We start from the raw sequence: 461,373 nt of genomic DNA on the forward strand, positions 1-461,373 counted from the left end.
GGTGGCGGAGGCGGACGGGAATCGAACCCGCCAGACCGAGATGCTCGGTCTCATCGGTTTTGAAGACCGTGGGGGCCACCAGGCACCCTGACGCCTCCGCGCCAGACTCTACCGGTCGACCGCACGGTCGGCGCAGCCCGGCGCCGGTGCGTCCTTCTCATCGATCCCTCAGGTTGACCTCCCGTCACCTACGATCAGACGGTGACCGCCCCCGAGACGAACAAGGTGACCCTGAGATGAGTGGTGGCCTCGCTGCCCTGCTGGACGACATCGCCGCGATGGCCAAGCTGGCCGCTGCGTCGGTCGACGACGTCGGCGCCGCGGCCGGCCGCGCCAGCGCCAAGGCGGCCGGTGTGGTCGTCGACGACACCGCCGTGACCCCGCGCTACGTCACCGGCTTCACGCCCGACCGGGAGCTCCCGCTGATCAAGAAGATCACCATCGGCTCGCTGCGCAACAAGCTCCTGTTCATCCTCCCGGCGGCCCTGCTGCTCAGCCAGTTCGCGCCGTGGGCGCTGACGCCGCTGCTGATGCTCGGCGGCACCTACCTGTCCTTCGAGGGCGCCGAGAAGCTCTACGAGAAGTTCTCGGGGCACGAGAGCGGCCACGAGGAGCCGGCGGCGGTGCAGGGTGCGGACCAGGAGGCGGCGATGGCGTCGGGTGCGATCCGCACCGACTTTATCCTGTCGGCCGAGATCATGGTCATCGCGCTCAACGAGGTCGCGTCCGAGCCGTTCTGGACCCGCACCATCACGCTCATCATCGTCGCGATCGTCATCACCATCGGCGTCTACGGCGTCGTGGGCCTCATCGTCAAGATGGACGACATCGGGCTGCACCTCGCCAAGCAGGACTCCAGCTTCTCGCAGCGGGTCGGCAACGGCCTGGTCAAGGCGATGCCCGGCCTGCTGAGCGGCCTCGCGATCGTCGGCACCATCGCCATGCTGTGGGTCGGTGGCCACATCCTGCTCGTGGGCGCCGACACCCTCGGCTGGCACACCCCCTACTCGTGGGTGCACCACGCCGAGGAGGCCGTCGCCCACGCCACCGGACCGCTCGGCGGCGTGCTCGGATGGTTCACCAACACCCTCGGCTCAGCCGTGGTCGGCACCATCGTCGGCGCGATCGTGATGGGGGTCATGCACCTCATCCCGCGCCGCAGCAAGGCGAGCACCGAGGAGCACTCGAGCACCAACGAGCACTGACGCGCCCGCCGTCCCCCGGCTCAGACGCTGGGGGACGGCCGGTCGTCGAGCGCCGACGGCTTCTGCGGCGCCTTGGTGATGAACGGCACGACGGCGCCGACCAGGGCGATGATCCCGACGACCGTGAACGCCATCGTGTAGTTCTTGCTCGACCCGATCAGCGCGGACGCGATGAGCGGTCCGGCGACGCCACCGATGGACCAGCCGATGAGCATCAGGCCGTAGATCCCTCCGGCGTTGCTCACGCCGAAGAACTTGCCCGCGGTCGACGGCATGGTGCCGAAGCCACCGCCGTAGCAGGTGTAGATCACGGCGCTGAGGATCGCGAACACCGCGACCGACGACGCGTGCGGCAGGGCGATCAGGCACAGCCCCTGGATGGCGAGGATGGCGACGAACGCCAGCATCTTGCCGATGCGGTCGGACACCCAGCCCCACAGGATGCGGCCACCGCCGTTGAACAGGCCCATCAGACCGACCAGCGAGGCGGCCGCCGCGGCGCTGTAGCCGGCGACGTCGGACGCGGCGCTGGCGGCGACCGAGATCAGCGAGATGCCGGCGGTCACCGACAGGGTGAGGATGGCGGTGAGCAGGTACCACTGCGGGGTGCGCAGCGCCTCGGCCTGGCTGAAGTCACGCTGCAGCGCCACCGTGCCGACGGGCTCGGTCGCACCACCGCGAGCGGGGGTCGCCGCGGCGGCCGGGGTCGTGCCCGGGGCCTTCTCGGTGGCGAGCGCCGGGTCGGGCGCGCCGGGCGGGCGGTAGCCCTTGGGCGGGTTCGCGAAGGTCATCGCGCCGATGACGCCGGCCACCAGGTAGGCGATGCCGAGCGGCAGGAACGGCGCCGCCGGGTGCACCTTGTCGTTGCCGATCAGCGACTGGGCGACCGGGCTGGTCAGCACCGCGCCGAAGCCGAAGCCACCGACCGCGAGACCGGTGATGAGGCCGGCCTTGTCGGGAAACCACTTCTGCAGCATGGCGATCGGCACGATGTAGGCGAGGCCGAGACCGAAGCCGGAGATCAGGCCGTAACCGAGGATGAGCAGCCACAGCTGCCCGGCGTCGCGGGCGAAGGACGACAGCAGGATGCCGATCGCGTAGATCACCACACCGGTGAGCGCGACCACGCGCGGCCCGCGGCGGTCCTGGATGCGACCGCCGAGGAACGCCCCGACGAAGATCATGCCGATGCACAGCTCGAACGGGATGGCCGCCTCGACCTTGGACAGGCGCAGGGCCGAGTCGGGGCTCTGGAACGCCTTGGCGAAGGTGCTCCACGCGTAGACACCGCCGATGGCCAGCTGCACCAGGATGCCGCCGGCGAGGATGATCCAGCGGTTGGGGGTGCGCTCGGTGGCGCGGCCGGTCGTGTCGGCGGTGCCGGTGCGACCGCTGGTGGGGGTGCTGCTCATGAAGCCTCCTGTCGTTGCTGCTCGCGCCGGGCGGCGAGGCGGGCCTTCTGCGGCTCCACGGTGTAGCGAGGATCCTTGGCCGAGGCGATGCCCGCCTCGAAGATGCCGAAGCGCGTGCAGGCCGACCCGGCGAGCAGCGCGGCCCCGGCCAGTGCAGCGACCGGACGTCGCCGACCGCCGATCAGGGTGAGCGCCGCGCCCGCCACCGTGAGCACCTTCGCGGCCCGCAGGTAGGCGCCGGCGCGCCCCTCGTGCATCGGCTCGGCCAGCATGCCGAGGTGCCGCTCCATGATGGCGTCGGCGACCAGGTCGACGACTGCTCCCCCGACCGCGACGTTGCGGGCCGGGCCGCACTCGTCGACGGACGTGGTGATCATGGCGGCCCCGCCGGAGGCGGCGAGCGCCGACCCGACGAACACGAAGGGCAGCTGGCGGTAGGCCTCGTGCCAGGTCGGGGTCGCCGTGTCGGACAGCAGCACCGCGGTGTATGCAGCGAGCGGGGCGGCGAACGCCCCCGCGCCCCAGGACGACACGCGGGTGGCTGCCGGCAGGATGAAGGCGAGCTCGGCCTTGGCGGGCCTCGGGAGCACCATCTTGGCCACCTCGGTCGCCGCGGCGATGCCGGTGAAGCCGCCGAACCCGGTGAGGATCCAGGTGCCGATCGACATCGGGCTGGTGAGCTTGACGGTGCGCATCATGTTGAGGAAGCGGCTGGGCTTGCCGAGGTCCTTGACGAGCACGGCCGTCGAGCCGGAGAGCGCCGCGAGGGACACCAGCCGGGCGTTGCGCTGCAGCTCAGCGCGACCGGTCATCTCGCCACCGGAGGCGAGCAGCCCGGTGCCGGCGGCCAGGCCGCCGAGGAAGAGGTAGGCCGGGATCTCGGCCTTCCACGGCGCCGGCTTGACGATGTTGCGGCCGTAGTAGGACTCGAACTCCATCGTCGGGACCATCACGTCGTCGCGCTGGCGGCGACGCTTGCGCCGACCCTCTCGGCGGGGGGTGGGCGCGGGCTCGGTCGCGGGAGGTTCGTAGGGGACGGTCATGACCTGGCTCCGAGGAAGGCGATGGCGGCTCCCACCAGCATGCTCCCGGCGGCGAAACCCGCCTTGCGGAAGATGTCGGGGAGGTCGGCGGTGGTGACGCGCGGGTCCGGCGGCAGGCCGTAGACCTCGGGCTCGTCGAGCAGCAGGAACACCGAGCCGGTGCCCCCGACGCCGTCGAGCTCGTCGCCGCCGTAGACGCGGGCCTCGGTGAACCCCTTGGTGTGCAAGGCCTCGACCCGCTCCTCGGCGCGCTGGCGCATCTCGGAGAGGTCGCCGAACTGGATGGAGGTCGTCGGACACGCCTGCGCGCAGGCGGGCTTGGCACCGATCTCGAGCCGGTCGTAGCACAGGGTGCACTTCTGCGCGACGCCCTCGTTCTTGACGGCCGTCTTGAGCCGCTCACCGTTGGCGTCGGTCGGGCGGTCGCGCCGCTCGATCACCCCGAACGGGCAGGCCGGCACGCAGTAGCCGCAGCCGTTGCACACGTCGGCCTGGACGACGACGGTGCCGAACTCGGTGCGGAAGAGGGCGCCGGTCGGGCAGACGTCGAGACAGCCCGCGTGGGTGCAGTGCTTGCACACGTCGGAGGCGATCAGCCAGCGGAAGTCGGGCAGCGTGCCGTCGACCGCCGCCTGCCGCGCGGCCATCTCGGCGGCCTCGAGGTCGGTGGCCTCGGGACCGATGTCGACGTGCGTCCCGGGACCGGTCAGCGGCAATCCGGTGGCCGGGGCGCGGGACACGTCCTGCTCGGTGATCCGGTGCAGCCCGGGCCGCAGGCTCGGCAGGCCGAGGGCCACCGGCGTCCGCGGACCGGTGGCGGGACCACCGGCCGGCCCCTCCTCGGCGAGGAGCCGCCCGGACTCGCGGGCCTGCTCTACGCGCTCGGCGTCCTGCTCGACGAAGGCCACGTGCCGCCAGGTGCTCGCACCGAGCGCACTGGTGTTGTCGTAGCTGTCGCCGGTCATCCCGAGATGGTCCATCGGGAGCTGGTTCCACTCCTTGCAGGCCACCTCGCACGCCTTGCAGCCGATGCAGATGGAGGTGTCGGTGAAGAACCCCTTGCGCGGGGGCGGGTCCTCCCAGCCGGCGTCCTTCGCTGGATCGGTCGGCCCGTGAAGCTGGTTGCGCCACAAGCTCATCGGTCGGCCTCGTCTCCACCGGTCAGGAGGGTGTTGCCCGTCTCGACGGTCAACCCCGCTCGCGACTGGTACTCGTTGATCAGGCGCAGCAACGCCTCGCCGGTCGGCCGTCGGCCCGCACGGATGTCGCACGAGGAGGCCTTGGACTCCTGGATGGCGACGTTGGGGTCGAGGGTCACGCCGAGCAGGTCGTTGGCCGAGTCACCGGACACGACGGCGTCGGAGCCGCCGACGCCCCAGTGGTAGGGCAGGCCGATCTGGTGCAGCTGACGGCCCGAGATGGTCATCGGGGTCATCCGCTCGGTCACCAGCACGCGTGCCTCGACCGCGGCGCGCGGCGAGATGATCGTCGCCCACCCGCCGTTCTCGAGGCCACGCTCGGCCGCGAGCTCCGGCGACACCTCGCAGAAGAAGGCCGGCTGGAGCTCGGCGAGGTAGGGCAGCCACCGACTCATGCCGCCGGCCGTGTGGTGCTCGGTGAGCCGGTAGGTCGTCGCGACATAGGGGTAGACATCGGCGCCGGGCCGGGTGCCCGACGGCGCCGACAGGTTGTCCTTGCGCTTGTAGACCATGCGGGCCGGGTTGGCCTGCTGACCGTAGAGCGGGTTGACGACCGGCGACTCCTGCGGCTCGTAGTGGGTCGGCAGCGGACCGTCCACCATGCCCTTGGGGGCGAACAGCCAGCCCTTGCCGTCGGCCTGCATGATGAACGGGTCGTCCCCGGCGAGACCTGCGACCCCGCCGGTGCCGGGCTCGGGCCGGTAGGCCGGGTCCTTGGTGACCGGGAAGTCCGGCACGTCGTGCCCCACCCACGACGCCTTGTCGGCGTCCCACCACACGTAGGCCTTGCGCTCGCTCCACGGGCGGCCCTCGGGGTCGGCCGAGGCGCGGTTGTAGAGGATGCGACGGTTGGCCGGCCAGGCCCAGCCCCACTCGGGCGAGACCCACGACTGCTCGGCGTCCGGCTTGCGGCTGGCCGCGCGGTTGACCCCACCGGCGTAGACGCCGGTGTAGATCCAGCAGCCGCCGCTGGTCGAGCCGTCGGCCTTCATCTCGACGAACGCGGGCAGCAGCTCGCCTGCCTTGTCGCCGGTGAGGTAGCGGCCGTTGATCTCCTGGAGCACCGCGTGGGCGTCCGGGTCGCCGTGCTCGTCCTCGGGGTAGTCCCAGGTGAGGTCGAGCAGCGGCCGGTCGCGCGGGTCGGTCGAGTCGGCGAGTCGCGCCCGGATCTTCTTGCCGAGCTCGTGGAAGAAGTGCAGCTCGGAGCGAGACTGGCCCGGCGGGGCTACGGCCTTGTGACGCCACTGCAGCAGCCGCTGGGTCTGGGTGAAGGTGCCTTCCTTCTCGGCGTAGGACGCGGCGGGGAGGAAGAAGACCTCGGTGCCGATGTCCTCGGTGCGCAGCTCGCCGGTGGCGATCTCGGGGCCGTCCTTCCAGAAGGTCGCCGACTCGATCAGCTGCAGGTCACGCACGACCAGCCACTTCAGGTGCGCCATGCCCATCCGCTGCATCCGGCCGTTGCTCGAGCCGACCGCGGGGTTCTGGCCGAGCAGGAAGTAGCCCTCGACGGTGTCCTCCAGCATCCCCATCACCGTGGCGTAGGTGTTGTGGCTGCCGTTGATGCGGGGCAGGTAGTCGAACGCCCAGCTGTTGTCGGCCGTGGCCGCGTCACCCCACCACGCCTTGAGCAGGTTGATCGCGTAGGCGTCGGCATTGACCCAGAAGCCCTTCTGCTGCTTGCTGGCGATGGAGGTGAGGTAGTGCTCGAAGGTGTCGTGCCGCCCGGCGTAGGGCATCGGCAGGTAGCCCGGGAGCAGGTTGAACAGGGTCGGGATGTCGGTCGACCCCTGGATGCTGGCGTGGCCGCGCAGCGCCATGATGCCACCACCCGGGCGGCCGATGTTGCCCATCAGCAGCTGCAGGATCGACGCGGTGCGGATGAACTGCGCCCCCAGCGTGTGCTGGGTCCAGCCCACCGCGTAGGCGAAGCACGTGGTGCGATCGCGACCGCTGTTGGTGACCAACGAGTCGACGACGTAGGCGAAGTCCTCGGCGCTGACGCCGCAGGCCTGCTCGACCATCTCCGGGGTGTAGCGCGAGTAGTGCCGCCGCAGGATCTGCAGCACGCAGCGCGGGTCGGTCATGGTGTCGTCGCGCAGCACGCGGGCGTGCTCGAGCGCCGGACCACCGCTGCCGTGCTGGTCACCGGCGGCCGCTTCGCGCTTCTCGACGCCGTGCTCCTCGGCGCCCGCCTCGCCGACCTTGCCGTCGGTGTCCCCGTCGCCGTCGCCGTCGTCCGCGGTGGCGTAGGCCCAGGACTTCAGGTCGTAGGCGCCGCGCTCGGGGTCATAGCCGGAGAAGAGCCCGTCGAGGTCCTCGGTGTCGGCGTAGTCCTCGTTGATCAGCGTCGGGCCGTTGGTGAACGCCCGCACGTACTCCGCGAAGTACAGCTCGTGCGTGAGCACGTAGTTGATGATCGCGCCGAGGAAGATGACGTCGCTGCCGACCCGGAGCGGGACGTGCCGGTCCGCCGTCGCCGACGTGCGGGTGAAGCGCGGGTCGATGTGGAGCACCCGCGCACCGCGCAGCTTGGCCTCGGTCACCCACTGATAGGCCACCGGGTGGCACTCGGCCATGTTGGAGCCCTGGATGATGATGCAGTCGGCGTTGGCCATGTCCTGCACGAACTGCGTCGCACCACCGCGACCGAACGAGGCGCCCAGACCGGGCACCGTGGCGGAGTGTCAAATACGCGCCTGGTTCTCGATCTGGATCGCGCCGGCCGCCGTGAACAACTTCTTGATGAGGTAGTTCTCCTCGTTGTCCAGCGTGGCGCCGCCGAGCGAGGCGATGCCCATGGTGCGCGCGAGCAGCCGCCCGTCCTCGTCGGTGTCCTGCCAGGTGCGACGGCGGGTCTCGAGGAAGCGGTCCGCGATCATGTCGGTCGCCTGGTCGAGGTCGAGGGTGGTCCACTCGGTGGCGTGCGGCGCTCGGTAGAGGACCTGCGTCTGGCGCACCGGGCTGTTGACCAGCTGCTCGCTGGCGGAGCCCTTGGGGCACAGCCGGCCTCGACTGATCGGGCTGTCGGGGTCACCCTCGATCTGGACGATCTTCTCGTCCTTGACGAAGATCTTCTGCCCGCAGCCGACGGCGCAGTAGGGACAGATCGACTGGACCACGCGGTCGGCCGTCTTGGTGCGGGCCGTCTGGGACCGGGTCGTGGGGCTGGTGACCGCGCGCCCGCGGCCCAGGAAGTCCCCGTCGCGCACCTGTCGCACCACGGGCCAGTCGAGCAACGTCGGGAGCGCGCGTCGCGCCTTGTGACTGCCGTCCACCGGTGCCTCCTCGCAGGAATCTCCAGCGCCGAAGGGGTGCCTGAGCAGGCCACCCGATCGAGCCGGTCGAGCCCTCGGCGGCCCGACTCGCACACCCTAACCTCCACCACTGACATAGGGCGACCACCCTGCACTCGGTCGTGGCGCGTTCCCTCGACTCATGTGTGGGACTCAGGGCGAGGGGCCGGCCCGTCCGCGTACTAGGGTCGACAGCAGAGCAACCGATGAACCGCGAGAGGAGCACGTCATGAGCACCCCCGTCCTGAGCACGACATCCCCGCGGATGACCCAGCTCGCGTCCGGCGGAGGCTGCGCGTGCAAGATCCCGCCCGGCGAGCTCGAGGCGATCGTCGCCGGGCTGGTGCCCACGGGTGCGCCGGACCCCGATCTGCTGGTCGGTCTGGACGACGGCGACGACGCCGCCGTGGTCCGCATCTCCCCCACCCAGGCGCTGGTCTCCACGACCGACTTCTTCACCCCGGTCGTCGACTCGGCCTACGACTGGGGACGGATCGCTGCCGCGAACGCCCTCTCCGATGTCTACGCGATGGGCGGGACGCCGGTGTGCGCGATCAACCTCGTCGGCTGGCCCCGCGCCACCGTGTCGACGGACCTGCTGCGCGAGACCCTGCGCGGCGGCGCCGATGTCGCGCGCGCGGCCGGCTGCGCGCTGGGAGGCGGGCACAGCATCGACGCCCCGGAGCCGCTCTACGGGCTCGCGGTCACCGGTCTCGTAGACCCCTCGCGGATCCTGCGCAACGACGCCGCCCGCGCGGGCCTGCCGCTCACCCTCACCAAACCGCTCGGGGTCGGGGTGCTGAACAACCGGCACAAGGCGACCGGTGAGGTCTTCGCCGAGGCCGTGGCGTCGATGGTGACGCTGAACGCCGACGCGTCACGCGCTGCGCTCGCCGCCGGCGTCGAGGCTGCGACGGACGTGACGGGCTTCGGGCTGCTCGGCCACCTGCACAAGATGATGCGCGCCTCCGGCGTGTCCGCCGTCGTCGATGCCGCCGCCGTCCCCTATCTCCCGGGCGCGCGCGAGGCGTTGGCGGCGGGCTACGTGTCGGGCGGCACGCGGCGCAACCTCGACTGGGTGCGCCCGCACCTGCAGGTCGACGACGGGGTCGACGAGGACGAGCTGTTGCTGCTCGCGGACGCCCAGACCAGCGGTGGGCTGCTGGTCGTCGGCGAGGTCCCGGGCTACCCGGTCATCGGGGAGACGGTCGCGCGGACCGGTGACACCACCGTGCGCGTCCGCGCATGAGGCGCAGCGCGGCGGAGCTCGGCGCGGCTGAGTTCGGCGCGGAGGCGCTTGGCGCGGAGGTGCTTGGCGCGGAGCCTGGAGGGCGGGCGCTCGGCGTGAGCCGGATGCTCGACGCCGCTCGCGCCCGCCTGTCTCGACTGACCCCGCTGGAGGCGTGGGACGCCGTCCGGTCCGGCGACGGCGTGCTGATCGACGTCCGCACCGAGGCCCACCGGCGGGCGCAGGGCGAGCTGCCGGGCGCGATCGTCATCGACCTGACCGTGCTGGAGTGGCGGCTCGACCCGGCGTTCGCGTGGCGCATCCCCGAGGCCACGTCCTACGACACCCGGTGGATCGTCACGTGCCGACAGGGCTACAGCTCCAGCCTCGCGGCGATGCGTCTGCAGCAGCTCGGTCTGCACCGGGCGACCGACCTGGTCGACGGCGTCCAGGGCTGGCTCGCCGCGGGGCTGCCGCTGCACGACGGGGTCGCTGACGTCCGGCCGTGAGGCGTGAGGGGTGTCGGAACAGCGTGACGTGACAGGCTGGGACGCATGAGCGCACGCCTGTTCGTGGCCATCACTCCGCCGCAGGAGGTAGTGGCCCACCTGGACACCTTCCTCGAGCCCCGCCGCGACGCCGCGCCCGACGTGCGGTGGAGCCGCCCCGACCAGTGGCACCTGACCCTGGCGTTCCTGCCGTCCGTCAACGACAGGGCCTACGAGCGGCTGGACGAGCGACTCGACGAGATCGCCTCGCAGACAGAGCAATTCGACCTGACGCTGCGCGGGGGCGGAGCCTTCCCGGACGTCACCGAAGCGCGGGTGCTGTGGATCGACGTCGACGACGTGCTCGAGGACCTGCCTCCCCTGGCCAAGCGCGTGCGCGGCGCCGCGAACGCGAGCGGCACTGCGGTGCAAGGAGGTTCGTTCAACCCCCACCTGACGGTAGCCCGCCTCGCTCCCCCGCACGACGCCATCCGCTGGGTGCGGGTGCTGGACACCTACGCCGGCCCGACCTGGACGGTCGACGAGCTGCACCTGGTCGAGTCCCACCTCGGCCAGGGTCCCGGTGGCCGCGCCCGGCACGTCGTGCGCGAGACCTACCCCGTCGCCGCGTAGACCTCGACGCGCCAGTCATGCTCGCTGTCCAACGTCACCGACAGGGGCCCCGAGGCGGGGGCCGGCAGCGCGTCGAACCTCAGCACGTCACCGGTCGGGACGCAGGTGGACCTCGCGTCGAGCTGGTCCGGCAGCCGCAGGTGGACCCGCCCGGCGGTGCACCACAGGTGCACCTCCAGCGCCGGCCTGCCGGGGACTGGTCCCACGACGCCGCCGCGCCCATGGCCCGCCAGCGACGCGATCAGCGGGAGCGGAGGCGCCGACGGTGACAGCGGTTGCGCAGTGACGCCGTCGGCGGAGGTGGTGGCGTCGTTGCTCGGCGGCGGACTCGCGGTCTGAGGCGCTTCCCCGGAAGCCCCCGTACTGCAGCCGGCGAGGCCCACCATCATCACCACTGCCGCCGCACTGGACCTGCGCCCGATCAGCCACCCCACACGTGCCTCCTCGCAGTCTGAGCGTCCTCGTCTGAGCGTCCTCGCGAGAAACCATAGAGCGCAGTGGTGCGCTGCTGCGATCATGGAGGCATGACGGTCATGCACGCAATCACCTCGTTCGCCGTCGTGGCCGGGCTGATGACCATCACCCCGGGCCTCGACACGACCCTGGTGCTGCGCACTGCTGCGCGGCACTCGCGTCGCGCGGCCTTCGCCACGGCGCTGGGGATCAACGCCGGGGTGCTCGCGTGGGCGGTCGCCGCCGCCGTCGGTGTCTCAGCCCTACTGAACGCGTCACAGCTCGCCTTCACCGTGGTGAAAGTCGCCGGGGCGGTCTACATGCTCAAGCTCGGGATCACGATGATCCACCACGCCATCCGCCCCCCGCACGGTGACGTGGCGACGGCCGACTCACTGGCCGGTGTCACCGTGCCACCGAGCGCCACGAGCTGCTTCCGGCAGGGCTTCCTCACGAACCTGATGAACCCCAAGATCGGCGCGTTCTACGTCGCGCTGCTGCCGCAGTTCCTGCCGCCCGAGCACTCCGCGGCCGTGATGGGTGCGGTGCTCGCGCTGGTGCACAACGTCGAGGGGCTGTTGTGGTTCTCGCTCATCATCCTCGCGGTCGACCGGATGCGAGACCTGTTGCAGCGCCCGCGAGTTCAGCGATCCGTGGACGCCGTGGCCGGCAGCGCCGTCGTCGGCTTCGGACTTCGTCTCGGCCTTAGTCGCTCTTGAGCTCCCCTGTCCCCCAACGCATTCCCGTAGACCGGCACAGGTGCCACCAGCTGGTGGCAGGTAAATCGTTGGCATCGCTCGGTGCTCGCGCCCTACCCTGATGCGGCGCGAGGGAGCAGCGAGCTGATGCTCTGCACCAGGTCGTCCTGCGCGTTCGAACTCGCACGTCGCTGCTGTGGACAGCATCTCTGGCAAGGACGTCTCGGCGTCCGGGGTTCGAGTCCCCACCTGGCGACGTCATCGGGGAGCCACGAGCCCCACGCTCTGCGCCCCGTCCGGTCGGCACGACGGACGACGGCCCGCCGCGGTCTCGTCCCGATGACGTCGTCGTCCGCCGGCACCGACCCATCGCCCGCCCACAGGCGCGACACCACCACGCTGAGACCACACCGACTGCCTGAAGGAGGTCGCCCCATGTCCCTGTTCACCATCACCGTGCCCGCGAGCACCTGCGTGGTCCGCTACCACCAGGGCGCGCTCGTCGGCGTCCTCCCCGCCGGCCGGCATCGTCGTCGGTGGGGTGCGTCGGACGTGCCGGTCGACCTGCGGCGCAGCTGGATCCGGGTCGCACCGCAGGAGATCCCGTCCTCCGACGGCATCCACGTGAAGGTGTCCGCGGCGGTCCTGCACAGCGTCGGCGACCCGGTCGCCTACCTGGAGCTGACCGACGACCCCCGCGCCACGGTCTACCTCGCGGCGCAGGTCGCCCTGAGGGAGGCGCTGGCTGGGCTCACCGCCGACGAGCTGGTCCAGCGCCAGAGCGTGCTGCCGGTCCGGGCGATGGTCGAGGCGGTGCGCTCCGTCGCGGCGACGGTCGGTGTCGAGGTGCACGAGATCGTGGTCAAGGACGTCGTCCTGCCGCCCGAGATCCGCTCTGCCGCACTGGATCTCGCCACCGCGCAGAAGCGGGCGCAGGTCCAGCTCGAGGCGGCTCGGGCCGAGACCGCGGCGCTGCGGGCCCAGGCCAACGCGGCCAAGCTGCTCGACGACCACCCGGCCCTCGCGCAGCTGCGGCTGATCCAGTCCGCGCCCTGCGGCACGAAGCTGGTCATCCAGGTCGGCGACACCGCCTCGCTCACCGAGGCTGCGTCGACCGACTGACCGACTGACCGACTGACCGGCTGACCCGCAGAGGTCGGGTCTCGGATCGACGCAGCCAGTCGGGACGGCGGTTCGTCACCCACACCGCTCCGACACGGCAGGTCGTGACCGAGGTGGCTGGTGAACCAGCCCCCTCGGTCACCAGCCGCCACCTCGGTGACCAGCCACCATCTCGACGGGCCCCGGATCGTCGGGCGTCGGTGTCGGCGTCGGTGTCGTCGTCGGGCACCGGTGCTGTCGTCGCCTCGGGCGGGGTTCGGGGGGCGGCGTATTCACACCTGGTAGATCGCCTGCCTGCTGCTTGCGTGGGTAGGCAGGGTGTGCGCTTCGGACTGATTCACGGCTCTACAGAGCAGTTTTGATCGTTCAGACGCGCGTGAGTCCGTCCGAAGCGCACACTCGGGCTGGGCTCGGCACCCCAGCTGACGCGCTTCGGGTGTCGTGGGCGGCCGAGACGCGGCGCGTGGTCGCCGAGACGGCGGTTCGTCACCCGCCCCTCGCTCGGGGTCGTCCGTCACGGCGTCGCCGCCGTGGCCCCGCCGGCTCGGCCCGGCCGGCCGGCCGGCCGCAAAGATGGTGGCAACCTGCTGGTCAGATCTGACGAGCAGACCGCCACTGTCCCCGAGCCCCGAGAGGCCACCCTCGCGCTCACCACCACACCCCCGTCGGCCCCCAAGATGGTGGCAACTTGGTAGTCAGATGTGACGTGCAGGCCACCACTATCCCCGTCGAGACGGCTGCGACTCGTGGACCAGGTCGTGGTGCTCGACCGTCCGCTCGGCACACGTGTGGTGACGCATGCCGGTTGCGCCAGCGAGGCGCCACGCCAGTGCCAGACGGTGCTGACCTGACCGGCCCTGACCGGCCGCGACCAGACCGCCCCAGAGCAGACCAAACCCGTTCGAGCACAACAGAAGTGGGCGTGCACACCCACCAGGTGCGCACGCCCACTTCGAGCAGCCCCGGGTCAGCGGGCGGCGGAACCCTCGACGTAGTCGGAGGTGCCCTTGTCGTCCTTGATCCAGCTCATCAGGGAGCGCAGCTTGCGGCCGGTCTCCTCGATGGGGTGGCTGGCGCCCTTCTCACGCAGACGCTTGAACTCCGGTGCGCCGGCGTCCTGGTCGTCGATGAAGCGCTTGGCGAAGGTGCCGTCCTGGATGTCCTTGAGGACGGCCTGCATGTTCTCCTTGACGCGCGGGTCGATGACGCGCGGGCCGGAGACGTAGTCGCCGAACTCCGCGGTGTCAGAGATCGACCAGCGCTGCTTGGCGATGCCGCCCTCGATCATCAGGTCGACGATGAGCTTGAGCTCGTGCAGGCACTCGAAGTAGGCGACCTCGGGCTGGTAGCCCGCCTCGGTCAGCACCTCGAAGCCGTACATCACCAGCTGCGACGCGCCACCGCAGAGGACGGCCTGCTCACCGAACAGGTCGGTCTCGGTCTCCTCGGTGAAGGTCGTCTTGATGCCGCCGGCACGCAGGCCACCGATGGCCTTGGCGTAGGCCTTGGCGACGTCCCAGGCGTGGCCCGACGCGTCCTGCTCGACGGCGACGATCACGGGCACGCCACGGCCGTCGCTGAACTCGCGGCGCACGAGGTGGCCGGGGCCCTTGGGGGCGACCATGATGACGTCGGCGTCAGCCTCGGGCTTGATGTAGCCGAACCGGATGTTGAAGCCGTGGCCGAAGACCAGCGTGGCGCCGGGCTTGAGGTTGGGCTTGATGTCGTCGGTGTAGACGTGACGCTGCACCTGGTCCGGCGTGAGGATGACGACGACGTCGGCCTCCTTGACCGCGTCGGCGACCGAGCGGACGGTGAGGCCCTCGGCCTCGGCCTTCTCCTTGGAGCGCGAACCCTCGGCGAGGCCGATGCGGACGTCGACACCGGAGTCACGCAGGTTGAGGGCGTGCGCGTGTCCCTGGCTGCCGTAGCCGATGACGGCCACCTTCTTGCCCTGGAGCACCGACAGGTCGGCGTCGTCGTCGTAGAACATCTCGGCCATCAGGCCTTCTCCTTCATGGTTGTGGTTCTGTGCAGTTTCGGTCGTCGATCCGCAGGACGCTTCGATGGACAAGCCGGCGAGCGCTTCGAGGAACGACGTTGCAGAGCAGTCGAGCTCGAGCCTAGACGAGGGTCAGGCGCGCGAGGAGCGGTCGGTGATGGAGCGAGACCCGCGGCCGATGGCGACCAGGCCGGACTGGACCAGCTCCTTGACGCCGAACGGCTCGAGCAGGCGCAGCAGCGCCTCCAGCTTGAGGACGTTGCCGGTGGCCTCGATGACCAGGGTGTCTGGGCCCACGTCGACGATCTTGGCGCGGAACATCTCGACCACCTCCATCACCTGCCCGCGGTGCGCGGTGTCCGCCCGCACCTTGACCAGGATGATGTGCCGCTGCACCGAGGACTCCGGCGCCAGCTCGACGACCTTGAGGACCTCGACGAGCTTGTTGAGCTGCTTGGTGACCTGCTCGAGCGGCAGCTGGTCGACGTCGACGCGGATCGTCATGCGCGAGACCTCGGGGTGTTCGGTCTCACCGACGGCCAGCGCCTCGATGTTGTAGCCGCGCCGGGAGAACAGGCCGGCGATGCGCGCGAGCACGCCGGGCTTGTTCTCCACCAGCACCGACAGGGTGTGCTTGGACATCAGTGTTCACCGTTCCTCGTTGCTTCGGTGGACCGAGGTGTCGGCCCGTGCTTCGCTGCGGACACGTCCTAGTCCTCGCGGTCCCACTCGGGCGACAGGCCCTTGGCGATCTTGATCTCGTCGTTGCTGACGCCGGCGGCCACCATCGGCCACACCATCGCGTCGCGGCTCACGACGAAGTCGATCAGGACCGGGCGGTCGTTGATCTCCATCGCCTGCCGGATCGCGCCCTCGACCTCGGCCGGGTCGGTCACCCGGATCCCCACGCAGCCGTAGGCCTCGGCGAGCTTGACGAAGTCCGGGATGAAGACGTTGTCGTGGGAGGTGTTGAGGTCGGTGTTGGAGTAGCGCTCGTCGTAGAAGAGCGTCTGCCACTGCCGCACCATGCCGAGCGAGCTGTTGTTGATGATGGCGACCTTGATCGGGATCTGGTTGATCACGCAGGTCGCGAGCTCCTGGTTGGTCATCTGGAAGCAACCGTCGCCGTCGATCGCCCAGACCACGCGGTCCGGCTCGCCGGTCTTGGCGCCCATCGCCGCCGGGATGCAGTAGCCCATGGTGCCGAGCCCGCCGGAGTTCAGCCACGCGTTGGGCCGCTGGTAGGCGATGAACTGCGACGCCCACATCTGGTGCTGGCCCACGCCCGACACGTAGATCGCCTCGGGCCCGGCGATCTCGCCGAGCGCACTGATGACGGCCTGCGGCGCGATCGTCGTCTCGTCGCCGTGGACGTAGCCGACCGGGTAGGTCCGCTTCCAGCCCTGGGTCTGGTCGACCCAGGCGCTGTAGTCCGGCACGTGACCAGCCGCGCGGTCGGCGGCGATCGTGTCGATGAGGTCGTTGATGACCTCCTTGACGTCGCCGACGATCGGCACGTCGACCTTGCGGTTCTTGCCGATCTCGGCAGGGTCGACATCGGCGTGGATCACCTTGGCGCCGGGGGCGAACGAGTCGAGCTTGCCCGTGACGCGGTCGTCGAAGCGGGCGCCGAGCGTGATCAGCAGGTCAGCCTTCTGCAGCGCGGTCACCGCGGCCACCGAGCCGTGCATGCCCGGCATGCCAAGGTGCAGCTCGTGGTCGTCCGGCACGGCGCCGCGCGCCATCAAGGTGGTGACGAGCGGGATGCCGGTGAGCTCGACGAGACGCTGCAGCTCCTGGCTCGCCTCGGCGCGGATCACGCCACCGCCCACGTAGAACACGGGGCGCCGGGCCTCCTCCATCAGCCGCGCGGCCTCGCGGATCTGCTTGCCGTGCGGCTTGAGCACCGGGCGGTAGCCCGCGAGCTCGTGCTTGGGCGGCCAGGAGAAGGTGGTCTGGGCCTGCAGCGCGTCCTTGGTGATGTCCACGAGCACCGGACCGGGACGACCGGTGGCGGCCACGTGGAACGCCTCGGAGATGGCCCGCGGGATCTCCGCCGCGTCGGTGATGAGGTAGTTGTGCTTGGTGATCGGCATCGTGATGCCGCGGATGTCGGCTTCCTGGAAGGCGTCCGTCCCGATCGCCCGCGAGCCGACCTGACCGGTGATCGCCACGATCGGCACCGAGTCCATGTAGGCGTCGGCGAGCGGCGTCACGAGGTTCGTTGCGCCGGGGCCGGAGGTCGCCATGCAGACCCCGACCCGCCCGGTCGCCGACGCGTAGCCCTCGGCCGCGTGGCCGGCGCCCTGCTCGTGGCGCACCAGGATGTGCCGCACGGTCGGCGAGTCCATCAGCGGGTCGTAGGCCGGCAGGATCGCGCCGCCCGGGATGCCGAAGACCGTGTCTACGCCCATGGCCTCGAGCGAGTGGACGAGGCTCTGGGCTCCCGTGCACTCGACGGGGGCGCGCAGCCGCGAGGGGGCGGCCACGTCAGCAGGGGTAGGGGCGCTCTGGGCGCCGCGTTGGTCGATCACTGGTCCTTCACCACTTTCGGTGGGGCGGTCGGGTGGTACGTCGCCTGGTCGAGTTCCGACTCTAGTCATGAAAAAACCCCAGTCCCGATCGGGGACGTGGGGTTGCGCGCTCCGCGAGGTGTGCGGTGCGCGCTAGGGAAGTACGAGAATGTTCGCCACGGCAACACCCTGCCTTGCGGGCCCGGCCGCGTCAATCGGTGGTCAGGGCGGTCTCAGCATCCGGGCACACCCGGTAGTGGTAGTCGTGGTGCCGGGCGAACCCCAGGGATCCGTAGAGCGCGAGCGCCGGTGCGTTGTCCGCCAGCACCTGCAGGTAGACCCATCGCGCACCGTCCGCGGCCGCGCGGTCCAGCGCCGCCCGGCTGAGCAGCCGCCCGAGCTCACGACCCCGCCACCGAGGCGCGACCTCCAGCGTGGACAGGCCCGCCCAGTCGTCGGTGCGGACCAGGCGGGCGACGCCGACCGGCTCGACCGCTCCCCCGGCGTGGGTCCAGCGGGCGGTGAGGTAGTCGGCGGGCACCGTCTCGGCCTCGACGATGCGGGGGTGGTCCGCCGCCCGACCGAGCAGCGCCAGGTGGTCGGCGTCCGGTCGCGGCGGCCAGGTGAGGGTCAGCTCGGGCGGTGTGCCGACGGGGGTCGGCGCGGGTGGGAGGGGAAGCGCCGCGGTCATCAGGCAGGTCGGGGTGCGCAGCTCCCACCCGCGCTCCTCCAGCAGGGCGTCGAGCGCCGGGTCGGCACGCCCCGGCACGACCTGGACCACCGGCACGAGGCCGGCCTCGCGACAGATCCTGGCAGCACGGTCTACGGCATCGGGGAGGGGGACGCCCGGGTCGCCCAGGGCCAGGACGGAGTTCGCCCGGCTGGAGCCACCGTGCGAGAGGCGCGCGACCCAGCCGCCGATGCGAACGTTGCGGACGCCCGGCCAGCCACGCAGGGCCAGCCGCTCGAGGTCGTCGGGCGACGACCGGGCCACGACCCTGCGCGGAGGCACGACGCGGACGGCGACGAGGTCTACCCGCTCGAGGGTGATCGGCGGTCCGTCGTCCGGCGCCACGACCAGCGGGTCGGGCGGGGTGCCGCCGGCGAGGAGCCGGCCGATGACGTCGGTGGCGCTACCGTCCGGCAACCGGCGGCGCACCGCGACCCGGCTGCCCTCGGGGTAGCGGCGTTCGCGCACGGCGAGGTCGGTGCTCACGCCGGCACGGACACCTGCGAGAGCACCTCGGGCCAGTGCTGGTCGAGACGGCGACCGCCCGCGCGGATGCCGAGGACCAGCACCGCGACGCCCTCGGCGACGGCGACGAGGAGCGCGACCCAGGCGAGCCACGACGCCTCGATGACCAGAGCGGTGATGACCAGGGCGAGGACGGGGACGACCGCGACGAACACGCCGAGGGACGACAGGGCGAACGACACGAGCCCCTGGATCCCACCGACGTTGTTGCCGCTGAACGCGCTGGCCCCCGGCGGGGGTGCGGTGCCCTGGAAGATCGAGCCGACCCACGAGCTCACGCCGAAGCCGGCGAGGTAGGTGATGACGACGACCGCAAGCACGTGCGGCAGGTAGCTCCACAGGCCCGAGTAGACGAAGGCGGCGACCAGCGCGACCGTGATCACCGGCGCCGTGAAGGTCATGATCGCGAGCACCCGGCCCCACCGGTCGTCCACGCCCCGGATCCCGCTGCTGACGTGTGTCCACAGCGCAGAGCCGTCGTAGGACAGGTCCGCCCCGACGCCCTGCGCGCACATCCACGCCATGAGCACCGGCCCGAAGACCGCCAGCCCGCGGCTCTCGGGGTCGCCGGCCACGCTCGGCAGGACCATCAGCGCCGGCATCAGGAAGAGGATCACGGCGGTGCCGGCGTAGCGCGGGTCGCGCCGCCAGTAGCGCAGGCAGCGGGCGGCGATGGCACCGCGCGGCGAGGTGCCCAAGAGCCGCTCGACCCAGGTGGACGAGTGCACCGACTCGGACGACCCACCGCTGGTGATGGGTGAGCAGAGGGCACGGTCCAGCAGGCGCACCCACGCGAGGCAGACCCCGCCGACGAGCGCCGCGGCGAGCACGAGGTGCACGACCGCCTGCCACCAGCGCCCGGCCGCGACCTCGGCGGGCACGGCCCAGGCCCAGCCGAACGGCGTCCACGCCGCGATGGTGGCGCCCCGGGCGAGGGCGGCGTTGACGGCGTCGAGGTCACCGTTGCCGATCCGCCCGAACAGCTGTCCGACGAAGGAGAAGCTGATGGCGATCGCGGCGACCAGCACGGCGGCGAGGTCGCGGAACCGGCGGCTCGCGAGCATCGACCCGAGCCCCGTCGTGACGACCCGCGCGAGCAGGAAGCAGGTCACCAGCCCGAGGGGTGTGGCGACGATCGCGGCCACCAGGGCCGGGATCGACCGGGACCAGGTGACCCACGAGAAGAGCACGACGATCGCTGTGGCCAGGCCGCCGGTCGACACGAGCATCGAGGCGAGCAGCCCGGGCACCAGCTGTCGGGCCCGCACCGGCAGCAGGGCGAACCGGGAGGCGTCGAGGGTGGGGTCTACGCCGAAGACGAGGATCGACAGGACCATCCAGGCCGCGGTCACGAACGAGAAGGCCAGCACGAGCAGGTGGCTCGTGAGGTCCAGCGGCGCGCCGCGCAGCGCCACCAGTCCGACGCAGACGACCCCGACGACGGTCACCGCGTAGAGCGCGAGGAGGACGAAGCCGACGACCTTCCACGCGCTCTGCCGAAAGGCGTTGCGCAGCAGGGTCAGTCTCAGTCGGACCAGGAGCGCAACCACGCGAGGTCCTCCGATCCGCTCACGGGGCCTCCCACGAGGTCGAGGAAGCGCTGCTGCAGGGACTCGCCGGCGCGCACGTCCTCCACGCGCCCCTCGGCGAGCACCCGGCCCTGGGCGATGACGGCCAGCCGGTCGCAGAGGGACTCGACGAGCTCCATCACGTGCGAGGAGAGGATGACGGTGCCGCCGCCCTGGACGTAGCCGCGCAGGATCGACCGGATGCCCTCGCCGGAGACCGGGTCCACCGCCTCGAACGGCTCGTCGAGCACGAGCAGGCGCGGGCCGTGGATGAGGGCGCAGGCGAGCCCGATCTTCTTCGTCATGCCGGCGGAGTAGTCGACGACCAGCTTGTCGGCGTCGAGGCCGAGCACGCCGAGCAGGTCGGCGGAACGCTGCGCGACCACGTCGGCGGGCAGGCGGCGCAGCAACCCGACGTAGCGCAGCAGCTCGGCACCGGACAGCCGGTCGAACAGTCGCATGCCGTCCGGCAGCACACCCATGAGCGCCTTGGCGCCGGCCGGGTCGGCCCACACGTCGTGGCCGAGGACCGTCGCGGTGCCCTGGTCGGGGCGCAGCAGCCCGGTGGCCATGGACAAGGTGGTCGTCTTGCCGGCGCCGTTGGGTCCGACGAGCCCGAACAGGCTCCCGGACGGGACCGTGAGCGACAACGAGTCCACAGCTCGCGAGCCGTCGAAGTCCTTGATCAACCCCTGCAAGACCAGCGCGTCGGTGGTCATGGACCCATCCAAGCACGTCCCTCAGCGCAGGAACTCCGAGACCGGCCGGAGCCGGGTGCGCAGCAGTGCCTGGGTGCGCTCGGTGTCGAGCACGACCTCGGCAGGCCCCGGCGCGGCTCCTCGGGGTCCGCCCGGGATGGTGAGCGGGTCCAGCCCGTCGCGCGCCGCGACCAGCTCGCCGATGCGGTAGCGGGTCACGGCCTCCGAGCCGGCGACGTGGAGGACCCCGACGTGCTCGTGGGCCTCCCCCACCGCGACCTCCACCAGCGCCGCGGCCAGGTCGTCGACGTGCACCGGGTAGCGCACCTCGTCCGTGTAGAGCGCCCCGCGCGCCTGGGCGTGCGCGAGCCGGTGCACGAATTGCTCGGGGGCAGAGTCGCCTTCGCCGAGCACGAGCGAGCTGCGCACGACCGCGTAGGACGGGCACACCTGCGCGACGACCGTCTCCGCCGCCGCCTTGGCCGCGCCGTAGGCGCAGATCGGGTCGGGCGGGTCGCTCTCGAGGTAGCGATCCTTGGTCCCGGAGAACACCAGGTCGGTCGAGACGAGGACCAGGCGGGCGCCCGACGTCGCAGCGCCGCCGGCGACGTGCGCCGCACCGGTCGCTGTGGTGGCCCAGTCCCCCTGGCGGTAGGCGCAGTGCACGATCGCGTCCGGTCGCACACGGTCTACGAGATCCTCGGTGGCGGCCCGGTCGGTGACGTCCAGGGGCATCCCTGCGGACCTGCTCGCACCGACCACCTCGTGACCGAGGTCGGCCGCCAGCGCCGCGACCCGGGAGCCGACGTAGCCGGCCGCGCCCGTGACGAGCAGCCGCACCGGTCAGGCCCGGGGTGTGACCACGGTGACCAGGTCGGCCTGCCCGGCGTCGAGGTCGATCCAGGACCGGTCGACGGCGAGCCGGACGATGGTCGACGTCGGGAAGCCGTGCCCGAACGCTCGCCGGGTGTCGTCCGAGCCGCTGCCGTCCGCGGCGAGCCGGTGTGCCAGCGTGGGGATCCCGGGCGAGTGCCCGAGGACCAGCGCGGTGCGCACGCTGTCCGGGATGCCGTGGACCAGGTCGAGCAGGTCGTCCGCCCCACCGTCGTAGATCTCCTCCAGCTCGGACACCTCGGTGCCGGAGGCGCCACCCGCCGTCATGCCGCGCCAGGTCTGCCGGGTGCGGGCGCTCGACGAGCACAGGACCAGGTCGACCGGACCGACCTCGTCGGCGAGCCAGGTGCCGGCGGCGCGGCTGTCGGCCATGCCGGCGTGGGTGAGGGAGCGGTCGATGTCCGACCCGGTGATGCCGAACCCGGCCTCCGAGTGGCGCATGAGCAGCAAGGTCCGTTCCATGCGCCCAGCATGCCATTGCCGTCCCCGCCCAGCAGGCCGGGGACGGCTGGGGCTACAGGCTGAGGTCCGGCTTGACCCGAGCCGGCGTCCAGATGCGGGCGCGGTGCGCCGACAGCCCGGAGACCACCAGGGCGGCCGCTAGGAAGAGGGCCAGCACCCCGATGTCCAGGGCCAGCAAAGACATTCGCCCGTTATACATCAGGTGGCGCAAACCGTCGATGGCGTAGGACATGGGCAGCACGCGGTGCAGCGCCTGCAGCGGTGCGGGCAGCGTCTGCCAGGGGAACGTGCCGCCGCCGCTGACCAGCTGGACCACCATGAGGACCAGGCCGAGGAACTTGCCCACGGCGCCGAAGCGACTGACCAGGGCGTGCAGGATCGCGACGTACGTCATGGACACGAACGCCATGAAGGCGATCATCGCCACCGGGTGCTGCACGCCGAACCCCTGGGCCTTGATGGCCAGCAGGAAGACCAGCACGCTCTGCCCCACGGCCAGCAGCGCCGGCGTCATCCAGCCGCTGAGCGCCACCCGCCAGGCCGGCTGCTGGGCGGCCAGCGCGCGGTTGGAGAGCGGCCGGACCAGCAGGAAGAGGACGTATGCCCCGATCCACAGCGACAGCGCCCCGAAGAACGGCGCCATGCCCGCGCCGTAGTTGCTCGCCGCAGCCTGGTTGTCGTTAGTCACGGCGACCGGGTTGCCGATCATCTGGGCGGCTGCCTCACGCGCCTGCTGGCTCGGGTTCGGGATCTGCGACAGCCCCTTGCGTAGACCGTCCCGCAGCTGGGTGGCCCCCGAGAGTGCCTGCCCCGCGCCGTCGCCCAGCGTCTTCGCCCCTGCGGCCAGCTTGTCCGCGCCGGTGACGGCGCTCCGCTCGCCGTCGACGAGCTGGTGGGCACCGGTGGACAACCGACCCAGGCCGTTCTCGAGGGTGGTCGCTCCCCCGGCCAGCCGCGCGGATCCGGCGTGTGCCGCGGCGATGCCGCTGTGCAGCTGGGCGGAACCGGTGGCGAGCTTCGACGCACCGGCCGACACCGCGTCGGCACCGGCAGCGGCCTTGGTGGCGCCGCTCGCGAGCTTGGCTGTGCCGGTGGAGAGCTTGCCGAGCTCGCTGGTCAAGGTTTGGGAGCCGCTCACCAGCTTGTCCGCCCCCGTGGCGACCTGCTCCGAGCCCGAGGCGAGCTGATCGAGCGATCCTGCGGCCTGGGTGATCTTGCCGTCTGCCGTGTTGAGCCGGTCGTCCAGGCCCTGGGCCGCGGTGATCACGGTCTCGAGCTGCTGACGCTGGTCGGCGGTGAGCGCCTGGTCGCCGGCGAGCGCCTGCAGCTGGGCGATCACCCTGTCCCGGTTGGCGTTTCGCACGTAGGCCAGCTGCTGGGCGGCCTCGTTGGCGAGGTCGCCCGCCTTCGCCACCTTGGCGTTGCCGTCGGCGACCTTGTGCGCGCCGGCGGCCACCTGAGTGGCTCCGTCGTGCAGTCGTGCGGCGCCGGCCTGCAGCTGCGCCGCACCCGAGCTGGCGCTGGTCGCACCCGTCGCGAGCTGGCGGTTGCCGGCAGCGACCTGCGCCGCGCCGTCGGCCAGCTGTCGCGTCTGGGCGGGCAGCGCGGCCGTCTTGGAGTCGAGCGTCGCCAACCCGTCGTTGAGCTGACGCGCACCCGAGCCGAGCTGTGCCGCACCGCTGCTCGCCGAGTCGATGCCGTCCGACAGCTGCGTCGCGCCGGTGAGCAGCTTGCGCTGCCCGGTCGCGAGAGCGGTGGCGCCGTTGCTCAGGTCACCGGCACCGGTCTGCAGCCGGTCGAGCCCGGTGACGAGCTGGGCGGAGCCGTCGGCAGCCTTGGCGATGTTGGTGTGGATCTCGGTGAAGCCCAGCAGCATCTGGCTGGCGGCCGTCGAGCTGACCTTGGTGGCAACGGCTTTCGTGACCTGGGCGACCACGTTGTTCGAGATGGTGCGAGCGATGTAGCCGTTGGTGTCGTTGTTGAGCAGCTCCAGCGTGGCCTGCTGAGGGTGGTCCGACGTGGCGCTGGCCAGCTTGGTGGAGAAGTCCTTCGGCACGATGATCGCGAAGTCGTAGTCCTCGTTCTCCACCCCGCTGACCGCCTGGGCGCGCGAGACCTCGTGCCAGTCAAAGGTCTTGGAGTCGACCAGCTGCTTGGCGACCTCGTCGCCGGCCTGCAGCTTCTCGCCGTTGGCCAGCGTCGTCGGGGTGTCCTCGACGACGATCGCGGCCGGGATCTCGGCCAGCTTGGCGTAGGGGTCCTTGTTGGCATACAGGTACAGCCCTGCGTAGAGCGTGGGGATGAGCAGCATGGCGGCGAGCGCCAGCCGCAGCAGCTTGCCGGAGGTCAGCCGAGTGAGCTCGGCCAGGGCCAGGCGACGGGCCTTCATCGGACGGCTCTCCTACCTCGTAGTAGTCAGCGCTGCCGAGCAGCCGGACGCTGTTGCTGGTGCAGACCACAACGACGATAAGCCCGGTCGCTGCCAGGTCCTCGGCGACGCGCAGCCAGTCGTGCGGGTCGCCGCCCCAGCGGTCAGGACTCGCAAGGACCACCGCCTCGACCCCGGGACGCTGGGACGCGATCTCGGCGAGCCAGCGCACGTGCTGGGCGGGCGCGAGGGTGTCCCAGCGGTCCTTGAGGCGGTCGCCCGCACCGCGAGCGTCGAGGAAGGCCTCGATGTCCGGGGCGCGGGACGGGAGCCCGGCCAGGGCCAGCTCCTCCCCCAGGACCACCTTGATCGGCAGCCCCGGGTCGGGCTCGCTGATGTCGGGGACGTCCACGATGGCCACCGAGCGGCGCAGGTCGGCGGGGGTGCCGGCACCACGCCAACGCACGTGACCCTGGCTGAGCGGCAGCCGGCCGCCGAGCACCAGAGCCAGCGCTTTGCTGGCGGGACCGGGGTCACCGATGACGAGTGTCACCGTGCCGTCGGGCGCGGTGAGCGACGTCGGCAGGAGCAGCGGACCGTGCTCGCCGTTCACTGCCGCGCGAGTCGCGGAGAGGGTCATGAGGGGGGCCTTTCGGAGGCGGGACCAGAGGATCAGGATGGGCGGATCTGTGACGATTCGCTGTTTCGATACGACTCTGTATTCGATACACCACTGTATGCTTGTCCCATGACGATGGCAACCGAGCAGACCGAGCGTCCCGGGCGTCCGGTGAGCAAGCGCCGGGAGGCCACCCGCGAGCGGCTACGGGCGGCCGCGATCGAGGCCTTCGCCGAGCGGGGTTTTCACGGCACGAGCGTCGAGGACCTCTGCGAGCGTGCAGGATTCACGCGGGGGGCGTTCTACAGCAACTATGCGAGCCGCGAGGAGCTGGTGCTGGATCTCTACGAGCGACAGGGGGCCGCGATCAACGCACGGCTGGCCGAGATCGGCGCGACCGCCGACCTCGAGCCACGCGAGCTGCTGCGTCAGGTCATGGCTGTCTGGGGCGAGGAGGAGGCGGGGGCCGAGCGGCGCCGAGCCTTCAACCTGCTGCTCGGGGAGTTCACCCTGCATGCGATCCGCGACCCCGAGGCGGGCGCTGCCTGGCACGCGGTGCAGGGTCGGCTCCGCGCCGACACCGCACGGCTGCTGCAGGACTACCTGCGGGTCCGGGGGCTCACCGTGCCGGTGTCGAGCGACGATCTGGCGCGCCTGCTGCACGTCGTGGTGCAGGGCTCCACGACCCAGCACCTGCTGGACCCACAGGCCGGGTCGGCCGAGAGCCTCGCCGAAAGCTTCGTCGCGCTGCTGCTGCAGGCGGCGCGGCCGACCTCAGCCGTCGGCGCGTAGGTCGCCGAACTCGTCGGCGTGCCGCTCGAGGTAGGCCGTGACGAACGAGCAGTGCGACACGATTCGGTCACCGCGCTCGCGCACCGCCTCGAGCATCCCGCCCACCAGCGCCGTGCCGATCCCCTGACCCGCGAAGTGCGGCTCGGTCTCGGTGTGCAGCGCCACGGTCACGCCGTCGCGCTCGTCGACGTCCACGAACCCGGCGCGCTCGTCGCCCACCCAGGCCTCGTAGCGCTGCTCGGAGTCGTTCTTGACCACCCGCACGTCGTCGCTCATCCACCCATTGAACGCGCTCCCGGGCGCTCCCGCCAGGGGACGCGCGGCGGGTCTGCTCCGCGGGGGCCTATCGCGCGTAGTGAAGTCCAGCAGAGTGGTGTACGACGGACCCGAGTGAGCGCGTGCCTCCGACGTAGGCGCGGCCACCGGGTGGATCCTTCGAGTGATCTGCGAAAACCGACTCGAAGAAGGAACCACAACGATGACCGCTGTACCCAGTATCGACCCTGCCCGCTTCCTCGACGAGCAGCTGTCCCAGGCGAGCCCTGATCTGATGCGGGAGCTGCTCACCACGTTCGTCAACGCACTGCTCTCCGCCCAGGCCGACGCGGTGTGCGGCGCCGGCTACAACGAGCGGAGCCCGGAGCGGGTCAACTCCCGCAACGGCTACCGCCACCGCGACCTCGACACCCGGGTCGGGACTCTCGACGTCGCAGTGCCCAAGCTCCGCCAGTCAAGCCTGTATCCGGAGTGGCTGCTCGAACGCAGGAAGCGTGCCGAACGAGCACTGACCAGTGTGGTGGCGACCTGCTACCTGCTCGGGGTCTCGACCCGGCGGATGGACAAGCTGGTGGCGACCCTCGGCATCACCGGGTTGTCGAAGTCCCAGGTCTCGGTGATGGCCAAGGAGCTCGACGAGCAGGTCGAGCAGTTCCGTACCCGTCGGCTCGAAGAGGCCGGGCCGTTCACGTTCGTCGCCGCCGACGCGCTCGTGCTCAAGGTCCGCGAAGGTCGGCGGGTGGTGCCGGTGCACGTGCTGGTAGCCACCGGCGTGAACGCTGGTGGGCACCGCGAGATCCTTGGCGTGCAGGTCACCACCAGCGAGGACGGCGCCGGCTGGCTCGCGTTCTTCCGCGACCTCACAGCCCGCGGCCTGGCCGGCGTCAAGCTCGTCACGTCCGACGCGCACGCCGGGCTCGTGAGCGCGATCGCCGCGACCATCCCGGGCGCTGCCTGGCAGCGCTGCCGCACCCACTACGCAGCGAACCTGATGTCCGCGACCCCAAAGTCGTCCTGGCCATGGGTCAAGGCGTTGCTGCACTCGATCTACGACCAGCCCGACGCCGACGCCGTCCACGCCCAGTTCGACCGTGTCGTCGACGCCCTGGCCGAGAAGCTTCCCGACGTCGCCGAACATCTCGAGGACGCTCGTGCCGACATCCTCGCGTTCACGCCGTTCCCAAAGGAGGTCTGGCGTCAGATCTGGTCGAACAACCCCAACGAACGGCTCAACCGCGAGATCCGCCGACGCACCGACGTGGTCGGGATCTTCCCCGACCGCGCATCCATCATCCGGCTCGTCGGCGCCGTCCTGGCCGAGCAGCACGACGAGTGGGCCGAAGGCCGCCGCTACCTCGGGCTCGACGTCCTCGCCCGCGCCCAAGCCATCGACACCGATCACGCCGAGGAGGTGAGCACCGACCTCGAACTTCAGGCCCTCACGGACTGACCGACACGCCCAACCGAGGGATCAACCTCGTACACCACCCCAGCGGACTTGACCTCGCGCGTGTGCCCGACCGCCCAGCCTCGCCCCGATCTACTGGGTTACTTGTTCGTAGCTGGCCGAGTTGTTCTGCACTGGCCATCTACACCCATCGCAGAACAGCTCGGCCATCGCAGAACAGTTGGCCCAGTGGGACGGCGACCCAGGGGTCGGAACGCGGTCTACTCCCGTGCCGCAGGCCCACAGACGCGCACAAACCCGTGACGCGCCGCCGAAACCGTAAGACGCGCAGGTCCCGGACCCCGGTATGTCACGGCTTCATGCGCACCCCACGAGTTCCTGCGCAACGTCACACCCAAGACGCCACCCCGTAGACCCCTCCAGCACCACCAGCCCCACCCACCACACCGTCCACTCGGCCACCACGCCGACGCCGGCACCCACCCCCGCCGCCCACCCCGTTGCCGTGCTCGACACGGCGCTTAGCTACCGAGACGGCAGCTGGCCACGCCAGACGCGTCGACACGGCAGTTGGCCACCGAGACGGCTGGTGCAGCAGCCGTCTCGGTGGCCAACCACCATCTCGACGGCTCTGCGGTAACTAACCACCATCTCGGCGGCCCCGCGGTGGCCAACCACCATCTCGGCGCGGGGCTCGCGCGAGGCGCGCGAGGCGCGCGAGGCGTGCCGGGCGAGCCCGCGGGGTGCGAGTGGGCGCCGCTAGCTGGTCGTGCCGGTCGCGACGACGTGCTCGAGCGACTCACCGCGGGCGAGGCGCTCCAGCTGCGAGCGGATCAGCCGGGCGGCCCGGGGGGCGAAGGCGTCGGTGAGGCCACCGAGGTGCGGGACCTCGAGGACGCCGTCGAGGGCGAGCAGCGGGTGGCCGTCGGGCAGCGGCTCGGGGTCGGTGACGTCCAGGGCGGCGCGCACGTGGCCCGAGGCGACGGCGTCGACCAGCGCATCGGTGTCGACGACCCGGCCGCGGGCGACGTTGACCAGCAGCGCGCCCTTCTTCATCCGGGCGAGGAAGTCGGCGTCGACCAGCCGCTCGGTGGCGTCGGTGAGCGGCACGATCAGCACGACGACGTCCTGCTCGGGCAGCAGCGTGTCGACGTCGTCGAGCGCGTGGATGTGGTCGACGAGCTCGTCGCCGTCGCGGTCGCGCGAGGCCACCGCCGTGAGCGTGGTCTCGAACGGCAGCAGACGGCGCGCGATGGCCTGCCCGATCTCGCCGTAGCCGATGATCATGACCTTCTTGTCCGCGAGGCCCGGCTCGAATCGGCGGTCGTCCCACCGGCGCTCGCCCTCGGACTCGAGGTAGTCCGGCAGCCGGCGCTGCGCCGCGAGGATCAGCGTGGCGGCCAGCTCGGCGGTCGCGGAGTCGTGGACGCCGCGCGCGTTGGCGAGCTCCATGCCCGGCTGCAGGAACGGCAGCGCATGCTCGTAGCCCGCGCTGAGCAGCTGGAACGCGGTCGCGTCGGTCGCGCTCGCGAGGTTGTCGTAGCCCGCGCTGGTCACCTGGTAGGGGCTCACCACGAAGGTCACCCCCACGGGGTCGGCCAGCGGCCCGGACATGTCCCACACCTGCAGGTCCACGCCGTCGACCGGTCCGACCAGGTCGATCCAGCGCTGCTCGGGGACGGTGACCTTCAGCACGATGAGCTCCTTGCGGTGGGTGGGTGATGGCTGTTGCGAAACAGGATGGAGGAGAACGGGATTCGAGACGAGCGGCCCGGGGACGGGCTATGCGGTGACGGCCGCGAGCTGACCGCAGGCGCCGTCGATGTCCTGACCGCGGGTGTCGCGGACGGTCGTCGGGATGCCGTGCGCGCGCAACCGCTCGACGAACTGCTGCTCGACGCCCTTGCGGCTGGCGGTCCACTTGCTGCCCGGGGTGGGGTTGAGCGGGATGGGGTTGACGTGCACCCAGCCCTTGCCGCGCGCGGCCAGCTGCTCGCCGAGCAGGTCGGCCCGCCAGGCCTGGTCGTTGATGTCACGGATCAGGGCGTACTCGATGGACACGCGGCGACCGGTGGTGTCGAAGTAGCGGCGGGCGGCGTCGAGAGCCTCTCCCACCTTCCAGCGGGTGTTGATCGGCACCAGCTCGTCGCGCAGCTCGTCGTCGGGCGCGTGCAACGACAGGGCCAGCGTGACGGGGATGCCCTCGCCGGCGAGCTTGTCGATGGCCGGGACCAGACCGACCGTCGACATGGTGATGCCGCGGGCGCTCATGCCGAGCCCGTCGGGCGCCGGGTCGGTGAGCCGACGGATGGCGCCGATCGCGGCCCTGTAGTTGGCCAGCGCCTCGCCCATGCCCATGAACACGACGTTGGACACGCGCAGCGGGCCGGCGTCGCCCTCGGGCATCGGCCCGAGCTCGCCCGCCTTGAGGCTGCGGGCCGCGCTCACAACCTGCTCGACGATCTCGGCGGTGCTCATGTTGCGCTGCAGGCCGCCCTGCCCGGTGGCGCAGAACGGGCAGTTCATGCCGCAGCCGGCCTGGCTGGAGATGCAGATGGTGGCGCGGCCCGGGTAGCGCATGACCACCGACTCGACCAGCGCGCCGTCGAACAGGCGCCAGACCTTCTTGTGGGTGAGGCCGTCGTCGGCCACCCGGGTCGCGACCGGCGTCAGCAGCTGCGGTAGAGCCGCCGCGACCAGATCGGCGCGCTGGGCCTTCGGCAGGTCGGGCATCTGGTCCGGGTCGACGACCAGGCGCTCGAAGTAGTGCGTCGACAGCTGCTTGGCGCGAAAGCCCTGGTGGCCGAGCCCGGTCAGGAAGTCCTTGCGCTCACCTGGGGCCAGGTCGGCCAGGTGCACCGGCGGCTTGCCCCGGCGCGGCGCCGCGAAGGTCAGCTGGCCCGGGCGTGGACGGGTTGGTGTGCCCAGCTCGACGGCGCGCTGGGCACCGGCGTGGTGCTGGGAGCGGAGGGCTGGTCTACGGTCATCAGCTCCATTGTCGCAGGCTCGCGCAGGGTCAGCCCGGCGCGGACCCCGGGAGCAGGTAGGACAGGACCACCCAGGCCATCGGGGCGACCATCAGCAGCGAGTCGAGCCGGTCCATGATGCCGCCGTGACCGGGCAGCACGTGGCCCATGTCCTTGATGCCGATGTCACGCTTGATGACCGACTCGCAGAAGTCGCCGACCGTGGCCGTCGCCGCCGACGCGACGCCGAGCAGCGCCCCGATCCACCAGTCGGCGTGCAGGATGAAGTGCACGGACAGCGAGCCCGCGACCATGCAGGTCAGGGCCGAACCGGCGAATCCCTCCCAGGACTTCTTCGGGCTGACGGAGGGGGCCATCGGGTGCTTGCCGAAGAGCACGCCGGCGACGTAGCCGCCGATGTCGGAGCAGACCGTCACGAGGATGAAGATGAAGACCCGCCAGTGCCCGTCGGGCGGCGCCAGCATCATCATGCAGAACGCCGCGAGCAACGGCACGTAGGCGACGGTGAGGACCCCGCCCGAGACGTCCCGCAGCGCGTGGACCCCGCCGTCGAGGGCGCGCCACACGATGATCGCGAGGCACACCAGGGCGAAGGCGAGGGTGAGCGAGCGGGGGCCGCCGACGAAGGCGATCGGCAGCAGCGCGAGGCCGCCGGCGAGCGTCGGCACGAGCGGCACCCGGACGTGCTGGTGGCGCACTGCCGAGGCGATCTCCCACATGCCGATCGCGACGGCGACCATGACGACCGGCAGGAAGGTCTCGCGGCGGGTGAACAGGGACACGACGATGAGCAGGCCGAGGCCGACACCGACGCTGATCGCCGCACCCAGGTTGCGCCCGGCGCGGTTGTTGACCCGGGCCCGACGCGCCTCGCGGACCGCGTCGGCCGAGCGAGCCTCCACCGCGCTGCCGGCGGGGGCGCTCGGCATCTCCGGCTGAGGATCGCTGTCGGGTGTGCTGCTCATGAGGGGCCGGGAGCCTCGGGGTCAGACCTCGAGGAGCTCGGACTCCTTGGCCTTGAGCAGGGTGTCGACGCTGTCGACGTACTTCTTGGTGAGCTGGTCCAGCTCCTTCTCGCCGCGGGTGCCGTCGTCCTCGCCGACCTCGCCGTCCTTGACCAGCTTGTCGATCGCGGTCTTGGCGTGGCGGCGGATGTTGCGGATGGACACCTTGGCGTCCTCACCCTTGGTGCTCGCCAGCTTGATGTACTCCTTGCGCCGCTCCTGGGTCAGCTCGGGGAGGACGATGCGCAGCACGCCGCTGTCGTTGTTGGGGTTGACGCCGAGGCTGGACGCGCGCAGCGCCTTCTCGATCTCGTGCGTCGCGCTCTTGTCGAAGGGCGTGATGAGGATCATCCGCGGCTCCGGCACCTGGAAGGACGCCAGCTGCTGCAGCGGGGTCGGCGCGCCGTAGTAGTCCACCAGCACCTTGTAGACCAGGGCGGGGTTCGCGCGGCCGGTGCGGATCGCGGCGAAGTCCTCCTTGGCCACCTCGACAGCCTTCTCCATCTTCTCTTCGGCCTCGAACAGCGTGTCGTCGATCATGATTGGTCCTTCGCGTGTCATCTCTACCGGCTGCGCGGGTGGTCGTGGCCGATCTTCTCACCTTTTGTGTCCGGTAGCCCTACCCACCGCACTCGCGTGCGTGCCACTCTCGTGGTGAGAGTCAGATCTTACGAGGGGGCCATCATGTCGACGCTTCCGACGACGGGGGGTGGGCCGCCAGGTGCGCGCGGGGATCCGCCCTGCCTAGGCCGAGTCCGCGAGCTCGCCGTCCTGCTCACTGCGGTGGATGCCGGCGGGACGGGCCTCGCGGTCGTTCGCGGACCCTGCGGGATCGGCAAGACCCGCGTCCTGCGGGAGGTGCATGCCCGAGCGGCGGCCGCCGGCCGGTCGTGCGTCGCGGTGTCCGCCACGCACGCGCTGCGACCCGTGCCGTTCGGTGCGCTGCTCCTCGCCTTTCCCGACCTCGGCAGCGGAGACCTCTTCTCGATCCTGCGCGATGCCGCCGCCCTGGTGGATCGACTCAGCCTGCACCAGCCGCTGCTGTTCCTCGTCGACGACGTCGACGAGCTCGACGACTGCACCGTCGCCCTGGTGCGCCACGTCGCGCAGACCGGGCGTGCGCTCGCGATCGCCACGGTCCGGGAGGCGGACAGCCCCACCGCGACCCTGCTGGTCAAGGACTTCCCGCACACCGAGGTGGTGCTCGGGCCGCTCGCCCGCAGCGCGGCCGACACCCTGGCCACCCTCCTGCACGGCGCCTCGCTCCCCCGCCCCCAGCTCGACCGCCTGTGGCGGCTGTGCGAGGGCCACCCGCTCTACCTCAGCGAGGCGGTGCGGCACGCGCTGACGTCCGGGCTCGAGGAGCAGTCGCCGCCGGGCACCACGGACGAGGCGTTGCGGCTCCTCGCCCAGGCGCGGTTGCGCGCCGTGCCCCCTGAGCTCGCCCTGCTGCTCGACGTCCTGGCCTATCTGGGCCGCTCCCGGCTGCGTCGGCTCGCCCGCCTGGGGATCGGACCCGCGACGGTCGAGCGGGCGGAGGATGCGGGCCTGGTGCGCACGGAGCGCACGACCTGCGGTCTGGTCGTGTCCTGGCCACACCCCTACATCGGGGAGCTGAGACGCTCGCTGCTGACGCCGGTGCGTCGGCTGCAGGTCGCCCGGCGCCTCTGGGAGAGCAAGGACGCCAGCGACGACGTCGTGTCCCTCGCCCTGTGGCACCGCGACGGAGAGATCGCCCCACCACCGGGGCTGTACCTTCGCGCCGCATCCCGCGCGATGCACAACCTCGACCTTCCCCTCGCCCTGGGGCTGGCCACCGACGCCGTCGCCGCCGGGGACGGCGCCGAGGCCAGCGCGCTCCTCGCCCTGCTGCTCGTGCTGTGTGGTCGTGCCGGGGAGGCCGACGCCCACCTCGCGTCGATCGTCTGGAGCGCCCCGGGCGACGGTGGCCCTGACACCGTGGACCCGCACGCGCTCGCCCGCCTGGTCGCCCTCCGGTCGTGGTGCCTGAACTTCGCGCTGAAGCGTCCTCGTGCGGCGACCGACGTGCTGGACCGGGCGACAGCGGCCCTCGCCGACGGCCCCGGTGTCGTGCCGGTGCTGGCCGTCCAACGAGCACAGCAGGCGTCCTTCCGCGGGGACCCCCGAGAGACCCTCGCGTGGACGGCCATGGTGATCGAGGACGACGAGGCACCCATCGACGTCGTCGGGGCAGCCCTGCAGCTGCGTTGCGCAGCCCAGACCCTGGGGGGTCAGCTCGCCGGTGCCGTCGAGAGCGGGCGGGCGGCGCTCGCCCAGCACCGAGCCAGCAGCGGCGACCACTGGACCCATGCGCGGGAGGAGGCCCTCGCGTCCCTCGCGACGGCCCTCACCTTCGAGGGTGACCTGCCCGGTGCGGGTGCCATCATCACCGAGCGCCTCGAGGCCTGCCGGGCGGCCGCCTGGCCGGCCGGCGAGGTGGTCTGGTCCCTGCAGGCGGCGCAGCTGGCGCTCTTCAGCGGGCGGTTGACCGAGGCGCAACAGCTGATGGAGACGGCCGACCTGGCGCTCCCCCACGACTTCCCCTACACGGACTGGCTGACGCTGTGCCGTCATCAGCTGGCGGCCCTCGTCGCCGCTGCGTCCGGTCGGCCGGCGGCGGCCCGAGCCGAGCTCACCGCGCTCGGCGACGGGCCCGACGCCCGGCTGGGCGCGGTGCGATGGTGGGCAGGGTCGGCGCGGGTGCACACCCTCATGGCCGAGGGCCACCGCGCCGAGGCACTGGTCACCGCCCGCCGCGAGGTCGCCGAGGCGCACCGGGCAGGCCAGCACGGCTGGGAGGTCATCATCGTCCAGGCGCTCGCCGACCTGGGCGCCGTGGACGAGGCGGCCGCGCTGGGGTTCGGCCTGGAGGCGCTGCTCACCGGACGGTGGCCGCGGCTGCGTCTGTGCCAGATCCAGGCACTCGGTGAGCGCGACGGACGCACCCTGCTGGAGGTCGCCGACGGCTACCAGGAGCTCGGTCTGTCCGGACCGGCCCTGGGCGCGGCGCGGCAAGCCGCGCGGCTGCTCGCCCACGGCGCCGCCCACGACGTGCGCGCTGCGCGTCGCCGACTCGAGGCCTTCCGCGCCTGCTGCACCGGTCCGGAGGAGGAGGACACCCGCCCCGGTGGGGGGCTGACCGCCCGTGAGCAGGAGATCGCCGAGCTCGCCGCCGACGGGCTCACCAGCGCAGCCATCGCGGCCCGGTTGGTCCTCTCGACCCGCACGATCGACAACACCCTGGGGCGGGTCTACACGAAGCTCGGGGTGGCCGGTCGCCAGGACCTCAACCGAGTAGTGCGCGCCCCGAGCCTGCCCAAATAGAGTAGTCACTACTCACGCTCTGCGATTCATCTCACTCCTAGTGTGTGGAAATCACTCGTCCACACGCACCGAAGGAGTGGAGATGACCTCCATCGCCGAGTTCCAGCGCACGCTCATCGATGACGCCGCCGAGCGCGCCAAGTTCGCCGCCGACCCGCGCACCTACCTTGCCGATCACGGCATCGAGGTGCCCGCCTCCGTCGACCTTCCGACCTCCATCGACCAGGCCGTCGTCGACCGGCAGGTCGCGAAGGTCCGCACCGCGCTCGAGGAGGACGGCACCTCGGTGGCGGATCTCGACCGCTCCGACCCCCAGGCCGTGACGGACTTCGTGGCCGAGACCATCGCCATCCGCAACAAGGACCTGAGCCGCGTCCGGGCCGGCGTCGACGCGCTCGGACCCCAAGGAGACAACGCCACCGTCGCCGTCGTCGCGGCCGTCGTCGCCGCCGTGGTCGCGGTGCCCGTCGCGGTGGCGGGGGCCGTCAGGGAGATCGACGAGCGCGTCCTGCCCGCGAGCGGGATCGAGCGGGTGAGCCGGGGTGTCGGTGGCAGCCTGACCGTGCACACCGCGGAGGGCCTGCGCGTCAGCGGACTGAACGTGCAGGAGGTCGCCCGCCTCATCCAGATCTCGCGGCAGCGCTGAGCGGCTGGTGCCGTCATGACCTGGACCCCCGCCCAGCACGAGGAGCTCGTGCACGCGCCGCCCCAGGCCGACGGCGTGCGACCGGCGCGAGAGTTCGCCCTCATGCTCTCGCGCCGGTGCAACCTCACCTGCCGGCACTGCGGCATCGAGTCCTCACCGCGGGTGCGGGACCGGATGGCGCTCGAGGACGCCGAGCGGTTCATCGTCGAGGCGGCCGCGCTGCCCGACTTCGGCAAGGTGACCTTCACCGGTGGCGAGCCGACCCTCATACGTCGGGACCTGCTGGTCCTGCTCGACCTCACCCGGAGACTGGGCCTGCAGTCGCGGATCGTCACGAACGGCGGCTGGGCCCGGACCAGGGACAAGGGGCTGTCCTTCCTCGGCGCGCTCAAGGCCGCCGGCCTGGGCGAGGTGAACTTCAGCGCCGACCGCTTCCACCTGGAGTTCGCCCCCGCTCAGACGCTGCGCAACGCGCTGGACTGCGCCGCCGAGCTCGGCTACCCGCGGATCGTGTCGTTCGTCTCCAACGGGGACCAGGACCCGCTCGCGGAGTTCGCTCAGCTCTACGGCGTAGAGCGTGACCGGCTCCTGGACCTGCGCGAGGTGACTCGCCAACGGCTGCCGCTGCACCACCTGCAGGACGACTACATCTTCGTGTACTACGGAGCGCTCATCGGCCTCGGTCGGGCGGCGACCCACCCGGAGGACCTGCGGTGGTATCCCGCCGACTTCTTCCCGCCGGGGAAGGTGTGCGGCGAGGTCGTGAACAAGCCGGTGCTGTATCCCGACGGATCGTTCCAGGCGTGCTGCTGTGCCGGGGGCAAGATCAGTGCCTTCACGGTGGGCAACGCCTTCGACACGAGCGTCGCCGAGCTCTACGACGCCATGGCCGCGCGGTCGCACTTCCGGTTCATCACGACCCACGGTCCGCGCAAGCTCTACGACATCATGCGCGCGGCGACACCCGAGCGCGCTCTGCCGCAGGACTACACCTCGATCTGCGAGATGTGCGTCCGCGCCACCGATGGCGTCGCCGCCGAGGTCGTAGACCGGGTGGTCGACAGCTACTTGGTCGAGGAGATGCTCGGCACGCTCCTCGGCGACCAGCCCGTCGACGCGTGACCCGAAGCCTGACCTGAGTGCCTACCAGAAGCCTGACCCGAGGCCCGACCCGAGGAGGAGCGGATGCGCCTTGCTCTCGTCTCCATGCCCTTCATGCCGGTGACCACGCCGGCCCTCGGACCCAGCCTCCTGTCGAGCATCGTGAGGGCGGCCGGTCACTCCTGCGAGGTGATCTACGGCTCGCTCGAGTTCCTGTCGTGGACGGCGTCGCTCGCCGACTCGATGGCCGACGCCTTTCTCGACTACAGCGTCCTCGCCAGCACGGACGACCTCGGTGACGTGTTCTTCGCGGACCAGCTGTGGCCGTCGACGGCCGGCGCGGTGGACGAGGTCCTGGCGAGGCTGGCGACGACCGAGGGGCTCCCGCTGACGATCGACGAACGGGTGCTGGCGACGGCCCGGATCCTGCAGTGCCATGATCGGCTCGACGAGTTCATGACGATCATGACGGAGCTGCGGACGTGGGCCGACTACGACGTCATCGGCTTCTCGTCGATGTTCGCGCAGAATGCCGCCTCGCTCGCACTGGCCCGCTCCATCAAGCAACGTGCTCCGCAGAGCACCATCGTCTTCGGCGGCGCGAACGCCCAGGGCGAGATGGGCGTCGAGCTGATCGAGAGCTTCCCGTGGATCGATCACGTCCTCGCCGGGGAGGCCGACGACGCCCTGGTGACGTATCTCGATCTGCTGGCCCAGGGCCGCTCGCCCGACACCGTTCCAGGAATCACCCTGCGACACCCCTCAGGGGTGACAAAGACCGTTGCGCCACAACAGGTTCACCACCTGGACGAGCAACCAGACCCTGACTTCGCCGACTACTTCGCTCAGCGGCCACCCGCGATGGACTCGGTCGCCCCGCGCACCCTGGTCATCGAGCTCGCGCGCGGGTGCTGGTGGGGCGCGATCCGGCACTGCATCTTCTGCGGCCTCAACCCGAGCGGCCTGAACTTCCGCAGCCGGTCGCCGGAGTCCGCTATCGGCCTGATCCATCGGCTCGCGAAGCGATGGGACTGCACGACCTTCATGGTGGTGGACAACATCCTCGACCTGGCCTACTTCGACACCCTGCTGCCGGCGCTCTCCGGGGCCGGCCTCACCTTCTTCTGCGAGGTGAAGTCCAACCTGCGGGAGGACCAGGTCGCACGGCTGGCCTGCGCCGGTGCCTCGACGGTCCAACCGGGGATCGAGAGCCTCAGCTCCCCCGCCCTGGCGCTGATGCGCAAGGGCGCCCGCGCACTCACCCAGGTCGAGCTCCTCAAGCACTGCCGCAACCACGACGTCGAGCCGCTGTGGTTCCACCTCTACGACGTGCCCGGCGAGAGAGCCGAGTGGTACGCCGACTCGATCGAGCTGATGGCGCGCATCCCCCACCTGTCCCCGCCCCGATCGGCCAACCCGCTGGTCGTCGACCGGTTCAGCCCCATGTTCGACCGGCCGGACGAGTTCGGGCTCGGGGAGCTCGTCCCCGCGTGGCACGCCGACCTGGTCTACGCCGGCGTGGCCCCCGAGTCACGCAGCCGGCTGGCGTATCACTTCTTCGCTCGGGTCGGCCACGACGTGACCGCCGACTACGAGCCTGCGCTTCGTGCCGCCGTGGGCCGCTGGCACGAGCGGCACGACGGAGGCGCCCGGCTCACCCAGCAGATCGGCGAGTGCTCGACCCTCGTGGTGGACGAGCGCAGCGCGGACCGGGCGGCGGCCGGGGCGTCGGCGTACCTCCTTCGCAGCTGGCAGCACCTGGCCTATCGGGCGATGCGCCGAGGCCAGCGCCCCGATGCCCTGGCCCACCTGGTCGACGGCTGCCCGCAGGACGACGCGACCCTGTCGGACCCGGACCTGGCGGTGTCGCTGCGAGCCGCTGCGCTCGGCGCCCAGACCTTCGACGTGGAGCCGGTAGACCTCGCGGGGCTCCTCACCTGGCTCGACGACGCCTCGCTCGTGGTCCGGCTCGACGGCAAGTGGCTGGCCCTGGCCACGGACGCGCGGTGAGTCATGGGCACCGGAGCGCAGCTGCGGGTGGAGCTGGTCTATCCCCCCTTCGGACCCGCCGGTCTGCCGAGCCTCGGCCTGGGTCTGCTCACCACGCTCGTCCGCGGTGCCGGACACACCTGCCGCACGCACTACTGGAACCTCGAGATCACGACGGTGCTCCAGGGCGACTCACCGTCGGAGCGGCTGACCGCGTATCGCCGACTGAGCCAGCGAAACTGGTTCCCCCTCAACGAGTGGGTGTTCGCCGAGGCTCTCTTCGGCCACCGGCCGGCCGACGACACGGAGGTCGACGTCCTGAACATGCTGTCGACGGTGGATCCGGGTGGCTCTCTGGAGCGGGGGCTGCTCGACCTGCTGGAGCTGCGACGGCGAGCCGACGAGCTCGTGGAGCGGCAGGCGGATCGGCTGATCGGTGCCGACGTCGTCGGGATCGGGACGACCTTCTACCAGAACATGGCCGCCCTGGCCCTCGCCAAGACGGTGAAGGCACGCAGCCCCGGCACCACGGTGATCCTCGGAGGCGCGAACTGTGACGGCGAGATGGGCCCAGCACTGTTCGACGAGTTCCCTTTCCTGGACGCGGTTTTCGTAGGCGAGGCGGACGACACCATTGTGCCGTTCCTGGACTCGGTCCTCGTCGGTCGGCCACGACCACTCCCCGGCGTCCGGCAACGCGGCCTACCTCGTGACCAGGTGACCAGCCACGCGGTCGCGGACCTTGACACCGTGCCCTCGCCCGACTTCAGCGACTGGTTCGACGAGCAGGAGCGCTACGGGGTCCGGGCCGCCGCAACCTCGGTCATCGCGCTCGAGGCCTCTCGTGGCTGTTGGTGGGGTGCCGTGCACCACTGCACGTTCTGCGGGCTCAACGCTCTTGGCATCGCGCACCGCAGCAAGTCGATCGACCGAGTCGTCGCCGAGGTGCGCGACGTCGTCGCGGCGAGCGGCGCGCGGTTCGTCTTCATGACCGACAACATCCTGCCCATGAGCCTGCTGAGCGGCGTGCGTGATCGGTTGGGCGGCCCTGACACCGAGATCTTCTTCGAGGTCAAGGCCAACCTTCGGGCGGACCAGGTGCAACGACTCGTGCACCTCGGTGTCACGGCCGCGCAACCGGGCATCGAGAGCTTCAGCAGCCCGGTGCTTCACCACATGAACAAGGGGGTGAGCGCAGCGACCAATGTCGAGTTCCTGCGCAACGCGGCCGAGGCGGGACTGCGACCCGCCTACAACATCCTCTACGGCTTCCCGAACGAGGACCCGGCCTGGTACGCACCCATGATCGATCAGGTCCCCCGCCTCACCCACCTCGTGCCACCCTCGGGGCTGGCTCAGGTGGAGTACCACCGGTTCAGCCCCTATCACAGCGCGGCGGACCGCTACGGCCTGGACCTGGTGCCCGCACCGGAGTACTCGCGGCTGTATCCGTGGGATCAGCAACGGATCTCGCGGGTCGCCTACCTCTTCGTCCCGCGCCGGCCCGCGGCTCGGCCGGCGTATGCCACCACCCTCACCGAGGCTGTAGACCGGTGGCGCACGGACCATGCGCACGCCTCGTTGAGCTGGCGCCGGGTGGGCGCCGACATCGTCGTGGACGACCGGCGCGCGACCCGTCGCGTCCTGCGACTCACCGGCTTCCTGACCACGCTGCACGACGCGCTGGCGCGACCTCGCTCGCCCAGCGCGCTGGCCGACCTGGCCCGCGCCGAGGCCTGCGCCGAGACCCGCGTCGAGGCCTGCGTCGCAGAGATGGACGAGGGCCCGGCCACCGTGCCGGACGGACCACCTCTCACCGGCCGACCCGGCGAGCAGACCTTGTCCTGCACGGCCGCTCAGTTCATGGCGGACCCGGGCGCCTGGCTGGGGGCGCTCGACGCTGCTGGGTTGGTCTTCCGCGACGACGACGGCGAGCGCACTCGCTACGTGCGGATCGCCGTCGCTGCAGGCAGCCCGCCTGCCACCGACCACTGGGAGAGCACGGGTGTGTGACGGTGTCTGACCACCTCGACGGCGACGCGGCCCATCTGCTCCTGCGCACCGAGGCCGAGGTCCGTAGCCGCGCCTCGGCTGCTGGAGTCGACCCCGCACCGGCGCTGGCCTGGCGACGGCGCCTGTGCGGCGGCGCCGGCTCGGACGCCTGGACGCAGTACGACATCGATCTGCGTGACGACGGCGCGGTGCAGACCTGGTTCGACTCAGACCTCGCCGTGACGCTGCGGCGCATCCTGGCCGAGGCGGACGCGAGCGAGGCGATCTATGTCCGCAAGCGTCCGGCGATCCGGCTCCGGCTGGAGCACCTGTCCGACCCCGGACGCCGCGAGGTGGAGCGGTCCTTGGCGTCCCTGGCGATCCGGGACGACGGGATCACTTGGCGTGCGGGCAGCTATGCGCCCGAGCTCGCCCTGCACGGCGGCGCACACGCCCTGACGCTCAGCCACAGCTTCTCGACCGCGGACACGCTGGCGACCCTCGACTTCCTGCGATCCGGGGCGTCCGGCGCGCCGGAGCACTCCGTCGGACAGCTGATGCGCGTGTTCTCGTTGTTCGTGGAGGACCGCTGGGAGCTGTGGGACGTGTGGACGAGGCTGGCCGTCCTGCGGGACGTGCCCAGTGCACCGGACCGTTGGTCCTCGTGCGCCTCCGCCCCCGCCGCACTGGCGTGGGTGGTCGCCGACGTGGATCAGGTGCTGGCCGGCTCGGCCACCCGCGACGACCACCTCTCCGAGGTCGTCGAGGCCCTCCGACCCGCCGCGGGTGACGTGGCTTCCGGGTGCTACGGCTTGGAGGTGCCGATCCGAGAGGTGCTCCCTCTCTGGGCCGTGTTCCACTGGAACAGAATGGGTTTCGATCTCGCCATGCAACGGGCACTGATCGCCCTCGTCGTCACAGCCCTCACCCCGCTCCCGTCTCGTGCACCGACGAAGCCAGGGGCATCGTCGTGACCGGGTCCGTCGTCGTGACGGCGGACGGCACCGCCCGCGAGACGGTCGGCTGGAGCGCCGCTCACCAGGTCATCGCTCGAGTGCCGCTGCTGCCCGTGTGCTCTGCGGAGTCGCCCTATGCCGACTTCCTCGCCGCCTGTCGCGACCAGGACGAGCTGGAGCATCGGTTGCTGCGCGTCGGGCGGCTGCTCGCGGCAGCGATCACACCCCTGGTGCCGCAGGCCCCCACCCCCACGGCTCGGCGAGCCTTGCTCCGGTGCCGGCGAGCGCTCTACAACGGACGGGCTGTCCGGGCCGACGAGCTGACCGAGCTGCCTCTCAGGGAGGCCGCGATCCTGCTGAAGTATCGGCGGCTCCAGGAGGCGGCCACCGACGCCGAGCAGCAGGCGCTGAGCCGCTGGCGGACGGCCCGACGACGCAGCCTCGGTGAGCTTGTGGCCCGTATGCAGCTGCTGGACGAGCGAGACGGCGTCCCAGACCTGCCGGCGTCCCTCACGACCGCGTGGCAGGGTGTCAAGGAACGCGTCGAGGCGACCGGCCTGCCGCACGAGATGGCCTCCAAGCCCTCGCGACTCGAGGTGTCGGGATGGTCGGTGCTGTGGCGCGCCGAGCTGAAGACCGTGCCGCTCGGGGCGCTGTGCTCGGTCGCTCCGGTGAGGTGGACGCGGACCTTCGGGGAGCACCGCACCGGCCGTGCGGGCACCCTCTCGAGGCCGAACGAGCGGGTGTCGGTCGCCAACGACCGCCTGCCGCTGGAGGGCCGCGACAGCCGCTGCGGCGCCGCCCGGCTCGATCCGCACACCGTGTGCCCGTCGCTCGTGGACCTGCACTGGTTCGGCGCCCAGGTGTGCGAGTCTGCCCCGGCGCCGGACGGTGCAGCTCTCGCCGACCTCATGCACCGGGCCGGTCTGGTGCGGATGTCCTTGTCCGAGGCGGCCGCGCTGGTCGACTCCGTCGGTGGGCTGACGGCAGCCCGGCTCCTCACCCGGGACCGAGGTGGCAGCCTGGCCTCGGACCGGACCTGGGCTGCGACGGTCGCGGACGCGGTGACGTCGGGGCGGCCGATCCTGTCGGCTCATCAGGTGCCGCCGGGTCATCAACGCCGCGCGTCAGGCGTCCGGGCCACCGCGCGGCTGCATCCTGCGACGACGCGCTCGGGTGATCCTGCCCTGCGGCTGTCGTTCTGGGGGGCGGCCCGGATGTCGTTCGTGGCGCGCTATGCCCGCGCGCTGCACGGTGACGGGACGGACCGGCTCGCCTGGCTGGACACCTGGCCGGGCCTCACCGACCTCGATCCGGGCACCGGGCTGGCGGTCGATCCCCACCCTGGTCGGTGCCGCACGCTGGGATGGCGAGCAGCGAGCGCGCAGACAGCCGACCTCGGTCGGATCGTGGTGGTGCCGGACCCGGGCGGAGTCCACCTCGTCGACCCGTCCACCGGACACCGCATCGACCCGGTCTACCTCGGCATGCTGGCTGTCGGGCGCCTCCCGTCAGCCATGGGCCTGGCGCTCGCGGTCGCGGACCGCCACCGCAGCACGATCGACGCCGTGCTGGCTGCCGTCAACGCGCACCTGGGCCGCCGGATCGCCGACAGCGTCCGGTGCGGTGCGGCCACGGCGATCCCGCCGGTGTGGCTCACCGACCATCTCCAGCTGAGCCCACCGACCTGGGTGATCCCCCTGGCCTCGGTCCCCGAGCCTGCTCGCCGCCCCGGCCCCGCCGGCTTCCGGGCCTTCCACCGTTGGGCGCAAGGCCAGTCGCTGCCGTCCGGGCCGGTCGCGGTGCGGCCCGTCGAGAGCCAGGACGAGCGATGCCTGCGTCTCGACCACCCGGAGGGGGTCATGGCGCTGCTGCGCATGCTCGGCGCGCCCGCCGGAGCCGTCCTGGTCGAGGATCTCTCCTCGCTGTGGACGTCCCCGCACGAGACGCTGTCAGCCGGGGAGGACCGCTATCGCTACGAGCTGGCGGTGCAGCTCGATGGCCGCGCTGCGGTCAGGCGGTGACCAGCGTCCCGATCTTCTCACCTCGCACGGCGCGTGCCACATTTCCCTCACCCTCCATGCCGAACACGATCATGGGGAGCTTGTTCTCGCTGCACAGGCTGAACGCGGCCGCGTCGATGACCTTGAGGTTCTTGGCCAGCGCCTCGGCGTAGGTGAGGTGCTCGTAGCGTCGGGCGTCGGGGTTGGTGCGCGGGTCGGAGTCGTAGACCCCGTCGACGCCGCTCTTGCTCATCAGGACCGCCTGGCAGCCGGTCTCGAGGGCGCGCTGGGCGGACACCGTGTCGGTCGAGAAGTAGGGCATGCCGGCGCCGGCGCCGAAGATCACGACCCGCCCCTTCTCCATGTGCCGCATCGCGCGACGCGGGATGTAGGGCTCGGCCACCTGGCCCATCGTGATCGCGGTCTGGACGCGGGTGTCGATGCCTTCCTTCTCGAGGAAGTCCTGCAGCGCCAGACAGTTCATCACCGTGCCGAGCATGCCGATGTAGTCGGCGCGGGCGCGGTCCATGCCCTGCTCCTGCAGCTGGGCGCCGCGGAAGAAGTTGCCGCCACCGATGACGACGCTGACCTGCACGCCGGAGCGCACGGCCTCGGCGATCTGCTTGGCGATGCCCTTGATGACGGCCGGGTCCAGGCCGACCTTGCCGCCACCGAACACCTCGCCGGACAGCTTGAGCAGCACCCGCTTGTAGGGGCGCAGGTCTTCGGCGTCGCTGCGGTGGGCCGCCTGGTCGGTCCGCTCGATCTGCTCGGTCTGCTCGGTCTGCATCGTCAAGGGGAGCCTCCTGGAGCGGGGGGAAGTCGGTCGTGGGTAGTTTTCCACATCGTGCGGACGTCAGGGACCAAGGGGCCCAGCCCTTGCCGTGCCCTGGCACAGGCCTCGCCCAGCCCGCACCAGCCGCGCCTGCCCGCGTCGGCGGTCGCGCTACCGCTCCTGCAGTCGCCGGCCGTCGCGGAAGAGGAGGGGACGGGCGAGGTCTACGTAGACCTCCTGGCCGACGGGCAGGCTCTGGCCCACCGCAAGGCTGTGCAGGGTGCGGTCCTCGACCTCGACGACGAGCTCGTGGAAGGCACCCCGCGGGACGACGCGCACCACCCTGCCCCGCAGCCGGTCCTGCGGCGCGTGGCCGGCGGCCGAGGCACCCGGCTCGTCCACCGGGATCAGCCGGACGTCCTCGGGGCGAACGCCGGTGAGCAGGCCCTCCTCGGGGACCAGACGACCGCCGACGAGCCGGCCCGGCAGGGAGTTGAGCTGACCGACGAAACCCGCGACGAACTCGGTGCGCGGGTCGGTGTAGAGCTCGTCGGGCGCGCTGACCTGCTCGATCCGCCCGCCGTTCATGACGGCGATCCGGTCCGACATCGACAGCGCCTCGTCCTGGTCGTGGGTGACGAGGACCGTGGTGATGCCGAGCCGCTGCTGCAGCTCGCGGATGTCCTCGCGGACCTTGACCCGCAGCTTGGCGTCGAGGTTGCTGAGCGGCTCGTCGAGCAGCAGCAGCTGGGGCTCCTGGACCAGGGCCCGGGCGAGAGCGGCGCGCTGCTGCTCACCGCCGGAGATGGTGGCCGGGCGGCTGTCGCGGTGGTGCAGCAGGTTGACCAGGCCGAGGACGTGCTCGACCCGATCGGTCACCTCGTGCTTGGGCAGCCGGCGCAGGCGCAGTGGGTAGGCGACGTTCTTGAAGACGGTCATGTGCGGCCAGAGCGCGTAGTTCTGGAACACCATCGCGCTCGGGCGGCGCTCGGGTGGCAGACCGACGACGTCCTTGCCCTCGATCTCGATGCTTCCGCCGTCGGCCGCGAGGAAGCCGGCCACCATGCGCAGGGTCGTGGTCTTGCCGCAGCCGGAGGGGCCGAGCAGCGAGACCAGCTCGCCGGGGTGCACGGTCAGGTCGAGGTCGTCGACGACGGTGCGGTCGCCGAATCGCTTGACCAGCCCGGTGATTCGTAGCCCGTCGGTGGCGCGGGCGGCCTGCGTCGTCATCGGATCTGGAAGCCTTCGGCGAGGTGGCCGCCCATGACGTGCTTGCGCACGAGCAGGAGCAGCAGGACGGACGGGACGGACAGCATGATGGAGAAGACGGCGGCCACCTGGGGCGGGTAGTTGAGGATCAGGGAGTACATCTGGGTGGGCATCGTCATGTAGTCGGGCGCGCCCACGAGGTAGGTGCCCTGCGCCTCGTCGAAGCTGGCGAGGAAGCTCATGATGGCGGCCACCGCGATGCCGGGCAGGGCCAGCGGGAGGGTCACGGTGAAGAAGACCCGCAGCGGCTTGGCGCCGGCGTCGCGGGCCGCCTCCTCGAGGCTGCGCGGCACCGACGCGAACGCCGCGGCCGGGATCCAGGTCATGAAGACCACGGTGCCGATGACGTGCACGATGAGGATGCCGAGGACCGTCTGCATGAGGTTGAGCGCGTAGAACAGGGAGGCCATCGTGGCGAACAACCCCATCTTGGGGAAGGCGTTCGTGGCGAACAGACCGATGAGCATCGCTCTACGGCCTGGGAACTCGCGCCGCGCGAAGGCGTAGGCCGCGGGCAGGCACACCAGCGCCGAGATCAGCACCGTGAGCGGCGCGAAGGTCAGCGAGTTCTGCACCGCGGCGCCGAGGGCGGGGTCGTCGAGGACCACCTTCCACCACCGCGTGGTCAGGCCGTCGGGCAGCAGGTTGGGGTAGGTCCAGCTGGTCGCGAACGCCTGCGACGCCAGCCACAGCAGCGGACCGAAGACGAACAGGCACAAGGTGATCACCGCGACCGCGAGCAGCCCGCGCAGCGCCACGCGCCCCATCACCGGACCGCCTTGGCCGCGGTGCGGAAGTTGGCCCACACGTAGGCCGCGCCGATGACCGACGCGAGCGCGAACACGACGAACGCCATGACCACCGACTGCTGGGGCTGGTTGAACGACGAGAAGTAGTTGTTGATGTCGACGCCGAGCATGGTGGGGGCGTTCGGGCCGGTGAAGTAGGGGACGGTGAACGAGCCGAGGACACCGATGGCGGTGAACGTCGCCGCGATGATCACCGGCACCGTCGCCATCGGCAGGATCACCGACCACACGGTGCGCGCCAGCGACGCCCCCGCGTCACGGGACGCCTCGATCACGGCGTCCGGCACCGCCTGCACGCCCGAGCTGATCATCAGCACCGCGAACGGCAGCGAGGTCCACACCGAGCCGATGATGATCGCCGTCTGGGTGTAGGCCCACACCGGGCCCTCGACGCCGATCTGGGCCAGCGCGGTGCGCACGAAGCCGGTGCCGGAGTAGAACAGCAGGATCGCCCACGAGCCGATGACCACGGGGATGAACATCGGCACGATGGCCAGCACCGCCAGCGCCTTGGCGAGCCTGCTGTCCGAAAGTCGTTGGTAGAGAGCGATGCCGAACGCCACCAGCATCACCGCCACGGTAGACACCACGGTCACCGTCACGGTCAGCGCCAGGTCGCGCTGGAGGCGGGCGTTGGTGAGCACCTCGCGGTAGGCGTCCAGCGTGCCCCACCAGGAGGTGGCGACGTGCTGGTGCTGCGCGATCGTCGCGGTGACCGAGTTGAGCCCGCCCGTGTGACCGAGGCTGTAGAGCAGCGCGGTCACGATGGGCAGGCCGACGAAGACCAGGATCAGGACGATCGGCGGCAGGGCCATGAGCAGGCCGCCGGACCGTCCTGGGTGGGTCCGGCGAGGTCGTGCCTCGTGCTGCGCGGGTGAACCCGCCGTCACTGGCCGGGGACCTTCTGGTCCCACTGGTTGTTGAGGTCGTTGGAGACCTCGGAGACGTAGGTCGGACGCATCGTCTCGGGCGCGGTCTGCTCGAACTTCTTCTGGACGTCCGCGGGCAGCGAGGCGAGCGGCAGCACCGGCGTGCCGGCGATCTGGGTCGCGATGGCGGCCTGGGCGTCGGGCGTGAGGACGTACTCGAGGAGCTTCTGCGCGGCGTCCTTGTGCGTCGTCGTGGCCGGGACGCCGAGGTAGGACGCGCCGCCGGTGAAGCTCGGGTTGCTGATCTGGGCCGAGCTGACGCTCGCGGGGATCTGGCCGTTGGTCTTGGCGGTCACGAACATGTCGGACCAGACGGGGGCCATGTCGATCTGCCCGGACGACAGCAGCTGCAGGACCTGGGAGTTGCCGTTGGGGTAGACGCCCTTGCCGTAGACGTAGGGGTTGAGGCCCTTGAGCACCGCGAAGCCCTTGTCCCAGCCGGCCATCGCGGCCTTGTCGTAGGTCGTGCGGAGCTTGTCGCTGGCCGCCTGGTCCATGTTGGCGTCGAGCACCGTCGTGACGAACGACTGGCCGGAGCCGCCGGACTTCGGCGAGTTGTAGGCGAACCGGCCCGGGTTGGCCTTGATCCAGGCCAGCAGCTCGTCGAGCGTCTTCGGCGGGGTCTTGACCTTGGTGGTGTTGTAGGCGAGCAGCACCGAGCTCGCGCGGTAGGGGACGCCGTAGCCCTTGCCGGCCTCGACCAGGGTCTTGTTGACCTGGGCGAGCGCGGGCAGCGTCGTGGCGTCCTCCTTGAGCAGCAGGTTGGCGCCCGCGGCCTGGGTGACGAAGCCCGCGTCGATGACGTCGAAGCCGACGTCCTTGCCGCCCTTGACGGCCGCCGCGAGCTTGGCGGCGTTCTGCGCGTCGTGCTCACCGTGCAGGTCGAAGTTGATGTTGACCTTGATGCCGGGGTTGGCCTTGGTGAAGCCCGGGACCAGCTGCTTGGTCCACAGGTCCTGGATGTTGGTGTCCGCGCTCACGAGGACCGTGACGGACTGGCCGGACTGGCCGCCCGCGCCACCGGCGGTGCCGGTCGACTGGGCGTTCTGGACGTCCGAGGTGGACTTGGCGCAGGCGCTCAGCCCGACAGCGAGCAGTGCGGTGAGACCGAGAACGAGCGGGCGGCGAGTAGCCATGACGGATTCCCCTTCGTGGGCCGGTCTACGACGACCGGGATGACGGCGAGCACCACCCTAGTCCGATCCGGCCCCTGCGACCCGTTGGCAACGCGCACGGCCGGCCGCCTCCGACGAGGCGACCGGCCGTGTTCACCGCGTGGTCAGCGGCGCGTTGCTCAGGTGTTGCTGGGGTGCTTCAGGAAGGCTCAGGAGCCGACCTTGAAGCGGGCGAACCCGGTCGCGGTGGCGCCGGCCTCGTCCAGGACCTTCTTGACGGTCTTCTTGGCCTCCTTGGCGAACGGCTGCTCGAGCAGGACGTTCTCCTTGAAGTAGCCGTTGACGCGACCCTCGACGATCTTCGGCAGGGCGGCCTCGGGCTTGCCCTCCTCCTTCGCGGTGGCCTCGGCGATGCGACGCTCGTTCTCGACGACCTCGGGGTCGATCTCGTCGCGCGAGAGCACCGACGGGGCGAACGCGGCGATGTGCATCGCGACGTCGCGGGCGATCTGCTCGTCCCCACCGGTGGTGGCAACGAGGACACCGATCTGCGCGGGCAGGTCGGGGCTGGTCTTGTGCAGGTAGGACGTGACGTGCTCGCCCTCGAGGCGGGCCACGCGACGGACCTCGATCTTCTCGCCGATCGAGGCGTTGGCCTCGTCGAGCAGATCCTTGACCGTCTTGTCGCCGTCCTGGACCGCGAGCAGCGCGTCGGCGTCGGCGACCTGGTGGGCGACCGCGAGGTCGAGCACCTGGTCGGCCAGCGCGCCGAACTTCTCGCCCTTGGCGACGAAGTCGGTCTCGCAGTTGACCTCGACGAGCGTGCCCACACCGTCCTGGACGCGGGCGGCGACCAGGCCGTTGGAGGCCGAGCGGCCCTCGCGCTTGGTGACGCCCTTGAGGCCCTTGACGCGCAGGATCTCGGTGGCCTTGGCGCGGTCGCCGTCAGCCTCGTCGAGCGCCTTCTTGACGTCCATCATCCCGGCGCCGGTGGCCTCACGCAGCGCCTTGATGTCGGCAGCAGTGAAGTTAGCCATGTGTTGTCGCTACTTTCTCTCTGAGCGGTGGGGGTGGTCGAAGCGAGCCAGGCTCAGGCCTGGGGGGCCTCGGCCGACTCGGCAGCGCCCTCGGCGACCGGAGCGACCTCGACGGTCTCGGTCGCCTCGGCGACCGGGACGGCCTGACCCTCGGCGGCACCGGCAGCCTCGGCGGCGTCGGTGGCCTCGGCCTCGGCGTAGAGCTCGCGCTCCCACTCGGCCAGCGGCTCGGCCTCGGTCTCGCCACCCTCGGCGGACCGGCCCGAGGAGCGCTGCACCAGGCCCTCGGCGACGGCGTCGGCGATCACGCGGGTCAGCAGGGTGACCGAACGGATGGCGTCGTCGTTGCCCGGGATCTTGTAGTCGACCTCGTCGGGGTCGCAGTTGGTGTCGAGGATCGCGATGACCGGCAGACCCAGCTTGCGCGCCTCGTCGACCGCGAGGTGCTCCTTCTTGGTGTCGACGATCCACACGGCCGAGGGGACCTTGGCCATGTTGCGGATGCCGCCGAGGGTCTTCTCGAGCTTGTCCTTCTCCCGCTTGAGGATGAGGAGCTCCTTCTTGGTGTAGCCGGACCCGGCCACCGTGTCGAAGTCGATCTCCTCGAGCTCCTTGAGGCGCGTGAGGCGCTTGGAGATCGTGTTGAAGTTGGTGAGCATGCCACCGAGCCAGCGGTGGTTGACGTAGGGCATCCCGACGCGGGTCGCCTGCTCGGCCACCGGCTCCTGGGCCTGCTTCTTGGTGCCGACAAACAGCACGGTGCCGCCGTGGGCGACAGTCGCCTTGACGAACTCGAACGCGTCGTTGATGTAGGTCAGCGACTGCTGCAGGTCGATGATGTAGATGCCGTTGCGCTCGGTCAGGATGAAGCGCTTCATCTTCGGGTTCCACCGACGGGTCTGGTGCCCGAAGTGGACGCCGCTCTCCAGGAGCTGGCGCATGGTGACGACGGCCATGCCGTGTCCCTCGATTCTTGGGTTGTGGTCAGTTACGTCGGTGACCACGGGTGCGGTCACCTGCCTGGCACTCGCGACGCACCCCGCCGAGCGAGCTCGGACTGCCGTGGTGCGCCCCGGACGAGGTCCGGTCTGGCAAGCGCGCGAAATCGGGTCGTGCGCACGTGGCACACGTCCCGTGGGGCCAGTCTACGGGACGGGCCGCAGGGGGTCCTAATCTCCGGCGCCGCCCTCCGCCGGGCTGATCCGGGCTGATCCGGGCTGATCCGGGCTGCTCCGGGCTGATGGCGGGGCGGAACTGGCGCTAGCGTCGAGCCATGAGCTCCCCCGCCGCACGGCCCCCCGCACCGCTCGCCTCACCGCTCCCCTCACCGCCCCGACCTGCGGGTCACCCCGCCATGGCGGCCTTCGGCACGACGATCTTCGCGCAGATGTCGGCACTGGCGACGACGACCGGGGCGATCAACCTCGGGCAGGGCTTCCCCGACACCGACGGGCCGCGCGAGGTGCTCGACGCAGCCGTCGAGGCGCTCCGGTCCGGGCGCAACCAGTACCCGCCCGGGCGCGGGGTGCCTGAGCTGCTGAGCGCGATCGCCACCCACCAGCGGCGGTTCTACGACATCGAGCTCGACCCCGCGAGCGACATCCTCGTGACCGTCGGCGCGACCGAGGCCATCGCGGCCAGCGTGCTCGCGCTCTGCGGCCCGGGCGACGAGGTCGTGCTGTTCGAGCCCTACTACGACAGCTATGCGGCGACGGTAGCCCTCGCCGGCGCCACCCTGCGCACGGTCCCGTTGCGCTTCCCCGACTTCGCCATCGACGAGGCGGAGCTCCGGGCGGCGTTCTCCGAACGCACCCGCATGGTGCTCGTCAACACGCCGCACAACCCCACGGGCAAGGTCTTCACCGCGGCCGAGCTGGCGCTGATCGGGCAGCTCGCCGCGGAGCACGGGGCCTGGGTGGTGACGGACGAGGTCTACGAACATCTGGTGCTGGACGGGCCGCCGCACGTGCCGATGGCGACGCTGCCGGGCATGGCCGAGCGCACGCTCACCATCTCGTCGGGCGGCAAGACCTTCTCGACCACCGGGTGGAAGGTCGGCTGGGTCACCGGGCCTGCCGAGGCCATCTCGGCCGTGCTGGCGGTCAAGCAATTCCTCACGTTCGTCGGGTCGAGCACCTACCAGCCCGCGATCGCCGTCGGGCTGGGGCTGCCCGACACGTTCTACACGGGGCTGCGGGAGCGGATGACCGAGCAGCGGGACCTGCTCTGCGCGGGGCTGGAGGCGGCCGGTCTGCCGATCGCGCGACCTGCGGCGGGCTACTTCGTGATCGCCGACGCCTCACCGCTCGGTGCCGACGCGGCGGAGCTCTGCCGCACGGTGCTGCCGCACGACTACGGCGTCGTGGGCGTACCCGTCTCGGTCTTCCACGACGACCCGACGCTGGCGCCGAGCCTGGTGCGGTTCGCCTTCTGCAAGCGGCCCGAGGTGCTCGAGGAGGCTGCTCGACGACTGGCTGGTGGGGGTGGGCCGGGTCAGGGCCTCGAGGGTCAGGGCAACGATCGTCAGGGCACCGTCGGGTAGGGGTTGGCGGTGCAGCCGAGCAGGTACTTGGTCTGCTGCAGCATGATCGGCGCCGGCGTCCCCGGCGCCGGGCAGCCCTGGTGCCCGTGCCCGAGGCCGTGACCGACCTCGTGGTTGATCTGGTAGACCCGGTAGGTCGTCACGTCGGTGCCGAAGGTCGTCGCCCCGCCCACGTAGCGAGCGGCGTTGAGGACGGCCCGGCCGCCGTTGAAGCAGGACACCGTGCCGCGCGTCTCGAGCGGCGCGCACAGCCGGTCCACCGTCGCGGGCGTGGCCAGCAGGATGCGCAGGTCGACCTTCGCGCCGCCCGCGGCCTGGTCCGGGGAGACGTTGATGAAGCGCAGCGAGTCCTGGCTCCGCCACCCGCGCGGGTCCTGCAGCGTCTGCTGGACGGTCCGGGCGTAGTCGGCGGGGCGCTCCGAGAGGCCGCCCTCGATCTCGACCGTGTAGCGCACCATCCGCCCGCCTGCGCCGGCGGTGTCCGGGCCTGGCACGGGCAGGACCGTGAACTGGCCGTTCCCCTGGCGGGGCACCGACGCCGGGGTCGGACCGATGCCGTCACCCTCCGCCACGTCGTCACCCGAGCCGGTGGGCGTGGAACGGGCTGCCGGGTCGGTCTGGGCTGTGCCGGTCTGGGCTGCGCCGGGCGCTGCCGGGGCGACTGCCGCGGTCCGGTTGGCCGACACGGCCTGGGAGTCCTGACTGGTCAGCTGCCCGACTCCGTAGCTGCCGCCGGCGACCAGCAGTCCGCCCACGACGACCGTGCGCAGCAGCCGCAGTCGCCTTCGCGTGCTCCAGCGGGCGCGGGCCGGGCGGGGTGCGTCGGTGTGGTGGGGCGGGTTGGCGTGGGGCGGGTCGGCGTCGGTGCTGGGCGCGTGGCTGCGGGGGTGGCTGGCCGCCGAGGCCCGTCCGTGCGTGGGGGCCACCACGTGCTCGGGCCAGGGGTCCTCGTCGGCCTCCGGACGCCCCACGCCGGAGGGACGGATGTGCTCATCCAGGCGAGACATGTCCCTCCTCGATCGTGACTGGCGATGGCGCCCGTGGGTCTGGGTGCTGCTCCGCGGGTGCGCCCAAGCACCCGCTGCTCAACCGTGCCACGGTGTACGCCCCAGACGCCGGAGGCGACACCGGCGGCGGGTCCGCCACTTCGTAGCGTGCCTTCCCGTCACCGTTTGTGACCTGCGCCGCACGCATCCAGCCGGGGGGCTGGGGACTTGGCCGGACCAATCCCCTCCCGCGTCCACAGCCGCGAATCCGTGCTGGACCACGCCCTCGCGCCCCCGCCACGGTGGGGCATGCCCATCCACATCGCGCTGCTGTCCCCCATCGCCCCGGTGCTGGTCGCCGGTGCGGTCGCACTGAGTGCTCTTGGCGGTCCGACGGTGCCAGGTCCGAGCGCGCCTGGCCCGGTTGCGTCCGGCCCACCCGGGTCGGCGGGCGTCGCGCCGGCGACGCCCTGGCGGTGGCCGGTGGCCGCACCGGTGCTGGTGCGCCGGTTCGAAGCACCCCCGGGTCCCTACGCGGCGGGCCATCGAGGAGTCGACGTCGCCGCGCCGGTGGGCACCCCCGTCCTCGCCCCGGCACCCGGGGTCGTCTCGGTGGCCACCATGGTCGCCGGGCGTCCGGTGCTGACGATCGACCACGGGGGCGGCTGGCGAAGCAGTCTGGAGCCGGTCTCGGCTACGGTGCCGGTGGGCACGGCCGTCACGGCGGGCCAGCAGGTGGGCGTGCTCACCGCCCACCCAGGCCACTGCGCGCCGGTCAGCTGTGTGCACTGGGGTGTGCGCGAGGGCGACGCCTATCGCGACCCGCTGGCGCTGCTCGGTCTCCTGCACGTGCGCCTCTACCCGCCGCCGTAGGTCGGGCGGGTGTGCGAGCCCCCAGACCTGCTAGGCGCGAGGGTGTGCCTGCTCGTAGGACCTGCGCAGCCGGTCTACGGACACGTGCGTGTAGATCTGGGTGGTCGACAACGACGAGTGACCGAGGAGCTCTTGAACCACCCGCAGGTCGGCGCCGCCGTCGAGCAGGTGGGTCGCCGCGCTGTGCCGCAGCCCGTGCGGGCCGAGGTCCGGCGCGTTCGGGATGTGGGCGAGCAGGCTGTGCACCGCGGACCGCACCTGGCGCGGGTCCACCCGGCGGCCGCGCCTGCCGAGGAAGAGGGCTGGCCCACTCCCCGGCTGCACGACCTGCGGTCGGCCGCGAGCCAGCCACGCGTCGATGGCGCGCTGGGCTGGGACGCCGTAGGGCACCGTGCGTTCCTTCGCGCCCTTGCCGAGCACCCGGACGGTGCGCGACCCGTCGTCCAGGTCGTCGATGTCGATGCCGGCAAGCTCGCTGACGCGGATGCCGGTGGCGTAGAGCAGCTCGAGCATCGCCCGGTCGCGCAGGTGCACCGCGTCGTCGTCGTCCGCCGCCACGGCCGCCACGTCGAGCAGCGCGCCGGCCTGACCCTGGTCGAGGACCCCCGGGAGCGACCGCTGCCGCTTGGGTGCGGCCAACCGCAGCGCCGGGTCGCGCTCGATGAGCCCCAGCCGCGTCGCCCACGCGTAGAACGTGCGCACCGCTGCAGACCGCCGCGAGATGGTAGACCGGGCGGCGCCCGCACTCGACTGCTCGGCCAGGAAGGACCTCAGGTCCGCCAGTGTCACGGCGCCCAGGTCGTCGATCCCCCGCCGTTCGGCGAACGCCTCGAGCAGGCGCAGGTCCCCGGCGTAGGCGCGCACCGTGTGCGCCGATCGCCCCCGCTCGCGCTCCAGGTGCAGCACGAACTGAGCGACCAGGTCACCCTCCGCAGGGCGACCGCCGCTCGCCGTGGTGGACCGCGCGCCGTCGGGCATCGCCCCCACCGTCGCAAAGCGCCGCCCGGGGAGCAAGCACCGAGCCCTCCGGCGCGCCCACGCCACCTGCCCAGCCTGCCCAGCCCGCCGACTCTGCCGAGATGGCCTGTAGTCACCGAGACGGCGCGTATGCACCGAAACGGCTGGTACACCAGCCATCTCGGTCGCCAACCACCATCTCGGTGCCTAAGCGCCATGTCGGTCGACAACCGCCATCTCAGTGGCGGAGCGCCATGTCGGTCGCCAACCACCATCTCGGGAAGCACGCGGCGCTCAGGAGGCACTCTCGTGCGACGCGGGGCCCGGGGCCTGGCTGGACGTAGAATCCTGGTGGGACGCAGGGTCGGGTCGGGGCGTAGGGCTTTGGCGGGGCGAGGGATCCCGGCGGGGCGAAGGTGCAGCCAGATCGAGGCGCTCCTGGGCGGGTCGGTCCAGGCCGGGGCGCAGCAGGCCGTCGCGGGCGCCGCGCTCGACCCGCCAGCCGTCGCCGTTGCGCTCGGCCAGGCCGAGCGTCTCGAGGCGGCTGAGCGCCACCGAGGTCGTCCGCCAGTCCAGGCCGGCGCGCACGCAGACGTCGGTGGTGGAGATCCAGCGCGAGCGCGGCAGCGCCGAGAGGACCTGGTGCTGCTCGTCATCCAGCAGGTCGCGGGGATCGGTCGGGCCTTGTGGACGGGTGGCGGCATCCAGCCCCATCCGGCCGACCAGCTCGGCCACCTCCTCGGCGTTGGTGACCAGCACCGCGATCCCGTCGCGCACCGCCTGGTGGGTGCCCGAGCTGGCCGCCGACGTCACCGGACCGGGGACGGCAGCCACCGGCCGGGCGTACTCGGCGGCCGTGCGGGCGGTGTTCAGCGACCCCGACCTGGACCCCGCCTCGACGACCAGGGTGCCCTGGGTCATCGTGGCGATCATCCGGTTGCGCAGCAGGAACCGACTGCGCGTCGGCACCGCCCCCGGCGGCAGCTCACTCATCACCGCACCCCGGCGGGCGATCTCGGCCAGCAGGGTGTCGTGCGCGAGCGGGTAGGCGCGCTCGACGCCACAGGCCAGCACGGCGATGGTGCTCCCCGCCGCCGCGAGTGCACCCCGGTGGGCGGCCGCGTCGATCCCGAAGGCGGCGCCCGAGACGATCGCGAAGCCGCGCTCGACCAGCTCGTAGGCGATGTCGGCCGACACGCGTTTGCCGTAGTCCGTGGAGTCGCGGGCGCCCACCACCGCCACGCTGCGCGCGCACGCCACGGCGATGTCGAGCGGGCCACGCACCCACAGGCAGAAGGGTGGGTTCACCAGGTCGTCGAGGCCGGGCGGCCACTCGTCGTCCCCGCTGACGATCACGCGCGCACCGAGGCGAGCCGCGGCGCGCAGGTCGGCGGTCACGTCCAGGTGCGGCAGTCGTGGCTGGAACTTCTCGTCCCGGTGGTCCGTGGAGCCGCGCACCGCCGCGAGCGCCTCGCGAGCGCCGAGCTCGGCGACCAGCTGGGTGGCTCGCTTGTCGCCCGGCTCGGCCAGTCGGCTCCAGGCCGCCAGCGCGGTGCGCTCGTCACGCATCGCCGCCGCCCAGGCCGCCACCGGGTCCAGGGCGTCGCCGGCGGTCATGCCGCCAGCCCCGTGCGCAGCGACAGCGCCAGGGCGACGTCGTCCTGGTCCGGTCGGTCGTGGCCGCTGAGATCGGCCACCGTCCACGCGAGGCGAAGCGCCCTCAGATAGCCGCGCACCGAGAGCGGGTCGCGCTCCATCAACCGGTCGAGGTCGGCGGTGGCGGCGGGCTCGGGGCGCAGCGGGCCGAGGAGCTCCTTGCTGCCCACCTCGGCGTTGCGGTCCTTGCCGAACTCTGCGAGACGCACGCGCTGCCGCTCGCGGGCCGCCCGGACGCGGGCGGCCACCAGAGCCGATGGCTCCCCCGGTGGTCCGCCCAGCTCGGCCTTGGTCACGGCGGGGACGGACACCTGGATGTCGATCCGGTCGAGCACCGGACCCGAGACCCGCGACAGGTAGCCCCGCCGAGCGGTCACGCTGCAGGTGCAGTCCAGCCCCTTGCCGGTGTTCTTGCCGCAGGGGCACGGGTTGGCGGCCGCGACGAGCTGGAACCGGGCGGGGAACACCGCGGAGCCCTGGGCGCGGTCAACGCGAATCGTGCCGCCCTCCATGGGTTCTCGTAGAGCGTTCAGCACCGAGGGCGCGAACTCCGGGGTCTCGTCGAGGAACAGGACGCCGCGGTGGGCGGCCGTGATCGCGCCCGGCTGCGGGAAGGACCGGCCGCCGCCGACCATGGCCGCCATCGACGCACCGTGGTGGACGGGTATGAACGGCGGCCGGGTGACCAGGGCATGGTCCTGGTCGAGTCGACCGAGCACCGACGCGATCGCCGTCACCTCCAGGGCGTCCCGCTCGGGCAGCACCGGGAGGATGCCGGGGAGGCGCTCGGCGAGCATGGTCTTGCCGGCTCCCGGTGGACCGACGAGGAACAGGTGGTGCCCACCGGCGGCGGCGACCTCGATCGCGAACCGCGCGCCGTGCTGGCCGACGATCTCGCTCAGATCCCCCACCGCCGCCCCTGCTGCGCCGGTCGGGAGACCGCCGGCCTGGCCCTGCTCCGCCGCCTCCTCGGTGTCGTCCGGCTCCTCGACGCTCTCGCCGCGGTAGTGCGCGACGAGTCCGCGCAGGCTGCGGACCCCGATCACCTCGATGCCCGGGACCAGCCGTGCCTCGGCCACGTTGACCTCGGGGACGAAGACCCGACGAACCCCGGCGTCCGCGGCGGCACGCACGCACGGCAGCACACCCTTGACGGCGATGATGCGACCGGTCAGGGACAGCTCGCCGAGGTGCACCACGTCGACCACCGGCACCGGGATCTGACCGCTCGCACGGAGCAGCGCCACGGTCATGGCCAGGTCGAAGCCGGGACCCCGCTTGGGGACCCAGGCCGGGGACAGGTTGACGGTCAGCCGGCGGCGCGGGATCGGGCAGTCGGAGTTGGCGGCCGCGGCGCGCAGCCGCTCCTTCGCCTCGCCGACGCTCGAGTCGGGCATGCCGGTGATGGTGAAGCTGGGCAGCCCGTCGGCGATGTCGGCCTCGACGTCGACGACGACCGGGTCCAGCCCGAGCAGGGCAACCGCTCGGGTGGTCGCGACACCCATCTAGAGCACCGCCTTCAGGTGCTCGACCTCGGGGGCCCCACGCGGGGGCACGTAGACCCCCACGACGTCCACCCGCACGCCCTGGACCCACAGGCTCGGGTGCTCCTGCAGCCACCGGGCCGCGAGTCGGCGCAGCCGCACCAGCTTGGCGTGGGTGATCTGCTCGACGGGCGTGCCGAAGCCGGTGCTGCGCCGCGTCTTCACCTCGGCGACGACCAGGGTGCCACCGTCGAGGGCGACGATGTCGATCTCACCGAGGGGGCAGCGCCAGTTGCGCTCCACGATGGACAGGCCCGCCTCGAGGAATCGCGCGCACGCGAGGTCCTCGCCGAACCTGCCCACGGCCCTGGTGGCCGCGGAGGTGGGGCGCGCGGCCTGCGTCGATGAGCTCGAGGTCGACGAGCTCGGTGTCGATGCCGTGTGTGGAGCTGGGGCTGGAGGCGGAGGTGAGGAGGCGGGGGCAGGAGAGGTCGACGAGGCCACGAGAAGTCCTTTCGCTCGGGTCGTCCCGGTGGGACGTTCGAGGGAAAGGCTGTCGGGCAACAGGCTCGGCGCCCAGGGCGAGGAGGTCGCTGTGGACGAGCGAGGGGTCTACGAGGTCCGGAACCCCCGGCTCAGCCCGGGAAGCCGGTCTCCTTGCTCAGGTCGAGGTCGGACTTCGCGAGCTCTTCGACGTTGACGTCCTTGAAGGTGACCACCCGGACGTTCTTGACGAACCGCGCGGGACGGTAGACGTCCCACACCCAGGCGTCGGACATCTGCACGTCGAAGTAGACGTCACCACCCTCGCCGCGCACCCGCACGTCGACGGAGTTGCACAGGTAGAACCGGCGCTCTGTCTCGACGACGTGAGAGAACAACCCGACCACGTCGCGGTACTCGCGATAGAGCTGCAGCTCCATGTCGGTCTCGTACTTCTCGAGGTCTTCGGCGCTCATGACCCGCCCATCCCTTCGTCGTGGCGCAGCTCGTGTCCTGCGGGCGATTCTCCCACGCGCTCCACGAGCACCTCGCCCACGCCGGGCAGGCACCAAGAGCGACGATGGTGCTGGCAGGGGCCGTGCGCCGCGAGCGCAGCGATGTGCGCGGGCGCGGAGTAGCCCTTGTTGATCTCCCACCCATAGTGCGCGTAGACCCCACCGTCGGACGCCGCGAGCTCGGCCATCATGGTGTCGCGCTCGACCTTGGCGAGGACGCTGGCAGCGGCCACCGAGGCGCACCGCTGGTCGGCCTTGATCAGCGTCTGGACGGGCGGGTGCACGGGCCCATCCCCGGCGAACGCCAGCAGACCGACCTGGTCGGCCTCGGTGAACCAGTCGTGGTTGCCGTCGAGGATGATCACCTCGGGGCGCACGCCACCGGCGACGACCTGGTCGAGGGCGCGCCGGCCCGCGAGGCGCAGCGCCGCGAGGATGCCGATCGCGTCGATCTCGTCCGCCCCGGCGTGCCCCACGCCGTAGGCGACCGCCCACCGCCGCAGCCGCGGGACGAGCGCGTGCCGCACCGCGGGGGCGAGCAGCTTGGAGTCCTTGACGCCCTGCGGAGCGGTGCCCGTGCTGGCGTCGATGACGCACATCCCGACCGACACCGGACCGGCGAGCGCGCCGCGGCCCACCTCGTCCATGCCGGCGACGAGCCGCGGCCCCTCGGGCAGGCCACGCTGGATCTCCCGCTCGAGGCGCAGGGTCGGGGTGGTCGACCAGGTGGGTCGACGACGGGTGCTGGTGCGCGTGCTCACGACGACGGTTCGGGCACCTTGGCGAACGTGGTGTCGGCCTGCTGCCCGAGCCAGGCCAGATCCGTGAACGGCCAGACGACCGCGACCGCCCGTCCGACGACGCGGTCGATCGCGACCGAGCCGTCGGCGCCGCCGCTGTTGTCGTCGTGATAGCGCGAGTCTCCGGAGTTGCTGCGGTGATCGCCCATGACCCACACCTTGCCAGCCGGCACGGTGATGTCGAAGGGGTCGTTGCTCGGCGCGTCCCCGCTCTTGAGGTAGGGCTCGGTGACCGCGACGCCGTTGACGGTGAGCTTGCCGTCCTTCGTGCAGCACACGACGTGGTCGCCGGGCAGCCCGATGACCCGCTTGATCAGGTGGTTGTCGGCGTCGCTCGGCAGCAGACCGACGAAGACCAACCCGTCGTGGAGGTTCTTGCGCACGCCCGTGAGCGGCTCCGCGGTGCTGGCCGGCAGCCACTGGCCCGGGTCCTCGAAGACCACGATGTCGCCGCGCTCGAGCGCGAACGGGGTCGGCGTCAGCTTGGACACGACGACCCGGTCACCTTGGACCAGAGTGTCCTCCATCGACCCCGAGGGGATGTAGAACGCCTGCATCAGCCACGTCTTGACGACGAGCGAGAGCACCAGGGCCAGCACCACCACGATGACGAACTCGCGCAGCACGTGCGCGAAGTGGCTCCGCGGCGCCTCCCCGCGCTGGTGCGAAGCGCCGGGCAGCTGCTCGGCGGGCTCCGCGACGGGCTTGGGGTCGCTCATCCAGTAGATCCCTCTCTCGGCTGGGCCTCACGCTCAGCGTTCTGCTTCAGGACGGGTCGGTGCGGATCGGTCAGCTCGGTGCGGGTCGGGGTCGACGTGCTGGTCGAGGTGCGGACCGGCACCACGTCGAACCCTAAGCCGCCACCCTGTCCGAATGCTGCAGACCGGCCGAGACGCGAGCGACCCCGCCGGGGGTTCCGACGGGGTCGCTCGCGAAAGCCGGGTTCAGCGCGCGACGGGGGTCTCGCGCTTCTCCTTGATCTTGGCGGCCTTGCCGCGCAGGTTGCGCAGGTAGTAGAGCTTGGCGCGACGCACGTCACCGCGCGTGACGACCTCGATCTTGTCGATGATCGGGGTGTGCAGCGGGAAGGTGCGCTCGACGCCGACGCCGAAGGAGATCTTGCGGACCGTGAAGGTCTCGCCGATGCCGCCACCGTGGCGGCGGATCACGACGCCCTGGAAGACCTGGATGCGGGAGCGGGTGCCCTCGATGACCTTGACGTGCACCTTGACGGTGTCGCCGGCGCGGAAGTCGGGCTGGTCGCTGCGCAGGTTGGCGGCGTCGAACTCGGTGAGCTTGTTCATGCTCGGATCGCTTTCTCGTGGTCGCCACAGGTCGCCACGTCCTCGGTGGGCTCGCGCGAGAGCGCGGTCCACGCTGGTCTGATGGGTGTGGTGCGCGAAGCCGCGTCGCCCGAGGACGACTCCCCCTGTGGCAGGGGCGTGCGCACACGCACCGCACCATTGTGCCAGAGCCGTCTGGGCCGGCCTAATCTGCGGCGTCCCCAGGTCTGGACGCGCTCTACTCGTCGGTGGGGCGACCGCGACGGGTGCGGGTGCCCCGCGGCGCTGCGGCCCGGACGTGCTCGAGCAGCCGGCGGTCCAGCCCCCGGTCGGCGAGGTCCGGGACCACCATGAGCCGCGCCAGCCGCCACTCGTCGTCCACCCGGCGCGCGCACACGGAGCCGACGAGGCGGCCGTCGAGACGCAGCACCCAGGTCTGCCACTCGGCCAGCGAGTCGGCGAGCCCCGCGAGCGTCTCGTGGTCCTGCGGACGCACGGCGTGGGTGAGGGTGAGCAGCTCACCGAGGTCAGCGGGGGTGGCTACCTGCAGGGTGCCGGACGCGGGGTCGGCGGCCGCGCTCGGGGCCAGCAGGTCGGGCCGGCGCTCGGCGGTGCGGTCGAGCCGCTCCTGGTGGCGCCAGGCGGCGATGGCGCCGTGGTTGCCCGAGAGCAGCACCGGCGGGACGTCGCGCCCGCGCCACGACGCCGGCTTCGTGTAGACCGGGTACTCCAGCAGGCCGTCCTCGTGCGACTCCTCGACGAGCGACTCGGCGTTGCCGACCACCCCGGGCAGCAACCGGGCGATCGCCTCGACCATCGCGAGGACGGCCACCTCTCCCCCGTTGAGCACGTAGTCGCCGAGCGACACCACCCGCACCCGCCCGTCGAGGGCCTCGCGTGCATGGTCGTAGACCCGTTCGTCGATCCCCTCGTAGCGCCCACACGCGAACACCAGCCAGGGCTCGGCGGCCAGCTCGTGGGCGAGGGCCTGGGTGAACGGCTCACCGCCCGGCCCCGGCACGAGGAGCAGCGGCAGCGCCGGGCCAGGGTGGGCGGACGAGCCGGCGTCGAGGTCTTGGCCCTGGTCTGGCACGGGGTCCTGGTCGAGGGCTTGGTCTGGATCCTGGTTGCCGCCGGAGGCCACCACGGCATCGAGAGCAGCAGCCCACGGCTCCGGCTTCATCACCATGCCGGCGCCCCCGCCGTAGGGGGTGTCGTCGACGGTGCGGTGCCGGTCGGTGGTGAACTCGCGCAGGTCGTGGACGTGCAGGTCCAGCAGCCCCTGGACGCGGGCCTTGCCGATCAGCGACAGGTCGAGCGGGGTCAGGTAGTCGGGGAAGATCGTGACGACGTCGACGCGCACGCTCAGTCCTCGAGGTCGAACAGGCCGGCAGGCGCGTCGACGACGACCCGTCCGCCGTCGACGTCCACGACGGGCACCAGGGCCTCGACGAACGGCACCAGCGCGGTGCGCCCGTCCGCGCGGCGGACCTCGAGCAGGTCCTGGGCGGGCCGGGTGTGCAGGGCGATCACCTCGCCGACCGCTGCCCCGGCCGGGTCCTCGACAGCCAACCCGACGAGCTCGTGCTCGTAGAAGCCGTCGTCGTCCGCGTCGTGCTCGGGCTCCTGCTCGACCTCGACCTGCAGGCGGGTGCCGCGCAGCGACCCGGCGCCGGTGCGGTCGGGGATCTCCTCGAACGCCACCAGCCAGATGCCCTGGTGCACGCGGGTGGAACGGATCGTCAGGCGTCGCGGCACACCGGAGCCCGGCGCCGAGAGGGTCTGCAGCACGGCGCCGTCGGCGAGCCGCGTCTGCGGGTCGTCGGTGTGCAGCTGCACGGTCACCTCACCGCGCAGGCCGTGCGGCTTCCCGATGCGCGCCACGGTGCGCAGCTCGTCCTCGGATCGGCTCACGGTCGGCTCCTCGCTCGTGCGGAGTGTGGGTTCTTCGGCAGGGACGCCGCAGGGGCGCGCCCGGTGATGGACGCGCCCCTGCGGCGGAGTGCTCTACGGCCTCGACGCTCGAGGTCCGGGGACGGTCTCAGCGCACCCGGTCGGTGTCGACGATGTCGACCCGCACCGGCTTGCCACCCGCGAGCGCACCCATGACGGTGCGCAACGCGCTGGCCGTGCGACCGGACCGGCCGATGACCCGGCCGAGGTCGTCGGGGTGGACGCGGACCTCCAGGACCTCGCCGCGGCGGAGCTCCTTGCGGCGCACCACCACGTCGTCATCGTGGTCGACGATGCCCTTGACCAGGTGCTCGAGGGCCTCCTCGAGCACGATCAGGCCTCGGCCTTCTCGTCGGTGGCCTCAGCGGCCGGAGCCTCGGTGGACTCGGCGGGCGCAGCAGCCTCGGTGGACTCGGTGGACTCGGCGGCCGGAGCCTCGGTAGGCTCCGCAGCCGGCTCGGCCTTCTTCTCGGCCTTCTTGCGCGGGGTCTCCTTGGGCTCGAGCTCGGCCTTCTTGACGGCCTCCTCGTAGAGCGCGCGCTTGTCGGGGCGGGGAGCGGCGACCTCGAGGGTGCCCTCGGCGCCCGGCAGGCCCTTGTGCTTCTGCCAGTCACCGGTGACCTTCAGCAGAGCGAGGACCTGCTCGGTCGGCTGGGCGCCGACACCGAGCCAGTACTGCACGCGCTCGCTGTCGATCTCGATGCGCGACGGCTGCTGGGTCGGGTGGTAGATGCCGATCTCCTCGATCGCCCGGCCGTCCCGCTTGGTGCGGGAGTCCATGACGACGACGCGGTAGAACGGTGCACGGATCTTGCCCATGCGCTTCAGGCGGATCTTGACGGCCACGTAGGTGGTCTCCTGTTTCTTCGTTGTGAGTCGCGGCCAGACCGGGTGGGGAACACGCGGGGTGCCGTGGCTCGGGGGTAGGCGTGCAGGCAGCAAGAGGGACCGCGCGCACGGGTACAAGGATCTATTCTGCCAGATCGTCGGGGGGGCCCGAGACCGCGTCGATGTCGTAGACCTCGGGGATGTCCGACACGCGCTGGTACTCCCCGAACAGGTGGCCCTGGGCGTAGTCGCAGCCCAGCTCGCGCATGACCTGGTAGAGCTCGACGGACTCGACGCCCTCGGCGACGACGTTGAGCCCCAGGGTCTGCGCCATGGTGATGACGGCCGACACCAGGGTGCGATCGGCCCCGCTGTAGGCCGCGCGGACCACGAGCGACCGGTCGATCTTGAGCAGCGTGAGCGGCATCCACGACAGGTGCACCATCGAGCTGTGCCCGGTGCTGAAGTCGTCGATGGCGAGGCCGGCGCCGGCGCGGGCGATCTCGAACAGGCAGCTGGCCTCGGTGGAGGCGGCGTGCACGAACGACCGCTCGGTCACCTCGACGACGACCCGGTCCATGGTCAGGCCCGCCGCGCCCACCCAGCCGGACAGCTCGGCGGCCAGGTCCTCCCGCCGCAGCTCGCGGGCACTCAGGTTGACGGCGACGAACCACGGCTGGTGGGCGGCGGCCAGGTCGGCGAACGCCTGCTGGGTCACCAAGGCGCCCAGCTGGTCGACCAGACCGGACTCCTCGGCGATGTCGATGAACTCGGCGGCGGGCACCACCCGGTCGCCGTCGAGCAGCCGCGACAGGCACTCGACGCCGACGACGGCACCATCCGCGAGCGAGACGATGGGGTCGTAGGCCGCGCGGACGCGACCCTCGGCGATCGCGCGACGCAGCTCCAGCTCTACCTCGAAGCGGCGCAGCGCGGCCCGTCGGTCGCTCTCGCCGAACACCCAGACCTGGCCACCGCCCTCGGCCTTGGCGCGATGCAGCGCGGACTCGGCGTCGCGCAGCAGGTCGTGCTCCTCGACGAGCTCGGCGCGCGGACCGGCCGGCCCGACCTGGACGACACCCACGCTGGCGTCGGGGCGCACCGGTCCGAGCCCCGGCACGTCGACCGGCTGGCAGATCTGCCCCTGCACGTCCCGAGCCAGCTCGATGGGGTTGATCTCGTCGGCGCTGTCGACGATCACCACGAACTCGTCGCCGCCGAGCCGCGCCACGGTGGTGCGTCCCGGCAGCCGCAGCGCCCCGGTCTCGAGCCGCCGCCCCACGGCCGTGAGGAGCACGTCACCGGCGCGGTGACCGTGCGCGTCGTTGACCACCCGGAACCGGTCCAGGTCGACGAAGGCGACCGTCCGCCACCCGCCGGGCAGCAGCGGCATCGCGAGGCGCTCGACGACGGCCTCGCGGGAGAACAAGCCGGTCAGCTCGTCGTGCGCGGTCCGCCAGGTGAGCTCGGCGGTGCGCTGGCGCACCAGGGTCCGGAGCTGCTCCTCGCGGACGATGGCCTTCTGCAGGTCGCTCTCGAGCAGGCCGTGGCGCAGGCTCGTCACCAGCTCGGCGACGCGGGTCGCGGTGACGTGCCGGTCCTCGAGGCGATCGGCGCGCTTCTGCTCCTGCAGCACCTTCAGGGCCCCGAGCAGGTCCCCTGAGTCGGTGAGCGCCTGCGCGAGCAGGTCGTAGACATCGTTGCGGATCCGTCGGGGCAGGCCGCTCACGGCGTGGTGGTCGGCCAGCGCCGCGAGCGACCCCTCAGGGTCGCCCAGTCGCTGGCGGGCGCGGGCCAGCGCGAGCGACGTCTCGACCGGCACGAGCCCGTCGGCAGCCTGCTCGGCCTCGGCGAGGGCTTCGAGATCCGTTGCGGCGTAACGGTCTGCGAAGTGACTCTTGACGTCGGCGACCAGCAGCCGGAACGGCACCGGGGACAGGTCGGTGAGCTCGACGAGCTCCGCAGCCCGCTCGGCCGCCGCGAGGGCCAGGTCGAGCCGGCCGTTGTCCACGAGCAGCCGAGCCTGCTCGGCGTAGATCGGGGCCTGGACACCGGGCGGCGTGGAGGGCCCGACCCGGTCGAGGGCGCGCTCGAGATAGGGCAGCCCCAGACCGGGCTCCCCCACGGTCCGCATCAGCGCGGCCAGCAGGATCTCGACCTCGCCCTGGAGCGGGTGAGCGGCCTCGGCATCCTGCTCGGCGGCGTCGCTGAGCCGGCGGGCGGCCCGGTCGAACTCCTCGCGCGCCATGGCGACCGCACCGCTTCGAGCGGCGACCGTAGCCCGCACGGCACCGGTCAGCTCGTGCTCGGGCAGCCGCTCGGCGACCGCGTCCTGGGCGCGCTCGGCCGCGACCTCGGCCTCGTCGATCTGGCTGGCCGCGAGCAGCGCCCAGGTCCGCACGGCCTCGCACTGCGCGACGAAGAGATGGCGCCAGGCGGGGTCGGCGACGGCGTCGGCCAGGGTCAGCCCGCGGGTGGCGAGGCGCAGCCCCTGCTCGGCGGTGCCCTCGCGCGCCGCGAGCAGGTCGGTGACGATGCCGACGACCGGCTCGAGCCACGGCGCCCGCTCGCCGGTGGTGCGGGCGGTCGTCGAGGCCGGCGTCCGCGTGGTGCCGCGGGTGTCGGCAGCACGGGTGTCGGTAGGTCGGGTGTCGGTAGCACGAGTGCCTGCGGCGCGGGCCCGGTCGACGACGGACGGCAGCGGCGTGGGACCCCCGTCGCCCTGCTCCCCGGCGGCAAGCGTGGCCGCGACGCTCAGGGCGTCGAGCTGGCGCTGCACCCGCCGCACTCGCATCTGCACCTCGGTGGCCACCTGAGCCGTGGCCACACCCTGAGCCAGACTGCCCGGGGTCTTCGAGGCGCCCCGCGCCCGGGCGCGCGCACCAGGTAGCTCCGTGGGTCGAGGGCTCACGGCGCCAGTCTCGCACCGTTGACAACCGTCTGTGCTCGTTTGACGCCTGTTCGTCAAGACAAATCGTCCGAACAGGGGAGAGCCTTCCGCACGCCGGCGCTCCCCCGTCCAGCCGGAACTGCCCCCGGCTCCGCCTGTGAGTCGCGGAATTAGATGGCGCGGCTTCGGCGGTGATAGCCGTCGCGCGGCGACAAGACACCCCGCGACGGCACAAGCGATCGGTTCGCATTTCGTGGCATGCCTCGGTTCGCATTTCGTGGCATGCCTCAGTTCGCATTTCGTGGCATGCCTCAGTGGGAGTCTGCCACCTGATCGAGGAGCCCGCGGTATGAGTCGATGACGCAGTCAGCCAAGAGAAGGCGCGGCCAGAACACCCCCGTGACCACGCCGATGAACTCGGAATCGTCGACGATGGGGCGCGCCATAGAGTGCACCGCGTCAACCCATGTGACCTTGACGTCTCCGCCGAAGATTTCAAGGTAAACCTCGGCAGTTTCGTGGACGTCGACGTTTCGGTCATGCTCGCCGGCCAGCAGTAGCCAGGGTATGTGACGTGTGGCCGCTCGGGCGAGATCGTTTGTGGCATCGGCGCGGAAGTTGCGTTGGGCGAATCCCCACCGCTCGCGGGTCATGGGGTTGGTCTCGGTGGTCTCACCGAGATATTCTTCGTAGCTTGCCCCGCGCTCTAGGAGCGCATGCGTGTTGGTGCTTGCGGCTTGTGCGCGGGCGCGCTGTTTGGCATCTGCGCCCGCGTGGTCGAGTTCCGCTTGAAGGTTGAATTGCCCCTGCCTCAGCCAGTTGATGGCGGTGCCGACTGCTACAACGCCGTCAATGTCGTTGCGGTCGGCGACCACCGCGGGGAGTACCCAGCCTGCTTGGCTTGCACCCCACAGGACGATCGTCGACGTCGGAACGTCCGGCTGCGCCTTGGCCCAGTCGATCGCAGCGCTTACCTCCGCGGCGCGGTCGGGAAGACTCTGCGTGAGCCAGTCGCCATCCGACCTGCCGACGCCGGGTTTGCTCCATGAGAGCGTCGCGTACCCGCTGGCGGCCGCGCCCTCGAAGAACGGGTCGTAGAGTCCGTTCTGCGTTGCATCGACGGGACCGTCCCCATGCACCATCACAACGACTCCGTGAGCCTCGCCGCTCGTGGGCGTCGTCAAGACGCCCGACAAGCTGCCAGCGGCCACCGGGATCTCAACCTGACGCTCATCGAACGCAAAGGAGTTGCCGACTAGGGCGACCCCAACAGCACCCACAGTAACGACCAGCCCGGTCACGGCCACGATGGTTACCCACCGGATAAGTATCTTCATGTGCACGATCGTACATGATTCGATATTATCGATGGATGGAGATTACTATCGGGCGCGGCTTCTCCGCGACGGAGCGGGGTCGAGTCGCCGCTCTCTACTGGGCGGCCTTCAGTCGCAAACTTGGCCCCGCCTTCGCCTCAGTAGAACGCGGTCTGAGCGTCGTGACGGCGTCGCTCCGGTCGGACCGAACCCTCATTGCCCGGTCTGGCAACAATCTCGTAGGAATGTGCGGCTTCCACCGCGACGGCGCAGGCGCCGTACCTGTGACCTGGCGCTCTCTGCGGGCCAGCCTGCCCTGGCTCGCCGCGGTACGGGCCACGCTCGTACTCAGCCCCTTATCCCGTGGAGACATGGATGACACGTTGGTGCTCGATGGGATCTGTGTGGACGGCGCGAGCCGGGGCCGGGGGACAGGTACCGCCCTCCTGGAGGCTGCCGTCGAGCTCGCCCGCAGTGAAGGCCTGCGCTCTGTTCGCCTGTCGGTCGTGGACACGAACCCTCGTGCCGAAGCGTTGTATCGACGCCGTGGGTTCGAGCAGGTCGCGACGGGGTCGATGGGCCCACTGTCCAGCGTGTACGGTTTTGATCGCTACACGACCATGGAGCGGAGAGTCAACGCGTGAGCAGTCGGATCGCAGGACGCACCATCGTCGAGGCGTTCCTCCCGATGAGCGGGAAGGCGCCTCTTGCGCCCGTATACGACACGGCGCACCTTCTTGGCACCGGCGATCAGCCCGTCCGTCTCGCGATCCGTCGAATGCAGGCAGCCGGCGAGCTGACACAAAGCGGACGCGGACGCTCAGGCACGCTTCAACTCACCGATACCGGACGTGGGCGCATAGACCGAGATCGATCCGCACTCGCCCTAGCCTTCACACAAGATGCCGGGCGCCTGCAGTGGGATAGCTCGTGGAGTCTCTACACGGTCGGTGCACCAGAGCGCGAACGCGCTGCCCGTGACTCACTACGCCGAACCCTCCTCGCCTCCGGCGCCGCCGCGCTTGCCACCGGCACCTTTCTGAGTCCACACGATCTCCGGCCACTCTTGGACCCGGCTATGGGGCGGTACGTGATCTCAGCAACCGCGAGGGATCTCAACATTCGAGGCGTCACAGATCCGCTGGCGATCGCGGAAGAGCTCTGGCCCGCCGGACCCATCGACGCCGCATACGACGTCATGGACGCAGCCATCAAACAAGACGACCCCACCGCCCATTCTGACGTCCGACGTATCCTCCTCGCCGACGCCCTCGAAGCCGCGCTCCGCAATGACCCCCTCATCCCCCTCGACCTGCGCCACTCTCCCTGGCGACCCACCACGCTCCGCCGAAAATGGCTCGCACTATGGAACGACATCGCGCCATCAGCTGCATACTCGTCATGGGGCACCACCGTGACCGTGCCTGCAGTTTGAGCCAACTGCGGTCGTGGACCTGTCCGTAATCGACCGTTCATGAGTCAGCCGGCAGCCTCGTCGATTAGGTCGGCGAGTCGTGTCTCACGACCTGTGGCTTTCGCCGTTATATGGCGGGGTTCTGTCGACGCTCTGTGGCGGCATCGGGGCCTGACCCCGGTTCTTGGACACGCTGAATCCAGCACGTGGTGCTGGGGAAGCGAGATGATCCGAGAATCATGGCTAGGAAGAACTATTCCGAGGAGTTCCGTCGTCAGGCCGTCGACTTGTACGAGTCCACCCCGGGTGCCACGGTCCGCGGCATCGCCGAGGACCTCGGCATCGTGCGTGGCACGCTGCGGGGTTGGCTCGAGGTCTACGGGACCGGCAAGAAGACCGCTGCTGACGGGACGTTGACCTCCAGCCCACTGCAGTCCAGGCCGTCGAGGAAGAACTCCTCGGCGCCCGAAGGTGAGACGCCGGAGCAGAAGATCGACCGACTGGAGGCCGAGAACGCGGCGCTGCGGGCCGAGACCACCAAGCTCACCACCGAGCGGGAGATCCTGCAGCGGGCGGCCAAGTATTTCGCCGGGGAGACGCGCTGGTGAGTCGCTTCCAGTTCGTCGCCGACAACTCCGCCACCTTCGAGGTGAAGCGACTGTGCGAGCTCGTCGAGATCGAGCGCTCCTCCTACTACGCCTGGCTCAAGGCAGCCCCGGCACGCGAAGAGCGAGCTCGGGCCGATGCCGAGCTCGCGGAGCGGATCAGGGCCGTCCACGCCGAGGACAACACTTGCGGTGCGCCGCGGGTCACCGCCGAGCTCAACGACAACACCCCTGCCGGTGAGCGGGTCAACCACAAGCGCGTCGCGCGGGTGATGCGGGCCGAGGGCATCCGTGGCTATGTGAAGAGGCGGCGGGTGCGGACCACGATCCCCGAGCCGTCGGGGCAGAAGTACCCCGACCTGCTCCAGCGCGACTTCACCGCCGAGCGCCCCAACCGGCGCTACGTCGGCGACATCACCTACCTCCCGCTCGCGGACGGGACGAATCTGTACCTGGCGACCGTGATCGACTGCTACTCCCGACGGCTCGCCGGCTGGGCGATCGCCGACCACATGCGCACCGAACTCGTCGAGGAAGCGTTGAACGTCGCGGCCGCGACCCGAGACAGCCTCAAGGGCGCGATCTTCCACAGCGACCACGGGTCGGTCTACTGCTCCAAGGCCTACGCCCAGCTCTGCAAGAAGTTCGGCGTCACCCAGTCGATGGGCGCCGTCGGCTCGTCGGCCGACAACGCACTCGCGGAGTCGTTCAACGCCACGATGAAGCGCGAGGTCCTCCAAGACACCGCCTGCTGGCCCGACGAGCTGACCTGCCGCCGGCAGGTCTTCAGATGGCTCGTCCGCTACAACACCCGCCGCCGTCACAGCTGGTGCGGCTACCTCTCCCCGTCCACCTACGAGGCCCGCCGGGCCGCTACGCTGCCAACCGCCGCGTAATCACACCCCGTGTCCAAGATCCGGGGGTAAGGCCCTTCCCCTTACGGGCATGCGATCTGGGCTGACGCCTGTGACCGAGTGTTCAGTGCGCGCTGTATAGTTCAGTCCATGCTGACTATTGCTTCGCGTCTCGACGTGATGAACCGCCTGGGTCGTGCACTGGCCGACCCCACTCGATCCCGGATCATCTTGACCCTGCTCGACCATCCCGCTTACCCGGCGGAACTGGCCCGAGATCTGGACCTGACACGCCCGAACGTGTCCAACCACCTGGCATGCCTGCGCGATTGCGGGATCGTCGTCTCCGAGCCCGAGGGTCGTCGGACACGATATGAGATCGCCGATTCGCACCTGGCGCAGGCGCTGACGGCACTGGTCGATGCCACCCTGGCAGTGGACGAAGACGCCCCGTGCATCGATCCCGCCTGCTCGCTTCCCGGATGCGACGCAGCTGGGGAGGGCGCATGATCCTCACCTCGGTCTTGCAGGCGATGGGCCTGTTCGCAGCGACCAACATCGACGACATCATCGTGCTCTCCCTCTTCTTCGCGCGAGGGGCAGGCCAGCGCGGCACTACCGCCCGCATTCTGGCCGGCCAGTACCTCGGATTCGCCGGCATCCTCGGTGCCGCGGTCCTGGTGACTATCGGTGCCGGAGCATTCCTGCCCTCGGCAGCCATCCCGTACTTCGGTCTCATCCCTCTGGGCCTCGGCCTCTGGGCCGCATGGCAGGCCTGGCGCGGAGACGATGACGACGATGACGACGAGGTCAAGGTTGCCGGCAAGAAGGTCGGCGTGTGGACAGTCGCAGGCGTCACCCTTGCCAACGGCGGCGACAACATCGGCGTCTACGCCCCTGTCTTCCTCAGCGTGGAACCTCTCGCAGTAGTCGCCTACTGCATCATCTTCCTCGCGCTCGTCGCGGTCCTGGTGGCCCTGGCAAAGTTCGTCGCCACCCGCCCCCCGATCGCCGAAGTGCTCGAACGCTGGGAGCACATCCTCTTCCCCATCGTTCTCATCGGCCTCGGCATCGTGATCCTCGTCAGCGGCGGAGCCTTCGGACTCTGACGTAGCGGCAGCGATCCAAACGGCCCCGACCGGGCGCACCCCTCTCGGTTCAGACCGCGACACCTACCTGCAGCCAGTCCTGCGTGATCGCGGCAACAAGACCGCCACGGAGCGCTGCAAAAACCCCGCCACCAAGCGAACGAAGCCACACTCGACGACTACTCGCGAGCGATCGCAGGCTACGCGGTCAGCGTCCCAGCACCCACAGCCGAGCATTCCGCGCTGGCGTTCCACCAGGCCATTGCTCGGAAACGAAACCCGAAGTGGGTGGTGTCAGGTCTCCCGGACATCCTCTACAGCGATCACGGGTCCGACTTCACCTCGACCAGGATCGAGCACGTGTGCCTCGACGTGCACGTCCGCTTGATTCACTCACGGATCGGCGTCCCGCAGGGGCGCGGCAAGATCGAACGGTTCTACCGAACGATCACGACCGAGCTGCTGCCGCACCTGCCCGGCTTCATCCCGCACGGCACCGGTGGATCGCCCATCACCGAACCCGCGTTGACCTTGCACCAGCTCGATGACGTTCTCGAGCGATTCATCGTCGACGAATACAACGAACGCATTCACTCGTCGACGGGTGCTGCCCCGCACGAGCGATGGCGCAGCGACAGTTTCATCCCTCGAACACCCGCCCGCCTTGAAGACATCGATCTGCTTCTACTCACCGCAGCGACGACCCGTCGTGTGCAACGCGATGGGATCCGGTTCGCATCGACCCGATACATCTCCCCAGTCCTCGCCGCGTACGTCGGGGAAGACGTCACGGTGCGGTACGACCCCCGCGATCTCGGGGAGATACGAATCTTCCACGACAACATATTCCTCTGCCGCGCAATCGCCCCCGAACGCTCCTCCGAGACTGTCTCCTTCGCGGACCTACAAGCCGCGAGGAACACGCGACGTCGCGCTCTGAAACAGCAACTCCGGGAGCTCACGACTCACGCAGGCTCCCTTCCCGAAGACACTCGCCACCAACCTGAGATTGCAACGGCCTTCGACAACCCACCTGACCAGGCCGCGATACCTCCCGCACGACACGGATTGAGGACCTACGCCAGTGACTGACCCAGACAGCAAACCCCAGTCTCTTCTCTTCACGCCCGACGATGATGGACGTCGATTCCTCAACGGCCATTTCGACGAATTCACCGATGCGCCTCCGCCCCACGCGGACACCTTGCCCGCATTCGTGACCACACGTGAGCACCGACGATTCACCGAGTTCGCAGATACCGTCCGATCCCACCGCTACATCGGCCTCTGCTACGGACCACCCGGCGTCGGCAAGACACGCTCCGCACGCAACTACGCCGGCACCGACGAATGGGAACAGTGGTACCCGCTCTCCCGCGGCAAGGGCCCACTGCCGCCCGTGCCCGAAGCGGTCCAACGAAGCCGCACGGCATTCTTCACACCCACCGTCGCCGCAACCGTCAAACAGATCGATCAAGGCCTGCCCCGTGCGTGCCAGCAAATCTCCTGGGCCATCGACTACGCGCAGCACGGGCACGTCGATCCTTTCGTTCACGCCGAGTCCCAACACAGCGGGAACACCGAACTGCTCATCATCGACGAAGCCGATCGACTCAAAACCGCCGGCCTCGAACAAGTCCGCGACTTCTACGACCGCCACCGGATGGGCGTCATCCTCATCGGCATGCCCGGCATCGAAAAACGCCTCGCCCGCTACCCCCAGCTCTACAGCCGCATCGGCTTCGCCCACGAGTACCGGGCGCTACGCAACGACGAACTCACCGCCGTCGTCGCGCAGCGCCTCCCGGACCCTGACCCAGACGACTCCGAACTCGCACACACCGCAGCTCTCGCCGCAATCGTCCGCGCCACCAACGGGAACTTCCGTCTCGCCGATAGACTCGTCACCCAGATCAACCGCATACTCGACATCAACAAGCAGACGCGCCTCATCCCAGAGGCCGTCGACGCCGCCCAAGAAGCACTCCTCATCGGACGATAAGCGGCGCGGGAAACACGACATTCATCGCCGCGATTCACAGCTCCGCCGTCAGCCGACCCGGCGACCGCGCAGGACGATGTGGGCCGGCGTGACGACGACGGTGTGGTCCTCGCGGGGGTCCCCGTCGAGGACCACGAGGTCGGCGGGGGCGCCCTCCTCGAGGCCGGGCCGACCGAGCCAGCGGCGGGCGTCCCAGGTGGCCGCTCCGACCGCCTCGGTCGCGCTCAGCCCGGCCGCGACGAGCTCAGCGATCTCGGTGGCGACCAGACCGTGCGGCAGCGAGCCGCCCCCGTCGGTGCCGACGTAGATCGGCACCCCGGCGTCGTGCGCGTCCGCGACGGTGTCGTGCCGGCGTCGGTGCAGGGCGTACATGTGCGCGTGATAGCGCGGGAACTTCTCGCGAGCGGGCTCGGCGATCTGCGGGAAGGTCGCGATGTTGACCAGCGTCGGGACGATGGCGATGCCCTGCCGGGCGAACTGGTCCACCGTCTCGGCCTCCAGCCCGGTCGCGTGCTCGACGCAGTCGATCCCGGCGCGGGCGAGCTGCGGCAGCACCTCCTCGCCGAAGCAGTGTGCGGTGACCCGCGCGCCCTCCTCGTGGGCGGCCGCGATGGCGGCGGTCACGACGTCCTCGGGCCAGCACGGGGCCAGGTCGCCGGTGTCGCGGTCGATCCAGTCGCCCACGAGCTTGACCCAGCCGTCGCCGGCGCGGGCCTCGACCCGGACCTGCTCGACGAGCTGGTCCGGTTCGATCTCCCAGGCGTAGTTGCGGATGTAGCGCCGGGTCCGGGCGATGTGCCGACCGGCCCGGATGATGCGGGGCAGGTCGTCGCGGTCGTCGATCCAGCGGGTGTCGGCGGGCGAGCCGGCGTCGCGGATCAGCAGCGTGCCGGCGCCGCGGTCGGCGCGGGCTTGGCGCTCGCTCGTCTCGTCGTCCACCGCGCCGTGGGCGTCCAGTCCGATGTGGCAGTGCGCGTCGACGAAACCGGGCACGACGTGGCCGCGGACGGTCTCGACGTCACCCGCTGCCCCCGGTCGCACAAAGGTGATCTGCCCACCCACCACCCAGGCCTCGGGGCGGACGTCGTCCGGGCCGACGATGATCGGCCCGGTCAGGTGGAGCACCTCGCTCATCGGGCCGGGACCTCGCGGAACGACCCGGCGAAGGAGACCAGGCTCGGCAGCAGCGGCGTCAGGGTCGCCTGGTAGGCGTGGTAGACGTCCGGCTTGCCCCACCAGATCGAGTCCGAGGGGCCGTTGGCCGGGGACACCTCGTGGATCCAGCCGCCGTGCTCGTCGTCCAGCAGGTAGGTCGTGGCGTAGCCCCAGGCGCGGTCGTACCACTCGCGATAGAACGCCATGCCGGTCGCCTCGTAGAGCGCCCACGCCGCCGCGATCGCCTCGGCGCAGACCCAGTGCAGCCGCTCGGCGACGATCGGCTCGTCGGAGAAGTCGGTGGTGTAGACGAAGCCGTCGGCGCCGTCGCGGTGCCAGCCTCGGTCGGTGGCGGCCGCGAACAGGGACCGGGCGTCCTCGACCATCCAGTCGGGGGCCTGCTCCCCCGCGGCCAGCAGCCCGCTGCGCACGTTGAGCGCGAGGCGCGACCACTCGAGCAGGTGACCGATGGTGACCCCGAACGGGCGGAACTGGTCGGCCGGGTTGTCCCGGTTGTAGTCGAGCTCGGGCTGCCAGTCGGCGTCGAAGTGCTCGGGCAGCCGCCAGTCGTTGTCCTTGGCGAAGCGGTGCACCACCCGCTCCAGGATCCGCGCCGCGCGATGCAGGTAGAGCGGGTCGCCGAGCACGTCGGCGGCGGCGAGGTAGGCCTCGACGGTGTGCATGTTGGCGTTGACGCCCCGGTAGTCCTCGCAGCGGGTCCACGCCCGGTCGTACTGCTCGCGGGCCATCCCGGCCTCGTCGTCCCAGAAGTAGGCCTCGAAGACGTCGAGCGCCTCGCGCAGCAGGGCCGGACCGCCGGGGTGGCCGGCGCGAGCGAGGCTGGCGGCCGCGAGGATGACGAAGGCGTGCGCGTAGGCGACCTTGTCGGTGGGCTGGTCCTCGGTGCCGCCGACGGCGGGCAGCCAGCCCCGGTGCTCGGCGTCGCGCAGCCGACCGGTGAGCCCGTCGTGGCCCACGTCGAGCAGCTCGCGCCAGGGGGCGAGGGCCAGCTCGTCGGCGGCGGCCTCGGCGAGGCGCATCAGCTCCAGCGCCGCGGTGTGGGTCATCCGGCAGGTGATCCAGGTCTCGACGGGACGCTCGACGACCACCTCGTTGGCGGGGTCCAGCCACCCGAAGCCACCCTCGGGATGCACCGCGTGCGACACCAGCCCGGCGAGGGAGGACGCGTGGTCCTCGAGGCGGGTGCGTTCCACCTGGTCCACGGACACCGTTGTCATGAAAGGAAACCTAGCGAGAATGACCGGTGGCGGCCACCGCGGGGCCGGTCAGCGACCGAGGAACTTCTCGAAGCCCTTCGGCAGCGCGTTCGGGTCCAGGCCGGCCAGTGGGTCGGCGCCGCCCTGACCCGCGGCGCCTCCGGCACCCGCACCGAACGCGGAGCCGCTGAGCGCCTTGCCGCGGTTCTCCTCGGCCTTGGCGACCGCTGCCCGCTCCTGCTCCGCGCGCTTGGCGGGGTTGCCGCTCTTGGCCTTCTTGCGCTGCGGCTGGGCCTTGCCGCGCTTGCCGCCACCGGGCGCACCCGGCATGCCGCCGCCGCGACGCATCTGGCGCATCATCTTCTGCGCCTCGGTGAACCGCTCGAGCAGCTGGTTGACCTCCGAGACCGAGACGCCGGAGCCGCGCGCGATGCGCTGGCGGCGCGAGCCGTTGATGACCTTGGGGTGGGTGCGCTCGAACGGCGTCATGGACCGCACCATCGCCTCGACCCGGTCGAACTCGCGCTCGTCCAGGGCGTCGAGGGCGTCCCGCATCTGGTTCATGCCCGGCATCATCTTCAGCATCGACTTGATGTTGCCCATCTTCTTGATGGCCGCCATCTGCTGCAGGAAGTCGTCGAAGGTGAAGTCCTCGTCGGCCATGAACTTGCGGGCCATCTCGTCGGCCTCGCGCTTGTCGAACGCGCGCTCGGCCTGCTCGATCAGGGTGAGGACGTCACCCATGTCGAGGATCCGGCTCGCCATGCGATCCGGGTGGAAGACCTCGAACTCCTTGACCTGCTCACCGGTCGAGGCGAACATGATCGGCTTCCCGGTGGTCTCGGCCACCGACAGGGCGGCGCCACCACGGGCGTCACCGTCGAGCTTGGAGAGCACGACACCGGTGAAGTCCAGCCCGCGCTGGAAGGCCTCGGCCGTCTCTACGGCAGCCTGACCGATCATCGCGTCGATGACGAAGAGGATCTCGTCGGGGCGGATGGCGTCCTTGATGTCGGCCGCCTGCTGCATCAGCTCCGCGTCGATCGCGAGGCGACCGGCGGTGTCGACGATGACGACGTCGCGCTGCTGGCGTCGGGCCTCCTCGACACCCTGGCGGGCCACCGAGATCGGGTCGCCGTAGCCGCGGGTGCCCGAGGCGTACTCGACCGCGGCGTCGTAGCCCTCGACGTTGCCTCGCTCGGGGGCGTAGACCGGAACGCCGGCCCGCTGACCGACGACCTCGAGCTGGGTGACGGCGTTGGGGCGCTGCAGGTCGGCCGCGACCAGCATGGGCGTGTGCCCCTGGTCCTTGAGCCAGTAGGCGAGCTTGCCGGCGAGGGTCGTCTTGCCCGAGCCCTGCAGGCCGGCGAGCATGATGACGGTCGGCGGCTGCTTGGCGAAGGTGATCCGGCGGGTCTCGCCACCGAGGATCGCGACGAGCTCCTCGTTGACGATCTTGACGATCTGCTGGGCCGGGTTGAGCGCCTCGTGGACCTCCGCCCCGAGCGCCCGCTCGCGGACCTGGGACGTGAAGTGGCGCACCACCGGCAGGGCCACGTCGGCGTCGAGCAGGGCGATCCGGATCTCCTTGATCGTCATGTTGACGTCGGAGTCGGTGATGCGTCCCTTGCCGCGCAGGTTGCGGAAGGTCCCGGTCAGGCGGTCGCTCAGGCTGTTGAACACGGGTCCAGGTTACCGGCTCCGTTCAGCGGCCTGCACCGTCGCTCGCCCCGCCGCCCCCACCTCGGCTCACCCCTCGCCCACCCCGTCGCAGGCGTCGATCAGGGTCGCGACGGCCTGCGCGACGGCGCCCGGGGTCAGCGGCCGGCCCCCCGCGTCGGTGAGGTAGAACGTGTCGAGCGTCTGGCCGGCGTAGGTCGCCACGTGCGCGGAGCGGACCGACAGACCCGCGCGGCTGAGCGCGCGGCCGAGGTCGTGCAGGAGCCCGAGCCGGTCGCCCGCGCGGACCTCCAGGACGGTCGCGTCGGTGCCCGCCTGGGCCAGGACCAGCACCCGACTCTGGCCGGGCGCGCCGGACGACGCGCGGGAGGAGGCGGTCGGCCCGGCGCGGCGACGGCCACGAGCGAGGGCTGCCAGCGGCGCGGTGTCTCCCCCGGCCAGCCGATCGAGCGCGCGAGCGAGCGCCTCGACGTCGACCCCGTCGCCCGACGGGCTGGAGACGATCCAGTCGTCGACGGCCACGCCGTCGGTGGTGCGGACCGAGGCGGTGCGGACCTCGAGACCGGCGAGGGCGAGCACGCCCGCCGTGTCGGCGAACAGGCCCACGCGGTCGGGGCTCACCACCGTGACCGTCCAGGCGGTCCCGGACCGGGTCGCGCCGACCCACGGCTGACCGGCGGCGAGCGCGGCACCGGCCGCCTCCGGCACCGCGGCCGGCTGTCGGCTGGGCTCCTCGGCACGGGCGTGGGCCCCGGCACCGGCGCCCGCGCTGCCGGCGCCGGTCAGCCGGTCGGCGTGCATCGCCGCCTCGGTCGCCTGGAACAGCTCGGTGGCGAGCGACGCCCGCCACGGGGTCCACGCCTTCTCCCCGGCGGCACGGGCGTCGGCCTCGGTGAGCCAGCGCAGCATGGTGAGCACGTCCAACCGGTCGCCGACGGCGGCCCGCACGGCCGCCACCGTGGCGGGGTCGGTCGGGTCGCGCCGGGTGGCGAGCTCGATCAGGGTGAGGTGCTCGCGCACGAGCAGGGCGATGGTGTCGACGTCGTCGCTGTCGAAGCCGAGCCGGGTCGCGAGCGCCCGACCCACCGGCTCGCCCTCGAGCGAGTGGTCGCGCGCACCGGCGACCTTGCCGATGTCGTGCAGGAGCGCGGCGACCGACAGCAGGTCGGGACGCTCCACCTCACGCACCATGGAGCTGACGTTGACGACCGTCTCGATGCTGTGCCGGTCGACCGTGAAGCGGTGGATCCCGTTGCGCTGTGGGCGACTTCGCACGGCGTCCCACGCCGGGAGCCAGCTGCTGACGAGGCCGGCCTGGTCGAGCGCCTCCCACACCTCGATCAGGCCGGGACCGGAGGCGAGCAGGTCGCAGAACAGGTCGCGCGCCTCGGCGGGCCACGGCTGCGGCAGCGCCGGCGCGTGCTCCACGAGGTTGGCGAGGGTCGTCGGGGCGATCGGCAGCCCGGCGCGTGCTGCGACGATGCCGGCTCGCAGGACGAGCAGCGGGTCGCTCCCGTGCACCGCTCGTCCGCCGAGGACGACCTCGCCGTCGTGGGCGTGCAGGCCGTACCCCAACGGGCTGAGCACCGGTCTACGGGGGCCGACGCGCAGCGTGCGCGCCCGCTGGGACTGCCCCGCGCGGCGCATCGTGCTCTCCAGGGCGTAGCCGATGACCCGGGCGCCCCCGCACACGCGGGTGAGCAGGTCGTCGCTGTCCTGGTCGCCGAAGAGAGCGGCGACGGCGTCCTGGTCCTCGACGTTGAGCCGCGAGCGGCCGCGGCCGGTGACGAGCTGGAGCCCGTCGCGCACGTCCAGCAGGGTGGCGTGCGCCTCGTCGACCGCGCCCCGGGGTCGGTCGGTCAGCCACGCGCTGGTCAGCGCCCGCAGCACCGTCATGTCCCGTAGACCACCCGCACCCTCCTTGAGGTCCGGTGCCAGGGTCTGGGTCACGTCGCCGAACCGCTCGTGCCGGACCTGGACCGACTCGACCAGCTCGGGGAGCCGCTTGCGTGCGTTGGCGCGCCAGTCGTGGCTGAGCGCGGCACGCACGCCGAGCACGACCTCCGAGTCGCCGCACAGGTGCTCGAGGTCCAGCAGACCGACCGCGGCCGTCAGGTCGGCGGTGGCGGCCTTGCGGCACTCGCCGAGGGAGCGGACGGCGTGGTCGAGGCCGAGCCCGCTGTCCCAGAGCGGATACCAGAGGCGGTCGGCGAGCGCGGTCAGCTCACCGGCGCGCTGCCGGCCGTCGTGCAGCAGGACCAGGTCGAGGTCGGAGAGCGGCCCGCTGTCGCCCCGGGCGAGGCTGCCGGTCGCGGCGAGGGCCACCCCGACCAGCGACCGCCCCCCCGTCGCCTGCAGCCACAGCTCGGAGAGGGCGGCGCGCGTGGCCGCCGTCGTCGCCTGGCGCCGGGCAGCCCCGGCGCCAGGCCTGGCGAACTCACGCGTGCCGGCGAGCCGCAACCGGTCGGCGCGCAGCGTGGGCTTGGAGGTGGGCGTGGAGGTGGTGGTCACTGGTCCTGCCGTTTCTCGCGCGTGGTGTTCGCAGAGTTCTTCCCAGAGTGGTCCGTCGTGCCTCAGATGGCGTCGGCGCCCTTCTCGCCGGTGCGGACCCGGATGACCTCGTCGACCGGGATCGACCAGACCTTGCCGTCGCCGATCTTGCCGGTGTTGGCCTGCTGGGCGATCAGGTCCATGACGCTCTTGACGTCCGTGTCGTCGACGAGCACCTCGAGGCGCACCTTCGGCACGAAGTCGACCTGATACTCCGCGCCGCGGTAGACCTCGCTGTGCCCCCGCTGCCGGCCGTAGCCGCTGGCCTCGCTCACCGTCATGCCGGTGATGCCGAAGGCCTCGAGGGCCTCCTTCACCGGGTCGAGCATGTGCGGCTTGATGATGGCGGTGACGAGCTTCATGCGTGCGCTCCCTCGGACGTGGAGGTGGTGGGGACGTGGCTGGCGTGCAGCCCGGCGAGGCTACCGGTGGTGCGACGGCCACCGGCGACCGGGCTGATGTCGTAGCCCGTCTCGGCGTGCTCGGACTGGTCGACGCCGACGAGCTCCTCGTCGCGGGCGACCCGGAAGCCCATGGTCTTGTCGAGCGCGAGCCCGATGAGGGCGGTGACGACGAACGAGAAGATCATGACGGCGAAGGAGCCGATGGCCTGGCGGCCGAGCTGGCCCAGCCCGCCGCCGTAGAACAGCCCGTTGACGGTGTTGTTGACGGCTGCGTCGGAGGCGAACAGGCCGATGGCCAGGGTGCCCCAGAGGCCGCCGACGAGGTGGACGCCGACGACGTCGAGCGAGTCGTCGAAGCCGAGCCGGTACTTCAGCCCCACGGCGTAGGCGCACAGCGCTCCCGCGATCAGGCCGATGATGATCGCGCCGATCGGCGTGACGGTGGAGCAGGCGGGGGTGATGGCGACCAGGCCGGCGACGACGCCCGACGCGGCACCGAGCGAGGTGGCGTGACCGTCGCGCAGGCGCTCGGTGAGCAGCCAGCCGATCATGGCGGCGGCGGTGGCCGCGAGGGTGTTGACCCAGGCCAGGGCGGCGAGCGCGTTGGCGCCGAGGGCCGAGCCGGCGTTGAAGCCGAACCAGCCGAACCACAGCAGACCGGCGCCGAGCATCACCAGGGTGAGGTTGTGCGGACGCATCGGCTCCTTGCCGAAGCCGTGCCGGTGGCCGAGGACCAGGGCGAGCGCGAGGCCCGCGGCACCGGCGTTGATGTGGATCGCGGTGCCGCCGGCGAAGTCGATCGCCTTGACGGTGTTGGCGATCCAGCCACCGTGCTCGGCGGCGACGCCGTCGAAGGCGAACACCCAGTGGGCGGCCGGGAAGTAGACGAGGGTCGCCCACAGCAGCGAGAACACGCACCAGGCGGAGAACTTGGCGCGGTCGGCGATCGCACCGGAGACGAGGGCCACCGCGATGATCGCGAAGGCGGACTGAAAGGCGACGAAGGCCAGGGCCGGGACGGTCCCGACCACGACGCTCGGGTCGAGCAGGCCGCCCAGGCCGAAGAACTGGGTCGGGTTGCCGATGAGGCCGCCGAAGGAGTCACCGAACGCGACGCTGTAGCCGAAGACGACCCAGGCCACGCCGACGATGCCCATCGAGGCGAAGCTCATCATGATCATGTTGAGCACGCTCTTCGAGCGCACCATGCCACCGTAGAAGAAGGCGAGTCCGGGGGTCATCAGCAGCACCAGGGCGGCGCTGACGAGCACCCACGCGGTGTCGCCCGTGTTGATTTCCATGACTCCAGGCTGTCGGGCGCGTGTTTCCGATCGTGCCACCTGGTGTTACAGCCGTGTTAGCGCGGACCCCGGATGAGTTAAGAGTCGGTGTCGACGAGACCGGTGGAGCCCGGCACCAGGCTGCGCCCGGCACCATACTGGGGGGCATGGGGATCAACGAGGAGGTGGCCCGCCGCACCGCGGGCGTCATGCGCAGCATCCGTCGGCGAGGGGCGCTCGCGGTCCGTGACCGGGTGGCCGGCGAGGACGCCGCCACGCGCGCCGGAGAGATCTGGGGCAGCCCCGGCGAGCGTTGGTTCAGCTCTGCCGACCCGATCTGCCGCGTCCACGGCGACGCCTCGATGTACGCCGGAGGGTTGCGGGCGCTGCTCCTGCAGGCGCTGCACCCGCTCGCGATGGCCGGCGTCGCGTCGCACTCGGGCTACCAGGACGACCCGTGGGGGCGGCTGCAGCGCACCGGGGGCTACATCGCGACGACCACGTTCGGGACGATCGCGGACGCCGAGGCGACCATCGCCCAGGTGCGCGAGATCCACCAGCGGATCGTCGGCGTCGCACCGGACGGACGGCGCTACTCCGCCTCCGACCCGACGCTGCTGCGCTGGGTGCACCTCGCCGAGATCGAGAGCTTCCTCATGGCCTACCAGGCGTTCGGGGCGGGCCGGCTCACCCCGGCCGAGGCCGACACCTACGTCGCGCAGAGCGGGGTCTCCGCCCAGCTCCTCGGGGTGCCGGACCCGCCGACGAGTGTGGCCGAGATGCACGAGCAGCTCGCGTCCTACCGGCCGTTGCTGCAGGACACGGAGGGCTCGCGCGAGGTCGCCCGCTTCCTGCTGCGCCGGCCCCCGGTCTCCGGTCTGGCCCGGCTGGGCTACCAGGGGCTCGCCACCGGCGGCGTCTGGCTGCTCGAGCCGTGGGCCCGCACGATGCTGCACCTGGACGACCCCGGCGAGCTGGGTCGGCGGATCGGGCTGGGGAGCAGCCGCCTGGTCCGCTGGCTGATGGCCGACGACTCCGTGCAGCACCCGGCGCTCGGCTCCGCGGCCTAGACTCCGCTAGACCTCGAGCGCGCGGCGGGCGAGCGCCAGGCGCTCGGGGACGAGGGTGAACCACGCCCACGCCCCACGGCGCTCACGCGTGAGCAGACCCGCCTCGACGAGGACCTTGAGGTGGTGGCTCACCGTGGGCTGGGCCAGACCCAACGGCTCCGGTAGATCGCACGCGCACACCTGCTGTCCCGGTGAGCAACGCACGATGGCGAGGATCTGCAGGCGCACGGGGTCAGCCACCGCCTTGAGCAACCGGGCCACGAGCTCGGCGTCCGCGCGAGTCATGGGGGCACTGCCCGCGGTGGCGCAGCACCGCTCGACGGCCTGCGCCAACGGCGCGCGGCCGTCTGGGGTGATCGCGATCGTCATCACGCCATATTGACATGCATCGATATCGGGTGTCACGGTTGCCACATCGATCTCCGTCGATGTCCAGCCCGACCCGACCCAAACCCGACCCAAACCCGATCCATACCCGGTGGAAAGGCCCCCGCGTGACGACCACCCAGGACGTGCCGGCGCACGTCACCAGCCGGCTGTCCACGCTCGATCGCTACCTGCCCGTGTGGATCGGCGCAGCCATGGCCCTCGGTCTCGCGCTGGGTCGCGGGGTGCCGGGGCTCGGGTCCGCGCTGGACGCCGTGCAGCTGCACGGCATCTCGCTGCCGATCGCCATCGGCCTGCTCGTCATGATGTACCCGCCGCTGGCGAAGGTGCGCTACGACCGGCTCGGCACCGTGACCTCCGACCGCCGCCTCATGGGCCTCTCCCTGGTCCTCAACTGGGTCGTCGGTCCCGCCCTGATGTTCGCGCTCGCGTGGATCTTCCTGCCCGACCTCCCCGAGTACCGCACCGGGCTGATCATCGTCGGGCTGGCCCGTTGCATCGCCATGGTCATCATCTGGAACGACCTGGCGTGCGGCGACCGCGAGGCCGCCGCCGTGCTCGTGGCCCTCAACTCCCTCTTCCAGGTCGTCTGCTTCGCCGGGCTCGGCTGGTTCTACCTCACTGTGGTGCCCGGCTGGCTCGGCCTTGAGCAGAGCACCCTGCAGGTCTCGTTCGCCCAGATCGCCGTCTCGGTCCTGATCTTCCTCGGGGTCCCTCTGCTTGCCGGCTACCTCTCCCGCACGGCAGGCGAGCGGATCAAGGGACGCACCTGGTACGAAAGCACCTTCCTCGCGCGCATCTCCCCCTTGGCGCTGCTCGGCCTGCTCTTCACCATCGTCCTGCTCTTCGCGCTGCAGGGCGACCAGATCACCAGCCGGCCCCTCGACGTCGTCCGGATCGCCGTGCCACTGCTCGTGTACTTCGCCGCCATGTGGGGCGGCGGCTACCTCCTCGGCAGTGCTCTTGGCCTGAGCTACGAGCGCACCACCACGCTCGCGTTCACGGCCGCGGGCAACAACTTCGAGCTCGCCATTGCGGTCGCGATCGCGACCTTCGGCGTCACCTCGGGCCAGGCTCTCGCCGGGGTGGTCGGCCCCCTGATCGAGGTCCCCGTGCTCGTGGGCCTGGTCTACGTGTCGCTCGCCCTGCGTCGCCGCGCCCCAGCCACGAGCCAGTAGACCCCCTCAAGTCCCCCGAAGGAGCACCCCATGAGCACCAGCCGCCCTTCTGTCCTCTTCGTCTGCGTTCACAATGCTGGACGCTCCCAGATGGCCCAGGCGTGGCTGGCCCAGCTGGCCGGCGACGCCGTGGAGGTGCGCTCGGCCGGATCCGCGCCCGGCGACGCGGTCAACCCCGCCGCAGTCGAGGCCATGCGCGAGGTGGGCATCGACATCAGTGACGCGCACCCCAAGGTGCTGACCACCGAGACCGTCCTGAGCTCCGATGTCGTCATCACCATGGGCTGTGGCGACACCTGCCCGGTCTTCCCCGGCAAGCGTTACGAGGACTGGCCGCTTGACGACCCGGCCGGTCAGGGGGTCGAGGCCGTGCGCCCGATCCGTGACGCCATCCACCAGCGGGTAATCGATCTGCTGAGGTCCCTCGACGTGCCCGTGGTGACCGACCGCGCCCCTAGGACGACAGCGCCGCCTAGCGCACCATCCGGGTGATCGCCACGCCGAGCAGGCACAGCGCCCCGCCGATCAGCATGGCCAGGGTCGGCGTCTCCCCCAGCAGCAGCCAGGAGAGCACGATGGCGACGGCCGGCACGACGTACGTCGTCGCCGAGGTGCGCCCGGCCGACGAGCGCTTGAGGACGTAGGCCCAGGTCGTGAACGCGAACGCCGTCGGCAGCACCCCGAGGTAGACCAGGCTGAGGGTCGCGCCCTGCGGCGCGGTCCCGAGGTCGCGCGCCAGCTCCCCCGCCCAGGGCAGCAGCGCCACGGCTCCGGCCGTCGCGCCGAGCCAGGTCAAGGTCGCCGAGTCGACCGTGCGCAGCAGGCGCTTCTGCAGCAAGGTGGCACCGGCGTAGAGCACCGCGGCCGCGAGCGCCAGCAGCAGGCCGGTGATCGCGACGCCACCCGTCGAACCCACCGAGTCCGTCGAACCCACCGCGCCCGAGCCCGACCCGGGCCGACCGTGCGAGTGCGACGACAACCCGATCAGGACGACGCCGAGGAAGGACACCGGGGCCCCGATGACCAGCCCGCGCGGGAAGCCTTCGCCGAGGAACAGCCCCGCGAACACCACCACCATCAGCGGTGCCAGGTTGACCACCATGGCCGCGGTGCCGGCGTCGATGGTCTGCTCCGCGACGTTGAGCGCGAGGATGTAGAGGCAGAACCACGCCACGCCCCACACGATGACCAGGGGCACGGATCTCCTTGGGGGCCAACGGATCCCGGAGCGCAACGCGATCAGTCCGAGCACCGCGCTGCCGACGAGCATGCGCAGCAGGGCCATCGACCCGGCGCCGTACGCCGGGCCGGCATAGCGGATGACGATGAACGACGACGCCCACAGGACGACGGTCGCGGCCGCGGCGAGCAGCACGCGCGGCTCGTTGGTGGCCGACTCGGTGGTGGTCGACTCGGTGCTCGGGGTCGGCACGGGCTAGCTCACGGCCGCGAAGGCCTGCGCCAGCAGCTCCTCGTCCGGAGCCTCCAGCCGCCCCGGCTCCCCCACGGCGTCGAGCACGACGAAGCGCAGCGAGGACCCTCGGGACTTCTTGTCGCGCGACATCGCGGTGCGCAGCGCGGGCCACGAACCACCCGGGTAGCGCGTGGGCAGCCGCAGCGCCTCCAGCACGTCGCGGTGCCGCTGCACGTCGCTCGCGGACAGCCGGCCCGCCGCGTGCGACAGCTCGGCGGCGAAGACCAGACCGACCGCGACCGCGTCACCATGCCGCCAGGTGTAGTGCTCGACCTGCTCGATCGCGTGCGCGAACGTGTGCCCGTAGTTGAGGATCTCGCGCAGCGAGGACTCCAAGAGGTCGGCCGCGACGACCCGCGCCTTGACGGCGATCTTGCGCTCGACCAGCTCGCGCAGCACCGGACCGTCGACGTCGAGGGCGGCGGCCGGGTCGGTCTCCACGAGCTCGAGGATGCGCGGGTCGGCGATGAAGCCGCCCTTGACGACCTCGGCCATCCCGGCACGCAGGTCGGCCTCGGGCAGGGTGCGCAAGGTGGCGAGGTCGCACACCACGCCGACGGGCGGGTAGAACGCCCCGACCAGGTTCTTGCCCTCGGCGGTGTTGATGCCGGTCTTGCCACCGACGGCGGCGTCGACCATGGCGAGCAGGGTCGTCGGCACCTGCACGACCGGCACACCGCGCAGCCAGGTGGCGGCCGCGAACCCGCCGAGGTCGGTCACCGTGCCACCGCCCACGCACACGATGGCGTCGGTGCGGGTGAAGGCGGCCCGACCGAGCTGGCCCCACAGGTCGGCGAGCACCTCGACGGACTTGGCCGACTCGGCGTCCGGCACCGTCGCGCGGTGCACCTCGAGTCCGTCGCGCGCGGCGAGCGCGTCGCTGAGCTGGTCCGAGATGTGTTGCACCGCAGGGCTGCACACGACGAGCACCCGAGCCGCGGAGGTCGGCACCAGGTCGGCGGCCGCGTCGAGGATGTCGTGCCCGACCAGCACGTCGTAGTCGGACCCCACCGCGATGGTGGTCGTCATGCGGACTCTCCGTCCACGAGGGCGACCACCTGGTCCGCGACGTCGGCGGCGGACCGGGCCGAGGTGTCGACGACCCAGGTGGCGACCTCGGTGTAGATCGGCCGGCGCTGCTGCATGTGCCGGATCCACGACCGCCGTGGCACGAGGACGACCATCGCCGGGTTGGCGTCGAAGCCGATCCGCTTGGCGGCGTCGGCGATGCCCACGTCGAGGAACACGACCCGCTCGTGCGCGAGCGCCGCCCGTACCTGCGGGTCGAGCACCGCTCCCCCGCCGAGCTCGACGATGCCGTCGCACTCGCGCAGCGCCGCCAGCGACGCCGTACGCTCCAGCTCGCGGAAGCGAGCCTCGCCGGACTCGATGAACACGTCGGACACGCTCGCGCCGGCGAGCGCCTCGATGTCGCGGTCGACCTCGCGGACCGCGAGGCCGAGGCGCTCGGCGACCAGCTGGGCTACCGTCGTCTTGCCCGAGCCGGCGGGCCCGACGAGCACGAGCCGTGGCCCGGAGCCGGCCCGCTGCGCCCCCCTCCCCGGCCCCGGAGCGATCGAGCGAGCCGAGCGCGGCGAGGACCTCCTCGGTGACCTGACCGGGGTCGCGGCCGCCCGTCTGCGCAGTGATCGACGCCAGCGACTCGTAGACCTCGAGCCTCCCGTCGTAGAGCCCCTGCAGGTCGGGGCGGTGCAGCATCGGGCGGTAGACGTCGCCGCCGACCCGGGTGAGCACCTCCGCCAGCGGCGCGTGGAGATAGACGACCTCGTGGTCGGCCAGCCGATCGCGCACCGCGGTGCTGCCGATCGCGCCGCCGCCGAGAGCGAGGATGCACGGTGGCCCGTCGAGCAGCTCGACGATGGTCTGCTCCTCGAGGGCACGGAAGGCCGGCTCGCCCTCGCGGGCGAAGAAGGTCTGCACGGTGCAGCCGATGCGCTCCTCGATGACGTGGTCGCTGTCGACGAACTCCGCGCCGAGGTGGGCGGCGAGACGACGGCCGATCGTGGTCTTGCCCGCCCCCATGAAACCGATGAGGACGATCACGGGGCGCCCTCGAACGAGCGCATCGCCTCGGGGATGGCCGCGAGGTAGCCCTCCAGGTTGCGCCGGGTCTCGGCGACCGAGTCGCCGCCGAACTTCTCCAGCGCCGCCTCGGCGAGCACGAGGGCGACCATCGCCTCGGCGACGACGCCGGCCGCGGGGACGGCGCACACGTCGGAGCGCTGGTGGATCGCCTTGGCGGGGCCGCCGGCGCCGGACACGTCGACGGTGTCGAGGGCGCGGGGGACGGTCGAGATGGGCTTCATCGCCGCGCGCACGCGCAGCACCTCGCCGGTGGACATGCCGCCCTCGGTGCCGCCCGCGCGACCGGTGCGGCGCACGATGCGGCCCTGGTCGTCGCGCTCGAGCTCGTCGTGGGCGGCGCTGCCACGGCGGCGCGCGGTGCGGAAGCCGTCACCGACCTCGACGCCCTTGATGGCCTGGATGCCCATGAGCGCGCCGGCGAGGCGCGAGTCCAACCGCCGGTCCCAGTGCACGTGCGAGCCGAGGCCCGGCGGCACGTCGTAGGCGACGACCTCGACGACGCCGCCGAGGGTGTCGCCGTCCTTGTGCGCCGCGTCGATCTCGGCGGTCATCGCCTCGGTCGCCGCGGCGGAGTGGCAGCGCACCGGGTTGGCGTCCAGCGTCGCTACGTCGTCCGGGGTCGGCAGCGGCTCGTCCTCGCCGACCTCGGCGGTGCCGATGGCGACGGTGTGCGCCACCAGCCGGATGCCGTAGGCCTGCTCGAGGAACGCGGCGGCGACGGCGCCGAGCGCGACCCGGGCCGCGGTCTCGCGGGCGGACGCGCGCTCGAGGACCGGGCGGGCGTCGTCGAAGGCGTACTTCTGCATGCCGACGAGGTCCGCGTGGCCGGGGCGCGGGCGGGTGAGGGGCTTGTTGCGCGCGATCTCCTTCTCGGCGTTCACGTCGCTGCTCGCCGCGTAGTCGGCCTCGCTCACCGGGTCCGCGCTCATCACGGTCTGCCACTTGGGCCACTCGGAGTTGGCGATGCGGATGGCGATCGGGCTGCCGAGGGTGACCCCGTGCCGGACCCCGCCCATGATCTCGACGACGTCCTGCTCGAACTTCATCCGCGCGCCGCGCCCATAACCGAGACGGCGTCGGGCGAGGGCGTCGGAGATGTCGGCACTCGTCACGTCGATCCCGGAGGGGAGCCCCTCGATCGTGGCCGCCAGAGCGGGGCCGTGGGACTCACCAGCAGTCAACCAACGCAGCATGCCGGTCAGTCTCCCACGTCCGGGCCGCAGGCCCGGAGCACGTCTCAGCCGCTCCGTCCGGCGCCGTCAGACGAGCGTCGGACGCCCGCCGACGGCTGCCCAGGCCGCGTCGAGCATGACCTCGGCCGGTGCCTCGTGCCCGGTCATCAGGCGCACCTGCTCGGCGGCCTGGTGGGCCAGCATCTCCAACCCGGAGACCACCACGGCGCCACCGGCGGCGAAGGTGCGCGCGAGCGGCGTCGGCCAGTTCTCGTAGATCACCTCGAGCAGCGGCACGTCGTTGCCGGCGACGACTCGGTCGAGCCGGGCCGCGACCGCGTCCGCGGCCGACCCGGGCAAGGTGTTGACCACGAGGTCGTGGTCGCCCACCTCGGCCGGGACTGCGGCCAGCGACACGACCCGCACGTCGAGCTGGAGCGCGGAGGTGTAGGCCAGGGTGTCGGGGCGCGCCTGGTCGCGCACCGCGAAGGTGACCTCGTGACAGCCGAGGCTGGTGAGCGCGTGCAACGCCGACCGACCGGTCGCACCCGAGCCGAGCACGAGGGCGCGCCGGCAGCTCACGATCCCCTGGGCCGCGAGCGCGGCGCGCACGCCGTGCACGTCGGTGTTGTGGCCCGACCAGCCGCCGTCGGCGAGCCGCACCAGGGTGTTGATCGCCCCGACCGTCTGCGCCACCTCCTCGACGGGGGCGGCGACCTCGAACGCCGCCTCCTTGAGGGGCATGGTCAGCGACAGCCCGCGCCACTGCTCGTCGAGGCCGGCGACGAAGTCGACCAGCTCGCTCTCCCCCACGTCGTAGCGCCCGTAGTCCCAGGCCTGGCCCAGCCCGAGGGCGGCGTAGGCGGCCTCGTGCATCACCGGGGACAGCGAGTGCGCGATGGGTCGTCCGAGCACGGCTGCGTGAAGCATGCGGGACATTCTACGAGTGGCAGACACCCTTGTGGTCCGAGCACCACTGCTGGTACTGCTTCACGGCCTTGAGGTGGTCGGCGTAGCTGGTGGAGAACACCGTCTGGCCGGTGTTGGGGTTGACGGTGACCCAGTAGAGCCAGGTGCCCTGCGCCGGCTGGATGGTCGCCTTGATCGACGCGGCACCGGGGTTGTCGATCGGTCCGGGCGGCAGGCCGGGGTGCGCGTAGGTGTTGTAGGGGTTGTCCTTGTTGGCGATGTCGGCCTCGCTCACGTCGAGCGTGCGCTTGCCGAGGCCGTAGGAGATCGTCGAGTTCAGCTGCAGCGGCATGCCCTGCTCGAGCCGGTTCATCAGGGCGCGCGCCATCTTGGCCTTGTCGGCGTCGAGCTTGCCCTCGGACTCCACGATGCTCGCGATGATCATCGTGCGCTCCATGTCGGCGTCGGCGACGCCGAGGCTGCGCAGCTGCGAGGTCGTCTGGGAGACCATCGTCTTGAGCTGGTCGGCTGCCGAGTTCTTGGCGGAGAACTCGTACGTCGACGGGAACAGGTAGCCCTCGACGTTGCCCTTCGCGCTCGCCGGCAGCCCCAGCGCGGCGGCGTTCTTGGCGGCCGTCGTGTAGTCCGCCATGGGGTGCCCGGTCGCCTTCGACAAGGTCGCGTAGATCTCGCTGGCGCGCAGGCCCTCGCGGATCGTCACGCCGCTCACGATGCGGTGCGCCGGGTCGGCCAGCCAGACGAGCGCGGTGGCCGCCGGCTGGTGCTGGGCGAGCGAGTAGTTGCCCGGCTGGATCGAGGCGGCCTTGGCGTTGTCGCGGGCCGCGGCGGTGAACGCGGCGGCCTCCTTGATCACCCCGGCCTCGGCGAGGACCTCAGCGATCTTCGCGCCGGTCGCGCCCTCGGGGATCGTCACCGTGACCTTCTTGGTGCTGACGTCCGAGGCGGTGTAGTCGGCCGGTCCGCCGAGCAGGTCGGAGACCATCGGGCGCAGCACCGTGAGCGCGAGGGCCGCACAGCCGGCGAGCGCGAGCACCGTGACGAGCAGCGCCGCGAGCGCCCGCGACTTGCCGTAGCGCTTGCGTCGGGGCGGCACCGAGGACCCGCCGGTGGCACCGGTGCTGGCCGGCGCCCCGCCGAAGATGTCCTCGGACAGTTGCTGCTCGCTCACGCTGACCTTCCTGCCGATCGGGGCAGCGCCGACCGCTGGTCGCCGCGCTGCTCTGGCTTCCGAGACTACCCACGCGGATGCCTCGAACGGGTCAACGATGACGTGGTTTGCGCGGTTTCTTGACCGGCTTCTCGACCGGCGTCGGTGCGACGGCCGCTCCCTGCGTCGCGGTGCCGCCCACGGCCAACCCGGCCCGCTCGCCGCGACCGCGCTCGACGTCGAGGGCCGACTGCAAGATGATGACGGCCGCCTGCCGGTCGATCGCCCCACGCTGCCGGCGGGCCGACCGCCCGCTCGCGCGCAGCTGGGCGCTCGCCGTGACGGTGCTCAGCCGCTCGTCGACGAGGCGCACCTCGACGGGTCCCTCGTCGTCGCCCAGCGCCTGCTGCAGCGCGGCGGCGTAGCGGCGGGCCGCGGCCGTGGACGCGGTCTCGGCGCCGGACAGCGCCTGCGGGAGCCCCACGTAGACCACCCGCGCACCGAGGGCGCGCACGTGCTCCACCAGCGCGCAGACGGCCGGCTGGTCACCCGGGCCGGCCGGGTCCCACCCGGCGAGGGTGTCGAGCGGGGTGGCGAGCAGCCCGTCGGGGTCGCTGGAGGCGACCCCGACCCGCACGCTGCCGACGTCGACGCCGAGCCGAGTCCCGCGAGGCAGCACTACCGCTGGGTCGCCTTGGCGCCGACGCGCCACTCGACCTGGGTGAGTGCCTCACCGAGCTTGGCCGGGTCCTGGCCACCGCCCTGGGCGAGGTCGTCCTTGCCGCCGCCGCCACCGCCGAGGGTCTGGGCCGCGACGCGGACCAGCTCGCCGGCCTTGATGCCCCACTCGCGCGCCGCCGGGTTGGTGGCGACGATGACGACCGGGCGACCCTTGGCCACGGTGCCCGCCGCGACCACGGCGGGCCGGTCGGTGCCGAGGCGCTGGCGCAGATCGAGCACGAGCGCGCGCAGGTCGTCGCCGGTGGTGCCCTCCGAGGCCTCGTGGCCGAGGTAGGTCACGCCGTAGACGTCCTTGGCCTGCGCGGTGAGCTCGGCCGCGGCGGCGAGGGCGCGCTGCTGGCGCAGCGTGGTGATCTCGCGCTCGGCGTCCTTGAGCTTGGTGAGGATCGAGGAGATCCGCTCGGGCAGCTCCTCGGGGCGGGCCTTGATCTGCTCGGTCAGCTGACCGACGATCGCGGACTCGCGGGCGAGGAAGTCGTAGGCGTCGGAGCCGACGAGCGCCTCGATCCGGCGCACGCCCGAGCCGATCGACGCCTCGCCGAGCAGCTTGACCACGCCGAGCTGGCCGGAGCGCTGCGCGTGGGTGCCGCCGCAGAGCTCGCGGGCCCAGTCGCCGACGGAGATGACCCGCACCTCGTTGCCGTACTTCTCGCCGAACAGCGCCATCGCGCCGGACGAGACGGCGTCGGCCTGGGTCATCACGTCGGCGCGCACCTCGAGGTCCTCGAGGAGCCTGGCGTTGACCTCGGACTCGACGTCGCGCATGACCGACAGCGGCACCGAGCCGCTCGCGTTGAAGTCGAACCGGAACCGGCCGGGCGCGTTCTCGGAGCCCGCCTGGGTCGCGGTGTCACCGAGCGCGTCACGAATCGCCTTGTGCACCATGTGAGTTGCCGTGTGCGCGCGGCTGATCGCACGCCGGCGCTCCAGGTCGACGAGCGCGTGCGCCGCCAGCCCGGGCGTCACCTCGCCGAACAGCACGGTGGCCTTGTGCACGATCAGGCCGTTGATCGGCTTCTGCACGTCGCGGACCTGCACCAGCGCGCCGTTGGCGAGCTCGATCGTGCCGCCGTCCGCGAGCTGACCGCCGCCCTCGGCGTAGAACGGGGTCCGGTCGAGCACCAGCTCGACGTCCGTGCCGGAGCCGGCCAGGGGGGCTACCTCGCCGTCGACGAGCAGCCCCGCGACCTGCGCCTCGGACACGACCTCGTCGTAGCCGGTGAACTGCACCGCCCGACCGAGCGTGTCCGCGATCTCGCGGTAGGCGTGGGTGTCGCCGTGGCCCTGCTTCTTGGCCTTCGCGTCGGCCTTCGCCCGCGCCCGCTGCTCGCCCATGAGGCGGCGGAAGCCCTCCTCGTCGACCGACAGACCCTGCTCGGCGGCCATCTCGAGGGTGAGGTCGATCGGGAAGCCGTAGGTGTCGTGCAGCGCGAACGCCGCGTCACCGCCGAGCGAGCCCGCTCCGGACGCCTTCGCGCTGGTCACGGCGTTGTCGAGGATCGTGGTGCCCGCCGCGAGGGTGCGCCGGAACGCCTGCTCCTCGGCGTAGGCGATGGTCGAGATGCGGCCGAAGTCGCGCTCGAGCTCGGGGTAGGACGCCTTCATCCGGTCCTTCGAGACCGGCAGCAGCACCGGCAGCACCGGCTCCTCGACACCGAGCAGGCGCATCGACCGCACGGCGCGTCGCAGCAGCCGGCGCAGCACGTAGCCGCGGCCCTCGTTGCCGGGCGTCACGCCGTCGCCGATGAGCATCAGCGAGGACCGGACGTGGTCGGCCACCACGCGGAAGCGGACGTCGTCGGCCTCGTTGTGGCCGTAGCGGCGTCCGCTCAGCTGCTCGGCCGCCTCGATGACCGGGTAGACCTCGTCGATCTCGTAGAGGTTGTCGACGCCCTGCAGCAGCAGCGCGACCCGCTCGAGGCCCATGCCGGTGTCGATGTTCTGGCTGGGCAGCGGGCCGACGACCCGGAAGTCGTCCTTGGCCTTGACGTCGGTGATGATCTCGGTGTCGAAGACGAGGTTCCAGATCTCGAGGTAGCGGTCCTCGTCGACCTCCGGCCCACCCTCGCGGCCGTAGTCGGGACCACGGTCGATGTAGATCTCGGAACACGGCCCGCCGGGGCCGTCGACCCCCATGTGCCAGTAGTTGTCCTTCAGGCTGCGGCCCTGGATGCGCTCGGCCGGCACGCCCATCGCGCGCCACAGGTCGTAGGCCTCCCGGTCGCCCTCGGGGTAGTCCGGGTGGTGGCCGGGGCCGAGCACCGTCACCCACACCGAGTCGGGGTCGAACCCGAGCCCGCCCTCGGCCTCCGAGCCGGTGACCAGCTCCCAGGCGAAGCGGATGGCGCCTTCCTTGAAGTAGTCGCCGAACGCGAAGTTGCCGTTCATCTGGAAGAACGTGCCGTGCCGGGTGGTCTTGCCGACCTCCTCGATGTCGCCGGTCCGCACGCACTTCTGCACGCTGGTGGCGCGTCGGAAGGGCGGCGTCTCCTGGCCGAGGAAGTACGGCTTGAAGGGGACCATGCCGGCGTTGACGAACAGCAGGTTGGGGTCGTCGTAGAGCAGCGGCGACGACGGGACGACGGTGTGGCCGTTGCGCTCGAAGAAGTCGAGCCAGCGGCGGCGGATCTCAGCGGTTTCCATGGCGGAGCAGTCCTTTGACGGCGAGAGCGGAAGGGTCGGGTCTGCGCAGGGCGCAGCGGAGCGGGGGCGGTCGCCCCTAGCTAGCTCGTGCCGCCGTGCCGGCGGTCGGCGTGACCCACATGCTCCGTCACCCTCCTTCGCGCTCAACCCTACCGGAGGCCGCAGCCCGCTCTCCGCCGTTGTCCGGCGCCTGCTCCTAGGCTGCAGGTATGCACGCCTCGCTGATCCTCGCCCAGGACCCCGCCGCCGACGCGGTGCTCTCGAGCGACGCGTTCGGGCTGCTCGTCGGGATGCTGCTGGACCAGCAGTTCCCGTGGAGCACGCCTTCCGCGGGCCGTGGAAGATCTCGGAGCGGTTCGGCACGCTGGACCCGGCGACCATCGCGGCCGCCGATCCGGAAGCCTTCGAGGAGCTGTGCGCCACGCCCCCGGCCATCCACCGCTACGGCCGCTCGATGGCCCGCCGGGTGCAGGCGCTCGCCGCCCACGTCGTCGAGCACTACGGCGGCGACGCCGAGACGCTGTGGACCACCGCACCCGACACCCGCGAGCTGCTGCGCCGCCTCAAGGAGCTGCCCGGCTTCGGCGACCAGAAGGCCCGGATCTTCGCCGCGCTGCTCGGCAAGCAGCTAGGCGTGCGGCCCGACGGCTGGCGCGAGGCCATCGGCCCCTACGCCGAGGAGGGGTCCACCCGCTCGGTCGCCGACGTCGTCGACCAGGACTCGCTCGAGGCCGTCCGCGCGTTCAAGAAGCAGGCCAAGGCCGCCGCCAAGGCGAAGGCAGCAGCCGAGCCCGCCGAGTAGCCACCGTCTCGACAGGTCCGGTCAGAGTCACGGCGCGGCCAGGGTCAGGGTCAGCGAAACACCTGGTCCAGCGAGGGGATCCGGGCGCGGTAGCCCGTGAGCAGGGCCTCGGCGGTGGTGACCGAGTCGACGAGCGGGTGCAGCGCGAAGGCCTCGAGCGCGATGGTGGGCGACCCGGTGATCGCGGCCTCGATGGCGAGCTCCTCGACGGCCTTGACCTGCTGGACCAGGCCGAGCGGGTGACCGGTGAGCTGCGTCGGCACGAGGGGCACCGGGCCGCTGGCGTCGACGGTGCACGGGACCTCGACGACCGCGTCGTCGGGCAGGCCGACGAGCCCACCGCGGTTGCGGACGTTGAGGATCATCGAGGCCCGCTCGCCCCGGGCGATGGCACCCATGATCGCGAGCGCCACCCCCTCGTAGCCGCCCTCGCCCATGTCGGTCTCGTCGCGCGCCTCGCCCTCCGAGCGGGCCTCGGCCATGTAGGTCTCGTCCCGGTTGCGCCGCGCCGCCGTCCACAGCGCGAGCGCGGAGTCCGGTGCGGCACAGACCTTCTCGTAGAACGCGGTCTGCGAGTCGAGCAGGAACTCACCGCGCGTCTCGGCGCTGCCGCGGATCGCGGCCACCGCGTCGCGGGTGAAGTAGTAGTAGTAGAGGTACTCGTTGGGGATGGCCCCGATGGTGGCCAGCCAGTCCGGGCCGAAGAGCCGCCCCTCCTCGATGCCGAGCAGCCGCTCGGGCGACTCCAGCAGCGTGGGCAGCACGTCCCGGCCGTCGACGACGAGGGTCTGCAGCCAGCCCAGGTGGTTGAGCCCGGCGTAGCCGAACCGGGTCTGCTCCGGCGCATAGCCGAGAGCGCGAGCTGCCCTGCGCCCCAACCCGATCGGCGAGTCGCAGATGCCGACGACCCGGTCGCGCAGGACCCCTTGCATGGCCTGGGTGATCATGCCGGCCGGGTTGGTGAAGTTGATGACCCAGGCGTCCGGCGCGAGCCGCCGCACCCGCTCGGCGACGTCCAGCGCGACCGGGATGGTGCGCAGGCCGTAGGCGAGCCCGCCCGGACCGGTCGTCTCCTGGCCCAGCATACCGAGGTCGAGGGCTACCCGCTCGTCGGCGGTGCGGCCGTCCAGACCGCCCACGCGGATCGCCGAGAAGACGAAGTCGGCGCCCTCCAGCGCCTCGTCCAGCGACGTGGTCGCCGTGACGGTCGGCGCCTCGGGTCGACCCTCGCCGAGCTGAGCGAGGATGTGGGCCACCGCGTCCAGCCGCGCGGCGTCGACGTCGTGCAGCGCCACCTCGTCCACGCGCACGTCGTGGGTGTCGCGCAGCAGCGCGCCGTAGACGAGGGGGACGCGGAAACCGCCGCCGCCCAGGATCGTCAGCTTCATCCGATCAGCACCTCCACCGGGTGTTCAGCGAGTCCTTCCCCGAGCCCCGCCAGGGCGGCGGGGTCGGTCTGGTCGTCGGTGACGACCGTGTCGACGAGGGCGAGCGAGCCGACGACGATCGTCCCGTGACCGGGCACCTTCGTGTGGTCCGCGAGCAGCACCGTGCGGTCGGCCGCCCGCATCATCGCCCGCTTGACCGGCACCTCGACGACGGTGGTGTCGAGGAACTCCCCCGCCGCGTTGATGCCGCTCGCGCCGAGGAACGCGATCGACGCGCGCACCTGCCGCAGCGCGTCCTCGGTCAGCACGCCGACGAGCGAGTGGTAGGAGCGGCGGACCACCCCGCCGAGCAGGATCACCTCGACGTGGTCGTCGTGGCGCAGCTCGTCGAGGACCGCGAGGCTCGAGGTCACCACCGTGATCTCGCGGCCGCGCAGCGCCCGGGCCAGCAGCATGGTCGTGGTCCCGATGTCGAGCAGGACGACGTCGCCGTCGGCCACGAGCGCTGCGGCCCGGCGGGCAATCGCCTCCTTCTGCCGCTTGGCGTTGAGCACGACCCGCGCGAACGGCACCGGCTCCTCGGGCCGGTGCATGGGGTCTACGGCTGTCGCGCCGCCGTGGACCCGCTGCAGCCGGCCCTGCTGCTCCAGCTCCGCGAGGTCGCGGCGCACCGTCGCCTCGCTCACGGCGAGCGTCGCCGCGAGGCCCGGCACGCTGCACATGCCCTGCGTGCGCAGGGCCACCAGCACGGCCTCGTGCCGCTCGACCTTCACCCTCCGACAGTAGCAAGCAACACCGCGCACGACTGCGTAGAACTGATCGCTGGTTGCGCGACAATGCTTGCCGTGGCGCCCGAACGGGGACATGATGACCTCACAGCCGACCCCGAGGACTCCCAAGGACCCCCACCCGTGCCACCCGTGCAGACGTCGAAGTTCGACCCCCTGGCCGATCGCCGCGCCCCTGACGATCCGCCGTTCGACGTGCTGCTGCAGGGGACGGTCTTCCTCGACATCATCTTCACCGGCCTGCCCCGGATGCCCGCGGGCGGCGAGGAGGTCTGGGCCGAGGGGATGGGGTCGTGTCCCGGTGGGATCGCCAACCTCGCGGTGGCAGCCGGCCGGCTCGGCCTGCGCACCTCGCTCGCGGCCGCGTTCGGCGACGACGACTACGGCGACTTCTGCTGGAAGACGCTGCTGGACCAGGAGGGTGTCGATCTCGGCCCGTCCAAGCGGTTCGAGGGCTGGCACACCCCGGTCACGGTGTCCGTGTCCTATGACGACGACCGCCGGATGATCACCCACGGCCACGACGCGCCGCAGGGCCCGACCGAGATGATCGGCACGCCGCCGCGCTCGCGCGCCGTGCTGCTCGACCTCGTGCCCCCGCACGAGAACGAGCGGCAGGGCCCGACCTGGGTGGACCTGGCGCACGAGCAGGGTGCACTGCTGTTCGCCGACGTCGGCTTCGACGCCACCGGCGCCTGGTCGAGCGAGGTCCTGGACCAGCTCGACCGCTGCCACGCGTTCATGCCGAACGCCGTCGAGGCGATGGCCTACACCCGCACCCGGTCCGCGCACGAGGCGCTCTACGCGCTCGCCGACCGGGTGCCGCTCGCGATCGTCACCAACGGCGGTGACGGCGCCCTCGCCATCGACTCCACGACCGGCGAGGAGGCCTCGGTGCCGGCGCTGCGCGTGCCGTCGATCGACGCGACCGGCGCGGGCGACGTCTTCGGGGCCGCCGTGACCCTCGGGACGCTCGCCGGGTGGGCCCTCGCCGACCGGCTCGCCTTCGGCGCCCTGTGCTCGGCGCTCGCGGTGCAGCAGTTCGGCGGCTCGCTCGCGGCCCCCGGCTGGGGTGACATCGCCGACTGGTGGCACGCGCTGCAGGCCTCGCGCGACGACACCGCCTACCACCGTGCCCTGCTGCGCCGCTACGCCTTCCTCGAGGCTGTGGTGCCGCAGGTCCCGAGCAGCGCGACCCGCCGCGCCGCCGCCACCATCGCCCGCTGGTCCGACGCCTAGGAGCCACCATGAATCGCACCGCCCTCCCCACCTCGCTGGTCGTCCTCGCCCTGGGTCTCGCGGCGTGCGCCCCCGGCTCGTCGACGTCCGAGCCGTCGGCGTCGGCCCGGCCCGCGTCGGACGTCAAGACCGACGCGGCCTCGCTCGGCCAGGTCACCCTGACCTTGTGGGACCAGGAGGTGCGCGGCGGTGGCAACGCCCAGCTGACCAAGCTGATCGCGCAGTTCCAGGCGAAGTACCCCAACATCAAGATCAACCGGGTGTCCCGCTCGTTCGACGACCTCAACAAGACGCTGCGCCTCGCCCTGTCCGGCAACGACGCGCCAGATCTGGTGCAGGCCAACAACACTCGCTCGCAGATGGGTGAGTTCGTCAAGGCCAAGCAGATCATCCCGCTCGACCCGTGGATGAAGGCCTACGGCTGGGACAAGCGCTACAGCCAGGCGCTGCGCTCGGTGGTGTCCTACTCCCCCGACGCCAAGACGTTCGGCTCCGGCAACCTCTACGGTCTGCCGCAGGTCGGCGAGGTGGTCGGGCTCTACGTCGACACCAAGAAGCTCAAGGCGCTCGGCCTGGAGATGCCCAAGGACTGGGCCGCGTTCGAGTCCTCGCTCGCCACCGCCAAGGCCAAGGGCGAGGTGCCGCTCATGCTCGGCAACCTCGACAAGTGGCCCGCCATCCACGTGTTCGGCGTCGTCCAGGGCCAGGACGTCAAGCCCGACGTGATCCGCACCCTCGGCTACGGCAACAAGGGCGCCAGCTGGAAGACCCCGGAGAACCAGAAGGCGATGCAGACCCTGGTCGACTGGGTCGACAAGGGCTACTTCAACAACGGCTTCAACGGCCAGGGCTACGACCCGGCCTGGCAGGCGTTCACCAAGGGCCAGGGGCTCTACCTGATCGGTGGCACCTGGCTGCAGGCGGACATCTCCAAGGCGATGGGCAACGACGTCACGTTCGTCGTGCCGCCGCCCGCGCAGGCCGGCGGCACGAGCTACACGACTGGCGCCTCGGGACAGCCGTTCTCGATCACCAGCAAGGCCAAGAACCCTGACGCCGCAGCGGCTTTCATCAATTTCATCACGACTCCCGAGGCCATGAAGGTCATCGCCGAGACCGAGAACCTCCCCGTCGTCGACACCAAGGAGCAGAAGGCGCCGAACGCCCTCGGCCAGGCCGTCTTCACCGCGTTCGACACCACGACGACGAGCAACGGGCTGCTGCCCTACCTCGACTGGGCGACGCCGACGATGAGCGACACGATCGGCGCCGCGCTGCAGGACCTGCTCGCCAAGAAGGCCACCCCCGACCAGACGCTCGACACGCTGGAGAAGGACTACTCGGCCTTCACCGCCAAGGGCTGAGCCGACGTGTCGCGCGACAGCGCACCCCGGGTGCGCCAGACCGGGCCGCCCGGTGAGCCGCGGGCGGTCGCCTGGCTCTACCTGCTGCCCGGCTTCGTGGTCTACGCCGCGTTCCTGCTCTACCCGTTCGGGCGGGCCATCCAGATCTCGCTCTACGACTGGGACGGGCTGACCCTCGGCACCTGGGTGGGGCTCGGCAACTACGCCCAGGTCGTGCAGGACGTGGGGCTGCGCGAGGCGTTCGGTCACGCGCTCGTGCTGATGTTCTTCTTCGGTGTGCTCCCGCTCGTCATCGGGCTCGCGCTGGCGGCGATCCTCAACCGGGCACGGGTGCGCGGGCTGTCCTTCTTCCGCACCGTCATCTTCCTGCCGCAGGTGGTCGCGATGGTCGTGGTCGCCGTGGCGTGGCGGCGGATCTACGCCCCCGACGGGTCGCTGAACGCGCTGCTCGACGCGATCGGGCTGGGCAGCCTGGGCCGCGCCTGGCTCGGGGACTACACGTTCGCGCTGCCCGCGGTCGGGCTCATCGGCACCTGGTTCGAGATCGGTCTGGTCACCGTGCTGCTGCTCGCCGGCATGGGTCGGATCTCCGGCGAGCTCTACGAGGCGGCCCGGCTCGACGGCGCCGGTCCGCTGCGCGAGTTCTTCTCGGTCACCCACCCCGCCGTCCGCGGCGAGATCTCGGTAGCCCTCACGCTCACCGTCATCGCCGCGCTCAAGACCTTCGACCTGGTCTACGTCACGACCAAGGGCGGGCCCGGCAACCAGACCTCGGTCCCGAGCTACGAGGTCTACCACCGCGCCTTCGAGCTCGGTCAGGTCGGCCTCGCGGCCGCCATCGGCGTCACGCTCACGGTCCTCATCTTCGCCATCACCTATGGCATCACCCGCATCGGCGACAGGGGGTAGACCGTGCGCATCTCTCGCGGTGAGCAGCTCGCCAACTACGTCATCCTGATCGCCTTCGCGCTGGTCGCGCTCTACCCCCTGCTCACGATCTTCGTGTCCGCGCTCGGCACCGACGCGGGTGCACCGGGCGGCCTCGCGAACTTCGCCCAGGCCTGGGACGTCGGGCACTTCGCGACCTACATGCGCACCAGCCTGCTGGTGTCCAGCCTCGTCGTCGTGGTGGCCACCGTGCTGTCGATCATGACCGGATATGCGTTGGGCACCATGCGTTTTCGCGGGTCTTCCATCGTGTTCTACCTGTTCCTTCTCGGCATCATGATGCCCGCCGAGGCGATCGTCGTGCCGCTCTACTACGACCTGCGCGCCATCGGTCTCACCGACACCATCTGGGCCATCGCGCTGCCGCAGATCGCCCAGTCCGTCGCCTTCGGCACCTTCTGGCTGCGCACCTACTTCCGCACCTCCAGCCGCTCGGTCGTCGAGGCCGCGCGACTCGACGGCGCGTCCAGCTGGCAGATCCTCTGGCGCGTGCTGGTGCCCCTCGCACGCCCGGCGATCACCACGCTCGTCGTCCTCGTCTTCATGTGGACGTGGAACGAGTTCCTGATCCCCCTGGTCATGGTCACCTCCGAGGGTCTGCGCACCGCACCCCTCGGCCTGGCCTTCTTCCAGGGTCAGTACACCCAGGGCTTCACGCTCCTCGCCGCCGGCGCCTTCCTCGTCGCGCTGCCCGTCGTGATCGCCTATCTGTTCCTGCAACGGCACTTCATCGCCGGGATGCTCGAGGGCGCCGTCCGCGAGTAGCCCACCTCCCCCCGCCACCAAGGAGTGACAATGTCGTACACCGCTGGTGCCCCCCGCCGGACCTCTCGCCCGACGCTTCGTCCGACCGCCCGAGCCCTGTGCCTGGCCTCCACCCTCGCCCTGCTGCCCTGGGCCGGCGTCGCTGCCGCCCACGCCGACTCCGCTCCCGGGGCACCCGGTGGCGCTGCGGCTGCTGGGGCTGTTGGGGTCGCTGGGGCCGCTGGGGCCGCGGTCGACCACCGTGGACCCGGGCGGGCGCAGACCTCGCTCGGGACCCCCGTAGACCTCGGCGTGCTGTTCGTCGGCGCGCACCCCGACGACGAGGCCGGCACCTTGTCGACGCTCGGCGAGTGGAAGCAGCGTTACGGCGTGCGCACCGGCGTGATCACGGTGACCCGCGGCGAGGGCGGTGGCAACGCGGCCGGACCGCAGGAAGGCCCGGCGCTCGGGCTGCTGCGCGAGGCCGAGGAGCGCAGGGCCGTCGGCATGGCCGGCATCACCGACGTCTTCAACCTCGACAAGGTCGACTTCTACTACACGGTCTCCGAACCGCTCACCGCCCAGGTCTGGGACCACGAGGACACCCTCGCCCGCACGGTCCGGATCATCCGCCAGACCCGGCCCGAGGTCATCATGACGATGAACCCCGCGCCCTCCCCCGGCCAGCACGGCAACCACCAGGAGGCGGCACGGCTCGCGATCGAGGCCTATGCCGCGGCCGGGGACCCGACGCGCTTCCCCGAGCAGATCACCCGCGAGGGGCTCAAGGCGTTCAGCCCGTCGCGCCTGCTGCTGCGCACCTTCGCCGGGACGACGGCGCTGGGCCCGACCTGCGCCAAGGACGCCGTGCCTGCCGACCCCAGCCAGGATATCTACGGGGTCTACGGCGGCACGACCGCACCCGACGGACGCACCTGGGCGGCCGTGGAGCGCGCCGCCCAGCGTCAGTACGTCAGCCAGGGCTGGGGCGGCTTCCCGGACGTGCCCGCCGACCCGGCCCAGCTGGGCTGCGACTACCTCACGCAGGTCGACTCCCGCGTGCCCTACCCCGCACCGGGGACGGATGCGGCGACCGCGTCCGACGGCGCCCTCGCCGGGGCGCTCACCCGGCCCGCCGGCACCGTGCCGCTCGGCACCGGCCTGCGCGTGAGCAGCCCCACCGGCACCGTCCTACCCGGTGCCGCCTCGACCGTCTCGGTCGCGGTCACCGGACCCGCGCGCGGCGGGCTCTCCGACGTGCGGGTGGCCCTCACCGCGCCCGCCGGCTGGACCGTCAGCGCACCGCAGCGGGTGCACGGAGTCGGCTCCGGTCAGACCCGGACCCTCACCTTCACCGTCACGGCGCCCGCGTCCGCCGCCGGCGGCAGCCACGTGCGGGTGTCGGCGGACCTCACCAGCCGGCAGGGTCGGGGTTACGCGGCGCGCACGCTCACGGTCACCAGGCCGGTGTCCGCCCAGCAGCAGCTGCTGCCCCAGGTGGCGCAGTTCGAGAGCTGGACCAAGGCGCAGAACCTGCCGCAGCTGAGCGGCATCGTCGCCCCGGTGCTCACCATGGCCAGCGGCGGCACCCGCACCATCCCTGTCACCGTCACCAACGCCACCGACGCCCCGCAGTCGGGCACCGTGACGATCAAGCCGCCGGCCGGCTTCACCGCGAAGGCGACCGGCGTGAGCTACGGGCCGATCCCGGCGCACGGCACCGGGACGGTGATGTTCACCGTGACCAACACCGACACCTCGCTCAAGACGGGAGCCCCGGGCGGCGACTACGCCTACACGCTCACCACGACGAGCGCGGCCGGCTCGAGCACCACCAACCAGGCGCTCGAGCTGGTGCCGAGCACCACGATCCCGAAGGCCACCACCGCGCCCAAGGTCGACGGCGTCGTGTCTCCGGGTGAGTACACCGGCGCTGCGATGGACCTCTCCCGGGTGTGGGAGGGCGCCGCCTGCACGTCCGCGGCCGACTGCTCCGGGACCGCCTGGGCCACCTGGTCCGGCGACACGCTCTACATCCCGGCGAAGGTGGTCGACGACACCCTGGGCACCAGGCTCGCGACCAACGACTGCAAGCGGCACTGGCGCACCGACTCCCTCGAGATCGCCATCGACCCGCGCGGGACCTCGGAGAACACCTCGACGACGTTCAAGGCGGCCATCATCCCGGTCACCGCCGAGGGTCCGGCGTGCGCGCTGCGCGACGCCGACAACCACCAGGGTCCGGCCGCCGAGACCGCACCCGGCATGAAGTTCGCGGTCACGACGGCGACGCCCTACGCCGGCTACACCGCCGAGGTAGCCATCCCGATGTCCGAGCTCCCCTCGGCCATCGACCCCGCCAGGATGGGGCTGAACATCCTGCCCTACGACTCCGACACCCAGGACAAGACCGGGCAGACCCGCATCGGCTGGTCGGTCTGGGGCGGCGTGCAGGGTGACCCCTACCGCTGGGGCCAGGCGATGCTCGAGGGCTACCAGCCGCCCGCCGGTCGCTCCACCACGCCGACCGCGCCGATCATGCCGCTGACGGCGCTTTCCTCGCTGGACTCGCCGCAGTCGCTCGCGCAGGCGGTCGACAACAAGGTCACGCTCGCCGGCGGTCCGTCCTCGACCCGTCGTGACGGTGCCTGGGTCGAGCGGGTCGACGTCCGCGACGCCACGGCCACGGTGTGGGTGCGCGCCGCCGCCGGTGGCACGGCGCACGTGTTCGTCCAGGACGACACGGGCGTCGCCGGCTCCGGCACGGTCGCCCTCCCGCGCTCCGGCAAGCGTGCCATCGCCATCCCGCTCACCCGTGCGCTCACCGGCCGCGCCACCGCGCTGGTCGGCTGGGACGGTCGCGGCGGCACGACCATGGCGTCCCTCGCCACCACCCGCAGGTAGACCCCCTGGTCGGCATGCCTGTCAGTGCCCCGACCGCCGGGGCACTGTCCGCCGGCGCCGCGGCTACGAGCCGGACGCGGCGCCGGTGCCGGTGCCGGTGGCGCAGCGAGCGGCGACCAGGTCGGCGATGAGCGGCAGGTCGAGGCTGACGTCGTGGGTGGTGCGCAGGCCGAGGCGGTCGACCTCGACGCGCACCGGCAGGGTCCGCCCCTCGGCGTCGGCGACCATGCCGACACCGCCGACACCGCCCGTGCGCTGGCGCACCGAGGCGGGGACGGCCGAGCAGTCGATCGGGTAGTTGAGGGTCACGCTGCCGTGACCGAACGCACCGATCGGCGCGCTCGACACCACCGTCCCCCGACCGACGCCCGCCATCGGCGACGAGGCACCCACGACCCGGATCGGGAAGACGCCGCGGTTGTCCAGCTGAGCGTCCAGCCGCACGACGTCCCGCTCGGCGCGGACGATGTCGTCACCGCCCCCTCCGGAGGTCCACACCCGCGGCGCGAAGACACCCAGCAGAGAGGCTGCGACCAGGGCCGCGACGGTGGCGGTCACCGTCACGAGAAACGTTCGCGCACGGCGGCGCTCGTGCTGATCGACCTCGGTCACCACGGCCTCGGCCTGGGTCCACTGCTGCTCGTCGATGAGGTAGCTCATGACAGCAATATATCATTGCACTGACACATTGACACAAGAGGTCGAGAGGGTCCATCCTGACGACATGTTCGGTGCAGTCATCCTCATCGCCATCGCCGCTCTGGTCGTCGGGAGCGCCCTGCTCGTCACCCTCGCCGGCGCCGGCCAGCTCCGGCACCCACAGCTGGAGCGCTTCGCCCGCCGTCAGCACTGGATCCCCACCACCAACGGGATCCCACTCGTCGCCGCCAGCCTCGCCGTCGTCCGTCGGTGGCGCCGTGCGGGGCTCGCCGCGGGGGTGATCGCGGGGATCGGCTACGGGCTGAGCCAAGGGGCTCTGACGCTCAGCATCACGGCGATGTTCCTCGGTTGGTTCGCCGGGGCCTTGGTCGCGGAGTGGCGCATCGCCGATGCCGTGAGATCGGTTCTCCCACAACAAGCCCGGCGTAGCTCGACCCTCACCTCGCGGGGACTCGGCACCTACGTCGGTCTGCTGGCTCGAGCCCTGGCGGTCGGCGTACTCGTCGCCGTCGTCGTCGCGGCCGTCTGGTCCCTCGCTGCCGCGCTGCGCCAGGACGCTATGGTCCGGTGGACCTCGTGGACCGTCGTCACCGCCCTCGGCCTGGCCGTGCTGGGCGCCACCATCCGCAAGGTCGTAGACCGTCCGGCCGGCTACGCGGACCGCGACCTGCGCGACGCGGACGACGCCGTGCGCTGCCAGTCGCTGACCGTGATCGCCGGTTGCGCCGTGGCTGCCGCGGCCTACCCGCTGACCGCCTACCTCGACATCGCCGAGCTGATCTCTCCCACAACGGATCTCGTGATCACGGTGGTCGCCATGGTGGTGGGCTGGTGGATCGCGACGTTCTCCCCGTCGACGCGCGAGCCCGGCCGGCAGGGCGACCCCCTTGCCGACTCCCGTCTCGACACGACGACGGCCGACGCCAAATGCCAGGACGCGCGCCCCGAGGGCACCCACGGGAGCCGGTCGTGATCCTCGACGTCGACGAGGCGTCACCCGTCCCCGTCTTCGAGCAGCTGCGCGGTCAGCTCGCCGAGATGATCGAGGCCGGCACCCTCCCGGCCGGGCACCGGCTGCCACCGATCCGCCAGCTCGCCGCTGACCTGGGGCTCGCCCCGGGGACGGTCGGGCGGGTCTACAAGGAGCTGGAGCAGTCGGGGCTGGTGCGCAGCCGGGTCCGCACCGGGACCGTGGTGGAGGAGCGAGCTGCGTTGCGTCCCAGCGAGACTCGGGCTGAGGCGTCCGCCGCGGCACGGTCCTACGCGACCGCGATGATGCGCCTCGGCCTCACCCAGGACGACGCCGTGCACGCCGTGCGCACCGCGTGGACGGCCGTCGAGCCGCGCTGAGGCGGAGCCTGTCGAGCCGCGCTGAGACGAGGCCCTCGCTCACCCGCAACGGCACCGTGCGGCACTACCGCGGATCGGCGCGCAGCCGGTCGCGCAGCCACGCCCAGCGCGACGCCAGCCGCTCCTCGAAGCCCCGCCCGGTCGGGCGGTAGTAGTCAGCCTTGCCGTGCAGGTCGTCGGGGAGGTACTGCTGCGCCACCACACCGTCGGGACCGTCGTGGGCGTAGCGGTATCCCTTGCCGTGGCCGAGCCGCTCGGCCCCGGCATAGCTCGAGCCGCGCAGGTGGGCCGGCACGGCTCCGCCGCGACCGGAGCGCACGTCGGCGATCGCCTCGTTGATGCCGACGTAGGCGGCGTTGGACTTCGGGGCGAGCGAGTTGTGAACCACCGCCTGGGCCAAGATGATTCGCGCCTCGGGCATGCCGATCTGAGCCACCGCGTGCATGGCCGCGACGGCCGTCTGCAGCGCGGTGGGGTCGCCCATCCCCACGTCCTCGGACGCCGCGATGACGATGCGACGGGCGATGAAGCGCGGGTCCTCCCCCGCCTCCAGCATCCGGGCGAGGTAGTGCAGCGCCGCGTTGACGTCCGACCCGCGCATCGACTTGATGAGCGCGCTCGCCACGTCGTAGTGCTGGTCCCCCGCCCGGTCGTAGCGCACCGCCGCGTGCTCCATCGCCTGCTCGGTGTGCGCGAGAGTGACGACCAGCGGCTCCTCGGCCGTCGCGGTGACACCACCGGGAGCCGCCGAGAGGGCTACTCCGGCAGCGCCTTCCAGCGCCGTGAGGGCCCGGCGCGCGTCGCCTCCCGAGAGCCGCACGAGGTGCTCGCGGGCCTCGGGCTCGAGGGTGAACGTGCCGCCGAGACCGCGCTCGGCGACCAGTGCCTCGTCGAGCACCTCACCGATCTCGTCGTCGCCCAGCGACTCGAGGGTGACCAGGACCGAGCGCGAGAGCAGCGGCGCGATGACGGAGAACGACGGGTTCTCGGTCGTGGCCGCGACCAGGACGACGACGCGGTTCTCGACCGCGGGCAGCAGCGCGTCCTGTTGGGCCTTGGTGAAGCGGTGGATCTCGTCGAGGAAGAGCACCGTCGTGCGGCCGTAGAGGTCCCGCTCTCGCGTCGCGGACTCGATCACCGCCCGCACGTCCTTCACGCCCGCCGTGATCGCCGACAGCTCGACGAATCGTCGACCCGCCGCCGTCGCGACCAGGTGCGCGAGGGTGGTCTTGCCCGTGCCCGGCGGACCCCAGAGGATCGCCGAGAGCGGGCCGACCGCGCCGCCGTGACCCTCGATCAACCGGCGCAGCGGTGACCCGGGCCGCAGCGCCGCCCGCTGCCCGCGCACCTCCTCCAGCGCGCGGGGGCGCATGCGCACCGCCAGCGGCGCCGCAGCGCCCCCAGCCGCGGCGCTCCCAGCCCCGGCGGCTGCCCCGCGAGCACCGCCGCCGGCCCCATTGAACAGGTCTGGCTCATCCACCCGACCAGTCTGGCAGACGCCTCTGACAGCGTATTTGGCTAGTTACTCACCGTGGCCACCGCCCGAGTGGCAGGCTGGGAGTCGTGGGGCGAGCGACCGGGATGGAGCGACTGGGCGGCGTCGTCGCGCGCCACGCCCGCGCGACCCTCGCCGGCTGGGTCGTGCTGGTCGTCCTCTGCTTCGGCGCGGCGCTCGGACTGCTCGGGAACGACTCGTTGTTCAGCAGACTCACCACCGGTGAGGCCTATGTCTACGGGGAGTCGCACACGGGCTCAGAGCTGCTCGCCGACGCTCCCGGAGCCGGCGAGAGCGCCGTCGTTCGCGTCGACCACGTGCCCGTCACCGACCCGGCCGTCCAGACGACAGCAGCCACCGTGCGCAACCGCCTGACCGCGAGCCCCGGCGTCGCCGGCGTCATCGCACTCACCGCGCCGCCCGACTCGCTCGCCTACGTGGTGCGCGTGACGGGTGACCTCAGCGGCGCACGCCGGCTCGCCGTCGTGGACGCTGCCGCCGCCACCGTGCGCACCGGGTTCGCGCCGATCACGGGAGCCAGCGTCCACGAGGGCGGTCAGATCCCGCTCACCCACGCCGTCACCCACCAGGTCGAGTCCGACCTGCGCCGCGGCGAGGGCATCGCCCTGCCGCTCAGTCTCGCGGTGATGGTGGTCATCTTTGGTGGCTTCATCGCTGCGGGCATCCCCATCGTCGGGGCGATCGCCGCGATCGGCGGCGGGCTCGCGGCCCTGCTCGGTTTCGCCGGCGTCATGGATCTCGAGGCCGCGGTCGTCAACATCGTCACCCTGCTCGGTCTGGGACTGTGCATCGACTACGGGCTGCTCATGGTGAGCCGGTTCCGCGAGGAGGTCGGTGGCCTCGCGCCGACGGCCGCGCGCCACGAGCTGACCCGCGAGCAGATCCGACGCGCCACGGTCACCACCGTGGCCACCGCCGGCCGCACCATCGTCTTCAGCGCGCTCACCGTCGCCATCTCGATCGCGGGGATGGTCCTCTTCCCGTCCCCGACGATCCGCGCGGTGGGCGTCGCGGGCCTCTCCGTCGTCCTGGTAGCCCTCCTGGTCGCCATCACGCTCGTCCCCGCCCTGTGCGCCGTGGCCGGTCGGCGGATCGTGCGGCGCGCGGTGCACGACTCGACCGACGAGGGCTTCTTCGCCCGGCTGGCTCGCTTCGTCCAGCGGCACCACCGCCTGGTGGTCGTCGGTGTCATCGCCGGCCTGCTCGCCCTCGCTGCTCCTCTGCTCGGCATGCGTCAGGTCTCCTCGGCCGAGGCGCTGCTGCCGGCCGGCACGGAGCAGCGGGTCGTCTACGAGCAGATCCAGCGCGACTTCCCCGCGCTGCGCGAGCCGGCCGTCACCGTCGTCGCGCGCGCCACCCCGCAGCAGGCCACGGTGTGGATCGATCGGATCCGTCCGACGCTCCCGGCCGTGACCTCGGTAGACCCTGCGCGAGACATCGGGAGCGGTTACGTCGCGGTCGGGATCCGCGCCGACACCGCGACACCGACCAACGACGTCGGCGCCGACCTGGTCACGGCGGTGCGCGCGCACCGGCCCAGCTTCGACACGTGGGTGACCGGGTCCGCGGCCAAGGTCCTCGACTACGACGCCGGGATCCGCGAGCGAGCGCCCCTCGTGATCGGAGTCGTCGCGCTGGCCACCATCGTGCTGCTGTTCCTGATGACCGGCTCGCTGGCGCTGCCCTTGAAGGCGCTGGTCTTCAACGCCCTCTCGCTCGCCGCGAGCCTCGGCGCGCTCACCCTCATCTTCGAGGGCACCGCCCTCGAAGGGCCGCTGGCGTTCACCTCGACCGGCGGGGTCGAGACGCTCGTGCCAGTGATCATGCTGGCCTTCGGCTTCGGGCTCGCCATGGACTACGAGGTGTTCCTGCTGTCGCGGATCGTCGAGCTGCACGAGCACGGCGCGAGCGACGCGGAGGCCGTCGTCAAGGGAGTCCAGCGCTCCGGCAAGATCATCACCTCGGCCGCCCTGCTCATCCTCATCGTGCTCGCCGGTTTCGCCGCCGCCGAGGTGATGATCATCAAGCAGGTCGGCACCGGGCTGGCCATCTCGATCCTGCTGGACGCCACCATCGTGCGCATGCTCCTCGTCCCCGCCACCATGACGCTGCTCGGCGGGTGGAACTGGTGGGCGCCCGGCTGGATGCGGCGCCTGCACACGCGCTACGGCATCCACGACGCCTGACCGGTTCGCGGCCGGCTGGCTACGGCAGCGGCGGGAGCACCCCGAGGTCGCGCATCTCGGCGCGCAGCGTCCGCGCACCCGAGGTCGGGTCGTGGTGGATGCTGCGGATGCCGAGCGCCCGCGCCGTCTCGACGTTGGGGGCGTTGTCGTCGACGAACGCCACCTGGTCAGGGGTAAGGCCGAGCCGGTCCAGGATCAGCTCGAAGTAGGCCGGGTCCGGCTTGGCCTCGCCCAGCTCGCAGGAGAAGTAGAGCTCGTCGAACAGCTCGTCGTAGCCGAGGCCCCGCATCACGTCGCGCCGGTGGTTCATCTGGTTGGTCGCGAGGTGGCAGGCGACGCCGTTGGCGCGGACCGCAGCGACGACCTCGAGCGCGGCAGGGTCTACGTCGATGCGTTCCCAGGCGAGCAGCGCCCGCGGCACGTCCGACGCCGGTCGGCCGCGATCCGCGAGCACCTGCGCGAGGACCTCGCGGAAGTCTCCGTCCCCGCGCAGCGTCGGCCGCTCGGCGGCGATGATCGCCTCGAGGAAGCCGCTGCGGCCGATCCCGCGCAGGTGCGCGGCCCAGTCGCCGTGCGGTCGCTGCAGCACCCCGTCGGCGTCCCAGAGGACGGCGACGGGGCGCTCGGGCTGCCCGTCGGACGTGCGGTCGGCCGGGGCAGCGCCCGTCGTCACAGCGTCGGCATCGCGCCGGGCACCGACGCAGGCGTGCGCGACGGCGGCTGCGCACCGCCCTTGGTGCCGGTGAACTCGGCGTCCGCGGAGTCCGCGCCGAGCGTCTCGACCTCGCCGTCGGCCTCTGCCTGCGACGCGACGTTTCCCGTAGACCCCTCGCCGCCCTGGCCGTCGGTCTTCGCCTTCGCCTCTTCCTCCGCCTCGGGCTTGACCGCCTTGGCCTCGGGGCTCGCCGCTGCCGTCGCGGGCTTGGCGTCGACCCCGGCCTCCTTGCGCTGCTCGGGGGTGATCGGCGCGGGCGCCTCGGTGAGCGGGTCGTAGCCCCCACCGGACTTGGGGAAGGCGATGACGTCGCGGATGGAGTCGTAGCCGCCGAGCAGCATGACGATCCGGTCCCACCCGAAGGCGATGCCGCCGTGCGGCGGAGCGCCGAAGGCGAAGGCGTCCAGCAGGAAGCCGAACTTCTCCTGCGCCTCCTCCTCGCCGAGGCCCATGACCTTGAAGACCCGCTCCTGCACGTCGCGACGGTGGATACGGATGGACCCGCCGCCGATCTCGTTGCCGTTGCAGACCATGTCGTAGGCGTAGGCGAGGGCCGCTCCGGGGTCGGTGTCGAAGGTGTCGAGGAACTCGGCCTTCGGCGAGGTGAACGCGTGGTGCACGGCCGTCCAGGCGCCGGCGCCCACGGCGACGTCACCGGCAGCCACGGCCTCGCTGGTCGGCTCGAACAGCGGCGCGTCGACGACCCAGAGGAAGGACCAGGCCGACTCGTCGATCAGACCGCAGCGGCGGCCGATCTCGAGCCGGGCCGCGCCGAGCAGCTGACGGGTCGACTTGGCCGCGCCGGCACCGAAGAAGATGCAGTCGCCCGGCTTGGCACCCACGTGCTCGGCGAGGCCGGCCCGCTCGGTGTCGGTGAGGTTCTTGGCGACCGGACCGCCGAGGGTGCCGTCGTCACCGACGAGCACGTAGGCGAGGCCCTTGGCGCCGCGCTGCTTGGCCCACTCCTGCCAGGCGTCGAGCTGCTTGCGCGGCTGGGACGCGCCACCGGGCATGACGACGGCACCGACGTACTCCTGCTGGAAGACGCGGAACGTGGTGTCCGAGAAGAACTCCGTGCAGTCGACGAGCTCCTGGCCGAAGCGCAGGTCGGGCTTGTCGGAACCGTAGCGCGCCATCGCCTCGGTGTAGGTCATCCGCAGGAACGGGGTGGTCAGCTCGACCCCGATGAGCCGCCAGATCTCACTGACGAGCGCCTCACCGAGCTCCAGGATGTCGTCCTCCTCGACGAAGGACATCTCGATGTCGAGCTGGGTGAACTCCGGCTGCCGGTCGGCGCGGAAGTCCTCGTCGCGGTAGCAACGGGCGATCTGGTAGTAGCGCTCCATGCCCGAGACCATCAACAGCTGCTTGAACAGCTGCGGGCTCTGCGGCAGGGCGTACCAGCTGCCGGGGGCCAGACGCGCGGGCACGAGGAAGTCGCGCGCGCCCTCCGGCGTGGACCGAGTGAGGGTGGGCGTCTCGATCTCCACGAAGTCGCGGTCGCCGAGGACGCGGCGCGCGGCCTGGTTGACCTTGGAGCGCAGCCGGATCGCCTGACCGGCCGAGTGACCGGGACGGCGCAGGTCGAGGTAGCGGTACTTCAGGCGCGCCTCCTCGCCGACCGTGACGCGCTCGTCGATCTGGAACGGCAGCGGCGCGCTGGGGTTGAGCACCTCGATGGTGGAGGCGACGACCTCGATCTCGCCGGTGGGCAGGTCGGGGTTGGCGTTGCCCTCCGGGCGCTCGCGCACCTCGCCGACGACCTTGACCACGAACTCGTTGCGCAGGTCGTGCGCCCCGCCCTCGTCGAGCACCTCGTCGCGGACGACGACCTGGGCGACGCCACTCGCGTCCCGCAGGTCCAAGAAGGCCACCCCACCGTGATCGCGGCGCCGGGCCACCCAGCCCGTGAGGGTGACGGTCTGACCGGTGTGGGCGGCACGCAGCGTGCCTGCTTCGTGGGTACGGAGCACAAGGATTCCTTTGTTCTGGCGAACCCGAGACGGGGGCTGCCGTGGTCATGGTCTGGCTGGAGGCCGGACGGAGTCGTCCGACCCGTCCTAGGGCAGTCTACGGAACGTGCGCCACCGCATTCCTCGGCGTTCCTCTGCCCTGGCGTCCTCGCCGAGCTCGGTTCTCCTGTCAGGCCGGGTCCGGGGCTGGGTCAGGCGGGTCGCGGCGGGGTCGGCGGGGGCGGGTCGGGGCCAGGGTCGGGGCCAGGGTCAGGCGGCTGTCGCCGTCGTGGTGGTGGGGGGTGTGGTGGGTTGCCAGCCGGTCAGGGTGCGGGTGGTGTGCCAGGTGACGTGGTCGGGGGTGATGGTGGCGGTGATGCCGCGTTGGTGGACCAGGCGGTGGTGGTGGTCGCAGAGCAGGGCGAGGTTGTCCAGGCTGGTGGGGCCGCCGTTGGCCCAGTGGGTGACGTGGTGGGCCCGCGTCCAGCCCGGTGGGGCGGTGCACCGTGGGAAGGAGCAGCCTTTGTCGCGCATGGCCAGCGCGGCGCGTTGAACGGCGGTGGCGAGGCGTTTGCGGCCGACGTCCAGGGGCACGGACTGCCCGCCGAGGACGGTGGGGAGCAGCTCGGCGTCGCAGGCCATCCGGCGGGCTTGTCCGGGGGTGAGGATGGTGCCGTCGTGGGCTTGGCCGTGGCCACCGAGGGCGGTCTTGAGGGTGTCCCAGTCGATGGTGACCACGACCCGGCAGCTGGCGCCCATCGGGCCGCGGGTGTCGGCGTCGGCGGCGAGGCGGGCCAGCGTGACCAGGGTGACCAGGGCGTCGGCGCGGCGTTGGGCGGGGGTGCGCTCGTCACGCTGGCCACTGTCCCCGGGTGCGGGTGCGGGGGCGGACAGGGCGTCGATGGCGGCTTCGAGGGTGGCGTGGCTCTCGGGGTCGAGCAGCAGGGTGGACTCCCACATGCCGTCGGCGCGCTGGTGGGCCTTGGTCAAGGCGCGGCGGGTGGTGTGCTGGCGGTCTTCCAGGTCGGGTCCGGGGCTGCCGGCGCGTAGCAGCATGGCTTGCTCGAACGCTTTGAGCACGGGTTTGGACAGTCTGCCGCGGGCCAGGTGCCGCAGCCCGGTCACGACAGCGTCGTGCTCGTGCACGGGTAGGGCGCCGTCGACGCGGTAGAACACGTCCCGGCAGGTCAGGGCGTCCTTGACGGTGATCGCCCCGACGATCGCGTCGTGCACCAACGGTTTCAGCGGGATGGCGGGGCAGCGCAGCACCAGTTTGGCTACCGCGGCCGCGTCCGGGATCGTCAACCCCACCGGCCGGTCACCGAGCCGCCCCCACCACGCATCCGGACCCTCCGGACCCTCAGACCCGCCGCTGCCGTCGCCCGGGCTGCCGTCGGTGCCACCGTTGCCATCGGCGTCACCGTCGTCCCCGGTGCCGGTCCTGGTGTTGCGGTGGCCGGCCTCGGGGTTGTTCGTGTCGGCGGCGTTCGGGTCGGGGTGGTTGGTGTCGGGGAGGGCGGGCCAGGCGCCCCAGTCGCGGTCGCCGACGCAGGCCGCGCCGGTGCGCGCACCCGTGGTGGAGTCGACGTGGTCGACCTGCGGGGTGGGGTCGGGGTTCGTGGTCTCGACCAGCCAGCTGGTCAACCCACCGGACCCGGACGCTGCGGGCAGTCCCCGGGTCACCGCCTGCTGGGCACACGCGATCAGCGCACCACCCGCGGTGGTGGCAGCGACGGCGAGGTCACAGGTCAGCGCGGCGAGCTCGTCGTCGCCGAGGAAGTCCAGCCCCTCACGCAGCACGCAGACGGCTTCGATGACGGCCGCGACCGTGGTCGCTGCGTCGGTCACCTCGAGTCGTCCCATGTCCAGATCCTACCGTTTCGGGCGCTATCGCGGCTATCGATCATTTGGGTGAATCACATTCCCTTGCAAAGGGATTCGAACACTAATCGAACATCTTTTCGGCGCTTCCGCAGCATGCCTGGGAGGGCAAGTCATCAGCCCTGTCCGCCGGTGGTGATCGCTACCGGCGAACGGATCGGTTTGTGCCACAGCGCATCTGCAGCATCGCGTCTCTACCGGGCCACCTCTGTGGCAGCACGTCGGTGCAGCACATCAGCGCAGTGGCTGAGCGAGGGGGTCAACCCGGCGCGTGGCTCACGGCCTGCACACCAGCAGCGGACGCGGCCACGAGCTCCGTGACCTCCTCCCACAGCCGACCGTGGCCCGGCATGACCGCCGTGGTGAATCCTCGACGACGGCTCGAATGATGTTGCCAGACAGTCATTTCAGTGACCTCCGAGCTCTGCGGCGGCGTCGTTGCCACCTTCTGAGCTGCAGTGTGCCAGGAGGGTCTGACCCACCCCCCTGCCCGCGAGGAGGCTGCCCATGGCGAGCCCCAAGGAAGCCGCCACTCCCCGAGCTACTCGTGACGCTCGAGCAGGCCGGTCCCGACGATGTGGCGATAGACCGGTGGCCGCTCGGGACGCGCACGACATCGAAGCGCCGACTGCGCCGACTGCGCCGACCGCGCCGATCGCGCAGTCCCCGCGGCTGCGTGGTGTCGCGCCCACCGCCTCTGCGCAGGCCCTCGCGCACGAGCAAGCAGACGCACAGGCACGAAGCGAGACCGGGCCAGCCGACCCGCGTGAGCCGGAAGCCGACCGCTGGACCGTAGCCGCCCGTCACGACCGCCCATCAGGACCGCGCCTCAAGACCGCCCGCGGGTTGAACGTTCATGCAGACGGGGGAATCTTGCGCCGCTACCTTCCCCGCCGACCTATTACTACTTACCGTGAACAGACATTACGTTCTGTAGCCATCGGAGCCCCCGTCCGCTGGTCGCCCCCCCCACAGACAGGACGCTGCTCCATGCTCTCCAGCCTGTTCTCCCCCATGCTCTCGCGCCGCGTGCTGCTCGGCCTCCCCGGTGTAGACCCCACACCGGCCCCCGCGGCGTCGACCGGTGCCGCGGCCGCACCGGCCGCCACGCCGACCGCTGCACCCGCCACCTCGGCGGTCACGTCACCCGCCACCCCGGCGGCCACGTCGACACCCACACCGGCCACCACCCCACCAGCCACGACCACCCCAGCACCGACGCCCACGGCGCGACGGGCGACGCCCACGCCGAGCCCGAGCACCAGCGCGCACGAGGCACCGACCATCCCGACCCGGCTCACCGCCGGGCAGGTGCTCGCCGCACGGTGCCCCACGGCCCCGGGCCTCGCGCCGACGACGTCGGCCGAGTGGCACGTCGCACGCCGCCTCGCCCAGATGCCCAACACCGCCCTGGTCGCGGAGATCAAGGCGATGGGGATCGGGCCGTGGTTCGAGGCCCAGCTGCTACCGGAGACCGTCCCGGACCCCGTCTGGGCCGCGATCGAGGCCAAGTCCTTCCCCTGGATGTCGATGACCGTCTCGCAGCAGGTCGCGGCCACCGGGCAGGAGCCGTGGCGCTGCTCACCGGTCCTCGCGCAGATGCTCGCCGTGCGGCCGCTCTACACCAAGCGCGTGCTGCAGGAGTCGATGGTCGAGCTCTGGAGCGACCAGATCTACGTCGCTCGTGGTGGCGACCTCGAGATGTGGGTCGCCGACTTCAACCACCGGGTGCTGCGCAAGCACGCGCTCGGCCGGTTCACCGACCTGCTGCACGCCGCGCTGACCAACCCGGCGCTGCTGATGTATCTGAACAACGACCTCAACCGGAAGTCCGGCCCCAACGAGAACCTCGGCCGCGAGCTGCTCGAGCTCTACACCGTGGGCGTCGGCAACTACACCGAGACCGACGTCGTCAACAGCTCGATCATCCTGACCGGGCACAGCATCGACTGGACCACCTACGACTACTCGAACGCGTGGTGGTCCCACAAGACCGGCCCGGTCAGGGTGATGGAGTTCAGCCACCCCAACCCGCCCTCGAAGTACGACAGCCAGACGTCGACCGCAGAGACGAACGCCGCTCTGCTCAAAGCCTATTCGGACTACCTGGCGCGTCACCGCAAGACGGCCGAGCGGATCGCCAGGCGGATCGCGGTGCGCTTCGTCAGCGACACGCCGTCGGCCGCGCTGGTGACGCACCTCGCCGACGTCTACCAGCAGAACGACACCGCGATCGTGCCGGTGCTGCGAGCGCTGTTCAACCACGCCGAGTTCGCGGCCTCTGCAGGTCTGAAGTGGAAGCGGCCGCTGGAGCACCAGGGCATGCTCGTCGCGGCGACCCGCCCCAAGACCTTCCACCCGCCCTACGACTTCCGGGTCAACCCGTGGTGGCCCGGCCAGCTGCACGACATGATCGCCAACGCGGGTCAGCCGTTGCGAATGTGGCCGGCGGTCAACGGATTCCCGGACGTGGCGGCGGCGTGGCTCTCGACCGCCTCACTGCTCAACGGGCTCAACGGCACCGAGTCAGAGATGGAGTTCTGGGACGAGTCGTTCGACAAGGTCGTGTGGGCCGACGCCCTCGGTGTGAAGGCCGGGATGAACGTCTGGGCCGCGGCCGATCTGATCGCGACCACGCTGACCGGATTCACCTGGCCGCGAACGCATCTCGCGCACATCGCGTCCTACCTCGCGGCCCACGGAGACCGCCCCGCCACCGACACCGACGTCGTCTCGGCCGACGCGCGCCGCTGGTACGTCCCCCACGTGGTCCGGCTCGTGGCCATGTCCCCCTACGCCTGGATGCGGTGATCCCGATGACCCTACCCCGCCCCACCCTTCGCGACCACGACGCGCTCCTGCACGAGGACCTCGTCACGCCCATGCACACCCACCGGGACGCCGACAGCCGGCTGCGCGTCGAGACGCCCGACGGTCCCCGCTACGTCCACGCCCATGAGGTAGACCGGCTGGTCGCCCCCCAGCGCCCGCGCACCGAGGTGCCGGACTGCGAGCACGTCGATGGCGGACCACGCCGACTGTCTCGTCGCCACGTGATCCAAGGCGCCTCAGCCGGATTCGGCGCACTGCTCGCGGCGGGGGCCCAGCCGCGCTACGCATTCGCCGCACCGCAACCGGCCGGCTCCCCCGCCGCCACGGCGACCCAGCGCGACCTGCTCGTCGTGGTCTTCCTGCGCGGAGGCATGGACGGCATCTCGGCGGTCGCACCGATCAACGACCCGGCCTACCAGGCGGCACGCGGCAAGACCGCGGTGACCGCCGAGACCTCGATCCCGCTCGACGACACGTTCGCCCTCAACAAGAACCTGGCCGCCTTCCAACCCCTCTGGGACGCAAAGCAGCTCGCGATCGTGCACGGCGCCGGGAGCACCACGCTGAAGCGGTCGCACTTCGAGGACATGAACACGGTGGAGCAGGCCGCCCCGGCAGCGATGCGCTCCGGCTGGCTCGGTCGACACCTGCAGTCCAGCGCGTCGACGCAGGGCACCTTCCGCGCCATCACGATCGGCAACCGCGCCGTACTCTCGCTCAGCACAACAGCTTTCGAGACGCTGGCGACCTCGACGCTCGACACCTTCAAGGTCAACGGCTGGAACGGCGACAAGTCGACGGACATCATGGTGTCGATGGTCGAGAAGATGTTCGCCGACGCCGGGGGCCGGGCGGCCGCGCAGTGCCGCCAGACGATGCAGGCCGTCGCGGGCCTCGCGGACGTGCGGGCCGTCCCCGGTGACAAGTACGTCCCGGCCAACGGGGCGGTCTACCCGGACACGACTTTCGGCTACGGCCTGCGTGACGTCGCGAGGCTGGCAAAGGCCGGCAAGGGCCTGGAGGTCGCCTGCGTGGACCTCGGTGACTGGGACATGCACAAGGGCCTCGGCTCGCCGGCCGTCACCACGGACTGGTTCTCCCGCAAGAGCATCGACCTGTCGACGTCCATCGCGGCCTTCGCCCAGGACCTCGGGCCGATGTGGGCCCGCACGACCGTCGTGACGATGAGCGAGTTCGGGCGGCGCGTGCAGACCAACGCCGACCTCGGCGTCGATCACGGCCACGGCAACGTCATGTTCGTCGCCGGCGGCGGCATCAACGGTGGCCAGGTCTACGGGTCGGTTCCGAGCCTCACCCCCGGCAACCTCGTCCTCGGTGACGTGCCCGTCACCACGGACTACCGTCAGGTGCTCGCGGAGATCCTCACCAGGCGGCTGCTCAACGCCGACCTGGCCACCGTGCTGCCCGGCTTCACCCCGGGTCCCGCGCTCGGCATCGCCTAGCACGGCGGTCGCGGGACGCCCGAGCCAGTCGAGCAGCGGCCGGCTCAGTCCGGGAAGTCGCCGTCGACGTAGACCCACCGGCCATGGTGGCGCCGGAAGCGCGCGATCTCGTGCAGTCGGTGGCGTCGACCAGCGACCACCGAGTCCGCTTGGTACTCAACGACACCCGTGTCGTCATCACGACCAGCGGACCCGCCGGCACCAGCAAGACCTGCAGCACCACCAGCAGACCGCAGCACCCGCAGACCGACCCACTCGCGCTCGTGATCGAGACGCAGGTCGCCGGGCGCGGCGAGCGGGTCCCACGACCGCAGCAGGTAGTCCGCGTCGCCCAGGGCGAACGCGGTGTAGCGCGAGCGCATCAGCTCCTCGGGCGTGGCGGCCTCGCGCTGGCCCAGGTGGATCGGCCGGCAGCAGACCGACAGCGGGCGCCCCGAGCCGCACGGGCACTCACCCGAGCGCGCGGCCGGCGCCAGCCCGAACGCCGCTCCCCCACTCATCAGCTGCTCACCACCGGGTCACCGCCGCCGAGGGTGCTCGGGCCACGGCGCGTCGGCCGGACGCAGGGTCGCCCAGCCACGGTCGCGCGCAGCGCAGGCCGCGAGGACGCCGATGCAGGTGGAGGGGTTGTGCAGCCGCCCGCTGAGCACCGCCTCCTGGACGTTGTCGAGGGTCGCCCACACGGTCGGCATGCCGAGCTCCTCGTCCTCGCGCTCGTGCCGCTCGGCCTCGGGCACCGGGCTGAGCCCGCGGGCCAGGAACACACGGATCGCCTCGTCGTTGCCACCGGGGGTGGTCCAGTAGTCGACGAGCACGTCCCACTGCTCGGCGCGCAGGTCGGCCTCCTCGCCCAGCTCGCGGGCGGCCGCCAGCTGCGGCGGCTCGCCGGCGACGTCCAGCAGACCGGCCGGGATCTCCCAGTCGAACGCCCCGACGGGGTGGCGGTATTGCTGGACCACCACGAGCCGCTCCTCGTCGTCGAGCGCGAGGATCGCGACGGCGCCCGGGTGCCGCAGGAACTCGCGGCGCACCGTTCCTGCCTCGCCGAGGTCGGCGGTCTCCGACACCAGGTCGAACACGTAGCCCTCGTGGATCGTGCGCGACTCGAGCACGGGTCGGGGGTCGATCCGGTCCACGAGCTCGTCGACGCCGACGACCGGCGCACCGAGGAAGCCCATGGCTCAGGCCGTCTCGACGGGCTCGGCAGCGCCGTCACGAGCAGCCACACCAGCACCAGCACCATCACCAGCCCCATCGCCAGCACGACGCTCCAGCGCCGCCCCCACGAGCCCGGAGAACAGCGGGTGCGCCCGGTGCGGGCGGGACGTGAACTCGGGGTGGGCCTGGGTGGAGACGTAGTAGGGGTGCACGTCCTTCGGCAGCTCGACGAACTCGACGAGCGTGCCGTCGGGCGAGGTGCCGGAGAAGACCAGGCCGGCAGCCTCGAGCTGGTCGCGGTAGCCGTTGTTGACCTCGTAGCGGTGCCGGTGGCGCTCGCTCGCCTTGGTCGAGCCGTAGGCCTGCGCGACGACCGATCCCTTGGTCAGCCGGGCGGGGTAGGCCCCGAGTCGCATCGTGCCGCCGAGGTTGCCGGCGCCCTCGACGAACGCCTTCTGCTCGGCCATCGTCGCGATGACCGGGGCGGGCGTCTCGGGGTCGAACTCGCTGGACGACGCGCCCTCGATGCCCGCGACGTCGCGCGCGAACTCGATCACCATGCACTGCAGGCCGAGGCAGATGCCGAGGGTGGGCACGAGGTTCTCACGGGCCCAGCGCAGCGCGCCGAGCTTGCCCTCGATGCCGCGCACGCCGAAACCACCCGGGACGAGCACGGCGTCGACGCCGGCGAGCGCCGCCTCCGCCCCCTCGGGCGTCTCGCAGCCGTCGGACGCGACCCAGCGGATCGTCACCCGCGCGTCCTGGGCGAAGCCACCGGCGCGCAGCGCCTCGGTGACCGACAGGTAGGCGTCGGGCAGGTCGATGTACTTGCCGACCAGCGCGATCTCTACCTCGTGCTTGGGCTGGTGCACGCGGCGCAGCAGCCGGTCCCAGTCGGCCCAGTTGACATCGCGGAACTTCAGCCCGAGGCGACGGATGACGAACGCATCCAGCTGCTCGCCGTGCACGACCTTCGGGATGTCATAGATGCTCGGCGCGTCCACGCACGCGCACACGCCCTCGCGGTCCACGTCGCACATCAGCGAGATCTTGCCCTTGATGCTCTCGGGGATCTCGCGGTCGGCGCGCAGCACCAGCCCGTCGGGCTGGATGCCGACCTGGCGCAGCGCGGCGACCGAGTGCTGGGTGGGCTTGGTCTTCAGCTCACCGCTCGGTGCGAGGTAGGGCACCAGCGAGACGTGCAGGAAGAAGCTGTTGTCGCGCCCGATCTCGTGCCGCACCTGACGCGCGGCCTCGAGGAACGGCAGCGACTCGATGTCGCCGACGGTGCCGCCGATCTCGGTGATGATGACGTCCGGCGCGTCCTTGCCGAGGGTGGCCGGCTCACGCATCCGGTCCTTGATCTCGTTGGTGATGTGCGGGATCACCTGGACCGTGTCACCGAGGTACTCGCCGCGCCGCTCCCGCGCCAGCACGTTGCTGTAGACCTGGCCGGTCGTCACGTTGGCCCGCCCGACGAGGTTCACGTCGAGGAAGCGCTCGTAGTGGCCGATGTCGAGGTCCGTCTCGGCCCCGTCCTCGGTCACGAAGACCTCACCATGCTGGAACGGGTTCATCGTGCCGGGGTCGACGTTGATGTAGGGGTCGAGCTTCTGCATCGTGACGCGCAGCCCCCGCGCGCGCAGCAGATGTCCGAGGGAAGAGGCCGTGAGCCCCTTGCCGAGCGACGAGGCAACGCCTCCGGTCACGAAGATGTGTTTCGTAGCCACCACGGGCTTCAAGTCTACGTGACAACCGGCGGGCCGGGGACCAGACGCGCGGACCCGACCCGCCGCAGCCCTACGCCCTACGCCTTGAAGGCGATGGCGTTCTCGTACTGCTGGAGGGCGGCGTCGACGGCGGTCTCGATCGTCGGCAGCGCGTCGGCGCGCGCCTTGGCGCGCCGGCTCAGGTCGGCCCGCTCCTCGGGGTCGGAGAGGACCCGGTCGACGGCCGCGGCGAGCGCCTGGACGTCGCCGACGGGCACGAGCACACCGGCGGAGCCGACGACGGCGGCGGTGCCCCCGGCGTCGGTCGTGACGATCGGGCACCCGGCCGCGAGCGCCTCCTGCAGCGCGAGCGGCTGGCCCTCCCAGTTGGCCGAGCTCACGACCACGTCTGCGGCCTGGAGCAGGTCCGGGACGTCGCGGCGGTCGCCGAGCAGGCGCACCGGCAGCGAGCGGTTGTCGATGTCGTCCTGGAGCTCGTCGCGCAGCGGCCCGTCACCGGCGATGACGAATTGGATCCCCTTGTCGCGCAGCAGGTTTGCGGCGTTCAGCAGGACCGGCAGCCCCTTCTGGGTGGACAGCCGGGCGATGACGACGGCGAGCTTGGTGTCGTCGTCGATGCCGAGCTCGGCGCGCACCTCCGAGCGGTCGCGGGCCGACACCTCGAACGGCGGGGCGGGGATCACGGCGGAGGCGACGTGCTTGGCACCGAGCTCGCGCTGACGGTTCTCGAGGTCGCTCGAGACGCACAGCACCATGTCGGCCTTGCTCGCGACGAGCCGGTCCAGCGCGTTGTAGACCCCGGCGAGCCACGAGCCGTCGGGCGTCGCGTTGTGCAGGGTCACGACGAGGGGGTTGGACAGGCCGGTGCGCGCGAGCGCGCAGACGGCACCGGCGCGCAGACCATGGGCGTGCACGACGTCCGAGCCCTCGATGAGGCCGCGCAGGGTGGCGTGGTTGCGCATGTCGACCGCCGGGTTGGGTCGGTCGGAGATCGGGACGTGGACGACCCGGGCGCCGGTGTCGGCGTAGCCGAACAGGTCGTCGGCCTCCTTGGGGCAGGCGACCATCGCGTCGTGGCCCCGGGCCACCAGCCCCTTCACCAGACCCTGGACGTGGCGGCCCATGCCGCCAGAGCTCGTGCCCATCACCAACAGGATTCGCATGACGTCTCTAACTTCGCTTCCTTCGAGCTGCACGTGCACCGCACGTGCGCGTGGACCGGGGGCGCTCGGTGGAGCGCGTGCCCTTCGTGCCCTTTGTCACACCTACGTTATCCCGTGCGCCGCCCTCGTCCGAGCCGAGCGAGTCCGGCCACCCGCGCGAGGAGCGCGCCGATGCCCGCTCGGTCGGTCACGGTCAGCAGCGCCACCGCGACGACGGCGGCGACGACCGCGCAGGTCACGCCCACCACAAGCGCAGCACCCACGCCCGACGGAGCCAGCCAGGAACCGAGCTGGTGGCCGAGGACGCCGGCCACCACCAGGGCGCAGACCCCGGCGAGCAGGCTGCGGCCCACACCGCTCACGGCCGCCGGCCCCCAGCCGGAGCGCACCGAGACCAGCAGCCCGAGGCCGAGGACGGTCATGCCGACGCTCGCACCGATGCCGAGGGCGACGATGGCGCTGGTCGCGTCCCCGGACGGCAGCGCGAACGGCAGGGCGGCGGCGATCCCCCAGCCGGCGAGCGCCCAGCGCGCGGCCGCCGACGGCCGCCCCCGCACGTAGAGCGCCCGGCTGAGCAGGGCGGCCAGCCCGAAGGCGAGCAGCCCGGGAGCGAACGTCACCAGCCCGGCGCTCACTGCGTCACGGACTCCCTGACCGCCGATGCCGCCGCTGCGCCCGGCGTCGATCGCAGCGAAGAAGGCACCGACGGCGGGCGCGACGGCCACGAGCGTCGCCGCCCCCACCGCACCGGCTGCGACGATCGACCGCGCCGCCGTCGCCAGCCGCGCGTCCACCGCCTCGGCCGCCATCGAGGGGAACACCGCGGTGGCGATCGGCACGACGAGCACGGCGTAGGGCAGCAGGTAGACCGCCTGGACGTACTGATAGATGTTGACGGTCCCCGTCGTGCCGCGGTTGTTGGCGAACCAGATGATCGCGATCGCGGCGGCCTGCTGAGCGAGCAGGCCGAGCACCCCCGCGACGGCGAGCCCCCGGGCGGTGCGCGCCACCCCGGGCGGGAAGCGCACGGTGGGACGCAACCGAGCCCCGGTGCGACGCAGCGGGACGAGCAGCGGCAGCGAGAGGGCTACGACACCCAAGGTGGTGCCACCCGCGAGCGCGGCGACCGCGGCGTCGCTCAACCCGCCGGGCGAGCCGTCGCCCTTCAGCGCGGCGTAGGCGAGGTAGGCGATGATCACGACGACGCTCGAGAGCAGCGGCGCCGTCGCCGCCATGGCGAAGCGACCGCGCGCCTGCAGCGCACCGACGGCGACCACGGAGATCCCGTAGAGCGGGAGCTGGGGTGCGAACCAGCGCAACAGCTCGGCGGTGAGCTCCCTTGTCGCCATGGACTGCTCGGCGACGAAGGGCGCCGTGATCGGCCCGGCGAGGACGGCGAGCAGCACGGCGAGCGGCACGAGCACGAGCATCGCCCAGGTGAGGAGCGCCGAGGTGACCTGGTCCGCCTGCGCGTCCTCGTCGCGCGCGAGGTGGCGCGAGATCAGCGGCACCGCGACCGCCGCGAGCGCCCCGCCGGCGGCCACCTCGTAGAGCACGTTGGGGAGCATGTTGGCCGAGTTGTAGGCCGTGCCGACCTCGGTCGCGCCGACCGTGGACGAGAAGACGAGCGTGCGACCGAAGCCGAACAGCCGGGAGGCGAGGGTGAGCACCGCGATGAGGCCGGTCGCGGCGACGAGCGACCCGCGCGCCCGAGGGGTCACGACCGCCCGAGCCGGTCGAGCTCGCGCAGGACCGGCGTCGCCTCGATGACGCGGGTGAAGCTCACCCGCTCCGAGGCCAGCACCAGGGCGCTCACGACCGCGAGCGCACCGAGCCGGCCGCGGGGGCCGAGTCGGGTCAGCAGGGCCGTGCCGAGCAGGGCGCCGGCCGCGTTGGCGCCGGTGTCGCCGAGCATCGCGCGGCCGGCGAGGTCCTCGGGCAGCAGCGCGACGGCGGGTCCCGCGGCCGCGAGGGCGAGCGCGCGGGTGGCCTCGGGCTGGACCGGCCCGGCGTCCCCACCGGCGGCGAGCAGTCCCGCGGCACCGAGGGTGACCTTGAGCGCACGGCCCGGACGCAGGTCGAAGAGGTTGACCAGGTTGGCGCTCCCGGCGACCAGCGCGGTGCCGACCAGCGTGCCGAGCAGCCGAGCACCCGCACGGTCGACGAGCAGGGTCGTGACCAGGCCGGTGAGCCCGAGCACCGCGATCTTGGTGCTGCCCGTCGTGACGCGTCCCTCGCGCAGCGCGCCGAGGTGGCCGCGCAGGCCCTTCACGTCGGTGGCGCCGGCGAGGTCGTCCAGTGCGCCGACCACTGCTGCGCCCGTGACCGCCGCCGCGCCCGCTACGACAGTCCCGGCGCCGACGCTGCCGGATCCACGGGGTCTACCGGATGTCGTTGCGGCCCAAGCCAACCCACCGAGCGCGCCGAGCGCGTAGGCCGGACCTTCGAGCAGGGTGACCGACCGTCCGGCGTGACTGGTGCGGGTCCACCGCTCGACGCCTCCGGGCGGCCAGCGGGTCAGCAGCGCGTAGACAGCCACGGCACCGGTGCCACCCGCGGCACCGACCGACCAGGTCATGGCGTGAGCGCCGGGATCGGCCCCTGGGCGTCCTTGGTCAACCCGTAGCGACCCACCTTGCCGACCAGCTGCTGCTGCAGCGCGATGATCGTGGCGGCCTGCCCCATCGGGAGCTCGAGGTCGTCGACGGTCGACACGGCGGCGTTGGTGGAGCCGTCGGCGCGCATGGCGGCGATGACGCCGCCGGCGACCCCGGTGTCGGTGGTGGCCGCGGCCGGCGTGGACGCGGCGGCGGCGACGGCCCCCCGACCGACCCGGTCCAGTGCACCCACGATGCGTAGGTAGGACTTCTGCTCCGCCGTCGTCTGCTCGGCACTGTCCGAGGAGACGGGGCCGGCTACGAGGATCGAGCTGGTCGCCGGCCCCGGTGCGCCCTCGGAGTACTGCAGCAGGCCGGCCGACTTCAGCTTCGGCAGGACGGTCGGCCCGAACGTCTCGTCGTAGACCGGGGCGGACGCGCCGCCGGACACGACCGAGCGGGCGAGGAGCACAGCGGGCAGGTCGGCGGCGTCACCTGCGGTGACCTTCGCCGCCGCGGCGATGCTGGCGACCTGCTCGGAGCGGGCCTGAGCGCCAGACGTCGAGATCATGTCCTTGGTGAGGCGCACGCGCGGTCCGACCTGACCACCGGCGGCGACCACGGCGTCGGCGACGTCGTCCACGAGGTCGGTGGGGCTGTCCGGACCAGCCACGAGGGCTACGGTCTGGCCCTTGAGCCGCCCGTTGACGACCAGGGGCAGCGTCGCCGCGCCGTACGTCATGGCCGCCTGCTGGTCGGACTTCGCGTCCGACAGCTGGGTGTTGAGGTCGGCCTTCTCGGCGCGCAGCTTGGTGACCTCGCTGCTGAGCGTGGTGCCGATGTCCTCCTTCAGCGGGCCGGCGCCGAGCACGATGCCGATGGCGAGCGCGAGGAAGATCGCGATGATCGACACGAGGTGGTAGCGGAAGTCGATCACGACGAGACTCCTGCGATCGGGGACGAGATGACGGCGCTCACGTGACCAGCCCGACGATCCACGAGACCAGGTCGTCCCAGCGCGCACCGATCAGCTGGAGCAGGGCCTGGCCGCCCGGGGTCGCCGCGAGCGCGGCCCACAGCGCGAGCAGGCCGACGAGCGCGAGCAGCAGCATGGAAAAGCTGGAGATCCGGGAGCGGTAGAGCCGTGACACGCCCTTGGCGTCGACGAGCTTGCCGCCGACCCGCAGCCGGGTGAGGAAGGTGCTGGCCATGCCGGCGCGACCCTTGTCGAGGAACTCGACCAAGGTGGCGTGCGTGCCGACGGCGACGATCAGCTCGGCGCCCGCGTCGTCGGCGATCAGCATGGCGATGTCCTCGCTGGTGCCGGTGGCGGGGAACACGATGGCGTCGATGCCGAGATCGGTGACCCGCTGCAGCCCGGGGGCCCGACCGTCGCGGTAGGCGTGGACGATGATCTCAGCGCCGCAGGCCAGCGCGGCGTCGCTCACCGAGTCCATGTCGCCGACGATGAGGTCCGGCTTGCGGCCCACCTCCAGCAGGGCGTCCGCTCCCCCGTCGACGCCGATGAGAACGGGCTTGTACTCACGCATGTAGTGCTGCAGGGCGCGCAGGTCTTCCTTGTAGTGGTAGCCGCGCACCACGACGAGCACGTGCCGGCCGCGCATCTCGGTCTTGAGCGGTGGCAGCCCGACGCCGTCGAGCAGCAGGCCGCGTTCCTTGGCGATGTACTCGAGGGTGTTCGCGGCGAACGCCTCGATCTGCTCAGCGAGCCCGTCGCGGGCCCGCTCCATGTCGGCCTCGATGGCCTCCCGGGTCGAGAGCTGACCGGAGGCGACCACCCGGTCGTCCACCAGCAGGTCGGCGCACTCCAGCTTGCCGAGCTGGCCCTCCTCGACCTGCTCGAGCACGGCTGCGCCGACCTGGTCCACGAGCGGGATGCCCGCGTCGAGGATGATCTGCGGGCCGATATTGGGGTAGCGGCCGGTTGTGGAGCGGCGCGCGTTGACGATCGCGGAGGGGCTGCAGGCGACCAGCGCCTCGGCGGAGACCCGGTCGATGTCGGCGTGATCGATGACCGCGATGTCCCCGGGGCGCAGCCGCTTGGTCAGGTCCTTGGTGCGCCGGTCCACCTTGATCGGGTGCAGGCCGTCGACCGAGTCCTCCCCGCGAGGGTGCCGGAGTCTGCCGAGGGTCGTCATCGTCACCATCGTGCCATGAAAGCCTTTGAATCCGGTGAGCGGCGGCCCGGTCGGGTCGACCGGGCCGCCGCTCTGGGTCAGCCGATGTATCAGCCGATGTGTCAGCCGATGTCGTGCAGGGCTGGGATGTAGCCGTAGCCGAGCAGACCGTTGGTGCCGACGGAGCGGTCGACGGAGGTGGTGGTGGCGCCGATCCGCAGCTTGACGGTCGGGGCCAGCGTGCCGCCACGACGCCCCTCGACGTTGTCGATGAACGACTCCACCAGGCCGCCAGGCATCACGTAGTGGGAGTACGCCTGGAACTGCCGCCCGTTCTGCAGCGGGTCGGTCGAGGTCAGGTTGAGGTCCGTGGGGTTGCCGAGCACCAGCCCGCCGCCGTTCAACGGCTGGAAGTCGCTGCGGATCCCGTTGCCGACGAACCCGTAGACACCGTCCGGTCCGCGCAGGCCGGCGGCATAGGTGAAGGCGTGGCTGATCGTGAACAGGTAGTACTTGTAGATGTTGCCGACCTTCTTGATCACGAACTGCGGGCGCTCGGTCTGGTCGTTGACGCAGTTGGCCGAGAGGATCGGGGGCAGGAACTTCCACTTGGTGAGGTTGGCGTTGGTCGCGACCGCGAGACCGATGTTGGCCATCTGATAGTTGGCGCCCGCGCTGGTCACCTGGGCGGGGTTCTCACCCGACCGACCGAGGTCGCTGCGCTGGCACTGGTAGTCCCCGCGCTTGCCGGCCGTGTTGCCCTCGAAGACCATGAACGTCTTCCCGGGGTGAGCCGGGTCCTCGAAGGTGTAGGGGTCGCGGAAGCTGAAGTACGGGTTCTGGTCGTTGGTCTGGTAGTACGTGCCGTCCGGCTTGAGCAGCGGGGTGGTCTTGGTGAAGCCGGTGAGCCACACGCCGTTCGCGTTCGCCCGTAGGGCACCGGTGGACAGGGCGATCGTCGCGTCCGGCTTCGCGCGGTCGGCGAAGTCCAGGTGCGTGTAGAACAGCTTGACCTGTCCGTTGTTGAACACACGGGCCGACCCCGACCACTCCGCCTGCGTCTTCGGGGTGCGATCGCCGAAGACGTGGCCGCCGTAGATCCACGGCTTGTTGGGCTCGGACGCCTTGCGGAACCAGTAGCTGATCCGCGCGTTCACGTGCCGGTCGTCGAAGGTGTAGCCCGCGTAGGGGTCGGCCGTCAGGGAGAAGATGACGTTCCAGCCCTTGAAGCTGTAGGTGTTCCCGTGCGCGTCGGTGAGCGGCCAGGTGTCCCACACCCACACCTGCTTGCCGGCCTTGTCCTTCATCACCGGGAAATCGACCGGGATCTCGGGCATCGTCAGCCGCGTGGGCAACGAGTTGGTGCCCGGGGCCACGTTGGGGTCCGAGGACGCCTTGATCTTCTGCGCGTCGGCCCGGGTCCAGCGCATCGTGAAGTTCGACCAGGGCGAGAAGTCGTCCTGGGTGTGCGTGGTGGCCGGTGTCGCCGCAGGCCGCTGGCTTCCCGGGGGAGCCGACGTGCCGGCGAAGGCAGCAGGGGCGGCGAGGAAGCCGGTGGACGCGACCACGCCCACGGTGACGATGGTGCGGATTCTCTTCATGGTCATGCCTTTCCAAAGGATCAACAGTGAACCTACGGGGCAAGCGGTGCGCACGAGCGCACGTTGCGTGACTGCCATGCGCCAGATCAGCGTACGTCGCGGCGGCCGCCTGCGAGCGGGCTGAGCAACTTGCGCAACATTTGCGCAAAGGGCGACGCTCGGTGCCGACCCGCGCGAGTCAGCCGATCGGGGTGATCTCGGTGATGCGAACGTTGCGCAGCTCACCCCCTCCCCCGACGCCGTAGAACGCCAGCCCGTCGTCCCCGGGCTCGGCGAAGGCGAGGTTGGAGTGCACCGAGCGGCCGTCGTCGAAGAAGACCTCGATGGTGCTGCGGTCGACCAGCACGGTCACGTGCACGGAACCACGCGACAGGTCGAACGGGCTCTTGGTCTCGGCGAACCGGCCGGGGTTGCCGGCATGCGCGCGGTTGACATAGGCGTAGTCGCCGTAGACGCCGATGTCGCCGTGCCGAGAGCCGTCCGCGCTGCGCCGGACCTGGATGCCCACGTTGGTCTCGGGCGTGTGCTGGCTCCAGGTCAGATCGGCATCCAGCACGTATGACTCACCGTGATAGGGCATCACTCGGGTGCCGTCGACCGGCACGGTCCCGAGATCGATCGTCCGGCTGGCTCGTTGTCGCAAGGTCGACACCGGTGCGGAGCGCAGGGACATCCGGCCGCCCTCGTCGACGAGCCTCAGCTCCCGCACGATCGAGTCGGTCCCGGTGAACCCGTCGCTCGTCCAGGTAGGAGCGGGCTGGTTGGCGTAGGCCCAGTTGTTCATCCAGCCGATGGCGAAGCGGCGCTGGTCGCTCGTCGGATCGGCATAGGTCACCGCGCCGTACCAGTCGTTGCCGTGGTCGAGCCACTGGACGGTCGGGTCGTCGGGAGTGAAGGCTCGTCCGTCGAACGAGCCGACCCAGTAGGCATAGGTGTTGGGCCCGCCCGAGGGCGTCTGGTTGCCCGAGACGCCGAGCACCCACTTCGTCTGGCCGCTCGCCGTGCGGATGGTGAACAGGTCGGGGCACTCGAGCGTGCCGAGGTCATCGCGGACGTAGCCGGACACGTACGTCCACGACTTCAGGTCCGGCGAGGTGTAGAACCCGACCTTGTTGCCCTCGGCGAGCACGGTCACCCACTGCTGGCGCGCCTCGTCACGGATCACCTTGGGGTCGCGGAAGTCTCGGACACCCGGCTTGGGCATGACCGGCCGCTCGCCGTACGGCTTGAACGTCTTGCCCCGGTCGACGGAGTACCACAGGAACTGCGCCTGGGGCCCTGAGGCGTCGACGATCTGCTGCGGGGTCGGGTGGTCCATCTGGGTCACCAGCGCGACGATGGCGCCCTTGCCGAATCCCGCACTGCCCGTAGTGTCCTCGACGACCGAGCCGGACCACACGTCGAAGTTGGCGTTGGTCTTCTTCGGGATGGCCACGCCCTGGTCGGTGAAGGTGACGTTGTCCTTCGTGGTCGCGTGGCGCCAGGCGGTGCCGACCTCGCGCGGGTAGTCCGCGTTGTAGAGGTAGTAGTAGTGGAACGCGCCGTCGAACCAGATCGGCCGCTGCGGGTCGTTCTTCCAGTGGTCCGGCACGGTGAAGTGGTACGTGTCGCGGCGGCTGGTGGGGTTGATCGCGGGCACGGAGCTGGCCGCGCCCGCCGTCGAGCCCGCGGTCCTCGAGGCGTCCGCGGACGAGCCATGACCGGGCGTCGCGTTCGTGCACCCCATGGCCGTCAGCATGAGGCTCAGTCCCATGCCTGCGCCCGCCAAGCGGGTCGAGCGCCGCATCAGGACGCCTCCCCCGGCCAGGCCAGGAGCCGGCCGGTCGCCGCGCCGAGGCGCACGCCCGGGTCGAGCGCCAACGCGGTGAGCTGTCGCTCCGTGCTCACCTCCACCAAGCCTTGGTCGATCACCACGTCGACCTGGTCGACCGGCACGTCGAGCACGACGGAGATCTTACCGGCGGTCACCTCGACACCGCGCCAGGTGCGCTGCAGCGACGCCGGGCGCCCGCCTCCGACCAGCTCCAGCCGGTCGCCGACGCGAGCGTCCCAGGTCCAGCCGGCGAGGTCCGCACCGTCGCGCGGTTGCGTGTGGGCCACGGCAGGGTGCGGGGTCAGGCGGACCGACCCGTCGACGACCCGGATGTGGTAGGGGATGCTCAGCGCCCCCATCCAGCCGTCCAGGGCACTGCCCACCCCCCGGATCCAGAACATGATCGTGGGGTGGCCCTCACGGTCGGTGAAGACCGTCGGCGCGTAGTGTCCTTCGCCCTTGGTCAGCTCCGACCACCGGACGTCACGCAGCTCGTGCCCGTCCAGGGTGCCGACCGCGGCGCAGATCTCGTAGGTCTGCTCGTCGGCCCAGGTGCCGACCAGCAGGACGTCCGCCCCGTCGACCCGCAGGACCTGCGGACACTCCCAGGCCGCCCCGAGCCACGGCTGGTCCGGTGAGCCGTCGGGTGCCCCCATGAGCAGAGGCCCCTCGTAGTGCCACGAGCGGCGGTCGGTCGAGCCGAAGCTCAACACCGCAGGTCGCCCGTCGCGGTAGCCGGCGCCCACGATCATCCGCCAGCCGTCGGGGGTGCGCCGCACCGCGGGGTCGCGGAAGACGCGCAGGTCCTCGTGCACCGGCGCGGCGACGACCCGCTCACCCGCGGCCCAGGTCGACCAGCTCGCGTCCAGGGGCCGGGCCTCCCGGATGGCGCCGAGGTTGAGGTCGGGGTCGGTGACGGAGGTGTAGTAGATGACCGGGTCGCCGTCGTCCACCAGGCACCCCGTCCAGCACCCGACCTCGTCGGTCGCGGGAGCGAGCGCGACGCCCTCGTCGTGCCAGGTCTGCAGGTCGGTGCTGGTGGCGTGCCCCCAGTGGATCGCCCGGTCCCAGGTCGTCCCCAGCGGGTTCGCCTGGTAGAACGCGTGGTAGCGCCCGTCGTGGAAGGTGATGCCATGCGGGTCGTTGAGCCAGCCGCGACTGGCGGTCAGGTGCCGACGGGGACGGCCGCTCATCCCTTGACCCCCGTCGAGGCGATGCTGCCGATGAACGCTCGCTGGAAGGCGAGGAACAGGGCCAGCACGGGGAGGGTGATCAGGGAGGCGTACGCCATCATGGGACCCCACTCGACGTTGAGCTGGAAGAAGTAGGAGACGCCGACCATGACCGGCCGCAGCTCCTCGGACTGCACGACCATCAACGGCCACAGGTACTGGTTCCACGCGGGGAGGAACGTGAGGATCGCCACGGTGGCTGTCGCCGGCCCGGACAGCGGCATCACGACCTGCCGGTAGATCCGCCACCAGCTGGCGCCGTCCACCCGCGCCGCCTCGTCGAGCTCCTTCGGGATCGACTGGAACGCCGAGTAGTAGAGGTAGATCGAGAACGCGTTGGCGATGAACGGGATGATCTGCACGCGGTAGGTGTCGAGCCAGCCGAAGGTCCACACGGGGACTCCGTCCTGCAGGACCAGCCAGGGCAGCTTGTTGACCCACCAGAGCAACGGCAGCGCGAAGGTCTCGAAGGGCACCGCGAGCGTGGCGATCACCGCAGACAGCACCAGGCCCGACTCCCGCCAGCGCAGGCGCGACAGCGCGAACGCGGCCAACGAGTTGACCACCACGCCGAGGACGACGGTGAGGAAGGACAAGACGATCGAGTTGAGCAGGAAGCGCCCTGCCGGCACCGTCTCGAAGACGCTGCGGTAGTTGTCCAGCGAGATGCTGCCCGTGGGCAGGAACGCCGCGACGGACGACAGGTCCGCGAAGATCTGGTCGTCGGGCTTCAGCGAGGAGACGAGCATGAAGACGATCGGGAAGGCGAAGAAGCAGGCGAGCAGCACACGCACTGCCCACAGCACGGGGCCGCTCCACTGCGAGCCGCCGGGGCGTGAACTCATCATCAGTCCTTGTCTCGGGTGAGGAAGCGCTGCACCAGCGAGATGGTGAGCACGAGCGCGAAGAAGACCAGGGAGATCGCTGACGCGTAGCCGGTCTCCTGCTGCTGGAAGCCCACGCGCACCGCCTGGTACACCACGGTCGACGTGGACCCGAGCGGGCCACCGCTCGTCATGACGTTGATCTGGGCGAAGAGCGACAGCGCGGCGATCGTGATGGTCACGAGGATGAAGGTGCGCGTGTTGCGCAGCCCCGGCCAGGTCACGTGCCAGAACCGCTGCCAGGGGGTCGTCCCGTCCAGCTCGGCAGCCTCGTAGAGCTCACCGGGGATGGTCTGCAGCCCGGAGAGCCAGATGACCATGTGGAAGCCGACGGCCTGCCACACCGACATGGCGATGATGGCCGGCATCGCGGTCGAGGGGTTCGCGAGCCAGTCCGCGCCCTGGATCGTGTTGAAGCTGACTGCCTGCAGCAGGTGGTTCACCAACCCGTTCTGCTGGTACATGAACTTCCACAGGATCGACACGACGACGATCGAGGTGACGACGGGGATGAAGTACAGCGTGCGAAACACGTTGGTGCCCCGGGACGAGCCGTTGACGAGCAGCGCCAGCACGAGCGCGAGGGCGGACTGCACCGGCACCACGACCACCGCGAAGTAGAACGTGTTGCGCAGCGACTGCCAGAACAGCGGGTCGTGGAGCAGCCGCTCGAAGTTGGCCAGCCCGATCAGCGTCGACGGCTCCGGCGAGACCAGCCGGGCATTGGTGAAGGCCAGCACGAAGCACAGGACCACGGGCACGAGGAAGAAGACGACGAGCAGCAGGACGGCGGGGGCCGCCATGACTCGACCGGCCCAGCCCTCCGTGCTCCGACCGCTCCGGCCGCTCCGACCGATCCGGCCGCTTCTGCCTCGCCTGCCCTGACCCGTGGCCCCCTGGACGACAGGGACGTTCATGAACACTCCTCGGTGAGGGTGCCCGGGCAGCACTGCCCGGGCACCCGGGGTTCGATCAGAACCCGTAGTAGTTGTTCGACGAGAGGTTGCTGTCGATGTCGGCGGCAGCCTGGTCCAGGATGGCCTTGACGTCGCCGCCCGCGACGATGTCCTGCGTCGCCTTCGCGAAGGTCGAGGTCAGGTAGGGGTAGCCCGGGGTCGCCGGACGCATGGTCGCGAACTTCTTGGACTCCTCGAGGAAGAAGCGCTTGGCACCGCCCGGGGCCCAGTCCGGGAGCGCCGCGGCGGCCTCCTCGGTGGCGGGGATGACGTTCTGCTTCTGCGCCATGGCGACGAGGTACTTCTTGTCGAGCGAGAACTTCAGGTAGTCCAGGGCGGCCTCCGGCTTGTCGCAGGTGGCGCTGATGGCCCACTGCCAGGAGCCACCACCGATCTTGGGACCCTTGCCGAGGTCCGGCGGGGGCAGCATGACCCCGTCGGCGCCCAGCTTGGACAGGTTGCCCGAGTTCCAGATGCCCGACCAGACCATCGCCGACTTCCCGTTGACGAAGTCCGCGAACGCGTCCGGGCCGGACTTCGCCGGCGAGTAGCCGCCCTTGACCAGGCCCTGGAGCCACTGACCCCACGCGATCGCCTCGGGGCCGTTGAGGGCGCCCTTCGCGGTCTTGAACGTCTCCCGGTTGATCATGTCGCCGCCGAAGCTCTGCAGGAACGGCGAGTAGCCGTAGCTCCACCACTCGGTGCCGGAGTCACCGGTGCCGAGGTCGAAGGCGATCGGGTACTTGCCCGCGGCCTTGAGCTTGGTCAGGGTCGTCTTGAACTCTTCGGCCGTCCAAGGCTTCTCGATCGTCGGCACGCGACCGCCGACCGAGGTGATGGCGGACTTGCGGGCAAAGATCGCCAGCGCTGCGTCGTAGTAGCCGATCGCGTAGAGCTTGTTCTTGTAGGTGCCGAGCGTGCTCTTGAGCTGCTTGTCCGTGAGCGAGGCGGGCAGGTCGAGCGGGCGCAGGTAGTTGGCGAACGCCCAGTTCGGCACGTTGGGGGCGTCGGTGTCGAGCAGGCACGGCAGCTTCTTGGACGTGGCGGCCGCGACCACGGAGCTGTTGTAGGACTCCTGGGGGAAGGCTTGAACCTTGACCTGGTACTTCTGCTGGCTGGCGTTGTAGTCCTTGACGATCTGCTGGACGACGGCGAGCTCTTCGGGGTTGCCGGCGTTGTGGGTCCACAGCGTGAGCTCGTTGCCCGAGGACCCACCGCCGCTCTCCTTGGCCGTGCCGCAACCCGCGGCAGTGATCGCGATCGCGACCCCGGCCGTGGCTGCCGCCACCCGCTTCATCGTTGAACGTGAGGTGACACTCATCTCCATGGCTCCTGTGGCGTGGGACGTAGCGGTGAACGTTGAAGTAACGTTACTTCACCTAAGCGGAATCGTTTCTTCGTGTCAAGAGGGCCGCTACTATCCGGATATGAGCCGCACCGACGCCCCCCGATCGCCCCGGCGCGGGCGGGCCACCTCCACCCAGGCCACGCTGCGCGACGTCGCGGATGCGGCGGGGGTCTCCGTCACCACCGCCTCGGTGGCGCTCAACGATGTGCGCGCCGGCGTGCGCGTGAGCGAGCCCACCCGCCGGCGGGTGCGCGAGGTGGCCAAGCGCCTCGAGTACCGACCCAACAGCGTGGCCCGCAGCCTGCGGACCCAGAGCACCCAGACCATCGGCTTCATCTCCGACGAGGTCACCACCACTCCGTTCGCCGTCTCGATGCTGGCCGCCGCCCAGGCCGAGGCGGCGCGCCACGACCAGCTGCTCTTCGTGCTCAACGTGGGCGTCGACGCGACCCCCGCGATGCAGCGCCGAGCGGTGGACGCCCTGGTGGAGCATCGGGTCTCGGGCATCATCTACGCGTGCATGCACCACCGGGAGATCGACGCCCCGGACTTCCTGCCGCAACGCACGGTCTTTCTGAACGCCCGCGACGTGACGGGCCGGCACCGCTCGATCGTGCCCGACGACGAGCAAGGGGGCAGGCTGGCCGCCACCGCCTTGGTCGAGGCCGGTCACGAGCGCATCGGCTACCTGGACGACAGCGCGGGCAACGTGGCAGCCCCGTTGCGACGCAAGGGATTCCAAGACGTCTTGCGAGAGTCAGGGCTGGGCCGCTCCGCCTCGTGGGAGCGGTCCGCGACGCCCGACGTCTCCGGCGGTCGAGACACCGAGCTGTTCTTCGACCTGCCGATCGACCAGCGCCCCACCGGGCTGTTCTGCTTCAACGACCGGATGGCGATGGGCGCCTACCAGCGCCTGCGGCGACTGGGCCTGCACGTGCCGGACGATCTGTCGATCGTGGGCTTCGACGACCAGGAGTTCATCGCCGCCGAGCTGGACCCGCCGTTGACCACCGTGCGCCTCCCGCTCGCCGAGATGGGCGCCCGGGCCGTGCAGCAGGTCCTCGACGCCGACCCGGCGACACCTGACGAGCAGACCGTCCGGGTGCCGTGCACGCTCGTGCGCCGCGCATCGGTCGGCGCCCCACCCGCAGTGCTCGAACAGGGCTAAGCCGGGCCGGAGGCGTGCTCCGGCAGGGGGCGGGACGAGCCCAACAGCTCGCGGGCGTGCTCGACGGCGGTCGCGGAGGTGTCGCCGGCCATCAGCCGGGCCAGCTCGTGCAGTCGCTGGTCGCCCTCCACGACGTGCACCCCGCTCGCGGCGATGGTGCCGTCGTCGGACTTCTCCACGACGAGGTGACGGTCGGCGAAGGCCGCCACCTGCGCGAGGTGGGTCACGACCACGACCTGTGCGGTGCGAGCCAGCTCGGCCAGCCGGCGACCGACCTCGGTCGCGGCCTTGCCGCCCACGCCCGCGTCGACCTCGTCGAAGACGAACGTGGGGACGGCCGTCACGCCGTCGGCGTCCATGCGGGTCGCCACCTCGAGCGCGAGCATCACGCGCGACAGCTCACCGCCCGAGGCCGCCTTGACCACGCTGCGCGCCGGAGCGCCCGGGTTGGCGGCGAGCTCGATGGCGACCTCGTCGCCGCCATGCCGGGCCAGCTGACCGGTCGGCGTGATGCGGGCGCTGATCGTGGCCTTGGGCATGGCCAGACGCCTGACCTCGGCGGTCGCCCGCCGGCCCAGTCGCTGTGCCGCCGAGACCCGGGCGGTGTGCAGCCGCTCCCCCGCTGCCTCCAGGTCCGCCCGCGCCTGTTCGACCTCGGCGTCCAGGGCAGGGAGCCGCTCGTCCGCGTCGCGCAGCGTCGACACGGTGGCCGCGGCCTCGCGCGACCAGGCTATGACGTCGGCGACCGACCCACCGTCGGCGTAGCGTCGAGACAGCCGGCCCAGCTCGGCGCGACGCAGCTGGACCTGCTCGAGACGAGCGGGGTCGACCTCGACACCGGCGAGGTAGGAAGCCACATCGGCTCCGAGATCCGTTGCCAGATAACCGAGCTCGCTCGCCCGCTTGGCCAACGTCTCCATCTCGGGGTCCAGGTCGGCGCCCTCGCGCAGGGCGTCGCCGGCGCTCGCCAGGCCCGCCGTGACACTGGCCCACGCGGACTCCCCCGCGTCCCAGTCCGAGTCGCCGCCGACCAGCAGCGCGTGCGCCCGGGCGGCGCTGTCGCGCAGGGCGTCGGCGTGACTGAGCCGGGCGTCCTCGGCCTTGAGCTCGTCGTCCTCACCGGGGTGGGGGTCTACGGCCTCGATGTCGGTGAGCCCCGCCGACAGCAGCTCCAGCTCGCGGGCCCGCTCGGTGGCCTCGGCCTGGAGCCGGTCGCGCTCGGCCACCAGCGACCGCACCCGCTCGTAGCACGGCTCGTAGGCCGCCAGCGCCGCCAGCACCGCGGCATCGGAGGAGTCGAGCAGCGCACGGTGCTGCTCGGGCGAGCGCAGCCGCAGCTGGTCGGCCTGTCCGTGGACGGCGACGAGCTCCTGCCCGACCTCGGCGAGCACCCCGATCGGCACGGTGCGGCCGCCGAGGTGGGCGCGTGAGCGGCCCTCCGCGGAGACCGAGCGCGCCACGATCAGCTCGCCGTCCTCGGTCTCGGCGCCCGCCTCGTCGGCCCGCTCCAGCACGGGGTGGCCGAGCGGCAGCAGCGCCACCCCCTCGACGAGGGTGCGGCGCGCACCGGAGCGCACCCGCGCGGCGTCGGCCCGCTCGCCGAGCAGCAGCCCGAGCCCGGTGAGCACCATCGTCTTGCCGGCGCCCGTCTCACCGGTGATGACGTTGAGACCCGGCGACAGGTCGAGGACGGCGTCGTCGATGACCCCGAGCCCCGTGATCCGGATCTGTTGCAGCATGCCAGAACCCTAACGCCCCCTACCGACAGGGGGTCCGATCCTGCGCGCCGGCAGACCTGGCGCACGGCCTGGCTAGGTGGGGAGCTCCCCCTCGCCGGGCGTCACCCGCAGCTCTCTCTCGTCGATGGCCACGTCGTTGATCGAGGCCTCGCGCCGCCGCATGTAGCCCAGCTCGTCGAACTCCCACAGCTCGTTGCCATAGGAGCGCCACCACTGACCGCTCGCGTCGTGCCACTCGTACTGGAAGCGCACCGCGATCCGGTCGTCGGTGAACGCCCAGAGGTTCTTGCGCAGCCGATAGTCGAGCTCGCGCTCCCACTTGCGGGCGAGGAACGCGACGACCTCCTCGCGGCCGCGCAGCTGTTCGTCGCGGTTCCGCCAGACGGTGTCGACGGTGTAGGCGCCGGCGACCCGCTGGGGGTCGCGGGTGTTCCAGGCGTCCTCGGCCGCCTGCACCTTGCGCAGGGCGGTCTCGCGCGTGAACGGCGGCACGGGCCGGCGGGCTTCGGTCATCTGCTCACCCTGCCACGATCCGCGCGTCCGAGACAGGGCCGAGGGGGCTACCGGGGTCTGTGGCACGGACACCCGTGACACAGTGGAGCGATGGACGACCTCTCTCGCTTCGTCGAGGCCCAGGACGCGCACGGCACCTACGACCAGGCGCTCGCCGAGCTGCGGCGCGGCCGCAAGACCAGCCACTGGATGTGGTTCGTGCTGCCGCAGGTGCGCGGGCTCGGGCACAGCGGCATGGCGGTCCGCTACGGCGTCGTAGACCTCGCCGAGGCTCGCGCGTACCTCGCGGACCCGGTCCTCGGGCCGCGGCTGCACGAGTGCTGCGCGGCACTGCTCGCCCTGCCGACGACCGCGACGGCCGAGTCGGTCATGGGCGGCATCGACGCGGTGAAGCTGCGGTCGTCGATGACGCTGTTCCACCGCGCCGACCCGCAGGACCCGGCCTTCACCGACGTGCTCGACCGCTACCTCGACGGCGCGACGGACGACGCCACAGACGCCCTGCTCCGCTGACCTGTGCAGGCGAGCTCCGGACCGTCACCGTGGCTCGGGCGACGGGCGCGGCCCGCGGACCACGGTCTTGCCTGTGGCGTGACCCGTCTCGACGGCGGCGACGGCGTCCGCGGCCTCGTCGAAGCCGTAGGTCGCGGCGATGATCGGAGCCAGCACGCCGTCGGCGACCAGTGCCGCGACCTCGGCGTAGACCGCGCTGCTGCGTCGTCGAGTGACCCCAGCCCCGCCCAGCTCGGCGGCGAGGGCCGGCGCGGCCGCGCTGCGGATGGCCCCGGGGACGCGCAGCAGCGTGGCCGCGTCGGCCAGGACCGAGCCGCCGACGGCGTCGATGATGGCGTCGACCCCGTCAGGGGCGGCGGCGCGCACCCGGTCGACGAAGCCGTCGCCGCTGCGCACGTGGACGGCGCCCATCCCCTCGACGAGCTGCTGCTTGGCCGGACCCGCGACGCCGACGACCCGCAGGCCGAGGTGCCGCCCGAGCTGGGTCGCGCTGGTGCCGACACCGCCACCAGCGCCGAGGACGAGCAGGGTCGACCCGGGTCGCAGCGCGAGCTCGTGCAGCGCGTCCCACGCCGTGCCCGACGCGACCGGGAGGCACGCGGCCTGCTCGACGGAAACGCCGTCCGGGACGGGTGCGGTCTGGGCGGTGTCCAGGACGACGAGCTCGCTGAGCGCGCCGAACCCGGCTGCGGTCGAGCCGAAGACGAGCTCACCCTCGACCAGCTCGGTTGCCGACCCGGCGGACTCGACGACGCCGGCGGCCTCACGGCCCATCGCCATCGGGAGCTGGACGGGCACCGTGCCCTGGCGCGCACCGTCGCGCACCTTGATGTCGGCGGGGTTGATGCCGGCTGCGGCGAGACGCACCACGACCTGGCCAGGACCAGGGGTCGGGTCCGGCACGTCGAAGAACCGCTGCACCTGCGCGCCGCCGTAGCGGTCGAAGCCGTAGAGCCGCATGGTCGTCCTCCTAGCAGTCCGCACGGGTGCCGGGACGGCTACCCGCGCAGCCGATCCCGGGCCGCGCCGCGCCAGCCCACGATCGACAGGTCGAACTTCGCGACGAGCCGGCTGGTGAAGGGGGCGGACGTGAGCCGGGCGAGGCGCACCGGCTGGTCGGCCCGCCGGGCCTCGACCCGCGCGCCGCGCGGCAGCTCGACCATGCGTCGCCCGTCGCACCAGAGCACGCCGGTGCCCTGGTTGGCCTCCAGCAGCTCGACGGCCGCGGTCGAGTCAGGGCTGAGGACCATAGGGCGGGCGAAGAGGGCGTGCGCCGACAGCGGCACGACGAGGATCGCCTCGACCGTCGGCCAGACCACCGGGCCCCCGGCCGAGAAGGCGTAGGCGGTGGAGCCGGTCGGCGTCGCGAGGATGACGCCGTCGCACCCCCAGGTGGACAGCGGCCGGTCGTCGATCTCGAGGGTGAGCTCGATCATCCGCTCGCGGGAGGCCTTCTCGATCGTCGCCTCGTTGAGCGCCCAGGTGCTGGCCACCTGCTCGCCGTCGACGAAGACGTCGACCTGCAGCGCCAGCCGCTCCTCGACGGTGTAGTCGCGAGCGACGATCCGCTCGACCACGTGCTCCAGGTGGTCGCGCTCGGCCTCCGCGAGGAAGCCGACGTGCCCCAGGTTGACCCCGAGCACGGGGACGTCGCTGGCGCGCGCGAGCTCGGTGCCGCGCAGGATCGTGCCGTCACCCCCGAGCACGCACACCAGCTCGCAGCCCTGCGCCGCGCACTCCTCGGCGACCTCGACGGCGCCGCGCAGCCGGCTGTCGTCGATGTGGTCGACGTCGTCGCGGACCATCGCGACCTCCAGGCCGGCCCCGGTCAGCCGGTCGATCACCGCGGCGGCGATCTGGACGGCATCGGCCCGGCGCGGGTGCACGACGAGCAGGATGCGGCGGCTCACGAGAGGGTCTCCTTCGACGGGCGGGGCGGACCGCCTGCGCGGTCGACGACCAGGGGTTCCACCCTAGCGGCATCCACCGACAGCCCAGGCCGCGGTGGCGGGTCGGCCGACGGGTGACGGCACCACAGCAGCACCTCGACGTTGCCGTCGCCGCCCGCGATGGGGCTACGAGCCAGGCCGTGGACCGTCAGGCCCATCCGCTCGGCCTCCGCCGCGACCCGCACGACCGCCTCGACCCGCTGCTCAGTGCTGCGCACCACACCGGTGCGCCCGAGCCGGTCGCGCCCCACCTCGAACTGCGGCTTCACCAGCAGCACCAGGTCGGCGCCCGGCAGAGTGAGCGCGCGCAGCCGGTCGAGCACGAGGGTCAACGAGATGAAGGAGAGGTCGCTCACGAGCAGCTGGAACGGCCCACCGAGCTCGTCCGGCTCGACGTAGCGCACGTTGACCCCGCTGCGCTCGTCCACCCGTGGGTCGTCCGCGACCTCGGCCACGAGCTGGCCGTGGCCGACGTCGAGCGCGCAGACGGACGCGGCCCCCCGGGTGAGCAGGACCTGGGTGAACCCGCCCGTGGACGCGCCCACGTCGAGGGCCCGGCGGCCGGCCACGACGATCTCCGGGAACGCCTCGAGAGCCGCGAGGAGCTTGTGCGCCGCGCGGCCGACCCACGGGTCGACCTCGCCGACCAGCTCGAGGGAGGCGTCGTCGGTCACCGCGTGCGCGGCCTTGCTGACGACCGCACCGTCCACGAGGACACGCCCCTGGTCGAGCAGCGCCTTGGCCTGGGCGCGCGAGCGCACCAGCCCGGCGCGCACGAGGGCGGCGTCGAGCCTGGTCACGAAGGCGTGGGACCGCTCACGCCCGACAGCTGGCGCTGCAGCAGGTCGTGCACCCGCTGCGCCGCCTCGATCTGGGCGTCCAGCGGCTGCTCGGCCGCGGCCTCCAGGTCGGTGAGGGCGGCGTCGATGCGGTCCTGCTCGGACTGCGGCGGACCGGGGACGCCCATGGGCTCGCTCATGCTGCCTCCTGCTGGTCGAGCTGTGCCTCGAGGTCGGTGAGGGTCGCGCGGATGGGCTCGGTCAGCTCGCGCGGGGCGCGGCCGTCGTCGATGGCCGTCCAGCAGCAGGCGAGGGCCGCGCGCGCCTGCTCGATGGGGCTACCGCCGTCGAGCCGGAGCGCGAGCTGGTCGCCCTCGCCGGTGAGCTCGGCGCGAGCCTCGCCGCAGGTCCACGCGTCGCCGTCGGCAGTCGGCGCGACGTAGTCCTCGTCGAGCGCCCGCAGGTCGCGCGCCACGAACGTCGGGCGGTGCTCCGCCGGACCCGCCGCGGCGTCCACCAGGCGGTTGATCCCGGTGAGGACGAGCAGCGACGGCATCCCGGCCGCGTGCGCCCCCTCGATGTCGGTGTCGAGCCGGTCCCCGACGGCGAGGATCCGGTCCACGGACTCCCCCAGGCGCTGCGCGCACAGCTCGTAGAGCGGGGGGTACGGCTTCCCGGCCACCAACGGGTCCACGTCCACGGCGTTGCGCACCGCGGCGACGGCCGAGCCGTTGCCCGGCGAGATGCCGCGGCCGGTGGGGATGGTGAGGTCGGTGTTGGTGGCCTGCCAGAGGGCGCCCGCGCGCACGGCGTAGGCCGCCTCCTGCAGGTCCGACCAGGTCAGCTCCTTGCCGTAGCCCTGCAGCACCCCCACGATCCGGTCCGCCACCGCGTCGTCGTCGATCCGGTCCTGCGGGGCCACCGGCTCGAGGTTGACCTCACGCAGCGCCAGCGCGACCCCGGGGCCGCCGACCGCGAGGACCGTGGCCCCTTCGTCGAGCCGCTCGGCGATCATCGCGGCGCCCGCCTGGGCGCTCGTCACGACCTGCTCGGGTCGGGTCGGGATGCCGAGCCGGGTCAGGTGCTCGGCCACCTCGGCCGCCGGGCGCGCCGCGTTGTTGGTGGCGTACATGACGCCCACGCCGCTGCCCGGCCGCCCGGCCAGGGCGTCCACCGCGTGCTCCACGGCACCGTCACCGCGGTAGACCACCCCGTCCAGGTCGACCACCAGTCCGGTGAAGCTGTCGATCAGCGCCATCTCAGCGGTCCTCGCCGTGGCCGTCGTCGGCACGCTCGTCCGCGTCGTCGTGCTCGCCGTCGTCGTCGAGCTCGTCGCGGTCGTGGTCGTCGAGCTCGTCGTCCTCGTCCTCGAGCAGGTCGGTCAGCTCGTAGCCCTGCAGCTCGGCGATCCGCTCGTCGGCGTCGGTCTCGCCCTCGTGGTCGGCGGAGGCGGCGGTGACGAACCACTCGTGCGCGCCCTGCTCGTCGCCCAGCTCGAGCAGCACGTCGGCGTAGGCATAGGCGAGCCGGGCGTACCACGGCTTGTTCTGCCCGGTGCGCAGCGCCGGGGTCTCGAGGACCAGCTTGGCTGCGTCCAGCTGGCCGAGGTCGCGCCGGATGCCGGAGATGACGATGAGCAGCTCGACCCGGTCGGCAGCCGGCAGCGCACCGGCCTCGGGGCTGGTCGCCAGCTCCAGCGCCTTCTCGGGGCGGCCGAGACCACGCTCGCAGTCGACCATGTGCGCCAGCAGGTGGTTGGACCCGGACATGCGACGGGCCGTGCGGAACTCCGCCAGCGCGCGCGACCAGTCACCCTCGCGGTAGTAGACCAGGCCGAGCGCCTCGCGGGCCGCGGCCACCCGGCCGGCACGACGCACCGCCGTCTCGGCGTGCGCCTTGGCCCGATCCAGGTCGATGTCCATCATCCGCGCAGTCATCACCAGGTGCTGCCCGACACCCTCGGCGTTCTCCTTGCTCAGGGTGCGCAGCTGGGTCTTCACGGGCCGGTCCAGCTCGAAGCCGGTCACGTCCTCGTCGATGGGCGGCTCGACCTTGCGGCCCTCACCGGCCACCCGACGCGGTCCGATCGGCCGGCTGTCCCGGCCGACGCCACCTCGCTGGGCGGAGTGGGTCAGCCCGCCACCGGGGCGGCCACCATCACGGTCGTAGCCCCCACGGCCAGAGCGCTCCCCACGATCGGGTCGGAACCCGCCGCGGTCAGACTGCTCCCCCCGGTCCGGACGGAACCCGCCGCGATCAGACCGCTGCCCACCGCCGTAGCCACCCCGGTCAGAGCGCTCCCCACGATCGGGACGGAACCCACCCCGGTCAGACCGCTCGCCACCGCGGTATCCCCCACGGTCAGAGCGCTCACCCCGGTCCGAACGGAACCCACCACGATCGGAGCGCTGTCCACCGCCGTAGCCACCACGGTCGGAACGCTCGCCACCGCGGTATCCCCCACGGTCGGAGCGCTCGCTCCGCTCGGACGCACCGCCGCGCGAGTCGCCGAGGCGCTCCGCGCGACGAGGTCCGCCGGCACCGCGAGAGAAGCCCCCTCGTCCGCCGCGCGACTCCTCGCGCCCGCTCGAACGCTCGTCCTCTGGCTTGGCCACTGTCGTCTCCTTCGTCATGGGCAGCGCACTGCTCCTCGATCTTACGCGGACATGCGGAAAGGGCCCCTCAGGGCGATCGACCGACTTTCGTCGGGATCAGCTCCCAAGGGACCCTCTCCAGCAAAGATGTCCGGCGGCGTCCTACTCTCCCACACCGTCACCAGTGCAGTACCATCGGCGCTGTCAGGCTTAGCTTCCGGGTTCGGAATGGAACCGGGCGTTTCCCTGACGCTATGACCGCCGTAACCCTCTCACCCACACCCCCACACAGTCAGCCACCCATGAAGGGCGCTTCCCGAGCGTTCGGGCCTGGGAAATCCAGTCACAACCAAACAACACAACCTCACCCGCCAAGCGGGTGGGGGTTGTGCTCAGTGAACAACACAGTGGACGCGAGTCATCATCATGGTCAAGTCATCGGCTTATTAGTACCGGTCAGCTCCACACATTACTGTGCTTCCACATCCGGCCTATCAACCCAGTAGTCTAGCTGGGAGCCTCTCACCCACAAGGGGCACGGAAACCTCATCTTGAAGCATGCTTCCCGCTTAGATGCTTTCAGCGGTTATCACTCCCGAACGTAGCTAATCAGCGGTGCTCTTGGCAGAACAACTGACACACCAGAGGTTCGTCCATCCCGGTCCTCTCGTACTAGGGACAGCCCTTCTCAAGTTTCCAACGCGCACAGCGGATAGGGACCGAACTGTCTCACGACGTTCTAAACCCAGCTCGCGTACCGCTTTAATGGGCGAACAGCCCAACCCTTGGGACCTACTCCAGCCCCAGGATGCGACGAGCCGACATCGAGGTGCCAAACCATGCCGTCGATATGAACTCTTGGGCAAGATCAGCCTGTTATCCCCGGGGTACCTTTTATCCGTTGAGCGACCGCGATTCCACAATCCACGGCCGGGTCACTAGTCCCGACTTTCGTCCCTGCTCGACCTGTCAGTCTCACAGTCAAGCTCCCTTGTGCACTTACACTCAAAACCTGATTGCCAACCAGGCTGAGGGAACCTTTGGGCGCCTCCGTTACCCTTTAGGAGGCAACCGCCCCAGTTAAACTACCCACCAGGCACTGTCCCTGATCCGGATCACGGACCGAGGTTCAGGCATCCAGCACGACCAGAGTGGTATTTCAACGATGACTCCACCATCACTGGCGTGACAGCTTCACAGTCTCCCACCTATCCTACACAAGCCGTGCCGAACACCAATACCAAGCTATAGTAAAGGTCCCGGGGTCTTTCCGTCCTGCTGCGCGTAACGAGCATCTTTACTCGTAGTGCAATTTCGCCGAGTTCGCGGTTGAGACAGTAGGGAAGTCGTTACGCCATTCGTGCAGGTCGGAACTTACCCGACAAGGAATTTCGCTACCTTAGGATGGTTATAGTTACCACCGCCGTTTACTGGCGCTTAAGTTCTCAGCTTCGCCCCGAAGAGCTAACCGGTCCCCTTAACGTTCCAGCACCGGGCAGGCGTCAGTCCGTATACATCGAATTACTTCTTCGCACGGACCTGTGTTTTTAGTAAACAGTCGCTTCCCCCTGGTCTCTGCGGCCAATCACGCTCAGACAGCGTGTGTCATCACGATCATGGCCCCCCTTCTCCCGAAGTTACGGGGGCATTTTGCCGAATTCCTTAACCACGATTCACTCGATCGCCTTGGTATTCTCTACCTAACCACCTGAGTCGGTTTGGGGTACGGGCGGCTCAGTCCCTCGCTAGAAGCTTTTCTAGGCAGCATAGGATCACCCTCTTCCCGCATACGCGGTCACTATCAGATCTCACCCTACATGTGCCACGGATTTACCTATGACACGGGCTACGTCCTTGGACGTGGACAACCATCGCCACGCGGAGGTTACCTTCCTGCGTCACTCCATCGCTTGCCTACTACCAGATCAGGCCGCTCCATCCACCACGCACCCTCCCCGAAGGGAGGTTACGCGCAGCTTCACCGAGCTTAGTATCACTGGCCTCGACAGGGGCGGTACTGCGCCGGTTCCGGAATATCAACCGGATGTCCATCGACTACGCCTGTCGGCCTCGCCTTAGGTCCCGACTTACCCAGGGCAGATTAGCTTGACCCTGGAACCCTTGGTTATTCGGCGGACGGGTTTCTCACCCGTCATTCGCTACTCATGCCTGCATTCTCACTCGTGTAGCGTCCACGACTGGATCACTCCGCCGCTTCACTCGCCACACGACGCTCCCCTACCCATCAACACGCCTGAACCACAAACGGCTTAGCAATGTGTCAATGCCACAGCTTCGGCGGTGTGCTTGAGCCCCGCTACATTGTCGGCGCAGAATCACTTGACCAGTGAGCTATTACGCACTCTTTAAAGGGTGGCTGCTTCTAAGCCAACCTCCTGGTTGTCATCGCAACTCCACATCCTTTTCCACTTAGCACACGCTTAGGGGCCTTAGCTGGTGATCTGGGCTGTTTCCCTCTCGACTACGGAGCTTATCCCCCGCAGTCTCACTGCCACGCTCTCACTTACCGGCATTCGGAGTTTGGTTGACGTCAGTAACCCGGTGGGGCCCATCAGCCATCCAGTAGCTCTACCTCCGGCAAGAAACACGTGACGCTGCACCTAAATGCATTTCGGGGAGAACCAGCTATCACGAAGTTTGATTGGCCTTTCACCCCTACCCACAGCTCATCCCCCCAGTTTTCAACCTAGGTGGGTTCGGTCCTCCACACGGTCTTACCCGCGCTTCAACCTGGCCATGGGTAGATCACTTCGCTTCGGGTCTAGACCCCGCGACTACACGCCCTGTTCGGACTCGCTTTCGCTACGGCTTCCCCACACGGGTTAACCTCGCCACGGAGCACTAACTCGCAGGCTCATTCTTCAAAAGGCACGCCGTCACCCCACAAGGAGGCTCCGACGGATTGTAAGCGCACGGTTTCAGGATCTATTTCACTCCCCTCCCGGGGTACTTTTCACCTTTCCCTCACGGTACTAGTCCGCTATCGGTCACCAGGGAATATTTAGGCTTAGCGGGTGGTCCCGCCAGATTCACACGGGATTTCTCGGGCCCCGTGCTACTTGGGATACGACCCAGAAGTCCACACCATTTCGCCTACGGGGGTCACACCCTCTGTGCCCGGCCATTCAAGACCGTTCGGCTATGACGCAGATTTTTCACTCCTCACCAGCTTGTCAGCACTGGAACGGATCGTCCCACAACCCCGGCCATGCAACCCCTGACAGGTATCACACACAACCGGTTTAGCCTCTTCCGCTTTCGCTCGCCACTACTCACGGAATCACTGTTGTTTTCTCTTCCTGTGGGTACTGAGATGTTTCACTTCCCCACGTTCCCTCCACACACCCTATATATTCAGGTGCAGGTGACAAGACACTCATCTTGCCGGGTTTCCCCATTCGGACACCCTCGGATCACAGCCTGGTTATCGGCTCCCCGAGGCTTATCGCAGATTCCCACGTCCTTCTTCGGTTCCTGGTGCCAAGGCATCCACCGTGCGCCCTTAAAAACTTGGCCACAAAGATGCTCGCGTCCACTGTGTAGTTCACAAAACACAACCCCGACCAACCCCGAGCACCCACCAACAGGCAGGACACGAGACCAGTGAGGACCAACCACCACACCCCCCACAAACGGGGGGCGCCCGATGATCGAGAACCCAACAACGCGCCGACAGCAACCACACCCCCACATCTGCGGTCCTTCCACACCCCACACCCCCCACAGGGGACGCGTGGGGTCGTACTCGACCAACAGACGCGACGAACGCAGCCACCAACAACTCTTGACGTTCCACCCATGAGCACCGTCCAGACACACTCGGCCTGGCACGGGCCACCACCAACCACACCCACCACAGTGGACGCAGCCGGCCAGTGAGCTCCTTAGAAAGGAGGTGATCCAGCCGCACCTTCCGGTACGGCTACCTTGTTACGACTTAGTCCCAATCGCCAGTCCCACCTTCGACAGCTCCCTCCCACAAGGGGTTAGGCCACCGGCTTCGGGTGTTACCGACTTTCGTGACTTGACGGGCGGTGTGTACAAGGCCCGGGAACGTATTCACCGCAGCATTGCTGATCTGCGATTACTAGCGACTCCGACTTCATGGGGTCGAGTTGCAGACCCCAATCCGAACTGAGACCGGTTTTTTGGGATTCGCTCCACCTCACAGTATCGCAACCCTTTGTACCGGCCATTGTAGCATGCGTGAAGCCCAAGACATAAGGGGCATGATGATTTGACGTCATCCCCACCTTCCTCCGAGTTGACCCCGGCAGTCTCCTATGAGTCCCCACCATCACGTGCTGGCAACATAGAACGAGGGTTGCGCTCGTTGCGGGACTTAACCCAACATCTCACGACACGAGCTGACGACAACCATGCACCACCTGTACACCAGCCTTGCGGGGCACACATCTCTGCATGTTTCCGGTGTATGTCAAGCCTTGGTAAGGTTCTTCGCGTTGCATCGAATTAATCCGCATGCTCCGCCGCTTGTGCGGGCCCCCGTCAATTCCTTTGAGTTTTAGCCTTGCGGCCGTACTCCCCAGGCGGGGCGCTTAATGCGTTAGCTGCGGCACGGAACTCGTGGAATGAGCCCCACACCTAGCGCCCAACGTTTACGGCATGGACTACCAGGGTATCTAATCCTGTTCGCTCCCCATGCTTTCGCTTCTCAGTGTCAGTTATGGCCCAGAGACCTGCCTTCGCCATCGGTGTTCCTCCTGATATCTGCGCATTTCACCGCTACACCAGGAATTCCAGTCTCCCCTACCACACTCTAGCCAGCCCGTACCCACGGCAAGCCCAAGGTTAAGCCTTGGGTTTTCACCGCAGACGCGACAAGCCACCTACAAGCTCTTTACGCCCAATAATTCCGGACAACGCTCGCACCCTACGTATTACCGCGGCTGCTGGCACGTAGTTAGCCGGTGCTTCTTCTGCAGGTACCGTCACTTTCGCTTCTTCCCTGCTGAAAGAGGTTTACAACCCGAAGGCCGTCATCCCTCACGCGGCGTCGCTGCATCAGGCTTTCGCCCATTGTGCAATATTCCCCACTGCTGCCTCCCGTAGGAGTCTGGGCCGTGTCTCAGTCCCAGTGTGGCCGGTCGCCCTCTCAGGCCGGCTACCCGTCGTCGCCTTGGTGAGCCACTACCTCACCAACAAGCTGATAGGCCGCGAGTCCATCCTCCACCACAAAAGCTTTCCACCCACACCCATGCAGGCGCAGGTCATATCCAGTATTAGCCCCGGTTTCCCGGAGTTATCCCGAAGTGAAGGGCAGGTTACTCACGTGTTACTCACCCGTTCGCCACTAATCCACCCAGCAAGCTGGGCATCATCGTTCGACTTGCATGTGTTAAGCACGCCGCCAGCGTTCGTCCTGAGCCAGGATCAAACTCTCCATAAAAAACTTGATCACAAGCAAAAAGAACAAACACCAGCAAGATCCATCAAGATCAAGCAGATGTCCATCCAACTCAAAAAAACAACAAATCAGCCTCGACCAGTAACCCAGCCAGCCCACACAACGCAGACCAACCAGACCACCAACCAAGACCAGATAGGCATCAAGAATCTCGGCACGCTGTTGAGTTCACAAACATCGGACGCGCATCCAAGGGACAACACCGCTGGACGGTGCTGGACCTAGATGGCCTCTATGGCTTGCACACACTTGGGCTTCTCAGACCAGGTCCGAAGACCTGCGGAGCGCACTTGGTTGTGCTGTTTCTCTACCGTAACAGACCCTTGGGCCTGTCTGCCAAATCCGCTCTTGCGAGCGGCGGCGACCACCTTGCGGTGATCCGGTGGAGTGTCTCCCGCGGGACCGGCCTACTTCGCTGCGACGCTCTCGCGTCTCGCAGTGGTGTCCGTTCCTCCCTGTCCGGGTGACAAGAAGAACATTACGTGACGGTTCGGGGTCCGTGCAAATCGGCGATGCCTCCTAGGCCCGCATGCTCAGGCGCAGCGGCCCCCTGGTGTGCTCGGGAGGTCCCCTGACCTGCGACGACGCCCCAGCGACCGAGGAAGCAGCGGAGGGGGCGGCGGAGTCGACCGCCGCCTCCTCCGCCGGGCTACCCGGCGACGCGTCGACCGGCAGCCAGGGCCTTGCGTCCCCGCTTGAGCAGCACCACCTGGCCGTGGAGGAAGTCCTCGGGGGTGAGGACCTGCTCCAGGTCGCGTGTCTTGACGTTGTTGACCGAGGCGCCGCCGTCGCCGATGGCACGCCGGGCCTCGTTGCGCGAGGTGACCAGCCCGGTGGCGACCAGGGCGTCGACGAGGGTGTCCCCCGGCTCTACCGCTCCCCCGGGCAACGCCGCGGTCGCGTCGAGCAGCGTGCGCTCGTCCAGCGCGTGCACGTCGCCCTTGCCGAACAGCGCCTCGGACGCCGCCTGCACCGCCGCTGTCGCCTGCGCCCCATGGACCAGGGTGGTGACCTCGGCAGCGAGCGTCTTCTGCGCGGTGCGGCGGAACGGCTCGTCCCTGACCTGCTGCTCCAGCTCGGCGATCTGGTCGGGCCCGAGGTCGGTGAAGACCTTGAGCAGCTTGACGACCGAGGCGTCCTCGACGTTGATCCAGTACTGGTAGAACGCGTACGGGCTGGTCAGCTCCGGGCTCAGCCAGACCGCGTTGCCCTCGGACTTGCCGAACTTGTTGCCGGCCTCATCGGTGATCAGCGGAGTGGTGAGCACGTGGACGGAGGCGCCCTCGCTGCGGCCGATGAGGTCTACCCCAGCGGTGAGGTTGCCCCACTGGTCCTGGCCACCGGTCTGCAGGGTGCAGCCGTGCTCGCGGAACAGGTGCAGGTAGTCCAGCGCCTGCAGCAGCTGGTAGCTGAACTCGGTGTAGGAGATGCCCTGCTCGCTGGCCAGGCGTGCGGCCACGGCATCCTTCTTGATCATCTGGTTGACCCGGAAGTGCTTGCCGACGTCCCGCAGGAAGTCCAGCGCGCTCATCGGCCCGGTCCAGTCCAGGTTGTTGACCATGACCGCCGGGTTGTCCCCGTCGAAGGCGAGGAAGGGCTCGATCTGGCGCCGGATCCCGTCGACCCAGGACGCCGTCTGCTCCTTGGTCTTGAGGACCCGCTCGGACGTGGGCCGGGGGTCCCCGATCAACCCGGTCGAGCCGCCGACCAGCGCGATCACCCGGTGGCCGGCGCGCTGGAGGTGGCGCAGCACGATGAGCTGGACCAGGTTGCCGAAGTGCAGGGACGGGGCCGTGGGGTCGAAGCCGCAATACACCGTGATCGGTCCGTCGTCGAGGCTCCGGCGCAGCTCGGCCTCGTCGGTGGTCTGCGCCACCAGGCCTCGCCACTGCAGCTCGTCGAGGATGCTCGTCACGGTGATGTCTCCTTGGATCGTGCGTCTTGGTTCGTGCGTCGGTGCCGGTGGGGCCGGCTAGGGCCAAGCCTGCCCTATCGTGCGCGGTCGCCGCGCCCGCGTTCCGCGGCCGCACTAGCGTGGGGCCATGCTGACGGACTTCCTCGACGTCGTGGCGGCCCACCCCGAGGTCGAGCTGCACTCCCTGCTGCTGCTGCAGGACGGGCAGGTGCTCGCCGAGGGGTACGCCGACCCCTACCTGCCGACCGACCGGGCCCTGGTCTACTCGGTCAGCAAGACGTTCACGGCGACTGCGGTGGGGCTGGCGGTGCACGAGGGTCGCTTCGCGCTCGAGGACCGGGTGGTGGACCTGCTGCCCGCCGACGTGCCGGAGCCGCTGGACGACCGGATCGCCGAGGTCACCGTCCACCACCTGCTGTCGATGTCGACGGGGCGGGACGTCGACACCTTCGCCGAGATGGTGCGGCGACCGGCGCCGCAGTGGGCCCGCACCTGGCTCTCCATGCGGCCGGCCGGGCCGGTCGGCTCGCGGCACGTCTACGACAACGGCTGCTCCTGGCTGCTCGGCGAGATCGTCCGTCGGTCCACGGGTGAGAGCCTGGTCGACTACCTCCGCCCGCGGCTGCTCGAGCCGCTGGGCATCGAGATCGGTTGGGAGACAGATGATCTCGGTAGAGAGTTGGGCCTGACTGGGGTCCACGTCACCACCGCGCACCTCTCGCGTCTTGGGGAGCTCTACCGTTGCGACGGGGTGCACGAGGGCGTGCGCCTGCTGCCCGAGGGGTGGGTCGATCGGCTCTCCACCGCCCACATCCCCACCACGGACGACAAGGCGGACTGGACCCGGGGCTACGGCTACCAGGTGTGGCAGAGCCGGCACGGCTACCGGCTGGACGGGGCGTACGGGCAGTTCGTCCTGGTGCTGCCCGAGCAGCGCGCGGTGCTCACGCTGACCTCGCAGCAGGAGAACAGCCAGGTCCTGCTCGACGCGGTCTGGGAGCACGTGCTCCCGGCGCTCGTGCCGGGGGTCCAGGACGACCCCGCGGAGCTCGCCGCCCGCCTCGAGGCGCTGGTCGTGCCCGGGCCGGGGCGACCGGTGGCGGCCGACCAGTTCGCCGCCCCGCCGGTCACCGCGGTCGCGGTGCGCCCGCGCGACGGTGCGGCTGACGGCTCGGCCGGCACGGGGTGGACGCTGACGCTGAGCAGCGATGGTCGGGACGTCGAGATCGACGCGGACCCGACCGGGTGGACGCGCACCGAGCTCACGGTCGACGGCCGCGTCGTGCCGGTCGCGGCCGTGGTGTCCGGCGGGGTCGAGACCGGCCGCCTCGAGGTGGCGCTCGCCTTCCCGACCACCCCGCACGTCGCCGAGCTCAGCCTCGAGCTCGACGCCGACGGGCGCGGCTCCACCGACCGGTGCGCGTGGCGGACCGCGCCGCTCGAGCGCAGCCGGTTGGTCGACCTGCACATGTGGTGACGCCGCCGGTGCGGGCAGCTCAGGGCCTGCCGGCACGGGGCGTCAGGCGTCCTCGGGACGCTGCGCGAGGACGGTGAGGCGGTCGGCGTCGGGCTCGACCCCGGGGACCGGGCCACGGACGTAGCGCTCGCGCACCTGCAGGCCGGCGGCCTCGACGGCGGCGAGGACCTGGGCCGGGTCGTGCTCGACGAGCAGCACCTCGACCCCCTCGTGCCCCCAGCGACCACCGACGGTGCGCACCCGGCGGCCCACCGGCACGGTCAGTGCGAGCCAGCCACCGGGGCGCAGCACGCCACCGAGCGCGCCTATGGCCGGTGCCAGCTCGGAGGCCGCGAGGTGGATCAGGCTGTGCCAGGCCACGATCGCACCCCACGCGGGGGCGGTGGGCGGTCGCATGAGCCGGGTGAGGTCGCCGACGGTGAACGTCAGGTCGGGGTAGGTGCGCTGCGCGTGCTCGACCATGCCGGGCGCGAGGTCGAGGCCGGTCACGTCCGCACCCGCGGCGGCGAGGTAGGCCGTGAGGTGGCCGTCGCCGCAACCCACCTCGACGACCGGGTCGTCCCCCGCGAGCCGGGCGACCCGACCGAGGACCCACGCGTCGAAGGGCAGCCGCCCCAGCTCGTCCGCGTTGGCCTCGGCGTAGGCCTGCGCCACCACGGAGTAGCCCTGTCGCACCCGCTCGTCGCGCGCCGCCGCCCCCTCGGCGAGCGGGCGCTCGCGGTCGTCGACGTCAGCGGCCTCCGGCGAGTCGGGCTGCTCCACCGGCGCCGCCCCCAGGAGGTGGACGTAGCGCGGGTCCCGCTCACCCGGTCTACGCGCGAGCTCACGCACCAGCGGCGGGTCGGCTGCGGCGAGCTCGCCGAGCACCTGTTCGACCGCCTGCCGGTCGCCGAATTCGTGCAGTCGCTCGGTCCGGGTGCGCAGCTCGCCCGCCGACTGCGGGCCGCGCAGCAGCAGCACCGTGAGCAGCGCGCTCTCGGCGTCGCCGAGGTCGAGGGACTCCGTCAGCAGCTGGTGGTACTTCAGCGTCCGCGAGCCCTTGCCGGCCCACACGACGCGCACCAGACCGCGGTGCTTGAGGTCCTGCAGCCGCTCCTCCAGCATCGTCTCGTCGTAGTCCACGACGGGGCTACGACTGGACTTCTGGTTGCAGGCGCTGCGAACGGCGTTGAGCGACAACGGATACGACTCCGGTACGGTCCGCTGCTTCTCCATCAAGGACCCGAGCACGCGCTGGTCGACGTCGTCGAGCTGGAGGGAGTGCATGGGCCCAGCCTACGAGCGGCGGCGCCGCACGGCCGGGCGGTAGGCCGAGACGGTGGGCTCCCCGTCGAGCCAGAACCTCCAGGGGTAGACCGTGCCGTCACCCCCGGGTCCGCTCACCCCCACGCGCGGGCCGGTGCGCACGAGCGCCGGGTCGATCGGCACCTCCGGTGCCGTGAGGTAGATCTCGGCGTCGGCCGCGGAGCCGTCGTGGCCGTCGTGACTGGCCCGGTCGAGGTCGAGGGCAGCGGCCAGTCGACCAGGGCCGCGCGCCCAGTCGCGGGGCGCGATGCCGGCCCGGCGCTCGGCCACGAGGTCCTGCCCGGCCACGACCTCGCCGGCGCGCAGCAGCACCCCGGCAGCGGTGCCCTCCGGCTGGCAGACGGCGTTGATGGCGTGGTGCATGCCGTAGGTGAAGTAGACGTAGAAGTGCCCTGGCGGGCCGAACATCGAGGCGTTGCGGGCGGTCCGCCCGCGGAACGAGTGCGCGCCCGGGTCCTGCGCCCCCTCGTAGGCCTCGACCTCGGTAAGCCGGATCGCCACGGGACCCCGGTGCAGGACGCACCCGAGCAGCTCGGGAGCGACCTGCACCGCCGGGCGCCGAAGAACGACCGGGGCAGCCGCTCGCCGCTGGTCGGGCGCGCCATGGCGTGGGGCCGGCCCGTCAGTCGCGCACGACGGGGCGCACGTCGGCCCAGCCGCGCAGCTCGGCAGCGCGCTCGGCGCAGCGCTCGAGCTGCTCGGCCACCCGCACCGGCGCGGTGCCGCCCTTGGCGTCACGCGACGCGAGGGAGCCCTCGACCGACAAGACGGTGCGCACCTCGGGCGTGAGGTGCTCCGAGATGTCCGCCAGGTCGTCGTCGCTGAGGTCCCACAGCTCGATGTCGCGCCGCTCGCACTCGCGCACGCAGGCGCCGGCTACCTCGTGGGCGATCCGGAAGGGCACGCCCTGGCGGACGAGCCACTCGGCAATGTCGGTCGCTAGCGAGAACCCTTGCGGTGCAAGGGACTCCAGGCGGTCGCCGTGGAACCGCAGGGTCGCCACCATGCCGCTGAACGCGGGCAGCAGGACCTCGAGCGTGTCGATCGCGTCGAAGACCGGCTCCTTGTCCTCCTGCAGGTCGCGGTTGTAGGCGAGGGGCAGCGCCTTGAGGGTGGTGAGCAGGCCCGCGAGGTCACCGACGAGTCGACCGGCCTTGCCGCGGGCGAGCTCGGCGACGTCGGGGTTCTTCTTCTGCGGCATGATGCTCGACCCGGTCGAGTAGGCGTCGTCGAGGGTGACGAACGAGAACTCCTTGGTCGCCCACAGGACAACCTCCTCGGCGAGCCGCGAGATGTCTACCGCGGACATGGCGGTGACGAAGGCGAGCTCGGCGACGAAGTCCCGCGACGCGGTGCCGTCGATGGAGTTCTCGACGGAGGAGTCGAAGCCGAGGTCCGCGGCGACCGCCTCGGGGTCGAGACCGAGCGAGGAGCCCGCGAGCGCGCCTGAGCCGTAAGGGGATACAGCGGCGCGGCGGTCCCAGTCGACCAGCCGGTCGACGTCGCGCAGCAGCGCCCACGCGTGCGCGAGCAGGTGGTGCGCGAGCAGGACGGGCTGCGCGTGCTGCAGGTGGGTGCGGCCCGGCATCGAGACCGTGGCGTTGGCCCGGGCCTGGGCGACCAGCGCGTCGACGACGTCCAGCAGCAGGGCGGCGACGGTGCGGGCGTGGTCGCGCAGATACATCCGGAAGAGCGTGGCCACTTGGTCGTTGCGCGAGCGACCGGCACGCAGCCGCCCGCCCACGTCGGCGCCGGCCCGCTCGATCAGCCCACGCTCGAGCGCGGTGTGCACGTCCTCGTCGCCCGGCTCGGGCGTGAACGCCCCCGACTCGACGTCGGCCCCGAGGCGACGCAGACCGTCCAGCATGGCGGCGAGCGTGGCGTCGTCGAGCAGCCCCGCGGCGTGCAGGACGCGCGCGTGGGCACGGCTGCCGGCGAGGTCGTAGGGCGCGAGCCGCCAGTCGAAGTGGGTGGACCGGGACAGCTCGGCCAGGGCGTCGGCCGGGCCGCCGGCGAAGCGACCGCCCCAGAGGCTGGTGCGCTCGGTGCTCATCGGGTTCCTCTCGGGTGTGCTGCGCGTCTGGCGTGCTGAGGGTCTGGTCTGCTGCGCGGGCTGCAGCGGTGGTTCAGGTCTAGGCCTGGTCGTCCACGACCCCGGCCAACGACAGTAGCCGAGTCGCGACGTCCGCCCCGCCCGCCGGGTCCGTCGTGATCACCATGATGGTGTCGTCGCCGGCGATGGTGCCGAGGATGTCGGGCTCGCGGGCCTGGTCGATCGCGCTGGCCAGGAAGTTGGCCGCCCCGGGCGGCGTGCGCACGACGACCAGGTTCGCGGACGACCGGGCGGACACCAGCAGCTCCTCGCAGACCCGACGCAGCCGCGCGTTGACCTCGTCCGCGTGCGGCGCCGTCCGCGGCGTGTGGTCGCCGCCGAGCCCCGGCAGCGCGTAGACCAGTGTGCGGCCCTGGCGCACCTTGACGGCTCCCAGCTCGACCAGGTCGCGCGAAAGCGTCGCCTGGGTGACCTCGACCCCCTCGGCGGCGAGCAGCTCAAGCAGCTCGCCCTGGGAGCGGATCGACGTCCGGGACAGGACGTCCGCGATCAGCTGGTGCCGGGCGGCGCGCGTCTGGGCGATCATGATCGCTCCTCGGCCGGCTGCTCCTGCACCGGCTGCGTCGACGGCTGCGGCGTGTCGGCCAGCACCCGTCCGAGCGCCGCGACGAAGTCGTCGACCTGCTCGGTGGTGAGGATCAGCGGGGGCGCCAGCCGCAGCGCGTCGGGGCGAACCGGGTTGACGATGAACCCATCTCGCTCGAGCGCCGCCGAGAGCGCCGGGGCGATCTCGTCGGTGAGCTGGATCGCCACCAGCAGCCCCTCGCCCCGGGTCTCGACGATGCGCGGATCACCGAGCGCCGCCACGGCACCCTGCAGGTGCTCGCCGACCTTCTCGGCGTTGACCAGCAGCCCGTCCGTCTCGATGGTGCGCAGCACCGCGAGCGCGGCGGCACAGGCGAGCGCGTTGCCGCCGAACGTCGTGCCGTGCTGACCTGGGGCGAGCAGCCCGCTCGGCCCAGGACCGAAGGTCACCACCGCGCCGATCGGCACGCCGCCCGCAAGACCCTTGGCCAGCGTCATCACGTCGGGCTGCACGCCGTGCCGCTGGTGGGCAAACCACTGACCGGTGCGGCCCACCCCGGTCTGGATCTCGTCGAGGACGAGCAGCGCCCCGTGCTCACGGGTCACGTCCCTGGCCGCCTGCAGGAACGCGGTGCCGGCCAGGACCACCCCGGCCTCGCCCTGGATGGGCTCGATGAACACGGCGGCCACGTTGTCGTCCACCGCTGCGCGGAGCGCGTCGACGTCGTTGAACGGCACCCACACCACCTCGGGCACCAGCGGCTCGAACGGCTCGCGGTAGGCCGCCTTGTGCGTCAGCGAGAGCGCACCGAGCGTGCGTCCGTGAAAAGCGTTCTCCATGGCCACGATCCGCGTGCGGCCGGTGCGCCGGGACAGCTTGACCGCGGCCTCGATGGCTTCGGTGCCGGAGTTGGTGAAGAAGACCTTCGACCCCGCCGGGGCGTGCGCCAGTGCGAGCAGCCGGTCCGCGAGCTCTACCTGGGCCGGGGTGACGAAGAAGTTCGACGTGTGGATCAGCCGCCCGGCCGCCTCGGTGACCGCCTCGACCAGCGCAGGGTGCGCGTGTCCGAGGGCGTTGACCGCGATGCCGCCGAGCAAGTCGAGATAGGCGTTGCCGTCCGTGTCGTAGACCGTGCAGCCCTCGCCGCGCTCCAGCATCGTGCGCGGCCGCCCGAACACCCCGAGCAGCACCTGCTCGCTGTGGTCGACGTCCTGGGTGGTCGTCATGACTGGTCACCTTCCTCGTCGTCCGGGACGATCATCGTGCCGACGCCCTCGCTCGTGAACACCTCGAGCAGCAGGGAGTGCGGCACGCGGCCGTCGATCATGTGCGCCTGCGGGACGCCGCCACGCACCGCCTCGACGCAGGCCTCGAGCTTGGGGATCATGCCGGCGTCGACCTTCTGGGCCAGCTCGGCGGCCTCGGACACCGTCATCTGCGACAGCAGCGACTCCGGGTCCGGGAAGTCGAGGTAGACCCCTTCGACGTCGGTGAGGACGATCAGCTTGGTGGCGCCGAGGGCTACGGCGATCGCAGCGGCTGCGGTGTCGGCGTTGATGTTGAGCACCTGCCCGTCGCCGTCCAGGTCGGGGGCAATGGTCGAGACGACGGGGATCCGCCCGGCGTCCAGGATGTCTTGCAGCGCAGCCGGATTGACCTGTTCGACCTCGCCGACGAGGCCGAGGTCGACCTCCTCGCCGCCCACCTGCACGGTGCGCTTGCGGGCACCGAGCAGCTGGGCGTCCTCCCCGAGAGGCCCACGGCGACCGGGCCGTGCTGGTTGAGCAGGCCGACCAGCTCGCGGCCGACCTGACCGGTCAGCACCATCCGCACGACGTCCATCACCTCGGGCGTCGTGACCCGCAGCCCGCCCTTGAACTCGCTGTGCAGGTCCAGGCGCGAGAGCATCGCCGCGATCTGCGGGCCGCCGCCGTGCACGACGACCGGACGCAGCCCGGCGTAGCGCAGGAAAACGATGTCCTGGGCGAACGCCGCCTTGAGCGCATCGTCGGTCATGGCTTTGCCGCCGTACTTGACGACCACGAGGGCGCCGCGGAACTGCTCGAGCCAGGGCAGCGCCTCGACCAGGACCGAGGCCTTCGCCAGCGTCTTGGGGTGCGACTCCAACAGGCGGGGCCGGGTCGTGGGCTTGGCCGGCTTGACCGACTGAGGCTGGGTGGGCTGGACCGGCTGGGGCTGGGGATCGCTCATGTGCTGTAGGCCGAGTTCTCGTGGACGTAGTCGTGGGTCAGGTCGTTGGTCCAGATGGTGGCGTGCTCGTCGCCGGCGTGCAGGTCGACGAGGACGTGCACCTCGCGCGGGGTGAGGTCGACGAGCGAGCGGTCCTCGCCCACGCCCATCGCCCGGCACACCTGGACGCCGTTGATGGACACGTCGAGCTGGAGCGGGTCGAAGGCCGCGTCGGTGGTGCCGACCGCAGCCAGCACGCGCCCCCAGTTGGGGTCGTTGCCGAAGACGGCGCACTTGAAGAGGTTGTTGCGGGCGATGCTGCGGGCCACCTCGAGTGCGTCGGACTCGGTTGCGGCAGAGACGATCTCGATGCGGATGTCGTGGTGGGCACCCTCCGCGTCGGCGATGAGCTGACGCGCCAGGTCCTGGCAGACCGCCGTGACCGTGGCGGTCAGCGCCTCCACGCCGGGCTCGACCTCGCTGGCGCCGGAGGCGAGCAGCACCACCGTGTCGTTGGTGGACTGGCAGCCGTCGGAGTCGATCCGGTCGAAGCTCAGCCGGGTCGCCTCGCGCAGCGCGGCGTCGAGCGTCGCGGCGTCGGCGACCGCGTCGGTCGTCAGCACGACCAGCATCGTGGCGAGCGCCGGCGCCAGCATGCCCGCGCCCTTGGCCATCCCCCCGACGACGTACCCCTCCCCCGTCGCCACGGCGAGCTTGGGCACGGTGTCGGTCGTCATGATGGCGCCCGCGGCGGCCTCCCCACCGTCGGTGCCGAGCGCGGCGGCCGCCGCGTCGGTGCCGGGCAGGAGCAGGTCCATCGGCAGCCGCTCGCCGATCAGGCCGGTGGAGCAGACGACCACGTCGCCGGCGCTGATCCCGAGGACGTCGGCCACGTGCTCGGCCGTGCGGTGGGTGTCGAGGAAGCCCTCGGAGCCGGTGCAGGCGTTGGCCCCGCCGGAGTTGAGCACCACGGCGTCGACCCGCCCGTCCGAGCGGACCACCTGACGGCTCCAGGTGACCGGCGCCGCCTCGACCCGGTTGCTGGTGAAGACCGCCGCCGCGTCGTGGCGAGGCCCGTCGTTGACGACCAGGGCGACGTCCGGCTTGCCGCTGGCCTTGAGGCCGGCGGTCACGCCGCTGGCCCGAAAGCCTTGTGCTGCAGTGACACTCATGGGGCTACTCCGACGACGGGGAGACCGGTGGTCTCCGGGAGACCGAGCGCCAGGTTCGCGCTCTGGACGGCGGCACCGGCGGTGCCCTTGCAGAGGTTGTCGATGGCCGCCATGGCCACGACCCGGCCCACGCGGCGGTCGACGACGACCTGCACGTGGATGCTGTTGGAGCCGATCACGTCGGCCGTGCGCGGCAGCCGCCCCGCCGGCAGCAGGTGCACGAACGGCTCGTCCCGGTAGACCTCGTCCCAGGCCGCGCGGACCTGCTCGTCGGTGGTGTCCGGCGAGGCGAGCCGCGCGGTGCAGGTCGCGAGGATCCCTCGGGCCATGGGTGCGAGCGTGGGCGTGAAGGACAGCGTCGTCGGAGCCCCCGCGAGGGCGGCGAGGTTCTGCTCGATCTCGGGGGTGTGCCGGTGACTGCCGCCGACGCCGTAGGGCGTCATCGAGCCCATCACCTCGGCACCGAGCAGGTGCGGCTTGAGCGACTTGCCGGCGCCGGACGTGCCGGACGCCGCCACCACCACGACGTCCTGCGGGTCCAGCAGGCCGGCCGCGAAGCCCGGGGCGAGAGCGATCGAGGCCGCCGTCGGGTAGCACCCGGGCACCGCCACGCGACGCGAGCCCTCCAGCGCCGCACGGGACTTCACCACCTCGCCGTCGACGACGGTGGGCAGCTCCGGCAGGCCGTAGGGCCAGGTGCCGGCGTGCGGCGAGCCGTAGAACTCCTCCCACGCGGCGCCGTCGCGCAACCGGAAGTCCGCACCGCAGTCGACCACCACGACCTCGTCGGGCAGCTCGGCGGCGAGCGCCGCGGAGGCCCCGTGCGGCAGCGCGAGGAAGACCACGTCGTGGCGCGCCAGCAGCTCGGGTGTGGCAGGCTCGAGGCGGCGGTCGGCGAGGGGGACGAGGTGCGGGTGGTGCTCCCCCAGGGTCGTGCCCGCGTTGGACGCCGCGCAGAGTGCGCCGATCTCGAGGTCGGGGTGGGCGAGGAGCAGCCGGAGGATCTCGCCTCCGGCGTACCCGCTCGCTCCCGCCACTGCTGCCGTGAACATTGCATGAGAATACAACGGATCGCGTAGTCATGCATTGTGCCGACGCCCAGCCGTGGTTGCGACCATGGTCACGTGCTGCTCTCCCGCCGCCAAGCGCTGACCCTCGGGGCCGCCGTGGCCGGGGGTGGGCTGTCGGCGATGCTCGGGGGCTGCTCCGGCGGTCTCGACCTGCCGGGCGGGATCGACGTCCCCGGCGGCCCTCGGCCACGCTCCACGCCGGTTCCGGCGAGCTCCTTGCCACAGCGAGCGACCGTCGCCGGTGCGCGACTGGTCTACGAACCCACGAGGCGTGCGGCGCCGCTGCGGATCGAGCCGGGCTTCGCCGGCCGGCTGGACGCCTGGCTCACCGACCTGCAAGCACGGCTCGGTGCCAACCCGGTGGCGACCCTCTGGGGCTACGGGGCGTGGACCCCGGACGACGGAGACCCGTCGTGGCACCACGCCGGCCGGGCGCTCGACATCTCGTCCCTGCGCGACGGCGCGGGGGCGGTGATCGTGAGCGCGCGCCACGACCTGTGGCGGGCCGAGAGCGCGGCCTCGGTAGCGCGTCGCGAGCGGGCCTACTGGCGTCTCGCCGCCAGCCTGCACAAGCACTTCGACCACGTGCTGACCTACCTCTACGACCAGGCGCACCGGAACCACCTGCACGTCGACGACGGCCGGTCGGGCGCGGACCAGAGCGACTTCTGGCGCGGGTCGCGGGTGCAGGTCCAGGCGGTGCAGGCGATGCTCACACACGTGTGGGGGCGACGCACCCCGACCACCGGCGACTTCGACGGTGCGACGGCCGACGCCTGTCGCGAGGTGCTCGACGGGCTCGGCGTCGGCGGGTCGCTCACCGACGGCCGCCGGCAGTGGCAGGCGTTCCTGGACGCCACGACGGCGCGGGCCTGACCGGAGCGCCGGCCTGACCGGAGCGCCGGCCTGACCGGGCCCGGGCCTCAACCCAGCGGGTCGTCCGGGCCGTAGGGCAGCAGACCGATGGTGCGCTCGTGCTCGCCGAGGCCCTCGGCCGCGCGGGCCTGCAGCGACGCGACGGTGTCGACGCCGGCACGGACCAGCCGACCGGACCAGGCGTCCAGCTCGCCCGATGCGAGGGCGAGCGCCAGCGTCGTCACGTCGGCCGGGTCGGTCCACTCGGTGCGGCCCTCGTCCTGGGGCATGGCCGTGGTCATGTCCGTGACGACGACGCCGGGCGCGAGGTCGAAGGCGCGCAGCCCGTGCTCGCGGCCGGCGAGGTGCAGCCCGCCGGTGATCCGCGCGAGGGCGGTCTTGCCGGCGTGGTAGGCGCTCTGGTCGGGCGCGGAGCGGGTGCCCGCGCCCGAGTTGAGGTTGATGACGCGTCCGCCACCGGCGGCCAGCAGGTGCGGCGCGACGGCCCGCGAGACGAGGAAGGGCCCCAGCACGTTGACCCGGAGCACGCGCTCCCAGGTCTCGACGTCGGCGTCCCAGAGGGTGCTCGGCGGCTCGATCAGCCCGGCGTTGTTGACCAGCACGTCGATCCGACCGCGCCGCTCGACGACGTCGCGCACGTAGGCGTCGACCGCCGCCGCGTTGGTGACGTCCAGGGTCGCGCCGACCACGTCGTGGCCCGCCGCAACCAGCTCCGCGGCCAGGGACCGGGCGCGGTCCCCGTCCCGGGCGCAGAGCTCTACGGCATGGCCGGCGTCCGCGAAGGCGCGCACGAGGTGGGCCCCGATCCCGCGGGACCCACCCGTGACGACGACCACCTGGCGGTCCGAGCTCTCGGGCGTGCGCTGCGAAAGCTGCTGCGGCTCAGGCATGCTCAGGCTCCGCGCTGCACCGCACCGGTGGCGGACGCGGCCGCGGCGATGGCCCGGTCGCGCAGGGCCGAGACCTCGGCGGTCTTGAGGGTGCGCTCGACCGGGCGGAAGGTGAGGCGGTAGGCGAGGGACTTCTTGGCGACCCAGCCGTCGCCCAGCTGCTCGCCGCGGTAGATGTCGAACAGCTCGAGCCCCTCCAGCTGGTCCCCCGCGCCTGCGCGCAGGCTGCGCGCGACGTCGGCGGCCGGCACGGACGCGTCGACGACCAGGGCGACGTCGGTGTGGGCGACCGGGAGGGTGGAGAGCTTCGTCGCCTGCACGACGGTCGAGTCGCCGACCGCGCTCAGGACGTCGAGGTCGAGCTCGGCGCCCACGACCCGGGCCGGCAGCTCGAGCGCCTTGAGGACTCGCGGGTGCAGCTCACCGGCGTGCCCGACCAGCCGCCCGTCGGTCGTCTCGAGCCGCACGCACCGACCGGGGTGGAACGGCGCGTGCTCGTCCTGCACGACGTCGAGCTCGACCCCGAGGGCGGCCGCGACGGCGAGCGCCAGCGCGACGGCGTCGCCCGCGTCGACCGGCCGGGCCGCAGCCCAGGGACCGCGTGCCTCGGCGTCACCGCTGCGCAGGAACGCCACGCGGTGCGGCTGGTCCGGCACGGCCGCGTCGATCTCGGCGAGCGTCTCGGCCGAGGGGCGCTGCCCGAGCGGCGGGACGGGAGCGCGCAGGCCCTCGCCCCGTGGCCGGAAGACCACGCCCAGCTCGTAGACCCCGACGTCCTTCGCGCCGCGAGAGACGTTGAGCCGCAACGCGTTTGCGAGCGTCGACAGCAGGCTCGTGCGCAGCAGCGGCTCCTGGTCGTTGATCGGGTTGGCGAGCCGCACGTGGCGGCGCCGCGCGTCCTCGGCCGGGAGACCGAGCGCGTCGTCGGAGCCCTCGCCGACGAACGGGTAGGTCAGCACCTCGACCAGACCCTGCTGGGCGAGCGTGTCGGCCACGCGGCGGCGGTCGCGCTGCGCCGCCGTCAGTCCGCGCCCACCGGGGGCCTGGGGCAGCACGGAGGGGATCTGGTCGTAGCCGCGCAGCCGCGCGACCTCCTCGGCGACGTCCGGCCCGTTGGTGAGGTCGGGCCGCCACGAGGGCGGGGTGACCGTCCAGGTGTGCGGCTGGTCGGTCACCGTCTCGTCCGGGTCCGACCCGGCCGCGTCGGTCCCGGCGCTCACCGGCTCGGTGTGCGGGTCCTGGTCGACCTGCGCGCCGATCAGGAGCAGCGCGTCGTGCACCTCCTGCTCCCCGAGGTCGATGCCGACCAGGCGGGCCGGCAGCTGCGGGTCCAGCGTGAACGGCGCCGGCAGCACCGGCTCCCCCACGTCGGTGACCGCCGGGTCGGCGACCCCGCCGCCGTAGGTGACCAGGAGGTCTACGGCGAGCTGCATGGCGGCCGGGGCGAGCAGCGGGTCCACGCCGCGCTCGAAGCGCTTGGACGCCTCGGTCGCGAGCTTGTGCCGACGGGCCGAGCGCGCGATCGACACGGGGTCGAAGTGCGCCGCCTCGAGCAGCACGTCGGTGGTGGTCTCGTCGACCTCGCAGTCCGCGCCGCCGAAGACCCCGGCGATGACGAGCGGGCGCTCGCCGTCGGTGATGAGCAGGTCCTCGGGGTCCAGCGTGCGGGTGACGTCGTCGAGGGTGGTGAGCCGCTCGCCGGCGCGGGCGCGGCGGACCACGATCTCGTCGCCGAGCTTCGCGAGGTCGAAGGCGTGCATCGGCTGCCCGAGCAGCAGCATGACGTAGTTGGTGACGTCGACCGCGAGCGAGATCGGGCGCATGCCCAGCTGGGTCAGCCGGGTCTGCATCCACGACGGCGAGCTCGCCGACACGTCGACTCCGCGCACGATCCGCGCGACGTAGCGGTCGCAGCCGGCCACGTCGTGGATCGGCGCGTCGTCCTCGAGCCGGACCGGGTAGCCCCCGTGGCTCAGGACCGGGGCCGCGTCGCGCAGCGCGTCGACCGGGTCGACGAAGTCGACGCCGGTGGCGTGGGAGTACTCGCGGGCGATGCCGCGCATCGAGAAGCAGTACCCCCGGTCGGGCGTGACGTTGACCTCGACGACCTCGTCACCGAGGCCGAGCAGCTCGATGGCGTCGGCGCCCGGGACGGCGCGGGCGAGCAGCTCGGGCTGGTCGGCGAGGTAGTCGGTCAGCACGATGATGCCCGAGTGGTCCTCGCCGAGGCCGAGCTCGTCCTCGGCGCAGATCATGCCGTTGGACACGTGCCCGTAGGTCTTGCGTGCGCTGATCTGGAAGCCGCCCGGGAGGGTCGCACCCGGCAGCACCACCACGACGAGGTCACCGACCGCGAAGTTGCTTGCGCCACAGACGATCTCCTGCGGCTTGCCCTCGGTCAGGCGCTGGCCGTTGTCACCCACGTCGACGGTGCACCAGCGGATGACCTTGCCGTTCTTCTGCGGCTCGTCGACGAAGTCGAGGACGCGGCCGACGACGAGCGGCCCGGTGATGTCACCCCCGTGCAGGCCTTCCTCCTCGAGACCGACCCGCACGAGGGCCGCGGCGATCTGCTCGCCCCGGGCCGCAGGGTCTACGTCGACGAGCTCTCGCAGCCATGAAACCGGCGCGCGCATCAGACCTCCATCCCGAACTGCTTGCTGAAGCGGACGTCACCCTCGACGATGTCGAACATGTCGGTGACCCCGTGGCGCAGCATCACCGCGCGCTCGATGCCCATGCCGAAGGCGAAACCGGTGTAGACCTCAGGGTCGATCCCGGCCGCCCGCAGGACGTTCTGGTTGACCATGCCGCAGCCGCCCCACTCGATCCAGCCGGTGCCGCCGCAGACGCGGCAGGCCGGGTCGGAGCCCTTGCAGACCCAGCACTGCACGTCCATCTCGGCGCTGGGCTCGGTGAACGGGAAGAACGCCGGGCGCAGCCGGGTGACCAGGTCGGCGCCGAACAGCTCCTGGGCGAAGCGGTCCAGCGTGCCCTTGAGGTGCGCCATGGTGAGCCCACGGTCTACGGCGAGGCCCTCGACCTGGGCGAAGACCGGGGTGTGCGTCGCGTCCAGGTCGTCGGTGCGGAAGGTGCGTCCCGGCGCCGCGACGTAGACCGGGAGGTCGCGCTCCAGCAGCGAGCGCATCTGCACCGGAGAGGTGTGCGTGCGCAGCACGAGCCCCGCGTCGGCCGGCTCGACGAAGAAGGTGTCCTGCATGGCGCGGGCCGGGTGGTCCGGACCGAAGTTGAGGGCGTCGAAGTTGAACCACTCGCTCTCGACCTCGGGGCCCTCGGCGATCTCCCAGCCGAGCCCCACGAAGATGTCGCTCACCCGGTCGACCATGGCCGACACGGGGTGGCGTGCACCGAGGGTGTGCCGGGGCGGGACGACGGTGAGGTCCTGCTGCTCCTCGGCGAGCATCGCCTCCTCGGCGGCGGCCGCCAGCTCGGCCTCGCGCGCCGTGAAGGCCTGCGCGACCTGCCCGCGGGCCTGACCGACCCGCTTGCCGGCCTCGGCCTTCGCCGACGGGGGCAGGGCGCCGATCTCGCGGTTCGCGAGCGCCAGCGGGCTCTTGTCGCCCGCGTGCGCGAGGCGCGCGGCCTTGAGCTCGTCCAGGGTGCCGGCGGCGGCTGCTGCGGCGAGGGCGTCGCGGACGTTGCCGGCGACGGCCTCGGGGTCGAGGGCACTGACCTCGACCGGGTCGTACTGCGTGTTGGGTCCAGACATCGCTTTCACCTTGTGGTCGGTGGCCACCCGCGACGGGGCGGACCGGGCGCACGCGCGAGGGGCGCGTCGCCGCCCGTGATTCTAGTGGGAGTCGTGCAGGGGGTGCGGAGGCGGTCCGGGGACCGCGAGCCCGTCAGGCGGCGTAGTCGGGAGCGCCTGCGGGCAACGTAAATCGGAACTCCGCACCGCCCGCCGGCCCGCGACCGACCGTGATCGTCCCGCCGTGCGCCTCGACCAGGCCCCGCACGACGTAGAGCCCGAGCCCGGTGCCGCTGCGGGTCGAGCCGTGCCAGAACCGGGTGAACACCATGGGGTAGTTCTCCTCGGGGATGCCGTCGCCCTCGTCGGACACGGTCATCACCACCTCGCCCGCGGTGCCGTGGTCGGGCCGGCCGTCGACGGCGACGGTGACCGTGCCGGCGCCGTGCCGCACGGCGTTCTCGAGGAGGTTGGCGACCACCTGGTCGATCCGGTCGGGGTCGGCCCACAGCGGGCAGCTCGGCCGCGCTCGGGGCGCCGCTCAGGACGAAGCGCGCCCGGTCGATGCCGGTGGCACCGAGCCGCTCGACGTGCGCGGCCACGATGGCCGGCAGGTCGATGGGCTGGCGGCGGATCTCGAGGCGCCCGGAGTCGATCCGCGACACGTCGAGCAGCTCGGCGATCAGCCGGGTCACCCGGTCGGTGTCGGCCTCGATGGTCTGCAGCATCAGCCGCTTCTGGTCGTCGGTGAAGCGGTCCCACCGGCGCAGCAGGGTGGAGGTGAAGCCCTTGACCGCGGTCAGCGGCGAGCGCAGCTCGTGGGCGACCGTCGAGATGAGGGCGGAGTTCTTCAGCTCCGCGCGGCGGCGGGTCTCGGCGTCGCGCAGGGTGACCACGACCTGGCGCACCGGGCCGGCCCGACCGTCGCGGATGTAGCGGCCGGTGACGAACAGCTCGCGATCACCCGGCAGCACGAGCAAGGTCTCGGGGTGGCCGGTGCGGGTGGGCAGGCCGTCCCAGGCGTCGATGCAGGTCCACCAGCGGCGACCCTCGAGGTCCTGCAGCGGGAGTACCTGCTCGACCGGCTGCCCGAGCAGCTCACCTGGCTGCGCGCCGACGAGGCTGCAGGCGCGGGCGTTGACGGCGTGGACCCGGTGCTGGTCGTCGACCACGATCACGCCGTCGGGGAGCCACTCGAGGTCGATCGTCGGGCGGTTGGCTGCGGGGCGCTCTGCTGCTGCGGGACCTACGGCAGTGTCTACGGCAGGATCTGCAGCACGGTCTACGGGAGGGTCTGTGGCGGGGCGGGCCGGGCGGCCTGGCCGGGCTGGGGGCATCGCGGATCCACGCGCCGTCCCAAGCTCCATGTCCTTCACCATACCCATGATCATCGAGCAGGTGCCCCTCTGGGACTAGTCATCCCCTAGATCGTTCCTGTCGGGGGACACCGACTACCCAGGGTGCTGGGCCCGTGCCGAGGAGTAGAGACAGATCGTCGCCGCCATCGCGAGGTTCAGCGACTCGGCGTGACCGTGGATCGGGACGCGGACCACCTCGTCGCAGCGGTCCCGGGTCGGCGCCGCCATCCCCCAGGCCTCGTTGCCGAAGACCCAGGCGTGCGGCTCGCGCAGCTCGGCCTCGACGCCGGGGTCGGTGAGCAGCCGGGTGCCGTGGCCGTCAGCGGCCAGCAGCCGGATGCCTGCGTCGCCGACCCGGGTCAGGATCTCGTCCACGCCGAGGTCGGTGACCACGGGCAGGTGGAAGAGCGACCCCACGGTCGAGCGCACGACCTTCGGGTTGAGCACGTCGACGCTGCCCTCGGAGACGAGCACGGCGTCGGCACCGACCGCGTCCGCGGTGCGCAGGACGGTGCCGGCGTTGCCGGGGTCGCGCACGTGGGTGAGCACGCACAGCAGCTGCGGTCGGCCGGCGAGGACGGCGTCCAGGTCGGCGCGCGGGGTGCGCACCACGGCGAGCAGGCCCTGCGGGGTCTGCGCGTCCGCCATCGCGGCCAGCACCGCGTCGTCGACCGCGATCACCGGGATCCGGGCGTCGTCGGCGTCGTCGAGCACGTCGCGGTAGCGCTCGGCCGCCGCATCCGTGACGTAGACCTCCCGCACCAGGTCCGGGCGGTGGCGCACCGCCTCCCGCACGCCCTGCGGGCCCTCGACGAGGAAGGCACCCTCACGCGAACGTGCCACGCGCCGGGTCAACGCGTGAACGGCTCGCACCCGATCGGACTTCGGGCTGGTGAGCCGGTCTCGCGAGGACCCGGCGCGTGGCACGACGGAGCTGCTGACGCGACGAGGGTCGATCAGGCGGCGTCGCCGGTGGCGGCGGCCACCGGGACGTTGGCCTTCGACAGCTCGACGAGCGCGGTGAACGCGGCGGCGTCGTTGACGGCCAGCTCGGCGAGCATGCGACGGTCGACCTCGACACCCGCGGCCTTGAGGCCCTGGATGAAGCGGTTGTAGGTCATGCCGTTGGCGCGGGCGCCGGCGTTGATGCGCTGGATCCACAGGCGACGGAAGTCACCCTTGCGGGCGCGACGGTCGCGGTAGGCGTAGCCAAGCGAGTGCTGGACCTGCTCCTTGGCCTTGCGGTAGAGCCGGGACCGCTGACCGCGGTAACCGCTGGCGCGCTCGAGGACGACCCGGCGCTTCTTCTGGGCGTTGACTGCCCGCTTCACGCGTGCCACGTGAGTACTCCTTCAGATGGGGCTGGAAAGACTGGGAACGGGCTCACTTGCCCAGGAGGCGCTTGATCTTCTTCTCGTCGGCCTTGGCGATCACGACGTCCGGGACCAGGCGGCGGGACTGGCGCTTGGCGCGCTCCTCGAACTTGTGCACGTGGTGAGCGCGCTCGCGCATGACCTTGCCGCTGCCGGTGAGGCGGAAGCGCTTCTTCGCACCGCTGTGCGTCTTGTTCTTCGGCATGGGAGCCGATCTCCTTCGCTCGTGCTGGCGTGCTGATGGGTGGTGCTGAAGGACCTGCTGGAGGACCTTCGTCAGGCGTGCGGCCGGCCCTGCTGGGCGACCGCGGACGGTCTACTGCTCTGCGGGGACCTCGGCGGCCTGGTCGACCGCGGACTGCTCGTCCGCGGGCTGCTCGTCGTGCCCCTCGGTGGCCCGGCCGTCCTGGTCCTCGCCGGGACGAGCCTCGCGGCGACGCCGCTGATCGGCCTTGGCCTCGGCCTTCTTCTTGGTCGGTCCGAGGACCATGACCATGTTGCGGCCGTCCTGCTTCGGGGCGCTCTCGACGAACCCGAGCTCAGAGATGTCCTCGGCGAGGCGCTGCAGCAGTCGGAAGCCCAGCTCGGGTCGCGACTGCTCGCGACCACGGAACATGATCGTCACCTTGACCTTGTCGCCACCCTTGAGGAACCGCTCGACGTGGCCCTTCTTGGTGCCGTAGTCGTGCGGGTCGATCTTCGGGCGGAGCTTGATCTCCTTGATGACCGTGTTGACCTGGTTCTTGCGGGCCTCACGGGCCTTCTGCGCGGCTTCGTACTTGAACTTGCCGAAGTCCATGAGCTTGGCGACCGGCGGCTTTGCCATCGGCGCGACCTCGACCAGGTCGAGGTCGGCCTCGGCGGCCAGTCGGAGGGCATCCTCGACGCGGACGATGCCGACCTGCTCACCATTGGGTCCAACCAGTCGCACCTCGGGGACCCGGATGCGCTCGTTGATACGAGGATCGCTGATGTGGTGCTCCTTCGATCGATTCTGGGGTGACCGGGTCTGGCCAGGCCCCTCATGGGAAAAGGCCCTTCGCGACACATGCGCGAAAGGCCTTGGATCTCCCAGGGTGCACCGCAGCCCGGACGCCGACCACAGGAGGTGGACCAACGCCGTGCACGGTGACCGTGACCCGGCTGTCTGTGCGATCCTGCGAGGGTCGCGGCGACGGCTGCGGGTGGAAGCGGGGCTTCTCTTGCATGTCGTGTCTGCTGGCACCTCACGCGCGGACGTGCTGCGCGCGAGCTGTCGGCGGACACCACCGGTCAGCGCTCTACTTTACCAGGCACCCGCAGGCCGCCCTAATCGATCGCTCGACAGCCCTCTCGTTAGGCTGTAACCTTCATTTGATCAGATGAAGGATAGAGGCTTCATGATGACCGATGAGCGTGCACGCCTGTTCGTCGTGCTGGCCGACCAGATCGGCAGCCGGCGCGGAGCCGATCGGGTCCCGCAGGCGCTCGACCTGCTGACCGAGGCCGTCGGCGAGCGGATGCTGCTGGGTTTCGAGCGCACGGCCGGCGACGAGGTCCAGGGCCTGACCGCTGACCCGGGGTCCGTCGTGGACTGCGTCGTAGCCCTCACCCGCCTCGGGCGGTGGCGTCTCGGCATCGGGGTGGGCACCGTCGACCACCCCCTCCCTGCGTCGACCCGGGCCGCTCGGGGCGAGGCCTACCTGGCGGCCCGCTCCGCCATCGAGGCGGCCCGCACCTCCCCCACCGCCCTGGCGCTGGTGGCCGGGGGGTCTGTCGGTGGTGCGCCCTACCCTGACGACATGGTGAGGGAACGGGTGGACGTCAGCGGTCGGACGGACGTCCGGGCGCGGATCGGTGTGGACGACGCGGAGGCTGCGCTGTGGCTGCTGCGCTCGGTGCTGTCCCGGCGCACCGACCAGGGTTGGGAGGTCAGCGACCTGCTGGACCAGGGCCTCGCCAACAAGCAGGTGGCCGCCCAGCTGGGGATCTCGCCCTCCGCGGTGAGCCAGCGCAGCATCCGTGCGGCGCACGAGGAGGCTCGGCGCGGCCGGGTCCTCTGCACCCACCTGCTCGGTCGACTCGTCCAGCCTGAGGAGGCGTGATGACCCTGCTCCTGCAGATCGTCGTGGTGGCCGTGCTCGGGGCCGCAGCCATGGGGCTCGGCAGCCCGCTCGTCTCCTTCGTCTTCCGGCGCATCGACCGCCGGGAGCGGGCCGAGGGCGTGGACCGGCCGAGCATCCTCGCCGCCGGCGTGATGCTGCGCGGTGGCACCTGGATCGGGGTGCTCGAGCGGCTCGCCATCTACGCCGGCATCCTCGCCGGCTTCGGCGAGGTCATCGCGGTCACGCTCGCCGTGAAGGCGCTGGCCCGCTATCCCGAGCTGCGGGCCACCAGCTCGGCCACCGCGGAGCGCTTCATCATCGGCACCTTCGTCAGCGTACTCTTCGCCGCCGGCTGCGCAGGCCTGGCCCTGTGGCTGCTCAGCCTCGTGGCCGGTGCCACCTGACGCTGCGATCGGCGACTCACGCGCCGGTGCGACCGTCGACGCCCTCGCGCAGCAGGTCCACGTGCCCGCAGTGCTGGGCATACTCGGTGATGATCCGCAGGACCAGCCAGCGCAGGTCGACGTCCTCGGACCAGTCCAGCGGTCGGGCGATGTCGTCCAGGTCGTGCGCCGCGACGATCTCACGAGACACCGCGCACTCGGTCCGCCAGGTCTGCAGGTCGACGGCGTAGTCCGCGTCGTCGGGCAGCTCGAAGTCGTCGGCTCCGAACAGCAGCGGCACGTCGCGGCGCTCGAAGTTCTGCTGGAACCACCACCGCTCGACCCCGGCCAGGTGGCGGACGACTCCGTGCAGGGACATGGTCGACGGCGCCATCGGCTGCGACCGCAGCTGCGCGGCGCCCAGACCTCGGCACTTCAGCTCGACGGTCGACCGGTAGTACTCGAGATACGCCTCGAGCGCCGCCCGCTCCCCCGCGACGCGCGGGATGCGCGGCCGGTCGTCGCCGTCCCACACCGGCGAGAAGTCGTCCTCGCCTAGCCCGGACTCGTCTCGGGCCGTCGGCTCAGCGGGCTCGTCCATGAGGTCAGTCTTGCGCACCCGAGAACCCGTGCCTCCGACAATCCGCGCGACCGCTGACCCGCGTTGCAGATAACCCGTGGACGGGACAGCTCACGCACGGCAGGGTCTACGCCATGACGAGCAGCGAGATGTGGACGCGTGAGGCTGCGCAGGGCTACGACGAGAGCGACGGCATCGAGTTCCAGCCCGAGGTGATCACGCAGACCGTCGACCTCCTGCACGGCCTTGCGGACGGGGGTCGGGCTCTCGAGCTGGCCATCGGCACCGGCCGGATAGCCATCCCGCTGCTCGAGCGGGGCACCCCGGTCGAGGGGATCGACTACTCCCCCGCCATGCTGGAGCGGCTGCGCGAGAAGGTGTCGGTCGAGCGCCTGCCCGCCGTGGAGGGGGACATGGCCACCATGCGGGTCGACGGCGAGTTCGCCCTGGTCTACCTCGTGTTCAACTCGATCTCGAACCTGCTCACCCAGGACGAGCAGGTCGAGTGCTTCCGCAACGCCGCTCGTCACCTGCAGCCCATGGGCCGCTTCGTCGTCGAGCTCTGGGTGCCCCCACTGCGGCGGATGGCCCCCGGCCCGAACGCCGTGGTGACGAGCGTGAGCGAGCACTCGATCGGCTTCGACACCTACGACCTGGCCACCCAGGCCTGCACCTCGCAGGGATACCGCCCGGGGCCGGACGGCTCGGTCCGACACGGGCTGGGTCACTTCCGGTACGCGTGGCCGGCCGAGCTCGACCTGATGGCCCGGCTCGCTGGTCTCGAGCTCGAGCTGCGCTACGCCGACTGGGATGCGAGGCCGTTCGACGGCGACAGCCCGAAGCACCCGTCCGTGTGGCGCAAGCCGGCTGCGTGACCCCGGGGTCGGCGCGGTCTACCGGCTGGTGACGGTGGCGGCCTCGGGCCGGACATCGCGCTGACGGCGACGCAGCCCGACCGCGAGGGTGCCGACCACGGCCACGAGCAGGCCGACGCTGCCGACCGCGGCGAAACCCCAGTGGGCGCCGGCGTGGTCCATCACGAAGCCGGCGAACGGCGCACCGATCGCGGCCCCCACGGTCATGGCCGACCCGTGCCACCCCATCGCCTCGCCCATCGCCGAGGGCGAGACCGACTCCGCGACCGCCGTCGACGCGCTGGTGATGCACGGGGCGCACAGGAGGCCGGCGACGGTGACGAGGATCGCGAGGGACAGCGGCCCGACGGCGAACGAGGCGGGGATGGTGACGATGGACAGCAGGGCGAGGAGGGTGAGCAGCCGCCAGCCCCGGGCCAGCCCGCCGTAGACCAGCCCACCGAGCAGCGACCCGAAGCCCCACACCGCCATGACCCAGCCGGCGTCAGCGGTGCGGCCCCAGTCGCGCAGCGTCGCGACGATGCCGACGTCGGTGCCGGTGAGCACCATCGACGCAGCGGCCGACGCGGCGAGGATCACGGCGAAGCCTGGCGTGAACCACTGCCGCCGCGACACGGACTCGGTGGCTTCGTGGTCGGCGGCGACGAGGGGCACGTTGGCCACGATGAAGCCGACACCGGCGACGACGCCGAGCAGGCCGAGGATGGTGAGCGACCAGCGCGGCGGCCACGAGGTCGCGGCCCAGATGCCGAGCAGCGGGCCGCCCATGAAGGCCACCTCCGCGAGCGCGGAGTCCAGGCTGAGCGCGGCCTGGCGCTCCTGCGGTGCCGTGATGGCGAGGATGGCCTGACGGATGATCGACCAGATCGGCATGGTGAACAGGCCGGCGACGGTGCAGGCGACCAGCAGCCCGACATAGGGCAGGAACGGGCCCACGCACCAACAGATCCCGGTGACCAGCAGGCACGGAGCGACCGTGCGGCGCAGCCCGATCCGGTCCAGCAGCCGGCCGCGCAGCGGCGAGGTGATCGCCCCGGTCACCGTGGTGGCCGTGGTGAGCAGACCGGCCTGCGCCCAGCTCGCGCCGAGCACGTTGACCGCGTGCAGCGCGAGCGCGACCCCGACGGCGAACAGCGGCAGGCGCACGAGCAGGGCCAACCCGCTGATGAGTGGGTAGCCGGGCAGGCGCAGGACGTCGCGGTAGGAGCGGAGGGCGGTCTGGAGCACCGAGCGAGTCTGGCAGGTCCGGCTGGATCCGTTCAACGCAGTTGTCGATCGGCTCGATCTCGCGCCAGCCAGGCATCTGTCAGTGCCGGGGTATAGCGTCAGACATGAACCTCGCGCGAGACGCTGCAGTCCCGACCTGGGGACTGGATGCCTCGCCGGATCAAGGACGAAGGAGCGAGACTGCCATGATCGAATCGACCGGATCCACTCGCGCCAACGGCGCACCCAACGAGAGCGACCGCAACTCCCTGAGCGTCGGCCCCGACGGCCCGCTGCTGCTGCATGACGTGCACCTCGTCGACACCTTGGCGCACTTCAACCGCGAGAACATCCCGGAGCGCAAGCCGCACGCCAAGGGCTCGGGCGCGTTCGGCGAGTTCGAGGTGACCAACGACGTCAGCGCCTACACGAAGGCCGCGGTGTTCGCGCCGGGCACGACGACCGAGATGCTGGCCCGGTTCTCCACGGTGGCCGGTGAGCTCGGCTCCCCCGACACCTGGCGCGACGTGCGTGGCTTCTCGCTCCGGTTCTACACGACCGAGGGCAACTTCGACCTCGTCGGCAACAACACGCCGGTCTTCTTCGTCCGCGACCCGATGAAGTTCCCGCACTTCATCCGCAGCCAGAAGCGGCTGCCGGACTCGGGGCTGCGCGACAACAACATGCAGTGGGACTTCTGGAGCCTCAACCCCGAGTCGGCGCACCAGGTCACTTATCTGATGGGCGACCGTGGTCTGCCCCGCAGCTGGCGCTTCATGAACGGCTACGGCTCGCACACCTACCTGTGGGTCAACGCCGAGGGCAAGAAGCACTGGGTGAAGTACCACTTCCACACCCAGCAGGGCGTCCAGGGGATCTCCGGCGCCGATGCCGAGAAGGTGGCCGGGCAGGACGCCGACTTCCACCGTCGTGACCTGTTCGACGCCATCGAGCGCGGCGAGCACCCGAAGTGGACGCTCTACGTGCAGCTGATGCCCTACGAGGACGCCAAGACCTACCACCTGAACCCGTTCGACCTCACCAAGGTGTGGCCGCACTCGGACTACCCGCTGCACGAGGTCGGGGTGATGACGCTCAACCGCAACCCGGAGAACTTCTTCGCCCAGATCGACCAGGCCGGGTTCGCCCCGTCCAACACGGTCCCGGGAATCGGCTTCTCCCCCGACAAGATGCTGCTGGCGCGCGTCTTCGCCTACGCCGACGCGCACCGCGCCCGGCTCGGCACGAACTTCCACCAGCTGCCGGTCAACCAGCCGAAGGTCAAGCGCAACGTCTACACGTTCGACGGGGCGATGGAGTACGAGCACAGCGGCAACCAGGCCACCTACGCCGCCAACTCGATGGGGCGCCCGTTCAGCGACCAGACCGGTCCGGCCGAGGACGGCTGGGAGGCCGACGGCGCGCTGGTCCGCAGCGCCTACACGCTGCGCCAGGACGACGACGACTTCTCCCAGCCCGGCGCGCTCGTCCGGGACGTGTGGGACGACGCGGCGCGGGCCCGCTTCGTCGACACGGTCGCGGGCCACCTGCTCGGCGGCGTGAAGGGCGAGGTCCTCGAGCGGGCCATCGCCTACTGGAAGAACGTCGACGCCGACTGCGGCGCGAAGATCGAGGAGAAGGTCCGCGCCGGTCAAGGTGGCGAGAACCCCGGCGGCGACCCGCAGGACGCCAAGGACGAGGTCACCCCGATCGTGGAGCCGCCGAGCCAGGCGTCGCAGTAGTCAGCTCAGGAGAGGAGCGCTGCAGCCAGAAGGGCGTTGTCAGCCCACGACGAAGGCGGCGCCCCCGGTCCAGGACCGGGGGCGCCGCCTTCGTCGTGCGTGGGGTCAGCGGACGTAGCCGCTCATGTCGTTGAGCACCCGCGGCTTCGGCGGGATGACCAGGGCACCAGCGGGCACGTCGCGCAGGATCGCCACCGTCGGGCCGATGGCGGCGCCGTCGCCGACGGTGATGTCGCCGACGAGGACGGAGTTGATGCCGACCGAGACCCGACGACCGAGCTTCGGCGCGTCGGTCTCGAAACTGCTCGGGTCGCCGTCGGAGGCGCCGAGCACCACGCCCTGACGCAGGACGCACTCGTCGCCGACGACGGCGTGGTCGTGGACGCGCACGCTCTGGCCGGCGATGTGCACGCGGCGACCGATCTTCGCGGTGCGCGGCAGCTCGATGTTGTAGTGCCGGGCGATGTAGCCCGACGCGGCGCCGTAGGCGAGGTTGCCGGGCCGCTTCATCCAGGCGGCCGGCTCGTCGGAGTCCAGCCACACGCCGAGGCGGTGGACGGCGAGGGCCCGGAAGCCGACCTGGCCGTAGCCGTAGTTGGCGTCGCGGTCCTCGCGCACCAGGTCGAGGAAGCTCAACCGGGAGGTCAGAGCACGGACCAGGCGACGCTTGGCCGGCTGCTGGTCGGTCGGGTCGGTGGCTGCCTGGGCTGCCTGGGCTGCCTCGTTAGAGGCCGCCTGGTTCGAGTCGGAGTTCACCGTGGACGCTACTTTCATCATGGTCATGTCGCAGAGCCCTCCCTGACCCCAGTTCACCTGCACCTCGACCGGACTCCCCCCGGCGGCCGAAGCGGGACTACCGTAACGCGGGCGTTCTGGTGCCCTGGTAGCAACGCCATGCTATCCCCCGAACACCGCTCAACACTCACGAAACGTTGCGAATGCACACCTCGCGTAGCGGCTATCGGCGCGCTCGGGTGACAGGTGCCGACGACGCCGACCGCGCTGCGTCGCCGGCTCGTGGCTGGGGGTGTGCTAGCGCAGACCTGGTTCGGCCGGGGTCCCTGGGCCTTCCGGCAGCACCTGCAGGCGCACCTCGTCCAGACGCACCCGCACCTGCGGGTCGGCGAGCGCGTCGGCCACGCGTCCGGCGATGTCTTGCACCCCGCGAGCGTCGAGACCGGCCACGAGGCGCAGTCGCACGACCAGGGTGCCGTCCTCGTCGACCGGCTCGAGGCCCAGCAGCTGCGGGATCTCGCCGACCGTCTCCTCGAGGGCCGCGAGCACCAGCGGGTCGTGGGCGGCTGGCTGCCAGCTCCGCTCGTGGGCGAGCGCGTGGACCATCGAGGTCGGGACGGTGCGCTGCGGACCGGCCAGGTCGAGGACGAGCACGTCGCAGGACTCCTCCAGCGCCGAGCGGGCCGCCGTCGACGCCGGCACCGGCACCGGCCGGGCAGTGGGGTTCCAGGCGGCCAGCGCTGCCACGCTGGTGAAGACCGGCAGCGCCCGTAGCCCGTCCGGCGCCGTGAGCACGATCGTCGCCATGTCGGAGTGGGTGTCGTCGCCCGGCGCCGACCCCTCGGCGGTTGCGGCGACGACGGGCACGAGCAGGCGGGCGTGCGCCAGTGCCTCCGCGAGCGCTCGCCTACCGGTGGGGTCGGCGGTGGCGTTGGTGGGTGTGGCGTTGGTGGGTGTGGGGGTAGTGCCGAGCACCGCGGCGAGGCGTGGGTCGGCCGACCCGTCGTCGTCGGTGAAGGCTCCGGCCGTGACGTCGCGGCCCGCCCAGGGCAGCCCTGCCGTGTCGTGGCCGCTGCTCGGGTCGTGCCCGGCCAGGCGGCGGCCCACGCGCTCGCGCTGGGCGGCGTCTCCGGACTGGTCCGGCGGGTTCTGCGGGTTCGGCGGGTTCGGCGGGTTCTGCGGGTTCGACGCGTCGGGTCGGCGACGCCGACCGAAGATCATGGCCGCCCGGCGACGTCGAGGGCCTCGGTCACGGTGAACGCCCCCTTGTAGAGCGCCGACCCGACGATCGCGCCCTCGACCCCGACCGGGACCAGCGTGCGCAGCGCCTCCAGGTCGGCCAGGGTGGACACGCCACCGGACGCGACGACGGGTCGGTCGGTGGCCTCGCACACGGACCGGAGCAGCTCCAGGTTGGGCCCCTGGAGCATGCCGTCCTTGTTGACGTCGGTGACGACGTAACGCGCGCATCCCTCGGCGTCGAGCCGAGCCAGGGTCTCCCAGAGGTCCCCGCCCTCCTTGGTCCAGCCCCGTGCGGCGAGGGTGGCGCCGCGGACGTCGAGGCCGATCGCGACCCGGTCGCCGTGCTCGGCGATGGCGCGGCGGGTCCACTCCGGGTCCTCCAGCGCAGCCGTGCCGATGTTGACCCGGCGGCAGCCGGTGGCCAGGGCGGCCTCGAGGGAGTCCTGGTCGCGGATGCCGCCGGACATCTCTACCTGCATGTCGACCGCGCCGACGATGCGGGCGAGGAGGTCGCGGTTGGAGCCTCGGCCGAAGGCGGCGTCCAGGTCGACCAGGTGCAGCCACTCGGCGCCCTGCTCCTGCCAGGCCAGCGCCGCCTCGACCGGGTCGCCGAAGTCCCACCCGGATCCGGCGACCCCTTGCTGCAGCTGGACGGCTCGCCCCTCGACGACGTCGACGGCGGGCAGGAGCTCGAGGCGGGGTGCGTCAGTCACGGGTTCGAACCTAGCGCGCCTGGGGCGCGTCGAGCGACCGCGTCTCGGCTGCACGGTCTGGTGCGCGGCCAGCTGCACGGTCTACCGGGGTGTCGTCTGGCCGGCCGGTGCGCTCCTGGCGGACTCCCTGCGCGCTGCCGCGTGCGCTTCGGACTGATCCACGCCCCTTTCGAGGCCTTTCGAACGTTCAAGTCCCCATGAATCCGTCCGAAGCGCACACCCAGCCGCGTCACGGGCTGCCGATCTGAGGGTGAGCCGAGCGACGGGCAGCCGGGTGGGCTACCGGGTCAGGGTGCGGACCCAGTTCTCGAGCAGGTGGAGGCCGGCGTCGCCGGACTTCTCGGGGTGGAACTGGGTTGCGCTGAGCGGGCCGTTCTCGACGGCGGCGACGAAGGGGCCGCCGTGGTCGGCCCAGGTGACCTTCGGGGCGACGGCGGCGAAGGAGCCCTCCGGCTCGAGGGTCCACTCGCGCACGCCGTAGCTATGCACGAAGTAGAAGCGCTCGTCCTCCACGCCGGCGAACAAGGTCGTGCCGGGCGGGGCCTGCACCGTCGACCAGCCCATGTGCGGGACGACGTCGGCGGGGAGGTGCTCGACCGTGCCGGGCCATTGGTCGAGGCCAGGCACCCGGGCGCCCGCGGTGGGCTCAGCGGAGCCCTCGAACATCGCCTGCATGCCGACGCAGATGCCGAGGACGGGCCGCGAGCCGGCGAGGCGCACGTCGATGATGCGGGGCCCGTCGACCGCGCGCAGGCCGCGCAGGCAGGCGTGGAAGTTGCCGACGCCGGGCACGAACAGGCCGTCGGCAGCGAGCGCCTGCCGCTCACCCGCCGTGAGGACCACGTCGGCGCCGACGCGCTCCAGGGCCCGGACGGCCGATCGGACGTTGCCGCTGCCGTAGTCGAGGACGACGACGGTCGGGGTGGTGCTCACTGGCTTCGGCCTTCCTGGGTGAGGTCGAGGGTCGTGCGGTCGAGGGTCGTGCGGTCGAGGGTCGTGCGGTCGAGGGTCGTGCGGTCGGGCAGCGCACCGGTCACAGCCCCTCCTCCAGCTCGGCCCTGAGCTGTCGGTCCTCGCCGACGACGCGGTTGAACCGTGCGACGGCCGAGGCCGAGGGCTGCACCAGCCGGGCGCCCTCGAACGAGCTGCCGGCGGCGCCGTCCACGGCCGCCGCGCAGGGCAGGTCGAGGGCGGTCGCGAGGTCGTGGAGCAGGCTGCTCGCGGTGCCGCCCGAGTCGCGCAGCAGCGCAGAGATCCCCCCGACCGCCTCGCTGCCGACGAGACCGGCGGCGGCCACGAGGTCTACGGAACGGGCGACGGGGAGGGCGCCGACCCGGTCGGGCCCGGCGCCGGGGGTCCAGACGACCCAGCGGGACGGGCTACGGCCGGGCAGGTGCACCGAGACGACGGCGCGCTCGTCCGCGGTCCACAGCCCGATGGCGGGCCGACGGCGTGCAGGGACGGGGCGCGCCGCGAGGACCGAGGCCCCATGGTCGTAGGGCACCCGGGTCCGGGCCGGACCCGCGGGCACGGCCGCGGTCCAGCGCTCCCCCGGGACGACGTAGACCGGGAGCGTCCCCTTGCCGGCCCAGCGGACGACCGCGCCGGGCTCGGCGTGCAGCAGCAGGACGCCGTGCCCGAGCCACCCGCCCTCCCGGTGGGTCGACACCGCTACAGGGCTCCCTTGGCGCTGGGGATGCCGCTGACGCGCGGGTCGGGCTCGACGGCGGAGCGCAGCGCGCGGGCGAACGCCTTGATCTGCGACTCGACGACGTGGTGGGGGTCGCGCCCGGACAGCACCCGCACGTGCAGGGCGATCTGCGCGTTGTGCGCGATCGACTCGAACACGTGCCGGGTGAGGGAGCCGACGTAGGCGCCGCCGATGACGACGTACTCCTGGCCGGCGGGCTCGCCCTCGTGCACGACGTAGGCCCGCCCGGCGACGTCGACGACGGCCTGCGCGAGGGCCTCGTCGAGCGGGACGAGCGCGTCGCCGAAGCGGCGGATGCCGCGCTTGTCGCCGAGCGCCTCCTTCAGCGCCTGGCCGAAGCAGATGGCGACGTCCTCGACGGTGTGGTGGGCGTCGACGTCGACGTCACCGGTGGCCTTCACGGTGAGGTCGATCAGGCTGTGCTTGGCCAGGCTCTCGAGCATGTGGTCGTAGAACCGCACGCCCGTGCTGATGTCGGACGCGCCGGTGCCGTCGAGGTCCAGCGTCAGCTCGATCGAGCTCTCGGACGTCGCGCGCCGGATGGTCGCGGTGCGGGTCATGCGGGGGTGCCTCCCGTAACGGTGGTGCTGACTCTCGTCGAGCTGGTGGTGCTGGGGCTGGTGGTGCTGGAGCTGGGGCTCGTGACGCGGTGGTCCGCAGCGAGCTCGCGCAGGGCGCGCAGGAACTCGTCGGTCTCGGCGGGGGTGCCGGCCGTGACGCGCAGGTGCCCGGCCAGGCCGACGTCGCGCACGAGGATGCCGCGGTCGAGCAGCGCCTGCCAGAGGTCGTGGGAGTCCCGGACCCCGCCGAAGAGCACGAAGTTGGCGTCGCTCGCGACCGGGGTGAACCCGAGCTCGCCGAGCTCGCTGACCATCCGGTCGCGCTGGGCCTTGATCACGTCGACGGTGTGCAGCAGCACGGGCGCGTGCGCGAGCGCCGCCTGCCCGAGCGCCTGGGTGGGGCTGGACAGGTGGTAGGGCATGCGCACCAGCCGCAGCGCGTCGACCAGCTCGGGGTCCGCGGCGAGGTAGCCGAGGCGACCGCCGGCCAGGGCGAACGCCTTGCTCATCGTGCGGGTGACCACGAGCCGCGGGCGCCCGGCGAGCAGGGTGAGCGCGCTCGGCGTGCCGGGGCGGGCGAACTCGGCGTAGGCCTCGTCCACGACGACGATCGCCCGCGGCGCCGCTTCGTAGACCGCCTCGACCAGCTCCAGCGACAGCGCGGTGCCCGTGGGATTGTTGGGCGAGCAGAGGAAGACCAGGTGCGGGTCGACCTCGCGGACCTGGCGCACCGCCGACTCGACGCTGAGGTCGAACGCCTGCGCCGGGTCGGTGAACCCCTCACCCCGGCGACCGTGGACGAACGTGGTGCCGGTCGTCTCGGTGATGATCGGGTGCATCGAGTAGGCGGGCGTGAAGCCGACGGCCCGGCGGTCGGTGCCGCCGAACGCCTGGACCAGATGCAGCAGCACCTCGTTGGAGCCGTTGCCGGCCCACACCTGCTCGAGGTCGATCGGCGTGCCGCTCGTGGTGGTCAGGTAGTCCGCCAGCGCGCGCCGCAGCTCGGTGAACTCGCGGTCGGGATAGCGGTTGAGATCGGGGGCCACCTTGGCCGTCGCCTCGATGATCGCGTCGACGACCTCCTGGGGGACGGGGTAGGAGTTCTCGTTGGTGTTGAGCTGCACGGGCACGTCGAGCTGCGGCGCGCCGTAGGCCGTGCGGCCGCGCAGGTCCTCGCGCAGCAGGTCACGAATCTCGTTGGTGCTCATCGGTCCTCCGTGCGGGTGGCGGCAGGGTCGTCCGGCAGACCGTCGCCGAACCGGGCCGTGACGGCCTGCCCGTGCCCCGGGAGGTCCTCGGACTGGGCCAGCGCGACCGCGTGCCGCGCGACGCCGGCGAGGGCGTCGCGGTCGTAGTCGATGACGTGGATGCCGCGCAGGAAGGACTGCACCGACAGGCCGCTCGCGTGCTTGGCGGTGCCGCCGGTGGGCAACACGTGGTTGGACCCGGCGATGTAGTCGCCGAGGCTGACCGGGGAGTACTGCCCGACGAAGATCGCGCCGGCGTTGCGGACGCGCGCGGCCACCGCGGCCGAGTCCCGGGTGTGGATCTCGAGGTGCTCGGCGGCGTACTCGTCGACGACGGCGATCCCCGCGTCCAGGTCGTCGACCAGGACGACCCCCGACTGCTTGCCGGTCAAGGCGGTGCGCACCCGCCCCGAGTGCTTGGTGTCGGGGACGCGGCGCTCCACGGCGGCGACCACCCGGTCTACGAGATCCTCGGAGTCGGTGACCAGGACCGAGCCCGCGAGCGGGTCGTGCTCGGCCTGGCTGATGAGATCCGCTGCGACACAGTCGGCGTCGGCCGTCTCGTCGGCGAGGACGGCGATCTCGGTCGGACCGGCCTCGGCGTCGATGCCGACGAGACCCTTGAGGAGGCGCTTCGCGGAGGCGACGTAGACGTTGCCCGGGCCGGTCACGAGGGTGACCGGACGCACCTCGTCGATGCCGAGGTCGGCGTCGGCAGGCAGGCCGTAGGCGAGCATCGCGATCGCCTGCGCTCCCCCGGCGGCGTAGACCTCGTCCACCCCGAGCAGCTGACAGGCGGCGAGGATCGTGGGGTGGGGGTAGCCCGCGAACAGGCCGTGGTTCTCGCGCTGCGGCGGGCTGGTGACGACGAGGGACTCGACGCCGGCCTCCTGGGCAGGGACGACGTTCATCACGACACTGCTCGGGTAGACCGCGAGGCCACCGGGCACGTAGAGACCGACCCGCTGCACGGGCACCCAGCGCTCGGTGACCGTCCCGCCGGGGACGACCTGGACCGTGACGTCCTCGCGGCGCTGGGCCCGGTGGACGACCCGCGCCCGCTCGATCGACACCTCGAGGGCGGCCCGGACGTCGGGGTCGAGGGCGTCGACGGCGGCCTCGAGGACGTGCGCCGGGACGCGCAGGGTCGGGGGGCGCACACCGTCGAACCGCTCGGCGAGCTCCAGCACGGCGGCGGCCCCGCGCTCGTGGACGTCGTCGCAGATGGGGCGCACGACGTCGAGGGCCGCCTCGACGTCCAGCTCGGCTCGGGGCATCGTCGCGCGCAGGGTCCGGGCGTCGAGCACCTGACCACGCAGGTCGGAGACGGAGAGCATGGGCGCCAGTCTACGGGCGCGCCCAGGTTGGCCGTGGGGGTGCCGTCCTGGTGAGACCATGGCTGCGTGGTCCTGCCCTCGTCCTCGCTCGTGACCGTCTCGTCCACGGGCGACGTGGTCCGCCTCGTGCTCGTCGTCGCCCTGCTCACCGCGGGCGCCGCCGTCATCCACCACCTCGGTCGGCTGGGGCACACCGGCGCGACCGTCACCGCTGCGGTCCGCGCCACCCTGCAGCTCGCCGCCGTCGGGCTGATCATCACCGCGGTGCTCAAGTCGTGGTGGCTGACAGCGGCTTTCGTCGCCCTCATGGTCACCGTCGCCGCGCTCACCAGCGGGCGGCGCGTGCTGCCGGACCGGTGGACGTCACTGACCTTCCTGCCGATCCTGCTGGGCATCGTGCCGGTCGGGGCGATCCTGCTCGCGTCGCAGCTCATCCCGCTGCAACCCATCGCGGTGGTGCCCATCCTCGGCATCCTCATCGGCAACGCGATGACCGCGACCACCATCGCCGGGCGTCGCACCCTCGACGCGCTGCGCTCGCGGCGCGGCGAGCTGGAGGCCGCCTTGTCGATCGGTTTGCTGGATCGCGACGCCGCCATGCTGGTGGCTCGCGACGACGCGGCCCTGGCGCTCGTGCCCGGCCTGGACCAGACGCGGACCGTGGGACTGGTCACTCTCCCAGGGGCTTTCGTCGGCACGCTGCTCGGCGGCGCCACGCCGCTCGAGGCGGCGGCCGTGCAGCTCGTGGTCCTCGCCGCGCTGCTCATGGTGCAGGCCGTGGCCGTCGCCGTGATGCTCGAGCTCGTGGCTCGTGGGCTGATCGGTGCCTACGGGAGGGAGTAGGACGTCGGATTCGTCGGCCGCGGTCGGTCGGCGGCCGACGCGTCAGCCCAGGCGGTCGAGCAGCATCGCGAGCGGCTCGGGCAGCTCGTCGCGGGTGAGGGCACCGGCAAGCTCGCCCGCAGCCTGCTCCTTGCGGCCCGACGCGACCCCGCAGAAGCGGTGCAGCTGCTCGGCCAGCGGCCGGTCCCGCCAGGCGGTCTGCTGCTGCAGCGCGGCCAGCTTGGGACCCAGCCCGGCGCGCTCGATGACCTCGACCGCCCGCACCGGACCGATCGCGCGGATCAGCTCGTCCTCCAGGTCGGCGTCGCAGACGAAGAAGCCGTAGGCCGGCAGGTCGCTCGCGTCCGTGACCGGGCACCCGTCCGCCTCCAGCGCGCGCTCGACGAAGCGCACCTCCGCGGCGTCGCACATGCCGATCACGTCGACGTCAGGGGTCAGCTGCCGGATCTCGCTCAGCACCCGCCCGACGTTGGTCACGCCGTGCAGGTCGCGCAGCTCGATGCCGGTCTCGTCGATCCCGTTGGTGCGCATGATCGCTCGCACGGCAGCGACGTCGCTCACGCCCTCCAGCAGCACGATGGTCGACGAGTCCTGGCTCATGCGGTCACGATAGCTGCCGAGGGTCTACGCGGTGACGCCGACCTGGTCCATGAGGAAGGCGAGCTCGAACGCGGCCTGCTTCCACGACTCGTAGCGTCCGCTGACCCCGCCGTGGCCGGCGACCATCTCGGTCTTGAGCAGGACCGGGCGGTCCGGGTCGTCGACCACCGAGTCACGCAGTGCCGCAACCCATTTCGCCGGCTCGACGTAGAACACGCGGGTGTCGTTGAGCGACGTCGAGGCGAGGATCGCGGGGTAGCGACGCTGGGCGATGTTCTCGTAGGGCGTGTAGCCACGCATGTAGGCGTAGACCTCGGGGTCCTCGATCGGGTTGCCCCACTCCTCCCACTCCCCGACGGTCAGCGGCAGCTCCGGTCGGAGGATGGTGTTGAGCGCGTCGACGAACGGGACGCCGGCGTGGATCGCCCGGAAGCGGTCGGGTGCGAGGTTCGCGACGGCGCCCATGAGCAGACCTCCTGCCGAAGCCCCTTCTGCCGCAAGGCGATCCGGTGCGACCCAGCCCTGCTCGACGAGCAGGTCGGCGGCGGCGATGAAGTCGGTGAAGGTGTTGCGCTTGGCCAGCAGCTTGCCCGAGTCGTACCACCGGCGACCCATCTCGCCGCCACCGCGCACGTGGGCGACGGCGTGGACGAAGCCGCGGTCGAGCAGCGACAGCCGCAGCACCGAGAACCACGGGTCCAGGCAGTGCTCGTAGGAGCCGTAGCCGTAGAGCAGGCCTGGTGCGGTGCCGTCCGGCTCGACCCCCTGGCGGTGCACGATCGACACGGGCACCAGGGTGCCGTCGGGGGCGGTGGCCCACTCGCGCCGCTGCACGTAGCGGGTGAGGTCGACCCCGCCGAGGACCTGCTGCTGCTTGAGCAGCGTCCACTCGCCCACCCCGGTCGTGGCCAGGTCGGACAGGTCCACGTCGTAGACCGATCGCGGCGTCACGAACGACTCGACGACCACCTGCACCGACGTCGACGCCGGGTCGGGGTTGTTGCCCGTCGAGAGCGTGTAGAGCGGCTCGTGCCAGGCGAGCTCGCGCACCCGGCCGACCGGGGAACCCGGCAGCGTCGCCGTGAGGTCGATGACGCGCAGCCCGGCGAGCCCACCGCTGCGCAGCGAGACGACGGCGAAGTCGTCGAACGCGTCGCACCCCACGATCCGCTCTCCCGGCGTGGGCCCGAGGACGTTGACCCAGTCGGCCGGGTCGGTGGAGTCGATCGGCGCGACGGCGAGCTCGTAGTCGACGTCGGCGGCGTTGTGCACGATGAACAGTCGGTCGCCGGCGGGCTCGACGTCGTACTCGACGCCCTCGCGCCGCGGCGCCACCAGCCGGGGCTCACCGGTCGGGTCAGCGGCGTCGAGCAGCCGCACCTCGCTGGTGGTCTTGGAGGCGGTGACGATGATGATCCACCGGTCGTCGCGTGACGAGCCGACCCCGACCCAGTAGAGCTCGTCCGGCTCCTCGTGCACGAGCACGTCCTCGTCGGACGGGCGGCCGACCTCGTGCCGCCAGACCTGGTGCTGGCGCCAGGACTCGGTCCAGCGGGTGTAGAACACGAAGCGCCCGTCGAGGGAGAAGGCCAGGCCGTAGCCGATGTCGGTCACGCTCTGGTCGACCACGTCACCCACCGGGCCGGTGCGCGTCGCGTCCGACCCGAGGTCGGTGACGGTGAGGGCGTAGCGCTCGTCCCCAGCGAGGTCTACGGCGTAGGCCAGGCGGGTGCCGTCGTGCGTGGTCTCGGAGCCGCCGAGCGCGAAGAACTCCTGGCCCGCGCCGAGCACGTTGCCGTCCACCAGGATCTGCTCGCCCTCGGGCGGCTGACCGCCCTCGAGCGCCGGTCGACCGCCATGCGGCAGCTCGGGCCGCGCGGCGACGCGGCACTCGCGGGTGTACTGCTCGCCCTCGGCGATGCGCGTGTAGTACCACCACCCCGCGTGCTGGACCGGCACCCCGAGGTCGGTCTGCTGCACCCGCGCGACCATCTCGTCGTAGATCGCGCCCCGCAGCCCTTCGAGGTGCTCGGTGCGCGCCGTGGTGTAGGCGTTCTCGGCCTCGAGGTGGGCGATCACCTCGGGGTCGTCCTTGTCGCGCAACCACTCGTAGGGGTCGACGACCCGGTCGCCGTGGAACTCGCGGACGTGCTCGACGCGCTTGGCCCGGGGCGGCGTCGGAAGGCTGGAGGTGCTCACCCGCCGGAGGCTACCTGACCAGGGTTCGCGTTCGCGCTGCTCGCCGCCGGCTGACCCACGGCCGCGACGGCGCGCTCCAGCCAGGGCAGCAGCCCCTCACCGACCGGGGCGGCGGACCGGGCCAACGCCGCCGGCGCCCACCACCGAGCCTCGTCGATGGTCGCCTGCTCCACCGCGTCCTGACCCGAGAGGTCGATCTCGGTCGCCCGGACGCGGACGGCGCACAGGACCTGCTGCTGGTCGAACATCACGCCGCCCCAAGGGAACTCGATGGCCTGCTCCCCCAGCACCACCACGTTGTCGGCGTCGGCGACCAGCCCGACCTCCTCGCGCAGCTCCCGCAGGGCGGCGGTGACCGGGTCCTCACCCGGGTCGATCTCGCCGCCGAGGCTGAACCACAACGGGTGCTCCCGGTCGTCCGGGTCGGCCCCGTGGAGCAGCAGCACCCGACCCTGCGCGTCGACGGGCAGCACCCGCGCAGTCCGGCGGGTCCGTCGCGGACGCACCGTCTCGAGGTCGTCCCGGGTCACTCGGCCATTGGCCCGGGTGTCGTCGTGCCACGGAGTCCCGCGGCGACGCACGTGCAGGATCGACGGTGCACCCGGGTCAGGACGGTAGAACAGTCGCTTGCGGTAGTCGCCCGGAGCGCACGCGCCCGGGAACATCTCCAGGTCCCGGTCCACCCCCGGCGAGTCCGGCCGGGACCCGACCGCGGGCAGGTAACCGCACCGGCACAGCACCTCGTCGAGGGCTCCGCCCTGGTCGGGCAGGTCGTCGACCCCGACCTGGAGGTCGACGAAGGCCTTGAACGGCAGACCCGGGACCGACGTGGACCCGATGTGCTCGTAGCTCCAGGCCCGGTCACCCTGCGCCGGGTCCAGGCCCGCCTCGCGCAGGCCGCGAGCCAGGCGGGACAGCAGACGGTGCGCGGCTACGCCCCAGTCCTGGTCGTGCGGGAGCAGCCGCGGCGGGATGGGGGTGGGTCCGGTGCGGCCCGACATCCGGGCGGCGAACGGCGCGATCCGCTCGTGCCACAGCTGGTCGACGACCGCGTCGCGACCGGCTCCGTGACCCCAGTTCAGCATCACGTCGGCACCGGTCAGCGGCGCCCCGGGGGCAGCCAGCACCAACGGAGCCACCCCGGCGGCCGGGACGACCTCGACGGCGACGAGCCCCGGCGAGCCTGGCGACTCCGGTGACCCCGGTGACTCCGACCCCGACAGCCCAGACTCGGCGCCGAGCGCCCGCAGCCGGTCAGCCACCAGCTGGGCGTCCGTGCCCTCGACGACCTCGACGCGCAGCGGCGTCATCCGGTGAGGCACGCGGGACCGAGCAACGCCTTGAGGTCACCGAAGAGCGCGGGCGTGGCCTCGACGCGGTAGGAGTCCTCGAGCCGCATGAGCACCGAGCGGCCGGGCTGGGTGAGCCGCACCCGCACCTCGGTCGTGCCGGGGTGGCTGACCAGGACCTCCTTGAGCTGCTCGGCCAGACCGTTGGTCGCGCGGTTCAGCGCCATGGTCAGCACCACCGGGCCGCGCGGGCCCTCGTGCAGGTCGGGCAGCATCAGGTCCTGCGCGTAGATCGACGTGGTGTCGTCGCGGCGGTTGACCCGCCCGCGCACCACGACGACGGTGTCCGGCGACAGCATGGTCTGCACGGTCATGTAGGTCGAGGGGAAGAACAGGCACTCGATCGCGCCGTCGAGGTCCTCGACGACGGCGATCGCCCACAGGTCACCCTTCTTGGTGCGCTTGAGCTGCAGGCTGGTCACCAGGCCGGCGATGGTCACCGTGGCGCCGTCGGGTCTACCGTCCTCGCCGTTGAGCGAGGCGATCGAGGTGTCCGCGTGCTGGTGCAGCAGGTGCTCGATGCCGAACAGCGGGTGGTCGGAGACGTAGAGCCCGAGCATCTCGCGCTCGTGCTGCAAGGTGACCTGCTTGTCCCACTCGGTGGTCGGCACCGGCGGCAGGCCGGCGAAGGCATCGGCCCCGCCCGCGTCCCCGTCGTCACCCATCGCGAACGCCGCGAACAGCGAGTCCTGACCGGCGGCCTCGCGTCGCTTGACGTCGACGAGCGCGTCGACGTAGCGCTCGTGGACCTCGACCAGGCCGCGCCTCGACTCCCCGAGGGAGTCGAATGCCCCGGCCTTGACCAGCGACTCGATGGTGCGCTTGTTGCACACGACCGCGGGCACCTTGGACAGGAAGTCCTGGAAGGAGGTGTAGGCGCCCTTCTCCTCGCGGGCCTTGACGATCTCGACGACGACGTTGGCGCCGACGTTGCGCACGGCCTCCAGGCCGAAGCGGATGTCGGCCCCGACCGCGGCGAAGAAGCCGATCGAGTCGTTGACGTCGGGCGGCAGCACCTTGATGCCCATGTGCCGGCACTCGTTGAGGTAGAGCGCGGACTTGTCCTTGTCGTCCCGCACGCTGGTGAGCAGCGCCGCCATGTACTCGGCCGGGTAGTTGGCCTTGAGGTAGGCCGTCCAGTACGAGACCAGTCCGTAGGCCGCGGTGTGCGCCTTGTTGAAGGCGTAGTCCGAGAAGGGGACGAGGATGTCCCAGAGGGTCTTGATCGCCGCCTTGGAGTAGCCGTTGGCGAGCATGCCCGCCTCGAACGGCACGAACTCGGCGTCCAGGACCTCCTTCTTCTTCTTGCCCATCGCGCGGCGCAGCATGTCGGCCTTGCCGAGCGTGTAGCCGGCGAGCTTCTGGGCGATCTGCTGGACCTGCTCCTGGTAGATGATCAGGCCCTGGGTCATCTCGAGGATCTCGCTCAGCGGCTCCTCGAGCTCGGGATGGATCGGCGTGACCTGCTGCTTGCCGGTCTTGCGCAGCGCGTAGTTGGTGTGCGAGCCGGCGCCCATCGGCCCGGGCCGGTAGAGCGCGAGCGCCGCCGAGATGTCTTCGAAGTTGTCCGGCTGCATCTGGCGCAGCAGCGTGCGCATGCCGCCGCCGTCGAGCTGGAAGACGCCCAGCGTCTCGGCGCGCTGCAGCAGCTGGTAGGCCTTGGCGTCGGTCGGGTCCTTGGACAGCGCGTCCAGGTCGATCGACTCGCCGCGGTTCATCTCGATGTTCTTGATGGCGTCATCGAGGATCGTGAGGTTGCGCAGGCCGAGGAAGTCCATCTTGACCAGGCCGAGCGCCTCACAGCTCGGGTAGTCGAACTGGGTGATGACCTGGCCGTCCTGCAGCCGGCGCATGATCGGGATGACGTCGACGAGCGGCTCGCTGGACATGATGACGCCCGCCGCGTGCACGCCCCACTGGCGCTTGAGCCCCTCGAGGCCGAGCGCGGTGGCGACGACCTCCTTGGCGACCGGGTCCGAGTCGTGCAGCGCGCGGAACTCCCCCGCCTCGGCGTAGCGCTTGTGCGCGGGGTCGAAGATGCCGGCCAGCGGGATGCCCTTGCCCATGACGTCGGGCGGCATCGCCTTGGTGAGCTTCTCGCCGACGGCGAACGGGTGGCCGAGCACCCGACCGGCGTCCTTGACGGCCTGCTTGGCCTTGATGGTGCCGTAGGTGACGATCTGCGCGACGCGCTCGGCGCCGTACTTCTCGGTGACGTAGGCGATGACCTCGCCGCGACGGCGCTCGTCGAAGTCGACGTCGAAGTCGGGCATCGAGGGACGCTCGGGGTTGAGGAAGCGCTCGAAGATCAGGCCGTGCGGCACCGGGTCGAGGTCGGTGATGCGCATCGCGTAGGCGCACATCGAGCCGGCACCCGAGCCACGGCCGGGACCCACCCGGATGCCGTTGTTCTTGGCCCAGTTGATGAAGTCGGCGACCACGAGGAAGTAGCCCGGGTAGCCCTTGCCGATGATGACGTCCTGCTCATAGGCCGCCTGCTTGCGCGCGTAGTCGGGCACCCCCTCGGGGAACCGGGCCGCGAGGCCGCGCTCGACCTCCTTGATGAACCAGCTGGTCTCGTCCTCGCCGGGCGGGCAGGGGAAGCGCGGCATGAACCGGCCCTCGCCCTCGCTGAACGAGATCTCGCACATCTCGGCGATGGCGAGGGTGTTGTCGCAAGCCTCTGGATAGTCGCGCCACACCTGGCGCATCTCCTCGGCGGAGCGCAGGTAGAACAGGTCGGCGTCGAACTTGAACCGGTCGGGATCCATCAGGGTCGAGCCGGACTGCACGCACAGCAGCGCCGAGTGCGCCTTGGCGTCCTCGGCCCGGGTGTAGTGCAGGTCGTTGGTGGCGACGAGCGGCAGGTCCAGCTCCTTGGCGAGCCGCAGCAGGTCGCGCATGATGCGCTTCTCGATGTCGAGGCCGTGGTCCATGACCTCGCAGTAGAAGTTCTCCTTGCCGAAGATGTCGCGCATCTCGGCGGCCTTCTCGAGCGCGATGTCGTACTGCCCCAGCCGCAGCCGGGTCTGCACCTCGCCGGACGGGCAGCCCGTGGTCGCGATCAGCCCCTCGTGGTAGGTCTCGAGCAGCTCGCGGTCCAGCCGCGGCCACTTCGCGTAGACCTGGTCGAGGGAGGCGAACGAGTCCATCCGGAACAGGTTGTGCATGCCGGTGTTGTTGCGCGCCCACAGCGTCATGTGCGTGTAGGCGCCGGAGCCGGACACGTCGTCGCTGCCGCGGGTCTGGTCGTTGCCGTAGCGCACGCGGGTGCGGTCGGTGCGGTGCGTGCCGGGCGTGACGTAGGCCTCCAGGCCGACGATCGGCTTCACGCCGAACTTGGCCGACTTCTTCCAGAACTCGTAGGCACCGAAGAGGTAGCCGTGGTCGGTCGTGGCGAGGGCCGGCATCCCCATCTCGGCAGCCGCGGCGAACAGGTCGTCGATGCGGGCTGCGCCGTCGAGCATGGAGTACTCGGTGTGGTTGTGCAGGTGGACGAAGCTGCCGGAGGACGAGGACCTCGGGCTGGCGGCGGAGGCGGAGGGAACGGACATCGCGGTCAGTCTAGAGCCGACCTCCGACAGACCCCCGATCGGCACGCAGGACCGGGCCGGGCGCTGCCCGTGCCGCGACGCGCTACCCCTCCCGCAGCGCCTCCAGGGCGTGCTCGAGGTCGGCGGGATAGGGGCTGGTGAAGGTGACCCACTCGCCCGAGCCCGGGTGGGTGAAGCCGAGCTCGACGGCGTGCAGCCACTGACGGTCCAGGCCGATGCGCTTGGCCAGGGTCGGGTCCGCGCCGTAGAGCGGGTCGCCGACGCACGGGTGGCGCAGCGCCGAGAAGTGGACGCGGATCTGGTGGGTGCGACCGGTCTCCAGGTGCACCTCGACCAGCGAGGCGTGCCGCATCGCCTCCAGAACCTCGTAGTGGGTGACCGAGTGCCGACCCTCCTGGCGCACCGCGAATTTCCAGTCGTGGCCGGGGTGGCGCCCGATCGGGGACTCGATGGTGCCGACCATCGGGTCGGGCAACCCCTGCACCACCGCGTGGTAGGTCTTGCTGACCGTGCGGTCCCGGAAGGCGGCCTTGAGCAGGGTGTAGGCGCGCTCGCTCTTCGCGACCACCATCAGGCCGGAGGTGCCCACGTCGAGGCGCTGCACGATGCCCTGGCGCTCGGCCGCTCCCGAGGTGGAGATGCGGTAGCCCGCGGCAGCGAGCCCGGACACCACGTCGGGTCCGTCCCAGCCGAGGCTCGGGTGCGCGGCGCAGCCGGCCGGCTTGTCGACCACCACGATCTCGCTGTCGTCGTAGACCACCCGCAGCCCTGGGACCTCGCGCGCCACCACGACGAGTCCCTCCTCGGCCTCGGCACCCGGCAGCTCGACCTCGAGCATCGCCCCCGCCCGGACCCGGTCGGACTTGCCGACCGCGACGTTGTCGAGCTGGACCCGGCCGGACGCGGCGAGGTCGGCGGCGGTGCTACGGGAGACGCCGAAGAGGCGGGCGACGGCGGAGTCCACCCGCTCGCCGACCAGCCCGTCGGGGACGGGCAGCATGCGGACCTCGCTCATCGGGACGTCCCTTCTGCCGGCCGAGCGGGTCGCTCGACGCCGGTCCGGCCGGTCTCGGAGTCATAGCTGATGCCCCGCCAGCTGAGCAGCACCAGCAGGGCCGCCGCACCCACGATGGCGATGTCGGCGACGTTGCCGATGAACCAGCCGTTGTAGTTGAGGAAGTCCACGACATGGCCCTGGGCGAAGGCCGGGGGCCGGAACAACCGGTCGTAGAGGTTGCCGAGCAGACCGCCGAGCACGAGGCCGAGGCCGACCGCCCAGGTGCGGTTGACGATGGTGCGGGCGTGCCAGGCGATGAAGCCGCCGACCACGACCGCGATCAGGGTGAGCAGCCAGGTCTGACCGGACGCCAGCGAGAACGCCGCCCCCGAGTTGGCGATCAGCTGCAGCCGCAGGAAGCGGCCGAGCACGTCGATCGGCTGACCGGGGTCGAGGGCCGCGAGGGCCCAGGCCTTGGTCGCCTGGTCCGCGACCAAGGTCGCCAGCGCGACGGCACCGAGCAGCGGCGCCGCGCTGCGGGCTCGGGCAGGACGGTCGGTGGAGGGTGCTGCGGTGCGGGGCTCGAGGGAGCGGTCGGTCACCGGTTCTTCTGGTTCGCTTTGCATGTCACGCATAGCGTCGCACGCGGGAACGCCTGCACGCGAAGCTTGGGGATCGTGCCCCCGCAGCTCTCGCATACCGAGTGCTGGTTGGCCTCGAGCCGGTCCAGCGCGTGCTTGGTCTGGGCGAGCATGTCGCGCGTGTTCTGCGCCACGGCGACCTCGTGCTCGCGCTCGATCGCCTTGGACCCCACGTCGGCCTGGTCGTCGCCGGCCATGTCCTGGGTGTCCCGGATCAGGCCGTTCAGCCCCGCCTCGGCGCGGGCGAGCTCGGCGGTCAGCCGGTCCAGCTCCGCCTCGAGCAGCGCGTGGTGCTCCGCGATCTCCGCGGCGCTCCAGTCGTCGGACCCGTCGTCCTTGCCCGCTGCGGCACCCTTGCGCTGCGTCCCCTGCTTCACGGCCATGTCGTCCTCGCAGTCTCGAAGTGGCCGCGCAGGCTGCGTCGACCGGAGTCGCCCCGGGCGGTCCACCGCACGGCGCGAGAGTGGACACAGTAGCCCCATCCCCGCCTTCGCGGCAGTCCGACTCGACGCGAAAGACGAGCACTCATGCCGAAGGGGCGCCCGGCCGGTCGGCCGGAGCGCCCCTGGGCACGTCGAGCGGGCCGTGAGCGAGGTGGTCTACTGCTCGTCCGGGGCCAGGCTCGGGGTCTCGCGCACCTCGCGCAGCTGACCCTCGATGAACTCGGCGATGTTGTGCCGGTAGCGCTCCTCGAAGCCGCGCAGCGACGCGACGCGCTTCTCCAGGGAGCCGGTCTCGGCCTGCAGGTTCGCGAGGATGGACTCGCGCTGCTTGTTGGCCTCGGCGAGCAGCGTCTCGTGCTGCTGGGTGGCCTCGCTGATCAGCGTCTTGTGGCGCTGCTGGCCCTCGGCGATCAGCTGGTCGTGCCGCTGCTGGGCCTCGCTGAGCAGCTGCGCCCGCTTGCTGGTGCCCTCGGCGACGAGCTCGTCGCGCTGGGTCGTCGCCTCGCTGATCAGCCGGTCGTGCTCGGCCTGGCCCTTGGCGATGTGCTCGTCGTGCAGGCGCTGCGCCATCTCGAGCAGGCCGGCGGCACCGGCCGCACCCGCGGCGGCGGCCGGAGCACCCGAGGTGGCGGTCGCGGACCGCTCGCCGGCCTCGGCCTTGACCCGGGCCAGCTCGTCCTGGGCCCGGGCGAGCTCCTCGCGGGCCGTGCGCGCCTCGGCCTGAGCCTTGACGAGCGCCTCGGACTGACCCTTGCCGTTGGTGGCACCCTGCGCGGCGCGCTCCTCGCTCTCGAGCAGCTGGCGGCGCAGCGAGGCGATCTCGTCGCCGGCCGCGCGCTCCTTGTCGGCCGCAGCCTTGGCCGACGCACCCTTGTCGGAGGGGACCGGCGTCACGCCCTTGGCGCGCGCACAGTCTTCGTACTTGCGCTTGTAGTCGTCGCGCTCCGCGACGAGGTCACGCAGCTCGCTGACCACCTCGTCGAGGAAGTCATCGACCTCGCGCTCGTCGTAACCACGACGAAATTGCGTCGCGCCAAAGCTCTTCTTCAGCACGTCCTCAGGCGTAAGCGCCATGGATTCACCTCACGTCAAACGGAATTGTGCTCACCAACAGTAGCCGAGCCGAGAGCGTGGCCGCGCAGGGCGCACGCTCTCCTCGCAGCAACCTACACCGACGCGATCACCTGCATGAGCACCACCACGATGACAAAGAGCACCAGGAACGAGGTGTCGAGCGAGATGGCACCCAGGCGGATGGGTGGGATCACTTTGCGTAGAGCCTTGAGCGGCGGATCGGTGACGGTGTAGATCCCTTCGGCCAGCACCAGCAGGACGCCACGGGGGCGCCAGTCGCGGGCGAACATCTGGACGTAGCTGAGGACGAGCCGAGCCATGAGGAAGACCCAGAAGAGCCAGAGCAGGTTGAGCAGGATGGCGCGCACGGCACGAACTCCCTTGGCGAGACGAGACGGTGGGTGGCGGGATCGCTACGACAACGACAACGGCGCGGACCCACGGGAGGTTCCGCGCCGTGGGCCGCTCGCGCTCAGCTCTGGTTGAAGAAGCCCTTGGCGGCCTGCGGGGCGTCCGCGGACTCGGTGGAGACCTCGACCGTGGCCGGCGACAGCAGGAAGACCTTGCTGGTCACCCGCTCGATCGACCCGGACAGCCCGAAGACCAGGCCGGCGGCGAAGTCGACGAGGCGCTTCGCGTCGTCGTCGGCCATCTCGGAGAGGTTCATGATCACCGGGGTGCCCTCGCGGAAGGACTCACCGATCGTCTTGGCCTCGTTGTAGGTGCGGGGGTGGATCGTGGTGATGCGGTTCAACGGTCCGACCTCCGGGTCACGGACGACGCGCGCGACGGGCGTGCGCTGCGGCAGGTGGGAGACCTCGGCGTGCCGCTCGGTGGCCGAGGAGTGGGTGCCCCGCTCGGAGCGGTCGTCGACGGCGTGGACGTGGCGGCGCGGGGTCTCGGCGTGCGTGCCGGTCGACCCGCCCTGCTCCGACGTCGCCCGGCGGTCCGCGGCGTCGTAGGAGTCGTAACCGTCGTGCTCCTCGTCATCGGCCAGACCGAGGTAGACCATGGTCTTGCGAAGCGCTCCAGCCATCGTTGTCGATCTCCTTGTTGCGGGCTCGTTCGGCTGCGGGCCACACCCCGGTCGCGGGCACGACCGGCGTCGTTCAGTCGAGTCCAGGCTAGCCCGCGGGCGGACGGGCTCCGAGGATTGCCGAGCCGACACGCAGGTGTGTCGCTCCGGCCGCCACCGCCTGCTCCAGGTCCCCGCTCATCCCGGCCGACACCCAGGTGGCCTCGGGGTGGTCCGCCCGCAGCCGCTGGGACAGCTCGTGCAGCCGGGCGAACGCCTCCGCCGGGTCACCGTCGCGGGGCGCGACGGCCATCAGGCCGCGCAGGTCGAGGTGGTCCGCGCCGGCCACCGCGTCCGCCAGGGCGGCGAGGTCGTCCGGTCGGCAGCCACCTCGGGCCGCTCCAGCGGCGGGGCCAGGTCGGCGGTCGGTGCCGGACGGCTGGTCGAGGTCCACCGGCTGGTCGAGGTCGACCTGGAGCAGGACGGCGAGCCGGCGGTCGGCGTCGGTGGTGGCTGAGTCGAGAGCCCGGTCGAGGGCACGGACCAGACGGACCCGGTCTACGGACTGGACGACGTCGGCGTAGCCCGCGACGTGCCCGGCCTTGTTGGTCTGCAGCTGGCCGACGAAGTGCACGGTCGGGCGCTCGGACGTGATCTCGGCCAGCTCGGCGAGCTTGTCACCCGCCTCCTGGTCGCGGCTCTCGCCGATGTCCCGGACGCCGAGCGCGACCAGCGCGGCCACGTCGCTCGCGGGGAAGAACTTGGTGACGGCGACGAGGGTGAGGTCCTCCTCGGACCGGCCGGCCGCGTGCGCCGCGCGCGCGATCCGCTCGCGCACCGCGGCCAGCGCGTCCCGCAGCTGGGCAGTCCGCGCCTCGTCGCCGTGACTCTGGTCGGCCGACTCCGGTCCACGGTCGGTCATGCCTGCGCCTCGCGCACGATCACACCGGCGAACCGGCCCGTCTGCCCGTCCCGGCGATAGGAGTAGAGCCGACCGGCCTGCTCCACGCTGCAGCCGGGGACCCAGTCGACGGCGACGCCGAGCGCGTCGAGCTGGGCCACGACACCGGTGGCCACGTCGATCGCCGGCGTGCCCACCCAGGTGCGGGCCGCCGACTCGGGCGTCACGGCCGCCGCCTGGTCGCGCAGCTCGGCCGGCACCTCGTAGCACCGGCCGCACACCGACGGGCCGACCGTCGCCTCGAGCCGGCGGGCGCCGAGGTCTCGCATCGCCGTGACGACGGCCTCGACCACCCCGGCCATCATGCCGGGGCGCCCCGCGTGCGCCGCACCGATCACCCCCGCCTCGGGATCGGCGAGCAGGACGGGTGTGCAGTCGGCCACCAGGACGCCGAGCGCGAGCCCGGTCTGTGTGGTCACGAGGGCGTCGACGTCGGGCACCGGCCCGGACCAGGGCCCGTCGACCACCGCGACGTCACGGCCGTGCACCTGGTTGGCGAAGACCAGCCGCTGCGCGGGCACGCCCAGCTCGGCGGCCAGCGCCGCCCGGTTGGCGTGCACGGCCTGCGGGTCGTCGCCCACGTGGCCGCCGAGGTTGAGGCCACCGGCAGCGGCCGCGCGGTCGTCCTCGCCGGCGGCCAGCGCGTACCCCCCTCGGCTCGCTCCCCCGAGGCCGTCGGTGAAGGCTCGGCGCAGGCCGTCTCGTTCGCTCGTCCACCAGAACACAGGGTCTACCGTAGCCACGCCGGGACGCACGATGCCCCCAGCCGGACGGCGTGGGGGCATCGGGAGTGCTGCGACGGACTACTTGAGGAAGTCGGGGACGTCCAGGTCGTCGTCGTTGTCGAAGGTCACCGTGCGCGGGGGGCGCTGGACCGGGGCCGCGGGGGCGGCGGGCTGCTGCGCGCCCTGACCACCCTGCTGGCTACCCTGAGAACCCGACTGCTGCGAGCCCTGCTGGCCACCCTGCTGACCCGACTGGCCGGCACCGGCCTGCTGGGCACCGTGCTGGCCGCCGGACACACCCTGGCCCATCAGGTCCTGCTGACCCTGCTGGCCCTGCTGACCAAGACGCTGGCCGGCGGGCTGAGCCGGGGTGAGCGTGGCCGGGGCCGGCTGGGACGGGGCGAACGACTGCTGCGGGGCCGGGGCGCTCTGGCGCGCCGGCTGCTGGGGCGCGGGGCGGGACTGCTGCGGGGCGGCCTGGCGGGGCACCTGGACCGGAGCCTCGTCGGTGCGCCGCTGCGGCATGCCGCCGTCGAAGCCCGCCGCGATGACGGTGACCCGCACCTCGTCGCCGAGGGCATCGTCGATGACCGAGCCGAAGATGATGTTGGCCTCGGGGTGCGCGGCCTCCTGCACCAGCCGAGCGGCCTCGTTGATCTCGAACAGACCGAGGTCCGAGCCACCCTGGATGGACAGCAGCACGCCGTAAGCGCCGTCGATGCTGGCCTCGAGCAGCGGGCTGCTGATGGCCTGCTCGGCCGCCTGCACCGCGCGGTCCTCGCCGCGGGCCGAGCCGATGCCCATGAGGGCCGAGCCCGCGCCCTGCATGACCGACTTCACGTCCGCGAAGTCGAGGTTGATCAGACCCGGCGTGGTGATTAGGTCGGTGATGCCCTGGACACCGGAGAGCAGGACCTGGTCCGCGCTGCGGAACGCGTCGAGCATGGACACCGAGCGGTCGCTGATCGACAGCAGCCGGTCGTTGGGGATGACGATGAGGGTGTCGACCTCCTCGCGCAGGTTGCCGATGCCGGACTCGGCCTGGTTGGCGCGGCGGCGACCCTCGAAGGTGAACGGGCGGGTGACCACACCGATGGTGAGGGCGCCGATGCCCTTGGCGATGCGGGCCACGACGGGCGCACCGCCGGTGCCGGTGCCGCCGCCCTCGCCGGCGGTGACGAAGACCATGTCGGCCCCCTTGAGGACCTCCTCGATCTCCTCCGCGTGGTCCTCGGCGGCCTTCTTGCCGACCTCAGGGTCGGCGCCGGCGCCGAGGCCCCGGGTCAGCTCGCGGCCCACGTCGAGCTTGACGTCGGCGTCGCTCATGAGCAGCGCCTGCGCGTCGGTGTTGATGGCGATGAACTCGACGCCCTTGAGGCCGACCTCGATCATCCGGTTGATGGCGTTGACACCGCCGCCGCCGATGCCGACGACCTTGATGACGGCCAGGTAGTTCTGTGGTGCAGCCACGATGGGGAGTGCCTCTCCTAGGAAAAAGTCCGGTGCCTTGCGGGGCGGGTGACGCGGGAACCCTAAGCCTCTAGGTGAGAGTTATCGTTCCGTTATCGTGTCGACTCCCAAAGTAAGGCACCAGGGAAGCACGCAGCAAGATCGCGCCCGGCGTGTTGGGCGTGTCGTGCGACCAGGCCTCGGGCGAGGGTGGGGTCGAGGCCGTGAAAGCCGCCCGTGCGGGGTAGACCTCGAGTCGAGGTGCAGGGTTTGCGCCGGTCAGCTCGTCGCCGGGGTCGTGGGAGAGACGACGTTGATGGTCGCGGGCTTCTTCGGCAGCAGCGCCTGGATGACCTTGACCTTGAGCTGGGGTTGAGTCTCGTCGCCCCAGATCACCCGGGTCGCACCGAGCTGGCAGGACACCTGCCCGTCGTCGGCGACCCGCACGTCGGCCAGCTGCTTGCGCAGCCCCTCGGGGAGCGCGGCCGCCATCGTGACGACGGCGCGCAGCGACTCGCTGGAGGGTTCGGCCGCGCTGGACTGGACCACGGGCACCGTGGGCTTCGCCGGTGCGTCGGCGTAGATCACCCCGCGCGCGTCCACGAGCCGCAGCCCCGACGCGGTGCGCACGGCCAGCACCGGCACCCGAGGCACGACCTCGACCACCACCGTCGTCGGCCAGCGCCGGCTGACGGTCACGGACTCGACGGCCGTCGAGCTCGAGACCACCCGGCGTCCAGCACCGGCGAGGTCGGCCCGGGCCAGCGGGACGCCGAGCGGGATGGCGGCCTGGTCGCGCACCTGGGTGGCCACCGGGTCGCTCACCCCCTCGACGACGACGTTCTTGACGGCGAGCACGGGCGAGAACCACACGAGCCACACCGCGGCGGCGGCCAGCAGTGCGACCAGCAGCCCGACGAGGGCGAGCAGCCAGGGTCGACGACGGGCGACGCGGGCGCGGCGGGCGAAACGCTCGGCCGAGCTCGCGACGACGCGGTCGCGGGTGGTGCTGCGCGAGCTCACGGGCGCTGCCGCTCCTGCCCGTGCTCGGCCCCCTGCTCCTGCCCCTGCTCGCGCTGCCCGAGCAGCGCCAGCAGCTGCGGGCCGAGACCGGTGACGTCTCCCGCGCCGACGGTGAGGACCAGGTCGCCGGGACGGGCGAGGGCTACGGTCTGCTCGGCGGCCTCGGCCGCGGTGGGGACGTACTGGACGTGTGCCGAGAAGCCGGGGGCGTCGGCCACGGCCTGCGCGACCAGCTCGCCGGTGACCCCCGGGATGGGATCCTCACGAGCGGCGTAGATGTCCATGACGAGCACCTCGTCGGCCGGCGCCAGCCCCTCCCCCAGCTCGCGGGCGAAGTCGGCGGTGCGGGAGTACAGGTGCGGCTGGAAGATCACGATCAGCCGGTGCGGGTCGTCCACCAGGGCCCGCGCCGTCGACACGACGGCGCGCACCTTGCCGGCGTTGTGGGCGTAGTCGTCGACGACCGTGACGCCGTCGGCCACCCCCTTGAGCTCGAAGCGGCGACGGGTGCCGGAGTAGTCGGCGAGGCCGGCGAGCACGTCCGCCGCGGCGTAGCCGAGCCCGCGCGTCGCGGCGAGGAAAGCCGCGGTGGCGTTCAGGGCGTTGTGCGTGCCCGGGATCGCGACGGTCAGCGTGCGGTCGGGCTCCCCCTGCTCGTGCAGCGTGGCGATGACCGCGAACCCGGCGCTGCGGATGTCGCTCACCCGCACGTCGGCGTCCTCGGCCTCGCCGTAGGTGAGCACGCGTAGACCGTCCGCCCGCGCCCGCTCGGCCAGCTCGCGCGAGCCCGCGTCGTCCGCGCACGCGACCAGCAGCCCACCCGGGCGGATGCTCCGCGCGAAAGCGAGGTAGGCGGCCTTGACCTGCTCGAACGTGCCGTAGTGGTCGAGGTGGTCGGGCTGGACGTTGGTGACGACGGCGACGGTGGGGTGATAGACGAGGAAGGAGCCGTCGGACTCGTCGGCCTCGACCACGAAGTCCGGGCCGCTGCCGCCGTGGGCGTTGGTCGCCGCCTTCGCGAGCTCGCCGCCGATCGCGAAGGACGGGTCGACCCCGCAGCCCTGCAGGGCGACCGTGAGCATGGACGTCGTCGTGGTCTTGCCGTTGGCCCCGGCGACCGCGGCGACCCGCTGCCCCTGCGTGGCAGCGGCCAGGGCCTGCGAGCGGTGCAGCACGGGCAGCCCGAGCGCGCGGGCGTGGGCGAGCTCGACGTTGTCCTCGCGGATGGCCGACGAGACGACGACGGTGTCCACGCCGTCGAGGTAGACCGGGTCGTGACCCACGTGCACCGTGGCACCCTCGGCGCGCAGCGCGTCGAGCAGCGGCGAGTCCTTGGCGTCCGAGCCCGACACGGCGAGGCCGCGGGCGAGCAGCAGCCGGGCCACACCGGACACGCCGGCCCCGCCGATGGCGATGAGGTGGACGCGACCCAGCTCGTCGGCCGACGGGACCGGGCCCTCGAAGTCGAACCGGGTGGCCGGCAGCCCGCTCATCGGGCCCCTCCCCCGGGTCGGGTGGCGCTCGCCGCGGCCTCCTCGACCAGGTCGGCGAGCCGTTCGTCGCCGTCGCGGTGCCCCACGGAGGCGGCCGCCGTCGCCATCGCGGCGAGCCGGTCGCGGTCGTGGACGAGCGGCACGAGCACCTCGCTGATCCACTGCGGGGTGAGCGCCTGGTCGTCGACGACCAGCCCCCCGCCCGCGCCGACGACGTCGGTGACGTTGAACCGCTGCTCGCCGTTGCCGATCGGCAGCGGCACGTAGATCGCGGGCAGCCCGACGGCGGTCAGCTCGCACACCATGCCGGCCCCCGCGCGGGAGACGACCAGATCGGCTGCGGCGTAGGCGAGGTCCATCCGGTCGACGTACTCACGCACGACGTAGGGCGCACCCGTGCCGAGGTCTACCGGGTCGAAGGCCTTGCCGCGGCCGGTGACGTGCAGGACCTGGATGCCGGCGTCGGAGAGCTCACGCACCCGGCGCTCGAACGCGCCGTTGAGCCGGGCCGCGCCGAGCGACCCCCCCGTGACCAGGACCGTCGGCCAGGCGCCGGAGAGGCCGAACGCGGTCATCGCCTCGTCGCGGCGCGCGGCCCGGTCCAGCCCGGTGATCTCGGTGCGCATCGGCATGCCGAGGAAGCGGGCGTGCGCCAGCTGGGTCGAGGAGAAGGTCGTGGCGACGAACGGCGTGAGCCGCGCGCCGACCCGGTTGGCGAGGCCGGGCCGGGTGTTCTGCTCGTGGACGACGATCGGCACCCGCCGCCGGCGCGCCGCGAGGTAGGCGGGCGTCGACACGTAGCCGCCGAAGCCGACGACCACGTCGGCCCGCTGCGCATCGATGACGGCGCCGGCCGCGTCGACGGCTCCGCGCAGCGACCCGGGGAGCCGGATGAGGGCCGTGTCCGGGCGCCGCGGCATCGCGACCTTGGGGATGGTGTGCAGCTCGTAGCCGCGCTCGGGCACCAGCCGGGCCTCCAGCCCGGCGGCGGTGCCGAGGACAGCGATGTCGACCTCGGGGTCGCGGCGACGCAGGGCGTCGGCGAGGGCCAGCAGCGGGGACACGTGACCGGCCGTCCCCCCACCTGCCAGCACGACGGAGCGGGGACGGGTGCTCACGGGGTGGACCTCCGGCGGGACATGACGGCAAGGGTACGACGCGGGGGTCGGCGCCGACGGGTGAGCGCCGCCTGGGCGCCCGGCTCGTGCCGGGCGAAGGACATCAGCATGCCGAGCGCCATCAGGGTGGAGATGATGGCCGTGCCGCCGGAGGAGATCAGCGGCAGCGGGACCCCGATGACGGGCAGCAGGCCGGTGACCGCGCCGATGTTGATGGCGGACTGGACGATCAGCCAGGTCATCACCCCGGCGGCGCAGATGCGCACAAAGAAGTCGTCGGAGCGGCGCACGAGGCGGTAGCACGCGAAGCAGAGCAGGGCGATGAGGGCCAGCACCAGCAAGGTGCCCGGCAGGCCGAACTCCTCGCCGATGATCGCCAGGATGAAGTCGTTGGTGGACTCGGGCAGCCAGCCCCACTTCTCCCGGCTCGCGCCCGGGCCGAGGCCCCACCAGCCGCCGTCGGCGAGGGCGTAGTGGCCGTTCATCACCTGCCGGCACAGGTCCAGGTTGGTGGCGCAGCTGTCGCCGGCCCAGGCCGTGATGCGGCCCATCCGGTTGCCGGAACTGAGCGTCATGACGGCGACCGCCGCGGCGCCGAGCGCACCAGCCGCGACGAACAACCGTGAGGACACGCCGGCGGCGAAGAGCATGCCGGCGACGATGGCGAGCAGGACCATGCCGGTGCCGAGGTCGCTGCCGAGCAGCTGCAGGCCGAGCAGCACGATGGCGGCCGGGAAGACCAACGGGATCAGCGCGTGCCAGAACTGTCCGATGACGTGCCGCTTGCGCGCGAGCACCGCAGCGCCGAAGACGATGATGGCAAGCTTGGCGAACTCCGAGGGCTGCAGCTGCTGGCCGCCGATGCGGATCCAGTTGCGGTTGCCGTTGACGGTGACGCCGAGGCCTGGGACGTGGGTGAGCGCCTGCAGCGCGATGGCGAGCAGCAGCGCGGGCAGCGCCATTCGCTTCCACCACAGGGTCGGGATGCGCGAGGCGACGAACGCGAGCACCGCACCGATGAGCGCGAACCTCAGCTGGGCGAAGAAGACCGTGTAGGTGCGGATGCTCGCCGCCGACATGACCATGACCAGGCCGAAGACCGTCAGCGCGATGGTCGTCGACAGCAGCAGGTGATAGGTCGTGAGCGGCGTCTCGATGCGCTCGAGGAGGGCGTTGAGGCGCCCGACGAGGGTCGGGTCGTCGGGGTGGTCGGGCTTCGGGACGGACGCGCCGGCACGGCCCCGAGAGGCGCGTGCGCCGGGTCGCGCAGCGCCGGACGAGGTCGTCATGTCAGGCTCCTTCGGTCGGTCCCTGCTGTGCGCGGACGGCCTTCGCGAAGGCGTCGCCACGCGCGCCGTAGTTGGCGAACATGTCCATGGAGGCCGCAGCCGGGGCGAGCAGCACGACGTCGCCCGGCTGGGCGAGGGCCGTGGCCGCCGCGACGACCTCCGTCATGGCATCAGTGTCGGTGCTGGCGACGTCGACCACGGGGACGTCGGGCGCGTGTCGGGCGAGGGCGTCGGCGATCTGCGCCCGGTCGCGCCCGAGCAGCACCACGCCGCGCAGCCGCGGCGCGGCCTCACGGACCAGGTCATCCACGTCGGCGCCCTTGAGCAGGCCGCCGGCGATCCACACCACCGGGTCGAAGGCCCGCAGCGAGGCGGCTGCGGCGTGCGCGTTGGTCGCCTTGGAGTCGTCGACGTAACGCACCCCCGAGATCGTCGCGACCTCGGCGATGCGGTGCTTCTCGGGGCGATAGGCCCGCAACCCCTCGCGCACGGCGAGCGGGCCGACCCCGAACGCCCGGGCGAGGCCGGCGGCGGCCAGCGCGTTGGCGACGTAGTGCGGCGCCACCGAGGGGGCGTCGCCGCGCAGGTCGGCGAGGGTGCCGAGCTCGGCCGCCGAGTCGTGCCGCTGGGCGATGAACGCGCGGTCGGCGAGCACCTCGTCGACCACGCCGAGCATGCTGACGGCCGGCACCCCGAGGGTGAAGCCCACCGCGCGGCAGCCCTCGACCACGTCGGCCTCCATGACCATCAGCTCGGTGGTCGGGTCCTCGACGTTGTAGAGGCAGGCCACCTGCGTGTTGTCGTAGACCTTGCCCTTGGCCCGGTGGTACTCCAGCTCCGAGCCGTGCCAGTCCAGGTGGTCGGGGGCGACGTTGAGGCACACCGACGCGACGGGCGAGATGGACCGCGACCAGTGCAGCTGGAAGCTGGACAGCTCGACGGCGAGCACGTCGAACCCGGCCGGGTCGAGCACCGCCTCGATGATCGGGGTGCCGACGTTGCCGACGGCCGCCGCCCGCAGGCCGCTGGCCTGCAGGATCGAGGCCAGCATCGTGACGGTGGTCGTCTTGCCGTTGGTGCCCGTGACGGTGAGCCAGGGCGCGGCGCCGGTCTCGGCGCGCATCCGCCAGGCCAGCTCCACCTCGCCCCAGACCGGGATGCCGCGGGCGGCCGCCTCGGCCAGCAGGGGCTGGTCGGGACGCCACCCCGGGGAGGTGACCACGAGGTCTACGGGACGGTCGTCGGGGAGCGCGAGCGTGTGGGCGGCGCCGCGACGGACGTCGGCCTCGAGGATGGCGAGGACCCGGTCGCGGTCGGTCGCCTCCGCGCTCGGCTCGTCGGAGGCGTCGACGGCGATGACGTGCGCATCGCGCTCGGCGAGGGCGACGGCCGCGGCGAACCCCGAGACGCCGAGGCCGGCGACGAGGACGTTCAGGCCGGCCCAGTCGGCGTCGCGGTGGGTCAGGCCGGGGCGCGGCTCGTAGGCGTCGGCTCGTGGAGCGTCGCCGCGTGCGGCATCGTCCAGGGGGCGGTCGCTCATGAGCCCACCACCCACTCTCCGTAGAACAACCCAAGACCGAGCGCGACGCACAGCCCCGCGATGATCCAGAACCGAATGACGACGGTGACCTCGTTCCACCCGACCAGCTCGAAGTGGTGGTGCAGCGGGGCCATCCGGAAGACGCGTTTGCCGGTGGCCTTGAAGAAGCCGACCTGGATCATGACCGACAGCGCCTCGATGACGAACAGGCCCCCGAGCACGACGACGAGCAGCTCGGTGCGGGTGCAGATGGCCAGGCCGGCGAGACCGCCGCCGAGCGCGAGCGAGCCGGTGTCACCCATGAAAATCTTGGCGGGCGAGCCGTTCCACCAGAGGAAACCGAAGCAGGCCCCCATCAGGCAGGCGGCGACGACGGCCAGGTCACGTGGGTCGCGCACCTCGTAGCAGCGGGCGCCCGGCGACACCAGACAGCTCTGGTTGGTCTGCCAGGTGCCGATGATGACGTAGGCGGCGAACACCATCGTGCTCGCCCCCGTGGCGAGGCCGTCGAGGCCGTCGGTGAGGTTCACGCCGTTGCTGGTGCCTGCGATGATCAGGTTGGCCCAGAGCAGGAAGAGCAGCAGCCCGACCCAGGCGGGCCAGGACTGCGGCACGTCGATGACGGTGTCGCGCACGGTCGAGATGGCCGTGGAGGCCGGCGTGATGTTGGAGCGGTTGGGGAACTCCAGGACGAGCACCGAGAAGATCAGCGCCACGAGCCCCTGACCGGCGAGCTTCTGCATCGAGCGCAGGCCCAGGCTGCGCTGGCGCGAGATCTTGATGTAGTCGTCGAGGAACCCCACGAGCCCGAGCCCGGACATCAGGAAAAGCACCAGCAGCCCCGAGATGGAGGGCGGGGACCAGGTGACCAGGTGGGCGACGGCGTACGCGGAGACCGCGGCCGCGATGATGACCGCACCGCCCATCGTCGGGGTGCCGCGCTTGGTGTGGTGGGAGGTCGGTCCGTCGTCGCGGATGAACTGGCCGTAGCCGCGGTGCACGAGGAACTTGATGAACATCGGGGTCCCGAAGAGACCGACGATCAGCGAGAACGCCGCGGCGATGAGGACCGCCTTCACGGGCGCGCCTCCTTGGGGAACGTAGGGGCGGTCTGGGGGGACGTAGGGGCAGGGGTGTCGGCCGCCTGCGCGACCCGCTCTCCGAGCCAGCGTAGACCCGCGTCTCGGCTCGACTTGAACAACACGATGTCACCCGGCGCGAGCTCGGCGCGCAGCATCGATTCGGCGGTGTCGGCGTCGGGGACCCAGCGCACGAAACCCTCGATCTCGACCTCAGATCCAGCCTGCTGCCGCAGCTCCACGGCCCGGTTGAAGGCCCCTTCGCGCAGCGCCTTGGCCCCCTCGCCCACGGCGAGCAGCCGGTCTACCCCGCGATCGATCGCCAGCGCCCCGACGGTCGCGTGCTCGGCGTCCGAGTCGGCCCCCAGCTCGAGCATGCTGCCGAGCACCGCCCAGGTCCGGCGGCCGGCGCGGCCCATTGTCGACAGCGCCGAGAGCGCGGCGGCCATCGAGTCGGGGTTGGCGTTGTAGGCGTCGTTGACGACCGTCACGCCGTCGGCGCGCTCGCTGACCTCCATCCGCCAGCGGGACACCGGACGGGCCTCGGCCAGCCGCTCGGCGACGGCCTCGGGCGCGATGCCGAGCTCGAGGGCCGCGGCCGCGACGGCGAGCGCGTTGGAGACCTGGTGGACGCCGCGCAGCTCCAGGTGAACCTCGACCTCACCGTGAGGGTGGACGAGGGTGAACGAGGGGCGGCCGGAGTCGTCCAGGACGACGTCGGTGGCGCGCACGAGCTCGCTGCGCCGCGGCAGGCCGGCGCGGGTCTCGTCGGTGCGGGTCTCGTCCGTGGCGGCCTGGTCGGCGTCCGCGTCCGCCACGGCCTTGTCCGCGACGGCCTTGTCCGCCACCGGTCCCATCCCGAAGAAGACCACTCGCGCGGCCGTGCGGGCGGCCATCGCCCGGACCGCAATGTCGTCGGCGTTGAGCACGGCCAGCCCGCTCGGAGCGAGGGCGGTCACGAGCTCGGACTTGGCCAGCGCGATGTTGGCGCGCGAGCCGAACTCCCCCACGTGCGCCGTGCCCACGTTGAGCACCATCGAGACGTCCGGCGGTGCCATCGCGGTCAGGTAGTCGATGTGGCCGATGCCGCGCGCCCCCATCTCGAGGATCAGGTAGCGGGTGGAGTCCTCGACCCGGCAGATGGTGAGCGGAACCCCGATCTCGCCGTTGAGCGACTCGACCGGGGCGACCGTCTCGCCGGAGCCGGCGAGCACCCCGGCCAGCAGGTCCTTGGTCGACGTCTTGCCCGACGAGCCCGTGATGGCAAGCACGGTGAGCGGCGTCCCCTGCGCCCGGCGGGCGAGCAGCACGGCTCGCGCCAGGTCGCCGAAGGCGGTCTGCACGTCCTCGCTCACCAGGGTCGGCACGCCGTCGACCGGGCGGGACCCGAGCACCGCCACCGCCCCGGCGGCCACCGCTGCCGGCGCGTAGTCGTGCCCGTCGGCGTGCTCCCCCACCCGCGCCACGTAGAGCGACCCAGGCCCGCACGCGCGGGAGTCCGTCACGACCGGGCCGTCGACGAGCACGGCGTCGGGGTCGGCACAGCCGTGGACGGTGGCTCCGGTGGCGTCGGCCAGCTGGGCCAGGGTGAGGGCGATCACGAGGTGCCTTCCAGGGAGGTCGAGGACGTCGGGCGCGTCGAGGGCGCCGAGGGCGTCGAGGGCGACGAGGGCACGGAGCGGGACCGCAGAGCCTCGAGGACGACGTCGCGGTCGAGGAACGGGTGGACGGTGCCGGCGATCTCCTGGCCGGACTCGTGGCCCTTGCCGAGGACGATCAGGGTGTCCTGCGGCTGTGCCGCTTCGACGGCCGCGTCGATCGCCGCGGCCCGACCGGGCACCTCGCGCACCCGATCCACCAGCGCCTCGGGGACGCCGGCGAGCATCGCCGAGCGGATGTCGGCCGGGTCCTCGCTGCGCGGGTTGTCGTCCGTGACGAAGGACAGGTCGGCGTGCTCGGCGAGGGCTCGGCCCATGCCGGGCCGCTTGCCGCGGTCGCGGTCGCCGCCGGCGCCGAGCACCGCGATCACCCGGCCGCCGCGCGCCTGCGTCTCGGGGCGCACCGCGTCCAGCGCCATCGCCACGGCGTCCGGCGTGTGCGCGAAGTCCACCACCACCAGCGGGCCTGACGCGTCACCGGTCTGCGCGTCGTCCGCGCCGTCCGACGCGCCACCGGCCGCGTCGTCCATCCGACCGACGGGCCAGACCCGCTCCATCCGACCGGGCACGTGCGGGTCGCGAGCGACCGCACGAGCCGCACGCTCGAGGTCTACGCCACGCTCGTGGAGCATGAGCACGGCGACGGCCGCGTTGAGGTCGTTGAACTCCCCCGGCAGCGGTGAGGCGAACGAGACGGCGGCGTCGCCGTCGGTGCGGGCGAGCCGGACCTGGCCGGGCGCCGGGCGCTGCAGCTGCCAGTCGGCGTCCGCGCCGGTCGAGGACAGCGTGACGATCGGCAGCGCGGTCTCGCGGGCGAGCCGGCGACCCCACTCGTCGTCGACGACCACCACGCCCACCCGAGCGAGGGCCGGGTCGAGCAGGGTGGCCTTCGCGGCGAAGTAGTCCTCCATCGTGCCGTAGAAGTCCAGGTGGTCCTGGGAGAGGTTCAAGAACGCCACGACGTCGAAGCGGACCCCGTCGACCCGGTGCAGGGACAGGGCGTGGCTGGAGACCTCCATCGTGCACGTCGTGACGCCGCGCTCGGCCATCACGGCGAGCAGGGCGTGCAGGTCCGAGGACTCCGGCGTGGTGCGTGAGCTCTTGATCCGGTCGTCGCCGATGCGGGTCTCGATGGTGCCGATGATGCCGGTCGTCTCGCCGAGCTCGCGCAGCGCGGAGTCCAGCAGGTAGGCCGTGGTCGTCTTGCCGTTGGTGCCGGTGATGCCGAGGACCGACAGGTCCTCGCGGCGGGCGGGATCGGCATAGACGACCGCGGCGGCGTGGCCCATCGCGGCTCGGGGGTCGTCTACGACGAGCACCGGTAGAGCGACCCCGGCGTCGGCGAGCTGGTCGGCACCGGTCTGGTCGGTCAGGACCGCGACGGCACCGTCGCGCGCCGCAGCCGTCCCGAACGCCGCGCCGTGCACCCGCGCACCCGGCAGGGCGGCGTAGAGGTCACCGGGCTGGACCTGGCGCGAGTCGTGGGTGAGCCCGCTGACCCGGGTGTCGGCGCCGGCCTGCTCGACCGGCGCGACCCCGAGCGCCGCGGCGACGTCAGCCAGGGTGACCGGCTCCCGGTGGCTCGGACGGGGGAACTGGGTAGCCACGGGGAGAACCTACCGTCTCGTGGCGTCGGTCGAGGGGGTGGGCGACGGGGACTTCGTCGCAGCCGCGCCGGTCCCAGCGGACGTCGTGGTGTTGCGCGCCGCGGAGGGCCCCATCAGCGCGGGCAGCGGGGCGCCGTTGGGGTGGTCGGCGGAGTAGCCGGGCTGCCACACGGGGAAGTTCGGCGCGGGCGCGGTGTCCGGCGGGACGCCGTACTTGCCGAGGGCGTAGCGCATCACGCTGGTGAAGACCGGGCCGGCGGTGAGCCCGCCGTAGTGCCCGTTGAGCGGGCGCTGAAGCATCACGGCGATGACGAACCGCGGGTTGCCCGCAGGCGCGTAGCCGATGAACGACGCGGTGTAGCCCTCGTAGCCCGGCTTGCCGTCGACGGCCCGCTTGTCGACGTAGCGGTCGGCCGTGCCCGTCTTGCCGGCGATGCGGTAGCCCGGGACGCGCACCTTGCTCGCCGTGCCGTCGTCACCGGTCACCGACTCGAGCATCTCGCTCATCTCGTGGGCGACGTCGCCGCGCAGCACCTGCTGCTGGGCGGGCGCCTTCACCGGGGTGTACGTGCCGTCGGCGGCCGCCTCCCCGGCGACCAGCGAGGGAGCCACCCGCACGCCGCCGTTGGCGATGGTCTGGTAGACCGAGGCGGCCTGGACGGCGTTCACGGACAGGCCCTGGCCGAACATGATGGTGTACTGGTTGGTGTCGTGCAGCGTCTTCGGGATCTGCCCCGCGCTCTCGGCCGGGAAGCCGATGCCGCTCGTGCGGCCGAGCCCGAAATCGGTGAAGTAGCGCAGGATCTTGGCGTTCTGGCGCAGCCCGTCCGAGGCGATGATCGTGCCCATGTTGGACGACTTCGCGAGCACGCCGGTGGCGGTGAGCTCCTCGACGCCGTGCTCCTCGGAGTCCTTGAAGGTCTTGTCCAGCTTCTTCAGCTCCGACGGCACCGTGATGGGGGTGGACGGGGTGATCAGCCCTTCCTGCAGCGCCGCCGACAGGCTGAGCACCTTGGCGGTCGACCCGGGCTCGAACGCCTCCTGGAAGGCCTTGTTGGCGAGCGTGCTCCCGGTCGGGGCGTTGGCGAGGTTGTTGGGGTCGAACGTCGGGTAGTTCGCCACGGCCAGCAGCTGCGCGGTCTTGACGTCCATCACGACGGCCGTGCCGGAGAGGGCGTTGCGCTCGGTGACCGCCTTGGCCAGCTCGTTCTGGGCGTAGAGCTGCAGGTCCGAGTCGATGGTCAGGCGCACGTCACGGCCGGGCACGGGCGCCACGTAGTCGCTGTTGCCGGTCGGGATCTGGCGGCCGGTCGCGCTCGTCTCGTACCGCTCGGACCCGGGAGTGCCGCGCAACGCCTCGTCAGCCATCAGCTCTACCCCGGCGACGGGGACGTCGGCGTTGTTCATGACCCCGACGAGGCTCGCGTCGAACGGGCCGGAGGGGTAGACCCGCTTGGTGGTGCGCTCGACGCTGATGCCGGGCACCGCGAGCTTGCTCACGCTGCGCCACACGACCGGGGTCACGTCGACCGCGACCTTCCAGTAGCGCTTGGAGCCGTTGAGCTTGAGGAACAGGTCGTCGGCGTTCAGCCCGAGCAGCGGGGCCAGGTCGTCGGCCGCGCCGCGCGCCCCGACCTGGGTGTTCTTGCCGTTGGCCTTCTTCGTGTACTTCTGCACCGACAGCTGGTCGGCGACGATCGTGTAGCGCTCGACGCTCTGGGCGAGCACCGTGCCGCTGGCGTCGGTGATCTGGCCGCGCAGCGCCGGGATGGGCTTGTCGTAGAGCCGCTGGGCCAGCGCCGTGGCCGCCACCTTGTCGGCGTCGAACCCCTGGATCCGCACCAGCTGGGCCGCGAAGATCGACAGCACGAACATCGACGCGATGAACATCGCCCGCACCCGGCGGACCGGGTGGGCGTGGGGTCCGGTGCGCCCCCTTCGGCGGGTGCTGCGTCCGGAGCTCACCTGGGGCGTTCCTTCTCAGTCGTCGGGTGCTGCGCGGTCGGGTGGTGCGGTCTCGCCGGGGCCGCTCAGCGCGGGAGCGAGGCGAGCGCCCCGAGGAGCCCACCGCCGAGCCCCAGGCCCGCGACCGAGGTGGTGGCCGAGGCCAACGACGGTGCGACGGCCCCCGCCGGCGCCAGCGCTGCCGACCCTGTCACCACCGTAAAGTCGCCCTCCGCGCCGGCCGGCTTCGCCACGCCGGAGACCTTCCCCGTGGCGGGGTCGATGAACGCCGGCGAGCCGGCCGGCACCAGGCCGAGCTGGGCGGCCTGCTGGGCGAGGTGGGGTGCGGAGGAGACGGTGTTGAGGTCCTGGTCGAGCGCCGTGCGGGTGTCGGCCAGGGTGGCCGACTTCTCCCGCAGGTCGTGCACGGTGTAGGAGCCCTGCGACAAGGTGATGTTGAGGACGAGCACCGCGATCAGCCCGAGCGTGAGCAGCGCGGCCGCGATCCCGAGGAACGGGACGCGGGTGGCGCGGCTGCCCGAGGCCCGCACGAGGCGCAGGGCCGGAGGGGCGGGGAGGCGTCGTGGGGCGCGGGCCGGCGCGGCGGAGGCGGTCGTGGCGCTCATCGGGTTCCCTTCGGGTGGGTCGAGCTCGTGCGGCGGGAGGCGGCTGGGGTGCGGTTGGCGCTCGGGGCGCGGTGGGGTCGGTCGGGGCGGCGGGGACCGGCGGGGTGGCGCTCGGCGAGCGGGCCGCTCGGGCGGGTGCGCTCGGCGACCCGCAGCCGGGCCGACGCGGCGCGAGAGTTCTCGGCGACCTCGGCCTCGGTGGGCTCCTCGCCCCCGCGGGTGACCAGGCGCAGGAACGGCCGGTGCTCGGGGAGCTCTACGGGAAGGCCGGGAGGGGCGGTCGACGTGGCACCGGCCGCGAGTGCCTGCTTGACCAGCCGGTCCTCGAGCGAGTGGTAGGAGAGCACGGCGAGCCGGCCACCGACCGCGAGCGCGTCGACCGCGGCGGGGACGGCCACCTCGAGCGAGGCCAGCTCGGCATTGACCTCGATGCGCAGCGCCTGGAAGGTGCGCTTGCCCGGGTGTCCCCCGGTGCGCTGGGAGGCGGCGGGGATCGCGTCGCGCAGCAGCTCGACCAGCCGGGCGGACGTCGTGAACGGCGCGCGCTCCCGCTCGCGGACGACGGCCTTGGCGATCCGCGCGGCGAAGCGCTCCTCGCCGTAGGTGCGCAGCACCCGGGTGAGCTCGGCCGCGTCGTAGGTGTTGAGGACGTCGGCCGCGGTGGGGCCTGTCGTCGCGTCCATCCGCATGTCGAGCGGGGCGTCCACCCGGTAGGCGAAGCCCCGGTCCAGCTCGTCGAGCTGCAACGACGACACGCCGAGGTCGAGCAGGATCGCCTGCACGCCAGGGGTCGCACCAGCTGCCGCCCGGTCGTCGGGGCGGTCGGCGGCGCGGTCCGCGAGCACGTCCGCGAGCACCTCGCCGATCTCGTCGTAGCGCGCGTGCACCAGCGTCACGCGGTCGCCGAACGGCGCGAGCCGTTCGGCCGCGAGGCGGATCGCCTCGGTGTCGCGGTCGATGCCGACCAGGCGGGCCTCGGGGCAGGCGGTGAGCACGGCCTCGGCGTGGCCCCCCATGCCGAGGGTCCCGTCGACGTAGACCGGCCGCTCACCGTCGGGGAGCGGCCGGGAGAGTGCGGGGGCGAGGAGCTCGACGATCCGGTCGCGCAGGACCGGGACGTGGCGTCCGGCGGCGCCGGTGCGCTCGGTCATCGTCGTGCTCCTTCCTTCGTCGCTGCCGGTGGTGCGTGGGTGTGGTGGCGGGTGGCGCTGAGCGGGTTGGGGTGGTGAGTGGTGGTGCGGCCCTGGGGTCTGGCCCCCATCCGCTCCGGGTGCCGGGCCCGGGACCGGGGAAGGTGTTCCGGGAGCGGATCTGGAGCGTCTGCTGGAGCGGGTGGAGACCACACGCCAGGGCGGTCGGTGCTTCGGGCTAGAGCAGCCCCGGGATCACCTCCTCGGCCTGGTCGGAGAACGCCTGCTCGCTGTCGGCCAGGTAGGCCTCCCACGCGGTGGTGTCCCACAGCTCGAGTCGGCCGCCGGCGCCGATGACCGTGCAGTCGCGGTCCAGGCCGGCGTAGTGGCGCAGGTTGGCGGGGATGGTGACCCGGCCCTGCTTGTCGGGGATCTCGTCCGAGGCACCGGAGAGGAAGACGCGCAGGTAGTCCCGCACGGCCTTGCTCGTCACCGGGGCGGCGCGCAGCTGGTCGGCGACGCGGACGAACTCGTCCATCGGGAAGACGTAGAGGCAGCGCTCCTGCCCGCGGGTCATGACCAGACCGCCGGCGAGGCGCTCGCGGAACTTCGCGGGCAGGATCAGTCGGCCCTTGTCGTCCAGCCGCGGTGTGTGCGTGCCCAAGAACATGATCCGACCCCCTCTCCGATCCGCTTCCCTCCACTTTACCCCACCTCCCCCCACCAAAGGCAGGACGAAGCCGTAAGACACGAGATGAAATCGTTGTCTTCGCAGGTCAGATGCGGTGGAGCAAAGTGGGGTGGTGCGGCCACCCGGGTGGTGCGCAGCCGGTCTACCGCCGGCGCAGTGGCCCGAGAACGGCCAGAACAAGCCCGGAACGGCCCAGAACCAGCCCCGAGGTGGGGGTGGAGCGACCGACCTCGGTGCGGGGTGGAGGGTTGTGGAGGGGCACGTTCTGGGCTGGGGCAGGTAGCCTGCCGACACCGCGTGCACGTCGCGCGCCCTGTACTCGCCTGCGCTCGACCTGCACTCGACCCGCACACCCTCGGGGGGACAGATGGACTCGCCGCAGACGCTCGCGCACGACGGCGGGACGCCCCCAGCCCTCGCGCCCGACGCGGCGGCGGTCGCGGCCCGCATCGTCGAGGCCGTGTGCTCGGTGATCGAGGGCAAGCCCGAGGAGGTGCGCACCGCCGTGGTCGTCCTGCTCGCCGGGGGCCACCTGCTGCTCGAGGACGTGCCGGGCGTCGGCAAGACGATGCTCGCCAAGTCGCTGGCGAAGGCGACCGGCACGACGGTGCGGCGGGTGCAGTGCACGCCCGACCTGCTGCCGTCCGACATCACCGGCGTCAGCATCTTCAACCAGCAGACCCAGGCGTTCGAGTTCCGCCCGGGCGCGGTCTTCACCAACGTCCTGATCGGCGACGAGATCAACCGGGCCTCCCCCAAGACCCAGTCCGCACTGCTGGAGGCCATGGAGGAGCGCCAGGTCAGCTCCGACGGGCACACCTACCCGTTGCCGCGGCCGTTCCTCGTCGTCGCGACCCAGAACCCGATCGAGATGGAGGGCACCTACCCCCTCCCCGAGGCCCAGCGCGACCGCTTCATGGCCCGGATCTCCCTCGGCTACCCCACCGCCGACGCCGAGCTGGCGATGCTGGCGAGCCACGGCGACTCCGACCCGCTGGCCGGCCTGACCGCCGTGACCGACGCGGCCGAGCTCGCGGCGCTGATCGCCTCGGTCCGCGCGGTGCACGCATCCCCCGCCGCGCAGCGGTACGTCGTCGAGCTGTGCCGGGCCAGCCGGCAGACCACCGCGCTGCGTCTCGGGGCCTCGCCGCGCGCGGGCCTGCAGCTGCTGCAGGCCGCCAAGGCCGAGGCCGTCCTCGCCGGTCGCGACCACGTCCTGCCCGACGACATCCAGGCCATGGCCCTCCCGGTCCTCGTGCACCGGCTCATCCCTGCTGGTGGCCCCGGCCACCGCGGGGTCGAGGACGTCGTGCGGGAGCTGGTCCGCGTCACCCCCGTCCCGAGCGCCGCCCCCGGTCCGTCCCGCTGACCGGTCATGGCACGGCGCGAGAGCATCCTCACGACCCGGGGGCAGTCGTTCCTCTCGGCGGGCGTGGTCCTGCTCGCGGCCGGGCTGCTGATCGGCCTCGGTGACCTCACCCGGCTCGGCCTGCTGCTCGTCGGCATCGCGCTGGCGGCCGTGCTCGTCGGTCGCCGCTCCCCCTCGTGGCTGCAGGCCCGCCGCACCGTGTCCCCTGACGTGCTGACCGTCGGAGAGCACGCCACCGTAGACCTCGCGCTCACCAACGTCGACCGCCGCCGGTCCCCGCTCGTGGTCGCCCAGGAGCAGCTCGCCTACGTCCTCGGCGACCGGCCGCGCTTCGTGCTCCCCGGCATCGCCGGGGGCCAGGTGCGGCACGTGAGCTACACGGTGCGCCCGACCGCGCGAGGGCGCTACCGCCTCGGACCGCTGCTGGTGCGCGTGCGCGACGCCTTCGGGCTGACCAGCCGGCTCGCGCAGGTGCCGAGCGACGACGCCATCCTCGTGCTGCCGGTCGTCGTCGACCTCGGCGACACCCGCTTGACCAGCGCCGGCAGCGGCGCCGAGGGCACCGTCCCCCAGATGGTGGCGCTGCACGGCGCCGAGAACATGTCGATCCGCGAGTACCGCCTCGGCGACGACCAGCGCCGGATCCACTGGCCCGCCACCGCCCACCGCGGCGAGCCGATGGTGCGTCAGGAGGAGCGTCCCGCGCTGCGGCGCGCCGTCGTGCTGCTGGACTCGCGGCGCTCGACCCTCGGGCCGGACGGCTCGGAGGCGTTCGAGTGGGCGGTGAGCGCCGTCGCGTCCGTGGTGGCCCACCTCGACCGTCGCGGCTTCGCCGTCCACCTGGTCACCGACGACACCCTCGACGACTGCGCCACGGCGACGACCACGGACGCAGCGCTGGAGGTGCTGGCCCTGGCCCGGGTCGGTGACGACGAGACCTACCCCGAGGTCGTGCGCGCGGCCGCCGACCTGGCCTCGCTCGGCGGGGTCGTCGTGGCCGTCGTCGGGGCGGGCGACAGGGTCGACGACAGGGTGGTCGACAGGGCGGGTGACAAGGACCGCGGCGCAGTGGCGTCCTCGGGCGCTGCGACCGACGGGTCCGACGCCGCCGTCCTCGCCGCGGCCCGGCACCCCGGCACGACCTCGGCCGCCCTGGTGCTCGACCCGGCCGCCTTCGGACACGACGGCTCCCGCTCCCGGCACCGACCCAGCCGGCCCCATCACCATGACCGCGGGCCCGCCCGCCACGACGGCGGCGACGTGTCCGCCACCGTCCAGGTCCTGCGGGCCCACGGCTGGCGCACGGTGGTCGTCCAGGGCTCCGAGAGCGTCGACCAGGCCTGGGCCGCGCTCGACCACCCGGACGGGGGCCGACGATGAGGGCCCGTCCGCTCGACACACTGCTGGCCGGCTTCGCCGTCCTCGTGGCGGCCTGGCCGCTGTCCACCCTCCTCGTCCGGCAGACCTGGGTCATGCCGACCATCGCGATCCTGCTGCTCGTCGGGGTGATCGGCGTGCTCGGGCGCTCGCAGCGCTGGCCCGCCGTCGTCACCGTCGCCGCGCAGGTCCTCGCCGCGTTGCTGGCGCTGAACTGGCTGTTCCACCTCGGTGACGGACCCTACGGCCTGCCCACCTGGACCCTCCCGACGCACGTCTCCGACCTGGTGACCCAGGGCCTGCGGACGATGGCGAACTACGCCGCCCCGGCACCGGCGACGCCGGGCCTGGTGTTCCTGCTCGTCGTGATGGTCAGCGCCTTCGCCGTCGTCGTCGACCTGCTCGCCGTCGAGCTGCGCTCGCCTGCCCTCGCCGGCTTCCCGCTGCTCATCATCTTCATGATCAGCGTGGTCAACACCGGCGACGCGCTCCCGGTCCGCTACTTCGCCGTGCTGGCGATCGTGTGGCTGCTGCTCGTGGCCCAGCACAACACGGGCCAACTCGGGCACTGGGGCAACACCGCCGTGCGCCGCTACGAGCCCGGTCGCGGCGACGCCGTCGGCCTCGGCCGGTTCACCGACCGAGCCCGCGTCGCGGCCGTGGTCGCGGTGCTGCTCGCCCTCGGCGCCCAGTCGGTGCTGCCGGACGTCCCCACCCGCTTCCTCATCCCCGGGCTCGGTCGCGCCGACTCCGCGGCCCAGGGCGCGCGGGGGCCCATCTCGTTCTCCTCCTCGGTAGACCTCGACCGCAGCCTGCGCGACCGCAGCGACCGCCCGGTCCTGATCTACAAGACCAACGCGCCGCAGCCGCCGCCGCTCGCCGTCGCCGTCAGCACGGGCTACGAGAACGGCCGGTGGTTCGGCGATCGCGCGACCCCTCCTGGCCTCGACGACCTCGACCGGGGCCAACAGCCGCAAGGAATCGCGGAGGGGGTCCGCACCGTGGTCCGGCAGTTCTCCGCGGCCGGCAACCAGGTCTCCTCGCCGCAGCTCGCCGTCCCCGGCGACGTGGTCCAGGCCGACGTCGACGCCCGCTGGCGCAAGGACGAAGTCACCGGCATCGTGCGCGTCTCGCGCCAGGCCCAGACCTATCGGCTCATCTACCGCGAGCCCGCGCCCACCCCGGCCCAGCTGGCCGTGACCCGGGCCGACGCCGAGCGCAGCGGCATCCCGCTGCCCGACGTCTACGGCGGCGACCTGCTCGAGCTCGACCCGGCGTCGGCGCCGCTGGTGCGGCGGACCGCCGACGAGATCGTGGCCGGCGGCGTCAACGGCGGACCGGCGACCACCGCCTACGACAAGGCGCTCGCGATCCAGCAGTACCTCCGAAGCAACCGGTTCAGCTATTCCCTCACCCTGGCCCCGCCCCAGCCGCGCGAGCCGGGCAACCCGGGCGCCGGGACCCTGGACCCGATCAGCAACTTCCTCACCACCCGGCAGGGCTACTGCACCCAGTTCGCCACCTCGATGATCATGATGGCGCGCTCGCAGGGCATCCCCGCCCGCCTGGTGCTCGGCTTCCTGCCCGGGTCCTACTCCCCCCGCACCGCGAGCTACACCGTCGTCGCCGGCGACGCGCACGCCTGGCCCGAGATCTACCTCGCCGGGGTCGGCTGGACCCGGTTCGAGCCGACGCCCAGCGGTCGCAGCGGCACGGCTCCCGGCTGGGCGGTGCCGACGGCGACTCCGACCGCCACGCCCACCCCGACGCCGACCGCCGCCTCCCCCCGGGCTCAGCAGCCCACGGCGCCGCAGGAGGCGCCGACGACCAGCACGTCGACGTGGGACTCGGTGCGCGGCCTGTTCACCCCGATGCGGCTGATCCTGCTCGGCTCCGTGCTCGCCGTGCTGGCCCTGCTGGCGCTCACGCCGGTCACGGCGGCGCTGGTGCGGCGCCGCCGACGCGAGCAGGCACGCAGCGAGGCCGAACGCGTGGAGGCACAGTGGCTCACCCTGCGCGAGCAGCTCGACGACCTCGGCCTGGGCGCACCCGCGGGGCTGACCCCGCGCACGCTGGCCGATCACTACCGCAGCGTCCCGGGGCTCGACGCGGCCTCCCGGGACGGGCTCGCGACCATGCTGGCGACCGTCGAGCGGGTGCGCTACGCCCCCACCCGAGCTGTCGACCACCCCAGCGCCACCGAACCGAGCGCTACGGACCCGAACGCCACCGTTCCGAGCCGCACCGACCCGAGCCCCACGGACCCGCACAAGGTCGCAGACCAGGCCGACGAGGTGCGCTCGCGGGTCGCTCGGACCCGGTCGTTGCCGGTGCGGCTACGGGCCGCGCTGCTGCCGACCACGGGCCTGCAGGTCCTCTCGCGAGCCGGGTGGAAGGTCTACGACGCACTCACCGACCCGCTGCGCCGTCGCTGACGGGCAGGGGTCGGTGAGTGGTGGCTGTACGGCCGGGCCGGCTCAGACGTGCACAGCCGGCTCAGACGGACCGATCAGTCCAGGTAGTCGCGCAGCACCTGCGAGCGCGACGGGTGACGCAGCTTGGACATGGTCTTGGACTCGATCTGCCGGATCCGCTCGCGCGTGACGCCGTAGACCTTGCCGATCTCGTCGAGCGTCTTCGGCTGGCCGTCCGTCAGCCCGAACCGCATCGACACGACACCCGCCTCGCGCTCGGAGAGCGTGTCGAGGACCGAGTGCAGCTGCTCCTGCAGCAGGGTGAAGCTCACCGCGTCGGCCGGGACGACCGCCTCGGAGTCCTCGATCAGGTCGCCGAACTCGCTGTCGCCGTCCTCGCCGAGGGGGGTGTGCAGCGAGATCGGCTCGCGGCCGTACTTCTGCACCTCGACGACCTTCTCGGGCGTCATGTCGAGCTCCTTGGCGAGCTCCTCCGGGGTGGGCTCGCGCCCGAGGTCCTGGAGCATCTGGCGCTGGACGCGGGCGAGCTTGTTGATGACCTCGACCATGTGCACCGGGATGCGGATGGTGCGCGCCTGGTCGGCCATGGCCCGGGTGATGGCCTGACGGATCCACCACGTCGCGTACGTCGAGAACTTGTAGCCCTTGGTGTAGTCGAACTTCTCGACCGCACGGATCAGACCGAGGTTGCCCTCCTGGATCAGGTCGAGGAAGAGCATGCCGCGACCGGTGTAGCGCTTGGCCAACGACACGACCAGACGCAGGTTGGCCTCCAGCAGGTGGTTCTTGGCCTTCTTGCCGTCCTGGGAGATCCACCACAGCTCACGCTTGAGCTTCATCTCCATCTTCTCGTCGGCGTTCAGCCGCTCCTCGGCGAACAGACCGGCCTCGATCCGCTTGGCGAGCTCGACCTCCTGCTCGGCGTTCAGCAGCGCGACCTTGCCGATCTGCTTGAGGTAGTCCTTGACCGGGTCGGCCGTGGCACCGGCGGTCACGACCTGCTGCGCCGGGGCGTCGTCCTCGTCGTCGTCGCGGATGACGAAGCCCGCGGTCTCGGTCTCCTCCTCCGGCTCGGCCTTCTTGGCCGCGCCCGAGCGGGCCGCGGGTGCAGGAGTGCCCTCGGGGCCCTCCTCGTCGCCGTCCTCGACCTCGTCGGCGTCCTCGACGTCGGCGTCGTCAGCGGTGTCGGTCGCCACGTCGGTGGCGTCCGAGCCGCTCTCGAGGTCGCCCTCGCCCGGCTCGACCTCCACGGCCTCCTGGTCGTCGACCACGTCGTCGCCATCCACCGCGTCGGCGCCCGCGGACTTCGCGCTCGCCTTGGTCGCGGTCTTCTTGGTCGCCTTCTTCGCGGCGGCCTTGCCGCTCTTCTTCGCAGCCGCCTTGGTGGTGCCCTCTGCGGCGTCGTCGGCCTCGGCGTCGCCCCCGGGGCTCACCTTGGTCGCCGAAGTCGCCTTGCCCGCAGCCTTTTTCGCGGCAGCGCGCGGCGCGGCCTTCTTTGCGGGAGCCTCCGAGGCGGCCTCGTCGGACCCGTCCTGCGCCGGCGCGGCAGCAGCGCCGGCCTTCTTGGCGGCCGTCTTGGTCGCGGTCTTGGTGGCCTTCTTGGCCGGGCTCTTCTTGGCCGCGGTCTTGCGCGCCGGCCCGCTGGCCGCGAGCGCGCGGGCGTGGTCCGGGTCGAGCGTGACCTGGATGCCCTGCGCGTCCAGCGCGCGCAGCACGGCCTTCATGCGGGACGGCTCGAGGGCCAGCTGGTCGAGTGCCTGGCCGAGCTGGCGGCTGTCGACCGATCCGGTGGTGGTGCCGGTCGCCAACAGCTCCTGCAGGGCCGGGTGGGAGAACTCGGCAGGGAGCGTGGTGGAGCGTGAAGCGGAGGGGGTGGTCACGACAACCTTTCGTGGCTTGCAATCACACGGGCGCTGGCGCCGGCGGCTCGACCCGACCGAGGCCCGGAGGTCCCCGAGCAGGGCCTGGACCGACGACGATCGCCGACGTGGACGGCGTCAAGTGGAGGTCTGGCCCTGTCGTGGCAGGGTCTGCAGGTGGGCCGACCGGGGCCGCCTGAGCGCGCTATCGACCATTATAAAACGCCGCGGGCCCCCCTTTCCTTCCGAACGCCGACCCGGGCGTCCCCGAGCGGTCGTCCGAGCCACCGAAATGCCCCCCGACTCGCGTGGTCCACAGGGCCGGTCAGGGCCGATCGGCTGGCCTCACGGCGCGGGCTCAACCCTTCACCCTCAACCCTTCACCGTGATGACCGGGCAACCAGCGTCGAGCAGGATCCGCTGGGCGTTGGACCCGAGGTCGAGCTTGCCGGTCGCGCTGCGTTGCCGCAGGCCGATCACGATCGTGTCGGCGTCGTGCTGCTCGGCCACGGTGATCAGCTCCTCCGCCAGGTCCGCGTCGTCGGCCGCGGCATGGACGGTCAGCGGCACCGTCGTCCCGATGGTCGCCCGGACCTCCTGCAGCACCGAGCCGAGGGACGTCAGGTCGGCGGTGTCACCGGCCCGACTCACGTCGGCGATGTCGACCACGATCAGCGGCACCCGGCGCCGCACGGCCTCCTCGGCGGCGCGCACCATCGCGGCGCGGCCCTCCTTGGTCGGCACCAGGCCGACGACTACCGACATCTGCTCCTCCTCGTTCTCGACCGGCGCCCGGCCCCGCCCGAGGCGTCGGCGGGACCGGCCGGGACGCCGACCGTCGTGTGGCTCACACGGTAGCCTCGCGCGGCCGATCCTGCCTGCCCCGGCCGCGTGGCGGCACCTGGTGGGTGATCAGCGCCTCCACGAGCTCGGCGAGCCGGTAGCCGGGGCGTCCCGCCAGGGCCTGGGTCACGGCGAGGTCGGCCGCCGCTCCGGCGCCCTCGGCCCAGCGGGCGACGCCCAGCATGGTCAGCAGCGGCGCCTGCAGGTCCAGCGGCAGCCGGCGCGCCAGCTCCTCGAGGCGGCCGAGCGTCGCCTGCACCTGGCCGTCCTCGGGATCCGGCACCGGCCCCAGCACGGGGCGCACGACCGCGTCGACGCCGTGGAGGGAGTAACCCAGGTCCGGTGCGGGCGTCGCGTCGGGCACCACCCAGGCGATCAGCGCGTCCCGGAAGGCGCGGTCCTCGAGGCTGGCCACGAGAGCGGCCAGCTCGCCGGGGGCGAGCTCGGGCAGCGGGTCGAGCAGACCCGGGCGATCGGCGTGGGGCTGCGCGTCCAGGCCGAGCACCGTCGCCCAGCGCATCGCGTCCTCGTGCCACCCACTCTCCACCTCGGCCCAGCTCGACGTGGGGGCGTTCACCCCCATCAGCCACGCGAGCGGTCGGGAGCGCCGGTCCAGGCAGCCCGCGACGAGCCGGCGCAGCTCCTGCGCGGCCGGGCCCTCGGGCAGCGGCACGAGGGCGTCGGCGAGGGCCTCGCGGCTCGGCAGCGGCGCGCTCCCGATCTCGACGTAGGCCATGACGGCCGGCACCTGCACGGGATCGGGCAGCACGTCCCCACGCCACGGCTCACCGGCCCAGCGCCACTGCTCGTCCCGCACCACCACCGCCGCGACCAGGTCGAACCCGTGGCCCGCGACGAAGAAGCCGAGGGCGTCCAGGGTCTCGTCGACGATGCCTCGGGCGCCGTGTCGACGAAGGCGATGGCCATCACCTCCTCGACCCCGGCGTTGAGCAGCAGCGGCTCCAGACCGGCGAGCACGAGGTCGATGTGCTCGGCCTCGGTCGGCTGGTCGAAGCGCGCCACCGGGCCCAGGCGGCGCCGTGGTCCGGCGAACGACACCACGACGACGCTGTCGTGCGGTGCGAAACCGAGCAGGTGCGGCACGAGCCGGGCCACCTCGGCGGGTGAGCTGATCTTGGTGACGGTGGGTTCCGTCCGGGCGCTGGGTGCGGGGGTCTGCGGAGTCATGCACCGACCCTGCTGCGGCTCGAGCACCCCCGGAAGGGCGAGCCCGCGGCTGTGGACGGCGGACGGGTCAGCGCCCGGACGCGCCGCACCCCCTGTGCACGCGCAGGCGGCACAGGGGGTGCGAGAGGGGGTGCCAAAGAGGCTGGTCCGGCGACCTGGAGCCGATGAGCGCGAGATGGCGCCGGGGCTACCGGAGGATGGCGAGCGGCGAAGTCAGCGCACCACGTCGCCGACCAGGACGTCCTGCGCCCCGCGACTCGTCGAGCGGGCGGTGGCGGGACCGGCGGACGCGCCACCGGTCGCGCGCTCCCAGCCGAGGAAGTCCTCGGTGGAGTTCACCAGGGTGCTGGCCAGCCAGGCGAGCACGAACGCGTCGTCGCCGAGGCCGAACAGCCCGAGGACACCCTCGGGCATCAGGTCGACGGGCGACAGCAGGTAGGCGGCCGCGGCGACCAGGCCCACCAGCACGCCCGTCGAGGTGCCGGTGTACTGACCGGTCCTGACGGCCGACCACATGCGCGGCAGCGCAGCGAGGCGGGTGGGCAGACCGGCCGAGCCCGGCCGAGCGGCGGAGCGGGTGGCGTGCGCGATGGAGCGCAGCAGGCCAAGACGGGACGCGGTCGAGCGGGAAGCAGCCACAAGGACCTCCGAGGGACGTGTCCGGCGCGGTGCGGCCGGACGCTGGGGGTGCCGGCTGGATCAGCCGAGCACCAGTGTCAACGCCCCGCTAGGACGAAGGATTCCGCCGCGGCGTTCCCGCCGACCGCCACCCGACCCCGGCCGAGCTCAGGCCGACGCGGGCCGCGCCGGGAACTGGGTCTTGGCGTTCGCCGCGATCTTCTTGAGCAGGTAGTAGTCCAGCCCGGCGCCGACGACACCGCCGACGACCGGCAGGCCCTTGCCCACGAACTTGGCGACGCCCTTCTCGGTGAGGTTGGCGGCCATCTTGTTGACGACGCCCTTGTTGATCATCATCAGCGCGGACTTCGGCAGCCGGCCGGCCGCGAGGCCGGCGAGGCGACCGGTCGGGACGACCCCGGCGGCCTTCATGACCTCGTTGGCGTCCGAGCCGCCGACCAGGGCGAGCAGCACGGCCGAGCGGGTCTCGTCCTGGCTCAGGTCGTAGCCGCGGACCTTGGCGATGCTCGCGACCATGCGCGTGGCCAGCACGTAGAACTCCACGACGTTGGCGGGGATCGCCACCACCATGGTCACGAAGCCGCCGAGGCCGGTGACGAAGCCGCCGGCCGAGGCGAGCTTGAGGTGCTTGCCGATGATGTCGTCGACCGCCGCGTTGGGGTTCTTGGCCTCCGCGAGCGCCTTCTGCGCGAACTCGTCGGCACCCTCGAACGGGCCCCGCCCGTCGATGCCGACGCCGAGCAGCTTCTCGACCAGCTCGTTGGCCGGGCCGTTGATGCGCGACTCGCCGGTCACCTGACCGGTCTTGGGGTCGACGGTGTTCGATCCCAGCACTCGGTCGAGCACGGGAGAGGTCAGCTTGTCCAGGAGGCCCACAACGGTCCTTTCGGGTTCGGATGATGCGTAGAGCGCAGCGCGGCCCACTCTGTCATGTCCGGGTCGGGCACGGGGGCTGTCACACTGAACCGGTGCTCGACATACCCGCCACCACGAGCGGCATAACCGCCCCTCGCGCGCCGTCGACACTGGCCGACGCGGTGGTCGCGCTGGAGCTGCCGACCGGCCTGCTGGTGGTGGACGGCTCGGACGGTCGGGTCCTGCTGGCGCCGACCCACGACGGCGCGGCGGACCTGCTGCGCCGCCTGGAGCTCGAGCGCCGCCCCCGCTGGGTGTGGTGGGACGCCGGCACCGACGCCCGTCGGGTGCTGGCCACGGTGCCGGTGGCCCGCGCCTGGGACGTCGCCGAGGCGCACCGCCTGCTGGTCGGCGGCTGGTCCGCCCGGCCCGGCGAGGCCTACGCCACGGCACACGGCCTGGACCCGGCCGCGGCACCGGTGGAGGAGCCGGACGACCTGTTCGCGATGGCGCTACGACCTGCGGCTGGCTCGGGCGCTGCTGACGGCAGCGACCCGGACCCGCTGGTCACGCCAGCCGGGCACCTGCGGGCGGACGCGCGCACCTGGGCCGGCTCCCCCGACGACGGCTGGGCTCGCGGGCGCCGGCTCGCCCAGGCGGCCCTGGAGACGGCGCAGCGCCAGCAGCAGCGGCTCGCCGACCGCACCCCCCGCGCGGTGGTCACGGCGACCAGCGAGTCCGCGGCCGCCGTGCTCTGCGTCGAGATGGAGCAGCACGGGCTGCCGATCGACCGGGCCGCGCTGGAGTCGCTCATCGAGGCCTCCGCCGGACCGCGCCCGGCCACCGAGGCCGATGCAGCCCGCGGCCGACGCGAGCGCGACCAGCCCGTGCTACGGCTCGTGCCCGGTGCGGAGCACACCGACCTGCGCAACCCCGTGCAGGTGCGGGCGCTGCTCGCCTCGGTCGGGATCGACGTGCCGGACACGCGCAAGTGGACCCTCACGCCCTACCGCGACAAGCACCCCGTGGTCGAGGCGCTGCTCGGCTGGCGCAAGGCCGAGCGGATCGCGACGACCTACGGGTGGCACTGGCTCGCGACCTACGTCGAGACCGACGACCGGCTGCGCGGGCCGTGGACCGCGTGCGACGGCGGGGCAGGTCGGATGACCGGCGGCAACGGGCTGCACAACCTGCCCGCGGAGCTCCGGCCCGCGGTAGCCGCCCACGAGGGCCACGTCCTGGTGCGGGCCGACCTCGGGCAGATCGAGCCACGGGTGCTCGCGGCGGTGTCCGGGGACGCGGCGTTCGCGGCCGCGAGCCGCGCCGACGACCTCTACGCCCCCGTCGCCGACCAGCTGCGCGTAGACCGTCCGGTCGCCAAGGTGGCCGTCCTCGCCGCGATGTACGGCCAGACGAGCGGGGCGGCCGGCGAGGCGCTGCGCCGGCTGGACCGGACCTACCCGGACGCCATGGCCTACCTGCACCGGGCCTACGAGGCGGGGCTGCGCGGCGACGCGGTGCAGACCTTCGGCGGCCGGCGGGTGCCGATGTGGCAGGGCCCGCTGACCGACGCCCAACGGGCCGGGCGGGGGCGGTTCGCCCGCAACGCGGTGATCCAAGGGGCCGCCGCCGAGCTGTTCAAGGCGTGGGCGGCGACCGTGCGCCTGGAGCTGGCTCGGCTGGACGGTCAGATCGTGCTGTGCCTGCACGACGAGCTGCTGCTGCACGTGCCGCGGGAGCACGCCGAGCAGGCCGTCGCGCTGGTGCACGACACGCTGGGCGCTGCGTCGCGGCGCTGGACCGGCGGCAGCACGGTGCGCTTCGTCGCCGACGTCACGACCGTGCACCGCTGGTCCGAGGCCAAGTAGGCCTGCTCGGAACGCAGCTCAGACCCGACTCAGGACTCCCGGTCGGTCTGGGTCCGCAGGAACTGCTCGAACTCCGCACCGATCTCGTCGGCGGTCGGGAGCTCGCCCGGCGACTGCGCGAGCAGCGAGGGCCGCTCGAGGCCGCGGACGAACTGGTCGTACTGCTCCTCGAGCGCGGCGACGACCTGCCCGACCTCCTCGTTGCCGGAGATCTCGGCGGCGAGCTGCTGCCGGTTGACCCCGGCGAGCGCGGCCAGGTCGGCCGTCGGCAGGCTGAGGCCGGACGCGCCGGAGACCGCACGCAGGCCGGTGAGCGCCGCGTCGGCGTAGTCGGTCTGGGCGAGGTAGTGCGGCACGTGCAGCGAGAAGCCGATGACGTCCTTGCCGGCCTCGCCGAGGCGCAGCTCGAGCAGGCCCGCGAAGGACCCGGGCACCTGGACGGTGTCGAAGACGGGCTCGTTGTCGGGGATCAGCCGGCTGTCGCTGGCGTGCCGGGTGATGCCGACCGGGCGGGTGTGGGGCACGGCCATGGGGATGCCGTGCACCGTGACGGTGAGGGTGACGCCGAACATCGCCTCGAGCCCGCGGACCGCCTCGACGACCCGCTCCCACTGGTAGTCCGGCTCGGGGCCGGCGAGCAGCAGGAAGGGCACGCCGTCCTCGTCGATCACGTGGTGCAGCAGCAGCGCGGGGTCGTCGTAGGAGGTGTAGCGGTCCTTGTCGAAGGTCATCAGCGGGCGACGCCCGCGGTAGTCGAGGAGCTGGTCGACGTCGAACGACGCGACGACCCGGCTCTCGAGGCCGCCAGTGAGGTGGTCGGAGATGAGTCGCTGGGTGTGCCCGGCATCGATGAAGGAGCCCATGGCGACGACCATGGTCGACGCCCGCAGGGCAGGGAGGTCGGCGTCGGTCTCGAGCCGGTAGAGCTGGGTGGGATCCTGCACGGTCCTGGCCTTTCGTGATCGCAGTCCGTGGTAGCGCTCGTGGCGGCTTCGGGACGAAGCTGCCGGTGGTGCTACCCGCATGGTTCTGCTCTGTGCAACGATCGGCGCACTCACGGCATTCCGGCCCGACGCGGGAGGGACGGCAGGCACGGAGGCAGGCACGGGGAGGGACGAGGAGGCACCATGAGCGAGCAGCGCAGCCGCAGGCGGATGGCCGGCTCCGACGAGCACGACATCCTGCAGTGGGACGTCGGTGATCTCATGCCCGCGCCGCTGGAGGTCTCGACCCTGTTCGACGCGGGGCCGTCGAGCGCGTTGCGGCCGCTGCCGTCGCTGCCTCCCCCGCCCGCCCTGGACGCCTACCTCAGCAACGCGTGGCTGCCCGAGGAGGAGCAGCCGCAGGCGTCGGCACAGGGACAAGCACAAGCGCAGAGACGCGCGCAGGGTCAGACTCAGAGTCAGGCGGACAGGCAGCGCGCGGCGCGCGCCCCGTCGCCGGCGCCCCGACGGCAGGTCCAGCAGCCTCGGCCGCGGACGGCCCGCGAGGCGTGGCCCGGCGCTGCGTCCCCGCGCGCACCGCGCCCACCGTCGCCGCAGCAGCTCGTCCAGCGCCAGCTGCGCGAGCAGCAGCGGCGGGTCGCGGCCACCGGAGGACCTGCCCAGGGCTTCCTGATGACCGTCCTGCGGGGGCTGGAGGCCGTGCACGAGGCGGCCGAGCAGGAGTCGACCACCAAGAGGCGCCGCTGACCGCTCGGCCGATCAGGCGCCAGGCACCGCAGGTTCGTGCGCGGACGAGAACGTCAGCGGCGAGCGCACGATGAGCTCCACCTGGCGGTCGGCCGACCGACAGACGACCTTGAGGGGCAGCGCCCGGCCTTCGACCGTGATGTCGGCCGGGAGCTGCACGCCGGCACGCAGCGACGTCTTGGATCCTGCGGCCAACCGCTGACCGACCACCTAACCGTGGGTGGCCGCAGCCTTGGTCGCCGGCGAGTAGTCGTCGGGCCCCATCGCCCCCTCCACCGTGGCGACCTGCCAGCCACCGAGCAACGTCATGTCCTCCGACGACGCGGGGAATGTGACGTGCGTCACGTCGAGCGCGCCTCGGCGGCGTCCATCGCCTTGTAGATCCGCTGCTCCGAGACGGGGTGGGCGGTGCCGAGCGACTGGGCGAACAGCGAGACGCGCAGCTCCTCGATCATCCAACGGATCTCGACCACGTCGGGGTCGTCGACCCGCGCCGGCGGCAGGGCCGCGAGGAAGGTGCGGTGCTCGCGCTCGACCGTGGCGACGACGGCCGAGCGCTCGTCGTCGCGGCGCAGGTCGGCCGGCGCCTTCTCGCAGCGCAGCGCGATCCCCTTGACGTAGCGCAGGACGGCCGGCAGCCGGGCGGCCCCGACCTCGGCGACGAAACCGGGGTGGATCAGCCCGTCGAGCTGGCGCTCCAGGTCGGCCCGCAGGGCGGCGACCGTGGGGCCGCGCAGCGCCTCGATCGCCAGCCGTGCCGTGCGAGCGGCGACCAGGATCGGCTCGACCCGCTCGATGACCTCGATGACGCGCGCCGACGCCAGCTGGCGGACCCGGCGCAGCACCTCCTCGAAGGCCACGGGGTCGCGGACCTCGGCGGCTCCCCCGGCCCCCTCGGCGGCGATGGAGTCGACGGCGGCGGCCAGGCAGTCGTCGAGCAGGGCCGGCACGCTGCCGTGCGGGTTGTGCCCGAGCGCGACCTTCTGCTGGTTGGACAGGACCGCGAGGACGCGCTTCCACGGCGGAGCGACGTTGAGCAGCAACAGTCTTCGCACGCCGAGTCGGGTGGCGACGTCGGCGTCGCGACGGGTCGCCAGGACCTGGACGGCCACGGACTCGCCGCGGTCGACCAGCGCCGGATAGCCGACGACGGTGCGTCCGGCCACCTGCTGCTCGAAGGTGCGGGGCAGCTCGAGGTCGCCCCACGTCGTCAGGCCGGTGCGCTCGATGGACGCGGCGGCCCGGGCCATGGTGCGGCGCACGGTGGGTGCTGCCGTGCGCCGCAGCGCGTCCAGGTCCTTGCCCTCCGCGACGACCTGGCCGCGGGCGTCCTCGACCCGGAAGGTCATCCGCAGGTGGTCGGGCACGCGGGTGACGTCCCAGTCGGTCGCGGGGACCGCCACCCGGGTGCGCTGCTCCAGCACCCGGGCCAGCTCGGCGACGAGCGGGCGCCCCGACGCCTGGTCGACCGCGGCCAGCGCCGTGCGGGCGTGGTCGGGTGCCGGCACGAAGTTGCGGCGAGTTCCCTTGGGCAGCGCGCGGATCAGCGCCGTGGCCAGCTCCTCGCGCAGGCCAGGCACCTGCCAGTCGAAGCCGTCGGCCCGCACCCGGTTCAGCACCTCGACGGGCACGTGCACGGTGACCCCGTCGGCGTCCGCTCCCGGCCGGAACTGGTAGGTGAGGCTGAGCTCCAGGTCCCCCTGGCGCCAGGTGGGCGGGAAGTCGTCCGACACAGCGGTGTCGGCCCCCTCCGCGACGACGTCCGCCTCGGTCATGGTCAGCAGGTCCGGCTGCTCCCGACGCGCGCGCTTCCACCAGCTGTCGAAGTGTGCGCCGCTCACGACCTCGGCCGGGATCCGCGCGTCGTAGAACGCGTAGAGCTCCTCGTCCCCGACGACGATGTCGCGTCGCCGGGCGCGCTCCTCCAGCTCGGCGATCTCGTCGAGCAGGCGCCGGTTCGCGACGAAGAACGGGTGGCGAGTGTCCCAGTCACCCTCGACCAGCGCGGAACGGATGAAGATGTCGCGAGCCCCGGCGGGGTCTACGGTGCCGTAGCCGACGCGACGCCCCGCGACCAGCGGGACGCCGTAGAGCGTGACACGTTCCAGCGCAACGGCGCTCGCCCGCTTGCGCTCCCAGTGCGGCTCGGAGTACTGCCGCTTGACCAGGTGTGCGCCGAGCCGCTCCAGCCACGCCGGGTCGACCTTCGCGACGGTGCGCGCCCACAGCCGCGTCGTCTCGACGAGCTCCCCCGCCATGACCCACTCCGGCTGCTGGCGCAGCAGCACCGAGCCGGGCTGGATGGCGAACCGGGCACCCCGCGCGCCCTGGTAGTCACGCCGCTCGGCGTCGCGAAGTCCGATGTGGGACAACAGGCCTGACGCGAGGGCCTGGTGGACGGCGTCCGGCTGCGCGTGCTGCTTGTTGGGCTCGAGCCCCAGCTGCTTGCAGACCTGCTTGAGCTGGGAGTGCAGGTCCTGCCACTCGCGGATGCGCAGGTAGTGAAGGTACTCGTTCTTGCACATCCTGCGAAAAGCGCTGCCGCTCAAGGCTTTCTGCTGATCTCGCAGGTAGTTCCAGAGGTTGAGCCAGGTGATGAAGTCGCTGTGCTCGTCCTTGAAGCGGGCGTGCTGCTGATCGGCCTGGGCCTGCTTGTCGGCGGGACGCTCGCGCAGGTCCTGGATCGACAGGGCCGCAGCGATGATCAGGACCTCGCGCAGGCACTCCTGCCGGTCGGCCTCGATGACCATGCGGGCCAGACGCGGGTCGAGCGGCAGGGCAGCGATCCGGCGACCGATCGGGGTGAGCCGCCGGCGCGGGTCCGGCTCGGCCGGGCTGATCGCCTCCAGCTCCTCGAGCAGCCGCATGCCGTCGGCGATCTGGCGCGAGTCGGGTGGCTCGACGAACGGGAAGCGCGCGATGTCGCCGAGCCCGAGCGAGGTCATCTGGAGGATGACCGAGGCGAGGTTGGTGCGCAGGATCTCGGGGTCGGTGAACGCCGGTCGCGCCGCGAAGTCCTCCTCGGAGTAGAGCCGGATCGCGATGCCGTCGGCCACTCGTCCGCAGCGACCCGATCGCTGCAGCGCCGACGCCTGCGAGATCGGCTCGATCGGCAGCCGCTGCACCTTCGTACGCTGGCTGTAGCGGGAGATGCGCGCGACGCCGGTGTCGACGACGTAGCGGATGCCAGGGACGGTCAGCGAGGTCTCGGCAACGTTGGTGGACAGCACGATTCGCCGGCCGCGGTGTCGGGAGAAGACGCGGTGCTGCTCGGCGGCGGACAGCCGGGCGTAGAGCGGGAGCACCTCGGTGCTCGGCAGCTCGAGGGCCGTGAGGGCGTCGGCGGCGTCGCGGATCTCGCGCTCGCCCGAGCAGAACACCAGGATGTCCTGGCCGCCGCCGTCACCGACGCCTGCCTCGGTCCACAGCTCCTCGACCGCCTCGACGATGCCGGTCACCTGGTCGACGGGCTCGGGCGCGACGTCCGGGCCGCGGTCCCGCTCCAGCGGCCGGTAGCGCACCTCGACCGGGTAGGTGCGACCCGACACCTCGACGATCGGCGCCGGCGTGCCGTCGGGTGCGGCGAAGTGGCGGGCGAACCGCTCGGGGTCGATCGTCGCGGAGGTGATGATCACCTTGAGGTCCGGCCGCCGCGGGAGGAGCTGCTTGAGGTAGCCGAGGATGAAGTCGATGTTGAGGCTGCGCTCGTGGGCCTCGTCGATGATGATCGTGTCGTAGCGGCGCAGGTCCCGGTCGCGCGCCATCTCGGTCAGCAGGATGCCGTCGGTCATCACCTTGATCAGCGAGTCCCTCGACGAGTGGTCGGTGAACCTCACCTGGTAGCCCACGACCCCACCGAGCTCGACGTCCAGCTCCTCGGCGATCCGCTCGGCGACCGAGCGCGCGGCGATCCGGCGTGGCTGGGTGTGGCCGATCAGGCCGTGCACCCCGCGGCCCAGCTCGAGCGCGATCTTGGGCAGCTGGGTGGTCTTGCCCGAGCCCGTCTCCCCCGCGACGATGACGACCTGGTGGTCACGGATGGCGGCGGCGATGTCCTCGCGCCGCTCGACGACGGGCAGCTCGGGCGGGTAGTGCAGCTCGGGGACGGACGCCGCCCGCAGCTCCACCTGCTCCGGCGTCAGCGGACGCGGACCGCGTGGACCGGACCGCGACCGGCCCCCGCGCCGGGAGCGGGCGCGGGCAGGCGAGGTCGAGCGTTCAGGCACCCGAGCAGGATACGTGGTCGCGCCCGCGCTCCCACCGGGTCGCCTCGCGGCCTCGGCCGCCCTCAGCACCCGTGGAGCTCAGCACCTGTGATGGTCAGCACCCCGTGATGCGGTAGACCGTGACGCTCCCCTCGCGACCGATGGGGATCAGGCCCGGCACCCCGGTCAGGCGCCCGAGGTCGTGCAGGCCGGCAAAGCTGACGGCGTTGTTGTGGCCCGGCCAGATGCGGTGGCTGTCATCGACGACGTAGCCGATGTTGAGCCGTCGGGCCGCGGCGCACACCGCGGGGTCGGTGCCGAGGTGCTGGAGCCCGAGGACGAGGAGCATCCGGTCGGGGTCCAGCACGCCGACGAAGTGGTTGACGGCGTTCGGCCGGTCGCTGTAGAGCCCGGCGAACATCGCGCCACCGAACGGGTCGCCGAGGACCCCCTGCCGACCGGCCGGCGTCGCGTCGGCGGCGGTCGCGGGGCCGAGCGTGCACGTCGGCATAGAGCCGCAGCTCGGCGGGTGACACCAGCTCGCTGTCGTAGCCCACCCGCGAGTAGTTCTGCGCCACGACCCGCAGGGCCGAGTGGCTGTCGAAGGGGGCCCGCGCGGCGAGCGCCACGAGCAGCACCACCAGCACCGGGGCCCAACGCCGGACGGCAGGGCCGCCCGACCCGCGTCCACGGGTGGCCAGCCGGGCCAGGACCCCCGAGCGGGCCACGAGGTCTACCAGACCCTCGACGGCGACGGCCGTCAGCAGCAGCGCGGTGAGGGCGAGGACGGGCGGGAAGCGGTACGCGTCGCGGTACCACATCCCCGTGAGCACCGCCGCCGGCAGCCCGGCCGTTGAGCCGGCCAGGACGAACTGGACGCCGGTGAGGACGTGCGCCACGACCAGCCAGCGGTGCCGCCGGATGACCAGCGCCCGCGCCGCGCCGGCGAGGGCGAGGACGCCCAGCACGAGCAGGCCCGGGCTGAGCGGGGTCGCGAGCGTCAGCGCCCGCCAGAGCGCTCCGCCGAAGGTCTGGGTGTTGCGCGAGCCGGCGGCCGCGACCGAGGCACCCACCCGCAGCAGCACGACCAGGCCGACGACCCCCACGACCCCGAGGAGCGCCCAGCCCACGACGACGACCGTGCGCCCGCGCCGCGAGGCCCGCCAGGCCCGCACGCTGAGCCGCCCGAGCACCGCGAGCAGCAGCGGCCCGAGGACGACGACGGCGTTGAGCGCCACCGACGGATGGGCGAAGACGATCGCGAACACGCCGAGCGCCAGCACGATCGCGATGCCGACGACTCCCCCGGTGCCTGGCCGTCGCTCGCCCGCGATCCGGGCAGAGCCGGCCAGCGCGGCGGCCACCAGCCCCGGCAGCAGGGTCAGCCCCATGACGTTGGGCCACAGCGCGCCGAAGGAGAGCAGCAGGTAGGGCATCGACACGACGACCGGCGCGAGCAGCGCCACCGCCCACAGTGCGGCGGCCGACCGCGGCACGAGGGCGCGCACCGCCGCCAGCAGGCCGAGGGGCCACACCAGCGCGGCCAGGGCGAGCACCACGACGTTGGTGGTCACGACCAGGAACTGACCGCTCAGCTGGGTGGCCAGGGCGACGAAACCGTGGAAGCCCACCGGGTAGAACCCGCGAGAGCCGGGTGAGCTCGTCGCGAACACCGTGTCCCACGAGGCGGATCCGGAGGTCAGCACCCGCCAGATGGCGGTGTAGTGGAAGGGCGAGTCGTTGGACTGCTGCGGTCGCCAGGGCTCGCCGATCGCCAGCATGATCGGCACCGCGGTGGCGACGACGGAGACGGTCGCCGCGAGCGCGACGGCGGCGCCACGACCCCACCGCGGGGGCCCGGTCCAGGCCGACGCTCCGGTCGCCGCACCAGCTCGAGCCCTGGCGCGGCGGGCCGACAGCGACCCGACGAGCCGCTGGAGGGCCAGGGTGCCGGCCAGCACGACGAGCAGCACCGCCAGGCACGGCAGCACCGACCAGCGGGGACGCCGAGCACGGCGCAGGCCGCCTGGGCGAGAGCGATGGTGCCGAGGCTGAGCAGCGGCGCGGACGCGACCAGGACCAGCCCACGCAGCCGGGCGGCCCGACCGATAAGCAGGCCGGGGAGCCAGAGCAGCGCGACGACGACGAGAGCCGCGGGTGACGCCTGCAGCCAGGACGTCGTCAGCATGGGTGCTCCCCTAGGCGGTGCGGGTGACCTTGACGGCGGCCCGGTCGGCCGCCTTCTGCTCCGGCGAGCGCGGGTCGTCGTCGACCCCGCACAGGCCACCACAGCCGCCGCACCCGCCACCACCACCACCGCCGCAGCCGCCCCCGCCCGCCTCGGCGGGCTGGGCGTGGGCGGCGTCGAGGTCGGACTGCACCGCCAGGGCGTACTGCTCGGCCAGGGCGGCGGCGGTCGTCGTGACGCCTCGGGTCAGCTGGTCGAGGTCGGCGCCCGCGGCGGCGAGCGCCGGCAGCGCGAGGTTGTCCACGCTCGCGAGGTGGCTGCGGACGGTCACCCGCAGGGCCTGCACGTCGCCGGCCAGCAGGACGATCTCGCCGGGGGTGTTGACCGCGTCGACGAGACCGGCGATCACCCGGTGGGTCGCGACGAGGGCCTGGGCGAGGAGCTCGGCGCCCGGGGCCTTCGCCAGCTCCGGCAGCACCAGCTGCTCGAGCGCCACCAGGTGGGGCACGAGCTGGAACTGCGACCAGGAGCAGAGCGACCCGTGCGCCTCGCCGAAGCCGACGGGGTCCGCAGCACCGATCGCCGCCAGCACGCCGTCGCAGTACTCGTCGAGACCGGCGACGAGCTCGCGGTCGCGGTCGGGCAGGGCTGCGGTAGGGGTGGGGTCTGCGGTGCTCACGAACGGTCTCCTCGACGGGTGGGGCCACGGTCGGCGACCTGGGACGGACGACGGCTCGTCCTCGGGGGCGGCGACCGGATCGGTCTGCCTCGACGATAGTCGCCCCCGCTGACAGACCCTCACCCCACCCACGGTGCGAGCACTCCGGGCACCCCCTTCCCGGGCGGGCCGTGACCCCCCGAGGAGTCGGGTATCGTTCCCGCTCGTGATTGACGTCTACCGGTCAGCGACGGGGCGCGACGAGATTGCGTCCTGGTGCACCCGGACCCTGGACGCGTGGGAGGTCCCGCACACCCGGGATCTGCATGAGGTGCATCCGGTGCTCGGGGACGCGGTGGCCACCCACGTCGTCAAGATCGGCGAGGGCACCCCGGACGTCGTCGTCGTCCCCGGCACCAACTTCTGTGCGGCCAGCTCGCTCGCCCTCGCCGAGGCCGCGGCCAGGCACGGCACGGCCTGGGTCGTCGACGTGCCCGGCCAGCCCGGGCTGTCCAGCCCGCTGCGCTCGCGACGCGACACGACCGCGTGGTACGGCTCCTGGCTCTCCGCCCTGCTCGACGACACCGGGGCGAGCGACCTCACCCTGCTCGGCTACTCCGTCGGCGGCGCGATCGCACTGACCGCCGAGTCCCCGGTCGTGACCCGCCGGCTCCTCGTCGCCCCGGGAGGCATCGTCCCCATCCGGCCGAGCGCCCGGGTGACGGCCGACGCGACCCGGTGGGTCATGCACGCCACCGCGGCCAGCAGCCTCGGGGTGCTGCGGCACATGATGGCCGGCACCGAGCGACCGCCGCAGTGGGCCGTCGAGTGGATGACCATCGTCGGGCGCGCGTGCAAGTCCTCGTTCTCCCCCAAGGCGCTCCCGCAGCACTACCTCGACCGGCTCGCCGGCACCCCCCTCGTGGTCGCCGTCGGCGAGCAGGACACCTTCGTGCCGCCGTCGGCCCTCGCCGCGAGCGCCAAGCGCCGTCTCGGCGTCGACGTGTCGACCATCGCCGGGGTCGGTCACCTGGTGCCGGACGACCGCTGGGCGGCGGTCGTCGACGACCTGTTCCTCGCCTGACGGCGGGCCTCTTCCTCATTGACGACGGGCCGGTGTCCCGCCCGGGCCGCCGGGCACGCAGCGTGACCATCGGTCGCGTTAGTCTTCCCTACGATGTCCGCCCACCTCGTCCAACTGCTCTTCGCCCGGGCCGAGCAACGCCCGGAGTCGGTCGCGCTCCGTCATCAGGTCGGCGGCCGGTGGGTGGAGCAGACCTACGCCGAGATGGCCGCGCAGGTGCGACACGTCGCGCACGGCCTCATCACCGAAGGCGTGGAGCCCGGGGACGCCGCCGTCATCATGGCGAGCAACCGGCCGGAGTGGCTCGTGGCGTTCTACGCGGTCCTCGCTGTCGGAGCCGTCGCGGTGCCGCTCGACCCGCACGGCGCCACGGAGGAGATCGGGACGATCTTTCGCGAGACCGAGGCGCGGGTCGCGTTCGTCTCGGGCGACGCGGCGCTGCGCCACCTGCGGATCCTCTCCGGCCGGCTGCCGTCGGTGCGGCTCGTCGTGTCGTTCGACCAGCTGGGCCAGCCCCGCCGGGTCGGCGGGGTGGACGGCTACGACGAGCTGCCGCTCACCCGCTGGCTGCAGGTCCCGTTCGACCTGGCCACCGCGGCCGAGGCCCGCCGCCGCTCGGAGCACTGGTCGCCGGACGACGTCGCGCTGCTGCTCTACGCCCAGGACAGCACGGGCTACATGCGCGGGGTGGTCCAGTCGCACCGCAACGTCCAGCACCCCATCGACGCGCTGATCGACTCGTTCGACCCCGGTCCCCCGGTGCGCTCGCTCACGATGCTCCCGCTGTCCCAGCCGATCGAGCTGTCGACCTGCCTGCTCACCCTCACCCTCCACGGGCAGGTCACCATCCTCGACGGCGTAGACCGTGCCGCGGCCATGCTCGAGCAGGTCCGTCCCGACATCCTCGTCACGAGCAGCCTGGTGATGCAGCAGGTGCTCACGGCGCTCGGCCTCGCCGGCAGCGGCCGCGCGGGCACCCCAGCCGGTCTGCTCGGGAGGGCCCGCACGCTGGCCGTGGACCGGCGCCAGCAGGCCCGGCTGCGCGACCGCCTCGGCGGCCCCAAGCGCCTGTGCCTGGTGCTCGGCAGCGAGCTCGCGCCGGAGGTCGTCGACTTCCTCACGACGATCGGGATGCGCCCGTTCGTCGTCTGGGGCCGGCCCGAGACCGGCTTCGTGGTCACCGCCAACACGCCGTGGGCCTCCAGCCCGGGCTCGGTCGGGCGGCCGATCGCCCGCACCGAGGTGGTCCTGGACGAGAGCTCGCAGGTCCTGGTGCGCGGGCCGGGTGTCATGCGGGGCTACTACGGGCGCACCCGCGAGACCCAGCAGGCGCTGCGCGACGGCTGGCTGCACACCGGGCAGACCGGTCGGCTGGACGACCAGGGCTTCCTGCACCTCACCTCACGGATGAACGACGTGATCGTCACGGTCCGGCTGGCCTACGTCTCCCCGCGTCCGCTGGAGGCCTCCGTCGAGGCGGGGGCCCTCGTCGCGGAGGCGGTCGTCATCGGCGACGACCGACCGCACCTCACCGTGCTGATCCGACCCGACCTCGCGGCGCTGCGCGAGGCGTTGCCGGAGCTCGCCGAGGTCCCGGAGGACGCGCTCGTCGACGACGACCGGGTGGTGCGTCTCGTCGGCGACCACGTCCGTGCGCTCGGCGTCGACATGCCGGACGACCGGCGGATCCGCGCCTTCCGCCTGGTGGCGGGGACGCTCGGCGGCCCGTCCACGACCATGGCCGGGCTCGGCATGACTCGCCGACAGCGCGCCGAGCAGGACCACGCGGACCTCATCGAGGAGATGTACGCCGGTCTCGAGGTGCGCCGCCCCGGTCCGTGACGGGGCTCGCACGCCCCATCACCAGCGCGCGCGGGTCGTCTCGGTCGGGCCGTCCAGCTCGGTGAACCCCGCATCGATGATGTGCACCGGGGCGTCCTCCCAGTCCGCCCACTCCTGTCGCGTCGGGCGGATCACCTTGAGCCGGAAGCCATCTCGCTGCCACGCGCTGGCCAGATCGGGCGAATCCCGTTGCAGCGCGCGGTAGGCGCGCTGCGCGGCGTGGGCGCACTGGGCGGCGGCCTTGCCGCTCGTCATGTCGACGAGCGGGCTGATCGCGACCGTCACGAGGACCGGGTCCTCGACCGAGCTCGGTTGATCCGCAGGGTAGCTCGTGCCCGACACCTGCAGCGTGTCGATCTCCGGCGGGAGCGGGCGCACCGGACCGGGCACGAACGCGCGGGCCTGCGCGGGCCCCTCGCCCACCGTCACTCCGGGCACGGACTGGGCCTTGTCCCAACGGATTCCGCGCGCGCGTCGCACCAGCTTGCGGATGTGCATCCCCTCCCAGGCGGCTACCGCACCAGCCCACTCACCGTCCACCGCGCGTGGGTCTGCCAGCAGCTCCAGGACCGCGCGGGCGGTGACCTCGCACACCGACATCTCTTGCGGCAGAGCGGACTTGTCGTAGCGCACGGCGATCTGCATCGCCCACGGCACGGCCGCATCTGGCTGCTGCTCCGCGTCCGCCTGCTGCTGCTCCACCTCCGGCTCCACGTCCGACTCCTGCGCAGCGGGACTGCGCGTCGGCTCGGTCACGAGCCCGGTCGCATGACGGGTGGGTGCAGCCGCAGCTGGTCGCCGGCTCGATAGATCATGGCCGGGCGCCCACCACCGCGGGTCGTGCGCTGCCCGGACTCGACGAGGAAGCCGGGGACGCCGGTGACCTTGCGGTGGAAGTTGCGTGGGTCGAGGCGCACGCCCCACACGCGCTCGTAGACCTGGCGCAGCTCCGCGACGGTGAACTCGGGGTCGCAGAAGCTGGTCGCGAGGTTGGTGTACTCGAGCTTGGCGCGGCACCGCTCGACGCCGTCGCGCAGGATCTCGCCGTGGTCGAACGCGAGGGTGCTCGGGTCCACGCTGTCGACCGGCACCCACTCGGCGGACGCGACGTCGACCCCGGCGACGGGCATCGGCAGGTCCGCACCGAACGCGAGCCAGGCCACGGTGACGACGCGCATGCGCTCGTCCCGACCCGGGGTGCCGTAGGTGCGCAGCTGCTCGAGCACGACGTGGTGCGGCTCGACCCCGGCCTCCTCGCGCAGCTCGCGATAGGCCGCGTCCTCGAGGTCCTCGCCGGCCTCGACGAAGCCACCGGGCAGGGCCAGGCGCCCGCGATAGGGGTCCTCGCTGCGGCGCACGAGCAGGACCTCCCAGATGCCCTCGTGCATGGTGAAGACGACGAGGTCGGTCGTCACGCCGAAGGCGGTGGGCGACGTCGGCGGCCGGCTCACGGAGCTCGGCGCAGCAGCACGCGCACCGCGGCGCTGACGACCCGGTCGTCGTCGTCCAGGCCGTCGCCGGGAGGCGTGCCGTCCGGGACGGCGTCGTCGATGGTGACCAGGTAGATGATCGCTCCGCAGAGGACCGCGCGCTCCTCGCGGTCGAAGTGGGCCCACCCGGCCACCAGCGCGCGCAGGTCGTTGGCCAGGGTGATCGACCGGGCCTCGGCGGCGTGGCCCTCGAGGTGCCGGTCGAGCCGATCGAGCCAGCGGGCGAGCTCGGACTCGTCGAGCGGTGTGCAGTGCCCGCCGAGGGACCACCACAGGTCACCGACCTCGTGCTGGAACCGGGCGAGGGGTCCGCCCGGCTCGACGTCGATCACGTCGACGACGGCATCGACGGCATGGACGCCATCGGTGCCGATCGGGAGGCCGCTGCGCCCATGGTCTCGAGGCGTGGCGGGTGGTGTGTTCGTCACGCGTTGCACCTTAGGACATCCACCCGGTCGACGTCTGGGACTTCCGCCCGACGACGGGCCGAGAGATCGACGAGGCTGCTCGCTGACGAAGGACCGCTTTGGCTGTGGATAACCTTCCGCAGCTTCGGTGCGTTCGCTCTACGGTCTTGGCATTCGTTTCCTTATGTTTGCCATCGCTTGGACCAGGAGTAGACCGTGCTGACGTTCGCTGCGCCCCCGGCCGCCGGTGCCGTGCCGCTGCTCGGCACCGGCGCCCCGGCAGCCCTGCAGGGTGACCCCGCCGCAGTGGTGGCGCTGGCGGGTCGCTGGCGGCAGGTGGCGGTGGCCCTGGTGCACGCGGCCCAGTCGGTCGCGCGGGTGTCCACCCCCTCGTGGGACGGCCCGGCATCGGTCGCGGCGGGCACGGGGCTGGACGCGCTCGGGCCTGGCCTCGCCGGTGCGGCCCAGCTGCTCGGCGCCGCCGCCGACGCGCTGACCCGGCACGCCGCCGTCCTCGAGTCCGCCCAGCAGGACACCCGGCGCGCCGTCGCTCTCCACGAGGACGGCGTCCAGGCCACCGCCCACGCCGCCGCGACCCTGGACGCGAGCCACCCCGACGGGCTACGGCTGCTGACCGGGGCTCAGGAGCTCGCACTCTCCGCCGCGCACGACGGCGCCCTCTCCACGTTCCCGTTCGCCACCGACCCCGGGGCACCGATGCGTGCGGCTGCCGCAGCCCTCGCGGGCGAGGCCGCCGCGCGGGCCGCCCGGTCCGCCGCCGAGACCGCCGCGACCCTGCTAGGCCTGGCCTCGGTGGCACCTCGGGCACCCCGCCTGCCCGAGGTGCCCACCGTGGCAGACGGCTTCGGCCAGGTGCTCGACGCCGCGGGTCTGGTGCCCGTCGTCGGCAACGTCGCGGACCTCGCGAACCTGCCGCTGCAGCTGGGCCAGGGCCGCACGGCGGATGCGGTGATCACGGCGGTGGGCCTGCTGCCCGGCCTGGGCGACGCCGTCCAGGGGAGTCGTCAAGGCGCCCGGGTGCTGGAGCGCGAGGCCGGCGACTGGATGCCAAGCCCCGAGCAGCTCCAGGACCTGTCACCGGCCGGCTCGGCGGGGTTCGACCCCGTGACCCGGAAGGTGGCGCACCTGCCGTTCCCCAAGGTCCAGCGGGCGGCGGCACGTGTCGAGATCGCCGAGCGGTGGGGGCAGCTGTGGCGCGAGGGAGCCTTCCTGCGGGTGAACCCGTCGCGCGAGCGGCACATCCGCGACGGCGAGCTGCGCCGCGGCCGCGACGGCCAGCCCGACTGGTCCGGTGGCCACTGCCCGCCGCCGCGCCCCAAGAAGTCGCTCTTCCCCGCCGAGTGGTGCGCCGGTGACCTCATGGGTGCCGTCGAGGCCCTCACCCTCTCCCCCGACGCGAGCTGGACGTGGGCGAGCACGCTGCGCGGGCGCGACCGGTTCCGGGTCGAGGGCCGACTCGACGGTCGGCTGGTGCGGGTCGTCGTCGAGCCCGCCGGCGAGGGCATCATCACCGCCCACCCGCTCGAGGTCATCCCGTCCACCGGCCGGCGACGCACGACACCGCGGGTGGTGAGCGCGCCGTGATGATCCGCGTCGACACGACCGAGCTCGACGCCGCCGCGGCGGCGCTGCGCGAGACGGGTCTCGCGCTCGCCCACGAGGGCGACGGGCTGGGCGCGACCCGCTGGCAGACCGGCTGCGTCGGTGACGGCGCTCTGGCGGCGGCTGTCGAGACCTTCGCCGGCTCCTGGACGGTGGGCCTCGGCGCCCACGCCGAGGACGTGCGCCGCGTCGCGGACGCGCTGACGGCCGCCGCGCTCGGCTACGACGTCGCCGAGCGTGCCGCCGAGGGAGCGTTCGACCGCCCGCCGACCACGCCGCCCGGCCCGGCCACCGTCACCCACTGACCCGTCACCCACTGACCCGTCACCCACTGACCCAGCAACCACCCATCCACCGACCCATCAGCCACCCATCAACCGACCCAGAACCCTTCAGTCACCAGGAGATTCCCATGGCTCGCACCCTTCCCGTCGTCCAGCCCGGCGACCCGTCCCTCACCCCGGGGACCAGCATCGACGTCGTCGACGAGTGGGTCGGCGCCGTCGGCCGCGCCACCGCACCGCACGGCAGCCGGGTGCACCCCGGCGGCCACGGTCGCGTGACCTTCCCCGAGGGCTACGACCAGGCCGCGATCGACCAGCTGCTGCTGGAGGTGACGATGTCTCCGGCCAGCCGCTGGGACGTGCTCGTCATGGCGTCCGACGCGCCGCCCGGGGGCCACCACATCCTGCTCGTGCACGGCCGGTCCCGGGGGCTCGACGTCAGCGTCATGATCGAGCCCGACGGCCGGGGCATCCTGGACGGGTGGCCGACGATCCCCCCGGGCGTGGTGCCCGAGGGCACCGGGCTGAGCCGGCTGATGCGCCGCTTCTGGGGCGCTCCCCTGGAGGACTCCGAGCCCGAGTTCGTCGGCCTCGACGAGGTGCTGCTGTCGGGTGAGCTGCGGACGGCGCAGTCGCTGCTGATGTGCCTGCACCACGGGCTCCTGTCGCCCGCCGACGTCCACGTCATCGACGCGATGTGCCGCCGCCTCGACCTCGACGACGAGCTGGACCTTCTGCTCAGCCGACCCCACGCTCTTCGGTGAGCGCGCGGCGGACGCTCGGCACGGCCGCCACGAGCGCCTTCGTGTAGTCGTGCCGAGGGTGGGTGTAGACCTGCTCGGTCGGGCCCTCCTCGACGATCCGACCTCGAGTCATCACGACCACCCGCTCGCACACGTGGCGCACCACCGACAGGTCGTGCGACACGAACACCAGGGTGAGGTCGAGGTCTGCGACGAGGCGTTCGACGACGTTGAGCACCTGCGCGCGCACGGACACGTCGAGGGCCGACACGGGCTCGTCGGCGAGCAGCACCTGCGGCCTCGGCGCGAGCGCCCGCGCGATCGAGATCCGTTGGCGCTGACCGCCGCTGAACATGTGGGGGTAGCGCTCGGCCGCCTCGGCGTCGAGCCCCACGGCCTCCAGCAGCTCAGCGACGCGAGCCCGGTGGTCACCCTCGACCCGCAGCCCGACGAGCGGCTCGGCGATGATGTCGCCGACCCGCATGCGGGGGTCCAGCGAGCTCATCGGGTCCTGGAAGACGACCTGCAGCCGGCGGCGCAGCCAGGCCAGGTCGCGGTCGCTGCCGGTGACCTCGCGACCCTCGACGCGGACCCGCCCGGAGGTGGGTCGGTGCAGCCCCGCGACGATCCGCAGCAGGGTGGACTTGCCGCACCCGGACTCGCCGACGATGCCGAGCTTCTCGCCGCGGTGGACGGTCAGGCTGACGCCGTCGAGCGCGGTCACGGACGCGGCTTTCCCGAACAGTCCGCTGCGCGGTCGCCCGTAGACCCGCCGCACGTCCTCGACCTCGATCACCGGCTCCCCCTGCGGCGGCTGCGCGCTGCCCTGCAGGTCCACCGTGCTGCTCACGTGATCACCTCCGACTGCGCCGGGTGCCAGCAGGCGTAACCCGGCCCGTGCGGCGCACCCGTCCACGGCGGCTCCGCCCGGCACTGGTCGGTGGCCTTCCAGCAGCGGCTGCGGAAGACGCACCCCTCGGGGAACCGTCCGGCGGCCGGCACCGACCCGGCGATGGCCCGCAGCTGGCCGCTGTGCGGGTCGACGGCCAGGTCGGAGGCGGCCAGCAGACCCTGGGTGTAGCGGTGCCGCGGACGCCGGAACACCTCGTTCACCGGCCCGGCCTCGACGATCCGCCCGCCGTACATCACCGCCACCTGCTCGCACACGTTGGCCACCACCGCGAGGTCGTGGGTGATGAACAGCATCGCCGCGTCACGCTCCTCGACGCCGCGCACGAGCAGGTCGAGCACCAGCTGCTGCACCGTGACGTCGAGGGCGGTCGTGGGCTCGTCGCAGATCAGCAGCGCGGGGTCGTTGGCGAGCGCGATGGCCAGGACGACGCGCTGCCGCTGACCGCCCGAGAGCTGGTGCGGGTAGGCCCGGACGAGCGCCTTGGGGTCCGGGAGCCGGACGGCCTCGAGCAGCTCGATCGCGCGGTCGGCGGCCGCGGCCCGCGACGGCTGGGTGTGGTGGATCAGCATGGCCTCGGCGACCTGGTCCCCGATCCGCATGGTGGGGTTCAGCGCGGTCATCGGCTCCTGGAAGACCATGGCGACGTCCCGGCCACGCACCCGCGCCAGCTCGCGCTCGGGCGTGCCGAGCAGCTCGCGCTCCCCCAGCCGCACCGAGCCGGTGGCCTGGACGTTGTCGGGCAGCAGCCCCATGATCGCGAGCGAGGTGATGGACTTGCCGGAGCCCGACTCCCCGATCAGCCCGACCCGCTCCCCGCGCCCGATCGTGAGGTCTACGCCGCGCAGCAGCTCGACCGACCGCGTGCGGATCGTGAGGTCACGCACGCGCAGGACCGGGTCCACGACGGTGCTCATCGGCGCTCCTTCAGCCGCGGGTCCAGCCGGTCGCGCAGGCCGTCGCCGAGCAGGTTGAAGCCGAGGACGGCGAGGGCGATGGCCGCGCCCGGCACCCACGCGAGCCGGGGGGCGACGAAGAGCAGCTCCTGGCTCTCCTGCAGCATCCGCCCCCACGACGGCACGTCGGGCGGGGTCCCGAGCCCGAGGAAGGACAGCGCCGCCTCGGCCAGGATCGCCATCGCGAACGCGACCGACGCCTGGACGATGATCAGCGAGGAGACGTTCGGCAGCACGTGCCGCACGGCGATCGCCGGCGCCGACAGGCCGCAGGAGCGGGCCGCGAGCACGTAGTCCGAGCGCAGCACGCCGAGCGCCCCCGAGCGGGTCACCCGGGCGAAGGTCGGGATGCCGGCGATGCCGATGGCGATCATCGCGGTGAGGGTCGAGCCGCCGTAGACCGCGCTGAGCATGATCGCGAGCAGCAGGGCCGGGAAGGCGAGGACGAGGTCGCCGAGGCGACCGACCAGCTCGCCGAGCCACCGCGGGCCCATCGCACCGAGGATGCCGAGCGGCACCCCGACGAGCACCGACAGACCGACGGCGACGACGCCGACGAAGACCGTGGTGCGCGCGCCGACCATGATCCGCGAGAGCTCGTCGCGACCGAACTTGTCGGTGCCGAGCAGGTGCTCGCCGGACGGCCCCTGCAGCCGGTGCAGCCCGTCGATCAGGCCGGGGTCGTACGGCGTCCAGACGAAGGAGACGAGCGCCAGCAGCACGACCACGCCCGTGAGCGCGCAGCCGACGAGCAAGGTGCCGGGATAGCTGCGGTCGCCGGCGAGGTCCGGCGCGGGGCCGCCCGGTGCGGTGAGGTCGCTCACGCGTCCCCCAGCCGCAGGCGCGGGTCCAGCACGACGTAGAGCACGTCGACGAGGAGGTTGACCAGCAGCACGGCGGCGACCAGCACCATCACCACGTCCTGGACGACGAGCAGGTCGCGGTTGCCGACGGCGTCCAGCAGCAGCGAGCCGAGGCCGGGGATCACGAACACCCGCTCCACCACGACCGCGCCGACGAGGGTGGTCGCCAGCTGCAGCCCGAGCACGGTGACGACCGGGACGGCGGCGTTGCGCAGCCCGTGCCGCCACAGCGCCTGGGCGGGCCGCAACCCCTTGGCCCGCGCGGTGCGCAGGTAGTCCTCGCGCAGCACGTCGAGGACGGCGCTGCGGACGTAGCGGGTGAGCACGGCGCCCTGCACGAGCCCGAGGGCGAGCGCGGGCAGCACGAGCTGCCGCACGAACATGACGGGGTCGACGGCCGGTGGCGTCCACCCGTTGGCGGGCAGCCAGCCGAGGCGCACCGCGAAGATGGTGATGAGCAGGATGCCCGCGAGGAACGCCGGGACGGCGACCCCGAGCTGGGCGAGCGCCGAGAGCACCACGCCGATCGGGCGGCGGTGGCGCACCGCCATCCACACGCCGAGCGGCACCGCCACGACCACGGCGACGACCATGCTCGCGAGCACCAGGATGAGCGAGACCTGCAGCCGGTCCGCGAGCTGGGGGCCGATCTGTGCCCCGCTCACGTAGCTCGTGCCGAGACGTCCGGTGAGCAGGCCGCCGATCCACGAGGCGTACTGCACCGGCAGCGGCCGGTCCAGCCCGAACTCGTGCCGCAGCTGGTCCACCGCGGCGTCGGAGGCGTCGGTGCCGAGGGCGACGCGGGCCGGGTCGCCGGGCAGCAGGACCATGAACGCGAACACGACCACGGTGCTCACCGCCAGCGAGGCGACGAACACCGCGAGGCGACGCAGGACCGTGCCGACCATGGTGAGCGGGAGTCTACGACCTGGGTCGATGCCGACCTAGGACCGCGAGAGCTTCCCGAGGTCGAGGTACTCCCCGATCGCGTTCTTGGGCAGACCGGTGATGTCCTTGTCGGCGACGACGAGGTTCGGCATGAGGAACAGCCAGTCGGCGGCCGCGTCCTCGGCGACCAGCCGGGCGGCCTTCTTCATGTCCGCGACCTGGGTCGCCTGGTCACCTTCGTCGGCGGCGACGAACAGGTCCTGCACGGCCAAGTTGTCGTAGCGCGTGTAGTACGTCGGGTCGCCGAACAGCCGGCTGATGTCGCGCGGCTCGACGTGCGCGACGATCGACATGTCGTAGTCGGCCTGGCCGAACACCGACGTCAGCCACTGCGGGAACTCCAGCTGGTCGATGGTGACCTTGAGGCCGGACTGCTCGACCATCGACTTCACGACCTGGCCGCAGCTGGTGGCGTAGGGCGCGGCCGGCAGGCGCAGGCGCAGCGTCTTGCCGGCAGCCCCCGCCTCGTTGACGAGCGCCTTGGCCTTGGCGAGGTCGTAGGGCATCACCGACGTGAGGTCCTCGTACCACGGGTCGGTGGGGGGGACCATCGAGCCGATCAGCGTGCCCTTGCCGCTCCAGCACGTGTCGAGCAACGTCTTGTGGTCGATCGACTGGCGGATCGCCTGACGAACTCGCTTGTCCGTCAACGGTGCTCGCGAGTTGTTGAAGGACAGCACGACCTCGCCGTTGGTGGTGCCCTCGATGACCTGGTACTTCGGGTTGGAGGTGAACTGCGCCAGGCTGTCCGGCGCCTGGACCGTGCCGATGATGTCGATCGTGCCGGTCAGCAGCGCATTGTTGAGCGCGGTGGCGTCCTTGAAGTACTTGAGCGTCGCGGTCGCGAAGTGCGCCTTGGTCCCCCAGTAGGAGTCGTTGCGGTTCAACGTGATCGAGTCGCCGCGCTTCCAGGTGCCCATCGTGTAGGGCCCGGTGCCGATCGGCTTGGTGGCGAGGTCCGCGACGCCGGTGGTCGAGAACATCGCGCCGACGCGTGTCGTCATCGCGTAGAGCCAGGAGTTGCTCGGGCGGGTCAGCGTCACCTTCAGCTCGGTTGGCGACACGGCCTCGGCCGACGCGACCACGTCCATCGCCTTCTTGACGCCGACGGTCCAGCTGGTCTTGACCTGGTTGATCGAGAACACCGCGTCGGCCGCCGTGAACTTCGCTCCGTTGCTGAAGGTTGCGTTGTCCACCAGGGAGAACGTGTAGGTCTTGCGGTCCGGGCTCACCGTCCAGCTCTTGGCGAGCTGGGGGACGATCGTGCCGCTCTCGTCGAGCGTGACGAGGTTCTGGTAGACGTTGCCGAGCAGGGCCTGCGGGATGGCCGCGCCGTCCTTCTTGGTGAAGTCCAGGCTGACCGGCTCGAGGACGAGGCCGATGCCCACGGCGTCCGAGCCGGCGGCCGCTGCGCCGGTCGCGCCGGACGCGGCGGACCCGGACGGGTTGGCGGTGGAGCCGGCCGAGCAGGCGGCGAGCGCGAGGGCGCTACCGAGGGCGAGGCCGGCAGTGGCGAGACGGGCCGAGCGGGTCATCAGGACTCCCGGGTCGGGGTGTGCCCGGTGCGGCACCGGGCCAGGGTCGCCACATCCTATGCAGTCCCGCACCGTGCTCGGGCGCCCCGCGAGCCCCCCGGCAGCCGATTGTGCACAACACTGTGACCAACGGCGCTCCCACCCGCGTGGTTCGTAGGCCGGAGCAGGCGGGCATGACTGCGTGGGCCGGTGGCTCAGCCGAGCACGCGCAGCCGGATGGTCTCGTCGAGGTCGCGGATCTGCGCCACGACCTCGGGGGTGAGGCCGGACGCGATGTCGGTGGCGACGTAGCCCACCTGGCCACGGGTCGCGAGCAGCTGGCCGTCGATGTTGACGCCGTGGTCGCCGAGGATGTTGTTGATCTTGGCGAGCACACCCGGCAGGTTCTGGTGGAAGTAGGAGAGCCGGTGGTCTCCCGGCACCTGCGCGAGGGCCACGGTCGGCGCGTTGACCGACAGGCTGGTGGTGCCGAGCTGGACGAAGTCGCGCAGCTTGCCGGCGACGAACCGGCCGATGTCGGCCTGCGCCTCCTCGGTCGAGCCCCCGACGTGCGGGGTGAGGATGACGTTGGGGATGCCCTGCAGCGGCGAGGTGAACTGGTCACCACGCTTCTTGGGCTCGGTGGGGAACACGTCGACGGCCGCACCGGCGATGTGGCCGGAGCGGAGGTTCTCGGCGAGGGCGACGTCGTCGACGAGGAAGCCGCGCGAGAGGTTGAGGAACAGCGAGCGCGGCCGCATCCGGGCGAACTGCTCGGCGCCGAAGAAGCCGGCGTTGCCGAGGCGCCCGTCGACGTGCAGCGTGACGCACTCGACGCTCTCGAGCAGCTCGTCCAGCGAGCCGCACCGCTTGGCGTTGCCGAGGGCGAGCTTGTCGTCGATGTCGTAGAAGTAGACCTCCATGCCGAGCATCTCCGCGACGACCGACAGCTGGGAGCCGATGTTGCCGTAGCCCACGATGCCGAGCTTGCGGCCGCGGATCTCGTGCGAGTGGGTGGCCTGCTTGTTCCACTCGCCGCGGTGCATGGCCTGGTCCTTCTCGGTGAGCCGGCGCGCCATCGAGATGATCTCGGCGACGGCCAGCTCCACGACCGAGCGGGTGTTGGAGAACGGTGCGTTGAAGACCGGGATGCCTCGCTCGGCAGCGCCCTCGAGGTCGATCTGGTTGGTGCCGATGCAGAACGCGCCGACCGCCATCAGGTCGGGGGCCTGCTCGAGCACGGTGCGCGTGACGAAGGTGGTGGAGCGGATGCCGAGGACGTCCACTCCCTGCAGCGCCTCGATCAGCTCGGACTCCTCGAGGGCCCCGGTGCGGGTCTCCACCTCGATCCCTGCGGACTCGAGCGCCTGGACGGCCAGCGGGTGGATGTTTTCGACGAGGAGGGCCTTCATGGCGGCCATCCTCTCAACCTCTTGAGGGCCGCTCCGACGTCGTCCGTGATACGAACCGCCGGCCGAGACTGCTGCATCGCTTTGCCGGACTACGACACTCATCGACCGAATTGCTCCTATATTGACTGAGAGCGACGTTTCATCACGGTGCGCCACCATTTCGTCGCGCACTCGCTCGCACCGCACCCGCTCTACGCCATCGCTCACCACCGCTCACCGCCATCGCTCACTCGCCCGAGGACCATCAGATGCCGTCGGCTGCCACCGTCGTTGCCTGCGCCCGCCGCGCGAAGGACCTGCTCAGGGTCCTCGTCACCGCGACCGGCGCCGTGCGCGACTGCGCCCTGCCCGCGCTGCTGGACGTCCTGTGCGAGCAGGTGGTCGACCTGACCGGCGCCGAGGAGGTGCTGGTGAGCACGGTGCGCATCGACTCCCCCGTCGGTTGGCGGGTCGCCGCGCGAGCGGGGAGCGCGACCCCCACCTGGCACGTGGGCAGCCCGGTGCCCGACGACAGCCCGCTCGTCACGGCGGAGCCGCCGGTGCACCCCGACGACGAGACCGCCGGGTCGCTCGCGGTCGTCCCGCTGGGCCCGACCGACGCGCCGCACGGGATGTTGGCGCTCCGCCACGAGGCTGCGGGGATCTTCCCCGACCACGTCGTCGCAGCCGTCCGCGTCCTGGTGGCCGTCGCCGACGAGCGCCTCGCCGGCACGGTGGAGGCCCTGCGCGGCCGCCGCGCGGACGGACCGGTCCTGGACACGCTGGACGAGGCGATCCTCGTGCTCGACGGCCTCACCTTCGCGGTGCAGGTGGCCAACCGCGCCGCGCACCAGCTGGGCGTCGTCGAGCTGGTGCGCGTCCTCGTCGACGGCCGCGGTGCGACGGCGGGCGAGCTCGTCGACGCCCACGGCCGGCCCATGCCGCTGGACCGCACCCCCGTAGCCCGTGCGGTCGCCCTCGGTGTCGCGGTCCGGGACGCCGTCGTGAAGGTGCGGCGACCGGGCTACCCCGAGCGGTGCTTCGGCGTCACGGCCACGCCCGTCACGCGCCCCGGCTCCGGCGAGGTGATGAGCATCGTCTGTCGGGTCCGCGACGTGGCCGAGGAGCGCCGCTCGCGCGCCCGGGCCGAGGACCCGGCCGAGCGCCTCGCGGCGGCGCAGCGGATGAGCGGGCTCGGCTGGTGGGAGTACGACGTCGCCACCAACACCACCCTGGTCTCCCGCGAGGTCCGCGAGATCGCGGGCATGGATCCCGACGACACGACACCCGACCACGGCACCTGGCTCGCTCGCATCCACCCCGACGACCGGTCCCTGCTCGACTGGGGACGACTGCAGGGCGACGGCCGACCCGAGGTCGAGGTCTTCCGCGTCGTGCGTCCCGACGGCACGCTGCGAGTCGTGCAGAGCTGGACCGCAAGGGAGTTCGACGACCACGGGAGTCTGCGGCGGGTCTCCGGCGCGACCTTGGACGTCACGGATCGCGACCGGGCGCTGGCCGCGCTGGCAGACACCGAGGACCAGTTCCGGTCGGCGTTCGACGAATCCCCCATCGGCATGATGCTGCTCGACCTGCGCGGCGAGCAGCCCGGCCGGCTGCTCCGCGTCAACTCGGCCCTGGTCGACCTGCTCGGCCACGACCACGAGGACCAGCTGCTGGGCCAGAGCATCGACACCTGGACCGCGTGGCAGGTGCTGCCCGACGAGCTCGACCGGCTGCAGCGGCTGGCGTCGGGCGAGCTGGTGACCGCGACGTACGAGACGCGCTGCCGCCGCCGTGACGGCTCGGTCTTCCCGGCTCTCGTGACGGCCGCCGTGTCCGGTCTGGGGTCGGGGCGGCCGCTCCTGCTCAACCACGTCGTCGACCGCACCGAGCAGGTCGAGGCGACGCGGCGGGCGGCCCGCGGCGAGGAGATGTTCCGGGCCGCCTTCGACCACGCGCCCACAGGGATGCTCGTGCTCTCGGGCGACCCGGCTCGCCCCGGGCGGGTGCTGCGGGTCAACCAGGCGCTCGCCGACCTGATGGGCTGCACCGCCGAGGAAGCCGTGGGTGTCGACATCGGCCGCTTCCTCGAGGCCGGCGACCGGGAGCCGGCGGCCGCCAACCTGAGCCGCCTCGCCCGGGGTGGCGTCGGCCCGGGTCCCACGCACCGCCGGCTGCTGCGGATCGACGGCACGGTGCGTGACGTGCTCGCCACGTCGACCCGGCTCGGGCCACCCGCTCCTGGCGAGCCGGCCCAGATCCTCACGCACGTCATGGACATCACCGGCCAGCTCGAGCAGCAGCGCAAGCTCGAGCAGCTCGCGCTGAGCGACCCGCTCACCGGCGTGGGCAACCGCGAGCAGCTCGAACGGTGGTTGGCCGAGGCCGTCACGCGCCCGCGACCGGGCACGACAGCCCTGCTGCTGATGGACCTCGACCGCTTCAAGCTGCTCAACGACACGCTCGGGCACGCGGCGGGGGACGCGCTGCTGCGCCGCATCGGCCGCGGCCTCGCCGCCGCCGGCGAGCACCGCTGGCGGACAGCACGGTTCGGCGGGGACGAGTTCGTGGTGCTGGTCGACGGGCTCGCGGACGGCGAGGCGGGCGAGCAGGCTGCGGCCGTCGTGGCGCGTGAGCTCCTCGATCTCGTCACGGCCGCGCGCGGCGCGAGGAGCGGCCCGGAGCTCGGCGTGTCGGCCACCGTGGGTGTGGCGTTGGTCACTCCCGAGGACGACGAGACCGCGCTGCTGCGCCGGGCCGACCTCGCGCTCTACGCGGCGAAGGCGGACGGGCGGAACCGCTTCCAGCTGTGCGACGCAGCACTGCTGCGCCGGATGGAGGGCCGGATGCGCCCTGCCCCGACCCTGCGCTCGGCCGGCGACTGAGCCCCGGTAGAGCTCTCGGCACCGGTGGGTGACCCGCGGAAAGCTCCACGCAGCGCTCCCCCGAACAGGTGTGACAAATACACACGAACGGAGCAAAGGTTGTAGCCTCAAGTGCCCCGGTGTGGCCGGGAGTGGCTGAGCTGCCCAACAGATGGGCGGGTGAGACTGGGAGGATCGTGGCCGGCGTGACCGCGTGGCAGTCGACGGGAGGTCGGACGTCGGGCACACCGCACTGGAGCGACACCCGGCGCTTCGACCTCGTCGCCCGGATCGCGTCCGGCATCGCGCGCTTGCGATGGCGAGGCCTGCCACCACTCGGGTCGCTGGACGCCCTCACCGACGGCATCTTCGTGATGCGCGCGCGGGATGGCCGGGTGGTCTACGCGAACCGGACGGCGCGCGAGCTCGTCCTCATGGCGAGCGCGCACCGGTCGATCAACCGGGTCGACCAGATGCCGTTCGAGCTGACGACCCCGGAGGGAGTCGTCGTGCCGCTGCCCCGCACCCCGGCGCTGCGAGCCGCGCGGGGTGAGACGGTCATCGACGAGATCTGCGTCCTCACCGACCAGGAGCACGGGCAGCCCGAGCGGTGGATGGCGATCACGGCGGTCCCCATCACCAGCCCCCTGACGCGACAGGTCAGCTCGGTGGTCTGTCGGATGCGCGACTGCACCGCCGAGCGCGAGTCCGTGGAGCACCAGCTCGAGCTCGGGCGACGCCGGCACGAGCTCGTCGTCGAGACGATGGCCCTCACCGACCCGCTGACCCAGCTCGGCAACCGGGCCCAGGTCACCCGCTGGGCCCACGAGATCGGGGCGCAGCCGCGCACCGGGGTCACCGCGCTGCTGCTGCTTGACCTCGACGCGTTCAAGACGTTCAACGACAGCCTGGGTCACGGCGCGGGGGACGCGCTGCTGCTCGAGGTGGCCGACCGGCTGCGTGCGCTGCGGCGTCCGGGGCTGCGGGTGGCCAGGCTGGGTGGCGACGAGTTCGTCGTGCTGGCCGAGGATCTCAGCGACCAGCAGGCCGCCGAGCAGCTCGCCGCCGAGCTCGTCCGCGACCTCTCGATCACCCACCACAGCGCCTCCGGCATGCAGGTGCTCACCACGGTCAGCGCCGGCATCGCCCTGGCCGGCCCCGACCAGCCGGTCGTCGCGGACGAGCTGCTGCGCACGGCCGACCTCGCGCTCTACGCCGCCAAGAAGGGGGGCCGACGACGCTGGGTCGTCGGGGACGCCGTGCTCGTCGAGGAGGTCCAGGCGCGCCTGGTGACCGAGCAGGCCGTGCGTCGCGCCGTCGAGTCCGGGGCGCTCGTGCTCTATCTGCAGCCGATCGTGGATCTCACGACGTCCGGCACCGTCGGCTACGAAGCGCTGGTGCGGCTGCTCACCACGTCGGGCGAGCTGCTCAGCCCGGAGCACTTCCTCGGGATCGCCTCGGAGACCGGGCTGATCACGGACATCGACCGGTGGATGATCCACGAGGCCGCGCGCATCGTGGCGCGCCACCCCGAGCTCGTCGCCAGCGGGCGCAAGATCTGCGTCAACGTCTCGAGCCGGACCTTCGCCTCCCCCGACTATCCGTCCGTCGTGCGGGAAGCCTTGTCCCGCAACGGGATCGATGGCTCCTCGCTGGTGCTGGAGATCACCGAGCACAGCCTGCTGCACGACGAGCCGCAGATCCACGAGGCCATCACCGCGGTCAACGAGGCCGGGCTCGAGATCGCGGTCGACGACTTCGGCACCGGCTACTCCGCGCTGGCCTACCTGCGTCTGTTTGCCGTGCACCGGCTCAAGCTCGATATCTCCTTCGTCGCCGCGCTCGCAGACGCCGACGGGGTCGCCGCCTCGACGGTGCGCGCGATCATCTCGGTGGCCCACGCCCACGGCCTGGTCGTCACCGCCGAGGGGGTCGAGCACCGGTGGCAGGCAGAGCTGCTCCGGGCGATGGGTTGCGACCACGCCCAGGGCTACTGGTTCGGCCACCCCGTGCCGGCCTGATCGGGGCGTGAGGCACACTGGGGCGATGGTGCTCGACGACGTGGTGCAGACCTCCCAGGCCGTGGCGGCGACCCGGTCACGCACGGCCAAGGTCGACCTGCTCGCCCAGCTCCTCGCACGGACCAGCCGCGAGGAGGTCGTCGCCACGACCTCCTTCCTCTCCGGGAGCCTGCCGCGTGGTCGGGTCGGAGTCGGATATCGCTCGCTGCGTGAGCTGCCCGAGCCTGCCACCGAGCCCACGATCACGGTCGCGGAGGTGGACCGGTGGCTCGCCGAGCTGGCCGCCCTGGAGGGCAGCGGATCGACGGCCAAGCGCCGAGATGCGTTGCGCAGCTTGCTCGCTCGCGCGACTGCCGACGAACAGCGTTATCTGACTGCGTTGCTCGTCGGCGAGCTGCGTCAAGGCGCTCTCGACGGCGTGATGCTTCCCGCTGTCGCCAAGGCGGCGGGCGTCGACCTGGACCTGGTCCGCCGGGCCGCCATGCTGTCCGGGAGCACGCCGACCGTGGCCCAGGCGGCGCTCCTCGGGGGCGCGGAGGCGCTCGAGGCGATCGAGCTGGAGGTGCTGCGACCCGTGCAGCCGATGCTCGCGGTGTCGTCCCCCACCGTCGCCGAGGCGTTGACCGAACTCGTTGGGGCACAAGGCGATCCGAAGGATGCGTCCGACCTGCCGGACCGTGTCGAGGTGGCCGTGGAGTGCAAGATCGACGGCATCCGGGTCCAGGTGCACCGCGACGGTGACGAGGTCGTCGTGGTCACCCGCAGCCTCGACGACATCACCTCCCGGCTGCCCGAGATCGTCGACCTCGCCCGCGCCCTCCCCGTAGACCGGGTGGTCCTGGACGGTGAGGCCGTCGCCCTGCGTCCCGGTGGCCGGCCGCAGCCGTTCCAGGTGACCGGCGCTCGGACCGGGAGCCGAGGTGACGCAGCCGTGCTGCGCGAGCGGACTCCCCTCACGGTCTACCTGTTCGACGTGCTGCACCTCGACGGACGCACCCTGCTCGACGAGCCGCTCGCCGTGCGACGGGCCGAGCTGCAGCGCATCGCCCCCGACGCGGTCATCCCATCGATCACCACCGCGAGCGCGCAGGAGGCGCAGGAGTTCTTCGACGGCGTGGTCGCCGACGGGCACGAGGGTGTGGTGGTCAAGGCGCTCGACCGTCCCTATGCCGCGGGCCGACGCGGGGCCGGCTGGATCAAGGTGAAGCCGCGGCACACGTTCGACCTGGTCGTGCTGGCGGTCGAGCACGGCAGCGGCCGACGCCGGGGCACCCTCTCCAACATCCATCTCGGGGCGCGTGACCCGCGCACCGGCGAGCTGGTGATGGTCGGCAAGACGTTCAAGGGCATGACCGACGAGATGCTCGCCTGGCAGACCAAGCGGTTCACCGAGCTGGAGACCGCACGCGACGACTGGACCGTGCAGGTGCGCCCGGAGCAGGTCGTGGAGATCGCGATCGACGGGGTGCAGACCTCCTCGCGCTACCCCGGCGGGATCGCACTGCGGTTCGCCCGGGTGCTGCGCTACCGGGACGACAAGACCGCTGCCGAGGCCGACACCCTGGACGACCTGCGGCGCCTGCACGGCGATCCCGCGGACGAGGGCACGGGCGCGGGCGCGGCCGAGGAAGCGAATCCCGCAGCACCGTGAGGCCTCCGCCCGGTTTGCCCGGGATCGCGCCAGGGTCCGCTCCCCTGGCCGGCCGGGGCAACGCGTGCCATGCTCCCCCGCAGGGAGGCCCGGTGACGGGCACGGAGCAGGGACGGTCAGCATGGCACGAGCACGCCGCAGCGCAGCGGTCGCCGTCGGTATCACCGCGGTCCTCGGTGCGTCCGCATCGTTCGCGATCGCTCACGTGCGGCCGGCGCCCGAGCCGGTCTACACCGTGGTGCGGGTCGTCGATGCCGAGAGCGTCGACCTGAGGGGTCCGGCGCAGGCGGCCACCGGGGCGCAGGCGGCCACCGGGGCGCCGGTGACGACCCGCGTCCGGCTGGTCGGCATCGACGCGCCCAACCTCGCGCACGGCACGACGCGCGCCCAGTGCCTGGGCCCGGAGGCGGCGGGCTACCTACGCGGGCTGCTGCCCGCGGGCACTCCCGTCCACCTCGACGTAGCCCCCGGCGCGGCCCCCGTCGCCGGTCGGACCCTGGGAGCGGTGCGCCGGGTGTCGGACGGCCGGCTGGTCAACGAGGCGCTGGCCCGGCGCGGGTTGGCCGTGGCCTTCTCGCACGGGGTCGACCCGCACACCTTCGAGCTCGCCCGGGGCGCCCAGGTCGCGGCCGCGGGTCTTGGCGCCGGGCTGTTCGACGACTCCCTGGCCTGCACCATCCCTGCGCTGCTCGAGCGGTCCCGGGTGGCGATGGTCGCCGCCACCGAGACGGTGGAGTTCGTCGCCCCTGCGCGCGCCAAGCCGGCCTCCGACGCGCTCGCCGGCCCGGTCGCGCTGGCCCGGGGCACCAGCCGCTCGCTCTCCGGGTCGACCGACCCGATCGTCGTGGCCGTCCGCAGCGCCCCCATCGTCCACGACGCCCAGCGGTCGCTCGACGACGCCATGGCCAACGGGGACGCGACCCGGGCCGCCCTGCTCAGCCGCGACCGGGTCTACCAGCTGAGCATGAAGGAGATCGCCCGGCGCAACGCGCTCGCCCTCGAGCGCAAGCGGCAGCTCGACGCGCTGATCCGGGCCTCGCAGCGCAAGGCCGCAGCGGAAGCCAAGCTGGCCGAGTCCCGGGTGCTCGACGACCCGCGTGCCACGGACCCGCGTGCCACGGACCCGGCCACGCCTCGTCCCACGGGCTGAAACCCGGCACCCGTTCATTCGCCCGCGGCGAGAATGGGGCGCGTCCGGGCGAACGCATGCCACGAGGAGGCCCCCATGCCGGTCACCATCCCGCGCGACCTGCCGGCGCGCGTGACGCTCGAGGCCGAGAACGTCTTCCTCATGACCGAGGACCGGGCGTTCACCCAGGACATCCGCCCGCTCAAGATCGCCGTCGTCAACCTCATGCCGACCAAGGTCGCCACCGAGACCCAGCTGCTGCGCCTGCTCGGCAACACCCCGCTGCAGGTGCAGATCACCTTCCTCGCGATGGCGAGCCACGAGTCCCGCAACACCTCCTCGGAGCACCTCGACGCGTTCTACGCGACCTTCGAGCAGGTGCGCGACGAACGCTTCGACGGACTGGTCATCACCGGGGCACCGATCGAGCTGCTGCCGTTCGAGCAGGTCAACTACTGGGACGAGCTGTGTCAGATCATGGACTGGAGCCTGGACAACGTGTTCTCCACGCTCTACATCTGCTGGGGGGCGCAGGCGGGGCTCTACCGGCACCACGGCATCGAGAAGATCGTCCTCCCGGACAAGATGTTCGGGGTCTTCGACCACCGCATCCTGCGGCCCCACGCGCGCGTGCTCTCCGGCTTCGACGAGGTGTTCCCGGCACCGCACTCGCGGCACACGGGCACCCGGGCGCAGGACATCCACGCCGCCGAGGGCATCGAGGTGCTCGCCGAGAGCGACGAGGCCGGCGTCTACCTCGCCGCCAGCGAGGACGGCCGGCAGATCTTCGTCACCGGCCACCCGGAGTACGAGTGGGACACCCTGCTCGCGGAGTACCAGCGCGACGTCTCTCGCGGCCTGGACGTGCCGGTCCCGCGCAACTACTTCCCCGGCGACGACCCCACGCAAAAGCCCCGGGTCACCTGGCGCTCGCACGCGTTCCTGCTCTACGCCAACTGGCTCAACCACTGCGTCTACCAGCGCACGCCGTACGACCTCGGCGCCCTCTCGACCAGCGAGCACCACCCCGGCGACGACTGGGTCATCTAGCGCTCTCGGCTCTCGGGGGGCCTCAGCCCGGGTGCTCGCTACCCTCGCTCCATGGCCACCCTGAACTGCTCGCTCCAGCAGGCCGCGTCCGAGTTCGCCGCCCAGGCGCGTTCTTTCCTGTCGGCCGCCGAGGGTCTGGACGAGCGCGAGCTGCTCGACCCCGCGCGATGTCGCGGCTGGAGCCGACTGGACGCGGTCGTGCACGTCCGGGTGGGGCTCGACGAGATGTCAGCGGTCGCCGGGGTGCACAGCCGCGCCCCGATCGACCACGACGCCGCCTCCTACTGGCGGACCCACCCGGACGACAGGGACGCCGACCCGGTCCCCCACATCTTGGTGCTGCGTCGCACCGCCAGCGCCTACCAGCGGCCTGCCTCGGCCGTGCGGCACCTCACGGAGGTCGTGCATCGAGCCATCGCCGTGGTGGACGGCATGCCAGATCAGCCCGTCGCGTTCCAGGGCAAGACCCTCGCGGCCGGTGACTTCGTCGCCACCTGGGTCGTCGAGCTCGCCGTGCACCAGCTCGATCTCGCGCTCCACGACGCACCCCCCGGGTGCCGCCTGGCACGCCAGACGCTGGAGGCTCTGGCCGACGCGAGGCTGCCGGACGCTCTGGACGATGCGTCGGCGGTCCTGGTCGGACTCGGTCGTGACCCCTGGCCGGCGCACCTTCCACGCCCGCACGGCTTCCCGATCAGCCTCTGAGACAAGCCCGTAGAGCCCTTGGTCGCCTCGCGTCGAAGCCTCGCGGGCATCAGGTGCGCGGCGCTCACCGAGCCTCGGTGCGTCGCGCGGAGATGGGGGTGTGTCACAGGGCCGTGGCACGGTAGTCCCAGGACATGGCGGCACGACCGAAGCGAGGACCTGATGCACGGCACCAGAGGCAACGACCCAGGCGGCACTACCGACCCGACCGACCACCACCGACTCGTCCGCGAGGCAGCCATGCTGGCGGGCAGCCGCGGCTCGCACCGAGCTCTCGAGCGTCTCGTGGACGACATGTCCGCTCGCTTGGTGGGTGCCGAGCGCGCCCCCATGCTCGACGCGATCGTGACCGTCTCGACGGAGGGGCTGCGGAGCTGCTGGACCCACGGCTGGCAGCCCGAGGAGCTCACGCGCCACGTCGAGCGCACGACCGGCGCGGACGTGGCCGCACTGCTCGCAGACCTCATGGTCGACGAGCTGACCGGCTATCCACCGGCGTCGGTGCACCCGGACTTCTTCGACCAGCTCACCGCCGTGCGGGCGACCCGCTGGTGGCCCGTCGAGCAGCACTGGCTGGCGGCCCGTGCTGACGCCGCCGGCAGCTGGTCGGTCACCGTGGAGCAGATGGTGATCCTCGTCGCCGTGCTGCACCTGGCACCGCGCCTCACGGTGCTCCCACCCGTCCCCGGGTCGGCGTTGCCGGCCCGCGCCGCCGACCACCCGCACCACGTCGACGCCAAGACGCTGCGCACCGTGCGCCAGCTGCTCGCCAAGGCCGAGTCGACCACCTTCCCGGCCGAGGCCGAGACGTTCACCGCGGCCGCCCAGAAGCTCATGGCCCGGCACAGCATCGACCAGGCCATGCTGGCTGCCGCAGCGGCGGCCGAGCACCCCGGTGGCGGCGCCCTCGGTGGGGCTGACGGTCCGCTGTCCCGGCGGCTCTGGATCGACACCCCCTACGTGCGCGAGAAGGTCGCGCTGGTCGCCCAGGTCGCCGACGCCAACCACGCCCGCACGGTGTGGCAGAAGGAGCTCGACGTCGTCACGGTGATGGGGCACGAGGCCGACCTCGACGCCGTCGAGCTGCTGTTCACCTCGTTGCTCGTGCAGGCCACCCGCGCCATGCAGCAGGAGGGCAAGCGGGTGACCGCGTGGGGTGACTCGCGCACCCGGAGCTTTCGCAAGTCCTTCCTCGCCGCCTACGCCATGCGCATCGGCGAGCGCCTGCAGGAGGCCTCCCGGGCCGAGACCGAGCAGGCCTCGGACGAGCTGGCCCGCCAGGGCCGAGGTGCTCTCGTGCCGGTGCTCGCCGCCCGCGACGCCGCGGTGCAGGCCTACGCCGAGCAGGAGTTCCCGCGGGTGCGCACCGTGAGCATGGGCTCTACCCACGACGCCGAGGGCTGGCACCGCGGTCGACAGGCCGCTGACCGCGCCGCCCTGGGCGCCCCGCCCAGGCGGCCGGTGGCGCGGCGCTGAACCGCCGGCGCTAAGTCCGCGGCGCTGAGCCCTGACGGTCGACCCCTGCCGCCCGACCCGTGCCCACCCGTCAGGGCCGCTGCGCGTCGGCGCAGATCGACGCCGCTGGTCGGTGAGCCTGAGACAGATCCGTGGCCAGGTCGTGGATCCGCTGGACGGCCTCGGGAGGGTCCAGGACCTGGATGTGGTCCCCGAACTGCAGGAGCTGGCGCACCGATTCCACCTCCGGGTAGGCCACGGTGATGACGACCCACCCGTGGTGGGGCGTGCTGGCCCTGACGAGTCGCGTGCCCAGGATGCGACGGGCGAGGTCGAGCCGGCTGGCCCGCAGGCGTGCCTGCACCTCGACCCTGGCGCCGTCCGTCGAGAACTGTTGCAGCAGAACGCTCCACACGCTCTGCAGGGTCTCGCCGGGTCGCCACCGCGCGGTGTCGTCGAGCACGTCGTAGCTCTCGATCCGACTGGCGTTGAACATGCGGGGACGCCCCTCGACGTCACCGACGAGATACCACGAGCTCCCCTTGCCGGCGAGGCCGTAGGGGTCGACGACGTAGCTGTGGCTCGTCGGTCGGCCGCTGTGGCGATAGCGGATGGTGAGGCGTCGTCGGTCCCGTGCGGCGGTGAGCAGGTCGGCCAGATCTGACCCCGGGGAGTCGGTGAACCAGCCGAGCGGGTCGATCAGCAGCACCTCGGCCAGCTGGGTCGGAGCGGGCACTCGGCGCGCGGCGGCGTCGAGCTTGTCCCGAGCGCGTGCCCCGACGTCTCCCAGCCCGACCTGCTCCAGGCGTCCGGTGTCGAGGCCGAGGGCAGCCAGCAGCTGCAGCTCTGCCGGCTCGAGGCGGGACAGGTCCAGGCGCGCGCGCCGGTCCAGGACGATGGCCCCGTTGCGGCCGCGCTCGGCATGCACCGGGACACCGGCGGCGGACAGCGCGTCGACGTCGCGCAAGATGGTGCGCTGCGACACCTCGAACCGCGCCGCCAGCTGCCGAGTGGTCATCCGTTCGTGCGCCTGGAGCAGCAGCACGATCGACAGCAGCCGCGACGCCTTCATCTCGCCATGATCTCAAAAAACATGACACAGACTGTCGTCTATCGCTGCTGTCCTGGTCTCCCCGATGGCACCAGCGAAGGAGAGCTCACATGTCCGCGCCCAACCTGTTCATCGTGTACGTCACGGACGTCACGGAGTCGACAGCGTTCTACTCGACGGCGTTCGAGATCGAGCCGCGCTTCACCAGCCCACGGTTCGTGGAGTTCGAGGTCGCCCCGGGGGTCGGCCTGGCGCTGTGGTCCGGGCACGCGTCGGCCGTCGCCCCGGACGCGGTCCGCACCAGTGAGGTGTGCCTCAACCTGCCGGGCGGGCCCGGTGAGATCGACGCCCAGTTCCGGCACTGGCAGCAGCTCGGGATCGAGATCCTCCAACCGCCGCACGACGACGTCTTCGGGCGCACCTTCGTGGCGAGGGACCCCGATGGGAACCTGCTGCGGGTCGCACCCGTCGACCCGGCCTGACTCACCCTGGCGCTCGAACCCGATCGACGACCTAGGACGCCGGCGCCCCCGGGAAGTCCAGCCCGTGTCGGCAGGCGAAGGTCGGGTCGGCCGTGTCGTTGGCGACGTCCTCACGGGACCGGCGCACCGCCTCCATCGACGACGGCAGCTCGAAGGGCAGTCGCCCCTGCGGGACGATCTCGCCGGTGAGGGCGGCGATCAACGCCTCGTCCGAGGTGCCGTAGGTCCCGGTCAGGACCTGCGCCGCCTCGGCCCGCCGCCCGGGAAGTGCTTGGTCACGCACGCCACCGATCGTGGTCCGACCTGGCCGCCCTGCAGCCCGTCCAGGTAGGCCGCGGTCAGCGCCGCGACCCGGTCGGGGTCAGCGCCGAAGGTGCCGGCCTGGCGCGCCCAGCGCGGCTCGGTGCAGAGGTCGACGGTCGGGTGCAGGGCGGCCCGGATGCCGAGAGCGCGGTACTCCTCGTTGGCCACCTCGGCGAACTGGCGCACCAGCTCGGGGTCGTCGAGGGCGGCCAGCCCGATCGGCTCGGGCCACTGTGACAGGTGACCGGCGCTGAACGAGACGCCGGCGTTGTCGATGTAGCCGTGCCGCGGGTCGGTCGAGATGGTCACCGGGATCGAGTGCGGCGCCTGCGCCGCCAGGTCCTGGATCGCGTTGTGCCACCGCGCGGCGAGCCGAGGCTCCGGGAGAGCGTGCACGTTGAAGTGGTTGACGAGCTTGTCGACGATGACCTCGCGCGACCCGGTCTTGCTGATCGCGCCGGGCCCCTTCAGGGGTGCGCCGTCGGCGCCCGCCTCGATGACCGTGTGGAACATCAGCCCGGCCTTCTCCTCCAGGCTGAGCCGAGGGACCAGGTCGGCGACCCGTTCGGCGGTGCTGAGGCGAGGGTCCTCGAAGGGCTCCATCGTGCCGTTGTGGTTGAGGTCGCGGAACGCCGTGCCGTCCGGCGCGGTCAAGGTGGTGGCCGCCATCGTCGTCAGACTCCCGCCGAGAAGGTCTCGATGCCGATCACGGGACGCAGGGCACGCTCTACCTCGCTCGTGGCGAAGTAGCGCCGGACGATCCCATCGCCCGCCACGTTGCCGATCGCGCCGAGGATCATCGCCTGGTCGAGCGACAGGTAGCGCCGAGCGATCCTGCCGGATCGGGTCGCGACCGCGTCGTAGAACCCGCCTGGGCCGTAGGCGTGCAGGTTGCGCTCGATGCGCACGAGGTTCTCGGTCGCCGCGGCCCGCTCGTGCATCATCGCGAGGAAGGCGGCGTGCGGCGTGACGACGCCGTCGCCGAAGGTGGGGTGCGGGTTGGTGGCCGGGCGCACGGTCCCGAAGCCGATGTCGTAGTCCGTGTTCTCCTGGTCCGAGAAGTAGCCGTCGGGCTTCATCCCGAGCGCGTCGACGCCGTACTCGCGGTAGCCGCCGGCAGGGTTGCTCGCCGGGCTGAATCCCCAGTAGCCGTAACCGGCTTCGACCATCCCGTGCCCACGCTGCGCACGGACGTGCAGCGGGTGGTTGACGCCCCACGACCGCGGCGCCCAGTCCTCCTCCGGCACAAAGAGATCCGGCATGAGATCCTCGAACATCGAACCGCCCCAACCGGGCACGATGCGCGTGCCGCGGTAGGTGTAGGCGCCCTCGAAGACGTCGATGCCGAAGTAGGTGCGGTGCACGCCCACGGGCTTCATCTCCGGCCACGACCAGTCGTCCGACTCCGGGAAGGTGCGCCAGGTGGCGTAGTACGCCTGCACGGGCACCTGCCCGGTCATGATCCCGAGGTAGGTCGTGATCCGTGTCTCGCTCACCGCGGTGTCGTAGTGGTGGTTCGTGTACCAGACGTCCGGTCCGACACCGATGTGGTTGCCGGTGAAGACCGACTTCTCCGGCGGCACCGGCTCGTCGTAGAAGCCACCGTGCATCAGCCCCCCGGGTCGCGAGGCCTTGGCGTCGTAGAACATGTCCCACCGCATCCGGTCGAACAGCCGACGCGCGGTCTTGCGGTTGCTGGGGTCGGCCTGCGCGACCAGCCAGAGGGCCGCACCGAGCCAGGCGTTGTCGATGCTGGAGTAGAACGGGTAGACCCGGTCGCCGTTCTCCGGCCAGGTCCGCAGCACCGCACCGGTCGCCTCGTCGTACCAGTTGACGTACATTCCGCTGGCGGGGTGCACGCTCATCCGCGACAGCGTCGCGAGCGCGGCGGCGATCCGCCTGCGGCACTCCCCCGGGTTGATGAGGCCCAGGTCGCGGGCGACGATCGTGCACCACCGGTAGCCGCCGATGTTCGTCGGCGAGGTGTGGCCGGAGCGGGTGGTCAGGGTGCCGTCGATGTTGTCGGCGACCAGGCTGGTCCTCGGGTGGGCCATGGCGGTCATCGAGCGCCAGGTGTCGCGGGCCCAGCGTCCGAGCAGGGGGTCGAGCCGCGGTCTACGACCGCCTGCCCCCGGGACGACCGTCGTCGAGGCGGGAGCCGCGCTGGCGGACGGGGCGATCAGCCCGAGGGCCGCGCCTCCCACACCGGCTCCCATGAGGGCGCGACGGGACAGCTGAACATCCTTGGGGAACATGGTGATTCCTCTCCATCGAGGGTCGTGCACGGGGGACTGCGGGACGGTCTACTTGATGCCGGTGGTGGCGATGCCCTCGATGAACCGTCGCTGGAAGACGAGGAACACCGCGAGGATCGGCAGCACGACGAGAGTCGCCCCGGCGAGCAGCAGACCGTAGTTGGTCTGGTTCTGCCCGACGGAGTAGAGCGCCAGGGCCACGGAGAGCGTGTAGCGCTGCTCGGTGGTGGCGACGACGAGCGGCCACAGGAACGAGTTCCACGAGCCGAGGAACGTCAGGATCCCCAGGGTCGCGAGGGCGGGACCGCACAGCGGCAGGATGATCCGCCAGAAGATGCGCAGCTCGCCGGCGCCGTCCACGCGCCCCGCATCCAGCAGGTCGCGCGGCAGGTCGCTGATGAACTGGCGCATCAGGAAGACGCCGAACGGGGTCACGAGGAACGGCAGGATCAGCCCGGGCAGGGTGTCCACCAGCCCCACGTTGGCGACCAGGATGTAGAGCGGCACGAAGGTCACGACGCCGGGGATCATCAGCATGCCCATGACGAGCGCGAAGAGGATCTTCTTGCCGGGGAACTCCAGCATCGCCAGGGCGTAGCCGAGCATCGAGCAGAAGACCAGGTTGCCCGCCGTGACCGTGACGGCCACGATGATCGAGTTCGTGAAGTACCTGCCGAAGTTCAGCCGCGCGAACAGCTGAGTGTAGTTGTCGAGGGTGGCCTTGTCGGGCCACCACGTCGGCCACCCGCATCAGCTCGGCGTCAGTCTTGACCGACCCGAGCACCATCCAGACGAAGGGCGCGAGCACCAACACGAGGGCGAGGGTGAGGGCGGCGTAGAGCCACCAGCGAGAGCCAGATCGTTTGTCCAGCACGGGATCTCCTACTAGATCTTGTCGCGCATGAGGCGGAACTGCAGGAAGGTGACCACCGCGATCACGGCGAAGATCGTGTAGCTCATCGCGGAGGCCAGCCCGTAGTTGCCGAAACCGAACTGCTGGTAGCTGTACATCGACATCGACACGGTCCAGTTCAGCGGGCCGGCCTTGTCTCGACGTACCACGGGATGCCGTAGGACGTGCCGCCGACCTCGTGGTCATCTGGGCGCCGCTGAAGAACGCGCTCTTGTCGATGGACCCCGGCGTCGCGTCGAGCGCGTCCATGCCGGCGAACTCGCCCATCCAGGTGGTGCCGACCATCGCCAGGTCGGGGGTCTTGTTGGCGTTGATCGCGCTGGTGAACTTGTCGTGCGCCGAGTCCCACGGGATGGCGGCGACGGTGATCTTGGTGCCCGGGTTGTCGGCCTCGAACTTCTTGGCCAGCTGGCCGAGCAGCTCCCCCTTGGTGCCCATCGCCCAGACCGTGAGGTTGCCGGTGGCCTTCCCCGCGGCGAGCGAGGATCCAGTGGCCGGCGCACCGGACGGGGACGAGCCGGTCTCGGCGCGGCCGCACGCGGCGACCGATGCGGTGGCAAGCGAGAGGGCGATGAGCACGGTGGCCGAGCTGCGGTGGGTGCGCTTCATGGCATTTCCTTGCAGGGGTCCCGCCCGGGTCAGGGAGGGTGATGGGTCTTGCGTCGTGTGGTCGTTGTGGTGGGTGTCGGGTGGTGGTGCGTGTCGGGTGGTGGTGGTGCGTGTCGGGTGGTGGTGGTGCGTGTCGGGTGGTGGTGGTGCGTGTCGGGTGGTGGCGGTGCGTGTCGGGTGGTGGCGGTGCGTGTCGGCGTGGTGGCGCGCGTCGGCGTCAGCGGTGGGGGTGCCGGCTCGGCCCCACCACGCCCAGCGGGGATGGCGGGTCGCAGCCGCACGACTGCCGCACCACCAGCTCGGTGGGCAGCACCACGAAGGCGCCGGGGGGCTCGCCCTCGAGTCGGCGGCGCAAGCGGTCGGCGGCGAGGCGGCCCAGCTCGGTGACCGGCGGACGGACGGTGGTGAGACCGGGGCTGATGTAGCGCGCGGTCATGACGTTGTCCCACCCGACGACCGCGACGTCGTCGGGCACCCGGACACCCTCACGCTGAAGGTGTTTCATCAGGGCGACGGCGAGCTCGTCGTTGGCACAGACGATCCCGTCGATGCGGTCCAGGTGCGGCAGGAGCTGCTCGGCAGCGGCGACGCCCAAGGGCTCGCGCAGCTCGACCCGGAGCGGGTCCAGCGCGGGCCGCAGGCCGTTCGCTGCCAGCCCCGCGAGGAAGCCGCGGTGCCGCTCCCCCACGTCATGGCTCGGGCGGGGGTCGCCGACGAACACCAGCCGGCGACGGCCGTGCTCGACGAGATGGGTGGTGAGGGCCGTTGCGGACGAACGAGACTCGGCGGTGACGCTGTCGGCCCCGCGCACCTTCCCCTGCGCGACCACGACCACCGGGCGGGTCCCGGCGATGCGCTGGATCAGCGTCTTGGGGACGCTGCTGCGGGCGAGGAAGGCGAGCCCGTCGACCCGACCAGCGAGCTGGCGCACCGCCGACTTGACGTCGCTCTTGGGCTCCGCGATCAGGACGACCGAGCTGTGCCCCGTCTCGGACGCGGCCTGCTCGAACCCCATCATGAGGTCGGCGTAGTACGGACCGCTGAGGTGGGGCAGCACCAGGCCGTAGGCCTCCTGGCGGCGGACCACCAGGCTGCGCGCGGCGGCGGTAGGGACGTAGCGCAGGTCATCCGCGGCGCGCCGGACCCGGTCCCGCGTGGCGGCGCTCACCTTGGCCGACCCCTGCAGCGCGCGGCTCACCGTCGCGATGGACACGCCCGCGCGCTCGGCGACGGAGTAGATCGTCGCGTCAGCGGTGCTGCTCGTGCCGGCCATATCACGTCCTCGTGGTGGCGGTGCGGTGGTGGTGCGGTGCGGGTGGCGGTGCCGTGATGGTGCGGTGGTGATGGTGCGGTGGTGATGTAAGCGCTTACATGTGGTGCCGTTCACAGTTGCCCCCTCCTCCCCGCGCTGACAAGGGTCTGGCTCGGCCATGATGAGAGGCGCACCAAGCACCATGAGAGGCGCGCCCCAACATCCCCAGCCCCCGAGCACGCCCGTCACCCCCAGGAGGCCCTATGCCGGACGACGACACCCCCAACCCTTCGGCTCTGACTCCCGTGCGCATCGGGGTGGTCGGCGCCGGGCCGTGGGCCACGGTGCACGCAGGCCACATCGCCCGTCACCCGGACGTCGAGCTGGCGGGCGTCTGGGCGCGCCGGCCCGAAGCCGCGGCCGAGGTGGTCGCCGCAGCCGGCGGCACGGTCTACGCCTCGGTGGCGGAGCTCCTCGACGATGTGGACGCCGTGGACCTCTGTGTGCCACCCGACGTGCAGCCTGCGCTGGCGATCGAGGCCGCCCGCGCCGGCAAGGCGCTGATGCTCGAGAAGCCCATCGCCGCAACACTTTCCGAGGCCGAGGCTCTCGCGGCGGCTTGCCGGGAGAGCGGAGTGGTGACCCAGGTGATGCTGACGCGCCGGTTCCACCCGGTGACTCGCGCCTTCCTCGAGACCGCCCGCCGTGAGCTGCCCCCGGACCGGGTGGACGGCGTCGTGGCGACCTTCCTGCACGGCGCCTTCCTGGGCGGCCCGATGGCGACTCCGTGGCGGCTGCGGGAAGGTGTGCTGCTCGATCTCGGGCCGCACCTGCTGGATCTCGTAGAACAGGTGGCCGGGCCGATCGAGTCGGTGACGGCGGCGACGAGCCCCGGGCACACGCTCGCCGTCACCGCGCACCACCGCGAGGGCGCCGTGAGCCAGCTGACCATGAGCGGGCACACCGGCGGGCGCAGCGACCACCGGGTGCTGGCGTTCGGCGAGACCACGAAGCTCGCCTTCGACGCCGCCGACGTCGACGAGGCCACCTGCTTCGCCACGGCGCTCACCGAGCTGGTCGCGGCGATCCGCACCGGCAGCCCGGTAGTGGCGGACGCCGAGCGGGGGCTGGAGCTGCAGCGCCTCCTTGACCTGGTCCACATGGCCCTGGGCCAGACGACCGCGCGTCAGAAAACCCCGCGTCAGACAACCCCGAGTCAGACCGCCCTGGGCTGACGCCCGGGTTGCCCGCAACCGGATCACGGCGCTCAATGGGGACATGGACGACTCCGTCAGGGCGGCGTTCGCCGCCTGCCCCCGCGACCACTACCTGCCGGAGGGTGAGCACCGCCGGTCCGGCATGGACCAGGCGCTGCCGACCCTCGCCGGCTCGACCTGCTCGCAGCCGTCCACGGTGGCCGACATGCTGGGCCTGCTCGGCGTCGCGCCAGGCCAGCACGTCCTCGACATCGGCTCGGGCTCAGGCTGGACGACCGCCATGCTCGCGCACATGACCGGGCCGCAGGGGTCGGTGCTCGGGCTCGAGATCGATGAGCAGGTCATGGAGTTCGGCCGCGACAACCTGGCGCGCGGCGAGTTCCCTTGGGCCACCATCCGACTCGCCAACCCCGTCGTGCTCGGTGCGCCCGAGGACGGCCCCTTCGACCGGATCCTGGTGTCCGCCATGGCTCGTCGCGTCCCCCACCCCCTCGTCGATCAGCTGGCCGAGGGGGGTGTCATGGTCGTCCCGGTGGCCGGAGTGATGCTACGGATCGCCCGCTCGGCGGACGGCGTTGACACGACCGAGCACGGGTTCTACCGGTTCGTCCCGCTGCGCTGACCCAGCCCGCACCTCGCACCCGACACAGCGGCAGCCTGCTGGTCACATCTGACGTGCAGACTGCCACCGTCCTCGTCGCACCCCCTTGCCGGACTAGCGGCGCTCCTCGTCGGTCTGGCCGACGTGCTGGGCCAGCCACTGCGCGAGCGGCCGTAGCCCCTCCCAGCACTCGCGCACCTCGTCCAGGGCCGCTGGGGTCGCCAGCCAGTCGGGATCACCGAAGTCCCGCCGGACGTGGATCGCCTTGTGCCGCAATAGATCCAGGCGAGGATGGTCCGTCGTGAACCCCCTCGGCTTGGTGGCGAGCTGATCCCCACCGATGTCGTAGCCCGCCTCGTCCAGCCGGTCGAGGATTCCGTCCAGCTGCTCGCCCGGCAGGTCCTCGTCGACCGCGCGTCGATACCGCGCCAGCTGGTCCTTCGCCATCCGGTAGATCCCCCCGCCGGCGGCCAGCCCGTCCGCGTCCACCTGGACGTAGTAGGCCGGACCACCCGCCGCGCAGTAGGCGCCCTGATGCGTCTTGTAGGGCGCCTTGTCCGCCGCGAACCGGACGTCGCGGTTGGGCCTGAAGACGTGGGCAGGCCCGAACTCCGGCTCGAGCGCCGCGATCAGCGCCTCCATCGGCTCACGGACGAGCGCCTCGTAGTCACGCTTGTGCGCCTGCCACCAGTCACGGCTGTTGTGCTGCTCCAGCTCGGCGTAGAAGTCGAGCGCCGCGCGCGGGATGCCCGGGAAGTCCGTCACGCACCCCAGGCTAGGACCTCGATCGGCGGCGTGAAGCGATTCCAGCCCTGCGGGTCGCGCGCGGCAGCCCCCATGCTGTGAGGACGGCAGGCACCGCGACGGGAAGGCACCCAGTGAAGCGCATCGGCTACTTCCTCTCCTGCGAGGAGTACTCCCCCGCCCAGATCGTCGATCAGGCCCGGCTGGCCGGTGCGGCCGGCTTCGACGCGCTGTGGATCAGTGACCACTTCCACCCCTGGACCGACGCCCAGGGCGAGTCGGCCTTCGTCTGGTCGGCGATCGGCGCCATCAGCCAGGTGTGCGACCTGCCCATCACGACGGCCGTCACCTGCCCCACCGTCCGGATCCACCCGGCGATCATCGCCCAGGCCGCAGCGACCAGCGCCGAGCTGCTCGGACCGGGACGGTTCACCCTCGGGGTGGGTTCGGGCGAGGCGCTCAACGAGCACATCCTCGGCGACGCCTGGCCGCACGCCGACCTTCGACTGGAGATGCTCGAGGAGGCGATCGACGTGATCCGTCGCCTCTGGACCGGCGAGGTCGTCTCGCACGAGGGGAAGCACTACCGCGTGGACACCGCCCGGATCTACTCGCTGCCGCAGACGCCCCCCGAGATCTACATGTCCGCGTTCGGGCCCAAGGCCCTCGACCTGGCGTGCCGGGTGGCGGACGGATTCATCTCGGTCATGCCGGACGCCGACAAGGTCGAGACCTTCCGGGCGGCCAAGGGGCCCGACGCCCCGACGCAGGCCGGCTTCAAGGTGGGTTGGGGTCCGGACAAGGATCAGGCCATCGACGACGCCTTCCGCATCTGGCCCAACGCTGGGGTGCCCGGCGAGCTGAGCCAGGTGCTTCCGAGCCCCGCACACTTCGAGCAGGCCGCCGAGCTCGTGACCCGCGAGAAGTTCGCCGAGTCGGCGACCTTCGGCGACCGGGTCCAAGACCACGTCGACGCGTTCACGCCGTTCGTGGACGCCGGCTTCGACGATGTGTACGTCGCCAACATGGGGCCTCGCTACGCCGAGATGATCACGGCCTACGGCAAGGAGGTTCTGCCCGAGCTGCGGTCGCGCCACCGACGCGGCTGACCCCGCCACCACGCACAGGAGCCCACCATGACGACCGACTCTCACACCCGCCCTCGGACCCCGCTCGCCGAGCCCGTCCACGCGATCGAGCAGGCCGGCGCGCTCGACCCACTCGTCGACGTCGGCAACCGAGTCTCGGGGCTGGTGGTCAGCGACGACGCGGTCCGCAAGCTGCTCCAGGGCGCCTGGCTCGGCCACGCCCTGCACCCGCTGCTCGTCGAGGTGCCGATCGGCACCTGGATGAGCGCCTCGCTGCTCGACGTCGCGGGGGACGACAGCTCGCGCGACGATGCCCAGCTGCTCACCGGCGTGGGCCTGCTCGCAGCCGTCCCCGCCGCCCTGTCGGGATGGGCCGAGTACGCCGAGACGGACACCCGCTCACGTCGCGTCGCGGTCGTCCACGCCGGCGCCAACGCCCTCGGGATCGGGCTCCAGGTCGCGTCCTTCGTCGCGCGTCGAGGCGGTCACCACCGGCTCGGCGCCGCGCTCGGCCTGGGTGCCCTGAGCGCCGTCGGAGCGGGGGGCTTCCTCGGCGGTCACCTCGCCGCGGCCCGCAAGGTCGGCACGCACGACCCCTCGTTCGGTCCCGCGTAGCCCGCGCTCGAGAGCTGAGGGACGCGCGCGTGCGGGTGCGCCCGGGCGCGCGTCCCTCAGAGCGAGGCGCCGCCGCAGATGGTCAGCGTCTGGCCTGTGATCATCGCCGCCTCCGCCCGGAAGAGATAGCCGACCAGGGCAGCGACCTCCGCCGGCTCGATGAGCCGCCCGAGCGGTGGCGGCTGCACGGGCACAGCCGCGCGGGCGGGGTCGTCGAGCATCGGGGTCCGGGTGGGGCCCGGGGCCACGACGTTGACCGTGATGGCGCGGGGCGCGAGCTCTGCGGCCCACGACCGGGCCAGGGCAGGGAGCGCAGCCTTCGTGGCCGCGTAGCCGCTCTTGCCGGCGACCCCGACCTGCGTGCGGCTACCCAGCAGCACGATCCGACCGCCGTCCGAGATCTGATCGGTCAGGCCGTCGACCAGCTCCATGGCCGCGGCCACGTGGACCCGCCACATCTGCTCCAGGCCCGCACCGGCGCCCGCTCCGAGCCGGGCCGCGTGCTGCAGGCCGGCCGCGTGCACGATCCCGTCGAGTCCGCGACCCTCGGCAAGGACAGCAGCGACGAGGTCTTCGAGGGAGCCCGCGTCGGCCAGGTCTGCCCCGATCCAGCACACCCGGTCCGGGTCCACCCCAAGAGCCGTGGGGCGTCGCCGGGAGACGGCAACGACCTCGCGGCCGTCATCGACCAGCCGCTCGACGACGGCGGCACCGATGCCCGAGCTCGCACCGGTCACCAGCACCGGTCGATCCATCAGGCGCCCTGGACGGACGGCAGCAGGCTCGGTCGCACCCGGACGTACTCGATGCCTTGCCGCCACCAGGTGTAGGCGAGATGGAGGTCACCGTCCGGCCCGGTCACGATGCTGGGATAGCTCAGCTCACGATTGAGTCGGTCCCGAGAGTTGTTCGTCAGGCAGTAGCCATCCCCGTCCTCCACGAGCCGAACGTCGGGCCAGGTGTGGCCGTCGTCGACGGAGAGCGCCAGCGCCATGGGTGCGCGCGGGGCGCCCCAGAAGGCGGTGCGCCCGTCCTGATCGGGACTCGGCTCGGCCAGGACCGGGCCGTCGGTCTCGGCGACCCCCTCGTCGTCGATCTCGTCGTAGAGGCTCGCCCGCCGGTCGGTCGCATCCTCCCGGCTGGCCCAGTTGAGGACCATCGCCATCGACCCGTGCCCGGTGGCGACCGCCTGGACCGACGAGTTGTTGTTCGGCAGAGCCGTCGGCCGCGGCGCGGACCAGGTCTGCCCGTCGTCGATCGACTCAGTCTCGTAGACCTGGTCGGCCCACCGGCTACGGAAACAGGCCCACAGCGAGTTGTCTTGGCGCAGCACGACATTCATGTGAACGCAGCCGAGAGAATCGGGCACCGGCACCTCACGCCAGCTGGCACCGTCGTCGTCGGACAGGTAGACGCTGGACGTGTCGACGTTGCCGACCCACCGCTCCCCCGGCACCGTCACGCAGTTGAAGACGGGCAGCACGAGGCGGCCCGAGGCGAGCCGGACCGGTGGCTGACGCACGAAGACGCCTCCGTCGTCGGTGACGTCCAGGAGCACATCTAGGTCTGCCCACGTGTCCCCGCCGTCCGTCGACACACGGCGGCGCACCACCGCGGTGTCCTGGTTGCCGGCGAGCTGGGCCGTGTAGAGCAACCAGACCACCTGCCCGCCGGCCGAGAACAGGATCGGGTTCTGCTCCGACCGGGTCCCGTCGTCACTGAGCTGCACGGGCTCGCTCCAGGTCCCGTCCGATCCCCGCCGGGACAGATAGACGCTGATGTCGCTGACCCCCTCCTGGGTGCCGCCGAACCACACGCATGCCAGGTCACCGCCGGGCAGGACGGCGAGGTTGGCGGCATGGGTCTGCACCGTGGTGGTGGGCAGCAGACGCTGCTCGACGAGCGCGTCGCCGAGGGGCGCCAGCGCTCGTCCACGCTCGGTGGTGGCGACGCCAGGCGCCGGGGCCGGAGCTGTCGGGGTGGTCACGCCGTGCCCCGCGCGCTGCTCAGCTGGCTGGCGGCAGCCTGCTCGAGGTGGACCAGGTCGGAGGCGACCGTGGCGAACGTGAAGCCCTCGGCCAGCCGGCGGGCCGCCGTCTCACCGTTGGGCGTGTGGAAGCCGGCCGCGACACCGGCCGCCTCGGCTGCGGCACAGACCCGCGCGGCAGCCTGCTCGAACACGTCGTCCACCGAGGTGTCCGCCGGCGAGGCACCGCCGACGGCCAGACGCAGGTCGGACGGCCCGACGTAGATCCCGGTCAGTCCGGGGACCGCGCAGATCTCCTCGACGTTGGCGAGGCCCTGGGGCGTCTCGATCATCGCGAGCACGGAGACCGCGGCGTTCGACTCGGCCGGAACCGGCCCGATCCGCAGCATCGAGCGCATGGGTCCGTACGAACGTACGCCATGGGGCGGGTAGGTCGCTGCCGCGACCGCAGCCCGTGCGTCGTCTGCGGTGTTGACGAGTGGCACGATGACACCGGCGGCGCCGGCGTCGAGGGCCTGACCGATGTGGAACGGGTCGTTGGCCCCGACCCGGACGAGCCCCACGGCGGTGGAGCCCCGCACATCGGTGGCGGTCAGCCCGCGCAGCAGCCCGTCGTAGGAGAGCATCCCGTGCTGGGCGTCCAGGCACACGTAGTCATAGCCCACTCGGGCCAGTCGCTCGGTGCTCGTCGGTGAGTCCATGACGACCCAGTAGCCCAGGATGCGTTCACGGGCAGCGAGTCGTCGGGTGAAGTCGGCGGCGGTGGGGTCGGTCATCGGTTGTACCTCGGCATCGATCCGGCGAGGCCGGCGCCGGCCTCGTCGCAGGCGGACAGGACATCGGCCGGAAGCGGACCCGCCTCGGCGGCCGCGACATTGCTGCGCAGCTGGTCGACCTTGGAGCCACCGAGGAGCACCGCAGACACGGCGTCCTTGCTGAGCAACCAGCGAAACGCCATCTCCGCCAACGGGATACCAGCCTCATCGGCGATCTCGGTGAACGAGCGGATCGCGGTGAAGATGTCTTCGTTCCAGTAGCGGTCGCGATACATCTGGCTGAGCACCGAGGTGCCGAACCGGCCCTCCCCCGGGTCGTCGTCGAAGCGGTGCCTGCCGGTGAGCAAGCCACCGCCGAGCGGGTTGTAGACGATCGTGGGGACGTCGTGCACGGCAGCGAACTCGACGTACTCGTCCTCGATCCGGCGGGCGACGAGGTTGTAGAGCTGCTGGCCGACGACGGGACCGGGGATGCCTTCGTCGGCCGCGAGCCGTTGGAGATCCCCGACCTGCCACGCCGCGTAGTTCGACACCCCGAAGGCACCGATCGAGCCCTCCCGGATCAGCTCGGCCAGTGCGGCGACCGTCTCCTCGGGAGGCGTGGCACGGTCCGGCTGGTGCAGGTAGTACAGGTCGACGTGGTCGACCTTCAGACGCTTCAGGGACGCCTCGAGCGACAGCCGCAGACCGGCGCGTGACAGGAGCGGATTCCCTTGTGCGTCACCGTCATAGATGCCCGCTTTGGTCGCCACGGTGACGCGATCGGCGACGGGTGGCAGCAGCTCGCCGAGCAGGGTCTCCGTCCGGGTCTGGGCATATCCGTTGGCCGTGTCGACATGGGTGATGCCTGCGTCGACAGCGGCCTCCAGCATGGCCTGCGCCGTGTCCCGATCGACCGTGTCACCGAAGGTCATCGTCCCCAGCACGAGCTGAGAGACCGGGCGCGAGACGCCCTCGATCGCAAAGGTCTTCACACGCTCTCCTTCTCTGCGGTCCGCGACGCGGCAATGGCGCGCACGAGGTCCCGGGGCTTGATCCCGGACATCATCGACGGTTCCAGAGCCGAGCGACGCAACCGTCTGGTGTACTCCTCGCGCGGTCGCGCGAGCAGCTCCTCGGTGTAGCCCTGCTCGACGATCCTGCCACTGCGCATGACGAGCGTGCGCTTGGAGATCGCCCGCACGACACCGAGGTTGTGGGTGATGAAGACGTACGTGAGGCCGGTCTCCGCCTGCAGCTCGGACAGCAGCTCGAGCACCTGAGCCTGCACCGAGACGTCCAGCGCGCTCGTCGCCTCGTCGCACACCAGCAGCTCGGGGTTCGAGGCCAGGGCGCGCGCGATGCCGATGCGCTGCCGCTGTCCCCGGAGAACTCCGGCGGTTTGCGCTCCAGCGCGGTGGCGGGCAGGCCGACCCGGTCGATGAGTGCCGCGGCGACCTTGCGCTGCTCCGACTTGGACCGGGTGCCCCGCAGTGCCACCGGCTCCGCCACGATCTCCTGCGCCGTCATGTGCGGGTCCAACGACCCGTAGGGATCCTGGAACACCATCTGGATCTTGCTGCGCAAGGGCCTGAGCTGACCCTGGCTCATCGGTGCCAGGTCGGTCCCGTCGAGCAGGATCTGCCCCGCCGTCGGCTTGAGCAGACGCACGAGTGCCTTGGCGATCGTCGACTTGCCGCAACCGGACTCGCCGACCACCGCGAGGGTCTCGCCACGGTCTACCGAGAAGGAGACGCCGTCCACGGCACGGAAGGCGTGCTCGCCGTGGCCGTACTCGATGACGAGGTCCTTGACCTCGAGCAGGGGCTGGTGTGCGGTCATGCTGCGCCTCCGGTCAGGGCCGGGTCCTCCCAAGGACCGAGCTCGGGGATCGCGGCGAGCAGCCGCTGGGTGTAGGCCTGTTCGGGCCGCTCGACGATCTCGATGACGTCGCCACCCTCGACGAACTCACCGCGGTTCATCACGTAGACCCGGTCGCTCATCAGTCGCGCGACCCCGAGGTCGTGAGTGATGAGCAGGATGCCGACGCCCCGCCTCTCCTGCATCTCGAGCAGGAGGTCGAGGATGCCCGCTTGCACCGTCACGTCCAGCGCCAGGGTCGGCTCGTCCGCGACGATCAGGTCTGCATCGGTCGACACGGCCATCGCGATGAGGACACGTTGGAGCATTCCGCCGGACAGCTGGTGGGGGTACGCCTTGAGCTGCTGCTCGGGATTGCGGATGTGCACGGCGTCCATCAGCTCGATCGCCCGCTTCTGGGCAGCAGCGCGACCGAGCTTGCGGTCCTTGATCCGGATCGCCTCGACCATCTGGCGCCCGATCGTGAAGACCGGGTTCAGCGCGGTCATCGGGTCCTGCGGGATGAGAGCCACCTCGCGCCCGCGCAGCTTGTTGATCACGGTCCGCGGGCCGAGGACGTCTTGGCCGGCGATCTGAGCCTCGCCCGCCCGCACGGCGAGGTCGTCGGGCAGCAGCCGCAGGATGGCCATCGCCGTGGTCGACTTGCCCGACCCGGACTCACCGATGATCGTGACCGTCTCACCGCGATCGATGTGGAAGCTGACGCCCCGCACCGCTTCGACGATGCCGCCGGTCGTCATCAGATCGACCCGAAGGTCGTTGACCTTCAACAGATTCATGATGCCGCCTTCGTTCGGCGCACCCGGTCACGCAGGCCGTCACCGAAGAGGTTGACGCCGATGACGAGGAGCGCGATGACCAGACCGGGGATGGTGACGAGCCACCACTGCCCGGTGATGAAGAGCTGTCGGCCGTCGGAGATGATCCCGCCCCAGGTCGGGTAGGGGCGCTGCACGCCGGCGCCCAGGAACGACAGGGCGCTCTCCAGCAGGACCGCCTGCGCGAGGAGCAGGAAGACGACGACGAGCGCCTGCTGCAGGATGTTCGGGATGATGAGGCGCCCGATGATCGTGAGTCGGTGCAACCCCAGCACCCGGGCTGCGGCGACGTAGGGCTTCTCTCGCTCGACGAGCACCAGGGATCGGGTGATGCGGGCCGGCTCGGGCCACTGCGCGATCGCGATCACCAGCGTGATCACGAGAATCGATGGCCCGAACAGGGCGACGACCAGGAGCAGCATCAGCAGCAGCGGGAGCGACATCTGCGCCTCGAGGAGACGCGAGACCACGGTGTCGATCCACCCGCCGTAGTACCCCGCCAGCGAGCCCGCGACGATGCCGATCGCGCCCGAGACGAGGACGGCGAGGCAGCCGATGAGCAGCGACGTCTGGCCTCCGTGCAGGACTCGGGAGAGCAGGTCGCGCCCGTTGGCGTCGGTGCCGAACAGGTGGCCGTCGGTCATCGGCGGCAGCAGCGCCTGAGCCAATGAACCGTTGACCGGGTCCTGGAGCGGGAGGACCTGGGCGAGCAGGACGGGGATGATCACGACCCCGGCGCAGACGGCCCCGAGCCACATCTTGATGCGGCTGTAGCGGTGCCGGCGCGCGGCAGCCGACCTGCGCAGCCGGGCGGGCGTGACCACGGTCCCAGGGATGTCGGTGGACTGGGCGGTGGCGGTCGTCATGAGCTTGCCTCTCCGAGACGGACCCGCGGGTCGAGGATGGGGTAGACCAGGTCGACAGCGAGCTGGACCACGAGCGCCAGGATGACGGTGACCAGGACGGTGGCCTGGATGAGCGGGAAGTCCCGCCGCTGCAGGGCGTCGACGACGAGCGCCCCGACTCCGGGCCACTTGAAGACGACCTCGACGATGACCACGCCGTTGAGCATCGCCGCGAACCGGGTGCCGAGGGCCGTGACGACCGGGATGGCCGAGTTCGCGAAGGCGTACTTCCAGGTGAGGTCGCGCTCCGGCACGCCTCGCGATCTGGCCACCGTGATGTACGGCGCCGCGAGGTTGGCCACCATCTCGCGGCGGACCAGCCGAGAGATCAACGCGATCTGCAGGATCGCGATCGTCGCCGTCGGCAGCACCAGCTCGCCCCACGTGGCGAAGCCGGAGGGCTGGAACCACGACAGGTTCACGGCGAAGATGATGAGCAGGACGAAGCCGATCCAGAAGTCCGGCATCGACTGCCCGGCGATCGTCGCGATGTTTGCTCCGAGCTCCGGCGCGGTGTTGTTGCGCCGGGCCATCCAGACGCCGAGCGGGACCGCGATGATCGTGGTCACGACGATCGCGGCGATCGCCAGGGTGATGGTGTAGGGCAGGCGGTCCATGACCACCTGCAGCGCTGGCTGCTTGAACTGGAACGAGGTCCCGACGTCACCGTGGAAGAGGTTGCTCAGGAACGTCCAGAACTGTTGCAGCAGAGGCTGATCCAAGCCGAACTGCTTGCGGATGGCCTCCAGCTGCTCGGTCGACGGGTTCGGTGGTGCGTAGTTGTAGGCAGGGTCACCGGGCGCGAGTCGCAGCAGCACGAAGACGGTCAGGATCGTGAGGAACGCGGTGAGGACGGTCTGGCCGAGACGCTTGAGGACGTAGCTGACCGTGTCAGGACCCGACCACCGAGATGGCCCGCAGGTCATACGCGTTCGTGGGACGCAGCCGTAGCCCGCGGACCCGCTTGCGCTTGGCGAGCACGTTGTTGGGAGTCCACGCCCACATCGCCGGCCACTGCGCCCAGATCAGCTTTTGCGCCTCGTCGAGGAGAGCGGTCTGCTTGGCCTCGTCGACCTCCTGCGAGGCCCGGTCGAGCAGGTCGGTGATCTGCGGCACGACGAACCCGTGGTAGGTGTCCCGCGTCTTCTCCTTCTCGGCGGTCCCGGCGTACTGCGCGACGAGGTTGGTGATCGCCAGACCCGTCTGGTTCCCGTAGCCGTTGGCGAGGACGTCCCAGTCGCCCGACTCACCCCGACGCCACGCATTGATCTCGCCGCCCTTGGGAATCATCTTGAGCTCCAACGAGACTCCCACTGCGTTCAGCATCTGGGCCACCGCCTCGAGCACCTGGGAGGCGCCGGAGAACTCCGCGTCCTCCCAGATCACGCGGAGCTTGAGACCGGTCGCACCCGCGGCCGCGAGCATCGCCTTGGCCTTGGCCGGGTCGTAGACGTAGTCCCCCGTCTTGTAGAACCCAGACAGCGTCTTGGGCACGACGCCCTCCGCGGAGGACACCTGGTTGTTCATCAGGGCCTTGATGAGCGAGGCGTGGTCGATCGCGTGCGAGAGCGCCTCGCGCACCTCGACCTTGGACAGGGGGTGCCCGGCCGGCTCCCGGAAGTTGTAGAACAGGTGGATCAGTCGGGTGCCTGGCGTCTCGATGACATCGACCTTGGGGTCGGTCTTGAGCTTGGCCGCGGACTCCGGCGTGATCGTGTCGATGACGTCGGCCTGACCGGACGTGAGGGCGACGACGCGGCCACCCTCTTCCTCCTGGTAAGAGACGTTGACCTGCTGCAGGTGGGCGAGCTCGCCCCAGTAGTTGTCGTTGCGCGTCAGCGTGTAGCTGCCGGTGCCCGAGTCCGACTTCGCGATCACGAACGGCCCGCTCCCGATGCCACCCTGCAGCTCCTCGGGCTTGTTGGCCTTGGCCGGCGTGATGAGGATGTTGGACATCAGGCTCATCAACGACACGACCGGCTTCTTGGTCGTCAACGTGAACGTACGGTCGTCGATCTTGGCGAACGCCGGCTGCTCGGGGAACTGCGACGCGACGTACCCGGCCTTCACCTGGAAGTAGTACTTGAGCGCCGTCTCGACATCCTCCACCGTGACCTTGGAGTTGTCGCTGTAGTGGATGTCGTTGCGCAGCTTGACGGTCCACACCGTCGGCGACGTGGCCTCGAACGACTCGGCCAGCACCAGCTGCGGTGTGAGGTCGTCGCCGATCCTCGTCAGCGCCTCGCGGACGGCGCGTTGCACGGTGACAGCAGCGTCGTACTGGTTCAGCTTGTTGTCCAGGCTCACCAGGTTTCGGTTGAGGACGATGGAGAGCGAACCGCCCTCTCCTCCCCCGGTGACTGCGCTGGACTGTCCCGTCGGACCCGCACAGGCGGACAGCAGGGGTCCGCCGAAGGCCCCGGCGCCGAGGAAGCCGGCCAGCTGGAGGATGGTTCGACGCGAGGGGGTGGCGGCCCGGACGGAGGTGCGGTCGCCGGAGACTTCATGTGCCATGTCGGCTCCTCGATGAGCGGAAGGTGCGACGTCGGCGTCGCTCGTCGGCCAGCCTGACATGCACTGCGCGATTCGCGCAAGACCTGATGCGCAACCTATGAATCACGGATCGGCCCCTTGCGAGCGATGCACCCTTGACAGGGCGCCCGCACGGGCCGTGTACTTACCCCAGCAACCTTCTTGCACAACACTTCAGGCGTAGGGGGGGCGGAGGAATGACGACCGTGCTCGGCATCATGGCCGACGACCTCAGTGGCGCCAGCGAGTCCGTCGCGGCGCTCGGAATGCGCGAAACACGCACTCAGATCCGGTTGGGCGCCGGAGCCTCGCACGGCCCCGCCACCGAGGTCGTGTGCGTCGACACCGACAGTCGCGGCCTGAGGCCCGCCGCCGCCGCCGCGGTTCGCGAGGCTGCCGAGGCCCTGGGCGATGTGCCAGTCCTGGTCAAGAAGTGCGACTCACTCCTACGCGGGAACCTCGCTGTCGAGGCGGTAGCGGTCGGTCGGCTGCTCGACCGGCCGATCCTCGTCGCTCCCAGCTTGCCGGCGCTCGGTCGCACCGTGCGTGGTGGGGTCCCCTACGTCGGCGAGCTCAGGCTCGGCGAGACCGACCTGTGGTCGGGCGAGTCCACCACACCCCCCGCGTCGGTCGCCGACCTGTTCGAGCACGAGTGCGTCGTCGTGGATCCCCACGCAGCGGATGCGGCTGGACGTCTGCGCACCGCCTGGCAGAGCGGTGCGGTCGCGATCGGCGATGCCGCCTCCGGCGACGACCTCAGACGCCTGGCGACGATCGCTCTCTCGGTGGACGAGCAGCCCCTGCTCGTCGGATCCGCCGCTCTGGTCGCTGCGGTGGGTGACAGCGTTCTACCGAATCAGGCACCGGCACAACAGCATCCGCTCCCTCAAGCGAGCTCTCTTCTCTACGTCATCGGGTCCTCCTCGAGAGCGGCACGGGCCCAGATCGAGCAGCTGCGCCCACGCGCGGACCGCATCATCCATCTCGACCCCACCGAGCTCCTACGGACCGCCGCGCTGCACGGTGATCGTGCTCCCATCGACCCCGCCGTGGGCGTGACGGTCGTCCAGCTCGACCCTGCCGCCGAGGTGATCCCGAGCCAGTCGCCTCTCATCGCCCGCGCCCTCGCCTCCGCCGTGCAGATGGCGGCCGCTGAGGCCGACGCGCTGTTCCTGTCCGGCGGCGAGACCGCTCGCCGGGTCCTCGACCTCATCGGCGTCACCACGTTGGAGCCGGTCGGCCAGATCGGCCACGGGACCGCAGTGTCGGTCGACCCCGATACGGGGCGCATCGTCATCACCCGACCCGGCAGCTTCGGGTCGCTCACCAACCTCGTCGAGGTCCTCGACGCAGTCCGTCCCTCGAAGGAGTCCCATGTCTGAGAACCTGCCGCTGATCGCCATCACGATGGGTGACGGCGCCGGCGTCGGCCCGGAAGTGATCGTCAAGGCCATGGCCGACCCCGTCGTCCACGAGCGGGGCCGCTACGTCGTCATCGGCGACCTGCGCCGCCTGCAGCAGGCGGCCGAGATCGTCGGCTCGACGCTGTCGCTGGTGCCGGTGGCCGAGCCCGAGGACGCGGTGGCGGACCCGGCCACGATCTCCGTCCTCGACCTCGATCTCCTCCCGGACGACCTGGCGTGGGGCGAGCTCTCGGCGGTCGCCGGTGACGCCGCCTACCACTACATCGCCAAGGCGGCCGAGCTGGCGGTGGCCGGACGGGTGCAGGCGATCTGCACGGCGCCGCTCAACAAAGCCGCCCTCCACCTCGGCGGACACAAGTACCCGGGGCACACCGAGCTGCTGGCCGATCTCACCAAGACGCCCGAGGTGTCGATGATGCTGTCGACGCCTCGGATCAAGGTCATCCACGTCACCACGCACATCGGTCTCATCGACGCGGTGCGCAAGATCGAGCCCCAGCTGGTGGAGCGGGTGATCCGGCGCGGTCACGACGCTCTCGTGGCAGCCGGGGTCCCGAAGCCACGGATCGGGGTGTGCGGCATCAACCCGCACGCCGGCGAGAACGGCCTCTTCGGGTACGGCGAGGAGGAGGAGAAGATCAACCCCGCCGTGGAGGTGTGTCGAGCTGCTGGCATCAACGTCGACGGCGCGCTGCCGGCCGACACCCTGTTCTTCCTCGGCGGGCGAGGTGACTACGACCTGGTCGTCGCGATGTACCACGACCAGGGGCACGGGCCCGTCAAGGTGCTCGGCCTCGAGGCGGGCGTCAACATCACTGTCGGGCTGCCCGTCATCCGCACCTCGGTCGACCACGGCACCGCCTTCGACATCGCGGGCACCGGTGTGGTGGACGAGGGTTCGATGATCGAGGCCCTGCGCCTGGCCTGCGAGATGGCCCCCAGCCCGAAGGACGAGGTGTCAGCCCCTGCGGCAGGTGCGCTGGGCTAGGGTCGCGGTGTGACGAAGGAGCAGACTCGGGACGAGGCCCGCGCCCGTGGGAGCAAGGCGCGCCTGCGCCGGGCGGAGATCGTGCACCTCGCCTCCACGTCGGGTCTCGCGAGCGTCGAGCAGCTCTCTGAGCGCTTCGGCGTCACCGCATCCACCATCCGCCGCGACCTCGCCAAGCTCACCGGGCAAGGACGGATCGCCCGGACCTACGGCGGCGCGATGGGCCTCAACGCGCACCCCGAGGCCTCGCTGCGCCAGCGCATGGGCGAGGCCTACGCCGCCAAGCGGGCCATCGCCACCTGGTGCCGCCAGCAGATCGTCCCCGGTGAGGTGATCCTGCTCGACGCCGGGTCGACGACCGGTGCGCTGGCCGGCCAGCTCCAGGAGCACGAGGACCTCACCGTCGTCAGCGCGGGCATGACAGCCGTAGAGCTGCTGCTCGACTCCCCCGGCGTCGAGGTCCTCGCGCTGGGCGGCCGGTTGCGGCCGATGTCGCAGGCCTTCATCGGCCCACTCGCCGAGATCGCCCTCACCAGGGTCAGCTGCGACCGCGCCTTCATGGGCACCGACGGAGTCGTCCCTGGCCGCGGCATCTGCGAGGCCGACCTGCAGCAGACCCGGCTGAAGGAGCTGATGATGTCGCGCGCCGACCAGGTCTACGTGCTGGCCCACGGCGAGAAGGTCGGCCGCGCCGCCTTCCACGCGTGGGCCCAGATGCCGGCCCGGTGGACCCTGGTGACGGACTCGTCGGCGGACCCGCAGGTCCTGGATCAGTTCAGCACCGCCGAGGTCGAGATCATCATCGCTGACGACGTACCGGAGTCCGGCTCGCAGTCGGCGTCGTAGTCCCCTCCTCCCCCGCCAACCACAGCGCCCCGCCCCTCGATCGAGGGACGGGGCGCTGGACGTTGGCACGTCAGGGCTGGCTGACTCAGCTGCAAGTTCTCATCCTGTTGTCGTTCCTGTTCTCACCAGCAGGTCACCACCCGGACACGAGCGGCCGGACGGACACGCGGGCTGGTGGCCCTGTCACGGGGAGGCGTGCCGGGCGACGGCGGGGGCGATCTTGTCCGCGATGGTGTCTATGTCGTCCTGGTCGGTGGTGAACCCTGCCAGGTCGGGCAGGATGCCCGAGTACTCCTTCACGTCATCAAACGTGACGCCGTGCAGGACGGGGATGAGGGTGGGCTTGTTCAGGAGTGCGCCGAGCTCGCGTTGGGTCCAGAACCTGCCGGCCACGTACGCAGCGGTGAGTACGGCGATCCCGGCGCGGGCCTTTCGGAGTCCGGCGTCCATCTGCAGGGACTGTGACTTTCCGGGCTGGATTGCGACAGTGTCGAACCACACGTTCACGCCTCGCGCTTCGAGGGCTGTTGCGAGTGCTTTGGCGGTGTCCTCCCCGTCGATGCGGGCGTAGCTGAGGAACACGTCGTACTCGCGGCCGTCGTCAAAGTCGATGGCGCCGTGGACGCGTTCGACCAGTTCGCGTTCGACGGGTTGGTAGGTGACGGTTCTGGTCGCGGGGGCGGTCGCGAGACGGCGGTTGATCTCGTCCACGACCTTCTGGTTGTGCCGGTCGGCCGCCCGGTTGTGCTGGGCGACTCGCCTGTTGTAGTCGTCCACTGCCTTCTTGTTCTCCCTGTTGACCCGGTCAGCCTCGCGCCGGTTGTGCTCGGCTGCCTTCCGGTTGTAGTCGTCCACGGCCTTCTTGTTGGCGCGGTTCACGCGGTCGACTTCCCGCTGCAGCTCGCGCTCAGCCCTCCGGGCCGCCTCCCTCATCCGTCGGTTGTATTCGCTGGCGCTCATTGCCATGTCCGCCGCCCTTCCTGGTGGTGCTACTTGGTTCAGGACCGTAACGGGCACCACTGACATAGTGCTCCGCTCGCCGGGACACGGCCAGCTCGCGCCACCGGCCAGTACCGTAACGGGCCACGCTCAGCAACGGCACCCGCTTCTTTCTGACGGCCGGACAAAGCGGGCGGACTGACGCGCGGAGGCAGGTCCGATCCGGGCGCGGGCGGCCCGCGTGTCACGCGAATGCGTGCCAGCGGCTTGTCGCCCCCGTTCAGGACGGGCTACGTTGCGAGACGTGAACGCGCGACGAAGGTAGCCCCGGTCGGGGCCGCCCCTGACACCCGAGAGGTGACTGTCGTGCCCCACCCCGCACCCGATCTGCCCTGCCCCGCGCCCACGTGCGCCCACGCGTGTTGCGCCCGTATCCCTGCGTGGACGGCCCGCGTCGGCCAGTCCTGGCGTCCATACCCAGACGCGCCGTGGAACCTCTACAACGCCGTCTGGCGTGCCCAGCACGCGTGGCTCACTCTCCGTGAGCACGCAGCCCGCACCACGCGGCGCGGCCGGCGTGGGGGTCGCGGGTGACCGCCCAGGATAGGCGTGACCGCCACAGCACGGGCGGCGACGATGATCAGCGCGACGACGCGCCCGCGGACAGCGCGCACTGGGAGGACCCGCTAGCGGAGTACGCGCTCTATCCCATCGTTCCGCCCGTCACAGGCGGGATCGAGCAGCCGCACACCGTTGTGACCGTCAGGTGGCCCGACGAGTCGGAGTCCCACTGGACGGAATGCCCGGTCTGTGCCGCCACCCCATCCCGGACGACGGTCTTCGAGGACGTGGTCATCTACGACTTCGACTACTTCGGGCGCGTGGTCGTCCCGGTCACCGAGCACGGGTACCTCATGGAATGGCTCCGGCTCCACGACAACGCGAGCGACGACACCTGGTGCGCCGCCCTCCGCGCCTACCGTGACGCGGGAGGCGTGACCGTCAACTTCGATCACCACGCCTGCCCGCTCGAGGACTAGGGATTGACGGCGCGGACAAGGGACATTCGCTGCGTGCTTCCCTGGGTCAGGCAATAGGCCAGTCCGCAAAGCGTTCATCGATCTGGTCCACGACCTCATGGGTGGCGGCGATGGCATTGAGCACGTCGAGGAGATGGGTGAGCTCGCTGTGGGACAGAGTGTCACCAGCGCGTGCTTCCATCCACTTCTGCAGAACTCGATGCCCACCGACGTGATGCGCCCAGACGCGCTCTGGCACGTCGTCAATAGTTTGCGCGCCGCCCTTCTTGCCCCCGTCGGTGTTGAGCCGCAGCCGCCCATGTCCGTCGCCCGTTGCCTCCCACCTCTGTGACACAGGGATCGCGTCGATCTTGTTCGTGCCCTTCGTGAGGGTGGGTGTACTCCCGGCGACGTTGGGTTGACCGTTTAGCGTGTGGAGCTCAACGAGCGTCTGCCCGAACCTAACGAGCTCGCGGAACGCGTCGAGGTCCGTGACGATGGGGATGCGGGGGTAATCACTACGAAGGAAGTCCGCGTAGCGCAGTCGGTATGAGGGGGAGTGCACGACTGCGTAGGCGTAGTCGAAGATGTCACGAGCACCGACCGTAGCTTTCAGGTCGCCCCGATCCTCGTCCACGTATGCGAGACCGAGCGCGGAGAGGATTCGATCCTTGATCTTCTCCCCTATGTTCCCGACCACGGCCTGCTGGCCCTGAGCGGCGAACAACTGATCCTGCCCTTGCGCAGAAGCTGGTTTGCCCTCGTCTGGGTGTAGCCACAAGGGGAACAGGACAGAACCCGTGGTGGCTTCACCGAGTTTGACCTCGCTCATCTGATCGGTCACGAAGAACTGGTCTTGCGTGGGCGACTTGTTACTGCGTGCCGAGATGAACCCCAGGTTCCCACCCGCGAGCATGTGGCGCATCACGTCGAACTTGAGCGCGTCGATGGCATCCTTGTGGTACATCACCCATCGAGTGTCGAACGGCCTGTGCGCGTAAGGCTTGATGCTGTCCTCTCGCTTGCCATCGGCCATGAGGGAGGCGCGCTTGGTCTTCATATTCCAGTCACGGTTGTCGCCTGCGGGGTAGGTGATACCTGCCGGAGTGGTCCGAGACTTGGTGCCGAAGAACCGTGCTCGGACCTGGGCGTCCGTCTTGGTCGGATCGCAGAACTCCCGGAGCCTAGCCAGGACACGTTCGCGGCGGGTGTCGGTAGCGAACTCGTCGCGGTGCGTGACGATGCCTGTGGCGTAGGTGGGGAACACATCAGTCAGGGACACACAGGCTTCCCATTCTTCGCGAATGCTCGCGTCTTGGGGCCGGAACGAGAAGAAGGGTGCGGCCGGCACGAAATCCTGCCAGGTGACGGTGCCGACGTGGTTCGAGTCGAGCCACTCGTACTTAGCTGATCTGGAGCCCCACAGGTCGGCGTAGTGGACGGTGGCGGGCTCGGTGGAGTCGGTTGACTTGACGAATACGGCGACCACCACGCCTTGCATGATTTGGTCAAAGACGTTCTCGTCCACGCCACCGTCCGGGTTCTTCTCCCGTCGACGGGCGGAACCGTGCAGATCTAGCACGTAGATCTCATCGAACGTCTCCAACAGGGAGTGCCTCATCCCGCGGAACGTGGGCGCGTCCAGGTAGGTGTGGTTGGTCACGTAGGCGAGGACACCGTTTCCCGTCTGCTCGATCCGTGACTGCCCAAGTCGGATGAACTTCACGTAATCGTCCTGAAGCCATTTGGGGTTCCCCTCACCCAAGGGCACGCCCCGGATGGACTTGTAGGTCTCAATGAGTTCGCCGATGGCGGTCCTCACTGTGCGGTACTGAGTCTTCCCCTTGACCTTCCGAGCCACCTCTCGACGGGTGGACGCGTTGGCAGACTGCCCCTGATAAGGCGGATTACCCATGACGACCATGATCGGCTTGTCGGTCTTCACCGATGACGCAGCGTTAGCCTCGTCAGAGATGAACTTACCCAGAGGAAGAGTCGAGTGAGCCTCGCCAGGGTCGAGCGCGTTAGTAAGGTACACGCCGACTCGTTCGTCCTTCTCGAAGTCATACGCGATGTCCTCGCGATCGTCAGCGGGCATGTCCATGCCTGCCAGTTGAAGGGCGAGCTTGAGGTGGGCGACCGCATACGGGGCGACCATGAGCTCAAAGCCGAACAGCCGCGGGAGCAGGTGCTCTGAGACGTACGCCGACCAGAGCGCGCCACGGCCCTGGTCAATGAACTGCTGCCTGATACGACCCACTGCGGCGTAGAGGAAGGTTCCGGTCCCCGTCGCAGGGTCAAGGAGAAGGACGCGGTGCTGCCCGTCGTCGGTCTGGTTCGTGTCCGCGACGCCTCCCGGCAGCGCGAACGTTGAGCGCAGCACATGATCCACAGAATCAAGGATGAACTCAACCATAGGCAGGGGCGTGTAGTAGACGCCCCGGATGTCGCGCAGGGTCGGGTTGTACACCGAGAGGAACGTCTCATAAAAGTGCACGATGGGGTCACGCTTGTCGGCCCCGAAGTTGGCTAGGACCTTATCGATGTCGGCGTCGTGGAGGAGTTGTGCGAGGTCATCCACCGTTCCGGCGTATGGCTCGTCAGAGAGGGTCGGGCCGCTGACGTGCGCAAACAATCCGCGAAGAAATGGGTTCGTCTTGGGGATGAACGCTGCGGCCTTCTCTCTCGTGAAAGCCGTCTGCCCGTCGTGCTGGACTCGAGCAGCGAACAAACCGTAGGCGATGGTCTGAGCGAGCATGTCCGCGAACTGATCCTCGGTCAGGTCTGGCACGAGCGTGTCCCTGAACGCCGTCAGCAACCCAGTCGTGGTGTCCGAAGCGGTGGCGCTCGCGAACGAATGCTGGATCACGTCGTGGATGACGGCCGCGATGGCGGCCATTCGACGCGCAAGCGCAGGAGCAGTCGAGATTCGCTCCGGCGGCTCGGCCAAGAACCCCTTGACAAGTGCCTCCACCTCTGACCTGCTCGTCGGGGTCAGAACCACATGGTCTCCGTCCACTCGGCCGAGTGAGGCGGTCAGTTTTAGCGCCCCGTTCCGGTACCAGCGAAACTCGACATAGTCGGTCAGCAAAAGGTTGGGGAACGCCTTGCGGTAACGACGGAGCTGCTGCCCATTCTTGGTGCGAGGAATCTCCCGCTCGGAATCGGCCTCAATGTCCTTGAGCCCTGGACTGATGCCGACGTCCTTCGCCTCGATCTTTCCCAGCGTGAGTGTCCCGTGTCTACGCTTGGCCTTCACGTCGAAGTCGGGGGCGTTGTTCTCCGACTGCTTCGGCTCGTTGGTCGCTGTGATCCCGCTGCCGAACGACTGCAGCCAGTTCTGAAGCGCCGGTCGGTGAGTGTGCTCAGTCGCGTCGCCTCCAGCGAGGTTGGAAGCGAGGTCCGCCAGGTACTGATCCGTCGTGGGCACGGCGCTGTCCTTTCTGCTGCTGATTGGGTCTGGCCGTGAGTCTAGGTTCGGGCACCGACAGGTATCGGCCGGGCACGCCCGGGCCTGGTCATTCCGTGAGCGTGACGGCGAGGACCTGGTCGGCGAGGTCGTTCAGGTCGCGCCGGGCGAGGTCCGCCGCTGGCTCGTCGCGGCGCCTGTTGGCGTGGGCGAGGCGGGCGCGGGCGTCGCGGGCGCGGAGGGACAGGTCGAGGAGCGTGGCGAGGGTTTCTCGGGTGAGGAAGCGGGCGCCCACCCATTCGGGCGGCGGCGGCAACGGTTCGGGCTTGTAGGTCTCGGCGGGGGTGTCGGGGCCGTGGGTGGTGCGGCGGCGGTAGGCACGGTCGCGCCATTTCCGGCGTTGCGCCTGGTGGGTGGGGCACCGTGCGCCGGCCTGTTTCGCGGGTTCGGCCCAGTCGGGGTTCACGGCCATGCAGTCGGTGCACGTCGCCGGTAGCGCCGGGGGCGGAGCGTGGCGCGTCGCGGCGGCTGCCGCTAGCCCGTCGCGGTAGCCGCGCACGTACTCGGGGTGGTGTGCGTCCACGTCCCCAGGATGGCCTGTGCCGCAGGGCCGGGTCGAGGCGGCACGCCGGGTGTTCTCGACGCAACTTCGATGTTCGCGGCGGCGTCCGCGTCGTGGGTTCGATGCTCGTCCATCGTGCCGCCCACGGGGTCTGGTGCGGTGACGGGTATGAACGGACAGCGGAAGTCAGTCGCCCGGTCGGGTCGACGTGTCCTGGTCGTGGGCGGGCCAGAGCGGCGTGTCGAGAGCGTTCTCGAGGCGGGCGACGGCGCGCGTGTCAGGCCACCGGTTCCCGTGCTGGATGACCTGGACGGTACCGACACCAATCCCCGCGAGGGCTGCGACGGCCCGGGCCGACAACCCGCGAGCGGACATCTCGCGGGCGAGGGCGAGCGCGAGCTGTCGGACTTTCTCCGCGGCCGGGTCCGGGCACGGCTCATCGGGCCACGCGACGCCGTCGTTCGGGGCGGCGCGTGCCGGGAGTCTTCGCTCTCGTGCGGGTGGTTCCACAGGGACCAGCGTACGGATCGTGCGGGTTGGGGTGGCCCGTCCGGGTCGACTTGCGTCGGGGTGCACACGGACGGGAAAGTGTCCTATATCTCGGACACTCTTGGAGGTTTGCCTTGCCCCACGCACAGTTGCGTCCCCACCCGACCCTGGCCGGGGGAGGGAGCGGGCTCGTGACCTCCCTCTACGACATCGGCCCGCTCGACCTCACCTCCGCCACCCACACCACAACGACGGTGAACGACCGGCACATCGCCACCGCCCGTCGGCAGGGAACCCAGGCGCACGCCGCGATCGCCCGCATCGCCGCCGCCGTGCCCGCCACGGCAGACGAGGACATGCCCGGACTCATCCGCGACGCCGTCGCAGCGCACGTCGTGGGCCGCGAGAACGGACGCCTCGCAGTCGCTCGCGTCCGCGTGTCCGGTCTCGTCCATCAGTACGTCCGCGTCTTCCTTCCCCGCACAGCCGTGTTCGCAGGCGCGGAGGTGAGCACCGGGCACGGACGCGCTGACCTCGCCTGGGACCACCCGGTCGTGGGCGTGTTCTACGACGAACTGAAGACCTACCGCTCCGCAGACACGGCCCACGACCCCACGATCCTCGCCCAGCTCGCCCGGTACACGACCGCAGGCACCAAGCGGCACGGCCTCGCGTTCGCGGGCGTCCGCCTCATCACCCTGGGGAACACCGCCGCGTCCCTGCTCATGGAACCGGACGGTCGCACCGCTCCCCTGTGGGACACGCACCTGTCCCCGACCGCCCTCACAGGAAGGAAGCCTCAGTGACCCTTACGTCCTCCGCTGACCGGGCCGCGACGGTCGCCCGGTTGCGCCGCCTCGCCGTTGACGGACACGTCTCCAACCAGCACGTCCGCGACACCGCGACCCGGCTCGGCGTCACCCCGCGCACGATCCGCCGCTGGCTCGCGACAGACCCCGACCCCGCCCAGGACACTCGGCGCGTCATCGTGGACATCGAGAGCACGACCACGCCTCCGAACGGCAACCCGGACACTCCCGGACGCGCCAGGTTCGAGATCACGACCGAGCACCTGCTCGCGTACGCAGACTCCCGCTCCGCCCGCGAGGCGTACCGGCACCTCACCCGGCACGGGCAGATCGACTGCTCGTTCGCGACGTTCGCACGTGCCCTCGCCAGGGTCGACCCGGCCCGCAGGTACGGCGCGCTCGAAGGGTTCCCCGGCATGGCCCGCAACTGGCTGTACCTGCGCACCACGTCCCCGCACCGCAACCACTCCCTCCACGTCGACCACACCCACGCGGACGTGCGCGTCCTGCCAGACCACCGCGCCCGCACCGTCATCCGCCCGTACCTGACCGTCGCCGTGGACGCCGCGACCAGCCTCGTCCACGCGTTCCTGTGGAAGACCCCGGTCAACGCCGACCTCGTCGCCGCCGCCCTCGCTGAGGTCGCGGCAGAGCACGACTACCACGGCGTGACTCTCGGTGGCATACCTGAACAGGTCGTCTTCGACAACGGGGCGGAGAACTACGCCGCGGTCACGCACGCGTCCGCGGACAGGCTCGGCTGGGTCGTCTCCCCCATCCCGCCCTACTCGTCCTGGTTGAACGGGAAGGCCGAACGCGCGATCCAGCTCGTGAACTCCCGCCTGAGCGGACGCGCTCCCGGTGCGCTGCACGTCGGCACCACACAGGACAGGAAGCGGCGCGTCGTCGCGAACCTGCCGAAGGACACGGACCCGTCGACGGTGTGGACGTGGGCTGCTCTGAACATGGCCTTGACAGAGGTCGTGGACGAGATCAACACGGGCATCCCCGTCAAGGAGCTCGGCGGGTTGACGCGCCTGGAGGCGTACGCCGCCGACCCGACCGAACAACGGTTCATCGCGCCCGTCGAGCTGCGCGCCGCGATGATGCCGACCGCTCGGGACACGTACCGGGCGACGAAGAACGGCATTCACTTCGACAACGGCCAGTACGTCGCCACGGACCTGCACGTCGGCACCGACTACCGCATCCGGCACATGGCCCGGTCCCGCGACTTCATCGAGGTGTTCGACTTGGCGGGAGGACACGTCGCCCGCGCGTGGAACGTCGAGAGCATCCCGAAGTCCGAACGCGACGCCATCCTCGCCAAGCGCGCCCGCGACTCGAAGGAGTTGAACCGGGTGAACGAGTCGCTGCGGATCGCCCGCGACCAGCGTGCCCGCTCCGGCAACGCGATCGCCGCCGCCCACAACACCCCCGACGGCCACGACGACGTTGACTCCGACGACGCGACCGCCCCGGTCGTGCCCGAACAGGTCATCAAGCTCGACCGGCGCAAGCGGCGCACGTCTCCCGCCCCCACACCCGGTCCCGCGCATGCCCTCCCGCAGGAAATCCTCGACCTGTACCGCGACGAGCTCCCCGACTGACCCCCGCTCCCCGAACTGCCTCTCGAGAGGAACCGCCCGTGACCGTCACCGACCGGACACAGATCCCGTTCTCCGCCGTGCTGGAGAACGAGCCTGCCGTCACGCCCCACTTCCTGGACGCGTACACCAAGATCCGGTACGCGACGGACCAGAACGCGATCGTCGCGATCGACGGGCCGCCCGGCACGGGCAAGACCACCTGCGCCGTGTACGCCGCCGACCAGGTGTCCCGCCCCGCAGCGATCGTCACCATGTCCGACCGGCCCGCCCCGTTGGACGTGCTCCGCCACTCCCACCAGGCGATCACCGGAGAACGGTCCGGTCGGCTCACCCGGTACGAGCTCGGGAACCTGCTCCGCGACGCGCTGCCCGACTGGGGCGGGCTCCTCGTCGTGGACGAGCTGCAGAACGCGCAGGTGTCAGCGATGAAGGAACTCGTCTGGCTCCACGAGATGACACGCGCCGGGTTCGCGCTCGCTGTCGTCGGGTCAGACGTGCTGGCCGCGGTCGCGCAGTACCCGCAGCTCGCGTCGCGAGTCCTCACGTCCGCGTCGTTCGCGCCCTTGGACGGTGACGACCTGCTCGCCGCCGTCGGGCGTCTCCACCCGGGTTCGCGCTGGCAGACCCGGTGGACGTGTTCGCGCACGACCGGATCGTGTGCCGTGGCCTGATCCGCACGTGGGCGCACACCGCCCGTGTCCTCGCCGCGGACGACCCGACTGTGCCCGTGTCCGGGGACAGGTTCGCGTGGGCTCGCGGCATCCTCATGGCGCGGAGGCCCGCATGACCACTCGCAGGTACCTGTGGGTCGACGCGGCGGATCATTCCCGCGCGATCCGAGACGCGGGCACCGTGGACGACGGGGTCGTCCTGTCCGTCGTCCGCCCGCACCGCCGCCCGTACACGTTCCACATGGACGTGCTCGCCGCGATCGGGGCACGGCATGACGTGCGCGGCGCGAACGCCCGCTCCGGTGCGGGCCGTGAGCTCGCGCTCATCGAGTCATGGCTGGCCGGGTACCGCGTAGACACCGTCGTCCTCGCGCACGCCGACATGATCGGTGTGCCCGAGTGGGTTGGCCCGGTCGCTGACGCGGTGGAGGCTGCTGGCTCGGACCTGATCCTCGTGTCCGACGACACCGCAGACGGCGGGTTCGCGGACTGGTGCGAAGCGAACGGCATGCCCATCCAGACGGGCACGGACCTGGCCTCGTTCACCGTCCGTGACACGGCCCCGTGCCCTGCCGAGCCTGCGGGTCGCTCCCGGTGCACGTGCCGCGGGCCGCGTTCTACGTGTGGCGTGCCCGCGCCCGCGCCACGCTCACCCCGGCCGACTTCGAGGCAGTAGACCGGCTCTACCGGGCCACGTTCACGACCGTGACCGCAGACCCGCCCGGTGACGCGGACACCGCAGCCCGTGTCCTCACCGGCCTGCTCGAACCAGTGACCGGGCCGGGTGAGTGCGTCACCGTCGTGCGGGCGATGCAGGCCGCGATGTTCGTGAACGGTCTCTACCTGAACCTGGTCACGAGCAAAGCCTTAGCCGCGGTCCGTTCACACGAGCACCGCCGCCTCGACACCCGCGAGATCCGGTCGTTGCGTGCGTACGCCGAACCGTGGGTCGGGGTCGCGACCCTGCTGCACGACGCAGGCATGGAGTACGGCTCGAACATGTCCCGGCTCTGCATCAAGCACATCACCCCGGACGGGACTCTCACAGGGAAGGGCCGGGACGCGTGGGACCTGCCCGACGAAGCGGCCCCGTTCCTGCGCGCGCAACGCCACCTGCGCCTCCTCGAAGGAGCCGCGCCTGACGACCCGTTCCTGCCCCGCCCGTCCCGTGACGTGGCCGACGCGGTCCGGTGGACGCGCTCAGACCTGAACCTGACGGGTGTCGCCGCTGAGCCTGACCGTCACCCCACTGGAAAGGACCCGGTAGTGCCCACGTCCATTCCCGCGAACGGGACCGCGCTCGCCGCCGCGCTCCGGGCACGCGGCATGTCCGAACGTGAGGCGTCCCGCGCCGCTGGCCTGTCCGTGTCCGCGTTCCGGCAGGTCATCATCGGCAACGGCATCCACCCGTCAACCCCGTTCCAGAACGTCCACGCAATCGTCACGGCCGCAGGCATCTCCTGGTCCGAACTGCTCGACCACGACCCCGACCATGCGACCCCCGAACACCCCGCCACGCACCTTCCCGACGAGGCGCGCGTGAGCGTCCTCGCCCGCGTCCTCACCACAGCGCGGCGTTCCGTCCCCATTGAGCACCTGTGCATCGTGCTCGGGTACACGACCGAGCAGCTCGAAGCCGACCTCGCTGCCCTCGAGCCACGGTTCGCACCGCTCGGGTTCACGATCGTGTACGGCAACAACAACGCCGTCGCCCTCTCCCGCGGCACCGACCCTGACGGTGACCACGCCCTCAACGAACTTGCCCGTCTCCATGACGCGGACCGTTCCATGTCCCGCTCCGCCGCGAGCGTCCTCTACCGCACGTACGCGGGCACGCTCACCGAACGGCGCGCGACCCGTCAGGACCGGATCGACATGGCAGCACTCGCCAACCGGGGCGCCCTCGCGGAGGGCGCCGGCCTGGCCCTGTCGGCGGACACGACCTACTCCCTCATGCTGGACAAGGACGACACGACCACGACCTAACCCGCACCACTTGAGACGACGAAACCCTGACCGGGCAGAGGACCCGGTCAGGGTAGTCGTCGTCGCGTTGTCACTCCTGTTCTCACACGGTGACACTCACGGTCCAGACGCGCCTGACCTGCGAGGACACTGGTGACACCTCGTGCGACAGTGGTGACAAAACCGTGCGACAAAGGTGACACCAGTGTCTCATTACGGTGACATCCGAGTGAGAACTTGCATCAGCTGCAGCCGGAGGTGCTGCCGCAGCCCTCGCAGACGTAGCAGGAGCCGGCCGGACGCATCTTCGTGCCGCAGGTGAGGCACATCGGCGCGTCGGAGGCCATGCCCTGGAGCTTCTCCATGAGCTCGGCCGACGAGTGGATCTCACCCGAGACCTGCCGGGCGTCGGCCGCGCCGGCGCCGGACTTCACGGCGGCGTCGTGGCGGGGCCCCTCGGGCTTCTTGCTCGAGGTGCCGACGCCCTGCTGCATCGACTCGATCTCGTCCTCGATCTCGTCCTCGGACTCCTCGGAGATCGGCTCGTACGAACCGGTCTCGAGCTGACGAGCCCGCTCGTCGGCGGTGTAGATGCCGAGCATCGACCGGGTGTCGAAGTCCAGGTGGTCCAGCGCCAGGCGGCGGAAGACGTAGTCCATGATCGACTGGGCCATCCGCACATCCGGGTCGTCGGTCAGACCGGCCGGCTCGAAGCGCTGGTTGGTGAACTTGTCGACGTAGGTCTCGAGCGGCACGCCGTACTGCAGGCCCACGGAGACGGCGATCGAGAAGGCGTCCATCACGCCGGCGAGGGTCGAGCCCTGCTTGCCGAACTTCAGGAACAGCTCACCGAGCCCGCCGTCGGGGTAGGCCCCGGCGGTCAGGTAGCCCTCGGCCCCGCCGACCGTGAACGAGGTGGTCTGCGAGCTGCGACGCTTCGGCAGACGCTTGCGCACCGGGCGGAACTCGATGACCTTCTCCACCACGGGTGCGGCCTCCTCGACGACCGCGGCCTCCTTCTTGGCCTTGGCGTCGGAGAGCGGCTGCCCGACCTTGCAGTTGTCGCGGTAGACGGCGAGGGCCTTGAGCCCGAGCTTCCACCCCTGCAGGTAGACGTCCTCGATCTCCTCGACGCTGGCCGTCTCGGGGAGGTTGACGGTCTTGGAGATCGCACCGGAGAGGAACGGCTGGGCCGCAGCCATCATCCGCACGTGACCCATGGGCGAGATCGCCCGCGCGCCCATGGCGCAGTCGAAGACCTCGTAGTGCTCCGGCTTGAGGCCGGGGGCGTCGATCACGTGGCCGTGCTCGGCGATGTACTCGACGATCGCCTCGATCTGCTCCTGCTGGTAGCCGAGCTTCTTCAGCGCCCGCGGGATCGTGAGATTCACGATCTGCATGGAGCCGCCGCCGACCAGCTTCTTGAACTTGACCAGCGAGAAGTCCGGCTCGATGCCGGTCGTGTCGCAGTCCATCATGAAGCCGATGGTGCCGGTGGGTGCGAGCACCGAGGCCTGCGCGTTGCGGTAGCCGAACTTGTCACCGAGCTCGACGACGTCGGCCCAGGCCTTGGTGGCGAGGGCGTGGATCGAGCTGTCCATCGCGTCGAGCGTCTTGATCTCGCCGTTGGCCGCCTTGTGCTTGCGCATGACCGCCTTGTGGGCGTCGGCGTTGCGGGCGTAGCCGGCGTAGGGGCCGACGACCCCGGCGAGCTCGGCGGAGCGCTTGTAGGACGCACCGGTGAGCAGCGAGGTGATGGACGCGGCGAGGCTGCGGCCACCCTCGGAGTCGTAGCCGTGGCCGGTGGCCATGAGCAGCGCACCGAGGTTGGCGTAGCCGATCCCGAGCTGGCGGTAGTCGCGCGTCGTGTCGCCGATCGACTCCGTCGGGAAGTCCGCGAAGCAGATCGAGATGTCCATCGCGGTGATGACGAGCTCGACGACCTTCTCGAAGGTGGCGGCGTCGAAGGTGTCGTCGTCCTTGAGGAACTTCAGCAGGTTGAGCGACGCCAGGTTGCACGAGGAGTTGTCGAGCGACATGTACTCCGAGCAGGGGTTGGACGCGGTGATGCGACCCGTCTCGGGGTTGGTGTGCCAGGCGTTGATGGTGTCGTCGTACTGGATGCCCGGGTCGGCGCACTCCCACGCGGCCTTGGCGATCTTGGTGAACAGGCCCCGAGCATCGATCTTCTCGATGACCTCGCCGGTCATGCGAGCGCGCAGACCGAAGTCGGTGCCGTCCTCGACGGCCTTCATGAACTCGTCTGTGACGCGGACCGAGTTGTTGGCGTTCTGGTACTGGACGGACACGATGTCCTGGCCGCCGAGGTCCATGTCGAAGCCGGCGTCGCGCAGGGCGCGGATCTTGTCCTCCTCGCGCGCCTTGGTCTGCACGAACTCCTCGATGTCGGGGTGGTCCACGTCGAGCACGACCATCTTGGCGGCCCGGCGGGTCGCGCCACCGGACTTGATGGTGCCGGCCGACGCGTCGGCGCCGCGCATGAAGGAGACCGGGCCAGAAGCGGTGCCGCCGGAGGACAGCAGCTCCTTGCTGGACCGGATGCGGGAGAGGTTGAGGCCGGCGCCCGAGCCGCCCTTGAAGATGAACCCCTCCTCCTTGTACCAGTTGAGGATCGAGTCCATCGAGTCGTCGACGGAGAGGATGAAGCACGCCGACACCTGCTGGGGGCTGGCCGTGCCGACGTTGAACCACACCGGGGAGTTGAAGCTGAAGACCTGGTGGATCAGCGCGTAGGTCAGCTCGTGCTCGAAGATCTCGGCGTCCTCATCAGACGCGAAGTAGCCGTTGTCCTTGCCCGCCTTGGTGTAGGTGAGCACGACCCGGTCGACGAGCTGCTTGAGCCCCTTCTCCCGCTGCGGGGTGCCGACAGCACCACGGAAGTACTTGGTCGTCACGATGGTCGACGCGTTCAGCGACCAGAAGTCGGGGAACTCGACACCTCGCTGCTCGAAGATCGTCTCGCCCGTCTTCCAGTTGGTCTGGACGACGTCGCGCGACTCCCAGGTCACCTCGTCGTAGGGGTGCACACCAGGGGTGGTGAAGATCCGCTCGATCTTGATGCCCTTGGGCGCGCCCTTGCGGGCGCTGCTGCGTGCCCCGACGGTCTCGGTCATGGTTCTTCCTCCGTGTCGACGTGCTGGGTGCTGATGGTGGTCGTGCCGGTGGTGCTGGGTGCTGGTGGTGCGCTGTGCTGGTCGTGCCACCTGCGGGTCGTGCCTGGGCGCCTCGGGGACGCCGAACGAGCGGTAGGGCTCAGTGTGGCCGTGGGGTCTGACAGACCCCCCGGATCAGGTCTTGCTGCGGGTCTTGCTGGGGACCGGCTCGGTGCCCACGGGCTCGCGCTCCGCGCGGAGCACCGCGATCGCGGACTCGAAGTCCTCGAGCGAGTCGAAGGCCTGGTAGACGCTCGCGAAGCGCAGGTAGGCGACCTCGTCCAGCTCGCGGAGCGGACCGAGGATGGCCAACCCGATCTCGTGCGCCTCCACCTCGGCCTGCCCCTGCTGGCGCAGGGCCTCCTCGACGCGCTGGGCGAGCAGGGCGAGGTCGTCCTCGCTCACCGGGCGCCCCTGGCAGGCGCGCCGGACGCCGCTCACGATCTTGTCGCGGCTGAACGGCTCGGTGGCCCCCGACCGCTTGATGATCGTCAGGCTGGCGTTTTCGACGGTCGTGAAGCGACGACCGCACTCCGGGCACTGCCGACGGCGCCGGATCGCGGTGCCGTCGTCGTTGGCGCGGGAGTCGATGACACGGCTGTCCGTGTGACGGCAGAACGGGCAGTGCACGGCTGACGCCTCCTTGCGGGTTGTGGACGGTGCTGTGGATCGACAGTGGACAAGGTGTGGGTAACCACGCCCGCCCTGGGGACTACATGTGGATGACTTACACGAGTGTAAGCACTACATGTAGCGATCCTATGCCCTGTCGACCCCAAGATTCACCTCTGTCGCCCGACTGCTGCGTCGCCCCAGGTCAGAGGCCAGAAGCTCCCGTGGACCCGCGCGTGTCGTCGTACGTGTCGCTCTGTGTAGCCCATCGCTACTCTCTGCGCCCAAGGTTCCGTGGCGCGGGGCAGCCGTGCCAGGAGGCGCGTGGGCCATCGGTCCCCGACCCCAGAGTTATCCACAGAGTTGCCCGAGGCGCCCTGCGGGACCACCGCGGCGGCTAGCCTCGGCGTATGCGCAGGTCATCCCCGATGCTCGTCTCCGCGGCCGCCCTCACCGTGGCGCTGTCCGCCTGCACCAGCGGCGGGGGCGGCTCCCCCACGACCAGCGCACCGAGCAGTGCGCCGACGACAGGCACCGCGACGACAGCCACCTCGACCACCACGCCGGGAGGCGCGACCGGCACCAGCACCGGCACGACGAAGGCACCCGACCCGGCCGCGTCGGCGGCTGCCAGCTCAGCAGCGATCGCCGGCATCCCCGCCGCCGCCAAGGCGCACACCCCCGCCGGAGCCGAGGCGTTCACGCGGTACTTCTTCGACGTCGTCAACAAGGCGTGGACGACTCCGACCGTCGGCGCCATCGCGGCGCTCAGCGAGCCAACCTGCAAGTCGTGCTCTGAGCTCGAAGCAACTGCTGTCGCGCTTCATGGAATGACGGCGCATGCACGCGAGGCTCCCGTCATCGTGCAGTCGGCGAGTGCAGGATCACGCGATGGATCCGGGCGGCAAACGGTGATCCTGCTTGCGACACAGGTCCCCAATGCGGTGATCGACAGCAGCGGAAAGCAGTCCGACGTGACTGAGCGGTCTAGCATTCGGCGCGAGATCACCCTGACAGAGACGCCGAGCTCGGGCTGGCGGGTCGCCCTGATCAAGGGCCTGTGATGGCTGTCGGCACCGCCCTCACCCTTGCGCTCACTTTGACCACTTGCGCGCCTTCGGGCTGCGGGTTGATCGACCTCAACGCAAAGACCGTAGCGGACGGGTCACATGTGCGCGCGAGAATCAAAGTCCCGGTCAGCGCGCCCGTGACGCCCTCTCGGGCGCAGAAGGACGTCGCCACGGGCACGCCAGCCTCCAACCCCAACGCCAAACCCGCAGCCAACACGCCCACAGTGACGTGGGAGTTCGACTGGGTCTACAACTGCCCGGGGAACGCGGTGGGCGACGGCGACCGGATGTGCGCGGGGGCGGTGCAGGCGTGCGCCGGCAACGACCCGCAAGCGGGGCTGGGCCCGCAGGCGCGCATCTTCGCCCGCCCGGTGACGAACGGCACGCCAGGGGCGTGGCAGGACCGCGGGCTGAGCTGCAACCCCACCGGTGCCATGGCTCAGGCGGCCGCCCAGGGCGCCACCGTCGCGGCGCCGCGGCCGGTGCTCACCATGGCGATGGTGCTGGACGCGTTCCATCGGATGCCGTTCGCGAAGCCCGAGCTGGTCTTCCAGCCCACCGGCAACACGACGCTGATCACGCTGCCCGGGTTCTACGCGGTGCAGTGGCCGCAGGCCGGGTTCGAGCCCGGCGAGATCGACCAGATCGACCCGGCCACGATGCTCGGCTTCGACGTGCGGATCCGACCGAAGGTCGTGACCTACCGCTACGTGTTCGGTGACGGCACGACGATCGAGACCGACTCGGCCGGCGGGCCCTACCCGGACGGCGACGTCAAGCACGCCTACACCAGGGCCGGGAGATACGCCTCGCATATCGAGGTCACCTACAGCGCGGACTTCTCCGTCGCGGGCGGCGAGTGGAACGAGGTCCCCGGCACGGCGGACATCGTCGGACCGGCCGAGGACATCACCGTCAAGCTCAGCCGCAACGAGCTGATCGCCGGCACCGGCGCCTGACCACGGGCAGCTGAGCATGCGGCGTCTGACGACGCGGCGCACGACCGCTCGACCGTCAGTCGGGACAGGCGGCCGGCCGGGCGTCAGCGCGCGGGGATGACCAAGGTCTGACCGGCGGTGATCGCGTCGGTGCCGAGGTGGTTGGCGCGCTGGATGGCGACGACCCCCTCGCGCACCGGGAGCTCCGGGAGCTTGACCGCCGCGATCTCGGAGAGCGTCTGCCCCGACTCGACGGTCAGCACCTCGGTCGGCCCCGCAGCGGGCGCGGAGAGCGCCTGCGCGAGGATCAGCGCCGTGATGGCGAGGGCGGCGGCGACGGTCAGCGTCAGCGCGAGGCGGACCCGACGGGCCACCCGCCTCGGCGTGGCGGCCACGTCGGCGCCGGTGGGCACGAGCCGCAGCTGCGGACGGGCGGGCGCGCATGCCGGCTCCGCGGCGGGCGACGTGCCGTGCCAAGCAAGTGCTGCACTCATGAGGTCCTCCTTGCGACGGCGTGCGAGCGATCGCTCGCACACCTTTTCGATAGATCGCTTGTACGAAAGTAGCAGCCGACGGGCCGAAGTCAAGACACGACTCGAACGGTTGTTTCAAACCGCTGTTCGACTCGATACGATCGGTGCCACGATCTGAAGTGAAGCAGGCACCTCTGACAGACCCCCCCCTGTCGGTCCTTTGGAGGCCCGCCGACGACGAGCAAGGAGCAGCTCATGGGTGACGTCACGGAGTTCCCGGACCGGCCTGACCGCAACAAGATCCTGACCATGCGCCAGCGCAAGATCCTGTCGGTCATCCGCAACACGGTGGAGCGCCGGGGCTACCCGCCGAGCATCCGCGAGATCGGCGACCTCGTCGGGCTCAAGTCGGTCAGCTCGGTGTCGCACCAGCTGTCCACGCTCGAGCGCAAGGGCTACCTCCGCCGCGACCCCAACCGCCCCCGGGCGATCGAGGTCGTGAGCCCCGACTGGGCACCGGAGGCGTTCCACGCCGAGGTCGACTCCTCGGTCGACGTCACCGACATCGGCAACGAGCGGCCCGAGGCCGAGTACGTCCCCGTGCTCGGTCGGATCGCGGCAGGCATCCCGATCACCGCCGAGGAGGTCGTCGAGGACGTCTTCCCGCTGCCGCGCCAGATCGTCGGCGACGGGTCACTGTTCCTGCTGAAGGTGAGCGGCGACTCGATGATCGACGCGGCCATCTGCGACGGCGACTGGGTGGTCGTGCGCCAGCAGCCCGACGCCGACAACGGCGACATCGTCGCGGCGATGCTCGACAACGAGGCGACCGTCAAGACCTACAAGCGGCGCGAGGGCAAGCTGTGGCTGCTCCCCCACAACGATGCCTACGACCCGATCGACGGCGACCACGCGACGATCCTCGGCAAGGTCACGGCGGTCCTGCGGCGTCTCTGACGGCCCGCCGCTGACCTCAGGGCGCGGCTCCGGTCCCCTCGGACCAGGGGCCGCGCCCTACCAACGCCCCCACAGGGTGCGACGGGCCGAGCTCTGCAGTACGCGTAGCGCTTTCGCGGGGTCGGCCCACTCGTCGAACGGCGGTGCCAGGGGTGCGTCGTGCACGACGAGGTGCGGCGCGTGCTCGCGGATCGACTGCTCGGCGACGAGGTAGCCGTGACGCTCGACGATCGCCCGCTCCCCCTCGCTGAACGAGTCCAGGTCGGTCCGGACGCGACCGATCATCTCCGCAACGGCAGGCGGATAGCCTTGCGGCACAACGGTGTCCAGCGCCCACGTCGCGCCCTCGACCTCGTGCGCGGCCATGCTGGCGTGCAGCCACCGCACCCGCACCGACGTGCCACCGTCGGTGGCGATGTTGAGGATTCGCAGCGCCCGGCCGAAGGGCGTGTAGGTCGTGCGTGCCCGGAACACCGCGCCTCCGTCGGAGACCAGCACCGTGCGATGGTCCTTCCACACGGGCTCCAGCGCCAGCTGGTCGTAGACCCCTCCGTCGCTCAGCTCGATCGTGCGCAGCACGTCCTCGCGAGCCGCAGAGCTCTCGAGTCCCGGTGTCCCACCGGAGAGTCCGAGGCTGGCCCCGTCGAGTCGCCTGGGGGCAAAGACCGGCGGGAAGGCGCAGGACGTGGCCACGCTGTCGGCGATCCGCCAGGCGGGCGGGGGTGGGGCGAACCCGAGGCGGTAGTCGCCCAGCCATCCCTGCGGTTGCATCGACGTCGGGTCGTAGAACCGCCAGTCGATGCCGTAGCCGATCTCGGTCGCACCGGTGACGCTGCCCGGTCCGCCGATCCCGATGTCTCGCAACGGGGTCGACCACCACGGGATGTGTTTCGCCAGCTGATCGGCCAGGGCGCGGACCCCGCCGTCGAGGACGAACCAGCGGGTGGGTAGCAGTCGCGAGAGGATGGCCGGGGTGCGGATGTTGTGCGAGGCGAGCTCGCGCAGCGGGGCGGCGACCAGCTCCTCGAGGCCACCGACCCGAGTGAGCTCGGGATGCTCGTGCGGCCACCTAAGGTCCGGGTGCTCAAGCAGATTCGCGACGATCGCGCCGCCGGACGCGCCACTGACGGTGCGCAGCGTCCCGAGAATGCCCAGCTCGTCCAGCCGGCGACAGGCACCCAGGTGGAACAGCGCGGCACGGAATCCGCCACCTGACAGGCACAGACCCGCACCGTGGCGGTCCGCGAACGGCACCTCGAGATCTCGACCGAGGTCGACCCCCGGGCGCTGGCCCTTGCCTGCGGCGATCTGAGCCGTCACCGCCCGCGCCCCGGCCCGCGCCTCGCGACGGCTGGGCGTTGTGCTCTGACGCTTCGGCTGGTCGGTCACGAGAGGCAGGCTATGTCACCGCGGACCGCGAATTCTCTGCTGCAGCCACGCTTTCGTCAGTGTCGTGGCCCCCTGTCCGGGCCTCACGTGTGCGGAGGCGAACTCAGGTCCGAGCGTCCGCGGGTGGCGTGGACGTCAGCACTGCGCGCACCGCGACGTCCAACATCGACCGGACACTGCCCGGGCGGGACGGCCCCTCGGCGAGCACGGGGTGTCGACGCGCGATCTCGGCCATGATCTCCGGGGAGGGTGGCTCCTCGGTGGACGCCACCACGTCGAGCACCGCGTAGCCACGCACCAGCACGTCGAGCGTCAGGGCGGTCGCCACCGGGTCGACGTGACCGTCCGACGCCAGCGCGGCGACGAGGCCGCTCATCCAGTCAATGGCGTTGGGGCACCGGGGTGCTCGCGTCAACGGCACCTGGGCGAGCCACGAGTGCTCCTGGTAGCAGGCCCACAGCGCGTCGACCCAGCCGGTCACCGAACCGACCGCGGGCGCCTCCCCCAACGCCGCGTCGATCATCAGCTCGACCAAGGTCTCCTTGCTGTCGACGTACCGATAGAGCGCCGTCGTCGCGAGCCCCAGACTCCCGGCGACCGCCGCGAGGGTCACGTCGGAGGTGCCCGACCGATCGGCCATCGCCACGGCGGCGCGGGCGATCTCGTGCACGTCGAAGCGCGCCCGGGGCCCACGCCCCGGTGTCTCGGCCAGACCCCACAGCTGTCGGACGGCGAGGGGGTCCGCTTGACTGCTCATGGCGTTCACAGTAGCGTGCCGATTAATCGCGAACGTCATTCACAGATTGGATCGACCATGTCCGCCACGCCTCCTGCATCGATCCCGCTGCCACCCGAGCCAGCTGCGCGCCGGCGCACCGCGCTCGTCACCGGCGCCTCCTCAGGCATCGGGCGGGCCGTCGCCGAGCAGCTTGTGGCGGACGGATGGCGAGTCGTCGGGGCAGCCCGCCGGACCGAGGAGATCCCTTGTGGCGCAACTGCGCTGGCTCTCGATCTCACCGACGAGGACTCGATCAAACGCTGTGCCCAGCGGGTCCACGACCACGGCGGCGTAGACCTCGTGGTCGCCTGCGCGGGGGTCGGAGACTTCGCGCCCCTCGAGCTCACGGCGGCGGACGAGGCGCAGGCCCAGCTGCAGGTGAACCTGATCGGCCCGATGGAGCTGATCCGTCTCTTGCTGCCCGATCTGCGGCAGCGTGGCGGTGGGCGGATCGTCCTCGTGTCGTCGGTGGCCGCGGCGTTCTCCTCCCCCATGGCGGGGTGGTATCACGCGAGCAAGGCTGCGCTGGAGGCGGTCTCGGACGCGCTTCGGCTGGAGGTGGCGCCGTTCGGGATCGAGGTCGTCGTCGTGCAGCCCGGGGTCGTGGAGACCCCGTGGCACGACCAGGCGCTGGCGCGCCTCGCGAGCGTGACGTCGGGGACGGTCTACGCGGGCGATGGGGGTGCGGTGGCGGACTATCACCGCCGTTCGGCGGCCTCACCGATGACGACCTCGGTGACCGACGCCGCCGCGGCGATCGTGCACGCGGCGACGACCAAAAGCCCGCGGACGCGCTACCCGATCGGGCGCGGCTCCCGCATGGCGATGGTCATCGGGCGCACGCTCCCGGACCGCGTGTTCGACCGGCTCACGAGAAGCCAGTTCGGCCTCTCAGGTCAGCCCGAGCGGTAGGCCCACCGGCGCCGAGAGGTCCACGACCTCACCGAGGTCGTCGTCGACACCGAGCAGATCGGTGAGACGGGCGAGGGTCGGTCCGAGGGACGCGCTCAGCTGCCAGGTCGCCTCGGCGTCACCGCGGGTCGGACCCCGCGTGATGATCGCCACCGGGATCTGCAGCTTGTGCGCCCGGCGGACGAACCGGTAGCCACTCATCACCTTCAGCGACGAGCCGAGCACGAGCAGCGCGGAGGCGGACTCTACGAGCGAGAAACATTGCTCCACAGTCTGTTTCGGGACGGACTCGCCGAAGAAGACCACGTCGGGCTTGAGCTGGTCGGAGCCACACACGACGCACCGCGCCAGGTGGAACGCGCTGACCTCCGCGTCCGTCAGCGCGATGTCACCGTCGGGGCGGATCTCGTCGGAGGTGACGTGGTAGTCGGGGTTGGCCTCGCGCAGCCTGCGCTGGATCTCCTCGCGCGACGTGCGGTCGTCGCACACGAGGCAGCGCACGACGGACAGCGTGCCGTGCAGCTCGACGACGTCCCGGGCCCCGGCCTGCTGGTGCAGCCCGTCGACGTTCTGCGTGATCACCGGACCGACGTAGCCCGCCCGCTGCAGCGCGGCCACAGCCCGGTGGCCGGCGTTCGGCCGGGCGGCGTCGAAGCGTTCCCACCCGACGAAGGCCCGGGCCCAGTAGCGTCGGCGGTTCTCCGAGGACGCGAGCAGCTCGCCGTAGGTCATCGGCTGCACCCGCCGCTCCCCGTCGGGACCGCGATAGTCGGGGATCCCCGACTCCGTCGACAACCCGGCACCGCTCAGCACGCACACTCCCCCGTCGTGGACGAGCCGGGCGATGTGGTCGAGCGTGGTCACGCACCCAGTATCCCTGGTTGCCACAGCCCCGATTGCCACCCCGGCCACGACGCCTCCTACCCCTCCTACCCCGCGCCGACGCTCCCACCCTGCCAGGCCAAAGCATGACGCCACGTTTGGATTCCAGGGAACTCCCAAACTCTGTGTTATAGAATGCGCCCATGATCGATGCAGCCGGGCTCCGGGTCATGAAGGCCATCGCCGACGAGGGCTCCTTCACGGGTGCCGCGGCCTCGCTGGGCTACACCCAGCCCGCGATCTCCCAGATGGTGCGCCGGCTCGAGCAGCGCACCGGCACGGTCCTGGTCGACCGGGTGGGTCGCCAGGTGCGGCTGACCGAGGCGGGTCAGGTGCTCGCGCGGCACGCCGTCTCGGTCCTGTCCGCGCTCGACGCCGCCGAGGAGGAGGTCGCCGCCATCGCCGGGCTGCGGGCCGGTCGGGTCCGGATGACCTCCTTCCCCAGCGCCACCGCCACCTTGGTGCCGCGCGCCCTCGCCAACGTCCACCGCGACCATCCGGACCTGTCGGTGACCTTCACCGAGGCCGAGCCGCCCGAGGCCCTCGCGGCGCTGCGAGCCGGTGAGACCGACCTGGTCATCGCCTTCCGCTACGAGGGCGGCGCCTCGGAGGTCGAGGACTCCGACTTCGAGGGCCTGGTCACGGTGCCGCTGCTCACCGACGAGGTGCGGGTCGTCCTGGCGAAGGATCACCCGATGGCGGACCTGGCCGTCGTGCCGCTCGACAAGCTGGCCACCGACCCGTGGATCGCCGGTTGTCCGCGCTGCCGGATCCACCTGCTGTCCATGGCGGCCGACGCGGGATTCCGGCCGACGGTCTCGTTCGAGATCGAGGACTACGTCGCCCAGATCGGCCTGGTCGGCGCCGGCCTCGGTGTAGCCCTCGTCCCCGACCTCATCGTCAAGACCGCCGCCGGTGACGAGGTGGTCGTCCGCACGAGCACTCCTGGCTCGCGCCGTCAGGTCGTGGCCGTGACCACCCCCGACCTGCAGAAGGTCCCCGCCGTCGCGGCCACCATCGAGGCGCTGCAGGCCAGCGCCGACGCCTTCGTCGCCAGCTGACCACGCCACCGCCGCTGTCAGCAGGCCGCCGCCTTGGGGCTGGCCGATCCCGCGGCCCCAACCACAGCACGGCCGAGGCGCGCGCCAGCCCCGGCTCGGTCGCCGCTACGGCCCACGCCGGGCCACCTCCAGCGAGGCCCCTGAACCGAGTACGGCCACGTCCCCGTCCTGGTCGCTGCGCAGCACCCGGTAGCCGCCACGCGCCAGCGCCTTGAGCGTCGACGGCGCCGGGTGCCCGTAGGAGTTGTCCCGCCCCACCGAGATGAGTGCGAGCGGAGCCCGTAGCTCGCTCAGCAGGGTCTGGTCCTGCTTGGCCGATCCGTGGTGGGCCACCTTCAGGACGTCGACGACCTCGTCGATCGGTCGCTGCCGCAGCTCCAGGAGCACCTGGTGGGCCGAGGGCACCTCGACGTCGGCCAGCATCAGCACCCGCAGACCGGCGACGGTCACCAGCAACACGATGCTGTTGTTGTTGGGCACCGAGTCCTCCTCGATGCGTCGTCGCGGCCACAGCACCTCGGCCTGCACGTCGCCGTAGACCAGGTGGTCGCCGGCGTAGATCGGTGCCGGCACGATGCCACGGTCGGCCGCCACCTCGACGACCTCGCGGTAGCGGTCGTCCGGCAGCGGCACCGGGTCGACGAGCAGCGTGCGCACATCGACGCTCTCGAGGACGCCACGCAGACCGTCGACGTGGTCGGCGTGGTAGTGGGTGAGGATCACCGCATCCAGCACGTGAATCCCCAGGCGTGACAAGCACTCCCGGATGAGCGGAGGATCCGGTCCGGTGTCGACCAGGACCCCGTGGCCACCCCCCGAAGCAAGGACCAACCCGTCGCCCTGACCGATGTCGCACATGACCAGTCGCCAGCCAGGAGGCGGCCACGCGAACCGGGTCGTGGTCACCGTCGACGCCAGCAGCACCAGCACCACGCCCACCGCCACCCACGGGCGGAGCCGGGCCAGCCACACCAGCCGCGGACCGGTCAGCACGAGCACCAGGGTGAGGACCGCGAGCAGCCAGGCACCGAGCGCGCCCTCCGGCCACGGCACCGATCCGAAGGGCACGCGCGCACCCACGCGGGCGATGGCGGCGATCCCGACACCCGGCACACCGGCGCCCCAGGCGACCACGGGCGCTACAGGAGGGACGACGACGGCGACCAGCGCGGTCGCCACGCCGGCCAGCGTCGCCGGTGTGACCAATGGTGCGGCGAGCAGGTTGGCCGGGATGCCGACGAGGGACACCGCCGGCTGCAGCAGCACCATCACGGGCGCGCACATCACCTGGGCGGCGACCGGGACGGCGAGCGCCGGACCGAGCGGCGCCAGCCGGGCGGGCAGGAAGCGCGCGATCACGGCCCCCCACGGCCGCGCGAACAGCAGCAGACCCAGCGTGGCCAGGGTCGAGAGCGCGAAACCCATGGACCGCGCCAACCACGGGTCGTAGACCAGGAGGCCGAGGACGGCAGCGGCGAGCGCCGGCACTGCCTCGGACCGGCGGCGCGTGGACAGCCCGAGCAGCCCCACGGCTCCCATGGCCGCTGCCCGCACGACGCTCGGCTCGGGTCGAGCCAGCACGACGAAGGCGGCCAGCCCCGCAGCTGCGACGAGCGGCCGCCACCGTCTGCCCAGCCCCACCAGCCCAGCCGCGCCGATCAGGCAGGCGAGGACGATGGACACGTTCGTGCCGGAGACGGCGGAAAGGTGTGTGAGGGACGTGGCCCGCATGGCTTCGGTGAGGCTTGGGGGTGTGAGACTCGTGTCGCCGATCACCAGCCCCGGCACCAGTCCCCTGGCGTCGGCGGGCAGCGAGCGCACCGCGCCGCGCAACGAGGCGCGGACGTGCTCGGCCGCCCGCGTCACCGGCCCGGCGGAGTCGACGACCTTGGCCGGTCCCCGTGCGCCCAGGATGGCTTGCACCTCGTCGCCCGGCACGGCCTGGTCGAGCCGGCCGGTGACCTGAACCCGCTGCCCCCAGGTGGTCGACAGCCACGACCGGTCGGCGAAGACGAGGACCGGGGTGTCGACCTGCGTGACCTTCCCCCGCCCGGTGATCGTGTCGACACGCAGCCGCAGCATCGCCTTCTGCTGGCTCTCGGCCCCGTTGCCGACGAGGCGTGGGTCGCTCGCGATGGTGCCCACGACGGTCACGACGGCGCGCTGGTCGGCGAGCTCTCCGACGGTGCCGGCCTCCCGGATCCCCCGGTGCATGAGCAGCGCACCGAGTGCCAGCGCGATGCCGACCAGGGCGAGGATCCACGAGCGCGCGAGGGGGGACGGCACGAGCAGCCACCAGCGCCGCGGCCGCTGCCGGCGCCGGGCCACGACCAGGGTCCCCGCCGCGGCGAGCAGCACCCCGGCGACGGCGATCGCGACGCCGACCACGCTCTGGTCGAGCAGCAGGGCCACGGCAGCCCAGGCCGCGACGGCGGGGATGAGCAGCCGGATGTCCGTCATGTCAGCCCACCCGCACGCGCGTTCGCAGCCGCTCGAGGATCTTGGGGCCGATCCCGGACACCTCACCGAGCTCGTCCACCGAGGTGAACCGGCCGTGCATCGTCCGCCAGTCCAGGATCCGCTGGGCGATGGCGGGTCCCACGCCAGGCAGGGAGTCCAGCGCCGCCAGGTCCGCGGTGTTGAGGTCGACCATCGCGCCCGGCGCCCCAATCGCGCCCACACCAGCATCACCCGAGCCCGCTACCCCGCCGCCCGCCGCCCCGCTGGACGAGCCACCTGCCGCGCCGGCCCCACCGCCGCCACCCTGCGCCGCACCCGACACACCCGACGCACCCGAGCCGCCCGCCCCAGCAGCACCGGGCACCGAGCCGGCCTGGGGCACGGCTCCGACCTTGGGCACGATGATCTGCTCGCCATCGGTCACGAGCCTGGCCTGGTTGACGACACTCAGCTCTGCCTTGGCGGTCGGCCCACCAGCGGCCACGACCGCATCGACCACGCGAGATCCCTTGGCCAGCTTGACGATCCCGGGGCGTGCCACCTCTCCCACGACGTCGACCACAAGCATGACGTTCGCGGCTCCGGGCGCCGTGCCGCCCGGCGTCGGCCGACCCCCCGCTGCGGCGCCTCCACCTGCTGCGGCAGCCCCACCCGCCGCCGAGGCGTCACTCGCGAACGCGCTCGGGACCGCGGTGCGGCTCACACCGGACGGAGCACCCGCTGACACCGGCTCCGGGCGGGCATGCGCCTGAGCGAGCGCGACCCGCACGGCGAAGACCCCGATGGCGATGGCCACGGCCAGCACCACCGTGAGGACGGCGGTCCAGGCGGGCGACCAGGTGGCACCGCGCAGGGCGCTCGGCAGTCGGAGCCAGGCCGGGGGTGCCACCTGCGGGAGCGAGCTCGTGCTCGGGCTCGCCTCCGCACCCATCGTGGTGGGGGCATCGGGATCGGCTCGAGGCCACCGGGCTCGATCGGCGGAGCCACGGTCTACTTCCACCGCGGGGTTCACCACTGCGGCAGTGCCGGCGCCGGCCAGCACTGCTTGCGCCTCGAGGACCTCACGTCCGTCCGAGCGCGCCTCGGGTGACACCACGGCACGCCCGGGCGGGATCTCGAAGTCGAACGGATCGTCGTCGTCCGTCAGCTCCTCGTCCCAGGCCACCTGATCCCCGTCCGTGGCAGCACGACCACCCTCGTCCACCCGTCCGGCACGGCGTGCCAGGCGACCGAACGGGTCGAGGACTTCCTCGTGCGCAGGGCTTCGTCGGACCATGCCGAGACGTTAGGCAGCGTTCGGCCGGCTCAGACAGACTCGAGCCGCACCTGTGGACGGCGCAGGGGTCAGAACCACGCAGAACCCCTAGAGCACCTACCTAGCCCCCCTAGAACCCCTCAGACTCCGCCAGTCGCCGCAGACCCAACCGTCAGCGCTCCGGCCCACCGGCCTTACGGCCGCGGCGACACCACCACGGCCAGGGTGCCGGGCCCCACGTGCGCCCCGAGCACGGGCCCCAGCTCGAACAGACCGATCGAGGCCTGCGGACACCGCGGCCGCAGCGTCTCCACGAGCTGGTCGGCCCGTAGCGCGGCGTCGAGCTGGTGCACCGCGACGTCCACACCGGCGCCACCATCCCCGCTGGCACCGGCCTCGACGGCAGCAACAGCGCGGTGGGCCATCTCCGACAGCGCCCGACTGGCCGTGCGCACGCGGGCGACCGGCTCGATGACTCCGTCCCGGACGCCGAGCAGCGGCTTGATCGCGAGCGCGGTGCCGAGGAGAGCGGCGGCGTTGCCGATCCGCCCACCGCGGCGCAGATACTCCAGCGACTCGACGTAGAACAGCACGGTCGCCGCCCCCGCCCGCTCGGTGGCGACCTGCACGCACGCCTCAAGGTCGGCGCCCGACTCGCCGGCCTCGATGGCGGACAAGATGGCGAACCCGGTGCCCATGCCGACGGTCCGCGAGTCCACGACCGACACCGGCACGGACGCCCGCGACGCAGCGAGCAGCGCCGACTCGACGGTGCCGGACAGCTCGCCCGACAGGTGCACCGACAGCACTCCGGTCGCGCCGCCGGCGGCCGCGCGCTCGTAGGCGTCGAGGAAGGCCGCCGGCGATGGCCGCGACGTCCCGACCTTCTTGGCTGCACGCAGCACGTCGGGGACCTGCTCCGTGCTGAGGTCGATCCCCTCGGCGAACTCGTCCCCGTCGGCCACGAGGTGAAGCGGCACGACGGTGATGCCATGCCGCTCCACCACGTCGGCCGGCAGACCTGGAGTCGAATCCGTCACCACGGCAATGGAGCTCATCGCTGCGTCCTCGAGGCGATCAGGGCGGACCAGGCGACCGGCCTCAACCGGCCACGATGTTGACGAGCTTGGGAGCGCGGACGATCACCTTGCGGATCGCCTTGCCGTCCAACGCCTTCTGCACCCGCTCAGACGCGAGCGCGAGCGCCTGGAGCTCGTCGTCCGACACGTCGGCGGCGACCTCGAGCCGGTCGCGGACCTTGCCCTGGACCTGCACGACGCAGGTCACGGTGTCCTCGACGAGCAGCGCCGGGTCCGCGTCCGGGAACGACTGGTAGACAACGGAGTCCGTATGACCCAGTCGCGCCCACAGCTCCTCGCCGACGTGCGGAGCAACCGGGGCCACCATCACGACGAGCGCCTCGGCGGCCTCGCGCGGGACGGCGGTCAGCTTGGTGAGCGCGTTGTTCAGCTCGGTCAGCTTGGCGATGGCGGTGTTGAAGCGCAGCCCGTCGTAGTCCTTGCGCACGGCGTCGATCGTCTTGTGCAGCAACGACTTCGTGGCCGGGTCGATGATGCCGTCGACGACCCGCACCTCGCCGGTCTCCTCGTCGATCACGTTGCGCCACAGGCGCTGCAGGAAGCGCTGCGAGCCGACGACTGCCCGGGTCTCCCACGGACGACCGAGCTCCAGGGGTCCCATCGACATCTCGTAGACCCGGAACGTGTCCGCGCCGAACTGGTCGTACATCTCGTCGGGCGACACGGCGTTCTTCAGCGACTTGCCGATCTTGCCGTACTCCCGGTTGACCTGCTGGCCCTGCCACCACCAGGTGGACTCGGAGCCGTCCGCGGCCGGACGCTCCTCGACCTCGGCCGCCGGGACGTACTGCCCGCGGGCATCCGTGAACGCATACGCCTGAATCATCCCTTGCGAGAAGTACTTTCGGAACGGCTCCTCACTCGAGATCACGCCCAGGTCGAAGAGGACCTTGTGCCAGAAGCGCGCGTAGAGCAGGTGCAGGACCGCGTGCTCCGCACCGCCGACGTAGAGGTCCACGCCGCCGGGGTCCTGGGCGCCGGCCGGCGCGCCCGCGACAGGCTGGGCGTGCCGGGCCATCCAGTAGGCCTCGACCTCGGGGTCGACCATGGCCTGGTCGTTGGCCGGGTCCAGGTAACGCAGGTAGTACCAGCACGAACCCGCCCACTGCGGCATGGTGTTCGTCTCGCGGGTGAACCGCCGCCGGCCCCGACCGTCGCCCAGGTCCAGCTCGACCTCGACCCACTCGCGCGCCCGGGACAACGGCGCCTCGGGCTTGGACTGGGCGTCGTCAGGGTCGAACGTGCGCGGCGAGTAGTCGTCGACCTCGGGCAGCTCCAGCGGCAGCATCGAGTCCGGCAGCGTGTAGGCCACGCCGTCCTCGTCGTAGACGATCGGGAAGGGCTCGCCCCAGTAGCGCTGGCGGCTGAACAGCCAGTCGCGCATGCGGTAGCTGATGGTGCCCTCACCGAGTCCCTTGTCCTCCAGCCACGACGTCATCGAGGCCTTCGCCTCGGCGAGCTCCAGCCCGTCCAGCGAGATCTCGTCGTTGTGGCTGTTGATGGCGACACCGGCCGCGGCGAACGCGACACCGTCGGCGACGCTGCCGGCCCAGACCGGGTCAGCGGCACCAGAAGCGTCGGTCGGCGAGACGACGTCGATGATGGGCAGGCCCAGCTGCGTGGCGAACTCGTAGTCGCGCTCGTCGTGCGCGGGCACCGCCATGATGGCGCCGGTGCCGTAGCCCATGAGGACGTAGTCGGCGATGAAGACCGGCAGCCGGTCGCCGTTGACGGGGTTGGTCGCGTAGCCGCCCGTGAAGACGCCCGTCTTGGTCTTGTCCTCGATCTGGCGCTCCACGTCCGACTTGCGCGCCGCGGCCTGCTGGTAGTCGATGACCGCCTCGCCCGGCGTGGTGAAGCCGGAGGTCCACCGCTCGTCGGTGCCTTCGGGCCACGCCTCGGCGACCAGCCCTGGGACAGCGGGGTGCTCGGGTGCGAGCACCATGAAGGTCGCGCCGAAGAGGGTGTCGGGGCGGGTGGTGAAGACGGTCAGCTTCTCGCCGCTCGGCTCGGCCGTGAAGTCCACCTTCGCGCCCTGGCTCCGACCGATCCAGTTGCGCTGCATGAGCTTGATCTTCTCCGGCCAGTCGACCCGGTCGAGGTCCTCGGCCAGGCGGTCGGCGTAGGCGGTGATCCGCATCTTCCACTGCCGCAGGTTGGTGCGAAAGACCGGGTAGTTGCCGCGCTCGGTGCGGCCCTCGTTGGTGACCTCCTCGTTGGCGACGACGGTGCCCAGCCCGGGCGACCAGTTGACCGGTGCCTCGTCGGCGTAGGCCAGCCGGAAGCCGTCGAGGTAGGCAGCCTGCTCCACCGCGGTGAGGTCCGACCAGGTGCGACCTGCGGCGTCACCGGTCAACGCGCGCGCCCCGGACTCCAGCTCGTCCCGCAGCTCGCTGATGGGACGGGCCTTGCCCAGCCCACCGTCGGCGCGGACGGCCTCGGTGTCGTACCAGGACTCGAAGATCTGCTTGAAGATCCACTGCGTCCACTTGTAGTAGGACGGGTCGATCGTGCGGATCATCCGACGGTCGTCGTGGCCGAGCCCCAGCCGACGCAGCTGGCGCGCCATGATGACGATGTTGTCCTCGGTCGTCTTGCGCGGGTGCTGACCGGTCTGCACGGCGTACTGCTCGGCCGGCAGCCCGAACGCGTCGTAGCCCAGCGCGTGCAGGACATTCTTGCCGGTCATCCGGTGATACCGCGCGTAGACGTCGGTCGCGATGTAGCCCAGCGGGTGACCCACGTGCAGCCCCGCGCCGGAGGGATAGGGGAACATGTCCAGGACGAGCAGCTTGGCGGCCCGGGACCGCGGGTCCTCGGGGTCGGCCCACGGGCCGGCCGGGTTCGGGGCCCGGTAGATCCCTTGCTCCTCCCAGCGGTCCTGCCAGGCCCGCTCGATGCGGTCGGCCATCGCCGCGGTGTAGCGGTAGGGGTGCTCCTGCGTCGCGTCGCTCGTGACGACCTCGACCTGCTGCTCGCTCATGTCTGCTCTCTCGGTGCGCTCGTGGCTGGTGGTCTGCTGCCCCGGACGGCGTCGGGCCGGTGTAGGCCTGACATGACAAGACCCCTCGACAGGGAGGGGTCAGCCGCGCTGATGTCCGACTCGGTCAGCGCGGCCCGATAAGGAGCTGCAGGGAGGCCACGGGGCAAGGTTACCTCAGGCCGTGCGAGGATCCGGGTCGTGCACCCTTCCACCGGACACCCTTCCACCGGACACCCGGGACAAGACCGTCCCGAGACGGTCTTCACCTACGGCGCGCCCCAGCTGAGGTTCGGCACCGGCGCGGCCGACGAGATCGGCCACGACCTGCACCAGCTCGGGGCCGAGCGCGTGCTGGTGGTCACCGACGCGGGCGTGGCCCGTGCCGGGGTCGCGGACCGGGTGGCCGAGCAGGTGCGCGGCGTCGGGGTCGAGGTGGTGGTCTACGAGGGTGTGCACGTCGAGCCGACCGACGCCAGCCTGCTGGCGGCCGTGGCCTTCGGGCGCGAGCACGGGCCCTTCGACGCCTTCGTCGCCGTCGGCGGCGGGTCGAGCATCGACACCGCCAAGGCGATCAACCTGATGACCACCAACGACGGCGAGCTGGGTGACTACCTCAACGCCCCGATCGGCGCCGGCCGCGCCCCGCAGCGTCCGCTCAAGCCGCTCGTCGCGGTCCCCACGACGACCGGCACCGGGTCGGAGAGCACGACCATCTGCGTGCTGGACGTGCTGGACCTCAAGGTCAAGACCGGCATCAGCCACGCCCGGCTGCGGCCGACGCTGGCGGTCATCGACCCGCTGCTGACGCTGTCGCAGCCGGCCGGGGTGACCGCGGCCGCGGGCATGGACATCCTGTGCCACGCGCTGGAGTCCTACACCGCCCGCCCCTACACCAGCTATGAGCGCAAGCGGCCCGAGCAGCGGGTCCCCTACTGCGGGGCCAACCCGATCGCCGACCTGTGGTCCGAGCAGGCGATGACCCTGCTCGCCGGAGCGTTCCGCACGGCGGTGCGCGACGGCGGCGACCTGGACGCCCGCGGCGCGATGGCCATGGCGGCGACCTTCGCGGGGCTCGGCTTCGGCAACGCCGGGGTGCACGTCCCGCACGCCAACGCCTACCCGATCGCCGGGCGGGTCAAGGACTTCCGGCCCCGGGACTACCCGCGGGACGAGCCGATGATCCCGCACGGGATGAGCGTCGCGCTGACCGCGCCGGAGGCCTTCCGGTTCACCTTCGAGGCGTGCCCCGACCGGCACCTGCGCGCCGCCGCACTGCTCGGCGCCGGGGCACCCGGCCGCGACTACGACCGGGTGCCCGAGGCGGAGCGGCTGCCCGCGGTGCTCGTGGACCTCATGCGCGACATCGACCTGCCCAACGGCTGCGGCGCGGTCGGCTACGACGCCGGCGACATCCCCGCGCTGGTCGAGGGCACGATGGCGCAGCAGCGGCTGCTGAGCACGGCCCCGCGACCGGTCACCGAGGAGGACGTGGCCGGCATCTTCGAGCGCAGCCTCACCCTCTGGTAGACCCCGCCGGCGACGGTTCCGTGCGGGTCACCGGCCCGCCGCCCTCGGACAGGCCCGCGTCGACGTCGGTCAGCACCCGCCCGTCGGCCAGCCGCACGTCGTAGCGCAGCAGCGTCCCACCGGTCTCGCGCCCCGACGCCCCGCTCGGCACGGCCAGCGCCGGTCCCGGCCACCACGCGGTGTAGCGCCCGTCCTTGACGGTGGCCTGCACGGTGCGGCCCGGCGCGTGGATGGTGACGCCGACGACACCCGCACCGACCGGCCCGTCGATCATGGAGACGACGGGGTCCCCGGCGTACTGCGCGATGTTGCCCTCGACGATCCGTCCGGCGGCCGGCGGGACCTGCGGGCCGCTCTGCCCGGCGGACCCGGTGCTGACGTCGGACACCTCGCCCGACCCGGCCACGTTGTGCGCCAGGCAGAAGGCGCTCATCGCCGACGGGCTGTCCTGGTGGAAGACCACGCTCACCACCTCGCCGCGCCGGTCGGCCAGCGCCACCGGGATGGTGCGCGGGTCGAACGGGCGGTCCCGCTCGACGACCTGCTGCAGCGGGTTGCCGCCCAGCTGGTCGCGGCAGGCCTGCACCACGGCGGCGAGGTCGCGGTCGGCCACCGCGCTCGGGGCCGCGGTCCACGAGGCATAGGCCCGGCCCGAGCCCCCGGTGCCCGGCCACAGGACCGAGGCGGCACCGACGGCGACGGCGACCGCGGGCACCCCCCACGCCAGGCGCCGGACGACGGCGCGCCGGGCGCGCGGTGCCGTCCCCGCGGTGCGGGCCGGCCGAGCGGCGCGGGCCGCTCCAGCGCTGCGGGGTCGCCGAGCGGCCGGGTCGGCCGCGACGTCGGGGGTGCCGGGGTCGGTGGCGAGGACCCGCGCGAGCAGCGCGTCGGCGCGCTCACGCTGCTGCGTCGACAGCGTGCGGTCGGCGGGGTCCAGGGTGCGCAGGACGGTGTCCATCCGGTGGTCGGGGAAGGGCAGGCGGTCGGTCATCGCAGGGTCTCCTTCGCGAGGGCGGCGGACGCGGCGGCGGGGTCGCTCGCGTCGAGGTGGTGACGCAGGGCGCGGCGGGCGCGCATGAGGCGCAGCCGGTAGGCCGCGGGAGAAATGCCGAGGACCCGGGCGGCCTGGGGCGAGGTGAGGTCGTCCAGGACGGTCAGCGCCAGCGCCTCCTGCTCGACGGCGCTGAGCCGTTGCCACGCCCGCGCGAGGTCGACGCGCTGGGCGGCGAGCTCGGGGTCTACGGTCTGGGTGCGCGGCGACACGTCCGCGAGGCGGACGGTCAGCGCGGTGCGCCGCTGCTCGCCCCGACGGGCGTTGAGCAGGCAGTGACGCGCGATAGTGAAGACCCAGGCGCGCAACGGGTCGGTCCGGGCCGGGGCGTCGTCCAGGCGACGCCACACGACCAGGAAGGTCTCGGCCACGACGTCCTCGGCCTGGGTGGGGTGCACCCGGCGCTGGACGAAGCGCAGCACGTCGTCATGGGTCTCGGCGAAGACCGCTCGGAAGCGGTGCTCGCGGGGCTGTTCGGTCGTCACACCCACTACGTGTCCGCTCCGCCGCTCGCTGTTTCGCGCCCGGTCCGGCCCCAGGGCGGACCGGGCGCTACTCGCCGCCGATGCCGGTGCGCTCCACGCCCTCGACGATCCAGCGCTGCAGCAGCAGGAACATCGCGAGCAACGGCAGGATGCCGATGAGCGCGGCCGCGAACAGCGAGGACAGGTTGATGGACTGCGCCGTGAGGAACGTCGACAGCGCCACCTGGACGGTCCAGGACTGGGCGTCGCGGCCGATGACGAGGGGCCACAGGAACGCGTTCCACGACCCGATGAAGGTGATCGTGCCGATCGCCGACGCGAAGCCGAGCGAGTTGGGCACCACGACCCGCCAGAACGTCCCCCACCAGGACAGACCGTCGAGGAACGCGGCCTCCTCGATCTCCTTGGGGAAGCCGAGGAAGAACTGTCTGAACAAGAACGTCGACAGCGCCTGGAACAGGCCCGGGATGATCAGGCCGCGCAGGGTGGAGATCCACCCGAGGGTCGAGACGAGCACGAAGCTCGGCACGAAGGTGATCGCGGCGGGGATCAGCAGGGTCGCCGTGATCAGCCAGAACACCAGCCCCGACCAGCGGTAGGGGATGCGCGCGAGGCCGTAGCCCGCCATCCCCGACAGCACCAGCACCCCGAGGGTCTGCACGACGGCGATGATGACCGAGTTGAGCAGGGCGCGCCCCATCGGGACGGCGGGGTCGCGGAACACGTCCACCAGGTTCGAGAAGCGCCACGACGGCGGCAGCCAGGCCCAGTCGGGGGCGGTGATCTCGGGCTCGGACATGAGCGCGTTGCGCACGAGCAGGTAGAACGGCACCAGGAAGACCAGCGCCAGCACCGCCAGTGCTGCGTAGCGCAGGGCAGCACTCACGTGGTCGGCGCGGCTGTTGCGGACGATCGCCATCAGTCCCCTCCTCGTCCGATGCCGGTGATCCGCCCCTGGACCAGGGCGACGATCGCGATGAGCAGCGCGAGGATCACCGCGCCGGCGGTCCCGTGCCCGAAGTCCTGACCGCTGCCGAGCGCCACGTAGTAGAGGTAGACGAGCGGCGGCCGCGCGTAGGGCGGGTAGGTCCCGAAGGTGTTGAGGATGTTGTAGAACTCGTCGAACGCCTGGAACGCGTTGACCAGCAGGAGGAGCAGCACGGCGGTCGAGGTGGCGCGCAGCTGCGGCAGCGTGATGTAGCGGAACGACTGCCACTGCGAGGCGCCGTCGATGGCGGCGGCCTCGTAGAGGGTCGGTGAGATCCGTTGCAGCCCAGCGAGGAACAAGATCATGTAGAACCCGACCTGCAGCCACAGCCGGGCCGAGACGATGACCAGCCAGTACCACGGCGGGTGGGTGACCGACAGGAACGGGATCGGGTCCTGGCCGAACCAGCCGAGCACGGTGTTGACCAGCCCGAAGCGCACGCCGGAGAAGATGGACATCTTCCAGATGAGCGCGGCGACGACATAGGAGCAGGCGGTCGGCAGGAAGAACACCGACCGGAAGAACGCCTGCATGACCCGCGTCCGGGCGACCAGCACCGCCACGAGGAGCGACAACACGAAGGTCGTCGGCACGATGAACGCCGCGAACACCACGAAGGTGAGCAGCGAGTCGCGGAACGACGGGTCGCCGAGCATGTCCGCGTAGTTGCCGAGCCCGACGAACTTCGTTGGTGTGACGGTGTTGTAGGCGTCGAAGAAGGACAGGTAGAGCGACCACAGGATCGGCACGTAGATGAAGACGACCAGGCCGAGGAAGAACGGCCCGACGAACACCCAGAACCAGACGTTCTGGTCCTGCCGCCCCCGCAGCCGCTGGGCCAGCGGGGGACGGTCTACGGGACGGTCTGTGGCGCTCAGCTCGTGACCCGCTTCAGCTCGGCCTCGACGACGGGCTTCACGACGGCGATCTGCGCGGCGGGGTCGGCGCCGTCCTTGACGATGCGACTCATCATGTCGCCGAATGCCGTGGCGCACTTGGGAGTCCACAGCAGCGGGGTCTGCGCGTGACCGAAGTCCTGGACGAGCTTGGCGGCGTCGGCGGCCGGCCCGGTCTTGAGCTTGTCGGCCTTGCTGACGAGGGACTGACGAGCCGGGATGTGGAAGCCGTAGGCGGTGGCCCACTCGAGCTGCTTGTCGGTCTGGTCGACCCACAGCCACTGCACGAACTTCTTTGCGGCGTCGACGTTCTTGCTCTTGGTGCTGACGCAGGAGCCGTAGGCGCCGACCGGGACCGACTGCTTGCCACCCGACATCGCCGGCCACGGCAGGACACCGAAGTCGTCGCCGAGCGCCTTCTGGATGTCGGGGAGGGTCCACAGGCCGGTCCACTGGATGGCGCACAGGCCCTGGGTGAGGGCGGACGCGTCGAACCAGTCCTTGGGCGCGCCAAGCAGCAGGGCGTTGCTGGTGAACAGCTCACGCAGCTTGCCGAGCGCCGCCGCGGCGGCAGGCGTGCCGAAGCCGAACGTGTTGTCGGGGGTGAGGTAGTCCGCGCCGGCCGCCCACAGCATGGGGCCGCCGAGACCGAGGCCGCCGTCGTTGCCGAGGAACAGGCCCTTGACCTTGGAGTCGGTGAGCTTCTTTGCAGCAGCGACGAGCTCGTCGATCGTGGTGGGCGGCTTGACACCGGCCTTCTCGAGCATGGACTTGCGGTAGACGAGCAGCTGCATGTCGATGACCTGAGGCACCGCGTAGACCTTGCCTTGGTAGGTCATCCGGTCGAGGATCGCCTTGTTGAAGTCGTCCTTGGCGCTCGCCACGACCTCGGTCAGATCGGCGACCTGACCCGCCTTGATCATGTCGATCGTCGGGCCGTTGCCGTACTCGAACACGTCGGGACCGGCGTCGGTCAGCAGCGACGCCGCCGTCGACTGGTCGTAGTCACCGGGCTTCCACGACACGGTGACCTTGGCGTCGGGGTAGGCCGCGGCGAACTTCTCCACCGCTTGCTGCGTCCCGGCCTCGCCGTACTGGTGGTACCACTGCGACAGCGCCGGCTTGCCACCCGCCGCTCCCCCGGACGTCGCCGCCGTCTCGCGGCCGGTGTTGCCGCCGCACGCCGCCAGCGCGCTGGCGGCGGCCAGTCCGCCGCCGAGGGCGAAGAGGCGGCGCCTGGCCAGCGGCGTCTCGAGGACGGTGCGGGACGAGCGGGGAGTGTGAGTCATGACCAACCTTCCGGAGACGGACTGAGCTGGGTCCACCGTAGAACCGCCGCCCCTGATGCGCCCGGCAAGGGCGCGCCGTGGACGGGGTCGGGTCGGTGCTGGTGCGGGCCTGGGCTTGAAGGTGCCCGAGTAGGTCGGCTCGACGCCAGACGCGATCGCGAGTGCTCCTTCGCCCTCGTGGAGCAGTGGCGAGGACTGGCCACCCGCTACGAAATCTCTTTCTCCAGCTCAGGAATACGTGCGGCGTCATCGGTCGTCGCGTAGTAGGTGGACCGGGCGATCTGCGCGTCGGTGCCCTTCAGCACCGTGCAGATCGGCTTGACGCCGTGCCGATCCTTGTGCTTGTCGATGAAAGCGACTCAAGAGACATGTCCTAGAGGACGACGCCGAGCCTCGTTCAGGACGGGATCAGCAGCTCCGTCCTGGATTGGCACGTGCGGTGAATCGGCTCCACAGCCGCGGCCACGGCTGTGGAGCCGATCGGGGCCGCACCCCGATGTCAATCGACGCTGATGCTCTAGGAGGTCTCGCCGGGCAGCTTGTACGCGATCACGTCGACGTTCTGGATGCTCGGTTCGGTGCTGAACAGATCTGCTCCCTGCGCAGCAAGTGCCTGACCGACACCACCCGAGAGGTGGGTCTGACGGGCCTCGTCGTCGGGGAACACGTCGAAGATCCCGAAGGTCGATTCGTCGAACTGCAGAGCGAACCAGGCCCGCGTACCCTCCTCCTGCTCGACGATGGGACGGGCGCTGCGGAGAAAGTCCGCGACGTCCTTCTCCTTCCCGGGCTTGGCGTGCACGATGACAGACAATGCAGAGTTGATCATGGTTTCCTCACTTGTCCTGGCTGAACAGCTCGATGATCGCGGCGCAGAAGGCGGGGAGATCCTCGGGCGAGCGGCTGGTGATTAGGTTCCCGTCGCGTGCCACCTCTTCGTCGACGACGTTCGCTCCGGCATTGCGCAGGTCGGTGCGGATGCTCGGGTACGAGGTCAGCGTCCGACCCTCCACGACACCGGCCTCGATCAGCGTCCACGGTCCGTGGCAGATCGCGGCAACGGGCTTGCCGGCGACCATGGCGTCGCGCACGAACCCGACTGCGTCGGTGTCCATCCGCAACTGGTCGGGGTTGACCGTGCCGCCCGGAAGCAGCAGGGCGTCGTAGTCGTCGGCCGAGGCGGACTTCACCAGGGCATCGACCGGGAACGTTCCGGCCTCATCCAGGTCGTTCTTGCGGGCCTTGATCTCGCCCTCGTGCAGCGACAGCAGCTCGGTGGTGGCCCCCGCGTCCTGCAGAGCCTGTCTGGGCTGTTCGAGCTCCACGCGCTCGACGCCGTCCGCGGCCAGGATCGCTATCCGCTTGCCGTGCAATTCGTCTGCCATGTTCTGCTCCGTTCTGTGGGAGGTGACGGCCTGCCCGTGCGGGCGAGCCGCACGCTGTCCGTCCGGGCAGCGTGGTTCGGGTGCAGGACGACTCGCGTGCAGTCGTCGTTGCGCTCATCGGAGTGCCGGCAGGTGTTGGCTGCCGATTCTCGGGCCGGATCCTGGGAGACGATGGAGAAGCTTCGGCCCTGTTGTCGACGATGACCTGCCGCCATCGACGGTTGTCGTTCTTCACCGGGGCCTGCCCGGATGTGAGCGCCGGGCGCGCTTTCCAGCATAGACATCGTTGGTCAGGGACGGGCCGCACGTCGCCATCTCGTGCGGGACGCCGGGACGCCGGGACGCCGGAGCACGAAGACGTCGACGACTCCGATGCCGCCGGGGTACCGCACCGATCGCATCCGGCGATTCGAGCCCGTCGCCGGATCTCCGGTCGAGCACGAACTGCACGGGATCGGTCGTGGAGTCGTCGACGGCGATGGCCGGCAGGCCACATATCGGCGAGCTCGGCGTCATCGTTCTCCATCTCGACCCAGTCCTCGCCGAGGCGCAGGCAGTCCTGGTGGCCGGCGGGGGGTCGTAGCGTCTCGGCCTGCCCGCTGCCGAGTCCGCTCCCGAGCCCCGTCACCGCGACGCCGCAGGCCTCTGCCCGGTCCGGCTGCGGTCGGGCAGTCGTTCATCGGACTGCGCCCGTGGGTCATGCGGAACCCGCGGAAGATGGTGAACGGCACGACCCTGCGGGTTCCCGTCGGACTCGCGCGTCATGACCCCGCGATCCCGCGCCCCGGCACGGCGCCGACCATGGGGCGAAACGTCCGGTCAGCGTCGTTCGAGGGTCGCCGGTTCACGACCTCATCGCAGACGGCGCGGAGCGCCTGCTGACCGAGTTCCGCATGCACGCGGCGTGGATTCTCGATCGGGCGACGCAGGTTGCTCGTCCGATGCGCCCGTTGCGTGGGGTCATTGCCCTCATCGAAGCCTTCCGACTCTCACCCCAGGGAGGCGGTCTCCTGCAGCGCAGCCTCGAGGTACGGTGCCGATGCACCGGCTCCGGACGAGGCGACCTGCGCGGGGGTGCCTGAGGCGACCACAGTGCCGCCGTCGTCTCCCGCGCCGGGTCCGAGGTCGATGACGTGGTCGGCTGCGGCGACCACGCGCATGTCGAGCTCGACCGCGACGACGGTGTTGCCTGCTTCTACGAGGCTCTGTAGATGAGCCACGAGCCGGTCGGAGTCGGCGCAGTGCAGTCCCGAGGTCGGCTCGTCGAGTACGTAGAGAGTGTCCCCGCGCTGGGATCGCTGAAGCTCGGTGGCGAGCTTGACGCGCTGCGCCTCACCACCAGAGAGCTCGGTCGCCGGCTGCCCGAGACGCAAGTAGCCCAGGCCCACGTCGATCAGTGCCGTGAGCGAGCGCATGATGTCGAACTCGCCGTCGAAGAACTCGTGCGCCTCCTCGACGCTCATGGCGAGGATCTCCGCGATGTTCCGGCCACGCCAGAGGATCTCCAAAGTGCTGGACTGATAGCGGGTTCCGTGGCAGTCGGGGCACTCGGTGTAGACCGAGGGGAGGAAGAGCAGTTCCACCATGACCGACCCCTCGCCCTCGCAGGTGGGGCAGCGGCCGCCGGTGACGTTGAAGGAGAATCGGCCCGGCTTATAACCCCGCGCGCGAGCCTCGGGCGTCTCGGCGAACCTCCGCCTCACGTGGTCGAACAGGCCGGTGTAGGTGGCGACGTTCGAGCGCGGGGTGCGGCCGATGGGCTTCTGATCAATGCTCACGACGCGGCGCACCCCAGAGAGGTCTCCCTGGACCGTTCCCTCGAGCTCCTCGGGCTCGTCCGACAGCAACAGCTCGTCCCCCTCGGCGGCCGCAGCGTCGTCCGCCTGGACAGCCCGCCCCAATCGCTCCCCGAGCAGCGCAGGCAGTGCCTGGCTGACCAGGCTCGACTTGCCCGATCCGGAGACTCCTGTAGCGGCGGTGAATGCCCCGAGCGGAAGGGGGATCGACACGTCGCGCAGGTTGTTGCGCGTGACGTGCTCGAGCTGCAGCCATCCCTCTGGCTCCCGCGGGGGTCGGTGAGGCAGGCCACTGCCCCCGAAGACATACCCGCGAGTCACGGACTCCTCCACCGCGGCGAGTCCCTCGGTGGGACCGCTGTAGACGACGCGGCCGCCGCGCTCGCCCGCGCCGGGACCGATGTCGACCAGCCAGTCCGCGTGCCGCATCACGTCCACCGAATGCTCTACGACGAACAGGCTGTTGCCTCGGCGCTTGAGCCCGTCGAGGATGCCGAGCAGCGCGCTGACGTCCTGCGGATGCAGCCCTGCGGAAGGCTCATCGAGCACGTAGACCACACCGAACAGTTCGGAGGTCAGCTGGGTCGCGAGCCGCAGTCGCTGTAGCTCCCCACCCGAGAGGGTGGGGGTGGTGCGGCTCAGGGAGAGATACCCCAGACCGAGGTCGATGATGGGCCGCAGCCTGTTGACGAGTTCTGCGCCCAGGCGCGCTGTCGCGGCCAGCTTCTCCACCGAGTGGTTCGGCGTCCTGCGCACGTCGGGGGCTGCCTCATGGGCTGATCCGCCAGCGTCGACGCGCTGCCGCACAGCGTCGCGTCGGGCTGCCTCGTCCAGTGCCTGACCGGCAGTCTCGGTCCCGTCGAGATCGCCGGTGGCCCGCGCGACTGCCTCCTCGATCAACGTCGAGAGCTCCGCGAGGGGCAGATCGGAGAGATCAGCGACATCGAGGCCCTCGAAGGTCACCGACAGAGCCTCCGGCTTCAGCCGCTTGCCGTGGCAGGCAGGGCAGGGCGCGGCCGTGAGGAACTGTGCCACGCGCCGCTTCATCGACCCGCTCTTGGTGTTCGCGAACGTGTCGAGCACGTACCGGCGCGCACCGACGAAGGTGCCCGAGTAGCTCGGCTCGACGCCAGCCGCGATCGCGGCCCGGGCCTCGGCGAGCGTCAGGCGCGAGTGGACCGGGACGTACGGCGTCTCGTCCGTGTAGAGGATCCAGTCCCGATCCTCCTTCGGCAGATCCTTCCAGGGCACATCGACGTCGTAGCCGAGCGCGACGAGGACATCGCGCAGCTGATGACCGTGCCAGGCCGTCGGCCAGGAGGCGATGGCCCGCTCGCGGATCGTCAATGAAGGGTCCGGCACCATCATGTCCTCGGTGACCTCGTACACCCGGCCGATGCCGTGGCACTCCGGGCATGCGCCCTGCACGGTGTTGGCGGAGAAGTCCTCGGCGTAGAGCATCGGCTGATCATCGGGGTAGTGGCCGGCCCGGGAGTAGAGCATGCGCACCAGCGAGGAGAGCGTGGTGATGCTGCCCACCGAGGACCGCGCGCTGCGGCCCCCGCGCTGCTGCTGAAGAGCGACGGCCGGCGGCATACCCGTGATGGAGTCGACGTCCGGGACGCCTGCCTGGTCGATGAGGCGACGGGCGTAGGGAGCGACGGACTCGAGGTAACGGCGCTGGGACTCCGCGAACAGGGTTCCGAAGGCCAGGGAGGACTTTCCCGAGCCGGAGACGCCGGTGAACACCACCAGAGCGTCGCGGGGGACCGCCAGGTCGATGTCCTGGAGGTTGTGCTCGCGCGCGCCGAGCACCAGCACGTCGGGCTGAACGGGTGAGGAGTCCGACGATGAGGACCTGCGTGCTTCGACCATTCCGGCGAGACTAGCAATACGGTCCACCGATCGGTCGGAGCATGGCCCGGTCCTCCACGGTCCACCTGCCCGTGGTGCCTATCGCCGCAGCCAGGGCGGGCACCTCGGTGGACGGCGAGATTCCTCCTCGCCTAAGGTCCGACGAGAGCCGAGGTCGCGGGCGACGGGCATCCAAATGACCGTGGCACTTCCGCGACCGGGCCATCCACAACTGGAGGAGATCGTCATGGCAAGCAGCAACCGCGCCGTCGTGTTCCAGAACGTCAAGGACATGCGCGTCGAGACCCTCGACTTCCCGAAGCTCGAGATGCCGAACGGCAAGAGCGCCCCGCACGGCGTCATCCTCAAGATCGTCGCCACCAATATCTGCGGCTCCGACCTGCACATCTACCGCGGTTCCTTCCCCGTACCCCAGGGCATGGTGATGGGGCACGAGATGACCGGCGAGGTCGTCGAGGTCGGCTCCGACGTCGAGTTCCTCTCCGAAGGCGACCTGGTCTCGGTCCCCTTCAACGTCGCCTGCGGCCGATGCCGCAACTGCCGCGCCCGCCACACCGAGGTGTGCGAGACCGTGAACCCCGACGTGTCCTGCGGCGCCTACGGGTTCAACCTGGGTGATTTCCAGGGCGGGCAGGCGGAGTACCTGTTCGTCCCCTACGCCGACTTCCAGCTGCTCCGCTTCCCGGACAAGGACCAGGCCATGGAGAAGATCCGTGACCTCGCCCTTCTCTCGGACATCCTGCCCACCGCGTTCCACGGCCTCATGGAGGCCGGGGCGAAGCCCGGCTCGACCGTCTACATCGCCGGCGCCGGACCTGTGGGACGCTGCGGCGCCGCGGCGGCCCGTCTCCTGGGCGCTTCCTGCATCATCGTCGGTGACTACCACAAGGACCGGCTGGACCTGGTGAAGAACAACGGCTGCGAGACCATCGATCTCAACCAGGACGTGCCGCTGACCGATCAGATCGAGGCCATCCTCGGCGAACCCATGGTGGACTGCGCCGTCGACTACGTCGGCAACGAAGCCCACGGGATCGGCCGCGAGGCCGAGGACATGAGCCCGGCCCACGCCATCAACCAGGTCATGGACGCCACCCGCGCAGGCGGTGCCACCGGCATCGTCGGCGTCTACGGCCCCGACCCGCTGGCCTCCTCCAAGGCCGAGCAGGAGGGAACCTTCTCGCTCGACTTCGGCAAGGCGTGGATCAAGTCGCCTCGGATCTCCGGCGGCCAGGCCCCGATCATGCACTACAACCGTGAGCTGATGATGTCGATCCTGTGGGACCGCATGCCCTACCTCAGCGACATGCTCAACACCAAGGTCATCAGCCTCGACGAGGCCCCCGACGCCTACGCGACGTTCGACACCGGTGCCCCGGAGAAGTTCATCATCGACCCGCATGGCATGATCCCCGCCTGATTTCGCGCCGTCGTCCCCGGCCCGCGACCATCGCCTCAGCGGCGGTCGCGGGCCGGCTCTCTGCGCGGATCGGTTCTCGATGCCGATCCGGGCGAGGGCCGGCGTCGTACTCTGGTAGTCCAGACCGGTATGCAAGAGCACACCAGCACGGACCAGCGAGCAGGGGGGCCTGACCCTGGTTCTTGGACACGTTGAATCCAGCATCTGGTGCTGGGGAAGCGAGATGATCCGAGTCATGGCCGGGAAGAACTACTCGGAGGAGTTTCGTCGGCAGGCCGTCGATTTGTACGAGTCCACGCCGGGCGCCACGGTCCGCGGCATCGCCGAGGACCTCGGCATCGTGCGCGGCACGCTGCGCGGCAGTGGCTCGAGGTGTACGGGACCGGCAAGAAGACCGCTGCTGACGGGACGGCGACCTCGAGCCCGCTGCAGTCCAAGACCACCGCGAAGACCGCCGCTGCCGCAGATCCGGGCAGCGAGACACCAGAGGGTAAGGTCGCCCGGCTCGAGGCGCGGGTGCGTGAGCTGGAGGTCGAGACGACCAAGCTGACCACCGAGCGGGAGATCCTCCAGCGGGCGGCCAAGTATTTCGCCGGGCAGACGCGCTGGTGAGTCGCTTCCAGTTCGTCGCCGACCACTGCGCCACCTTCGAGGTGAAGCGACTGTGCGAGCTCGTCGAGATCGAGCGCTCCTCCTACTACGCCTGGGTCAAGGCGGGCCCCGCGCGCGAGGAGCGCGCCCGGGCCGACGCCGAGCTCGCGGAACGGATCAGGGCCGTCCACCAGGGGGACAAGACCTACGGGGCGCCGGATCACTGCCGAGCTCAACGACGGGGTCGCGCAGCAGGAGCGGGTCAACCACAAGCGGGTCGCCCGCGTGATGCGGCTCAACACGATCGTTGGCTACGCCAAGAAGCGGCGGGTGCGCACGACCGTCCCTGAGCCCGCCGACCAGGTGGTCCCCGATCTGCTCCAGCGGGACTTCACCGCTTCTGCTCCAGGGCTGCGCTATGTCGGGGACATCACTTACCTGCCGTTGGCCGACGGGACGAACCTGTACCTGGCCACCGTGATCGACTGCTACAGCAGGCGACTGGCCGGCTGGGCGATCGCCGGCCACATGCGCACCAGCCTCGTCACCGATGCCCTCAACGCCGCCGCCGCGACCCGGGGCAGCCTCAACGGCGCGATCTTTCACAGCGACCACGGGTCGGTCTATACGAGCAAGGACTACGCCGCGCTGTGCGCCGACCTCGGCGTGTCCCAGTCCATGGGCGCCGTCGGCACGAGCGCGGACAACGCGTTGGCCGAGTCGTTCAACGCCACGCTGAAGCGCGAGGTCCTCCAAGACGCCGCGTGCTGGGCCGACAAGCAGAGCTGCCGCCGCCAGGTCTTCGGCTGGCTCGTCCGCTACAACACCCGCCGCCGCCACACCTGGTGCGGCTACCTGTCCCCGTCCCCCTACGAGGCCCGCTGGGCGGCTACGCTGCCAACCGCCGCATAATCAACCCCCGTGTCCAAGAACCGGGGGTAAGGCCCGACACTCCAAGCGCACCGACTGCACCCGCCAGGCCATGCTCATCGAGGACGTCGAGAAGCTCGTCGAGGACTACTACAAGCGAGTCCAGATCACCCCGGCCCAGCAGGACGCGCTCGCCGGGATGCTGCATCACGAGTTCGACCGCCTCATAGCCGCCGAAACCGACGAACTCGCACGGCTCACCGCGAACCGCGACCGGCTCGAAGGCGAACAGGACCGGCTGATGCAGGCCCACTATGCCGACGCCATACCGCTGAGCGTCCTCAAACGCGAGCAGGACCGCATCACGGGCGAGCTCGACAAGGTGACCCGGCGCATCGACGCCCACTACGGCGACTGCGCCGACGCCCGCGCGCACCTCGACGACGCGCTCGGGCTCCTCGTGAACTGCGCCGACATCTACGCCCGCTGCGACGACACGAACCCGCGGCTTTGCAACCAGGCATTCTTCACCAAGGTCTTCATCGACGAGGACAACGAGCTGCGCGTCGAGCACAACCGACCCTTCGAAATGCTGCTCGACCCACAGGTCAACGCCAACGCACTGACCTGGGCCGCAGACACCAACAAGGCCCGAACCTCTACCAACATTGACGTTGGCAAGGGTTCGAGCCTTGTGCGTGGGGTGGAGCTGAGGGGATTCGAACCCCTGACCCCCTCCATGCCATGGAGGTGCGCTACCAACTGCGCTACAGCCCCGAACCGGGTGTCGACCGCGCGTCTCCGTGCGGAAGCGACTGCGTTACCTTAGCCGAACCCCGACTCCTCGTTCAAATCCGCGGCGCCCCTGCGGCACCCACGCAGCACCCGCTACGGCTGGTGGCTGTCCTCGGGTCAGGCTGGTGCTCGCACTGGTGGCTGACTGCTGGTCGGGCTGGTGGCCGGCTGCTGGTCGGGGCTTCTGGTTGGGCTGCCCGTCAAGCGGTCGCGGGGCCCGTGGCCCGGATGGACGGCCTACCCGGCGCGAGCCAAATCGGCGAGCCCAGGTGGAGGGTCGTGGATCCACTGGTGGTTGCCCGGTCGGACGTGCCAGCGCACCTGCGACACGGTGACCGTCGCGGTGAACCCGCGGGCGTGGACGAGACGATGATGCCGGTCGCACAGGAGGGCGAGGTTGGTGAGATCGGTCGGTCCCCCATCGGCCCAGTGCACGACGTGGTGCGCCCGGGTCCAGGCGATCGGCGCCGTGCAGGTCGGGAACGAGCAGCCACCGTCACGGATCGCCAGCACCGCGCGCTGACCCGCGGTCGCGAGGCGACGAGCACGGCCCACGTCGAGCGGCTCGCCCACGCTGCCCAGCACGACGGGGATCACCTCGGCGTCGCAGGCCAGCCGACGGGCTACGGCCGGGGACAGCACAGTCCCGAAGCCGTCCCGCGCCAGGCCCGCCCACGATCCCGGGAGCAGCCGCGCATCGGGTGGGTCGGTGGACGAGCTGGCCACACCGGCCCCCCAGCTCGGCGCTGACGGCTCCGTCGTGGAGCCGACATCGTCTGGCCCGGAGGAAGGCGAGGCCCCCAGGGACGTTGTCGAGGGCTGAGCCGACGAAGTGTGACCGCGCCCAGGACGCGTGGGCGCGTGCGCCGCCACGCCGGCGAGGAGGTCCTCCAGGCGAAGCGTCACGACCACGGAGGTCGGCGCCGCCATCGGCCCGGTCGGGACCATGCCAGTGACCAGCCGGGCCATCTCGACGAGGGCGTCGGCGCGTCGTTGCGCTGCGCTGCGGGTGTCTCGGTCAGCCTGCGCCGCCTCCGGGTCGTCGACGTGGCGGCACGTGCTGTGGTCGCAGGCGCTGTGGCTGCTGCTGTGGTCACCGCCCCCCGCTTGCTGTGACCCACCTGCCGCGCCGTCGGCCGCGCTGTCACCACTGTCGCCGGCCCCCATCTCCGGACCAGCTGCGGCAGCCGCCCCCGCTGCGGCGACCGGGTCACCCGCCCCCGGCTCGGGCACGCGAGGCGCAGAAAGCGCATCCAGCGCTGCGGTGAGCACGGCGAAGGACTCGGGATCGAGGGTGAGCGTCGAGCGGAACATGCCGTCCGGCAACGGGGTGAAGGCGTTGAAGCCGCGCTTGGCTCGTCGGCACTCGTCACGCTGCTCGGGGTCGGCGCTGGAAAAATTGCTCAGCAGCTGCTCCTCATAGCTGCGCAGCTGGATGCTCTTGGCACCCGCACGCATCAGGTAGCGCACACCCTCGGCCGCGTCGGTCACCATCGAGCTCGGGAGGTCGTGCCGCACGCGATCGACGCTGGCACAGCCGGCGAGAGCCTCCCGGACAGACAGTCCTCCGGTCAGCGCATCGGCGACCAGGCCTCGCTTGGCCACGTCGTTGCCCGCCTTGATGAGCCGGGCCACCGGTGCGGCCTCGACGGCCGCGACGCCGCACGTCTCGATCAGCCAGGTGGCAGGGTCGACCGCCTTGGTCGTCTCCTGGTGCACCCCGCGGGTGGCGGCCTCGCGCGTGACCGCCGCGCCCAACCCCTGCAGGCGATGGGCGAGCTCGAAGCAGGTCGCCGCGAGGGGCGCCAGCTCGGTGTTGCCGACGAACGCCAGCCCCGCACCCACCTGCTCCAGCATCACCCGCAGATCGGCCTGACCATCACCGACCACGGGGTCGGGCACGGGCGGTCCGAGCAGCTCGCCCACAGCCGTCAACGCGTCACCCAGGAGGGCGACGGCGGCGTCTGCGGCGGTCTTGTTCATGCTGCTTATTCTACTGAATTCGAACACAGCATAGCCAGAGTGGATTCGCCGCTCAGAGCAAGTCCACCCGTCTGCCAAGAGGGGGTAACGGGACGCTGGCGGCGGTCACCCCACGGAAGAACCTTGCACCCCCACCTCGGGCGTCAATCAGCGCGCGTCGGGAGCCCGGAGGTTCCAGCCCTCGATCCGCCACCCACCACGGGCGGTCTCGCCGAGGATCGCCCAGTGGCAGTTGCCGAGCCCACCGAGCACCTGCCAGGCCTGGTGCTGGCCCAGGTCGCACAGCGCGGCAGCGAGCGCTCGAGCCGCGACGCCGTGGGAGACGATGATGGCGACCTCGCCGTCCGACAGCGTGTCGAGGAGCGCCTCGGCCCCGGCGAGCGCGCGGGCTGCGACGTCGGCGACGGACTCGCCGCTGATGCCGCGGCGGAAGTCCTCGCCGGTCAGCATCTTCTCGGCCTCGGCGGGATACTCGGCGCGCACGTCGTCGCCGGACTTGCCCTGCCACTCCCCCACGTGGATCTCGCGGAAGCGCGGATCCCTCGTCGCCGGGACGCCCGCCACCTCGGCGATCGCGTCGGCCGTGCGAGCCGCGCGGGCCAGGTCGGAGGAGACGATCCGGGCCGGCTGCAGGGCCGCGAGGTAGGGCGCCGCAGCCGCAGCCTGCTCGACACCGAGGGCGGAGAGCTCTACATCGAGCTGCCCTTGCCACAAGCCGGCGGCGTTGTGCCCCGTCTGGCCGTGGCGCACGACCACGAGCTTGCGCCCCCTCATCGGTCAGTCGTCCGCGCGCGAGCCGCTCGCCTCGTCGGCACCAGTCGCGTCCGCACCAGTCGCATCCTCAGCAGAGCCCGAGCCAGAGCCCGAGTCATCGAGCTGGAGGTCGATCATGGGGCAGTCCTTCCACAGCCGCTCCAGGCCGTAGAAGTCCCGCTCCTCCTCGTGCTGCACGTGCACGACGATGTCGATGAAATCGATGAGCACCCAACGACCTTCGCGCTCACCCTCACGACGCACCGGCTTGGCGCCGGCCTCACGCAGCTTGTCCTCCACCGCGTCGACGATCGCGCGGACCTGACGGTCGTTGGGCGCCGACGCGAGCACGAACACGTCAGTGAGGGGCAGGTGGTCGCTCACGTCGATGGCCCGGACGTCGCGGGCCAGCTTGTCCGCGGCGGCCTGCGCGGCCAACTGGGCCAGCTCGATGGCTCGGGGGGTGGCGCTCACGCTGTCTCCTCGCTGAGGGTCCTGGCGATGGTGGTGCGCAGGATGCCCGTGGGCTGCTGATCGGGGGTGTACAGGTGGTACTTGTTGATGTGCTGCACGACACCGTCGGGCACCAGATACCAGACCGGCTCGCCCCGCGCCGTGCGCGCTCGACAATCGGTGGACGAGATCGCCATGGCCGGGATCTCCTGCAGCGACACCTTGTCGGCCGGCAGCCCCGCCTCGGACAGCACGTAGCCCGGTCGCGTCACCCCGATGAAGTGCGCCAGCTCCCAGAGCTCGTCGGCGTCCCTCCAGGTGAGGATCTTCGCGAGGGCGTCGGCGCCGGTGATGAAGAACAGCTCGGCGTCCGGGTTGAGCGCGGCGAGGTCGCGCAGGGTGTCGATCGTGTACGTCGGGCCGTCCCGGTCGATGTCGACGCGCGACACCGAGAAGCGGGGGTTGGACGCCGTGGCGATCACCGTCATCAGGTAGCGGTGCTCGGCCGGGGAGACCGTGGTCGAGTCCTTCTGCCAGGGCTCGCCCGTAGGGACGAAGACGACTTCGTCGAGGTCGTAGAGGGCCTGCACCTCGCTTGCCGCGACGAGGTGGCCGTGGTGGATGGGGTCGAACGTCCCACCCATCACGCCGATGCGCGTGGTCAGTGGTGCGCCCCGTGCGTCGCGCCATGATCGCTGTCGTGGCGGGCACGCCCGTCAGCACCGCCGTAGACCTGGGGGTTCTGGCGGTAGCGGATCGCCGTGTTGCGGAACGCGTAGGTCAGCGCCAGCAGGAGCAGGAACACGGCCAGTGCGATCACCCCGAACCAGAAGTCCGCGAACGGCAAGGTCATGGCGTTCTCGGACTCTTCGGCGGCGAGGAGCAGGGCGGCAGAAGTCATGGGCGTCATGCTACCCGCTGACCCCGCTCCGCGCCGCGCGGCTCCCCCACCGGCGGCTGGGCCACGCGGCTTCCCCACCGGCGGCTGGGCTGACCCCCGCCGACACACAGTGCTCGGCCAGGGCTGTCACAACATCCGACAGGCGGGCGCCCTACCCTTACGCCATGACCTCGTCGCCCACCCACCCGGAGCTGTCCGTGGTGATCCCCATGTACAACGAGGAGAAGGTGCTCCCGCTGCTCGTTGAGCGGCTGCGCCCGGTCCTCGACGGCCTGCGCTCGACGGACGGCCTGCCCACGCGCTACGAGGTGGTCGCCGTTGACGACGGCTCGCGCGACCTCACCGCCGCGCTGCTCCACCGGTTCCGCCGCGAGTGGCCGCAGCTGCGGGTCGTCCGGCTCCGGGCGAACGCCGGGCACCAGGCCGCGATCTCCGCCGGCATCCGGGCGGCCGACGGCGACTACGTCGTGACCCTGGACGCCGACCTGCAGGACCCGCCCGAGGTCATCGAGGCGATGCTCGCGGTGGCCAAGCGCGACCAGGTCGACGTGGTCTACGGCGTGCGGGCCGACCGCTCGACCGACACGTGGTTCAAGCGCACGACCGCCAGCGCGTTCTACGCGGTGCAGTCCAAGCTCTCCGGCATGGACACCGCCGGCAACGCCGGCGACTTCCGGATGATGTCGCGGGCCACGGTCGAGGCGATCAACCAGATCCCGGAGCACAACCGGGTGCTGCGCTTCGTCGTGCCGACCCTCGGCTTCCCGTCGGCGCACGTCGAGTACAAGCGTGAGTCGCGCGCGGCCGGTGACTCGAAGTACCCGCTCACCAAGATGATCCTGCTCTCGCTCGACTCGATCGTCTCCACCAGCCAGAAGCCGCTGCGCTGGGCGACCTGGCTCGGGGTCGGCGGCTTCTTCGCCGCCATGTTGTTCCTGGTCTACGCGCTCATCGGGCGGCTGACCGGCCACACCGTCACCGGCTGGGCGTCGACGCTCGCGGTCATCGCGCTGTTCGGCGGCTTCCAGCTGCTCTGCCTCGGCATCCTCGGTGAGTACCTCGGCCGGATGTACCTGTTCCTGCAGGACCGGCCGACCTACTACATCGCCTACGACTCCAAGACCGACTCCGACCACTCGCCGTGGGCCCAGCCGCGCGGCCCGCGGGCCGACGCCACGCTCCCCCACGAGGACAGCGTCGAGGTCGTCGACCTGGACCGGCAGGCCAACGCGTCCTGAGCGAGGCTCAGTCGCGGACCTGACCGTCGCCCTCGATGACCCACTTGGTGCTGGTCAGCTCCTGCAGGGCCATCGGCCCGCGCGCGTGCAGCTTCTGCGTCGAGATGCCGATCTCGGCGCCGAAGCCGAGCTCACCGCCGTCGGTGAACCGGGTCGAGGCGTTGACCATGACCGCTGCGGCGTCGACCTCGTCGACGAACCGCCTGGCGGCGGCCCGGTCCCCCGTGACGATCGCGTCGGTGTGCCCGCTGGAGTAGCGCCGGATGTGGTCGAGCGCCCCGTCGAGGTCGGCGACGACCCGCACCGCGAGGTCGAGGCTGAGGTACTCGTCGGCCCAGTCGTCCTCGATCGCCGGCTCGAAGGTGGCATCCGCTGCCTGCGCCACCGACTCGATCTCGGGGTCACCGTGGATCGTCACCCCGCGCGCCGCGAGCGCCGTCAGGAGGCGCGGCAGGGCGGCAGCCGCCACCGAGCGGTGCACGAGCAGGGTCTCGGCGGCGTTGCACACGCTGGTGCGGTGCGTCTTGGCGTTGACGACGATGGCCTCGGCCATCTCGAGGTCCGCGGCGGCGTCGACGTAGACGTGACAGTTGCCGACGCCGGTCTCGATCGTCGGCACCGTCGACTCGGTGACGACGGTCTGGATCAGGCCGGCTCCCCCGCGCGGGATGAGCAGGTCGACCTCGCCGCGGGCCCGCATCAGGGCCTTGACGACCTCGCGGTCGCCCTCGAGCAGCTGCACCGCGTCGGCCGGCAGGCCCTCGGCCTCCAGCGCGTCCCGCATGACCTGGACGAGCACGGCGTTGGTGCGCTCCGCGGCGCTGCCGCCCCGCAGGATCACGGCGTTGCCGGACTTCAGCGCGAGCCCGGCGGCGTCGACGGTCACGTTGGGCCGAGCCTCGTAGATCATCCCCACGACTCCCATGGGCACGCGCACCTGCCGCACCTGCAGGCCGGTGGGGGTGGTCGACCCCCGCACGACCTCACCGACCGGGTCGGCGAGACCGGCGACCTGGCGCAACCCGTCGGCGGCTGCGGCCACCCGGTCGGCGTCGAGCGTGAGCCGGTCGAGCAGGTTGGCGCGCAGGCCCTCGGCGCGGCCGCGCTCGACGTCCTCGGCGTTGGCGGCGACGATCTCGTCGGTCGCCGCGACCAGGGCATCGGCCATGGACAGCAGGGCCTTGTCCTTGCGCCCTCGCGGCGTCAGCGCGACCACCCGGGACGCGCCCCGGGCGGCCTCGGCGAGGCGGGAGACGACAGCCTGTTCGTTCATGCGCCCCAGGGTAGGGCTCGGCACTGACAGACCCGCGTCCGCGCAGGGAAAGTGAGACGCTGCCCGCGAGCATCCCCCGTAGCATGGAACGCGTGCCCGAGACCGCCCGCCCCAGCATCGCCGACGCGGCCCTGGTGGTCGTCAAGATCGGGTCGTCGTCGCTCACCGGGCCCGACGGCAACCTCTCGACCACCGCGATCCAAGGCCTCGTCGACGCCTTGGCCGCGCGGACCGAGGACGGCACCCGTGTCGTGCTCGTGTCCTCGGGTGCCATCGCGGCCGGGCTCAACCCGCTCACCCTCCCCAAGCGTCCCCACGACCTGGCCACCCAGCAGGCCGCTGCCGCCGTCGGGCAGGGCCAGCTCGTCGCGGCCTACACGATGGCCTTCCGGCGGCACGGTCTCAACGTCGGTCAGGTGCTGCTCACCGAGTCCGATGTCACCCGGCGCACCCACTACGTCAACGCCCGCCGCACCCTGGTGCGGCTGCTCCACCTCGGCGTCGTCCCGGTCGTCAACGAGAACGACTCGGTGGCGACCCAGGAGATCAAGTTCGGCGACAACGACCGGCTCGCCGCTCTTGTCGCCCATCTGGTCAAGGCGCAGGCGCTCGTGCTGCTCTCGGACGTCGATGGGCTCTACGACCGGCCGCCGGCGCGCCCCGGGGCACAGCGTATCTCCGACGTGCGCTCACCGCGCGACCTCGAGGGGATCAGCATCGGCGGCACGGGCTCGAAGGTGGGCACCGGCGGCATGACGACGAAGGTCGAGGCCGCCGGGATCGCTACGGGCGCAGGCATTCCCACCGTCCTCGCGAGCGCCGACCAGGTCGGCCCGGCGCTCGCCGGCGAGGACGTCGGCACCCTCTTCCACCCCGTCGACCGGATGCCCAAGGGGCGCGTCCTCTGGCTGCGCCACGCCTCGACCGCCCGCGGTCGGCTCATCCTCGACGACGGTGCGGTCCGCGCCGTGGTGCGCGACCGAAAGTCGTTGCTGCCGGCGGGGATCACCGCGGTCGAGGGACGCTTCAGCGAGGGCGATCCCGTAGACCTCGTGTCGCGCACCGGCCGGGTCGTCGCCCGCGGGCTGGTCAACTACGACCACTCCGAGCTGCCCGCGATGCTCGGACGCTCTACCCACGACCTCGCCGCCGACCTCGGCGAGGAGTACCGCCGTGAGGTCGTGCACCGCGACGACCTCGCGCTGCTCTGAGCGGCACGGCATGCCCCTGCTCCAGGTGTCCGACGAGCTGCCCCAGCGACCTCGACGCGTCATCGTCGCCGGGACGTCCGGCTCGGGCAAGACGACCCTGGTGGGGCTGATCGCCGCCGTCCTCGACCTCCCCCGGGTCGAGCTGGACAGCCTCTATCACGGCGCCGGGTGGACGCCGAGGCCGGAGTTCACCTCGGACGTCGAGAGATTCGCGGCGACCCCCACCTGGGTGTGCGAGTGGCAGTACTCCGTCGTGCGGCCCCTGCTCGCCCGACGGGCCGACCTGGTGGTGTGGCGCGACCTGCCGGCGCCGGTCGTGATGCGCCAGATGATCCGACGCACCGTGGTGCGGCGCGTGCGCCGCCAGCAGCTGTGGGCAGGCAACGTCGAGCCGCCGCTGCGCACGCTCCTCACGGACGAGGACCACATCATCCGGTGGGCGTGGCGCACCCGCGCGGACACCGGACCCCGCATCCGCGCCCTCCTGGACGAGCGTCCCGACCTGCCGGTCGTGCGGCTGCGCAGCCATCGCGAGACGAGGGCCTGGCTGGCCGGCCCGCTGCTGCGCGCCGCCGAGCGAGCGGCGCGCTAGGGCGAGCTCAGGCCTGGTCGCCGTCGCGCGGGTCGCGGTCGCCCGCGTCGGCGTCGGCGTCGGCGTCGGCGTCACGCGCATCCGCGTCGCGGGGTGCGGTGGCCCAGTGACCCGAGCTGCGCTCGGCGTCCAGCTCGCCCTGCGTCTTGCGGCGGGCGGCCTTGAGGTCGGCCAGCTCCTCCCGCTTCTCGGCGCGCGTCGGACGCGAGGACTGGTCGAGACGCAGGTCGGTGCCGCGGCGGCCGAGCAGCTCGGCACCCGCCTGCAGGGTGGGCTCCCAGTCGAACACAACGGCGTCGCGGCGGTCGCCGATGACGACCGTCGAGCCGGCCACCGCCCCGCTCTTGTAGAGCTCCTCCTCGACCCCCAGCCGCGCCAGCCGGTCGGCCAGATAGCCCACCGCCTCGTCGTTGCTGAAGTCGGTCTGCCGCACCCAGCGCTCGGGCCGCTCACCCGTGACGCGATAGAACTCGCCGTCCGACCCGCCCTCGCGTCGCACCGTGAAGCCGGTCTCGTCGACCGCCCTGGGGCGCAGCACGATTCGCACCGGCTTGGCCTCCTCGACCTCGCGCGGGCCTCGTTGACGTGGCGCGCCAGCGCGAAGGACAGCTCGCGCAGCCCCTCGTGCGAGACGGCGGACACGATGTGCACCTCGAGACCACGGGCCTCCAGGTCGGGCTTGACCATCTCGGCCAGCTCGCGCGCCTCGGTGACGTCGGCCTTGTTGAGCACGACCACCCGGGTGCGCTCGGCGAGCGGACGGCCGCCCAGCGACGCATCGGGGACATACATCGACAGCTCGTGCTCGATGACGTCGAGATCGGTCATCGGGTCACGACCGGGCTCGAGCGTCGCGCAGTCGACCACGTGCACGAGCACCGAGCACCGCTCGACGTGCCGCAGGAACTCCAGGCCGAGACCGCGACCCTCGTGCGCACCCGGGATCAGACCGGGGACGTCCGCGATGGTGTAGCGCATCGAACCGGCCGTCACCACACCGAGATTCGGCACGAGTGTGGTGAACGGGTAGTCGGCGATCTTGGGGCGCGCCGCCGACATCGCGGCGACGAGGGAGGACTTGCCCGCGGACGGGAAGCCGATCAGGGCGACGTCGGCGAGCGTCTTCAGCTCGAGCACGATGTCGAGGTCCTCGCCCGGCTCGCCGAGCAGCGCGAAGCCGGGAGCCTTGCGCCGCGGCGATGCCAGCGCCTTGTTGCCGAGGCCACCGCGACCACCGGCCGCGATGATGCACTCGCTGTCGAAGGCCACCAGGTCGGCGAGGATCTCGCCGCCGGGGTCCTTGACGACCGTGCCCTGCGGCACGCCGAGGACCAGGTCGGCCCCGTCGGCGCCGTTGCGCTCACCGCCGGCACCGGGCTTGCCGTTGCCGGCCTTGCGGTGCGGGTGGTGGTGGTAGTCGAGCAGCGTGGTGATCTGCGGGTCGACCCGCAGGATGACCGATCCGCCGCGACCGCCGTTGCCGCCGTCGGGCCCGCCTAGGGGCTTGAACTTCTCGCGGTGGACCGACGCGACGCCGTGCCCCCCGTTGCCGGCCTGGACGTGCAGGGTCACACGGTCGACGAAGCTGGTGGCCATGGGCTACCGGTCCTTTCCGCCCTGCGAGCGGGCCGAGCAACGGGCGAGGGTGCAGGCCCTCGATGAAGAGCCTGCACCCTCGATGCGTGGAGTGGCCGCCTCGCGGCCGGTGGTCGCCTCTAGGAGACGACGTTCGTCACTCTCCGGCGACGATGTTGACGACGCGACGGCCGCGCTTGGTGCCGAACTCGACCGCGCCGGCCGACAGCGCGAACAGCGTGTCGTCCTTGCCGATGCCGACGTTCTGGCCCGGGTGGAAGTGCGTGCCACGCTGGCGGACGATGATCTCGCCGGCGTTGACGGCCTGACCGCCGAAGCGCTTGACGCCGAGCCGCTGGGCGTTGGAGTCGCGCCCGTTCTTGGAGCTGGAAGCACCCTTCTTGTGTGCCATGACTGAGCCTGCCTTTGCCTAAGTAGCGAACGAGAGGTGCGAGGAGGCTCAGGCCTCGATCGCGGTGACCTTGATCTGGGTGGTCGGCTGACGGTGACCCTGACGCTTGCGGTAACCCGTCTTGTTCTTGTACTTCAGGATCGTGATCTTGGGACCCTTGGTCGCCTTGACGACCTGGGCGGTGACCTTGACCTTGGCGAGCTTGTCGGCGTCGGTCGTCACGGTGGCGCCGTCGACGAGGAGCAGCGGCTGCAACTCGATGGTCTCACCGGGCTTGTCGGTGACCTTGTCGATGATGAGGACGTCGCCGACGGAAACCTTCTCCTGACGGCCGCCTGCACGGACGATCGCGTACACGTAATCAACTCACTTTCGGGAACATTCGGGGCCACTTGGGCGGACCGACACCCAATCGCTCACGAAGTCCGTGACACGCGGGCAGGCGGTGGGCGCACCGACCTACAAGTCTACTCGGTCGTCTGGCCGGCGTTCAAATCCGCGGTAGACCCCTCGGTCGCCTTGGGCGGGCCCGCGGGCGCCACCACGCGGCCCCGACGGCGACGCGGACGCGCTGCCGGCTCAGGCTCCGGTGCAGGCTCGGGAGCCTGCTCAGCGGCCTGCTCCGAGGCCTGCTCGGACGCCGTCGCAGAGACCTGCTCCCCCGGCTGCTCGTCGCCGAGCACCTCGCCGAAGACGGCACCCACCGCGGAGTCGATGGCCGCAGCCACGTCGGCGTCGGTCAGCGGGGCGCCGCTCTCCGCGCCGTCGCGTCGCACCGCAGCAGCCTGCAGTGCGGCGGCGTGCGCGGCTGCGGCGATCTGCGCGGGCGTGGGCCCGTCGTGCCGCGGCTCACCGTTGCCATTCCCATTGCCATTGCCATTGCCGTTGCCCTGGCCATGACCGTTGCCCTGGCCGTTGCCGTTGCGCTGCCCCGAACCACCTTGCCCCGAACCACCGTGACCGGACCCGTTGCCGGAACCGTTCGCGCTACCGGAGTCCTGCCCACGACCGCGCCGCGAGCGCTTGTCGCGACCACCATCCCGACCACCGTCGCGACCGCTCGGCACGTCGTCGTCGGGGTTGGCGGAGCCGACCGGCTGGGCGTGGATGACGATCCCCCGCCCGTTGCAGTGCTCGCAGATGGTCGAGAACGACTCGATCAGACCGGTGCCGACCCGCTTGCGCGTCATCTGGACCAGGCCGAGCGAGGTGACCTCGGCGACCTGGTGCTTGGTCCGGTCGCGGCCGAGGCACTCGACCAGCCGTCGGATGACCAGGTCGCGGTTGGACTCCAGGACCATGTCGATGAAGTCGATGACGATGATGCCGCCGATGTCGCGCAGCCGCAGCTGACGCACGATCTCCTCGGCCGCCTCGAGGTTGTTCTTGGTGACGGTCTCCTCGAGGTTGCCGCCCGCGCCGACGAACTTGCCGGTGTTGACGTCGATGACGGTCATCGCCTCGGTCCGGTCGATGACCAGCGACCCGCCGGAGGGCAGCCAGACCTTGCGGTCCATCGCCTTGACGAGCTGCTCGTCGATACGGTGCTCAGCGAACACGTCACGCTCCCCGCTCCACCTGGACAACCGACCCGCGAGGTCGGGGGCTACGGCGTTGACGTAGCCGGAGACTTCTTGCCACACGTCCTCGCCCTCGACGACCAGCGACGAGAAGTCCTCGTTGAAGACGTCGCGGATGACCCGGACAGTGAGGTCCGGCTCCCCGTGCAGCAGCGCCGGCGCCTTCGTGGACGACGACGCGGCCTTGGCCTGGATGTCCTCCCAGACCCCGGTCAGGCGGGCGACGTCGGCGCGCAGCTCCTCCTCGCTGGCTCCCTCGGCCGCCGTGCGCACGATGACGCCGGCGTTGGCGGGCATCACCTCGCGCAGGATGCGCTTGAGCCGCGACCGCTCGGTGTCGGGCAGCTTGCGGGAGATGCCGGTCATGTTGCCGTCGGGCACGTAGACCAGGTAGCGGCCCGGGAGCGAGATCTGGCTGGTGAGCCGGGCGCCCTTGTGGCCGATCGGGTCCTTGGTGGCCTGGACCAGGACGGTCTGGCCGGACTTCAGGGCGTTCTCGATGCGCCGCGACTGGCCGTTCTGCAGGCCGGCGGCGTCCCAGTTGACCTCACCGGCGTAGAGCACGGCGTTGCGGCCCTTGCCGATGTCGACGAAGGCGGCCTCCATCGACGGCAGCACGTTCTGGACGCGGCCGAGGTAGATGTTGCCCGCGATGCTCGTCGAGCTGGCCGACTCCTCGCGCGAGACGTAGTGCTCGACCAGCACGCCGTCCTCCAGGACGGCGATCTGCGTGCGGTCCTCGTGGCGCCGGACCACCATGGCCCGCTCGACGCTCTCGCGGCGGGCGAGGAACTCGGCCTCGGTGATGATCGTGCGGCGGCGACCGGCCTCGCGGCCCTCGCGGCGGCGCACCTTCTTGGCCTCCAGGCGGGTGGACCCCTTGATCCCGGTGGCCTCGGCGCGGCGCGGCTCGCGGACCTTCGTCACGGTGCCCGGCGGGTCGTCGGAGTCGCCACCCGCACCCGAGCGGCGGCGGCGGCGCCGACGACGGCTCGAGCCCTGGTCCTCGTCGGACCCGCCCTCGCCCCCGTCGCTGCTGTCGTCGGAGTCGTCCGGACCGGACGAGGGCTGGTCGGCGGCCTTGCGGGCGCGGCGGTTGCGCGACCGTCGGCTGCGCGAACGGCTCTCGCCCGAGTCCTCGCCGGAGTCCTCCCCGGAGCCGTCCTCGGTGTCGGGCTCGTCGGTGTCGTCGCGCTCGTCGTGGTCCGTGTCGTGGTCGGCTCGGTCGGCTCGGTTGCCCCCGCGGCCGCTGCGGCCGCCACGGCCGGTGCCGTTGTCGGAGGCGTCGTCGTCCTGCTCGTCCTGGTCGCCCTCGGAGTCGGTAGCCCCGTCGTCGCCCTCGTCGGCGCCACGGGCCCGGCGGCCCCGGCCACCGCGGCGGCGGCGCGAGCGGCCGCTGCGCTGGCCCTCGCCCTGCTCGGCGTCCCGCTCGTCGGTGCCGTTCTCGTCGGTGTCGTGCTCGTCGGCGCTGGTCTCGTCGGTGCTGGTCCCGTCGAGCTCAGCACGGTCGTCCCGCGCCTGGCCGCTCTCGCGCTCCGCGTCGCGGGCGACGCCCTCGCGCTCGGCGTCGCGGGCGGCCCGGGCGCGCACGGAGTCGGCGCGCTCGCCGGACTCCTCGTCGCGCACGATCGTGGACGGGTCGGTCGGCTGGGAGGACGCGCGCCGCGGACGCCGGCGGGCCGGCGTGGGGTCGGGCGCCTGGAAGAGCAGCCCGAAGCTGGTCGCGGGTCGCTGCTCGGCACCCGCCGGCGCGTCGTCGGAGTCCGAGTCGTCGGAGTCGTCGCCCGTGCTGTCAGAGCCGCCGCCCTCGGCCGTGCCCGCGCCGGCGGGAGCCTCGAGGAGCTCGTCGATGACCTCTTCCTCCAGGGCGTCCATCGGCACGACGAAACCGGTCGACCCCACCTGCGCGACGGCCTGCTCGGCGTCGGCCTCGCGGACCTGGGCCAGCTGGTTGGCCAGGTTGACGGCCTCGTCGACGAGCAGCTCGGTCACCGGGTCGATGTCGCCCGCGAGCTGGTCCTGAGGGTTCTGCGCGGGGTTCTGCTGGGGGTCGGACTCGGCGTACGGGGCGGTCGCGCCGGCCTCGTCCTGCGCGGGCACGTGCACCGGCGCTGCGGCCTTCGCGGTAGCCCGACGCGAGCGTCGCGCGGGCCGGCTCGGCTCCTGCGCCTGCTCAGCGGCGACCTCGCCCTCGGCGGGCTGCGTCGCGGCGTCGGTCTGCCGACCGGACTGGGCGCCGGCGGGAGCATCCGCACCGGCCTGCTCGGCGGTCTGCTCGGCTGGCTGCTCATCCTCGGCGGGGGCGGCCTTCTTGGCGGTGGCCTTCTTGGCGGTCTTCTTCGTCGCCTTCTTGGCGGCCTTGCGCGGCGCGCGCTTGGCGGGCGCCTGCTCCGGGCCGGGCTGCTCCGCGTCGGCACCCGGCTGGGCATCCGGCCGCGCGTCCAGCGGGGTGTCCGCTGACGCGGCCAGCTCGGCGACGGCCGGCGGAAGGGACTCCCCCTGCTGCTGCGCGGCGGCGGACTCTGGCTGCTGCTCGGCCGGCTGCTCTTCGGAGGAGACCTGCTGCTCGTCGGATGTCATGTGGGGTAGGCCCCTTTCAGGCCGGCAGGCTGCGCCACCCCGACGCTCCGAGGAGCGCCACGCCGCCACCGGCGTGCGTATCACGGTCGCCATGGCTGCTGCCCGGCGACAGAAGTCGTCATCGGTCGTCCGATGGGCTCGCGCGAGGGCGCGTCACACCATGCGGTGCCGCCATGCTCGGGCGGCGAGCGCTGCCGTAGAGGCGCAGGTCGGGGCCGGGACACGGTGGGATCGCCGCCCTGGGATGGTCAGGCCGTCGATCAGGACGAGTATCGCACACCGCGTTCCGCCCGCCGTTCAGGTCACGCCAGCGGGTCGCGGACCTCTGCCGAGTCCTCGTCCAGCAGCCCCTGCACGATCCGGACGGTGAGCGGCGGGTCTACCGGCAGGGAGGGGGCGAGCGTGCGCATCGCGTTGAGCACGTCGTCGGGACGCACGGCCGGCGTGGTGTGCCGCAGCACCAGCTCGACCTGGCGGCCGCCGTCGGTGGTGGCCGCCCGCACCACCGCGCTGCGGGTGTCGAAGGTGCGCGGCCCGGTCTTGGTCATCCGGGTCACCTCGGCGACGTCCGCCGCGAGCAGGGCCGCGAGCGCACGGTCTACCTCGGCCGCGGCAGCGTCGTCGAGGTCACGGAAGGTCAGCTGCCACACCGAGCCCTGCAGCCGATCGGCGAGCGCGCCGGGCTCGGCCTCGACGGCCTCGAGGATGTCGATGCCGGGCGGCAGCGCCTGATCCAGCGCTGCGGCGACCGCTGCCGGGTCGACCCGCCGGGTCAGCGAGATCTCGAAGAACTCGGCCTCGCTCGCGGTCCCCGTCGGTGCCGCGTTGGCGTAGGAGATCTTGGGGTGCGGGTGAAAGCCACCGGAGTAGGCCATCGGCACGCCCGCGCGCCGCAGCGCCCGCTCGAGCGCTCGCTGGAAGTCACGGGTCGAGCTGAACCGCAGCCGACCCCGCTTGGCATAGCGGACCCGGAGCTTTTGGACCGCCGGCTCGGGCGGGGGACCTTCGGGGGTGCGCTGTCGTGCCATGGGGCCCAAGGGTACTGGCGTCGGACTACGACCCAGGTCGCACATCAGGTCGCGACATCAGGTGGATCTGGCCGTACGCCGGCGGTCGAGACGGTAGAGCCATGAAGCACACCTCTCCTACCCGTTCCGACCAGCGTCCGGACCAGCGTCCCGACCAGCAGGGCCTGGTGGCCCGTGATCTCGTCAAGTCCTACGGCCCGCGTCGGGCCGACCGGGTCCCCGCCCTCGGTGGCGTAGACCTCGCGCTCGCCCCCGGTGAGTCCGTCGCCGTCATGGGTCCGAGCGGCAGCGGCAAGACGACCCTGCTGCACGTCCTCTCCGGCATCCTGGCGCCCACGTCGGGGTGGGTGCGGTGGCAGGGACGCGAGCTGTCGTCGATGAGCGACCGCGAGCGGACCCGGTTGCGCCGCACCGACTTCGGCTTCGTCTTCCAGTCCGGCCAGCTGCTGCCCGAGCTGACCGCCGTGGAGAACGTCGCCCTCCCCCTGCTGCTCGCCGGGCAGAGCCGGGCGACGGCCTGGCCGCGCGCCGAGGCCACCTTGCGCAGCCTCGGTCTGGGTGACCTGTCCACCCGCCGACCCGGTGCTCTCTCCGGCGGCCAGGCGCAGCGGGTCGCGATCGCCCGCGCCCTGGTCGGCTCGCCCGGCGTCGTCTTCGCCGACGAGCCCACCGGCGCCCTGGACAGCCACACCGGCCAGCAGGTCATGTCGACCCTCACCCAGCACTGCGCGGCGCAGGGCGCCACGCTCGTCGTCGTCACCCACGACGCGGCGGTCGCCGGCTGGTGCCAGCGACTCGTCCACATGCGCGACGGCCTGATCGAGCGCCTGGAGGACCAGTCCGCTCGCGCCGGTCGTGTCGCGCAGCCCGCACCCTCCGTCCAGCCCGCTCACGCCGCCCAGCCGGCGGAGGCGATCGTCCGATGAGCCCGATCCTGCGCCTCGCCGGCCTGCTCACCACCGGCGCCGGGCGGGACAGCCGCACGCCGACGATCCTGTCGGTCATCGGCTTCGCCGTGAGCACCGCAGCGCTGCTCACCAGCCTGGGCGGGCTGCACGCCTTCACCCAGCACTTCCGGCCCGGGACCGACGCCGCGGCGCTCTACCAGGTCCTCGCCGTCACCGCCGTGGCGCTCCTGGTCGTGCCGATCCTCACCCTGGGCTCGCTGGCCGCGCGGGTGACCGTGACCCGCCGGGACGCGCGCCTCGCGGCACTGCGCCTCGCCGGTGCCACCTCCGGCCAGGTCACCCTGCTCACCCTGCTCGAGGCGGCCGCCCAGGCGCTCTTCGGTGCGGTGCTCGGCGCCGCGGTCTACGTGATGGCCGTGCCGGCGCTCGGCCAGCTCCGTTTCGACGGGCGCGTCCTCGGACCGGACCACGTCCTGACCCCACCGCTGTGGATCCTCGGCGTCGTCGTCGGTGTCGTCGTCCTGGCCGTGGGCTCGGGTGTCGGCAGCCTCGGCCGGGTCGTGGTCAGCCCGCTCGGCGTGGCCCAGCGCAGCCGCGCCGGTGCCGTGTCCGCGCTGCGCCTCGGGCTCACGGCGCTCGCGCTCCTCGCCTTCCTCGTCGCCACCAAGGGCTCCACGGGGGCGGGGATCGGGGTCCTGCTGCTCACGCTGGTCGGCTTCGTCGGCTCGATCAACCTCGCCGGCCCCTGGGTGGTGCAGCTGTGCGGTCGGCTCATGGCGCGCCGCGCTTCGCGGGCGACGACCCTGCTCGCGGCCCGGCGCATCGTCGACGACCCGCGAGCGACCTGGCGCTCCGTCAGCGCCCTCGGTCTTGGCCTGATCATCGCCGCGACGGCCGGCGGCTTCGCCGCGACCGCGCGGGACCACCCCGACCCCACCCTCCCCTACCTCGGCACGGACGTCCTCACCGGGGCGGCCATCGCCCTGGTCATCACCGCGCTCGTGGCGGCGACGGCGACGGGCGTCGGGCAGGCGGGGCGGATCTACGACCAGCGCCCGCAGTACGCCGCGCTCGTGCTGGCCGGCGCCTCCATGCGCACCCTCGACCGTGCCCGGCTCATCGAGTGTCTGGCGCCGCTTGTCGGATCCCTAGCGCTGGCAAGCGGATTCGCCGTGAGCATCCAGCTCGTCGCGGGCCAGGTGCCCGACGCCACGGTACTCCTCCCCATGATCGCCGCCGGGATCGTCGCGCTGGGCCTCACGCTCGCCGCGGTGCTCGCCAGCACCGGCCTGGTGCGGCAGCTGAGCCAGGCGGCCTGAGGGGTCGGGCGCCGGCCGCGGGGGGCCGGCGCCCGGCCGCGTCTCACATTCACATAACTGGTAGTTGCTATATCCATAATCTGTCGTAATGTATGACCGTCTTCGTCAGCCTCTGCGGCGCACGCCGCAGCGACCCACCCAAGGATCCTCGTCATGCGACAGCTCATCCTTCTTGCCCTGGTCGGCCTCGGCGCCCAGCTCGTCGACGGCAGCCTGGGCATGGCCTACGGCGTCACCTCGACCACCTTGTTGCTCGCCGTCGGCACCAACCCGGCCGCCGCGTCCGCCACCGTCCACCTCGCCGAGATCGGCACCACGGCCGCCTCGGGCCTCGCGCACTGGCGCTTCGGCAACGTCGACTGGCGGGTCGTGGCCCGCATCGGCGTGCCCGGCGCGATCGGCGCGTTCGCCGGCGCGACCTTCTTGTCCTGGCTCTCCACCGAGACCGCGGCGCCGATCATGAGCCTGGTGCTGCTCGCCCTCGGCCTCTACGTGCTCATCCGGTTCACCTTCAGCGGCATCTCCACCGCTCACCTGCACAAGCCGCTGCGCCGGCGCTTCCTCTCCCCGCTCGGCCTGGTCGCCGGCTTCATCGACGCCACCGGTGGTGGCGGCTGGGGCCCGGTCGGCACCCCCGCGATCCTCGCCAGCGGCCGGCTCGAGCCCCGCAAGGTGATCGGCTCGATCGACACCAGCGAGTTCCTCGTCGCGCTGGCCGCGAGCCTCGGCTTCCTCGTCGGGCTCGGCAGCGGCGGCGTGATCCTGCCCGCCGCGGCTGCGCTGCTCGTCGGCGGACTGATCGCCGCCCCGCTGGCCGCGTGGCTCGTCCGCCACCTGCCGCCCCGGGTGCTCGGCGCCGCCGTCGGTGGGCTCATCGTGCTCACCAACGTCCGCACCCTGATCCGCAGCGACATCATCACCGTGTCGTCGCCGGCCAGCAACGCGATCTACCTCGGGATCGCCGTGGTGTGGGCTGCCGCCGTGGCCTACTCGCTGCGCGAGCACCGGCGCTCCGTTTCCTCCTCCGCCGCGACGTCCTCGGCGCTGGCTGACTCCTCCGTCGGATAACGGGTGGACGGCGCTGGCAGGATGAGGGTCATGGACCTCTCCCCCGGCTGGCACACCGACCTCGCCGTGCTGCGCCTCGGCGGCAGCCAGATCACCGAGCACGACGACCACCTCGTCATCCGGTCACCGCACAACCCCGGCTACCACTGGGGCAACTTCATCCTGCAGACGGATCCAGGCGAGTCCAGCGACGCCGATCGCTGGACTCGCCTGTTCCACAACACTTTCCCCGGGGTCCGACACCTCGCGATCGGCCTCGTCGGGGCCCCGGAGCCGGGGGCCTGGGCGGGACCCGGCGTCGAGGTCACCGCTGACACCGTCCTCACCACGCGCCGGCTCCCCAGGCTCGCCCCGGCTCCGCGCGGCTATGTGGTGCGGGCGCTGTCGACCGAGGCCGACTGGGCGGCCCTGCTCGCCGCAGAGCTGGCGGACAACGCGCGCACCGGGCGCGAGCCTCCCGCGGACTTCGAGGCCTTCAGCCGGGAGCAGCTGGCCACCCGGCGCCAGCTCGTGCAGGCCGGCGACGGCGCCTGGTTCGGCGCCTTCACCACGGGCGACGATGGCGGTGGCAGCGGGGGCGACAGCCACGACGACCGCCCCGATGCGCTGGCGGCCAGTCTCGGGATCGTCCTGTGCGACAAGACCGCTCGCTACCAGAGCGTCAGCACGCACCCCGACCACCGGCGCCGCGGGCTCGCCACGCACCTGCTCGGCGTGGCCGCACGGTGGGCCGCCGATCAGGGCAGCGACGAGTGGGTGATCGTCACCGAGTCCGACAACCCCGCCGGACGGGTCTACCGGTCGGTCGGGTTCGCCCCTGACCGACCGATCCACCAGGTCTACGCGCCGCGGACCCGCTGACGCGAGGCGAGCAGCTGCGCGAGGTGCACGCCACCTCGCGGGGCCAGGTCGTCGAGCTGGGTGCGGCAGGAGAAACCGTCGGCCAGCACGACGGCGTCCGGCGCTGCCGCCCGCACGGCCGGCAGCAGCTGCGTCTCGGCCACCGCGACCGAGACCTCGTAGTGACCCTTCTCGACGCCGAAGTTGCCTGCGAGACCGCAACATCCACCGATCCGGGTCACCGTCGCCCCGGCCCGCTCGAGGAGCTGCTGGTCGGCCGCCCAGGACATCACCGCGTGGTGGTGGCAGTGCGGCTGGGCGACGACCTCGACACCGGTCAGGTCCGGCGGCGTGTAGTCCGGGTCGCGGGTCAGCAGCTCGGCGAGCGTCACGGTCGCGTCGGCCACCCGCTGCGCCGCCTCGGTGCCGAGCAGCGACACCGCGTCGTGGCGCAGCACCGCGGTGCACGACGGCTCCAGGCCGACGATCGGGATCCCTTGGCGCGCAAAGACATCCAGCTCGGCGACCGACTTGGTCAGGATGCGCTTGGCGGAGTCCAGCTGACCCGTGGTGATCCAGGTCAGGCCGCAGCAGACCGAGCGCCCGGTGATGGTCGGCGCGTAGCCGGCAGCGCGCAGCACGTCCACCGTCGCCTGCCCCACCTCGGGATCGAAGGCGTCGCTGAACGAGTCGACGAAGACGACGATGGGCTTGCCGCCGCCAGCCCGGTCCAGCACGGGAGTCTCGCTGTCGGAGAACCACTCTCGGAACGTCTGGTTGGCGAATCGCGGCAGCCCACGACGGGCGTCGACCCCTGCGGCAGCGAGCGCGACGTCCTTGACACCCGGGATGGTGAGCGCCAGGTTGGCGAGCATCGGCACCCGGCTGGCGATCCGGGTCCAGCGGGGCAGCTGGCCGAGCGAGTAGTGCGAGCGCGGTCGGACCTTCTTGCGGTAGGCCTGGTGCAGCACCTCTGACTTGTAGGTCGCCATGTCGATGCCCGTCGGGCAGTCCGAGCCGCAGCCCTTGCAGGACAGGCACAGGTCGAGGGCGTCCATGACCTCCGTGGCGCGCCAGCGGTTCAGCGAGGTGCCCTCGTGCAGCATCTCCTGGAGCACCCGGGCCCGACCCCGCGTCGAGTCCTTCTCCTCGCGGGTCGCCTGGTAGGACGGACACATCACCGTCGTCGACGTGCCGGCCGCCCGGCACTTGCCGACCCCCGTGCACCGGTGCACGGCGAGACTGAAGTCGCCCTCGTCGGCCGGGTAGCTGAAGCCGAGGCCGTCGCTCACCCGCTCCCGCGTGGCCACGCGCACGCGCGCGGCGGCCGGGTCGGGGTCGACGAGCACCCCACGGTTGAGCAGGTCGTCGGGGTCGAAGACGTGCTTGACCGCGCCGAAGAGCTCCATCGTCGCGGGTGAGTAGATCCGCGGGAGCAGCTCGCTGCGGGCCCGGCCGTCGCCATGCTCGCCGGACAGCGAGCCGCCGTAGCGGGCCACGAGATCCGCTGCGGCGTGCAGGAACTCGTTGAACCGACCGGTGCCGCCCGGCTGGTCGAGGTCGAAGTCGAGGCGCATGTGGACGCAGCCCTCGCCGAAGTGGCCGTAGGGCACCCCGGTGAGCCCACGGTCTACGAGCAGGGAGTCGAGGTCGCGCAGGTAGGCACCGAGCCGGGCGGGCGGCACTGCAGCGTCCTCCCAGCCCGCGTGAGCGGGCTTGCCGGCGGGGCTCTCGGAGGCGAGACCGGCGCCGTCCTCGCGAATCTTCCACAGTGCAGCGGCTTCTCGTCGATCCGTGACGACGCGCACGGCCCGGGCGGGCACCTCGCGGATCAGCTCGTCGGCCACGGCGCGGGCCTCGTCGGCGTCCGCGCCGACGGTCTCGACCAGCAGCCAGGCGCGTCCGTCGGGGAGGGCCGGGACGGCTCCCGGGCCGCGCCGGCTCTCGAGGATCGTCGTGATCCGCTCGTCCATGCCCTCGGCCGCGGTGACCCCGGGCCGGGCGAGGTGCGGCGCCACGTCGGCCGCCGCGGCGATGTCGTCCAACCCGAAGACCGTGAGCAGGGCGTGCCCGGGGTCGGTGACCAGCCGGACGGTCGCCTCGGTGACGATGGCGAGGGTGCCCTCCGAGCCGATGAGCATGCGCCCCACGTCGAATCCCCGCTCGGGCAGGAGGTGTTCGAGGGCGTATCCCGAGACCTGGCGGGTGAAACGACCGAGCTCGGTGCGGATCGAGGCGAGCCCGCCGTCCACGACGTGCCGCAGCCGGCGCAGCTGGTCGTCGGCACCGACCACGCTCGGCGTGCCGCCGTCGATCCCGGTCTCGAGCCGCAGCTCCTGCCCGGTGCCCATGAGCGCCTTCATGGCGTGGACGTTGTCGGACGTGCGGCCGTAGGCGAGCGCCCGCGAGCCGCACGCGTTGTTGCCGATCATCCCGGCGATCGTGCACCGGGTGTGGGTCGAGGGGTCGGGGCCGAAGCGCAGCCCCTGCGTCAGCGCGGCCCGCTGCAGCGTGGCGTGCACCGTGCCCGGCTGCACCACCGCCGTGCGGGCCTCCCGGTCGATCTCGAGCACGCGGCCGAGATGCCGCGACAGGTCCAGCACCAGACCCGGGCCGACAGCGTTGCCCGCGATGGAGGTGCCTGCCCCGCGGGCGGTCAGCGGCACCCCGGTCGAGCGGCACACCTCGAGCGCGGCGGCGATCTCGTCGGGGTGCATCGGCGCGGCCACCACCAGCGGTGGGATGCGGTAGAGCGAGGCGTCGCTGCTGTACATCGCGCGGGTCAGCTCGTCGGTGCGGACGTCCGACAGACCCGCCCGAGCGAGCTCGTGGGCCAGGTCCGGGGCAGCGATCATGGCCCCTATTGTGCCCTTCACGCGGCCGGCTCCCCCGATCGGCCGCCATGCGGGCGGGGCGGCCACGTGGGGCATGGGTCGGTCTACGGTGTGGGCATGGCGAGCCCCGAAGGAAACCTCACCTGGAAGCCGCTGGCCGACCACCCGGAGCTGGTCGCGCCGCCCGTGGCCGCAGCCGCCGACCTGGTGCCCGCAGCGATGGTCGCCGAGATCGACCCGACGCTCGCGGACACGGCGACCTTCTGCGAGACCTACGACGTGGCGCTCGAGGCGTCCGCCAACTGCGTCGTCGTCGAGGGTCGCCGTGGTGACCGCGTCGTCCACGCCGCCGTCATGGTGCTGGCCGTCGATCGGGCGGACATCAACAAGACCGTCCGCAAGCACCTGGACGTCCGCAAGATCTCGTTCGCGGCCCAGCCCGAGGCGGAGGCCATGACGGGGATGACGCAGGGCGGCATCACCCCGGTCGGGTTGCCCGCAGACTGGGTGGTGCTCGTGGACGAGGCCGTCGCCGCCGCGGGACCGGTGGTGATCGGCGGTGGCGTCCGTGGCTCGAAGATCCTGCTCGACGGCGCCGACCTCGCCCAGCTGCCGGGCGCCCAGACCCTCGCGCTCGCGCTCCCCCGCGACTGACGGGGTCGATCACCTGGCAATGGTGGGTTAATCTATCACTTGCCAGTTATATAACTAGGCGGCTATGTTGGTGCCATGAGCACCGCGTGGACCGCCCTCGCCGACCCGACCCGCCGCACCATCGTCGAGCGGCTGGCCGCCCGCGACCACACGGCCGGCGAGCTCGGTGCGGGTCTGCGCATCAGCCAGCCCGCCGTGTCCAAGCACCTTCGCGTGCTGCGCGAGGCCGAGCTCGTGACGGTCGAGCCGCTGGGTCAGCGGCGGATCTACCGGTTGCGGCCGGAGGCTCTCGACGAGATCGATGACTGGGCACGCGAGGTGCGCGACTTCTGGCGGCAGCGCCTGGACGCCCTCGACACCGAGATCGCCCGCGGTCGCCGCGACACCCACCCCGCACAACCCACGGAAAGGACTGACGATGAGCCATGACATCCTCGGCACCCTGCGACGCAGCGGTGACCGCTCCAGCGTGAGCTTCGACCGGGTCTACCAGACGACCGCCGACGACCTCTGGGAGGCCGTCACCGACCCGGACCGGCTCGAGCGCTGGATGGCCAGGGTCACCGGCGACCTGCGCGAGGGCGGCACGTTCACCATCCAGTTCGACGACAACGACACCGCGCAGTGCCGGATCGAGTCCTGCTCTCCGCGTGAGCGATTCGTCTGGATCTGGCCGCACGAGAGCAGCGAGTCGCAGGTCGAGGTCGAGGTCGTCCCGGACGGCGACGCGGCCCGGCTGCGACTCGTGCACAGCCGGCTCACGCAGACCCAGGCACCGGAGTACGCCGCCGGGTGGGACGTCTACCTGCGTCGCCTCACCGACGACCTCGCCGGCACCCCGTCGGGCGACTGGTGGGAGGCGTGGGAAACGCTCGCGCAGCAGTACCGCGCACTCCCCTGACCCGCGCTGCCCCGACCCTGCCCAGGCAGCCAGACAGCCGTCACGTGCGCGGTCGCACTCTCGTGCCGATGGTCGGATATTCGCGTGCCCGTTCAAATTGCTTGCAGACTGCTAGCATTGAAGTATGACGACTCTCTACATCCGCGAGGTCCCCGAAGCGGTGGCTGACGCATTGAAGGCCCGCGCAGCCGCGCAGGGACAGTCGCTGTCCGCCTACGTGAATGCGCAGCTGGCCGTCATCGCCGCCCGTCCCACCAATGCTGAGATCGTGGCCCGACTGCGTGCCCGTGACCGATCACCAAGCGTCTCGACTGAGCGCATCCTCGACGAGGTCGAGTCGGCCCGCCGATGATGGTGCGGTCAAGTCCCTTGGAGTGGTGTAGCGGTTGGATCCTTCGTTAGGGGTCTCAGGCGCTGAGTTCGAGTGGGATGTCGGTGTCGGTGCTCACCTCGTCTCCGGTGTTCTCGACGGCCGTGAGTCGGCAACGGGCTAGGACCTCGAGCCCGAGGTAGCGGCGCCCTTCGGCCCATTCATCGGTCTGCTCAGCCAGCACCGCCCCGACCAGCCGCACGATCGCGGACCGATTAGGGAAGATCCCCACGGCGTCGGTCCGGCGACGGATCTCACGGTTGAGCCTCTCGGCAGGGTTGTTCGACCAGATCTGGGCCCAGACATCCTTCGGGAACGTGGTGAAGGCCAGGATGTCCGCCCGCGCCACGTCGAGATGCTCGCCGACCTGCGGCAGCTTCTCAGTCACGTAGTCCAAGAGCCGATCGAACTGGGCATCCACGGCCGCGGCGTCGGGCTGGTCGTACACGCTGTGCAGCATCGCCTTCACCGCCGGCCACATGGACTTCGGGGTGATGCCCATCAGGTTCGCCGCGTAGTGAGTCCGGCAGCGCTGCCACACCGCGCCGGGCAGATTCGCAGCGATCGCGTCCTTCAACCCAGCGTGGGCATCAGACGTGACCAGACGGACCCCAGCCAGCCCACGGGCGACGAGGTCAGCGAAGAACTCGTTCCACGCCGCCCCTGTCTCACTGGTGGCTACCCGCAGTCCGAGGACCTCTCGGTGACCATCACCGTTGACGCCAGTGGCCAGCAGGGCGACGGCGTTGACCACCCGTCCGTTCTCGCGGACCTTCATCGTCAGCGCGTCGGCGGCGACGAACGTGAACGGGCCGGACTCATCGAGGGGCCGGTGGCGGAAAGCCTCGACCTGCTCATCGAGATCCGCTGCCATCCGGGAGACCTGGGACTTCGACAAGGCGTTGATGCCCAGCATCTTGACGAGCTTGTCCATCCGTCTCGTGGAGACTCCGGCGAGGTAGCAGTCCGCGATGACCGTGATCAGAGCCGACTCGGCACGCTTGCGGCGCTCGAGCAGCCATTCCGGGAAGTACGTGCCTTGTCGCAGCTTCGGGATGGCCACGTCGAGCGTCCCGACCCGGGTGTCGAGCTCCCGGTGGCGGTAGCCGTTACGTCGAGCCGTCCGGTCCGGGGAGGATTTGCCCCACTCGGCACCAACGACGGCATCGGCGTCCGCGGACAGCAGGGTATTGATCATGGTCTGCAGCAGGGTACGCATCATGTCCGGGGAGGCTTCGGACAGGGCTTCACCCAGCAGGCCGGCAGGGTCGATAATGTGAGGAGCGGTCATCGTTGTGACTCCGTTCGAGGATTCTTGGAAGGTTGACTCGAAGGATCACACGGTGGCCGCGTCCACATCAGGAGCGATGTGCCCGGACCTCCGTGCGTTACACCACTCTATGGGGCATTACCGATGGTGCTGGATGCTACGGCCATGATCGAGGCTCTGGTCGGCGCCGACCCATCCGCCGAACTCCTCGATGCGCTAGAAGGCGACATCCACGCACCGCACCTGCTGGACGTAGAGGTTTCGTCCGTTCTCCGAGGGCTGGAGCTGGGGCGTGTCCTTACTCAGGCCAGGGCCGAAGAAGCACTGGAGGACTACTGGTCCTTCGGGATCGAGCGTCACGACCTGGAGCCCCTGCGCCGACGCGTCTGGACGCTTCGCCATCAGTTCACGAGCTACGACGCGTCCTATCTTGCGTTGGCCGAAGCCTTGGGAGCGCCTCTGGTCACCGCCGACAAGAAGCTCGCCACCCCGGGCCATGACGCCACTGTGATCCTCATGCCAAGAACGTCCTGAACTGCCGCAGGGTCCGTGCTTGAGTGCAGACGGGCGATCACCGGGTCATCCACCACAACAAGGTACTTGCGATCAGAGCCGGGGCAACGGCTGCCACAGCAACCGCTCACGCCGCGGACGGCGTGTCCGTGCCGCAGACCCGGTTGCGGTGGGAGGAGTCCCCGTGCCAGTGCGAGGACGTCCTTTTCACCCGTCGTCGACACGCGCACACCCACGTTCGGGGACAATGGCTCCATGGACCCCGCGCTGCCCGTCCTGCTCTACGACGACGACTGCGGGTTCTGCACGCGCACAGCGCGACTCGTCCCCCGGTTGGGCGTCCGCTGCCGGATCGCGGCGTTGGGAGCCACGGACCTGCCTGCCCTCGGGGTGGACCCGCAGCGCGCGCAGCGCGAGGTGCCGTTCGTCGATCGCCGCGGTGCGGTGAGCTACGGCCATCACGCCTGGGCGGGTGTGCTGCGCACCGGCCCGCTGCCCTGTCGGCTCGCCGGCCGCCTGCTCGAGGCGCCCGGGGTGTCGTGGGTCGCCGCACGGGTCTACGCGTGGATCGCCGGGCACCGTCAGCTGATGCCCGGCGGCACCGCCGCCTGCCGGCTTCCTCGCTGAGCCGTCCGGACCGATCTCGCCGGTGACGTCAGTCCGCGAGGATCCTCGCCAACACCACGCGGTAGCCCAGCCCCACCAGCGGCGCGCTCCACCGCACCAGCGGACGCGGCACCCCACGCACGTCGTAGACCTGTCGCCAGGTCACCTCGCTCCCAGCGCCGTCCGCAGCCACCACAGCCTGGACGTCGCCACGGATCACCTTGCCGATCTTGCGGATTCGCCAGACACCGGGGGCAGCTGGCTGGTGCTGGGTGCCGTCGTCAGGAGCCGTGGCCTCCTCCACGACCATCACGTCGTCGAGCACGACCGGGCCGACCCGCGTGCGCGCGGTGAACGTCGAGCCCCTGACCAGCGCAGCAGAGCTCGGCATAGCGGCAGCACCGTCCCGCTCCTCCCGGACGAGCAGGCGCGTCAACGGCACGGCGCGGGTGTGCCGGTCGAGGTCGACCAGCCGGCGCCAGGCCTCGCGGGGCGGTTGGGCGCTGGCGACACGCACCGCGAACGACCCGGCACGTCGAGCGGTCGTCATGGGCCGGACTCAGAGGGCCGGGCCGTTGACCACGGTCAGGGGCAGCAGCTTCTTGCCCGTGGGGCCGGTCTCGATCGTCGTGCCCATCGAGGGGCACACGCCGCACTCGAAGCACGGCGTCCACCGGCAATCGTCCACCTCGCGCTCGGACAGCGCGTCCTGCCAGTCGTCCCAGAGCCAGGTCTTGTCCAGGCCCGAGTCGACGTGGTCCCAGGGCAGCACCTCGTCCTCGTCGCGCTCGCGCGTCGTGAACCAGTCTACGTCGAGCCCATTCTTGGCGAACTCGGTTGCGGCACAACGCATCCAGCGCTCGTAGGAGAAGTGCTCGGACCACCCGTCGAAGCGTCCGCCGTCGCGCCACACGGCTTCGACGACCGCACCGACGCGACGGTCGCCGCGCGACAGCAGCCCCTCGACGATGCCGGGCTCGCCGTCGTGGTAGCGGAAGCCGATGGACGAGCCGTAGCGCTTGTCGGACCGGATCGCCTCGCGCAGCTTGGCGAGTCGCGCGTCGGTGTCCGCGGCTGACAGCTGCGCGGCCCACTGGAACGGCGTGTGCGGCTTAGGCACGAAGCCACCGATCGACACGGTGCAGCGGATGTCACGACGCCCGCTCACCTCGCGGCCGGTCTCGATCACCCGCTTGGCCAGCTCGGCGATCTGCAGGACGTCCTCGTCGGTCTCGGTGGGCAGCCCGCACATGAAGTAGAGCTTGACCTGCCGCCACCCGGCGCCGTAGGCCGCGGCGACGGTCTTGATGAGGTCCTCCTCGGTCACCATCTTGTTGATGACCTTGCGGATCCGCTCGGAGCCGCCCTCGGGCGCGAACGTCAGGCCCGAGCGCCGCCCGTTGCGGGTCAGCTCGTTGGCCAGGTCGATGTTGAAGGCGTCCACGCGGGTCGACGGCAGCGACAAGCCCGTCTGCGTGCCTTCGTAGCGATCGGCGAGACCCTTGGTGATGTCGGCGATCTCGGTGTGGTCGGCCGACGACAGCGACAGCAGGCCGACCTCCTCGAATCCCGTTGCAGCAAGGCCCTGCTCGACCATCGCGCCGATGCCGGAGATCGATCGCTCGCGAACCGGCCGGGTGATCATCCCGGCCTGGCAGAAGCGGCAGCCCCGGGTGCAGCCACGGAAGATCTCTACGGACATGCGCTCGTGCACCGACTCGGCGAGCGGCACGAGCGGCTGCTTCGGGTAGGGCCACGCGTCGAGATCCATGACCGTGTGCTTCTCGACGCGGTCCGGCACGCCCGGCTCGGTGGCGACGACCTGGTCGATCTGACCGTCCGCGCGATAGCTCACGTCGTAGAACGCCGGCACGTAGACCCCACCGGTGCGGGCCAGCCGCAGCAGGATCTCGCGCCGGCCACCGGGACGCCCCTCGGCCTTCCACGCCTTGACCAGGTCGGTCGCGGCGAGCACAGCCTGCTCGCCGTCGCCGATGATGGCGGCGTCGATGAAGGCCGACATCGGCTCGGGGTTGAACGACGCGTGCCCGCCCATGACCACGATCGGGTCGTCGAGGCCACGGTCGGCCGCGTGCAGCGGGATGCCGGCGAGGTCGAGCGCGTTGAGGACGTTCGTGTAGCCGAGCTCGGTCGACAAGGACACGCCCAGCAGGTCGAAGTCGCGCACGTCACGGTGGCTGTCGACGGTGAACTGCGGCACCTGGTGCTCGCGCATCAGTGCCTCGAGGTCCGGCCACACGGCGTAGGTGCGCTCGGCGAGGGCGTCGGAGCGCTCGTTGAGGACTTCGTAGAGGATCATGACGCCCTGGTTGGGCACGCCCACCTCGTAGGCGTCGGGGTACATCAGGGCCCAGCGCACGGTGAGCTCCTCGCCGCCTGGACCGTGCCCGCCGGTGTCCCAGTCCTTGAGGGTGGAGTTGAGCTCTCCGCCGACGTACTGGATCGGCTTGTTGACGCGCTCCAGCAGCGGCTCGAGGCGGGAGAAGACGCTGGCGCCCCTGGTCGCGGTGGTGGTGGTCATGCCTACCAGGTTAAGCGACGGTCACCGCCACCCTCGACCATCCGTACCTCGCCCCAGCAGCCCGCCACGTGCCGGCCAGCTGCCTGGAGCCAGCCCGGAGCCAGCCCGGCGCGGGCCCGGAGCAGCCCGCTGCTGAGAGTTCGCTGAGCCGGGGCAGGGACGACTCTGGTCGGGGCTTCCCAGGGAACCTGTGCGCTTGCTATCCTTTTAACGAAGGCTTTGAAGGTTCAAATCCTCAGGCTTCCCCACGATCCCCTGCGCTCGGGCGACGACCCCCTGCCTCGTCCGGGCGTAGGCCACACGTCGGCCGTGGCCACCCCCTCGGGTGGCCACGGCCTGCTTGTTGTCCGGCTCGGCGCTGCCCCTCGCTCAGCCCACCGACCGGGGACGGCGCACGTAGACCTGCTTGCGCACCCGGGCTACGAGGGTGCCGTCGACGTCACGCACCTCGTTCTCGAACCAGCGCAGCGCCTTGCCCTCGATCTCGACCTCGGCGCGGAGCTCATCGAGGGCCTCGTCGGTCAGCACGAACTCGGTCGACACGGACTTGCGCCCCGGGCTGACGAACTCGATCTCACCGGCCTTGTCCCACACGACGTAGTCGTCGCCGAGGTTGCGCAGCACCATGATCATCCAGAAGGGGTCGCACATCGAGAACAGCGAGCCGCCGTAGAGCGTCCCGACGTAGTTGGAGGAGACGGTGCGCTTGTGCAGCGTCACCCGCACCCGCCGGAAGTCGGCGCTCATCTCGTCGATGTGGATGTGGGCGAAGAGGAACGGCGGCCAGAGGTTCATGAAGCGCCGCATGGCCTCGGCCGAGCCGAGGAACTTGGTGAGGTCCGCGTAGTGGCGCGGCAGGGTGACGGGCATGACCGCCAGCCTACGTTACTGGCCGGTAACGTGCTCGGGGACGATGGTGGTGAGCACGCTGCGGGTGCGCTCCACGTCGTCCGCCATCACCTCGAGCAGGGCCTCGATCGAGTCGAACTTCAGGGTGGGGCGCAGGTGCTCGACGAACTCGATGGCGACGTGCTCGCCGTAGAGGTCGAGGTCGGTGCGGTCCAGCACGTAGGCCTCGACGGTGCGCCGGGTGCCCTCGAAGGTGGGATTGGTCCCCACCGAGATCGCCGCGGGCAGCACCCGGTCCGGCGCCCCCTCGGGCAGGTCGAGCCGCAGGAACCACCCGGCGTAGACCCCGTCGTCCGGGACCAGTCCGTCGCTGTCGTGCCCGAGGTTGGCCGTCGGGTAGCCCAGCTCGCGGCCGCGGTGGAAGCCGTGCACGACGGTGCCGCTCACCCGGTGCGGGCGGCCGAGGATGGACGCCGCCTGGTCCACCCGGCCGGCGAGCAGCTGCTCGCGCACCATGGTCGAGGACCAGCGCCGCCCCTCCCCCAGGTCGTCGAGGGCGATGACCTCGAAGCCGTGCTCGGCACCGAGCTCGGCGAGGGTGTGCACGTCGCCGGAATTCTTGACGCCGAAGCGGGTGTCCTGGCCCACGACGACGAGCTCGGCACGCAGCGCCCCGACGAACACCAGCTCGACGTACTCGCGCGGCGTCAGCTTGGCGAGGTCGGTCGTGAACGGCTGCACCAGCACGGCGTCCAGCCCCACCGCCTCGATCAGCGCGAGCCGCTGGTCGAGGGAGGTGAGGTGCTGCGGCGCCCGGTCGGGGAAGAGCACCTCGAGGGGGTGCGGGTCGAAGGTGACCGCGACGGACGGCACACCGCGTCGACTGGCCTGCTCGAGCACCGACTGCAGCACGTAGCGGTGGCCGCGGTGCACCCCGTCGAAGTTGCCGAGGGTGACGACACATGGCCCGAAGTCGGGCGGGATCTGACCAAGGTCGTTCCATCGCTGCACGGGAACACTGTAGTGGCCAGCGCCCGACCGGAGGTCATCTCCCACGGACGCGGCCGGTCTACCCCGTCGACGGCTCGTAGAGCGCGTCGATCCGGTCCTGGAAGCGCGCGGTGACCAGACGTCGCTTGAGCTTGAGCGACGGCGTGAGCTCGCCGTCCTCGATCGACAGGTCGCGGTCGAGGATAGTGAACCGCTTGATGGTCTCCCAGCGGTTCAGCCCGGCGTTGAGCTCGTCCACGTAGCCCTGCACCATCTCGCGGACCAGCGGCGAGGACACCACCGTGGCGTAGTCCTGCCCCTCCAGGCCGTGCTCCGCAGCCCAGCCGAGGATGGCCTGCTCGTCCAGCGTGACCAGGGCGGTGATGTAGTTGCGCCCATTGCCGGCGACGACGAACTGCGAGGCGTAGGGGCAGACGCCCTTGAACGCCGCCTCGATCGACGCGGGGGCGACGTACTTGCCGCCGGAGGTCTTGAAGACGTCCTTCTTGCGGTCAGTGATGCGCACGAAGCCGCGCGAGTCGATGGTGCCGATGTCTCCGGTGTGGAACCAGCCGTCGGTCATCACCTGCTCGGTGAGCTCGGGGTCGCCGTGGTAGCCGCGCATCACGCCCGGCCCCTTCATCAAGATCTCGCCGTCCTCGGCGACGCGGAACTGGGTGCCGGGCACCGGCCAGCCGACGGTGCCGAAGGAGTACGACCCCTCGATCGTGCGGTTGACCGCCGACGCCGACGAGGTCTCGGTGAGGCCGTAGCCCTCGATGATCAAGAGCCCGACGGAGGCGAACCAGCGGGCCACCTCCGGGTCGAGCGGCGCGGAGCCGGACACCATGAAGCGCACCCGCCCACCGAACCGCTCACGGACCTTGGACAGCACCAGCCGGTCGGCGATCGCGAGCTCGCGCTGCAGCGAGGCCGGCAGCTCGCGCCCCTGCTCGCGGTGCCAGGCGGCCTGGCGACCGACCGACAGCGCCCAGCGCACCAGGCGCTGACGGATGGGCGGGCCCTCGGAGAGCATGAGCGAGATGCGGCCGTAGGCCTTCTCGAAGATGCGTGGGGCGGCGCCCATGAAGGTGGGGCGGAAGACCGCCATGTTGTCGACGATCTTGTCGACCCGGCCGTCGACCGCGGTGACGAAGCCGACCTGCAGCGCGAGCGCCATGAGCAGCTTGCCCATGACGTGCGAGAGCGGCAGCCAGAGGAACTGCACGTCCTGGTCGTCGAGGAGGCCGAACGAGTCGACGGCCGCACCCTCGTAGACGATGCAGTCGTGCACGAGCCGAGCCCCCTTGGGCCGCCCGGTCGTGCCGGAGGTGTAGATCAAGGTGGCGAGGCACTCGGGGTGCAGCTCGTCGATGCGGTGGTCGACCAGGTCGGGGTCGGCCTCCAGCCGGCGCCGGCCACGCTCCTCGAGGTCGGCGAGGGTGATGACCCAGCCGTCGTCGGAGGCCTCGCCGTCCAGCACGACGACCGTGCGCAGGTCGGGCAGCTTGTCGCGGTGCCGGCGCACCTTCTCGACCTGCTCCGCGTCGTCGGCGAACAGCACCACGGACGCGGAGTCCGCGAGGATGTAGCTCACGTCGTCGGCGATGGAGGTCGGGTAGACCGTGGTGGTCGCGCCACCGGAGCACATGATCGCGAGGTCGGCCCAGACCCAGGAGATGGAGGTGGCGGCCGCGACGGCCACCCGGTCCTCGACCTGCACGCCGAGGTCGATCAACCCCGCCGCGAGCCGGTAGACCAGGGACTTCGTCTGCGCCCAGGTGCGGGTCACGACCTGGTCGCCCTCGAAGAAGGTGAAGGCGTCCCCGCTCGGGGTGGCGGCGCACCGATCGCGGAAGAGATGCCCCACGGAGGCCACTCGGTTGTCGATGATGGACTGGTCGAACTGCTCGTCGGCAGCGGCATTGAGCGGCACGCTCGGCTCCTCAGCGTCGATAGAGTCGGGCCTGCATCATACTCGTGACCAGCGCATTTGTCATTACCTACCGGTAACTTTCTGCCGCGCCGCCACCACCCGCAGCGTCTCGTCGCGACGCACCGCCACGGGCAGCGACACCCGCTGCAGGTAGTCCGCGCCCACCTGGTCACCGAGCTCGTCCAGGGCGGCGATGACGCCGCGGATGTCGGCCGGCGACCGGTTCTGGCTCATCTTCGCCTTGGCCTCCCAGCGGGAGACCACCAGCTCGACACCGACGAGGCCCCGCAGCATGGTGTCGAGGTGGTCGCGCGGCGCGTCCTCGAGACGCCAGGGGGCGTCCAGGCCGCTCTCGTGCCGGTCGGTGAGGACGCGCAAAGTCTGCTCGATCCACGCGGGGTCCTCGTGCGCCACCAGATGGCCGTAGAGGTGGACCGTGACGTGGTCCCAGGTCGGCACGACCCGACCGGGCTCGCTCCGGGAGGCGTACCAGCTCGGGCTCACGTAGTGCGCGGGACCGTGCACGATGACCATCGCCTCGGCGGTCCGGGGCTCCCACCACTGGTCGTTGGCGCGCGAGACGTATCCGCGCAGCGCCCCCCGCTCACCGACCGACGGGTCGTGGTGGAAGGGCAGGTAGCTGGCGACGAGACCACGGTCGTGCGACGTCACGAGGTCCGCAGAACCCATGTGCCGCAACAGATCTCGGACCTCTTCGTCGTCCATGGAGAAGTTCGGCGGGATGTGCATGTCGTTCAGTCAATCACCGTGCCGCAGCGGCCCTGTCGGCGGGGTCCACCGAACGGTGGACCCCGGATCAGCCGACCGAGGGTCGCGCGACACAGACCTGCCACGCCACGCTGAGGTCATGAACGCGACAGCCGCCCCGGCGATCAGCGTCAAGGGGCTCACCAAGATCTACGGCGACCACCGGGCCGTCGACGACCTCGACCTCGAGATCCGGACCGGGGAGGTCTTCGCGATGCTCGGGCCGAACGGTGCCGGCAAGACGACCACGGTAGAGATCCTCGAGGGCTTCCGGCACCGCGACGGCGGGGAGGTCCGCGTCCTCGACACGGATCCCCAACGCGCAAATCTGCAGTGGCGCAACAGGATCGGGGTCGTGCTGCAGACGTCCAGCGGGCTCGACCTCATCACCCCGCGCGAGGCCCTGCGGCACACGGCCCGCGCCTACGCCTCCCCGCGCGACGTCGACGAGGTGGTCGACGCGGTGGGTCTCGCCGAGAAGGCGGACGACCGGGTCGCGGCCCTCTCCGGTGGCCAACGGCGGCGGCTGGACGTCGGGCTCGGCATCTTCGGTCGCCCGGAGGTGCTCTTCCTGGACGAGCCGACGACCGGCTTCGACCCGCAGGCGCGCCGCGACTTCTGGGGGCTGATCGAGCGGCTCGCCGCCGAGGGCACGACGATCGTGCTGACGACGCACTACCTCGACGAGGCCGAGCAGCTGGCGGACCGGGTGGCCGTCATCGCCGCCGGTCGCCTCCTCGCCCTCGACACCCCCGCCGGGCTCGGCGGGCGCGACCGCACCGAGGCCATCGTCTCGTCGGACGACGGCGGCACCCGCCGCACCCTGCAGACCGCCGCACCCATGGATGGCATCGAGGCCACCGAGCGGCTGCTCGGCACGCCGGCGACGGCCCACGTGCAGGTGCTGGTCCTCACCACCTACGACACGGACACCGACATCGTGCGGGCGGTAGAGGCGGGCGCCCGGGGCTACCTGCTCAAGGACGCCCCGCCGCAGCTCCTCGTGGCCGCGATCCGCAGCGCGGCGGCGGGCGAGACCGTCCTCGCCCCGACCGTCGCCGCCAGCCTCGCCGACCACCTGCGGACGCCGGCACCGGTGGCGCTGACCGACCGCGAGCTGCAGGTGCTGCGGCTCGTCGCCACCGGCCGCTCGAACGCCGAGATCGGCCGCGAGCTGCTCATCGGCGAGGCGACCGTCAAGACGTATCTGCTGCGGGCCTACGCCAAGCTCGGCGTCAACGACCGCACCGCTGCCGTCATGACGGCCCACCGGAGGGGCCTGATCGACCCGCGCTGAGCAGCAGGCCGGGTCAGCGCGGGTGCTCGACCCGGTCGACCAGCTTGAGCCCCTCGACGTCGACGTCCGGCAGGATCCGGTCGAGCCAGCGCGGGATCCACCACGCCTTCTCGCCGAGCAGGTGCATCAGCGCCGGCGTGAGCGTCATCCGCACGAGGAACGCGTCGGTGAGCACGCCCAGGGCCAGGCCGAAACCGATCGGTCGGATCATCGTCAGCTCGGCGTGGATGAACCCGCTGAACACCGAGATCATGATGATCGCCGCCGCGGTGACCACCGCTGCCGCGTGGCTGAACCCGAGCCGGACCGCCCGCCGGGCGTCCTCGCCGTGGACGTGCGCCTCGCGCATCCCCGACACGAGGAACATCTGGTAGTCCATCGCGAGCCCGAACAGCACGCCGATCAGCAGGATCGGCAAGAAGCTGAGGATCGGGCCGGGGTGCGCCACGCCGAACAGGCCGCCGAGGAAGCCGTGCTGGTAGACCGCGACCACACCGCCGAACGCCACGACCAGCGAGATGAGGAAGCCGGCCGTCGCCACCAGCGGCACGACCACCGACCGGAAGACGAGCAGCAGCAGCACGAGGGACAGCCCGACGACGATCGCGAGGTACGGCGGCAGCGCGTCCGCGAGCTTGGCCGAGATGTCGATGTTGGCCACCGTCTGACCGGTGATCTCGACCTCTGCGCCGGTGCTCTTGGCGATCGCCGGGGCGTCGGCGCGGATCTGCTCGACCGTGCGGGTGGTGGTCTCGTCGGCGGGTCCCGTCGTGGGGATCGCCTGGAGCACCGCCGTGGTCCGGTCCGGCGAGATGCCGGCCGGGACCACCCGGTCTACCCCCTCGACCGTGGCGAGCCGCTCGGCCACCTCGACCTGCTTGAGGGTGGCCTGCTGGGCGGTCAGCCCGGCGGGCAGGTCCGCGACCGCGATGATCGGGCCGTTGGCGCCCGCGCCGAACTTGTCGCCGATCGTCGTGTAGGCCTGGTAGGCCGATGAGCTCGGGCTCTCCGACCCGCCGTCGGGCAGGCCCAGCCGCAGCCCGGCCGCGGGGAAGCCGAGCAGCCCCACCAGGACGAGACCGCCCAGGATCACCGGCCACGGGCGACGGGTCACCCAGGCGCCCCAGCCGCGGTCGCCCTCGGCGCCGATGTGCCGGCCACCGGTCGTCACCGCGCCGGTGGCGGCGTGCTCGGCGAGCGCCGCGCGCTCCTTCTTGCGCAGCACCCGCAGCCCGACGAGCGAGAGCAAGGCCGGCAGCAGGGTCAGGTTGATGAGCACGGCGGCGAGCACCGTCCCGGCCGCCACCAGACCCATCGCGGCGAGGAAGCCGATGCCGGTGACGGTGAGAGCGGCGAGCGCTATGAAGACCGTGAGACCGGCGAAGGTCACCGCGTTGCCCGCCGTGCCGATCGCGAGCGCCAGCGAGTCCACGACGCCCATGCCGCGGCGCAGCTGGGTGCGATGACGGTTCACGATGAACAGCGCGTAGTCGATGCCGACCGCCAGGCCGATCATCAGCGCCAGCACCGGGGTGACCGTGTTGAGTGTGAGGACGTGGGTGAGCGCCATGGTGACGCCGAGGCCGAGACCGACACCGCCGAGGGCCATCAGCAGGGGCAGCCCGGCGGCGACCAGGGTGCCGAGGGTGATGATCAGCACGATGGCGGCGACGATCAGACCCACGATCTCGCCGGGGCCCGCGACGCTGGAGACGTCCTCGGTCAGCTCCTTGCCGTAGAGCGCGGTGATGCCCGCGTCCTTCAGCTCGCTCGTGAGGGTGGTCACCTCCTTGCGGTCCTCCGGCGCGACCGAGTTCATCGGCTTGTCGAAGGTGACGCCCACGAGGGCGGTGGTGCCGTCGGTGCTGACGAACCGCAGGCCGTCGGTCAGCGCCGCCTGCCGCTTGCCGAGGGCGAGGTCGGCGCGCGCCTTGTCGAGCTGCGCCCGCCCGTCGGTGATCTGCTGCTGGCGCTTGGTGACCTCGTCCCGGGCCGCCAGCAGCTGCTTCTCACCCTCGGTGAGCTTGAGCTGGCCGGCCTGCGCCTTGGCTCGGGCGTCGTCGAGCTTGGCCTCGTTGGTGTCGATCGTGGCCTGGGCGCTCGCCATCGCGCGCTCCCCCGCCGCGAGCTTGGCGGCGGCTGCGTCCACCCGCCGCTGGCCGTTGTCGACCTTCGCAGCCGCAGCCGCGAGCTGGGCCTTGCCGCCCTGCAGCTGCTGCGCCTTCGCGTCCAGGGTGCGCTGACCGGCGGCGAGCTCGGCCTTCTTGGCGTCCAGCTTCTGCTGACCCGCGGCGAGCTCAGCGGCCTTCGTGTCGATCGTGGCCTTGCCCGCGGCAGCCTTGCCCTTGCCCTGGTCCAGCTGGCGCTGCGCCGTCTGGATCGCCGGGGTCTGCTGGTCCACGGTGGCGCGCAGCGTCGGGATCTCGGTGCGGAGCCGGGCGATCTCCGAGCGCAGGGCCGCGATCTTTGCCTGGACGGCGGGGTCCGGGTCCGCGGCGGTGGTGGGCTGCGTTGCCGGGGTCGCGGTGTCGGTCGCCGACGGCGTGGCCGACCCGGTCGGGGCGGGTGCCGTGGGCGTCGGGGCCGAGGTGGGGCTCGAGGTGGCTCGCGCCTGCTGGGCGGCGAGCTCGCGCTCGGCCTCCGGAAGCCGGGCCTGGTCGGCGGCCAGCTGCTGCTCGGCCCCGGCGAGCTGCGTCTTCGCGGCGTCGAGCTGGTGCTGCTGAGCGGCCAGCTGCTGGTCGCCGTCGCGGGCCTTCGCGCGGGCGTCGGCGAGCTGGGCCTTGCCCGAGTCGAGCTCCTGCTGCGCCGCGGCGAGCTGGGCCTTCCCGGAGTCGAGCGTGGCCTGACCGGCGGCCAGCTGGCGCTCGCCGCTGGCGATCTGCGCCTGCCCGGAGGCGAGCTTGGCCTTGCCGGCCGCGAGCTCGGAGCGCCCGGCGGCCAGCTGGCGGCGACCGGAGGCGAGCTCGGACTGCCCCTGGGCGACCCGCTGCTTGCCCGCCGCGAGCTGGCTCTCGCCCGCGCTGATCTGCCGGAAGGCGGTCGCGATCTGTCCCTTGCCCTGGGCGAGCTTGGCGGCGTTGGCGTCGAGCTGCACCGTGCCGGCGTCGAGCTGCTTCTGCCCGTCCGCCAGCTTCTGGGCGTTCGTGGCGATCTGCTGCTCGCCGTCGGCGATCTTGCGCTGGGCGTCGTCCAGCTGCTGCTGCAGCACGAACGGGTCGCGCACGCTGGCGACGGCCGGCTGCGCCTCCCACTGAGTCACGGCCTTGGCGACCGCGGCCTTCTGCGCGGCGGTGAAGGTGCCGTCGTCGCTGCGCAGCACCACCGTGCCGTTGCCGCCCGCGGCGGCGGGCAGCTCGCGCTGCAGCTTCTGCAAGGTCACCTGGAAGGGCGCGCCCTCGACCGTCATCTCGCTGGTGAGCGGCTTGTGCAGGCCGACCGCGGCGCCGGTGACGACACCGAGCAGCACGATCCAGGCGATGACGACCGTCCAGGGCCGTCGGGCCGAGAACCGGCCGAGGTGGTAGAGCAAGGTGGCCACGAGGGACTCCCATCAAGAACGGTGCGCCGGGCGGGCTCGGGGGCGACGCCGGGCGGGGTGAAGACTGAGGGGTGGAGCTGCTGGTGGTGGTGCTGGAGCTGTCGGGTGGTGCTACGTGGCGGTGCTGGTGGAAGCAGTCGTGGTGGAGGCCGTGCCGGTGGGCGCGGCGGGGCTCGCGAAGCCGAACCCCTGCCCGAGGTAGCCCATGGCGGCGACCAGGCGCTCGCGCAGCGAGGTGAAGGCGGCGGGGTCGAGCGATTCGACGCCGGTGCTGTCGTCCAGCACCTGGCCGACCTCGTCGGCCCAGCTGACGACCGCGGCGCGTCCGGCGCCCATCGCGGCTGCCGCGAGGACCTGGATGCGCAGCGGCTCGGTCCCGGCGGGGAGTCGCTCGGTCAGCGCCTCTCGGACGTTGGCCTCGGCCTCGGCCCAGACCTCGCGCTCGACCCGCTCGGCCGCGAAGTCGTCACCGCACAGGCGCACGACGCCGGCGAACCGGCGCATCAGGTCTGGCTCGGCGGCGGCCGCGAGGGCGTTGACGATCGCCTCGGGGACGGGCTCGCGGACCGGGCGCAGCGACAGCTCGGCGAACACCCGCTGCAGGAAGTCGTGGGTCGGCGCGGCGAGGACGGCGTCGGTCGTCGGGAAGTAGTTGAAGAAGGTGCGGCGCGACACCCCCGCCTCGGCGGCGACGGAGTCTGCGGTGAGGCCCTCCAGGGCCTCGCGCTCGGCCACGGCGAGCGCGGCATCGACCAGCGCCAGCCGGGTCTCCTGCTTGGCAAGGTCGCGACGGGTTTGCATGTCTTTACGGTAGATCAGATGCACCGAGTGCAGCAAATGCACTCAGTGCAACGACAGCTGATCGCTCCGTCAGCCGACCGGGATCCGCTGCGCGGCGACCGGCAGCCGCACGGGCAGCACGCGCGCGAGGGCCAGGCCCAGCACGGTGACCGCGAGCAGAGCGAGCCACACCGACGCCCAGCCGTGCGCGAGCAGCCAGGTGAAGCTGGCCGGCGCGAGGATGCCGGCGACGTTCCAGGACAGCTGGTAGGCCGCCAGGTAGCGCCCGCGGACCTCGGGGCTGCGGCTGTCCACCGCGATCGCGGAGAGCACCGGGCCGCCGGTCAGCTCCCCGAGCGTGTAGATCACCGCGGCGACCAGCACCCCGCCCACCGCCGCTGCCGGCGGCAGGGCACCGGCGAGAGCCATCAGGGCGAAGCCGGCACCGAAGGTGAGGTTCGACAGCCCGACCATGCGGAACCGACGGCGCCCGCTCATCGCCCGGACCACCAGGCCCTGACCGAGCCCGCACATCACCGTGTTGAGGGTGAAGATCGCGCCGGTCACCCACCCGGGCAGGTGCAGCACCTGGTCCGCGTAGACCGGCATGGCGACGTTGAGCGCCATCGAGCAGAGCGCGTAGAGCAGGTTCGACCCGACGACGACGTGGAAGTCCCGGTCACGGGCGACCAGCGCCCAGCCGCTCGGCGTCGCGGCGCGAGTCGCGGTCAGGTCAGGTGCGGGACGCACCGGCGGGCCGCCGGCCCGGACCCCGGCGAGGCACCCGAGGGCGAGCAGGTAGGACGCGATGTTGGCCACGATGACCGCGTGGAAGGCCTCGACCGTCCCGATCGTGAGAGCCACCCCCGCAGCGAGGCCGCCGACCGCGAAGCCCGCGTTGCGCAGCGCCCCGACGAAGCCGAACCACTTCTCCCGCTCCTGCGCGGTGGAGATCGCGGCCACCATCGGCGAGAACGACCCCCAGAACGCCGACTGCCCGACGGCCGTCAGCGCGATCGCCAGGAAGACCCCGGCGAAGTCGTCGACCACCAGATACGCCACATAGCCGGCAGCCTGGATCACGTTGCTGGCGAGCAGGATTCGCTTGGCGCCCACCCGGTCTACGAGACCACCGACGAGGAGCACCACGGGCAGCGCCGCGAGCGCCGACAGCGACGTCGCCAGCCCGACCTCCGCCAGCCCCACGCTGGTGGTGCGCACGAAGTAGAGGATGGCGATCGGCAGGTAGACCCCGCTGCCCACCGCGTCGACGCCGATGGCGGTGACGAAGCGGCGGTGCCGGCTGATGTCGGGGAACCCGAGGCGCTGGAGCATCCCCACACCTTGCCTGCTCGAGCCCACGTGAGGTCAACCAGGTTTCGGTGCGGACGACTCGCTCCCGCTCGAGGTGTCCGGCTGGACCCGCCCGACCTGCAGGACCCGCCGGATCGCGCGGGTCGCCGCGACGACGTCGATGGGGTCGCGACTCACCGGGGGCAACGCGTCGAGGAGCTGGTCGAGCTCGCGGGCCATGGGCAGCCACTGCAGGGCATGGGCCGGGTCGTCGGTGCGAGCCGCCACGAGCACCGTGAAGGTCAGCTCTCCGAGTGCCGCCTCGAAGCCGTCCCAGTCGCGCAGCGCCTCGGGGTGCGCGGGATCGACCATCGCGAGCGCCTTGGCCGCCGCGAGCTGCTCGTAGTGCAGGTTGCGGCGCGAGGTCAACGACGCGGCCTGGTCGGGGTCTACGACCATCTGGCGCAGCACCTCGCGCAGCGCGAGCAGCGCCCGGCGGAACTGCCGACGCACGAGCACGATGGCGGTCGACGGACCCTGCACCCACAGCACGAGCATCGCGGCCGCCGCACCGATGACCGTTTCGAGCAGCCGTGAGGTCATCAGCGGCTCGACCCGGGTGAGGTGCATCCCGGCCATCAGCAGGGGCATCGGCGTGATGACCACCGACGCGAGGGCGTAGTGCCGAGGCGCCAGGAGCTGGGTGAGCGCGCCACAGGCGATGATGATCGCCGCCACCACCACGGGGTGCGGATGGAGCAGGTGCAGCCCGAAGAAGAGCAGCACACCGACGGCCGTCCCCACCATCCGGTGCACGGCGCGCAGGGTGCTGGTGATCCGGTCGGTGGAGGTGCTGAGCACGAGAGCGGCGGTCATCTGCGCCCAGTAGGGATGGCTGAAGTGCAGCGCCGTAGAGAACGCACCGCCGACGAGCATCGCCAGCCCCATCCGGCGGGCCGCGAGGAACGCGGGCGACGCGAGCGACAGCGACCAGCGCAGCAGGTACTCCGCCTTGGGCGCACCGACGTAGTGGCCCCCCACCGCACGGTCGTCGAGGTGCGACCACGGCAGCTCGGTGGCGGCGACCAGACGGAAGAGCCGCAGGTGCAGGGCGTGCAGCTCGGCCTCGATGGCGCGTGCCTGCGGGCTGTCGCGACGACGAGGCATGGAGGCCACGAGGGACGCCTGCGCCTGGAACAACGCACCGAACGCGGCGTCACGCAGCGTGCCCAGGTCGGGTGGCGAGTCGCCCTCGTGCTCGTCGCGCTCACCGCGCTCGAGCCGGTCGACGGCGGTGCGCAGCTCGCCGACCTGTCGCTCGACGGCTGCGCGTCGCTGGGTCTGCTGCATCAGGACCGACGTCCCGCACCCCAGCACCATCGACAGGGCGGTGATGAGCACGAGCTGGTCGATCGGCACCCCCAGCGTCGGGATGTAGGACGCGGCGCACAGCCCCATCACGAGCAGCATCGGGCCAGGGGGGTCCGAGAGCAGGGCGTGATAGCCGAAGGCGACGACGCTCGCGAGCAGCGGGATGACCAGCACCGTTCCCCAGACCGGCAGCAGCGACGTCAACGCCCCGAGGGCGACCAGCACGGTGTAGGCGACGGCGATGCCCGAGAGCACGACGATGCGGCTGCGCTGCGAGCGGTCGAACGCACCGAGGGCCACGAAGATGCCGTTCAGCCCCGTGAGCGCCATCGGGATGCCGAAGAAGAGGCCGAGCACCCCGATGGTGACCGTGCCGACGACGAGGGCGTGCAGTGCCTTGCGGCGGGTGCCGGTGGCGGGCTTCACCTCGAGGAAACGGACGGCCTCACGGACGAGGGTGCTGGCCATGGCTTTACTCTAGGGCGGCCGCTATGCCGGGAACACGACGAGGCTGCGCGCCTGCTCACGGGACTCGTCCAGCAGCGCGATCAGGCGCCCCGCCGGGTCGAGGCCGGCGACGACCGCCGCACCGCCCGGTGCCGAGGCGATGCGCCGACCGTGGCCGACCGCCTGGGCGTCCGCCTCGGTGAGCGAGTGGACCGGGAACTGCGCGGCGGCCGCGGCGGCGAGGCCGAGGATCGGCAGGGCCGGGAGGTCGGACCGCTCGACCCGGTCGACGCCGAGCTCGGCCCGCCGCTGCTCGTAGGCCGCGAGCAGCTCGTCCAGATCGTGCGCCTGCTCGAGCGGGTAGCCCCCGACGCGCGTGCGACGCAGTGCGGTCAGGTGTCCTCCGACCCCGAGGGCCGCTCCCAGGTCGCGGGCCAGGGCCCGCACGTAGGTCCCGGACGACACGTCGACGGTGACGTCGAGGTCGCGCACCGGCGTGTCCTGGTCGACAGCGACGGTGGGTCGCTGGTCGTGAATCACGAAGCGGGACACGGTGATCGGACGGGCGGCGAGCTCTACGTCCTCGCCGGAGCGAACCCGCGCGTAGGATCGCCGACCGTCCACCTTGATCGCCGAGACCGCGCTCGGGACCTGCTCGATCTCACCGGTCAGGCCGGCCACCGCCGACCGGACGGCCTCGTCGGTCAGCCCGGCGACCAGGTCGGCCGGGGCGGACTCGACCACGTCACCCTCGGCGTCGTCGGTGACCGTGCGCTGCCCGAGTCGGATCGTCGCGGTGTAGGTCTTGTCGCACCCGACGAGGTAGGTGAGCAGACGGGTCGCCTTGCCCAGCCCGAGCACCAGCACGCCGGTCGCCATCGGGTCGAGCGTGCCGGCGTGGCCGACCTTGCGGGTGCCGGCCAGCCGCCGGACCCGCGCCACCACGTCGTGCGACGTCAACCCCGCCGGCTTGTCGACGATCAGCAGACCGTCGGGTCCTGCGTCGGACCGCCGGCCCATCAGCGACGCTCGTCGCGCGCCTCGCCCTGCGGCGCGGTCCGCTCCCCCGCTGCGTCCGCTGAGTCGTCGATGTCCTCGTCGATGTCCTCGTCGGCCGGCTTCTTGTAGGGGTCGGCGTCTCCGGCGAAGCGCGCACCCTCGCGGGCGCGGGCCAGCTCGGCGTCGCGCTCGCGGGTCGCGCGCATCACGTCCTCGAGGTGCGAGGCGCTCTCGGGCAGTGCGTCGGCGATGAACTCGATGCTCGGCGTGAGCCGGATGCCGAGCGCCTTGCCGATGTGCGAGCGGATACGGCCCTGGTTGTCCTTGAGGACGGCGGCGGTCGCCTCCCGCTCGGCGTCGTCGCCGAACACGGTGTAGAAGATCGAGGCGTGCTGCAGGTCGTTGGTGACCCGCACATCGGTGATCGTGACGAAGCCGAGCCGCTCGTCCTTGAGGCGGTACTCGAGGTACTCGGCGGCCGTGACCTTGATGCGGTCGGCGATCTTGCGGGCGCGTGCCGGGTCAGCCATGAGCGTGCCTTTCGTTCGGGCCCAACAGGTCGTTCTGGTGGGTCGTGCTGGTGGGTGGTGGTGGTGCGGTCAGCCCTTGCGGGCGACGACGAGGTCGCGGTCGATGGCGGCGTCGACGCGGTGGCGGAAGCCGTCGTAGCCCGGGCGGTCCACGAGGGTCAGCCCGTGCCGGGTCAGCACCTCGGCCAGCGCCTCCGGGTCGGCGACGTGCCGGTTGTAGGCGAGCCCCAGAGCGCCCCCGGTGCGCAGCACCCGGACCCAGCCGGGCAGCGCCGCGTCCAGCAGCCCGAGGGGGCTACGGTCCAATCGGCCGCCGTGCGAGCCGTGCTGGACGCCGTAGGGCGTGTCCGTCACCACGACGTGCGCGGACTCCGCGCGCAGCAGCCGGGGTGCGGCGAGGGTGTCGGCGCGCAGCACGGTGAGGTGCTGGGTGCGGCCGGCCTTGTAATCGTCCTTGTCGGCCGCGAGCTCGACGTCGAGGCGCCGGCCGACGACCTTGGAGTCGATCCGGATCGCCCCGGTCGTGGCGTGGTGCTTGTAGCGCCCCTGCTTGAGGTAGGTGCGCACGAAGGCGTCGTAGACCTCGAAGTCCTTGGTGTCCAGGTCGATCCCGGTCGCGTCGAGCCCGTAGGCGAGCGCCTGGTTGAGGGTCGTGCCGCGCCCGCAGAGCGGGTCCAGCACGCTGAGGCTGCGGTCCAGCAGCCGCTCGGGGCGAGCCGTCGCGGCGGCGGTGACGTTGAGCAGCAGCCGGGTGAACGCCTCGTTGGTCTTGCCCTGGTACTTCAAGATCGTGACCAGGTCGGAGCCGAACACCTCGACGCGCGGGAGCTCTACCGGAGCGAGCAGATCACCGACCTGCTGGTAGAGCGCGTGCACGCTGGACAGGTAGGCGACCACGCGCAGCTGCTCGGGGGTGAGGTCTGCCGCGGTGTCCACCTGCAGGTAGTCCACCCCGGCGACGATGACCGGCTGCACCGACGCGACGCCCAGCCCGTAGGCGTCGGCGAGGACGGTCAGCTCGTTCGCCAGCAGCGTCGGGGCGCTGGTGGAGTAGACCCGGTTGGCGGAGGGCGCGACGAGCAGCAGGTAGCGAGCCAACGCGGTGTCCTCCTTCGGGTGAGTGGGTGTCCGGCGCAGGCCGGGCAGACGGTCGGCGCCCCAGGGTGGCCCTGGGGCGCCGACCGGTCGTGCGATCAGTCGCGCGGCTTCTCGCGCATCTCGTAGGTGGCGATGAGGTCACCCAGCTGGAGGTCGTTGTAGGACCCCAGGTTGATGCCGCACTCGAAGCCCTCGCGGACCTCGGTGACGTCGTCCTTGAACCGTCGCAGGCCGGCGACCTCGACGTTCTCGGCGACGACCACGCCGTTGCGCGTGATGCGCGACCGCGCGCCGCGCCGGATCTCTCCGGAGCGCACGATCGAGCCCGCGATGTTGCCGAACTTGCTGGAGCGGAAGATCTCGCGGATCTCGGCCGTGCCGAGCTCCACCTCCTCGAACTCCGGCTTGAGCATGCCCTTGAGGGCCGCCTCGATCTCCTCGATGGCCTGGTAGATCACCGAGTAGTAGCGGATCTCGACACCCTCGCGCTCGGCGTACTCGGCGTTCTGGCCCTCAGCACGGACGTTGAAGCCGATGATCACCGCGTTGGACGCGACGGCGAGGTTGATGTTGTTCATCGTGATCGCGCCGACGCCTCGGTCGATGATCCGCAGGTCGACCTCGTCGCCCACGTCGATCTGCAGCAACGCGTCCTCGAGGGCCTCCACCGAACCGGAGGCGTCACCCTTGAGGATGAGGTTGAGCGTCTCGACCTTGCCCGCGGCGAGAGCCTGGTTGAGGTCCTCGAGCGAGATGCGCTTGCGGGCCCTGGCCAGCGAGGCCTGACGGTCCGCAGCCTCACGCTTCTCGGCGATCTGGCGGGCGGTGCGGTCGTCGGGAGCCACCACGAAGGTGTCACCGGCGCGGGGCACGGACGCGAGGCCGAGCACCTGGACCGGACGCGACGGGGTCGCCTCCTTGACCTGCTTGCCGTGCTCGTCGAGCATCGCGCGGACACGGCCGTGGGCCGAGCCGGCGACGATCGCGTCACCGACCCGCAGGGTGCCCTGCTGGACGAGGACGGTCGCCGTCGCACCACGACCACGGTCGAGGTTGGCCTCGATCGCGACGCCACGGGCGTCGGTGTCGGGGTTGGCCCGCAGGTCCAGCGAGGCGTCCGCGGTGAGCAGCACGGCCTCGAGGAGCTGGTCGATGTTCTGACCCTGCTTGGCGGAGATGTCGACGAACATCGTCTCGCCGCCGTACTCCTCGGCGACGAGGTTGTACTCGGTCAGCTGCTGACGCACCTTGGCCGGGTTGGCGCCCTCGACGTCGATCTTGTTGACGGCGACGACGACGGGGACGTCCGCGGCCTGGGCGTGGTTCAGCGCCTCGATGGTCTGCGGCATGACGCCGTCGTCCGCGGCCACGACGAGGATCGCGATGTCGGTGACCTTGGCACCACGGGCACGCATGGCCGTGAAGGCCTCGTGACCGGGGGTGTCGATGACGGTGAGCCTGCGCTCCTCGCCCTCGTGCTCGACGGCGACCTGGTAGGCACCGATGTGCTGGGTGATGCCGCCGGCCTCGGTCGCGATGACGTTGGCGTGGCGGATGGCATCCAGCAGGCGGGTCTTTCCGTGGTCGACGTGACCCATGACGGTGACGACCGGCGGACGCGGCTCGAGCTCGTCGTCGTCGAACTCCTCGCCCTCGAGGTCGATGTTGAAGGAGGCGAAGAGCTCCTGCTCCTCCTCCTCCGGCGACACGACCTGGATGTCGTAGCCCAGCTCGGCGCCGAGGACCTTGAAGGTGTCCTCGTCGAGGGACTGGGTCGCCGTCGCCATCTCTCCGAGGTGGAACAGCACGGTGACCAGCGACGCCGGGTTGGCGTTGATGCGGTCGGCGAAGTCCGTCAGCGACGAGCCACGGCGGACCCGCACGACGGTCGAGCCGTCGCCACGGGGCACGGTGACGCCACCGATGGACGGCGCCTGCATCTGCTCGAACTCCTGGCGCTTCGCGCGCTTGCTCTTGCGACCGCGGGCGGGCTTGCCGCCGCGACCGAAGGCACCCTGGGTGCCACCGCGACCGGCGCCACCGCCGGGGCGACCACCGGGACGGCCGTAGCCACCGCCGGCGGGAGCACCGCCACCGCCGCCCCGACCGGCGAAACCGCCACCACCGGCGCCACCACGGCCGCCGCCGGGGCCACCACGGGCCGGACGAGCCCCGGGGGCCGGGACGGCCGCACGCGACGGCATGTTGCCGGGCGAGGGACGCGGGCCACCGGGACGCGGAGCCGCACCGGGACGCGGAGCCGCACCGGGGCGAGGGGCGCCACCGGGACGCGCACCGCCCTGCGGACGCGGCATGCCCTGGCTGGGCGCGAACGGGTTGTTGCCGGGACGCGCCGGGCCCGGACGGGGACCGCCGGGACGCGGGGCGCGCGCCTCGGTGTCGCCGCCCTCGGGGGCGCGCCGCTCGGGACGCTGGGTGCCCATGCCCTGGCTGGACGCGAACGGGTTGTTGCCCGGGCGCGGGGCGCCGGGACGACCGCTCGGACGCGGTGCACCGCTGCGCTCGCCACCGGCGGGACGCTGGCCGGCGGCCGGCTGGGCCGGTGCCGGGGCGGCCGGGCGCGGACCCGGACGGGCGCCGGGACGCGGACCCGAGTCGGTCGCGGCGGCGGTGTCGGCCGAGCCGGCCGAGGCAGCCGGCTTCTGCGCCGGCGCTGCCGGGGCAGCCGGCGCGGCGGTCGTCTCGGACCGCTCGGACTTCTCGGTGGGCGCGCTCGGCGTCGGCGACGCCGGGGCGGCCGGCGTGGCCGCCTGGTCGTCGGCCTTGCTGTCGGCCTTGGCGGGCGTGCTGTCGGCCTTGGCGCTGGGACCCGGACGGGCACCCGGCTTGGGGCCCGGACGGGCTCCCGGCTTGGCTGCGCCGCCGCCCGACCCGGCGGACGTGGGGGCCGAGCCGCCGGCAGCGGCCAGCTCGGCTGGGAAGGACTCACGCAGGCGGCGCACGACCGGTGCCTCGATCGTCGAGGACGCGGCGCGGACGAACTCGCCCTGCTTCTTGAGGTGCTCGAGGAGCACCTTGCTTTCTACTCCGAGCTCTTTCGCGAGCTCGTAGACCCGGACCTTAGCCACTTCTCTCCTAGGTTCTCGGTCCGGGGGTCCCGCTGCGCGGCTCCGTCTCGGAGGGGCGCGGTCGGGAAGCACGGACCGTCGTTACTGCAGGGGGGTACTCATCGCTGAGAACTCATCGGGTGCTCATTGCGTTCAAACCCGCTTTCGGTCAGTCGGACGGTGTGCTGCTCGTCGAGTCGGTCTCGAGCTGGTCGAACCACGCCGCGAGGGCGTCGTGGTCGGCCACGCCCGGCAGCCGCAGGGCGCGACCGAACGCCTTGCGGCGAACGGCGAGATCGAGACAGGCCCGGTCGGGGTGGAGCCAGGCCCCACGCCCAGGTCGAGAACGCCGCGGGTCGACGACCAGACGGGTGCTGGTCGGCTCGTCGCGGACGACTCGAACGAGCTCGGCCCGATCGGCGGTGCCACGGCAGCCCACACACGTTCTCGTCGGATGACGTGTCATGTGGTGAGGCCCCGTCGCGTGAAGATCCGCACGGTCGGACCAGGACAGTCTACCGCGTGCGGCTGATCGAGGAAATCGACGGCGGGTCAGGCCTGGCCGGTGCTCGGGCCGCTCGAGCCCTGGTCGTCCGGGTGGATGTCGATCCGCCAGCCGGTGAGCTTGGCGGCCAGCCGGGCGTTCTGCCCCTCCTTGCCGATGGCGAGGGAGAGCTGGTAGTCCGGCACGACCACCCGCGCGGAGCGGGCGGCCCGGTCGACGACGTCCACCGACACGACCCGCGACGGCGACAGGGCCGCGGCCACGAACTCGGCCGGGTCCTCGGAGTAGTCGACGATGTCGATCTTCTCGCCGCGCAGCTCGGTCATGACGGCGCGCACGCGCGCCCCCATCGGTCCGATGCAGGCGCCCTTGGCGTTGACCCCGGCGCGGGTCGGCTTGACGGCGATCTTGGTCCGGTGGCCCGACTCGCGAGCGAGCGCAGCGATCTCTACGGACCCGTCCTGGATCTCGGGGACCTCGAGGGCGAAGAGCTTGCGCACGAGGTTGGGGTGGGTCCGGGACAGCCCGATCTGCGGACCGCGGGGGCCGCGCTTGACCGAGACGACGTAGCAGCGGATCCGCTCGCCGTGGACGTAGCGCTCCCCCGGCACCTGCTCGGCCGCCGGCAGCTCGCCCTCGACACCACCGAGGTCGACGAGGACCTTGCGGGGGTCGGGGCTCTGCTGGATGACGCCGGAGAGGATCTCGCCCTCCTTGTCCTTGAAGTCCCCGAGGACGGACTCGTCCTCGACGTCGCGCATCCGCTGGGTGATGACCTGGCGGGCGGTCGACGCCGCGATGCGGCCGAAGTCGGAGGGGGTGTCGTCGTACTCGCGGGGCTCGCCCTCGGCGTCGGGGCCGAGGTCCTCGAGCGCCCAGACGGTGACCCGGCCGGACTTGCGGTCGAGCTCGACCCGAGCGCGCCGCGAGGCACCCTCGGTCTTGGAGTACGCGAGGAGCATCGCGTCCTCGAGGGTGGTGACGAGCACGTCGAGCGAGATCTCGCGCTCGGCTGCGAGCATCCGCAGCACCGCCATGTCGATGTCCATCAGCTGTCCTCCTCCGTGCCACCGGTCGGTGCGGCGGAGCGGTTGAACTCCACCTGCACGCTGGCCCGGCGGGCCTTCTGCGGCGCGAGGCGCACCGTGCGCGCCGCGGTCTTCTTCGTAGCGGGTACCTCGATCACGACCGGCGCACCGGGGTCGGTGCCTGGGCCGCCGACCTGGACGATCCGTCCGGTCAGCTGCTCGCCGGCCGCCTCGGGTGCGTCGTCGTCGAGGGTGAGCCGGACCAGCCGACCCACGTTACGGCGGTAGTGCCGCAGGTCGGTCAACGCGCGACCGACGCCTGGTGATCCCACCTCGAGCACGTAGGGCTGCTCGCCCATCACGCCCGAGGCCTCCAGGACCTCGTCGACGGATCGGGTGATGTCGGCGATCTCGTCGAGCGTCAGCGGCGCCACCGGCGTCGTGCCGTCGTCGTCCGGGTCGTCCGTCGCCACGTCGGTGTCGACCGTGAGGCGCACGACGCGCCGCTTGCCGACGGCCTGGACGACGAGCTCGTCGACGACGACACCGTGGGCGGCCAGCGCCGGCTCGAGCTCGGCCCGCACCCGCTCCTCGATGGATGTGCCTGCCATGGTGTCCTGCTCCCTCGACGCGCTTCAGTAGTCGTTCTTCAGTAGTCCCCGCACGCGCCTCCGAGGCTCTCGGAGGGCCCCTCACCTTAGCGAGGTTACGCGGCAACTCTCACGTCCCGGCACGTGATCGGTCGGTCACGGGGCGTTTCTGGGATGATCCAGGAGATGATCCGGGACACGCAGGCCGCCCACGGGGGGCCACCACACGAGCGGGCGGCGACCTCGGCCGCCGGGCCGGGTCGCCGCACCATGCTGACCGCGGGTGGCGGGCTGGCGCTGACGGCGCTGCTCGGCGGCTGCCGGGTCCGCCTCGAGGACGACGCCCCGCGGATCCCGCTGATCCCCACCCGCACGCCGATCCCGGACGAGGCCCTGCTGATCCTGGCGTGGCGCGAGTGCACGGAGCTGGCGCGGGTCGCCGCGACCCTCGCCGCGCTGCAGCGGTTGCAGGGGGCTTCGCTGCACACCGAGCAGGCCGAGACCTTGCGCTCGGTGCTGGCGACGGGGCGGGTGCCGGACTCGGTCGTCAGTGCCTCCCCCGCTCCGACCACGGGACGGGAGGCGCCGGGCGCGGCGACACCTGGCTCAACGTCCGAAGGGGCGTCCGGCATTCCCTCGGGCGGGCCTGCCGGCGGTGGTGGCGGCGTCCGCACGGCGACCGAGGCGGGAGCGCTGGAGCTCGGGCCGCTGCGCGTCGACCGGCGATCCGGCCTCGGCGCGGTGACTCCCACGCACGCGGCACTGTGGCTGTCGATGCTGGCCTGTCGCTCCCGCCTGGCCGCCCAGCTGGGCGTGGCCACCCCGTGGCAGCCGTGGCCCGAGCAGCCCGCCGACGGGGAGGCGACCTTCCTGCAGCAGGTCCGGGGGACGCTCTACGCGATGCAGGTGGTGGCGGTGCGCACCAGCGGGGCGGCCCGGGAGCGCGCGACCGCGGACCTCACGTGGCTCGACGCGCTGCGGATCCGGTTGGAGTCGCGGGCCGGGAGCGCGCTCGGGGCACCGCCGGTGGGCTACGCGCTGCCCTTCCCGGTGACCGACGGTCCCTCCGCCGCGCGGCTCGCCGCGCACGCCTGGTCGGGCCTGCAGGACGCGAGCGGCGCTCTGCTCGTAGCGGGTTCGGGTGACGCGGCGCGCGCCTCCATGGTGGTGCAGCTGCTCACGGATGTCGTGGCGCACGGCTCGGCCTGGGGCGTGCGGCTGCGCGCGTTCCCGGGACTGGTGCGATGACCCCAGGCCGCGTCGGAGGTTCGGCCGGCGCGGGGCTGCTGCCGCCCGCGCTCGTCGACACGATGACCGGGCGCACCGCCGACCCCGGCCTGCCCCCGGGGACCCGCATCGACGGCGCGAGCTGGCTCGCCTCCCTGCCCGCTACGGTCGCCCGGCTGCTCACCCGGTGGTCGCTGCGGCTGGACCCGGGCCTCGGTGCGGCGTGGTCGGGGCACTGCGCGCTCGTCGTGCCGGTGCTGACGCAGACCGGCCGGCACGCCGCCCTCAAGGTGACCTGGCCGCACGTGGAGGCCGCCGGGGAGCACCTCGCGCTGCGCTCGTGGGGAGGCCACGGCGCCGTGGAGCTCCTGGCCGCGGACCCGTCACGCTGGGCCCTGCTGCTCGAGCGCCTGGACGCCGGGCGGGACCTCACCGGCGTGAGCCTGATGGACGCCTCCGACACGATCGGCGACCTGCTGCGGCGGCTCGCGGTGCCGCCCTCACCGCGCTTCGCCCGGCTGTCGACCTGGGCTGAAGGGCTGCGCGAGGAGCTGGTGACCGACCCGCCTCCGGTGCCCCGCCGTCACGTCGAGCAGGCCCTCGCGACGATCCCGGCGCTGCTGGCCGAGCCCGGCGGGGTCGACGGCGAGCTGGTGCACACCGACCTGCACTACGAGAACGTCCTCGCCACGCTGGATCCCGCCGACCCGCGCGGGCCGTGGCTCGCGATCGACCCCAAGCCGCTGGCCGCGGAGCGGGCGTTCGCGGTGGCGCCGCTGCTGTGGAACCGGTGGGACGAGGCCGTGCGCGCGACGAATCTGCGCGCCCACCTGCGCTTCCGGCTCGGTCTGGTCTGCGACGCGGCCGGGATCGACGAGGACCGGGCGCGGGCCTGGACCCTGCTGCGCGAGCTGGCGAACGCCCGCGACCTCGCCGACAGCGGTGATCGCGACGGGCTCACCGTCGCGGTGTCGATCATGACGGCCGTGGCGTCGTGAGGGGTGGCGACGTGAGGGCTGGCGTCGTGAGTGGTGGCGTCCCGGTCTGAGGTGGCGGCCCGGTCTGAGGTGGCGCGAGTGCCCCGAGCAGGGTGTCGAAGTCACGTGGTCGGGTGCCGGCGGTCAGCAGCCCGCGTCCGTGGAGGGCGGCCTGCACGTCGAGCACCCACGGTCGGCGCAGGCGGGCGGAGGCGACCAGGTCGGCGTCGGCGAGCACCTGGTCCGCTGGGCCCTGCACGAGCGTGCCGCCCTGCACGACCGCGGCCTCGTGCGCCCAGGCGAGCGCGAGGTCTACGTCATGGGTGGCGAGGAGCACCGTGGTGCCGTGGTCCTCGAGGCGGGTGAGGGCCGCGAGCATCTCCTCGACACCGACCGGGTCCAGCCCTGCGGTGGGCTCGTCGAGCAGCAGGACGGCCGGCCGCATGGCGACCGCGCCCGCGGTGGCGGCCCGCTTGCGCTCGCCGAAGGAGAGCTGGTGGGTGGGTCGCTCGGCGAGATGGGTGATGCCGAGCAGGTCGAGCGCCTCGTCGACCCGTTCGCGCACCTCGTCGACGCCCAACCCGAGGTTCATCGGGCCGAACGAGACGTCCTGGGTGACGTCGGCGGAGAACAGCTGGTCGTCGGGGTCCTGCAGGACCAGCTGCACCCGCTGGCGGTGGCGTCGCAGCCCGGAGCGGTCGTGCCGCAGGACCGCGCCGTCGACGAGAACCCTTCCCGCAGAAGGCTGGTGGCTGCCCGCGAGGCAGCGCAGGATGGTCGTCTTGCCGGACCCGTTGGCACCGAGCAGGGCGACCCTGCGGCCGGCGGTGATGGTCAGGTCCGCACCGCGCAGCACCGGCTCGGCCCCCGGGTAGCCCGCGACGACTCCCTGGGCCGCGAGGCGCACGTCGTCGCGGAGCTCGGGATCGAGCAGGGGTGCGTCGTCGTGCGTCGGTCGCGCGCCGGTGCTCATGAGGACACCCCCGCGACCAGCACCGAGGCGACGACGACCAGGGCCACCAGGGCCAGGGAGGCGGCGACGAAGCGCGGCGAGTGTCGCAGCGGCGGCGCGAGGGTCACCATCGCGGACTCGTAGCCCCGCCCCGCCAGCCCCTCCTCCAGGGCCCGGGCGCGGTGCCACGAGCGCACCAGCGTCGCGGCCGTCAGGGCACCGGTCGAGCGGAACGAGGTCCGCCAGCCGTCGTAGCCCAGTCGGTTGGCCTGCGCCTCACGGATCGTCGCGACGGTGGTGAGCAGGACGAAGAGCAGGCGATACATGAGCGAGGCCACCTCGATGAGGGCGTCGGGGACGCGCCAGCGCCGCAGCGCCGTCAGCAGGTCGACCATCGGCGTCGTCGTCGCGAGCAGCAGCAGCGCGAGCGTGCCGGCGATGCCGTGGCCGAAGAGCTCCAGCGCCCGTCGCGAGCTGTCGGCCGTGACCGTCAGGCCGTGCTCGCGACTGACCGACACGGCGACGGTGATGGCGCCGATCGCCAAGAACACCAACGGTGCTCGCAACGTGCGCGCCATCAGTCGGGCGGGCACGCGGGCACCGAGGACGGCCGTGGCGAGAGCACCCACGGCCACGAGGACGGTGCCCGGCCACGCCGGCAGCAGCAGTGCCGCGAGGACGAGGCCGACCGAGAGCACGGCCTTGTCGCCGACCGCACGGCGGCGCCAGCGCCCGGCCCAGGCCGCGTCGTCGACGGCGAGGCCGGTCATCGCGTGCGGCTCACGGTGTCGGACCGGCGCTGGTTGCGGCGTCGCCGTCCGGGGTGGCGGCGGTGGCCGTGGTGGCAGGGCTGACGGGGCGGTGCCGGCGGCGCTCGCGCAGCACGCCGAGCGCGTAGCCCAGGACGCCGGCCCCGATCGCAGCCTGCAGCGCGAACAGCCCTGACTCGACCTCGGTGGACTCTGGCGCGAAGAACGGTGCGAACCACGGCCGGTAGTGCGGGTGCGAGCTCTCGATAGCCGCGGTGGCCGCGCCGTCCGTGCCGCCGAACTCACCGGCTGCGTTCAGCGCCAACGGAAGGGCCACCAGCAGGATGACCGCGAGCGCGAGAGCGACGGTGACGAGATGTCTACGCATCGATCTTCTCCTGGGCGACGTCGGGCTTGATGAGCCCGAGGCGCTGCAGCTCCGGGGCAGCGACCTGTGTGAGGGCGCGCATGACGAGCACCCCGAGGAAGCCCTCCGCCAGCGCCAGCGGCACCTGGGTGAGAGCGAAGATCCCAAGGAACTTCGTTGCGGCACCGAGGAATCCACTGACCGGGTCGGGGAAGGCCAACGCGAGCTGGAGAGCTGTCGTCACGTAGGTCGCGAGGTCGGCCAGGCACATCGCGGCGAACACGCCCACCAGCAGGGGCGCTCCGGCGCGGGTCGCGATCCGGTAGGCGGCGTAGCCCGCCCACGGACCGACGACGGCCATCGAGAAGGCGTTGGCGCCGAGCGTGGTCAGGCCGCCGTGCGCCAGCAGCAAGGCCTGGAAGAGCAGGACGACCGTCCCGAGGAAGGCCATCACCGGTGGTCGGAACAGGACGGCGCCGAGACCGGTGCCGGTCGGATGGCTGGAGGACCCGGTCACCGACGGCAGCTTGATCGCCGACAGGACGAAGGTGAACGCGCCCGCGGCACCGAGCAGCAGCTTGGTCTCCGGGCGCTCGCGGACCTCGCGCACGACGGCGCGCGCTCCGTGGATGACGAACGGGGCAGCGACCGCCGTCCAGGCGGCTGCGTGCCAGGGGGGCAGGAAGCCCTCAGCGATGTGCATCGACGCACTCCTCACCGGGATGACGCGTCCCGTCGGAAGGGCCCAGGTGGTGGAGTTCCTGACTTCGACCCAGCGCTGCTGGGTCACTCACAGTGGCGCGACCGTGTCGGACTCTCACCGACTTCCTCGGCCCACCCGGGATGGTGCTGCCGAGTATGTCACGGCCCTTGTTGCCACCGCTGTGCAGCGACGAACAGGTAACCCAGCACGGTGAGAGGATCGAGCCGTGAGCGACCACGAGCACGAGCACCCGCACGACGGGCACGACCACCAGCACCTGCAGCCCGCCACCGGGTCGGCCGACGCGAGCGTGCGGTCGGCGCGACCGAGCGACGCCCCGGCGGTGGGGGTCGTGCAGTCGCAGGTGTGGCGGCTGGCCTACCGCGGCGTGGTGCCGGACGAGACGCTCGCCCGGTTCGAGCCGCTGGCGTTCAGCCGGGCGTGGCGGGCGGCCCTCGAGGGCACCCCGCCGGCCGGTCACCAGCTGCTGGTCGGCTGCGCCGGGCCGCAGGTCGTGGGTTACGTGAGCGTCGGTCCGTGCGCGGATCCCGACGCCACCGAGGGCGACGCCGAGGTCCTCACCCTGGGGGTCCACCCCGACGCGCGCCGCCAGGGGCACGGCTCGCGGCTGCTCAACGCGGCGGTCGACGTGCTGCGCGAGCGCGGCGCGGACACGGTCTACATCTGGCTGCCGGCGAGTGACGAGGCGACGCGGAAGTTCTTGTCAGACAGCGGATTCGGCCCGGACAGCGCCTATCGGGACTCGGTCGTCGGACCGTCGGGCGAGACGGTGCGGGAGATCCGCATGGTCGGCAGGATCTCGTAGGCCCTGCGGATGTGGCTCTCGAGCAGGTCCGCTGCGAGGGCCGAGTCCCGCCCCACCATCGCGTCGTAGATCTCCCGGTGGTGCTCCAGCAGCTCGCCCCGGAAGCCCGGATAGTCGACCATCTCGCGGGACGCGTCGAGGATCGGCAGCCGCAGCGACTCGCGCACGGCGACAGTGAGGTCGGTGACGAGCCGGTTGCGCGCCGCCTCGGCGACCAGGACGTGGAACCGCGTGTCCAGCTCGTTGAAGTCCTCTATCGAGATGGCGGGCTCCTCCATGGCGTCGAGGACGTCACCCAGCTGGGCGAGCTCCGCGCCGGTGATGCAGGCCACCGCGAGAGTCACGCTCAGCCGCTCCAGCACGACCCGCAGGTCGACCACCTCGTGCACCGGGAAGTCGGCCAGCGCGACGTGCAGTCGCAGCATCCGGGTGAGGGCGGCGGACTGGCTGGGTGTGACCTTCGTCCCACCCGCGGCGCCCGCCCCGACCGACGTGCTGAGCACGCCCTGGGCCTCCAGGGCGCGGATGGCCTCGCGCACCGCGGCGCGGCTCACGCCGAGCGAGGCGGCGAGCTCGCGCTCGGCCGGCAGGGTGCTGCCGATGGTCAACCGCCCGTCCAGCACGGCGGCCTCGATGTGCTGCAGCACCACCCGAAAGGCCTTCTCGGGCATCGGTCCACCTCGGCTCGTCGGTCCCGGACGACGACCCCCGCCGCACCGGTGCGGCCGAATCCCCCTGCGGCCGGGCACCACCCTACCCGGCAGCGGGGTGTTGACCTGCGCTGGCGGCTGGCCCTACAGTCTTAATGGTCTGACCATTTAACCCTTCGAGAACGATGGAGTTCCCCTGGCGATGATCACGACCTACCGCCCCGACGTGGCCCCGCTCGGGCCCCTGTGGCTCTCGGCGCTCGTCGCGCTGCTGCCCCTCGTCACCGTCTTCGTCACGCTCGGCGGCCTGCGCTGGAAGGCCCACCGGGCCGGCCTCGCCGCCCTGCTCGTCGCCATCCTGGTCGCCGTCCTCGGCTATCGGATGCCGATCGGGTCGGCCCTGCTGTCGGCCAGCGAGGGCGCCGTCTTCGGCCTCTTCCCCATCGTGTGGATCGTGTTCACCGCCATCGTGCTCTACCAGATCACCGTGGTGAGCGGCCGGTTCGAGGACCTGCGAGCGGTGTTCGGGCTGATCAGCTCCGACGCTCGCATCCAGGCGATGCTCATCGCGTTCTGCTTCGGCGGCCTGCTGGAGGCGCTCGCCGGGTTCGGAGCGCCCGTCGCCATCACCGGCGTGATGCTGATGGCGATCGGCTTCTCGGCGCTGCGCGCCGCCACAGTCGTGCTGCTCGCCAACACCGCACCGGTGGCGTTCGGCGCGATCGCCATCCCGATCATCACCGCCGGCAACCTCACCAAGATCCCCTACCACGAGATCGGCGCCTACGTCGGCCACCAGACGCCGATCATCGCCGCCTTCGTCCCGCTCTTCCTGGTCTACCTCGCCGACGGTCGCCGCGGCGTGCGCCAGACCTGGCCGGTAGCCCTGGCCACGGGCGTGACCTTCGGCGTCGCCCAGTGGATCAGCGCTACCTTCGTCTCCGTAGAGCTCACCGACATCATCGCGTCGCTGGCCGGCCTGGCCGCGGCGGTCGTCGTGCTCCGGTTCTGGCAGCCCGCGGGCGGTGCGGACGCCCTCGCGGCCCTGCACGCCGAGCGGGACCACGAGCGCGCCTCTCTCAGCGAGGCCCAGCGCGCCGCCCTGCCGGAGGCGCCGCCGGAGCGCGGCACCCGGCTGACCGGGTCGCGGATCGCCATGGCGTTGTTCCCCTACCTGCTGGTGATCGTCGTCTTCTCGCTCAGCAAGCTCGTCACGCCGATCAAGGACTGGCTCACCAGCACCGACGTCAAGATCCCCTGGCCGGGACTGGACGGTCAGGTCCTCACCGTCTCCGGCAAGGTCTCGACCTCCACGGTCTACACGTTCCAGTGGCTGTCCAGCCCCGGCACCATGCTGCTGATCTGCGCCGTGATCGTCGCCGTGGTCTACCGCGTCACCCCGGTGCAGTTCGTCGGCGAGATCACCGGCACCGCAAAGAAGCTCAAGTTCTCGATGCTGACGATCGCGTCGGTGCTCGCGCTCGCCTACGTGATGAACCTGTCCGGTCAGACGATCACCATCGGCACCTGGATCGCGGGCACCGGCGCCGCGTTCGCGTTCTTCTCGCCCGTGCTCGGCTGGCTGGGCACGGCCGTGACCGGCTCCGACACCAGCGCGAACGCCCTGTTCGCCACGCTGCAGCAGACCGCCGGGCAGAAGGCCGGGATCGACCCGACCCTGCTCGTGGCCGCCAACACCTCCGGCGGCGTCGTCGGCAAGATGGTCAGCCCGCAGAACCTCACGATCGCGGCGACCGCCGTCGGTCTGCTGGGACGCGAGTCGGAGATCCTTCGTAAGGTAATCTGGTGGAGCCTCGGACTGCTCGTCGTGCTGTGCCTGCTCGTCGGCCTCCAGTCGACGCCCGTCCTGTCCTGGATGTTGCCGTGATCGGCGCCGCCGAAGTGCTGGCGCCCCAACGTCGTTGGAGGTCCCGATGAGTGATGCCAGACCAGCGGCCGGGCTGCGCGTCGCCCTGTTCGCCACGTGCGTCAACGACACCATGTTCCCCGGCACGCCGATCGCGACGCTCCGCCTGCTCGAGCGACTCGGTGCCCAGGTGGAGTTCCCCACCCAGCAGACCTGTTGCGGGCAGATCTTCACCAACACCGGCTACTACGACGACGCCCTGCCGAGCGTGCGGACCTACGTCGAGGCGTTCGAGGACTACGACTACATCGTCGGCCCGTCGGGGTCGTGCGTGGGGTCGGTCCGCGACCAGCACCCCATCCTGGCGCGCTACGCCAAGAACCCTGCGCTCGAGCAGGCGGTGGCGCGGACCTCGGCCCGCACCTACGACCTCACCGAGCTGCTCGTCGACGTCATCGGGGTGACCGACGTGGGGGCCTACTTCCCGCACCGGGTGACCTACCACCCGACCTGCCACTCGCTGCGCATCACCCGGGTCGGCGACCGTCCCTACCGCCTGCTCAAGGAGGTGCGGGGCATGACCCTCATCGACCTGCCCGCGGCCGACGAGTGCTGCGGCTTCGGTGGCACCTTCTCGATGAAGAACTCGGACACGTCCGTGGCGATGGCGTCCGACAAGGCGCGCAACGTGTCGTCGACGGGTGCCGAATACGTTGTCGCAGGCGACAACTCGTGCCTGCTCAACATCGGTGGCGTGCTCGACCGGCAGCGCGCCGGCGTGCAGGCCATCCATCTCGCCGAAGTGCTCGCCCACACCGAGGAGGACGCCTCATGAGCCCCCGTCGGACCCCCGCGCCGCCTCCGGGCGAGCTGCGCGACAGCCTGCCCTTCCCCAAGGCCGCGAAGATCGAGCTGGCCAACGTCCAACAGCGGGCCAACCTGCGCCACGCCACCCACACGATCCGGGCCAAGCGCGCCCAGGTCGTCGGGGAGCTCGACGACTGGGAGGCGCTGCGCACCGCCGGTGCCCAGATCAAGGACCGCGTGCTGCGCAACCTCGACGACTACCTCGAGCAGCTCGAGGCGTCGCTGACCGCCGCCGGCGCCACCGTGCACTGGGCCCGGGACGCCGAGGAGGCCAACCGGATCGTCATCGACCTCGTCCGGGCGACCGGTCAGGACGAGGTGGTCAAGGTGAAGTCCATGGCCACCCAGGAGATCGAGCTCAACGAGGCCCTCGAGCGGGCCGGCATCGCCGCGTGGGAAACCGACCTGGCCGAGCTGATCGTGCAGCTCGGCCACGACCGCCCGAGCCACATCCTGGTGCCGGCCATCCACCGCAACCGCTCCGAGGTGCGCGAGATCTTCCTCGAGGAGATGGGCACCTACGGCGAGGCGGCACCGCCGGACCTCGACGACGAGCCCGCTCACCTCGCAGCCGCGTCGCGAAGTCACTTGCGCGAGAAGTTTCTTCGCGCCAAGGTCGCGGTCTCGGGCGCCAACTTCGCCGTCGCCGAGACCGGCACGTTGGTGGTCGTGGAGTCCGAGGGCAACGGCCGGATGTGCCTCACCCTGCCCGAGACCCTCATCTCCGTCGTCGGCATCGAGAAGATCGTGCCGACGGTCGAGGACCTCGAGGTCTACCTGCAGCTGCTCCCCCGGTCCAGCACCGGTGAGCGGATGAACCCCTACACGAGCATGTGGACCGGCACGACTCCGGGCGACGGGCCGCAGGACGTGCACGTCGTGCTCCTCGACAACGGCCGCACCACCGCCCTCGCGGACGAGGTCGGTCGCAAGGCGCTGCGCTGCATCCGCTGCTCGGCGTGCCTGAACATCTGCCCGGTCTACGAGCGGGTGGGCGGGCACGCCTACGGCTCGGTCTACCCGGGTCCGATCGGCGCCATCCTCACCCCGCAGCTGCGCGGTCTCGGGTCGAAGGTTGACCGCTCGCTGCCCTTCGCGTCCAGCCTGTGCGGGGCGTGCTACGACGTGTGCCCCGTCAAGATCCCGATCCCCGAGCTGCTCGTGCACCTGCGCCACAAGGTGGTGCAGGAGAAGGCCGCCCATCACGAGGTGCACGCCGAGACGGCCGCCATGAAGGCGACGTCCTGGATCTTCGCCGACAGCCGTCGGATGGAGGCCGCCCTCAAGCTCCCGAGCTTCGGCGGCAAGGTGCTGCGTGGCCGGCTCAACCACTTCGGACCGCTGCCGTATCCCGCGTCCTTGTGGACCACGGCCCGCGACGTCCCCGTCCCACCGAGCGAGTCCTTCCGCGACTGGTGGGCCCGCGAGCGAGGAGGCCAACGATGACGAGTGCCCGTGAGGAGATCCTCGGCCGGATCCGCGCCGCCAAGCAGGACCTGGACCTGCCCCCGGTCGAGGTCGACTGGGTCTACGGCCGCACCACCGGTGACCCGGTGCACCGCGACCACGCCCAGGTCGTCGACCTGTTCGTCGAGCGGGTCGAGGACTACCAGGCCGTCGTAGACCGTGCCGGCGCGGCTGAGGTGCCGGGCCGGGTGGTCGCCGCCCTGCAGCGCTATGGCGCGACGTCCGTGGTGCTGCCGGCCGGGCTGCCGGACGACGTGGTCGCGGCCATCCGCGACGCCGGCGTCGAGGTGCGCGAGGACGACCACCTGTCGCCGGCGCAGCTGGACGAGATCGGCGCGGTGGTCACGACCAGCGCGGTGGGCTTCGCCGAGACGGGGACCATCGTGCTGGACCACGGGTCGGGCCAGGGACGGCGGGCGCTGACCCTGGTGCCGGACATCCACGTGTGCCTCGTGCGGGCCGACCAGGTGACGACCGACGTCCCGGAAGGCCTTGCCCGCGAGGTGGACTCGATCAGGGCCGGTCAGCCGCAGACGTGGATCAGCGGCCCCAGCGCCACGAGCGACATCGAGCTCTCCCGGGTCGAGGGCGTGCACGGCCCGCGCACGCTGCACGTCATCGTCAGCGAGGGGTGAAGGCGCCGGCGAGCCGCTGCTGGGCCTCGAGCAGGTCGGGCACCGACCGCCGCAGCCGGGCGTAGGTCTCGACGTCGGCGGGGTCGACCTCGACCGGCTCGCCCGCCGTCATGATGCCGGGGCTCAGCAGGTCGAGCGCGGTGCCCAGGGTCGGGGCGCGGCCGATGGCGTAGGCACCCAGTGCCGCCGCGCCCAGGCTCGACCCCTCGGACGCTGCCATCAGGTAGGTCGGCCGATCCAGGACTGCGCCGATCACCTTGCCCCACAACGGAGCTCGGAAGACACCACCGGTGGCGCGGACGGTGGTCACCGGACGCAGCTCCTCCAGCCGATCGACGATCGCGGCCAGCTGCAGCGCGACCCCCTCCATCGCGGCGCGCACCAGATGGCCCCGGGTGTGGTGGCGACGCAGGCCGAGGATGCTGCCCGGGAGCGAGGGGTCCCACAGCGGCGCCCGCTCGGCGAGCAGGTAGGGGATCATCACGAGGCCCTCGCTGCCGGCTGGCACGGAGCCGGCGAGCTCGACCAGCTTGGCGTCGGCGCTGCCGCTCCCCTGCCGCAGCAGGTCCTGGCCCACGAGGTCGAGCGCCCACCGCATGACGATGCCGCCGTTGCTGACCGGGCCGCCGACGACCCAGTCCTGGTCGGTGAGGGCGTAGCAGAACAGTGCGCACCGCTCGTCGACCCCCGGCTCGGGGACGACCGTGCGCAGAGCGCCGCTGGTGCCGAGCGACAGCCCGGCCACGCCGGGGCGCAGCGCGCCCGTGCCGAGGTTGCCGAGCGGTCCGTCGCCGGCCCCGAGCACGACCGGCGTGCCCGACGGCAGCCCGATGCGGGCGGCCACGCTCGACCCGAGGCCGAGGCTGTCGGTGGTGGGTCGCACCGGGGGCAGCTGGTCGCGACGCACGTCGATGCGGCGCAGCGTCTCGTCGGACCAGTCGCGCGCCTGCAGGTCCAGCAGACCCGTGCCGGACGCGCACGACAGCTCGGTCACGAGCTCACCCGTGAGCCGCCACAGCAGGTAGTCCTTGAGACCCACCCACCAGCGCACCCGGCCGAACAGGTCGGGATCGTTGCGCTCGAACCAGATCAGCTTGGTGAGCGGCGACATCGGGTGGATCGGTGTGCCCGAGCGCCGGTGCAGCTCGTGCCCCTCGTCGGTGCCGAGCAGCTCCTGCGCGATGCCCGAGGCGCGGGCGTCGGCCCAGGTGAGCAACGGCGTGAGCGGCTTCATCCGCTCGTCCAGACCGATCAGTCCGTGCATCGCCGTGCTGCACGACAGGGCCAGCACCGACCCGGCCGGGGTCTGCTCGACCACCTCGCGCAGGGCACCGAGCGCGCCCTCGACCATGGTCTCCGGGTCCTGCACCTGCCAGCCGGGCTCCGGCTCCAGGAGCGGATATTCGCGTTCTGCGACCGCACCCCGTCCACCACCCACCTCGTAGGCCGTGGCCTTCGCCGCGGTCGTCCCGAGGTCGAGCCCGATGACGACCTCGGGGGCGGACGAGCGCGCGGCCGAGCGCTCGGCGTCGCCGCGATCCGAGGGGGTCGGTGCAGCCGGGGGCGGGGTCATGACGCGGCCAGCTCCTCGACGAGCTCGGCTGCGAGCCGCACGAGCTGGGGATCGCCAGCCAGCTGCGGATCGAGCTGGTCGAGCACCCCGCGGACCGCGTCATTGGTGGTGGTGTCGTTCACCGCAGCAGCATAGGCCGCGGCACCCGCGTCGTTCACGGGGGCGCCATGCCCCTGCAGGTGCCGGACCCAGGCAGCCACCGCGCGAGCCGCGCCGCGACCGTCCCGACCGGCCGCCCGCTCGGCGCGGAGAACGGGCAGGATGCGGACCGGGATCTTCTGCGACCCGTCCGACGCGATCTGGGCGAGCAGGTGCCGGATCTGCCGGTTCTCGTAGCGCTCCACGAGGGCCGCGCGGTAGGCCTCGACGTCGCTCGCGGGCACCCGCAGGTGCCGCGCGGCCTCGTCCCACCACTGCTCCACCCACGAGCGCACCACCGGGTCGGCGATCGCCTCGGAGACCACCTCGTGACCCCGGGCCGACGCGGCGTAGGCCATGAGCGTGTGGGATCCGTTGAGCAGCCACAGCTTTCGCTGCTCGAAGGGCTCCACGTCGGGCACGAACGTGGCGTCCCACGCGGGTCGGCCGGCCGGGAAGTCACCGGCCACCACCCACTCGACGAACGGCTCGGTGACGACCGGTGCCGCGTCGTCCAGGCCGGTGCTGCGCCGCACGGCCTCGATCTCGTCGTCGGTGGTGCGCGGCGTGATCCGGTCGACCATCGAGGTGGCGAAGCTGTGCTCGTCGACCAGGGACGCGAGGTCCCCACCGACGGCGGTCGCGAGGCTGCGGGTCACCTGCGCGGCCACGTGCCCGTTGTCGGGCAGGTTGTCGCACGACAGCACGGTCAGCGGCCCCAGGCCGGCGTCCCGGCGCGCGATCATGGCGACGGGCAGCTTGCCGGGTGCGGTCACGACGTCCGCGAGCCGACCCGCGACGATCGCGTCGCGGTCCGCCGCGACCTGCGCGTCCGCCAGATCGATGTCCCCACCGGGACCGCGGCGGTAGCCCGCCTCGGTGACGGTGAGCGTGATGACGGCGAGCTCGGGCGACCGCGCGTAGCCGAGCCAGGAGTCGAGGTCGTCGGCCGGGTGCACGGCGACCACGGACGAGATGACCTCGGGGCGGTCACCGTCGTCGGCCCGCACCAGCAAGGTGTAGAGCCCACCCTGCGGGGCGAGCTGCTCGGCGAGGGTGGCCGACCGGCCGCAGAAGGCCGCGATGCCCCAGTCGGCGGCGTCGGGCGCGTGCTCGGTGTACCACGCCTGGTGGGCGCGGAAGAAGTTGCCGAGGCCGAGGTGCGCGATGCGCACCGGGGCGGCGGGACGGCCGTCGCCCGCCTCGCGGGAGAGCCGTCGGGGTGAGTCGCTCACAGCTTGAACACCTTTCGCGGGTTGTCCGCCACCAGGGCGTGGATGGTCTCGAGCGCCTCGTCCTCCTCGAGCCGGTGCTCCACGACGAGGTCGGCGAGGTGGCACGCGTCGAGCCGACGGGACATGTCGTGCCGGGCGGGGATCGAGCAGAACGCGCGGGTGTCGTCGATGAAGCCCGACGTCCGGGTGAAGCCCGCGGTCTCGGTCACGGCCAGGCGGAACCGCTTGATGGCGTCGGGCGCGTCGAGGAACCACCACGGCACCCCGGCGTAGACCGACGGGTAGAAGCCGGCGAGCGGGGCGATCTCGCGGGAGAAGACGGTCTCGTCGAGGGTGAAGAGCACGAGGTGGAGGTTCGGGTGGGTGCCGAAGTCGACCAGGGCGGGCTGCAGGGCGCGGGTGACCTCCAGCGCGATCGGGATGTCGCAGCCCACGTCGGCCCCGAAGCGCTCGAACGTCGGCGTGAGGTGGTTGCGCGCGACCGCGGGGTGGACGGTCATCGTCAGGCCGTCCTCGGTCGCCATCCGCACCATCTCCCAGACGAGGTGGCGGCGCAGCGCGTCGGCCTGCTCGGCGGTGATCGTGCCCGCACGGGCCTCGGCGTAGAGGCGCTCGGCCTCCCGCTGCTCGAGCCGCTCGGTCCCGAGGTCGGCGTGGCTGTGGTCCGTCGAGACCGCACAGTGGGCCTTGAAGTAGGCGCGACGGTTTTCCAGAGCGGCGATGAATCCCGCGTAGTCGTCGACGGATTCGCCGCTCACCGCGCCCAGACGGTCTACGAGATGGACCCAGTCGGCGCGACCGGGCTCGAGGTAGCGGTCGGGCCGGAAGGTCGGGACCACCACGCACGAGGGTGAGCGAGCGGCCTACGTGGCCAACGGTCCCGACCGCTGCTTCCACTGCAAGGACGAGCTGTTCACCCGCATCTCGACCGAGCTGGTCGGCAAGCTCGGGCTGACCGCCGTCGCCTACGGCGAGAACGCCGACGACGCCGTGCGCCCCGACCGACCCGGGGCCCGCGCGGCGACCGAGCACGCCGTGCTGCGCCCGCTCGCCGACGCCGCCCTCACCAAGGTCGAGGTGCGCCAGGTGGCTCGGGCGTTCGAGCTGCGGTGCGCCGACAAGCCGGCGGCACCCTGCCTGGCCTCGCGGATCCCGCACTTCCAGGAGGTCACTCCCGCCAAGCTCGCCGCCGTCGAGGCGGCCGAGGCGGCGGTCCGCGCGCTCGGTTTCACCGACTGCCGGGTGCGCCACCACGGGGAGGTGGCGCGCGTCGAGCTGCTGGTCGACGAGCTCCCCCGAGCCGTAACCCCCTCGGTGCGCGAGCAGCTGCTGCGCGACGTCCGCGCCGCAGGCTTCCGGTTCGTCACGGTAGACCTCAGCGGCATCCAGTCCGGCGCGTTCACCCTGCCGCTGGTCGAGGTCAGTCGTGGCTGAGCCCGATCAGCCCGGGTCGACCCCCGCGGACGTCGAGCTGGACCTGGGCCGCGCCGCGCGCCGCGGCTATCCCGAGGCGATCTACTGCGAGGGCAAGTCCGTCGACCAGGTGCGCGACATCGCCCGCCGGATCAAGGCCTTCCACGCTGGGGCGGGTGCGGGTGAGTCGGTTGCGGCTAGGTCGGATATGGGTGCGTCGGCTGGGGGTGAGTTCGGCACGCAGACAACGCTGTTCACCCGAGCTGACGCCGAGCGGGCTGCTGCCGTGCTCGAGGTGCTGCCCGACGCGGTGCACGACCCGAGCGCCCGGTTGCTCGCGTGGCCACCCGCTGTGCCGACCCCGAGCGGTGGGCTGGTCGTGGTCGCCGCGGCCGGCACGTCGGACCTCCCGGTGGCCCGCAAGGCGGAGCTGACGGCGCGCTACCGGGGGCGCCGCACCGAGCTGGTCATGGACGTGGGGGTCGCCGGCCTGCACCGCGTCCTGGGGCGGCTCGACCTGCTGCGCAGGGCCGCAGCGGTCGTCGTCGTCGCCGGCATGGACGGCACGCTGCCGAGCGTGGTGGCCGGGCTGGTGTCCGCCCCCGTGGTGGCCTGCCCGACGTCCGTCGGCTACGGCGCCGCCTTCGACGGCCTCGCGCCGCTGCTCGCCATGCTCAACGCGTGCTCGCCGGCGTGGGGGTCGTCAACATCGACAACGGTTACGGCGCAGGCCATCTCGCGGCGCAGATCGCCGCCACCGCTCCCCCGGTCGAGGCCTGACCATCCGTGCCGTTCGGACTGATTCATGGCCGAAACCGGGCGATTCGAACGTTCTACACGGCGTGAATCAGTCCGAAGCGCACGGGCAACGGCCTTGCGCAGGAGCGAGCGAGCCGAGCGGGTGGGGACGACCGAGCGAGCCGAGCGGGGGGCGTGGGGCCCGGCCCGGAGGGCCGTGGCGGGCCTGGCGGGAGGCGCGAGGTGGCGAGCGCCGGATGGTAGGCCCGTAGGGTCCGGCCCCACGCCCGCCGCGGACCCGATCACACGAGCCCGACCACATGGGCCCAGAGCGGGAGCAGCCGGATCGATCAGCAGCCCGCGGGCAGCGGCGCGCCGGGCACCAGGCCGGCCTCGACAGCGGCGGCCTGGGCCGAGCGCAGGGCGGTGCGGGTGCTGACCCCGAGGGAGACGGCAAGCTTCTGCACGTCGACGAACTCCGGCTCGGCGTTGATGATCACGCCGTCCCGGTGCCCGAGCTTGATCAGCACCTCGACACCGGCCACGGCCACGGGGACCCAGCTGCGCTCGAGAACCGTCCGGGCGACGACGGTCTCGCGCACACCGAGGGTCGACGTCAGGGCAAAGATCAGCTCCCGCGCCGAGGCCGGGTCGGAGGTGAGCACCGACAGGGTGTGCGCCGGGCGGCCCTTCTTCATGACGATCGGCGTCAGCCACGCGTCGTCCGCCCCCTCGGCCAGCAGTCGGTCCAGGACGTCCGGCCAGACCCGCGGGTCGAGGTCGTCGACGTTGCACTCCAGCAGCGTGCGCGTCTGCGGCGCCGCCGCGTCAGCCACCCCGGCCGCTCCCATGGCCCCGGCAACCTCGCCCAGGACCACCCGCACGACGTTGGCGTGCGTGGCGAAGTCCTTGTCGCCCGCGCCGATCCCGTTGGCGCGCACCGTGATTGCGGGCATCGCGTCGACCTGCTGTGCGTCGCAGAGCAGCGCCAGACCGGTGGGTGTCGCGAGCTCCGTGGCCGCCGGACCGGGGACGACCTGGAGGCCGCGGGACAGCTCTACGACGGGCCGGCCCGGGGACCGCGAGCTCGCCGTGCTCCATGCGCACCCGACCCGAGCCGACGGCGATCGGCCCGACGGTCAGGGTGTCGACGTCGAGCGAGGCGAGCGCGGCGCAGACCGCGACGATGTCGCCGATGGAGTCCCAGGCGCCGATCTCATGGAAGTGCACGTCGGCGGGCGCCACGCCGTGTGCCCGGCCCTCCGCCTCGGCGAGCCGGGCGAAGACGCGTTGCGCGCGCTCCCGGACGTCCTCGGGAAGGTCGGCGGCCTGCAGCGCCGCCTCGATGCTGCTCCACGCGCGATGGTGCTGCTCGTCGGCGGTGGGACGCACCACGGCCTTGGTGGCCCGCAAGCCGCCGCGCTGCACCTCGGCCACCTCGATGGTGACCAGACCGGGCACGACCGCGTCGACCGCCGCCTGCACCGCGGCGAGGTCGGCGCCCGCGTCCAGCAGCGCCGCTAGCAGCATGTCCCCGGCCACGCCGCACGACGCGTCGATCCAGCACATCACCCGCACACCCTAGTCGGCCGGTCCGCAGGGATGATGGGTGCCATGATCACCATCGAGACCCCCGACGGCACCGCCGAGGCCCTGCTCGTGACCCCCTCCGAGGGCGACGGCCCCTGGCCGGGGGTGCTGCTGCTGATGGACGTCTTCGGCGTGCGGCCGTACCTCGAGGAGATGGCCCGGCGGGTAGCGTCCTGGGGCTACGTCGTGCTGGTGCCCAACGTGTTCTACCGGGACGGCTCGGTGGCCGAGCTGCTCCCCCAGGGCCCGCAGGACACCCCGCAGGAGCGGGCGGCGTACTTCTCGGTGGCCAAGCCCCGGATCGCCCGGCTGACCAGCGAGAAGGCGGTGCCTGACCTGCGGGCGTACCTGGAGGTGCTCGAGTCGCGGACCGAGGTGCGCCCCGGGCCGGTCGGCGTCGTGGGCTACTGCATGGGGGCACGCCTGGCCATGCGGGCCGCCGGCGAGCGGCCGGACCTGGTAGCGGCGTGCGCGGGCTTCCACGGCGGCCAGCTGGTCACCGATGCGCCGGACAGCCCGCACCTGGCGCTCGCGCACGCGACGGCGGAGTTCTGCTTCGGGCACGCCGACCACGACCGCTCGATGCCCCCGGCGCAGGTCCGGGCGCTCGGCGAGGCGCTGGCGGCGCACGGGCTGACCGCCACCAACGAGGTCTACCCGGGCGCGCCGCACGGCTTCACGATGGCCGACACGGAGGCGTACCACGAGGAGGCGACCGAGCGGCACTACGCCGCCCTGCGCGAGCTGCTGGACCGCACGCTGCGTCCGGGCAACTGATGGCAACCGTTTGGGCCGACCGGCCTGGGCGTGGCTGACTGGGCAGCGCGACCCGCCAACCCCGAGGACGCCAGCCACCTGGACCCTGTCCGGTTTCGCCGACGAGATCGACCCCGACTTCCAGACCCAGTGCGACCAGCTCGTCCGGCTCGGGCTGACGCACCTCGAGCTGCGCAGCGCGTGGGGCGTCAACATCCTCGATCTGGACGAGGACCAGCTGAGCGAGGTCGAGCGAATCCTCGCCGAGCACAACCTGTCGGTCTCGGCGGTCGGGTCTCCGATCGGCAAGATCTCGATCACCGACCCGTTCGAGCCGCACCTCGAGCGATTCGAGCACTGCCTCGATGTCGCCGAGCGGCTGCACGCGCCCTTCATCCGGCTGTTCTCGTTCTTCATCCCCGCGGGGGATGACCCCGACTCCCACCGCGAGGAGGTGCTGCGGCGGATGGCGGCCCTCGCGCAGGCGGCGCACGGACGGGACGTGACGCTGCTGCACGAGAACGAGAAGGAGATCTACGGCGACACCCCGGCCCGCTGCCTGGACATCGTCACGTCGGTGGATGACCCGTCGCTGCAGCTCACCTGGGACCCGGCGAACTTCGTGCAGGTCGGGGTCGCCCGACCGTTCGACGAGGGCTACGCCCAGCTGCGTCCGCACGTCGTCCACCTGCAGATCAAGGACGCCCTGAGCAAGGACGGGTCCGTGGTGGCTGCGGGCGAGGGTGACCAGGTCGTCGAGACGATCCGGGCGCTGCGCGAGGACGGCTTCGACGGCTTCTTCTCCCTGGAGCCGCACCTGGCCCAGGCCGACGAGCTCGGCGGCTTCTCCGGGCCGTCCGAGTGGACCCGGGCGCACGCCGCCTTCACCGCCATGCTGCAGGACGAAGGGATCGAGTACGCATGACCCGCACCAGGCTGACCATCGTGGGCGCCGGAGTGATCGGCAAGCATCACGCGCAGGTAGCCCGTGACCTCGCCGACGAGATCGAGCTCGTCGCGGTCGTGGACCCGGTCGCGGAGCGCGCGACCAAGATCGCCGAACCCGTAGGCGGCGCAACCTATCTCACGCTCGCCGAGGCGCTGGAGGGCACCGAGACCGACCTGGTGGCCATCTGCACGCCCACCGGCCTCTTCGGTGAGCCGGCCATCGAGGCGATGCGGGCCGGCAAGGCCGTCATCATCGAGAAGCCCGCCGAGGTGACCCTCGACAAGACCGACGAGCTGATCGCGGCGCGCGACGACGCCGGGGTCGTGGTGTCGGTCATCAGCCAGCACCGGTTCGACTCCAGCACCGAGCGGATCGAGGTCGAGGACGTCGCTGTGGGTGTCGTGCGCTTCGAGAGCGGGGCCCTCGGCGTGCTGCACGCCTCCACCGCGGCCTACCCCGGCATGAGCGCCCACCTGCACGTGCACGGCTCCCAGGGCAGTGCCGTCATCGACAGCGACGGGCTCACCTTCATCCACACCGCCGAACCGTCCGGCCCCGGTGCCGACGACTACGGCACCCCCGGCGACGGCAACCAGGTAGACCGTTATCCCGGCACGGGTGCCCCCGCGGTCAGCGCCGGTGCGGACCCGGGGTCCTTGTCGCAGGCGCACACCTTCCAGTACCGCAACGTCCTGGCCGCCATGCGCGGCGCGGAGCCGGTGCGCGTCACGCTGGAGGAGAACCGCCGCTCGATCGCCGTCATCACGGGGGTCTACGAGTCGGCCCGCACCGGCAAGCCGGTGGCGCTGTGAGCCCGGCGGGCCCCGGGCCGCGGATCTCGGTCAACCCGATCCCCTACTGGGCCCGCGACGGGCAGGTCGACAAGTCCAAGGAGGTCTTCGACGAGGCGTTCGCCGACTTCCAGCAGATCGGTTTCACCGCGGTCAAGGCCGACCTGCCGGAGGGCATGTCGGCCGAAGAATACCGTTCGTGGATCGGCAGCTACGGCTTGGCGCCGGCGATCAGCACCGTCATGGCGCCGTTCACCGAGGACGCTGCCGGCCTCGCACCTGGTGGGCGGGAGTCGCTCGAGCGCTTCGCGCACGACCAGCGCTCGCTCGGCCTCGACACCACCATGGTCATCGCCCCGATGACCCCCACCCGGATGGCCACGCCGGCGGTCGGGGTCGACTACACGCCCGAGCAGCTCGACCGGACCACCGACAACCTCGCCACCGTGTGCAAGATCCTGCTGGGTGCGGGTCTCTATCCCACGATGCACCCGCACGTCGGCAGCCTGGTCGAGACCGAGCGCGAGCTGCGGCACGTGCTCGACGAGCTGGAGCCTGCCGCGCTCGGGTTCGGCCCCGACACCGGGCACATGCGCTGGGCGGGGATGGACCCGGCGGCGCTGATCCGCGACTACGCCGACCGGGTGCGGGGCATCCACATCAAGGACGTCTTCGCGGATCACCTTCCAGCCCAGGCGGACTCGTCGATGGGCTACCACGAGATCGGTGCGACGAAGCGGCTGTGGGTCGAGCCCGGTCACGGGGTCGTCGACTTCGACGCCGTCATGGCGGCGATGCCGGCCGGCTATGCCGGCGACTACATGATCGAAGTCGACGTGCCGAGCGTCCCCACCCGGCTCGAGAGCCACCAGATCTCCTACGACTGGGCGCAGCGCGCCCTGGCCGGCGGGTCATGACCCGCACCGCGGCGGTCGTCGGAGCGGGCACCATCGCCCGGATGCACCTCGCGCCGATCGCCGCCCTCGCCGACGTCGAGCTGGTGGGCGTGTGCGACACCGACGCGCCACGGGCCGCCGAGGCAGCGGCGACCTATGGCACGCAGGCATTCACGGACCGTCGCACGCTGCTGGCCGAGGCCCGGCCAGACGTCGTGCACCTGTGCCTGTCGCACGACCAGCACCTGCCGGTGGCGCTCGACGCGCTGGCCGCCGGCGCCCACGTGCTCACCGAGAAGCCCTTGGCGCCAACGCTGCTCGACGCGCAGCGCTTCCACGACGCCGCCCAGCAGGCGGCCGCCCGCGGTCAGCAGGTGGGTGTCTGCTATCAGAACCGCTACAACGACACGTCGCTCGCACTCCGGCAGGCGCTCGAGTCCGGTTCGTACGGAAGGCCGCTCGGCGCCCGGGCCTCGGTCTGGTGGCACCGCGACGCCCGCTACTACCGAGCCGCCCCGTGGCGGGGCCGGTGGGAGACCGCCGGCGGCGGCACCCTCATCAACCAGGCGATCCACACCCTCGACCTGCTGCTGTGGCTGCTCGGGGACGCCACGTCCGTGGCCGGGTGGGCCGCCCACGCCGACCCCGAGACCGCTGCGGCGGGCGTCGAGATCGAGGACACCGCCCACGTCACGCTCACCCACACGTCGGGCGTGACCAGCGCCCTGGTCGCCACCAACCGGCACTGGACCGACGCCCCGGTCATGCTCGAGGTCGGCACCGAGCAGGGGCTGCTGCGCCTCGCGGACGGTGCCCTGCACCACCACCGCCCCGAGGGTCGGTCGAGCTGCTGGCGCAGGACCCGGCCCCCGACGGCAGCACGAGCTACTGGGGCGCCTCGCACGGTCGGCTGATCGCCGACTTCTACGCAGCGGTCGCCGAGGGCCGGCCGTTCGCCGTGGACACCGCGCATGCGATGCTGTCGCTGCGAGCGCTGCGGACGGTCTACGCCGGCTCGGGGCTGGTGCAATCTCTCTGAGCTGCAGTCGATCTCGCTTGGATCGGGAGTCAACCAAGGAGCCGGCCGCACCCGAGGGTGCAGCCGGCTCTCTTGGGCTCGCGGCACGGTCTACCGTGCGCTGTCGAGCTGCTGGTGCCCGATCAGTCGAGGGGCGCGTCGACGACGGTGCCGCCGGGGCCGATCAGGTGACCGCGCTGGGCCTTGCGGCTCTCGGTCTCGTTGCGGATGCGGCGGAAGAAGTCGTCGTTGAGCGGGTACTTCCAGAAGACGAGCATCGCGCAGATCGCGACCACGGCCGGGACCAGGGCGATGGCGGCGCGGATCGCGGTCAGCGCCGACTCCGGCTGGATGTCCGCGCCCGCCTTGTAGGAACCCCACGCGAGCAGCCAGCCGCTGATGGCGCCACCGAGCGACTGCGTCAGCTTGCGGGTGAACGAGTAGATCGCGTAGGTCGAGCCCTCGGTGCGCGTGCCGTTCTTCCACTCGCCGTACTCGACGGTGTCGGCCTCGAGACCGAACATGGCGACGTTGATGATCGAGGCGCCAACTCCCCTGATGGCCAGGAAGATTAGCGCGAGCACGGCCGCACCCATCGGCGAGAAGAACAGGGCGATGCCGGCGTTGACGAGGGTGATCGGCGCGGTCCACGACACGTCGCCGAGGATGTAGCGCGCGTAGTAGGCGGTCGCCGGCCCGACGGCGTAGACGCCGGTCAGGTAGAACAGGCTGCTGAGGCAGAGGATCTGCAGCGGCTTGTTGAGCCGCAGCGTGTCGATCGTCTCCTTGATCGTCGTCTTGGCCTGGACCCGGACGACCTGCTCCTTGCAGTTGAAGAAGACCATCAGGAAGCACGCGAAGCCGAGCACCATGAAGCCGAGCGTCGTCTGGGTGAAGATCGTCTGCATGTCGCTCTGCAGGGCGGCGAGCTGCACGGTGTCGCCGGCCTTCTTGGCCGCCGTGATCTTCTTCTGGACGTCGGAGATGCGCGGGGCGATCAGATAGGTGAGGAACACGCCGGCGGCGGCACTGCCCCACATGCGCCAGGCGACCAGCTTGGCGAGCTCGGCCACCGACTGGGTCATCGCCGAGGCGAGCGAGCCGTAGGGGATGTTGACCATCGAGTAGAGCAGGCCGAGCATCATGTAGGTGATGTAGGCGTAGAGGAGCGCCGGCCCCTCGTTGGTGTTGGTCCCGGTGACCTTGAGGCTGTGGGGCACGTGGAAGGTCAGGTAGGACAAGAACAGCAGCGGGAGTGCGAAGAAGATGATGAACGGGCGGAACTTGCCCCAGCGCGTCATCGTCGCGTCGACCGCCCGACCCGCCACCAGGTCGGTGAACGCGTCGAACAGCCGGACCAGGAGGAACATCGTGCCGATCGCGGCGGCCGAGATGCCGGCGACGTCGGTGTAGTAGAAGAGCAGCCAGGTGTTGGCGAGGGCAAACGCCAGGTTGCAGCCGAAGTCCCCCAGCATGTAGCTGAAGATCGATCGGACCGACATCTTGTGGAGGGCACCGTGTGCTTCGGTGCTGCTCGCCGTTGAGCCTGCGGACATTCCGGGATCCTTCACGAGGGCGGGTGGTGCCACTCAGTGTTCGGTCCGTCCGATCGTCCGCACCATCGGTTGCCACAAGTTGCCGGCGAGCACGGGGTGGTGCTGTGGCGCTGGGCGCTCAGCGCTGAGGTGTCCGCGCGGGGTCTCGCCGCTCGAAGCTCAGCTGCGGAGCACCCGATCCATCGCCTTGCCCTTGGCCAGCTCGTCGACCAGCTTGTCGAGGTAGCGGATCCGCTGCATCAGCGGGTCCTCGACGTCCTCGACGCGCACGCCGCACACGACGCCGGTGATCGACGACGCGTGCGGGGTGAGGCGGGCGTCGGCGAAGAAGTCCTCGAAGGTCGTCCCCGCCTCCAGGTGCGCAGCGAGCTCGGTCTCGTCGAAGCCGGTCAACCACCTGATGACCTGGTCGAGCTCGGCCTGCGTGCGGCCCTTCTTCTCGATCTTCGCGAGGTAGAGCGGGTAGACGGAGGCCACGCTCGTCAGGAAGATGCGGCTCATGGTCTGGAGGCTAGCGGGTCCGGCCTCGCCTACAGGCCGAGGTAGTGCTCCAGGCCGACCGTGACGCCCGGGTGCTGGCGCACGTTGCGGACCCCCTCGAGCACGCCCGGCATGAACGACACCCGGTCGAACGAGTCGTGCCGGATGGTCAGCTGCTCGCCCTCGCCGCCGAGGAGGACCTCCTGGTGCGCGACCAGCCCGAGCAGCCGCACGGAGTGCACCGGCACGCCGTGCACGCGGGCTCCGCGAGCGCCGTGGGGATCGTGGGTCGTCGCGTCCGGCACGTCGCCGAGTCCGGCCTCCTCGCGCGCCGCCCCGACCAGGTCGGCCGTGCGTGCGGCGGTGCCGGACGGCGCGTCCACCTTGCCGGGGTGGTGCAGCTCGATGATCTCGACCGACTCGTAGAACCGGGCCGCCTGCTGCGCGAAGGACATCATCAAGATCGCGCCGATCGCGAAGTTGGGCGCGATCAGCACGCCCGTGCCCTCGGGCGCCTGCTCGACCTGGGCGCGCAGCGTCTCGAGCCGCGACTCGTCCCACCCGGTGGTGCCCACCACGACACTCACGCCACGGTCTACGCAGTAGGCGACGTTGGCCGGCGACGAGTCGGGCACCGAGAACTCGACCACGACGTCTGCGCCGCCGAGGTCGCCCAGGTCGTCGCCCACGTCGTAGCGGCCGACGAGCTCGGTGTCCGGCGCGTCCTCGACCGCCTGGCAGACCGTCGAACCCATGCGCCCCGAGGCGCCGATGACAGAGACCTTGATCGTGTCGCTCACGCCCGTCAGCCTACCGGCGCAGCGCGGAGATCATCTCCCGTCGCACCAGCCCGCTTGCGCCCCGGATCCCGAGCCAGTAGATCCCGAACCGCCGCCGCGCCGTGGCATCAGTCGCCTCGCACAGCGTGCGGGTCTCCACCAGGGTGCGGTCCTCGGGTAGCGGATGAAGCACCCACTCCATGCCGTACTTCAGCCAACCAGGATCGGTGAACGACGTCACGTCCTCCATCGAAGTCATCGTGACTCGCTGGGGCACCACAGACCACGGCTTGCCCACCATGGCGAGCAGCAACCTGGTCGGCGCGTCCTCGACCAGGACGGCGGCCGCCCGCTCGGTGAACGTCTCGACGAGGGGACCCTGCAGGACGCTGCCACCCAGCTTGCGCATCGACATCACTGGCCGCGCCACCCGCAGATCTGACCACCCCAGCTGTCGAAGCGACTTCCAGACGACCTCTGGTGGAGCGTCGACGATCCCGCTGTGGTGCTCACTGAACTGGTGCCCCGGGAGCACCTCGGCCAAGGAGGAGCTCGACGCCCCTGCCATTTTTGTTTTCATGGTCAAAAACTAGCACGGCATGATGGCCACATGGCCAGACCTGCCCGCTTCACCCCCGACGGCATCCTCGACGCCGCCGCGCTGGTTGTGGCGCAGCGGTGGCGGGATGCCACCGTCGCCGACGTCGCGACGCAGCTGGGAACGCCACCCAACTCCGTCTACTACCGGTTCGCGACCAAGGACGCCCTCTTCGGATCCCTCTGGCTTCGCTCGGTGCGGCGATTCCACGTGGGACTGCTCGAGGCCCTCGCCGGGAGCGATCCCCACGAGGCAGCCGTCGCTGCGGCCGTGCACGTCCCCGCGTTCTGTCGGGCCCACAGGCTCGACGCGATCGCCATGACGCTCTACCGGCAGCAAGATCTCGCCCACACGGTGAGCGGTCAGCTCGCCGAGGACGTCGCCCACGTCAACGACAGGGTGAGGGACGCCATGGTGGAGCTGAGCCGTAGGCGCTACGGCCGCACCGACGAGGACACCCTGGCGCTGGTCGCGGTGGCGTGCCAGGAGAACGGCTACGGGCTCGTCCGGCGGTACCTTCGCGCCGACCTCGACATGCCTCCTTGGCTGGATCAGGCAGTCGCTGCCGCATCGGCCGGCATCCTCGCCATCGGCGACACGCCGCCGCTCAGAGCTGGGTGAACCCCTCGCGCCATGACGCCGCGCTGGGGTCCCAGCCGAGCTGACGGGCTGCTCGGTTGCGGACCGGGCGCCCGATGCCGTTGCTGTCATCGACCTGCGGCGGCGTGCCACCGACCGCGGCCGCGAAGGCCGGCCCCCACTCGCGGCCTCCCGCAGGCTCGTCGTCGACGATGTTCACGAGGCCCGATGGCCAGGCCAAGGCCTGGACGAACGCCCGGGCGGCGTCATCCGCCTCGACGAACGAGGCCACTGCGCTCGGCACGACCAGAGATCCGGCGCGTGCAGCCAACCCGTGGCGGCCCTCGCGGGCGAACCAGGTGCCGGGACCGTAGAGCTGGCCGCACCGAAGGACGACGCCGTGCGACCCGATGACGGCAGCCTCAAGAGCGGCGACTCCTGCGATGGTCCGGCGCGGCTCGCCCGCCTGCAGGTAAAGGGGTGTCGCCTCGTCAGCGGGCGCCGACGAAGGCGGGTTGACCCAGCTGATCGACTCAGCCACCACACGCGCCCCGGCCCGGTCGGCAGCCCCCACCAGGCTCTGGGTGCCGACTGCGCGAAGGTGGGCGTTGGAGGTCGGGTCGCCGGTGCCGAGGTCCGTCAGGAGGTGCAGCACCACCTCCGGCCGTGCTCTCTGTGTCGCGCCGTCCCAAGCCTCGTCATCCAGCACGTCGGCGACGATCGGGTGGGCATCGAGCTGTTCGAGGGCACGCACTCGGGTCGGGGAGCGTGTGGTGGCGAACACGGTGTGTCCCTGCCTGACAAGGCTCGGGACCACACGGCGACCGAAGACGCCCAGTCCACCCGCGACACGAATCCGCATCTGCCATCTCCATCGTTGAGGTCAGGGTCGTCATGAACGCTGCGGGATCTGCCGGACCAGAGCCGGCCGTCGCTCGGGTCGACGCATGAGATGACCCAAGAGCGACCCCGCCGTGGGACACCAAGGTCGGCCGGACTAGCCTGTTGGCACGCTTCGAGGACGAAGACAGAAGGTGCAGCAGCCATGGCCGTCGACCACCGTGACATCACCGCGCTCCCTGATCTGGCGACCGAGGCCGGTCGGGCCGGCCCCGTCCGGGTGCGCATGCCGATCTACGTCGACCTGCTGCCGCCGTGCAACGCGGGCTGCCCCGCCGGCGAGAACATCCAGGAGTGGCTGCGCCTGATCAAGGCGGGCGAGCCCGAGCAGGCGTGGCGCCAGCTCGTCCAGGACAACCCGTTCCCGGCGATCCACGGTCGGGTCTGCTACCACCCGTGCGAGACCGACTGCAACAGAGCAGAGCTCGACGCTGCCGTGTCGATCCACGGGGTCGAGCGCTATCTCGGCGACCTCGCCATCGAGCGGGGCTGGGCGCTCGACCGGCCCGCGACCAGCACGGGGCACCGCGTGCTCGTGGTCGGGGCCGGGCCGTCCGGCCTCTCGGCGGCCTACCACCTGGCCCGGGTCGGCCACGAGGTCGAGATCCGCGACTCCTCGCCGGAGGTCGGCGGCATGATGCGCTACGGCATCCCGGAGTACCGCCTCCCCCGCCACGTCGTGGACGCAGAGGTAGACCGGCTGCGCGCCCTCGGGGTCCGCATCCGCACCGGCCACACCGTGACGGACCTGCTGACCGAGCAGCGAGAGGGCGGGTTCGACGCGGTGTTCGTGGCGGTCGGCGCCCACCTGTCCAAGAAGGTCGACATCCCGTCGCGCGACGCCACCCGGATCGTCGACGCCGTCTCGTTCCTGCGCGGCGTGGCGTCCGGGCAGAGCCCGATCATCGGCCGCAAGGTCGCGGTCTACGGCGGCGGCAACACGGCGATGGACGCCGCGCGCACAGCCCGGCGGCTGGGTGCGGCCGAGACGCTCGTGGTCTACCGACGCACCGCCGAGCAGATGCCGGCGCACGCCGAGGAGCGCGAGGACGCCGAGCGCGAGGGCGTGACGATGAGCTGGCTGCGCACCATCACGGCGGTCGACGACGACCTGACGGTGGAGGTCATGGAGCTCGACGACGACGGAAAGGCTCGCGGCACAGGACGATTCGAGCGGCTCGAGGCCGACACGGTCATCCTGGCGCTCGGCCAGGAGGCCGACACCCGCTTCCTCCAGCAGATCCCGGGCATGCGCTTCGAGGGTGACGTCGTGCAGGTCGACCCGCAGACCCTGATGACCGACGTGCCGGGCATCTTCGCCGGCGGCGACGCGGTGCCGTCCGAGCGCACCGTCACCATCGGCGTGGGTCACGGCAAGCGGGCGGCGCGCTCGATCGACGCCTGGTTGGCGGGACGACCGGACGTGCGACCCGACAAGCACAAGATCGCGACCTACGACCAGCTGCACCTGTGGTACTTCGGCGACCACCGCCGCCGGCACCAGCCCGAGCTCGACCCGGACGCCCGGGTCGCGGCGTTCGCCGAGGTCGTCGGGGGGCTCAGCGAGCAGCAGGCCGACTTCGAGGCGCGGCGCTGCCTGTCCTGCGGCAACTGCTTCGAGTGCGACGGGTGCCTCGGCTCCTGCCCCGAGGACGCCGTCATCAAGCTGGGCCAGGGACATCGCTATCGCTACGACTACACCCGCTGCACCGGCTGCGGCACCTGCTACGAGCAGTGTCCCGTGCACGCCATCGAGATGGTCGACGACCCCACCCTCGGCGCCGGCAGCGGGCGGATCCGATGAGCGGCGGGCGCGTCGTCATCGACGGCAACGAGGCAGCCGCGTCGGTCGCCTACCGGCTGAACGAGCTGTGCTCGATCTACCCGATCACGCCGAGCTCGACGATGGCCGAGCTCGCCGACGAGTGGTCCGCCCACGGCCGCACCAACATCTGGGGTCAGGTGCCGACCGTCGTCGAGATGCAGTCCGAGGGCGGCGCCGCCGGCGCGATGCACGGCGCGCTGCAGGGCGGCGCCATGAGCACCACTTTCACAGCCTCCCAGGGCCTGCTCCTGATGATCCCCAACATGTACAAGATCGCGGGCGAGCTCACCTCCACCGTCTTCCACGTCGCGGCGAGATCGCTTGCCACCCAAGGGTTGTCGATCTTCGGCGACCATCAGGACGTCATGGCGGTGCGGCAGACCGGCTTCGCCCTGCTGTCGTCCGCGTCGCCGCAGGAGGCGCACGACCTCGCCCTCGTCGCGCAGCTGTCGACGCTGGAGTGCCGGGTGCCGTTCGTGCACTTCTTCGACGGCTTTCGCACCTCGCACGAGCTCAACACCGTCGATCTGCTGAGCGACGACGACCTGCGAGCCATACTGTCCCCCAAGCTGATCCACGAGCACCGTGAGCGCGCCCTCTCCCCCGCGAACCCGTTCATCCGCGGCACCGCGCAGAACCCCGACACCTCGTTCCAGTCCCGCGAGACGGTCAACCTGTTCTACAGCTGGACGCCGGACGTGGTGCAGCGCCAGATGGACCGGCTCGGCGACCGGACCGGCCGTCGCTACCAGCTCGTGGAGTACTTCGGGCACGAGCAGGCCGACCGCGTCGTCGTGGTCATGGGGTCCGGGGCACAGACCTGCCGCGAGACCGTAGACCGGCTGGTCGCCACCGGCGAGAAGGTCGGGGTCGTGCAGGTCCGCCTCTACCGCCCGTGGCCGGTCGAGCAGGTGCTCGCAGCGATCCCCGAGTCGGCCCGGCGCATCGCCGTGCTCGACCGCACCAAGGAGCCCGGCTCGGGCGGCGAGCCGCTCTTCCTCGACGTGGTGTCGGCGCTCGGCGAGGCCTACGCCCAGGGCCGGCGCGACGCCATGCCGACGATCATCGGCGGACGCTACGGACTGTCGTCCAAGGAGTTCACGCCCGGCATGGTCGCCGCGATCTACGCCGAGCTGGCGCTGCCGGAGCCACGCCCCCGCTTCACGGTCGGCATCACCGACGACGTCACCCACCTGTCCCTGGACTACGACGCGGACCTCGACGTCGAGCACGCCCAGACCCTGCGCGCGGTGTTCTACGGGCTCGGGTCCGACGGCACGGTGGGCGCCAACAAGAACACGATCAAGATCCTCGGTGCGCGTGAGCACACCTACGCCCAGGGCTATTTCGTCTACGACTCCAAGAAGTCCGGCTCCCGGACGGTGTCCCACCTGCGGTTCGGCCCGCAGGAGATCCGAGCGCCCTACCTGGTGCGGCAGGCCGGCTTCATCGGGTGCCACCACTGGAGCATCCTCGAGCGGGTCGACATCCTCGAGACGGCTCGTCCGGGCACGACCCTGCTGCTCAACGCGCCGTTCCCGGCCGACGAGGTCTGGGACCGGCTGCCGCGGCCGCTGCAGCAACGCATCATCGACCTCGGCATCGACGTGCACGTCATCGACGCCGGCCTGGTCGCGCGCGAGGCGGGGATGGGCAACCGCACCAACACCGTGCTGCAGACCTGCTTCTTCGCGATCTCCGGCGTGCTGCCGGCCGACGAGGCGATCGAGCAGATCAAGGTGGCGATCCGCAAGACCTACGGTCGCCGCGGGCCGGACGTCGTGGCGCGCAACGAGGCGGCCGTCGACCAGGCGGTCGCCAACCTGCACCGGCTGGAGGTCCCCGGCCGAGCGAGCGGCGAGCGTGAGCTCGTGCCACCGGTCCCCGCCGACGCGCCGGAGTTCGTCCGCACCGTCACGGCACCGATGCTGGCCGGCCGCGGCGACGACCTGCCGGTCTCCCTCCTCCCGATCGACGGCACCTACCCGAGCGGCACGACGCAGTACGAGAAGCGCAACATCTCCGACGTCGTGGCCGAGTGGGACCCGCAGGCGTGCATCCAGTGCGGCAGCTGCTCGATGGTGTGCCCGCACGCGGTCATCCGCAGCAAGTACTACACGCAGGGCGAGCTCGACGGCGCACCAACGGGATTCGCCTCCGCTCCGATCGACGCGGTGGGCCTTCCGGACACGCGCTACACCCTCCAGGTCTACGCCGAGGACTGCACCGGGTGCGGGCTGTGCGTCGAGGCGTGCCCGGTCAAGCCGCTCGGTCAGCCCAACCGGCGGGCGATCAACCTCACGCCCGTCGCTCCGCGGCTCGAGGCCGAGCGCGCCAACGTCGCCTTCTTCGAGACGCTGCCGGTCAACGACCGCACCCGGGTCGATTTCGGCACGGTGCGCGGCACCCAGTTCCTGCGGCCGCTCTTCGAGTTCTCCGGGGCGTGCTCCGGCTGCGGCGAGACGCCCTACCTGCGGCTGCTCACCCAGCTCTTCGGCGACCGCGTCACCGTCGCCAACGCGACCGGCTGCTCGTCCATCTACGGCGGCAACCTGCCCACCACCCCGTGGGCCAAGAATGCCAAGGGCCGCGGACCCGCCTGGAGCAACAGCCTGTTCGAGGACAACGCCGAGTTCGGCCTCGGCCTGCGGCTCGCGGCCGACCTGCAGACCGACCTGGCCCGCAAGCGGCTCGGGCAGCTGCGTGACGAGGTCGGGGCCGAGCTGACCGACGCCATCCTCGAGGCGCCTCAGGCCCGCGAGTCCGAGCTCGCCGACCAGTGGGACCGGCTCGTCGTGCTGCACGAGCGGCTGGCCGACGTGGACGGCCCCTACGCCGACGACCTGCGCTCGGTGGCCGACCACCTGCTGCGTCGCAGCGTCTGGATCGTCGGTGGTGACGGGTGGGCCTACGACATCGGCTCGGGCGGTCTCGACCACGTGCTGGCGAGCGGGCGCGACGTCAACGTCCTCGTGCTCGACACCGAGGTCTACTCCAACACCGGCGGCCAGTCGAGCAAGTCGACCCCGCTCGGCGCCGTGGCGAAGTTCGCGGCCGCGGGCAAGACCACCGGCAAGAAAGACCTTGCGCTGCAAGCCGTCTCGTACGGCAACGTCTACGTCGCCCGGGTGGCCATGGGCGCCGACCCGCAGCAGACGCTGACGGCGTTCCGCCAGGCCGAGGCCTACAACGGGCCGTCGCTCATCATCGCCTACAGCCACTGTATCGCCCACGGCATCGACATGCGCCAGGGCCTGGACCAGCAGTACCGCGCGGTCGCCTCGGGCCACTGGCCGCTCATGCGCTACAACCCGGTGCTCCGGATGGAGGGCCGCAACCCCTTCCTCCTCGACTCCCCCAGGCCGCGGATCCCGTTGCGGGACTATCACTCTCGCGAGCTGAGGTATCGCATGCTGGCGCAGGCCGACCCGCGCGAGGCCGAGCGGTTGCTGACCCTCGCCCAGGAGGCCGTCGACCGCCGCTGGGCCGACTACGAGCAGATGGAGCACGCCGACGCGGAGCAGTTCGCGCCCGACGCACGCCGCACCGACAACGCCGCCACCCAGATCGACGAGCTCGGAGCCAGCCGATGACCAGCCCGCTGCAGACCCGCTACCTCGGGCTCACCCTGCCCAGCCCCCTGGTCGCCTCGGCCAGCCCGCTGTCCCAGGACATCTCGACCATCCGCCGGCTCGAGGACGCGGGCGTCGGCGCCGTCGTGCTCTACTCGCTGTTCGAGGAGCAGCTGCGCCACGAGGCGGCTCGCGACCTGCAGCTGCAGGAGGCGCACGAGGAGTCCTTCGCCGAGTCGCTGAGCTACTTCCCCGACATCCCGTCCGGTCCCCACGCCGCCGCCACCCCGACCACCAGCACGTCGGTGCGCTACCTCGACCTGGTCGAGCGCGCCTCGCAGGCGGTAGACATCCCGGTGATCGCCAGCCTCAACGGCTCGACCGACGGCGGCTGGGTCGACTTCGCCCGACAGCTGAGCGAGGCGGGGGCTGCGGCTCTGGAGCTCAACATCTACCTCGTCCCCGGCGACCTGACGATGACCAGCACGGAGATCGAGCAGCGGCACCTGGACATCCTGCGGCACGTCCGGGACGCCGTAGACCTCCCGATCGCCGTCAAGCTCTCGCCCTACTTCAGCTCGTTCGGGCGGCTCGCGGTGGCGCTGGACCAGGCCGGCGCGGACGGCCTGGTGCTGTTCAACCGGTTCCTGCAGCCCGAGATCGACGGCGAGACCCTCTCTGTCGCGCCGGGAGTCGAGCTGTCCTCGCCCTTCGAGGGCCGGTTGCCGCGCACCTGGATCGCCGCCCTGCGGGGGCGGGTGGCGTGCTCGCTCGCCGGCACCTCCGGCGTCTGGTCGGGCCTCGACGTCGCGAAGTACCTGCTGGCCGGGGCAGATGTCGCCATGACCGCGTCGGCGCTGCTGCGGCACGGCCCCGAGCACGCCGCGGTGATCCTCGCCGAGCTGCGCACCTGGATGGACCGCAAGCACCTGGCCAACCTCGACGCGCTGCGCGGCATGCTCGCGGTGCCCACCGACGTCGACGCGACGGACTACCAGCGCTCCGGCTACGTCGCGGCCCTGGAGAAGGCCAAGCAGACCTACGGCTCCCTCGCCGCGCCCTCGGGCTGCTGAGCGCCGTCGGACCGCTGCGCGCCCTCGGCCCGCTGAGCATCCTCGGCCGCCGCTTTGGCCTCCAGGTCCTTGCGGTTGCGCTCGAAGGACACCTCGACCTGCTGAAACCCCTTGAGCCGGTTGGCGTTCACCATGCCTTCGTACATCTTCTTGTCCGCGCGGGTCAGGTCGACGTTGTCGGTGAACACGGTCAGCAGCGCCCGCGGATAGAGCTTCTTGGCGGCGACGACGTTGAGCTCGACGGAGAGCACCAGCCCGAGGGCCGCCACGTAGGCCCACGCGAGCAGGGCCAGCACGATGGCGAAGGTGCCGTAGGTCTGGCTCGAGGTGCGCACCCGACCGATGTAGCCCGTGCCGTAAGTCTGCACGGCGAACAGCCACAGCGCCATGAAGATCGCCCCCGGCCACGCCTGCCGCCGGCGCATCGGGTGGGCGGTCGAGATGCGGTAGAGCAGCATGAACACGGCCGCGTTGAGCGCGATCGTGATGGCCGGGACCAGGTAGGTGCCGAACGCGCCCAGGTCGATGCCGGCGTCCCCCGCCAGGGTCCCGGCACCGGCGGCGATGGTGGTCACGAGCACGAGCAACCCGGCGGTGAGGATCATCAGGGTCGAGCGGGCGCGGGCCAGGAAGGGGTTCGGCCGCTGGTTGCGCGGCACCGCCCAGCACACGTTCATGGCGTTCTGGATGGCCTGCGCGATGCCGAGCGAGCCGTAGAGCGCGACGAGCCCACCGATGACGATCGCCGTCGTGTTCCCTTGCAGGGTGGCGTTCTTCAGCTCCTCGCCGATGATCGGGATCTGGTTGGCCGCCGAGTCGATCAGCCGCTCCTGCCAGTCCGGCCGGCTCTGCAGCACGAAACCCAGCACGGACGAGAAGAGCAGCAGCATCGGGAAGATGGACAAGAACCCGTAGTACGTGATGAGGGCGGTCAGGTAGGGACCCTGGTCGTCGAAGAACTTGTAGAGCACGGCCAGCGGGAACCCGACCACGGGATGCCGGCGCTGGAACTGGTCCACCCGATCGACGATCGACATGCTCCTCCTCGGTTCTCGCCCATTCTGCCTGGGAACGGCGCCGACCGCGACGCCGAGCAGCACCCACCGACACGCGCCACGCACGTTGTGCGCCGGCCGTCGACGTGAGGAACTGGGCATCCGACAAAGGAGCAGCGATGAGCACGAGCAGCACCGAAGCGGTCTTGGCCGACCTCGGCCAGATCACCGACTGGCAGGAGGAGCTCTACCGGCAGCTCCACCGCAACCCCGAGCTGTCGATGCAGGAGAGCGAGACGGTCGCCGAGATCGCGCGCCGGCTCACGGCGTTCGGCTACGACGTGACCGAGATCGGTGGCGGGGTCGTGGGCGTGCTGCACAACGGGGACGGACCGACGGTGCTCTTCCGCGCCGACATCGACGCCCTCCCGGTGAAGGAGGCGACCGGCCTGCCCTACGCCTCCACCAAGACCGCGGTCGACGCCGAGGGCAGCACCGTCCCGGTCATGCACGCCTGCGGGCACGACATGCACGTCGCGGCGGCGCTCGGCGCGGCCGCCCTGCTCGCCGAGCACCGCGACGCCTGGTCCGGGACCTACGAGGCGTTGTTCCAGCCCGGCGAGGAGACCGCCGCCGGCGCCCGCTCGATGGTGGACGCCGGTCTGGTCGACGCGATCCCGAGGCCCGACGTCGCCCTCGGGCAGCACGTGCTCGCCAGCCCGGCGGCCGGTCAGGTGGGCACCACGGTCGGTCCGATCCTGTCGACCGGAGCGTGCCTGCGGGTCACGGTCTACGGGCAGGGCAGCCACGGCTCGATGCCGCACCTCGGCGTAGACCCGGTGGTGCTGAGCGCGGCCATCGTCACCCGGCTGCAGACGATCGTCTCCCGCGAGCTGCCACCGGGGCAGTTCGGCGTCGTCACCGTGGGCAGCCTCCAGGCCGGCACGAAGGCCAACATCATCCCGGACGACGCGACGATGCTGCTGAACATCCGGGCCTACGACACCGGCGTGCGCGAGCAGCTGGTGGCCGCCATCCGGCGGATCGTGACGGCCGAGTGCGAGGCGGCCGCCTCGCCGAGGCCACCCGAGATCGAGCTCTACGACATCTATCCGCTGACGGACAACGACGCCGATGTCACGGCGCGCGTGACCGAGGCCTTCGTCCAGCACTTCGGTCCCGACCGGGTCGTCGAGCTCGGCCGGATGACGGCGTCCGAGGACTTCAGCATCATCCCCGACGCGCCGGAGACCCCCTACTCCTACTGGGGATTCGGCGGCTTCACCCCGGACCAGGCGGCCCGGCCCAACCACAACCCGGGCTTCGGCCCGGCGTTGCAACCCACCCTGCGCACCGGCACCCAGGCCGCCGTGAGCGCTGCCCTCGCCTACCTCGCCAAGCCGCAGTAGCCACCACGCACGCCACGAGCCCCCGCCACCGATGCGGTGACGGGGGCTCGGCCTGCGCCGAAGCGGCGCCGGGTCAGGCGTGCCGCTCAGGTCTGCGGGTCAGGCGTCCTCGGAGGTCGCCGTCGCCTGGTTGCCGGAGTCACTGGCACCGACGAGCGCGTCGGACTCGGCCGTGCCGGACACGACGTCGCCGCCGCCCTCGCCGTTGCCCTCGCGGTCGCCACGGCCACGACGGTTGCGGTTGCGGCTTCGCTCGCCACGCTCGGAACGCTCGCCCCGGTCACGGTCGCCGCCACGCTCGGAACGCTCGGCACGGTCACCACGCGACTGCTCGGGAGCAGCGGCGTTGGCGGCCTCCTGCTCCTCGGTGAGCACCGCCGCGAGCGACAGCTTGCCGCGCGGGTCGATCTCCTTGAGCTCGACCTGGATCTTCTGGCCGACCGACAGGACGTCGTCGACCGAGTCGATCCGCTTGCCGCCGACGAGCTTGCGCACCTCGGAGATGTGCAGCAGGCCGTCCTTGCCGGGCAGCAGCGAGATGAACGCCCCGAAGGTGGTCGTCTTGACGACGGTGCCGAGGAAGCGCTCGCCGACCTCGGGCATCTGCGGGTTCGCGATCGCGTTGACCGCGGCACGAGCCGCCTCGGCGGACGGGCCGTCGACCGCACCGATGAAGACCGTGCCGTCGTCCTCGATCGAGATGTCGGCGCCGGTGTCCTCCTGGATCTGGTTGATCATCTTGCCCTTCGGCCCGATGACCTCACCGATCTTGTCGACCGGGACCTGGACGGTGATGATGCGCGGCGCGTACGGGCTCATCTCGTCCGGCACGTCGATCGCCTCGGACATGACGTCGAGGATGTGCAGGCGGGCGTCGCGGGCCTGGGTGAGCGCGCCACCGAGCACCGAGGCGGGGATGCCGTCGAGCTTGGTATCGAGCTGGATGGCCGTGACGAACTCCTTGGTGCCGGCGACCTTGAAGTCCATGTCGCCGAAGGCGTCCTCGGCGCCGAGGATGTCGGTCAGCGCGGCGTACTGCGTCTCACCATCGATCTCCGCGGAGACCAGGCCCATCGCGATGCCCGCCACCATGCCGCGCAGTGGCACACCGGCGTTGAGCAGGGACAGCGTCGAGGCGCAGACCGAGCCCATCGAGGTGGAGCCGTTGGACCCGAGGGCCTCGGAGACCTGACGGATCGCATAGGGGAACTCCTCACGCGTCGGCAGGACGGGCATCAGGGCCCGCTCGGCCAGGGCGCCGTGGCCGATCTCGCGGCGCTTGGGGCTGCCCACACGACCGGTCTCACCGGTGGAGTAGGGCGGGAAGTTGTAGTTGTGCATGTAGCGCTTGCGGGTGACCGGCGACAGCGTGTCCAGCTGCTGCTCCATCTTCAGCATGTTCAGCGTCGTGACGCCCAGGATCTGGGTCTCGCCACGCTCGAAGATGGCCGAGCCGTGCACGCGCGGCAGCACCTCGACCTCCGCGGACAGCGCGCGGATGTCGGCGAGGCCACGGCCGTCGATGCGGACCTTGTCGCGCAGGATGCGCTCGCGGACGAGCTTCTTCTGCACGGAGCGGTAGGCCGCGGAGATCTCCTTCTCGCGACCGGCGAGCGGCTTGCCCTCGCCACCGAGGTCGGCCTTGAGGCGCTCCTTGAGCTCGTCGAGACGCTCCTCACGCTCCTGCTTGCCGGCGATGGCCAGCAGGTCCTTCAGCTCGCCGGCGGCGGCCTGCTCGACGGCGTCGTAGGCGTCGTCCTCGTAGTCGAGGAAGATCGGGAAGTCCTGGACCGGCTTCGCGGCCTGCGCGGCGAGCTCGGACTGGGCGCGGCACAGCTCGGCGATGAACGCCTTGGCGGCCTCGAGACCCTGGGCCACGACCTCCTCGGTCGGCGCCTGCTTGCCCTGGTTCTTGACCAGGTCCCAGGTGGAGTCGGTGGCCTCGGCCTCGACCATCATGATGGCGACATCGGGCCTGCCATCGGAGTCGGTGCCGACGACGCGACCGGCGACGACCATGTCGAAGACGGAGCGCTCGATGTCGGAGAAGTTCGGGAAGGCGACCCACTGGCCCTCGATGAGGGACACGCGGACGGCGCCGATGGGGCCCGAGAACGGCAGGCCGGAGATCTGCGTGGACGCCGAGGCCGCGTTGATGGCGAGGACGTCGTACTGGTGGTCGGGGTTCAGCGCGAGGACGGTCTCGACGATCTGGACCTCGTTGCGCAGCCCCTTCTTGAAGGTCGGGCGCAACGCCCGGTCGATGAGCCGGCAGGTGAGGATGGCGTCGGTGCCCGGGCGACCCTCACGGCGGAAGAACGAGCCGGGGATGCGACCGACGGCGTACATGCGCTCCTCGACGTCCACGGTCAGCGGGAAGAAGTCGAACTGGTCCTTCGGCGACTTGCCGGCGATCGTCGTGGACAGCACCGTGGTCTCGTCGTCGAGGTAGGCCGTGACGGATCCGCCGGCCTGCTTGGCCAGGCGACCGGTCTCGAACCGGACGGTGTGCTTGCCGTAGGAGCCGTTGTCGATGACGGCCTCGGTGAACGTGATGTCTGGACCCTCCATGGGTCCTCCTTCTCTGTCGTGCGTAGCCCGGCACATCGTCGTTGTGTGCGGGCCGCTCCGGCCGCGGGCCGGAAGGGACGAACGGTGCCGACGAGCCGTCGGCGGTGAAACGACGAAAGAGCGGCCCCTCGGGGGACCGCTCCTTCGGTGGTGCTATCGGCGCAGCCCGAGACGCTTGATCAGCGAGCGGTAGCGCTCGATGTCGGTGGTCTCGAGATAGCGCAGCATGCGCTTGCGGCGACCGACCAGCAGCAGCAGCCCGCGGCGGCTGTGGTGGTCGTGCTTGTGGGCCCGAGCGTGCTCGGTGAGGTCCTTGATGCGCTGGGTCATCATGGCGATCTGGACCTCGGGGGAGCCGGTGTCGCCCTCGTGGGTGGCGTACTCGGCGATGATGCTCTTCTTCACGTCAGCCTCGAGAGGCATGCACGACTCCTTGGACATATCGTTGCGCGGTGCACACGGGGCTGGTCCCCACGGCGCTCTGGATCCGCGGCCGATCGACGGCAAAAGTCAAGGTTACCAGCGCTCTCCCGGCGCACCCTAATCGGCGAACCGCCCTCGACGGATGCCGACGAGTCGATCAATCCTCGCAATTGCAACACGTACGGTGACCTATGTAGTTCAATGAGTAGCGAGGTGTCACGACGAAGGGCAGTCAAGGTGAACACCACCGTGCTGGACCCGGCGACCCGAGGTCGCGCCCCTGCGCGCGCCCCCGCGCCCGGCCGGAAGGTGCCTGACGAGCCCCGCAATCGGTCGGAGGCGGCGATCGGTGGCTCCACCGTGCCGTTCCGGATCGCCACGGCGGTCAGCCTGCTCTGCGTGCCGGTTGTCCTCGCCCTCGCCACCCGGGCCGAGCCCAGCACCCTGGTCGCCAACAACCTCTATCTCGGCGCCGTGCTCGTCCTGCTGCTGCTCACCCTCTTCATGCCGAACCGGGTGCTGCTCGTCCTGCGCACCGGCATGGCCGAGACTCCGGAGGCGCTGCTCACCGCGCCGCTGCTGCTGATCGGTCCACGCTGGGGCTACATCGCAGCCGTCGCGTTCCTCTGCGGGGTCGTGTCGCTGCGGATGGGCACCAAGCGCATCGACGTGCTGTTCAACATCGCGCAGGGGGCCCTGTCCGCCGCCGCCGCGCTCCTGGTCTACCTCGCCGTGCTCGGACCGAGCACCTCGGAGGTGACCATGCGCACCGCGCTGGCCGCCCTGCTCGCGGTCTTCGTGCAGGACGGCGTCTCCGAGGTGCTCACCGACCTCGGTGTGTGGCTCGACGGCATGAACGCCTCGCTCCCCTCGCTCAACGAGATCTGGTGGCGTGCCTACGCGACCGTCTGCGGCGGCTGCGTCGCCATCGGCGCGGCAGCCCTCGCGATCACCCGCCCCGAGCTCACCGTCGTCGCGGTCATCCTGATGACCGTCTCGGTCGGCCACCAGACCGCGCTCACCCTGGAGTCCAACCAGCGCTGGCTCGCCGAGGCGCTCTACGAGGCCTCGGAGCGGATCCGGTCCGCCACCACGGCCGACGAGGTGCGCCCGATCCTCACCTCGGCCCTGGACCGGTTGTGGCGACGCAAGGACTGGCGCTACTCCGCCACGGTCGTCCCCGAGAGCCGCGGCTCGATCGTCTTCCCCCTCGGCACCGGCTCCATCGTGCTGCCGCGGGTCCCCCGTGGTGTCGCCGGCCCCCAGCTGCAGCAGGCGACCGCCACGCTCGCCCGGCTCGCCGACGAGACCGAGCGGGCTCTCGGCTTCCAGCGCGAGCTGGAGCTGCGCGCGACGCGCGACGAGCTCACCGGGCTCGGCAACCGCCAGCGACTCTGGGACCACCTCGACGCGCGCCTCCCCCGCACGTCCCCCCGGCTGCCCCTCGGCGTCCTGTCCATCGACGTAGACCGGTTCAAGGCGATCAACGACACCTACGGTCACGCGATCGGGGACGGCCTGCTGCGCCTGCTCGCCCAGCGCCTGCGCAGCCTGCTCGGCGCCCAGGACGAGGCCGTGCGCATGAGCGGCGACGAGTTCGTCGCCGTCCGCCAGCGCGCCGGCGACCGGTGCGAGCTGCAGCGCTTCGCCGTGCGCCTCGCCGACGCGCTCAGCCAGCCCTACCAGGTCGAGGGCACCGTCCTGAAGATCTCGGTGTCCGTCGGGGTGGCCCGGGTCGACCACCCGACCCCGCGCCCGACCGTCCTCGCCGCGTCGGACGCCGCCCTGGCGCGCGCCAAGTCCGAGGGCCGCGGCACCGTCGTGCTCGCCACCGAGGAGATCATCGAGGCGGCCCGCAAGCGGCTGCGCCTCGAGGCAGACCTGCGCGACGCCATCGCCCAGGGCGAGTTCACCCTGCACTACCAGCCCATCGTCGACACCGAGCACGGCTCGGTTGTCGCCGTCGAGGCGCTGCTGCGCTGGATCAAGGACGGCGAGGTGCAGATGCGCCCCGACGAGTTCGTCCCCTACGCCGAGGAGACCGGCCTGATCTCCTCGATCGGCGAGTGGGCGCTGCGCGAGGGCTGCACGCAGGTGCGCGAGTGGAACGCCCGGCACCGCCCGCTCAACCCGCTCCGCCTCTCGGTCAACGTCTCGACCGCCCACATCGCCCAGCCCAGCTTCTGCGACGACGTCGCCCGGCTGCTCGCCGAGACCGACTTCCCGCCCGAGCTGTTGATCATCGAGGTCACCGAGACCTTCGCCGGGCTCGACATCGACAAGTCCGCCGACATCGGCGCCGCGCTCCTGGCCCTCGGCGTCGACCTCTGGCTCGACGACTTCGGCACGGGCTACTCCTCGCTGGAGTACCTGCGCGCGCTGCCCGTCCAGGTGGTCAAGCTCGACCGCTCGTTCATCACCAGCCTCGGCAGCGACGCCACCACCCGCGAGTTCATCGCCTCGCTGGTGCAGCTGTGCCGCTCCATCGACCGCGAGCCCCTCGCCGAGGGCGTCGAGCGCCCCGAGCAGCGTGCCCTGCTGGCCGAGCTCGGCTGCACCCTGATGCAGGGCTACCACTTCGCCCGGCCCATGCCCCTGCACGAGCTCGACGCCTACGTCCGGGCCGCCTCCGCGTAGCCCACAACGGAGCGCCGGCGCCCGCGACCCCGCGCGCCCACGGGTTCGTGCGCGTATCCCCACCCCGCAAGCTCCAGGCATCCGGTAGACCACCCGCCCTACCAGGTCATCCGCGCACCCTCCCGAGAGACACCCAAGAAACCGAGAGACGCCGCCCTCCCGACCCTGCGCACCACACGGGTTCGTGCGCGTATCCCCACCCCGCAAGCTCCAGGCATCCGGTAGACCACCCGCCCTACCAGGTCATCCGCGCACCCTCCCGAGAGACACCCAAGAAACCGAGAGACGCCGCCCTCCCGACCCTGCGCACCACACGGGTTCGTGCGCGGATCCCCACCCCGCACGGTCGCGGCAGCGGGACCCGACGCGCAAGGGAGGGCGAACGACAACGGCCGGGATCGGTCCAGGGCCGTCAAGGAGCGTGCGACAGGCCCAGACCGATCCCGGCCGGTGTCGGTCGCCCGGAGCGGTGCGGCGCCGGGGACCCGACAGGGAGCGGGAGGATCAGAAGTTGATCATGTGCCCGTCGATGCCGTGCAGCGCCTCCTTCACGGCCTCGCCCAGGGTGGGGTGCGCGAAGACGACGCGGGAGAGCTCGGTGGCGGTGAGGTCCCAGGTCTGCGCGGCGTTGAGGACGGGGAGCAGCTCGGTGACGTCGGGGCCGATCATGGCGGCGCCGAGGATCTCGTTGTGCTTGGCGTCGGCGATGACCTTGACGAAGCCGACCGCCTCGCCGAGGCCCTGCGCCTTGCCGTTGGCGCTGAACGGGAAGGTGGAGGTCTTGACGTCGTAGCCGGCGTCCTTGGCCTGCTGCTCGGACAACCCCATCGAGCCGATCTGCGGCTGGCAGTAGGTGGCGCGCGGGATGAAGGCGTAGTCGATCGGCATGGTCTCGGCGCCCGCGATGGTCTCGGCGGCGACGATGCCCATGGCCTCGGCGACGTGGGCGAGCATCATCTTGGCGGTGACGTCGCCGATCGCGTAGACGTTGGGGACGTTGGTGCGCATGAAGTCGTCGATGGCGATGGCACCGCGGTCGGTCAGCTGCACGCCGATCGTGTCGAGGCCGAAGCCCTCGGTGCGCGGCGCGAAGCCGATGGCGGAGAGCAGCCGGTCGGCCTCGAGCACCTTCTGCTCGCCACCCTTGGCGGGGCTGACGGTGACCTTGACGCCGGAGCCGGTGTCCTCGACGGACTCGACCTTGGTGCCGAGCAGGACGTTGACGCCGAGCTTCTTGTACTGCTTGGCGAGCTCCTTGGACACGTCGGCGTCCTCGGTGGGGACCATCCGGTCGAGGAACTCGACGATGGTGACGTCGACGCCGAAGTTCTTCATCACGTAGGCGAACTCGACGCCGATGGCACCCGAGCCGGCGATGATGATGCTCTTGGGGAGGGTGTCGTCGAGGATCTGCTCCTCGTAGGTCACGACGTTGTCGGACACCTCGACGCCGGGCAGCATGCGGGTGACCGAGCCGGTGGCGATGATGAGGTTGTCGAAGGTGATCTCCTGCGTGGAGCCGTCGTCCTTGGCGACACTCATCGACGTGGGGCTGGTGATCGTGCCCCAGCCGTCGATCTCGGTGATCTTGTTCTTCTTCATCAGGAAGTGGACACCCTTGACGATGCCCGCGGAGACCTGGCGGCTGCGCTTGTGGGTGGGACCGTAGGCCATCGTGGCCTCGCCCTCGATGCCGAACTTCGCCTTCTCGTGCGTCAGCACATGGGACAGCTCGGCGTTACGCAGCAGCGCCTTGCTGGGGATGCACCCGACGTTGAGGCAGACACCACCCCAGTACTTCTTCTCCACGACGGCGACCTTCTTGCCGAGCTGTGCCGCCCGGATCGCCGCTACGTAACCACCCGGGCCGGCGCCCAGGACCACCACATCGAAGTCAGCCATGACGACAAGCCTAATGGGTTCGGCACGCGAAGGAACTCTGGTCACGATCCGGGCACAGGCAGGCGCCCCGACGGAGAGAACGGGCCCGGGAGGGCTACGGTCCGCCTTGTCCCTCTCAGTCCGCTCACCGTCCCACGAGGCCCGCCATGGCTGTCACCGATGACACCGTCCGCAAGCTCAGAACCGATCCCGACCGCCCACCGGTCGCCGTCGAGGAACCACCGACTAGCAGCACCGTCGACAAGGCGGTCTTCGCGCTGATCGCGATCGTGGCCGCCGTCGCCTGGGCGATGGTGGCGTTCGTGCGGGGCGAGCACGTCAACGCCGTGTGGCTCGTGCTCGCGGCCGTCGGCTCCTACATCATCGCGCTGCGCTTCTACGCGCGCCTGGTCGAGTACAAGCTGCTCGTCCCCCGCGACACCCGCGCCACCCCGGCGGAGGAGTTCTCGAACGGCAAGGACTTCATGCCGACCGACCGGCGCGTGCTGTTCGGTCACCACTTCGCCGCCATCGCCGGCGCCGGCCCGCTCGTCGGCCCGATCCTCGCCGCGCAGATGGGCTACCTGCCCGGCACGCTGTGGATCATCCTCGGCGTGATCTTCGCCGGCGCGGTCCAGGACTACATGGTCCTACACCTGTCGATCCGCCGTCGCGGCCGCAGCCTCGGCCAGATGGCCCGCGACGAGCTCGGCCCGATCGGTGGCTGGGCCGCCATCCTCGGCGTGCTGTCGATCATGATCATCATCATCGCGGTCCTCGGCATCGTGGTCATCGGTGCGCTCGCGGAGTCCCCGTGGGGGGTCTACTCCATCGCGATGACGATCCCGATCGCGCTGTTCATGGGCGTCTACCTGCGGTTCCTGCGACCGGGCAAGGTCACCGAGGTCTCGGTCATCGGTGTGGCCCTGCTGCTGTTCGCGGTCATCTCCGGCAACTGGGTGGGCCACTCCGCGTGGGGCGCCGAGCTGTTCACCCTCTCCCCCAAGGCGCTGGCGCTGTGGCTGTGCGCCTACGGCTTCGCCGCCTCGGTGCTGCCCGTGTGGCTGCTGCTCGCCCCGCGCGACTACCTGTCGACGTTCATGAAGGTCGGCACGATCATCGTGCTCGCGCTCGGCATCCTCATCACCGCGCCGACCGTGCAGATGCCGGCCCTGACGCAGTTCGGGCGCGACGGCACCGGCCCGGCCTTCGCCGGCCAGCTGTTCCCGTTCCTGTTCATCACCATCGCCTGCGGAGCCATCTCGGGGTTCCACGCGCTGATCTCCTCGGGGACCACCCCGAAGCTGATCGAGAAGGAGTCGCAGGCGCGCATCATCGGCTACGGCGGCATGCTCACCGAGTCGTTCGTCGCGATCATGGCGCTGGTCACCGCGTGCATCCTCGACCAGCACCTCTACTTCATCATGAACGCCCCGAAGGCCCTCACCGGCGGCACCCCCGAGAACGCCGTGGCGTGGGCCAACAAGCTCCCGCTCACGCTGCCCAACGGTGACCCCGTGCCGCCGCAGACCGCGGACTTCATCGCCAACGCCGCGACCTCGGTCGGTGAGAAGTCGATCGTCTCGCGCACCGGTGGCGCCCCGACGCTCGCGTTCGGCATGTCCGAGGTGATGTCCTTCTTCGGCGGCGCGTCGATGAAGGCGTTCTGGTACCACTTCGCCGTGATGTTCGAGGCACTGTTCATCCTCACCACGATCGACGCCGGCACCCGGGTCGCGCGCTTCATGTTCTCCGACGCGATCGGCAACATCCCCGGTCTCGGCCGGTTCAAGGACCCGTCCTGGCGCGTCGGCGCGTGGGTCTGCTCGGCGATCGTCGTCCTCGGCTGGGGCTCCATCCTGGTCATGGGCGTCACCGACCCGCTGGGCGGCATCAACACGCTGTTCCCGCTGTTCGGCATCGCCAACCAGCTGCTCGCCTGCATCGCGCTCACGGTGGTCTTCACGGTCGTGATCAAGCAGGGCAAGACCCGCTGGGCCTGGATCCCGGGCATCCCGCTGGCGTGGCTGCTCACGGTGACCCTGACCGCGTCCTTCCAGAAGATCTTCTCCAGCGTCCCCGCCATCGGCTACTGGGCCAACCACAACAAGTACGTCGCGGGCAAGGAGGCCGGCAAGATCATCGCCCCCGCCAAGACCATGGGCGAGATGGACGCCGTCATCCGCAACACCACCATCCAGACGATCCTGTCGGTGCTGTTCGCGGTGCTGGTCATCATCGTGGTCCTCGCGGCGCTCGCCGTCGTGGCCAAGGCGCTGCGCCTCGGTGGCCTGCCCACCTCGGAGAGCGAGGACGTCCCCAGCCGGATCTTCGCGCCGAGCGGCTTCGTTCCCACCGCCGCCGAGAAGGAGGTCCTGGCCGAGTGGAAGGAAGCCGGACTCGACCCGTCGCCGCAGGGCGTGCACCGCTGATGGTCCGCTCGGTCGGCTCCACGTCGGGCGCCGCGTCCGGTCTGCTCAAGGCCGGCCGCGCCGTCCGGTGGTACTGGCGCGGCATCACCGGTGCCGACGCCTACGAGCGCTACGCGGAGCACCTGCGTCGCGAGCACCCGGACCGGCCGGTGCCGTCGGAGAAGGAGTTCTGGAAGGCGAAGTACGCCGACCAGGAGCGCAACCCGACGACGCGCTGCTGCTGACCACCTCGTAGACCGGCCCCGCCCCTCCCCGGGCGGGGCCGGTCTCGCTGTGTGCGGGGGGTTCGCTGCGACGCCGTGTGAGCACGCAGCGCAGCCACCCTCCTCCGATCGGCGCAAAACGAGGACCCCTTCGAGCAGCGTCTGCAGGGCAGGTCTACGCTGGTCACCAGGGGGTAGAGCATCATGAATTCTTGGTCTGACGTCGTCATCGGGGTGCCCACCTATCGGCGGCCGGCGCTGCTGCGTGCGCTGCTGGAGAGCCTGGCGCCCGAGGCCGGTCCGCATCCCGTGACGGTGGTGGTGGCGGACAACGACGGTGACCCGGCCATCGCGGCCCTGGTCGCCGAGCTCGCGGACGAGCTCCGGCTCGACCTGCACTACCGCGCGGTGACCGAGCGCGGCATCTCCCAGGTGCGCAACCAGCTGATCCGCACGGCCACCGAGCTGGTGCCGACGTGGCGCTGGCTGGTGATGTACGACGACGACGGGACCCTCACGCCCGGCTGCCTCGAGCGGCTGCTCAGCCAGGGCGAGCAGATCGGCGCCGACATCGTCGGCGGCCGGGTGCTGCACGGGGTCGGCGAGCACGACCGGGCCATCGCGCGCGCCTACATGGCGGCGAGCCTGCGTCCGCGGGCCAACGGCCTGGTCGACATGATCAACGGCGCCCAGAACACCGCCCTCGGGCGACGGGTCGTCGACCTCGTCGGCGACCCGTGGTATCCCGACGACCACGGCCTCTCCGGCGGCGAGGACTACGCCTTCTTCGCCCGCGCCAAGGCGCTCGGCGCGCGCTTCGGCTGGGTCGACGACGCGGCGGTCAACGAGCCGATCCCCGCCGCCCGGCTCACCGACCGTGCGGTCCTGCACCGGGCCTTCGTCGAGAACGCCGCCAACGCCCTCACCGACTGCCAGCTGCACGGCCGCGGCGCTGCCGTGCAGCACCTGCTCGGCGACCTGCGCTGGCCGTTCGTGCACCTGGTCAGCGGGCTGCGGCACCACGACCACGACGTCATGGCCGACAGCATGGTCGGCATCGTCGGGCTCGCCGGACGCGCCACCGGGCTGGCCGGCGGTCGGTTCGAGCCCTACCGCGAGTGCTCGATCGTCACCGCACGACCCAGTAGCGCTCCGTCGACGGCAGGCCCCCTGGCTCACTGAGCGGCGGCTGCCCGTCGGTCAGCAGGGGCACCTGGCTGGCGTAGGCCGCGACGCGAGCCGCCTTGGCCCGCCGGTCGATCCCCAGCTCGCAGCGCCGCGCCTGCGCGCCGAGACGCTCCAGCAGCGCGGTCACGCTCTGGTCGCCGCGCCCGCCGAAGCGATACGGCACCTCCTCGTAGAACGCCACGCGCACCCCCTCGTGCGGCGAGCCCAGCAACGCCGTCGCCACCGTGTCGCGCACCCACACGTGGTCGCCGTTGGCCGACGGACCCCAGCTCGGGGTGGGCTGCCGCAGCACCACCCGCTCGGCCGTGCGGGCTGCCTTGCCGGCCACCCGTCGGCCCACCCGACCAGCCACCCGACCAGCCACGCGCGCGCCGCGGCGGGCCGTGGCGACCAGTCGGTCTACGAGGGTGGGGGTGGGGTGTTGCTGGGCCTGGGGCTGCACCTCGGGAGCGCTCTCGCCGGACGTCGCGGCAGCCGGCGGCACGGCCGCGCCCGCGCCGGCGGGCAGCAGCACCAGCGCGTCCGGGTGCGCGGCCACCCAGTCCTCGACCCACCGGGCCAGCCGCTCGCTGTCGCCGGGCGAGCGCTCGCCCGGGACGTACTGGCTGTCCAGCAGGTCGAGCCGGTGCCGCCGGTGCGGCGTGCCGGCGAAGGCCAGCTCGTCCTCGAGGAGCCGGGCGGTCATCGCCTCGTCGGAGTCGGCGAAACCGGCCTGCTCGTCCCAGGGCTGCGACTCGGCGACCGCGGGGCGGCCGGTGCAGACCGTCAGGACGTCGATGGCGCCCGTCGCGTCCGGGCCGTCCGGGCCATGCGGGCCGTCCGGGCGGCCGACGAAGGCCTCCGCAGACAGCACGACGTCGTCCAGGTGCGGCGAGATGGCCAGCACCGGGCGACGAGAGGTGAGGACCTCACGGGCGGTCTGGGCTGCCACGGGTCGACCCGCTCTACAGCTCGGGGAACCAGATCGCGAGCTCGCGCTCGGCCGACTCCGGGGAGTCCGACCCGTGCACGATGTTGGCCTGGACGGCGAGCCCCCAGTCGCGACCCAGGTCACCGCGGATCGAGCCGGGCGCGGCCTTGGTCGGGTCGGTGGCGCCCGCGAGGGAGCGGAAGCCCTCGATGCAGCGCTCGCCCTCGATGGCGACCGCGACGACCCGACCGGAGCACATGAACTCCACGAGCGGTCCGAAGAACGGCTTGCCCTCGTGCTCGGCGTAGTGCCGGTGCAGCATGTCGGTCGTCGGCGTGAGGATCTGCAGCGCGACCAGGCGGTAGCCCTTGGCCTCGATGCGGCGCAGCACCTCTCCGGTGAGGCCGCGCGAGTAGCCGTCGGGCTTGACGAGGACCAGCGAGCGTTCGGTAGCAGTCATGGTGCCAGCCTATCGGGGGGCCGGCGGCTCGGTCCGGCGGTCCCCACGTTCGGCGAGGTCGTCGATCCGTCGGCCCTGGAACATCGCGGTGAGCCAGAGGCTGCCGAAGATGATGACCACCCCGAGCATCATCGGCACGACCAGCGCGTAGGTCAGGCCGAGCAGCTGCACGACCCAGCCGAGCGTCACGCCCCACGGCCGCCGCAGCGTCCCGGCCGCGACCAGCGCCAGGACCGCGAGCGCGATGCCGAGCCACAGCCAGGTCATCGCCATCTGGTGCCCTTCGGCGGCGGCGATCCCCCGGGCGAGGGTGGCGGCGAACAGGATGATGATCGACTCGGAGCCGACGACCGCCGCCAGCATGATGCGGGTCAGCCGGCGCGGCACGCCGTAGACCAGGAGGCCTGGCGTCATGCGCCGGTCACCCCGAGGAGCATCCGGACCTCGGCCGCCATGGTGATGGACCCGGTGGCGACGACGCCGGCGCCGGCGCCCCCGGCGATCGCGTCGGCCTCGGCCAGCTCGGCGGCCTTCTCGAGGGCGTCGGGCAGGTTGTCGACCACGGTCACCCGGTCCTCGCCGAAGATGTCGGCCGCGAGCTCACCGAGCTCGGCGGGCTTCATGGCGCGCGGGCTCGTGGTGCGGGTGACGACGATCTCGTCGAACGCCGGCTCGAGCTCCTCAAGGATGCCCGCCGCGTCCTTGTCCACGAAGATCGCCACCACCCCGACCAGCCGGGTGAAGGTGAACGCGTCGGACAGGGCCGCGCGCAGCGCCCGGGCGCCGTGCGGGTTGTGCGCCGCGTCGACGATGACCGTCGGTGAGCGGCGGACGATCTCGAGGCGGCCCGGGCTCGAGGCGGCGGCGAACGCCGCGCGCACGACGTCGGGGTCGAGCCGCTGCTCCCCTCCCCGAGGAACGCCTCGACGGCCGCCAGGGCGAGCGCGGCGTTGTGCGCCTGGTGCTCGCCGAAGAGCGGGAGCAGGACGTCGTCGTAATCCCCGGCGAGGCCCCGCAGGGTGAGCAGCTGGCCCCCGACGGCGACCTCGCGGCTCACCACCCCGAACTCCTCGTCCTCGACCGCGAGACGGGCACCCACCTCGGCGGCACGCTCTACGAGCAGGTCGGAGACGACCGGCTCCTGGGCCGCGCTGACGGTGATGGCACCGGGCTTGATGATGCCGGACTTCTCGGAGGTGATCTGCTCGACCGTGGAGCCGAGCAGGCGGGTGTGGTCGATGCTGATGGGCGTCACGACACTGACCTGGCCGTCCGCGACGTTGGTCGCGTCCCAGCGACCGCCGAGGCCGACCTCGACGACGGCGACGTCGACAGGGGCGTCGGCGAACGCGGCGTAGGCGACGCACACGAGCACCTCGAAGTAGGACAGCCGCGGCTGCCCGCGGTCCTGCCAGGCCCGGTCGACCATCTCGACGAACGGCAGCACGTCGTCGTAGGCGGCGATGAACCGCTCGGGCGAGATCGGCTCCCCGCCGATGACGATGCGCTCCCGCATGTCGTGCAGGTGCGGCGAGGTGAATCGCCCTGTGTTCAGGCCGTGCTCGCGCAGGAGCAGCTCGATCAGGCGCGTCGTCGTGGTCTTGCCGTTGGTGCCCGTGAGGTGCACCACGGGGTAGCTGCGCTGCGGGTCGCCGAGCAGGGTCATGACCTCCTGGACCCGCTCGAGCGTGGGCACGGCGTCGCTCTCGGGGTTGCGGGCCAAGATGGCCTGCTCGATCTCGCGCATCCGCTTGGTCTCCTCCAGGCGCTCCGCGGCCTCGCGCCGCGCCGCGTCCGGGGAGCCGGAGCGGGCCACGCGGGCCCGCCCCGTGCGCAGGGCCTCGTCGTCGATACCGGGGTTCATCACACCTTCTCCACTCGGATGCGGGCGACGAGGGCGTCGCCCACGTCGACCTGGGCCACGCCGTCGCCGGCCGGCAGCGCGTCCAGGGTGGGCGCGGAGCCGAACTGGGTCGCGAGCGTCTCCTCGACCAGCAGGTTGCGGTGGTCGACCGTCGCTGCGAAGACGTCCTCAGCACCGGTGATGGTCAACGAGATCCGGTCGGTGACGTCCAGGCCCGCGTCGCGGCGCGCCTGCTGCACGGCCCGGACGAGGTCGCGCGCGACCCCCTCGCGGTAGAGCTCGTCGGTCACCTCGGTGTCGAGCACGAGGAAGCCGCCGCCCGGCAGCATGGCCGTCGCCTGGCTGTCACCCTCGGCGTCGTCGGCCACCACCGTGACGAGGGTGTACTCGTTCTGCTCCAGCGGGACTCCGGCGCAGACGACCGAGCCGTCCTCGGCCACCGACCAGTCCCCGGTCTTGGACCCCTTGATGACCTGCTGCACCTGCTTGCCGAGGCGCGGACCGGCGGCGCGCGCGTTGACGGTGAGGCGGTGGGTCACCCCGAAGTCGGCCTCGCTGACCTCGCTGACGTCCCGCAGCACGACCTCGCGCAGGTTGACCTCGTCGCGGATGATCCCGACGAACGGCTCGAGCGCAGAGGCGTTCTCGGTGACGACCGTCAGCGACTTGAGCGGCTGACGGACCCGCAGCTTCTCGGCCTTGCGCAGCGACGAGGCGACCGAGCAGATCTCGCGGGCGCGGTCCATCGACGCCACGAGGGCGTGGTCGGCCGGCAGCTCGGCGGCGTCCGGCCAGTCGGTGAGGTGCACCGAGCGACCGCCGGTCAGGCCGCGCCAGATCTCTTCGGTGACGAGCGGCAGCAGCGGCGACGCGACCCGGGTCACCGTCTCCAGCGTCGTGTAGAGCGTGTCGAACGCCTGCTTGGCCGTCTCCTTGGCCTGGTCGGAGCCGGTGTCCCAGAAGCGCTCTCGGCTGCGCCGGATGTACCAGTTGGTCAGCACGTCGAGGAAGGAGCGCAGCGAGTCGCACGCCGACGCGATGTCGTAGGCGTCGAGCTGGCGCTGGGTGTCCTCGACGAACTCGCGCAGCTTGGCCAGGAGGTACTGGTCCAGCACGTCCTTGGACGCCGTGGAGGTCTTCGCCTCGTAGCCCGCACCGCCATCAAAAGCGTTGGCGTACAACGAGAAGAAGTACCACGCGTTCCAGAGCGGGATGATCACCTGGCGCACACCGTCGCGGATGCCCTGCTCGGTGACGATGAGGTTGCCGCCGCGCAGGATGGGGCTGCTCATGAGGAACCAGCGCATGGCGTCGGCACCGTCGCGCTCGAACACGTCGCGCACGTCCGGGTAGTTGCGCAGCGACTTCGACATCTTCTGCCCGTCGTTGCCGAGGACGATGCCGTGGCTGACGCAGCTCGAGAACGCCGGCCGGTCGAACAGCGCGGTCGCCATGATGTGCATGGTGTAGAACCACCCACGCGTCTGCCCGATGTACTCGACGATGAAGTCGCCCGGGAAGTGGTGCTCGAACCACTCGGCGTTCTCGAACGGGTAGTGCACCTGGGCGAAGCTCATCGACCCCGACTCGAACCAGCAGTCGAGCACGTCGGTGACCCGCCGCATCGTCGACTTCCCCGTCGGGTCATCGGGATTCGGGCGGGTGAGCTCGTCGATGTAGGGACGGTGCAGGTCGGTGACCTTGACCCCGAAGTCGGCCTCGAGCTCGGCGAACGAGCCGTAGACGTCGATGCGCGGGTAGGTGGGGTCGTCGGACTTCCACACCGGGATCGGGCTGCCCCAGAAGCGGTTTCGCGAGATCGACCAGTCGCGCGTGTTCTCCAGCCACTTGCCGAACTGCCCGTGCTTGATGTGCTCGGGCACCCAGGTGATCTCGTCGTTGAGCTCGAGCATGCGGTCACGGATCTTTGTCGTGGACACGAACCAGCTCGACACCCCCTTGTAGATCAGCGGCTGCCGGCACCGCCAGCAGTGCGGGTAGGAGTGGTCGTAGGTCTCGTGGCGCAGCAGCACGGTGCCGTCGGTGACCGAACCGTGCTCTGCCGCACCGCGGGTCGCGGCCTTGAGATCGTCGATGACGTGGGCGTTGGCGTCGAAGACCAGCATCCCGGCGTACTCGTCGACGGGCGCGGTGAACCGCCCGTCGGCGCCGACGGGCATGACCGCCTCGATGCCCTCGCGGTCGGTGACGACCTTGTCGTCCTCACCAAACGCGCCTGCGGTGTGGACCAGCCCGGTGCCGTCGGTGGTCGTGACGAACTCCGCCTCGACGACGCGGAAGGCGTTGTCGTGGCCGAGGTAGTAGGCGAACGGCGGGGTGTAGGTGCGACCCACCAGGTCGGCGCCCTTGAGCCGCTCGACGACCCGGCTCGCGACGTCGGCCTTGGCGTCGCCGAACAGCTCGCGGGCGTAGTGCTGCAGGCGGGACTCGCCGAGGATGTAGCGCTCGGTGCGACCCGTGGGGAGGTCGGACTCGACGACGACGTAGTCGAGGTCGCCGCCCACCATCACCGCGAGGTTGGCGGGGAGGGTCCACGGCGTCGTCGTCCAGATCAGGGCGAGCTCGCCCGTCTCGAGCCGGAACCCGACCGTCACGGCGGGGTCCTGACGCATCTGGTAGACGTCGTCGTCCATCCGCAGCTCGTGGTTGGACAGCGGCGTCTCGTCGTTCCAGCAGTACGGCAGGACGCGGAAGCCCTCGTAGGCGAGCCCCTTGTCGTGGAGCTGCTTGAACGCCCACATGACCGACTCCATGTATTCGGGGTTCAGCGTCTTGTAGTCGTTCTCGAAGTCGACCCAGCGCGCCTGCCGCGTCACGTAGTCGCGCCACTCGTCGGTGTAGCGCAGGACGGACTCGCGGCACGCGTCGTTGAACGCCGCGAGCCCGAGCTCGTGGATCTCCTCGGTGGTCTTGATGCCGAGCTGGCTCATCGCCTCGAGCTCGGCGGGCAGGCCGTGGGTGTCCCAGCCGAAGCGTCGCTCGACCCGCTTGCCGCGCAGCGTCTGGTAGCGCGGCACCACGTCCTTGACGTAGCCCGTGAGCAGGTGGCCGTAGTGCGGCAGGCCGTTGGCGAAGGGCGGCCCGTCGTAGAACACGAACTCGTTGCTGCCGTTCTCGCCGGCGTCGCGGGCGTCCACCGAGGCCTGAAAGGTGCCGTCCTCGGCCCAGTAACGCAGGATGCGCTCCTCGATCTCCGGGAAGCGCGGGCTGGACGGGACGCCGGTGACGGTGGGCCCGTCGGTAGCGGTGGCGTCGGTGGCGTCGGTCGCCGACGTGTCGGCGGCGGAGGCGGCACGTGCTGCGGTGTCGACCCGGGGGTAGGACATGGAAGCTGCTCCAGAGGGTGTCGCGGGCGGTGCGGGTGGTCGTCGGCCGAAGCCGCGTCGTCTGCGAGGACGGTGCGCCGTGACGCACCGCGGTACCACCCCGCTTGCCGTGGCCCGCCCCCACCGGTGCGCGGGAGGTCTACGACCGCTCTGGTCAAGGCTGTGACGGGCCCACCCGTCCGGGTCTAGTGAGCGCGCTCGCGCCGTTCTTCCGGAGGCTCGCCGTTGATCGCGGCTCGAACGCCTGTGCATCCAGTCTAGCCGCACCTGTCCACCCGCCCTGACCAGGACAGTGGCAGTCTGCTGGTCACATCTGACGTGCAGACCGCCACCATCGTCACGGCTCGACGACGCAGGACGCCGAGCATGGGCGAGGTCGGCCGTGCCACCCGCGCGAGCGCAGGGCCTGGACCACCTGACGCGCCACCCGGCAAGGGGTCTCGGCGACCTGCAGCCACCCGTAGCGCAGGGTCAGCCACGCGGACACCGCCGCCGCGTTGTCCAGGTCCATGTCACGAAAGGCCGCCACCCCGGAGTGGAACGCCCGGCCGTCGTGCTCGATGAGGATCTTGAGCTCGGGGTAGGCACCGTCGGACGGGTGCGTCGACCCGGGCGCGACGAACTGACGCACCGAGGGCGGCAGCCGGTGCGGCCGCCTGGTCGCGGAGCGCCACGACGTCGAGCACGGTGTCCTCCATGGCGGTTCGCCTAGGCGTGAGGGGTCGAGGGCCGAGCCGGTGCCCTGGCGTGACGCGCACGAACGACCAGCCGGTGACCGGGGCGAGGCGCCGGCCGGGGACGTGCAGGGTCACCCCATGCGGCTCACGGTCTACCAAGCCGTCGAGGTGGGCCGCGGTCAGCCCGCTGGCCACGGCTCTCGGCCCGGCGTGCAGCAACCCGGCCTCGACCCGCACCGCGTGGCTCAGCCGTGCCGGCGCGGTCTCGGGCCGGGCGTCGAGGCAGTAGATCCCGGGGATCACCGTCGCCCACTCCCCCGCCATCCGCGCCACCACGGTCGGCGCAAGGCCGGCCTGCAGGAGCTCGGTGCGCGAGAGCACGCCGGACCGCTCGAGCGCACGCGCCCTCAGGTGCGGCGGCAGGTCCTGGCGGCTTCCCACGCCACGATCATGCGTTTGATCGCGTTTGCGTGCAGTGAGGGGTGTGGATAACTGCCGCTTCGTCTAAGTCCCGCACGACGGTGGCAGCCTGCTGGTCACATCCGACGTGCAGACCGCCACTGTCTTCGGCCGGCGCCCGGGCGGCGAGACGCGGCGGGCTACGACACCGACGGGGACGGGTCCCAGTCGGGGCGCCAGGGGTAGCTGCTCTGGCCCTCGGGGCCGACCTTGGTGGCCAGCACCTGGTGCAGCTGCAGCCAGTTGGCCTCGAAGGAGAACTGCGAGCCGGCCATGTAGAGGCCCCACACCTTGGCGGTGCCCTCGCCGGCCTCGTCGACGCAGAAGTCCCAGCTGTCCTGGAGGTTCTGACACCAGGCGGCCAACGTCTTGGCGTAGTGCAGGCGCAGGTTCTCGTCGTGCTGCACCTCGAAGCCCGCGTCGTGGCAGGCCCCGATCACCTGGGACGGCGACCCGAGCTCGCCGTCGGGGAAGACGTAGCGATCGGTGAACGGCTCGGGCCGTGCTCCCGCCTTGTTGTCGGCGCGGGTGATGCAGTGGTTGAGCAGTCGGCCACCCTCGGCCAGCTTGCCGTGCAGATAGCCGAAGTAGGCCGGGTAGTTGCGCACCCCGATGTGCTCGGTCAGCCCGATCGAACTGATGGCGTCGAAGTCGGCCTCGGGTACGTCGCGGTAGTCCAGGTGCCGCACCTCGGCGTGGTCGGAGAGCCCGTCGCGCTCGATGGCGGCCGACGCCCAGCTGGCCTGCTCCTTGGACAGGGTCACCCCGATGGCAGTGACGCCGTAGTGCTTCACGGCGTGCCGGACCATGCCGCCCCAGCCGCAGCCCACGTCGAGCAGTCGCATGCCCGGCTTGAGGGCGAGCTTCTGCGCGACGAGGTCGAACTTGCGCTCCTGCGCCTGCTCGAGGGTGTCCGCGTCGCTGGCGTAGACCGCGCACGTGTAGGCCATCGACGGGCCAAGGACCTTCTCGTAGAACGCGTTCGACACGTCGTAGTGGTGGCTGATCGCCCGCGCGGCGCGCAGCTTGGACGTCGCGGGGACCTTGGTCTCGAGCCGGCGACGCCACCGGGCCGGCGCCTCCTGGGCGGGCAGCGGAGGTGTGCGCAGCTTGTGCAGCTCGAATCCCTTGGCCAGGTCAGCGATCTCGCGCGCCTTGGGGCGTCGGGTGGAGACTCCGGACTTGAGCAGCTGGAACGCCTGATAGGGGTTCCCGGGGTGGATCCCGTACACCTCGAGGTCGCCCATGAGGTAGGCGCGGGCGATGCCGAGGTCGCCCGGCGCGGTCAGCAGGTAGTCCAGCCCGCGGCGGTTCTTGACCTCGATGCGGACGGGTGAGTCCTGCGGGCCGACGTCGGTGCCGTCGAACGCGGTGATCCGCATGGGCAGCTCGCCCGTGGTCACCGTGTGGATGAGATCGCCCAGCGTCGCGGGGTGTCCGTCACCGGTCCCGTGAAACCGCAGCTCGACCATGTCAGTTCGCCACCTTGTCGTAGAGATGTGTCAGACGTTGCGTCGGGTCGTAGCGCTCCCGCACCGCGTCGAGCGCCGCTGTGCCGTAGAGCCGGTCGAAGGTCGCCCGGTCGTAGTAGACGTCGGAGTAGAGGGACTTGTGACCGTCCAGCTCGCTCACCCTGGCCTCGATGGCGCGGTTGACGTCTCCGTCGCTGCGCCTGGGCTCGATGGCGACGGTCCCCCAGAACCCGACGTTGACGTAGACCTCCCCCGGCACCAACGGGTAGAGCGGCCACGAGCGCGCCGAGCCGGGACCGGCCGGCTCACGAAGCCGCAACGGGCACAACCAGATCGGCGTCATCGGGACGTTGTCGAGATACCAGTCGACGAACTCCACGAGACGACCCAGCGGCACCTCGACGTCCTGCACGACACGCTCCCGGTCGGGGAGCCCGCGCCGCCGGTCGATGCCTGCAGCGATGTGAAACCTGTTCTCCAGACCCACGATCCGGTGGTAGACATCGCTGCGGCGCAGCGATCGGGGCCACAGTCTGCGGATGCGCGGGTCCTGCACGCCGAAGGCCGAGGAGCACCAGAACCAGTCGGTGTCCCACCGCCAGAGGTAGTCGTGGGCGGTGAGCCGATCGGTCGCCCGGTCGCGCAAGGACTGGTAGTAGATGCCGTCGACGTAGTCGCTCGGCGTGGCGGATCCTGTTGGGGCGCCGTCGATCCCGTCGAAGGTGGCGAGGACCAGCACCGCGTCGCCCGGGCCGAAGACGACTCCGTCGAGACCATCGACCCGCACGCCGTCGTGGGCGCCGGTGCGGCACACCGCGTCGACGACCTCGGCGAGCTCGCCCAGGTCGGTGAACCGCAGGTTGCGGGTCGAGACGTGAGTCCCGATGGGCTGCAACGCGATCCGCAGCCGCACGGCATAGCCGAGGGAGCCGTAGGAGTTCGGGAACGCGTCGAAGAGGTCGGCGTGCGGCCCCTCGGGATCGGCCGTGACGATCTCGCCCGAGCCGGTCAGCACGTCCATCTCGAGCACCGACTCGTGCGGCAGCCCGTTGCGGAAGGACGTGGCCTCGATGCCGAGACCGGTGACCGCACCGCCGAGGGTGATGGTCCGCAGCTGGGGGACGACGAGCGGCATCAGCCCGTAGGCGAGGGTGACGTCGACGAGGGTCTCGTAGGTGCACATGCCCTGGACGTCGGCCGTGCGGGCTACCGGGTCGACGCTGATCACGCCGGCGAGGCCGCTGACGTCCAGACCACGCTGCGCGCGGTCGCGCGGCCGGAACAGGTTGGACGTGGCCTTCGCGAGGCGCACCGGGCCCTCGGGCGACAGCTCGCGCCAGGACCGGAGCAGCTGGTAGACGCCCTGCTCGTGGGCAGCCGCGCCGATCGGCCCCACAGCCTTCGCTCGACCGGCCTTGCGCAGCACGACTCTCCCCTTGTCTCCACCCGCCGCGGGTGGACCCTTGCACGCTATTCCAGCACCAGCGGTTGTCGTCAACCCGACCGCGTGGGTCGAGGCCGGCCCTCAGCGGGCTCTCAGCCCGGCGTCGGTGCGCGTCGCGACGCGCGACGTGACCCGCTGCTAGACCCCAACCAGCTCGCGGGCCGCCTCCCGCAGCAGCGGCCGGGCGTCGGGGTGGGCGGCGTGCTCGATCAGGTTGTGCCGCTGCTCGGCCTCGGGGTGCCCGAAGACCTCGGCCACCCCCTGCTCGGTGATGACGGCCGAGTGCTGGAAGGAGGTCACGGGCTCCTCGAGCCGCGGCACGATCGTCGAGGTGCCGGTCTTGGGGTGGATCGAGCGCAGCGCCATCAGCGCCTGGCCGCCGCGGCTGTGCAGCGCCCCCACGATGAAGTCGGTCTGTCCCCCGAAGCCCGAGTAGACCCGCCCGCGCACCCGCGAGGCGTTCGCCTGCCCGAGCAGGTCGATCTGCAGGGCGGTGTTGATGCTGGTCAGCTGCGGCTGGCGGGCGATGACGCCCGGGTTGTTGACCACCTCGGTCCGCCGCATGACCACGCGTGGGTTGAGGTGCATCCACTCGTAGAGCTCGGCCGAGCCGACGACGAAGGACCCGACGATGTCCCGGCGCGAGTCCAGGGCGCCCGCCCGCTCGAGCCGCAGCACGCCGTCGGAGAACATCTCGGACCAGATCCCGAGGTGGCGGCGCGCGGCGAGCCCGGGCAGGGTCGCATCGGGCGCCGCCCCGATCCCGAGCTGCAGCGTCGCGCCGTCTGCGACCCGCGCCGCCGTGAGCTCGCCGATCCGCACGAAGTCCGGCGAGGGGTCTACGGTCGGCAGGTCCGGGAGGGCCAACGGCAGGTCGGACTCGTAGAGCGCGTCGAAGTCGGTAACGTCGAGCTCGCCGTCCCCGAAGGTGTAGGGCATCGCGGCGTTGACCTGGCCGAGCACGAGCGCCCCTCTGGCCCGGGCAGACTCGATGGCCGCGACCATGGTCATGACCTCGATGCCGAGCGACACCCGCCCGTTGCGAGGCGGCGACACGTGCGCGAGGACGATGTCCGGCGCGAACGTCGAGTCGAACAGGTAGGGGACCAACGAGAGCCGGCACGGCGTGTAGCGCAACCCCGGCAGGCCGCGCACGCCCGGCCCGATGAACACGGTCTCGTGCTCCACCCCTGCACGGACCGGGACGCCGGGTGAGGCATTGATGATGTTGAGCCGGTAGGTGTCGAGCTCGTCGTCCACGAGGCCGAGCAGGGCGAGCGGCGCCACGGAGGCCCCTGACGACACGACCCGAGGGTGCGCGGGTGCGCGTCGGATCAGGGCTCTGACCTGGGCTTCGTCCGTCACGGGCATGTCCTCATGGTCTCAGGTGGCCTCGATCGGGTCCCACCCGGGGCCGCCAACTCGTGATGCAATGGCGCCATGACGACTCCCCCGCTGCACCCCGCCCCCGCGCCATGACCCGTCGGGACGGCCTGGACGCGGCCGACGTCGAGACGAACTCCTCCTGGCTCGGCCACGACGAGCTCCAGCAGGCTCGCGATCGCCTCCCGATCCTCTACGTCGACATCGTGCCGGTGCGGCTGGACCATCGCGGCGAGCTGCAGGCGGTCGGCACCCTGCTGCGCATGTCCGAGGACTCGGGCGTCAACCGTGAGCTGGTGAGCGGACGGGTGCTCTACCACGAGCGGCTGCGGGACGCCCTGCTGCGGCACATCGAGAAGGACCTCGGCCCGATGGCGCTGCCCCGGATCCCCGCCTCACCGCAGCCCTTCACGGTCGCCGAGTACTTCCCGACGCCCGGCGTCACGCCCTTCCACGACGCGCGCCAGCACGCGGTGGCGCTCGCCTACGTCGTCGCGGTGCAGGGCGACTGCCGGCCCTCGCAGGACGCCCTCGACCTGGTCTGGCTCTCGCCGCTCGAGCTCGCCGACGCGGCCATCCTCAGCGAGTTCGGCCGCGGCCACGGCACCCTGCTGCGCCAGGCCCTCGCCCACCTGGGTCAGGCCATCTGAGGCGGGTTCGCCAACGCTCATCCTTTTTATTACCGTCTACGTCATGCAAATAGCTGAGCTGGGGCGGGCGGCGGAGCGACGATGAGCGCCCGGGGGCCGTGGCCGCTGCGTGACCGGCCGGTGGTGGTCTGGCTGCTCGCCGCGTTCCTGGTCAGCCTGGTGCACCGCTTCCTGCCGGAGTCCCGGTGGCTGATGGTGCACCTGGTGCTGCTGGGAGCCGTGACGCACTCGATCGTCGTGTGGAGCACCCACTTCGCCGAGGCCCTGCTGAAGCCGGGGCCGGAGGCCTTCCCCCGCGAGCGCCAGTCGCGTCAGCTGCTGCTGGTCGACGTCGGCGCCCTGGTGGTGCTGCTCACCGTGCCGTTCGGGCAGTGGCACGCGGCCGCGCTCGGCGGCACCCTCGTCGCCGCCGGAGCCCTCTGGCACGGGGTAGACCTCGCGCGGGCCTTGCGGGCGAGCGTCGGGCCACGCTTCGCGACAGCCGTGCGCTACTACGTGGCCGCGGCGGCGCTGCTGCCGGTGGGCATCACCTACGGTGTGCTGCTCGCCACCGGGCCGGGCGAGGAGCTGCGTGGCCGCCTGCTCGTCGCGCACACGATGATCAACCTGCTCGGCTGGGTGGGCCTGTCGGTCGTCGGGACGCTGCTGACCCTGTGGCCCACGATGCTGCGCACCCGGATGAGCCCGCGGGCCGAGCGGCTCACCACCCTCGCCCTGCCGGTCCTCGTCGCCGCGGTGGCCCTCGTCGCCGTCGGTGCCACGCTGGGGCTGGTCAGGGTCGCGGCGGCCGGGCTCGTGGTCTACGGGATCGGGCTGGCGACGACGTGGGTCGCCGGCATCGAGACCGCCGTGCGCAAGCCGCCCACCGAGCTCGCCACCTGGTCGGTGGCGTTCGGCCAGGCGTGGCTCGGCGCGGGCCTGGCGCTGCTGGTCGTCACGCTGCTGCGGCACGGCTCGTTCGCTCCGATGGGTGGGGACTACGGGCTGGTGACCACGATCTTCGCCGTGGGATTCGCGCTGCAGACCGTCATCGGCGCCTCGACCCACCTGCTGCCGGCCGTCCTCGGCGGCGGTCCGGCCGTGGCGCGCGCCATGCGCGAGCGGCTCGAGCGCTGGGGCATCGCGCGGGTCGTGATCACCAACCTCGGCCTGCTGATCTGCCTGCTGCCGGTGCCCAGCCTGGTGCGCGCCGCCGTGTCCGTGCTCGTCGAGCTGGCTCTGGTCGCGTTCCTGCCGCTGCTGATCGTGGCGCTGCGAAAAGGGCTGCAGATCAAGCGATCTGGCGTTCCGGTCGAGATCACGCCCCGAGCCGACCTCGCGCCTCGCGCCGACCTCGCGCCTCGCACCGACCTCGCACCTCGCGCGGGGGCCGGCTCGCCCTCGGTGAGCGGCGGGCTGCGCGGAGCCCTGGCGGGCGCCTTGGCACTCGTCGTGGTGGCCGGCGTCGGCGTGGCCCTGGACCCGACCGCTGCCGGCCTCGTCGGGCGCCGCGCCAGCACGGTGGCGGCCACCGGGCACACGACCGCCGTCACGGTCACGGCGCGCGACATGCGCTTCGACCCCGCCACCGTCTCGGTGCCGCTCGGCGACCGGCTGGTCATCACCGTTGTCAACGCGGACCCGACCAACGTGCACGACCTGGTGATCGAGAACGGCGCGACGTCCGGTCGGCTCGGGCCGGGCGAACGCACGCAGGTCGACGTCGGGGTCGTCGACGGGCCGATGGACGCCTGGTGCTCGGTGATCGGTCACCGCCAGATGGGCATGACCCTGCGCATCGTCACCACCGGCGGCGACGGCACCAGCACGGCCAGCAGCGCCAACAGCACCGGTAGCGCCCACGGCGGCCACCAGCCGGGCGCGGCGGGGGCAGCGGGCGCGGCGGGCACGGCCGGCAGCGCCGGCAGCGGAGCCGCGGCCGATCTCGACTTCTCGCGCGCACCCACACCGGGCGCGCCCGTGCACGACGCGGTGCTGCCACCGCTCGGCAGCGAGCGGGTGCACCGGCTGACCCTCACCGTGGAGGAGGTCGTCGTCGAGGTCTCGCCCGGTGTCCGGCAGAAGCGCTGGACCTACAACGGCTCTACACCCGGGCCGACGCTGCACGGACGCGTCGGTGACGTCTTCGAGGTCACCCTGGTCAACAAGGGGTCGATGGGTCACTCGATCGACTTCCACGCGAGCAACCTCGCGCCCGACGGGCCGATGCGCACGATCGCGCCGGGTCAGTCGCTCGTCTACCGCTTCACCGCCGAGCGCGCCGGCATCTGGATGTATCACTGCTCCACCATGCCCATGTCGGCACACATCGCCGCGGGCATGACCGGCGCGGTCGTCATCGAGCCCCCCGGGCTGCCGGCGGTCGCCCGCTCCTACCTGCTCGTGCAGTCCGAGGTCTACCTCGGCGCCCAGGACGGCGAGGTCGACGCCGACAAGGTGAGCGCCGAGACCCCGGACGCCGTGGTGTTCAACGGCATCGCCAACCAGTACGACCACCACCCGCTGCCCGCGAAAGTCAGTGAGCGCGTGCGGATCTGGGTGCTCGACAGCGGCCCCAGCCGCAGCAGCTCCTTCCACGTGGTCGGGGGCCAGTTCGACACGGTCTACCACGAGGGCGGCTACCTGCTGAAGGACGGCCGGGACGCCTTCGGCGGACGGGACGGTGGCGCGCAGGCGCTCGGGCTGCAGGCCGCCCAGGGCGGGTTCGTCGAGCTGACCTTCCCCGAGCCGGGCCACTACCCGTTCGTCTCGCACGTCATGGCCGACGCCGAGCGGGGTGCGCACGGACGCTTCGCCGTCACCCGCTGACTCTCGACGGGGTCGGCGCACTACCCTCGACCCATGAGCGCCGTGGACGACTACCTGACCGAGTGGGGCCCCACCGCATGAAGCACGCCGTCCTCGCCGGGATCGTCTGTGCCCTGGTGGGATTCACCTCGTCGTTCGCGGTCGTGCTGAGTGGTCTGCGCGCCGTGGGGGCCACGCCCGAGCAGGCCGCCTCGGGGCTGCTCGCCCTCTGCCTGACGATGGGTCTGGGCTGCGTGGTCTTCTCCTGGCGGCTGCGGATGCCGATCACGATGGCGTGGTCGACCCCGGGAGCCGCACTGCTGGCGGCCGCCGCGGCGCCGCACGGTGGATTCCCTACAGCAGTAGGCACTTTCGTCGTCGTGGGTGTGCTTCTGGCCCTCTGCGGGCTGATCCGTCCGCTGGGCGACCTGGTCGCCCGCATCCCCACCGCGCTGGCCCAGGCGATGCTCGCGGGCGTCCTGCTGACCCTCTGCGTCGCGCCGTTCCGCGCGCTCTCGCACTCCCCCGCCGCCATCGCCCCGGTCGTCCTGACCTGGCTCGCGTTCGTCGCAGCCCGGTCACGCTGGGCCGTCCCGGCCGCGCTCGTCGCCGCCGCCGGGGTCATGGTCGTCACCGGCACGTTCAGCCACGTGCCCGCCGGCTCCGCCCGCCCAGTGGTAGACCTCGTGGCACCGACCTTCAGCCTCCCGGCGATCGTGGCGCTGGGTCTACCCCTGTTCCTCGTGACCATGACCTCCCAGAACATCCCGGGCATGGCGGTGCTGGGCTCGTTCGGCTACCGCCCCGACTTCCGCGGGCCGCTCACCTACGCCGGCGCGGCGACCAGTCTCGGAGCTCTGGCCGGCGGCCACGCCATCAACCTGGCCGCCATCTCGGCGGCCCTCGCCGCTGGACCGGAGGCACACCCCGACCCGCGCAAGCGGTGGGTCGCCGGCGTCTCGTGGGGCCTCACCTATCTGGCCTTCGGCCCGCTGGCCGGCCTGGTGGCGGCCGTGGCCGAGGCCACGCCCGACGGGATCGTCGAGACCGTGGCCGGGCTCGCCCTGATCGGCACCTTCGCCGGGGCCGCGAGCGCCGCCCTCGGGTCGGCCGCACACCGCGACGCGGCCGCGATCACCGTGCTGGTCTCCGCGTCGGGGCTCGCCGTCGGCGGGATCGGCGCGGCCTTCTGGGGGCTCGTGGCCGGCGGGCTCTACCTGATCGCGACGAGCGGACGCGGTCGGCCCCCCGCACGCCACCGACCGACCACCCGCTAGCCTGGCCCTACCTCGTCGTCAAGGCCGACCGTCCCGGGGCGGCTGCGGCGACCTCGCTCACGCCACCGGAGGCCGGCCATGCTCGTCCCGCTCACCGTCAACGACTTCATCCGCCGCGCCGAGCTGGTCTACGGCGAGCGCGTCGGGGTGATCGACGAGCCCGACCAGCCGGCTCCCTCGCTCGGTGAGCTGACCTACCGCGAGCTCGCGGCGAAGGCCCGGGCCATGGCGGCGGCGATGGAGCGGCTCGGCGTCGGCGAGGGTGACCGGGTGGCCATCGCGTCGCACAACAGCGCCCGCCTGCTCACGGCGTTCTTCGGGATCAGCGGCTACGGGCGGGTGCTCGTGCCGATCAACTTCCGGCTCTCGCGCGACGAGGTCGCCTACATCGTCGGTCACAGCGGCGCCAAGGTCCTGTTCGTCGACCCAGAGATCAAGGACGCGCTGTTCGACATCGACGTCGAGCACCTGTTCGTCATCGGCGAGGACGAGCACCTCTTCGACGAGAGCGCCGAGCCGACCCCGTGGTCCGCGCCGGACGAGAACGCCACCGCGACCATCAACTACACGTCCGGCACGACGGCCCGGCCCAAGGGTGTGCAGCTGACCCACCGCAACCTGTGGACCAACGCCACGACGTTCGGCCTGCACCTCGGCGTGAGCGACCGCGACGTCTACCTGCACACGCTCCCGATGTTCCACGCCAACGGCTGGGGCATGCCCTTCGTCACGACCGGGATGGGCGTCCCGCAGGTCGTGCTGCGCAAGGTTGACGGCGCCGAGATCCTGCGCCGCGTCGAGAAGTTCGGCGTCACCGTGCTGTGCGCCGCTCCCGCCGTGGTCGCCGCCGTGCTCGACGCGGCCGAGCAGTGGGACGGCCCGATCCCCGGTCGCGACCGGGTGCGCATCGTCGTCGCGGGCGCCCCGCCGCCGTCCAAGACCATCGCCCGCGTGGAGCGCGAGCTGGGCTGGGAGTTCGTCCAGATCTACGGGCTGACCGAGACCTCGCCGCTGCTGACGATCAACCGGTCGCGCGCCGAGTGGGACGACCTGTCGGTCGAGGACCGCGCGGTCCGGCTGATGCGGGCGGGCAGCCCCGCGATCGGCGTGGACCTGTCGTTCGACCCCGAGGGCGAGGTGCTCGCGCGCTCCAACGTCGTGCTCGAGGGCTACTGGGACAACCCGCAGGAGTCGGAGCGCTGCCTCGCGGGTGGCTGGTTCCACACCGGCGACGGGGGCAGCCTCGACGACGAGGGCTACCTGACCATCGCCGACCGGCGCAAGGACGTCATCATCACCGGCGGCGAGAACGTCTCGTCGATCGAGGTCGAGGACGCGATCTTCTCCCACCCCGACGTCGCCGAGGTCGCCGTCATCGGTGTGCCGAGCGAGAAGTGGGGCGAGACGATCCTCGCGCTCGTCGTGCGCCGGGAGGGCTCGACGCTCACCGAGCAGGACGTGATCGACCACTGCAAGGCACGGGTCGCGCGCTACAAGGCGCCGTCGATCGTGGAGTTCCGCGACGGGCTGGACCGCACCGCCACCGGCAAGCTGCAGAAGTTCAAGCTGCGCGCGCCGTACTGGGCCGACCGTGACCGCAAGGTCAACTGACGCCGACGACTGCACTGACGGCTACGAGCGGGGCGTCACCACGGTGATGCTCCGCCCCGAGCTGGCCGGGTCGCTCATCGCCATCAGCGCGGCCGGCGCGTCGTCGAGCCCGACGACCCGGCCGACCAGGCGGTCGAGCGGCACGGCGCCGGAGGCGACCAGCTCGAGCATGGCCGGGTAGTCCGCCGCCGCGAGGCCGTGCGTGCCGTAGATCTCGAGCTCCTCGGCGATGACCCGGTCCATCGGGATGGGCGGCGTCGCGTCGTCGCCGAGGAGCAGCCCCGCCTGGACGTGCCGGCCGCGGCGACGCAGCGACCAGACGCACGCGGCCGCCACGGTCGGCGACCCGATCGCGTCGATCGTCGCGTGGGCACCGCCCCCGGTGATGGAGCGCACGGCGGCCGCGGCGTCGCTCGTCTCGGCGGAGCTCACGGTGGCGGCGGCACCCAGGGCGACGGCGCGCTCGAGCGCGGCGACACTCACGTCGACCGCCACCACGCGAGCGCCGAGCGCGACACCGATCAGCAGCGCCGACAGCCCCACCCCGCCGAGCCCGTAGACCGCGAGCCACTGCCCGCGGGCCAGCCGGGCGTGCGTCACGAGGGCGCGGTAGGCCGTGGCGAACCGGCAGCCGAGCGCGGCACCGGTGACGTCGCTGATGGCGTCGGGCAGGGCGACGAGGTTGAGGTCGGCCTCGTGCAGCGCCACCTGCGCGGCGAAGCTGCCCGGCCCGGTGAAGCCGGGTTGCGTCTGGTCGGGGCACACCTGCGGCTCGCCCGCGAGGCACCACTCGCACCGGCCGCAGCCGCAGACGAACGGCACGGTCACCCGGTCGCCCACGTGCCAGCGCCGGACCTGCTCCCCGACCTGCGCGACCACGCCGACGAGCTCGTGGCCGGGGACGTGCGGGAGGTCGACCGGGTCCTCGCCGCGCCAGGCGTGCCAGTCCGAGCGGCACACCCCGGTCGCGAGGACGTCGACGACGACACCGCGGGGCGGGCAGGTGGGCGCGGCGACGTCGCGGACCTGCGGGGTCGCGCCGTAGCCGTCGTAGACGACCGCTCGCATCGAGGCGACCTGCTCCTCAGCCGAGCTCGGGCCGGGCGGCGTCGATCGCGTCGGCCTCGGCGCGGGTCGGGGCCGCGCCACCGAGGCGCGCCGGGACCAGGTGCCGCTCGGCGTCGGGGATGGGCGGGTACTCCGCCTGCAGCGCGTGGACCATCTGGGTCATCCGCTCCTGCAGCTGCACCGAGGCCTCGTCGGTGTTGGCCTTGCGCTCGATGTGGATGGGCTCGGACACCGCGATGTAGATCGGGGTGTTGGTGCGCCCGAGCCGCTTCTTGTAGCCCTTGGTCCACACCCGCTGCGCGCCCCACATCGCCACGATGATGACCGGCGCGCCGGTCATCTGGGCCATCCGCACGGCGCCGGACTTGAACGCCTTGGGCTCGAACGACAGCGAGATGGTCGCCTCGGGGAAGACGCCGACGAGCTCGCCGTTCTTGAGCGCCGCGAGCGCCGCGCGGAAGGACGCGGCCCCGGCCTGACGGTCTACGGGGATGTGGCCCATCGCGCGCATGAGCGGGCCGGCGACCTTGTGGTCGAAGACCGACGCCTTGCACATGAAGCGGACCAGCCGGCGCTTGGGCAGCGCTGCGAAGCCCGCGTAGGTGTAGTCGAGGTAGCTCGTGTGGTTCATCAGGATGACCGCCGGGCCCTCGTCCGGGATGTTCTCGGCGCCCTGGACGTGGAAGTCCAGCCCCTGGGCGGCGAACATCGTCCGACCGAGGCCCACCACCGGCCAGTAGACCGGCTCCGCCCGGAGCCTCTCGACGACCTTCGCGGCCCGGTCCTTCACGCTCGCCTTCGCCTGCATGGTGCCCACTCTAGGCGTGAACCGATTCGCTCGCGGGGCGCGCCCTCTGGGACAATCGCGCGCATGACCAACGACACGACTCGCACCACCGTCCCGGAGAAGCCGTCGCTCGACGGCCTGGAGGACAAGTGGTCGGTCGTATGGCGCGACCAGGGCACCTACCGGTTCGACCGGGCCAAGGCGATGGACCTGCCGCGCGAGCAGATCTGGGCGATCGACACCCCGCCACCCACGGCGTCGGGCTCGCTGCACCTCGGTCACGTGTTCGGCTACACCCAGGCCGACTGCATCGCGCGCTACAAGCGGATGTCCGGCTTCGAGGTGTTCTACCCGATCGGCTGGGACGACAACGGTCTGCCGACCGAGCGCCGCGTGCAGAACTACTACGGCGTGCGCGGCGACGCGACGCGGCACCACGACCCGTCGTTCGTGCCGCCCCTCGAGGGGGCCGAGGGCAAGTCGGTCAAGGCGGCCGACCAGGTGCCGATCAGCCGGCAGAACTTCATCGAGCTGTGCGACATCCTCACCGTCAAGGACGAGGAGACCTTCGAGGAGACCTTCCGCCGGCTCGGGCTGTCGCTCGACTGGGACGTGCAGTACCGCACCATCGACGACCACTCCCGGGCCACCGCCCAGCAGGCGTTCCTGCGCAACCTCGCCCGTGGCGAGGCCTACCAGGCCGAGGCGCCGGGGCTGTGGGACGTCACCTTCCAGTCCGCCGTCGCCCAGGCCGAGCTCGAGGCGCGGGACTACCCGGGCGCCTACCACCGGGTGTCCTTCCACGCCGGCGGGGCTGGGGCCGGGGCGGGGGCCGACGCCGAGAAGGTCTACATCGAGACGACGCGGCCCGAGCTGCTCCCCGCGTGCGTGGCGCTGGTCGCCCACCCCGACGACGAGCGCTACCAGCCGCTGTTCGGCAGCACCGTCACCTCGCCGCTGTTCGGCGTCGAGGTGCCGGTCGTCGCGCACCCCGCGGCCGAGATGGACAAGGGCGCCGGCATCGCCATGTGCTGCACCTTCGGTGACCTCACCGACGTGCAGTGGTGGCGCGAGCTGCAGCTGCCGACCCGCTCGGTCATCACCCGCAACGGCCGCATCCAGGCCGAGACGCCGGCGTGGCTCACCGCCGAGGCGGGGCGGGAGGTCTACGAGCAGATGGCGGGCAAGACGACGCACTCCGCGCGCGAGGCCGTGGTCGCTGCGCTGCGCGAGTCCGGCGACCTCGACGGCGAGCCGAAGAAGACCCAGCGCAAGGCCAACTTCTTCGAGAAGGGCGACAAGCCGCTCGAGATCGTCACCTCGCGCCAGTGGTACATCAAGAACGGCGGTCGCGACCTGGCGCTGCGCGAGCAGCTGCTGCAGCGCGGTCAGGAGCTCGCCTTCCACCCCGGCTTCATGCGCTCGCGCTACGACAACTGGGTGGGCGGCCTCAACGGCGACTGGCTGGTCTCGCGGCAGCGCTTCTTCGGCGTCCCGATCCCGGTGTGGTACGCCGTGGGGGCCGACGGTGAGATCGACTGGGAGACAAGGATTCTCCCCACCGAGGACCAGCTCCCCGTAGACCCTGCGGCACAGCCCGCGCCCGGCTACGAGAAGTCCCAGCGCGGCCAGGCTGGCGGCTTCGTCGGCGACCAGGACGTCATGGACACCTGGGCGACGTCGTCGCTGACCCCGCAGATCGCGGCGGGGTGGCGCGCCGGCGGGCAGGGCTCGGACCCGGCGCTGTTCGCCAAGATCTTCCCGTTCGACCAGCGCCCCCAGGGGCACGACATCATCCGCACCTGGCTGTTTGCGACCGTGGTGCGCGCGCACCTCGAGCACGACTCGCTGCCCTGGACCGACGCCACCATCAACGGCTGGATCCTCGACCCCGACCGCAAGAAGATGAGCAAGTCCAAGGGCAACGCCACCACGCCCATCGACCTGCTGAAGCAGCACGGCACCGACGCCATCCGCTACTGGGCCGGGGCCGCTCGGCTCGGCACCGACACCGCGCTCGACGAGGCGCAGATGAAGGTCGGGCGTCGCCTCGCCATCAAGCTGCTCAACGCGAGCAAGTTCGCCCTGTCCTTCGGCGAGGTCTCCGGCGACCTGGCCGAGCAGGTCACCGAGCCGGTCGACCAGGCGATGCTGGCCACTCTGGCGCGGGTCGTCGAGTCGGCGACCGCCGGATACGAGGCGATGGACTACACCCGGGCGCTGGAGGCGACCGAGTCCTTCTTCTGGACGTTCTGCGACGACTACATCGAGCTCGTCAAGGACCGGGCGCACGGCGGTCGTGACGAGGCCGGTGCCGCCTCGGCGCGCGCGGCCCTGCGGATCGCGCTCGACGTGATGCTGCGCCTGTTTGCCCCGGTGCTCGTCTACAGCACCGAGGAGGTGTGGAGCTGGTTCCGCACCGGCTCGGTGCACCGCCAGCCGTGGCCGACCGCCGACGAGCTGAAGTCCTTTGCCGCTCAAGGCGACTCGGCGCTGCTGACGGACGTGTCCAACGCCCTGATCGGCGTCCGCAAGGCCAAGTCCGAGGCCAAGGTCGGCATGCGCTCGCAGATCACCGCGATGACGCTCACCGCCCCCGCGTCGGTGGTCGAGCGCATCCGCCGGGCCGAGGCCGACCTGCGCGCCACCGGCAACATCTCGGGGCTGACCTACGCCGAGGGCGGCACCGACGTGGCCGTCACCGACGTCGAGCTGATCCCGGCCGAGAAGCGGGCCCGCGTCTAGCCGGCAGGAGCCAGGGCATGGGACGACTCGTCTACACCAGCATCGGATCGCTCGACGGCTTCGTCGCGGACGAGCACGGCGACTTCGACTGGTCGGCGCCGGACGAGGAGGTCCACGCCTACCTCAACGAGCGGGAGCGGCCGGTGACGGTGGAGCTCTACGGGCGACGGCTCTACGAGGTGCTGAAGGTGTGGGAGACCTACGGCGAGTCACCCGAGGCGATGCCGGTCGAGCGGGACTACGGCGAGCTGTGGCGGTCGCGGGACAAGGTCGTCTACTCCCGCTCCCTGGCGAGCGTCGACACGACCAGGACCCGGCTGGAGCGCACCTTCGACCCAGTGGCGGTGCGACGACTCGTCGACGAGGCGGACGGCCAGGTAGGCATTGGCGGCCCGGAGCTGGCCGCCCACGCGTTGCGCGCAGGGATCGTTGATGGGATCGAGTACTACGCCAACCCGATCGTCGTCGGCAGCGGCACACCCTGGCTGCCGCGGGACGTGCGGATCGGCCTACGACTCGTGGACCAGCACGAGTTCGGTTGCGGCGTGGTGCATCTCGCGTACGACGTGGTGCGCTGACCGATCAGCGCCCGGGCGCGACCACCAGCCAGGGCACCGGCCAGCCGGCCCCGGCGAGGTGGTCGGTCGCCAACGCGTCGGGCGGCAGCGACGACACCGTGCCACTGCTCGGCTCGTAGACATCGAGGCCGGAGCCGTCGTCGTCGGGGACGAGCAGCGTGACGTGGCGGGGCAACAACGCGTTGCCCGTGTAGAGCAGGGCGGGGCGCCTGGTCGACACGCGCTTCTCCAGCTGCGCCTGGACGGCGATCCGCTCGTCCCGGGACCGGCCACGCAGCCGGACGACTCGGTAGGACCACAGCGAACTCCCTGTGGCAGAAGCCAGCTCGCGTAGAGCGGCCCACGGCGCTGTGCCCCAGAACTTCGGCCACGGCAGCTGCGGGATCAACCGCCAGGAGCTCCCCGGGAGGGCGCGCGCCGTGCGGTCACGCACCACCTGCTCGTAGGCGGCGAACCGCTCCCCCGCCGTGGCGAGCCCGTCCAGACCGGGCGCCGGCGGCCGACGCGCGGCCCCGCTGCGCACCCACTCGGCGAACTGCGGGTCAGCCATCATCCGGGCGACGACCAGCGCGGCCGAGCCGCACGTCGTCGGCGTCGACTGACGCAGCGCGACGACGCCACGGTGCAGCCGCAAGGCGGGGTAGGCGTCTCGGTCCCCCCTCGCAGTATCACCCACCCCCGCTGCGGCCGTCCCATGACCGGCGGCGCTGGAGCGGCGCTAGGGCTAGGCGGACTCCTTGCGCGCCCGCTTGGGCAGCGCGTCGTGGCGCACGATGGTGGGGTTGACGTTGGAGAGCACGGTGTCGCGGGTGACGACCACCTTGGCGATCTCGTCGTCGCTCGGCACGTCGAACATCACCGGCAGCAGGATCTCCTCCATGATCGCGCGCAGGCCGCGCGCGCCGATGCCGCGGTCGATGGCCTTGTCGGCGATCGCGTCGATGGCGTCGTCCTCGAAGGTGAGGTCCACGCCGTCGATCTCGAACATCTTGCGGTACTGCTTGACCAGGGCGTTGCGCGGCTCGGTGAGGATGCGCACGAGCGCCGGGCGGTCGAGCTCGTCGACGGTCGCGATGATCGGGAGCCGGCCGATGAACTCGGGGATGAGCCCGAACTTCATCAGGTCGTCGGGGCGCAGCTCGTCGAAGCGCGGGGTGCCCTTCTCGTGGAGCTGGTTGAGCTCGGCGCCGAAGCCGAGGCCCCGCTTGCCCACCCGCTGGCTGATCAGCTGGTCGAGCCCCGCGAACGCGCCACCCACGATGAACAGCACGTTGGTGGTGTCGATCTGGATGAACTCCTGGTGCGGGTGCTTGCGCCCACCCTGCGGCGGCACGCTCGCGGTGGTGCCCTCGAGGATCTTCAGCAGCGCCTGCTGCACGCCCTCGCCGGAGACGTCACGGGTGATCGAGGGGTTCTCGGACTTGCGGGCGATCTTGTCGATCTCGTCGATGTAGATGATGCCCGTCTCGGCCTTCTTGACGTCGTAGTCGGCGGCCTGGATGAGCTTGAGCAGGATGTTCTCGACGTCCTCGCCGACGTAGCCCGCCTCGGTCAGCGCGGTGGCGTCCGCGATGGCGAACGGCACGTTGAGCATCCGCGCCAGGGTCTGGGCGAGGTAGGTCTTGCCGCAGCCCGTGGGCCCGATCAGCAAGATGTTGGACTTGGCGATGTCGACGGTCTCGTCGGACTTCTTGGACCCGACCGACGCGACGGCCTCACCGGCCTGGATGCGCTTGTAGTGGTTGTAGACCGCCACGGCCAGCGCCTTCTTGGCCGACTCCTGCCCGATCACGTAGGACTCGAGGAAGCTGAAGATGTCGCGCGGCTTGGGCAGCTCCTCGAGACCCACCTCGGAGGTCTCGGCGAGCTCCTCCTCGATGATCTCGTTGCACAGGTCGATGCACTCGTCGCAGATGTAGACCCCTGGGCCGGCGATGAGCTTCTTGACCTGCTTCTGGCTCTTGCCGCAGAAGGAGCACTTCAGCAGGTCTCCACCGTCTCCGATGCGGGCCATGTCGAGTCACCTTTCGCGGGGGTAGGACGGGCTCTCGCCCGAGGGACGTCACGAGGCCGAGGCCGGGCCTCGCCGTCCGTCCCCCGACCGTACCGGGGTGCCGCCCTCGGTGCCGACATTTGTCGGGCTCCGACGCCCCGGCACGGCGCGGTTCAGCCAACAGCGCAATCCATCGGCCGACACGATCTACGCGCGTCGAGGGCGCCCCGACCGCGGCAATCTGCGCACGAACCCGTGGGACGCCCACGAACCCGTGACACGCCGCCCTCCCGACCCTGCGCACCTCACGGGATCCTGCGCGAATCACCCCAGCTGGCGTGCAGGCGACCGCCGCAGGCCCAGCCCGGCCAGCAGGCCAGAAGGTCAGAAGGCACACCCCCGGATGCGACAGGGCCCGCACCACCGGACGGCGGTGCGGGCCCAGAGGCGCAGCGGGTCAGTCCTCCAGGGACGCCTTGCGGGTGTTGAGGACGGTGTCGAGCAGGCCGTACTCCTTGGCGCCCTCGGCGGACAAGATCTTGTCGCGCTCGATATCGTCGCGGATCTGCTCAGCCGAGCGGCCGCTGTGCTTGGCCAGGGTGTCCTCGAGCCAGGTGCGCATGCGGAAGATCTCGTTGGCCTGGATCTCGATGTCGGACGCCTGACCGCCACCCTGCTCGACGGCGGGCTGGTGGATGAGGATCCGGCTGTTCGGCAGGGCGAAGCGCTTGCCGGGGGCACCGGCGGCGAGCAGCACCGCGGCGGCCGAGGCGGCCTGACCGAGGCAGAAGGTCTGCACGTCGGGGCGGATGAACTGCATGGTGTCGTAGATCGCGGTCATCGCGGTGAACGAGCCACCGGGGCTGTTGATGTACATCAGGATGTCGCGGTCGGGGTCCTGGGACTCCAGCACCAGCAGCTGGGCGATGATGTCGTCGGCCGACGCGTCGTCCACCTGCACGCCGAGGAAGATGATCCGGTCCTCGAAGAGCTTGGTGTAAGGGTCGGTGCGCTTCATCCCGTAGGACGTGCGCTCCTCGAACTGCGGAAGGATGTAGCGGCTGGTCGGGGTCTGGATGCGCTCCGGAGCGCTACCGCCGAACATGGGGGTCTGCATCAGGGGTTCTCCTGGCTCTGCGTCGTCTCGGCTGCGGATCGGGTCACTCGGGCTTGACGCCCTCGGCGGGCGACTGCGAGGAGCGCTCGATGAGGTGGTCGACGAAGCCGTACTCCAGGGCTTCCTGGGCGGTGAACCAGCGGTCGCGGTCGGAGTCCGCGGTGATCTTCTCGAAGGTCTGACCGGTGTGCTCGGCGATCAGCTCGGCCATCGTGCGCTTCATCGACAAGATGAGCTCGGCCTGGATCTTGACGTCCGTGGCGGTGCCGCCGAGGCCACCGAGCGGCTGGTGCATCAGCACCCGCGCGTGGGGCGTGGCGTAGCGCTTGCCCTTGGTGCCGGCGGACAGCAGGAACTGGCCCATGCTGGCGGCCATGCCCATCGCGACGGTGCACACGTCGTTGGGGATGAGGTTCATGGTGTCGAAGATCGCCATGCCGGCGGTGATCGAGCCGCCCGGGCTGTTGATGTAGAGCCAGATGTCCCGCTCGGGGTCCTCGGCCGACAGCAGCAGCAGCTGGGCGCAGATGGCGTTGGCGTTGTCGTCACGCACGTCCGAGCCCAAGAAGATGATCCGGTCCTTCAGCAGGCGCTGGTAGACGTTGTCGTCCAGCCCGCTCTGCGGAGACTGGCCGGCGTTGGCGGGAGTGGTGCTCACGTGGCTTCCTTATCGTCGTAGACGGTGGGCCGGGCCGGGCCGACCGTCTCCCACGAGCGTGGGGGCGGTCGGCCAGGGGGCCTTGCTACTGACCCTAACGCGTGCGGCCCGGCCGCTACTCCCGCGTGGTGTCCGTGTTCGCCGTGAGCGCAGCGGGCTCGCGCATGACCGGCAGCAGCAGCAGGGCCGGGACGAGCGCCGCGCTGACCACGAGGAAGGCGCGCAGCACGCCGACGTGGTCGCCGAGGAAGCCCAGCAGGGGCGGGCCGGCGAGGAACGCGGTGTAGGAGATCGTGGCCACGACCGACAGGCGCTGCGCGGCCCGGGCGGGCTCGTCCGCCGCCGCGCTCATCCCGACCGGGAAGCCGAGTGAGACGCCGAAGCCCCAGATCGCCGCGCCGATGAAGGCCAGCGGGGTGGTGCCGAAGATGACCAGCAAAGACCCGGCCATGGCGAGCAGGAACATCACGCGCAGGGTGGGCACGCGGCCGTAGCGGTCGAGCAGCTTGACGCCGCTGACGCGCCCCAGGGTCATGAAGGTCAAGAAGGTCGCGAAGCCGAGCACGCCCGCCCAGGCGGGCAGGTGGTAGCCGTCCACGAGGGCTACGGACATCCAGTCGTTGGCCGTGCCCTCGGTGAAGGCGGCGACCATCGTGACGAGACCGACGAGCAGGGTGCGGGGCTCGGTCCAGGCGGAGCGGGCGGAGACTGGCGCGGCCGCCTCTGCGGTCTCGGCCTGCTCGGAGGCAGCCACCTCTTCGGCGGCCTCGACGCCGCGCGGGAGGAACTTGGCCGAGGCCCAGATGTTCGTCGCCACGATGAGGATGGCCCCCACCAGCAGGTGCCAGGAGACGGAGACCTCCAGCTTGGCCATCCCCGCACCGATCAGCGCGCTGACGACGGTGCCGAGCGAGAACGCGGCGTGGAAGTGCGGCATCACCGTCTTGCCCCAGAGGTGCTCGACGGTTGCACCCTCGAGGTTCATCGACACGTCCCAGAAGCCGATGCCGAGACCGATGAGGAACATGCCGGTCGCGACCACGACCGGCGCCCTGAGCAGGTCGGTCGCGAACCCGGCGAGCACCATGCCGAAGCAGCCGATGATCGAGCCGTAGCGCACGGCAGCCTGGGCGCCGATGGCCGGGGTCACCCGACCGGACAGCGGCAGCGCGATCAGCGAGCCGGCCGAGATGAAGAGCAGCAGCAGGCCGAGCTGGCCCGGGGCGAGCCCGAGCTCGTCGCGGACGTTGGGGATCCGGGACGCCCAGGTGGCGAAGGTCGCGCCGTTGAGCGCGAAGACGAGCAGCACGGCGAGGCGGGCCGCGTTGACGCGCGGGCGGCTGATCGCGGGGGCGCCGGTGGGCTGGTCGAGCGAGGAGGACATGACTTCCTAACACCTATCGAATCGTTTCGACTAGTATGGGTCCGGTGAGCCCGAGTCGTCAAAGCCCAGCACCGCGCCATCGCGCCGAGCGCCGACCGACGCTGCGCGACGTGGCCCGGCTGGCCGAGGTCTCGACGTCGACGGCCTCCCTGGTCTTCAGCGGCAAGGGCCCGGTGGCCGATGCCACGCGCACCCGGGTGCTGGCGGCCGCGGAGTCGCTGGGCTACGGCGGCCCCGACCCGGTGGCGGCGTCCCTGCGCACCGGCCGCTCCGGGGTGGTCGCCGTGATCTTCGACAGCTCGATCCAGGAGACCCTGCACGACCCCTACCAGGTCCTCGTGCTGGACGGCGCGGCCAGCGTGTTCGACGAGCTCGGGCTCGGCATGCTCATCATCGGGCGGGTCCGCGACGAGTCGGAGCGCGCCCTCGCGCAGCTCTCGGCGGCACCGATCGACGCCGCGATGTTCTTCAGCTGCGGGCAGGGCCGCCGGAGCGTCGTGGACTCCCTCGCGGCCCGGCAGATCCCGCTCGTCGGCCTCGGCGCACCGCGCGACCCCCGGATCGTCCAGTGCGACATCGACAGTCGCGTCGCCATGCGCCTGGTGGCCGAGCACGTCGCAGGCCTCGGGCACCAGCGGGTCGGCGAGGTGACCCTGCCCGACCTGCAGGCCCCGCACACGGCCGCCCGCCACGCGGCACTGGTCGACGTCTTCGGGTCCGACCTGGTGACGGCCGAGGCCACGCTCTCCGGCGTGGAGAGCGGTGAGCAGGCAGCCCGCGCGCTGCTGGCCGACCCGGTGCACCGCCCGACCGCGATCCTCGCGCACAGCGACCTGCTCGCCGTCGGGGTGATGCAGGCGGCCGAGTCCCTCGGCCTGCGCGTGCCCGAGGACCTGTCCGTCACGGGCTTCGACGGGGTCGACCTGCCGTGGTGGCCCACGCCGCTCACCACCGTCGCCCAGCCCGGGAGCGACAAGGGAGCCCGAGCTGCCCGGCTGGTCCGCGACGGCCTCGCCGGCGAGCCCGGTCGTGACGTCGTGCTCCAGGCGCACCTGGTCGTCGGGGCCACCACGGCGCCGCCCGCGGTGTGACCCACCCCCCTTCACGTAGACCGGCCCGGTCGCCTTCCGTGCGGAAGGTGACCGGGCCGGTCTACGGATCGGCGTGAGCCTGGGCTGGCTGCCTGCTCTTCGCCAGGTGTGCGCGCCTTGCTCAGGCCTTGGCGTCGTCCGCCGACTCGTCGGAGGCGCCCTCGTCAGCGGCGTCCTGGGCGTCGTCGACCTCGTCGAGCGCGACCTCGTCGACGTCGTCGTCCTCGGAGCCGTCCTCGAGCTCGGCGTCCAGCTCGGACAGGTCGACCACGTCGCCGTTGCCGTCCTTGATGGTGACCTTCTCCAGCACGGAGGCGAGCGCCTTGCGGCGGGCGACCTCGGCGACCATCGCGGGCACCTGGCCCTGGCCGTCGAGCAGCTGGGCGAACTGGTTGGGGTCCATGCCGTACTGCTGCGCGGACATCACGAGGTACTCGATGAGCTCCTGCTGACCGACCTGCACGTCCTCCTGCTCGGCGATGGCGTCGAGGAGGAACTGTGCCTTGAGGGCCTCGCGGGTGTTCTTGTCGACCTCGGCGCGGTGCTCCTCGTTGTCGGAGCCGTCCTCGTGGCCGCTGGCGAAGTGCTGCTCGATCTCGGCCTCGACGATGCTCTCGGGCAGCGGGATGTCGATCTCGGTGAGCAGCTGCTCGAGGACCTTGTCGCGCGCCTGGGCGCCCTGCTCGAACTTCTTCTGCGTCGCGGTCTGCTCGGCGACGTCGGCCTTGAGCTCGTCGATCGTGTCGAACTCCGAAGCCAGCTGGGCGAACTCGTCGTCCAGCTCGGGCAGCTGACGCTCCTTGGCGTCCTTGGCGCGACGGGCGGCGTCGGCCATCCGCTGGCAGGTGCCGAGGTCGTGCAGGCGCAGGGCGGTCTTGACTGCCTTGATCTTGCCGACGGCCATGGACAGCGACGAGACGCCGAGGCCGCAGAGCACGAGCGCGAGCAGCGGGTCGCCGCCGGCCTCGCCGCAAACACCGATGGTCTTGCCGGTGATCCGACCGCCGTCGCAGGCCATCTTGATGATGTCGAGCA

The 461,373-nt window shown here is 71.4% G+C and carries 383 protein-coding genes, 2 tRNA genes, 3 rRNA genes and 16 pseudogenes (1 of these 404 only partly in view); 130 read left to right on the plus strand and 274 right to left on the minus strand.

From position 1 onward, the window contains the following. Nucleotides 1–2: 2 nt before the first annotated feature. Nucleotides 3–98, minus strand: a tRNA-Sec gene (locus MM440_RS03825). 138 nt (nt 99–236) lie between these two features. On the opposite strand from MM440_RS03825, the gene MM440_RS03830 reads away from it, so the two are divergent. Further along, complete coding sequence (locus tag MM440_RS03830; protein WP_241441985.1) at nt 237–1,205, plus strand: DUF808 domain-containing protein; 969 nt, start codon at nt 237–239, stop codon at nt 1,203–1,205. Between the two features lie 20 nt (nt 1,206–1,225). On the opposite strand, the gene MM440_RS03835 is transcribed toward MM440_RS03830, so the two are convergent. From MM440_RS03835 to fdh, 4 genes are read right to left on the minus strand one after another with little or no spacing between them, the layout of a single operon-like run. Beyond that, the gene (locus MM440_RS03835; RefSeq protein WP_241441987.1) at nt 1,226–2,617 is read right to left on the minus strand and encodes an L-lactate MFS transporter; all 1,392 of its coding nucleotides are present in this window, start codon (nt 2,615–2,617) and stop codon (nt 1,226–1,228) included. Further along, nucleotides 2,614–3,660 carry an NrfD/PsrC family molybdoenzyme membrane anchor subunit gene (gene nrfD, locus MM440_RS03840; RefSeq protein ID WP_241441988.1) on the minus strand — a complete coding sequence of 349 codons (1,047 nt, stop codon included), beginning with the start codon at nt 3,658–3,660 and terminating at the stop codon, nt 2,614–2,616. Before nrfD ends, MM440_RS03835 begins: the two co-directional genes overlap by 4 nt. Further along, a complete protein-coding gene (locus MM440_RS03845) occupies nt 3,657–4,799 on the minus strand; it encodes a 4Fe-4S dicluster domain-containing protein (protein WP_241441989.1) in 1,143 nt (380 codons plus the stop codon). The genes nrfD and MM440_RS03845 overlap by 4 nt, the downstream gene beginning before the upstream one ends. Then, the gene (gene fdh, locus MM440_RS03850; protein ID WP_241441991.1) at nt 4,796–8,134 is read right to left on the minus strand and encodes a formate dehydrogenase; all 3,339 of its coding nucleotides are present in this window, start codon (nt 8,132–8,134) and stop codon (nt 4,796–4,798) included. The genes MM440_RS03845 and fdh overlap by 4 nt, the downstream gene beginning before the upstream one ends. Before the next feature lie 247 nt (nt 8,135–8,381). Here fdh and selD point away from each other — a divergent pair, with 247 nt between their 5' ends. From selD to thpR, 3 genes are read left to right on the plus strand one after another with little or no spacing between them, the layout of a single operon-like run. Then, the gene (selD, locus tag MM440_RS03855) at nt 8,382–9,401 is read left to right on the plus strand and encodes a selenide, water dikinase SelD (RefSeq protein WP_241441992.1); all 1,020 of its coding nucleotides are present in this window, start codon (nt 8,382–8,384) and stop codon (nt 9,399–9,401) included. Further along, a complete protein-coding gene (locus MM440_RS03860; protein ID WP_241441994.1) occupies nt 9,398–9,889 on the plus strand; it encodes a rhodanese-like domain-containing protein in 492 nt (163 codons plus the stop codon). The genes selD and MM440_RS03860 overlap by 4 nt, the downstream gene beginning before the upstream one ends. A gap of 45 nt (nt 9,890–9,934) precedes the next feature. Further along, nucleotides 9,935–10,501: an RNA 2',3'-cyclic phosphodiesterase gene (gene thpR / locus MM440_RS03865; protein WP_241441996.1), complete on the plus strand. Its 567-nt coding sequence runs from the start codon at nt 9,935–9,937 to the stop codon at nt 10,499–10,501. Here thpR and MM440_RS03870 read toward each other — a convergent pair. After that, nucleotides 10,483–10,707, minus strand: coding sequence for a hypothetical protein (locus MM440_RS03870; protein WP_241441997.1), 225 nt, complete (start codon nt 10,705–10,707; stop codon nt 10,483–10,485). The two genes, thpR and MM440_RS03870, sit on opposite strands and share 19 nt — an antisense overlap. Before the next feature lie 318 nt (nt 10,708–11,025). Between MM440_RS03870 and MM440_RS03875 the strand changes: the two genes are divergently transcribed. After that, nucleotides 11,026–11,673, plus strand: coding sequence for a LysE family translocator (locus MM440_RS03875; RefSeq protein WP_241441998.1), 648 nt, complete (start codon nt 11,026–11,028; stop codon nt 11,671–11,673). A gap of 414 nt (nt 11,674–12,087) precedes the next feature. Further along, nucleotides 12,088–12,774 (plus strand): slipin family protein, encoded by a 687-nt coding sequence (locus MM440_RS03880; RefSeq protein ID WP_241441999.1) that lies wholly within the window; start codon nt 12,088–12,090, stop codon nt 12,772–12,774. 967 nt (nt 12,775–13,741) lie between these two features. Here the strand turns inward: MM440_RS03880 and ilvC are convergent. The 9 genes from ilvC to MM440_RS03925 form a co-directional block, all read right to left on the minus strand. Further along, complete coding sequence (ilvC, locus tag MM440_RS03885; RefSeq protein WP_241442001.1) at nt 13,742–14,776, minus strand: ketol-acid reductoisomerase; 1,035 nt, start codon at nt 14,774–14,776, stop codon at nt 13,742–13,744. A gap of 132 nt (nt 14,777–14,908) precedes the next feature. After that, the gene (gene ilvN, locus MM440_RS03890) at nt 14,909–15,418 is read right to left on the minus strand and encodes an acetolactate synthase small subunit (RefSeq protein ID WP_241442006.1); all 510 of its coding nucleotides are present in this window, start codon (nt 15,416–15,418) and stop codon (nt 14,909–14,911) included. Nucleotides 15,419–15,486: 68 nt separating this feature from the next. Continuing rightward, nucleotides 15,487–17,379, minus strand: a complete 1,893-nt coding sequence (locus MM440_RS03895; protein WP_420914128.1) for an acetolactate synthase large subunit — start codon at nt 17,377–17,379, stop codon at nt 15,487–15,489. A 121-nt stretch (nt 17,380–17,500) separates the two neighbouring features. Further along, nucleotides 17,501–18,505 (minus strand): GNAT family N-acetyltransferase, encoded by a 1,005-nt coding sequence (locus MM440_RS17245; RefSeq protein WP_241442008.1) that lies wholly within the window; start codon nt 18,503–18,505, stop codon nt 17,501–17,503. Beyond that, nucleotides 18,502–20,094 (minus strand): hypothetical protein, encoded by a 1,593-nt coding sequence (locus MM440_RS03905; protein WP_241442010.1) that lies wholly within the window; start codon nt 20,092–20,094, stop codon nt 18,502–18,504. Before MM440_RS03905 ends, MM440_RS17245 begins: the two co-directional genes overlap by 4 nt. After that, on the minus strand, nt 20,070–20,831 hold the full coding sequence (locus tag MM440_RS03910; protein WP_241442012.1) for an ABC transporter ATP-binding protein: 762 nt from the start codon (nt 20,829–20,831) through the stop codon (nt 20,070–20,072). The genes MM440_RS03905 and MM440_RS03910 overlap by 25 nt, the downstream gene beginning before the upstream one ends. 21 nt (nt 20,832–20,852) lie before the next feature. Beyond that, nucleotides 20,853–21,650 carry an SDR family oxidoreductase gene (locus tag MM440_RS03915; protein ID WP_241442022.1) on the minus strand — a complete coding sequence of 266 codons (798 nt, stop codon included), beginning with the start codon at nt 21,648–21,650 and terminating at the stop codon, nt 20,853–20,855. 3 nt (nt 21,651–21,653) lie between these two features. After that, nucleotides 21,654–22,166: a SixA phosphatase family protein gene (locus MM440_RS03920; RefSeq protein ID WP_241442024.1), complete on the minus strand. Its 513-nt coding sequence runs from the start codon at nt 22,164–22,166 to the stop codon at nt 21,654–21,656. A 52-nt stretch (nt 22,167–22,218) separates the two neighbouring features. Beyond that, the gene (locus MM440_RS03925; protein WP_241442026.1) at nt 22,219–24,555 is read right to left on the minus strand and encodes a YhgE/Pip domain-containing protein; all 2,337 of its coding nucleotides are present in this window, start codon (nt 24,553–24,555) and stop codon (nt 22,219–22,221) included. A 727-nt stretch (nt 24,556–25,282) separates the two neighbouring features. Here MM440_RS03925 and MM440_RS03930 point away from each other — a divergent pair. Further along, nucleotides 25,283–25,945, plus strand: a complete 663-nt coding sequence (locus MM440_RS03930) for a TetR/AcrR family transcriptional regulator (protein WP_241442028.1) — start codon at nt 25,283–25,285, stop codon at nt 25,943–25,945. Here MM440_RS03930 and MM440_RS03935 read toward each other — a convergent pair. Next, a complete protein-coding gene (locus MM440_RS03935; RefSeq protein WP_241442030.1) occupies nt 25,928–26,221 on the minus strand; it encodes a GNAT family N-acetyltransferase in 294 nt (97 codons plus the stop codon). The two genes, MM440_RS03930 and MM440_RS03935, sit on opposite strands and share 18 nt — an antisense overlap. A gap of 202 nt (nt 26,222–26,423) precedes the next feature. Here MM440_RS03935 and MM440_RS03940 point away from each other — a divergent pair, with 202 nt between their 5' ends. Beyond that, entirely contained in the window at nt 26,424–27,671 is a 1,248-nt protein-coding gene (locus tag MM440_RS03940; RefSeq protein ID WP_241442032.1) for an IS256 family transposase, read from the plus strand. Nucleotides 27,672–28,388: 717 nt separating this feature from the next. On the opposite strand, the gene MM440_RS03945 is transcribed toward MM440_RS03940, so the two are convergent. The 4 genes from MM440_RS03945 to frr form a co-directional block, all read right to left on the minus strand. Further along, complete coding sequence (locus MM440_RS03945; RefSeq protein ID WP_241442034.1) at nt 28,389–29,324, minus strand: 2-hydroxyacid dehydrogenase; 936 nt, start codon at nt 29,322–29,324, stop codon at nt 28,389–28,391. Between the two features lie 87 nt (nt 29,325–29,411). Beyond that, nucleotides 29,412–30,557: a dual-specificity RNA methyltransferase RlmN gene (gene rlmN, locus MM440_RS03950; RefSeq protein WP_241443348.1), complete on the minus strand. Its 1,146-nt coding sequence runs from the start codon at nt 30,555–30,557 to the stop codon at nt 29,412–29,414. Between the two features lie 88 nt (nt 30,558–30,645). Continuing rightward, entirely contained in the window at nt 30,646–31,581 is a 936-nt protein-coding gene (locus MM440_RS03955; RefSeq protein WP_241442048.1) for a phosphatidate cytidylyltransferase, read from the minus strand. Nucleotides 31,582–31,602: 21 nt separating this feature from the next. Next, nucleotides 31,603–32,160, minus strand: coding sequence for a ribosome recycling factor (gene frr, locus MM440_RS03960; protein ID WP_241442056.1), 558 nt, complete (start codon nt 32,158–32,160; stop codon nt 31,603–31,605). A 144-nt stretch (nt 32,161–32,304) separates the two neighbouring features. Here frr and MM440_RS03965 point away from each other — a divergent pair, with 144 nt between their 5' ends. The 7 genes from MM440_RS03965 to MM440_RS03995 all read left to right on the plus strand — a co-directional run bounded on the left by MM440_RS03965 (nt 32,305) and on the right by MM440_RS03995 (nt 43,673). Continuing rightward, nucleotides 32,305–34,965 (plus strand): helix-turn-helix transcriptional regulator, encoded by a 2,661-nt coding sequence (locus MM440_RS03965; RefSeq protein WP_241442058.1) that lies wholly within the window; start codon nt 32,305–32,307, stop codon nt 34,963–34,965. 82 nt (nt 34,966–35,047) lie between these two features. Beyond that, nucleotides 35,048–35,611 (plus strand): hypothetical protein, encoded by a 564-nt coding sequence (locus tag MM440_RS03970; RefSeq protein WP_241442060.1) that lies wholly within the window; start codon nt 35,048–35,050, stop codon nt 35,609–35,611. Between the two features lie 15 nt (nt 35,612–35,626). Next, complete coding sequence (locus tag MM440_RS03975; protein ID WP_241442062.1) at nt 35,627–36,733, plus strand: radical SAM protein; 1,107 nt, start codon at nt 35,627–35,629, stop codon at nt 36,731–36,733. 63 nt (nt 36,734–36,796) lie between these two features. Beyond that, nucleotides 36,797–38,722 carry a RiPP maturation radical SAM C-methyltransferase gene (locus tag MM440_RS03980; protein ID WP_241442064.1) on the plus strand — a complete coding sequence of 642 codons (1,926 nt, stop codon included), beginning with the start codon at nt 36,797–36,799 and terminating at the stop codon, nt 38,720–38,722. Between the two features lie 3 nt (nt 38,723–38,725). Further along, nucleotides 38,726–40,714 carry a RiPP maturation radical SAM C-methyltransferase gene (locus MM440_RS03985; RefSeq protein ID WP_241442066.1) on the plus strand — a complete coding sequence of 663 codons (1,989 nt, stop codon included), beginning with the start codon at nt 38,726–38,728 and terminating at the stop codon, nt 40,712–40,714. A gap of 2 nt (nt 40,715–40,716) precedes the next feature. Further along, a complete protein-coding gene (locus MM440_RS03990; RefSeq protein WP_241442088.1) occupies nt 40,717–41,667 on the plus strand; it encodes a thiopeptide-type bacteriocin biosynthesis protein in 951 nt (316 codons plus the stop codon). After that, complete coding sequence (locus MM440_RS03995) at nt 41,664–43,673, plus strand: hypothetical protein (protein ID WP_241442090.1); 2,010 nt, start codon at nt 41,664–41,666, stop codon at nt 43,671–43,673. Before MM440_RS03990 ends, MM440_RS03995 begins: the two co-directional genes overlap by 4 nt. Here the strand turns inward: MM440_RS03995 and pyrH are convergent. The 7 genes from pyrH to rpsB form a co-directional block, all read right to left on the minus strand. Next, nucleotides 43,663–44,442, minus strand: coding sequence for a UMP kinase (gene pyrH / locus MM440_RS04000; protein ID WP_241443350.1), 780 nt, complete (start codon nt 44,440–44,442; stop codon nt 43,663–43,665). The genes MM440_RS03995 and pyrH overlap by 11 nt on opposite strands. Nucleotides 44,443–44,598: 156 nt before the next feature. Next, a complete protein-coding gene (locus MM440_RS04005) occupies nt 44,599–45,657 on the minus strand; it encodes an ABC transporter ATP-binding protein (RefSeq protein ID WP_241442098.1) in 1,059 nt (352 codons plus the stop codon). Continuing rightward, nucleotides 45,654–46,463, minus strand: coding sequence for an ABC transporter permease (locus MM440_RS04010; protein ID WP_241443352.1), 810 nt, complete (start codon nt 46,461–46,463; stop codon nt 45,654–45,656). The genes MM440_RS04005 and MM440_RS04010 overlap by 4 nt, the downstream gene beginning before the upstream one ends. Next, entirely contained in the window at nt 46,463–47,320 is an 858-nt protein-coding gene (locus MM440_RS04015; protein WP_241442100.1) for an ABC transporter permease, read from the minus strand. Before MM440_RS04015 ends, MM440_RS04010 begins: the two co-directional genes overlap by 1 nt. 71 nt (nt 47,321–47,391) lie before the next feature. Continuing rightward, nucleotides 47,392–48,570, minus strand: coding sequence for an extracellular solute-binding protein (locus MM440_RS04020; RefSeq protein WP_241442102.1), 1,179 nt, complete (start codon nt 48,568–48,570; stop codon nt 47,392–47,394). A gap of 188 nt (nt 48,571–48,758) precedes the next feature. Then, a complete protein-coding gene (gene tsf, locus MM440_RS04025) occupies nt 48,759–49,586 on the minus strand; it encodes a translation elongation factor Ts (protein ID WP_241442104.1) in 828 nt (275 codons plus the stop codon). A gap of 53 nt (nt 49,587–49,639) precedes the next feature. After that, complete coding sequence (gene rpsB, locus MM440_RS04030; protein WP_241442105.1) at nt 49,640–50,542, minus strand: 30S ribosomal protein S2; 903 nt, start codon at nt 50,540–50,542, stop codon at nt 49,640–49,642. Nucleotides 50,543–50,940: 398 nt separating this feature from the next. Here rpsB and MM440_RS04035 point away from each other — a divergent pair, with 398 nt between their 5' ends. Beyond that, on the plus strand, nt 50,941–52,128 hold the full coding sequence (locus tag MM440_RS04035) for an aminotransferase class I/II-fold pyridoxal phosphate-dependent enzyme (RefSeq protein WP_241443354.1): 1,188 nt from the start codon (nt 50,941–50,943) through the stop codon (nt 52,126–52,128). On the opposite strand, the gene MM440_RS04040 is transcribed toward MM440_RS04035, so the two are convergent. Further along, nucleotides 52,110–53,135, minus strand: coding sequence for a DUF3152 domain-containing protein (locus MM440_RS04040; RefSeq protein ID WP_241442113.1), 1,026 nt, complete (start codon nt 53,133–53,135; stop codon nt 52,110–52,112). The two genes, MM440_RS04035 and MM440_RS04040, sit on opposite strands and share 19 nt — an antisense overlap. A gap of 288 nt (nt 53,136–53,423) precedes the next feature. Here MM440_RS04040 and MM440_RS04045 point away from each other — a divergent pair, with 288 nt between their 5' ends. Continuing rightward, nucleotides 53,424–53,987, plus strand: coding sequence for a murein hydrolase activator EnvC family protein (locus MM440_RS04045; protein WP_241442115.1), 564 nt, complete (start codon nt 53,424–53,426; stop codon nt 53,985–53,987). Between the two features lie 30 nt (nt 53,988–54,017). On the opposite strand, the gene MM440_RS04050 is transcribed toward MM440_RS04045, so the two are convergent. The 14 genes from MM440_RS04050 to MM440_RS04115 all read right to left on the minus strand — a co-directional run bounded on the left by MM440_RS04050 (nt 54,018) and on the right by MM440_RS04115 (nt 68,173). Further along, nucleotides 54,018–54,965, minus strand: a complete 948-nt coding sequence (locus MM440_RS04050) for a tyrosine recombinase XerC (RefSeq protein WP_241442124.1) — start codon at nt 54,963–54,965, stop codon at nt 54,018–54,020. A 273-nt stretch (nt 54,966–55,238) separates the two neighbouring features. Further along, complete coding sequence (gene dprA / locus MM440_RS04055; protein ID WP_241442132.1) at nt 55,239–56,561, minus strand: DNA-processing protein DprA; 1,323 nt, start codon at nt 56,559–56,561, stop codon at nt 55,239–55,241. Next, nucleotides 56,558–58,105, minus strand: coding sequence for a YifB family Mg chelatase-like AAA ATPase (locus tag MM440_RS04060; protein ID WP_241442152.1), 1,548 nt, complete (start codon nt 58,103–58,105; stop codon nt 56,558–56,560). Before MM440_RS04060 ends, dprA begins: the two co-directional genes overlap by 4 nt. Beyond that, complete coding sequence (locus MM440_RS04065; protein ID WP_338155602.1) at nt 58,106–58,588, minus strand: YraN family protein; 483 nt, start codon at nt 58,586–58,588, stop codon at nt 58,106–58,108. A gap of 131 nt (nt 58,589–58,719) precedes the next feature. Beyond that, nucleotides 58,720–59,043: a DUF2469 domain-containing protein gene (locus MM440_RS04070; RefSeq protein WP_241442162.1), complete on the minus strand. Its 324-nt coding sequence runs from the start codon at nt 59,041–59,043 to the stop codon at nt 58,720–58,722. Further along, nucleotides 59,040–59,843 (minus strand): ribonuclease HII, encoded by an 804-nt coding sequence (locus MM440_RS04075; RefSeq protein WP_241442164.1) that lies wholly within the window; start codon nt 59,841–59,843, stop codon nt 59,040–59,042. The genes MM440_RS04070 and MM440_RS04075 overlap by 4 nt, the downstream gene beginning before the upstream one ends. Continuing rightward, nucleotides 59,840–60,601: a signal peptidase I gene (lepB, locus tag MM440_RS04080; RefSeq protein WP_241442179.1), complete on the minus strand. Its 762-nt coding sequence runs from the start codon at nt 60,599–60,601 to the stop codon at nt 59,840–59,842. Before lepB ends, MM440_RS04075 begins: the two co-directional genes overlap by 4 nt. Nucleotides 60,602–60,826: 225 nt before the next feature. Then, complete coding sequence (gene rplS / locus MM440_RS04085; protein ID WP_241442193.1) at nt 60,827–61,186, minus strand: 50S ribosomal protein L19; 360 nt, start codon at nt 61,184–61,186, stop codon at nt 60,827–60,829. A 217-nt stretch (nt 61,187–61,403) separates the two neighbouring features. Continuing rightward, entirely contained in the window at nt 61,404–62,528 is a 1,125-nt protein-coding gene (gene trmD / locus MM440_RS04090; RefSeq protein ID WP_241442202.1) for a tRNA (guanosine(37)-N1)-methyltransferase TrmD, read from the minus strand. A 2-nt stretch (nt 62,529–62,530) separates the two neighbouring features. Then, nucleotides 62,531–63,079 (minus strand): ribosome maturation factor RimM, encoded by a 549-nt coding sequence (gene rimM / locus MM440_RS04095; RefSeq protein WP_241442243.1) that lies wholly within the window; start codon nt 63,077–63,079, stop codon nt 62,531–62,533. 127 nt (nt 63,080–63,206) lie between these two features. Continuing rightward, nucleotides 63,207–63,449 (minus strand): RNA-binding protein, encoded by a 243-nt coding sequence (locus MM440_RS04100; protein ID WP_241442245.1) that lies wholly within the window; start codon nt 63,447–63,449, stop codon nt 63,207–63,209. Nucleotides 63,450–63,451: 2 nt separating this feature from the next. Continuing rightward, the gene (gene rpsP, locus MM440_RS04105; protein WP_241442247.1) at nt 63,452–63,964 is read right to left on the minus strand and encodes a 30S ribosomal protein S16; all 513 of its coding nucleotides are present in this window, start codon (nt 63,962–63,964) and stop codon (nt 63,452–63,454) included. 124 nt (nt 63,965–64,088) lie between these two features. Beyond that, nucleotides 64,089–66,773, minus strand: a complete 2,685-nt coding sequence (locus tag MM440_RS04110; protein ID WP_241442249.1) for a putative bifunctional diguanylate cyclase/phosphodiesterase — start codon at nt 66,771–66,773, stop codon at nt 64,089–64,091. Between the two features lie 374 nt (nt 66,774–67,147). After that, complete coding sequence (locus tag MM440_RS04115; RefSeq protein WP_241442251.1) at nt 67,148–68,173, minus strand: alpha/beta hydrolase family protein; 1,026 nt, start codon at nt 68,171–68,173, stop codon at nt 67,148–67,150. A gap of 35 nt (nt 68,174–68,208) precedes the next feature. Here MM440_RS04115 and MM440_RS04120 point away from each other — a divergent pair, with 35 nt between their 5' ends. From MM440_RS04120 to MM440_RS04150, 7 genes are all read left to right on the plus strand, one after another. Continuing rightward, nucleotides 68,209–68,796: a GNAT family N-acetyltransferase gene (locus tag MM440_RS04120; RefSeq protein WP_147826453.1), complete on the plus strand. Its 588-nt coding sequence runs from the start codon at nt 68,209–68,211 to the stop codon at nt 68,794–68,796. After that, nucleotides 68,793–69,587: a PaaX family transcriptional regulator gene (locus tag MM440_RS04125; protein WP_241442252.1), complete on the plus strand. Its 795-nt coding sequence runs from the start codon at nt 68,793–68,795 to the stop codon at nt 69,585–69,587. The genes MM440_RS04120 and MM440_RS04125 overlap by 4 nt, the downstream gene beginning before the upstream one ends. 218 nt (nt 69,588–69,805) lie before the next feature. Continuing rightward, a protein-coding gene (locus MM440_RS04130) for an IS3-like element ISTesp3 family transposase (protein ID WP_241441902.1) occupies nt 69,806–71,067 on the plus strand; the annotation gives its coding sequence in 2 pieces (ribosomal slippage) (nt 69,806–70,154 and nt 70,154–71,067; 1,263 coding nt in all). A gap of 108 nt (nt 71,068–71,175) precedes the next feature. After that, the gene (gene cmtR / locus MM440_RS04135) at nt 71,176–71,535 is read left to right on the plus strand and encodes a Cd(II)/Pb(II)-sensing metalloregulatory transcriptional regulator CmtR (RefSeq protein ID WP_006590980.1); all 360 of its coding nucleotides are present in this window, start codon (nt 71,176–71,178) and stop codon (nt 71,533–71,535) included. After that, a complete protein-coding gene (locus MM440_RS04140) occupies nt 71,532–72,134 on the plus strand; it encodes a cadmium resistance transporter (protein ID WP_241442254.1) in 603 nt (200 codons plus the stop codon). The genes cmtR and MM440_RS04140 overlap by 4 nt, the downstream gene beginning before the upstream one ends. Before the next feature lie 339 nt (nt 72,135–72,473). Further along, the gene (locus MM440_RS04145; protein WP_241442263.1) at nt 72,474–73,205 is read left to right on the plus strand and encodes a Mu transposase C-terminal domain-containing protein; all 732 of its coding nucleotides are present in this window, start codon (nt 72,474–72,476) and stop codon (nt 73,203–73,205) included. Beyond that, a complete protein-coding gene (locus tag MM440_RS04150; protein WP_241442264.1) occupies nt 73,198–74,115 on the plus strand; it encodes an AAA family ATPase in 918 nt (305 codons plus the stop codon). Before MM440_RS04145 ends, MM440_RS04150 begins: the two co-directional genes overlap by 8 nt. 48 nt (nt 74,116–74,163) lie before the next feature. On the opposite strand, the gene MM440_RS04155 is transcribed toward MM440_RS04150, so the two are convergent. From MM440_RS04155 to MM440_RS04180, 6 genes are all read right to left on the minus strand, one after another. Continuing rightward, nucleotides 74,164–75,249: an amidohydrolase family protein gene (locus MM440_RS04155; protein WP_241442279.1), complete on the minus strand. Its 1,086-nt coding sequence runs from the start codon at nt 75,247–75,249 to the stop codon at nt 74,164–74,166. Continuing rightward, nucleotides 75,246–76,508: an AGE family epimerase/isomerase gene (locus tag MM440_RS04160; protein ID WP_241442281.1), complete on the minus strand. Its 1,263-nt coding sequence runs from the start codon at nt 76,506–76,508 to the stop codon at nt 75,246–75,248. Before MM440_RS04160 ends, MM440_RS04155 begins: the two co-directional genes overlap by 4 nt. Nucleotides 76,509–76,556: 48 nt before the next feature. Continuing rightward, a complete protein-coding gene (gene ffh, locus MM440_RS04165) occupies nt 76,557–78,170 on the minus strand; it encodes a signal recognition particle protein (protein WP_241442338.1) in 1,614 nt (537 codons plus the stop codon). Nucleotides 78,171–78,236: 66 nt separating this feature from the next. After that, on the minus strand, nt 78,237–80,678 hold the full coding sequence (locus MM440_RS04170; protein ID WP_241442384.1) for a [protein-PII] uridylyltransferase: 2,442 nt from the start codon (nt 80,676–80,678) through the stop codon (nt 78,237–78,239). Between the two features lie 62 nt (nt 80,679–80,740). Next, a complete protein-coding gene (locus tag MM440_RS04175) occupies nt 80,741–81,079 on the minus strand; it encodes a P-II family nitrogen regulator (protein ID WP_241442392.1) in 339 nt (112 codons plus the stop codon). Continuing rightward, a complete protein-coding gene (locus MM440_RS04180) occupies nt 81,076–82,422 on the minus strand; it encodes an ammonium transporter (protein WP_241442394.1) in 1,347 nt (448 codons plus the stop codon). Before MM440_RS04180 ends, MM440_RS04175 begins: the two co-directional genes overlap by 4 nt. Before the next feature lie 146 nt (nt 82,423–82,568). Between MM440_RS04180 and MM440_RS04185 the strand changes: the two genes are divergently transcribed. After that, nucleotides 82,569–83,471, plus strand: a complete 903-nt coding sequence (locus MM440_RS04185) for an oxygenase MpaB family protein (protein ID WP_241442396.1) — start codon at nt 82,569–82,571, stop codon at nt 83,469–83,471. A 6-nt stretch (nt 83,472–83,477) separates the two neighbouring features. Here MM440_RS04185 and MM440_RS04190 read toward each other — a convergent pair whose 3' ends face one another. After that, a complete protein-coding gene (locus MM440_RS04190) occupies nt 83,478–83,840 on the minus strand; it encodes an ArsR/SmtB family transcription factor (protein ID WP_241442398.1) in 363 nt (120 codons plus the stop codon). Nucleotides 83,841–84,052: 212 nt separating this feature from the next. On the opposite strand from MM440_RS04190, the gene arsB reads away from it, so the two are divergent. Then, nucleotides 84,053–85,036 (plus strand): ACR3 family arsenite efflux transporter, encoded by a 984-nt coding sequence (gene arsB, locus MM440_RS04195; protein ID WP_241443358.1) that lies wholly within the window; start codon nt 84,053–84,055, stop codon nt 85,034–85,036. A gap of 30 nt (nt 85,037–85,066) precedes the next feature. After that, complete coding sequence (locus tag MM440_RS04200; protein WP_241442405.1) at nt 85,067–85,528, plus strand: arsenate reductase ArsC; 462 nt, start codon at nt 85,067–85,069, stop codon at nt 85,526–85,528. On the opposite strand, the gene MM440_RS04205 is transcribed toward MM440_RS04200, so the two are convergent. The 9 genes and pseudogenes from MM440_RS04205 to alaS form a co-directional block, all read right to left on the minus strand. Continuing rightward, nucleotides 85,509–86,468, minus strand: a complete 960-nt coding sequence (locus MM440_RS04205; protein WP_241442413.1) for a DMT family transporter — start codon at nt 86,466–86,468, stop codon at nt 85,509–85,511. The genes MM440_RS04200 and MM440_RS04205 overlap by 20 nt on opposite strands. Nucleotides 86,469–86,471: 3 nt before the next feature. Next, on the minus strand, nt 86,472–87,539 hold the full coding sequence (gene aroB / locus MM440_RS04210) for a 3-dehydroquinate synthase (protein ID WP_241442419.1): 1,068 nt from the start codon (nt 87,537–87,539) through the stop codon (nt 86,472–86,474). Next, nucleotides 87,536–88,033: a shikimate kinase gene (locus tag MM440_RS04215; protein ID WP_241442427.1), complete on the minus strand. Its 498-nt coding sequence runs from the start codon at nt 88,031–88,033 to the stop codon at nt 87,536–87,538. Before MM440_RS04215 ends, aroB begins: the two co-directional genes overlap by 4 nt. A 124-nt stretch (nt 88,034–88,157) precedes the next feature. Next, nucleotides 88,158–88,553: pseudogene (locus tag MM440_RS17570) on the minus strand (shikimate kinase); the annotation flags it as partial. A 17-nt stretch (nt 88,554–88,570) separates the two neighbouring features. Further along, the gene (aroC, locus tag MM440_RS04225) at nt 88,571–89,809 is read right to left on the minus strand and encodes a chorismate synthase (RefSeq protein ID WP_241442451.1); all 1,239 of its coding nucleotides are present in this window, start codon (nt 89,807–89,809) and stop codon (nt 88,571–88,573) included. Between the two features lie 66 nt (nt 89,810–89,875). Further along, nucleotides 89,876–90,718, minus strand: coding sequence for a shikimate dehydrogenase (locus tag MM440_RS04230; RefSeq protein ID WP_241442453.1), 843 nt, complete (start codon nt 90,716–90,718; stop codon nt 89,876–89,878). Nucleotides 90,719–90,728: 10 nt separating this feature from the next. Next, complete coding sequence (mltG, locus tag MM440_RS04235; RefSeq protein WP_241442455.1) at nt 90,729–91,886, minus strand: endolytic transglycosylase MltG; 1,158 nt, start codon at nt 91,884–91,886, stop codon at nt 90,729–90,731. Nucleotides 91,887–91,977: 91 nt separating this feature from the next. After that, nucleotides 91,978–92,544 carry a Holliday junction resolvase RuvX gene (gene ruvX / locus MM440_RS04240; protein WP_241442457.1) on the minus strand — a complete coding sequence of 189 codons (567 nt, stop codon included), beginning with the start codon at nt 92,542–92,544 and terminating at the stop codon, nt 91,978–91,980. Further along, on the minus strand, nt 92,544–95,249 hold the full coding sequence (alaS, locus tag MM440_RS04245; RefSeq protein WP_241442459.1) for an alanine--tRNA ligase: 2,706 nt from the start codon (nt 95,247–95,249) through the stop codon (nt 92,544–92,546). Before alaS ends, ruvX begins: the two co-directional genes overlap by 1 nt. Before the next feature lie 209 nt (nt 95,250–95,458). Here alaS and MM440_RS04250 point away from each other — a divergent pair. Further along, nucleotides 95,459–96,051, plus strand: a pseudogene (locus MM440_RS04250) (HhH-GPD-type base excision DNA repair protein). A 50-nt stretch (nt 96,052–96,101) separates the two neighbouring features. On the opposite strand, the gene MM440_RS04255 reads toward MM440_RS04250, so the two are convergent. Then, the gene (locus tag MM440_RS04255) at nt 96,102–97,439 is read right to left on the minus strand and encodes a 6-phospho-beta-glucosidase (protein WP_241442461.1); all 1,338 of its coding nucleotides are present in this window, start codon (nt 97,437–97,439) and stop codon (nt 96,102–96,104) included. Beyond that, nucleotides 97,436–98,212 (minus strand): DeoR/GlpR family DNA-binding transcription regulator, encoded by a 777-nt coding sequence (locus tag MM440_RS04260; protein ID WP_241442463.1) that lies wholly within the window; start codon nt 98,210–98,212, stop codon nt 97,436–97,438. The genes MM440_RS04255 and MM440_RS04260 overlap by 4 nt, the downstream gene beginning before the upstream one ends. 138 nt (nt 98,213–98,350) lie before the next feature. Between MM440_RS04260 and MM440_RS04265 the strand changes: the two genes are divergently transcribed. From MM440_RS04265 to MM440_RS04285, 5 genes are read left to right on the plus strand one after another with little or no spacing between them, the layout of a single operon-like run. After that, complete coding sequence (locus MM440_RS04265) at nt 98,351–99,466, plus strand: carbohydrate kinase family protein (protein WP_241442465.1); 1,116 nt, start codon at nt 98,351–98,353, stop codon at nt 99,464–99,466. A gap of 8 nt (nt 99,467–99,474) precedes the next feature. Beyond that, a complete protein-coding gene (locus MM440_RS04270) occupies nt 99,475–100,830 on the plus strand; it encodes an ABC transporter substrate-binding protein (RefSeq protein ID WP_241442467.1) in 1,356 nt (451 codons plus the stop codon). A gap of 6 nt (nt 100,831–100,836) precedes the next feature. After that, a complete protein-coding gene (locus tag MM440_RS04275; RefSeq protein ID WP_241442469.1) occupies nt 100,837–101,739 on the plus strand; it encodes a carbohydrate ABC transporter permease in 903 nt (300 codons plus the stop codon). 3 nt (nt 101,740–101,742) lie between these two features. After that, nucleotides 101,743–102,543, plus strand: a complete 801-nt coding sequence (locus MM440_RS04280; protein ID WP_241442478.1) for a carbohydrate ABC transporter permease — start codon at nt 101,743–101,745, stop codon at nt 102,541–102,543. A 30-nt stretch (nt 102,544–102,573) separates the two neighbouring features. Beyond that, complete coding sequence (locus MM440_RS04285) at nt 102,574–105,426, plus strand: sugar-binding protein (protein ID WP_241442480.1); 2,853 nt, start codon at nt 102,574–102,576, stop codon at nt 105,424–105,426. A 63-nt stretch (nt 105,427–105,489) separates the two neighbouring features. Here MM440_RS04285 and MM440_RS04290 read toward each other — a convergent pair whose 3' ends face one another. Next, nucleotides 105,490–106,086 (minus strand): hypothetical protein, encoded by a 597-nt coding sequence (locus MM440_RS04290; RefSeq protein WP_241442482.1) that lies wholly within the window; start codon nt 106,084–106,086, stop codon nt 105,490–105,492. Nucleotides 106,087–106,150: 64 nt separating this feature from the next. Between MM440_RS04290 and MM440_RS04295 the strand changes: the two genes are divergently transcribed. Next, the gene (locus MM440_RS04295; RefSeq protein WP_241442490.1) at nt 106,151–107,059 is read left to right on the plus strand and encodes a hypothetical protein; all 909 of its coding nucleotides are present in this window, start codon (nt 106,151–106,153) and stop codon (nt 107,057–107,059) included. Continuing rightward, the gene (locus MM440_RS04300; RefSeq protein WP_241442499.1) at nt 107,056–107,436 is read left to right on the plus strand and encodes a GntR family transcriptional regulator; all 381 of its coding nucleotides are present in this window, start codon (nt 107,056–107,058) and stop codon (nt 107,434–107,436) included. Before MM440_RS04295 ends, MM440_RS04300 begins: the two co-directional genes overlap by 4 nt. 64 nt (nt 107,437–107,500) lie before the next feature. Here the strand turns inward: MM440_RS04300 and MM440_RS04305 are convergent, their stop codons facing one another. Beyond that, entirely contained in the window at nt 107,501–108,916 is a 1,416-nt protein-coding gene (locus MM440_RS04305; RefSeq protein ID WP_241442501.1) for a replication-associated recombination protein A, read from the minus strand. An 83-nt stretch (nt 108,917–108,999) separates the two neighbouring features. Here MM440_RS04305 and MM440_RS04310 point away from each other — a divergent pair, with 83 nt between their 5' ends. Beyond that, entirely contained in the window at nt 109,000–111,138 is a 2,139-nt protein-coding gene (locus MM440_RS04310) for an MMPL family transporter (protein ID WP_241442503.1), read from the plus strand. Between the two features lie 19 nt (nt 111,139–111,157). On the opposite strand, the gene MM440_RS04315 is transcribed toward MM440_RS04310, so the two are convergent. From MM440_RS04315 to MM440_RS16910, 3 genes are all read right to left on the minus strand, one after another. Then, on the minus strand, nt 111,158–111,811 hold the full coding sequence (locus MM440_RS04315; RefSeq protein WP_241442518.1) for an HAD family hydrolase: 654 nt from the start codon (nt 111,809–111,811) through the stop codon (nt 111,158–111,160). Then, nucleotides 111,808–113,826: an aspartate--tRNA ligase gene (aspS, locus tag MM440_RS04320; protein ID WP_241442527.1), complete on the minus strand. Its 2,019-nt coding sequence runs from the start codon at nt 113,824–113,826 to the stop codon at nt 111,808–111,810. Before aspS ends, MM440_RS04315 begins: the two co-directional genes overlap by 4 nt. A gap of 249 nt (nt 113,827–114,075) precedes the next feature. Further along, entirely contained in the window at nt 114,076–115,668 is a 1,593-nt protein-coding gene (locus tag MM440_RS16910) for an HNH endonuclease signature motif containing protein (protein ID WP_277626271.1), read from the minus strand. 1,008 nt (nt 115,669–116,676) lie between these two features. Between MM440_RS16910 and MM440_RS04330 the strand changes: the two genes are divergently transcribed. Continuing rightward, on the plus strand, nt 116,677–118,497 hold the full coding sequence (locus MM440_RS04330) for a DUF1800 family protein (RefSeq protein WP_241442529.1): 1,821 nt from the start codon (nt 116,677–116,679) through the stop codon (nt 118,495–118,497). A gap of 5 nt (nt 118,498–118,502) precedes the next feature. After that, a complete protein-coding gene (locus MM440_RS04335; protein WP_241442531.1) occupies nt 118,503–119,981 on the plus strand; it encodes a DUF1501 domain-containing protein in 1,479 nt (492 codons plus the stop codon). 44 nt (nt 119,982–120,025) lie between these two features. Here the strand turns inward: MM440_RS04335 and MM440_RS04340 are convergent, their stop codons facing one another. The 14 genes from MM440_RS04340 to MM440_RS04405 form a co-directional block, all read right to left on the minus strand. Continuing rightward, a complete protein-coding gene (locus tag MM440_RS04340; RefSeq protein ID WP_241442533.1) occupies nt 120,026–120,481 on the minus strand; it encodes a YchJ family protein in 456 nt (151 codons plus the stop codon). 18 nt (nt 120,482–120,499) lie between these two features. Next, entirely contained in the window at nt 120,500–121,159 is a 660-nt protein-coding gene (locus tag MM440_RS04345) for an NUDIX domain-containing protein (RefSeq protein WP_241442534.1), read from the minus strand. Between the two features lie 3 nt (nt 121,160–121,162). After that, the gene (locus tag MM440_RS04350; protein WP_241442536.1) at nt 121,163–122,872 is read right to left on the minus strand and encodes a CTP synthase; all 1,710 of its coding nucleotides are present in this window, start codon (nt 122,870–122,872) and stop codon (nt 121,163–121,165) included. 74 nt (nt 122,873–122,946) lie between these two features. After that, the gene (locus MM440_RS04355; protein WP_241442538.1) at nt 122,947–124,014 is read right to left on the minus strand and encodes a glycosyltransferase family 4 protein; all 1,068 of its coding nucleotides are present in this window, start codon (nt 124,012–124,014) and stop codon (nt 122,947–122,949) included. Between the two features lie 125 nt (nt 124,015–124,139). Beyond that, entirely contained in the window at nt 124,140–125,753 is a 1,614-nt protein-coding gene (gene murJ / locus MM440_RS04360; RefSeq protein ID WP_241442540.1) for a murein biosynthesis integral membrane protein MurJ, read from the minus strand. Next, nucleotides 125,750–126,610 (minus strand): hypothetical protein, encoded by an 861-nt coding sequence (locus MM440_RS04365; RefSeq protein ID WP_241442542.1) that lies wholly within the window; start codon nt 126,608–126,610, stop codon nt 125,750–125,752. The genes murJ and MM440_RS04365 overlap by 4 nt, the downstream gene beginning before the upstream one ends. After that, nucleotides 126,607–127,566, minus strand: a complete 960-nt coding sequence (locus tag MM440_RS04370; RefSeq protein WP_241442544.1) for a copper transporter — start codon at nt 127,564–127,566, stop codon at nt 126,607–126,609. The genes MM440_RS04365 and MM440_RS04370 overlap by 4 nt, the downstream gene beginning before the upstream one ends. Nucleotides 127,567–127,603: 37 nt before the next feature. Then, the gene (gene steA, locus MM440_RS04375; protein ID WP_241443360.1) at nt 127,604–128,788 is read right to left on the minus strand and encodes a putative cytokinetic ring protein SteA; all 1,185 of its coding nucleotides are present in this window, start codon (nt 128,786–128,788) and stop codon (nt 127,604–127,606) included. A gap of 101 nt (nt 128,789–128,889) precedes the next feature. Continuing rightward, complete coding sequence (locus tag MM440_RS04380) at nt 128,890–130,374, minus strand: glycoside hydrolase family 68 protein (protein WP_420914129.1); 1,485 nt, start codon at nt 130,372–130,374, stop codon at nt 128,890–128,892. Between the two features lie 172 nt (nt 130,375–130,546). Beyond that, entirely contained in the window at nt 130,547–132,121 is a 1,575-nt protein-coding gene (locus tag MM440_RS04385) for a glycoside hydrolase family 32 protein (RefSeq protein ID WP_241442567.1), read from the minus strand. 32 nt (nt 132,122–132,153) lie between these two features. Further along, nucleotides 132,154–133,374, minus strand: a complete 1,221-nt coding sequence (locus MM440_RS04390; protein ID WP_241442569.1) for a glycoside hydrolase family 32 protein — start codon at nt 133,372–133,374, stop codon at nt 132,154–132,156. Further along, complete coding sequence (locus MM440_RS04395; protein ID WP_241442571.1) at nt 133,371–134,258, minus strand: carbohydrate ABC transporter permease; 888 nt, start codon at nt 134,256–134,258, stop codon at nt 133,371–133,373. Before MM440_RS04395 ends, MM440_RS04390 begins: the two co-directional genes overlap by 4 nt. A 2-nt stretch (nt 134,259–134,260) precedes the next feature. Next, nucleotides 134,261–135,100, minus strand: a complete 840-nt coding sequence (locus MM440_RS04400) for a carbohydrate ABC transporter permease (protein ID WP_241442573.1) — start codon at nt 135,098–135,100, stop codon at nt 134,261–134,263. A 169-nt stretch (nt 135,101–135,269) separates the two neighbouring features. Then, the gene (locus MM440_RS04405) at nt 135,270–136,574 is read right to left on the minus strand and encodes an ABC transporter substrate-binding protein (RefSeq protein WP_241442575.1); all 1,305 of its coding nucleotides are present in this window, start codon (nt 136,572–136,574) and stop codon (nt 135,270–135,272) included. Nucleotides 136,575–136,680: 106 nt separating this feature from the next. Between MM440_RS04405 and MM440_RS04410 the strand changes: the two genes are divergently transcribed. Continuing rightward, nucleotides 136,681–137,769: a LacI family DNA-binding transcriptional regulator gene (locus MM440_RS04410; RefSeq protein WP_241442577.1), complete on the plus strand. Its 1,089-nt coding sequence runs from the start codon at nt 136,681–136,683 to the stop codon at nt 137,767–137,769. On the opposite strand, the gene recN is transcribed toward MM440_RS04410, so the two are convergent. Both recN and MM440_RS04420 read right to left on the minus strand, forming a co-directional pair. Beyond that, nucleotides 137,766–139,508, minus strand: a complete 1,743-nt coding sequence (recN, locus tag MM440_RS04415) for a DNA repair protein RecN (RefSeq protein WP_241442579.1) — start codon at nt 139,506–139,508, stop codon at nt 137,766–137,768. The genes MM440_RS04410 and recN overlap by 4 nt on opposite strands. Nucleotides 139,509–139,580: 72 nt before the next feature. Then, the gene (locus MM440_RS04420; protein ID WP_241442581.1) at nt 139,581–140,021 is read right to left on the minus strand and encodes a nuclear transport factor 2 family protein; all 441 of its coding nucleotides are present in this window, start codon (nt 140,019–140,021) and stop codon (nt 139,581–139,583) included. Nucleotides 140,022–140,111: 90 nt separating this feature from the next. On the opposite strand from MM440_RS04420, the gene MM440_RS04425 reads away from it, so the two are divergent. Beyond that, nucleotides 140,112–140,534, plus strand: a complete 423-nt coding sequence (locus MM440_RS04425; RefSeq protein ID WP_241442583.1) for a DUF1810 domain-containing protein — start codon at nt 140,112–140,114, stop codon at nt 140,532–140,534. 24 nt (nt 140,535–140,558) lie between these two features. Here MM440_RS04425 and MM440_RS04430 read toward each other — a convergent pair whose 3' ends face one another. The 10 genes from MM440_RS04430 to tyrS form a co-directional block, all read right to left on the minus strand. Then, nucleotides 140,559–141,494 (minus strand): NADP-dependent oxidoreductase, encoded by a 936-nt coding sequence (locus MM440_RS04430; protein ID WP_241442586.1) that lies wholly within the window; start codon nt 141,492–141,494, stop codon nt 140,559–140,561. Between the two features lie 38 nt (nt 141,495–141,532). After that, nucleotides 141,533–142,444, minus strand: a complete 912-nt coding sequence (locus MM440_RS04435; protein WP_241442595.1) for an NAD kinase — start codon at nt 142,442–142,444, stop codon at nt 141,533–141,535. Beyond that, on the minus strand, nt 142,441–143,283 hold the full coding sequence (locus tag MM440_RS04440; protein ID WP_241442597.1) for a TlyA family RNA methyltransferase: 843 nt from the start codon (nt 143,281–143,283) through the stop codon (nt 142,441–142,443). Before MM440_RS04440 ends, MM440_RS04435 begins: the two co-directional genes overlap by 4 nt. Further along, complete coding sequence (locus MM440_RS04445; RefSeq protein ID WP_241442599.1) at nt 143,280–143,462, minus strand: restriction endonuclease subunit S domain-containing protein; 183 nt, start codon at nt 143,460–143,462, stop codon at nt 143,280–143,282. Before MM440_RS04445 ends, MM440_RS04440 begins: the two co-directional genes overlap by 4 nt. Continuing rightward, nucleotides 143,459–144,520: an HAD-IIA family hydrolase gene (locus MM440_RS04450; protein WP_241442607.1), complete on the minus strand. Its 1,062-nt coding sequence runs from the start codon at nt 144,518–144,520 to the stop codon at nt 143,459–143,461. The genes MM440_RS04445 and MM440_RS04450 overlap by 4 nt, the downstream gene beginning before the upstream one ends. A gap of 1 nt (nt 144,521) precedes the next feature. Continuing rightward, nucleotides 144,522–145,334, minus strand: a complete 813-nt coding sequence (locus MM440_RS04455) for a tetratricopeptide repeat protein (protein ID WP_241442609.1) — start codon at nt 145,332–145,334, stop codon at nt 144,522–144,524. A 671-nt stretch (nt 145,335–146,005) separates the two neighbouring features. Continuing rightward, nucleotides 146,006–146,122, minus strand: a 5S ribosomal RNA gene (rrf, locus tag MM440_RS04460). A 160-nt stretch (nt 146,123–146,282) separates the two neighbouring features. Further along, nucleotides 146,283–149,393, minus strand: a 23S ribosomal RNA gene (locus tag MM440_RS04465). 372 nt (nt 149,394–149,765) lie between these two features. Then, nucleotides 149,766–151,287 (minus strand): 16S ribosomal RNA (locus MM440_RS04470). Together the 16S, 23S and 5S rRNA genes form the textbook arrangement of a ribosomal RNA operon. Before the next feature lie 667 nt (nt 151,288–151,954). After that, a complete protein-coding gene (gene tyrS, locus MM440_RS04475; protein WP_241442611.1) occupies nt 151,955–153,220 on the minus strand; it encodes a tyrosine--tRNA ligase in 1,266 nt (421 codons plus the stop codon). A 127-nt stretch (nt 153,221–153,347) separates the two neighbouring features. On the opposite strand from tyrS, the gene MM440_RS04480 reads away from it, so the two are divergent. Next, a complete protein-coding gene (locus tag MM440_RS04480) occupies nt 153,348–154,697 on the plus strand; it encodes a serine hydrolase domain-containing protein (protein WP_241442613.1) in 1,350 nt (449 codons plus the stop codon). Between the two features lie 42 nt (nt 154,698–154,739). Here MM440_RS04480 and MM440_RS04485 read toward each other — a convergent pair whose 3' ends face one another. The 8 genes and pseudogenes from MM440_RS04485 to argC all read right to left on the minus strand — a co-directional run bounded on the left by MM440_RS04485 (nt 154,740) and on the right by argC (nt 163,055). Continuing rightward, nucleotides 154,740–155,963 carry a DUF480 domain-containing protein gene (locus MM440_RS04485; protein ID WP_241442615.1) on the minus strand — a complete coding sequence of 408 codons (1,224 nt, stop codon included), beginning with the start codon at nt 155,961–155,963 and terminating at the stop codon, nt 154,740–154,742. 9 nt (nt 155,964–155,972) lie between these two features. Further along, nucleotides 155,973–156,551, minus strand: a complete 579-nt coding sequence (locus tag MM440_RS04490; RefSeq protein WP_241442624.1) for a DNA-3-methyladenine glycosylase — start codon at nt 156,549–156,551, stop codon at nt 155,973–155,975. 73 nt (nt 156,552–156,624) lie between these two features. Next, nucleotides 156,625–158,055: an argininosuccinate lyase gene (argH, locus tag MM440_RS04495; RefSeq protein WP_241442631.1), complete on the minus strand. Its 1,431-nt coding sequence runs from the start codon at nt 158,053–158,055 to the stop codon at nt 156,625–156,627. A gap of 79 nt (nt 158,056–158,134) precedes the next feature. Then, nucleotides 158,135–158,641 carry an arginine repressor gene (locus MM440_RS04500; protein WP_241442633.1) on the minus strand — a complete coding sequence of 169 codons (507 nt, stop codon included), beginning with the start codon at nt 158,639–158,641 and terminating at the stop codon, nt 158,135–158,137. Then, entirely contained in the window at nt 158,638–159,867 is a 1,230-nt protein-coding gene (locus tag MM440_RS04505; RefSeq protein ID WP_241442641.1) for an acetylornithine transaminase, read from the minus strand. Before MM440_RS04505 ends, MM440_RS04500 begins: the two co-directional genes overlap by 4 nt. Beyond that, nucleotides 159,864–160,852: pseudogene (gene argB, locus MM440_RS04510) on the minus strand (acetylglutamate kinase). The gene MM440_RS04505 and the pseudogene argB overlap by 4 nt, the downstream one beginning before the upstream one ends. Then, nucleotides 160,849–162,003, minus strand: coding sequence for a bifunctional glutamate N-acetyltransferase/amino-acid acetyltransferase ArgJ (gene argJ, locus MM440_RS04515; RefSeq protein ID WP_241442643.1), 1,155 nt, complete (start codon nt 162,001–162,003; stop codon nt 160,849–160,851). The pseudogene argB and the gene argJ overlap by 4 nt, the downstream one beginning before the upstream one ends. After that, a complete protein-coding gene (gene argC, locus MM440_RS04520) occupies nt 162,000–163,055 on the minus strand; it encodes an N-acetyl-gamma-glutamyl-phosphate reductase (RefSeq protein ID WP_241442645.1) in 1,056 nt (351 codons plus the stop codon). The genes argJ and argC overlap by 4 nt, the downstream gene beginning before the upstream one ends. Before the next feature lie 72 nt (nt 163,056–163,127). Here argC and MM440_RS04525 point away from each other — a divergent pair, with 72 nt between their 5' ends. Then, the gene (locus MM440_RS04525) at nt 163,128–163,949 is read left to right on the plus strand and encodes an extensin family protein (protein ID WP_241442654.1); all 822 of its coding nucleotides are present in this window, start codon (nt 163,128–163,130) and stop codon (nt 163,947–163,949) included. A 47-nt stretch (nt 163,950–163,996) separates the two neighbouring features. On the opposite strand, the gene MM440_RS04530 is transcribed toward MM440_RS04525, so the two are convergent. The 9 genes and pseudogenes from MM440_RS04530 to infC all read right to left on the minus strand — a co-directional run bounded on the left by MM440_RS04530 (nt 163,997) and on the right by infC (nt 172,252). After that, nucleotides 163,997–164,839, minus strand: a complete 843-nt coding sequence (locus tag MM440_RS04530; RefSeq protein ID WP_241442656.1) for an SDR family oxidoreductase — start codon at nt 164,837–164,839, stop codon at nt 163,997–163,999. A 2-nt stretch (nt 164,840–164,841) separates the two neighbouring features. Then, complete coding sequence (locus tag MM440_RS04535; RefSeq protein WP_241442658.1) at nt 164,842–167,475, minus strand: phenylalanine--tRNA ligase subunit beta; 2,634 nt, start codon at nt 167,473–167,475, stop codon at nt 164,842–164,844. Continuing rightward, nucleotides 167,475–168,569 carry a phenylalanine--tRNA ligase subunit alpha gene (gene pheS / locus MM440_RS04540; RefSeq protein WP_241442665.1) on the minus strand — a complete coding sequence of 365 codons (1,095 nt, stop codon included), beginning with the start codon at nt 168,567–168,569 and terminating at the stop codon, nt 167,475–167,477. Before pheS ends, MM440_RS04535 begins: the two co-directional genes overlap by 1 nt. Before the next feature lie 133 nt (nt 168,570–168,702). Further along, nucleotides 168,703–169,029: a sensor histidine kinase gene (locus MM440_RS04545; RefSeq protein WP_241442667.1), complete on the minus strand. Its 327-nt coding sequence runs from the start codon at nt 169,027–169,029 to the stop codon at nt 168,703–168,705. Between the two features lie 223 nt (nt 169,030–169,252). After that, nucleotides 169,253–169,939 (minus strand): annotated as a pseudogene (locus tag MM440_RS04550) (PAS domain-containing protein); the annotation flags it as partial. A gap of 60 nt (nt 169,940–169,999) precedes the next feature. Next, nucleotides 170,000–170,833, minus strand: a complete 834-nt coding sequence (locus MM440_RS04555; protein WP_420914130.1) for a TrmH family RNA methyltransferase — start codon at nt 170,831–170,833, stop codon at nt 170,000–170,002. A 29-nt stretch (nt 170,834–170,862) separates the two neighbouring features. Continuing rightward, on the minus strand, nt 170,863–171,246 hold the full coding sequence (gene rplT / locus MM440_RS04560) for a 50S ribosomal protein L20 (RefSeq protein ID WP_241442671.1): 384 nt from the start codon (nt 171,244–171,246) through the stop codon (nt 170,863–170,865). A gap of 43 nt (nt 171,247–171,289) precedes the next feature. Then, entirely contained in the window at nt 171,290–171,484 is a 195-nt protein-coding gene (gene rpmI, locus MM440_RS04565; RefSeq protein ID WP_241442679.1) for a 50S ribosomal protein L35, read from the minus strand. A 111-nt stretch (nt 171,485–171,595) separates the two neighbouring features. After that, nucleotides 171,596–172,252, minus strand: coding sequence for a translation initiation factor IF-3 (gene infC, locus MM440_RS04570; RefSeq protein ID WP_241443362.1), 657 nt, complete (start codon nt 172,250–172,252; stop codon nt 171,596–171,598). Between the two features lie 406 nt (nt 172,253–172,658). Here infC and MM440_RS04575 point away from each other — a divergent pair, with 406 nt between their 5' ends. Both MM440_RS04575 and MM440_RS04580 read left to right on the plus strand, forming a co-directional pair. Further along, nucleotides 172,659–173,363 carry a response regulator transcription factor gene (locus tag MM440_RS04575; protein ID WP_241442681.1) on the plus strand — a complete coding sequence of 235 codons (705 nt, stop codon included), beginning with the start codon at nt 172,659–172,661 and terminating at the stop codon, nt 173,361–173,363. Further along, nucleotides 173,363–173,767 carry a hypothetical protein gene (locus MM440_RS04580; RefSeq protein WP_241442683.1) on the plus strand — a complete coding sequence of 135 codons (405 nt, stop codon included), beginning with the start codon at nt 173,363–173,365 and terminating at the stop codon, nt 173,765–173,767. Before MM440_RS04575 ends, MM440_RS04580 begins: the two co-directional genes overlap by 1 nt. Nucleotides 173,768–173,783: 16 nt before the next feature. Here MM440_RS04580 and MM440_RS04585 read toward each other — a convergent pair whose 3' ends face one another. Further along, entirely contained in the window at nt 173,784–174,347 is a 564-nt protein-coding gene (locus tag MM440_RS04585; protein ID WP_241442691.1) for a DinB family protein, read from the minus strand. 113 nt (nt 174,348–174,460) lie between these two features. Here MM440_RS04585 and MM440_RS04590 point away from each other — a divergent pair, with 113 nt between their 5' ends. After that, the gene (locus MM440_RS04590; protein WP_241442693.1) at nt 174,461–175,201 is read left to right on the plus strand and encodes a class I SAM-dependent methyltransferase; all 741 of its coding nucleotides are present in this window, start codon (nt 174,461–174,463) and stop codon (nt 175,199–175,201) included. 18 nt (nt 175,202–175,219) lie between these two features. Here the strand turns inward: MM440_RS04590 and MM440_RS04595 are convergent, their stop codons facing one another. Next, nucleotides 175,220–176,428, minus strand: a complete 1,209-nt coding sequence (locus MM440_RS04595) for an MFS transporter (protein WP_241442695.1) — start codon at nt 176,426–176,428, stop codon at nt 175,220–175,222. A 185-nt stretch (nt 176,429–176,613) separates the two neighbouring features. Here MM440_RS04595 and MM440_RS04600 point away from each other — a divergent pair, with 185 nt between their 5' ends. Then, nucleotides 176,614–178,149 carry a catalase gene (locus tag MM440_RS04600; protein WP_241442711.1) on the plus strand — a complete coding sequence of 512 codons (1,536 nt, stop codon included), beginning with the start codon at nt 176,614–176,616 and terminating at the stop codon, nt 178,147–178,149. Nucleotides 178,150–178,254: 105 nt separating this feature from the next. Here MM440_RS04600 and MM440_RS17250 read toward each other — a convergent pair whose 3' ends face one another. The 8 genes from MM440_RS17250 to hisD form a co-directional block, all read right to left on the minus strand. Continuing rightward, nucleotides 178,255–178,905: a serine O-acetyltransferase gene (locus MM440_RS17250; protein WP_241442714.1), complete on the minus strand. Its 651-nt coding sequence runs from the start codon at nt 178,903–178,905 to the stop codon at nt 178,255–178,257. A gap of 276 nt (nt 178,906–179,181) precedes the next feature. Beyond that, complete coding sequence (locus MM440_RS04610; protein WP_241442722.1) at nt 179,182–180,105, minus strand: SseB family protein; 924 nt, start codon at nt 180,103–180,105, stop codon at nt 179,182–179,184. Then, nucleotides 180,102–180,839, minus strand: a complete 738-nt coding sequence (gene priA, locus MM440_RS04615; RefSeq protein ID WP_241442740.1) for a bifunctional 1-(5-phosphoribosyl)-5-((5-phosphoribosylamino)methylideneamino)imidazole-4-carboxamide isomerase/phosphoribosylanthranilate isomerase PriA — start codon at nt 180,837–180,839, stop codon at nt 180,102–180,104. The genes MM440_RS04610 and priA overlap by 4 nt, the downstream gene beginning before the upstream one ends. Nucleotides 180,840–181,118: 279 nt before the next feature. After that, nucleotides 181,119–181,772, minus strand: coding sequence for an imidazole glycerol phosphate synthase subunit HisH (gene hisH / locus MM440_RS04620; RefSeq protein ID WP_241442748.1), 654 nt, complete (start codon nt 181,770–181,772; stop codon nt 181,119–181,121). A gap of 100 nt (nt 181,773–181,872) precedes the next feature. Continuing rightward, nucleotides 181,873–182,508: a hypothetical protein gene (locus MM440_RS04625; RefSeq protein WP_241442750.1), complete on the minus strand. Its 636-nt coding sequence runs from the start codon at nt 182,506–182,508 to the stop codon at nt 181,873–181,875. Between the two features lie 2 nt (nt 182,509–182,510). Beyond that, nucleotides 182,511–183,110: an imidazoleglycerol-phosphate dehydratase HisB gene (gene hisB, locus MM440_RS04630; protein WP_241442752.1), complete on the minus strand. Its 600-nt coding sequence runs from the start codon at nt 183,108–183,110 to the stop codon at nt 182,511–182,513. Continuing rightward, nucleotides 183,107–184,318: a histidinol-phosphate transaminase gene (locus MM440_RS04635; protein ID WP_241442779.1), complete on the minus strand. Its 1,212-nt coding sequence runs from the start codon at nt 184,316–184,318 to the stop codon at nt 183,107–183,109. The genes hisB and MM440_RS04635 overlap by 4 nt, the downstream gene beginning before the upstream one ends. After that, on the minus strand, nt 184,315–185,694 hold the full coding sequence (gene hisD / locus MM440_RS04640) for a histidinol dehydrogenase (protein WP_241442781.1): 1,380 nt from the start codon (nt 185,692–185,694) through the stop codon (nt 184,315–184,317). Before hisD ends, MM440_RS04635 begins: the two co-directional genes overlap by 4 nt. A 66-nt stretch (nt 185,695–185,760) precedes the next feature. Between hisD and MM440_RS04645 the strand changes: the two genes are divergently transcribed. Next, a complete protein-coding gene (locus MM440_RS04645) occupies nt 185,761–186,537 on the plus strand; it encodes an ABC transporter permease (protein WP_241442783.1) in 777 nt (258 codons plus the stop codon). A gap of 42 nt (nt 186,538–186,579) precedes the next feature. On the opposite strand, the gene MM440_RS04650 is transcribed toward MM440_RS04645, so the two are convergent. The 25 genes from MM440_RS04650 to mraZ all read right to left on the minus strand — a co-directional run bounded on the left by MM440_RS04650 (nt 186,580) and on the right by mraZ (nt 216,721). Then, nucleotides 186,580–187,137 (minus strand): hypothetical protein, encoded by a 558-nt coding sequence (locus MM440_RS04650; RefSeq protein ID WP_241442785.1) that lies wholly within the window; start codon nt 187,135–187,137, stop codon nt 186,580–186,582. A 24-nt stretch (nt 187,138–187,161) separates the two neighbouring features. Next, nucleotides 187,162–189,336 (minus strand): S9 family peptidase, encoded by a 2,175-nt coding sequence (locus MM440_RS04655; RefSeq protein ID WP_241442787.1) that lies wholly within the window; start codon nt 189,334–189,336, stop codon nt 187,162–187,164. Continuing rightward, complete coding sequence (locus MM440_RS04660) at nt 189,333–190,646, minus strand: NUDIX domain-containing protein (RefSeq protein ID WP_241442789.1); 1,314 nt, start codon at nt 190,644–190,646, stop codon at nt 189,333–189,335. The genes MM440_RS04655 and MM440_RS04660 overlap by 4 nt, the downstream gene beginning before the upstream one ends. Then, entirely contained in the window at nt 190,643–194,239 is a 3,597-nt protein-coding gene (gene dnaE, locus MM440_RS04665) for a DNA polymerase III subunit alpha (RefSeq protein ID WP_241442791.1), read from the minus strand. Before dnaE ends, MM440_RS04660 begins: the two co-directional genes overlap by 4 nt. 82 nt (nt 194,240–194,321) lie before the next feature. After that, on the minus strand, nt 194,322–195,254 hold the full coding sequence (locus tag MM440_RS04670; RefSeq protein ID WP_241442799.1) for an RluA family pseudouridine synthase: 933 nt from the start codon (nt 195,252–195,254) through the stop codon (nt 194,322–194,324). Beyond that, nucleotides 195,251–195,838, minus strand: a complete 588-nt coding sequence (gene lspA, locus MM440_RS04675) for a signal peptidase II (RefSeq protein ID WP_241442820.1) — start codon at nt 195,836–195,838, stop codon at nt 195,251–195,253. The genes MM440_RS04670 and lspA overlap by 4 nt, the downstream gene beginning before the upstream one ends. Then, entirely contained in the window at nt 195,835–196,260 is a 426-nt protein-coding gene (locus tag MM440_RS04680) for a TraR/DksA family transcriptional regulator (protein WP_241442822.1), read from the minus strand. The genes lspA and MM440_RS04680 overlap by 4 nt, the downstream gene beginning before the upstream one ends. A 216-nt stretch (nt 196,261–196,476) precedes the next feature. Beyond that, a complete protein-coding gene (locus MM440_RS04685) occupies nt 196,477–197,394 on the minus strand; it encodes a DivIVA domain-containing protein (protein WP_241442830.1) in 918 nt (305 codons plus the stop codon). 92 nt (nt 197,395–197,486) lie between these two features. Then, nucleotides 197,487–197,762, minus strand: a complete 276-nt coding sequence (locus MM440_RS04690; RefSeq protein ID WP_284283932.1) for a YggT family protein — start codon at nt 197,760–197,762, stop codon at nt 197,487–197,489. Between the two features lie 104 nt (nt 197,763–197,866). Beyond that, nucleotides 197,867–198,430, minus strand: a complete 564-nt coding sequence (locus tag MM440_RS04695) for a cell division protein SepF (protein ID WP_241442832.1) — start codon at nt 198,428–198,430, stop codon at nt 197,867–197,869. Between the two features lie 88 nt (nt 198,431–198,518). Further along, the gene (locus MM440_RS04700) at nt 198,519–199,331 is read right to left on the minus strand and encodes a YggS family pyridoxal phosphate enzyme (RefSeq protein WP_241442833.1); all 813 of its coding nucleotides are present in this window, start codon (nt 199,329–199,331) and stop codon (nt 198,519–198,521) included. Further along, nucleotides 199,328–200,095, minus strand: a complete 768-nt coding sequence (gene pgeF, locus MM440_RS04705) for a peptidoglycan editing factor PgeF (protein ID WP_241442835.1) — start codon at nt 200,093–200,095, stop codon at nt 199,328–199,330. The genes MM440_RS04700 and pgeF overlap by 4 nt, the downstream gene beginning before the upstream one ends. Before the next feature lie 78 nt (nt 200,096–200,173). Further along, nucleotides 200,174–201,565, minus strand: coding sequence for a cell division protein FtsZ (gene ftsZ, locus MM440_RS04710; protein WP_241442837.1), 1,392 nt, complete (start codon nt 201,563–201,565; stop codon nt 200,174–200,176). Between the two features lie 258 nt (nt 201,566–201,823). Then, on the minus strand, nt 201,824–202,567 hold the full coding sequence (locus MM440_RS04715; protein WP_241442844.1) for a cell division protein FtsQ/DivIB: 744 nt from the start codon (nt 202,565–202,567) through the stop codon (nt 201,824–201,826). Next, nucleotides 202,564–204,060 (minus strand): UDP-N-acetylmuramate--L-alanine ligase, encoded by a 1,497-nt coding sequence (gene murC / locus MM440_RS04720; protein WP_241442846.1) that lies wholly within the window; start codon nt 204,058–204,060, stop codon nt 202,564–202,566. Before murC ends, MM440_RS04715 begins: the two co-directional genes overlap by 4 nt. Next, nucleotides 204,057–205,178: an undecaprenyldiphospho-muramoylpentapeptide beta-N-acetylglucosaminyltransferase gene (gene murG / locus MM440_RS04725; protein WP_241442848.1), complete on the minus strand. Its 1,122-nt coding sequence runs from the start codon at nt 205,176–205,178 to the stop codon at nt 204,057–204,059. The genes murC and murG overlap by 4 nt, the downstream gene beginning before the upstream one ends. Next, the gene (locus MM440_RS04730) at nt 205,175–206,467 is read right to left on the minus strand and encodes a peptidoglycan glycosyltransferase FtsW (protein WP_241442850.1); all 1,293 of its coding nucleotides are present in this window, start codon (nt 206,465–206,467) and stop codon (nt 205,175–205,177) included. Before MM440_RS04730 ends, murG begins: the two co-directional genes overlap by 4 nt. A gap of 1 nt (nt 206,468) precedes the next feature. Then, entirely contained in the window at nt 206,469–208,007 is a 1,539-nt protein-coding gene (gene murD, locus MM440_RS04735) for a UDP-N-acetylmuramoyl-L-alanine--D-glutamate ligase (RefSeq protein ID WP_241442870.1), read from the minus strand. Next, nucleotides 208,004–209,086: a phospho-N-acetylmuramoyl-pentapeptide-transferase gene (mraY, locus tag MM440_RS04740; protein WP_241442872.1), complete on the minus strand. Its 1,083-nt coding sequence runs from the start codon at nt 209,084–209,086 to the stop codon at nt 208,004–208,006. The genes murD and mraY overlap by 4 nt, the downstream gene beginning before the upstream one ends. Next, nucleotides 209,083–210,687, minus strand: a complete 1,605-nt coding sequence (locus MM440_RS04745; protein WP_241442874.1) for a UDP-N-acetylmuramoyl-tripeptide--D-alanyl-D-alanine ligase — start codon at nt 210,685–210,687, stop codon at nt 209,083–209,085. The genes mraY and MM440_RS04745 overlap by 4 nt, the downstream gene beginning before the upstream one ends. Next, on the minus strand, nt 210,684–212,351 hold the full coding sequence (locus tag MM440_RS04750; protein ID WP_241442876.1) for a UDP-N-acetylmuramoyl-L-alanyl-D-glutamate--2,6-diaminopimelate ligase: 1,668 nt from the start codon (nt 212,349–212,351) through the stop codon (nt 210,684–210,686). Before MM440_RS04750 ends, MM440_RS04745 begins: the two co-directional genes overlap by 4 nt. Nucleotides 212,352–212,360: 9 nt before the next feature. Further along, complete coding sequence (locus tag MM440_RS04755) at nt 212,361–214,316, minus strand: peptidoglycan D,D-transpeptidase FtsI family protein (protein WP_241442878.1); 1,956 nt, start codon at nt 214,314–214,316, stop codon at nt 212,361–212,363. A gap of 65 nt (nt 214,317–214,381) precedes the next feature. Next, entirely contained in the window at nt 214,382–214,921 is a 540-nt protein-coding gene (gene ftsL / locus MM440_RS04760; protein ID WP_241442879.1) for a cell division protein FtsL, read from the minus strand. After that, a complete protein-coding gene (gene rsmH, locus MM440_RS04765) occupies nt 214,918–216,072 on the minus strand; it encodes a 16S rRNA (cytosine(1402)-N(4))-methyltransferase RsmH (protein ID WP_241442881.1) in 1,155 nt (384 codons plus the stop codon). Before rsmH ends, ftsL begins: the two co-directional genes overlap by 4 nt. Before the next feature lie 217 nt (nt 216,073–216,289). Continuing rightward, nucleotides 216,290–216,721, minus strand: coding sequence for a division/cell wall cluster transcriptional repressor MraZ (gene mraZ / locus MM440_RS04770; protein ID WP_241442883.1), 432 nt, complete (start codon nt 216,719–216,721; stop codon nt 216,290–216,292). 388 nt (nt 216,722–217,109) lie between these two features. On the opposite strand from mraZ, the gene MM440_RS04775 reads away from it, so the two are divergent. Genes MM440_RS04775 through MM440_RS04785 form a run of 3 tightly spaced genes read left to right on the plus strand, consistent with a single transcriptional unit; the run spans nt 217,110 to nt 221,923 of the window. After that, entirely contained in the window at nt 217,110–218,111 is a 1,002-nt protein-coding gene (locus MM440_RS04775; protein ID WP_241442888.1) for an AAA family ATPase, read from the plus strand. Between the two features lie 6 nt (nt 218,112–218,117). Continuing rightward, entirely contained in the window at nt 218,118–219,491 is a 1,374-nt protein-coding gene (locus MM440_RS04780) for a DUF58 domain-containing protein (protein WP_241442890.1), read from the plus strand. Beyond that, on the plus strand, nt 219,488–221,923 hold the full coding sequence (locus MM440_RS04785) for a transglutaminase TgpA family protein (protein WP_241442899.1): 2,436 nt from the start codon (nt 219,488–219,490) through the stop codon (nt 221,921–221,923). Before MM440_RS04780 ends, MM440_RS04785 begins: the two co-directional genes overlap by 4 nt. 74 nt (nt 221,924–221,997) lie before the next feature. On the opposite strand, the gene MM440_RS04790 is transcribed toward MM440_RS04785, so the two are convergent. From MM440_RS04790 to MM440_RS04810, 5 genes and pseudogenes are all read right to left on the minus strand, one after another. Next, the gene (locus MM440_RS04790; RefSeq protein ID WP_241442912.1) at nt 221,998–223,803 is read right to left on the minus strand and encodes an RNA polymerase sigma factor; all 1,806 of its coding nucleotides are present in this window, start codon (nt 223,801–223,803) and stop codon (nt 221,998–222,000) included. Nucleotides 223,804–224,154: 351 nt separating this feature from the next. After that, on the minus strand, nt 224,155–224,547 hold the full coding sequence (locus MM440_RS04795; RefSeq protein WP_241442914.1) for a universal stress protein: 393 nt from the start codon (nt 224,545–224,547) through the stop codon (nt 224,155–224,157). A gap of 82 nt (nt 224,548–224,629) precedes the next feature. Continuing rightward, nucleotides 224,630–225,813: pseudogene (locus tag MM440_RS04800) on the minus strand (DUF4192 domain-containing protein). Between the two features lie 213 nt (nt 225,814–226,026). Next, entirely contained in the window at nt 226,027–226,452 is a 426-nt protein-coding gene (locus MM440_RS04805; protein WP_241442924.1) for a YkvA family protein, read from the minus strand. Between the two features lie 147 nt (nt 226,453–226,599). Further along, on the minus strand, nt 226,600–227,328 hold the full coding sequence (locus MM440_RS04810) for an EcsC family protein (protein ID WP_241442931.1): 729 nt from the start codon (nt 227,326–227,328) through the stop codon (nt 226,600–226,602). 92 nt (nt 227,329–227,420) lie between these two features. Here MM440_RS04810 and MM440_RS04815 point away from each other — a divergent pair, with 92 nt between their 5' ends. Further along, nucleotides 227,421–229,175 (plus strand): DNA polymerase, encoded by a 1,755-nt coding sequence (locus MM440_RS04815; protein WP_241442933.1) that lies wholly within the window; start codon nt 227,421–227,423, stop codon nt 229,173–229,175. 29 nt (nt 229,176–229,204) lie between these two features. Here the strand turns inward: MM440_RS04815 and MM440_RS04820 are convergent, their stop codons facing one another. Next, nucleotides 229,205–230,119, minus strand: coding sequence for a PAC2 family protein (locus MM440_RS04820; protein WP_241442935.1), 915 nt, complete (start codon nt 230,117–230,119; stop codon nt 229,205–229,207). 183 nt (nt 230,120–230,302) lie between these two features. Here MM440_RS04820 and MM440_RS04825 point away from each other — a divergent pair, with 183 nt between their 5' ends. Beyond that, nucleotides 230,303–230,866: a hypothetical protein gene (locus MM440_RS04825; RefSeq protein WP_241442937.1), complete on the plus strand. Its 564-nt coding sequence runs from the start codon at nt 230,303–230,305 to the stop codon at nt 230,864–230,866. Nucleotides 230,867–230,878: 12 nt separating this feature from the next. On the opposite strand, the gene MM440_RS04830 is transcribed toward MM440_RS04825, so the two are convergent. The 7 genes and pseudogenes from MM440_RS04830 to MM440_RS04850 all read right to left on the minus strand — a co-directional run bounded on the left by MM440_RS04830 (nt 230,879) and on the right by MM440_RS04850 (nt 237,938). Further along, entirely contained in the window at nt 230,879–231,061 is a 183-nt protein-coding gene (locus MM440_RS04830) for a hypothetical protein (protein WP_241442939.1), read from the minus strand. Nucleotides 231,062–231,076: 15 nt separating this feature from the next. After that, complete coding sequence (locus MM440_RS16920; RefSeq protein ID WP_277626275.1) at nt 231,077–231,211, minus strand: hypothetical protein; 135 nt, start codon at nt 231,209–231,211, stop codon at nt 231,077–231,079. Then, nucleotides 231,208–235,092, minus strand: a complete 3,885-nt coding sequence (gene hrpA / locus MM440_RS04835) for an ATP-dependent RNA helicase HrpA (RefSeq protein WP_241442941.1) — start codon at nt 235,090–235,092, stop codon at nt 231,208–231,210. Before hrpA ends, MM440_RS16920 begins: the two co-directional genes overlap by 4 nt. Nucleotides 235,093–235,186: 94 nt before the next feature. Beyond that, a complete protein-coding gene (locus MM440_RS17255) occupies nt 235,187–235,582 on the minus strand; it encodes a DUF6541 family protein (protein ID WP_338155603.1) in 396 nt (131 codons plus the stop codon). Beyond that, nucleotides 235,581–237,062 (minus strand): annotated as a pseudogene (locus tag MM440_RS04845) (DUF6541 family protein); the annotation flags it as partial. The pseudogene MM440_RS04845 and the gene MM440_RS17255, both read right to left, overlap by 2 nt. Before the next feature lie 14 nt (nt 237,063–237,076). Further along, nucleotides 237,077–237,259 (minus strand): annotated as a pseudogene (locus tag MM440_RS17575) (DUF6541 family protein); the annotation flags it as partial. A 10-nt stretch (nt 237,260–237,269) separates the two neighbouring features. Continuing rightward, the gene (locus MM440_RS04850) at nt 237,270–237,938 is read right to left on the minus strand and encodes a hypothetical protein (RefSeq protein ID WP_241442947.1); all 669 of its coding nucleotides are present in this window, start codon (nt 237,936–237,938) and stop codon (nt 237,270–237,272) included. 205 nt (nt 237,939–238,143) lie between these two features. On the opposite strand from MM440_RS04850, the gene MM440_RS04855 reads away from it, so the two are divergent. After that, nucleotides 238,144–239,001, plus strand: a complete 858-nt coding sequence (locus MM440_RS04855; RefSeq protein WP_241442949.1) for an alpha/beta fold hydrolase — start codon at nt 238,144–238,146, stop codon at nt 238,999–239,001. Nucleotides 239,002–239,094: 93 nt separating this feature from the next. Then, a complete protein-coding gene (locus tag MM440_RS04860; protein WP_241442951.1) occupies nt 239,095–240,843 on the plus strand; it encodes an AMP-binding protein in 1,749 nt (582 codons plus the stop codon). A gap of 18 nt (nt 240,844–240,861) precedes the next feature. On the opposite strand, the gene MM440_RS04865 is transcribed toward MM440_RS04860, so the two are convergent. Genes MM440_RS04865 through MM440_RS04875 form a run of 3 tightly spaced genes read right to left on the minus strand, consistent with a single transcriptional unit; the run spans nt 240,862 to nt 242,761 of the window. Further along, nucleotides 240,862–241,557, minus strand: a complete 696-nt coding sequence (locus MM440_RS04865) for a peptidyl-tRNA hydrolase (protein ID WP_241442959.1) — start codon at nt 241,555–241,557, stop codon at nt 240,862–240,864. Between the two features lie 38 nt (nt 241,558–241,595). Next, entirely contained in the window at nt 241,596–242,258 is a 663-nt protein-coding gene (locus MM440_RS04870) for an NUDIX hydrolase (RefSeq protein ID WP_241442961.1), read from the minus strand. A 32-nt stretch (nt 242,259–242,290) separates the two neighbouring features. Beyond that, nucleotides 242,291–242,761 (minus strand): hypothetical protein, encoded by a 471-nt coding sequence (locus MM440_RS04875; protein ID WP_241442963.1) that lies wholly within the window; start codon nt 242,759–242,761, stop codon nt 242,291–242,293. A 195-nt stretch (nt 242,762–242,956) separates the two neighbouring features. Here MM440_RS04875 and MM440_RS04880 point away from each other — a divergent pair, with 195 nt between their 5' ends. The 3 genes from MM440_RS04880 (at nt 242,957) to MM440_RS04890 (ending at nt 245,411) form a co-directional block, all read left to right on the plus strand. Beyond that, a complete protein-coding gene (locus MM440_RS04880; protein ID WP_241442972.1) occupies nt 242,957–244,345 on the plus strand; it encodes a putative T7SS-secreted protein in 1,389 nt (462 codons plus the stop codon). Then, nucleotides 244,342–244,668, plus strand: a complete 327-nt coding sequence (locus MM440_RS04885; RefSeq protein WP_241442974.1) for a hypothetical protein — start codon at nt 244,342–244,344, stop codon at nt 244,666–244,668. Before MM440_RS04880 ends, MM440_RS04885 begins: the two co-directional genes overlap by 4 nt. A 107-nt stretch (nt 244,669–244,775) precedes the next feature. Then, entirely contained in the window at nt 244,776–245,411 is a 636-nt protein-coding gene (locus MM440_RS04890; RefSeq protein WP_241442976.1) for a hypothetical protein, read from the plus strand. On the opposite strand, the gene MM440_RS04895 is transcribed toward MM440_RS04890, so the two are convergent. The 6 genes from MM440_RS04895 to serA form a co-directional block, all read right to left on the minus strand. Next, nucleotides 245,386–246,240, minus strand: coding sequence for an ATP-binding cassette domain-containing protein (locus MM440_RS04895; RefSeq protein ID WP_241442978.1), 855 nt, complete (start codon nt 246,238–246,240; stop codon nt 245,386–245,388). The genes MM440_RS04890 and MM440_RS04895 overlap by 26 nt on opposite strands. Beyond that, nucleotides 246,237–247,217: an ABC transporter ATP-binding protein gene (locus MM440_RS04900; RefSeq protein WP_241442980.1), complete on the minus strand. Its 981-nt coding sequence runs from the start codon at nt 247,215–247,217 to the stop codon at nt 246,237–246,239. Before MM440_RS04900 ends, MM440_RS04895 begins: the two co-directional genes overlap by 4 nt. Beyond that, nucleotides 247,214–248,080, minus strand: a complete 867-nt coding sequence (locus tag MM440_RS04905; protein ID WP_241442982.1) for an ABC transporter permease — start codon at nt 248,078–248,080, stop codon at nt 247,214–247,216. The genes MM440_RS04900 and MM440_RS04905 overlap by 4 nt, the downstream gene beginning before the upstream one ends. Continuing rightward, nucleotides 248,077–249,027 (minus strand): ABC transporter permease, encoded by a 951-nt coding sequence (locus MM440_RS04910; RefSeq protein ID WP_241442990.1) that lies wholly within the window; start codon nt 249,025–249,027, stop codon nt 248,077–248,079. Before MM440_RS04910 ends, MM440_RS04905 begins: the two co-directional genes overlap by 4 nt. A 36-nt stretch (nt 249,028–249,063) precedes the next feature. Then, a complete protein-coding gene (locus MM440_RS04915) occupies nt 249,064–250,638 on the minus strand; it encodes an ABC transporter substrate-binding protein (protein WP_338155604.1) in 1,575 nt (524 codons plus the stop codon). A 158-nt stretch (nt 250,639–250,796) separates the two neighbouring features. After that, nucleotides 250,797–251,993: a phosphoglycerate dehydrogenase gene (serA, locus tag MM440_RS04920; protein ID WP_241442992.1), complete on the minus strand. Its 1,197-nt coding sequence runs from the start codon at nt 251,991–251,993 to the stop codon at nt 250,797–250,799. 248 nt (nt 251,994–252,241) lie between these two features. Between serA and MM440_RS04925 the strand changes: the two genes are divergently transcribed. The 7 genes from MM440_RS04925 (at nt 252,242) to MM440_RS04955 (ending at nt 262,871) form a co-directional block, all read left to right on the plus strand. Continuing rightward, nucleotides 252,242–254,860, plus strand: a complete 2,619-nt coding sequence (locus MM440_RS04925; protein ID WP_241442994.1) for a PAS domain S-box protein — start codon at nt 252,242–252,244, stop codon at nt 254,858–254,860. Nucleotides 254,861–255,045: 185 nt separating this feature from the next. Further along, the gene (locus MM440_RS04930; protein WP_241442996.1) at nt 255,046–256,860 is read left to right on the plus strand and encodes a putative bifunctional diguanylate cyclase/phosphodiesterase; all 1,815 of its coding nucleotides are present in this window, start codon (nt 255,046–255,048) and stop codon (nt 256,858–256,860) included. Nucleotides 256,861–256,885: 25 nt separating this feature from the next. Beyond that, on the plus strand, nt 256,886–258,511 hold the full coding sequence (locus MM440_RS04935; RefSeq protein ID WP_241442998.1) for an ATP-dependent DNA ligase: 1,626 nt from the start codon (nt 256,886–256,888) through the stop codon (nt 258,509–258,511). Nucleotides 258,512–258,632: 121 nt separating this feature from the next. Then, complete coding sequence (locus MM440_RS04940) at nt 258,633–259,661, plus strand: thermonuclease family protein (RefSeq protein WP_241443005.1); 1,029 nt, start codon at nt 258,633–258,635, stop codon at nt 259,659–259,661. A 75-nt stretch (nt 259,662–259,736) separates the two neighbouring features. Beyond that, nucleotides 259,737–260,690, plus strand: coding sequence for a homoserine O-acetyltransferase MetA (gene metA, locus MM440_RS04945; RefSeq protein WP_241443007.1), 954 nt, complete (start codon nt 259,737–259,739; stop codon nt 260,688–260,690). 51 nt (nt 260,691–260,741) lie between these two features. Further along, a complete protein-coding gene (locus MM440_RS04950) occupies nt 260,742–261,395 on the plus strand; it encodes a maleylpyruvate isomerase N-terminal domain-containing protein (protein ID WP_241443009.1) in 654 nt (217 codons plus the stop codon). Between the two features lie 162 nt (nt 261,396–261,557). Further along, on the plus strand, nt 261,558–262,871 hold the full coding sequence (locus MM440_RS04955; RefSeq protein WP_241443011.1) for a DUF2786 domain-containing protein: 1,314 nt from the start codon (nt 261,558–261,560) through the stop codon (nt 262,869–262,871). Nucleotides 262,872–262,941: 70 nt separating this feature from the next. Here the strand turns inward: MM440_RS04955 and MM440_RS04960 are convergent, their stop codons facing one another. Continuing rightward, nucleotides 262,942–263,922 (minus strand): helix-turn-helix transcriptional regulator, encoded by a 981-nt coding sequence (locus tag MM440_RS04960; protein WP_241443026.1) that lies wholly within the window; start codon nt 263,920–263,922, stop codon nt 262,942–262,944. A gap of 89 nt (nt 263,923–264,011) precedes the next feature. Here MM440_RS04960 and MM440_RS04965 point away from each other — a divergent pair, with 89 nt between their 5' ends. Then, nucleotides 264,012–264,383 carry a VOC family protein gene (locus MM440_RS04965; protein WP_241443036.1) on the plus strand — a complete coding sequence of 124 codons (372 nt, stop codon included), beginning with the start codon at nt 264,012–264,014 and terminating at the stop codon, nt 264,381–264,383. Between the two features lie 31 nt (nt 264,384–264,414). Here MM440_RS04965 and MM440_RS04970 read toward each other — a convergent pair whose 3' ends face one another. The 7 genes and pseudogenes from MM440_RS04970 to MM440_RS04995 all read right to left on the minus strand — a co-directional run bounded on the left by MM440_RS04970 (nt 264,415) and on the right by MM440_RS04995 (nt 269,736). After that, the gene (locus MM440_RS04970; protein ID WP_241443038.1) at nt 264,415–264,666 is read right to left on the minus strand and encodes a hypothetical protein; all 252 of its coding nucleotides are present in this window, start codon (nt 264,664–264,666) and stop codon (nt 264,415–264,417) included. Then, nucleotides 264,627–265,355, minus strand: a pseudogene (locus MM440_RS04975) (glycoside hydrolase family 3 N-terminal domain-containing protein); the annotation flags it as partial. The gene MM440_RS04970 and the pseudogene MM440_RS04975, both read right to left, overlap by 40 nt. A gap of 5 nt (nt 265,356–265,360) precedes the next feature. Further along, on the minus strand, nt 265,361–266,941 hold the full coding sequence (locus tag MM440_RS04980) for a glucoamylase family protein (protein ID WP_241443040.1): 1,581 nt from the start codon (nt 266,939–266,941) through the stop codon (nt 265,361–265,363). Nucleotides 266,942–266,989: 48 nt separating this feature from the next. Next, a pseudogene (locus tag MM440_RS04985) lies at nt 266,990–267,812 on the minus strand (carbohydrate ABC transporter permease). 14 nt (nt 267,813–267,826) lie between these two features. After that, nucleotides 267,827–268,003 carry a hypothetical protein gene (locus MM440_RS04990; RefSeq protein WP_241443042.1) on the minus strand — a complete coding sequence of 59 codons (177 nt, stop codon included), beginning with the start codon at nt 268,001–268,003 and terminating at the stop codon, nt 267,827–267,829. A 115-nt stretch (nt 268,004–268,118) separates the two neighbouring features. Next, nucleotides 268,119–268,463 (minus strand): annotated as a pseudogene (locus tag MM440_RS17580) (extracellular solute-binding protein); the annotation flags it as partial. Between the two features lie 217 nt (nt 268,464–268,680). Beyond that, nucleotides 268,681–269,736 (minus strand): LacI family DNA-binding transcriptional regulator, encoded by a 1,056-nt coding sequence (locus tag MM440_RS04995; protein ID WP_241443044.1) that lies wholly within the window; start codon nt 269,734–269,736, stop codon nt 268,681–268,683. A 242-nt stretch (nt 269,737–269,978) separates the two neighbouring features. Here MM440_RS04995 and MM440_RS05000 point away from each other — a divergent pair, with 242 nt between their 5' ends. Further along, on the plus strand, nt 269,979–270,950 hold the full coding sequence (locus tag MM440_RS05000) for a Gfo/Idh/MocA family protein (RefSeq protein ID WP_241443045.1): 972 nt from the start codon (nt 269,979–269,981) through the stop codon (nt 270,948–270,950). A 43-nt stretch (nt 270,951–270,993) separates the two neighbouring features. Then, entirely contained in the window at nt 270,994–271,554 is a 561-nt protein-coding gene (locus MM440_RS05005) for a protein-L-isoaspartate O-methyltransferase family protein (protein WP_241443047.1), read from the plus strand. Nucleotides 271,555–271,647: 93 nt separating this feature from the next. On the opposite strand, the gene MM440_RS05010 is transcribed toward MM440_RS05005, so the two are convergent. Further along, nucleotides 271,648–272,298 carry a DUF2461 domain-containing protein gene (locus MM440_RS05010; RefSeq protein WP_241443049.1) on the minus strand — a complete coding sequence of 217 codons (651 nt, stop codon included), beginning with the start codon at nt 272,296–272,298 and terminating at the stop codon, nt 271,648–271,650. 113 nt (nt 272,299–272,411) lie between these two features. On the opposite strand from MM440_RS05010, the gene MM440_RS05015 reads away from it, so the two are divergent. Then, the gene (locus MM440_RS05015) at nt 272,412–273,386 is read left to right on the plus strand and encodes a TIGR03557 family F420-dependent LLM class oxidoreductase (RefSeq protein ID WP_241443051.1); all 975 of its coding nucleotides are present in this window, start codon (nt 272,412–272,414) and stop codon (nt 273,384–273,386) included. 27 nt (nt 273,387–273,413) lie between these two features. Continuing rightward, nucleotides 273,414–273,980 (plus strand): DUF2231 domain-containing protein, encoded by a 567-nt coding sequence (locus tag MM440_RS05020; protein ID WP_241443053.1) that lies wholly within the window; start codon nt 273,414–273,416, stop codon nt 273,978–273,980. A gap of 56 nt (nt 273,981–274,036) precedes the next feature. On the opposite strand, the gene MM440_RS05025 is transcribed toward MM440_RS05020, so the two are convergent. The 10 genes and pseudogenes from MM440_RS05025 to MM440_RS05065 form a co-directional block, all read right to left on the minus strand. Continuing rightward, complete coding sequence (locus MM440_RS05025; RefSeq protein ID WP_241443055.1) at nt 274,037–274,735, minus strand: SDR family NAD(P)-dependent oxidoreductase; 699 nt, start codon at nt 274,733–274,735, stop codon at nt 274,037–274,039. Beyond that, the gene (locus MM440_RS05030) at nt 274,735–275,967 is read right to left on the minus strand and encodes a sialidase family protein (protein ID WP_338155605.1); all 1,233 of its coding nucleotides are present in this window, start codon (nt 275,965–275,967) and stop codon (nt 274,735–274,737) included. Before MM440_RS05030 ends, MM440_RS05025 begins: the two co-directional genes overlap by 1 nt. After that, on the minus strand, nt 275,964–276,743 hold the full coding sequence (locus tag MM440_RS05035; protein ID WP_241443058.1) for an HpcH/HpaI aldolase family protein: 780 nt from the start codon (nt 276,741–276,743) through the stop codon (nt 275,964–275,966). Before MM440_RS05035 ends, MM440_RS05030 begins: the two co-directional genes overlap by 4 nt. Beyond that, nucleotides 276,740–277,717: an aldo/keto reductase gene (locus MM440_RS05040; protein WP_241443060.1), complete on the minus strand. Its 978-nt coding sequence runs from the start codon at nt 277,715–277,717 to the stop codon at nt 276,740–276,742. Before MM440_RS05040 ends, MM440_RS05035 begins: the two co-directional genes overlap by 4 nt. After that, nucleotides 277,714–278,049: an ABC transporter ATP-binding protein gene (locus tag MM440_RS17260; RefSeq protein ID WP_338155610.1), complete on the minus strand. Its 336-nt coding sequence runs from the start codon at nt 278,047–278,049 to the stop codon at nt 277,714–277,716. The genes MM440_RS05040 and MM440_RS17260 overlap by 4 nt, the downstream gene beginning before the upstream one ends. A 39-nt stretch (nt 278,050–278,088) precedes the next feature. Beyond that, nucleotides 278,089–278,564: pseudogene (locus MM440_RS17265) on the minus strand (ATP-binding cassette domain-containing protein); the annotation flags it as partial. Beyond that, nucleotides 278,561–279,382, minus strand: a complete 822-nt coding sequence (locus tag MM440_RS05050; protein ID WP_241443061.1) for an ABC transporter ATP-binding protein — start codon at nt 279,380–279,382, stop codon at nt 278,561–278,563. The gene MM440_RS05050 and the pseudogene MM440_RS17265, both read right to left, overlap by 4 nt. Next, nucleotides 279,379–280,287 (minus strand): ABC transporter permease, encoded by a 909-nt coding sequence (locus MM440_RS05055; RefSeq protein WP_241443063.1) that lies wholly within the window; start codon nt 280,285–280,287, stop codon nt 279,379–279,381. Before MM440_RS05055 ends, MM440_RS05050 begins: the two co-directional genes overlap by 4 nt. Beyond that, nucleotides 280,284–281,252: an ABC transporter permease gene (locus MM440_RS05060; protein WP_241443065.1), complete on the minus strand. Its 969-nt coding sequence runs from the start codon at nt 281,250–281,252 to the stop codon at nt 280,284–280,286. Before MM440_RS05060 ends, MM440_RS05055 begins: the two co-directional genes overlap by 4 nt. Next, on the minus strand, nt 281,218–282,840 hold the full coding sequence (locus MM440_RS05065) for an ABC transporter substrate-binding protein (RefSeq protein ID WP_241443066.1): 1,623 nt from the start codon (nt 282,838–282,840) through the stop codon (nt 281,218–281,220). The genes MM440_RS05060 and MM440_RS05065 overlap by 35 nt, the downstream gene beginning before the upstream one ends. Before the next feature lie 215 nt (nt 282,841–283,055). On the opposite strand from MM440_RS05065, the gene MM440_RS05070 reads away from it, so the two are divergent. From MM440_RS05070 to MM440_RS05080, 3 genes are read left to right on the plus strand one after another with little or no spacing between them, the layout of a single operon-like run. Beyond that, complete coding sequence (locus MM440_RS05070; RefSeq protein ID WP_241443068.1) at nt 283,056–284,240, plus strand: four-carbon acid sugar kinase family protein; 1,185 nt, start codon at nt 283,056–283,058, stop codon at nt 284,238–284,240. Next, complete coding sequence (gene pdxA, locus MM440_RS05075) at nt 284,233–285,270, plus strand: 4-hydroxythreonine-4-phosphate dehydrogenase PdxA (protein WP_241443070.1); 1,038 nt, start codon at nt 284,233–284,235, stop codon at nt 285,268–285,270. Before MM440_RS05070 ends, pdxA begins: the two co-directional genes overlap by 8 nt. Before the next feature lie 9 nt (nt 285,271–285,279). Continuing rightward, nucleotides 285,280–286,116: a DeoR/GlpR family DNA-binding transcription regulator gene (locus MM440_RS05080; RefSeq protein WP_241443072.1), complete on the plus strand. Its 837-nt coding sequence runs from the start codon at nt 285,280–285,282 to the stop codon at nt 286,114–286,116. A gap of 183 nt (nt 286,117–286,299) precedes the next feature. Here MM440_RS05080 and MM440_RS05085 read toward each other — a convergent pair whose 3' ends face one another. Further along, nucleotides 286,300–287,082 (minus strand): toll/interleukin-1 receptor domain-containing protein, encoded by a 783-nt coding sequence (locus tag MM440_RS05085; protein WP_241443074.1) that lies wholly within the window; start codon nt 287,080–287,082, stop codon nt 286,300–286,302. Nucleotides 287,083–287,645: 563 nt separating this feature from the next. Between MM440_RS05085 and MM440_RS05090 the strand changes: the two genes are divergently transcribed. After that, nucleotides 287,646–288,095 carry a hypothetical protein gene (locus MM440_RS05090; protein WP_241443075.1) on the plus strand — a complete coding sequence of 150 codons (450 nt, stop codon included), beginning with the start codon at nt 287,646–287,648 and terminating at the stop codon, nt 288,093–288,095. A 46-nt stretch (nt 288,096–288,141) separates the two neighbouring features. On the opposite strand, the gene MM440_RS05095 is transcribed toward MM440_RS05090, so the two are convergent. Together MM440_RS05095 and MM440_RS05100 are read right to left on the minus strand one after the other, a co-directional pair. After that, nucleotides 288,142–291,504 (minus strand): type ISP restriction/modification enzyme, encoded by a 3,363-nt coding sequence (locus tag MM440_RS05095; RefSeq protein ID WP_241443077.1) that lies wholly within the window; start codon nt 291,502–291,504, stop codon nt 288,142–288,144. Between the two features lie 88 nt (nt 291,505–291,592). Then, nucleotides 291,593–292,066 carry a hypothetical protein gene (locus tag MM440_RS05100; protein WP_241443079.1) on the minus strand — a complete coding sequence of 158 codons (474 nt, stop codon included), beginning with the start codon at nt 292,064–292,066 and terminating at the stop codon, nt 291,593–291,595. A gap of 659 nt (nt 292,067–292,725) precedes the next feature. Between MM440_RS05100 and MM440_RS05105 the strand changes: the two genes are divergently transcribed. The 5 genes from MM440_RS05105 (at nt 292,726) to MM440_RS05125 (ending at nt 297,610) form a co-directional block, all read left to right on the plus strand. Then, entirely contained in the window at nt 292,726–293,340 is a 615-nt protein-coding gene (locus MM440_RS05105) for a hypothetical protein (RefSeq protein WP_241443081.1), read from the plus strand. Next, the gene (locus MM440_RS05110) at nt 293,337–294,953 is read left to right on the plus strand and encodes a hypothetical protein (RefSeq protein WP_241443083.1); all 1,617 of its coding nucleotides are present in this window, start codon (nt 293,337–293,339) and stop codon (nt 294,951–294,953) included. The genes MM440_RS05105 and MM440_RS05110 overlap by 4 nt, the downstream gene beginning before the upstream one ends. A 38-nt stretch (nt 294,954–294,991) precedes the next feature. Next, complete coding sequence (locus MM440_RS05115) at nt 294,992–295,624, plus strand: AAA family ATPase (RefSeq protein WP_241443085.1); 633 nt, start codon at nt 294,992–294,994, stop codon at nt 295,622–295,624. 112 nt (nt 295,625–295,736) lie between these two features. Beyond that, nucleotides 295,737–296,300, plus strand: coding sequence for a hypothetical protein (locus tag MM440_RS05120; protein WP_241443087.1), 564 nt, complete (start codon nt 295,737–295,739; stop codon nt 296,298–296,300). Further along, nucleotides 296,219–297,610 (plus strand): hypothetical protein, encoded by a 1,392-nt coding sequence (locus MM440_RS05125; RefSeq protein ID WP_241443088.1) that lies wholly within the window; start codon nt 296,219–296,221, stop codon nt 297,608–297,610. The genes MM440_RS05120 and MM440_RS05125 overlap by 82 nt, the downstream gene beginning before the upstream one ends. A gap of 221 nt (nt 297,611–297,831) precedes the next feature. Here MM440_RS05125 and MM440_RS05130 read toward each other — a convergent pair whose 3' ends face one another. Beyond that, nucleotides 297,832–300,723 carry a vitamin B12-dependent ribonucleotide reductase gene (locus MM440_RS05130; protein WP_241443090.1) on the minus strand — a complete coding sequence of 964 codons (2,892 nt, stop codon included), beginning with the start codon at nt 300,721–300,723 and terminating at the stop codon, nt 297,832–297,834. A gap of 174 nt (nt 300,724–300,897) precedes the next feature. After that, entirely contained in the window at nt 300,898–301,392 is a 495-nt protein-coding gene (gene nrdR / locus MM440_RS05135) for a transcriptional regulator NrdR (RefSeq protein WP_241443092.1), read from the minus strand. Between the two features lie 392 nt (nt 301,393–301,784). Between nrdR and MM440_RS05140 the strand changes: the two genes are divergently transcribed. Together MM440_RS05140 and MM440_RS05145 are read left to right on the plus strand one after the other, a co-directional pair. Continuing rightward, nucleotides 301,785–302,438 (plus strand): DUF6318 family protein, encoded by a 654-nt coding sequence (locus tag MM440_RS05140; protein ID WP_241443094.1) that lies wholly within the window; start codon nt 301,785–301,787, stop codon nt 302,436–302,438. A gap of 143 nt (nt 302,439–302,581) precedes the next feature. Continuing rightward, on the plus strand, nt 302,582–303,403 hold the full coding sequence (locus MM440_RS05145; protein ID WP_241443096.1) for a hypothetical protein: 822 nt from the start codon (nt 302,582–302,584) through the stop codon (nt 303,401–303,403). 83 nt (nt 303,404–303,486) lie between these two features. Here the strand turns inward: MM440_RS05145 and MM440_RS05150 are convergent, their stop codons facing one another. Then, nucleotides 303,487–303,876 carry a LysM peptidoglycan-binding domain-containing protein gene (locus MM440_RS05150; RefSeq protein ID WP_241443098.1) on the minus strand — a complete coding sequence of 130 codons (390 nt, stop codon included), beginning with the start codon at nt 303,874–303,876 and terminating at the stop codon, nt 303,487–303,489. Between the two features lie 234 nt (nt 303,877–304,110). Here MM440_RS05150 and lexA point away from each other — a divergent pair, with 234 nt between their 5' ends. Further along, complete coding sequence (gene lexA / locus MM440_RS05155; RefSeq protein WP_241443100.1) at nt 304,111–304,812, plus strand: transcriptional repressor LexA; 702 nt, start codon at nt 304,111–304,113, stop codon at nt 304,810–304,812. A gap of 57 nt (nt 304,813–304,869) precedes the next feature. On the opposite strand, the gene MM440_RS05160 is transcribed toward lexA, so the two are convergent. Then, a complete protein-coding gene (locus tag MM440_RS05160; RefSeq protein ID WP_241443102.1) occupies nt 304,870–306,201 on the minus strand; it encodes a patatin-like phospholipase family protein in 1,332 nt (443 codons plus the stop codon). Between the two features lie 103 nt (nt 306,202–306,304). Then, nucleotides 306,305–306,958 (minus strand): TetR/AcrR family transcriptional regulator, encoded by a 654-nt coding sequence (locus MM440_RS05165; RefSeq protein ID WP_241443104.1) that lies wholly within the window; start codon nt 306,956–306,958, stop codon nt 306,305–306,307. 57 nt (nt 306,959–307,015) lie between these two features. Between MM440_RS05165 and MM440_RS05170 the strand changes: the two genes are divergently transcribed. After that, nucleotides 307,016–307,891 (plus strand): SDR family NAD(P)-dependent oxidoreductase, encoded by an 876-nt coding sequence (locus MM440_RS05170; RefSeq protein ID WP_241443106.1) that lies wholly within the window; start codon nt 307,016–307,018, stop codon nt 307,889–307,891. Here MM440_RS05170 and MM440_RS05175 read toward each other — a convergent pair. After that, nucleotides 307,871–308,755: an NAD-dependent protein deacetylase gene (locus MM440_RS05175; RefSeq protein ID WP_241443108.1), complete on the minus strand. Its 885-nt coding sequence runs from the start codon at nt 308,753–308,755 to the stop codon at nt 307,871–307,873. The two genes, MM440_RS05170 and MM440_RS05175, sit on opposite strands and share 21 nt — an antisense overlap. A 161-nt stretch (nt 308,756–308,916) precedes the next feature. On the opposite strand from MM440_RS05175, the gene MM440_RS05180 reads away from it, so the two are divergent. After that, nucleotides 308,917–309,834, plus strand: coding sequence for a LysR family transcriptional regulator (locus tag MM440_RS05180; protein ID WP_241443110.1), 918 nt, complete (start codon nt 308,917–308,919; stop codon nt 309,832–309,834). A 105-nt stretch (nt 309,835–309,939) separates the two neighbouring features. On the opposite strand, the gene MM440_RS05185 is transcribed toward MM440_RS05180, so the two are convergent. The 4 genes from MM440_RS05185 to leuS form a co-directional block, all read right to left on the minus strand. Further along, nucleotides 309,940–312,294 carry a ComEC/Rec2 family competence protein gene (locus tag MM440_RS05185; RefSeq protein ID WP_241443112.1) on the minus strand — a complete coding sequence of 785 codons (2,355 nt, stop codon included), beginning with the start codon at nt 312,292–312,294 and terminating at the stop codon, nt 309,940–309,942. A 1-nt stretch (nt 312,295) separates the two neighbouring features. Beyond that, nucleotides 312,296–313,570, minus strand: a complete 1,275-nt coding sequence (locus tag MM440_RS05190) for a ComEA family DNA-binding protein (protein ID WP_241443114.1) — start codon at nt 313,568–313,570, stop codon at nt 312,296–312,298. A 173-nt stretch (nt 313,571–313,743) separates the two neighbouring features. Further along, nucleotides 313,744–314,607, minus strand: coding sequence for a DegV family protein (locus MM440_RS05195; RefSeq protein ID WP_241443116.1), 864 nt, complete (start codon nt 314,605–314,607; stop codon nt 313,744–313,746). A 43-nt stretch (nt 314,608–314,650) separates the two neighbouring features. Then, complete coding sequence (gene leuS / locus MM440_RS05200) at nt 314,651–317,632, minus strand: leucine--tRNA ligase (protein WP_241443118.1); 2,982 nt, start codon at nt 317,630–317,632, stop codon at nt 314,651–314,653. A 198-nt stretch (nt 317,633–317,830) separates the two neighbouring features. On the opposite strand from leuS, the gene MM440_RS05205 reads away from it, so the two are divergent. Next, on the plus strand, nt 317,831–319,159 hold the full coding sequence (locus MM440_RS05205; RefSeq protein WP_241443120.1) for a hydroxyacid-oxoacid transhydrogenase: 1,329 nt from the start codon (nt 317,831–317,833) through the stop codon (nt 319,157–319,159). Here MM440_RS05205 and MM440_RS05210 read toward each other — a convergent pair. From MM440_RS05210 to MM440_RS05245, 8 genes are all read right to left on the minus strand, one after another. Further along, the gene (locus MM440_RS05210; RefSeq protein ID WP_241443122.1) at nt 319,146–320,150 is read right to left on the minus strand and encodes a hypothetical protein; all 1,005 of its coding nucleotides are present in this window, start codon (nt 320,148–320,150) and stop codon (nt 319,146–319,148) included. The genes MM440_RS05205 and MM440_RS05210 overlap by 14 nt on opposite strands. Next, nucleotides 320,147–320,695 carry an RNA polymerase sigma factor gene (locus MM440_RS05215; protein WP_241443124.1) on the minus strand — a complete coding sequence of 183 codons (549 nt, stop codon included), beginning with the start codon at nt 320,693–320,695 and terminating at the stop codon, nt 320,147–320,149. Before MM440_RS05215 ends, MM440_RS05210 begins: the two co-directional genes overlap by 4 nt. Nucleotides 320,696–320,762: 67 nt before the next feature. Beyond that, complete coding sequence (locus MM440_RS05220) at nt 320,763–321,614, minus strand: carbohydrate ABC transporter permease (RefSeq protein ID WP_241443126.1); 852 nt, start codon at nt 321,612–321,614, stop codon at nt 320,763–320,765. Next, nucleotides 321,614–322,477 carry a carbohydrate ABC transporter permease gene (locus tag MM440_RS05225; RefSeq protein WP_241443127.1) on the minus strand — a complete coding sequence of 288 codons (864 nt, stop codon included), beginning with the start codon at nt 322,475–322,477 and terminating at the stop codon, nt 321,614–321,616. Before MM440_RS05225 ends, MM440_RS05220 begins: the two co-directional genes overlap by 1 nt. Before the next feature lie 80 nt (nt 322,478–322,557). Then, entirely contained in the window at nt 322,558–323,868 is a 1,311-nt protein-coding gene (locus MM440_RS05230; RefSeq protein WP_241443128.1) for an ABC transporter substrate-binding protein, read from the minus strand. A 517-nt stretch (nt 323,869–324,385) separates the two neighbouring features. Further along, nucleotides 324,386–324,697, minus strand: coding sequence for a putative quinol monooxygenase (locus tag MM440_RS05235; RefSeq protein WP_241443130.1), 312 nt, complete (start codon nt 324,695–324,697; stop codon nt 324,386–324,388). 7 nt (nt 324,698–324,704) lie between these two features. After that, a complete protein-coding gene (locus MM440_RS05240) occupies nt 324,705–325,253 on the minus strand; it encodes a type 1 glutamine amidotransferase domain-containing protein (protein ID WP_241443132.1) in 549 nt (182 codons plus the stop codon). Nucleotides 325,254–326,242: 989 nt separating this feature from the next. Then, nucleotides 326,243–328,924: an excinuclease ABC subunit UvrA gene (locus MM440_RS05245; protein WP_241443133.1), complete on the minus strand. Its 2,682-nt coding sequence runs from the start codon at nt 328,922–328,924 to the stop codon at nt 326,243–326,245. Between the two features lie 226 nt (nt 328,925–329,150). On the opposite strand from MM440_RS05245, the gene MM440_RS05250 reads away from it, so the two are divergent. Together MM440_RS05250 and MM440_RS05255 are read left to right on the plus strand one after the other, a co-directional pair. Beyond that, nucleotides 329,151–330,344: an alcohol dehydrogenase catalytic domain-containing protein gene (locus MM440_RS05250; RefSeq protein ID WP_241443135.1), complete on the plus strand. Its 1,194-nt coding sequence runs from the start codon at nt 329,151–329,153 to the stop codon at nt 330,342–330,344. Nucleotides 330,345–330,579: 235 nt separating this feature from the next. Beyond that, nucleotides 330,580–331,847, plus strand: a pseudogene (locus MM440_RS05255) (IS3 family transposase). On the opposite strand, the gene MM440_RS05260 reads toward MM440_RS05255, so the two are convergent. From MM440_RS05260 to MM440_RS05290, 7 genes are all read right to left on the minus strand, one after another. Then, nucleotides 331,825–332,379 (minus strand): hypothetical protein, encoded by a 555-nt coding sequence (locus tag MM440_RS05260; RefSeq protein WP_241443137.1) that lies wholly within the window; start codon nt 332,377–332,379, stop codon nt 331,825–331,827. The pseudogene MM440_RS05255 and the gene MM440_RS05260 overlap by 23 nt on opposite strands. Nucleotides 332,380–332,509: 130 nt before the next feature. Beyond that, a tRNA-Ala gene (locus MM440_RS05265) sits at nt 332,510–332,582 on the minus strand. Nucleotides 332,583–332,837: 255 nt separating this feature from the next. Then, nucleotides 332,838–334,583, minus strand: coding sequence for an HNH endonuclease signature motif containing protein (locus MM440_RS05270; RefSeq protein WP_241443139.1), 1,746 nt, complete (start codon nt 334,581–334,583; stop codon nt 332,838–332,840). Nucleotides 334,584–334,730: 147 nt separating this feature from the next. Next, nucleotides 334,731–335,357 (minus strand): histidine phosphatase family protein, encoded by a 627-nt coding sequence (locus tag MM440_RS05275; RefSeq protein WP_241443141.1) that lies wholly within the window; start codon nt 335,355–335,357, stop codon nt 334,731–334,733. A 3-nt stretch (nt 335,358–335,360) separates the two neighbouring features. Further along, complete coding sequence (gene rsfS / locus MM440_RS05280) at nt 335,361–335,810, minus strand: ribosome silencing factor (protein WP_241443143.1); 450 nt, start codon at nt 335,808–335,810, stop codon at nt 335,361–335,363. Beyond that, nucleotides 335,807–336,433 carry a nicotinate-nucleotide adenylyltransferase gene (gene nadD / locus MM440_RS05285; RefSeq protein ID WP_241443370.1) on the minus strand — a complete coding sequence of 209 codons (627 nt, stop codon included), beginning with the start codon at nt 336,431–336,433 and terminating at the stop codon, nt 335,807–335,809. The genes rsfS and nadD overlap by 4 nt, the downstream gene beginning before the upstream one ends. A gap of 17 nt (nt 336,434–336,450) precedes the next feature. Then, on the minus strand, nt 336,451–336,690 hold the full coding sequence (locus MM440_RS05290; protein ID WP_241443145.1) for a hypothetical protein: 240 nt from the start codon (nt 336,688–336,690) through the stop codon (nt 336,451–336,453). Between the two features lie 164 nt (nt 336,691–336,854). Between MM440_RS05290 and MM440_RS05295 the strand changes: the two genes are divergently transcribed. Then, nucleotides 336,855–337,928 carry a glycosyltransferase family 2 protein gene (locus MM440_RS05295; RefSeq protein ID WP_241443147.1) on the plus strand — a complete coding sequence of 358 codons (1,074 nt, stop codon included), beginning with the start codon at nt 336,855–336,857 and terminating at the stop codon, nt 337,926–337,928. Nucleotides 337,929–337,935: 7 nt separating this feature from the next. On the opposite strand, the gene MM440_RS05300 is transcribed toward MM440_RS05295, so the two are convergent. After that, nucleotides 337,936–339,201 (minus strand): glutamate-5-semialdehyde dehydrogenase, encoded by a 1,266-nt coding sequence (locus tag MM440_RS05300; RefSeq protein ID WP_241443149.1) that lies wholly within the window; start codon nt 339,199–339,201, stop codon nt 337,936–337,938. Between the two features lie 83 nt (nt 339,202–339,284). Between MM440_RS05300 and proB the strand changes: the two genes are divergently transcribed. Together proB and MM440_RS05310 are read left to right on the plus strand one after the other, a co-directional pair. Further along, nucleotides 339,285–340,412, plus strand: a complete 1,128-nt coding sequence (proB, locus tag MM440_RS05305; protein WP_241443151.1) for a glutamate 5-kinase — start codon at nt 339,285–339,287, stop codon at nt 340,410–340,412. A 10-nt stretch (nt 340,413–340,422) separates the two neighbouring features. Then, nucleotides 340,423–341,004, plus strand: coding sequence for a P-loop NTPase family protein (locus MM440_RS05310; RefSeq protein WP_241443152.1), 582 nt, complete (start codon nt 340,423–340,425; stop codon nt 341,002–341,004). A 7-nt stretch (nt 341,005–341,011) separates the two neighbouring features. Here MM440_RS05310 and obgE read toward each other — a convergent pair. From obgE to MM440_RS05335, 5 genes and pseudogenes are all read right to left on the minus strand, one after another. Further along, nucleotides 341,012–342,600: pseudogene (gene obgE, locus MM440_RS05315) on the minus strand (GTPase ObgE). Between the two features lie 136 nt (nt 342,601–342,736). Beyond that, nucleotides 342,737–342,991, minus strand: coding sequence for a 50S ribosomal protein L27 (gene rpmA / locus MM440_RS05320; RefSeq protein ID WP_241443154.1), 255 nt, complete (start codon nt 342,989–342,991; stop codon nt 342,737–342,739). Between the two features lie 48 nt (nt 342,992–343,039). Beyond that, nucleotides 343,040–343,348, minus strand: a complete 309-nt coding sequence (gene rplU, locus MM440_RS05325; RefSeq protein ID WP_241443156.1) for a 50S ribosomal protein L21 — start codon at nt 343,346–343,348, stop codon at nt 343,040–343,042. Between the two features lie 110 nt (nt 343,349–343,458). Beyond that, nucleotides 343,459–347,151, minus strand: coding sequence for a ribonuclease E/G (locus MM440_RS05330; protein ID WP_241443158.1), 3,693 nt, complete (start codon nt 347,149–347,151; stop codon nt 343,459–343,461). Between the two features lie 302 nt (nt 347,152–347,453). Then, nucleotides 347,454–348,179, minus strand: a complete 726-nt coding sequence (locus MM440_RS05335; protein ID WP_241443160.1) for a TIGR03936 family radical SAM-associated protein — start codon at nt 348,177–348,179, stop codon at nt 347,454–347,456. Between the two features lie 101 nt (nt 348,180–348,280). Here MM440_RS05335 and MM440_RS05340 point away from each other — a divergent pair, with 101 nt between their 5' ends. From MM440_RS05340 to MM440_RS05355, 4 genes are all read left to right on the plus strand, one after another. Continuing rightward, on the plus strand, nt 348,281–349,105 hold the full coding sequence (locus MM440_RS05340; protein WP_241443162.1) for an ABC transporter ATP-binding protein: 825 nt from the start codon (nt 348,281–348,283) through the stop codon (nt 349,103–349,105). Further along, on the plus strand, nt 349,102–350,406 hold the full coding sequence (locus tag MM440_RS05345) for an FtsX-like permease family protein (protein ID WP_241443164.1): 1,305 nt from the start codon (nt 349,102–349,104) through the stop codon (nt 350,404–350,406). Before MM440_RS05340 ends, MM440_RS05345 begins: the two co-directional genes overlap by 4 nt. A gap of 153 nt (nt 350,407–350,559) precedes the next feature. Next, nucleotides 350,560–351,474: a sulfite exporter TauE/SafE family protein gene (locus tag MM440_RS05350; protein ID WP_241443166.1), complete on the plus strand. Its 915-nt coding sequence runs from the start codon at nt 350,560–350,562 to the stop codon at nt 351,472–351,474. A gap of 30 nt (nt 351,475–351,504) precedes the next feature. After that, complete coding sequence (locus MM440_RS05355) at nt 351,505–352,335, plus strand: GNAT family N-acetyltransferase (RefSeq protein ID WP_241443169.1); 831 nt, start codon at nt 351,505–351,507, stop codon at nt 352,333–352,335. On the opposite strand, the gene MM440_RS05360 is transcribed toward MM440_RS05355, so the two are convergent. Beyond that, complete coding sequence (locus MM440_RS05360) at nt 352,314–355,169, minus strand: FAD-binding and (Fe-S)-binding domain-containing protein (RefSeq protein ID WP_241443171.1); 2,856 nt, start codon at nt 355,167–355,169, stop codon at nt 352,314–352,316. The two genes, MM440_RS05355 and MM440_RS05360, sit on opposite strands and share 22 nt — an antisense overlap. Before the next feature lie 96 nt (nt 355,170–355,265). On the opposite strand from MM440_RS05360, the gene MM440_RS05365 reads away from it, so the two are divergent. From MM440_RS05365 to MM440_RS17270, 4 genes are all read left to right on the plus strand, one after another. Beyond that, nucleotides 355,266–355,802: a YbaK/EbsC family protein gene (locus MM440_RS05365; RefSeq protein WP_241443173.1), complete on the plus strand. Its 537-nt coding sequence runs from the start codon at nt 355,266–355,268 to the stop codon at nt 355,800–355,802. A gap of 75 nt (nt 355,803–355,877) precedes the next feature. Next, nucleotides 355,878–356,231 carry an ArsR/SmtB family transcription factor gene (locus tag MM440_RS05370; RefSeq protein ID WP_241443175.1) on the plus strand — a complete coding sequence of 118 codons (354 nt, stop codon included), beginning with the start codon at nt 355,878–355,880 and terminating at the stop codon, nt 356,229–356,231. Beyond that, on the plus strand, nt 356,221–356,703 hold the full coding sequence (locus MM440_RS05375) for an SRPBCC family protein (RefSeq protein WP_241443178.1): 483 nt from the start codon (nt 356,221–356,223) through the stop codon (nt 356,701–356,703). The genes MM440_RS05370 and MM440_RS05375 overlap by 11 nt, the downstream gene beginning before the upstream one ends. A gap of 124 nt (nt 356,704–356,827) precedes the next feature. Continuing rightward, complete coding sequence (locus MM440_RS17270) at nt 356,828–357,055, plus strand: FitA-like ribbon-helix-helix domain-containing protein (protein ID WP_241443180.1); 228 nt, start codon at nt 356,828–356,830, stop codon at nt 357,053–357,055. 55 nt (nt 357,056–357,110) lie between these two features. Here MM440_RS17270 and MM440_RS05385 read toward each other — a convergent pair whose 3' ends face one another. Continuing rightward, nucleotides 357,111–358,364, minus strand: a complete 1,254-nt coding sequence (locus tag MM440_RS05385) for an IS256 family transposase (RefSeq protein WP_241443182.1) — start codon at nt 358,362–358,364, stop codon at nt 357,111–357,113. Nucleotides 358,365–358,508: 144 nt separating this feature from the next. Between MM440_RS05385 and MM440_RS05390 the strand changes: the two genes are divergently transcribed. Both MM440_RS05390 and MM440_RS05395 read left to right on the plus strand, forming a co-directional pair. Then, nucleotides 358,509–358,877, plus strand: a complete 369-nt coding sequence (locus MM440_RS05390; RefSeq protein ID WP_241443184.1) for a type II toxin-antitoxin system VapC family toxin — start codon at nt 358,509–358,511, stop codon at nt 358,875–358,877. A 234-nt stretch (nt 358,878–359,111) separates the two neighbouring features. Continuing rightward, complete coding sequence (locus MM440_RS05395; RefSeq protein ID WP_241443186.1) at nt 359,112–359,483, plus strand: thiol-disulfide oxidoreductase DCC family protein; 372 nt, start codon at nt 359,112–359,114, stop codon at nt 359,481–359,483. A 28-nt stretch (nt 359,484–359,511) separates the two neighbouring features. Here the strand turns inward: MM440_RS05395 and MM440_RS05400 are convergent, their stop codons facing one another. The 6 genes from MM440_RS05400 to MM440_RS05425 form a co-directional block, all read right to left on the minus strand. Next, the gene (locus MM440_RS05400; protein ID WP_241443188.1) at nt 359,512–360,012 is read right to left on the minus strand and encodes a hypothetical protein; all 501 of its coding nucleotides are present in this window, start codon (nt 360,010–360,012) and stop codon (nt 359,512–359,514) included. A 9-nt stretch (nt 360,013–360,021) separates the two neighbouring features. Beyond that, complete coding sequence (locus tag MM440_RS05405) at nt 360,022–362,004, minus strand: TIGR03960 family B12-binding radical SAM protein (protein ID WP_241443190.1); 1,983 nt, start codon at nt 362,002–362,004, stop codon at nt 360,022–360,024. 369 nt (nt 362,005–362,373) lie between these two features. Beyond that, nucleotides 362,374–362,874 carry a DUF4442 domain-containing protein gene (locus MM440_RS05410; RefSeq protein WP_241443192.1) on the minus strand — a complete coding sequence of 167 codons (501 nt, stop codon included), beginning with the start codon at nt 362,872–362,874 and terminating at the stop codon, nt 362,374–362,376. Between the two features lie 15 nt (nt 362,875–362,889). Next, nucleotides 362,890–363,864, minus strand: a complete 975-nt coding sequence (locus MM440_RS05415; RefSeq protein ID WP_241443194.1) for a bifunctional riboflavin kinase/FAD synthetase — start codon at nt 363,862–363,864, stop codon at nt 362,890–362,892. A gap of 58 nt (nt 363,865–363,922) precedes the next feature. Beyond that, nucleotides 363,923–365,779, minus strand: a complete 1,857-nt coding sequence (locus MM440_RS05420; RefSeq protein WP_241443196.1) for an AMP-dependent synthetase/ligase — start codon at nt 365,777–365,779, stop codon at nt 363,923–363,925. A 63-nt stretch (nt 365,780–365,842) separates the two neighbouring features. Continuing rightward, complete coding sequence (locus tag MM440_RS05425) at nt 365,843–366,529, minus strand: FMN-binding negative transcriptional regulator (RefSeq protein ID WP_241443198.1); 687 nt, start codon at nt 366,527–366,529, stop codon at nt 365,843–365,845. Nucleotides 366,530–366,647: 118 nt separating this feature from the next. On the opposite strand from MM440_RS05425, the gene MM440_RS17585 reads away from it, so the two are divergent. After that, nucleotides 366,648–367,844 (plus strand): ATP-binding cassette domain-containing protein, encoded by a 1,197-nt coding sequence (locus tag MM440_RS17585; RefSeq protein ID WP_420914132.1) that lies wholly within the window; start codon nt 366,648–366,650, stop codon nt 367,842–367,844. 13 nt (nt 367,845–367,857) lie between these two features. Here the strand turns inward: MM440_RS17585 and MM440_RS05440 are convergent, their stop codons facing one another. The 11 genes from MM440_RS05440 to MM440_RS05490 form a co-directional block, all read right to left on the minus strand. Then, a complete protein-coding gene (locus MM440_RS05440; RefSeq protein ID WP_241443200.1) occupies nt 367,858–371,382 on the minus strand; it encodes an MMPL family transporter in 3,525 nt (1,174 codons plus the stop codon). 111 nt (nt 371,383–371,493) lie between these two features. Further along, entirely contained in the window at nt 371,494–372,183 is a 690-nt protein-coding gene (locus MM440_RS05445) for a TetR/AcrR family transcriptional regulator (RefSeq protein WP_241443202.1), read from the minus strand. Between the two features lie 69 nt (nt 372,184–372,252). Further along, complete coding sequence (locus MM440_RS05450; RefSeq protein WP_241443204.1) at nt 372,253–373,497, minus strand: MFS transporter; 1,245 nt, start codon at nt 373,495–373,497, stop codon at nt 372,253–372,255. Nucleotides 373,498–373,530: 33 nt separating this feature from the next. Then, a complete protein-coding gene (locus tag MM440_RS05455; protein ID WP_241443206.1) occupies nt 373,531–375,294 on the minus strand; it encodes an FUSC family protein in 1,764 nt (587 codons plus the stop codon). Nucleotides 375,295–375,315: 21 nt separating this feature from the next. Next, a complete protein-coding gene (gene truB / locus MM440_RS05460; protein WP_241443208.1) occupies nt 375,316–376,293 on the minus strand; it encodes a tRNA pseudouridine(55) synthase TruB in 978 nt (325 codons plus the stop codon). Further along, the gene (gene rbfA / locus MM440_RS05465) at nt 376,293–376,802 is read right to left on the minus strand and encodes a 30S ribosome-binding factor RbfA (RefSeq protein ID WP_241443210.1); all 510 of its coding nucleotides are present in this window, start codon (nt 376,800–376,802) and stop codon (nt 376,293–376,295) included. Before rbfA ends, truB begins: the two co-directional genes overlap by 1 nt. Before the next feature lie 69 nt (nt 376,803–376,871). Then, a complete protein-coding gene (locus tag MM440_RS05470; RefSeq protein WP_241443212.1) occupies nt 376,872–377,900 on the minus strand; it encodes a TRM11 family SAM-dependent methyltransferase in 1,029 nt (342 codons plus the stop codon). 95 nt (nt 377,901–377,995) lie between these two features. Further along, on the minus strand, nt 377,996–380,989 hold the full coding sequence (gene infB, locus MM440_RS05475) for a translation initiation factor IF-2 (protein ID WP_241443214.1): 2,994 nt from the start codon (nt 380,987–380,989) through the stop codon (nt 377,996–377,998). Nucleotides 380,990–381,137: 148 nt separating this feature from the next. Next, the gene (locus MM440_RS05480) at nt 381,138–381,407 is read right to left on the minus strand and encodes a YlxR family protein (protein ID WP_241443216.1); all 270 of its coding nucleotides are present in this window, start codon (nt 381,405–381,407) and stop codon (nt 381,138–381,140) included. A gap of 113 nt (nt 381,408–381,520) precedes the next feature. Next, the gene (gene nusA / locus MM440_RS05485; protein ID WP_241443218.1) at nt 381,521–382,522 is read right to left on the minus strand and encodes a transcription termination factor NusA; all 1,002 of its coding nucleotides are present in this window, start codon (nt 382,520–382,522) and stop codon (nt 381,521–381,523) included. Continuing rightward, on the minus strand, nt 382,522–383,112 hold the full coding sequence (locus tag MM440_RS05490) for a ribosome maturation factor RimP (RefSeq protein WP_241443220.1): 591 nt from the start codon (nt 383,110–383,112) through the stop codon (nt 382,522–382,524). Before MM440_RS05490 ends, nusA begins: the two co-directional genes overlap by 1 nt. Before the next feature lie 165 nt (nt 383,113–383,277). Here MM440_RS05490 and MM440_RS05495 point away from each other — a divergent pair, with 165 nt between their 5' ends. Further along, complete coding sequence (locus MM440_RS05495; protein ID WP_241443221.1) at nt 383,278–384,339, plus strand: DUF4439 domain-containing protein; 1,062 nt, start codon at nt 383,278–383,280, stop codon at nt 384,337–384,339. Then, a complete protein-coding gene (locus MM440_RS05500) occupies nt 384,336–385,316 on the plus strand; it encodes an aminoglycoside phosphotransferase family protein (protein ID WP_241443223.1) in 981 nt (326 codons plus the stop codon). Before MM440_RS05495 ends, MM440_RS05500 begins: the two co-directional genes overlap by 4 nt. Here the strand turns inward: MM440_RS05500 and MM440_RS05505 are convergent. The 4 genes from MM440_RS05505 to MM440_RS05520 are packed head-to-tail and all read right to left on the minus strand — an operon-like array spanning nt 385,294 to nt 388,066. After that, nucleotides 385,294–386,268, minus strand: a complete 975-nt coding sequence (locus MM440_RS05505; protein ID WP_241443225.1) for an energy-coupling factor ABC transporter ATP-binding protein — start codon at nt 386,266–386,268, stop codon at nt 385,294–385,296. The genes MM440_RS05500 and MM440_RS05505 overlap by 23 nt on opposite strands. Continuing rightward, nucleotides 386,265–387,017: a cobalt ECF transporter T component CbiQ gene (cbiQ, locus tag MM440_RS05510; RefSeq protein ID WP_241443226.1), complete on the minus strand. Its 753-nt coding sequence runs from the start codon at nt 387,015–387,017 to the stop codon at nt 386,265–386,267. The genes MM440_RS05505 and cbiQ overlap by 4 nt, the downstream gene beginning before the upstream one ends. A 10-nt stretch (nt 387,018–387,027) precedes the next feature. Next, nucleotides 387,028–387,384: an energy-coupling factor ABC transporter substrate-binding protein gene (locus tag MM440_RS05515; protein WP_241443228.1), complete on the minus strand. Its 357-nt coding sequence runs from the start codon at nt 387,382–387,384 to the stop codon at nt 387,028–387,030. Further along, nucleotides 387,377–388,066, minus strand: coding sequence for an energy-coupling factor ABC transporter permease (locus tag MM440_RS05520; RefSeq protein ID WP_241443230.1), 690 nt, complete (start codon nt 388,064–388,066; stop codon nt 387,377–387,379). Before MM440_RS05520 ends, MM440_RS05515 begins: the two co-directional genes overlap by 8 nt. Nucleotides 388,067–388,292: 226 nt before the next feature. Between MM440_RS05520 and MM440_RS05525 the strand changes: the two genes are divergently transcribed. Continuing rightward, nucleotides 388,293–388,892: a GNAT family N-acetyltransferase gene (locus MM440_RS05525; protein WP_241443232.1), complete on the plus strand. Its 600-nt coding sequence runs from the start codon at nt 388,293–388,295 to the stop codon at nt 388,890–388,892. On the opposite strand, the gene MM440_RS05530 is transcribed toward MM440_RS05525, so the two are convergent. Further along, nucleotides 388,820–389,563 carry a FadR/GntR family transcriptional regulator gene (locus tag MM440_RS05530; protein WP_277626278.1) on the minus strand — a complete coding sequence of 248 codons (744 nt, stop codon included), beginning with the start codon at nt 389,561–389,563 and terminating at the stop codon, nt 388,820–388,822. The two genes, MM440_RS05525 and MM440_RS05530, sit on opposite strands and share 73 nt — an antisense overlap. A 181-nt stretch (nt 389,564–389,744) precedes the next feature. Between MM440_RS05530 and MM440_RS05540 the strand changes: the two genes are divergently transcribed. Genes MM440_RS05540 through MM440_RS05555 form a run of 4 tightly spaced genes read left to right on the plus strand, consistent with a single transcriptional unit; the run spans nt 389,745 to nt 394,378 of the window. After that, nucleotides 389,745–391,430: an L-lactate permease gene (locus tag MM440_RS05540; protein WP_241443234.1), complete on the plus strand. Its 1,686-nt coding sequence runs from the start codon at nt 389,745–389,747 to the stop codon at nt 391,428–391,430. Between the two features lie 46 nt (nt 391,431–391,476). Further along, nucleotides 391,477–392,244: a (Fe-S)-binding protein gene (locus tag MM440_RS05545; protein ID WP_241443236.1), complete on the plus strand. Its 768-nt coding sequence runs from the start codon at nt 391,477–391,479 to the stop codon at nt 392,242–392,244. Beyond that, nucleotides 392,241–393,722, plus strand: coding sequence for a LutB/LldF family L-lactate oxidation iron-sulfur protein (locus MM440_RS05550; RefSeq protein WP_241443238.1), 1,482 nt, complete (start codon nt 392,241–392,243; stop codon nt 393,720–393,722). Before MM440_RS05545 ends, MM440_RS05550 begins: the two co-directional genes overlap by 4 nt. Beyond that, nucleotides 393,719–394,378 carry a LutC/YkgG family protein gene (locus tag MM440_RS05555; RefSeq protein ID WP_241443240.1) on the plus strand — a complete coding sequence of 220 codons (660 nt, stop codon included), beginning with the start codon at nt 393,719–393,721 and terminating at the stop codon, nt 394,376–394,378. Before MM440_RS05550 ends, MM440_RS05555 begins: the two co-directional genes overlap by 4 nt. Here MM440_RS05555 and MM440_RS05560 read toward each other — a convergent pair. The 3 genes and pseudogenes from MM440_RS05560 to MM440_RS05570 all read right to left on the minus strand — a co-directional run. Beyond that, nucleotides 394,365–395,951, minus strand: a complete 1,587-nt coding sequence (locus tag MM440_RS05560; RefSeq protein ID WP_241443242.1) for a gluconokinase — start codon at nt 395,949–395,951, stop codon at nt 394,365–394,367. The two genes, MM440_RS05555 and MM440_RS05560, sit on opposite strands and share 14 nt — an antisense overlap. Then, complete coding sequence (locus tag MM440_RS17275) at nt 395,948–397,324, minus strand: mannitol dehydrogenase family protein (RefSeq protein ID WP_241443244.1); 1,377 nt, start codon at nt 397,322–397,324, stop codon at nt 395,948–395,950. Before MM440_RS17275 ends, MM440_RS05560 begins: the two co-directional genes overlap by 4 nt. Beyond that, nucleotides 397,321–398,163: pseudogene (locus tag MM440_RS05570) on the minus strand (glucuronate isomerase); the annotation flags it as partial. The gene MM440_RS17275 and the pseudogene MM440_RS05570, both read right to left, overlap by 4 nt. 28 nt (nt 398,164–398,191) lie before the next feature. Here MM440_RS05570 and larE point away from each other — a divergent pair. Both larE and larB read left to right on the plus strand, forming a co-directional pair. Next, nucleotides 398,192–398,758, plus strand: coding sequence for an ATP-dependent sacrificial sulfur transferase LarE (gene larE, locus MM440_RS05575; protein ID WP_338155607.1), 567 nt, complete (start codon nt 398,192–398,194; stop codon nt 398,756–398,758). Continuing rightward, complete coding sequence (larB, locus tag MM440_RS05580) at nt 398,751–399,539, plus strand: nickel pincer cofactor biosynthesis protein LarB (protein ID WP_338155608.1); 789 nt, start codon at nt 398,751–398,753, stop codon at nt 399,537–399,539. Before larE ends, larB begins: the two co-directional genes overlap by 8 nt. 286 nt (nt 399,540–399,825) lie before the next feature. Here larB and larC2 read toward each other — a convergent pair whose 3' ends face one another. Together larC2 and larC are read right to left on the minus strand one after the other, a co-directional pair. After that, entirely contained in the window at nt 399,826–400,530 is a 705-nt protein-coding gene (gene larC2, locus MM440_RS05585; RefSeq protein ID WP_241443376.1) for a nickel pincer cofactor biosynthesis protein LarC2, read from the minus strand. A gap of 70 nt (nt 400,531–400,600) precedes the next feature. Continuing rightward, nucleotides 400,601–401,044 (minus strand): annotated as a pseudogene (gene larC / locus MM440_RS17590) (nickel insertion protein); the annotation flags it as partial. Nucleotides 401,045–401,089: 45 nt separating this feature from the next. On the opposite strand from larC, the gene MM440_RS05595 reads away from it, so the two are divergent. From MM440_RS05595 to MM440_RS05615, 5 genes are read left to right on the plus strand one after another with little or no spacing between them, the layout of a single operon-like run. Then, nucleotides 401,090–401,842, plus strand: a complete 753-nt coding sequence (locus tag MM440_RS05595) for a dienelactone hydrolase family protein (protein ID WP_241443248.1) — start codon at nt 401,090–401,092, stop codon at nt 401,840–401,842. Nucleotides 401,843–401,852: 10 nt separating this feature from the next. Then, nucleotides 401,853–402,746 carry a sugar phosphate isomerase/epimerase family protein gene (locus tag MM440_RS05600; protein ID WP_241443250.1) on the plus strand — a complete coding sequence of 298 codons (894 nt, stop codon included), beginning with the start codon at nt 401,853–401,855 and terminating at the stop codon, nt 402,744–402,746. Then, on the plus strand, nt 402,743–403,582 hold the full coding sequence (locus MM440_RS05605) for a Gfo/Idh/MocA family protein (RefSeq protein ID WP_241443252.1): 840 nt from the start codon (nt 402,743–402,745) through the stop codon (nt 403,580–403,582). Before MM440_RS05600 ends, MM440_RS05605 begins: the two co-directional genes overlap by 4 nt. Continuing rightward, on the plus strand, nt 403,579–404,478 hold the full coding sequence (locus MM440_RS05610) for a sugar phosphate isomerase/epimerase family protein (RefSeq protein ID WP_241443254.1): 900 nt from the start codon (nt 403,579–403,581) through the stop codon (nt 404,476–404,478). Before MM440_RS05605 ends, MM440_RS05610 begins: the two co-directional genes overlap by 4 nt. Then, entirely contained in the window at nt 404,475–405,371 is an 897-nt protein-coding gene (locus MM440_RS05615; protein WP_241443255.1) for a Gfo/Idh/MocA family protein, read from the plus strand. Before MM440_RS05610 ends, MM440_RS05615 begins: the two co-directional genes overlap by 4 nt. Before the next feature lie 247 nt (nt 405,372–405,618). On the opposite strand, the gene MM440_RS05620 is transcribed toward MM440_RS05615, so the two are convergent. The 4 genes from MM440_RS05620 to MM440_RS05635 form a co-directional block, all read right to left on the minus strand. Beyond that, nucleotides 405,619–407,031 (minus strand): MFS transporter, encoded by a 1,413-nt coding sequence (locus MM440_RS05620; RefSeq protein ID WP_241443257.1) that lies wholly within the window; start codon nt 407,029–407,031, stop codon nt 405,619–405,621. A gap of 159 nt (nt 407,032–407,190) precedes the next feature. Next, complete coding sequence (locus tag MM440_RS05625; RefSeq protein WP_241443259.1) at nt 407,191–407,532, minus strand: DUF2200 domain-containing protein; 342 nt, start codon at nt 407,530–407,532, stop codon at nt 407,191–407,193. Nucleotides 407,533–407,561: 29 nt separating this feature from the next. After that, entirely contained in the window at nt 407,562–408,311 is a 750-nt protein-coding gene (gene dapB, locus MM440_RS05630; protein WP_241443261.1) for a 4-hydroxy-tetrahydrodipicolinate reductase, read from the minus strand. 10 nt (nt 408,312–408,321) lie between these two features. After that, on the minus strand, nt 408,322–408,699 hold the full coding sequence (locus MM440_RS05635) for a hypothetical protein (protein WP_241443263.1): 378 nt from the start codon (nt 408,697–408,699) through the stop codon (nt 408,322–408,324). A 201-nt stretch (nt 408,700–408,900) separates the two neighbouring features. Here MM440_RS05635 and MM440_RS05640 point away from each other — a divergent pair, with 201 nt between their 5' ends. After that, nucleotides 408,901–409,509 (plus strand): TetR/AcrR family transcriptional regulator, encoded by a 609-nt coding sequence (locus MM440_RS05640; RefSeq protein ID WP_241443265.1) that lies wholly within the window; start codon nt 408,901–408,903, stop codon nt 409,507–409,509. Here the strand turns inward: MM440_RS05640 and MM440_RS05645 are convergent. Next, entirely contained in the window at nt 409,496–410,329 is an 834-nt protein-coding gene (locus MM440_RS05645) for an NAD-dependent epimerase/dehydratase family protein (protein WP_241443267.1), read from the minus strand. The genes MM440_RS05640 and MM440_RS05645 overlap by 14 nt on opposite strands. A gap of 90 nt (nt 410,330–410,419) precedes the next feature. Here MM440_RS05645 and MM440_RS05650 point away from each other — a divergent pair, with 90 nt between their 5' ends. The 3 genes from MM440_RS05650 to MM440_RS05660 are packed head-to-tail and all read left to right on the plus strand — an operon-like array spanning nt 410,420 to nt 416,837. Beyond that, the gene (locus MM440_RS05650; RefSeq protein WP_277626279.1) at nt 410,420–412,171 is read left to right on the plus strand and encodes an NAD(P)-binding protein; all 1,752 of its coding nucleotides are present in this window, start codon (nt 410,420–410,422) and stop codon (nt 412,169–412,171) included. After that, nucleotides 412,168–415,785, plus strand: a complete 3,618-nt coding sequence (gene nifJ / locus MM440_RS05655; protein ID WP_241443271.1) for a pyruvate:ferredoxin (flavodoxin) oxidoreductase — start codon at nt 412,168–412,170, stop codon at nt 415,783–415,785. The genes MM440_RS05650 and nifJ overlap by 4 nt, the downstream gene beginning before the upstream one ends. Continuing rightward, on the plus strand, nt 415,782–416,837 hold the full coding sequence (locus MM440_RS05660; RefSeq protein ID WP_241443273.1) for a dihydroorotate dehydrogenase-like protein: 1,056 nt from the start codon (nt 415,782–415,784) through the stop codon (nt 416,835–416,837). Before nifJ ends, MM440_RS05660 begins: the two co-directional genes overlap by 4 nt. On the opposite strand, the gene MM440_RS05665 is transcribed toward MM440_RS05660, so the two are convergent. After that, a complete protein-coding gene (locus MM440_RS05665; protein ID WP_241443275.1) occupies nt 416,804–417,874 on the minus strand; it encodes a YihY/virulence factor BrkB family protein in 1,071 nt (356 codons plus the stop codon). The two genes, MM440_RS05660 and MM440_RS05665, sit on opposite strands and share 34 nt — an antisense overlap. Before the next feature lie 137 nt (nt 417,875–418,011). On the opposite strand from MM440_RS05665, the gene MM440_RS05670 reads away from it, so the two are divergent. Continuing rightward, entirely contained in the window at nt 418,012–419,241 is a 1,230-nt protein-coding gene (locus MM440_RS05670) for an amidohydrolase (protein WP_241443277.1), read from the plus strand. A gap of 99 nt (nt 419,242–419,340) precedes the next feature. On the opposite strand, the gene MM440_RS05675 is transcribed toward MM440_RS05670, so the two are convergent. After that, nucleotides 419,341–421,812 (minus strand): polyribonucleotide nucleotidyltransferase, encoded by a 2,472-nt coding sequence (locus tag MM440_RS05675; protein ID WP_241443279.1) that lies wholly within the window; start codon nt 421,810–421,812, stop codon nt 419,341–419,343. A gap of 153 nt (nt 421,813–421,965) precedes the next feature. After that, nucleotides 421,966–422,235 carry a 30S ribosomal protein S15 gene (gene rpsO / locus MM440_RS05680; protein ID WP_241443281.1) on the minus strand — a complete coding sequence of 90 codons (270 nt, stop codon included), beginning with the start codon at nt 422,233–422,235 and terminating at the stop codon, nt 421,966–421,968. A gap of 237 nt (nt 422,236–422,472) precedes the next feature. Here rpsO and MM440_RS05685 point away from each other — a divergent pair, with 237 nt between their 5' ends. Beyond that, nucleotides 422,473–424,872, plus strand: a complete 2,400-nt coding sequence (locus MM440_RS05685) for a putative bifunctional diguanylate cyclase/phosphodiesterase (RefSeq protein WP_241443283.1) — start codon at nt 422,473–422,475, stop codon at nt 424,870–424,872. Between the two features lie 504 nt (nt 424,873–425,376). Here the strand turns inward: MM440_RS05685 and lpdA are convergent. Next, nucleotides 425,377–426,774 carry a dihydrolipoyl dehydrogenase gene (lpdA, locus tag MM440_RS05690; RefSeq protein ID WP_241443285.1) on the minus strand — a complete coding sequence of 466 codons (1,398 nt, stop codon included), beginning with the start codon at nt 426,772–426,774 and terminating at the stop codon, nt 425,377–425,379. Between the two features lie 146 nt (nt 426,775–426,920). On the opposite strand from lpdA, the gene MM440_RS05695 reads away from it, so the two are divergent. The 3 genes from MM440_RS05695 to MM440_RS05705 all read left to right on the plus strand — a co-directional run bounded on the left by MM440_RS05695 (nt 426,921) and on the right by MM440_RS05705 (nt 430,570). Further along, a complete protein-coding gene (locus MM440_RS05695) occupies nt 426,921–429,185 on the plus strand; it encodes a carbon starvation CstA family protein (RefSeq protein ID WP_241443287.1) in 2,265 nt (754 codons plus the stop codon). Beyond that, nucleotides 429,185–429,409, plus strand: a complete 225-nt coding sequence (locus MM440_RS05700; RefSeq protein WP_241443289.1) for a YbdD/YjiX family protein — start codon at nt 429,185–429,187, stop codon at nt 429,407–429,409. The genes MM440_RS05695 and MM440_RS05700 overlap by 1 nt, the downstream gene beginning before the upstream one ends. A 183-nt stretch (nt 429,410–429,592) precedes the next feature. After that, nucleotides 429,593–430,570, plus strand: coding sequence for a glycosyltransferase family 2 protein (locus MM440_RS05705; RefSeq protein ID WP_241443291.1), 978 nt, complete (start codon nt 429,593–429,595; stop codon nt 430,568–430,570). On the opposite strand, the gene MM440_RS05710 is transcribed toward MM440_RS05705, so the two are convergent. The 10 genes and pseudogenes from MM440_RS05710 to MM440_RS05755 all read right to left on the minus strand — a co-directional run bounded on the left by MM440_RS05710 (nt 430,518) and on the right by MM440_RS05755 (nt 442,514). Continuing rightward, nucleotides 430,518–431,507, minus strand: a complete 990-nt coding sequence (locus MM440_RS05710) for a hypothetical protein (RefSeq protein WP_241443293.1) — start codon at nt 431,505–431,507, stop codon at nt 430,518–430,520. The two genes, MM440_RS05705 and MM440_RS05710, sit on opposite strands and share 53 nt — an antisense overlap. Before the next feature lie 13 nt (nt 431,508–431,520). Next, on the minus strand, nt 431,521–431,946 hold the full coding sequence (ndk, locus tag MM440_RS05715; RefSeq protein ID WP_241443294.1) for a nucleoside-diphosphate kinase: 426 nt from the start codon (nt 431,944–431,946) through the stop codon (nt 431,521–431,523). Between the two features lie 9 nt (nt 431,947–431,955). Continuing rightward, a complete protein-coding gene (locus MM440_RS05720; RefSeq protein WP_241443296.1) occupies nt 431,956–432,360 on the minus strand; it encodes a DUF4233 domain-containing protein in 405 nt (134 codons plus the stop codon). Further along, nucleotides 432,357–433,693: pseudogene (locus tag MM440_RS05725) on the minus strand (bifunctional folylpolyglutamate synthase/dihydrofolate synthase). Before MM440_RS05725 ends, MM440_RS05720 begins: the two are co-directional and overlap by 4 nt. Nucleotides 433,694–433,809: 116 nt before the next feature. After that, entirely contained in the window at nt 433,810–437,157 is a 3,348-nt protein-coding gene (gene ileS, locus MM440_RS05730) for an isoleucine--tRNA ligase (protein ID WP_241443298.1), read from the minus strand. A gap of 337 nt (nt 437,158–437,494) precedes the next feature. Continuing rightward, nucleotides 437,495–437,668 (minus strand): hypothetical protein, encoded by a 174-nt coding sequence (locus MM440_RS05735; protein ID WP_241443300.1) that lies wholly within the window; start codon nt 437,666–437,668, stop codon nt 437,495–437,497. A 1-nt stretch (nt 437,669) separates the two neighbouring features. Next, nucleotides 437,670–438,275, minus strand: a complete 606-nt coding sequence (locus MM440_RS05740) for a type IV toxin-antitoxin system AbiEi family antitoxin domain-containing protein (RefSeq protein ID WP_241443302.1) — start codon at nt 438,273–438,275, stop codon at nt 437,670–437,672. A 158-nt stretch (nt 438,276–438,433) separates the two neighbouring features. Beyond that, on the minus strand, nt 438,434–439,765 hold the full coding sequence (locus MM440_RS05745) for a class I SAM-dependent methyltransferase (protein WP_241443304.1): 1,332 nt from the start codon (nt 439,763–439,765) through the stop codon (nt 438,434–438,436). 1 nt (nt 439,766) lies between these two features. Next, nucleotides 439,767–441,191, minus strand: coding sequence for an FAD-binding oxidoreductase (locus tag MM440_RS05750; RefSeq protein WP_241443306.1), 1,425 nt, complete (start codon nt 441,189–441,191; stop codon nt 439,767–439,769). Nucleotides 441,192–441,347: 156 nt separating this feature from the next. After that, nucleotides 441,348–442,514, minus strand: coding sequence for an acetyl-CoA hydrolase/transferase family protein (locus MM440_RS05755; RefSeq protein ID WP_241443308.1), 1,167 nt, complete (start codon nt 442,512–442,514; stop codon nt 441,348–441,350). Between the two features lie 170 nt (nt 442,515–442,684). On the opposite strand from MM440_RS05755, the gene MM440_RS05760 reads away from it, so the two are divergent. From MM440_RS05760 to MM440_RS05775, 4 genes are all read left to right on the plus strand, one after another. Further along, nucleotides 442,685–443,242, plus strand: a complete 558-nt coding sequence (locus MM440_RS05760) for a DUF4916 domain-containing protein (RefSeq protein ID WP_241443309.1) — start codon at nt 442,685–442,687, stop codon at nt 443,240–443,242. Between the two features lie 81 nt (nt 443,243–443,323). After that, on the plus strand, nt 443,324–446,050 hold the full coding sequence (locus MM440_RS05765; RefSeq protein WP_241443312.1) for a multicopper oxidase domain-containing protein: 2,727 nt from the start codon (nt 443,324–443,326) through the stop codon (nt 446,048–446,050). Nucleotides 446,051–446,127: 77 nt separating this feature from the next. After that, nucleotides 446,128–447,306 carry a benzoate/H(+) symporter BenE family transporter gene (locus MM440_RS05770; protein WP_241443314.1) on the plus strand — a complete coding sequence of 393 codons (1,179 nt, stop codon included), beginning with the start codon at nt 446,128–446,130 and terminating at the stop codon, nt 447,304–447,306. Nucleotides 447,307–447,384: 78 nt separating this feature from the next. Continuing rightward, nucleotides 447,385–448,917 (plus strand): AMP-binding protein, encoded by a 1,533-nt coding sequence (locus MM440_RS05775; RefSeq protein ID WP_241443316.1) that lies wholly within the window; start codon nt 447,385–447,387, stop codon nt 448,915–448,917. A gap of 21 nt (nt 448,918–448,938) precedes the next feature. On the opposite strand, the gene MM440_RS05780 is transcribed toward MM440_RS05775, so the two are convergent. Both MM440_RS05780 and MM440_RS05785 read right to left on the minus strand, forming a co-directional pair. After that, nucleotides 448,939–449,985, minus strand: coding sequence for a zinc-dependent alcohol dehydrogenase family protein (locus MM440_RS05780; protein ID WP_241443318.1), 1,047 nt, complete (start codon nt 449,983–449,985; stop codon nt 448,939–448,941). A 16-nt stretch (nt 449,986–450,001) separates the two neighbouring features. After that, complete coding sequence (locus tag MM440_RS05785) at nt 450,002–450,793, minus strand: lysophospholipid acyltransferase family protein (protein WP_241443320.1); 792 nt, start codon at nt 450,791–450,793, stop codon at nt 450,002–450,004. A 63-nt stretch (nt 450,794–450,856) separates the two neighbouring features. Between MM440_RS05785 and valS the strand changes: the two genes are divergently transcribed. Continuing rightward, nucleotides 450,857–453,517, plus strand: coding sequence for a valine--tRNA ligase (gene valS / locus MM440_RS05790; RefSeq protein WP_241443322.1), 2,661 nt, complete (start codon nt 450,857–450,859; stop codon nt 453,515–453,517). A gap of 17 nt (nt 453,518–453,534) precedes the next feature. Beyond that, nucleotides 453,535–454,095 (plus strand): dihydrofolate reductase family protein, encoded by a 561-nt coding sequence (locus tag MM440_RS05795; protein ID WP_241443324.1) that lies wholly within the window; start codon nt 453,535–453,537, stop codon nt 454,093–454,095. A gap of 4 nt (nt 454,096–454,099) precedes the next feature. Here the strand turns inward: MM440_RS05795 and MM440_RS05800 are convergent, their stop codons facing one another. The 5 genes from MM440_RS05800 to MM440_RS05820 form a co-directional block, all read right to left on the minus strand. Continuing rightward, nucleotides 454,100–454,729, minus strand: coding sequence for a hypothetical protein (locus MM440_RS05800; RefSeq protein WP_241443326.1), 630 nt, complete (start codon nt 454,727–454,729; stop codon nt 454,100–454,102). A 90-nt stretch (nt 454,730–454,819) separates the two neighbouring features. Further along, nucleotides 454,820–456,109 carry an ATP-dependent Clp protease ATP-binding subunit ClpX gene (clpX, locus tag MM440_RS05805; protein WP_241443328.1) on the minus strand — a complete coding sequence of 430 codons (1,290 nt, stop codon included), beginning with the start codon at nt 456,107–456,109 and terminating at the stop codon, nt 454,820–454,822. 436 nt (nt 456,110–456,545) lie between these two features. Continuing rightward, nucleotides 456,546–457,205, minus strand: coding sequence for an ATP-dependent Clp protease proteolytic subunit (locus MM440_RS05810; RefSeq protein ID WP_241443329.1), 660 nt, complete (start codon nt 457,203–457,205; stop codon nt 456,546–456,548). 43 nt (nt 457,206–457,248) lie between these two features. Next, nucleotides 457,249–457,863 (minus strand): ClpP family protease, encoded by a 615-nt coding sequence (locus MM440_RS05815; RefSeq protein ID WP_241443331.1) that lies wholly within the window; start codon nt 457,861–457,863, stop codon nt 457,249–457,251. A gap of 115 nt (nt 457,864–457,978) precedes the next feature. Next, complete coding sequence (locus MM440_RS05820) at nt 457,979–459,247, minus strand: MFS transporter (RefSeq protein ID WP_241443333.1); 1,269 nt, start codon at nt 459,245–459,247, stop codon at nt 457,979–457,981. Nucleotides 459,248–459,291: 44 nt separating this feature from the next. Between MM440_RS05820 and MM440_RS05825 the strand changes: the two genes are divergently transcribed. Continuing rightward, nucleotides 459,292–460,338, plus strand: coding sequence for a LacI family DNA-binding transcriptional regulator (locus tag MM440_RS05825; protein WP_241443335.1), 1,047 nt, complete (start codon nt 459,292–459,294; stop codon nt 460,336–460,338). 121 nt (nt 460,339–460,459) lie between these two features. Here the strand turns inward: MM440_RS05825 and MM440_RS05830 are convergent. Next, the coding region annotated (locus MM440_RS05830) for a trigger factor (protein ID WP_338155609.1) crosses the window boundary (this coding region is incomplete at its 5' end): on the minus strand, nt 460,460–461,373 show 914 of its 1,092 nt. Its footprint extends 178 nt past the window's final position.

Origin of the sequence: Arsenicicoccus piscis (assembly GCF_022568835.1) — a bacterium.
GTDB classification, from domain to species: Bacteria; Actinomycetota; Actinomycetes; order Actinomycetales; family Dermatophilaceae; genus Arsenicicoccus; species Arsenicicoccus piscis.

Excerpts from the sequence above, each read along its gene's own strand:
- cmtR (WP_006590980.1), top strand. The coding sequence starts at position 71,176 with ATGCTGACTATTGCTTCGCGTCTCGACGTGATGAACCGCCTGGGTCGT.
- MM440_RS04500 (WP_241442633.1), bottom strand. The coding sequence starts at position 158,641 with ATGATCGCCCAGACGCGCGCCGCCCGGCACCAGCTGATCGCGGACGTC.
- MM440_RS04480 (WP_241442613.1), top strand. The coding sequence starts at position 153,348 with ATGCTGACGGACTTCCTCGACGTCGTGGCGGCCCACCCCGAGGTCGAG.
- MM440_RS03940 (WP_241442032.1), top strand. The coding sequence starts at position 26,424 with ATGACCGCTGTACCCAGTATCGACCCTGCCCGCTTCCTCGACGAGCAG.
- MM440_RS05560 (WP_241443242.1), bottom strand. The coding sequence starts at position 395,951 with ATGACCCCGCCCCCGGCTGCACCGACCCCCTCGGATCGCGGCGACGCC.
- pyrH (WP_241443350.1), bottom strand. The coding sequence starts at position 44,442 with ATGCAGACCGAGCAGACCGAGCAGATCGAGCGGACCGACCAGGCGGCC.
- ilvC (WP_241442001.1), bottom strand. The coding sequence starts at position 14,776 with ATGGCCGAGATGTTCTACGACGACGACGCCGACCTGTCGGTGCTCCAG.
- alaS (WP_241442459.1), bottom strand. The coding sequence starts at position 95,249 with ATGGAAACCGCTGAGATCCGCCGCCGCTGGCTCGACTTCTTCGAGCGC.
- rplS (WP_241442193.1), bottom strand. The coding sequence starts at position 61,186 with ATGAACAAGCTCACCGAGTTCGACGCCGCCAACCTGCGCAGCGACCAG.
- MM440_RS04330 (WP_241442529.1), top strand. The coding sequence starts at position 116,677 with ATGCTCTCCAGCCTGTTCTCCCCCATGCTCTCGCGCCGCGTGCTGCTC.
- MM440_RS04285 (WP_241442480.1), top strand. The coding sequence starts at position 102,574 with ATGTCGTACACCGCTGGTGCCCCCCGCCGGACCTCTCGCCCGACGCTT.
- MM440_RS04050 (WP_241442124.1), bottom strand. The coding sequence starts at position 54,965 with ATGCCCGACGGCGCGCGGTCCACCACGGCGAGCGGCGGTCGCCCTGCG.
- MM440_RS04940 (WP_241443005.1), top strand. The coding sequence starts at position 258,633 with ATGGCACGAGCACGCCGCAGCGCAGCGGTCGCCGTCGGTATCACCGCG.
- MM440_RS05675 (WP_241443279.1), bottom strand. The coding sequence starts at position 421,812 with ATGGAGGGTCCAGACATCACGTTCACCGAGGCCGTCATCGACAACGGC.
- rbfA (WP_241443210.1), bottom strand. The coding sequence starts at position 376,802 with ATGGCTGACCCGGCACGCGCCCGCAAGATCGCCGACCGCATCAAGGTC.
- MM440_RS05785 (WP_241443320.1), bottom strand. The coding sequence starts at position 450,793 with ATGCAGGCGAAGGCGAGCGTGAAGGACCGGGCCGCGAAGGTCGTCGAG.
- MM440_RS03910 (WP_241442012.1), bottom strand. The coding sequence starts at position 20,831 with ATGACCACCGACGCGCTGGTCTTGCAGGGGTTGATCAAGGACTTCGAC.
- MM440_RS04445 (WP_241442599.1), bottom strand. The coding sequence starts at position 143,462 with ATGAGCGAGCCCATGGGCGTCCCCGGTCCGCCGCAGTCCGAGCAGGAC.
- rpmI (WP_241442679.1), bottom strand. The coding sequence starts at position 171,484 with ATGCCGAAGAACAAGACGCACAGCGGTGCGAAGAAGCGCTTCCGCCTC.
- MM440_RS03925 (WP_241442026.1), bottom strand. The coding sequence starts at position 24,555 with ATGAAGGCCCGTCGCCTGGCCCTGGCCGAGCTCACTCGGCTGACCTCC.
- MM440_RS04780 (WP_241442890.1), top strand. The coding sequence starts at position 218,118 with ATGGCACGGCGCGAGAGCATCCTCACGACCCGGGGGCAGTCGTTCCTC.
- MM440_RS05350 (WP_241443166.1), top strand. The coding sequence starts at position 350,560 with ATGCGACAGCTCATCCTTCTTGCCCTGGTCGGCCTCGGCGCCCAGCTC.
- MM440_RS05425 (WP_241443198.1), bottom strand. The coding sequence starts at position 366,529 with ATGCACATCCCGCCGAACTTCTCCATGGACGACGAAGAGGTCCGAGAT.
- MM440_RS05275 (WP_241443141.1), bottom strand. The coding sequence starts at position 335,357 with ATGAGGGGGCGCAAGCTCGTGGTCGTGCGCCACGGCCAGACGGGGCAC.
- MM440_RS05400 (WP_241443188.1), bottom strand. The coding sequence starts at position 360,012 with ATGACGACCGCTCGACGTGCCGGGTCGTTCGCGGTGCGTGTCGCCAGC.
- MM440_RS05290 (WP_241443145.1), bottom strand. The coding sequence starts at position 336,690 with ATGACTTCTGCCGCCCTGCTCCTCGCCGCCGAAGAGTCCGAGAACGCC.
- MM440_RS04355 (WP_241442538.1), bottom strand. The coding sequence starts at position 124,014 with ATGGGCACGAGCTCTGGCGGCATGGGCCGCCACGTCCAGGGTCTGGTG.
- MM440_RS05340 (WP_241443162.1), top strand. The coding sequence starts at position 348,281 with ATGAAGCACACCTCTCCTACCCGTTCCGACCAGCGTCCGGACCAGCGT.
- MM440_RS05635 (WP_241443263.1), bottom strand. The coding sequence starts at position 408,699 with ATGCGCAAGCTGGGTGGCAGCGTCCTGCAGGGTCCCCTCGTCGAGACG.
- MM440_RS04365 (WP_241442542.1), bottom strand. The coding sequence starts at position 126,610 with ATGACCTGGTCGGTCGGTGCCGCGGGTGGCACCGGTGCCGTGGCTGTC.
- MM440_RS05795 (WP_241443324.1), top strand. The coding sequence starts at position 453,535 with ATGGGACGACTCGTCTACACCAGCATCGGATCGCTCGACGGCTTCGTC.
- MM440_RS03980 (WP_241442064.1), top strand. The coding sequence starts at position 36,797 with ATGCGCCTTGCTCTCGTCTCCATGCCCTTCATGCCGGTGACCACGCCG.
- MM440_RS05210 (WP_241443122.1), bottom strand. The coding sequence starts at position 320,150 with ATGACCGACCGCCTGCCCTTCCCCGACCACCGGATGGACACCGTCCTG.
- MM440_RS05395 (WP_241443186.1), top strand. The coding sequence starts at position 359,112 with ATGGACCCCGCGCTGCCCGTCCTGCTCTACGACGACGACTGCGGGTTC.
- mraZ (WP_241442883.1), bottom strand. The coding sequence starts at position 216,721 with ATGTTCTTGGGCACGCACACACCGCGGCTGGACGACAAGGGCCGACTG.
- MM440_RS05120 (WP_241443087.1), top strand. The coding sequence starts at position 295,737 with ATGACCACTCGCAGGTACCTGTGGGTCGACGCGGCGGATCATTCCCGC.
- leuS (WP_241443118.1), bottom strand. The coding sequence starts at position 317,632 with ATGAGCGAGCAGCAGGTCGAGGTCGTCACGAGCGACGCGACGCAGGAG.
- MM440_RS05220 (WP_241443126.1), bottom strand. The coding sequence starts at position 321,614 with ATGGCGATCGTCCGCAACAGCCGCGCCGACCACGTGAGTGCTGCCCTG.
- MM440_RS05745 (WP_241443304.1), bottom strand. The coding sequence starts at position 439,765 with ATGGTCGAGCTGCGGTTTCACGGGACCGGTGACGGACACCCCGCGACG.
- MM440_RS04155 (WP_241442279.1), bottom strand. The coding sequence starts at position 75,249 with ATGAGCGAGGTGCTCCACCTGACCGGGCCGATCATCGTCGGCCCGGAC.
- MM440_RS05490 (WP_241443220.1), bottom strand. The coding sequence starts at position 383,112 with ATGGCAGGCACATCCATCGAGGAGCGGGTGCGGGCCGAGCTCGAGCCG.
- thpR (WP_241441996.1), top strand. The coding sequence starts at position 9,935 with ATGAGCGCACGCCTGTTCGTGGCCATCACTCCGCCGCAGGAGGTAGTG.
- MM440_RS05595 (WP_241443248.1), top strand. The coding sequence starts at position 401,090 with ATGATCACCATCGAGACCCCCGACGGCACCGCCGAGGCCCTGCTCGTG.
- MM440_RS05270 (WP_241443139.1), bottom strand. The coding sequence starts at position 334,583 with ATGAACAAGACCGCCGCAGACGCCGCCGTCGCCCTCCTGGGTGACGCG.
- argC (WP_241442645.1), bottom strand. The coding sequence starts at position 163,055 with ATGTTCACGGCAGCAGTGGCGGGAGCGAGCGGGTACGCCGGAGGCGAG.
- MM440_RS05335 (WP_241443160.1), bottom strand. The coding sequence starts at position 348,179 with ATGGCACGACAGCGCACCCCCGAAGGTCCCCCGCCCGAGCCGGCGGTC.
- MM440_RS05660 (WP_241443273.1), top strand. The coding sequence starts at position 415,782 with ATGACCAGCCCGCTGCAGACCCGCTACCTCGGGCTCACCCTGCCCAGC.
- MM440_RS04795 (WP_241442914.1), bottom strand. The coding sequence starts at position 224,547 with ATGTCGGTAGTCGTCGGCCTGGTGCCGACCAAGGAGGGCCGCGCCGCG.
- MM440_RS04580 (WP_241442683.1), top strand. The coding sequence starts at position 173,363 with ATGACCCTGCTCCTGCAGATCGTCGTGGTGGCCGTGCTCGGGGCCGCA.
- MM440_RS04890 (WP_241442976.1), top strand. The coding sequence starts at position 244,776 with ATGGCTCGCACCCTTCCCGTCGTCCAGCCCGGCGACCCGTCCCTCACC.
- MM440_RS05705 (WP_241443291.1), top strand. The coding sequence starts at position 429,593 with ATGAATTCTTGGTCTGACGTCGTCATCGGGGTGCCCACCTATCGGCGG.
- lpdA (WP_241443285.1), bottom strand. The coding sequence starts at position 426,774 with ATGGCTGACTTCGATGTGGTGGTCCTGGGCGCCGGCCCGGGTGGTTAC.
- MM440_RS05650 (WP_277626279.1), top strand. The coding sequence starts at position 410,420 with ATGACCCAAGAGCGACCCCGCCGTGGGACACCAAGGTCGGCCGGACTA.
- MM440_RS04660 (WP_241442789.1), bottom strand. The coding sequence starts at position 190,646 with ATGACGCCGCTGCGCGTCGAGGTCGTCGAGGGCACGGACGCCCAGCTG.
- MM440_RS05665 (WP_241443275.1), bottom strand. The coding sequence starts at position 417,874 with ATGTCGATCGTCGATCGGGTGGACCAGTTCCAGCGCCGGCATCCCGTG.
- MM440_RS05330 (WP_241443158.1), bottom strand. The coding sequence starts at position 347,151 with ATGACATCCGACGAGCAGCAGGTCTCCTCCGAAGAGCAGCCGGCCGAG.
- truB (WP_241443208.1), bottom strand. The coding sequence starts at position 376,293 with ATGGGCCGGCGGTCCGACGCAGGACCCGACGGTCTGCTGATCGTCGAC.
- MM440_RS04785 (WP_241442899.1), top strand. The coding sequence starts at position 219,488 with ATGAGGGCCCGTCCGCTCGACACACTGCTGGCCGGCTTCGCCGTCCTC.
- MM440_RS04610 (WP_241442722.1), bottom strand. The coding sequence starts at position 180,105 with ATGATCTTCGGTCGGCGTCGCCGACCCGACGCGTCGAACCCGCAGAAC.
- MM440_RS04270 (WP_241442467.1), top strand. The coding sequence starts at position 99,475 with ATGAATCGCACCGCCCTCCCCACCTCGCTGGTCGTCCTCGCCCTGGGT.
- MM440_RS05450 (WP_241443204.1), bottom strand. The coding sequence starts at position 373,497 with ATGCTCCAGCGCCTCGGGTTCCCCGACATCAGCCGGCACCGCCGCTTC.
- rpmA (WP_241443154.1), bottom strand. The coding sequence starts at position 342,991 with ATGGCACACAAGAAGGGTGCTTCCAGCTCCAAGAACGGGCGCGACTCC.
- frr (WP_241442056.1), bottom strand. The coding sequence starts at position 32,160 with ATGATCGACGACACGCTGTTCGAGGCCGAAGAGAAGATGGAGAAGGCT.
- MM440_RS05765 (WP_241443312.1), top strand. The coding sequence starts at position 443,324 with ATGAGCGCCCGGGGGCCGTGGCCGCTGCGTGACCGGCCGGTGGTGGTC.
- MM440_RS05615 (WP_241443255.1), top strand. The coding sequence starts at position 404,475 with ATGACCCGCACCGCGGCGGTCGTCGGAGCGGGCACCATCGCCCGGATG.
- MM440_RS05180 (WP_241443110.1), top strand. The coding sequence starts at position 308,917 with ATGATCGATGCAGCCGGGCTCCGGGTCATGAAGGCCATCGCCGACGAG.
- ileS (WP_241443298.1), bottom strand. The coding sequence starts at position 437,157 with ATGTCCTACCCCCGGGTCGACACCGCAGCACGTGCCGCCTCCGCCGCC.
- MM440_RS05370 (WP_241443175.1), top strand. The coding sequence starts at position 355,878 with ATGAGCACCGCGTGGACCGCCCTCGCCGACCCGACCCGCCGCACCATC.
- MM440_RS04395 (WP_241442571.1), bottom strand. The coding sequence starts at position 134,258 with ATGAGTTCACGCCCCGGCGGCTCGCAGTGGAGCGGCCCCGTGCTGTGG.
- hisB (WP_241442752.1), bottom strand. The coding sequence starts at position 183,110 with ATGACCCGCACCGCGACCATCCGGCGCGCGACGTCCGAGAGCTCGATC.
- MM440_RS03875 (WP_241441998.1), top strand. The coding sequence starts at position 11,026 with ATGACGGTCATGCACGCAATCACCTCGTTCGCCGTCGTGGCCGGGCTG.
- MM440_RS03845 (WP_241441989.1), bottom strand. The coding sequence starts at position 4,799 with ATGAGCTTGTGGCGCAACCAGCTTCACGGGCCGACCGATCCAGCGAAG.
- MM440_RS04925 (WP_241442994.1), top strand. The coding sequence starts at position 252,242 with ATGCCGTCGGCTGCCACCGTCGTTGCCTGCGCCCGCCGCGCGAAGGAC.
- MM440_RS04430 (WP_241442586.1), bottom strand. The coding sequence starts at position 141,494 with ATGCGGCTCTACGGCTTCGACCGCTACGGCGGCGCGCAGGTGCAGCGG.
- MM440_RS05775 (WP_241443316.1), top strand. The coding sequence starts at position 447,385 with ATGCTCGTCCCGCTCACCGTCAACGACTTCATCCGCCGCGCCGAGCTG.
- MM440_RS04965 (WP_241443036.1), top strand. The coding sequence starts at position 264,012 with ATGTCCGCGCCCAACCTGTTCATCGTGTACGTCACGGACGTCACGGAG.
- MM440_RS04860 (WP_241442951.1), top strand. The coding sequence starts at position 239,095 with ATGTCCGCCCACCTCGTCCAACTGCTCTTCGCCCGGGCCGAGCAACGC.
- MM440_RS04180 (WP_241442394.1), bottom strand. The coding sequence starts at position 82,422 with ATGGAAATCAACACGGGCGACACCGCGTGGGTGCTCGTCAGCGCCGCC.
- MM440_RS04695 (WP_241442832.1), bottom strand. The coding sequence starts at position 198,430 with ATGGCTGGAGCGCTTCGCAAGACCATGGTCTACCTCGGTCTGGCCGAT.
- MM440_RS05195 (WP_241443116.1), bottom strand. The coding sequence starts at position 314,607 with ATGAGCTCCATTGCCGTGGTGACGGATTCGACTCCAGGTCTGCCGGCC.
- MM440_RS04900 (WP_241442980.1), bottom strand. The coding sequence starts at position 247,217 with ATGAGCACCGTCGTGGACCCGGTCCTGCGCGTGCGTGACCTCACGATC.
- MM440_RS04070 (WP_241442162.1), bottom strand. The coding sequence starts at position 59,043 with ATGAGCGCCGAAGACCTCGAGAAGTACGAGACCGACATGGAGCTGCAG.
- MM440_RS04020 (WP_241442102.1), bottom strand. The coding sequence starts at position 48,570 with ATGGCTACTCGCCGCCCGCTCGTTCTCGGTCTCACCGCACTGCTCGCT.
- MM440_RS04980 (WP_241443040.1), bottom strand. The coding sequence starts at position 266,941 with ATGTTCCCCAAGGATGTTCAGCTGTCCCGTCGCGCCCTCATGGGAGCC.
- metA (WP_241443007.1), top strand. The coding sequence starts at position 259,737 with ATGCCGGTCACCATCCCGCGCGACCTGCCGGCGCGCGTGACGCTCGAG.
- MM440_RS03975 (WP_241442062.1), top strand. The coding sequence starts at position 35,627 with ATGACCTGGACCCCCGCCCAGCACGAGGAGCTCGTGCACGCGCCGCCC.
- MM440_RS05515 (WP_241443228.1), bottom strand. The coding sequence starts at position 387,384 with ATGCGTAGACATCTCGTCACCGTCGCTCTCGCGCTCGCGGTCATCCTG.
- MM440_RS05035 (WP_241443058.1), bottom strand. The coding sequence starts at position 276,743 with ATGACCGACCCCACCGCCGCCGACTTCACCCGACGACTCGCTGCCCGT.
- MM440_RS04425 (WP_241442583.1), top strand. The coding sequence starts at position 140,112 with ATGGACGACCTCTCTCGCTTCGTCGAGGCCCAGGACGCGCACGGCACC.
- MM440_RS05620 (WP_241443257.1), bottom strand. The coding sequence starts at position 407,031 with ATGTCCGCAGGCTCAACGGCGAGCAGCACCGAAGCACACGGTGCCCTC.
- MM440_RS05250 (WP_241443135.1), top strand. The coding sequence starts at position 329,151 with ATGGCAAGCAGCAACCGCGCCGTCGTGTTCCAGAACGTCAAGGACATG.
- MM440_RS04390 (WP_241442569.1), bottom strand. The coding sequence starts at position 133,374 with ATGAGCGGCCGTCCCCGTCGGCACCTGACCGCCAGTCGCGGCTGGCTC.
- MM440_RS05540 (WP_241443234.1), top strand. The coding sequence starts at position 389,745 with ATGATCACGACCTACCGCCCCGACGTGGCCCCGCTCGGGCCCCTGTGG.
- MM440_RS05405 (WP_241443190.1), bottom strand. The coding sequence starts at position 362,004 with ATGACCACCACCACCGCGACCAGGGGCGCCAGCGTCTTCTCCCGCCTC.
- MM440_RS05185 (WP_241443112.1), bottom strand. The coding sequence starts at position 312,294 with ATGACGGACATCCGGCTGCTCATCCCCGCCGTCGCGGCCTGGGCTGCC.
- MM440_RS04340 (WP_241442533.1), bottom strand. The coding sequence starts at position 120,481 with ATGAGTGGGGGAGCGGCGTTCGGGCTGGCGCCGGCCGCGCGCTCGGGT.
- rsmH (WP_241442881.1), bottom strand. The coding sequence starts at position 216,072 with ATGACCGAGCGCACCGGCGCCGCCGGACGCCACGTCCCGGTCCTGCGC.
- hisD (WP_241442781.1), bottom strand. The coding sequence starts at position 185,694 with ATGCTCTCCGTCTCCGACCTGCGTGGTCAGGTGCTCGACGCCCGGACC.
- MM440_RS04730 (WP_241442850.1), bottom strand. The coding sequence starts at position 206,467 with ATGACGACCTCGTCCGGCGCTGCGCGACCCGGCGCACGCGCCTCTCGG.
- MM440_RS04230 (WP_241442453.1), bottom strand. The coding sequence starts at position 90,718 with ATGCTTCACGCAGCCGTGCTCGGACGACCCATCGCGCACTCGCTGTCC.
- MM440_RS03930 (WP_241442028.1), top strand. The coding sequence starts at position 25,283 with ATGACGATGGCAACCGAGCAGACCGAGCGTCCCGGGCGTCCGGTGAGC.
- pdxA (WP_241443070.1), top strand. The coding sequence starts at position 284,233 with ATGTCTGAGAACCTGCCGCTGATCGCCATCACGATGGGTGACGGCGCC.
- MM440_RS03985 (WP_241442066.1), top strand. The coding sequence starts at position 38,726 with ATGGGCACCGGAGCGCAGCTGCGGGTGGAGCTGGTCTATCCCCCCTTC.
- valS (WP_241443322.1), top strand. The coding sequence starts at position 450,857 with ATGACCAACGACACGACTCGCACCACCGTCCCGGAGAAGCCGTCGCTC.
- MM440_RS05355 (WP_241443169.1), top strand. The coding sequence starts at position 351,505 with ATGGACCTCTCCCCCGGCTGGCACACCGACCTCGCCGTGCTGCGCCTC.
- MM440_RS03895 (WP_420914128.1), bottom strand. The coding sequence starts at position 17,379 with ATGACTAGAGTCGGAACTCGACCAGGCGACGTACCACCCGACCGCCCC.
- MM440_RS05345 (WP_241443164.1), top strand. The coding sequence starts at position 349,102 with ATGAGCCCGATCCTGCGCCTCGCCGGCCTGCTCACCACCGGCGCCGGG.
- MM440_RS05165 (WP_241443104.1), bottom strand. The coding sequence starts at position 306,958 with ATGAGCAGTCAAGCGGACCCCCTCGCCGTCCGACAGCTGTGGGGTCTG.
- dnaE (WP_241442791.1), bottom strand. The coding sequence starts at position 194,239 with ATGTCCGTTCCCTCCGCCTCCGCCGCCAGCCCGAGGTCCTCGTCCTCC.
- nadD (WP_241443370.1), bottom strand. The coding sequence starts at position 336,433 with ATGGGTGGGACGTTCGACCCCATCCACCACGGCCACCTCGTCGCGGCA.
- clpX (WP_241443328.1), bottom strand. The coding sequence starts at position 456,109 with ATGGCCCGCATCGGAGACGGTGGAGACCTGCTGAAGTGCTCCTTCTGC.
- MM440_RS03835 (WP_241441987.1), bottom strand. The coding sequence starts at position 2,617 with ATGAGCAGCACCCCCACCAGCGGTCGCACCGGCACCGCCGACACGACC.
- tsf (WP_241442104.1), bottom strand. The coding sequence starts at position 49,586 with ATGGCTAACTTCACTGCTGCCGACATCAAGGCGCTGCGTGAGGCCACC.
- MM440_RS05445 (WP_241443202.1), bottom strand. The coding sequence starts at position 372,183 with ATGCAAACCCGTCGCGACCTTGCCAAGCAGGAGACCCGGCTGGCGCTG.
- MM440_RS03970 (WP_241442060.1), top strand. The coding sequence starts at position 35,048 with ATGACCTCCATCGCCGAGTTCCAGCGCACGCTCATCGATGACGCCGCC.
- MM440_RS04935 (WP_241442998.1), top strand. The coding sequence starts at position 256,886 with ATGGTGCTCGACGACGTGGTGCAGACCTCCCAGGCCGTGGCGGCGACC.
- proB (WP_241443151.1), top strand. The coding sequence starts at position 339,285 with ATGGAACGCGTGCCCGAGACCGCCCGCCCCAGCATCGCCGACGCGGCC.
- argJ (WP_241442643.1), bottom strand. The coding sequence starts at position 162,003 with ATGAGTGTCACTGCAGCACAAGGCTTTCGGGCCAGCGGCGTGACCGCC.
- MM440_RS05605 (WP_241443252.1), top strand. The coding sequence starts at position 402,743 with ATGACCCGCACCAGGCTGACCATCGTGGGCGCCGGAGTGATCGGCAAG.
- MM440_RS17585 (WP_420914132.1), top strand. The coding sequence starts at position 366,648 with ATGAACGCGACAGCCGCCCCGGCGATCAGCGTCAAGGGGCTCACCAAG.
- dprA (WP_241442132.1), bottom strand. The coding sequence starts at position 56,561 with ATGACCGCCGGCGACGCCCTGGACCCGGTGGCGGCCTGGGCGGCGGCG.
- ndk (WP_241443294.1), bottom strand. The coding sequence starts at position 431,946 with ATGACTGCTACCGAACGCTCGCTGGTCCTCGTCAAGCCCGACGGCTAC.
- MM440_RS04160 (WP_241442281.1), bottom strand. The coding sequence starts at position 76,508 with ATGACAACGGTGTCCGTGGACCAGGTGGAACGCACCCGCCTCGAGGAC.
- MM440_RS05385 (WP_241443182.1), bottom strand. The coding sequence starts at position 358,364 with ATGACCGCTCCTCACATTATCGACCCTGCCGGCCTGCTGGGTGAAGCC.
- nrfD (WP_241441988.1), bottom strand. The coding sequence starts at position 3,660 with ATGACCGTCCCCTACGAACCTCCCGCGACCGAGCCCGCGCCCACCCCC.
- MM440_RS04680 (WP_241442822.1), bottom strand. The coding sequence starts at position 196,260 with ATGGCCGTGAAGCAGGGGACGCAGCGCAAGGGTGCCGCAGCGGGCAAG.
- argH (WP_241442631.1), bottom strand. The coding sequence starts at position 158,055 with ATGAGCACCGAGCGCACCAGCCTCTGGGGCGGTCGCTTCGCCGGCGGC.
- MM440_RS05070 (WP_241443068.1), top strand. The coding sequence starts at position 283,056 with ATGACGACCGTGCTCGGCATCATGGCCGACGACCTCAGTGGCGCCAGC.
- recN (WP_241442579.1), bottom strand. The coding sequence starts at position 139,508 with ATGCTGCAACAGATCCGGATCACGGGGCTCGGGGTCATCGACGACGCC.
- MM440_RS05695 (WP_241443287.1), top strand. The coding sequence starts at position 426,921 with ATGGCTGTCACCGATGACACCGTCCGCAAGCTCAGAACCGATCCCGAC.
- MM440_RS05495 (WP_241443221.1), top strand. The coding sequence starts at position 383,278 with ATGATCCGGGACACGCAGGCCGCCCACGGGGGGCCACCACACGAGCGG.
- selD (WP_241441992.1), top strand. The coding sequence starts at position 8,382 with ATGAGCACCCCCGTCCTGAGCACGACATCCCCGCGGATGACCCAGCTC.
- MM440_RS04045 (WP_241442115.1), top strand. The coding sequence starts at position 53,424 with ATGCCCATCCACATCGCGCTGCTGTCCCCCATCGCCCCGGTGCTGGTC.
- MM440_RS04190 (WP_241442398.1), bottom strand. The coding sequence starts at position 83,840 with ATGACGATCGCGATCACCCCAGACGGCCGCGCGCCGTTGGCGCAGGCC.
- MM440_RS04040 (WP_241442113.1), bottom strand. The coding sequence starts at position 53,135 with ATGTCTCGCCTGGATGAGCACATCCGTCCCTCCGGCGTGGGGCGTCCG.
- MM440_RS04955 (WP_241443011.1), top strand. The coding sequence starts at position 261,558 with ATGCACGGCACCAGAGGCAACGACCCAGGCGGCACTACCGACCCGACC.
- MM440_RS04575 (WP_241442681.1), top strand. The coding sequence starts at position 172,659 with ATGATGACCGATGAGCGTGCACGCCTGTTCGTCGTGCTGGCCGACCAG.
- MM440_RS05050 (WP_241443061.1), bottom strand. The coding sequence starts at position 279,382 with ATGAATCTGTTGAAGGTCAACGACCTTCGGGTCGATCTGATGACGACC.
- serA (WP_241442992.1), bottom strand. The coding sequence starts at position 251,993 with ATGAAGGCCCTCCTCGTCGAAAACATCCACCCGCTGGCCGTCCAGGCG.
- MM440_RS04255 (WP_241442461.1), bottom strand. The coding sequence starts at position 97,439 with ATGAAGCTGACGATCCTGGGCGGCGGCGGTTTCCGCGTCCCCCTCGTC.
- MM440_RS05140 (WP_241443094.1), top strand. The coding sequence starts at position 301,785 with ATGCGCAGGTCATCCCCGATGCTCGTCTCCGCGGCCGCCCTCACCGTG.
- MM440_RS04585 (WP_241442691.1), bottom strand. The coding sequence starts at position 174,347 with ATGGACGAGCCCGCTGAGCCGACGGCCCGAGACGAGTCCGGGCTAGGC.
- MM440_RS04175 (WP_241442392.1), bottom strand. The coding sequence starts at position 81,079 with ATGAAGCTCGTCACCGCCATCATCAAGCCGCACATGCTCGACCCGGTG.
- nifJ (WP_241443271.1), top strand. The coding sequence starts at position 412,168 with ATGAGCGGCGGGCGCGTCGTCATCGACGGCAACGAGGCAGCCGCGTCG.
- MM440_RS05025 (WP_241443055.1), bottom strand. The coding sequence starts at position 274,735 with ATGGATCGACCGGTGCTGGTGACCGGTGCGAGCTCGGGCATCGGTGCC.
- ftsL (WP_241442879.1), bottom strand. The coding sequence starts at position 214,921 with ATGAGCGCCACGACCGCCTCCGCCGCGCCGGCCCGCGCCCCACGACGC.
- MM440_RS05085 (WP_241443074.1), bottom strand. The coding sequence starts at position 287,082 with ATGGCAATGAGCGCCAGCGAATACAACCGACGGATGAGGGAGGCGGCC.
- MM440_RS04405 (WP_241442575.1), bottom strand. The coding sequence starts at position 136,574 with ATGAGTGTCACCTCACGTTCAACGATGAAGCGGGTGGCGGCAGCCACG.
- MM440_RS05190 (WP_241443114.1), bottom strand. The coding sequence starts at position 313,570 with ATGGTCCGACGAAGCCCTGCGCACGAGGAAGTCCTCGACCCGTTCGGT.
- MM440_RS05295 (WP_241443147.1), top strand. The coding sequence starts at position 336,855 with ATGACCTCGTCGCCCACCCACCCGGAGCTGTCCGTGGTGATCCCCATG.
- MM440_RS04380 (WP_420914129.1), bottom strand. The coding sequence starts at position 130,374 with ATGACCATGAAGAGAATCCGCACCATCGTCACCGTGGGCGTGGTCGCG.
- MM440_RS05240 (WP_241443132.1), bottom strand. The coding sequence starts at position 325,253 with ATGGCAGACGAATTGCACGGCAAGCGGATAGCGATCCTGGCCGCGGAC.
- MM440_RS05300 (WP_241443149.1), bottom strand. The coding sequence starts at position 339,201 with ATGAACGAACAGGCTGTCGTCTCCCGCCTCGCCGAGGCCGCCCGGGGC.
- rpsB (WP_241442105.1), bottom strand. The coding sequence starts at position 50,542 with ATGGCCGTCGTCACCATGCGCCAGCTCCTGGAGAGCGGCGTCCACTTC.
- murC (WP_241442846.1), bottom strand. The coding sequence starts at position 204,060 with ATGAGCGGGCTGCCGGCCACCCGGTTCGACTTCGAGGGCCCGGTCCCG.
- MM440_RS05365 (WP_241443173.1), top strand. The coding sequence starts at position 355,266 with ATGGCGAGCCCCGAAGGAAACCTCACCTGGAAGCCGCTGGCCGACCAC.
- MM440_RS04115 (WP_241442251.1), bottom strand. The coding sequence starts at position 68,173 with ATGAAGATACTTATCCGGTGGGTAACCATCGTGGCCGTGACCGGGCTG.
- MM440_RS04450 (WP_241442607.1), bottom strand. The coding sequence starts at position 144,520 with ATGGCGCTGATCGACAGCTTCACCGGACTGGTGGTCGACCTGGACGGG.
- MM440_RS05820 (WP_241443333.1), bottom strand. The coding sequence starts at position 459,247 with ATGTCCTCCTCGCTCGACCAGCCCACCGGCGCCCCCGCGATCAGCCGC.
- murD (WP_241442870.1), bottom strand. The coding sequence starts at position 208,007 with ATGAGCGACCGCCCCCTGGACGATGCCGCACGCGGCGACGCTCCACGA.
- MM440_RS17270 (WP_241443180.1), top strand. The coding sequence starts at position 356,828 with ATGACGACTCTCTACATCCGCGAGGTCCCCGAAGCGGTGGCTGACGCA.
- steA (WP_241443360.1), bottom strand. The coding sequence starts at position 128,788 with ATGACGACCCTCGGCAGACTCCGGCACCCTCGCGGGGAGGACTCGGTC.
- MM440_RS04410 (WP_241442577.1), top strand. The coding sequence starts at position 136,681 with ATGAGCCGCACCGACGCCCCCCGATCGCCCCGGCGCGGGCGGGCCACC.
- MM440_RS04140 (WP_241442254.1), top strand. The coding sequence starts at position 71,532 with ATGATCCTCACCTCGGTCTTGCAGGCGATGGGCCTGTTCGCAGCGACC.
- MM440_RS04485 (WP_241442615.1), bottom strand. The coding sequence starts at position 155,963 with ATGCACTCCCTCCAGCTCGACGACGTCGACCAGCGCGTGCTCGGGTCC.
- MM440_RS04295 (WP_241442490.1), top strand. The coding sequence starts at position 106,151 with ATGTTCGGTGCAGTCATCCTCATCGCCATCGCCGCTCTGGTCGTCGGG.
- MM440_RS05550 (WP_241443238.1), top strand. The coding sequence starts at position 392,241 with ATGAGCCCCCGTCGGACCCCCGCGCCGCCTCCGGGCGAGCTGCGCGAC.
- MM440_RS05720 (WP_241443296.1), bottom strand. The coding sequence starts at position 432,360 with ATGACGCCAGGCCTCCTGGTCTACGGCGTGCCGCGCCGGCTGACCCGC.
- MM440_RS03955 (WP_241442048.1), bottom strand. The coding sequence starts at position 31,581 with ATGAGCAGCACACCCGACAGCGATCCTCAGCCGGAGATGCCGAGCGCC.
- MM440_RS03880 (WP_241441999.1), top strand. The coding sequence starts at position 12,088 with ATGTCCCTGTTCACCATCACCGTGCCCGCGAGCACCTGCGTGGTCCGC.
- MM440_RS04005 (WP_241442098.1), bottom strand. The coding sequence starts at position 45,657 with ATGACGACGCAGGCCGCCCGCGCCACCGACGGGCTACGAATCACCGGG.
- MM440_RS05545 (WP_241443236.1), top strand. The coding sequence starts at position 391,477 with ATGAGTGATGCCAGACCAGCGGCCGGGCTGCGCGTCGCCCTGTTCGCC.
- MM440_RS05770 (WP_241443314.1), top strand. The coding sequence starts at position 446,128 with ATGAAGCACGCCGTCCTCGCCGGGATCGTCTGTGCCCTGGTGGGATTC.
- MM440_RS04185 (WP_241442396.1), top strand. The coding sequence starts at position 82,569 with ATGGGGATCAACGAGGAGGTGGCCCGCCGCACCGCGGGCGTCATGCGC.
- MM440_RS05235 (WP_241443130.1), bottom strand. The coding sequence starts at position 324,697 with ATGATCAACTCTGCATTGTCTGTCATCGTGCACGCCAAGCCCGGGAAG.
- MM440_RS05130 (WP_241443090.1), bottom strand. The coding sequence starts at position 300,723 with ATGACCGAGACCGTCGGGGCACGCAGCAGCGCCCGCAAGGGCGCGCCC.
- MM440_RS04035 (WP_241443354.1), top strand. The coding sequence starts at position 50,941 with ATGGCGGCCTTCGGCACGACGATCTTCGCGCAGATGTCGGCACTGGCG.
- MM440_RS04650 (WP_241442785.1), bottom strand. The coding sequence starts at position 187,137 with ATGAGCCAGGACTCGTCGACCATCGTGCTGCTGGAGGGCGTGAGCGAC.
- MM440_RS05060 (WP_241443065.1), bottom strand. The coding sequence starts at position 281,252 with ATGACCTGCGGGCCATCTCGGTGGTCGGGTCCTGACACGGTCAGCTAC.
- pheS (WP_241442665.1), bottom strand. The coding sequence starts at position 168,569 with ATGTCTGGACCCAACACGCAGTACGACCCGGTCGAGGTCAGTGCCCTC.
- MM440_RS05760 (WP_241443309.1), top strand. The coding sequence starts at position 442,685 with ATGACCCGTCGGGACGGCCTGGACGCGGCCGACGTCGAGACGAACTCC.
- MM440_RS03920 (WP_241442024.1), bottom strand. The coding sequence starts at position 22,166 with ATGGAACGGACCTTGCTGCTCATGCGCCACTCGGAGGCCGGGTTCGGC.
- MM440_RS05150 (WP_241443098.1), bottom strand. The coding sequence starts at position 303,876 with ATGAGTGCAGCACTTGCTTGGCACGGCACGTCGCCCGCCGCGGAGCCG.
- MM440_RS04200 (WP_241442405.1), top strand. The coding sequence starts at position 85,067 with ATGAGCACCAGCCGCCCTTCTGTCCTCTTCGTCTGCGTTCACAATGCT.
- MM440_RS05500 (WP_241443223.1), top strand. The coding sequence starts at position 384,336 with ATGACCCCAGGCCGCGTCGGAGGTTCGGCCGGCGCGGGGCTGCTGCCG.
- MM440_RS05005 (WP_241443047.1), top strand. The coding sequence starts at position 270,994 with ATGGACGACTCCGTCAGGGCGGCGTTCGCCGCCTGCCCCCGCGACCAC.
- MM440_RS16910 (WP_277626271.1), bottom strand. The coding sequence starts at position 115,668 with ATGGGACGACTCGAGGTGACCGACGCAGCGACCACGGTCGCGGCCGTC.
- MM440_RS03935 (WP_241442030.1), bottom strand. The coding sequence starts at position 26,221 with ATGAGCGACGACGTGCGGGTGGTCAAGAACGACTCCGAGCAGCGCTAC.
- MM440_RS05530 (WP_277626278.1), bottom strand. The coding sequence starts at position 389,563 with ATGCCCGAGAAGGCCTTTCGGGTGGTGCTGCAGCACATCGAGGCCGCC.
- MM440_RS04530 (WP_241442656.1), bottom strand. The coding sequence starts at position 164,839 with ATGCCTGAGCCGCAGCAGCTTTCGCAGCGCACGCCCGAGAGCTCGGAC.
- MM440_RS04670 (WP_241442799.1), bottom strand. The coding sequence starts at position 195,254 with ATGAGCGAGGTCCGCATGCTGCCCGTCCCCGACGGGCTGGTCGGCGAG.
- MM440_RS04825 (WP_241442937.1), top strand. The coding sequence starts at position 230,303 with ATGAGCGAGCAGCGCAGCCGCAGGCGGATGGCCGGCTCCGACGAGCAC.
- MM440_RS04535 (WP_241442658.1), bottom strand. The coding sequence starts at position 167,475 with ATGCGCGCGCCGGTTTCATGGCTGCGAGAGCTCGTCGACGTAGACCCT.
- MM440_RS05555 (WP_241443240.1), top strand. The coding sequence starts at position 393,719 with ATGACGAGTGCCCGTGAGGAGATCCTCGGCCGGATCCGCGCCGCCAAG.
- arsB (WP_241443358.1), top strand. The coding sequence starts at position 84,053 with ATGGCCCTCGGTCTCGCGCTGGGTCGCGGGGTGCCGGGGCTCGGGTCC.
- MM440_RS04600 (WP_241442711.1), top strand. The coding sequence starts at position 176,614 with ATGATCGAATCGACCGGATCCACTCGCGCCAACGGCGCACCCAACGAG.
- MM440_RS03965 (WP_241442058.1), top strand. The coding sequence starts at position 32,305 with ATGTCGACGCTTCCGACGACGGGGGGTGGGCCGCCAGGTGCGCGCGGG.
- rpsO (WP_241443281.1), bottom strand. The coding sequence starts at position 422,235 with ATGCCTCTCGAGGCTGACGTGAAGAAGAGCATCATCGCCGAGTACGCC.
- MM440_RS04335 (WP_241442531.1), top strand. The coding sequence starts at position 118,503 with ATGACCCTACCCCGCCCCACCCTTCGCGACCACGACGCGCTCCTGCAC.
- MM440_RS04685 (WP_241442830.1), bottom strand. The coding sequence starts at position 197,394 with ATGGCGCTTACGCCTGAGGACGTGCTGAAGAAGAGCTTTGGCGCGACG.
- MM440_RS05000 (WP_241443045.1), top strand. The coding sequence starts at position 269,979 with ATGCCGGACGACGACACCCCCAACCCTTCGGCTCTGACTCCCGTGCGC.
- MM440_RS04010 (WP_241443352.1), bottom strand. The coding sequence starts at position 46,463 with ATGGGGCGCGTGGCGCTGCGCGGGCTGCTCGCGGTCGCGGTGATCACC.
- aroC (WP_241442451.1), bottom strand. The coding sequence starts at position 89,809 with ATGCTGCGTTGGTTGACTGCTGGTGAGTCCCACGGCCCCGCTCTGGCG.
- MM440_RS05455 (WP_241443206.1), bottom strand. The coding sequence starts at position 375,294 with ATGGCCAGCACCCTCGTCCGTGAGGCCGTCCGTTTCCTCGAGGTGAAG.
- MM440_RS05375 (WP_241443178.1), top strand. The coding sequence starts at position 356,221 with ATGAGCCATGACATCCTCGGCACCCTGCGACGCAGCGGTGACCGCTCC.
- MM440_RS05360 (WP_241443171.1), bottom strand. The coding sequence starts at position 355,169 with ATGATCGCTGCCCCGGACCTGGCCCACGAGCTCGCTCGGGCGGGTCTG.
- MM440_RS04635 (WP_241442779.1), bottom strand. The coding sequence starts at position 184,318 with ATGAGCACCAACGAGATTCGTGACCTGCTGCGCGAGGACCTGCGCGGC.
- MM440_RS05735 (WP_241443300.1), bottom strand. The coding sequence starts at position 437,668 with ATGGACCTGGACAACGCGGCGGCGGTGTCCGCGTGGCTGACCCTGCGC.
- MM440_RS05410 (WP_241443192.1), bottom strand. The coding sequence starts at position 362,874 with ATGCCCGTCACCCTGCCGCGCCACTACGCGGACCTCACCAAGTTCCTC.
- MM440_RS05020 (WP_241443053.1), top strand. The coding sequence starts at position 273,414 with ATGACGACCGACTCTCACACCCGCCCTCGGACCCCGCTCGCCGAGCCC.
- MM440_RS05505 (WP_241443225.1), bottom strand. The coding sequence starts at position 386,268 with ATGAGCACCGGCGCGCGACCGACGCACGACGACGCACCCCTGCTCGAT.
- MM440_RS05625 (WP_241443259.1), bottom strand. The coding sequence starts at position 407,532 with ATGAGCCGCATCTTCCTGACGAGCGTGGCCTCCGTCTACCCGCTCTAC.
- MM440_RS04950 (WP_241443009.1), top strand. The coding sequence starts at position 260,742 with ATGGCCACCCTGAACTGCTCGCTCCAGCAGGCCGCGTCCGAGTTCGCC.
- MM440_RS04385 (WP_241442567.1), bottom strand. The coding sequence starts at position 132,121 with ATGGGACTGAGCCTCATGCTGACGGCCATGGGGTGCACGAACGCGACG.
- MM440_RS05645 (WP_241443267.1), bottom strand. The coding sequence starts at position 410,329 with ATGCGGATTCGTGTCGCGGGTGGACTGGGCGTCTTCGGTCGCCGTGTG.
- MM440_RS05170 (WP_241443106.1), top strand. The coding sequence starts at position 307,016 with ATGTCCGCCACGCCTCCTGCATCGATCCCGCTGCCACCCGAGCCAGCT.
- MM440_RS04960 (WP_241443026.1), bottom strand. The coding sequence starts at position 263,922 with ATGAAGGCGTCGCGGCTGCTGTCGATCGTGCTGCTGCTCCAGGCGCAC.
- MM440_RS05640 (WP_241443265.1), top strand. The coding sequence starts at position 408,901 with ATGGCCAGACCTGCCCGCTTCACCCCCGACGGCATCCTCGACGCCGCC.
- lepB (WP_241442179.1), bottom strand. The coding sequence starts at position 60,601 with ATGAGCGACCCCAAGCCCGTCGCGGAGCCCGCCGAGCAGCTGCCCGGC.
- MM440_RS04590 (WP_241442693.1), top strand. The coding sequence starts at position 174,461 with ATGACGAGCAGCGAGATGTGGACGCGTGAGGCTGCGCAGGGCTACGAC.
- ilvN (WP_241442006.1), bottom strand. The coding sequence starts at position 15,418 with ATGTCCAAGCACACCCTGTCGGTGCTGGTGGAGAACAAGCCCGGCGTG.
- lexA (WP_241443100.1), top strand. The coding sequence starts at position 304,111 with ATGGGTGACGTCACGGAGTTCCCGGACCGGCCTGACCGCAACAAGATC.
- MM440_RS04015 (WP_241442100.1), bottom strand. The coding sequence starts at position 47,320 with ATGGCCCTGCCGCCGATCGTCCTGATCCTGGTCTTCGTCGGCCTGCCC.
- MM440_RS03860 (WP_241441994.1), top strand. The coding sequence starts at position 9,398 with ATGAGGCGCAGCGCGGCGGAGCTCGGCGCGGCTGAGTTCGGCGCGGAG.
- MM440_RS17255 (WP_338155603.1), bottom strand. The coding sequence starts at position 235,582 with ATGCCGACGTGCACGCTCGGCCCCGCGACCGCCGCCGACGCGACGCCG.
- MM440_RS05390 (WP_241443184.1), top strand. The coding sequence starts at position 358,509 with ATGATCGAGGCTCTGGTCGGCGCCGACCCATCCGCCGAACTCCTCGAT.
- MM440_RS04290 (WP_241442482.1), bottom strand. The coding sequence starts at position 106,086 with ATGAGCTACCTCATCGACGAGCAGCAGTGGACCCAGGCCGAGGCCGTG.
- MM440_RS05310 (WP_241443152.1), top strand. The coding sequence starts at position 340,423 with ATGCCCCTGCTCCAGGTGTCCGACGAGCTGCCCCAGCGACCTCGACGC.
- MM440_RS04060 (WP_241442152.1), bottom strand. The coding sequence starts at position 58,105 with ATGGGTGTCGCGACCACCCGAGCGGTTGCCCTGCTCGGGCTGGACCCG.
- MM440_RS05245 (WP_241443133.1), bottom strand. The coding sequence starts at position 328,924 with ATGGTCGAAGCACGCAGGTCCTCATCGTCGGACTCCTCACCCGTTCAG.
- MM440_RS04775 (WP_241442888.1), top strand. The coding sequence starts at position 217,110 with ATGGACTCGCCGCAGACGCTCGCGCACGACGGCGGGACGCCCCCAGCC.
- MM440_RS05055 (WP_241443063.1), bottom strand. The coding sequence starts at position 280,287 with ATGACGACCGCCACCGCCCAGTCCACCGACATCCCTGGGACCGTGGTC.
- MM440_RS04420 (WP_241442581.1), bottom strand. The coding sequence starts at position 140,021 with ATGACCGAAGCCCGCCGGCCCGTGCCGCCGTTCACGCGCGAGACCGCC.
- aroB (WP_241442419.1), bottom strand. The coding sequence starts at position 87,539 with ATGACGACCACCATCGCGGTGGGGTCCGACTACGACGTGCTGGTCGGG.
- MM440_RS03830 (WP_241441985.1), top strand. The coding sequence starts at position 237 with ATGAGTGGTGGCCTCGCTGCCCTGCTGGACGACATCGCCGCGATGGCC.
- MM440_RS05670 (WP_241443277.1), top strand. The coding sequence starts at position 418,012 with ATGAGCACGAGCAGCACCGAAGCGGTCTTGGCCGACCTCGGCCAGATC.
- MM440_RS04400 (WP_241442573.1), bottom strand. The coding sequence starts at position 135,100 with ATGGCGGCCCCCGCCGTCCTGCTGCTCGTCGTCTTCTTCCTCGTGCCC.
- MM440_RS04910 (WP_241442990.1), bottom strand. The coding sequence starts at position 249,027 with ATGGTCGGCACGGTCCTGCGTCGCCTCGCGGTGTTCGTCGCCTCGCTG.
- MM440_RS04700 (WP_241442833.1), bottom strand. The coding sequence starts at position 199,331 with ATGACCGACCGTGGACCGGAGTCGGCCGACCAGAGTCACGGCGACGAG.
- MM440_RS05065 (WP_241443066.1), bottom strand. The coding sequence starts at position 282,840 with ATGGCACATGAAGTCTCCGGCGACCGCACCTCCGTCCGGGCCGCCACC.
- MM440_RS05810 (WP_241443329.1), bottom strand. The coding sequence starts at position 457,205 with ATGCAGACCCCCATGTTCGGCGGTAGCGCTCCGGAGCGCATCCAGACC.
- MM440_RS05520 (WP_241443230.1), bottom strand. The coding sequence starts at position 388,066 with ATGCACATCGCTGAGGGCTTCCTGCCCCCCTGGCACGCAGCCGCCTGG.
- MM440_RS05780 (WP_241443318.1), bottom strand. The coding sequence starts at position 449,985 with ATGCGAGCGGTCGTCTACGACGGCTACGGCGCGACCCCGCAGGTCCGC.
- MM440_RS04120 (WP_147826453.1), top strand. The coding sequence starts at position 68,209 with ATGGAGATTACTATCGGGCGCGGCTTCTCCGCGACGGAGCGGGGTCGA.
- MM440_RS04345 (WP_241442534.1), bottom strand. The coding sequence starts at position 121,159 with ATGGGCTTCCTCGGTGCGCCGGTCGTCGGCGTCGACGAGCTCGTGGAC.
- cbiQ (WP_241443226.1), bottom strand. The coding sequence starts at position 387,017 with ATGACCGGCCTCGCCGTCGACGACGCGGCCTGGGCCGGGCGCTGGCGC.
- MM440_RS04995 (WP_241443044.1), bottom strand. The coding sequence starts at position 269,736 with ATGGCCGGCACGAGCAGCACCGCTGACGCGACGATCTACTCCGTCGCC.
- MM440_RS05230 (WP_241443128.1), bottom strand. The coding sequence starts at position 323,868 with ATGACTCACACTCCCCGCTCGTCCCGCACCGTCCTCGAGACGCCGCTG.
- MM440_RS04505 (WP_241442641.1), bottom strand. The coding sequence starts at position 159,867 with ATGACGACCACCCAGGACGTCGACCACAGCGAGCAGGTGCTGCTCGGG.
- MM440_RS05700 (WP_241443289.1), top strand. The coding sequence starts at position 429,185 with ATGGTCCGCTCGGTCGGCTCCACGTCGGGCGCCGCGTCCGGTCTGCTC.
- nusA (WP_241443218.1), bottom strand. The coding sequence starts at position 382,522 with ATGGACATCGACATGGCGGTGCTGCGGATGCTCGCAGCCGAGCGCGAG.